Origin of the sequence: Rhizobium sp. RSm-3, from assembly GCF_001854685.1 — a bacterium.
Classification (GTDB): Bacteria; Pseudomonadota; Alphaproteobacteria; order Rhizobiales; family Rhizobiaceae; genus Rhizobium; species Rhizobium ecuadorense.
The window spans coordinates 112,238-569,506 of record NZ_MAWZ01000002.1 but is presented as its reverse complement, the minus strand read 5'-3'; the positions used below and the strand labels follow the sequence as shown (position 1 = coordinate 569,506).

Sequence of the window (457,269 nt, the reverse complement as noted above, 5' to 3'; positions counted from 1 at the left end):
GGCGAATTGGGCCGCGACTTCACAGAGATGCATGGTGCGCAAATGGTCGGTGCGGTGGTGGCCGGTGGTGGGTGCCGCCATATCGGAGATGACGAGATCGGGCGTGCCGCCGACGGCCTCCAGCAGCTTTTCCGGCGCACTGGGATCGAGGAAATCGAGCTGCAGGATCTTGACGCCGGGCAGCTGGGCCATTTCGAGAAAATCGATGGCGGCGACACGGATATCCTCATCCGTCGAGCCGGTGACCTTGGCGGCGATCTGCGACCAGCTGCCGGGTGCGGCACCCAGATCGATGATGCGCTTGGCGCCGCGCAGGATATGGTGCTTCTCGTCGATCTCCAAAAGCTTGAAGGCGGCACGGGCGCGATAGCCCTCCAGCTGGGCGCGCTGAACATAGGGATCGTTGATGTGGCGCTGCAGCCATTGCCGGGAAGAGGCCTTCATCTTCTTGTTCTTGACGCGCTGGCCGAGCTTGCGGCCGGTGCGGTTTCCCGCGATCGGTGCTTTGGTCATGCCTTTTTCCCTATCTGGCTCGCTGGCCGCGGCGGTTGCGGTTGCGCCGCCACACGCCGTCATCGGCCATCATGTCGGTGAGCAGCCCTTCCCTCAAGCCGCGATCAGCAACGCGCATGCGCGGGCTCGGCCAGCGGCGGCGGATCGCCTCGAGGATGGCGCAGCCGGCGAGCACCAGATCGGCCCGATCCGGCCCGATGCAGGGATTGGCGGCGCGGCTTTCGAAATTCCAGGAGAGCAGTTTTGCCTGCATGGCGGAGACCTCGTCGTCGGACAGCCAGATGCCGTCGACCTTGCGCCGGTCATATCGCGGCAGGTCGAGATGGACGCCGGCAAGCGTCGTCACGGTGCCCGATGTGCCGATCAGATGGAAGTCGCCGGTCTGGGCGACCTCGATCTCCGGGCAATCGAAGCCTTCGAGCATGCCGCCGACTTCGCGGACCATGCCTTCGAAAGCTTCCGGCGTGACGTCACGCCCGCCATGACGCTCCGACAGTGTTACGACGCCGACCGGCAGCGAGGTCCAGTGGGTGATGTGATTGGCGAGGCGACTGTAACGATTGTCGCCGATGCGGATGACGGCGATCTCCGACGAGCCGCCGCCGATATCGAAAAGCACGACGGAGCGGGTCTCGCGCCCGACCAATGAGGAGCAGCCGGAGACGGCGAGCCGTGCTTCGGTCTCGCGATCGATGATCTCGAGCGCCAGGCCGGTTTCGGCAACGACGCGGGCGAGGAACTCCTCACCATTGACCGCCTGGCGGCAGGCCTCGGTCGCAATGAGCCGCATGCGGCGGATCTCGCGGTTTCTGAGCTTGGAGGCGCAGATCCTCAGCGCGTCGACTGCCCTCTCCATCGCCTCGTCGGACAGACGGCCGCTGGCCGCAAGGCCCTCACCAAGGCGCACGATGCGGGAAAAGGCGTCGACCACCCGAAACTGACCCGGGCGGGTCGGCTGGGCGATGAGCAGACGGCAATTGTTGGTGCCGAGGTCGAGAGCGGCATAGAGTTCGTCGGGCCATGCGTGTTCGCCGGCCTGGCGATCGCCCTGATAACCGGCGCCCTGATAACCGGAATGGGCATGGCCATCCTGGCGCCCCCTGCGGCCGGCATTTGTGCTGGTCTGCGTCTCCCGCGGCTCGGTGCGCTGCACCGTCTCTTCGGCGCGGCGTTCCTGCTGCGGCGGGGAAGGTTTTGCCGCCGTCAGCGGCCGGCCCTGAAGACCGCGCTTGCCGCGATGTTTGCGGCGGTTGCGCCGGTTCGGTGTCGAATCACCTTCGACCCGAGCCGCACTGCCCGCCGTCTGGGTCTGCTCCATTGCTTGGGCTTGAAGGGAACCGTCCTGCGCAGCGCCTTGGCCGCCACGACGGCGACGCTTTCGCTTGCGGGCCGGATTTCCGGCCGCATCTTCCATCGGGCGCGCAGACTGCCCGGCATTGCCGGAAAGCTCATGCGAAGCGGGATGAGCCGCGTTGCGGGATTGCCCGCCGCGCTTGCCCTTGCGGCGCCTGGACTTCTTGCCGTCCTTGCGCCCTGCCGCCGACGCCCCGTCAAAATGCGGCTTTGCGCCGCCTTCGGGGTCTTCCACGTTATCTTTCCATCGCGCCGCGCAAGTCCTGAGGTATGCAGCAGGCGCTCATTCGATTTTTGCGTTGCGGCAAGAATATCAGCGCCCGCCGAAATCGCCAAATTCTTTTTTGGACGGGGTTTTGCGGACCGTTTCACCTCTTCCGCGACAGCACTGAATTTTTTCAAAACGGGTATTTGCAATCCGCCCGCTTTTGGTTATAAGCGCCGCACAGCAGCCAAGCCATGCTTCGGCGGCAACTGCTGGGGAATAGTTCAATGGTAGAACGACGGACTCTGACTCCGTTAATCTTGGTTCGAGTCCAGGTTCCCCAGCCAATTGATTTCGCTCACGTTTTTCCCTCGTAAAAACAGAACATTTTGTGTCGGTTGGAAACTCAGTTGGGAGTTTTTGTTCTCCCTTCGAGCTTCCTGATCGCCTCAACCGCCATTGCCACATCGCGATTGAGGTAGTTTGAATCTAGGATCGAGCGAACGTCGCGGAGTGTGTGACCGGTGATCGTCGCAATCTGAGCCTCTGTACATTGGGCAATAGCCAGGCGCGTGACTGCCGTTCCGCGCAGGTCGTTAAACGTCACATCCGATATCCCGGCAGCGCGGCACGCCCTGCGCCATACGGTGCGAAAACCGTCAGGGCTCCAAGGGTTGCCATCGCTCGTCAGAAGCACGTTTCCGTCCTTTTGACGGATAGGATCTAGCATTGCTTTGAGAGGGGCGCCGACCGGGATTGTCACGTGCACGCCGGTCTTGCCTTGGCGCAGGCGGATGAAGTCGCCATCGTATTGCATCCATGTCAGCCTGAGTAAATCGCCCTGCCGCTGCCCGGTCCAAAGTGCGAGGATCAGTGGTAGGTGCAGGTGCGACGGCGCCGAGGCGAGGAACGCCACTTCTTGCTGGTCGCTCCAGACGAATTCGTTGCGCGTGGCTCGATAGGTTCGTCCGCCCTTCTCGCACGGGTTCACGTCGATCTCACCGCGCCCTTTCGCCCAGGCGAGGATAAGGGCCAGGACCTGCCAGTAATAATCTCCCTGCCGGCGCGACTTGCGAGCATACTCATCTCGCTTGTCGATGAAGATCGCACGCGTGCGGCGATCGGAAAGCGCAGCAATCGGGAAGGTGCCGAAATCACGCTCAATTTGCTTGATCTTCTTGATGTAGTCGCGTTGCGTGCGCGCCGCCTTGTCGTCGAAGACCGAGCTGCGCTGGTAGCCATCGATGATGCTTTGGAGCGTCCCGGCCGCCGGCTGGACCTTGCGTGCATGCGCAGCGTTATAAGCTTCGTCGAATTCCGGATCTCCCGGCTTGCCGGGGAGCCGAGGACCGCCCTTGAAGGCGTAGTAATAAGTGACCTCTTTGCCGCTCGCCAGGATCTTCTTGACCGGGTTCACGCCCTTGTAGTGCTTAATTGCGCGCATTTGATTTCAGCCATACATCGAGAGGGTTGGCGTCGGCCGCCGCCGCCTCGTTTGACAAGACGATGACGATTTTTCCATTTTCGATTTCGACCCGACCGATGGTTTCGCCACCCGCGCGCACGGCCTGGACTGCGCGCGTGATATCGATTTTCCGGAAAGTGGCGCGCTGCGCGGTCATGGCCTCTCCATTCTCGATCGCCGCCGCAGGCTTTCGATTTCCGGCGAAACGTCTTCGATCGAGGCGACGACATCGCCCAGCAGCCGCCGGCAGGCTTTCGCGATCGTCGCCAGGTGATCGAGTTGGCCGCGATCGGCGACACCAGACTCGGCGAGCTGCTCGAGCGTGTCGGAAAGGGTTTTCGCGAGCGCCCGCGCCTCGAGGGTGATATCGATCGCTTCTTTCAGCGTGTCGTGCCCGGTCGTCATGTTGCATTCCCTTCGATCTTCCGAACCAGGTCGGCAGGCGCAATGATTTCCCGTGGGGCAATCAGAAAACCGTCCCAATGGTAGGCGCCCCAGAGCAAGAATTTTTCGTCCGCGTCCGACCACACGCGGCGGATGTGGTAAATGCCTGCGGCATAGCGGCCGGCGCGCGCCTTCACCTCATAATCGCCGTCGCCGTCGAAGGGATTGCCCAGCGGCTTCTTGACCGAGACGAAAACCGTGCTGCCACCATCCCCATGGATCATGCGCACGCCGTCGGCGATCGGGAAATCCGGATGCATCCGGCCAAGGATTTTTTTCAACTGGACGATACAGGCCTCGACCTGTTCTTCATCGGTGAGCGGCAACTGCGGAATTTCCGCAGTTGCCGCTACAGCCGCGGCCGGAAAAGCGGCGGCAGTGCCGGCGGCGGCGATCTGGAGGAGGTTTCGGCGGGAAAAGCTTGCGCTGAGGCCGCCATCTGCGTTATGATCTATCTGCATTTGATACCTTTCAGGTGTTAAAAAAAGCCGACGCTGGTTTCTCAGGCCGTAGCGTCGGCTTTTTGCGTTTCCGTGGATGATCGAATCTGCTTCTCCAGAATTGTGACGATTTCGCTGTTGATCGAGCGGCGGTTTTCCGCAGCCATCGCTTTCAGCGCGTCACGCATGCCGTCCGGCAGGCGCAGATTGAACTGATCTGATCGGCGAGAGGCAAGGTTTTCCATCGGGCGAGTCCAGAGTAATTTACTACCATGCGATTAATAGTAAATTACTTCCATGGACGCAAGAGCCAATGGTAGTTAATTCATACTATGCACGGCAATTTAGGCGGACAGGATGGCTCGCGGCGACTTTCCCAGCACAAAACAAGACCAGTTCAATCTTCGTTTTCCGGAGGGTATGCGCGCCGAGATCCAGCGGCTGGCGGCCGAAGATGGCCGCTCAATGAACGCTCAAATCATCGAGCTGCTGAATTTTTCCCTTGAAAACAGTGGCCTAGATATCGACGAAGTAATGCAAATGCTTGCTGTGCAGCGGAAAGAGATGGCCGACCTGCGCAAGAAGGTCGCGGGGACTGACAACCGAACCGAAGACATCAGCGATGTGCAACTGCAGTTGGACGAATGCCGCCAGGCGCTCAAACAGAAGGACGGTCTGCTGACCGCCGTCTGCCTGCAGCTCTTCATGAACCGAGAGGTGCTTCCGCCGGAATCAGTCATCCTGGCTGACGCCATACTCAAGAGTTCCGGCGAAATGGACCTGCTCGAGTTAAATGAGGAGGAAGTTTCGGCCGTGCCCATTGCGCGCTACTACGCCTTGGTGCGGCGCTTCGTCACGAATGAACTCAAGTCGAGCAGCCCGCAGGGAGCCAAAGAGACCAGCCAGCAGCACTTCGAGAGAGTGCAAGAACGGTTAAAAAAACACCGTGAAGCAAGGCGTGCGCGCCCGGCGAAGAAGGACTCCGCAGCGTAAATCTTTCCACGCGTGGAAAGATTAATTTTAAAGGTTTTCGTCTCAAACCATTTTTCAGCCTTCGGCGACCCGTCAGAGAAAGCGTTATAATAAATTACGCTTTCAAATGTCCAAACCGTGGACATTTGCAGCATCAACATCACGCCGAATCAAACTGTTACAGCGATTGCTCCGCGTGAAACATCTCTCGCTGGAAAGTAGGTTCGCCAATTTGGCGAACCTACTAATTCAGCTCAGAGCGCCGCGGGGGTGCGCTTTCCGGTTCCGGTACGCCCCCGAACGCCAACGCAATGAGGTTGACCTGCTCAACCAGGTTAAGGTGTGCCACCGCCGCTTCCTCGATCGGATCACCACCAAAGCCGAGGGTTTCAGCAATGACGGCATTGATCGCCGGCTCCGGGCAGTCGAAGATCCCCGCGGGATCGGAAGAAATGACCTGGAGATCGGGAAAGCGCAGCTCGAGGCGGTCGAACATCGGCTGAGACAGCAGCCGAATCTTGAAATCGACATCACGAATGGTGATCTTCGCCTGGTCATTGCGCAGCATGCCCTTGTAGGCGACGCCACCCACTTCGAAGGTAAGCGCAAACATCGCCGCGACGATCTGATCACGCTCATCATCGGTCAGCCTTTCGACGGCCGCCTCCTGCGCCGCGTCACCGCCATAGCCCAAGCATGTCGCCACCAGGGCGCGTTGCGCCGGTTCGGAGATTTCCATCAGCGGATCACCCTGCCTGTTGGGATCGAGCACGACCTTCACGAAGTCATATTGCGGGAAGCGACGCGAGAGCCGCTTCGACTCGGCGATCGTCAACGCCCGGGCCGTCAGCGCGGCGCCGCGGATGGAAAAGGGATGCGTGAGCCTGCTGAAATGCGACAGCTTCATTGCGTATCCTGCTCCTGGCTGTTTGCCGGCGAAGCGATCTTACCTGCCGAGAAGTTCAAGCCAAGGTCTTTCTCTCGAGCACGATCGGCGGCGATGCGCCGATCGGTTTCCTCGGGATCATAGCCTTCCGCCTCGATCACGTCGGAACGCGCCTTGAAACCAGCGTCGACGGCGAGCTTTTCGGCCTGGCGATCCTTGAGCGGATCGACCCAATCCCAGCGGGGAGTGATCCACTTTGCCCGCCGATAGCCGTGCGGATCCGCTAGATACTGCGCCAGCCCGACCGGCAGGCGGCCGACGAAAACCGCGTCATCCATGAAACGGCGCCACACCGGACGGCAGAGCTGATACACCATGACGGCGTGCTGCATCGCCTCGATGCGTCGGCGGAACTCGACGAGGCCGGCGCGGATGGAACCATAATTCGCCTGCTTCAGATCGCCGGTCATTGCCGCATAGGGCACGCCGAAGCCGGCCGCCATCCGCAGCAGGTTGCGGTATTGGAACGCCTCGTAATTGCCGCCGACATCGGCCGGCTCGGCGAAGGTGACATCCTGCCCCGGATCCAGATCGAGCATGGCGCCCGGCTCCAGGGCAATCGCCGAATCGTTGCCGGCGGCTTGCGCGGCCTCGATCCCTTCCGCCATCGGATGCGGCGCCGCATCGTCGCCGAGTTCGGTGGTGATGAAGCCGCCGAACAAAGCTGCGACACGCTTGCGCTCCAGCTCGGCGTCGTCGTAGCAATCGAGAACCGCCGCAGTGACGATCCCCGAGAGCGTGTGCGGGATGCCACGGATCTGGCCGGCAAAGCCTGTGGAGTCGAAGAGATGCAGGATCTCTTCCGCCGGCACGCGCACCTGCTCGCCTGATGTGCCCTTGCGCAGGTCCACCTGGTCGGCGCCGGGATGCTGGCGCAGGAACCAATAGGCGACGCGCTTGCCGATCGCGTTGAACTCGACGCCCATCTGCACATAGTTGCCGTTGTCGAGTGCGCGATTGTCATTGAGCGGCAGCATCTCGGATGGCAGGAGCTGCAATTGCAGCGGCACGATCAACCCATCTTCCGGCCGCCGCGTGCGCATCCGGACGAAGCATTCGCCGGCGTCGAACATTTCGGAAGCGATCGTCGCCTGCATGCCGTAGAAGTCGGTGAGTCCGTCGGCGTCCGCCTCATCGCTCCAGTCCTGCCAGACCTCCTGCAGCCGCGCCTTGAATGCGGCGTCCGCATTGAGCGATGACGGCTTGATGCCCGAACCGGCGAGCGCCGAGACGAAGACTTTTTTCGCCTGCATCGCATAGGGATTGTTCTGGCTGAGGTAGCGCGATCGGGCGACGACCGTCCGACCATAGGTGCGGATCTGGCGGTTGATCTCCTGCGTCGTGGTCGTGAGGCCTTTCAGGCGCCGCGTCGCGCGGCCGGCGTCAAACGCCTGGTGACGCGGGGGCGCCGGCTCATTGATGGTGGTCAGGGCCGTCGACCCGCTCATTTCCCGTCTGCCGGCGGCGATGCCAAAAAAGCGGCCGGCCCATTTCCCAATGCCCATAATTACCTCCAGCTCGGTTTCTTGCCGGCCTTGCGCAGGCCCTGCCGGCCCTGATGCTTCGCCAGGCGATCGGCGACGTCATCGGGCGCGATCATCTCGTAAGTCTGGCCTTCGATCGTCAGATTGATCGGCCGGCCGCCGGCTGATGCAACGGCTCCGCCGTCGGCGAATGCCGGCACCAGCGACGGCATGCTCATGCCGGTGGTGAGTGACGTCGCGATACCGGAAAGGACAGGGCCGCCGTTTGCGAAGCCCTGTCGGAGCCGGGAAAGAAGCTGCGCGCCGGACAGCCGCGCACTGTTGAGCACCGCAAGAAATTCCGACCCGTATTTGTCGACCGCAGCTTTTCGGATGACGAACTCGCCATTGGAGAGCCGCGCCAGGATGCTGTCGCTCGTTCCGGAGCCTGGACCGGAGACGCGCCCGCCGCCGGCGAAACGACCGACCAGGCCACCGGTCGCCAATCCATCGCCGCCGGCATTTGCCGTCGCCGATCGCGCCCGCGCAGCTGCCGCCGCGGCTCGCGTCGCCAGCGATTCGAGCGAAGCGACGGCGCTCTGCAGCTGCGACACTGCCGAATTCACCGAGGCGAGCATCGCGTCGAACTGCGCCTGCACGGCTGTCGTCATCCGCTCGAGGATCTCGGCAATGCGGCTCGCCATATTCTCGAAAGGTGTAACAAGCGCATCGCCAAGCGCGGCGCCGCCCTCGGCCACGGCCGTCTGCACCGTCTGCAGCGCCGTGGTCACGGCTGTCGGCACGGCGGTCAGCGCCGTCGCGATCCGATCGCGCGCCTCCTCGAAGGGTTTTGCCAGCGTGTCGGCAATACTGCCCGCCGGCTGCGCCTGCTGCTGGCTGCCGCCGCCGCCGGCGCCCGGATCGCCCTGGCCCTGCTGGACGCCGCCCGAAAGCGCGCCAGACACGGCTTGCGGCACTCGCGAGACTTCGGCAATGACGCCGTCGGCCGCAGCCTTCGCTGCGGCAGGAACGTCGGACAGACCCTGCGTCATCGCATCGGCGACGGTCGGCTGTCCCTTCAGCTCGTCGGGCACATGGATGATCAGGTTCGAAATGTCATCCTTGACCTTGGCGACGCTTTCGCCGGTCTTGGCAGCACTTTCCGACACGCCGTCGAGCGATTGCTTGCTGGCATCGGCCGCCTTGGCGACGCCGTCGACGAGATCGAATGTCTGCTGCACCGGCTTGCCGCCATCCGAGGAATGCACGGTGATCGTCTTGCCGAGCGCTTCGACCTTCTTTTGGGTGTCCGCCGCAGCGGTTCCCGCCTTCTCGGTGTCTGCCGCCGTTGCTGCGACCTGGCCGCCGAAGTATTTGGCGATAAACGCGGCATCGCTCATCTGGCCGGTCAACAGGGCGATCTTGTCGCGCACTTCGACACCGGCCGCCGAAAGCCCTTCCGACGTCTTCGTTGCCGCAAGGATCTGCTGCGCCAGCTTGCCGAGTTCCGGATTGGCCGCGCCCATTTCGCGGATCGCCGATGTGAAAGACTCGAGCGACCGCCCGCCGTCCACGAATGACTTGACGATCGCCATCATCGGATCGGCGGCATGCGGAAGCGAGTTCAACCACTGCGCCAGGTCGCTCTTCAGCTTGTCCAGCGCCTGGGGCAATTCCTTGTCGACCGTTTTCAGGTCCTCCCGCAGATCGATCAACCGCTGGTTCTTTTCGTCCTTCGCCATGTTGGCGATCTTCAGACCGACCCGGCGATAAGCCTCATCGACATCGTCGACGACGCCCTTGTGCCGCTCCATCGCCGCCGTCGCGCTATCGGTCCTCGTCGCCCAGAGCGCAATGCCCGCGGCGACGGCTGTTGCCGCCGCCAGGATCGGATTGCGCATCAGCAGGATCAACGCATCCTTCGCCAGGACGATCGCGGCATAAAGCACGCGGAAAGCGCCGCTTGCCTGCCCGACCGCCACCGCGATCGCCAGCATTGTGCCGTCGATGTTGATGCCGGTGAAAAGGCGAATCCCATCGGCGGCCGTGTCGAGCACCTTCTTGAAGCCCTGCATGGCCGGCACGAAGATGTCGGTGATCGCCGACTTGGCCGACTTGCCGAAATCGACGACCGCGTCGCGCCATTGAAGGATCCAGATGTTCTTGACCGCCTTGTCGTCGCCGGCGAGCGCCGAGATGAAATCCTGCACGATCGGCAGCGCCGTGTCGGCGAGGCTGCGGGCAAAGCCGAGGATCGCGTCGCGGTTGGCGATCAGCACGTCGCGCAGCCGCTCGGCCGCCGCGGTGATCGTCGGGGCGAACAGCAGGCCGACCTGGTTTTTAAGTCCGGTCGTCGCTTTCGCGACTTCATCCAGCGTATCGCCCATGGCGTCGCCGATTTCCTTCTGCGCGTCGGTGAAGACGATGCCCAGCCGCTCGGCCGTCTTGCCCACATCGATCAGCCCGTCGCGGCCGGAATTCAGGAAGGGAATGAGCGACGCGCCCGACTTGCCGAAGATTTCGATTGCTGCCGCCGATTTCTTGACGCCGTCGGGCATCTTCGAAAATGCTTCAGCGAGGTCCTGCACGATCGTTTCGGTCGGCTTCAGCTTGCCATGGGAGTCGGTGACCGAAACGCCGAGCGCGGTGAATTTGTCTTTCGCCCCCTTGGTGCCGTCCTGCACCTCGCCAAGCGCCTTATTCAGCCTCGACATCGCCGCGCCGAACGCATCGGCGGCGACGTCGTTCTGTTCGGCGGCGAATGCCAGACGTCCATAGGCGTCGATCTGCAGGCCGGCCGCCTGGGCAGCCTTGCCGGCCGCATCGGCCGCTTCGGCGCCACTTTTGGCGATATTGGCCAGACCGGCCGCCGCCGCCGTCGTCGCCGTCGTCACGCCGGCAAAGGCGAGCGCCAGGCGTTTGCCCATGGTCTGCAGGCTGCCGCTGAAGGCGCTGAGGCTCTGGCCGAGCTTGGCGAAATCCGCCTGGGCGGCCGCCTTGCTGATCCTGTCGAAGGCATTCTCGCCGGCGGCGCCGAGCTGCTTGAGCTGCGCCTCCATTTCCTTGCCGCCGTCGAGGGCGATGCGCTGTTTTATGGTTTTACGTGCCATGGGTCACTTCTCCCCTGCATTCGGATGAACGGAGAACCAGTTGTTTGCCTTGTTCACGCGATCGACGACGCCATCCCAACTGGACGGCCCCTTCACGACGTTCGTCGGAGATAGAGGCCCAGTGGCTTTGGCCATCGAGTACGCTTCTGGTGCCTCTTCCTGAATGCTGTTCAGCAGCGACGCCACGTCCGGACGGTTCTCGTGTCCGATCAGATTTTCGCGAATGAATGCGGCGATCCGCACGTCACGTTCGGCTTTGGCGCTTCTCACCGCGGCTATGCGCCCCATCGCATCCTGAAAACCGCGCGCCTGTTGCCTGGATCCGGATGCGGAGACCGCTGCCGGCGTGTTCCTATAGGTGCTCCAGGCGAATGCCGGCGGCTGGACTGCGCGAGCGTCCGTCACGCGGGTGGCGTAGCGCTTTTGCACGGCTTGAGCGCCGTCCATCCAGGTTTCGTCGGCCAGCTCGCGCAGGATCTCAGCTTTGGGCCGACGGGTCTGCTTCACGTAGATATCGGCCATCGATCGGTTGATCGTGTCCAACTGCTCGATCATCTTGGCGTGATCCTGGATATTGCCCCAGGTCAAGCCTGAAGGTTCGTGGACCATCATGTATGTGCCGGTTCGCATGACGATCTCATGCCCCGCCATGGCGATGATCGAGGCGGCGGATGCCGCGATGCCTTCGATCAGAACCGTCACTTTTCCCGGATGGGCGCGAAGGTTGTTATAGATCGTGATGCCCTCGTCAGCCCAACCACCCGGGGAGTTGATGCGAACAGTGACGTCCTGGCCGCCGATCTCGGCGAGTGCATCGCGCACGTTGATCGCCGTGAACCCCTCCTCGTCCGTCACGCCGAGGCCGACGGTGCCATAGAGCCAAAGCTCTCCATTTTTCAATACGTTCATCGAAATGCCCCTTCCTCAATTTTTGCGTGCTGCCCTTAGCGCCGCCTTCGCGGAGGCGACAGCTGCAGCGCGCGTGTGTTTCTGCCGTTCAAGTTTCTTGAAAAATGCCAGCCAGGCCGACGCCTCCGACAGCCTGACTTGCCACTGGGTTCCACATCCACCGCGGCTGACGAACGGCATTCCGCGCCGGAGATATCCCCGCATCGTCGGCAGCGACACGCCGAGGTGATCAGCCATATCGACCTGCGAAAGGACAACGTCCGCCACATCGGCGGGGAGCGGATGTTCCCGCATCACGTCTGCCATTTCTGCTTCAGTCAGCTTTCTCATTTCGTTCAACCTCAACAAGGCAAAGGTAACAATAATGACATCGTCAAGCCGCTCTGCGGCATACATAGTCGTTTGGACTGCGCTGCCGCCTTACCCGCTTTGCGCTTTTTGCTGGGGAGGACCCGCCGACTGCAGGGACTGGGGTCCGTCGATAGGAAACCAGATGACCTTGACGCCGTGCGGCACCTTCAGCCATGGCCATCCCCTCTGGTCGAAGGCGCTACGCCAGTGATGGAAGTCCGGCGAATCCACCGCGACCGCGTGCGTCTCAGGCAGGTCCTGCGCCTCCTCCCGCGTGATGCTCACGCCCTTGCCCTCGGCGGCCCGCTCCAGCACGGAGTTCACGCGCGGCCAGCCGAAGCGTGACAGCCGCTCCAGCACTACACGGTGGCCGGCAACACCGCCGGCGGCGATCTGCTGGCGTTGGAAGGCCGTTGGTGCAGGAGGTTCGACGGGCGCACTCGACAACAGTCGCAGCACGTGGACCGTCCACTGCTTGCCGAACGGTGCCGCCACGACATGCTCGCCCTCGCTCGGCTGCTGTTGCGGCACCGCCTCCCACAGCCGCTCGCGAAGGTAGGTCGATGGCGCCGGCGTGTGATCCTTGCCGTTCTTCCGAAGCAGCGCCAGCCACGGATCGCGCATCCGAAGCGCAGCGTCGCGGTCCTCGGCCGTCAGCTTGCCGAAGGCTCGCTCAGCACTTTCTAGCGACAGACCAGCGAAACCTGGCCAACCATCGACCAGTCGCTGGAACGCCCGCTTGACTGCCTTGCGATCGGCTCGATCATCCTCATCCGAAATTTCATCCTCTCTCGCGCGCTCCTGCGCGCCTTGAGAGGTTAATTGGTGGTTATTGACGGTTTGGGTGAAGCCCACTTCACCCCCTGGCGAAGCCCACTTCACCCCCCCGGTGAAGCCCACTTCACCCCCCTGAAAATTTTTCGGGGTGAAGTCCACTTCACCCCCTTCCGCGTCATCACCACCCTTGGTGGTCACATATTCATCAGGCAGATCGCGCAAAAGTTTCAGGTTCACGCGGTACTTGTTGGCCCCGGAAGGACCGCCGCGAGGAACAATCTGTATGAAGCCAGAACGCTCCAAGTTGCTCAAGCAAAGCTGCACATTCCTGGGCGTCATTCGCGCCTTGCTGGCCAAGTAGGTGACAGACGGAAAGGCAACGCCGTTGTCGTCCGCGTTGTCACTCAACGCAAGCAGCAGGAGCAGCTCGCCGCTTTTGACGGGCGCTCGGCTCCATACGATAGTCATAACTTTGATGCTCATTGCCGCATTTCCTCGAAAAATCATATGCTTGAAGCTGTCACTATCTGATCTGCTGATCGAAGGCGGCGGCGTCTCAAACCGCCGCCTTCGTCCGAATGGCTCACTCGCGCAATCGCGACACGAGCGCCACCAATGCCGGTGTTGTTTCGCGTACACACCACCGCCGGCTGGGCGTGCGGAAGAGGGAAGCAAAAACCTCCTCCCATGGAACCTCAATCGTCGTCCGCCGCCGGCCCTTCGATGCCGAGCAAAGCGCGCGGGTCGGTTTCTTCGCGATAGTCGACCGCGCCGCCGGTATGCCGCACCAGCGCCACGTCGATCCGCTCGGCCGCGAGAATGCGTGCATCGATTTCGGCCAGCTTCTTGACGCGCTGCTCAACAGAGAGGGCTTGATCGTCTTCGGAATTCGCGTCTATTTCCGCATTGATGGCATCCAGGAGGCGATCCTTGAATAACCATGCGATCAGCGGCAGGTGCGCAGCTTGGATGAAGCGTGTGAAGCCGACGTCCCCCGGAAGCGGCACACCCATACCGGATCCACGACCGATCGCCTCGTAATCGGGCCAGGCCACGCCCTCGCCCGGGCCATGGTTTACCATGCGCGTCACGTCGGGCCGCCCGCGACGGGCCATCTCCTCGATCTCAGCGCGCGCCCTTGCCTTGATCTCAGCCGAAGGAGTCGCTTTGGACAAAGTTTCATGGCGGTCGGCGAAAAGGGTGGCGATTTCGTTTCGCTGTTTGTCGATGTCCAGCAGCAGCCGGTCGGCCGCCGGGACCTTCATCGAGGGCGACGGCGCCTGATTGGCGGATGACCGAAGCAGTTTGACGTAAGTTTCCACCCGGGTCAGTAGACGCTTCTGACTCTGCCATCTTTCGCTGAGGCCGCTTCCTCTGTCCTGGACGTCAATGAAATTTTTGTGCGCCTTATCGAACCTGCCCTTCAGTTCGTCATACTTCGAATGGCCCTCTTGCAGTCGGTGCGTCACGGCGATGTTTTTGAAGATCCGTTCGGCCTCGTCGCGATCTGCACGCGCCCGTTCCCGCTTCCGGCTGGCAGCCTCCACCAGATCGTACACATCGCTGACACGCTCACGAAGCGCTTCCAAGGCCTCCTGGGCGCTTGGAGGAAGCCTGTCCGTACCCACATGATGCCCTGTAAAGCGGATGTCGCCGCTCGGCAGATCGCCAGGTGCATTGAAGTTCGACATTTGCGAAAACCTTTCGTTACTGATCGTTGGAAGAATCATCCGGCATCTGCTGGCTAACGAATAGGCCGAGCTCGTTAGCCAGCACTGCGCGCACCGTGGCGGCGCTCAAATTGCGGTCGAAGGCCTTGAGAATTCGCCAGAAATTTGCCTTGATGCCCTGTGGATAAGGGCAAATCTCGCGCGTCCTGCAACCCTGCCAATCGGCCCCAGAACGAAATCTTTCAAGGCCGGCGGCGATGGCTTCCGCCTTTTCGCGACTCGTATTTTCGGGAAAAAATGTGGTGGCGGTCTCGCATATCAGACGGTTGCGCTCCTCGAGCGCGGCCGTCGTTCGCCAGCTACGTTGACCGGCTGCGGGCTTCAATCCGAGGGCGCGGTCGAGGCTCGACTCGGTGCCATCGAGCACACGCTCGACGGCCGCGCGCAATTCGGCCGCGGCCTCACCGGGATGATCGGCCAGGATCCATTGCAGCATTTTCAAGGGATCGGATGCGACCGTCATGATGAGGCGACCGTTTGCCCCGCCGCATATCTGAGACGGTGAGCGCGCCGCGACGCCTCGGCGGCGTCGAGCACGCTGAGATGAAAGCGCGACATCAATTCGAGGAGCGGATTGCCTTTGATCGTGTCCGCGTTCCTACTCAGCCAGAGGGCCGCTTCGGACACTTTTTCAGTTGGAAATTCGCCCGTAAGGCTTTGATTTTCCATCTTGCGATTTCTCCGTAGTTGGAGAAAATCGGAAACGTTATCAAATTGCGTTTGGGGACTCTGACTCCGTTAATCTTGGTTCGAGTCCAGGTTCCCCAGCCAACAATTTCACTGATCGAGCATTATTGAATCCAGGCGGCGAAGATTTCCCGGGCGGCTTGCCGTGTTCGAGCGGCTCTGGACAGGAAACGTGCTGCCGTCAATGGGCTGATGGATCCCTCCCGAGATAGCGGCAATCTTCTCACCCCTATGCTGCCTGGGCGCCGGCCCGTCGACACCGTCTGTGTCGCGGAGATCGACCCAGGAATAAATACTGGTTCCCCCGGCCTGATATCAGACCGCCGGGTCGGATGTATTTTCGAATTCCAGAAACCAGGCGTAAGTGGCTGCAATGCCATCCTCGAGCGAGATGCGCGGCTTCCAGCCCATGTCCTGCAGTTTCTGATTGCTCATCAACTTGCGCGGCGTGCCGTCGGGCTTGGAAAGGTCATGAATGATCTCCCCCTCGTAACCGACAACGCGGCAGACCAAACGCGTCAATTCGATAATTTCGAGATCTGTTCCCGAGCCGACATTGACGTGCTGCGCACCGGAATATGTCTTGAGAAGAAACACCAGAGCGTCGGCGCAGTCGTCGACGTGCAGAAACTCGCGGCGCGGGGTTCCAGTGCCCCAGACCTCCATGTGCGGGTCTTTGCGAAGTTTCGCAGCGTGCGCCTTGCGGATAAGGGCCGGCAGCACGTGGCTGGTATTCAGGTCGAAATTATCGCCCGGGCCATAGAGATTGGTCGGCATGGCCGAAATATAATCCCGGCCGTATTGCTTACGATAGGCTTCCGCAAGCTTGATACCGGCGATCTTGGCGATCGCGTACCATTCGTTGGTCGGCTCGAGCTCACCGGTCAACAGCGCCTCTTCGGGAATCGGCTGCGGGGCAAGCTTGGGATAAATGCAGCTCGACCCCAGGAACAGCAGCCGCTCCACTCCGCCCCGATGGGCAGCTTCGAAGATATTCGCTTCGATAATCAGATTGTCATAGATGAATTCTGCGGGATAGCTGTCATTGGCGAGGATACCGCCAACCTTGGCAGCGGCGAGAATAATCGCGTCGGGTCGGTTTGCTTCAACAAATTTCTCGACCTCGTCCTGCCGCTTCAAGTCGACCTCACGGCGCGTGGCCGTGATGACGTTGCAGCCCTCGGATTGAAGCCGGCGCACAAGAGCACTGCCGACCATACCGCGATGACCGGCAACCCAGATCTTCTTGTTGGACAAGTCGTACACTCAGATCTCTTTCCGGCCGTTTAGAGCCTTCCAGTGCTTGACATCTTCGCGCACCATTTCGGCTGCGAGTTCACGAACGGGGGTCTTGTGCTGCCAGCCCAGCTTCTGACGTGCCTTGGTCGGATCACCCAGCAGAAGGTCAACTTCCGTCGGGCGGAAATAACGAGGATCGACTTCGACGAGGCACGCACCGGACGCGGAGTCATAACCCTTTTCGTCGACGCCGGACCCCTTCCATTCCAATGCAATGCCCACGTCGGCAAAAGCCCACTCGACAAACTGGCGGACGCTCGTGGTCTCACCCGTCGCCAAGACGTAGTCATCCGGCGTGTCCTGCTGCAGCATGCGCCACATGCCTTCGACATATTCACGCGCGTGGCCCCAGTCACGCTTGGCGTCGAGATTGCCGAGGAAAAGCTTATCCTGCCGACCCAGATGGATGGCAGCCACTGCCATCGTGATCTTGCGAGTGACGAAGGTTTCGCCACGAAGCGGGCTTTCGTGATTGAAAAGAATGCCGTTGGATGCGTGCATGCCATAGGCCTCGCGATAATTCACGACGATCCAATAGGCATAGAGCTTGGCTGCCGCATAGGGAGAACGCGGATAAAACGGCGTTTTTTCGCTCTGCGGCACTTCCTGCACAAGACCGTAGAGCTCCGAGGTCGATGCCTGGTAGAACCGAGTCTTTTCCTGCAGCCCCAGGATACGGATCGCTTCGAGCAACCTCAACGTCCCGACGCCATCGGCATCCGCCGTATATTCAGGCGTTTCGAAGCTGACACCCACATGGCTTTGTGCGGCAAGATTATAGATTTCGTCAGGCTGCGTCTGCTGCACGATCCGCAACAGGTTGGTCGAGTCGATCATATCGCCATAGTGGAGAATGAAGCGAGGATGTGTCTCATGCGGATCCTGATAGATGTGTTCGATGCGGCCGGTATTAAAAGACGAGGACCGCCGCTTGATACCGTGCACCGTATAGCCCTTGCTCAGAAGCAATTCGGCCAGATAGGCACCATCCTGACCAGTCACCCCAGTAATCAGCGCGGTTTTTGTCATTTTTTCACATCGTCTTTCGATACAATCTTTGGATCGTGTTTATGGAAACGGCCGAACGAGTGCAACCCCCATGTAACTTCGGCCGGGCCGGCGAAATGGGCATCGTCGATCTCTTCGGTTGACGTGAGACTGCGACAACGAGACTAAGCTCTCTCCCCCGCGCTCCGCCAGCCTGAATCCAGCAGCAGCGGCAAGGTATTTGTCAGAAGGTAATAGGCATTAGGCTACCTACTTCTGATAGATAAGCGGTGCGGAAGACCTTGATTTCCGATTATTTCAGTTGCGCTCGTTGCAGAAAGCGACAAGAAGGTGGTTGTCTGTAGATCTGCGAGACGCTGGTAAGCGATGCCCGAAAATTCTCCCTCTGAGACATCGCGCTCACGATGGTTGTTGGTGCCGATGCAAGCGCTCGTCGCCCCTTTGCTGGCGATGCCGCGGGTTGCCAAACGCGCTCTGGCTTTGCTGGTGGATTCCAGCTTTTGTGTTCTGACGATCTGGCTGGCCTATTGCTTCCGGCTGAACGAATGGACGGTGCTGACCGGCGTGCAGTGGCTGCCGGTTTTCGTTTCGCTGTGCATGGCCCTTCCCATCTTCATCGTCATGGGCATGTATCGGGCGATCTTCCGTTATGCCAATCTGGCTGCGTTCATTACTGTTTTAAAGGCGATTGCGATCTACGGCTTCGCCTTCATGACGATATTTACCGCTCTCAGCGTGCCGGGTGTTCCGAGAACCGTCGGCATTCTCCAGCCTTTCCTGCTGCTGATCGGGATCGGGCTGTCGCGATTGGGTATCCGCTATTGGCTCGGGGATGCCTACCAGCGTATCCTTCACCAGAATATGCTCGCGAAGGTGTTGATCTATGGGGCCGGGAAGGCCGGGCGGCAACTGGCGGCTGCCCTGACGAACAGCGCCGAACTCAAAGTCGTCGGCTATCTGGATGATGATCCGCGCCTCAAGGGCGGCGTCATGGGTGGCTTGCCGATCTATGACCCCTCGGATCTTCCGGTGCTTGCCGAAGCCCTTGGCGTGCACAATGTGCTTCTTGCGCTGCCATCGGCCTCCCGGCAGCGGCGCAACGAAATCCTGGAGCATATCCGCAAGGCCAGGGTGAATGTTCGCACATTGCCGGATCTCACGGCGCTTGCTCAGGGACGGGTCGCCGTCTCCGACATTCGTGAGCTGGAGATCGAAGATCTGCTGGGCAGAGAAGCGGTGGCGCCGCGCCAGGAGCTGCTCGACAAGGCGATGCGCAACAAGGTGGTGATGGTCACCGGCGCCGGCGGCTCGATCGGTGGCGAGTTATGCCGCCAGATTCTGCGCAACGCGCCTTCCAGCCTGATCCTCATCGATCAGAACGAGTTTGCGCTTTATAATATCGATGCCGAATTGCGGAAGCTGGCCGAACTCTACGAGCATGAAAATCTGCAGATCGTTCCGATCCTCTGTTCCGTCCGCGATCAGGATCGCATGGAGCACATCATCCAGAGCTGGCGCCCGCAGACGCTTTATCATGCCGCCGCCTACAAGCATGTGCCGCTTGTCGAACACAATGCCGTCGAAGGCATCAAGAACAACGTCATGGGGACGCTTGTTGCGGCACGCGCGGCGCATAAATACGGCGTCTCGAATTTCGTGCTGATCAGTACGGATAAGGCTGTGCGTCCGACAAATGTAATGGGTGCCAGCAAGAGGCTGGCGGAGATGGTTCTGCAGGCGCTCGCGGCAGAATCGGCGACCGACAGACTGCGAACGAATTTTTCCATGGTCCGCTTCGGAAACGTCCTCGGCTCCTCCGGATCCGTCGTGCCGCTGTTCCGGCAGCAGATCAAGGAAGGCGGCCCCGTTACGCTGACACATCGCGAGATAACCCGCTATTTCATGACCATTTCGGAAGCCTCGCAGCTGGTCATCCAGGCCGGCGCGATGGGCGAGGGCGGCGATGTTTTCCTGCTCGATATGGGAGAACCCGTTCGCATTGCCGATCTCGCCCGCAAGATGGTGGAGCTTTCCGGATTGACCGTCCGTGACGAGAACAATCCCGAAGGGGATATCGAGCTTTCCGTGACCGGTCTCAGGCCCGGCGAGAAGCTCTATGAAGAGCTGCTGATCGGCGATAATCCTGAGACAACCGAACATCCCCGGATCATGAAGGCACGTGAGGATTTCCTGTTCTGGCCGGAGCTTTTGAAAAAGCTCAACGCGCTCAACGCGGCATTGGATCGCAACGATATGATCGCTGCCCGTGCAACATTGGCTGAGCTTGTTTCCGGCTATTCTTCGACAGGTGAGGTTTCGGATCTGGCTTTCACCGGCGCCGAAACCAATACCGCCGCCTGAGCAATCACAGACGTTAAAGCGCGTTGTGTTTATGCGTGCCGTTTATCCCGGAACCGCCGCACCCTTTCGGGTGACATGCATCAGTTTCGAACGACGGGCGCAAAGCCTGTGCTGCCGCGATCCACGCAAATAAGAGCGACGAGATAGGCGAAGATCGGATCCAGGGCCTTCTGATTGAACATGATGCCGAAGCTGCCCGTTATGACATAGCTGCTGACGAGCAGCAGAGCGAGCGCGATGGCCAGATCCCGGCCCGGCCCGGCTTCCTTTCTCCAGGCGCCGATCACGGGCGTCGCGAGCATCAGCGAAAGCGCTGCAATGCCGAAAATGCCGGCGTCGATCCCCGCAGTCAGAAAGCCGTTGTGAACATGCGAATAGGTCAGCTGCGGCCTTAGGCTGTCGGGCAGCTCCGCCAACACCGAAGCCATCCGGTTTTGCGGGCCATAACCCGTCAATGGGTCCTTGCTGATCGCCGATACTGCGCCTTTGTAAAGGGCGAACCGTGCACTGAGCGACGTCACCTCGCCGTCGCTGCGTTCGAGCGATGCCATATTTTCCTGCAGCGCCTCGATACGATGGAGGATTTGGCCACTGCCCAAAGCGATAAGTCCCGCAAACAGCAAAGAGCCGGTGATGGCGAGGCTGCGCAAACTCAGATGGAAACTGTGTTTGCGGAAATACCAGAGAAGAATGACGATATGAACGGGAATGACAAGCCAGGCCGAGCGCGTTCCCGAAAGCAAGACGCAGCCTAGACCGGCGGCATATCCCAGTATGGCAATTCGTTGCTCGACACTCTTGGGCGATTGGATGTTGAGGAGCGCAATGCCGCCGAAAAGGACGCCGATGACGCCCAGCAGGGCAGCATTCGATGTCCCGGCCTCTGCCCTGTCCATGAGGAACATGATCTGCAGCAGACTGAAAACAAAGGTGACGATCATGCCGAGACCTGCGCCGAGGATGAACAGCGGCACGAGGCGGCCATCTGGAGACCGGCGCATTCGCGGCAATAACAGCCAGACCGAAAAGAAAGGCAGCAGCCGGAATATCCAGTCCAGTTCTTCGGAGTAGGGCGGATTGACGAAGATGCTCGCGATCATCACCAGCGGGTAGATCGACATGCCAATGCCGACCAGCCGGTCGGATTTCGACAGGTTCAAGGTCAGGCTGCCCGTCGCCAGACAATAGAGGCCCCACACCATCGATGCGAGAAGGATAAACAAGTTAAAGTTCGGCGAAAGTCCGGGAAGGATTGCAAAGAAAAAGACCGCAATGCGGTTGTTCCGATCACGTGTGCTTCCGGCCCCATTTTCTGGATAGAGCACTGCTATCTTCAGTTGTTTGAGGTATTTCACTTGCCGATCCTGACCATGCTGATGCCGTTTCGCTAAGGATCGTGATCACGCCTGTCAAGCGGGGGATTGCGTGCAATCTATGGCTTTAAGCCTCGTGGTATTCCAGCAACAGGATCTGTGGACGGAGGTGGTTTCATGAAATGTGGGAATCCGACATGAGGCCAGCTTAAGCAGTAAACACGTCTGAGGTGCAGCTTTGGTCGTCACATGTTTTTCATAGGATAAGATCGTTGAGCGCGACGTCACGTTCGGGGAGTGCGGGGCAGGCTGCGAAGCATTGACGGAGATGATGCGATAGGTCGCATGGAGACCACCGCTTATATGACTTCGCCGTTGGTAACGTGTCACCGCTAGCGCCAATATCGGCGTGTCATATTTTCGTTCGACGATCGACCGAGGAGATAGCCGAGTCCGAATGCCAGAATGCCGGTGCCGAGCAATAATGCGCTTGCGGTATGCGGGTGATCTCTGACGCCGGAAGCGACCGCGTAGGCCTCGCGCTTCACACCATCTGCGGCCAACTTCGCGGCTTTGGCCAATCCTTCCGGCTGCTCGGCGGGTGTTCCAGTGAATCCGGCGTTCAAGTTTTGTTTGTCGGCCATGTCGAGACCTTTCCTGAAATTAGCTCGAGGCGGAAGTTCAGCTCTGCTCGCGCGTGCCGGGGGAGGCTTCGCGTTGATCGGCATCTTCGAGATCCGTTTTGACGAGGAAGGCATCGGTATGTTCGCGCGAGGCCTCTCGTAGGGCCGCGAGATTTAGAGGATTGCCGGTCTCGCCCCGTGCATCGAGTTCATGCACGGCCAAGGTCCAGTGATGCCGATGCTGACCTTCCGGCCTGCCTTCCTTCTCCCAGAGGGAATATGCCCTTTTGCGAATTTCCTCCTCGCGGTTGGCTGCCAGCGACCCGCCGCTCCGTCTGTCGGTTTCGTTTGCGGCTTGCGGAGCTCTCTTCTGTCGGCGCGCATCCGCAGCGGATGGAAATTCCGGCCGGGCACCGTCTGCCTTCGTTTCGCTTGTCTTGCGTCGTGCTGGATTTTTCATGCGCGTCTCCTTGGAAATTCCAACCAACTCGGCCGATCTAAGTTCCAAACAAAGGTTCATGACGCGATGCATGCCGTCACCTCGGCGACACGTGTTGGCAAGGCGAGATAACTGGTATACTAGTATGCCAAACTGTCGCACCCTCCTGGTATCGTTATGCCGCAGGCATCAGAAACCGAAGTTTTGGTCGTATCATCGCAAGCAATCGGCGGCAGGCTGCGTCGGGTTACCACGGCCGGCGCCATTTATGAGCGCCTGCATGCCAATATCGTCTCGCTACGGATGCCGCCTGGCATGGCGCTGCAGGAAAAACGCATCGCCGACGATTTCGGCGTCAGCCGCACGCCGGTGCGTGAGGCGCTGCTCAGGCTTTCCGAAGGCGGGCTGGTCGACATTTACCCGCAGTCGGGCACCGTCGTGTCGCGCGTGCCGGTTTCTGCGATTCCCGAGGCGGTCGTCGTGCGCAAGGCGCTCGAAGGCACGACCGTCGAGGCTGCTGCGCTGCTCGCCACCGCTGCCGACATCGCGCGTCTCGATGCTATCATCGCCCGGCAGCGGTCGCATGCCGCAACAGGCAATGCCTCGAGCTTCCATGAAGAAGACGAGAGTTTTCACGAGGCGATCGCACAAATATCAGGTTATCCCGGAATCTGGGTGATCCTGAAGACGGTCAAGGTGCAGATCGACCGGGCGCGGCGGCTGACGCTGCCGGTGCTCGGGCGAATGGACAATGTGGTGCACGAACATATGATCATTCGCGATGCGCTCGCCGCCCATGACGCGACGGCTGCACGTGATGCGATGATCCATCATCTGAGCGCCGTCATTCCCGATGTCGACGAGCTGCGCTCGCGTTATCCCGATTATTTCTGCTGACGGCGGGCATGAAACGAAAAAGCAAGGAAAGGAAGAAGAATGCGGCAAGGTTGGAGATGGTTCGGACCGGAAGCACCGGTGACGCTGGATGATGTCCGCCAGACGGGCGCGACCAATATCGTCTCGTCGCTGCACCAGGTGCCGATCGGCAGGGCCTGGACGGAAAGGGAAGTGCGCGATCGCCAGTCGCTGATCGAGACCACGCCTGGCGATCGTTCGCCGCTCGTCTGGTCGGTGGTCGAGAGCATCCCGATCCCCGACGCGGTCAAGCGCAAGGGCGGGGAGGCGAGGGCCGAAATCGAGGCGTGGATCGCCAGCCTCGAAGCGGTCGCCGCCTGCGGCATTCCAATCGTCTGCTACAATTTCATGCCGGTCGTCGACTGGACCCGCACCGAGCTCGATTTCGTCACGCCGACGGGCGCCACCGCCATGCGCTTCGATCACGAACGTTTCGCAGCCTTCGACCTCTTCATTCTCGAACGGCCGGATGCGGGCCGGCACTATTCCGCCGAGGACCGCGAACGGGCGCGTGTCGTCTTCGAGGCGATGTCGGAGGAGGAGATTGCCGAGATCACCCGTATCATCACCTCGGCTTTACCAGGTTCGACCACCGAGCCTCTGACCATTCCGGCCTTCCGGGAAAAGCTGGTCGCCTATAGCGGTATCGACGCCGACAGGCTGCGCCGCCATCTGATCGAATTCCTGGAGGCGGTGACGCCGGCTGCCGAAGCGCGCGGCGTCAAGCTGACGCTGCATCCCGATGATCCGCCGCGTTCGCTGTTCGGCCTTCCCCGCATCGCCTCGACGGGCGATGATTATGCCGCTCTCTTCGATGCGGTGCCGTCGCCGGCCAACGGCATGTGTTACTGCACCGGCAGCCTCGGCGTGCGCGCCGAGAACGACCTGCCGGCGATCGCCCGGCGCTTCGCCTCGCGCATCCACTTCGCCCATCTGCGCGCCACGACCCGCGAGGGCGACGGCCGGACGTTCCATGAAAGCGCCCATCTGGAAGGCGATGTCGACATGGTCGCGGTTCTGCGGGAACTGGTTGCGGAAGACCGCCGCCGCAGTGCCGAAGACACCATCGTGTTCCGCTCGGATCACGGCCACCGCATGCTCGACGATCTCGACAAGATCGTCACCCCCGGTTACCCGGCCATCGGCCGCATGCGCGGCCTTGCCGAACTGCGCGGCATCCTGCATGCGCTGGGCGCGGCGCCGAACTGAGGCATTCGGCGGCGTGCGTTGCTGCGACGTTCAGCAGAAATCATCGCGCTCTGAAGCTTGAGCAACGCTTCAGAGCGCGCAACCCTTCAAAAAAAGATCGGCGCACATTTTCGCCCTGACAGCGATCTCCTCGATCTGAGGCGGCTGTTGCTGGCGCAGCATTGAGGCGCGCTGCGGCTCCATGATCATCATGCCGCGCAGCATGCCGCAGGCGGCGTGCGGATCGTCAAGCGCAACCAGTCCCCGATCGATCTGCTTGCGCAACCAGTCCTCCATCACCGTATTGGTTCTGACGATGGCTTTCTCATAGAAACTATTGGCGATCTCGGGAAAGCGGTCGGACTCGCTGATGACGAGCCGGGTGACGGTGATCGTATCCAGCGAGAGCGTCAGCATGCCATAGGCCATCAGCATGCGTTCAAGTCCCTGTCTGAGATCGGCCACGGCGAGGGTGCCCGGGTCAAGCGCCATGAGAAAGCGACCCGTGCGCTCCGTGACCATCTCGGAAAAGAGGTCTGCCTTCGTTGGAAACAGGCGGTAGAGCGTCTTGGTCGAAACCCCCGCCTCTTGTGCGATCGCAGCGATGCTTGCAGCCGCATAGCCGCTCTCGTGGAACTGTCTGTTGGCCGCCTCGATGATGACGCTTCTCGTGTCGTCGTCGCAACGCACTTGCGGTCGGCCTCGCGGCCTCTTCTCGATTTCGTGATTTTGGACCATCATAATTTTCCAAATTCTCGTTGACATCCGTTTTCTAATACATATTTTGGAAAATATCAAGTTTCCAAAAGCGTATTCCACCTGAATTCAAAGGCCGCGGCCGGTAGCGACAGCGACCACTCTAAGGAGAGAGACATGTCCATCACGCTGCAGGCCCTTAATAACAACGCACCTGTGCCGCAGACCACTGCAGAAGCCGCACCCGCAGCCCTTGATGCCGGCAATTCGCCGCGCATCGTCGAGCCTGCCGTCGTTTCGGAGCCTCCCGTTCGCAAACGCGGCGGGCGCGGGCTGCTGCTCGGCGCAACGGCACTGGTGCTGATCGCCGCCGCCGGCTATTACGGCCACAACTACTGGACTGTCGGCCGTTTCGAAGTCTCGACCGACGACGCCTATGTGAAGGCTGACAATACGACTGTCGCTCCGAAAGTGTCCGGCTATATCGCCGAAGTGCTGGTCAGCGATAACCAGTTGGTCAAGGCCGGCCAGCCGCTTGCCCGCGTTGACGATCGCGACTTCCGCGCAGCGCTCGACCAGGCCAAGGCCGATGTCGCTGCGGCTGCGGCGGTGCTCGATGCCAAGCGGGCGTCGCTCGATATTCAGCACTCGACGATTGCCGCCGCCCGCGCCACGGTCGAGGTCGACAAGGCCAATGAGACCTTTGCCGAACAAAACAACAAGCGCTATGCCAATCTCGCGACCAACGGTTATGCTCCGGTTCAGACGGCACAGCAGGCGGCGTCTGCCATCGCTGCAGCCCAGGCAACCATCGTTCGCGACAACGCCGCTCTCGATGCCGCCGTCAAGCAGGTCGATCTCCTGAATGCCGAGCTCGCCCAGGCGAGGGCGACGCTTGCCCGTGACCAGGCCGTCCAGCATCAGGCTGAGTTGAACCTCTCCTATGCAACCATTGCCGCACCTGTCGACGGCACCGTCGGCAACCGCACGCTGCGTGTCGGCCAGTATGTCCAGGCCGGCACCCAGCTGATGTCGGTCGTGCCGACGAGCGAGGTCTATGTGATTGCCAATTATAAGGAGACGCAGCTCACCGATGTTCGGGCTGGCCAGCCGGTCAATATCGAGGTCGATACCTTCCCGGGCCGCATCTATCACGGCCATGTCGACAGTCTTGCTCCGGCAAGCGGCCAGGAATTTGCCCTGCTGCCTCCTGACAATGCGACGGGAAATTTCACCAAGGTCGTTCAGCGCATCCCCGTCAAGATCGTGCTTGATGGCAAAGCCGCCGATGGCGACCTGCGTCCCGGCATGTCGGTTCAACCGAGCATCGACACCATGGCCGATGCCGACCGCAAATAGGTGCCGGGATCAGGAGATCGTGTCATGTCCACCATCGCAGCAACAGCCGTCGCCACATCGCAGCCCCGCGCCAGCACCAGAGAATGGATCGCCGTTCTCGCCGGCATGATCGGCGCCTTCATGGCGATCCTCAATATCCAGATCACCAACGCCTCTCTCCTCGATATCGAGGGCGGCATCGGAACGGGCGTCGACAACGGTGCCTGGATCTCGACCTCCTACCTGATCGGCGAAATCGTCGTCATTCCGCTGACGGCCTATTTCAGCAGCGTGTTTTCGTTCCGCCGCTATATCCTCGTCAACTCGATCCTGTTTCCACTGTTTTCGATCGCCTGCGCCTTCGCCCATGATCTCGGCACGATGATCGTGCTGCGCGGCCTGCAGGGTTTTGCCGGCGGCGTGCTGATCCCGATGGCCTTCACCATGGTGCTGACCAAGCTGCCGAAACCACAGCAGCCGCTCGGCCTTGCGATCTTCGCGCTCTCCGTCACCTTCGCACCGGCAATCGGCCCGACCATCGGCGGTTACCTCACCGAAAACTATGGCTGGCAGACCATCTTCTTCATCAATGCCATCCCGAGCGCCGTCATGGCCGTAGCGCTGGCCATAACGCTCGACAAGCAGCCGATGCAGCTCCGCCTGTTAAGGGAAGGTGACTGGGCGGGTATTTTCACCATGGCGATCGGTCTCTCGGCGCTGCAGACGGTTCTCGAAGAAGGCAACAAGGAGGACTGGTTTTCCTCGCCCTTCATCGTCAAGCTCAGCATCCTCGCCTTCGTCTTTCTTGCCGCCTTCATCTGGATCGAGCTCACCGTGAAGAAGCCGCTGGTCAAGCTCAGCCTGCTGACGCAGCGAAATTTCGGCATCGGCGTTGCCGTCAACGTGCTGGTTGGCGTCGCCCTCTTCGGCACCGTCTATATCCTGCCGCAATATCTCGGCCAGGTTCAGCGCTACAATGCCGAGCAGATCGGCATGGTGCTGGCCTGGACCGGTCTGCCGCAGCTGCTGCTGATCCCGCTCGTTCCGATGATGATGAAGCGCTTCGACGCGCGTTACATTGGCTTCCTCGGCATCTCGATCTTCGCGATTAGCTGCTTCATGAATGTTACGCTTTCGGCCGATACCGCGGGCGACCAGTTCTGGATCCCGAACATCGTCCGCGCCATCGGCCAGGCACTGGTGCTGACGCCGATCACCGCCATTACCACCGCCGGCATCGCAGCCACGGACGCGGCGGCCGCGTCGGGCCTGACCAACATGCTGCGCAATCTCGGCGGCGCCGTCGGCACGGCAACGCTCGGCACGGTGTTGACCAAACGCGAGCAGTTCCACTCCAACATCATCGGCCAGTCGGTCACGCTCTCACGTGATGAAGTCCGCGACCGGCTGGCGCAAACGACCGGCTATTTCATGCAGCACGGCATTTCCGACCCCGCTCTCGCCGGGCAGAAGGCCGTTGTCGCTCTCGCTCAGATCGTCAGGCGCCAGGCCCTGATCCTGGGCTTTGCCGATACCTTCGCCGTCATCGGCGTGGTTCTTGCCATTGCTGCCGTCGCCCTGCTGCTTACCCAAAAGCCGCGGGCCGGCGGTGGTGCCGGCGCGCACTGACAACGGCACCGCGACAGCTGCAAAAGCCTCCCTCGTGCGCCCTGTCGGGCGCGCGGCCTTCTATTGTAAAATCTCGACGGTAAAGGCGAAGCGAGCGACCGCACCCGGTGCCAGGGTAGTCGTGGAGGGCCGCTTCGAAAGTTCGCTCGAACGTCCAGCCTCCGCGGCCGTTCCATGCCAGGGTTCGATGCAGAGGAAGGGGGCGCCCGGTTTGGTCCACAGGGCAAGATTGGGCAGATTTTCGAGCCGGAACTGCATGGTCGGCCCGCCTTCTGTGCCATACGTTAAGCCTTCGCCTGCCCCTTGCGGAAAGATCATCGCATCCTCATCGAACATTGCGTGATCGAGCACCAGCCGGCCGGCCTCGAATGGCGAGGGCAGCGGCGCAGGATTGATGAGGCCACCCTGCAGCCGCACGAGCGGCGGCTCGCCCTTGTTGTCGAGCGTAACGACATGGTCGTGCCCGGCGGCACCCGGCAGCGGCCAGGCAAAGGCCGAATGGAATCCGAGCCCGAACGGCATCGCCCGCTGATCGCGGTTGGTGACTTCTGCCGTCACCGTCAGCGCGCGGCCCTCGATCGCATGGGTCACCGCCAGCTGAAAATCGAATGGGTAGACCGCCCGGGTGGCCGGCGAGGCGACCAGTTCGTATCGGCACATCGTCGCGGTGGATGCCGCAAGCGCGAATTCGCTGCGGCGGGCAAAACCATGCTGAGCCATCGGATAGATCGTGCCGTCGATTGCTATCTTGTCGTCCGGCGCCTTGCCGACGATCGGAAACAGGATCGGCGACCGTCCGGTCCAGAAGGCTGCGTCACCCGTCCACAGCCATGAGCGCCCGTCGCTGGTGGCGAGCGCCTGCATCTCGGCACCCAGAGACGAGACGTCGACGGTGAGATGCTGGTTTCCAATCCGGATTGAGCTTGGCATCACAATTCCCTTTCGCCTGGTTCTGCACCAAGCCATATCTTTCTGCGCCGTTGATTTCCACTCAATAGGGAAGGGAGCGGCCTCCGCCGTCGCTACGCGTTATTTCCGCACCACGCCCAATCTCGCGATCACTTCATTCGGGATGCCGTAGCGCTGAATGGCGTCGCGGTTGTTTCTGAGCCCGCAGATCTCACGCTGAATGAAGAAGGCCCAGACGGCGTCGGAGGCTGCATTGAGAAGTGTCTCGCGTTCCTCGGCACTCTGGCGGTCGGCGGTCCAACCCTTCAGCGCGGCAAGTGCTGTCTCCACCTTCAGCCCGTGACGCCCGAGCGCATCGGCGCGTTCCGACATCAGCTCGTATTCGAGGACGTGGAAGCCGTTTGCATTCTGCTGCGATTGTATGAAGGATTGCGGCGGGCGGACGCTCATTGGCACAGCTTCTCCTCGGGCGAGCCACGATACTATCCAATCCGGCTCCGAATTAAAGCAGCGAGCGTGATGTCGTGCGAAATCCGCTTACAGGTTTCTGGATCCTCAGGAGATCGAGAGGGTTTGAGACAGGCCTATCCTGTCATTTCCATGCGTGGCATAAGGGCGCCAAAATCGTTTCCCGGGTCCCGCGCACATCATGATTCGTATCGAGAATATCAGCAAGCAACTCAGTCACCGGATCCTCTTCATCGAGGCGTCTGCAGCGCTCAACAGAGGCGAGAAGATCGGTCTCGTCGGCCCGAACGGTGCCGGCAAGACGACGATCTTCCGGATGATCAACGGTGAGGAGCAGCCCGACGAAGGGCAGGTCTCCTGTGAGAAGGGCGTCACCATCGGCTACTTCAACCAGGACGTCGGCGAGATGGCGGGCCATAGTGCCGTCGCCGAGGTAATGAACGGCGCCGGCCCGGTCAGCGTCGTTGCCGGGCAATTGCGCGAACTCGAGGCGGCCATGGCCGATCCCGACCAGGCCGACGATATGGACAAGATCATCGAGCGTTATGGCGAGGTGCAGGCGCGCTACGAAGAGCTGGACGGTTATGCGCTCGAAGGACGCGCCCGCGAAGTGCTCGCCGGCCTGAGCTTCAGCCAGGAGATGATGGACGGCGATGTCGGCGCGCTGTCGGGCGGCTGGAAGATGCGCGTGGCGCTCGCCCGCATCCTGCTCATGCGTCCCGATGTCATGCTGCTCGACGAGCCGAGCAACCATCTGGATCTCGAAAGCCTGATCTGGCTGGAGGAATTCCTGAAAGGCTACGAAGGCGCGCTGCTGATGACCTCGCACGACCGCGAGTTCATGAACCGGATCATCACCAAGATCATCGAGATCGACGGCGGCACATTGACGACCTATTCGGGCGACTACGAATTCTACGAGCAGCAGCGGGCGCAAAACGAAAAGCAGCAACAGGCCCAGTTCGAACGCCAGCAGGCAATGCTCGCCAAGGAAATCAAGTTCATCGAGCGGTTCAAGGCGCGCGCCTCGCACGCCTCGCAGGTGCAGAGCCGCGTCAAGAAGTTGGAGAAGATCGACCGGGTGGAGCCGCCCAAGCGCCGTCAATCGGTTTCCTTCGAATTCCAGCCGGCGCCGCGATCCGGCGAGGATGTGGTCAGCCTGAAGAACGTGCACAAGAAATACGGCAGCCGCAGCATCTATGAAGGGCTGGATTTCATGGTGCGGCGCCGGGAACGCTGGTGCATCATGGGCATCAACGGCGCCGGCAAGTCGACACTGCTGAAGCTGGTGACGGGTACCGCCGAGCCTGATGAAGGCAGCGTCGCTCTCGGCGCTAGCGTCAAGATGGGTTATTTCGCCCAGCACGCGATGGATATTCTCGACGGCGAGCACACCGTCTTCCAAGCGCTGGAAGACCGGTTTCCGCAAGCAGGGCAGGGGCCTTTGCGGGCGCTTGCCGGATGTTTCGGCTTTTCCGGCGACGATGTCGAGAAGCGGTGCCGCGTGCTCTCCGGTGGCGAGAAGGCGCGGCTGGTCATGGCGATCATGCTGTTCGACCCGCCGAACCTGCTGGTGCTCGACGAGCCGACGAACCATCTCGACCTCGACACCAAGGAGATGCTGATCAAGGCGCTCTCGCAATATGAGGGCACCATGCTGTTCGTCTCGCACGACCGGCATTTCCTCGCGGCGCTCTCCAACCGGGTGCTGGAGCTGACGCCTGAGGGCATCCATCAATATGGCGGCGGCTACACGGAATATGTGGCGCGCACCGGCCACGAGGCGCCGGGTCTCAGGAGCTGACGATTATTTTGTGCGGCATGTCGAAACCGGCGGCGTCGAAGCGACCAGCAAAAAGCCGGCCACCGATAGCGGTCGAACGGTCGGAGGAGAAATGCCCATGCTGCTGGATAGGATCGAGGTCATCAGCCTGTTCGTCGACGACATCGACGCGGCGAGAGCATTTTACCAAAAGGTCTTTGCCGCCGATGTCGTCTACCAGGACGCTGTCTGCTCGGTGCTGAAATTTTCGGGAATGATGGTCAACCTGCTCCAGGTGACCGAAGCGCCGCAGCTGGTCGAGCCCTCGCCGGTGGCGGCATCCGGTTCGGGCAGTCGTGTCCTGCTGACGATCAAGGTCGACGATGTCGATGCGGTCTGCGCGGAACTGCGCAGGCTTGGCGTGATGCTGCTCAATGGTCCGATCGATCGTCCATGGGGGCGCTGCACGGCGGCCTTTGCGGATCCGTCCGGCCATGTCTGGGAGGTCGCGCAGGAACTGCGCTAAACGTCGCATCGAAGGCCTTGGCAGGCCGCCTCCTGCACGCGAAGGGCGGATTTGGCGGCTGTTGCCACGATGATGACCAAATTCCGTGGTGTTCGGAGCCCTCTTCATGCAATCGGGGACGGGCGCAACGGCATGGACTGGATCAATCGCTATATCGATCAGCCGCTACTGCACGGCGCGGCGGGCTTGCTGCGGAGCTGGCATCTTCGCACGCGGCAACCGCCGGAGCTGCTGGAGCCGACATGGAATCTCGTCGTGCTCTCCTTTCTCCTGATCGCCAGCGGGCAGGTCCTGGCCGGCAAACCTTTCGCGCTCGCTGTTGCCGCGCTTGTCATGCTGGCGCTGCCGTCCGCGCGAAAACTGCTTTCGGCGGTGAAGGCGCGGGGAGGCGGCTATGGCGCCCGGGAATACAAGTCGCTGAGAGCGCGCGCCATCGCCAAACGCGAGGCGGAGTGGTCGGTGCGGATCATCGTCCTGTTTTCCTCCGCTTGCCTTCCCTTTATCGCGCGTATCGACGATCCGGCGGGAGCCTGTTTCATGCTGGGGGCAAGCATCTGGTTCGTCCTGATCGGGCCGCTCAAGGCCTATCTTGATGCCGCCGAACCTCCCGAGCCGAATGAAGGCGACCGGATGTTCAGCGGCGCTTTTCATTTCGGCTGAACAAGGCCGATGTGGCGTGGTATCCGCCGGCTTTGAGAGGGACAGGGAACCAAATGGGGGCGGCCTCCGTTATGTGAGCAGCAACGTAAAAGGAGATTGCGATGCTTTATTACGCTCTGGTGTTTCTCGTTGTGGCCTTGATAGCCGGCGTCCTCGGATTTGGCGGTATAGCAGGAGCTTCAGCTTCCATTGCCCAGGTTCTGTTCTTTATTTTCCTGGTGCTGTTCGTCGTATCGCTTGTCATGCGCTTTATGCGCAGAGTATAGCGCGAATGGAACAAGTATAAAAACCCGGCGAACACATCGCCGGGTTTTTTGTTGCGATGTTTGACGTCTCCACCACGCATGGTTTCCGTTCCGGTTGCGTTCAGCTGTCGCGATCTTCGCATGACCCGCTGCACGAATGCCGTCCCCGGAGAGGTGACGGCAATCGGATCGTGCCTTTCCGGCAACCATTCCTGACAACATCATGAAATAACCGGATGACGCGAAATAGTGCCTTCGAAATGTCCCATTGGGGGCTGAACCGTAAACCTGTTTGTCGCCTGCGCCTCCCATGCGCTCTGACATGCAATGCGAAAAGGGTGGGGTCGGGATTGCGGTTCCGTCCGTTATCTGTTGCCGAATCTGGTGGCGAGTAGCCGGGTTATGCTCCCGTCACGATTTGAGAAGGAGAGACTTATGAAGAAAATTCTTGCGACGGCGTTTGCCGCGGTATCATTGACGTTGGTCGGCGCTGGGGTAGTCAATGCCGCCGACCCGGTCACCAGGACATATGAAGAGCCGGACCTGCGCAATGGCGTCAAGATCGGTTACCTCACCTGCGATATCGGCGGCGGTACGGGTTATGTGCTCGGTTCCTCCAAGGAGGCCGATTGCATCTTCCAGTCAACCGTCGGCAATGAGCTTTCGGATCGTTATACCGGCGAGGTAAGAAAACTCGGCATCGACCTTGGCTTCACCACGCGCAGCCGCCTGATCTGGGCCGTGTTCGCGCCGACGGCCGGTTATCACCGCGGATCGCTCGCCGGCCTCTATGTCGGCGCCACCGCCGAGGCGACGCTCGGCGCCGGTGTCGGCGCCAATCTCCTGGTTGGCGGCACCTCGGGCTCGATCCATCTACAGACGGTCAGCCTGACCGGCCAGCTTGGCCTCAACGTTGCGGCCGGCAGTGCCTCGATGACGCTGACGGCCGACAATTGATATGCCTTTGGCGCCCCCCGCGACGCGGCAGGGGCGCCACCCCATCCAAAGGGCGTTTCACACGCCGCAACATGCCCCGGCCGGTCACGAAATGATGGATGTTCGAATGGCAACGCCCGGCGAGGATGATATCCTAGTGGGGCACTGTCTGCAGATCTGGGACAGCTACGGCACGCCACCGGACCATTACAGGCCCGATGCGGCGGCGCGGATCTTGTCTTTCATCAGAACCGGCCGCGAGGAGCGGCGTCTGACGTCGTTCCTTGCCGTCGTCGACGGTGAAATCGCCGGTTCCGCATCCTGCCAACTGCACCAATCGCCGTTTCCGGAGGTCATCCGGGAAGAGCAGCGGCTGCACGGCTACATCTGGTCCGTCTACGTCGCCGACGAAGTGAGCCGAGTTCGTCCTCGCTAAGCGCTATCAGCTCCGGATAGTCGATGTCGACGCCGGTATAGTCCGCCGTTGCTATGCGTGCATGACGGTCAGCATTTCCGGATCGAGATCGCATCGGCGTGATGGGCGAGGCCACACTCGACTCCGGGGGATATCCATCCCCGTCCGCTCGCCAGAAACTCTGTACGGCTTTTATAAAGCGCTAAAATAGTGAACAATTTTGGGCCGGTGTCCGGCGCAATCGCTTACCCGGCGACGACAGCAGGCTTTCGATCCGACGCGAGGTACCAGAAGACGGCGGCCAGAACGACCGCGCCTCCGACAAGGACCGGCAGCGAAATTTGTTCATCATAGAAGAGCCAGACCCACACCGGCCCAAGCACGACGTCGAGCATGGAGAGCAACCCGGCCTCTCCGGAACCGACACGACGAGACCCGAGGAGCAGAAGGATATAACCTATGCCCGTCGTGAACACCCCGTAGAGCGCGCAGGCAAGAAGCTGCTGCGGGGCGGGGACCCCAAAATGCATCAGCGGCAACGAGATGCACAGGCACGCAAGAGCCGCAAAGGCCGTCATCATCGTCGTGTCCATGTCGGGAAAGCGCCTAGCGATAACGATTTGGGTGGCGCACCCTGCCGTCATAGCGAAGGCACACAGGATACCGAGCACATCTTGAGCCGACACGGCCGCGCCGACCGAGATGGCCGTGCCGACGAACGCCGCACAGCCGGCGGTGACGAAACGATAGCTTACACGGTCCCGGAGCCAGAAGAAGGCGATGCCTGTCGCAACGAAAGGCAAGGTGGCGTAGACCGTCATCACATTGGCGACCGTCGTCCACTGAAGGGATGCGATATAGGTGATAGCAGCGAACGCGGAGACAGCGGAGGCTGCTACACCCGGCAACCCGAAGCCACCGAACCGCGACCGCCTGCCTACCCCTCCCCGGACCACCAGGAAAGCTCCAAGCGTCACGGAGGCGAAGGCCGACCGCCAAGCAACTATCGACCAGACATCCATGTCGGCCATGCGCACGAACAAACCTGCGGTACTCCACAAGAGCGCCGACGCGATGACCATATATATCCCTGTACGCCGTTCCTGTGATAAACTCATGGTGAATGCTCCACGCAGGTATCGTGTATTTTCAACCTTGTAGACGATCGGTCTAGTTATGGATATTCAATCCGCGACGCGTACGCGTCTCATTTCCGAAGGCTTGCGACAGTTGCTCGCGCATGGATACGAAGGCGTCGGGATCGGACCGATCTTGAAGGCCGTCGATGTCCCGAAGGGATCGTTCTACTACTTCTTCCGGAGCAAGGACGATTTCGTGGTCGCGATCATCGAGGCATATGAGGCCAAGTACAGCAGGATCAGGAAGGCGCTGTTCTCGGACACGTCGCGCCGCCCGCTGGCCCGTCTTGACGCTTATTTTGAAATGCTCGAACAGGAGTTGGTAAAAGAAGCACCCTATGCAGGATGCCTCTATGGGGTGCTCGCTCAAACGGCGGCAGGACGCAGCGCCTTCGTACTTGATGCGCTGGCCACCTCATTTGATCGCTGGGAACGGAGCATCGTAGAACTACTGTCCATTGCCCAACAGGAAGCCGACCTCGCGAAGGGGGAGGACATAGCCGATCTCGCCGCATGCATCGTCGAGGCCTACGAAGGAGCGCTTATCCGAGTGAAGGCGACGGACGACATGTCAGCGTTTACCCGCTTCCGGAACAAAGGCCTCAAGAGGCTAACCCTGCGGGCGGCGTCGAGCGCCTGCTAGCGCTTCCTTCCCCAACCAGTCTCGGCTCCCGGATTCAGACCAGGAGATACCGCACCACCGTCCCCGGCGATCAGCAGGTGGGCGGGCAGGGGGCATTGATAAGCTGTGTTCGCTGACAGACGAACAGGCCCCGCGTCCGGAAAGCCCTGAAGCAGGCCTACCGGCCTTCAGTCTTCGGAACAATGAACCGCATCGACGGACGAGTGGCGGCTTCGAGATCAAACGAACTTATGGCCGAGATTCCCGATCTCACGTAACTAGTAGTGCGCGGTGGCACAGCGCAGAGAGCAGCGCGAGGATGGTTTCGCGGGGGCCTTTTCTTGGGTTCAACCTGTTGGAAGACGATCACGCTGTGGGAGTGCGCCGGGATAAACCGTGAGCGGTCGTCAGATGCCTTTGGCCTCAGTTGCGATCCACCCGATGAAGGCCTTAACCTCGCCCCTTTCGATTGCGCTACGCGTCGTCACCGCGTCATAGCCGACGTCGGTGCGAAGGCTTTGCGGCACTGCACGGACCAGCAGTCCCGCCGAAACAAGATCAGCAAGAACCGGTCCACTGCCAAGCACGACCCCCTGACCGGCGATCGCAGCCTGGACCGCCAGATTGTAATCGCTGAATCGCAAGCCGCTGGAAGGCTTGACGCCTGATGCTCCGATCTGCTCCAGCCATCGTGTCCAATCCATCCAAGTCCGCGTGGCGGTCGCCCAGCCGAGGGCGGAGGTCTCCCAATGGATGAACCGGCAACGCGCAAGATCGGTGGGCCCGTCCAGCCCTTCCGCGATCTGAGGACTGCAGAACGCGCACAATTCCTCATCGAACAGCCGGTGGGTGACTAGCGTGTCATCCGGCCTTGCTCCAAAGCGGATGGCGATATCCGCATCGCCCCGAGCCAGATCGACCAGATGCGCCGAGGAGTCGATCAGCACATCCACATCGGGCTCGCCAAGGCGGAACCGCTCCAGCCGCGGCACCAGCCAGGCGGTGGCAAAGGACGGCTCGGCCGAAACGACAAGCCGCCGGCGCCCTCCCTCGGCGCGCATGCGCCGGACAGCCCCGGCCAGATGATCGAAGCCGGTTGTCAGTTCGTCTCGGCCCGCCGCTCCGGCGGTCGTCAGCCGCAGCCCGCGCCCGGCGCGTTCGATCAGGGACAGACCGAGTGTCTCCTCCAGCTTGCGCACCAGCTGCTTCACGGCTGCTGGAGTGACGTGCAGTTCCACTGCCGCCCGGGCAAAACTCAGATGTCGGGCAGTCGCCTCGAAGGCGCGCAGGGCATTCATTGACGGCAGCCAGTCAGACATGAAGTCAGATTATCTAACCTTTTTCGACGAATCAAATAGTTTGCATAAAGCCGGTAGATCCACAATCCTACAGGAAATCTTATGTCTGACCTGAAGGCATCCTGATGAGTGACTCCGTCCGTTTTGATCCAAACGACACCGTTCGCGTCGGAGCACGCCGATTTGAACAGTCGCCCTTCCGGCACCTGTGGGAGACACCCGAAACCCTCATGGGCGTCTATGCCGGACGGTTCTATGCCAAGCATATCAGCGAAAATGTCGAGTCCTGCTGAAGCGACGCGGGATGGTCACCTACGGTGTCGAAATCGTCGCGTCCGCCGACCTGTATCGCGGACGAAGTGTACCAACGTCCGTAAGATCCTCAACGAGTTCCCAATGACCTTTGTAGCCTCCGACGGCGCCGCCGCAACCCACATTTATCACCGCTCCCGCGGTCCCGAACAGTGGGGGACCCGAGCCATGTACTTGGCGGTAGGCCTCGCGATGGCGGCTTGGGCGCCGCTCGTACCGTTCGCGAAGGCGCGAACTGCCATCAACGACGGAACCCTAGGCCTCGTCCTTCTCTGCCTCGGGCTCGGCTCCATCGTCACGATGCCGCTCACCGGACTTCTGGCGAACCGCTTCGGATGTCGAACAGTACTCTTCGCATCCTCGCTCGCCGTCGCCCTCATCTTACCAATGCTAGCACTTTCGAACGAGGTGGTGACGCTGGCGATCTCGCTGGCGATCTTCGGCGCGAGCCTCGGCACTCTCGACGTTGCGACCAATATCCAGGCGGTGATGGTCGAGAAGGACAGCGGCCGCAACATGATGTCCGGCTTCTACGGGATCTTCAGCCTTGGCGGTATCCTCGGGGCGGGCGGTGTCAGCCTTCTCATGCATTCGGGCTTCGAACCACTGCATGCGACCCTTGTCGTCAGCGGGGCTGTGGTTGTCCTCGCGCTCGCGTCGCGCCGGGTTCTCCTCTCTTACGGCAATCGTGAAGCGGAGGGCGCGCCGCTCTTCGTTGCGCCTAATGGGATCGTAATCGTCATCGGTCTCTTGTGCTTCATTTTGTTCCTCGCCGAAGGGGCAATCCTAGATTGGAGTGCGCTCTTCATGATCGAGGCACATGGCCTCGATCCCGCCGTTGCCGGCTTCGGATATGCGACTTTCGCAATCGCGATGACCGTAGGCCGTTTGACTGGCGACGGGATCGTGAAGGCCTTTGGGGGTACCTGGATTCTCGTGGTCGGTAGTCTCGTCAGCGCTGCGGGGTTCGTCCTTGCCGTCTTCGCGCCGATGCGGCTCCTCGCCTTGGCCGGCTTCCTCCTTGTCGGTCTCGGCGCGTCCAACATCGTGCCAGTCCTCTACACCGCTGCGGGAGCTCAGAGCCGCATGCCAGCGAGCCTTGCGATCGCAAGTGTCACGACCATTGGCTATACCGGCATTCTCATGGGCCCGGCCGCGATCGGCGGCGTTGCGCAGATCTCCAACCTCGGCACAGCGCTGCTCCTGATCGCTGCGGCACTCGCCTTCGTTGCGGTAGCCGGGCCTCGAACGTTGCGTCGGTGAACGCGCGGGTGTGAAACGGCAGCTTCGTTCTTGAGGCGCTTGAAAACCGACGGTCCGATTTCCATCCCATTCGAGCCAGAAGAGCTTTAAAGGGGAATGGCGAAGACGTGGTTACAGGCCCGATGCGGTGGCACGGAACTTGTCTTTCATCAGAACCGGCCGCGAGGAGCGGCGTCTGACGTCGTTCCTTGCCGTCGTCGACGGTGAAATCGCCGTTTCCGGAGGTCATCCGGGAAGAGCAGCGGCTGCACGGCTACATCTGGTCCGTCTATGTCGCCGACGCCTTCCGCCGGCGCGGTATCGCATCGGCGCTGACCAGCAAGGCTGTCGACTATCTGAAATCGATCGGCTGCACGGCTGCAGTTTCCGGCGGAGTAACGAAGGGTTTTCCGCTTACGTTTTCGCCCGGCCGGGTGCGATAAAGGCGGCGATTGTCGCCTCGTCATGGCCGGCCTCGCGCAGGAAGCGGCTGGCAAATTCGATGGCAGGACTTCTGAGCGCATCGTCCGGTCGGATCAGATGGAAGGCCACATGATAATCGAGTGTCCGATCCGAGACGGCGACGACGCGCCCGGCGGCCAGCGCCGCGTCCGATAGCGGCGGCCGGGCGAGCGCGATGCCGAGCCCTTGCGCACAGGCATCGATCACCAGATTGTAATCCTCGAAGCGGCGATCGTGGCCGCGCGGCGTATAGTCGACGCCCTCGCGGGCAAGCCAGCGGCGCCAGCCTTCGATATTCGAATCGTGCAGGATCGGCAGGTCGAGCAGCGAAAGCGCGTCGGAGCGCTGGCCGAGCCGGTCTGCCAGCGCCGGGGCGGCGATCGGAAAGGATTTCTCGTGCCAGAGGGACAGGGCGCGCACGCCGGCCCACGGCCCTTTGCCGCAGCGGATGGCAAGATCGGTGCCTTCGCCGAAATCCGCCAGCCGGTGTTCGAGCGTCAGTTCGACATGCAGCTCGTTTCCTTCGAGCTTCGGCAGACGCTGAAACAGCCACAACGAGGCGACGGAGGGCGTCACCGACAGGCGCACCACCGCTTTGTTGCGGCGAGGCAGCCAGCGCTCGCCGCTATTGCCGAGCAGCGAAAGCGCTTCCTCCGCCCGCGCGAAAAACCGCATGCCCTCCGGCGTCAGGCGCACGCCTCTGGCTTCGCGGGCAAACAGGCGCACGCCCATCCAGCGCTCAAGGCGGGAGACCTGACGCGACACGGCGCCATGGGTAATGCCGCTTTCCTCGGCCGCAGCGGAAAACGAGCCGAGCCGGGCAGCACGGGCAAAGGTCTCAAGGGTATCGAGCGGCGGGAGCACCGGCGAGCTGTGAACCATAAGCACATTTGATCATCGATTGCGATGCTTTTCAAGCACGCATCCTCGGCTTAATCCTTGGTCAAAGCACAAATGGAGGTGTCAATGAGCATGGCGGCAAGCGCACCGGTTTCGACGAAGGAGCAAGGCAAGTTCGATCTGGTCGCCTTTGCGGCGATCGTCGTTACCATTCTCTTCTGGGCGTCCTCCTTCGTGGTGATCCGCATCTGCCTCGGGCCGCTGACGCCGATCGAGCTGGCGACAGCGCGTTATGTGGCAGCCGGTGCCATCGCCCTGGTCTACCTCGTGATCTACCGGCCGTTGCCGGGAAAACGCGATGTCGTCCGCCTCTCCGTTGCCGCGGTGCTCTTCATCGCCGCTTATGCGGTTTTGTTGAACACCGGCGAGCAGACGGTTGCGGCAGGGCCGGCGAGCTTCATCATCAACACCATGCCGGTCTTTACCGCCCTCATCGCCACCTTCGCGCTCGGCGAGCGCTTCGGCCGCTGGGGCTGGGCGGGTACCGCGGTTTCCTTCGGCGGCGTAGCGCTGATTGCCGTTGCCTCCGACGGCGGCTTCAAGCTTGATCCGAATGCCATCCTCATCCTCGGCGCAGCACTTTGCTCGGCGATCGCCAGCGTGCTGCAGAAGCCGTTGCTCGGCCGGATGCCGGCGCTTGCCGTCACCGCCTGGATCCTGCTGATCGGTTCCGTGCCGCTGTTTCCGGCTGTTCCGGCGACGATCCAGGCGCTGGCCGCCGCCCCGGCGGAGGTGAACTGGGGTGTTGCCTATCTCGTCATCTTCCCGACGGCGATCGGCTACGTCACCTGGGCGATCGCGCTGAAGCGGCTGACGGCCGCCCGCGCTTCCAACTTTCTCTACGGCGTTCCGCCGGTCGCCACGCTGATCGGTTTCCTCTGGCTGGGTGAGACGCCGACGGCGCTCGGCGCAGTCGGCGGCGTCATGGCGATCCTTGGTGTGCTTGTCGTCAATGTGATGCGGAAGCGATAGAGGCAAATTCACCCCGGATCAGCTCTCGCCCCAGATCTAGAGCAATTCTAGCAAAACTGTGTAGCGGTCTTGCGTCCGGAATTGCGTGAAAACAAAGAGATAGAGCATTTCCGTGATTCGGAGAAAAACGGAAATGCTCTGACGGAGCAGCCCGTCCCGCCCAAACTCTTCCCAACCCCGAAACTTTGCGGACGCTTCTTCGGTGACGTCCTGGGGCGCGGTCGCCTTACTGTCCTTCTTCAATGAACGCGTCAGCTTCGCCTTGTAGTTCGCCCTCCGCCTGTTCTCCGCGGCAGCGTGGCACGACGCCGACGTTCGTGGTATTTTTGAGAACAGTGGAGCGGGATCAACGTCGATGCAGACGATTGAGGATTGGCTAGGTCAACTCGGTCTCGGCAAGTACGCCGACGCCTTCGCCGAGAATGACGTCGATCTGAGAGCGCTCCCTCATCTTGCCGAATCCGATCTCCAGGAGCTCGGTGTCTCGCTTGGGCACCGGAAGATTCTTCTCGCTGCTATAAACCGGCTTGCGCATCAGAGTCCGGACGAACAGCCTCCTGGTTCGGCTGCTACCGAGGCTGGATCGGAAGCCGGGGCTGACCGGCGGCTGCTCAGCGTGCTCTTCTGCGACCTGGTCGGGTCGACAGCGCTGTCCGCGCAGCTCGACCCGGAAGACATGCACGAGTTGACACGCCATTACCAGGACAGCGTCGCCGGCGCCGTCACGCGCTTCGGGGGCTACGTCGCCAAATATCTCGGAGACGGCGTGCTAGCCTATTTCGGATGGCCGATGGCTTACGAGGACCATGCCGAGCGTTCAATCCGGGCCGGCCTCGAGGCGATGGCCGCCGTCGACGCCTTGCAGTCGCCCAACGCGCAGCGATTGAAGGCTCGCATCGGCATCGCATCCGGGCGCGTGGTCGTTGGCAACACCGACGGCAGCACGAAGGAGCGTGCATCAATCGCGGGAGACACTCCCAACCTAGCAGCACGCCTGCAGGCCGCGGCCGCCCCGGGTCAGATCGTGGTCTCCGACAGTACCCGCCGCCTCGCCGGCCAGTCGTTCGAAATCGAGAGCCTCGGCGCGCAGGAGCTCAAAGGCTTCAGCTCGCCCATTGCGCTGTTCGAAGTCCGCGGTCAGCGAGAGGTGGATAGTCGTTTCGAAGCCGCGCATGCCAGCGGGCTTTCGAAATTTGTCGGCCGCGTTAGTGAGATCGGCCTGCTACTCGAACGGTGGGAGTTGGCAAAGGCCGGGCAAGGCCAGGCGGTCTTCCTGTCGGGGGAGGCTGGCATCGGCAAATCCCGCCTTGTCGAGGCTTTCGAAGAACATTTGCAGGAGACACGGCATGAACTCATCCGATTGCAGTGTTCACCCTATCACGCTACCTCGGCTTTTTACCCGATCATCGAGCGACTGAGCCGGGTCGCGTCGTTTGCGCCGGCAGATGATCGGAACACGCGCGTCGAAAAGTTTCGCACGCTTGTTCGCCGCTACGGCGAAAATCCTTCCGAAGTTGGCGGGATCTATGCCGAGCTGCTTTCGCTCGACGTCGGCGACGAGTTCAGGCCGCCGGGTCTCTCCGCCCACCAGCGCAAGGAACTTCTCGTCCGCACCTTGGTGAACCGTTTGCTGCTTGCGGCCAGGATCGCACCGGTGCTCATGGTTTTCGAAGACGCGCACTGGATGGATCCGTCCACCAGTGAAGTGCTGAGAGAACTCGTCAGCCGGCTTCACGGCGCCGCCGCCCTTGTCGTCGTGACTCACCGGCCGGAATGGAGCGCGAACTGGGCAAGCGGACTGGCGCAGGCGACGACGCTCTCCGTTGGGCGCCTGACCAGGCAGCAGATGCGTGAGCTGATCGAATCCATGGTGTCCGACATTCCCGAAGAGCTCGCCGAAAGGATTGCGGAGCGAACGGACGGAGTGCCGCTGTTCGTCGAGGAGTTGACCCGGTCCGTCGTGGAAAGCGGAAAGCCGGCGTCGCTCAACGCAGAAATCCCGGACAGTCTACAGGGCTCCCTGATGACACGTCTCGATCGTTTGGCGACGACGGCAAAGGAGATCGCGCAGATTGCTGCTGTAATAGGCAGGGAATTCGATCGCGGCCTTCTTTCGAAGATCGCAGGCTTCGACGACCGCGCGCTCGAGACAGCACTGAACCAGCTCGAGTCCAGCCAGATCGTCGTCGAAGGCGGCGTCTTGCATGATGCTCTCGTTTTTCGACATGCGCTCATTCAGGATGCGGCCTACCAATCGCTCCTCAACCGGCGCCGGCGGCATTTCCACGAGAGGATCGCCGGGGTTCTCGTCGAACAGTATGACGATGTCGCTGCCACGCAGCCCGAACTCATCGCCCAGCACTACGAGAAAGCGCAACGGATTGAACTCGCGCTTCCCTACTGGATGAAGGCTGGAGAACGCGCCCTTGCACGATCAGCCAACTATGAGGCGGTCGACAATTTCCAGAACGCTTTGGCAATCGCAGAGCGGTTGCCTGAAGGAACTGAGCGCCAAAGCGACCTGCTCACCGCGATCCTAAAACTCGGCGACGCCTTGTTCGCTGCGGGCCGCATGACGGATTCGCTGGCGAAATACAGGCTGGCCGCCCCATTGGCACGCAAAGCCGCGGACACGCAAGCCTTTGTTCGCGCAGTGATTGGTCTCGACGGCTCCAAATTCCTCTCCTCGAATTCGCTTGCCGAAACGGTGCCGCTTCTCGAGGAAGCCCTCGAGATGGTTGAACCGGCGGATAAGAGTTCACGGTGCCAGCTTCTCAGCCGGCTTGCGCGGGCATACACCTACCTGAACGACAGGAAGAAGGCTGCAAAATGCCATGATGCAGGAATAGAACTGGCCCGACAGGTTGGCGATAAGACTGCGCTTGTGGAGCTTTCCACTTTGCCATTCCTGACGCCGGCACCGGTCAAGTCCGTCATGGAGAGAAACGACCGCATCGCTCGCATAGATGAAATAAGATGCCTCGCCGACGAGATCGACGACGACGATGTGCGGAGCCGAGCGCTTTCAGTTGACGCCTATGTCTCCACGGAGCTCGGCGATCGCGCACGAGCCGATCGGGCGGTTGACGCGCTGGACGAACTTGGTACCGAGCGGCAGCATCTCAACGTCCAGTTCTACGCTCGCACCGCAAGAGCGATGATGGCCATCCTCGATGGAAGGTTCACCGCCGCGGAGGAGCTTGCTGAAGAAGCGCTGAAGCTGGGCATGCTGACCCTTGGCGCTGCGCCCGAGGGCGTTTACGGCATGCAGATGTTCGCGATCCGACGGGAGCAGAGCCGCCTCTCCGAGGTCGCACCGGTCATGAAACTGTTGATTGATGAAAGCCCGGAGGGAGCCACCTGGCTACCGGGTTTTGCCTTGGTTGCCTTTGACCTCGGTTATCGGGATGCGGCCCAGCGGAGGTTGAGCGAGCTTGCCCGCACCCGCTTCGCCCTTCCGCTTGACGGAAAGCGAAGTGCGTCCCTCTCATTCCTGACGGAAGTCGCCGCCGGTCTCGGCGACGCGGACGCTGCCCAAGCCCTCTATAAGCTTATGCTGGACTACAAGGACATGACCGTCACGATCGGCATGGCGACCGTTTGCTTCGGCGCGGCAAGCCGCTATCTGGGAGTGTTGGCAGCGGTATTGGGTGAATTCGATAGAGCGTCGAAGCACTTTGAGCACGCGCTCGAGATGAACGCGGCGATCAGTGCGCGGCCGTGGCTCGCGCATACGCAGGCAGACTATGCGGACTTGCTAATGAAAATAGGTAGCCGGGCCGCGATAAAGAGAGCAATGTTGCTATCCGAGAATGCCCGAACAACCGCGGCCGAACTGGGAATGGTCCGGCTGCAACAGCGACTGAAGCCAACGATTCATTAGGACCGGCAGTTCGCTGCTTTTGGTGGGAAAAGGTCTCGTCATGCCACGCTACATCATTGAAAGAAACTTTGCAGAACAGCTCAATCTATCGAAAGAGGGGGTAGAGCAAGTCAACCTGATCAACGACCAGGAAGGAGTGAAGTGGATTTTTTCCTTTCTCAGCGCGGACAGAAAAAAGACCTACTGCCTTTACGAGGCGCCTAGTCCGGAAGCCATTCTCGCCGCCGCCCGGAGGAACAATGTCCCTGCGGATGTCATCATAGAGGTTAGCGAAGAGCTCGGTCCCAATATGTTTGCATAGCGCTCCTCGGCCAAACACAGGCGCAAGGCGCTGCCGCGAAGACTGCCAAAACGAACTGTTCGCCGGTCGACATCCGCCTCGGGTCCTGTCGGAGGCTAGCAGGTCCAGAATTTCGGTTGGTCAGTCTAAAGTTGGTTGGAGGGCGAGGTCAGGTGACAGATAGGCATTGCGCAGGCGTTCGCTTTCTTTAAAACGAAAGCAGATCGAAAGGCGCGCCGATGTTCTTGACCGACCGACAAACTGAAATCGTGGCGATTGCGAAATCGAGCGGCAGGGTTCTGGTCGAAGAACTCGCTTCCCGCTTTTCGGTGACGCCGCAGACGATCCGCAAGGACTTGAACGATCTCTGCGATGCGCAGGTGCTGACGCGCATTCATGGCGGCGCGACATTCCCGAGCGGCACCGAGAACGTCAAATACGAGGCGCGCCGCCAGATCGCCGCTTCCGAGAAACAGGCGATCGGCATGGCTGCGGTCGAGCTGATCCCGAGCGGGGCTTCGCTCTTCATCAATATCGGAACGACGACCGAGGCGGTGGGCGAGGCGCTCGCCAACCATCACGAGTTGATGGTAATCACCAATAATATCAACGTTGCCAACAGGTTGCGCCTGCTTCCGGCGATCGAGGTGGTCATCGCCGGTGGGGTCGTGCGTGGCTCGGACGGCGGGATCGTCGGCGAAGCGGCCGTCGATTTCATCCGTCAGTTCAAGGTCGATTACGCCGTGATCGGCGCGTCGGCGATCGACATGGACGGCGCGCTTCTCGACTATGATTTTCGCGAGGTCAAGGTCGCCCAGGCGATCATCGCCAATGCCCGGCATGTCATTCTCGTTGCCGATTCCACCAAGTTCGAACGCACCGCGCCGGTCAGGATCGGCCAGCTTTCCCAGGTTCATACCTTCATCACCGACCACTGTCCGGTACCGTCGATCCGCAATCTCTGCCTCGAAAACAATGTGAAGCTTATCGAAACGAACGGAAAATCGCGCTAGGTCCGTCAGTCCTAACAAACATTCGTTTGACATTCGTATCTCTTTCGTTTTAACTGCCTTCACTTTCGCAATCGCGCAAGTTTTGTGCGATGCGAAATCGGCAGTGGGCTCGGAGGGGATATTGGGCCGGGAGATCTACGACATATTCGTCATCGGTGGCGGCATCAACGGCTGCGGCATTGCGCGTGATGCAGTCGGGCGCGGTTATTCCGTGGCGCTGGCGGAGATGAACGACTTTGCCTCGGGCACCTCGTCGGGCGCCACCAAGCTCATTCATGGCGGCCTGCGTTATCTCGAGCATTACGAGTTCCGCCTGGTGCGTGAATCGCTGATGGAGCGCGAGATCCTCTGGGCGATGGCGCCGCACATCATCTGGCCGCTGCGCTTCGTGCTGCCTTATCATAAGGGCGGCATCCGGCCGGCCTGGCTGATCCGGCTCGGCCTCTTCCTTTACGACCATCTCGGCGGCCGCAAGCTGCTGCCGGCGACCTCGGTGCTCGACATGCGCCGCGATCCGGCCGGCAAGCCGCTGAAGGCACTATTCTCAAAGGCTTTCGAATATTCCGACGGCTGGGTCGACGATGCTCGCATGGTGGTGCTGAACGCCCGCGACGCCGCCGACAAGGGGGCGACCATCATGCCGCGCACCAAAGTGGTGTCGGCAAGGCGCGAGAATGGTCTGTGGCACATCGAGACCACCGATACGGTCACCGGCCGCAATGACAGCCATCAGGCCCGCATGCTGGTCAATGCCGCCGGTCCCTGGGTCGACCATGTCATCCGCTCCGCCTTCGGCCAGAACGAGGCGCACCATGTCCGCCTCGTCCAGGGCAGCCATATCATTGTGAAGAAGAAGTTCGACGACCCTCGTGCCTATTTCTTCCAGAATCCCGACAATCGTATCATCTTCGCAATTCCCTATGAGGGCGACTTCACCCTGATCGGCACCACCGACCGCGATTACACCGCCGATCCGAAGGATGTCCGGATCTCCGAGGAGGAGACCGTCTATCTCTGCAATGCGGCTTCGGAATATTTCAAGGAGCCGGTCAGGCCCGAGGATATCGTCTGGACCTATTCGGCGGTCCGGCCGCTTTATGACGACGGCGCCTCGAAGGCGCAGGAGGCGACGCGCGACTACGTGCTGAAGCTGGAGGGCGAAGGCAATGCCGCGCCGCTGCTCAACGTTTTCGGCGGCAAGCTCACCACCTATCGCCGGCTTTCCGAACATGCGCTGGAGAAGATCGGCGCCGCAATCGGCGTCAAGGGCGCCCCGTGGACGGCCAAAAGCCATCTGCCCGGCGGCGACTTCGCGGTCCAGGGTTACGAGGGGCAGGTCGCCGATCTGAAGCGGCTCTATCCGTTCCTCGCCGATCGGCATGCCCGCCGGCTGGTGCGCCGCTACGGCACCAGGACCAAGACGCTGCTCGGCCAGGCCCGCGGTGTCGAAGACCTCGGACGGCTGTTCGGCGGCGATCTCTACGAGGCCGAGGTCGCCTATCTCGTCGAACATGAATGGGCCCGGCACGCTGAAGACGTGCTGTGGAGGAGAACAAAGGATGGTCTGCGCCTTTCGAAGGAGCAGGCTCAGTCACTGGAGGAGTACATGGCTGCCATGCCGGCGATGGCCGGATAAGGTGGCATGTGGTCCCCGCTGCGTGGAGGCACGGGAACGGGAATGCTGGAACTGCGGAACGCCGCCAAGATGGTGGGCGCGGACTATCACATCTATCCGACCGATCTGGTCCTCGAGCGGGGCTCGCTGAACGTCCTGCTCGGGCCGACGCTGTCGGGCAAGACGTCGCTGATGCGGCTGATGGCCGGGCTCGACCGTCCCACAGGCGGGTCCGTGCATTTCGACGGCGCCGATGTCACCGGCATGCCGGTGCAGAAGCGCAATGTCGCCATGGTCTACCAGCAATTCATCAACTATCCGGCGCTGACCGTCTATGAGAACATCGCCTCGCCGATGCGCATCTCGGGCAAGGATGCCGCCACGATCGACCGCGAGGTGCGCAAGGCGGCCGAGCTTTTGAGGCTCACGCCCTATCTCGACCGCACGCCGCTTAATCTCTCCGGCGGCCAGCAGCAGCGCACCGCACTGGCGCGCGCCCTCGTCAAGAATGCCAGCCTGGTGCTGATGGACGAGCCGCTCGCCAATCTCGACTACAAGCTGCGCGAGGAACTGCGGCAGGAATTGCCGCGCATCTTCGCCCAGTCCGGCGCGATCTTCGTCTATGCCACGACCGAGCCCTCCGAAGCCTTGTTGCTTGGTGGCAATACGGCGGCGCTCAACGAGGGCAGGGTCACGCAGTTCGGCCCGACGATCGAGGTCTATCGCCGTCCGTCCGATCTGACGACGGCGAAAACCTTTGCCGATCCGCCGCTGAATTTTATCGATCTGGTCAAATCGGAAGGCAATTTCCTGCACGATGGCGCGGTGATTTTTGCCGTGCCGCCGCATCTTCAGAACGTGCCGGACGGGCCGGCAACGATCGCGTTTCACCCGCATCATCTTGCGCCGAGCGCCCAGACGGCCGATTCGGCGCGGCTGACGGCACGGACACAGATTTCGGAGATCACCGGGTCGGAAAGTTTCGTGCATCTGCAATATGCCGATACCCGCTGGGTGATGCTTGCGCACGGCATCCACAATATCGACCCGGACACGGATCTCTCCGTTTTCATCGATACGCGCCACCTGATGGCGTTCGGCGCGGACGGCCGGGCGATCACCACTGCCGGGCAGAGGGGTTAGGAGAAGATCATGGCACGTATCACCCTCGATCATATTCGCCATGCCTATGGGCCGAACCCGAAGAGCGAGAAGGACTACGCTCTCAAGGAAGTGCATCACGAGTGGAACGATGGCGGCGCCTATGCGCTGCTCGGACCTTCGGGCTGTGGAAAGACCTCGCTGCTCAATATCATTTCCGGCCTCATTCAGCCGTCCGAAGGGCGAATCCTCTTCGACGGACTGGATGTGACGAACCTGCCGACGCAGCAGCGAAATATTGCGCAGGTATTCCAGTTTCCGGTCATCTACGACACGATGACGGTCTACGACAACCTCGCCTTTCCCCTGCGCAACCGCGGCGTGGCCGAGGCGGATGTCGACCGGCGCGTCCGCGAAATCCTTGAGATGATCGATCTCGCCGGCTGGGCCAAGCGACGCGCCCGCGGTTTGACGGCGGACCAAAAGCAGAAGATTTCGCTCGGCCGCGGCCTCGTGCGCTCGGATGTGAACGCGATTCTCTTTGACGAGCCGCTCACTGTTATCGATCCGCATATGAAATGGGTGCTGCGATCGCAGCTGAAGCGGCTGCATAAGCAGTTCGGTTTTACCATGGTCTATGTCACGCATGACCAGACCGAGGCGCTGACCTTCGCCGACAAAGTCGTGGTGATGTACGATGGCGAGATCGTGCAGATCGGCACGCCTGCCGAGCTCTTCGAGCGTCCGAGCCATACCTTCGTCGGTTACTTCATCGGTTCGCCCGGTATGAACTTCATGCCAGCCAAGGTGGAAGGCCGCACGGTTCGGGTCGGCGAGCACGCGCTGACGCTCGACTATGCGCCAAAGACTTCGACAGCGGCCAAGGTAGAGCTTGGAATCCGGCCCGAGTTTATCCGGGTCGGCCGCGACGGTATGCCTGTGACGGTCAGCAAGGTGGAAGATATCGGCCGGCAGAAGATCGTCCGCGCGCAGTTTGCCGGCCAGCCGATCGCGATCGTCGTTCCTGAGGACGAAGAAATTCCGGCTGATCCCCGGGTGACCTTCGAGCCGTCGGGTATCAGTATCTATGCCGACTCTTGGCGCGCCGGACCGGAGGCTTGATCATGGAAAAAACCTGGAACAACAAAGCCTGGTTTCTGGTTCTGCCGGTTCTTGTGCTGGTGGCTTTCTCGGCCGTCATTCCCTTGATGACGGTGGTGAACTATTCCGTTCAGGACACTTTCGGAAACAATCAGTTCTTCTGGAACGGAACGGACTGGTTTACCGAAATCCTGCATTCCGACCGATTCTGGGCGGCCCTGCAGCGAAACCTGATTTTTTCGCTGATCATTCTCGCTCTTGAGATTCCGCTCGGTATCTTCATTGCGCTCAACATGCCGAAATCAGGCATCGGCGTGCCGGTATGCCTGGTTCTGATGGCGCTGCCGCTGTTGGTCCCGTGGAACGTGGTCGGCACGATCTGGCAGGTGTTCGGCCGCAACGACATTGGCTTGTTCGGCTATTACGTCAACGCCATCGGCATCGATTACAATTATGTGCAGGACCCGCTCGACGCCTGGGTGACGATCATCATCATGGATGTCTGGCACTGGACGAGCCTGGTCGTCCTGCTCTGCTATGCCGGCCTCGTTTCCATTCCGGATGCTTTCTATCAGGCAGCCAAAATTGACGGTGCGTCTCGTTGGGCCGTGTTCCGCTATATCCAGCTGCCGAAGATGAAGCGCGTTCTGCTGATCGCCGTGCTGCTGCGTTTCATGGATAGTTTCATGATCTACACCGAGCCGTTTGTCGTCACCGGCGGCGGTCCGGGCAACTCGACCACTTTCCTGTCGATCGATCTGGTCAAGACCGCGCTCGGACAGTTTGACCTCGGTCCCGCCGCTGCCATGTCGCTGATCTATTTCCTCATCATCCTGCTGCTTTCGTGGGTGTTCTACACCGTCATGACAAGCCACGACGCGGAGAATTGAAATGAGCGCCTCCAACGAAACGACAGCGAGCCGAAAGATCTCAGGCGTTACCAATGTCGCAAGCGGTCTCTCCTCCGATGAAGTCAGCCGTCTGATGCGCCGGCGCGGCGAGGAATCGCGCTGGTGGTGGCTGGTTCCGACGATCTATATCATCGTGCTCCTGCTGCCGATCTATTGGCTCGTCAACATGAGCTTCAAGACCAATGCGGAAATCGTCAATTCTCTGACGCTTTATCCGCATAACCCGACGATCGCCAATTACGTGACGATCTTCACGGAGAAGGCGTGGTATTCCGGCTATATCAATTCAATTACTTATGTCGTCATGAACATGGTGATCTCGGTGGCGGTCGCGTTGCCGGCGGCCTATGCCTTCTCCCGCTACCGGTTCCTCGGCGACAAACATCTGTTCTTCTGGCTGCTGACGAACAGGATGGCGCCGCCGGCAGTCTTTGCCCTGCCGTTCTTCCAGCTCTACTCAGCCTTTGGACTGATCGATACGCACATCGCCGTGGCATTGGCGCATTGCCTCTTCAACGTGCCGCTGGCGGTCTGGATCCTTGAAGGCTTCATGTCGGGCGTGCCGAAGGAAATCGACGAAACGGCCTATATCGACGGCTACTCGTTCCCGCGGTTTTTCCTGAAGATCTTCACGCCGCTGATTGCGAGCGGCATCGGTGTCGCCTGCTTCTTCTGCTTCATGTTCTCTTGGGTCGAGTTGCTGATCGCACGAACGCTGACGACGACCGACGCGAAGCCGATCGCGGCCACCATGACCCGCACCGTCTCCGCATCCGGTATGGATTGGGGCTTGCTCGCCGCCGCAGGTGTTCTGACCTTGATCCCAGGGGCGCTGGTTATCTGGTTTGTGCGCAATTACATCGCCAAGGGCTTCGCCCTGGGGAGGGTTTGATGAGCTTTTCGCTTCCCGATTTTTCATGGATGGCATGGACCTGGCCGACCGCCGCTTTCTTCGTCGTTATCGTATTGCTGCTGATCGGCATGGGGGTCTGGGAGTATGCCGCGCCGGGCGGCAACCCGCGGATCGGAATCCTGCGCTTCGAGACGACGCGCGGTGACCGGCTTTTCCTTTCGCTGCTCGGCAGCGCCTTTATCCACCTTGCCTGGCTTGGTCTCGCGGGATCAAGCCTCTGGTGGGCTCTCGCTCTCTCCGTTGTCTACGCCGTCGGCGTATTCCGTTACGTGTGAGGCAAACTGATGCAGACGGCCGGGGGATTTTACTGGCCGCCTGAGACGTGAAGACTGCAATCGCAAACCCTGGGAGGATATTATGCGAAGGCATTTATTGACGACGACAGCAGCGGTACTGCTGGCCATGACCGGGTCGGCCTATGCCGGCATGGACGAGGCAAAAACTTTCCTGGACAAGGAGGTCGGCGACGTGTCGACGCTCTCTCGCGCCGACCAGGAAAAGGAAATGCAGTGGTTCGTCGATGCTGCGAAGCCCTTCGCCGGCATGGAGATCAAGGTGGTTTCGGAAACCTTGACCACTCACCAGTATGAGTCCCAGGTTCTGGCCCCGGCCTTTACCGCGATCACCGGCATCAAGGTCACGCACGACGTCATTCAAGAGGGTGACGTTGTCGAGAAGATCCAGACTCAGATGCAGACCGGTCAGAACCTTTATGACGGCTGGGTCAACGACTCCGACTTGATCGGTACCCATTGGCGCTATCAGCAGGTGCGCAACCTGACCGACTGGATGGCCGGCGAAGGCAAGGACGTTACCAACCCCGGCCTCGATATCGACGACTTCATCGGCACTAAGTTCACGACGGCACCGGACAAGAAGCTCTACCAGCTTCCCGACCAGCAGTTCGCCAACCTCTATTGGTTCCGCTACGACTGGTTCAACGACGAGAAGAACAAGGCCGACTTCAAGGCGAAGTACGGCTACGACCTCGGCGTTCCGGTCAACTGGTCGGCCTATGAGGACATTGCCGAATTCTTTACCGGCCGTGACGAGAACGGCAAGAAGGTCTTCGGCCACATGGACTACGGCAAGAAGGACCCGTCGCTCGGCTGGCGCTTCACCGACGCCTGGCTGTCCATGGCCGGCAACGGCGACAAGGGCCTGCCGAACGGTCTTCCGGTCGACGAATGGGGTATCAAGGTCGACGAAAAGTCGCGTCCCGTCGGCTCATGCGTCGCGCGCGGCGGTGATACCAACGGCCCGGCTTCCGTCTACTCGATCCAGAAGTATCTCGATTGGTTGAAGGCCTACGCACCGCCGGAAGCTCAGGGCATGACCTTCTCGGAATCTGGTCCGGTTCCGGCACAGGGTAACGTCGCGCAGCAGATCTTCTGGTACACGGCCTTTACCGCAGACATGGTCAAGCCTGGCCTGCCTGTCATGAACGAAGACGGTACCCCGAAATGGCGCATGGCACCGAGCCCGCATGGCGTTTACTGGAAAGATGGCATGAAGCTCGGCTATCAGGACGTCGGCTCCTGGACGCTGATGAAATCGACCCCGACGGACCGTGCGAAGGCCGCCTGGCTCTATGCACAGTTCGTGACCTCGAAGACGATTGACGTGAAGAAGAGCCAGCTCGGCCTCACCTTCATTCGCGAATCCACCATTCGCGATAAGAGCTTTACGGAGCGTGCTCCGAAGCTCGGCGGTCTGATCGAGTTCTATCGTTCGCCTGCGCGTGTTCAGTGGTCGCCAACCGGCACCAACGTTCCCGACTATCCGAAGCTGGCTCAGCTTTGGTGGCAGGCAATCGGCGATGCGTCTTCCGGTGCGAAGACACCGCAGGAAGCCATGGATTCTCTTTGCGGCGAGCAGGAGAAGGTCATGGGCCGTATCGAGAAATCGGGCGTCCAGGGCGATATCGGCCCGAAACTGGCCGAAGAGCATGATCTCGCTTATTGGAATGCGGATGCGGTGAAGAAGGGCAACCTTGCGCCGCAGCTGAAGATCGAGAACGAGAAGGAAAAGCCGGTCACCGTCAACTACGACGAACTCGTCAAGAGCTGGCAGTCGAAGTAAGGCGGACCTCGGCCGGAGGCGACGAGGCTTCCGGCCATCACTTCCTGCCACCGGCAAAGCCGGTGGCACCCACAATCTTTCTCTCATGAAGTCTCCGCATCCGCCCTCCTTGCCGGGCGGAGCGGTTTCGTGCGAGCCGGAGACGGATATGAGCGGCTACATACTTTCAATCGACCAGGGCACGACATCGTCGCGCGCGATCGTCTTCGATAGCGGCATGAAAATGGCCGGCTCAGCGCAGGCGGAGATCACCCAATATTATCCGCAGCCCGGATGGGTGGAGCACGACGCGGCCGAAATCTGGCAGTCCGTCGTCGATACGGTGCGCAAGGCGATCGCCGACGCCGGTCTCGATGCCGCCGCCATTACCGCGATCGGCATTACCAACCAGCGCGAGACGGCGGTCGTCTGGGACCGCAGATCCGGCAAACCGCTTCACCGCGCGATCGTCTGGCAGGACAGGCGCACCGCCGAAATGTGCGAGAGCCTGAAGGCCGACGGATACGAGAAGCTGTTTTCCGCCAAGACCGGCCTGCTGCTCGACCCCTATTTCTCAGGAACCAAGCTGCGCTGGCTGCTCGACAATGTCGACGGCCTGCGTGCGAAGGCTGAGGCGGGTGATGTCTGCTTCGGCACGATCGACAGCTGGCTGATCTACAACCTGACGGGCGGCGGTGTGCACGCCACCGATGCGACCAACGCGTCGCGAACACTGCTTTATAATATCGACGACGGCGTTTGGGATGAGGAACTGCTCGGCATTCTCGGCATTCCGGCCGCGATGCTTCCCGAGGTCAGGGAATGCGCCGATGATTTCGGCCGCGTCGACCAGGCGCTGTTCGGTGCGGAGCTTCCGATCCTCGGTGTTGCCGGCGACCAGCAGGCAGCAGCGATGGGCAATGCCTGCTTCGAGCCCGGCATGATGAAATCCACTTACGGTACCGGCTGCTTTGCCCTGCTGAACACCGGCAGGGATCGCGTTTCCTCCTCCAACCGGATGCTGACGACGATCGCCTACCGGCTCGACGGCGAGACGACCTATGCGCTCGAAGGCTCGATCTTCATCGCCGGCGCCGCCGTGCAATGGCTGCGAGACGGCCTCGGCATTATCGATCAGGCATCGGAGGCAGGGGTGCTTGCGGCCAAGGCCGATCCCGGGCAGCAGGTCTATATCGTCCCCGCCTTCACCGGCCTCGGTGCGCCCTATTGGGATCCGGCCGCGCGCGGCGCGATCTTCGGCCTGACGCGAAACAGCGGACCGGCGGAATTTGCCCGGGCCGTGCTTGAATCCGTCGCCTATCAGACGCTCGATCTGCTGGTCGCGATGAAGAAGGACTGGGGCGTCAACCAGCTGGAAACCGTGCTGCGCGTCGATGGCGGCATGGCGGCTTCGGACTGGACGATGCAGTGCCTGGCCGATATGACGGGGAACCCGGTCGACCGCTCGGCGATCCGCGAGACGACGGCGCTTGGCGCCGCCTGGCTTGCCGGCTCGAAAGCCGGCATCTGGCCCGGCAGACGGGATTTTGCGCAGGCCTGGGCCTGCGACCGCCGTTTCAACCCCTCGATGGAGGAGAGCGAACGGCAGACCAAGATCATCGGCTGGAAGAATGCCGTCTCGCGGATGATTTCGGACGCCTCGGCGGGGTAGAACAGTTTCCGAGAATACGACCGCGACGGCGCTTCTCTCAGGCGCGCCCTGTAGTCTTTCGGTTGATGAAGCTCACGGCGAGTACGGCAAAGATCAGCGTTCCCGTGCCGACCTGCTGCCAATAGAAGTTCAGATCGGTCAGCAGCAGCCCGTTGGCGACGATGCCGAGCAGCAGCGCGCCGAGAACGGTGCCGCCGACATTCGGCCGCCCGAGCGGGCTGAGCGTCGTGCCGATGAAGGTCGCGCCGATCGCGTTCAGCAGGAAGGCATTGCCCGAGGACGGGATGTAGGTGGTGACGGTTGCGGTCAGGATCAGGCCGGCGATTGCCGCGATCAACCCAACCAGGATGAACGTCACCGCGACATGGGCAGGGGCTGCGATGCCGGAATAGCGCACGACGCCCGGCTGAATGCCGATCGACAGGATGACGCGGCCGAAACGCGTGCGGGCAAATACGACGGCAGCGACCGCGATGACGACGATGGCGACGGCAAGCGGGACCGGAAAGCCGGCGATCGTGCCGTGGCCGAGGAAACGGAAAGCCTCGGGCACGCCGTTCGGCGGCAGATAGACCGGATTGCCGCCATTGGTCAGCAACTGCTGGACGCTGCGGCCGATGAACAGCGTGCCGAGCGTGGCGAGGAATGGCGACACGCCGATCCCGGAGATCAGAAACGCGTTGAAGGCGCCGACGAACGCGCCGGCCGCCAGTCCCGCCAGTGCTGCGATCGCCACCGGCTGCCCGGTAAGCACGAGCGAGACGAAAGCGAAGCTGGCAAAATCCATCGCCGTTCCCACCGAAAGATCGATGCCCCCCGACGCGACGGCAAAGGTCATGGCGATGGAGACGATGGCAAGCAGCGTGAAGTTATTGACCAGGATGCTCTGCAGGTTCGCAAGCGTCAGGAAGGTCGGCGTTATAAAGGAGAAGGCGGCAAATACCACGATCAGCGCGAGGATCAGCCCATAGCGCAGCAGGCCGCCGGCGATCACGCGGGCCAAGCCTGTGGTGGCGGGTGTGGGGGTCTGGAGCGACATGGTCAGGCCTCCTGCCGGCGAAGCAGCGTGGTCGCGGAAACGACGATGAGAATGAGCACGCCCTGGACGCCGCTGACCAGCGTGCTCGATATGTTCAGCAACTGGAAACCGTTGGTGAGGAAGCCGACCAGCAGAGCCGAAAGCAGCGTCCCGGTGACCGTCGGAACCAGCCGGCGCGAAAAGACCGCGCCGAGCAGGGCCGTGACGACGACGGGCAGCAGCATCTCGCCGGAACCGGTCGTGCTGCCGCTCAGATAGGAAACCGACAGGATACCGGCTATGCCGCCGGAGATGCCGCTGGCGACGAAAGCGCCGGCGAGCAGGCGGCGAAGCGGCAGGCCGGCGGCACGCGCCGCATCCGGAAACTCGCCAACGGCATAAAGACGCAGGCCGATCGGGGTATATTGCACGATCGCTGTCGCAATCGCCGTGAAGCCGAGGAGCACGTAGGCAAGAACCGGTATGCCGAAAGGATCCGAAGCCGAAAGTGCCGATAGGAAGGGCGTCGAGGCCGGCAGGACGGTATTGCCGGTCAGCACCAGTTCCAGACCGGCGACGATATTCATGACGGCAAGGGTGGCGAGCAGCGGCACGATGCCGGCATAGACCACGGCAATGGCATTCACCGTGCCGATCAGCGCGCCGGTGAGAATCGATGCTGCGATCGCTGTCGCATCGCCATAGCCGAGTTGCGTCAGGCTGGCATAAACGGCGGCGCTGAGGCCCATATTGGCTGCCAGCGACAGGTCGATGCCGCCGGTGACGACATTGGAGCCGCCGGCAATCAGCACGACCGTCAGTCCAATGGCAAGCACGCCCGAGATGGCCGATTGGCCGAGCACGTTGCCGATATTGCCGATGCTGAGGAAATAGGGCGCGGTCAGCGAGAAGATCAACAGGATGGCGGTAAAAGCGATCAGCGATCCGAAGCGCAAAGCCGCAGCCGCAATATTGCCGGCCGGCCGGGCAGGCGATTCCCCGGCGGCAAAGCCGGAAGGCGCGAATTCCACTTCAGCCGACATGGCGCTGTCCCTCGGATGATCCGGTCGATTGCGCCAGCACGGCATCCGCACTGGTTTCCGACGATATGAATTCGCGCGCCACGCGGCCGCGGAAGAGCACGAGGATGCGATCGGTGATGCCGACGAGTTCGGGCAGATCCGAAGACAGCACGATGACGCCGGCGCCGCGCGCCGCAAGTTCGCCGATCAGCGTGTAGATCTCGACCTTGGAGCCGATGTCGACTCCAACAGTCGGCTCGTCGAGGAGATAGACCTCGGAGCGGCGGCTCAGCCATTTGGCGATGGCGATCTTCTGCTGGTTGCCGCCCGAAAGCGTGCGCAGCAGGGCATTCCGCCCATTGGTTTTCACCTGCAGACGGGTGATCAGTGCATCGACCTCGCTCTGTTCGCGTCTGCGATCGAGAAAGCCGAAACGCGTGAAGCGGGCAAGGCTTGAAAGGCTGATATTTTCCGCGACGCTGAGGTCGAGCGCGACGCCGTGACGGCGGCGATCTTCCGGCACCAGTGCGATCTCGCGGCCGGCCGCCTGCGTCGGGCTGGCAAAACGGGCAGGCTTGCCGTTGATGTCGATACGGCCGGAAGCCGGTGTCTCCAGCCCGAAGAGAGTGCGAACCAGCTCCTTTGCGCCGGAGCCGAGCAGGCCGGTGAGGCCGAGCACCTCGCCGCGGCGAAGCGTGAAGCTGATGTCGCTGTATTTTCCCGGCGCCGATAGCTGCTCGACCTTGAGGATCTCCTCGCCTGATGTGACCTGTGGCTTCGGAAACATCTCCTTGATGTCGCGCTCGACCATCAGCCGGGCAATCGCTGCGGCCGACGTCTGCCCGATCGGCAAGGAGGCGACATCCAGGCCGTTGCGCAGGACGGTGACGTGGTCGCAGAGTTTTTCGATTTCGTTCAGATAATGCGAGATGTAGATGATGGTGACGCCTTCATCGCGCAAGCGGCGGATCAGCCGGAAGAGGATATCGGCCTCGCGGGCCACCAATGCGGCCGTCGGTTCGTCGAAGACGAGCACCTTCGGCTGATTGAGGAGGGCGCGGGTGATTTGCACGATCTGCTTCTCGGCCGTCGACAATTCGCCGATCAGGGCGGCGTTCGGCAACCGGACACCGAAATAGTCGTTGAGAATATCGGATGCGCGGCGCTGCATCAGGCGGCGGTCGAGGAAGGGCGTGCCCGCTATCCGCGGTTCCCGGCCGAGGAACAGGGCTTCGCCGACGGTGAATGTCGGCACCAGCAGCCGGTCCTGGTGAATGAAGTGGATGCCGAGTTCTTCGGCAAGATGCGGCGTCAGCCTGTCGAATATCTGCCCTTCGATCCCGATCCGGCCGTCATCCGGCTGGTGAAGGCCGGCCAGCAGTTTGATCAGCGTCGACTTGCCGGCGCCGTTCTGGCCGACGAGACCGTGGATGGTGCCGCGCCTGACGATCAGCGACGCACCAGCCAGCGCCTGCGCACCGCCGAAATGCTTGACGATGCCTTCGAGGCGAATGATGTCGTCTGGCGCCGTCACCGGCGGGCTCAACGAATTGGCCGTCATATCGATCTTTCCGGGCGGGTAGATGTTGGACGATCCGGCACGGCCGGATCGTCCGTGAGCCTTGTCAGCCGATGCCGAGTTTCTTGGTGACTTCGCCGACATTGGCCTTGTTGGCGAGCAGCGCGGAAACATAGGTCTCGCGCGGCAGGGTCTGGCCGGCGAGCAGCTTGGCGACGTTGCGGATGGCAGTGCGGCCGATTTCGGCCGGCTGCTGCGCAACGTCGGCGCCGGCCGGCGAATTCGGATCGGCGACGAGTTGCAGCACCTCAGGACTGCCGTCGACGCCGTAGGTGCGGATCTCGCTACGGCCGGCAGCCGCCAAAGCCTGGGTTGCGCCAAGCTGCGGAATATCCCAGGCCGACCAGATTGCCTTGATCGAACCCTTTTCCGGATATTTGTTGAGAATTGCGGTGATCTGCGTGAAGGCGTCCTGCACGGTATTCGGGATCACGTCGCGCAATTCCGGCTCAAGGATTTTCACCTTCGGAAAATATTTGACGACATTGACCAGCTGGTCGTAGCGGATCGCGCAAGGGGTGACGCCGTAGAAGCCGTTGAAGACGACGATATTGCCTTCGCCGCCGATATCGGAGACGAGCTGCAGCGCCAAATCCTTGCCGATGCCCCAATTGTCGGAGGTGGTGTTGTTGATCGAATTGGTCGAGCCGACGTCGACGGTCAGAACCGGGATGCCGGCATCACGCGCCTTCTTCAGCCAGGGGTCGATAACGCTGAGCGTGCCGAGGATTTGCACGATCGCATCCGGCTTCTGGGCGATCAGCGTCTGCAGCTGCGAAACCAGCTTGCCGTCGTTGCGCCCGGCATCGACGGCGATCGGCTCGCCGCCGAGGCGCTTCACCTCTTCGATCTGGGCGTTATAAGCCTGCAGGTCGAAGAAATGATCGGTGCCGGTGGCGCTGATAGCGATGCGCTTGCCTTTCAGCGACGGTTCTTCGCCGGCTGCCAGAACCGTTTTTTGCCCGACAAGCGAAGCGCCGGCGACGGCGACCCCGGCCGCTGCGGACAGTTTCAACAGGTCTCGTCTTCCGAAGCGGCTTCCGGACTTTTCGATGCTCATGACCATTCTCTCCAATTAAGTTATTTCTATAAATTAAGTAGACTAATTAGAATGAGGAGAAAGGAATTTCCAAAAAGGCGCTCTCTGAGAAAAAGACTGGGTGGATCACAAGCTCGTTCATGGCCGGGGTTTGCCGCAAACGATCGATGGCACGTGGTAGGGGATCATGCCGGCAATCCCGCAGGCCTTGTTCAAGCTATTCGTTAATCGTCTCGCCGAGTTCGGAAAGATCGATGTCTTGGGTGCCGAACCGCCAGTCCGGACTTATAATCCGTCTCCATCGGCAGCTCAGCAAACGATGCACTTGATCATCGGTCCACTTGAGACTAAATATAACCTCAAGTGAAAAGGAGCCACTGTCATGATGGGATTTGCTGTCGTTGCCGACGTTCTCGGACTGCCTGCCAGGGAACCGGCGTCGCGTTCGGCCTTCGGCCTGCTCTCCAGCATCGAGGCGGGATTGCCGGTCAAGGCGCTTGACCGCATGGCGCTGCTTCTGGCCCCAAGCGACGCCCAGTTCAAATATCGGCTCGTTCCCAAGGCCACCTATGAACGGCGCAAGTCCAAGCATCGGCTCTCCTCCGACGAGGGCATAAGGCTCGCCCGTCTCGCGCGTGTCTGGGGGCTGGCACTCGATGTCTGGCAGACCGAGGCCGAGGCGCGCGATTTCCTGTTTCGCCCGCATACGATGCTGGAGGACAGGCGGCCGATCGACGTCGTCATCCAGAGCGAGATCGGCGGCGAGCTCGTGCTCGATATCCTTGGAAGCCTGAAATACGGCAGCGCTGCGTGAGCGCACAGCTTCTTGACCGTACGCTGACATCCGTCCGTATCGGAGATCCGAACGGAACCTACCCGATCTTCGATGCCACCGGCTCGACCATCGCGCCGGGGCGGTGGAACACGTCAGGCAGCCCGATCATCTATACGAGCGAGCACTATTCGACGGCGCTGCTCGAAAAGCTCGTCCATGGCAGCGGCAGGCTGCCTCCCAATCAGCATTACGTCACGATATCAATGCCGCGCGGGCTCAGCTACGAGATCTTCTCCGAGCCGGCGCTGCCGGGCTGGGACAGCATGCCGGCCGGCGTCAGCAAGGTTTTCGGCGAAAAGTGGTGCCAGGAAAAGCGCAGCGCCATCCTGCTGGTGCCGAGCGTCGTTGCCCGGGTCGATCGCAACGTGCTGATCAACCCGGCCCATCCGGAATTCCCATCGATCACGGTCAGCCTCCACCAACCCGTCTACTGGGACCGCCGGTTGTTCGGCATGTGATCAGCTCAATTTTTCGCGATCTCTCTTCGGGCATCAATGCCGCGACCTCCTGCCCTCGCTGCCAGGCACGGCGGCCTGGTCATGCTCCCGCACTCCTTTCGACCGTTGCAATCGCCCGGAGCGCGCAAGGTCCAAATCTCGTTCTCATTTGCCTTAAGAAGTAAGGCAAATTTGGTGCGTGGCTATGACGCACGGCAGTCCAATTGACTCCTAAACTTGGGCATGTAATTGCTGATCCAATTTTGAAAATGCAAGTAGAATATATGTATCATCTCGGCGAAGTTGTAATACGGCGACTGCAGGAAAAGTTGATTAGATCGGTAAGGAAATTTGTTAGTAGAGGGCAGCCTTACGTTATAATGGATTTTCCATCCACTAAAGATCCCGGCCACCACGCAAGTTGGCTGGGATTGGCAAAGGTATTGCAGGAGGTAACAGGGCGCCTGCCGGTACTTACCGGCGGCTCTCTTCAAAGTATTAACGAGATAAAATCCACGCCCGGCGACGCTCCAATATTCATTTGCGGCTGGTCAGACTTCGGAGATGCGCGGACCGGACGAGAAGATATTCGCTATCGGCTGGCGTGCAAATATCCGGATCGAACCATCATTCAGATGCCTCAAACAATCGATTTCGCCAACGAGGCACTGATGGAGTACGCGAAGCGCACGATCGGGAGGCATCGCAAATTTTTCTTTATGACGCGCGACGAGCAGAGTTTCGAGCTGGCAAAAGCGAACTTCGATTGCGATGTCGAGGCTGGGCCGGACGCGGCATTCGGTATCGACCTGCTTAAACCGTTCGAAGCCGATCCTCTCAGGGCATTATATGTCATGCAGCCTTTTGGAGAGGACGACGTCGACATAACTGACGCCCGAGCGATCGTTGGCGGACCCCTTACCAATTGGATCAACGGTCCGGATAATTTGTCGCGCCTGCGCAAGGCGAGTGTCGTCAAGGCCGTAATGCGGCGTGGCTTTAGCCGTTCCGAGATGGTGGCCCAACATTACGAGGATGTCGCTGCTCGCTATGTCGATTATGGCGTGAAGATGCTATCCGGCGCGCAACGGATTATCACCAACCGCCTCCATGGTCATACTCTTTGTCTTTTGCTCAATAAGCCGCATGTCGCGGTTGCGAGAAACGGAAGCAGGCTGCACGACTTCATCGGTAGCTGGACCGGCGACACTTTGCTGGTGGAGAAAGCGACAAATGCCAGTGAGCTTTTGGCGGCCATGTCCCGCCTCCCGTATGAGATGAACGGCACCTGGTACAAGTCGAGTAGACCGATAGATCTGCGTCCCGGTCTTCCCGCCCCGGATCTCGTCCCTCATCCCTCTATAGTTTGATTCCCTGTAGGAGCTCAGTTTTGTCGGTTGTACGAGACGATGATATTCTATTCAGCCATGTCAATAAGAACCGATCCGCCGCAGCCGTAACGGGTGCCTTCTGGTCGGCGATGAGCACGCTCATTCCGACAGTCCTCACCTTCGCAGTTTTCGTGGTGACGTCTCGAGTCCTCCAGCCTCAGGATTTCGGTCTTGTTGCGCTGGCATTCAGCATCGTGTCGTTTGCCGGCAGTTTTGGACCGACCGCATTTGGTGAAGCAATCATACAGCGATCCGAAATAAGGCGAAGCCACCTCGATACGATATTTATGCTTTCGCTTGCTTTTTCATTCTTGGTCTATGGCGTTTTGTGTGTCGCCGCTTCGCCCATCGCGGCCTACGTGGGACATAAGGAAATCACGTCCCTTATCTACATCATGGGACTGAAGGTGTTCTTCGACTTCACGGCCGTCGTTCCGAATGCGATCGTCAACAGGAAGATGTCATTCCACCTCGTCGCCGTCCGGACTGTTATCGCCACAATTACTTCTGGTTGTATTTGCCTTGTTTTGGTTCTCGCGGGTTTCGGCTTGTGGGCGCTTGCGATTGCCCAGATCGCGGCCACGGCGGCATCATGCGGCGCTGCTTTCTGGGGTGCAGGGTGGTCGCCCGGGCTTCACGTGAAGAGAGAAAGCCTGAACGATCTGCTGCACTACGGCTTTTTTGCATCCGGCACTCGGTTCTTACAAACGATGAGCTTGGACAATTTGATCATCGGCGTGCTCCTGAGCCCGTCAGCGCTCGGTATCTATAATTTCTCGAAGCGTTTGTTCGATATGATCAACAACGTCATCGCCGGGGGCTTAACATCGGTCACACACGTCTTGCTGTCCTCGTTGCGAACCGATCCGAAGAAGGTTCGAGAAGCATTTTTGATGGCGACGTTTGGCTGCGCCCTGGTTTCCTACCCCGTCTTCATCGGCCTTGCCGCAGTTGCCGGCGATGCGATCACGACAATTTTCGGTGCGCATTGGATCGAGGCCGTTTGGCCGGTTCGGTTCTACTGCGTTATCGGGTTGATGGCTGGGATCGGCTACGTGCAGGCATCCTTGATCAAGAGCCAGGGGGAGATGGATTGGTGGTTCTACTACCAGCTGGCACGAAATCTCCTCACGCTCGTGACGATCGCAGTTCTTTATCCTTTCGGCGTCACAATAGTTGTTTTCGCGATTATGATCGAAGTTCTGTTGTTTTGGCCAATCACCAGCTGGAAGGTTTCGCGCCACATCGAGCTGAGTGTCGGGGCCTATCTGATGCAGTTTCTTCGGCCCAGCTTGGCTTGTGCAGGAATGGTCGCTGTGGTTTTGCTCCTGCATGAATCGCTCATTCATTGGTCCCCCTATCCACGTCTGGCCGTGGAAATCGTCGCCGGCGGAATTGCATATTGCTGCCTGATCTTTGTTCTGTGCAGATCTCATCTCAATGTCTTGATCGGCAGCATAAAGCAGGTACGACAGCGCAAAACCAACAGGGACGAGCTTGTCGACCCTGTGGCACATCAATCGTGATATCGGGGCTCCTCCGCAGACCAGCCTTGCGGAGGAGCCACTGATGCGCAAAGTGGTCGGCACGGATGTCAGTTTCAATCCACCGCATCTGAACGCCGCTCAGGCACAAGCGAATAGGATATCGATCAGATGACCAGTCTCGACCGCGGTTATTCGCCATCGACGATTGACGCCGCAGAAGTCTCGAATCCCGACCGCAGCCGTTACTATTCCCTGGATGCAATGCGCGGCTTTGCCGCGATCTGTGTTGTCGCCACACATTTCCAGGAACGATATGCCCCGTCGGCCTATCTGGCGGTCGACTTTTTCTTCGTACTCAGCGGGTTTATTATCGCCGAGATTTATGGAAAACGGCTTGCACGTGGCCTGCCGTTCCCGGCGTTCATGGCGGCTCGAATCAAGCGCCTTTATCCGCTCTATTTGATCGGAATTTTGGTCGGTCTCGTACAGATCATATTGTTAACAGGCTGGGGTCTGAGACATCAGAGCGTCATTGACCTGTTGGCGTCGACCGTTGCCAACGGGATTTTTCTGCCCAGCCCGATGTATTTCCTTCAAACCAACCCAATGCAGGGTATGTTTCCAATCAATGGCCCTGCATGGTCGATGTTCTGGGAGCTGTTGGTAAACATAGTCTTCGCGCTATGGCTCTTCCGGCTCTCTGTCCGTGCCCTTTGCCTCGTCGCTTTGGTTTCAGCTGCGCTTTTGGCCTTTGTGGGTCTTAAGTACGGTGTGTTGAATATCGGCTGGGAATGGCCTTCCGCAATAGGTGGTCTCCCAAGGGTCATGTTTTCATTTACTGCAGGGGTCGTGATCAGCCGTCTATTCGGTGGCATGCCGGCCTGGAGGAAAGGTTGGACAGCGATCCTGCCGTGCCTTCTTCTGATGATTTTCATGGCCGCGCCGGTTCCTTCCCTCATGCGGCCTTATTACGATCTGATGTTCGCGATGGCCCTGGCGCCGCTCATCGTGATGCTTGGCCTCTTTCTGGAGATGCCTGGAAAAGCCGAGAGGTTGGCGACGTGGGTGGGCTATATCTCCTACCCCGTCTACATTCTGCACCGCGGTGTGATCGGTGTTTTCAAGCCAGTCGCCGGGTCGGTCGGATTGAGCGGCCCTCTCGCTTTTTTCGTGCTTCTCAGCGCGGTCGTGTGTTTCGCTTACGGAACGGCTCGTCTCGTAGACAAAACCATGACCATGCGGGCTCGGCCAGCTCGATAAGCCGTCAACGGATCTCGTCTGATTATGCGCTCTGCCGCGGCGAGCGCGCCATCAGCCGGGCATAGGCGATGGCCGAGAGCATGTTGACGTGGTTGGCCTTGCCGGTGCCGGCAATGTCGAAAGCGGTGCCGTGGTCGACCGAGACGCGGTCGATCGGCAGGCCGAGCGAGACGTTGACCGCCGTCTCGAAGGCGACGAGCTTGATCGGGATATGGCCCTGGTCGTGATATTGGGCGATGACGAGGTCGAAGGCGCCGTTATAGGCGCGGGCGAAGACCGTATCGGCCGAGATCGGGCCGACGACGTCGATGCCCTTTGCCTGCGCCTGCTCGACGGCGGGTGCCAGGAATTCCGTGTCCTCGGTGCCGAACAGGCCGTTTTCGCCGCAATGCGGGTTGAGACCGGCAACGGCGATGCGCGCCTTCTTGCCGAGCCGCAGGAAGTGCCGGTGGCCGGCCTCGATGGTGGCGAGAACCCGCTCCGTCCTCGCGCGCTCGATCGCCCCCTTCAGCGAGATATGGGTGGAAACATGTATGGTGTTCAGCCGCTCGGAGGCAAGCAGCATGAAGGAACTCTTCGAGCCGGTGAGATGGGCGAGAAGCCCGGTATGGCCGTCATGGTGATGGCCGGCAAGGTTCATCGCTTCCTTGTTGATCGGCGCAGTGACGATGACATCGGCTTGCCCTGACATGGCGAGGTCGACGGCGCGGGTGATATAGCGCACCGAGGCATCGCCGGCGACCGGGCTGACCTTGCCGATTTCGGGCAGGGCCGCACTGAGTGCGACTTCATCGACGGCGATCCTGTCGCCGCCGGCATGGGCAGGACCGAATTTCAGGCCGGCGCCGGTGGCGCGGTCGGCGCGCTCCAGCGCTTCGACATTGCCGACGATGACGAAGTCGCGGCGCTCTTCTTTGGGAAGGGCCGCCAGGGCCTTGACGATCACCTCGGGGCCGACGCCGGCGGGATCACCAAGCGTCACGGCGACTTTCGCATTCCTGTCCATCGTCAAAATCCCTTCTAGAACGCGGCTGCGTAGATCGAGCGAATATCGGCGCGCGTCAGATCGCGCGGATTGTTGTCGAGCAGACGGCGGATGGCAAAAGCGTCGTCAGCCATGGCGTCGAGATCGCTTTCCGGCACGCCGAGCGCGGAGAGTTTCATCTCGATGCCGAGTTCGGCGCAGAAAGCGTAAGCCGCATCGAAGACGGATGCGATGTTGTCGGAGGTCCGGCGCCCGAGCGCCTCCATCACCGTTTTCGTCTTCTCAGGGGCCGCCGGCGTGTTGAAGGCAAGCACATGCGGGAAGATCAGCGCATTGGCCGCACCATGCGCCACATGCCAGCGCGTGCCGAGGGGGTAGGCAAGCGCATGGCCGCCGGCGGTGTTGACCGGGCCGAGGCAGAAGCCGCCGTAAAGCGAGGCGAGCGACAGGCCGGCGCGCGCTTCAGCGTCGTTGCCGTCCTTGACGGCGCGGGCGAGATATTTGCCGACCAGCCGCGTTCCCTCGATCGCATAGATGTCGACCATCGGATGGGCCTTGCGGTTGGTGAAGGCCTCGACGCAATGGGCCATCGCGTCGACGCCGGTGGCGGCCGTGGTGCGCGCCGGCACGGTAAAGGTCAGGGCCGGATCGATGACTGCGATGTCGGCCAGCATGTGCAGGCTTTCGACCGCAAGCTTGGCCATCGTCTTGGGATCGGTGACGAGCGCGCGGATGCCGGCCTCGCTGCCGGTGCCCGAGGTCGTCGGCACCTGGGCGAGTGCCGCCTTGCGCGGCCCATGCACCTTGTTCGGGCCGACGACGTCATGCAGGGTCTGCGCGGAGCCGGCAAGAACGGCGGCAAGTTTTGCCAGGTCCATGGCGCTGCCGCCGCCGAATCCGACGATCAGCTCGGCGTCGGCGCCGTTCGCCGCCGCGAGCACCTTTTCGAGGTTGGCCGTATCCGGCTCGGGCGTCACTTCGGCAAAGACCGTCACCTCGCCCTTCAATTCCAGCACGTCGATGCGTGAGGCGTTGAAAGCATCGGAGATGACAAGCGTGCGCCGATAGTCCTTTTCGGCAGCCCATTTGCCGAGCTTTCCCGCCGTGCCGATGCCGAATTCGATCAGATGCGGCCGAACGATCGTGATCGGCGAATCCAAGCTGGCCATGAACCAGTCCTCCCTGCAAGATCTTGCGGCAACAATTTCGTCGCCCTCTTTATTGTAAAGTTGTAAGATCAATGTCAAGCCGGCATTCCAAGGTACGGAAATTTTTATCGTCCGATATGTGGTCGCTTATGTCCTCGATGAAGCGGTAGTGTGTTATTATATATAATGATATCAGCGTATTAGAGAAAATTATCGAGGGGGATACTTTTCGGGCGCGAAGGGTCTGGCCGCCATTCGCCGGCGCACGCCTCTTGTCAATTTCTTGTCGCCTGGTCGGCTCAACGAAGGCGGGGCCTGCATCCTTTCGCGCGCGATCGGATGCAGGTTTACAATCTTCCGGCTGCCGCGTCGCTTACGGCAGCAATTGCGAGGCGAGGCGCACATATTTGATGGCGCGCCGGTAATAGGTGTAGGCGATATGGAGCGTGCCGTCGCCGCCCTGGATGATCGAGGGATAGGAGAATTCGCGGTTCAGCGAATCCTTGGAATTGTTGCTGAGGCAGAAGCCGTCACCGGTATCGAGATCGATGCGATAGGGAAAACTCCTGGCCCCATCCTTCGAGATTGCAAGGCTGAGCGGTGCCCGCGGAACGCCCCAGATCGCCTTGCGGCCGACATCGGCGACAATAACGGCCTCCGAGGCCTCGTCCCCCTCGATTTCGTCGTAGAGAGATTGGCGCCGCGCATCCGAGGTACTTGCATTCGAATGGTTGTAAACCATTGCGATTGCTCCATCATTCAGCACGGTTGCCTGGATCGAGGAGTTGTTGTTCGGCAGTTCGGTCGGCTCGGGCGCGCTCCAGCTCTCGCCGCCATCGGACGATCGGCTGGATAGAATGTTTTCGGCGAAACGGTTGCGGTAGAAGGCGATCATATCGCCGCCGCCGAGCGGCAGGATATTCATGTGCACGGCGCCGATGCTGTCGGGAATATCGCGCATCTGCCAGCTCGCGCCGCCGTCGCGCGAGATCAGCACCGCAGCCGTATCGGCATCACCGCTCCAGCGCTGGCCGCTAAGGCCGACGCAGCGGAAGACCGGCAGCAGCCAGTCGCCTCTGCCGTTGACGACGATCTGCTGGCGAACAAAGGTGCCGGGGCTGTCGCAGAGGATGCGAACCGGGCCGAAGCTTTTGCCGCCGTCATCCGATATCCGGCATTTGACAATCGAGCCATCCTGGTTGCCCGAGGTCTGCGAGGTATAGAGCAGCCACGTCTTTCCGTCCGGGGCGTTGAAAATCAATGGGTTCTGCTCGGATTTCTCGGGATCGTCGCTCATCTTTTCCGGCTCGGACCAGCGCTCGGAGCCGGGCGCCAGCCGCGACATGTAAATCGAAATATCGCCCATGCCCTCCATCGTGCCGCCGAACCAGACGCAGTTCAGCGTACCGTCGAGCAGAAAGGCGAGATTGGCTGCATGGTTCTGGATGCAGGGCGAAGGCAGATAGGCATCGGCGCGCCCTTCGACTGAAGAGTGAGGGGCAACGATCCCGGTCATCAAAGCGGGCACGGCTTCCGAAGGCAGGCCGGTAAAACTCATGGCGGATCTCCTCAAGGCAGCTTGGCGTAGCTTTCGGCGAGCGCGGCATAGTCCGTCTCATCAAGCGGCAGCAGCGGCGCGCGCGTGCGCTTCCAGGCGGGATTGCCGGTCTTCAATCCCACCATTGCCTTGATGGTCGGGATCTGGACATAGGAATTGGAAAGCGTGCGATAGGCGTTGATGCGTGCTTGCGCCGCCTCGACCTCGGCGGCACGCGCCTCGTCATGGACATGGTCGTAGATGGTGCGCAGCGAATCCGCCACCAGATTGGAGGTCGCCGTGATGCAGCCGGCGCCGCCGGCCTTCATCAGCGGCAGCAGCAGCGGATCGGCGCCGGCCAGGACCGAGAAACCGGGATGGGCTGCGATGATGGCCTGCATGTTATTGAAATCGCCGGCAGATTCCTTGATTCCGACGACCGTTTCCGGGAAGGCCGCAATCAGCCGGCCGATCAGCGGAATGGAGAGCGGCACGCCCGAGACCTGCGGAATATGATAGAGGATGACCTGCAGGCGCGTGTCGGCGACCTTTTCCAGAACTTGCGAATAGGCGGCGAAGAGGCCGTCGTCGGAGACGCCCTTGTAATAGAAGGGCGGCAGCATCACCACCTTGGTGACGCCGAGCGACAGGGCGTGCCGCGTCAGTTCCACGGTCTCCGGAACGGCGACGACGCCAGTCCCCGGCAAAAGCCTGTCGGCCGGAATGCCGGCCTTCACAGCTGCCTCCAATATGGCGCGGCGCTCGGCTCCGGAGAAGGAATTGGCTTCGCCCGTCGTCCCGAGCAGCGCCACGCCATGACATCCCTCGGCCAGCAGCCGCCGGCAGTGATCGGTGAAAAGGGTGAGGTCCGGCGTATTGTCTGCCGTCAGCGGCGTTGCGGCCGCGCTGAAAACGCCTGTGATCCTGTGGCTCATTCCGCCCTCCTCGGTGCGTCCTGTCTTTTCCGGTGCGCGTTCGAACCGCACGGCTGCACGGGCAATTGTCATTCGTCTGTCGCGATGGATTGCGAAAAGCTTTTCCATTGCAGCGCTTTTGTCAAGAAGACAAAATGCGTTCATTCCGGATTGAAAAATTATCTATTTGTTATCGTTATGATATTTTTCGCCATAAATTTTGTTGCAACAAAAAATGCGATTTTTTGTTGACATATTTACAATAACGAGAGAACGATATGGGACGGATTGTGCTGCGCCTGGCAGGTGCAGGGAGAGCGCTGCCGAATTCACCGTGGGAGGGAATGCCATGTCTTTTGATCAATCTGAAAAAACCAATCTATCGCGCCGCAACGCGCTGAAGCTCGGTCTTGCGGCCGGCGTCGGCCTCACCGTGTTCGGGATGAATGCCCGCATCGTGATGGCCGATGAAGGCCAGGTCCTGAAGGTCGCGCATCCGGCCTTCGACCAGGACTGGTCGCCGCTGCGCGGCGGCGGCAGGACGTTCCGCTGGAATTCGATCTGGTGGGCGGCGCCGATGTATTTCGACAGCCAGGGCAATATCACGCCTTACGTCTTCGCCAGCTGGGAATCGGCCGACAACACGGTGTGGACCTTCAAGATCGATCCCAAGGCCGTCTTCTCCGATGGCAGCAAGATCACCGCGGCCGACGTCAAGGGATCGTGGGAAGTCGCCTCGATGCCGAACACCAAGAGCCAGCGCGCCGACCAGGTGCTGAGCAAGGTCAAGGGTTACGCCGAAATCGCCGCCGGCTCCGGCAACGAGTTGACCGGTGTGGCGACTCCTGATGAGGGAACAGTCGTGGTGACGCTCGCCGCTGCCGATCCGATCTTCTTCATGCGCCTGGCAAACCACATCGCGCCGATCACCAAAGCGTCGCAATCGCGCGGCAGCGACGGCGAGGAAATCATCGACTGGTATAAGCCCGAAAACAAGCCGGTCTTCTCCGGCCCCTTCAAGCTGACGAGCATCGATATCGATGCCGGCAAGATCACATTCGAGCCGAATGAGAACTTCTTTGGGTCGAAGCCGAAGCTTGCCCGCATCGACATCACCTCGATCGAGGACAATGTGACGGCGACCTCGCTGATCAAGTCCGGCGAGTTCAACGCCCATACCGAGCTCGTCACCTCGACGATCATCCAGGATCTCGGCCCGGAATTCTCGGCCGGCCCGCTGATCCCGACCAGCCAGCACTTCTGGTTCAACATCTCCCGCGCGCCGATGGACGATCCGAAGGTCCGCCAGGCGCTGATCATGGCGGTCGATCGCGACGGCCTGTTCAAGGCGTCCTATCCCGATGGGCCGCACAAGAAGGCCGATCAGATCCTCAATTCGGTTCCCGGCGCCGACAATTCCGGCTTCGAACCCTTTCCCTATGATCCGGCAGCCGCCAAGAAGCTGCTTGCCGAATCGAGCTATGGCGGGCCCGAGCGCCTGCCGAAGATCCTGTTCGTCGGCATTTCGGCGCCGGCCATTCAGGCCGCCGCCCAGTTCATCGCCGAGCAGTGGCGCCAGAATCTCGGCATCACGGCCGTCGACATGAAACCGCAGCAGGACGCCTATGCCGGTCCGGATCAGAACTCGGTCCAGATCTTCCGCGACGACGTCGGCACCCGTGTTCCCGATGCCGTCTCCTATCTGGCGGGCAGCATCGCCTCGACCTCGTCGAACGCGCAGAACAAGCTCGGTGGATACAAGAACGACAAGGTCGACAGCGCCCTTGCCGAAGCGGCGACCAAGGCTGCGGACGATCCGCAGCGCATCTCTCTCGCCCAGGCAGCCCAGAAGGCGTTCCGCGAGGATTGGGCCTTCATCCCATGGTATTCTCAGGCAATGTCGCGCTGGGCCACCAAGGAGGTCAAGGGCATGGAGAAGAACCTCGACTGGCAGATCGCCGAACCCTGGAACATTTCCATCGGCTGATTGGGCCTATCGTTTCTGGCGATAAACGCGCGAAGGCCGCAAGGTCTTCGCGCAAATTTCAAGAAGAGATGCGATCGGCTGCGCTTTGCCAAAGCCGGGCCGCATCGACAACAGGTGGGAGGTGGCCTTGCTGCGCTACGTGCTAACCCGGTTTGCCATCTGGATTCCATCCGTTCTGGTGGTGATGCTGGCGGTCTACGCGCTGGCCTTTTATGGCGCCGGCGATCCGATCAAGCTGATCTTCCTGCGCGCGCCGGGCGACGTCGCCTATAATCCGCAGCGCATCGAAGCCATCCGCGAAAGCGCCGGCCTCAACAGGCCCTTCATCGAGCAATTCGGCCTTTACATCTGGAACCTGCTGCACGGCCAGTTCGGCAACTCGCTGACTTCCGGCCGCGCCGTCTGGGCAATGGTCTCGGCCGCGGCCCCGGTTTCCTTCCAGCTTGCCCTCTGTTCCGTCATCCTGACGACCATCGTCGCGATCCCGCTCGGCATGATCGCGGCGCTGAACCAGAATTCGCGCCTCGACTACGCCATTCTGGGCTCCGCGCTCTTCCTCTGGGCGATCCCGGCCTATGTCGCAGGTCCCTTGCTGATGGTCGGCCTCATCGTGCTGCTGCCGGGTGCGAGCGTGCCCTATGGCTGGGGCGGCATCTTCGATGTGCGCATCCTGCTGCCGCTGCTGGTACTTTCCTTCCAGCCGATCGCGCTGATCGTGCGCCAGACCCGGGCCGCCGTCATCGAGGTGCTGTCGGAGGATTTCGTCCGCACCGCCCGCGCCAAGGGCGTGCCCGAGATCGTCGTGGCGCTACGCCACATCCTGCGGCCGGTGCTGACGCCTGTGGTGACGCAGCTCGGCCTGATCATGATCACCATCGTCAACGGCGCGATCTTCGTCGAACTGGTCTTCGGCCTGCCGGGTCTCGGCCGGCTGACGGTGCAGGCGCTGATCAATTCCGATTACCCCGTCATCCTGGCGATCACGCTGATCGGATCGTTCCTGGTGATGGTGTCGAACCTTTTGGTCGACGTGCTCTATCCGCTGCTCGATCCACGCGCCAATGATGCAAGAAGGAGCCGCTGACCATGTCCGCAATTCCTCTTTCCACCCCTGAAACCATCGAGGAGCAGCCGGTCAACCTGTGGCGCGACGCCTGGTATCGGCTGAAGCGCAACAAGCTCGCCGTCTTCGGTCTCGTCATCGTGCTGATCCTCGCTTTCACGGCGATCTTCGGGCCTTACCTGACGCCCTATGACTATCTCGGCCAGGACCTCAACGCCCGCAACGCGCTGCCGTCGATGAGCCATCTCTTCGGAACCGACGATCTCGGCCGTGACGTCTTCAGCCGCGTGGTCTTCGGCACGCGGACCGCTTTCCTCGTTGCCGTCATCGTCACCTTCTTCGCGGTGCTGATCGGCCTCACGCTGGGTGCCGTGGCCGGTTTCTTCGGCAATCCCTTCGATCGCGTCATCATGTGGCTGACCGACGTGACGATGTCGGTTCCCAACCTGCTGCTCGTCGTCGTCATCAATGCGTCGCTGAAGTCGCCGATCACCCGCTGGATGGAGGCGCGTTACCTTGAGACCCTCAATCCCTTCTACCGCCAGACGATCTGGGTGGATTTCATCCTCGTCTTCGGCTCGATGGCGCTGATCTCCTGGCCGCCTTACGCCCGCCTGGTGCGCGCCCAGGTCCTGTCGATCCGCAGCCGGCCCTATATCACCGCGGCCCAGGCGCTCGGCCTGTCGAACTGGGTCATCATCAAGCGTTATGTCGTGCCGAATGCGCTCGGGCCGCTGATCGTCTCGGTCAGTGCCGGTCTCGGCACGGCGATGGTGCTGGAAAGCGCCTTCAGCTTCCTCGGCGTCGGCGTCAACCCGCCGACTCCCAGCTGGGGCAACATGATCTCGGACGGCCTTCGCGTCTGGCAGCATTATCCGCATCTTCTCGCCGCTCCGGCCGCCGTGCTCGGCCTTGCCTCGGTTGCCTTCAGCTTCCTCGGCGACGGCCTCAACGACGCGCTGAATCCGCGGGGCAGCAAATGATGGACACGCAAAACACAGAACGCCTGCTCGATGTCAGGAACCTCACCGTCGAGATCGATGGCCGCAACGGCCCGGCTGTCGTCGTCGACGGCATCGATCTCCATGTCGACAAGGGCGAGACGCTCGGCGTCGTCGGCGAATCCGGCTGCGGCAAGAGCCTCACCATGCTGAGCCTGATGCGGCTCCTGCCGAACAAGATCAAGGTCGCCAAGGGAACGGCGACCTTCGACGGCCGCGACCTGCAGACCATGTCGAATGGCGAGCTGCGCAAGGTGCGCGGCGGCGATATCGGTTTCGTCTTCCAGGACCCGATGACCTCGCTCAATCCCGTCATGCGTGTCGGCGATCAGATCTGCGAGCCGCTGATCTATCACCGCAAAATGAAAAAGGCGGAAGCCCGCGCCCGGGCCGTCGAACTCCTGCGCCTGGTCGGCATTCCCGGTCCCGATGAGCGGCTGCAGGCATTTCCGCATGAACTATCAGGCGGCATGCGCCAGCGCGTGATGATCGCGATCGGCCTTGCCTGCAATCCGAAGCTGCTGATCGCCGACGAGCCGACCACGGCGCTCGACGTCACCATCCAGGCCCAGATCGTCGATCTGGTGAAGGATCTGCGCGCCAAGCTCGGCATGTCCGTCGTCTGGATCACCCATGATCTGGCGTTGATCGCCGGCCTCGTCGACCGTGTCGCCGTGCTTTATGCCGGCACGGTCGTCGAGGATGCGCCGGTCGATGAGCTCTATGCCCGCCCGAGCCATCCCTATACGCGCGGCCTGCTCTCCTCGATCCCGAAACTGTCCGATCCGCCGGCAAGCCGGTTGAGCTCGATCGGCGGCACGCCGCCGGAGCCGGGGCGCCGGCCGAAGGGCTGCCCGTTTGCGCCGCGCTGCCCGCTCGTCGAGGCGATCTGTCACGAGAAGGTACCGCGGCTCGAACCCTTGAGCGGCAGCAGCAATCACCGCGCCGCCTGTTTCGTCGTTCAGAGAATGCAGGAGGCCGCGTGATGGCTGCTCAACCGCTGCTCAAGGTCGAAAACCTCGTCAAGCATTTCCACGTCAAGCTCGGCGCCTTCGGTGAGCGCTCGGCGACCGTCTATGCCCTCGACAATGTCGATCTCGATATCATGGAGGGCGAGACGCTGAGCCTCGTCGGCGAATCCGGCTGCGGCAAATCGACGACCGGCTTCACCATCCTCAACCTCTACAAGGCGACCAGCGGCAGGGTCGTTTATAAGGGCCAGGATCTCGCCATGCTTGATGAAAAGCAGATGCGGCCCTTCCGCCGCGACCTGCAGATCGTCTTCCAGGATCCCTATTCGACGCTCAATCCGCGCATGACGGTGGGCGAGGCGATCGGCGAGCCGATCCTCTTTCACAAGCTCTGCACCAAGGGCGAGCTGAAGGAGAAGGTGGCGGCGCTGCTGACCGATGTCGGGCTGCCGACACGTTTTGCCCAGCGTTACCCGCACGAACTCTCAGGCGGCCAGCGCCAGCGCGTCGTCATCGCCCGGGCGCTTGCCTGCCAGCCGAAATTCATCGTCTGCGACGAGGCGATCTCGGCGCTCGACGTGTCGATCCAGGCGCAGATCATCAACCTGCTGCTCGATCTGCAGGAAAAATACGGACTGACCTACCTCTTCATCGCCCATGACCTGGCGGTGGTGCGCCATATCAGCACCCGCGTCGGCGTCATGTATCTCGGGCGGCTGGCCGAGCTTGCCAGCCGCGAGGAACTGTTCGACAATCCGCTGCATCCCTATACCCGGGCGCTGCTGTCGGCCGTTCCGGAAACCGATCCGGAACATGAGCGCACCCGCCAGCGCCAGATCCTGCAGGGCGATGTGCCGAGCCCGCTGAACCCGCCGTCCGGCTGCCGTTTCCACACGCGCTGCCCGATCGCCATGGATGTCTGCAGCAAGGTCATCCCTGTCTGGAAGGAAGCCAAGCCCGGCCATCTCGTCGCTTGCCACGCGGTCAATACGGAGCAGATCGCATGACGCTGAAGGCCGCGATCATCGCCGACGATCTGACGGGTGCGCTCGATACCGGCACGCCCTTCGTCTCGGCCGGCCTGTCGGTCGCGGTCGCCGTCGATGTCGACGCGGCGCAGGCTGCGATCGCCACCGGCTGCGATGTCGTCGTCGTCAATACCGCCTCGCGCGCGCTTGGCGAGCACGAAGCCGCCGAAAGGGTGCGATCGGCGACGAAGGTGTTGCGTGATGTGAGGCCTGCCGTCGTCATGAAGAAGATCGACTCCCGGCTGAAGGGCAATGTCGCGGCGGAAAGCCTGGCGCTGGCGGATGCGCTCGGCCTTAGGAATATCCTGGTGGCGCCCGCCATTCCCGATCAGGAGCGCCTGACCTACCGCGGCTGCGTTGTCGGCCGGGGTGTCGACAGGCCGCTGCCGATTGCCGATCTGTTCGCGGGCCGCGGGGATAATGTTGTCGTAGCCGATGCCGAGAATGATACCGATCTCGATCAGATCGTCGAGGGTCATGTCTGGCTGACGACGCTTGGCGTCGGCGCGCGCGGCCTCGGCGCGGCCTTCGCCCGCCGGCTCGGCGAAACCGGGCAGCGGCCGGTGACGGAATTTACGGCGACCCCGCGCACGCTGTTTGCCTTCGGCTCGCGCGATCCAATCACCTCCGCCCAGATGAACCGGCTCGAAGCCTCGGGCGCCTTGCGTATGGTGGTGGATGCCCCGATGGGGCAAATCGAATGCGGGGAGGGCCTGGCGCTGCCGGTGCTGCTGCGCTGCAGCGGCGAAATGGCGGCCGATGCGGCGCTCGTCGCCGGTGATTTTGCGGCAGGCGTCAAAAGGGTGATCGACGATACGAGACCCGATATGCTGATGGTCGGCGGCGGCGATACGGCGCTTGCGGTTTTCCAGGCGCTTGGTGTCAGAGTGCTCATGCCGAAGGGCGAGATCGAGGCCGGCGTCCCCTGGTTCGATGTGACGGGCGCCGACTGGCGGTCTTTTCGGTGCGCTGTCAAGTCGGGGGGCTTCGGTAAGCCGGATAGTTTGTTAAAACTGGTTCTTCGGAATCAGGCGGCATAAGATACCGCCGGGGAGAATGACGTGGTTGAAGTGAACGGCGAATCTTTGAAGGCGGAAGCCGGCCCGCCGGGCAAGCCGGAGCGCGGCAAGGCCGTCAAACTGGTCGACCGTGTCTTCGACCAGCTGCTCGAGCGTATCCGCGGCGGGAACTATCCGCCGGATTCGCGCCTGCCCGGCGAACATGAACTTGCCTCGATGCTGGGTGTTTCCCGTCCGATCGTCCGCGATGCGCTGGCCCGCCTGCGCGATCAGGGCATGGTCTATGCGAGGCAGGGCGCCGGCACCTTCGTCAGCGCCCATGGATCACCGACGACGCAGCTCGCCTATTCGCCGGTCAAGACGATCGCCGATATCCAGCGCTGCTACGAATTCCGCCTGACCATCGAGCCAGCCGCCGCCTATTTCGCCGCCAAGCGCCGCAACGAGCAGGCGATCCAGAAGATCGCCAGCGCCCTTGCGGATCTGCGCGAGGCGACCAGCCATCAGCTTCACCGCACCGATGCCGATTTCATCTTCCACCGCGCCGTGACCGAGGCAGCCAACAATCACTATTACACGGCTTCGATCGATGCGCTGAAGGCCCATATCGCCGTCGGTATGCATCTCCACGGCCTGTCGCTGCTTGGACCCCGCCAGGGGCTGGAACAGGTCTATGAAGAACATAACGCCATCTACAAGGCGATCGCCGACGGGCGTGCCGATGATGCGCAAAGGCTGATGAGGGCCCATCTGGAAGGCTCCCGCGACCGTCTGTTCGAAGGCAGGGCGCTCGACCTGTCCTTCTGAGGCAGATCGGCGCTTTCCCTCAGGTGGCACACGCAGGGCGAGAGTTCCCCTGTTGTCAGCCGGATTTCTGCTTCTTGATGATGCTGATGTTGCCGCTCACTTCGAGGATCGCAAATTTTATCTCCGTCACGCTTTCGATGCCTTCCTGGCTTCGGGCCGCTTGCATGACATCTTCCTTCTGCAGGCGGGCTCCTTTGAGCGCGCCTTCGTCGTAGACGCCGTCCGTTACCAGGACGGTTGGAACTCCATCGATGATATGCGCTGCGCGCGGCCACCACCTCTTCACATAGGAGAGGCCGATGTCGGTGGTAAACAGCGTCAGGATCAGGATGATGGCGTTGGTGATGGAGAAGTCGTCGCCCAGCATCGCCTGCTGCGTGGTTTCGGAGATAACCAGCACGATGACCAGGTCGAACGGCGTCATCTGCGCCAACGTCCGTCTTCCCGACAAGCGGATGATCACGAGCAGCGTGAAATAAATTGCCAGTCCGCGGAATACTGCGTCCACCGTGCCGCCCTCATGGAAAGATGAACGTGGATTGGGTATGGACCTCTCGGCCCATGCCGATGGTGGCGCGATGAGCGCCGGGGAGCTGCGTCTGCAGCCGGAACACGATCTGTGTCGGTCCTGCCGGATCGGCCGGGAAGATGTAACCTATCCGGCCCTCGCGCGCGAAGGTCGCCTTCTGGGGCGGGTCGATGCCCTGAACCGAGAAGGTTTGAAGAAAGGCGGCATCGATCGTGAAGACCCTGTCTTCGGATGACGCCGTGAAATTCACCGTCATATCCTCGGGAGCATTCCATCGGGAGATGACGGGAAAGTCCACGGACCCGTCGGACAAGAGGAATGTTTGCCGCGAAAACGGCCCGCCTCTTCCCAGTAAACCCATCAAGCAGGTCGCCAGAAGAAGCGTGAAGATGATCCAGGAAAGACGTTGAACCGCCCAGAACCGTTGCTGGAATTCGGTATGGTCAAGCACGCCTTCGGGCAGCGCAGGCAGTTTATGCATTTCTCCCATGCCCTCTGCCTGTGCGTTCGGCGGAGAATCTGCGCCGGACGCAAAAGTTCCCGGCGATAAGGGCACCGTTGCCGTGTACATCGGATGTGCGGCAGTCCAGGCGTCTTCCCCGATCAGCGGAACGAAGACCACTCCGCCGAGATCGTCTTCCTCGAAAGCAGCGGCCCCGGTGCGCGTGACGCGTTTCAGGCGCTGCTCCTGGCCGCGGCCGACCGGGATGACGAGCCGCCCTCCGAGGCCCAACTGCTCCTTCAAGGCGGACGGTACTTCGGGTGCTGCCGCAGAAACGATAATGGCATCGAACGGGGCGGCTTCCGGCCAGCCCTTGCTGCCGTCACCCACGCGAACGTCAATGTTGTCGTATCCAAGCGTCTCGAACCGTTCTCTGGCCTGAAGCGCCAGCCTTTCATGGCGCTCGATGGAATAGACCTGTCTCGCGATCCGGCTCATCAGGGCTGAGGCGTAGCCGGAGCCCGTCCCGACCTCGAGCACTTTGTGGCCGGCTTTCAGATCGGCTTTTTCGAGCATCAGAGCGACGATGAACGGCTGAGAAATCGTCTGGCCTTCGCCGATCGACAGCGGCGCATCCTCATAGGCGAATTCCTCGAAGCCTGGAGAGACGAATTTTTCGCGCGGCACCGTGCGCATCGCCTCGATAACGCTGCGATCGCCAATGCCACGTCGCATCAGCTGGTGCTCTACCATGCGATCTCGGCTTTGCGTCATATCCATGGATCGGCTCCACTGTCGCCGGTTGTGCCTTGGGGCAAGCTTCTCGGCCGGGCAGACGATGGACAACAAGGGGAGGGTCCCGTCATTCCGATGCGTTGCTCGGTCCATGTGGGGAACTTAGTGTGAAGAACGAAGTTCGACAGGCATATGCAAACCAGTAAATACCATTCCCTGAGGCGTCTGTGTCCACGAACCCAATCATCAATGAACCGGTCGAAGAGCGGAGATACAGCTGTGGCCGGGGCAGGAGACTGCCGGGTGGAAGTGTGCGGACATCGGGATCGACCACCTGTCGCCCTTCGGCGTGGCCTCCAGAGACGCTGGAAGATCGCCTTGGCGAAACGGTTGTTTGTCAATCACACGCACGCGACTACTTTATGTGAAATTATCGCTCCTCTCCGTAGACTTGAGGAGACGAACGGGAGCAAGTCATGTGCAGAAATATCAAACCGCTATTCAATTTCGATCCGCCGGCGACGGACGAGGAGATTCATGACGCCGCGCTTCAGTTCGTTCGCAAGTTGAGCGGAACCACCAAGCCGTCGAAACGCAATGAGGCGGCGTTCGAGCAGGCGGTCATGTCGATCGCCAAATGCGCCCACGAACTGCTCGGTTCGCTTGAGACCTCCCAACCGCCTCGTGATCGGGAGGAAGTTGCCGCAAAGGCGCGGGCGAGAACAGCGATCCGCTTCGCGTAAGAGAGCTCTTCGGCTATAAGGTCTGCAGACACCGCACATTCTCGTCGCGGTTAGTCCTCGCGCGACCGCTTGATCTCGACAGGCGTCTTCATGATGATTTCCCGATGTGGGAACGGGATGGAAATGCCGGCTTGTTTGAACGCGTCCCAAAGCGCCATCAGCACCTGGCCCCTGACATTCGTCAGGCCGTTTGCGGGATCGGAGATCCAGAAGCGGAGCCGGAAATCCAGCGATGAAGCGCCAAAGCAGGTAAGCCAGCATACCGGCGCCCTGTACTCGTTGGCGACGCGATCCACCGTCGAGGCGGTCGCGATTGCGATCCTGACGACCTCATGCGGGTCGCTGTCATAGGCCGTGCCGAAGTCGACATCGATCCTGACGTAGTCACTGGAGAACGACCAGTTGACGACCTGCTGGGAGATGAAGTCCTCGTTGGGGATGAGGTATTCTTTGCCGTCACGCGTGATGACCGAGACGAACCGCGAGCGCAAATCGCGGATGGAACCGAAAGTATCGCCGAGCGTGATCGTGTCGCCCGGCTTGATGGATTTGTCGAGGAGGATGATGATGCCGGAGATGAAGTTCGATACGACCTTTTGAAGGCCGAACCCTATACCTACGCCAACCGCGCCGGAAAAAACGGTCAATGCGGTGAGGTCGATGCCAGTCGCTGATAAGGCAATTGCGCCGGCGATCACGATCAAGCCGATTTTTATAAACTTGCTGATCAACACTTTGATCGATGGCGAAAGGTCGCCCGACCTCTGCACCCAATGGGAAAGGACATTGCCGACGAGAACCGCGACCCAGATGAGCGCGACGGCCAAAACGACGACTTTTAGCACAAGAAGGAGTGAAAGGCGCACTGCCCCCAGATTGACTGCCAGCCCATCGAGCGCGGAGAGCACGGGATCGTCAAGCCGGAGTGCGTACAGCGCGACATAGCTCCAACTGAAGATTGCAACGAAACGCGACAAGGTGGGATTGCGGATAATCTTGGTCAGAACGGAGATGATGAACCACGCCGCCGTCAGCGTCAGGGCGGTCGAGACCAGCCACCGTCGCGACGGCCAGGTCGTTTGAGTCAGCACGACGTTTGCAAGCCATAGCCACACCGCAAGGAAGAGCCACTTCAAGCGGCGCATGAAAGCGATTATGACGCGCAACAGGTCCGGGTTGCCTTTGATGCGTCTCGCTTTCGATTCCAATGCAGGTTCAGTGCGCGATGCTAGAAAGGACGCTGCGACGTAACCGACGGCGATGATCCCGAATTGGTAAAACGTCCATTCGCTCAACACGAACGTTCTCAGCCACTGTTCGAACACGTCGATTGTCTGCCTGACGTCCATGGTCCTGGCCTTTAGGGAGCTTCAAGGCAGATAAGGCGTCGACACGAGTTTTGTTCAATTCACCCCCGGGGATAGCGGTGATCGAGCGACTGCCTTTGGCTGCTTCAGGGAAAGGTGGCCAGCAGTTCGCATGTGGGTACGGCCGCACCTGCCAACTTTGCCGCAGCGATGGTCGTCCGACAGTTCCGATGACGGCAATCTCGCCGAGCCATCTGACGCAGATCATCCGTGCAAGAGAGCGACAAGCGATATCGGTATCTCGACCGCGAAAAAATCCATCGCCGCACCGATAATCACCGCCCACACGACGATCAGGAAAATGAGCGCTGCAATCCTGATTTCTACTGGTTGCATTATCTGCCCCATCCCAGCATATGCGTCCCCCCGGACAAAGGTTTTTATCCCTCGGGCAAATTCGCTATGCGCGAGGATGATGTGCGACCGTAGAGAGCGGCGTCGCATGCAGCGCGGAAGTCTCGGCTCTCTCAAAACTGATGTCGCTTTGACCGGTCAAGTCGCCAGCCATCACCTTGTTGCTGCGTTCGAGATAACGACCGTCAAGGAAGGAGCGATAGGCGTCTGCGATGCCCTTCTTCAGGCCGATCTTGGGGGACCAGTCGAGAGCGCAAAGCTTGCCGACGTTCAAGAGTTTACGTGGCGTGCCATCCGGCTTAGTAAGGTCGCACTTGATCTTGCCTTCGAAGCCGACGACCTCGGAGACGAGATATGCCAAGTCGAGGATGGTAATGTCTTCGCCAGAACCGACGTTCACATGACTGTCGGCAGAATAGGTCTTCATCAGATGCAGGCAGGCGTCGGCACAATCGTCAACATGCAGGAATTCGCGCCGCGGCGTGCCGGTACCCCAGATGCATATCTCCTGCTCCCCGTTGATCTTGGCTTCATGCGCCTTGCGTATGAGCGCCGGCATGACATGGCTTGACCCGAGGTCAAAATTGTCGTCCGGACCGTAAAGATTGGTCGGCATGGCCGAGATGAAATCGCGACCGTGCTGTTTGCGATAGGCATGGCAGAGCTTCAATCCGGCAATTTTGGCGATCGCATACCATTCGTTCGTGGGCTCAAGCGATCCCGTCAGAAGCGAACCCTCCACGATCGGCTGTTCGGCGAATTTCGGATAGATGCAGGACGAGCCCAGAAACATCAGTTTTTCGACGTCAGCCCTATGGGCTGCTTGGATGACGTTAGCTTGGAGAATCAGGTTGTCGTAAAGAAAGTCGGCCGGATAGGTAGCGTTCGCGAGAATGCCGCCGACTCTCGCCGCCGCCAGGAAGACTGCGTCGGGACGATTCTTGCTCATCCAGACTTCCACCTGTTCCTGCCGTCTGAGGTCGAGCTCGGCGCGGGTGGCCGTCAAAATCTCGCAGCCCTCGGATGCGAGGCGCCGCACGATTGCAGAGCCCACCATGCCGCGGTGGCCCGCGACATAGACTTTTTTTCCGGCAAGGCTGTAGATCACCTCAGGCATAAGCAAACCCTTTGGTTACGCCGACCGACGGAACGTTTCGCGCCATGACTTTCAGGTCCTCGCGAACCATCTCCGCAACCAGTTGGTCAAGACTGGTCTCGTGTTTCCAGCCGAGCTTGGTGTGCGCCTTCGTCGGATCGCCGATCAGAAGATCGACTTCAGTCGGACGGAAGTAAGCCGGATCGATCTCCACCACACATTGGCCGGATGTTTTGTCGTATCCCTTTTCATCAACTCCGTTCCCACGCCAATCGATTGCCATGCCCACCTTGGCAAAGGCCTTGTCGACAAAGGAGCGAACCGAGTGCGTTTCGCCGGTCGCAAGGACATAGTCCTCCGGTTGTTCCTGTTGCAGCATCAGCCACATGCCACGGACATATTCTCGTGCATGTCCCCAGTCGCGCTTGGCATCCAGATTGCCGAGATAGAGCCTTTCCTGCAGCCCGAGATGGATCGCAGCCGCCGCCCGGGTGATCTTGCGGGTCACGAATGTTTCGCCGCGGATCGGGCTTTCATGATTGAACAAAATGCCGTTCGAGGCGTGCATGCCATATGCCTCGCGATAATTGACCACAATCCAGTAGGCGTAGAGCTTGGCTGCCGCGTAGGGTGATCGAGGGTAAAAAGGCGTCGTTTCGCTCTGCGGGACTTCCTGGACTTTGCCATAGAGCTCCGAGGTGGAGGCTTGATAGAAGCGGGTCTTCCTGGTCAGCCCGAGGAGGCGAATTGCTTCGAGCAGCCGAAGGGTGCCGGTCCCATCCGCGTTGGCTGTGTATTCCGGTGTCTCGAAAGAGACTTGAACGTGGCTCTGTGCGGCGAGATTGTAGATCTCGTCCGGTTGCGTTTCCTGAACGACACGGATGAGATTCGTCGAATCGGTTATGTCCCCGAAATGCAGGATAAAGCGCGGATTTTCGACATGGGGATCCTCATAGAGATGCTCGATGCGGCTGGTGTTGAAGGACGATGAGCGGCGCTTGAGACCGTGAACGACATAGCCCTTCTCCAAGAGCATTTCAGCCAGATACGCACCGTCCTGACCTGTTATGCCGGTAATCAGCGCAACTTTATTGGCATTTTTCACTGCGGTCTCCGTGCTTTCTCTCGGCGGATATCAGTAATACTTGTGTTGTCGGAATTCATGGATTGAATTCGTGGTATTTCATCAGGGAATTTGCGAATAATTCTGAGTCGCTGAAGTTGTATTTGGCGTGAATTTTCGGTTTAACATTATTTATAGCCACGAAAAGTTCAGCATTGCGCGCGCTTTTCAGCTGCTGCAGACAGAATGCGATAGCGCGACGGCTCGTCTTTCCCCATTTTACAACCACCAGCGTTCGTTCTGCCAAGGCTGTCAGATGCATTGTCTCGGTTGAAGCGAGCACAGGCGCGCTGTCGAAGACAACGATTTCGCCTCGAGCGCGGGCCATCTCGATGATGTCAGCCGCATCGCTCGGATGAGCGTGCCGGTGGAGACTGGGATTGCCGGCTGGAATGAAGTCGATACCGCTTGGATGATGATGGATGATGTCCTGTATTACGGCCTGCCCACTCAGGAATTCATTCAACCCCAGCTTAAGGCCTGAGTTGAAAAGCGAGTCCAGATTTCCATGTCGAAGATCGGCATCGACAAGCAGCACCGGAATTCCGTTTGCGGCGAGTTCGATTGCCAACGATCTGGCGACAAGCGACTTACCCTCTCCGCTATGAGCCGAAGTCACAACGATACTCCTGGGCAACTTTCCGCCATTGGATTGTTTGAGCGAAATCACGACTGCGCGAATTGCTTCGTCAAACATCCCGTCTTGCATGCCCCCGAAGAGTGCCGACGGATTTCCCCTGTCTTTCATTTTCAGACGCGGAATGAAACCGGCGGGTATTATGTGCGATATTCCGGCCATCTGGTCGAAGCTGCGGACCGTCTTGTCGAACATCTCGACCACGAAAGCGACCGTCACCGCGATCGAAATCGAAGCCAAGAGGGCGCCGACCAGATAGAAAAGCCGTCCGCGCCCCTGCGGTGCGAGCGGCACTGCAGCCGGTGACAGAACCTCCAGCTCCGCTCCCGGCAGCATGGCTTGTCCAGCCAGGCCTCGCCGCTGCTCCTCGAATTTGTCCAGCGCGGTTTGCTCCTTGTCAGCCATGTGCTGGAGTCGCACCAACTCGGCTTGCGCAAGTGCAGAGCGGGAACGGTTCTCATGGGCAGCCGCCAATGCCGATCGGACCGTGTCGTCCTCATGATCAAGTGCTGCAAGCTTGGCGCGCAAGGATTGGAGATATCGATCGACCGCCAGGTCGAGATCGGTGTGATATTTGAGAATCCGCGCGCGCAGATCGACCACTGCTTCGGCCTTGTTGTCAAACGTCTCAAGCAGACGGTCGAGATCTTGCTCCTGGGCACGAAGCTCGCGTTGCATCGCGGCAATGCTGTCGGGTATGACGATAGTCTGCAGGGCAAGCGAACTGTCGTCAGCCGATTCCAGTGTGGATATCGTTGCTCTTACATCTGTACGGTTTTGTTCGATTTTTGCTTGCCGGTCGCCCAGCTCCATTATCGACTTAATTTGTTCAACCTTAGCGTCGTCATTTGAGACCACGTCCATAGTTTCCTGGTATTTGTCGGCAGCATCGCGCGTTGCCTTGGCGCGATCCCGCTGTTCGGCGATGCGCTGCAGAAGCCATTCTTCCGCTGCATCCAGGCGGCCGCTGATACTGTCCTTGCGTTCGTCGAGGTATATACTGATGAGCCGGTTCGGGACCGAGGCCGCCAATTCGGGATCACTCGCATCGAAGCCGATCTTGATAACGTCACCCAGGCCATCGCGCCACACGCGGAGCGCCTTGTAGTACAATGGAATGATGGGCTCGATGCTGTTTCGCATCGGGGAGGAGGGCTTTTCTCCGGTGACCAGGCCGCGCAGCATGGACCGGACCTTGTCGACAGGGGAGATTTCGCGCAGTGCCGGATTGAATTCCGGCCGCTCATCGAGCCGCAGGTCACGGATGACCCGCTCTGCGATTGTTCTGGAAAGAAGGCGCTCGGTTTCCGAGGTGACATCAAGCGGATTGTTGCGACCGGAATCGTCCACGCCGAGCGTTGTCGCCAGAGGCCTGTGGATAATCAGCCGGGACTCGGCATGAAAGGTCGGTTTCAACCCCGCAATCACGGTCGCGGCCGCCGCCATAAGGAGTAAGACTATCGCCACGATCATGACGATCCTTCGCCGGATAAGGCGCAAGCCTGCTGTCAGATCAAAGTCGTCCGATCTGGTCTCGACCTGAAACCGGGGATCGTAGCGCATCGACGAGAGCGAGGTGTTGCGGTCCGGTGGAACAGTTGAAATTGTCATCGTGCGCCAACCATTGTTTGAGGTTGCCCGGAGACGGCTTCGTAGAGTTTGTCCAGCGATCGCATGTAAGCCTTCATACTGAAATGATTGAGATAGTGGGCGCGGCCTTGGGCCGAGAGATAACTGCGGATTTCTGGATCGGTGACCAATTTCGCCAGCGCTGCAGCCAGGGCATCCTTGTCTCCGACTGGTACGAAGACACCGGTTTCCCCGTCGGAGATGACTTCGTCATGCGCTCCAACACGTGTGGTGACGACCGCGAGCCCATGAGCAAGCCCTTCGATAACCGCCATTGCCATGCCTTCAGCGTGCGAGGGCAGGACCAGGATATCTGCGCGTGCGCACAAGGCTTGCGCCGCAGCGGCGTCAAGCCAGCCTGGCATGTCCACCAGATCCGAAAGTCTCAGGGCGGCAGCCTGGCGTCGGTAGTCTTCTACAGGTCCGTCGCCTGCGAGCACGGCTCGCCATTGGAGCTCTTTCATGATCGGATGACTTAAGGCAAGCAGAAGCTCGTGAACCCCCTTGCGTTCACTCAGCCGACCGAGGAATACGATCAACGGCCTCTCGCCGGCTTGAACATTGTGCGTTCCGGGGTCGGGAACACAATTGCGGATGACGGCTGTGCGGCGCTCGTCCACACCCAAAAGCGTCGTTAGCGTCATGCGGTCGCGCTGACCCAGCGCCACGACCTGGTCAGCATGTTGAAACATCCGGCGTATGAGCATTTGTTGACGTGGCGAGCGTGTAGCAAAGTCGCTCGCGTAGTCGTAGTCGTGCAGGTGCAATATGTGGGCACAGCCGAGGAGACGGGCAGCCTCCGTCAAGAGCAGTTTTCGTGAGGTGCTGCCGCGACCTGCGATATGAATATGGTGAATGCGTGCCGGAGCGACGATCCGATCCTTCGCCATCACCAAAATGGCGCCGAGCAGGCGCGCAGGCGACGTCGCCACGGACCATCGAGGCCCTCTGGTGTCGGTGACGAGGTGTGTTGCGCCGGCCTCTTTCGCTGTGTTCGATATATATCCGACCAGCCTGCCAATTCCGCCACCGTTTTCGCAACCGCCCGGGACATAGTGGCGCACGGTGGCTGCGTTCTGCGCAGCTATCCGATTTCCATCGGTGATCGCCTTCATCAGCATGTTCCGACCACCTCACGATAAACGGCCGCAGCCTTTGCTCCGACCTGTTCAGGCGAATTCGGACCTGTGGCCCATGCGAGCGCGCCGCTTCCCAATTTGCTTCTGAGCTCGCTGTTATCAGCCAAAATCCGGATGGCTCTTGCAAGCTCTTCCACATCCCCGGGCGGAACCACCATTCCCAATCCGTTGGGCAGAACAGTGGCCCGCAATTCGCCGACATCAGTGACGATAACCGGTTTGCCGAATGCTGCGGCAAGGTTGAGCACACCGCTTTGAGAGGCTTCCGTATAGGGAAGGACAATGATATCGGCATCCAGAAAGAGCTGGGCGACCTCCGCATCCTCGATAAAGCGGTTGCGGATATCATAGCGGCCGGCTTCCCCCATCAGTGGCCGGAAGATCCACGGATTGTCGCCGCGGCCTGCGACTGTGATACGCAGATTGGGAAGCAGGTCCTTGAGCATCGCCTCGGCACGGACCAGATGCTCCAAGCCTTTGTAAGCAAAAATCCGCCCGAAGAGCAGGACGCGGAAAGTGCCATCTGCCTCGCGCCGCGCCATCTTCTGCTGCCGGGCGAGTTCCGCGTAGCGATGAATGGCGGGATGCGACAGGACATGGACGTGATCGGCGGATTTTGAGTACCGGTCGAGGACCATCTGCTTCAGCCCCTCGCCATGCACGACGACATGTCCTGATTGCCTCACCATCAATTGCGGGGCCCAGCCGGGCAGCGTGCGGGTGTCGGAATCGCCAGGATGCACCTCCACATCATGAACGGTCGTCACAAGCGGAATCGGACGCCAGAACGGCGCCGCAAAGTTCAACCACAGCGTAGAATTGCTCAGAAGGTGAATGAGGTTCGGCTGCTCGTGCCGGATGAGACGTGTGAGCTGATGCAGGAACCAGGGATTGGAGAGTGAGCGATGCCGTGGCCAGTCCAGAAGGTGCAGATCGACAGCCGGATCGAAACAGGAAGCAAGGTGTGCGTAGCGCCGGCGCGGAACGCCTAGTACGACCTGCAGGTGTTGCGCGACGCCGTTGGCGAAGGAGATGGTGTAGTCTTCGAGTTCGGAAACCAGCAGCAGCGCCTTCATTTCGCGGGCTCCGTCAAACCGATGTCCAGACCGCGCCGCGGAAGGTCGCGGGCTGTGCGCAACGCATCGCGCACCCGCCTCGGCAGGTTTGGTTCTCCGGCAAAAAAGAACCCTTCGACAGCAAGTCTGAGCCTGGCGCGCATAGTCACTCCGTCCAACCTTGCTGACGCTGCCCGGTAGGGATGGTGATCCGTCAGACGCAGTCTTGCGGGTAAGTTGCGGGCTGAGAGAAACCGGTTCGTCGCTTCAACGGTATCCTGCCAATGAGCCATTCGCTTTCGCAGCATTGCGGCATCATCGATGGGCCGATACCAGTTGTTGTTGTGGATACGGTAGAACCCAAGGGAATCCGGCAAAGCAGCAACGCCGCCCAGGAACGGATATATCCCTGTGAGCCAGGCGTCGCCGGATATGCGAAACTGTTCGGGAATAGGCCCCGCAGCATCCCATGCGCTACGCCGTACAGCGATGGCAGAGGTCAGCGGGAAGGGCCACCAGCCAGCCGACTTGCTCAGCCGCAGCGACAAATCTCCCGAACATAAGCTTCGAGGGATTGGCTTGAGGGTCGGCGAGCCTTCGGTCAGCATCGGCTGAAGCCGGTGATAGACGAGGGATAGCCGAGGATCCGAGTGGAACGCCGCTGCCGTGGCCGACAGTTTGCCCGGCGCCCACCAGTCATCGGCATCCAGAAAACAGAGGATGTCGCCACCGCTTAACTTCACAGCAGCATTCATTGCGGCGGCCTGCCCCTGATTCTCCTGGAAGAGCAGCTTTACCCGGCCGTTGTAGGCTTCCAGAACAGAGCGCGACTGGTCGCTGGACCCGTCGTCGACGACGATTATCTCGACGCCGGGTGTTTGTTGACCCAAGGCGCTGTCAATTGCATGGCCAACGAAGCGACCGTAATTGTAATTGTTGATGAGGACGCTGATAGCTGGCCGCTCCATGACACCCTCTCAAGCGGTTTGCAGCGCTACACCGCGGTGCGGCAGCACGATATTGTCCGCGATGTCGGCCTTGCTGTCGCCACCGAGGCTTGAAGCCTCCGTGATGGCGATCCCCAAAGTATCCCCCAGCTCGAACGGGATTGCGCATGGAGCTGGTAAGGTCACTGCCATCGATCCGGCGACGAGTGGCGCTCCCGTCGGATAGCGCGCGGAACCAGGATCATGACGCAGAACCATAGAAATCCCAACCCTTCCAATCGCCGACTGCAGACAGTCGACGTGCATGCATTCATTGCCACGCTACCGGTGAACGGGCACGCGCAACATCTGCTCTTATGGGCAATCCCCTAGACCCCGGCACCAACCTTTGGGGGAAGTTCCTCCCAAAGGCTTAGACGCAGCAACGTCCTTGGATGGTGGGCAGCGCATTGGAAGTAGCCCCGCCTTCATTTGTGCAAGTTGATTGGGAACGCGGCTGCATGATTGTTCCTTGATAGAACAGCGCAGCCATGAAAGCAGACCCATGTCTCTCCGAATTGCCGCGATCACCGGTCTCTCATTTCAAACCAGTCGGCGCCGACAATGAGAGCATATGAGCTCAGGATCACGAGCGGGCCGGCCATAAGTTGGCGAGTCATAGAATGCTGGGGCGCCGGCGTGTGCCTGTTCCTGCAGACGGGTGCCCTCTTTCCGCTCCTGTTGGCAGATCCCGATGGGGCACTGAGCGACTCGGCCAAGTCCATGCTGCGCCTTCTCTGCCTACCGGTATATGCATTTACCCTGGTGATGCTGAAACGAAACTTTCAAGAGTTTCTCATAGCGCTCAAGCGGAATCTGTTCGTCCCCTTGATGCTTGCCCTGCCGTTTTTGTCCGTCATGTGGTCGGTAGGCCCATCGATGACATTGCGGCGCGCCATCGGTCTGCTGTTTACAGTGCTGCTGGCCTATGTGCTGGCGGTACGATTTACGCCGAGACAACTGCTCCTGCTCGCATTTGCGACCGTTGGAACATGCATCGTCCTCAGCCTGGGCATTTTCGCGGTATCACCGCATCTCGCCCGCATGCCCTCGGATGACCAAATGCGGGGTATCTTCATCCATAAGAACAGTCTCGGTTGGTATGCCAGCCTGATGGTACTGCTGGCCACTGCGGTGCTGTTTGACAGCACCTTAGGCCTACGCCGAACCGCTTTCGCTTTGCTGTCAGCGGGTGTGGTCTGTCTTGTCGCTTCCGGATCGATGACCGCGATCATTGCGACGATATCGGCATATTGCTTGATCGGGTTCTATTCCATCTTGCAGAGAACCCCCGGCATGAGCCGCATCGTCATCGTCCTGCTGTTCGTTCAAATGTCGGTCGGCCTGCTTATTTTGCTCCACGAATTTCTGGTGCCCTTTCTGGAGGCGCTTGGCAAGGATGCCACTTTGACGGGCCGAGTGCCGTTGTGGGAGCTGGTCGATCGTCAGATAGCCGATCATCTGGTGCTCGGCTTCGGCTACCAGGCGTTTTGGACAGAAGCGAATCCCGAAGCGTGGGTTATCTGGTCAAAAATCCAATGGATGGCCCCCCACGCCCATAATGGATTTCGCGACACTATGTTGAGCTTCGGAATAATTGGAATGAGCCTGTTCGTCCTGATACTTCTCCGCGCAGTGCGCCAAGGCGCGGTTCTTCAATGCCGTGATCCGCAATATGGCTGGCTCTGGTTAAATGTCTTCACGATCATGATTTTGGTGATGAACCTGACCGAAAGCATATTTTTCGTCCAGAACGATGCCATCTTCATCCTGTTCACCACGGCCATCATCATGTTCTCGCTTTACGCGCCCGTGGTGTCTACCCGCCCCGGCCCTCCGTCCCGGAGGTCTTTATGCAGCACAGCAGCGGAGTTGCAGATACGATGAAGCCGCGCTTCGCACTGATCTCGAGCATTTTGCTTGCCGTGTTTTTTCCGCAGCCAGGCGCATCGGCATCCGTGGGGTTGGACGCCGATGCGCCCGACCTGATGTATCGAACGATCCGGGAAGCGACTTGCGTGGAAGCTTCGGGGGCGACGACCTTGCCCGCCAAGCTGAGTGGGACTTCCTTGAGCGACCTGGTGCCCAGCCCATCCTCGTCTCGAGCAATCTTCTACGTTTCTCCTGACGGTAAAGACAGCTGGAGCGGCCGTCTCTCCAACCCAAATCCCCGGCACACGGACGGTCCTTTTGCCAGCATCGAAAGGGCGCGTGATGCTGCGCGCGCCAAGCGTGGCCAAAGCACAATTGCGATGGGCAATGGGGACTACTATCTCGCTCACCCAATCGTCTTCGATACTCGCGATGCAGGCCTGATCATCACAGCGCGGTGTAACGAGACGCCGGTTTTGCACGGTGGCCCGCTTGTGCGGAACTGGGCGCCTCAGGCCGACGGCCGCTGGACGGCACCGCTGAGGTTGCTGCCCGAGGCGGCGGTGGGCGATCTTTTCGTCAATGGGATCCTCCAGCCTCGGGCCCGCTTTCCCAACGCACCCCTTGACGGAGATCCGCGTAAGGGATGGTTGTTCGCGGCCAAGTGCGGGCAGGACAAGGATGTTTGGCAAGGCAACACACGTTTTTGCTTCCGTGCTGGCGATCTTCCGACGCTGGGAGATCCAACGGGGCTTGTCGTCCACATAGTCGGCGGCTTCCAGCCGGGAAGCCAATGGGGTAGTGACACGCTCCCGGTGGTTTCGGTCGATGCGGCGACCCGGACTGTTCATACCAAAGGTACCAGCTATTTTTTCACCGCGGAAGGCAGCCGCTATTTCTTGACCGGGGGAGCGGCCTTGCTCGATGCCCCTGGGGAATGGTGGTATGACGCCGTTGCGGGGCAACTCGTCTACATTCCTGCCGACCGACTGTCCCCGAATTCCGCGGTTGTCGCCGCCGTCCTGCCGACATTCTTCAAGCTGGAGGGGGCCGATGGCATGGTTGTGTCGGGACTCCAGTTTCGTGATGGAGCTCCGCTGGGGAGCAGTAAGTTTTATAACGACACCAGAGGGTTTGGCGCCATACGGCTCGAGCACGCGGACCGCGTCAGGCTGCTCGGCAACGTCGTGGAAAATGTCGGTGTCGGCATCCACGTGAGTGAAAGCGAGGATGTTGTCATTGCCGGCAATGTGATCGGAGACGTGGCTGGCAACGGGATTTACATCGGCACAACCTATGGCACCTTCGGCAAATCCAACGGTGCCAGGATCCTGTCGAACCATATCCATGACATCGGAAAGGTCTACTTTGAAACCGCCGGAATATGGTTCCAGGCGACTGACGGTATCAGGATCGCCGATAACCTGGTCGAAAATACTGCGCAGTTCGGTATCGCTGGCGGCTCGCTATGGGGCGCGCAAGACGCAGTCCACGACGCTGTCATCGAACATAACGAGATCCGCAATGCCAATCAGCAGACGGCAGATGGCGGTGCCATCAAGCTGATGGGCGAGCAGGCGGACCTGATGAACAGCAGCATCCGCTACAATCTGGTCACCGGGACAGTTCAACTGATGAACCGGGTCGATGGGACGTTTTGGCCTTCCGGATATGAAAATACCAATGAATGGCCAACACCCATCAGTTGGGCGATCTACACCGATGGCAAGGCCAGTGGTGTGCGCATCGAAGGAAATACGCTCTCGGACAACGTATCGGCGATCGGCATCAACGGTGGCTGGAGCAACCTGGTGACGGGAAACGTCATCACACACGGATCGGGCGCCGCTTTTCGCGTTGACGACGCGACCGGCAGAGGTTGGCGTCCGCCATGGGCACGCCCCAATCGTATCGAGAGCAATATCGTGTCGATCGACAGTAGCAACGGGCTCGCAGCCTACGTCTACGCTCCTGACCACGGGCCTGGATACGTGCAATTCGCCGGTAATCGCTACATCGGCAATTTGAACGGAGAGAGTTTCCGAATACATCCGAAGATCATGGGTTCGGGAGAATTTGGCAGTCTGGGGGATCTTCAGAAGGCTGGGGCGGACACCGGAAGCGTAGTCGCGCCGCCCGAGTAACTCGATCTTGTCTTCGGCGTCATCCTGGAGATCTTGTGGAGCGAGCCAGACTCCCCGATAATGGTCGGGGCGATTATTGGCCGCGAGCTGTCTCAGCACCTCTGCACTGAGCGTTCCCCGAACTTCAGGATGGCGATTGCAGCCTTCCTCGGCATAGGAATGGGTCCACGGCTCAGACGGACCAAAGGTCATGAAAACCGCGACGCGGTCGGGCCCCCTGCTGGTCCGTCGGATGATCGATCGCGTCAAAGTGAAGGCCTTTTGAGCGTCCAGGTGAAGCCGCGGCCAAGACCCGATCGAAGATCCTGGGCAGGCTCCTGTCGACCAACGTCGGCATCTGCCCGGCATGTTCGATCCGCACATCGAAGATGATGGCATCGCCCGCCCGTACTCCCAGGTTCTTCTCCGGCATACTCTTTACCAGGCCTTTGAGATGAGATTTCGGTAGCACCTTCAACGCCGCCGGCGCGTCTTCATTCTGATCCTGGAGATAGTCTCTCTCCCGGCTTATTCACGGTTAAACTACCAGCTTTGGTTGCGCGACAGCGAATATCCTCTCCGGCGCTGCGAGGGTCAAACCGCTATTTCGGGACAACGGTCATCAAAAAGAGCAACGTTGCAAGTCGTGGGGGTATGTAGACTTACTTCGAATATTGTACGTCATCGCGGCATAAGACGTAAATGTGAAGGCTCTTCTACGTCCAATAGCTGGATCCGCAAGTATGGAGACAATCGGTCTGCCGGGATATTCTGATGACAGTTTCGGTCGCGAAAGCAGGTCATGAGAAAGCAACCAGCAGCCATCAGCCAAACTTCGGTCTTTCATCCCAAGGGCTCCTTAGGATGGACGAATGTCCTTGGTGTTCGTGTTTCGGCAGTCAATCTCAAGAGCGCGACTGGATATATTCAAGAAGCGATTGAAGACGGCAGGAAGGAATATGTCTGCGTTCGCGACGCACACGGCATCGTCCGATGTCAAGATGATCCCGAGCTGCGGTCGATACATAACAGGGCGTTCCTCGTGACCCCCGATGGAATGCCGTTGGTATGGGCATTGAGGCGTGCCGGTCATTCGGAGAGCGACAGGGTCTATGGACCGGATCTGATGTTATCCGTTTTCGACGCCGGCAGTTCCAAGGGCTTGCGCCACTTCCTTTATGGCGCAACGGCTGAAACGCTCGAACAACTGCAGGCGCGCCTTCTCGCAAAATTTCCGCAAGCGCGGATTGTCGGTTCCTATGCGCCGCCGTTTCGCAAGCTGTCGATGCAGGAGGAAGCGGATATTGCCGACCGGCTCAATCGGTCGGGCGCCGATATCATCTGGGTCGGGTTGAGCAGTCCCAAGCAGGAACTCTGGATGGCGCGCATGCGCGATCGTCTGGAAGCATCGATGCTCATCGGTGTCGGAGCTGCGTTCGATTTCCACGCAGGCCTCAAGCGGCAGGCTCCAAGGTTCATTCAAAGAAGCGGCTTCGAATGGGTGTTTCGTCTGCTGTGCGAGCCGCGACGGCTGTGGCGGCGCTATGCGCTCGTCGTGCCGACCTTCATCTCACTGACAGCATTCCAGAGACTGGGCCTTCGGACGTTTCCGATCGAAGACGGCGTTTCTGGATCGAGTGCATCGGGACAAATGCAGTAGAGGGGTAAAGCGTCATGTTCTCATTTGCGCCGTCAGCGACGACACCGGGTCGATCGAAGGCACCCACACCAAATGACATGACATCGCGGGCGATTCCGACAGGGTCCGTGCCGCCCATCGCAGCCAAGACCGCCGATGCCTTTGTACGGGCAGGGCTGAATATTCCCGTCGCACTGCAGCGCCGGCTTCCTCGGCTTGCAACGTCGTCCTTCCTGGTCGCCGGCGACATTGCAAGCTATTTGATTGTCTATTTCGTTCTCCTGTCCATTCTTCCCAGTGGTTCAGAGGGTACGATAGCGGAGCGTGCGTTCACGGTCGCCGCACTGGCTGCGATTGTTCTTTACGCATCGGCCGGCCTCTATCCTGGATATCGGCTGCATGACCACGAACATCTGCGGCGGCGCACGATGGCTGCCGTCAAAGTGGCTGTCCTGGCGGCATTCGGAGCAATTATCTTGCCGGAGGGGACACGACTGCTGGTTGCCATTGTTGTGTTCCTCGGTCTCGGGCTGATTGTTCAGCCATTTGTGCATTGGATTGCACGGGGCCTTTGCTGGAGACTTGGAATTTGGGGGGAGCGCGCGGTTGTCATCGGGGGATGCAACCTTGTTCCCGCGCTCGTCGCACATTTCAACGACCACTGGCAGTATGGCGTCAGGCCGGAGCCCTTTTCCCCTGATACTGCGGAGGCATTGCCGGGTGGCGGGCCATGCATTGCCGTGATTGCGGGCGACACGGACTCGCTGGTGTCCGGCTTGGCGACGCTACGTCGGAAGTTCGCCGAAGTCATATTGCTGTCCGACACGCCGAGCCTCAAGGTAAGCGGATTGCGACCTGCGGATATCGGCGGAGAGATCGGTATTCGCCTCACCACCGGGGGGCGTTCGCTCAATTCGGATCCGGTTCGTCGGTTCCTCGATCTCGCAATCGCCATCCCTGCAACGATCGTGGTCGCGCCATTCATCGCGATTGCCGCGGCCGCAGTCTATGCCATCGATCCAGGTCCTGTCTTCTTTCGGCATGCCAGGGAAGGGCGGTCCGGCAAGCCGGTGCACGTCCTGAAATTGAGGACAATGTACCAGGATGCAGAACAGCGCCTTGAAGCACTATTCCGAGACAACCCTGCCATGCGCGCCGAGTGGCTGAGCCACTTCAAGCTCAAGGACGATCCGCGGGTCCTGCCGATTGTAGGACATATGCTGCGCTCTTCGAGCATCGACGAGCTCCCGCAGTTGGCGAACATCATTGCGGGCGAGATGGCCTTTGTGGGACCACGCCCGTTCCCGGAATATCACCTTTCGGCGATGGACGGCGAATTTCGGAACAAGCGCCGTTCCGTCACGCCGGGGCTCACGGGCCTTTGGCAGATATCCGAACGAAGCGATGCGGATATCGAGCTGCAGCAGCAACTCGACGAGTTCTACATCGACAACCGGTCCCTGTGGTTCGACTGCCAAATTCTTCTCGGCACGATCCCGGCGGTCTTCAAGCGCAGGGGAGCCTGCTGACCATCCTCGCTTCCACGAGACAACCATCAACAACGGAGCACACCAATGCACGGACACAAGCGAATTATGGTTACCGGCGGCACCGGGTTTCTGGGATCGTTCCTGTGCGAAAGGCTTTTGCGAGAGGGCAACGACGTCCTTTGCGTGGACAATTACTACACCGGTTCGCGCGACAATGTGCTGCACCTTCTCGATGACCCGCGCTTTGAGATTCTTCGCCACGACATTACCTTCCCGCTTTATGTGGAGGTCGACGAGATCTACAACCTCGCCTGCCCGGCATCTCCGGTTCACTATCAGCACGACCCCGTGCAGACCGTGAAGACCAATGTGCACGGGGCCATCAACATGCTCGGCTTGGCAAAGCGCACCAAGGCGAAGATCTTCCAGGCCTCCACCAGCGAAGTTTATGGTGATCCGGCAGTCCACCCTCAACCCGAGGAGTATCGAGGCAGCGTCAATACCATAGGCCCGCGGGCATGTTATGACGAAGGCAAGCGGTGTGCCGAAACATTGTTCTTCGACTATCATCGTCAATATGGTGTGGAAATCCGGGTGGCGCGGATCTTCAATACTTATGGGCCGCGCATGCAGACCAATGACGGTCGCGTCGTCTCGAACTTCATCGTTCAGGCGCTTCAAAACGAACCGATCACCATCTTCGGCAACGGCACGCAGACGCGCTCCTTCTGCTATGTCGACGATCTGATCGAGGGCTTCATCCGCCTGATGGGGGCGCCGGCCGGCGTTACGGGTCCGATCAATCTCGGTAACCCGGGAGAATTCCAGGTTCGGGAACTGGCCGAAATGGTCATCGAGATGACGGGATCGAAATCAAGCATCGTTTACAATCCTCTGCCGATTGACGATCCGACACAGCGCAAGCCCGACATCCGCCGCGCACAGCAGGACCTGGGCTGGCAGCCGACGGTGAATCTGCGAGAAGGGCTCGAGAAAACCATCGCGTATTTCGAGTGGAAGCTTTCGGGCGGAGCCAAGAGCACGTCTGGCGCCCGGTCCTGGCGGACGGCTTACACGCATTTGCCTACCCCGGCCGTCAGCCTTCCTGTTCAGGAAACCACACGATAGAGACATGAACAGCAACGTCGATCATCGCAAGCCGAAGCTCGTCTTCTTTCAGTGGGACCACAGCCCGTATTCTCGATACGCAAAATACATGATGCAGCACACGCTGGATCATGTACGCTGCCTAGAGCAGCATTTCGAGGTCGTAGTCGTCAACGAGGATTGCGACTATGGCCGGATCTGCGACCGTCACGAGCCGGACCTCACGCTGTTCGAGCTCGGTTACCAGTTGAATGTCTCGCATCGGATCGACATTCGGAATGCATCGGCCCATCCGCAAGTTCCGAAGGCCGGCCTCCTCAACGCCGATTCTTGGTCGTGGACGCGCGCGGGCATCCTGTCGGACCTGGATCGATGGGGGATCGGCGTGTGCTTCTCTATCTGTACGACGGTCCACGACTACCTACCACCTAATCTGGACGGGCTTTACGTATGGCCGAACTTCATCGACCCGGTCGTGTTCCGCGATTATGGGGCGGAAAAGTCCGTCCCGATCATGCTGACCGGCGCACAGGTCGCGCTCTATCCCTGGCGCCGGCGCGTCTTCCCGCTGCTTTCACAAAGTTATCCCTGCCTCATCTGCCCGCCGCACACCTACGCTGATGCCAGAGCCGCGCTGGCCCTCACCGGCGAACGCTACGCTCGGACGCTGAACGCCAGCCTCTTCGTTCCCTCGTGTGGGACGATGGCAGGGGAGGTCGTGCGCAAGCATCTCGAGATCCCCGGCGCCGGATCCTGCCTGATCGCCGAACGCACACCGATGGCCGAGGCGGCCGGCTTCGTGCATATGGAGAATTGCATTTTCGCCGACAGTGGCGACGTGCTGGATCTTGTCGACAGCCTCATCCAGGATCGCGACCGGCTCCGGCGTATAACCGCCGCCGGGCACGATCTCGTCCATTCCCGCCACACGATCGCACATCGCCCGCAGATCCATCAGTGGTTTCAACTGCACAAGGCTTTGCCGCCAGGCCGCCGGATCGAGCAGGAGGGCCCGTTCGGCAATGTTGTGGCGGTCGAACGGGCCGCGCCGCGCTTTCCGGTGCGGAGCGGCCGCGGCGCCGACCGCGCACTGCTCGCGAACGGATATGCCAGCCTCCTGCGCGGAGAGCTTGAAGCCGCGCGTAAGGGGTTTTCCGACTGCCTCGCCTATGTCGGCGATCTCCCGGAAGGCCTGTTTGGCCTGGCGCTCTGCGATCTGGCGGGCGGCGACCCGGCCGAGGCCGCCATCCGGCTTGGGCGCCTGATCGAAACGATCACCGTCGTCCACGGCGCGCAGGATCCCGACCCGGCCGAATGGGCCGTTTATCTCTTTGCGCTTTCCCGTCTCGGACGGGACGGCGAGGCCCGACGCCTCGCGGACTGGTATCCGCGACTGTCCCATCCCGCGCTTGATTACATTCGTGGCTTCCTCTTTGCGCCGCCCCACACCGGGCCGAAAACCGCGAACGATCTGCCGAGGCGACCGAGCATCCACGATGGGTTCGTCGTGACGAAAGCACGAGGATGGGCGGACCTGCTGACAGAGCTCTCCCAGCCGAGATCCTCCCGAAGCGTTCCGGCGGGCAGTGGACGGGCACCGGCGGTATCGCGCCGTGCCGCAGTGGCGACGGTAAGACAACTCTTGGCCCACGCGACGGAGTTCACACTGACACGGGCGGGCTTGACTGCCTTGAGACCGAACATCCCGTCAACCGGAGAGCTCGACTATCTGCGAAACGTGGTCCGGCAGGTGCGCCGCGCCATCTATAAGACCCCATTTTGGAGCCTCGCAGCCGACACGCGCCGGTTCCTGAAGGCGCGGCGCGAACGACGCGAGCTATTTCGTCGAGTCGACGCCGCGCAAAAAGAGTGAGCGAACGGCGAAAGCGCAAGGCATGGCAAGGAGGAAAAGGCACGGAGTACGCCATGAGGATACTTGTTTTGCGCCGAGTTAAGATATTTTCAGCCGCACCGGGGGCAAGGCTCGGAAGATGGCGCTAGACAAACGGGATGTTGCAGGCGAGGCCGCGGTACTGGCCGGGCGATGGTCGACCATCGCCCGGCCCAAACGGCACTCGATGTCGTGATCGGCGAGCAGAGCTTCGCTCGCGGCCCCTGCCCGATACCGCGGACCATTTCTATGACAGCCGCATGTACCGCGTGGGCAATAGCGCGTTGGACAAAGGCCTGAGTGCCGTAGTTCGCTGTTGGGCGCCCAATTGCGTTTGCGCCGCCAAGGACAGCTTAAGGCAACTGCTCTTGTGAAGTGAAGAATATTTGCCCTACCAACTAAAGATCAGCCCCAGGCCTTATTTGCGCTCATGCCGGAATGCCACTTTGGAACAAGTCGTTGAGCTTGAACACAACTTCCGTCCTGTTTGTTGCCTTGACCTTTTTCATGATGTTGCGGACATGCACCTTGACGGTGCTTTCTCGCAGGTTGAGCTCATAGGCAATGATCTTATTAGCCTTTCCACGCCGCAGTGCCGCTACGACTTCGGCCTGGCGGTCCGTGAAGATTCCGGCCAGCGGGTGCGCCGTCGGGTTGTTCGACTGCAGCAAGTGACGCATGGCGAACAGGGCGCTTGCCGGCACGAAAAGTCCTCCTGCTACCGATAGCGCAATCAGCTCCATGCAGACGCTAATGCTGACGGTGGCAGGTATGTAGCCCTTGGCGCCGTAATCGATCGCCCTCACGATCTGGGCGAAGTCGTCACTATCGGACAATATGATGACCGGTGTCGACACGAATTCCGACGAAAGACTCTTGATCTGCTCCGAAACGACAGGGTCGTCGACCGTCTTGCCGCCGACGTTCAAGAGGATTGCCGAAAGCGGAGGATATTCTTCGCGCTTTTGCTTCCACTCTTCAATCGATCCGAACGCGAGAATCACGAAATCCGCCGTGTGGGCGGCCATGCATTGCGCAAGGCAGTGCCGATCGAGTTCCCTCTTGTCAAGAATGACAAGCGAGTGCTTTGACTTTGACGGTCCGGCAAACGCTGTCGAACCATGGTCTATCTCCAACGGAAGAGATATGTTTTCCTGCCTGTGGCTTATATTTATTGTATCCAACGCCCCATCCTCCCAGCCTTTTTCTACGCGGTACTTCAAAGTCGAATATCAAACTCCTCTGTAAATATGGGAGTTTAATTACCAGAAGTGCTAATTTAATACCACAGTTCCAAGGATGTTAAACTAATTAATAGTGGTTACCCCAACACATAAGTTCCACGGACAGATACAAATGGTTACATCGTTGAAACTGATCGATCTGTGGCTAATTCATTTGTATGTCAATCCATCAGGTTGCTACATATATTCAGTTTAACTCGCTAAGCCCATGTAAACTATGCCCCTCTTCGGCGTGGAGGCTCAGGATCGCTCGGCGAGTGGCCTGTCGCTGCCGATGGTCAATGGTCATAGACGTTCGCATGCGATCGTCATCCAATTTTCGTAAGCAGATACGCCTTTAGGTGAATGAGCTTCAACGTTTTGTTTCTTTACTAAGATGAAGAAAACAATTCTTTTTGAAGGGGAAGAAATATTTGCTCTGACAAAACGAAACCTTGGATGCATTCTTGCGATGGCCGGTTTCACCCACATCAGGGCCTGTTGAAGCGTAGGGGGCGAGTTGGGATGATTGCATCGAACGTCAACCTGGGTGACGGCTGCGTTATCCACCATCGGGATCTTGTGAATCTCTACGGCTGTACGATCGGCGCGGGAACGCGCATCGGCACCTTCGTTGAAATCCAGAAAAACGTCCTCGTCGGAAAAGACTGCAAGATCTCCAGCCATTCCTTCCTCTGTGAAGGCGTGACGCTGGAAGACGGCGTCTTTATCGGCCACGGGGTCATGTTCACCAATGATACCTACCCGCGCGCCGTCAATTCGGACGGCAGTCTGCAGACGGAGGCCGACTGGGTCGTCATCCCCACTCTGGTCAAGCGGCATGCGTCGATCGGCAGCAACGCCACCATTCTGCCCGGCGTGACCATCGGAGAGGCCGCACAGGTCGGCGCCGGCGCCGTCGTAACGAAGGATGTGCCTGCCGGCGCCATTGTTGCCGGCGTTCCGGCGAGAATCACCGGTCGCGTTCATGACCGGTCAGTTGACATGCAAGCGTTGGGAGGAATGCGATGATCGGCATTGCTGTCGTTGGGTATGGGTATTGGGGTCCGAACCTGGTTCGTAACATTTCGGAAGCGGCCGGCGCGCAGCTCCTTTCAGTCTGTGATCTGAATGTCGAACGGTTGGCGGCTGTTAAAAGCCGGTATCCCGCAGTAACGATCACCGACAATTTCGAGGAAGTTCTGCGCGATCCGAGAGTGGATGCAATCGCTATCGCAACGCCGGTCTCGACCCACTTCAAGCTCGCGATGCAGGCGATGATGGCCGGAAAGCATGTCTTCGTCGAAAAGCCGATGGCATCGACGACGGAGGAAGCCGCGCGGATGGTCGAGGAAGCCGCGCGCCGGCGCCTGGTGCTGGCCGTGGATCATACCTTCGTCCACACCGGCGCCGTCCGCAAGATGCGCGAGCTGGTCGAAAGCGGCCTGGGCGACATGTATTACTACGACTCGGTTCGGGTCAATCTGGGGCTCTTCCAGCATGATGTCAGCGTCATCTGGGACCTCGCGGTGCACGATCTCTCCATCCTGGACCATGTCGTGCAGGAAAGACCTGTGGCCGTCTCAGCGACGGGCATGAGCCATGTGCTCGGCGAGCCGGAGAACATCGCCTATCTGACGCTGTTCTTCGAAAGCAAGCTTATCGCCCACATCCACGTCAACTGGCTGGCGCCGGTCAAGGTGCGCCGCACGCTGATCGGCGGCAGCAACAAGATGGTCGTCTACGACGATCTGGAGCCCAGCGAAAAGATCAAGGTTTACGACAAGGGCATCACGCTGAACCCGAATTCTCAGGCCTATGGCGAGAAGGTGCATCAGATGATGGTCGGCTACCGCAGCGGCGACATGTGGGCGCCCAAGCTCGATATGACCGAGGCGTTGAAACGCGAACTGGATCAGTTCGTCGATTGCATCGAGCAGAATTCGCGGCCCATTACCGATGGCCAGGCCGGCTTGCGTGTCGTTCGCATCCTGGAAGCCGCAAGCCGGTCGCTTGCCCAGCGCGGTCGTATCATCGAGCTCGAAGAGGCGAGGCGCATCGCATGATCCCGTTCCTGGACCTCAAAGCGCAATATCAATCGATCAAGAGCGAAATCGACGCCGCCGTGCTCGGCGTGCTCGCCTCCGGGCAATACATACTGGGCGAGGAGGTCGCCCGCCTCGAGCAGGAATTCGCGGATTATTGCAACGTCAAACATGCGATATCCGTCAACACCGGGACGAGTGCCCTGCATCTGTCGCTGCTCGCGGCAGGCGTTGGCCCCGGCGATGAAGTCATCACCGTGCCATTTACCTTCGTCGCCACCGTATCGGCGATCTGCTACGCGGGTGCACGACCGGTATTCGTCGATGTCGAGCCTGTGACGTTGACGATGGATCCGGCTCAGCTCGAGGCAAAGATCACACCCCGAACCAAGGCCATTGTTCCCGTCCATCTCTACGGTCAGATGGCCGATATGGACGCGATCAAGGCGATTGCCGACCACTATCGGATTCCGGTGATCGAGGACGCCTGCCAGGCGCACGGAGCGCAATATAAGGGCACGCGCGCCGGCAGCATCGGCGCATCCGGCTGCTTCAGCTTCTATCCCGGCAAAAACCTCGGCGCCTGCGGCGAGGGCGGTATCGTCGTCACCAACAGCGACGATCAGGCCAAGACGATGCGCATGCTGCGCGACTGGGGGCAGGAACAGCGTTATCACCATCTGCTGAAAGGCTTCAATTACCGCATGGATGCCATTCAAGGCGCGATCCTGCGCATCAAGCTCCGGCATCTCGAAGCCTGGACCGAGGCGCGTCGCGCTCATGGCCGCCGCTACTCGTTGCTGCTTGGCGGTTCGGCGCATCTGACCACGCCTGTCGAGAAGGCCGACCGGCGCCACGTCTACCATGTCTATGCCATCAGAAGCCGCGATCGCGACGAGCTACAGCGCATGCTGAGTGCGGAAGGCATTCAGTCCGGGCTGCACTATCCGATCCCGGTTCACCTGCAGAAGGCCCATGCCGACCTTGGTCATCAGGCCGGCGATTTCCCAATCTCGGAAGCGGCCGCACGGGAGGTGCTCTCGCTGCCGATCTATCCCGAGATGCCCGCATGGCATGTCGATCAGGTGGCCGCAGCACTGGAATACGCCTATGTCAGTTGAGCGTGCGGGCGAGGCTAGGGTCGTGCAGGCGGTCCACGGCCGTCATGAAAGGCTGGCAGATCCATCCTACCAGGCGGGGCTCGCCGAAGAACTCAGGCAATCCTACGGGCGCGCCGGCCTGATCGAACTCTACGGTCGCTTCGCGACGGGGGATGGTGTCGTCGACACCATGATGCGCAAGGCCATTTGGCAAGCGATCACGCGGAGCTGCGGCACGGGATTGCAGGTCGCAGGCGGCGCCGGCTTCAAACACCCGGAGACGTTCGACATCGGCAACGGGGTGTTCATCGGGGCTCAGGCCTATATCCAGGGACGCTTCGACGGCCGATGCACGATCGGCGACAACGTCTGGATCGGGCCGATGGCCTATTTCGACGCTCGCGATCTGGTGATCGAGGATTCTGTCGGGTGGGGACCTGGCGCCAGGGTGCTCGGCTCGACCCACACGGCACTGCCGGTGGATGTGCCGATCATCCGCACGGATCTTGAAATCAAACCGGTACGCATCTGTGCAGAGGCCGATATCGGAACGAATGCGACCATTCTTCCCGGCGTGACCATCGGGAAGGGGGCGATCGTTGGAGCGGGGGCAGTTGTCGTTTCCGACGTCGAGCCCTTTTCGGTCGCCGCAGGTGTACCTGCGAAATTCATACGTTGGCGTTCGGAGAATGATCCGATGACGAACATATCGCGTGAGGGAAGATCATGAGAAACAAACGGGTACTCATTACCGGCGGTGCCGGTCTGATCGGTTCGCATATTGCCGATCTTGTCGCATTGGAAAAACCTCGCGAGATCATCATCCTAGACAATTTCGTGCGCGGGCGCCGCGACAATCTCAGCTCGGCAATCGGCAGCGCCCCCCTTAACATCATCGACGGAGATATCCGCGACAGGGCGCTGCTGGCGAAAGCCTTCGACGGTGTCGATATCGTCTTCCATCAGGCGGCCATCCGCATTACGCAATGCGCCGAAGAACCACGGCTGGCTTTCGATGTGCTGGCGGAAGGCACGTTCAACGTTCTGGAAGCTGCCGTCAAGGCGGGTGTGTCGAAGCTGGTCGCTGCCTCTTCCGCGTCCGTGCTGGGGCTGGCCGAGAGTTTTCCGACGACCGAAGAGCATCACCCCTACAACAACCGCACGATCTACGGCGCGGCTAAGACGTTCAATGAGGGGCTGCTGCGCAGCTTTGCGGAAATGTATGGTCTGCGTTACGTCGCACTTCGATATTTCAACGTCTACGGCCCGCGAATGGACGTTCACGGCGCCTATACCGAGGTGTTGATCCGCTGGATGGAACGTCTGGCGGTTGGGATGCCGCCGCTTATCTACGGAGACGGCAGCCAGACCATGGACTTCGTGCATGTCCGGGACATCGCCCGGGCAAACGTGCTGGCCGCTATGAGCGACGTCACGGACGAAGTGTTCAATGTCGCCAGCGGCGAGGAGACGAGCCTCCTGGAGCTCGCGCAGGCTTTGAGTGGCATCATGGGGTCGTCGCTCGAGCCTCAGCATCTTCCGGCGCGGACAGTCAACGGCGTCACCCGCCGTCTGGCCGATACACGCAAGGCCGAACGGCTCCTGGGTTTCAAGGCCGATATTTCAATTGAGGACGGGCTCCGTGACCTGGTGACATGGTGGCGGCTGAATACCGCTATAGCAGGAGGCCAAGCTGCATGAGCCCGTCGCTACCTGTAATTCCGGTCGCAAAGCCGGTTCTCGGAGAAGAAGAGGCTGAGGCTGTGCGCCGCGTCATCCTGTCAGGATGGGTGACGCAGGGGCCGGAAGTTGCCGCCTTCGAGCGTGAATTCGCGGCCTTTGTCGGCGCGGTACACGCCTGTGCCGTTTCCAACTGCACGACGGCGCTGCATTTGGCCTTGATGGCGGTCGGCATAGGCGCCGGTGATGAGGTCATTACGGTCAGCCATTCGTTTATCGCAACCGCGAACGCTATTCGATATTGCAATGCGGTGCCTGTATTTGTCGACATCGAGGCTGATGGTTACAACATCGATCCCAGCCTGATCGAAATGGCCATCACGCCCCGCACAAAGGCAATCCTGTGCGTGCATCAGCTGGGAATGCCTTGTGATCTGCGACCTATCGTGGAGATCGGCAAGCGTCACTCGATCCCGGTGATCGAAGATGCGGCCTGCGCGACGGGAAGCGAAATCCGGTGGGATGGTCGCTGGGAAAAGATCGGCAAGCCGCATGGTGACATTGCCTGCTTCTCTTTCCATCCGAGGAAGGTCGTTACCACAGGCGATGGCGGCATGTTGACCACAGCCAATCCCGAATATGACCGGAAATTCCGGCTTTGGCGCCAGCATGGCATGAGTGTCACCGACGCCGTCCGCCACGGCTCGAAGCAGGTGATTTTCGAGGATTATGATGAGCTGGGCTACAACTACCGCATGACCGACCTTCAGGCCGCCGTCGGACGTGAGCAATTGCGCCGGCTGCCGGAGCTGATTGCACAGCGCAGGCGGCTTGCCGCTCACTATCTTGAGCGCCTGTCCACCATCCCTGGACTGGGACTGCCGATCGAGCCTGATTGGGCTCGCAGCAACTGGCAGAGCTTTTGTGTACGATTGCCTGACGCTGTCGGCCAGCAGGCGGTCATGCAGGCGCTGCTTGATCAAGGGATTTCCACCCGACGCGGCGTGATGAACATTCATCTGGAGCGGGCTTATTCGAGCCAAGGCTCCCATCGCCTTGCCACGAGCCTGAAGCGAAGCGTAGCGGCGCAGCAGCAGACGCTGATCCTGCCGCTTTATGTCCAGATGACAGAGTTCGACATCGTCAGGATTGTCGAGTCACTTCGTCATTTTTTGGCTGAAGCAGCAACCGCCCCTGCCGCCGCACAGCCCGATCGGGATGTTGCCCTTGTGTGATTTCCTGATCGTGTGACGCAATAATTATTTGCCCCACAGCCTGATGCGCATTTTTCGCTATGCGATTTTCGTGATCCATCCCCTGATCGTTGCATTCGACATGGTCGTCTGCGGTTGCGGTCAAGCGTGGATAGAAGTCTGTTCCCATCGCCTGCAAAATGAAGCCGGCAAGAAGTCGGCTGGCCATGAATGGCCGTCAGCGGGGTGCGCCAGATCGCCGAGGCTGCCGGCACTGGCGACGCAGCAAGGATCGCGCAGTCGGCGAAAGCGCTGAGACGCATATCGCTGGTGCTCGGCTTGCTTGGTGCACTCCTTCTGGCGGCGTTGGCATTTCCGGTCTCGAATTTTACCTCCGGCGACAGCCAGCACGCTGACGGCATCGCGTTGCTCTGCCTCGCGGTATTCCTCCGGATCGTGTCCTCCGGGCAGAATGCGCTGATCCAGGGACTACGAGGCAGTGCGGACCTTGCGCGCATCAATGTGCTCACAGGTTTTTTCGGCACGGTGGTCAGCATCCCGCTGATCTATCTGTTCGATGCACAGGCAATCGCACCCACTGTCGTGGCGATTGCGGCCGTTACCACCCTCTCTACCTGGTGGTACAGCAGACGGATAGGGGCACACGGGCTGCCAATGTCGGTTCGCCAGTTTGGCAGGGAAGGGATCGTCCTGCTGAGGCTCGGCCTCGTCCTAACCGCCTATCCGGTGGGATGAAATCTCCAACGCGCTGCCGTGAGAGCGATTTCTTCCGGGCAGGTAGCCCGAGCGCCGTGATGGGGCTCGATCGTCCGCTTGGAGTTTGTTGGGAATGCCTGTCCTCTGCGGATCACTGGCCGGCCCGATCTGCGAGCGTCTGGGTCTCGGAAGATTCGTCGGAGGCGGTCTCAGACGAGTTATCCAGAGTGTGAGGCTGAACGACTCTCACCACGTCGCCAGGCGCCAATGTTGTCGTTTCCGAGGCTTGGAATTGATTGATTTGTCCTTCATTCCGACGGCTCACGCTAAAGGTAAGCGGGAGTTCCTCTTCGGGGCTTTTGATGCCGCCATTGCTCGCAAAATCCTCGATGAGCAGCTTCTGCGTCATTTCGCGCTTCATCTTGAGCACATCGAGATTTGCCCGTTCAGACTGCGCTTCGGTCGCCACTTCGCTCCGGCGCGTGTCGGAAAGTCCTTCGAGATTCCGCGTTGTCTCGCTGATTGCCTGCCGGCCCCGCATGATGGCAGTGACAAGGTCGAGCTTATCGGCGCGATAAGTCGTCAGCAACCGTTGCAGGTCCAGCTGCTTTGACGAGACGGTGAGCCCTTTCTCGACCAGGGACTTAACGTTTGTCAGTTGGTCCTCGACCGATTTGATATTGTCGTCTGCGCCCGTCAGCTTCTCTTCTAACGTGGAAATTTCCGTGGTCAAAAGTTCGCGTAATTCTATGAACGCCTTTGACTGCCGCGCCATCGCATTTGCACGAGCCTGAAAGATGACCCTTTCCTCGTTGTATATCCCGGCGGAAAATTGCTGATCGACGCCGGCCGTCTGATCGAAGGTAATCTCCTTCGCGCCGTCCATCTCTGCCTGGAGTCGCGACAATTTCGCAGTACTGCGCAGGATCGAGTGATCGTTTTCGCGCAATTCGCCTATGAGCTTGATATACTGTGTTGTCTGCGAGCTTTTGGCGCGCAACGGGCCGCCGCTCAGTGCCAGTGATTGCAGGACGGTCAGTCCAGGGCGGAATTTGTATTCCCCGGGCTTGGTTACGTCTCCCACGACGTAGATTGGCGGGTATTCGAGAATTTCGATGGTGACCGCAGGTGCCTGAACCAATCCGATTTTTTCCTGCAGGCGCTTGGCAATCTCGTTTGTGAGGCCGGCGTTATCGAGATTGCTGACCGAAAGGGATCCAAGAAACGGCAGAAAGACTGCGCCGTCATCGGACACCGTGTATTCGCCGCCAAGCGCATCCCAGCGTTCATATTGGCCTTTGGACTGGATCCATTGGACGATCGTCAGGCGGATTTTCGTTTGCGGAGTCAAGGGCGCGCTATCGGCGAGAGCTGGCGACACAGCTCCGGCAAGAAAGGCGAGTGCACCGATGACAAACGTCGCGCGAAAGAACACATGGGGCGCGCGGTGCGATGAATTCATATACATATCTCGCCTGCAAAACATCCTAAAGGGATGCTGGTCCAACTGCCTTGATTCTGTTCGCACGCCGGACGACAAGTCCGAAGCCGCGTCCCTAGTGTGCAGTCTGGCGACGCCTTGAGGAAGGTGGAGATCGTTTATTTTGCCTCATCACTATTGATGAGGTGGTGCGGGTACTTCAGCCTAAATCCAGCAGCAACACATATCTTCGGTGCGACACCGAGGCATCGCCCGGGAAAATCAACAGGTCATGAGATCCCAGCGGCTTATGCCATTGCACGAACGGACCAGTGCGTGGCTTCCTGCCTGGGGGGCCAGCATTGGCACCACCATGCGGTGATGTCGAAAAAAGCCACCGCTTGCGGCTTCGAGCCTTGTACAGGATGCGGCGCATCTTGCCGACCTCGCGCATCTCAGCCATCACCTGGGCCATGCAACACGCCCGTTTGCCCAAAGGATGTCGCCTATTAGAGCGAAAGTCGTAGGATATACTCTCCCATTTTCGACTATACTTCAGAGTTGCGTATCCCCGACGGTTAACCGTCGGCGGAAAGGGAAGGCAATCGAGTGCGGCGGCTGGCGGCAATGGTGTCTATGCGTATGAGGGTTCCGCCACCGCAGGTCTCTTCCCGACCAGCACCTATGATTCAGCGAACTACCATGCCGATGTGGTCTTCCGGCCGGAGCTCGTCGCGTGACGTGTCTTCATCGGGAACCTTCTTCGGCAACAAGATTGGCCGCGATATCTGTTTTGTTGCCTGGGCTTTGGAAATGGCCTCGTGGAGGATCTCGGCCTCCAGCGTCCTGCGGCCGAGCATGCGTTCCAGCTCATGCACCCGCTCTTCGAGCTATTTGACGTCGGAATTGCCGACGACAGCTTCGTTGGAGATAAGCCTGTCCTCAAGCCTGTGCTTGAGCCATTCTGTTTATGCCGACTGTCTGGTCGAAATGGGGGCAGTTCACAGGAAGGGCAAATCAGCAGACCCCCAATTGGAGGATGAACGGCCGCGCCGATGCCATCAAACGGGCAATGATAGCCCCCGCTACGTAGCCGAAAAGCGGTCTAAGTCGGGCCACTTGGCCGTTGAGGGAAACCTACTAAGGGTCTATAAAGTTTCTCGATAGGTCGTTGCAGAACGCTGGTTTCGTGCTGTCATCGGAAGGCTTTGAAATTATAGGCTCCAGAAACGCGGCCACGCCCAGCGAATAAATAATCACTACGCACCAATGTGGGATAACGGTCAGGGGGACCCATGCAAGGCAGTGTCGAGAGTGGCGCGCAAAAGATACCCACATCGTCGAACGAGGAACACACCTATTATGTTCTCCTTAGAGGGAGCGCCACTGTTGGAAATACGCTGACCGCAAATGTTTTCAATGAATGCGGCCAAAGTCCTGAGAAGGCGGCGGCTTACGGTTGGCAGCAAAAAGTTGACGGGGCATGGACGAATATTGCCGGAGAGACGAGTGCTCGCATCAGAATACCGTCGGGTCTTCTTGGCAGCCAAATCCGAGCTCTAGCAGTCGTATCCACGACCGAGGGCCTTAACAACTTCACCAGTAATGGCATCAGAGTGGACTCTCAAAACTCAATTGTAATCGAAAATCTAAATGCCGGCACAGCTGATTGGAAGATTACAAATTTGGCGACGAACCACGAGATCGAAGCTTATGCGGATGCAACAAGTATAAATGCAGGAGAATCCTTGAGCCTAAAGGTTTCTTTGTCTTCCGCTGGGCAATATAATCTTGAGGTCTATCGCCTTGGCTACTACAGCGGTGCAGGCGGTCGACTTATAGCCAGCGCGCTAGGTCTAGACGGGTTAACTCAATCAAGCCCCACCATGACCAATCCTGGCACGCGTTTGATCGAATGTGTATGGGACGTATCGTATGAACTGAAAACCTCAGCAGCTTGGACAACCGGACTTTATGTTATCAAGTTAACTGATTGCAGAAGCGGCAAACAGTCGCTTGTTCCGTTTGTTCTGCGCAGAGACAATCACCCCAGCGATATAGGCTTTCAGGATGCAGTAACGACTGCTCAAGCGTATAACATATTCGGCGGCTTCAGTGTATACGATGCTAATAGCAACAGTAACACAAGAGCATACCAGGTAAGCTTTGATCGCCCCTATGATGCCGCCCATCTCGGATTCAGCAATACTGATGGCTTCAATTGTAATAATATGCTCACTTGGGAGTATAACATGGTCCGCTGGTTGGAGTCGCAGGGCTATGACATATCCTATTACACCAATGTGGACGTTCACAGTAACCCTTTACAAATGCTTTCGCACAGAATATTTCTATCGGTAGGTCATGATGAGTATTGGTCGATGGAACAGCGTAATCGAGTTGAGTCGGCACGCGATAATGGTATTCATCTCGCCTTTTACTCTGCTAATACTGCTTATTGGCAGGTTCGGTTCGACTGCTCAAGCCGGGGGCAGTCGAACCGCGTTGTTACCATATACAAGGATTCATCGGGTATTGGCGCCGGCCTATCTCTCGATCCGGTGGCTCAACTAGATCCTCCTGCGTCAACTTCAGTGTTTCGCTCTAAGGAGGTCAATAGACCGGAGAATGCACTGATAGGGGTGGGCTATGTATCCGATCAAGGTAACATCTATGAGGGGTTCGATTTCATCGTTTCTAATGCTGCTGATCCTATCTACGCGCACACAGGTTTAAGAAACGGCGATAGGCTGAAGGGACTGGTCGGGTACGAATGGGATGCGGTTCTAGACAACGAAGAATCTCCCGACGGACTCGTCATTCTTTCGAAATCCTCTACACGTGCCAACGATATTCTACCACCACTGCCAGGTGGCACACGTCCAAATATCTCCCATGCTATCCATTACAGAGCAGTGAGTGGAGCGCGAGTGTTTTCGACTGGATCAATTCAATGGGTATGGGGCTTAGACAACAGTTGGGCTTTCCAACCGCCCCAGATCACGAGAAGTTGGCGGAGAAGAATAAAGAACTGGATAAAGGGTTTGGTGTCTCTAGTCGTTACTGTTCCGATGAGGAATATGCCATGCGTAGATCGCCGCGCGCAGCAGATGACGGTCAATCTTTTTTCCGAAATGGATGTAAGACCGCAGACCCCCTCCTCTTGGCTTACTTTGTCCTGATGAACCGCCAAGTTATCCGTCAACGCTTTGAAGGTATGTGAGTGAGGACCAGAGATGATCGTATCATGAAAAACAGATCAGCTTTGCCAACGACGACTACGTCGATGAGAAGGGCAAGGCACGACGCTAGCGGGCTTCCCCGCCAAGGGGAGTCGTAGGGAGTTCAGTAAGGCTTCGCCGAGGCGGACGCTGTTGCGGGGAGATGGGGCGTTATGAAAGTAGTAGATAGAGTTGCGCGTGGGGCGCGTTGGCGCCTCAACGCGCTTTTGGAACGCGCCCGTCGGACCGCCTACCCAGGGGCCGTTCGACAGGCTTGGTCAAGGGTGCGCACTGAATACCTTTCTTACACGACTGATCGTCAACTTCATCAATTGCTTGAGGTAGTTCGTCGTACCGCCCCGAGCGGCGCCTTGATCATTGAGGCAGGTTGCGCGCGCGGCGGTTCAGCAATTCTCATGTGTTCCGCCAAGTCGCCTCAGCGCGCTATGCGTGTGTACGACGTGTTCGAGATGCTCCCTCCGCCTTCGGAGCACGATGGCGACGACATGAAAGCTCGGTACGCTGAAATCACTGCCGGCAAAGCCGTCGGCCTTGGAGGCGAGCAATACTATCTCTATAATGATGACCTGATGGCGACGGTGACGAACAACTTCGCTAGGTTTGGTTATCCTGTCGAGTCCAACAACGTCCAGCTGATAAAGGGTAAGGTGCAAGACACGCTTACAGTCGCCGAGCCGGTCGCTTTGGCCAATATCGATGTTGATTGGTACGAGCCCGTCAGCGCCTGTCTAGAGCGGGTTATGCCTCATCTCATCGTTGGCGGCGCCGTCGCACTTCGCGCCTATTCGGATTGGTCTGGGTGCCGAAAGGCGGCAGACGATTACTTCTCTCGCGCAGGACGGGAGGGACTGGACTTTGACGTCTCGGCTGGACACATGCTTGTGACCCGAACGCGCTGAACCTTCTCCGTCCAAGAAGACATTTTTGGGACGGCACCTCCTGCACTGGACACAGAAAGGACTTCGAGAATCGATGCCTACCGCGGCGCCAAAGATCCAATTCGCAAGACCAGCAATCGTTGGCGTCACTTCGCTCGGGCGCCTGTAAGCGCTCCTCCAGCGCGGTGCGGATGACAGTGTCCAAGAGGGCGTGCGCCGGTTTGTCACCTGGTAGGGCGCTAAAAGAGAGGTTCCAGCATTCGCCAATCGCGGCAGTGCATAATCGAGGGTTGGCGCACATGACCGGTACAGCACTTTCGCCTAACGACGCAGCGCAAAAGGCGCAGCAGGCGCGAGCGATTCGCGAGTGTCTCGACCGATACATCCCCGAATGCCAGCCTGTAGCGCTTCTGCAGTTCCCGTTCGACTTCAATGTCGGCAACCACATGATGTGGGTGGCCGCCATGGACTACTTGAAGCAACGTAATGCGCCCATCGCCTATACGGCGCATGGGCATAACCTCGATCTTCAGCAAATGATTCGCGCTGTCGGGGACGGCACGATACTCTTCTCGGGCGGAGTCACGGTCTCGCGCCTATGGCCGCGCCACGCAGAGGTCAAGCGCATCGTCGCCGAGGCGTGCCCCAATAATCGCCTCGTGTCGCTGCCGTCGACCATGCTGTTCGCCGACGACGAGGACCGCCGCGAGGCGAGCACGATCTTCGGAAATCATCGCAATGCTGTACTCTTGGCCAGGGACCCGGTCAGTGCTGAGTCAGCGCGCAACGTATTCCCCGGCAACGTCCATGTGGAGACGGTCCACGATTCCGCGCTGCTCCTCCCGCCGCAGCCAAGGCACGCCGCGCCCGATCACGATGTCATCTGGCTCGCCCGCGACGATATGGAGGGCGTCGGATCCCTCGCGCCAAGTGATGTCGAAGTGTTCGACTGGACGCACGATGATCCCGCGGCCATGCGGGTTCTGTTTCCAGGGCGCTTCTTCTCCCGCGTCCGCAGACTGGCGCCAACGCTCCGTTCGATCGCCAATAGGCAGATTGCCGGCAGCTACGATCGCTTTGCGCGCTACGTGCTCGCGAGCGGCAACCGCAGGCTGGATACCGGTAAGGTGCTGGTTACGGACCGCATGCACCCACACATTCTCTGCGCCTTGCGTTCGCAGCACAGCGTGCTCCTGCCCGACCGCTTCGGCAAGAACCGCGCTGTGTACGAGTACACAGGTCGAAACTACAGCACCGTCCACTGGGCCGACACACATGAGGAAGCCCTTGAGATTGCGCGTACCGTCGCCCGGAGCACCCCGGTCTAGCAGGCTGTTGAAGAAAGCGACTGACATGGTCTTGCGATGAATCAGATCAACATTTTTCAGCTCTTCAATGAGGCTGCGACCGATCCAGTGAGTACTTGCCTAGCCCTGGGATTTTGGCTTCGCTGTTTCTTCTGCCTCAGCCGTCAGCGTTGCGATGTACCTGACCTTTCGTTCGTCTTATACTTCCAGCAAGACATAGCTGGACATCGCGGCCCGATGAATATTTCTCCCGAGAACTGCACCGCATTAGCACTGTAGGCGTAAGAGAGGAAACAACGTTGGAAGGTGTACGCAAACAACTGAGTGTCGGGGCAATGTGGACCGCCAGCGGACGCGTCGTCTCAAATCTTCTGGGCGTGGTCAGCATGCTGGCACTGGCTCGACTGCTATCACCTGCCGATTTCGGCGTAGTGAGCCTCGCGACTATCGTCCTTTCGATCATCGCGGCCATAACCGAACTTTCGCTCAGTTCGGCCCTCATCCAGCACAAGAGCCCGCAGCGAGAGCATTACAATACGGCATGGACACTGAACATGCTGCGCGCGGCGGCGATCGCCGTCCTGCTGGTTAGCGCAGGTTATCCCGTCGCATGGGCCTATCAGGACGACCGTCTGATCGGTATATTCTTCGCGCTTGGAGGCGGCACGCTGATCAGCGGCCTCGTGAACCCCCGGCTTGTGGACTTCCGGCGGCGCCTTTCCTTTCACCAAGAGATATTCATCGACCTGATCAACAAGGTGGTTGGCGTGGTCGTCGCCGTCGTCCTCGCCCTGATTCTTCGCAGCTACTGGGCGCTCGTGATCGGCACGCTCGCCTCGCAGGTGGCCGGTGTGATCATGTCGTACGTCCTGCTTCCTTATATGCCGCGCATTTCGTTTGCTCACTGGAGAAATCTGTTCTCGTTCTCCGGGTGGGTGGCGCTCAGCTCCGGTCTCAATGAGGTCAACTGGCGCGCCGACCAGCTTGCGCTTGGCGCAATGCTGGGCGCCGGCCCTCTCGGCCAGTACACCGTAGGCGACAGGCTTGCCTCGCTGCCAGTACGTGAATCGACGGCGCCGATCGCAGGCTTGCTCTTCCCAGTCTTTGCACGGCTTCAGGACGATCCTGAACGCCTGCGGCATGCATTCCTTCGATCCCAAGGCCTGCTTGTTGCGGCGGCGCTGCCGGTAGGCATTGGGTTCGCGCTGGTTGCCGAGCCCTTCATCACCATGGTCCTTGGCCCGGCGTGGTCCTCGGCCGCGCTGGTGGCTCAGGTCTTGGGCGCGGTCTTCGCCATCGCCGCCTTTAAAATGCCGGTGACTCCCTTGGCAATGGGCCTCGGCTGCACGCGGTCGCTGTTTCAGCTTGACCTCGCTTTCATCTTCGTGCGCATTCCCCTGATTTTCGCGGGCCTGGTCTGGGGTGGGCTGGCTGGTCTTCTGTACGCGCGATGCATCAGCGCCGCGATCGGCATCCTGATGTATGTCTTCCTGGCGAGGCGTCTCACCGGCGTGTCAGTGAGGGCTCAGCTTCTCGCCTGCTGGCGTTCGATCGTCGCCGCGCTGGTTATGGCTGGCTGTGTCTGGGGCGTCGGCCTCATGATCACCGACGGGTCAGAGTCCCTGCAACTGGCGATCATGATACCAATTGGCGGGATCGGCTATTTCGGGGCAAGCCTCGTACTTTGGCTGGCAAGCGGCAAGCCTGCAGGCCCCGAACGAGAAGCGTTGGATTTGCTCCAGTTCGTTCGCCGCTGGCCCCGTGTAATCCGGCTACCCAGAGTCGGCACGTAGCGGCCCAAGAGACACACCGCCGAAGCCGCGTGTACGCGCGTTGGACGGTGAAGTATTCCAAGGCGAAGCAGCCCACGGAAACTCCGACACCAGCCGCGACAGGCAGCATGACATTGCTATTTTGATGTTCGGTTACAAAAACCATCGCTCGCGCTGATGTAGCGACGACGGATCAGAGACGGGACGTCGCCAGCCAGTTAGACATGCGACGCTGAGCATCTCCACTGCGGGCTACCGCAGTTTTCGCGACACTAGCTGGTATTGTTGTCCTGAGGGGTCGCCGATGCGCTCTTCCGCGCGAATTTTTGGGGGGCGAACGCCGTCCGCCGGGGTTGCTGCTTGACGCCCCCCCACACACGACCTCACACTCGCGGTGTCGAAGGCTGAGTCGGACAGACTGTACCGTTTTTCACCTCAGAAGGAATTGCCGGCAGGGGCTGATTGGTTCACGCGCCGACCGACACCGGTCGGTCGCAAACAGGATCGAGGTCGACTGGGCTCGAACTCGCATCCGCTCCGATTTTGCTTGTGAGGTCGCGCCGTGGATAAAGTGTTATCAGCAGTCGATCCGCCTCGCGACATCCGGCTTCGGCGCTGGAATTCCGTGTTGCGGAGCAACAGCCGCCGGTTGCTTTGGTCAGTGCTTTTGATATGCGTTTTGCTTCTTGCAGGCATCGTTGTTTTTTACCGTGAAATCCAACACAGCGAAGATCCGGTCGGGCTCATTGAAGATCGAGCTCTCAATAAGGCTGCCCGATCAGCGCCCATAGCCGTCGGCCCCGATACGGCGGCTCCTTTTCCTCTCCCGCCGATGTCTATACCGCTGCACCTGATCGAAGTCCCGAAGCCGGAACTGGCCGGTCAGTTTCTGCGGATGTGGCGCATCTCGGGGCCGACTATTTGCGGTGCTCTTCGAGAGGCCGGCATCGAGATGAGCGAATGGAAAGCCGCATCGATGCGCAATCGCAGTTATGAATGTTATTTTCAGCGCATCTACGAAAGGGACGAGGTGCGTCCCCTCAGTTCCACCTTCCTCAAGGTTCGTGGAAATGAAATGGGCGATGTTCTTGAGATCCGCGCCAAGGTCATTGGGCCGACGACAGATGCGCAGGGGCGTCTCGCCCCGGCCGTCCTGCGTATTTTCGAGATCATTGTGAAGCAGGCGTGCTGGCGTGATTTCGAGGATACCCTTGCGTCGATCCAAAACCTTCGAAATGTCGAAGACGAACGATTCGGCTCCTATCTCAGCTTCACGCGCGAAGCCGGCAGTGGAAATAGCTTTAATTTTGTTCTTGGTCTTAAGGCGACTTCGGATTCGCAGGTGAGGACGAAGACGTATTTTTCGACAGAGCGCTGGTTAGCCACAACCCCCCACAATGTTTCCGCGAATTTCATCCTCATGGACCCCTTGGGCACGCCCATATCAGCCGATTGCGCTCGATGACGGCGGGTGGCCTTTGACGTCGGCGTCCTCGATTGGCCGCCCAAGCTGCGACTTGTAAAACCTGTTTTAGGAGCATCACTACCGAGGCGTCAAGAACAGCGGAGATGTCCAAATTCGGGATTGGTCCCGCTGACGCGCCGTTATGAACAACGGATGTTCGCGTTCCGGATCGAGCTTCAGTTCGCGCAGCAATATCTCACCCGCAAGATCTCTCGGCAGCGGTCGGTCGGTAACCCTTTCCACGATCAGGCGCAACTCGACGCCTGGTAGATCGAGTGTGACCGAGCCCTTCGCGATCAGATCCTTCCCATTGACTTCCAGCCTTGCTTCGGGAGCATGCACATGCGGTGGCGGCTGCAGCGGGTCACCGATCTTGCTGTAGCCATGAAGGTTTGCGGCAATCGTGATGTGGGCATCGGTTAGGTCGGAAAGCGTGAGCTCGATCCCGTCGACATCGCCGTGTGTTGCCGTTCTAAAGCCGAGCTTGCCCAGTCCGGTACGCCATACGCTCTGTTCGGGGTGGTCAAAGCCCACTCCGCGCGCATCGAGAAGCGCTACGCCGGTCACGGCGACATCACCACTCCAATAAGCCGCCCGATAGCGATCCTTGATGCGCGCGCCGCCGAAACGGACACGCACGCTGCGTTCGCTGAAGCCAGCCTCCGCATGCAGATCGCGGCTCCACACGAGGCGATCGCCATCATAGAGTTGAACCTCTTCCCAGCCGGCATGGCCGAGCAGACGGTAGGAGAGCGGCTCGTCAAGTTCGGCGTTGAACACCTCGCCCATGAAATGCTGTCCCTGGGATAAAACAGCAAAACTGCGTTCGCCGGTGGTGGCGAAGGTGCGCCGCGCCCGGAGCGCGCTGCCGACGCCGGCACGGTCGAAGCGGCCGGCGATGACGCCCGTCAGTCCGCCGCGCGAACCGAAAGTTCCGGTTGCCGGCGCGCCGCCGCCGCATCGGCCTTGGTGCTCGTCGCTCGCCGCCGAGGCGCCGACCCTGTATCCGCGTGCGAGCGCCTCGGTGTAGAGCCAGTGGAATTGTCCCCAGGCGGACCCAATTTCAATGAGCCGTTCCAGCTCCGGATGGTTCCAATCCAGAATGCAGCGCCGGCCGCCCACATGTGGGATCAGCAAATGGCCCTCCGGATCGTCCTCATAGGCGGCATGGAGCCGGTCTACAGGCCAGATGCCGGGTCGGATGGTTCCGGCCGTCGTCTCGTTCCATTCGAAAGAGCGAAGAGACCGCCCTTCTTTGTCAAACGGGAAGCGGGGTTTACCGTCGCGTAGGAAGACGACATTGCGGTCGCCGCCGGCTGCGGAGTTGCCGCACCATTCGGTGCCCGGATAACAGACGAAGCGGCCGGCTTCGTTGAGGCCATGGATAATCTCCACGGCCTTATCCCAATGCGCTTCGGTGATGTTGAAATCGTTGACGGTGTAGCCCACCACGTCAAGCCCGGCGATGTCGCGTCCATAAGTGAGGTTATAGGTCGCGTCGTTGGTCCCGACGGTGTCGTCGGAATGGACGTGCAGATCCGCGTAGAGAGGACGCAAGGCCTCTTCCTCACTCTGTACATAGGCGACGGCCGCGGCGACGAAGGGTTCGTCGTCCAGCCGTGCTTCCAGTTTCCACTCGCCGGTTTCGGTGAAGGAAAGGCCGGAAATCCGCGCGAATGTCCAGTCCGCCGTTGCAAGTGCGATCGGCTCCGTGCGTTGGGTCTCGTCCGGGGCGGTGATCACGAGCGTGCCCCGCAAATTGGGGTCGCGGCAGGTGTTTCCCCATATGTCGTCGGCGCGTACGATCGTGTCGAAGGATTGATCAAGGCCAACAAGGCGCGGCGCTAGGATCTGAAGGGCGTGGGGCTGGCCGGCCAGGATTTCGAGCCTGCAGTCGCCCGGCACTTCGGCAAATTTCGAGCTGCCCAGCGGATCGATGAACAGCCGGAATCGGAACGCCTTTTCCACGAAGGTCTGCACGCGCGTGCCGGCGCCGCCCTGGCGCCGGTCGCCGAGACGAATGACGATCCTATCGCCGGGATTGATATATCCATCGACGACATCGATGATGATGGCCTTCTGGAAGGGGCGCTCGTGTCCCTTCTGGTCGAAGCGTACCTTCAGCGCCTGCACCGTCGCCGGGCTCTGGCCAGGGACCAGCGGCCCGGCGTGATATTCGGCGGAAACGTAGTTGGCGCCCGTCGGGTCCGTCGTCTGGAACAGCGCCCAGTCGGAATAGAATTTGAAGGCGAGCTTTAGCCATGCGCCATCCGCAAGGCCGACAGCGCCAACCTCATAGACGAGTTCCAGTTCGGTCCAATCGCCGGCAATCAGCGTCTGTCGCTGACAGGTGAGACGGCCGAGGAAGGGTAGTGTGCCGAAGAAGGTGGCAAGGCCAGCGGGGGAATGCACGGCGGCTTGGGACGCCTTTCGCTGCAAAGTCTCTGTCATGGGAGAGGTCCGTTATTGTCCGCGCCAGCTTTCGTAGCGGCGCTCTATCCGTCGAAATACGAGGCTCTCCATGAGCCACGCTGTGAGTCCGATCAGCGTGATGCCGAGAAGCACCTGCGCCGAATTACCGACCTGTCCCCCCATCGCGACCATCCAGCCGATCCCCTGGGAGGCGCCGATCATCTCGGCCGCCACGAGCGCCCGCCACGCCTGCGCGAAGCCGATGCGCAATGCGGCGGTCAGAAAGGGGAGGGAGGCAGGAAGATACACATGGGCCAGCAGTTGAAACCGTTTGGCCCCGAGAATGCGGGCTGCGCGCACCTCCCCGCCGCCGATCGAAAGCACGCCTTCCTGGATTGTCACCGCCATCGGAAAGGCCGATGCGATGAATATGACCACGGCGATCGACAGATATCCGAGGCCGAAGAAGATCAGGGAGAGCGGCGCCCAGGCAATCGGAGGGATCGCCATGAAAAGGCCGAGCAGAGGCTGGACGAACTCACGGAACGGCCGCCAAAGTCCGGCAGACACGCCGATGAGCACGGCCGCCAGGATCGCCGCGCCGAAGCCGCCGAATTCACGCAACAAGCTGGCCAGAAACTGGCGGCCGAGTTCGCCGGATTGGATCCAGCGCAGCCCCTCCGCTGCCACCTCCCAGGGCTGTGGCAGGACGTAAGATGGGACCCTGCTGGCTGCGAGGCTCCACACGGCAAGCAGGAAGGGAAGCGCTGCCCAGCGCCAGGACGGCTGCGGAAAACGCCGCCGCGCTGTCAATTTCTTCATCGATCGGATCTCACCGCTGGGCAGCCGCTTTGGCGGCAAAACTGTCGTCAATGATGTCGTCGACATTCAATGGCTTGTTGAGGATGCCGAGATCGACGGAGTAGTTGATGAGCCGCTGGATGAAGGCGCGGTCGGACGGCTCGATTTCTGCGGACCAGCCGAGGCGTTTCCTGGCCTCGGCGACAATCGCTTCCGGCGGAACGATGGTTCCGTCCGCGGCCTTCACGGGCTCCAGCTTAAAACTCTGTGCAATGATCCGATTGGCCTCCTCGGGATGCTCCCGCAGAAAGGCGACGGCTTTGGCATTGGCCCGCAGCAGCTTGACGAGATCGTCCGGCCGCTCTTTCAGCGTCTTTGAAGGTGCTGCCACGACATACCATGGATAGCCGGGAAGAGCGCCGTTCACGTCGAAGACAACACGGCCCGTGCCACGGAGCACCGACTGGCTGATGAAGGGCTCCCACGAGAAGGCAGCATCCACGACCCCTGTATCAAGGGCGGCGTTCATGTTGCCCACCGGCATCTGCGACAATTGGAGGTCGGCGTCGGGATTGAGGCCGGCAGTCTCCTTCAGGACGAAACCGCGCAGCAGCACGTCCATGCCGCTGCCTCTGTTGACGCCGGCGAGCTTCTTGCCTCTGAGGTCTGAGAGCGACTGAATCGAGCCGTCGGCCTTCGCGATCAAGGCTGCCTGGCCATAATTCACTTTGGCGATGATCTTCGCTTCGAGCCCGCGCGCGGCCCATTGATAGACGGGCGGGGCGCCGATATAGGCCACGTCGATTTCCCCTCCCGCCACCGCCTGCTGAATGACGGGGCCATCGCCAAAGCCCTTGAGCTCGACGTTCAATCCCTCTTCGCGAAAGTAGCCTTTCTCTTCGGCGATGAGAGCAGGCGCGTTCGCCATGGCCTGGACCCAGCCGATACGAAGCGGCCGGGATTCCTGCGCACCGGCGGGCCAGGCAGCAGCAAGTGCGAAAAGGGCTGCAGGTAGAATGCGTTTCATCGGATGTCCCCTTCAGGTAGCGGGTTGATTGCTGGTCATCACCATGGCGATTTGCTCGGCGAGCCGTTCGCGCAGTTCTGCAAACAAGGGATTGGCGCGCGTGCCTCGCTGGTCGCGAGGGCGCGGCAAATCGATCTTCACTTCGGCTGTGATGCCGGTTGGAGGCAGGCCGAGAATGAGGACGCGGTCCGCCAGATAGATCGCTTCGTCGATGTCATGCGTGATGAACAGCACGGTCTTGCCCAAGCTCGACCAGATGCGGAGCAGTTCGTCGTTGAGGGCTGAGCGCGTCAGGGCGTCGAGCGCTGCGAAAGGCTCGTCCATGAGCAGAAGGCGTGGCTCAAGCGCCAGCGAGCGCGCAAGTGCTACGCGTTGACGCTGGCCGCCCGACAATCGGTGAGGCGGCTCTTCTGCCTGTTCTTCCAGTCCGACAAGCCGCAGAAAATGCAGGGCGATCGCCCTTTGCTCCTGCTGCGATCCTCTGCGATTCATACGGAGGCCGAAGCGGACATTTTCCAGCACGCTCAGCCAGGGGAAAAGGTGGGGCGACTGGAAGACATAGCCGAGTGCGGAATGTTCCGGCGCAACCGGCGCGCCGTCTATGGTGATATGTCCCGATTGAGGGCGCAGGAAGCCGGATAGCAGATTGAGCAGGGTCGACTTGCCGCAGCCGGAGGGACCGAGGATCGCGACGAATTCTCCTGGACGGGCTTCCAGCGAAAATTTTTCGAATATGCTGCGTCGGCTTTCGGGATAGGCGAAACCGATGCCGTTCACCGAGAAGGTGGCGCCGGGTGAATGCTGCCGAATTGGGGAAACAGATGCCATATTGCGTTCGAACGATCTGGAGTTTGAATTGCCCTCGATTATAATACATTATAATACATGTTATCAACGTGGGGCCTTCCCTTGTCCGGCGGCAAAGGAGAACTTTGTTCCAAGGCTGCAAGAGTCCGTGGTCTTTTTAACCCCGATGGAAAACAGATGAGCCTGATACGCAATAACCCGGTGGCGATGTATCTGCAGATCGCCGATTGCCTTCGTCGTGAGATCGCCGAAGGAACATTCGAGCCCTCCGGGCGGTTGCCGTCGGAATCGCAGATCATGGCGCGCTTCGACGTCAGCCGCGTCACCGTCCGCCTCGCGCTCGAGCAGCTGGATAAGGACGGGCTGATCGAGCGCCGGAAAGGCAAGGGCACTTTCGTGACCGGCAAGCAGGTCCGCCATCAGATCGATACCCTGCGCAGTTTCCACGAGTCGCTGAAAGTGCAGGGCTTCGATGCCACAATGCGGATTGTCGAACTGACTACCATTGAAACGCCGCCGGCGTTTTTCTCGTTGTTCGGAGCGAAATGCGCGCTGCTGGAGCGTCTTCATATGGTGGACGACGAGCCCATTGCCTTGGGTCGAAGCCTCCTGCCCGCCGTCATGTCGGAACTGGATTTGAAAACGGCCGAACAACGGCCGACTTATGCGCTCCTCAAGGACAAAGCCGGCGCCGATATTGTCTCCGCCGAGATCGCCATCGGCGCGCGCGCGGTGCCGCCTCGCATCTCATCCTTGATCGGAGCAGCCGCGAATGCGGTTTTGCTCGTTCTCGAACGGACCTCATATTTCGATCATGGCGCCTGCGCCGAATGGTCGGAATTCTTCATCCGGCCAGAGCGATACAAATTTGTTCTCGGCAATCGAACGTCCGTCTGATCGCGCTTGTTCTTCGTCGCCAGGGAGGAAAACCGAGCCGGCAGCTTGTGATGATCATCAAGGGCGTCAAGCGTCGAATGCCCGTCGTTTGGGAATCGAGATCAACGCCTTGAAGTGAGTTTCAATCCTGCCTTCGCGGCTAGCGTCCTCCGCTTCCCAGCCAAACTTCCACGCGTCGTGACGCGCAAGCCAGTCCCCGAGAGCGCCGGTATCACCGGTGGGCATTCGATGGGCCGCGAGGTATGGGTTTTCGTGAGCCTTTAGTCCGAGCACCCGTGCCCTTGAGCCGGCCTCCTGCAAATCGATCAGCTCTTCAATTGTCATACGCGCCCCCACGATGTCAGCGACGGTAACATGGTGGTTCGCGCATGCAAGCGATTGCTAAATAATGGGTTAATTTGGGACAGTCGTGAGGCGAGAGCGCATGGTTTCCTGACGTGATGGCGAGGATTGCCGCGTCACCGAGAGCGCTGTAAAGCGTCAGCGCACTTAAACCCGCCCGCAGTCGCTGTTTTGCAAAAGCGTCTCGGCGGAAATCAAATTTGCAGGCTAAAGCGACCTGAACATGTACGATATCATTCTTCTTTTCCTCGCTGGCTTGTTGGCAGGCAGCATGAATGCATTGGCCGGCGGCGGGTCGTTCGTATCCCTGCCGGCGCTGATATCGGTCGGAGTGCCGTCGGTTGCCGCAAACGCGACGAGCACCTTGGCCTTGTTTCCAGGCGGTATGACGAGCTCATGGGTCTACCGTGACGGGGTCAGGAGTGTGTGCGGCATCAATGTCATGCCCATTGCTATCGTGACAGTGATGGGTGGTGTGGCCGGAAGCGTTTTATTGCTTCTGACCCCATCCAGGATTTTCGATGGGATCCTGCCATGGCTCTTGCTGGTGGCGACATTGATGCTGGCTGCAGGTCCGAGGCTCAGCGCAAAGCTCCGGACGCAGGCACGTCCGAATTTTCTGGCCTTCGCAACGGTTCAATTCTTTCTCGGTCTCTATGGCGGCTATTTTGGCGGCGCGGTGGGCCTTATGATGCTTGCGGCATGGAGCGCGCTCGGGGGCGGGGACATCAAGAGCCTGAATCCGACAAGAATGGTGATGGTAACTGCCGCAAACGCGGTCGCCGTCGTCGTCTTCGTACTGGCCGGCGCAATCGTATGGCAAGAGTGCATTCCGATGACGATCGGAGCCGTTATCGGCGGGTGGATCGGAGCGCATGTCGGACGGAGGCTGCCGGTATCGGTCGTCCGGGTGCTAACCCTTGCGGTCGCCTTGCTGACGACGGCGGTGTTCTTTTCGCGCGCTTACCTGTAAGCGGGGATCCTTCCGGCAGTTTATACGCGTATTCGCCAGATCTCGAAATGAGGCGTACCTGACGAACGATCCATATGGTTACGAGCATCGCCGCCCAAGGCCGAGCGGCGTCAGACGAGGTAGGGTATCCGCGCCCCTGTCTTCATGAAGTAGTTCGAGGCAATGGCGCTTCAACCGCGAAAACTCGGGCGAGGCGACGATATCGGTCGAGTGCGGCCGCGGGAAGGGGACGGTGATCGTGAATGCGGCCGGGCTGCGCCTTCATCAGGATGATCCGGTCGGCGAGCAGCAGCGCCTCGTCGATGTCATGCGTTACGAACAGGACGGTCTTGCGGAACTGCTCCCATATGGCAAGCAGCAACCCCTGCATTTTCAGCCGCGTCAGGGCGTCGAGCGCGCCGAAAAGCGTCGATTTCCCGCAGCCGGAGGGGCCGAGCAGGCAGACGAATTCGCCGGGCGCGACGGTGAAGCTGACATCCGAGACCGTTTCGAAAGCGGCCTTTCCCTTGCCGAGACGGATGGGGACCTGCTCCGCAACGATTCTGCCGGTCTCGGATCGCACCAGGCGCTGATGGCTGTTCATCATTCGGAGACGAACAAATCCTTCTCAATGTCACCAATTCCGAAGGGAAACCTTACAGCGGACTCGACGACGCTGCCTTCCTGGACGGCCTGAAGCGAACCGCGGCCTCGTTTGGCGCCCCGAACCCAGAAGTCTCCGCCTCCGGCAAGGCAGTGGCACGATTTGTCGGCAATGTTGGGCGAAGTCCAAACAAGGCGAAGCTTACATAAGCCTGCTCGGCGGGGCTGATTCCGAATTGGTGAAAAAGCTGGAAGAGATAAGCGCGGACTATGCGGCTCTTGTCGCCAAGACCGGTGAAAGCAAAGGCTGGAACCGCAACGAATGAGGCGCTCCTATTGGCGTCAGCGCCTTTGGCAGCCTTTCAGATCCTGAACAGGAGCCCACTGACCGCGATCATGGTGCCATTCTCAATGCGTTGCGTGCCGGAAATGTGGATGTTGCCGCAGCGGTCCTTTCACGCGACGTACAATGGATAGGCCAGAAGCGCGGAAGCAGATCATAGTTTGTATGCACAGTCCTTTGCGCGAGAAAATTCGCTCTTCAAGGGTCACGGCGAAATGAGCGGGTTGCGGCAATCCACGCCAGGGTCCGTTGTTCAGGATCGAGATTGCGCGTGATATCGGTCACGACCGCGGCACTGTCGGCCCCGTTCTTGAAAACGCCGGCAATGCGTTCCACCGTCAGCCCGCCGATCGCGACAAGCGGTGTGCCGCCGATATGGGTTTTCCACGCCCCGATGCGTTCGAGGCCCTGCGGCGCCCAGGGGATGGCCTTGAGGATGGTCGGATAGATCGGGCCGAGGGCGATATAATCCGGATGTGCGGCAAGCGCGACCGCCAGCTCCGCCTCGTCATGCGTCGAAAGCCCGAGCTTCAAACCTGCTTCGCGGATGGCGCCAAGATCGGCGGCGGCCAGATCCTCCTGGCCGAGATGGATGAAATCGCAGCCTTCCTCGATGGCGAGTTGCCAGTAGTCGTTGACGATCAACTGGCATGCGTGGGCTTTGCAGATCGCTTTCGCCGCGCGGATATCTGCTCGCGTCTCCGTCACAGTGCGATCCTTGATGCGAAGTTGAACCAATTTGACGCCAAGCGGCACCAGCCTTCGGATCCAGTCGGCGCTGTCGACGATCAGATAAAAGGGGTCGAGCGTCATGCAAACACCGCCTTTCCGATCACCGGTGTCGAAGGCACGGCCATGTCGCGCGGCTCCAGCATGCCGGCGCCGAACGCCTGCCTACCGGCATCGATTGCCTTGGCAAAGGCCTCCGCCATCGCGGCCGGGTCGCCGGCGCCAGCGACAGCAGTGTTGAGCAGCACGGCATCGAAGCCCAGCTCCATGACGATGGCCGCATGCGAGGGCCTGCCGATGCCGGCATCCACGATCAGCGGCACGTCTGCAAAATGCGCCCGCATCGATCGAAGTGCGGCGAGGTTTTGAGGTCCCGCCGCAGATCCGATCGGCGCGCACCAGGGCATCAGCACCCGGCAGCCGGCGTCGATGAGGCGCTCGGCGACGACCAGATCGTCGGTCGTGTATGGAAAGACCTCGAAACCATCGCCGGTGAGGATGCGCGCCGCTTCCACCAGCGCGAAAACATCCGGCTGCAGCGTGTCGTGATTGCCGATCACCTCCAGCTTGATCCAGTTGGTACGAAAGACTTCCCGGGCCATCTTTGCCGTCAACACCGCCTCGGAGACGCCGTGGCAGCCGGCCGTGTTGGGGAGAACGTGAACGCCGAGCGAGCGGATCATGTCGAAGAAAGCGCCGCCATTGCGCCCGCCGGCCATTTCGCGGCGCAGCGATACGGTGACGATCTCCGTTTTAGAGCGCGTGATGGATTGGGCGAGGATCGCCGGCGAGGGGTAACGGGCGGTGCCGAGAAGCAGGCGTGATGCGATTTGGCTTCCATAAAGATCAAGCATGCTCAGCCTCCCTGCATCGGGGTCAGGATTTCGATCCGGTCATGATCGTGCAGCATATGCTCGCCGCGATCCTCGCGATGGACCAGTTCGCCATTGACGGCGGTCGCCAGCCAGTCGCCTTCGTAATCGAGCGCGGCCAGAAGCTGCAAAAGCGTCGTGGCGGCGATTGTCTGGGCTTCGCCATTGATGATCAGTTGCATTGGGAGTTCCTTTGCTTCGGCTATTTGGAAAAAACGAGATCGGCGGCCTCGGCCGCCATGGTCGGCGCCAGCAGAAAACCGTGGCGATAAAGACCGTTGAAAACGACGACCTTCCCCTCCCGCACGACGCGCGGAAGATTGTCGGGCAGGGCAGGGCGGATGCCGGCGCCGGTTTCGACGACGGCGGCGTCGGCAAAAGCCGGGTGCAGCGCATAGGCCGTGTTCAGCAGTTCCATCAGCGAACGCGCGGTGATCGGGCCGTCGGAATCGGTCTCGATCATCGTCGCGCCGATCATGAAAAAGCCGTTGCCGCGGGGAACGATATAGACGGGAAAACGCGGATGCAGCAGGCGGACGGGCCGGGCCAGCGTGACCTCTTCGGTATGGAGATAGAGCATTTCGCCCCGCACGCCGCGCAGGTCGCGCTCTCGCCCGATGCGGGCAGCACCTGTGCAGTCGACGATATCGGAGAAATCGTCATCGTCCGGCGCTACGTCGGTAAAGGTGGCGCCGTTTGCCGCCAGTTGCTCTTTCAGCGCCCGCAGCGCCTGGCGCGGGTCCAGATGCGCCTCACCTGGGAAGAACAGGCCGTGCCTGAAACGGGTGGCGAGCGCGGGCTCAAGGGCGGCGATATCGTTCTCGTCAACCCATTGATAACCGGTCGTGCGGCCGGCAAATCGCTTCAGCTCGCCATGGTCGCGCGTCGAGGCGACGACGAGCGTGCCGTTGCGGACGGTGCTGCCCGGCAGGATCGCTTCCCAGCGATCGGCGGCATCGAGGCCGCCCGTCAGCACCGCCTCATCGGCGCTTTCCCGCTCGCACCAGGGCGCCAGCATGCCGCCGGCGAGCCAGGACGCCGCACGAGCGAAGTTCGGGTGCGGGTCGAAGACCGTGACATCGGCACCGCGGGCATGCAGCTCGCGGGCGACGGTGAGGCCGGCGACGCCGGCCCCTTTGACAAGCACGCGCATGTCAGTCCGCCCCGTGCGCGGAGGTCTCGATCGGCATATAGAGATCGCCGCCCTCACGGTATTTCGCCGCCATCGCGTCCAGCCCCTCCTTCTGCGCTTCGGCGCGGATGTCATGCGATATGCGCATGGAGCAAAATTTCGGGCCGCACATCGAACAGAAATGCGCCACCTTGTGGGCTTCCTTCGGAAGCGTCTCATCGTGGAAGGAGCGGGCCGTTTCGGGATCGAGCGACAGGTTGAACTGGTCTTCCCAGCGGAATTCGAAACGCGCCCGCGACAGCGCGTCGTCTCGAAGGCGCGCCGCCGGATGGCCCTTGGCGAGGTCGGCGGCATGGGCGGCGATCTTATAGGTGATGACGCCGGTCTTGACGTCGCTGCGGTCGGGCAGGCCGAGATGCTCTTTCGGGGTGACGTAGCAGAGCATAGCCGTGCCGAACCAGCCGATCATCGCCGCACCGATGCCGGAGGTGATATGGTCGTAGCCGGGCGCGATATCGGTCGTCAGCGGTCCCAGCGTGTAGAAGGGCGCCTCGCCGCAGACGGCGAGCTGCTTGTCCATGTTCTCCTTGATCTTGTGCATCGGCACGTGGCCGGGGCCCTCGATCATCACTTGGCAACCCCTCGCCCAGGCGATCTTGGTCAGTTCGCCGAGCGTTTCCAATTCTGCGAACTGTGCCGCGTCGTTGGCGTCGGCAATCGAACCCGGACGCAGGCCGTCTCCGAGCGAGAAGGAGACGTCATAGGCCCGGCAGATGTCGCAGATCTCTTCGAAATGCTCGTAAAGGAAGCTCTCGCGGTGATGATGCAGACACCACTTGGCCATAATCGAACCGCCGCGCGAGACGATGCCGGTGACGCGGTTGACGGTGAGCGGGATGTAATGCAGCCGCACGCCGGCATGGATGGTGAAATAGTCGACGCCCTGTTCCGCTTGCTCGATCAGCGTATCGCGATAAATTTCCCAGGTAAGATCCTCGGCGATGCCGCCGACCTTTTCCAGCGCCTGATACAGCGGCACCGTGCCGATCGGCAGTGGCGAATTGCGGACGATCCATTCGCGGATATTGTGGATGTTGCGGCCGGTCGAAAGATCCATGACCGTATCGGCGCCCCAGCGGGCGGCCCAGACCATCTTCTCGACTTCTTCGGCCATTGATGAGGTGACGGCGGAATTGCCGATATTGGCGTTGATCTTCACCAGAAAATTCCGACCGATGATCATCGGCTCGGCTTCGGGGTGGTTGATGTTGGCGGGGATGATCGCCCGACCGGCGGCGACTTCCCGGCGGACGAATTCCGGCGTGACGTGATCGGGAATATCGGCGCCGAAGCTCTCGCCGTCGCGCACCAGCGCTTCGGCCTTGGCCTTGCGGCCGAGATTCTCGCGAATGGCGATGAACTCCATCTCCGGCGTGATGATGCCGGCGCGTGCATAGGCGAGCTGGGTGACGGCTTTGCCGTCCTTGGCGCGCAGCGGCTGGCGCCGTCCGGGGAATTCCGGCGTCAGCCGGTCGCCGCTGACGAAGCCGTTATCCTCGGGGCGGACATGGCGGCCGTCATAGGCTTCGATATCGCCGCGGGCCAGCAGCCAGTCGCGGCGCAGTGGCGGCAGGCCTTGCTCGATGCGGATCTCCGCACCTTCGATCGTGTAGGGACCTGAGGAATCATAGACGATGACAGGCGGCTCGCCGGCGGTCGGGTGAACGCTGATTTCGCGCATCGGCACGCGGATATTACTGTGGATATCTCCCGCAATATGGATCTTCCGCGAGGCGGGCAGCGGGCCGGTGGTGACGGTCGGGGTGAGGATTTTTGCGGCAATGGTCATGGTTTGAGGCTCCAAGTGGTGGTTGGAGACCCAGTCAATCAGCCGGAATGATGGAAAGACGCCGGCATGGATTCCACGCGTGAATCCGAAGCCTTCGAGCGCTTGCACCGTCCCTACGCCAGTATGAACTGGATCAGGTTCAACGGGTCACTGCGCCACAACCGGCAAAGCCGTATTGTCCAGCAGTATCTCAGCCCCTTGCCGGGACCCCCCTGGTGAATGCGGATAGTCGTAAAGCGCCGTCGGTGAGCGTGTCAAGCTTAAGAGCTTTGCCGTCCCGCTTATATCGTGCGTTTCGGAACCCGGTTGCGTTACTGGCCGAACTGCGGCACATGTCATTTCACTCAACGTCAGGTGGATTATGTCGTTTCGGATTGAACGTCTTATGCGAGAACATCTCAGTGGCGCCGCCGGCGTGCTGGTCAGTGCCTATGCGGGACCTCCGTGGAACGAGAATTGGTCGCTTGAAGCGGCCATTGAAAATGTAAACAACGTGCTTGATACCCCCAAATCCATTGCCCTTGCGGCCATCGACGGAGGCAAGGTGCTGGGGATTGCGCTCGGCATACGACAGAGGCGCCATGCCGGTCCGGTCATTTATCTGGATGAGCTTTCGGTCCTGCCTGAGGCGCAGGGTACTGGAATAGGGACCGCGCTGCTGTCGGCCGTTTTCGAAACGGCAAAGATCGAGGGATGCAACAGCGTCTGGTTGATCTCACAGCGGGAAGGGGCGTTGTCGCAATTTTATCAGCGCAGCGGATTCGCCATCGGCGGCAACCTTGGACTCTACTCCAAATCGAGTGCGTAGCGGTTGGCCCCGTGACCGCGATTCCACTTTGAACCTATCTCGTTGTGGGATGAAAGAGCGCATGTCTGATCGGATTTGTCTGTCCGACATATCGGAAGAAAGCTGGCGAGCGGTCATCGAAACGCTGGGGGCTGCCGGCTGGTCCGTCCGAAAGGGCGGCGGCCTCGATTTCTCCTGGGCTATCCTGGAGCGCGGCGGGATACGGATCGACATGCAATATGATGCATGGCAGGAGGGCGAAATGGCCTTTGCCAAAGCCGACGGATCGACAATAACGATCGATCTTCCAGCACAATTGATGTTGGAGCTGAAATTGAACTGACCCGCCACTAAACGTTCGGCGGCTCTTCTGAAGCGATGCCCGCTCAATCCGGTCGCAATGTCTTGCCGGATTCCGCATCGAAAAGATGAAGCTTCCCTGGCCGAGCGGCGATGGTCGCGACCTGGCCCGGCTCAAAGTCGTGACGGTCGGAAAGCACCGCGACAAGCTCGCCGGACCCGTAGCGCAGGAAGACCATCGTCTCATGGCCGGTGGGTTCGGTGACGCTGACCGTCGTGTCGAGGCCGCTTTGGCTGAGCGAAAGGTGTTCAGGCCGCACGCCGAGAAGCACGGTCTGCCCGTCGGACGCCTGCGGGTTAAAGCCGAGCGCGATCTCGTCACCGGTCTCGGTGACGAAGATCGCACCATCGGCCTTGTAACGGCCTTTCAGCAGATTCATCGACGGTGAGCCGATAAAGGCCGCCACGAATGTATTGCGGGGACGATCGTAGAGTTCCAGCGGCGTGCCGATCTGTTCGACCTTGCCGCCCTGCATGACCACGATCTTGTCGGCCATGGTCATCGCTTCGACCTGATCGTGGGTGACATAGATCGTCGTGGTTCTCAGTCGCTGGTGCAGTTCCTTGATCTCCTTGCGCATCTGCACGCGCAGCTTGGCGTCGAGGTTCGACAAGGGCTCGTCGAACAGGAAAACCTGCGGCGATCGGACGATGGCGCGTCCCATCGCCACGCGCTGGCGCTGGCCGCCCGAAAGCTGGCGCGGATAGCGGTCGAGATAGGGCACGAGGTCGAGGGTTTCGGCCGCCGCCTGCAGCCGCTGCTTGATGATATCGGCAGGCTGCTTCTGCAGACGGAGCGCAAAGACCATGTTTTCGGCAACGGTTTTATGCGGATAGAGCGCATAGCTCTGAAAGACCATGGCGATGTCGCGATCCTTCGGCGGCAGGTTGTTGACGACCTTTCCGCCGATCGAGATGGTCCCGCCGGTGATGCTTTCGAGCCCCGCGACCATGCGCAGCAATGTCGATTTGCCGCAACCGGACGGGCCGACGAGCACCACAAACTCGCCGTCGCGAATGTCGATATCGACGCCATGCAGGATATTTACGGCGCCATAGGCCTTGCGCGCCTCTGAAATATTGACCTCAGCCATATGCCTCCCAATCGCTTTCCGACCACCCCAGGGGCGGTCCCAAGGGATATGCATCGCTTGACAATTATCCACGGCATTGGGCTCGGGGGAACCGCGTTCCGCCATTGCTTGAGATACCGTAGGACCTCCTCCATGAAACGTTTCATTTCTTGTTGACTTTTGCCGCTTGCCGTCTAATTCTCGCTGGCGAGGCCGAGAGGAGCGGTTTCGAACATCAATATGAAACGTTTCATTTTTTTGTTTACCAGATAGTTCTGCACGAGACCAGTGCGAAAATCGGACCGGAGCCAATCCGGAAAGATGGCTGGCGGCAGCGCAAAAACGTGGAGGAGGAAAGTATGAAAGTCGAAATATACGATGCATTGATGCGCCGTCAGGCAAGTCGCCGCGACGTCCTGCGCGGAACGGCGAGCGCTGCGGCTCTGCTCGGTCTATCCGGTGCGATGGGCGGAATTCCCGGCATGGCGATTGCCGCCGCCGACGATCTGCGCGCCCGGATCCTGCAGATTCCGGGCGTCGGCAAGGGCTCGCCGACGGATGCGGACTGGCAGAAAGTCGGCGAACTCTGCCTCGGCCCGACCAAGGCCAACGTCAAGCAGGGCGAATTTGCCGGTGTCGAGCTGACCTTCATGGGGCTCAACAATCAGAACCTGCACAACTTCCTGTTCCGCGGCTTCCTGAAGCCCTGGGAGGCTTATACCGGCGCCAAGATCAACTGGATCGACCTTGCACAGGCCGACTACAACGCCCGCCTTCAGCAATCGATCGCGACCGGCACCGTCGATTTCGACATTCTGGAAATGGGCGCCCCGTTCGAAGGCGACACTGCCGGACGCGGGCTGCTGGACGAGATGCCGGACTGGGCTGCAAAGCAGATCGAGGCCGACGACCTGGTGAGTTACCTGAAGCCGCCGGTCGGCACCTGGGGCGGCAAGACCTATCGCGTCACGATCGACGGCGACTGCCACACCTTCGCCTATCGCAAGGATTATTTCGGAGAGGGCTCCATCAGCGGCATGGCCGAGCCGCCGAAGACCTGGCAGGAGGTCAACGCGGCCTCCAAGGCGCTGATCGGCAAGACCGATCCGCTGACCGGCCAGCCGGCCTACGGCTATCTCGACCCGCTCAAGGGCTGGGGCGGTTTCGGCTTCTATTTCATCGAGAACCGCGCGACGGCCTATGCCAAATATCCGGGTGATCCGGCCTGGCTGTTCGATCCCGAAAACATGAAGCCGCTGGTCAATAACCCCGCATGGGTCCAGGCGATCCAGGACGTCCTGGATCTGATCGCGGCCAAGGCCTATCCGGCCGATCAGATCAATGCCGACCCCGGCACCACGGCCTTCTCGCAGTTCCTGGCGGGCACCGGCGCCATGCTGATGTGGTGGGGCGATGTCGGCTCCAGCGCGCGCACTTCGGACTCGTCGGTCGTGGGCGATGTGGTCGGCTTCGGTATCAACCGCGGCTCCAACCGGGTCTACAACCGCAAGACCGGGCAATGGGAAGACAAGTATAACGAAGCGCCCAACATGGCCTATCTCGGCTGGGGCATCTATGTCACCAAGCAGGTCTCCGGCGACGAGAAGAAGCGCAAGGCGGCCTGGTCTGCTGCTGCCCATCTCGGCGGCAAGGATCTGTCCTTGTGGACGTCGGCCTATCCCTCCGGTTTCCAGCCTTACCGCCAGTCCAACTTCAACTACGACGAATGGGAAAAGGCAGGTTACGACCGCGCCTATATCGAGGACTATCTGGGTTCGAACGCCGACAGCTACAACCACCCGAACGCCGCCATCGAACCGCGCATCCCCGGTATCTTCCAATATTATTCCGTCGCCGAGGACGAATTGGCAAAGGGCTTTGCCGGACAGTACAAGTCGGCGCAGGAGACCGCGGATGCGATTGCGGCCGCCTGGGAAAAGATCACCGACCAGATCGGCCGCGACAGCCAGCTGAAACTCTATCGGGCGAGCCTCGGGCTCTGATCGTTTGACACCAATACGCCGGCGGACCGGAAGCGGTTCGCCGGCGCCCATTCTGTCCGGACGAGGAAAATCATGTCGACAGTCGAAGGCGACCTGCTGCACACGGTCGAAGCCGGCTCCATTTCCGCGAGCCGTCGTTTCTGGGGCCGCACGGCTCTATGGCTGAGTGCCATATGGTTCATCACATCCTTTGTCTTGCAGGGCATCCATGAACTGGGCTGGACCGGTTGGGGTTTTGCGAACTGGCGGCCGGTTCTTTATGCCTATTTTCTCTGGGCCGCCGTTCTTTGCGTCACGCGCGTCGTCATCCACGGCGAGCCGGGCAAGAAGGCGCTTTTTGTTCTGCCGGCCGCGCTTTTCGTCGTGTCGATGGTGGTCTTCCCGCTGCTCTTTGCGCTCTGGATCGGCTTTTCCGATTGGAACCTCGCCTCCTCGACCGGGCGGCGCTTCAATGGGCTCGACAATGTGCGCCGGATGATCGCCGATCCGTTCTATGCCAATGCCCTGCTGAACATGATCCTTTATTGCCTGGCGATCGTAGTCGAATATGCGATCGCCTTCGGACTGGCGCTGCTCCTCAACCAGGAAATTATCGCGCGAAAATTCTGGCGGGTCACCTTCCTCATCCCTTTGATGCTGTCGCCGGTCGCGGTGAGCTGGATGGTCGGCAAGTCGATGCTGGAGACTCGTTTCGGCCCGATCGCGCGCTTCGCCCGCTGGCTCGGCTGGGAAAACCCGTCCTTCTTCGGCGATCCGCTGACGGCGAAACTGTCGATCATGATCATGGATGCCTGGACCTTCATTCCCTTCATGATGATCATGCTGCTTGCCGGATTGCAGGGCTTGTCCAGGGAGGTGCTGGAGGCGGCCGAAGTCGATGGGGCCACCAAATGGCAGCGCTTCTGGAAGGTTACTTTCCCGCTCATGCTGCCGGTGTCGGTGACGGCGGTGATGATCCGCGTGATCTTCAAGCTCAAGCTCGCCGACATCATCATCACGGTGACGTCGGGAGGCCCCGGCGGCGCGACCGATTCCGTCACCAGTTTCATCTATCGTGAATACCGCGACCGGTCGAATGTCGGATACGGTACCTTGCTCGCGCTCGTCTATCTGGTGATCATCGTCTTCGGGATGACGGGGCTGATGAAGATCGCAGACCGTATCGTGAAGCGGATGACAGGAAGGCTCTGATGGTTCGCATCGATTTCGAAAAATACGGGCGGGCTCAGCGCATTCGCTGGTGGGCCATGCGTCTGGCCGTCTACGGCCTACTCGTCACCTGGGCGTGTGTCTGCATCTTCCCGCTGTTCTGGACGGTGTCGACCTCGTTCAAAACAGCCGCCGATGTCATGCGCGGCAATCTGATCCCCTGGTTCAACTTTACCCCCAGCTGGCTCGGCTGGCGCTCGCTCGGGCTCTCTCCCGATACGATTTCCCAGGTATCGACGGTGCGTGACGAGTTTATGCGCAGGCTCTGGAACAGCATCATCATCTCGGTTGCGGCATCCGCGCTTGCGGTCGTGCTCGGATCGCTGGCGGCCTACGGCCTCAGCCGCTTTTCCTACAAGTTCGGCCATATGCGCAATTCCGACATCTCCTTTTTCTTCCTGTCGCAGCTGATCATGCCGCCGGTCGTCCTCGCTCTGCCGTTCCTGGTTCTCTACAAGGAGCTGGCGCTGCTCGATACTTATGCCGGCATGATCGCCGTCTACACGCTGATGGTCCTGCCGATCGTCGTCTGGATCATGCGCGACCAGTTCGCCACCATCCCGGTAGAGCTCGAGGAGGCGGCTCTGGTCGATGGTCTGTCGATCTGGGGCGCCTTTGCCCGGATCATCGTGCCGCTCGTTCTGCCGGGCATGGTGGCCGCGTTCCTGTTGGCGCTGATCCTGTGCTGGAACGAATATTTCTTCGCCGCACTGCTGACCTCCACCAATACCAACACGCTGCCGGTGATGATTGCTAGCCAGACCGGCAGCCAGGGCATCAACTGGTGGTCGATGGCCGCCCTTTCCACTGCCGGCATCCTTCCGCTTGTCGTCGTCGGCGTCGTGCTGGAAAAGCACATCATTGCCGGGATGACCGCGGGCGCCGTCAAGTAGCTGCGGGATGTCGAACATGCCAAAGATGCCGACAGTCAAGGATGTTGCCGAATATGCAGGCGTCTCTGTCGGCACCGTTTCGCGCGTGCTGTCGGGCGAAGCCGCGGTCAAACCCATGCTGCGGGACAAGGTCAACGACGCTATTTCGGCGCTCGGTTATCGCCCCAACGTCACCGCGAGAGCGCTGCGCACCAGCAGAACCGATGTCATCGGCCTGATCGTTCCCGATATCACCAATCCGTTCTTTGCGCAGCTTGCGGCAAGCGTCGAGCGTGCGGCGCTCGAGCGTGCGCATAGCCTGATGCTGGCAAGCTCGCATGACGATCGCGAGGCGGAGCAGAGCCACGTTTCAGCCTTTCTCCACCGGTCGGTGCGCGGCATCATCGTGGTGGCTTCGAGCGACGGTTCAGGCCTCGATCTGCCGGCATCGGTGCCGATCATATCGCTGGACCGGCGCTTCGGCACCTTTCCCCTTGTGTCGACCAACCATGCGCAGGCAGCTGCGCTGATTGCCGACCATCTCTACGGGCTCGGGCACCGCCGCATCGCCTATATTGCCGGGCCGGCCGATACCGAGGCAGGGCGCATGCGCAAGGAGGGTTTTGTCGGCCGCATGGACGGGTTCGGCAAAACAGGCGAACCCGTTGAACTGGAAATTGCCTATGGCAGGTTCGACTACGAGTCCGGTGAAAGAATTGCCCGCGACCTGCTTTCGCGCCCGTCCCAGGATCGGCCGACGGCGATTGCGGCTGCCAGCGATCAGCAGGCCATCGGCGCGCTGCGCGCCGCGCGAGACCTCAAGATCGACGTGCCGCGAAAACTGTCGGTGACAGGCTTCGACGATATTTCGCTCGCCAATCTCGTCGTTCCCAGGCTGACGACCATACGTCAGCCGGCCGACATGCTGGCGCGGCGTGCGGTCGGCCTTCTCCTAGCGGAACCACCGGGTGCGGAAGACGAAATGGTCGACGGATCGCTGATCGTGCGCGGTTCCAGCGGCCCGTGCCCGCAACCCAAAGCCGATAGCGCCGGCCATACGAATTGAAGCAGAGCCGGTGCTCCGGCGACGAGAAAAGGATGGAAGATCGATGCTCAAGGGAATTCGGGCCGAACTCAACGGCGACATTCTTCAAGCACTTTGCAACATGGGACATGGCGATTATCTCGTCATCTCAGACATGAATTTTCCGTCGGATTCGATTGCCCGGCAGACTCGCCTGGGGACGCTGCTGACCATGGAAAATATTCCCGCGCCGCAGGCGATCGATGCGATCCTTTCGGTCTTGCCGCTGGACACGCCGATCCAGCCTTCGGTGGGCCGCATGGAAGTAATTGGCAAGCCGGGTGAGATTCCCCCGATTCAGCAGGAAGTCCAGGCGATCGTCGACCGCGCCGAAGGCAAACCATCGCCGATGTATCCTGTCGAACGGATGGCCTTCTATGACATCGCCAAAAAGGCCTATTGCGTCATCGCAACGGGGGAACTGCGCTTCTACGGATGCTTCCTTCTGACCAAGGGTGTCATTCCAGCGGCGGAGGCTCTGAGATGAGCGAGAAAAGCGGGATCGTCATTCTCGGCATTTTTGCAGCCGACACCGCCTATAAGGCAAAACGCCTGCCTCATATTGCCGAGACGCTGATGGGATCGGGTTTCACGCTCGGGCCGGGAGGCAAGGGCTCCAATCAGGCGATTGCCGCGGCAAAGGCCGGCGGCAAGGTGACCTTCATCTCACGGGTCGGCAACGACCCGTTCGGCGAGATGGCCCTTGCCGCCTACTCCCAGGCGGGCGTCAAAGCCAATGTGATGAAGATGGATGGTGTTTCCAGTGGTGCTGCCTTCATCTTCGTCGACGAAGTGAGCGGCGACAATGCCATCATCGTCGTGCCGGGTGCCGCGGGCCTTATCGGCATCGAAGACGTCGAAGCGAACCGGGCGGCGATCGAAAGCGCCGCGATTTTCATGACTCAACTCGAACAGCCGCTTGAGGCCGCCTTGCACGGCCTCTCGATGGCGAAAAGGGCAGGGGTCACGACGATCTTCAATCCCGCGCCGGCGCGGGCCATTCCGGACGAAATCTACGGGCTGTGCGATTTCATCGTACCCAATGAGGTGGAAGCCGCCGAATTGGTGGGCCATGCGATCACAACCGATGAGCAGGTCCGTGCGGCGGGCAGCGCCCTGCTCGGCCGAGGGGCGCGGGCGGCGGTCATCACCCTTGGTGGACGTGGCGCTTACTATCACACCGCCGATCAGAGCGAATTCGTCCCTGCATTCTCGGCAGGAAATGTCATCGACACCACCGGGGCAGGGGACGCCTTTCTCGGCGGTTTCGCGACGGCGATTTCGGAAGGACAAACGCCGATCGAGGCCGTCCGTTTCGGTTCTGCGACCGCTGCAATCGCCGTAACCCGGTCGGGCACAGCCCCCGCCATGCCGTCGCGTGCCGAGATCAACGCCTTGCTGGGCTCGTCGTGATTGAACATCGCAAGGGAATTCAGGGGAACCGGCCTTGCGGTCACTTGGAGCTTTGTCTCGAGGCGCGGTCGCGTAAATTGTCGAAATAGCTGGCATCGACTGGCTCGGTCGTCTTGGATGCAGCACCCTCGAGCAGGAGATCGCGCAAATGCTGCCGATCTCTGTCGCGGCGGATCAACTCGCATACGTATTCGCTACAGGTGCCATAACCTCGGCCGACGACCTGCTGATCGACGAAGTGCTTCAGGTTCTCCGGCAGCCAGGAAACGCGGGAGTGTCCTGGCAAATTTGCCACCGGGCGAATTGCGAACGTTGATTTATCCTGCATACTATATGTATGCAGGATAAATGTCCCATGAAACCCTGGCCGAGGAGAAACGCAGCATGACGAACACCACCTTGCCGATAGCCGACCTGCATGGCCGTGTCGAAGCCATCTTTCGCAAGGCCGGCCTCAATGCCGTGCAGGCCGGGGCGCTTGCCCGGGTGATCGTCGCCGGTGAGCGCGACGCCTGCAAATCGCACGGCATCTACCGCATCGAAGGCGCTCTGCGCACCGTCAAATCAGGCAAGGTGAAGCCTGACGCGATGCCGAAGCTGGACTTCAACGAGGGGTCGGCTATCGTCAAGGTCAATGCTGACGGCGGCTTTGCCAATGCGGCCTTCGAACTCGGCGTGCCGGCGCTGGCCGAACGCGCACGCAAGCTCGGCATTGCCGCCCTCGTCATCAATGACTGCAGCCACTTCTCGGCGCTCTGGCCCGAGGTGGAGGCGGTGGCCAAAGAGGGCCTTGCCGGCCTCGTCATGTGCCCGAGCTATGCGACCGTCGCGCCCGCCGGCGGCAACAAGCCGCTGCTCGGCACGAACCCCTTCGCCTTCGGCTGGCCGCGCAAGGACACCTCGCCCTACGTTTTCGACTTTGCGACCTCCGTCGCCGCCCGCGGAGAAATCGAGCTGCACCGCCGCGCCGGCAAGCAGCTTCCCGAGGGCTGGGCGATCGATGCCGACGGCAATCCGACGACCGATCCGGAAGCCGCGCTTGCGGGCGCCATGCTGCCCTTCGGCGGACACAAGGGATCGGCCATCGGCACGATGATCGAACTGCTCGCCGGCATCATGATCGGCGATCTCACCAGCCCTGAGGTGCTCGACTATCTCGGCACGACGACACTCGCCCCGTTCCATGGCGAACTCATCATCGCCATGTCGCCGCAAGCCTTTGCCGCCGGCCGGCCTGGTGATCCCTTCGCTCGTGCCGAACTGCTCTTCGAGGCGATCGTCGGCAGCGGCGCCCGCCTGCCTTCGCAGCGCCGCTTCGCCGCCCGCCGGAAGTCCGAGACGGAAGGCGTCGTACTGACGGCAGCCGAGCTGGAACTGCTTGACCGTCTTCTCGACAAAGGTCTCGACGCGGTCTCCTGACAGCGTCGTTTTTCTCTGATCTACAAATGAGTAGGCCCTCCGCGAGGAGGGCCGTCAGCTTAAACCGATGGATTACGCAGAGGCTTTATGCGTCTGCACCGCACCCGGCAGCTTGCTCCATTCGGCGTACCAGGTGTCAAACAGCTTGAGCTGGCTTTCGACATAGCCGCGCTGGCTTTCGGAGAGCACGTCCGTCTCGTTGAAGTTCAGCGTGTATTCCCGATCACCCTTCAGCACCATCATGTGCTTGAAGTAGAGAACCAGGTCCGGGCCTTCATCGAAAGAAGAGAGCACGGCGAGCGCCGATTCCAGTTCCAGCGCGCGCTGGCGGGCATCCGGATCGCCGGCGGCCGCAGCCTGGGCGAGGTTGCACATGTGGATGATTTCCTTCGGCAGCACGCAGCCGATGCCGGTGATCGCCCCGACGGCGCCGCAGTTGACGAAGCCGTGGAAGACGCAGGTGTCGACGCCGATCATCAGCGAGACGTCATCGTCGCGGCTGGTGATGTTTTCGGCCGCATAGCGCATGTCAGCCGCACCGCCGAATTCCTTGAAGCCGACGAGGTTCTTGTGCTCCTCGCGGAGCGCGAAGAACAGGTCGGCGCGAGTGGCAAAACCGTAATAGGGGCTGTTGTAGATGACGGCCGGCAGGTTCGGGGCGGCCGAAAGGATAGCTTTGAAGTGGTTCTTCTGGGCGGCGACGACCGTGCCGCGCGACAGGACGCGCGGGATCACCATGAGGCCCTGGGCGCCGACCTTCTGGGCGTGCGCGGCGTGCGCGACGGCAGAGGCGGTGTTGACGGCGCCGGTGCCGACGATGACCGGGATACCGGCCTTCACCAGACGCTCTACCCCCTGCATGCGCTGCTCATCCGTCAGCAGCGGCCAGTCCCCCATCGAGCCGCAATAGACGACGGCGGACATGCCCTTTTCGATCAATTCCTTGCCCTTGCCCACCAGCGCGTCGAAGTCTGGCGTACGGTCATCCTTGCAGGGCGTCATCAGGGCGGGAATGACGCCGGAAAAAATTGTGGCCTTCATGTCGATCTCCTTCAGCGCTGGGGGAGGCTGGATCGGCAAAGGTCGCCGACCTGTTCGCGGATGGAGATAACATCTTGTGTTCTATTTGTCGACAAGAAAAATACAAAACCTATTATAGTGCGATGTCGAGCTTGCCGGTGCGGCTGAAAAGCTTCTGCACCTGGGCGACAATCTGCTCGGCGTGAACCTTGCCCAGACGATCGGCAGCCTCGAGATCCCGTGCCTCGATCGCGGCAATGATCTCGGCATGTTCATCGACGAACTGCTGCGGGAAATGTTCGTCGTAGGACTGGTAGTAAAGGCGGAGAATGCGCCGGCCTTCATCGAGCAGCCGGCGAAAAAGCCCGGCGAAGTAGGGGTTGCGCCCGGCCTCGGCGATGGCGGCGTGGAAGGCGGCGTTGGTCGCGATCATCGCCGACGTGTCGCGCGCTTCGATCGCCGCCGAATAGTCCTCGTGGAAACGACGGATGGAGGGCAGGTCCTCGGCGCGATGGTTCTGCGCCGCCAGCCGCGTCGTTACCCGATACATCAGGACGAGGGCGTCGAAGAATGTACTGAGATTGAGAAAATCGATATTCGACACCATGGTCGAGCGGTTCGGCAGCGTTTCTATCAGCCCGTCACCGGCTAGGCGGACAAGCGCCTCGCGGATCGGTGTCCGCGACATCTTGAACCGCTCCGCCAACTGCACCTCGTCGATCGGGCTGCCGGGGGCGAGCTTGAGGTCGAGTATCTCATCGCGCAGCAGGTCGTAGACCATTTTCACGCCGGAGCCGCGCTTGCGTTCTGGAAGAGAACCGGGGTCGATGTCGGGCATAAAAACTCCTCTTGTCGACAGGACAAATACAATGAGTTGCAAGCTGCATCAAACCGTCAAGTTCCGTTTCCGCGGGAGATGTCAGAACGCGATCCTCGATAAGTGTGCTATGTGCTTGATCTGATATGATATAACATAACAAAATGGCATAAGTTCTGTTATGGAACAGGGGGCTTTTGCCTGCCGGACCTCCCTATGCTGGTCGCCGATCGGCTGAGACAGTAGGGTCATTGGCTGCGGTACCGGCGCTGGTCGATCAACATTGATTGTGGATGGGCCGGTTTGCCGGGCCTATTTCGCTCGCGCTCCTTGCACGCGTGCTCCATATTCTGATGTTTACGGCCAGGTGACAACGACCGCACGATTATCGGTCAACCCGCACCTGTTACACCATCCTATCGCAACACGATTCTGCATTTATGGCTTATCGTTTCGTCCACACTGCCGATCTCCATCTCGATTCTCCCCTGCGGTCGCTGGCGCTTCGCAACGCCGAGCTGGCCGATCTCGTGAGCGACGCCAGCCGGCAGGCGCTGGTGGCGATTGTCGATCTGTGCCTTGAGGAACAGGTCGATGCGCTGGTCATCGCCGGCGATCTCTATGACGGCGAGCAGACGTCGATGAAGACGGCACGCTTCCTGGCAAGCCAGCTGGAACGGCTGCACCGCGCGGGGATTTGCGTCTTCAAGATCCGCGGCAATCACGATGCGATGTCGAAGATCGCCAGGGAACTGGTGATGCCCGATACCGTGAAGATCTTCGGCGGCCATGCCGAGATCGTGGAGGCCACGAAAGGCAGCCTGTCGATTGCGATCCACGGCCTGAGCTTCGCCAAGCCGCATGCGCCGGACCCGCTGCTGCCGAAGTTCAAGCCGCCGGTGGCGGGTGCGGTCAACATCGGCATCATGCATACGAGCCTTGCCGGATCCGCCGGACATGACGTCTATGCGCCCTGCAACGTGCTCGACCTTCACGCCTCGGGATTCGACTATTGGGCGCTCGGCCATCTCCACCAGCGCAGCCATCATTCGGGTGCTGCGACGGTCATCATGCCGGGCATGCCGCAGGGCCGCGACATCAACGAGTCGGGCGTCAAGACCGTATCGCTGGTGACCGTGGCGGACGACCGGACCGTGACGGTCGAGGAGCGACGCACCAGCATCGCGCAGTTCGAGCGCGTCGATGTCGACTTGACGGGTGTCGATGATTGGCGTGATGCGGCCATGGCGGTCGAAGCGGCACTGACGGCACAGCGCGACCGCACGGTCTCGCCGCATCTCGTCGCTCGCCTCCGGCTTTCCGGCCGCACGCCGCTCTCCTGGCAGCTTCGCCGCGATGTCGATGTCATGCAGGCGGAAGCCGAGCAGCGCGGCGATCTGATCGGCCAGACCTGGATCGAGAAGTTGGAGCTTGCCTTCGAAGCGCCCTCGACCCTTGCAGACGCCTCCGCTGCCGATCCCGTCGTGGGGCTGGCTGCGCTGATGCGGGACGAGGTCATCGCCCGCAGCGGATTTCGTGACGATATCAGGGAGATGGTGCGAGACCTGCTCGCCGATCTGCCGGCCGAGAGCCGGGCATTCGCCGGGCATGACGAGGCGGGCTTCGAACGCTTCATCGATGGCCTTCTCGCCAACGGCGCCGAGGACATCGCCGCCCGGATGAAGGCCGCGGACCGGGGAGAAAGCTGATGCGCCTGCGCCGCCTCGACCTCACCCGCTATGGCAAGTTCACCGACCACTCGATCGATTTCGGCGCGGCCCGTCAGGGTTCGCCCGATTTGCACATCGTCTACGGCCTCAACGAAGCGGGCAAGTCGACTACCTTTGCCGCCTATCTCGATCTGCTCTACGGCATAGGCGAGCGCAGCACCTACAATTTCCTGCATCCCTACAACACGATGAAGGTTGGCGCGCGGCTGGAATTCGACGATGCGGAATATGAGCTGACGCGGCTCAAGCTGCGGACCGGCAGCCTCGTCGACGATCGGGGGCAGGCTGTGAATGAGGCGCTGCTCGCCGGCGCGCTCGGCGGCATCGGCCGCGAGGCCTATCGCACCATGTTCTCGCTCGACGATCAGTCACTCAAGGAAGGCGGCAACGCCATCATCCAGAGCAAGGGCGAGCTCGGCGAATTGCTGTTCTCGGCAAGCTCGGGCCTCGCAGGCCTCAGCCGTTCGCTGGTAACGGCCGCCGACGAAGCCAATGTGATCTATAAGAAGCGGTCGTCGAGCACCAAGCTCGCGGAACTCAAACGATCGCTCGAAGTGTTGAAGGCCGAGCGCAACGCCATCGACACGCTTGCCTCCAGCTATTCGGCCTTGAAATCGACCCACGAGCAGGCCGAAGCCGCCTATGCCGCGACCACGCTGGAATTGGCCGGGGCCAAGACCCGGCATCAGCAGCTGACGCGCCTTCTCGGCGCCCTGCCCGCGGCACTGGAACTCCGGCGGCTGGATACCGATGCGGCCGGCATGCACGATCTGCCGCGGCCGCCGTCCGAATGGTTCGCGCTGCTGCCGCAGCTTTCCCGCGACGAGACGCGGCTGCAGGCGCTTGTCGAAACCGCCGACCGCACGCTGCGCCAGCTTACCGACGAGATCGAGGCGATCGCGATAGACGACAAGGCGCTGGCGGTCGCCGCGCATATGGACATGCTAGATCAGGGCCGGGCGCGTTATCTCGCGGCTGAGAGCGACCTGCCGAAACGCCGGCTGGCGCTGGCCGAACAGGAAGGCGTGCTGGTGCGGCTGCTGGCCGATCTTGAGCAGCCGGGCCATGCGACGCCCGAGGCGCTGCTATTGCCCGCTTCGCTGATCGGCATGATCCGCGATCTCATCGAACGGCGTTCCGGCGTCGAGGCCAAACTGGCTGCCGCGGGCCGCGAACTGGTGCGGGCGCGAGAGAATCTCGAAAGGCTGAGCAAGGAAGACAGCTCGCAAAACGGAGCCGCAGTGCTCGATCCCGCGCGCCTTGGCCGCATCGAGGCTGCCCTGAGCCGGCTGACCGGGTCCGATCTCGCAGTGCGGCTCACCATGGAAGAACGGACACTTGTCCAGGCGAAGCGAATGCAGGCGAACCAGTTCGCCCAACTCGCACCCTGGACCGGCGACGCCGCGGCCTTGCAATTGACGAGCGCGGCGGAGCCCCGTCAGATCGAGGCCTGGCGTGGCCAGGCGACCGCTATCGACAAGCGGATCGGGGATCACGAGGCGCGGCTGCGCGATCTCGGTACCGAACAGGCGCTGACAAAAGCCCGGATCGCGGCCTTCGTCGCCGGGGGTTCGATAGACGATGCCGAGGCCGCAAGGCTGCGCGCTGAACGCGATGCCGCCTGGCAGGCGCATCTCACCAGTCTGAATGCCGAAACGGCCAGGACATTCGAGGCGCGGATGCGCCAAGACGACATGCTGTCCGCCGGCCGGCTGTCGCGGGCGCAGGAGCTGGCCGAGCTGCGCCAGTTCCGCCAGACGGAAGCGGCAACGGCAGCAGCGATCGAACGGCAAAGGGAACTGCTTGCCGAGGCGCGTGCCGAACACGATGCGCTCGCCGAGCGCATCGGTGGTCTGCTGCCCGGTGCAATCGAATATGACGCCGAAGCTGCGGGGCGCATTGCCATGCTCGATGCCTGGAGCAGCAAACGAGCCGCGGCGCTGGCCGCGTGGGACGATCTGCAGCGGGCCGAAGACGCGGCGGAGGGGCTTCGCCTCGACCTGGACAAGCATGCCGCGACGCTTGCGGCAAGCCTTGCGGATGCCGGTCTTGGTGACGCCGACCGTCTGCCGGTCGCCGACCTGATGCAGGCCGCGAATGATATGCTTGCCGCCGGCAAAGCCGAGCGGGCGGCGCGGCAGGCGCATGAGAAGGCCGTCGGCGATCTCAGCCATGATCTCAGGGAGCGCGAGCGCGACCAGCAGGAGGCGGAAGCCACAATAGCGGCCTGGGACCGGGAATGGGCGGAGGCGTTGTCGCGAAGCTGGTTTGCCGACAAGGCCGGCTCGATGGCCGCCGTCCGCGCCATGCTGAACGCGCTCGGCACATTGCCTGCCATCCTGAAGGAACGGGATGACCTCGCAAGCCGCGTTGCCGCCATGGAGCGCGACCAGGAGCAATTCCGCGGAGATATTGCCGGTCTTCTCGCAGATTGCGGCCTCAGCCGGTCGGCATCCGATACGCTTGCCTCCGCCAACGCGCTGGCGGAACGCCATGAGGCAGCCCGGCATGCGGCTCAGCTTCGTGCAGACCGGCAGGCGGATCTCGAAAAACAATTGGAGAAACGACGGGCGCTGGAAGAAGACCTGGCCGTTCACAATGCCTGCAAGAACGAACTGACCGGCTATTTCGCCGCGGACTCGCTTGCCTCGGTCGAGGCATTCCTGAACCAGGCCCGGGAGCGGGACCGATTGGAGGAGCGGGCCGCCACCCTGCGCGGCCAGATCACCGAAGCATTGCGCGCGACGAGTTTTTCCGATGCCGAACGCCGCCTTGTCGATGTCGACGCCGATGCCGTCGAGCGCGATGCAATGGAGCTTGGCGCCCGGATCGAGGATCTCACCGAGCGGGCGAAGCTTCTCTATTCCGACGTGTCGCTGGCGCGGCAGAAGCTCGAGGCCGTCGGCGGGGACGACGCGGTGGCCCGGATCGAGGCCAAGCGGCGAACCGTCTTCCTTGAGATCGAGGAACTGGCCGTGCGGCATCTGACGCTGCGCGCCGGCACCCTCGCAGCCGAGCAGGCGCTGCATATCTATCGCGAAAAACATCGCAGCTCGATGATGAACCGCGCATCGGAAGCCTTTCACCTGATCACCGGCGGCAACTATTCCGGCCTGACGACCCAGCCCGACCGCGACAGGGAAATACTGATCGGCGTGTCACGTGATGGCGGCTCGAAGCTGGCAGACGCGATGTCGACGGGCACGCAGTTCCAGCTCTATCTCGCGCTTCGGCTGGCAGGCTATGAGGAATTCGCAGCCCTTCGCCCGCCCGTGCCCTTCGTCGCCGACGACATTATGGAAAGCTTCGACAATCCTCGCTCCGAGGAGGTTTTCCGCCTGCTCGGCGACATGGCCAAGGTCGGACAGGTCATCTACCTCACGCATCACTGGCATCTCTGCGAGATCGCACGGCAGGTTGTTCCGAATGTGACCCTCCACCAGCTGCCATGACTGGCCGCAAAAAATGGATAGCCTCCGCTGATCTTGATCTCGAAGGACGAATCGCCGGAATTTATCTCGTCCGCAGTCCGGACAAGCTGGTTCGCGTCCCGGCGGAGCCGGATGCAAGGGCTGCTGGCTTCCGCTCTTCTTGATAAAAATCAATTGTTTGAATTGTTTCCAACGACGGCATCGACGTCGAGTTAATATCTGGAGTGGCGGCGGATATTGGCTTCGCGGATAATCTCTGATCTAGTCACGACTCTCCGCCCGGCAGTTCAGCCGCAGGCCTCATGGCATTCGAAACGAGCGAGAGCTGTATTCTCATGACCACTCACCGCTTCATTCCGACGAGCTTTCACAATGTCATCGGCTCCCTTCCGCCGGCCCTGTGCATCGCCGACGGCGACACCGTCGTGACCGAGACGCTCGACGCCGCCGGACATGACAAGGACGGCATCAAGCAGGCATCCGGCGGCAATCCGATGAACGGCCCGATCTTCGTGGAAGGCGCCGAGCCTGGAGATGCGCTGAAGGTCGAGATCATCAGCATGATCCCGACCAGAGACACGGGATTTACCCGCAGCATCGTCGCCGCCAACGTCGTCGATCCCGAGACGGTGCGTGATCTGCCGCCGCGCGATAGGGCGATCTGGGCCATCGACCGTGAGGCCTCGACCGTCCGGCTTTCCGAGCCGGTCGCTGGTCTCGAGAATTTCGTTCTGCCGCTCGCCCCGATGATCGGCTGTTTTGGTGTGGCGCCCAGCCTCGGCCAGGCGATCTCGACCGCGACCAGTGGCGAATATGGCGGCAACATGGACTATCGGCTGTTCGGTCCCGGCACCACGGTCCGCTTTCCGGTATCGGCTCCCGGCGCCTTGTTCTTTCTCGGCGACTGCCATGCCGTGCAGGGAGATGGCGAGATCGTCGGCACCGGCATCGAGACCACCTTCGAAGTCACGGTGCGGCTGACGGTGGAAAAGAAGGCCGGACTGGTCTGGCCGCGCGGCGAAACCGCCGAGGATATCTTCACCATCGGCAATGCCCGTCCCCTCGATCAGGCGCTCCAGCATGCGACCAGCGAAATGTTGACCTGGCTGGCCTCGGACTACGGCCTGGACAGGACGGCGGCCAGCCATCTGCTCGGCCAGGTCGTGCGTTACGACGTCGGCAATGTCTTCGACCCGGCTTATACGATGGCTTGCCGCGTCGCCAAGAAATGGCTGGTTCGTCGATAGGCGGCCGCCGGCTAAAGCGCGTCGCGTCAAATCTGATTCATGCGACGCGCTTTAACCCTTTGTTTTGATGCATATCGTTGTCCCGGAACCGCTGCACACTTCCGGGCGACATGCATTAGCGATCGATGATCGTCATGGGTTGGCCGCGTGTTCTCAATCGTGCCGTGACAGGAAAGTGGAAACGGTCGCCAGGCAAAGCTGCTTTTCCTCGACATGCGGCATGTGGCTGGAATTTTCGAACAGCACCCATTCGCAGCCGGGAACACGTTCCAGATAAGGCCTTACCACCAGGGGCGTCGCCTCGTCGTATTTTCCCGAGATCAGCAGCGTCGGGGCTTCGATGCGGTCGAGCCTGTTCTCGATCGTCCAGTCCTTCATCGTGCCGATGACGTGAAATTCGGTCGGGCCATTCATGTTGCGGTAGACGGTATTGTCCTCGTCCATGATCGCGAAGGTCCGGGCCACTTCAGGCGGCCACGGTACCACCCGGCAGACATGGCGGTCATAAAAGACGCGCGAGGCGGCGATATAATCCGGATCGGTGAGGCTTCCCGCCTGTTCGTGCTGCAGCAGCCTATCCTGCACCTCGTTCGGCAGTTCCCGCCTCAGCCGGTTCGCCTCCGAAACCCAGGTGTGCATGTTGGCCGGCGAGTTGGCGATGACGAGTGCCTTCAGGCCCTGCGGCCGGCGCACCGCATGTTCGGCGCCGAGCATGCCGCCCCAGGACTGGCCGAGAAAAGCATAACGATGCTGGATGCCGAGATGGGCAAGCAGTGCATCCAACTCTTCGAGAAACAGGCCGACCGTCCAGAAATCCGGCCCTTTGTCGGGAAGGCGGGTGGAATTGCCGTTGCCGAGCTGGTCGTAATGGATGACCGGGCGGCCGTCGAGGGCGGCGATATCCTTGAAGGAATCGACATAGTCATGCGTGCAGCCAGGCCCGCCATGGGCGACGACGAGCGGCAGCTTGCCGCTCTCCAGCGAGCCGGTGATGCGATACCAAGTGCGATAGTCGCGAAAAGTCAAATAGGCTTCATTCGTCGCGACTTCGGTCACTGGCGTCTCCATCTTGCGTCTATTGAAGACCATAACGCGGCGGTAGCGGTGACGGCAGCTATCACAAGTTATAGGGTGGCCAGGTCTGTGTCGGCCGGTCCTCGAGCAGGCGGTAATGGGTGGCGCGCACCACGGCCTGGGTTCGGTTGCGGGCGCCGAGTTTCTTTGCCGCTGCATTGAGATGCATCACGACGGTCGGCACCGAACGGCCGATGATGCGGGAAATTTCCTTGGCGGAATAGCCTTCCGCCGAGTGGCGCAGGCATTCGCGTTCCCGCTCCGTCAGCCGGATCGTGCCGACGCTCTTTGCCCGGATGTCGAAAAGCGGATAGGCGGTCTCGTGGAAGACATGGGCCAGCAGGTTGAAGTCGGCGATATAACGCAGCGCGTGCCGTTCGAAATCGTCGCTCCGGCCGAAGCGGATACCGGTGACGGTCGCGTAGTCGCCGCGTGGCATGTGGACGGGCACGGTGACGCCGGTCGACATATCGCGTTCGCTCAAATAGCGGGTCACCGGTGCGGTATCGTCGTTCATGAAACGGTTGATCGGCGTGTCGGCATTCGTATCGTAGTTCCAGAAGAAGGGCGCCGAGGTGCGCAGCGCCACCTGCTGCACCGGATCAATACGGAAATAGCCGCGATCGAACCAGTAGTCGTGCATGTCGTCCGAGATATTTCTGAGCTTCAGCAGCGACGGTATCATGATCGCGCCGTCGAGGTCGTAGGGCACCGGCGTATAGTCGTAGATCAGCGCCTCGAAGCCGATCCGCTGCATGGCCTCGAAGGCCTGGTCGATCCGGCCGTCCAGCGTTTCATGCGCGGTGAACTGCCGTCTGATCGTTCCGATATCGTCAAGCATGAGCAGCTCCGGTTTCGACGTGGCGCCCGACCCTATCACTTCTTATAGCTGGCACGGAACGCGATTTGCGGTAAAAAATTAACCACGCCCAAATATTGAGCAAGTGAAACCTTCTGCCGGAGCGATCAATGTGGCGTGAAATACAGCCTGACGAGCGATTCGAGATCGATGTCGATGGCTATCGCGTCGTTGCCTACAGCTTCGGAGCCGGCAGCGAGACGGTTTTCTGCCTGAACGGCGGACCGGGCCTGCCCTGCGATTACCTGCGCGAGGCGCATTCCTGTCTGATCGACAAGGGCTACCGCGTCGTCGCTTTCGACCAGCTCGGTACCGGCGCCTCCGACCGGCCGGACGATCTCTCGCTCTGGACGATCGGGCGCTACGTCGAGGAGACGGAGACGGTGCGCCAGGCGCTGGGGCTCGGCACGGTCCACATGCTCGGGCACTCCTGGGGCGGGTGGCTGGCGATCGAATATGCGCTGACCTATCCGGAGAATTTGAAGACGCTGATCCTTGAAGATACGGTCGCCGACATGCCGCATCTGATCTCGGAACTGGAACGGCTGCGCGCAGCGCTCGGTCCCGAGACCGTTTCGATGATGCAGAAGCACGAGGCGCAAGGCACCTACGATCACCCGGAATATCTCGCCGCCGTCACCATCCTCAACTACCGCCATGTCTGCCGTTTGCCGGAATGGCCGGCGCCGGTGCGCCGCTCGCTCGACGACTGGAACATGGCGCCCTACGCGACCATGCAGGGGCCGAACGAGTTTCTCTACATCGGCAACCTCAAGGACTGGAACCGCATTCCCGATCTGCCGCGGCTGGCGCTGCCGGTGCTGATCACGACGGGAGAGCATGACGAGTTGACCCCGGCCTGCGCGCTGAGGATGAAGCTTGCGCTGCCGAATGCCGAGCTCAAGGTATTTGCCAATGCCAGCCACATGCCATTTTATGAGAACCCGCAGGACTATTATCCGGCGCTTCTCGATTTCCTCGCCCGGCACAAGGCAGCCTGATGCAGATGAAAGCGGCTCAAACCCGACGAAGACAGAGGGGCGAGCGCCGTCATGCATCGCTATAAATTCGTTCTGACGCGGCCGCTGCAGTTCCTGCCGGTCATTTTCGGCATCAGCGTCATCACGTTCATTCTGGTCCGGCTGATCCCCGGCGATCCGGCGCGCAACATCCTCGGCACGCGCGCGACGCCGGCAGCGCTTGCCAGCATCCGTGCCCAGTACGGCCTCGATCAGCCGATGTGGCTGCAATATGTTTATTTCCTCAAGAACCTCGCCAATGGCGAGATGGGCAAATCGATCCTCTACAAGATCGACGTGCTGAAGCTGATCGTCACCCGCATCGAGCCGACGCTGGCGCTCGTCGTCTCCAGCGTCGTGCTGTCGGTCCTGATCGCGGTGCCGATGGCGGCGATCGCTGCGCGCAATGCCGGCCGGGCGCCGGACCATGCGGTGCGCATCGTCTCGACCCTCGGCATCGGTTTCCCGCCCTTCTGGCTGGGGCTGATGCTGATCATCCTGTTCAGCGTCGAACTCGGCGTGCTGCCGGTTTCCGGCTATGGCGCCACACTCGGCGAAAAGCTCGCGCATCTCGTGCTGCCGAGCCTGACGGTGGCGCTGTCGCTCTCGACCGTGCTGACGCGCAGCCTGAGGGCGGCGATGATCGAAGCGCTGAAATCGGACGTCGCGACTGCGGCGCGCGCGCGCGGCATGCCCGAAAGCATCGTCTTCTGGCGGCACGTATTGCCGAATTCGCTGGTGCCGACGATCAATCTGCTTGCCGTCAACATCGGCTGGCTGATCGGCGGCAGCGTCGTGGTCGAGACCGTCTTTGCGCTGCCCGGCATGGGGCAGTTGCTCGTCAGGGCGATCTTTTCGCGCGACTATATGGTGGTCCAGGGCGTCGCCATGGTCTTTGCCTGCGCCACCGTACTCATCAATTTCATCGCCGACATCGTCACCGTCACCATCGATCCAAGGGTGACGCTATGAGCATCGAGGCGATCACCCCTGCCCCCGCCTGGCGCCGGCACTTCGGCCGGCGGCCGATGTTTGCCGTCGGTGTCGGCCTGCTGCTGTTCTTCGTCCTGCTGGCGATCGCCGCGCCTGTTATCGCGCCCTACGACCCGATCATGCAGAACGCCGAGGTGCGCCTGCAGGCGCCTTCCTTGCTGCATCCGTTCGGCACCGACAATTTCGGCCGCGATATTCTCTCCCGCGTCATCTGGGGCGCGCGCCTCGACCTGCAGATGGCGCTGATCGGCGTCATCTTTCCCTTCCTGATCGGCACGGCTGTGGGCACGATCGCTGGCTTCTTCGGCGGCATCGTCGATGCGCTGTTTATGCGCCTCGTCGATATCATTCTCGCCTTCCCCTTCCTCGTGCTGATGCTGTCGATCATCGCTATCCTCGGCCCCGGCCTCGGCAGCTTCTACATCGCCATGGCGCTGGTCGGCTGGGTCTCCTATGCGCGGCTGATCCGGGCGCAGATGCTGGTGCTGAAAAGCAGCGACTATGCCGTTGCCGCCGTCAGCCTCGGCTTCAGCCGCTCGCGCATCATGTTCCGCCACCTGCTGCCGAACGCGATCGCCGGTTCGATCGTCTTTTCGATGTCCGATGCGACGCTGGTGCTGCTGAGCGGTGCTGCCGTCAGCTATCTCGGCCTCGGCGTCCAGCCGCCGATCGCCGAATGGGGCGTCATGGTCGCGGAAGGGCAGAGCTTCATCACCACCGCCTGGTGGATCACGCTGTTTCCCGGCCTCTCCATCGTCTGCCTCGCCTTCGGCTTCAGCATGCTGGGCGATGCGCTCGGCGAACTGCTGGGGGTGCATGAATGAGCGGCTCCGTGCTCTCCGTCCGTGATCTCACCGTCAGGGCGCATCTCGATTCCGGCACCCGCACGCTGCTCGACGCGGTCTCGCTCGATCTCGGCAAGGGCGAGATCCTCGGTCTCGTCGGCGAGAGCGGCTCAGGCAAGAGCCTGTTCTGCCGTTCGCTGGTGCGCCTGCTGCCTTCCTCGCTGCTGAAGATCGAAAGCGGGAGCGTGCTGCTCGACGGGCGCGACCTCATGCGGATCGGCGACGGCGAGATGCTTGAGGTGCGCGGCGGCGAGATCGGCATGATCTTCCAGAACCCGACCAGCCATCTCGATCCGGTGATGCGGATCGGCAACCAGATCGCCGAGGGCATCCGCTATCATCAGGGCCTCGGCGCCCGCGAGGCCCGCGCTGCTGCGACGGAGATCCTGGCGCAGGTCGGCTTCCCCGATCCGAAGCGCCAGTATGACAGCTATCCGCACGAATTTTCCGGCGGCATGCGGCAGCGGGCAATGATCGGCGTGGCGCTGTCCTGCAATCCGAAGATCCTGATCGCCGACGAGCCGACAACGGCGCTCGACGTGACCATCCAGGCGCAGATCTTGCGGCTGCTGATGGAGATTCGTGACCGGCGCGGGCTGTCGATCATTCTGATCACCCACGATCTCGGCATCGTCGCCCAGACCTGCGACCGCATCGCGGTGCTGCGCGGCGGCAAGCTCATCGAAGAGGGGCCGAAGCGGGCAATCCTGGCGCGGCCGCAGCATCCCTATACGATCAACCTGATCAACAGCCACCCTTCTCTGCCGGGCGAGATAGCCGCACCGCCGCTCGAACATGCCGAGGCGGGCCAGCCGGCGAAGCCATTGCTCGAAATCGACGACCTGCATGTGCGCTTCAGGGCCGGCGGCAGTCTGCTCAAAGGTGGCGGCGGGACGGTCAGCGCCGTTGCCGGCGTCAGCCTGCAGATCATGCCGGGCGAAACGGTCGGCATTGTCGGCGAATCCGGCAGCGGCAAGAGCACGCTTGCCCGCGCCGTGCTCGGCCTGACGCGTCTTTCCTCAGGTCACGTTACGTTCGACGGCGTCGATCTCGCCCTGCAGAAAAGCGCCGGCCTGGCAAAACTCAGGCGCGAGACGGCGATGGTGTTCCAGGACCCCTACAATGCGCTCAATCCGCGGCTGACGATCGGGCAGATGCTGGCCGAGGTGCTGAAGGTGCAGGGCAAGGTCGCAAAGGCCGATATTCCGGCGCGGATCGACGAGCTGCTCGATCTCGTCGGCCTCGAACGCGAATTCGCCGGCCGCAAGCCGCGCAGCATGAGCGGCGGTCAATGCCAGCGGGCCGGCATCGCCCGGGCGCTCGCCGTCGACCCGAAGCTGATCATCGCCGACGAATGCGTCGCCGCCCTCGACGTCACCATCCAGGCTCAGATCATCGAGCTCTTCCGCGAACTGACGGCGAAGATGAACCTCACGCTGATCTTCATCGCCCATGATCTGGCGATCGTCCGCAGTCTCTGCGAACGCGTCGTCGTGATGTATCGCGGCGAGATCGTCGAGCAAGGCCGCTCTGAAGAGGTCTTCGCGCGGCCGAGACATGCCTATACGGCGTCGCTGATCGCCGCCATTCCCGACATCGATCCTGACAAGCCGCTGCTGCAAGACGCCGGCGGCAAGGACGATCGGCAATCGATACCGAGCCAACCCGTCAAACGCATGCCATAACAACGAAGGGAACGAATTCATGATAAACAGATGGAAATCAATCGGGCTCGCGGCCTTGCTCGCCGGCCTGACGCTCAGCGCAAGTTATGCCGAGGCCGCCGGGGTGCTCACCATCGGCCGCCGCGAGGATTCGACGACGTTCGATCCGATCAAGACTGCCCAGAACATCGACAACTGGGTGTTCTCCAACGTCTACGACGTGCTGATCCGCGTCGACAAGACGGGCACCAAGCTGGAGCCGGGCCTTGCCGAAAGCTGGGCCGCCTCGGATGACGGGCTGACTTATACGCTCAAGATCCGTGACGCGAAATTCTCGGACGGTTCGCCGCTGACGGCGGAGGATGCCGCCTACAGCCTGTTGCGCATCCGCGACGATGCCGCCTCGCTCTGGAGCGATTCCTACAAGGTGATCGATACGGCGGTGGCGACCGATCCGCACACGCTGACGATCAAGCTGAAGAACCCCTCCGCGCCGTTCTTGTCGACGCTGGCTCTGCCGAACGCGTCGGTCATCTCGAAGAAAGGCATGGAGTCGCTGGGTGCCGATGTCTATGCGGAAAAGCCGATCGCATCCGGCGCCTTCGTGATCGATGAATGGCGGCGCGGTGACCGCGTTATCCTGAAGAAGAACCCGAATTTCTGGCAGGCCGACCGGGTCAAGCTCGATGGCGTCGAGTGGATTTCCGTACCCGACGACAATACCCGTATGCTCAATGTCCAGGCCGGCGAACTGGATGCCGCGATCTTCGTGCCCTTCTCGCGCGTCGAGGAACTGAAGAAGGATCCGAACCTCAATGTCGGCATCGACGCCTCGACCCGCGAGGACCATCTGCTGATCAATCACGCGCATGGCGCGCTCGGCAAGAAGGAAGTCCGCCAGGCGCTGGATCTTGCGATCGACAAGAAGGCGATCGTCGACACGATCACCTTCGGCCAGGGCACGATCGCCAATTCCTACATTCCGAAGGGCGCGCTCTACTATTATGCCGACAATCTGCAGCGGCCCTATGATCCGGCAAAGGCCAAGGAAATGCTGGCCGCAGCCGGGGCCTCCGACCTGACGCTGAATTACCTGGTCCGCGCCGGCGATGAAGTCGACGAGCAGACGGCCGTATTGGTCCAGCAGCAGCTGCAGAAGGCCGGCATCACCGCCAATCTGCAGAAGGTCGATCCCAGCCAGCAATGGGACATGCTGGTTGCCGGCGACTACGATGTCTCGGTCAACTACTGGACCAACGACATTCTCGACCCTGACCAGAAGACCACCTTCGTCCTCGGCCACGATTCCAACAATAACTATCTGACCAATTACAAGAACGAGGCGGTGAAGGAGTTGGTCGCGAAAGCCCGTCTCGAGCTCGACACGAAGAAACGCGAAGCGATGTATGTCGATCTGCAGAAGATGGCCAAGGACGACGTCAACTGGATCGACCTTTATTACAGCCCCTACATCAACGTCTCGCGCAAGAATATCGAAAATTTCTACCAGAACCCGCTCGGCCGGTTCTTCCTGGAGGATACGGTGAAGAACTGAGTTCCGGCAGCAATGCAAATGCTCCGTCGCCGTAAAGGCGGCGGAGCATCGTTTATGGCTGCAAAACGTGGCTGGGGCCGCCCGCTTACTCGGCAGCCGCGAGCTTGTCCTGCGTCCTGGTGTCGAAGTCGCTGGCGTCGTGGCGCTCGTGCAACTGGCTCGAAAGGTCGCCGGAGAGGCGGTTGACCATCCGGCCGCGTTGCACGGCCGGGCGGCTGAAGACCGCATCGGCCCAGCGCTGGACGTTCTTATAGTCTTCGACCCGTAGGAATTCGGCCGCACCGTAGGTCCAGCCCTTCACCAGGCCGCCATACCAGGGCCAGACGGCAATATCGGCGATCGTATATTGGCTGCCGGCCAGATACTCGCTTTCGGCCAGACGGCGATCGAGCACGTCGAGCTGGCGCTTCACCTCCATGGCGAAGCGGTCGATCGCATATTCGATCTTCGTCGGCGCATAGGCGTAGAAATGGCCGAAGCCGCCGCCGAGATAGGGGGCGCTGCCCATCTGCCAGAACAGCCAGGACAGGCATTCGGCGCGGGCGGCCGGCACTGTCGGCAGGAAGGTGCCGAACTTCTCGGCGAGATAGGTGAGGATGGCGCCGGATTCGAAGACCCGGATCGGCGTTTCGCCGCTGCGGTCCATCAGCGCCGGGATCTTCGAGTTGGGATTGATCTTGACGAAATCGCTTCCGAACTGGTCGCCATCGCCGATCCGGATCAGCCAGGCGTCATATTCCGCGCCGCTATGGCCAAGCGCCAGCAGCTCTTCTAGCATGATGGTGACCTTCTGGCCGTTCGGCGTGCCGAGCGAATAGAGCTGCAGCGGATGACGGCCGATCGGAAGCTCCTTCTCATGTGTCGGCCCAGCGATCGGGCGATTGATGCTGGCGAACTGGCCGCCATTCGCCTTGTTCCAGGTCCAGACCTTCGGGGGGATATAATCGGAAGAACCGCTCATCTTTCAAACTCCTGGCATTGATCGGATCGAGCACGGCGCCTCGTTGGGCCGTCGCATTTTTCCTGACATAGCAGAGGCGATGCGGTTTGTCAGAGGGGTCGGGGCGGCTTCACACAATCGTCAGAGCTGGCCAGGGATCAGATTCACGTCGTGAAGACGGGGCTTTGTTATGTACCAAAAATTGGTATATTGGGCTTAAAGGAGATTCAGCATGGCCAGAAATACGTCCATATCGCTCAGCGACCATTTCGTCAGCTTCATCGACACGCAAGTTCAGGCTGGCCGCTATGGTTCAGCCACTGACGTCGTTCGGGCCGGCCTTCGCCTACTTGAAGAACACGAAGCCAAAGTGAAGGCATTACAGGACGCCTTGATAGAAGGCGAGGAATCCGGCCCTGCCACACCCTTCGATTTCGATGCGTTCAACGTTCGCAAACGGGCGACGTTCGAGGCGAAATGACAGGCATCATATTTTCCCCCGCCGCGCAAACCGATATTGACAAGATTTGGGATTACACAGCGACGAGTTGGAATGTCGATCAGGCAGAGCGTTACATTCAGGACATAAGAGACGCCTGTCACGAACTGGCGGAGGGAACACGGATGAGCCGTCCCTCAGACATTCGGAAAGGGTACAGAAAGGTCTCCGTTGGCTCTCATTTTCTGTATTTCAAAAGTAATGATGCGGGCCAGATCATCGTTGTACGCATCCTTCATCAAAGAATGGATGTAGCCAAACACTTGTAAGGCTGTTGCGGGGATTGCTTGACTATTGCAGTCAGTCGCAGCTTTCCGGCCGCGCAAATCGCGTCTGGTCGCCCGGCGAGCACGCGGCTGCCTCGACGCCGCCCGCCAGCCGGCGAAAACATCCCATCCCTCGAAAAGTCATCGCCGCCCGATCCTCCTTTCCGAGGAAATCGGCGATCTCCCGCATTTCGGCAACCAATCGATCGGCTTCTGATCATTCGGGGCGGCTTTACACGATCGTCAAAATATCAACAAATTCAGGAAACGAAGGTCTCAGACATTCGTTTCAGGAAGGCGTCTGCCCGTCGCGGCCGAAAACAGATGTTCGCCGGCCGCTCGCAAGGTGAAGCGGATCGTGTCGCCGGGGTTTATCGCGATGCGCTCGCGAAACAGCATATTGACGTTTTCCTCGCCGATCCGGGCGACGACCTGTGTCTCCGCCCCGGTCGGTTCGACGACGACGATCTTCGCCGGTGTCCCCTCCTCGGCGATTGCGAATTGTTCCGGCCTGATGCCGTAGATGAGTTCCTCGCCGGGATCGGCCGTGCCGGGGCGTAGCGATAGCGGCATGGCGACGCCGCTGTCGGTGCGGAAGATCGAAGGCGCATCGGCCTGGATGCGGCCCTTGAGCAGGTTCATTGCCGGCATGCCGATGAAACCGGCGACGAAGGTCGTCGCCGGTCGGTCGTAGATCTCCAAAGGCGTTCCGATCTGCTCAACGATGCCGTCACGCATCACGACGATCCGATCGGCCATGGTCATCGCCTCGGTCTGGTCGTGGGTGACATAGACGGTGGTGATCTTCAGCCGCTGGTGCAATTCCTTGATCTCGGCGCGCATGGCGACCCGCAGTTTGGCGTCGAGATTGGAAAGCGGCTCGTCGAAGAGAAACACTTTAGGATCGCGCACGATGGCGCGGCCCATGGCGACGCGCTGGCGCTGGCCGCCGGAGAGATGGCGCGGATGACGGTCGAGATAGGGTTCGAGCGCCAGGATCCTGGCGGCGGACTGCACCCGCCGGCCGATCTCGTCCTTGGCCGTGCCGCGCAGCTTCAGCGAAAATCCCATATTCTCGGCGACCGTCAGATGCGGATAGAGCGCGTAGCTCTGGAACACCATGGCAATGTCCCGCTCCTTCGACGGCAGGCCGTTGACCATGCGGCCGTCGATCGAAAGACGGCCCTCCGAGATCGTCTCCAGGCCGGCAATCATGCGTAAGAGCGTGGACTTGCCGCAGCCGGACGGGCCGACGAGCACGATGAACTCGCCATCTTCGATGTCGACATCGACGCCATGGATGACGGGTAGCGTGCCGTAGGATTTGCGGATGTTGTGAAGCGCGATCGACGCCATGATATTTTCCTCAGGTTGCGCTCAGGCCGCGCCTTCGCCTTCATGATTGACCGCCGTCCTGGTGCCGGAGGAAAACATGATCAGGGCGAAGAGCGGTTCGGTGCCGAGTGCGCGCGCCCAATGACGGACATTGCGGGGAATGCGGATGGCGTCGCCGGCTTCGAGCCGGTAAAGCGCATCGCCGAGCTTGTGTTCGCAAAGGCCGGAAACGACGTAGAGGATCTCCTCGCAATCGGGATGCGAATGCAGCTGGTTGCGCTCACCGGGATTGATGCGGCAGGTGCCGAAGGTCATCTCGGCGCCGGGCGTGCCGTCGCCAGTGATCTTCCAATTGAGTTCGCCCCATGTGGTCGGCATGAATTCGCCGCCGGCTTTCCTGAAAATAATATCGGTCTCGCTCAAGGTGGTCCCTCCCCGTCAGAGATTGGTGGTGACGCCGGCATCCGTGCGTCGGTAAAATTCGAAGAGCTTCATGATCTCGCGGGCGATTTCGAGCGTGCCCCGGGTGATCGATGTGCCGGAAAGGATCGCATCCGTCAGATGCAGGATCTCGGGCACATAGCCGAGATAGAAGAGATTGTTGTTGTAGAGCTGGCCGAGCGAATGCTCCGGCTCGTAGATGAGCGCGGCATTCTCGTCCGGCTGGATGAAGCTTGCGGCGCGGCCATAGGACGGCAGCTCCGCCTTGCGGAAGTAGGTCAGCCGGCTGCCGTTTTCGACGATGGCATTGGCGCCTTCGCCGATGATCTCCACCCGCTCGAAGATGCTGCCGCCGGATTGGCCGGCGGCAAGATGCAGCGTGCCGATCGCGCCGGAGCGGAAGCGCAGGCTGGTGACGGTCGCTCCGGTCAGCGCTTCCCATTCGTAGCCGGCGCGTTCGATCTCGCCGCCGAGAAAATTGAGGATCGCTCCCGGATGGTAAATATGGTCGAGAAAGCTCTGCATCTTGACGAGATCGGCACGGTCTTCCGGGCTCGGCAGGCTCTGGGGATAGCGGACGTTGATCGAGGTCAGTCTGCCGAAGCCGGGCGAGCCGATCAAATCCCTGAGCTTCTCGATCGTGGGGAAGAAGGTCTTCTTGAGACCGGTCATCACCATGCGGCCGGCCGCGGCACTTGCCGCCTGCAGCCTTCCGATATCCTCCAGGCTCGCCGCCGTCGGCTTCTCCATCCAGACATGCGCGCCGGCTGCCAGCGCGTCGAGTGCCAGATCGCTCGCCTGCACCCGGCCGTCGGGATGATAGGCGGTGACGAGAAAGACCAGGTCCGGCCTTTCCTGCTCGAGCATATCGCGGTGATCGGTATAGGCTTTGCCGGCGCCGAAAAGCTTGGCGAATTTTTCGGCGCGGCCGAGATCGAGATCGCAGATGCCGGCAAGCTCGACCGGTGCATAACGCAGTGCCGGATAGACATTGCGATAGGCATGGCCGCCGGCGCCGATGAAGCAGGCCCTGATGCGATGGTCGAATTCGAAATTGTAGCGGATGTCCCGCTGGACGTGGTGCGACATGGTCAGCCCTTGATTGCTCCCTGCGTCAGCCCCTCGGTGAAGCGGCGCTGCATCAGGATGTAGAGAAGAATGATCGGCAGGAACGAAATCACGGTCCCTGAGAAGACCAGGCGGTAATCCGAGGCATAGGTGCTGGCGAAACGGACCAGCCCGAGCGGCAGCGTTTGGACCTCAGGGCTGATCAGCACGATCAGCGGCAGGAAGAAATCGTTCCAGGTGGAGAGCGCGCTGATGATGACGAGCGCCTGCACCGCCGGCGTGGAGATCGGCAGAAAGACCTTGGTGAGGATCTGGAAATGCGAAGCGCCGTCGATCTTGGCGGCCTCGATCAGATCATCCGGCACGCCGATGAAGAAGCTCCGCATCAGGAAGATGCCGAAGGGAATGCCGTTGCTGACCTGCACCAGCACGATACCAGCAAGCGTGTTGACGAGGTTCAGTCCGAAAAGCACCTGGTAGAGCGGAATGACGATCGCCTGGACCGGCACGGTGAGGCCGAGGATGAAGGCATAGAACAGCCATTCCCGGCCGGGAAAGCGGATTTTGGCGAGCGCATAACCGGCCGGCGCGCAGGTGACGAGCGACAGGGCGACGACACCGATGAGGTTGATGAGGCTGTTGCCGACGAGGTCGCCGAAGCCGCCGATCTGCCAGGCGTCCAGATAGTTCCGCCACATCAGGTCGGCGGGCCAGGTGAAGGGATCGGCTCGGCCGATCTCGGCCTCGGTCTTGAAACTCGATATCAGCAGCCAGACGAAGGGGGCGAGGATCAGGATCAGAACAGGGGTCAGCGCCAGCGCCACCGGCCATTCGCGATTGCGCACACTCATTGGGAAAGCCTCGCGCGCCAGCGGTTGAAGACGATGGTGATGGCGATCGCAAGTAGGCTCAGCAGGATGCAGAGCACCGCCGCAAGCCCGTGATCCTGGGATTGGAAGGCAAGCCGGTAGATGTAGGTGGTGATCAGCTCGCTCTGATAGAACGGGCCGCCATTGGTCATGACGAAGACGGTGGCGAAGCCCTTCAGGCCATTGATCATCGCCAGCGAAACGACGAAGGTCGTCACCTCGCGAAGCCCCGGCAGCGTCACATGGATCAGCTTCTGGAAGGCGTTGGCGCCGTCCACCTCAGCCGCATCGTAAAGCGAGCGGTCGATATTCTGCAGCCCGGCGATGAAGAGCAGCATGTAGAGGCCGAAACCCTGCCAGGAGCTTGCGAGATTGACGGAAAAGAGCACCAGCGCCGGGTCGGAAAGCCAGCCCTGCGTGAAGGCGCCGAGCCCGATCCGCGTCAGGCCGGTGTTCAGCAGGCCAAAAAACGGATCGTAGATATTGGCCCAGATGACGCCGACGACGGCGAGCGACACCAGATGCGGCAGGAAGAAGGCGGTGCGGAAGAAGACTTGCGTCACTCTCAGCCTGCTGACGGCAAGCGCCAGCAGCAGGCCGAGCCCGCCCGCCATCACCACATGATAGGCCAGCCAGACGAAGGTATGGACCAGGCTCTTCCAGACGATCGGATCATGCGCCGCCTTGGCATAATTGCCGAAGCCGACGAAGCTCGCGGATGTGTTGAAGCCGGCCGAGCTGTTGAAGCTCAGCCAGAAGGTGGCGACGATCGGCAGCAGGGTGAAGACGGCATAGAGGCCGAGTGCTGGCGCCATCAACCAGAACGCGGTGCCGGCATCGCCGTTGGGCGAAGCGGACCTGGCCGTACGGCGTTTGGACATACGGGCGGACAGGCCGCCCGCATGTCCCGCCACGGCAGACGCATCCCTGAGAGGAGCCACGACCTTGCTTCCGGGCGTTTCTGGAATGACCACTATTTCGCCTCTGCCATCTTCGCCTGGATCTGCTTCATGCCGTCCTCGCCGCCGATCTGGCCGGAGATGAGGCCCTGGATGACCTGGAAATAGGTGTCGAGCACGGTGCCCGGCAGATAGACGCTCGGATTGTAGCCGACGCCGCCGGCCGCGGCCGTGAAGATATCCTTCAGCACCGGGGTCGGCGGCTCGACGCCTGTGATTTCACGCGGATAGATCATCGTGCTTGCCGGATCCTGGGCGCGTTTCTTCATCACCGCATCAGACAGCATGAAGTCGATCCATTTCATCGCGAGTTCCGGCTGCTTTGAGTTGACCGGCACCAGCCAGCTCCAGCCGACGCCGCCGGTCGGCATCGCCGCGCCCTGGATGTCGGAAGGCATGGGCGCATAGCCGGCGTTAGTGAGGTCATAGCCTGCCTTGCGGGCATTGGCGGTGAACCAGGGGCCTGCGACGAACATGGCCGCGCGTTTGTTGAACCAGAGGCGCGAGGCGCCATCGAGATCGAGACCCGCCATTTCCTTCTTGATATAGCCCGCCTCGACCAGCTTCTGCAGCCGGATGGCGCCGGCGGCGACCGATGGATCGTCCCAAGCGATCTCGCGGCGCAGCGCCTTGCCGATCACCTCCTTGCCGCTTGCCGATTGCAGCAGGTTGCCGAAGAGATGGCCGGCGCTGCCCGTTGTGCGCGGGCCGATGGCGATCGGCTGCAGACCGGTCTCCTCGATCGATTTCATCAGCGCTTCGAATTCGCTCCAGCTCGCCGGGATCTTCCAGCCGGCCTGCGCGAAAATATCCTTGTGGTACCAGATACCAAGCGCATCGAGGCCATCGGGAACCTCATAGATCTCGCCGCCGAACTGGCCCTTCAGCTCGGTGTAGAGCCAGGGATAGATCTGGTCCTTCCAGCCGCGCTTTTCATATTGCTTGGTGAGCGGCATGACCTGCTTGGCGTTCTTGACGACGCTGATGCGGCCGATGCCTGAATTGGTGAGGATCACGTCCGGGCCGGCATCCGACTGGATCGCCGCCTGCACCGCGCCATTGCTGATCGTTCCGGTCGGCGGCATGAACTCGACGGTCACGCCGGGATTGGCCTTCTCGAAATCGGCCTTGATGCCGTTCCAGAGCTGCGCGACCAGCGGTTCGGTGATCTGTTCCGGCCCCCACATCTTCAGGGTCTCGGCATGTGCCGCCAGCGAACTTGCGGCAAGCATCGCCGCCAGTGCCGTGCTGCGGGCAAGAAATTTCAGCATTGTTCCCTCCTCCGGGCCGCTCCTCGGCCACGTTTTTACTGTTGAAAAGGAGACCTCCCTCTCCTTCACGTCCTTCGGCTAACCCTTCTGAAAGCGCGCCATGACCGCCTGCTGGACGTCGCTGATATGCGCGTGCATCAGCGCCTTCGCGCGGCCAATGTCGCGCGCCCGGAAAGCCTGCAGGATCTGATCGCGCTCCTCGGCCGCCCTTTCGGCCAGGTCGCGGCTCTCATTGGCGATCGAGCGGCAGATCTGGATCTGCAGCGCCAGCCGCGCCAGCGTCTCGATCAGTGGCAGGCTTCCCGACAGCTCGGCGATGGTCTCGTGAAATTCCTTGTCGCGGATGCCATAGGTCTCCATGTCGCCGCGGCGCAGCGCCGCCACCGCCTCGTCCAGGATGCGTTCGAAGCCTGAAATATGCCGGTCGCTCATCTGCGGGACGGCGAGCTCGACGGCGAAACATTCGAGCGTCTTGCGCAGATTGTAGAGATCATCGATCTCCTTCGGCGTGAAGCTGCGCACGAAGAAGCCGCGATAGGGCTTGATCTCGATCAGCCCTTCCTTGGCCAGCGTGCCGATCGCCTCGCGGAACGGCGTGCGGCTGACCTGCAGGCGTTCCGTGAGTTCCTTTTCATCGATCGAGACGCCGCTCGGCAGTTCGCCGGAGACGATCAGGCGAACGATTTCCTCGTAGATCCGCTCGCGAAGGGTGAGGTGGCGCGGTGCGTTCATGGTCTCCATTTCCGTCTGGCGTTCATGATTTAAGTATGCAATATGCGAAAGAATATACAATATGGAAAATACAAAATCGGAAATTTTATCGAAAACACACAGAGAAAGTTCAAAAAGAGGAGGAAAACCAATGGGAAAGGTCTATGTCGTCGGCACCTGCGACACCAAGGGAGCGGAACTGAACTACGCCCGGGAGGTGGTTCATGCGGCCGGCGCCGATGCCGTGCTGGTTGATGTCGGCACGCTTGGGGAGGATGCCGGCGCCGACATCCGGCCGCGCGAAGTCGCTGAATTTCATCCCGAGGGCGCGGCGGCCGTGCTCGGGCAGAGCGATCGGGGAACGGCGGTCTCAGCCATGGCCAAGGCGCTGACGGCATTCCTGAGATCGCGTGATGACATCGGCGCCGTCCTCGGCCTTGGCGGAACCGGCAATACCGCGCTGGTGACCGAGGCGATGCGTGCGCTTCCGATCGGCCTGCCGAAACTGATGGTCTCGACGGTCGCCTCCGGCAATGTCGCGCCCTATGTCGGGCCGAACGATCTGACCATGATGTATTCGGTCGTCGATGTCGCCGGCCTCAACGCGATCTCGCGCAAAGTGATCGGCAATGCGGCGAACGCCGCCGCCGGCATGGCCCGCAATCCGATCGCCGCTTCGAGCGATGATCGGCTTGGTATCGGCATGACCATGTTCGGCGTCACCACGCCTTGCGTCACGCAGGTTCGCGACATGCTCGGCAAAACGCATGAAATCTACGTCTTCCATGCAACCGGCGTCGGCGGCCAGTCGATGGAGAAACTTGCCGATTCCGGTCTGCTGCAGGGCGTGATCGATGTGACGACGACGGAGGTTCCCGACCTCCTGGTCGGCGGCGTCTTTCCGGCGACCGAGGATCGCTTCGGTGCCATCATCCGCACCGGCCTGCCCTATGTCGGCTCGGTCGGTGCCGTCGACATGGTCAATTTCGGTGCGCGGGAAACCGTGCCGGCGCCTTTTCGCGACCGCAGACTTCACGTCCACAATGCGCAGGTGACGCTGATGCGCACCACGCCGGAGGAAAACGCCCGGATCGGTGCCTTTATCGTCGAACGGCTGAACCGGATGCAGGGTCCGGTCTGCTTCCTGCTGCCGCTTCGAGGTGTTTCGGCCATCGATGCCGTCGGTCAGCCATTCCACGATCCGGACGCCGATGCGGCGCTGTTTTCAGCCATCCGTACCGGTTGGCGCGATGCGGAGAACAGGCGCCTCGTCGAGATCGACGCCCACATCAACAGCCCGGAATTTGCGGCTGTGCTCGTTTCCAATTTCCACGACATTCATGCCTGAAGGAGAGAGTTTTGACCCGTATCGACAGAAACGACATTCTGACCAAGCTTCGCCGCAAGATCGCCGCGGGCCGGCCGATCATCGGCGGCGGCGCCGGCACCGGCCTTTCGGCCAAGAGCGAGGAGGCCGGCGGCATCGATCTGATCGTGATCTACAATTCCGGTCGTTACCGCATGGCCGGGCGCGGCTCGCTGGCCGGCTTGCTCGCCTATGGCAATGCCAATGAGATTGTCAAGGAGATGGGCCGCGAGGTGCTGCCGGTCGTGCACCACACGCCGGTGCTTGCCGGCGTCAACGGCACCGATCCCTTCATGCTGCCAGATCTTTTCCTCGACGAGTTGAAGGCAATGGGTTTTGCCGGCATCCAGAATTTCCCGACCGTCGGGCTGATCGACGGCACCTTCCGCGCCAATCTAGAAGAGACCGGCATGGGCTTCGATCTGGAAATCGACATCATCGCCCGCGCCAATGCCAAGGACATGCTGACGACCCCTTACGTCTTCAGCAGCGAGGACGCCATAGCCATGACCAAAGCCGGCGCCGATATCGTCGTCTGCCATCTCGGCCTGACCACGGGCGGCGCGATCGGCGCCGAAACGGCGCTGACGCTCGACGGATGCGTGGAGAAGATCAACGCATGGTCGGATGCCGCAAGGTCGGTGCGCGACGACGTCATCGTGCTCTGCCATGGCGGACCGATCGCCATGCCGGCGGATGCGGCCCATGTGCTCGCCCGCTGCAAGGGGTGCAACGGCTTTTACGGCGCAAGCTCGATGGAGCGGTTGCCGACCGAGGTCGCGATCCGGGCGCAGGTCGAGGATTTCGCCAAGATATAGGCGCGGTTTGGACCGGCCGTACGCCAGCTGTCGGCGTCTCCGTTGGGGGCGCCGACGGCGAAGAGCCATAGTGGTCAGCCGCCGGTTTCCGCCAGGATCTCGTCCAACTGACTGGTGAGCATACGGCTGCCCTTGACGTCGTCCGCCAGCCTGGCAAAAACCTCCGCCATGCCCCGAAAAATCGTCGCAGCCGGATCGTCTTCTCCGAGGAAATCGGCGATCTCCTGCATTTCGGCGACCCAGCGATAGGCTTTCGGATACATGTCGGGAATGGATTTCGAGAGCTTTCGGTCGACGTCGGGAAGGCTTTCGGTGAGTTCGGCCTTCAGGCTTTCGGCAGCACCCGAGCGCGATGCGGCAAGCAGCATCGCCGCGCCGAGGCCGGTAAAGCCCTTGTTGATGCCGGCGTAACACATCTTCAGCGCCGAAGCCGCGCCGAGCGGCCCATCGAGTCTGCGGACCTTGAGGCCGTAATCTTCGAGCAGCCTGCTTTGCTCCGCGCTATCGCCGCTGACATAGAGGGTCGGACCTGGTTTACCGGGAGCCGGCGGCCCGCCGATGATGGTGCCGTCCAACACGTCCATAGTGGTGCCGCCGAACCGCGCCGCCAATGCCTGCATGGTTTTCGGCGCAATCGCGTTGAGGTCGATGAAAGGCGGCGGCGTCGGCAATCCCGACGATATGTCGGCGACGAACTCGGCAACGCCGATCGCTTCCGCCGGCGGAACAATCGACAGGATGAGCGCGGCCTTCGCCAGATCCTGCCTGCCGACCGGCACCATGCCGGCTGCCGCAGCCCGCGCGATCGTCTGTTCACTGCGACCTTCGAGACAGGTCAGCACCGTGGCGCCATGGTCGATAAGCCGTCTGGCGACAGCGCTTCCCATGGCGCCCGCTCCGATAATCGCAAAATCCGGCATGTGAACCTCATGGTGTGACGGCATCGCATGAGAGCTATGGCCGATCGCGCCGCCGTCAACTGCGACACGTCGGCAGAACTCTCGTGTTGAAGGGGCGTTTTCCGTCCGGCCCGCCGATGGTGGTTGCGCATTTCGGTTTGATTTTGGTCAAAGCAGACGCGGTCGATACGGGTATGATCGGAGCGGCTATCTGCATTCTCAGGACATGGATCTCAATGTATCGGACGATCATCTGCGGCATCGGCATGGGTTCCAGGCAAACGGCAAACCGCCTGCTGCGCCGGGCGGCGGCACTGGTGGAGGAAGGCGGCAGCATCGTTGTCGTGCACGTCGTCGAAAACATCCCGCATCGTCACCTGGTGGAGCTTCCCGAGGAATTCGAAACGACTGCCATGGCCGATGCGGAAAGAAAACTTGCAGCGCTCTGCAAGGAGCTTGGGATTCCGGCGACGATCGAAGTTCGCGTCGGCACCGCCGCCTCCCTGCTCGTCGCAGTCGCCAGGGAGACGTCGGCTGATCTTATTCTGCTGTCATCGCATGTGCTCGATATCACCGACTACGTCTTCTCCTCGATCGTCGACAAGGTCGTGCGCCACGCCGGATGCTCGGTTCTCATTGATCGGCGTTTCGATTGCAGGCACTCCGGCGCGGAGTCGCAAGCGGAAGACACGGCGCTGCTCTAATCCAATGCGGTCTCCCCTCCCCGGCGGCGGCCTAAGAGCCTATATCTCTGCTAAGCCAACCGGCAGTATTGACTGCCCTGACCGGAGATATGCATGAGCCAGGATCCCTATGAGCTTCTGGGCGTGAAACGGGATGCGACGCAGAAGGATATTCAAAGCGCCTTCCGCAAGCTCGCCAAGAAACTTCACCCCGACCTTAACCCCGGCGACAAAAAGGCCGAGGAGCGGTTCAAGGAAATTTCGACCGCCTACGAGATCTTGAGCGACGAGGAAAAACGCGGGCGCTTCGATCGCGGCGAGATCGACATGACGGGCGCCGAGCGGGCGCAGCGCAGCTATTACCGCGACTATGCCTCGGCGAGCGGTCCCGGTAATCCCTACCGCAACAGTTCCGGTTTTGCCGATTTCGCCGATGCCGACAATTCCTTTGCCAATTTCTTCTCGCGCCGCGCCGGCGGCGGCAGGATGCGCAGTCAGGGCCAGGACCGGCGGTTCTCCATGGAGGTCGATTTTCTCGAGGCGGTCAACGGCACCCGGACCGAGATCAAACTACCGGACGGGCCGCAGCTCGATGTGCAGATCCCGCCAGGCACCCGCGACGGCCAGACTTTGCGGCTGCGCGGCAAGGGCGAGCCGGGCATTGGAGGCGGGCTGCCGGGCGATGCCCTCATCGAAATCCGCGTGGGGCCTCACCGCTTCTTCACGCGCGACGGCGACGACATCCGCCTGGAGCTGCCGATCTCGCTCGGTGAAGCGGTGCTCGGCGGCAAGGTCCGCGTGCCGACACCGTCGGGACCGGTCAACCTGACGCTGCCCCCGCACTCGAATGCCGGCAAGGTCCTGCGTCTCAAGGGCAAGGGTGTCGCCACACGCGGCGGCGGGCACGGCGACGCCTATGTCACCCTGAAGATCGTGCTGCCCGACAATCCCGACGAACGGCTGATATCTCTGATGAAGGAATGGGCGACGGCAAATCCATACGATCCGAGGAAGAACATGGAGGCCTGATCATGGATGATCTTGAATTCCGTCTTTGCTTGAAAATCGACGTCGTCCAGCTCGATCTCTGGATCGAACAGGGCTGGCTGATCCCGGAGATGTCGGATGAAGGACGGCAGTTTCACGACGCCGACGTCGCGCGCGCCCGGCTGATCCTGGACCTCATGGGAAACATGGGGGTCAACGAAGCCGGCGTCGATATCGTCATGGAGCTGGTGGACGAATTGCACGGCCTGCGGGGAACGATGGGCCAGTTGATGACGGCGATAGGCAGGCAGGAGCGGGATGTTCAGCGCCGGCTGTTCGAGAGCCTGGAGGACATCGGCCGGTCTTGAACGGTCGGCCGCATGCCTTCACCTCAGGTGGTGAACCAGTAGCGCACGATGTGGAAGAACAGCGGCGCGGCGAAGGTGATGGAGTCGAGACGGTCGAGCACCCCGCCATGGCCTTCGATCACATAACCCCAATCCTTGGCGTTGAGGTCGCGCTTGATGGCCGACAGCACGAAACCGCCGAAGAAGCCGGCGACGACGATGACGGTGCTGACGGCCGCCGCCTGCAGCGGCGAAAACGGCGTCAGGCGATAGAGCAGCGTTCCGACGAGGATGGCCGAGGCGCCGCCGCCGATCAGGCCTTCGAGCGTTTTCGACGGGCTGATGTTCGGTGAGAAGCGGTGCTTTCCGAGCAGCTTGCCCCACACATACTGGAAGACGTCGCTGAGCTGCACGACGATGACGAGATAGATGAGAAGAAGCGCGGACGGCGTGCCGGTCTGCAGCATCATGAGGGCCGGTGCGTGGCTGATCGAATAGACCGTCAGCATCAATCCCCATTGCACCTTGGCGGTTCGCGCCAGGAATTCGTTGACGTCACCCGTCAGGGTCGCCACCGCCGGCAGGATCAGGAAGGCATAGACCGGAATAAAGATCGAAAATAGGCCGTACCATAGCGTTCCGAGCAGCACATATTGCACCGGCAGGACCACGAAGAAGGACAGGAACAGCGCCAGGTGATCGCCGCGCCGCGACGGCGTCAGCGTCCAGAATTCGCGAAGCGCCATGAAGGATAGAAACCCGAACAGGATGACCACCGCGGTATCGCCGAGCAGGATCGCGCCGCCGAAGACGGCGACCATGATCCACCAGGAGCGGATGCGGGCATTGAGGTTGTGGACGGTGGCTACGGAGCCGGGCTCGGTCGCGCGCCGTTGCAGGGTGAAACCGATGGCAGAGGCGACCGCAAGCAGGCCGAGGATTGCGGCAAGTACGATGGAGAAAAGGTTGGTCATGCGATGCGCACTCCGTCCGCAAGCTCGATAACCGCTGCACGGGCGCGGGCCAGGAATGCGTCCTTTCCTTCGCCCGGTTCGACGCGCAGCGGCTTGCCGAAGCGTGCCGTGCAGGTGATCGGGACAATCAGCCAGCTTCCCTTGGGCAGAATGCGCTGAAGATTGTCGAGATGGATCGGCACGAGATCAACATCGGGGAAACGGCAGGCGAGGCGATAGATGCCGCTGCGGAACGGGGCGACCTCATCATTGGCGCTTCTCGTCCCCTCGGGAAAGATCAGGATCGAACGACCCTCTTCGAGCAGCCGCTCGAGCGGTTCCAGCGGATTGCTGTCCGGCAGAGGCTTGCGGTCTATTAGGACGGCGCGCAGGCCTTTCTCGGCGATGAAGCGGCGTAACGGGCTCGTTCCCCAATAATCGCGCGCCGCGACAGGATGGGTCATCCGGCGGACCGGCCATGGGAGGGCGGCCATGACGGCGACGGTATCGACATGGCTGTTGTGATTGGCGAAATAGATGCGGCGGCGCGTGTCGGGCACGCAGCCCCGCCACTCGCTTCGGGCGCCGACCATGATACGGACGAACAGCACGAGAAGACGACGGATGATGGCAATCATAGGCTCTCCAGGGAGCGGCTGAGGCTTATCGTGCGCGTGACGCAGGTGACGAGGCTGCCGGCCGCGATGATGATGGAGGCGATGAGCAGCGACCAGCGGCTGGCCGATATCAGCGTCTCGATGCTTTGGGCAAGCAGGCCGGCGGTCAGCACCGCCATGCGGCGCTGCTTGGCCATGATGCCGCTGAAATCCTGGGGCAGACCGACCGATCCACCGAAGACCCTGATATAGGCGGTGAGCGCGGCGAGCAGCGCCGACAGCCAACCCAGCCAGGGAAAGCCGCAGGCATAGCCGGCCGCGACAATTAGCAGGCTGTCGGCGATCCGATCGGGAAATTCGTTGTAGATCGGGCCGCTCTTGGTTTTCTTGCCGCCTTCGATCGCGACCATGCCGTCGAGCAAATTGCAGACGAGCCGCATCTGCACGGCGATCGCAGCGCAGAGCATGGCGATCGGATGGGCCGTGAACAGGATCAGCGCCGCGCCGATGCCGGCAAACAGGATCGAGAAAAGCGAAATGCAGTTCGGCGTGACGCCGGTGCGCACCAGCCACGCACTCAGGCCGATCGCCCAAGACGATGACCGGCTCGCGATCGGTCGCCGCGAGGCGTCTTCTTCTTCACCCATTTTCTTGTTTCCCCACCCAACAGTTCTCTGCATATCCTGCAAATATCGCCGCGCCAAGCCCTGCAGATCCGGTCCGAGCTCTCCCTGCGCCGAAACGAAGGAGGCGATTATTGGTATGGAAATTCTCAACCGAGAAGCGCTGCGGCATCGAGGTGCAGCCTGCCACGCCACGGTCTTTCCGCCAAGTCGCGACGCCGAGCAGCCACGTAAAAATTCGGCGGTCGAGGAAAGAGCCCAAGGGGTCGATCAGCCTGATTTTTAAGCCTCTTCTCTCCTTGACACATTTTTAGGCGCTACTATGATTTTTGAACCAGATGGTAAAAAAAGGGGAGCAATCGATGACCAAAGACATCCTGATTTCACGCCGGGCAGTGATCGCATCGGGCATTGCGCTCGGAGTCAGCAGCTTCGCCCCGCTCGCAAGGGCTGCCGCCCCGCTGAAAGTTGCCGGCATTCATGCGTCGCCGGTTGAAAACGCCTGGAATTCCTGTCTTCACAAGGCGCTTCAGGACGCGGCCAAGGACGGCGTCATCGAATATGTCTTCTCCGAAGGCGTCTCCGGCACCGATTATCCCCGCGCCATGCGCGAATATGCCGAACAGGGCAACAAGCTGATCATCGGCGAGGCCTATGCCGTGGAGAAGGAGGCCCGGCAGGTCGCGGCCGACTATCCCGATACCGCTTTCGTGCTGGGTTCAAGCGGCGAGCAGGCCGGCGACAATTTCGGCGTCTTCGGCACCTGGAACCACGACGGCGCCTATCTGGCCGGCATGCTGGCGGGCAAGATGACCAAGTCGAACATCGTCGGTTCGGTCGGCGCCATTCCGATCCCCGAGGTCAACATGCTGATCAACGCCTTTGCCGCGGGCGTCAAGGCGGTCAACCCGGATGCAAAACACCTCGTCTCGTTCATCGGCACCTTCTTCGATCCGCCGAAGGCCCGCGAAGCTGGTCTTGCCCAGATCGACGCCGGCGCCGATATCCTGTTCGGCGAGCGCATCGGCACGGCCGATGCCGCCAAGGAACGCGGCATCAAGTCGGTCGGCTCGCTGGTCGATTATACGCCGCGTTATCCCGATACGGTGTTTGCCAACGCCATGTGGTATTTCCGCCCGATCCTCGATGCCGCGATCGCCGACGTCGCTGCCGGCAAACCGGTCGGCAGGAACTACACGTCCTACGGTCTGATGAAGGAAGGCGGCAGCGATATCGTCTTCGTCAAGGGCGTGGCGCCTGCCGAGGCGGAGGCAGCGATGGAGGCCAAGCGGGCGGAGATCAAGGCAGGCACCTTCGAAGTTCCGAAGATGATGGAAGAGCCGAAGTAGTTCGCCCCATGCAGGGCGATGCGACGGAGCTGGCGGCAGCGATCAGGCATGGTAGCCTGAGCGCTGCAGAAGCGATGCAGATCTCCCTCGAGGCCGCCGCGCGGCATGAGCCGCTCGGCGCGATCGCCTATCTCGACGGCGTCATGGGTCTCGCCACGGCGCAGGCCTGCGACCGGGAGCGGCAGAGCGCGCCCGAGCATTTCTCGGCGCGACCCTTTGCCGGCGTGCCGACCTTGGCGAAGGATCTTGGCGGTCCCTTCCGCGGATTGCCGGTAACGGCCGGTTCCCGCCTCTTCGAGAGAAAAGGCGGCGGAGCCGACTCCGATCTCGCGTCGCGGTTCCGCGAGGCCGGCGTCTGTCTGTTCGGTCTGACGACGAGCCCGGAATTCGGCCTTTCGCTCGCCAGCGAACCGGCAATCGGGCCTGTCTGTCGCAACCCGCTCGATCCGGCCCGCACCGCCGGCGGCTCGTCGGGCGGTGCGGCGGCAGCGGTTGCCGCCGGAATCGTCGCGATTGCCCATGCCACCGATGCCGGCGGCTCGATCCGTGTGCCGGCCGCCTGTTGCGGTCTCGTCGGAATGAAGCCGACCCGCGGCGCCATCCCCGGCGGACCTTTTTTCGGCAACCACCTTGCCGGCATCGCGAGTGACCTTGCGGTCTGCCGCTCGGTGCGGGATACGGCACTGATCTTCGGCAGTCTGAGCGGCAATGCACGCGGACCCGTTCCGGATCCCTCTCCCGCCGATGTCGACACCGACCGTTTGCGGATCGGCCTGTTGACCCATACCGGATCGGCCCACCCGATCGAGGACGATCGCCTTGCAGCCGTCGCGGATGCCGCGCGTGTGCTCGAGAAGGACGGACACGCTATCGTTCCGTTGGCCTGGGCCGAGTTCGAATGGAGCGCCGCCGCCAGCAGCCGTGCCTTCGCCGATATCGTTTCCGTCAACCTCGCCGCGCTGATCGAGGCGGCAGCTCTTGAGGAAAGCAGGGCCGAGCCCCTCACCCGGGCTTTCGCGATGCGCGGACGAGCGCTTTCGGCCACCGAACTCTGGAAAACGCTGAACGATGCGGTGCTGGTGAGCCACGCCCTCTGGGCGCTGTTCGACAAGGTCGATTGCATCCTGATGCCGATGCTCGCCTCCGCCCCCCTTGCGATGGGCTCCTTTCCGTCCGATCATGCCGACACCGATCTGCATCTGGAGCGAATGACCGCGTTTGCGCCGCTTGCCTGTCTTGCCAATGTTTCGGGTTTTCCTGCTTTGACGCTGCCTTTCGGAGAGGATGAGCACGCCATGCCGCTGCCGGTGCAGCTCATGATGCCGATGGGGCACGAGCCGCAACTTCTGTCGCTGGCGGCGCGCCTGGAAGCCGAGGGGCGATGGCAGCACCGTTTTCCAGTGGCGGGGTTGCCGTCATGACCGGGCCGGTTCTGGAAATTGTCGGCGTCAGCAAACGTTTCGGCGCCAACCTTGCCAATGACGATATTTCCATGATGCTGGCCAGGGGCGAGGTCGTGGCCTTGCTCGGCGAGAACGGTGCCGGCAAGACCACGCTGATGAGCATCCTTTTCGGCCACTACATGCCCGATGCCGGCCGAATTCTGATTGACGGCGCCGAGCTGCTGCAGGGCAAGCCGCGCGCGGCGATCCGCGCCGGCGTCGGCATGGTGCATCAGCATTTCTCGCTCGCGCCCAATCTGACCGTTCTCGAAAACGTCATGACCGGCACGGAAGGGCTGTGGTCCTGGCGATCGGCAACATCGGCGGCGCGCAAGAAGCTGCTGGCCATTTCCGAGCGCTTCGGCCTGCAAGTCGATCCGGATGCCCGCCTTGGCGACCTTTCGGTCGGCGAGCAGCAAAGAGTGGAAATCCTCAAGGCGCTTTACAACGATGCCCGCATCCTGATCCTCGACGAGCCGACGGCGGTGCTGACCAACATCGAAGCCGAGCGGTTGTTCACGACCCTGAAGGAAATGGCCCGCCAGGGCCTGTCGCTGATCTTCATCTCACATAAGCTCGACGAGGTGATGGCGGCGGCCGACCGCATCGTCGTGCTGCGCGCAGGCAGGATGGTCGCCGAGCGCAGGGCATCGGAAACAAGCAAGGCGGAACTTGCCGAGCTGATGGTCGGGCACCGCGTAACGCGGCCCGTTCGCGAGCCGTCGAGCCCCGGCGCCGTTGCGCTCGAGGCTTCAAGTGTGACCGTGCGCACCGGCGGCATCGATCGTCTGAAATCAATCAGCTTTCGGCTGCACCAGGGAGAGATCCTCGGCATTATCGGCGTTTCGGGCAATGGTCAGGCGGCGTTGGCGCATCTTCTTTCCGGCACGCTGGCGCGCAGCGGCGGCGACCTCAGGCTGTTCGGCGAAGTGGTCGGCAATCTCGGCGTCGCCGATGTCGTCGACGCCGGCATCGGCCGCATTCCCGAGGACCGCAACCATGAGGGCGTGATCGGCGAAATGGCGATCTGGGAAAACGCCGTGCTGGAGCGCATCGCCTCGCCGACCTTCTCCCGCCACGGTCTCGTCAACCGCAAGGCGGGCATGGCCTTTGCGAGAGAGATCATCGACGGCTTCGACGTTCGCGGCGGCGGCCCGGCGATCCGCACGCGGCTGCTGTCCGGCGGCAATATGCAGAAGCTCATTCTCGGGCGCAGCCTCTATCGGCGGCCGCGCATCCTGATTGCCGCCCAGCCTGCCCGCGGCCTCGACGAAGGGGCCGTGGCCGCCGTGCATGCGCGCCTGCTGGAAGCCCGCCGGCAGGGGACTGCGGTGCTGCTGATCTCGGAGGATCTCGACGAGGTGATCGCGCTCGCAGACCGTATCCAGGCGATCGTCGGCGGCCGGCTGTCGCCGCCCGTCGACGCCGATGGCGCCGACGCCCGCAGGCTGGGGCTGATGATGGCTGGGGAATGGCAAGAGACCCGCGAGGCCGATCATGCGATTTGAGCGCCGCGAACACCGTCCGCTTTCCCTGCTGATATTCACGCCTGTCGTCGCGGTCATTGCAGCACTGGCGCTGGCGGGCATCTTGATCTCGATCGCCGGCGCACCTGTTCTGGATGCCTATTGGCGCATCCTGACCGGTGCCTTCGGCTCGCGGCTTTCGGCGACCGAAACACTGACGCGGGCAACACCACTGATGCTGACCGGACTTGCCGCCGCCGTCGCCTTTCGCGCGCGGCTCTGGAATATCGGCGCCGAGGGCCAATTCTACCTCGGCGCCATCGCCGTCGCGGCGGCAAGCTCGAAACTGCTCGGCAATCTTCCGGCCCCCATTCTCATTCCGCTTCTGCTGCTGATTGGTGCGATCGCCGGCATGGTGCTGATCTTGATCCCGTTGTGGCTCAGGCTGCGCTTTTCCGTCGATGAGGTCGTTACCAGCCTGCTGATGAATTTCATCGCCGTGCTTTTCGTCTCGATGCTCATCGACGGCGTCCTCAAGGATCCGCTCGCCTTCGGCTGGCCGCAGTCGCAATCCGTCAGCGATCATGCCATGCTGCCGAAGCTGATCGCCCGCTCGCGTCTGCATATCGGTTTGGCGATTGCGATCGCCCTGGCGGTCGTCGTCCACTTCGTCCAGTCCCGCACGGTCTTCGGCATGCAGTCTCGCGCAGCAGGCCTCAGTCCCGCCGGCGCGGTCTTCGCAGGCGTGCCGCTCGGCAGAACGCTGGTGAAGGTTGCTTGTCTCTCGGGCGGGCTTGCGGGGCTCGCCGGAGCGATCGAGGTGATGGGCGTCAAGGGTTATGTGACGACGGACCTGTCGCCCGGTTTCGGCTATGCCGGCATCGTCGTCGCCATGCTCGCCAACCTCAATCCGCTCGGCGTCGTCTTCGCCGCCATTTTCACGGCCACGATGTTCGTCGGCGCCGACGGCATGAGCCGGGGTCTCGGCATCCCGACCTATATTGCCGACGTTACCGTGGCGCTGTCGCTGCTGACGATGCTGATCGCACTGTTCTTCACCCAATACAGGATAAGGCGATGACGCAACTGTTCGATATCATCGCCTCCGCCGGGCTCTGGGCGGCAGTCCTGCGGATCGCCACGCCGCTGATTTTCGGCACGCTCGGCGCCCTGCTCTGCGAACGAGCCGGCGTGCTCAATCTCGGTATCGAAGGCATCATGACCTTCGGCGCGATGATCGGCTGGCTTTCCGTCTATCACGGCGCCGATCTGTGGACCGGCCTGCTGATCGCCGCGGTCGCCGGCGGCATCTTCGGCCTGCTGCATGCATCGCTGACGGTGACACTCGGCCTGTCCCAGCATGTCTCCGGTCTCGGCGTCACGCTCTTTGCCTCCAGTTTCAGTTATTATGTCTTCCGGCTGATCGTGCCGCTTGCCAATACGCCGCCCACCATCGTGCCCTTCCAGCCGATCGCCATTCCCGGCCTCTCGACGCTGCCTTTCATCGGCCCGGCCTTCTTCACGCAGACGGCGCCGACCTATCTTGCGATCCTGATCGCGCTGTTGATGGCCTATATCATCTTTCGCACACCGGTGGGGCTCGCGATCCGCATGACCGGCGAGAACCCGCATGCGGCGGAAGCCCAGGGCGTCAATCCGATGAAGGTGCGTTACGGCGCGGTCATCGCCGGCAGTGCGCTGATGGGAATGGGCGGCGCTTTTCTGACATTGTCGGCGTTCAACAGCTTCTTCCCGACCATGGTGCAGGGGCGCGGCTGGATCTGCATCGCGCTTGTCGTGTTCGCCTCCTGGCGGCCGGGACGCGCGCTGTTCGGCGCTCTGCTCTTCGCCTTCTTCGATGCCTTTCAGCTTCGGCTGCAAACTGCGCTGAGCGGACTTGTGCCCTATCAGCTCTTCCTGATGACGCCCTATATCCTTTCCATTGCCGCGCTAGCCGTCATGGCCCGCCGCGCCCGCGTCCCGCAGGCGCTGATGCAACCCTATCGTCGCGGCGAGCGCTGAGACCGTCCACATCCAAAGAGGCTCCGATGTTCGATCTGATCGTCAGAAACGCAAATCTCCCTGATGGCCGAACCGGCATCGACTTCGGCATTGAGGGCGACAGGATCATCGCCGTCGAGCGCAATCTGCAGGCGCAGGCGCCGGAGGAAATCGACGCAACCGGCAGGCTGGTCAGCCCGCCTTTCGTCGATCCGCATTTTCACATGGACGCCACGCTATCGCTTGGCCTGCCGCGGATGAACGTGTCGGGTACGCTGCTCGAGGGCATCGCGCTCTGGGGGGAGCTGCGCCCGGTCGTGACCAAGGAGGAACTGGTCGATCGCGCGCTGCGCTATTGCGATCTGGCGGTGACGCAAGGCCTGCTCTTCATCCGCAGCCATGTCGATACCAGCGATCCCAGGCTGGTGACCGTCGAGGCGATGATCGAGGTCCGCGAGAGGGTCGCGCCCTATATCGATCTGCAACTGGTCGCCTTCCCGCAGGACGGCTATTACCGCTCGCCGGGCGCGATCGACGCGCTCAACCGGGCGCTCGACATGGGCGTCGATATCGTCGGCGGCATTCCTCACTTCGAACGGACGATGGGCGAAGGGACGGCCTCGGTCGAGGCGCTCTGCCGCATCGCCGCCGATCGCGGCCTGCCGGTCGACATGCATTGCGACGAAACCGACGATCCGCTGTCGCGCCATATCGAGACGCTGGCGGCTGAAACCATCCGCTTTGGCCTGCAGGGACGCGTCGCCGGTTCGCATCTGACATCGATGCATTCGATGGACAATTATTATGTCTCGAAACTCATCCCGCTGATGGCGGAGGCTAAGATCAACGTCATCCCCAACCCGCTGATCAACATCATGCTGCAGGGCCGGCACGATACCTATCCGAAACGCCGCGGCATGACCCGGGTGCGCGAGCTGATGGACGCCGGGCTGAATGTCTCCTTCGGGCACGATTGCGTCATGGACCCCTGGTATTCGATGGGATCGGGCGACATGCTGGAGGTCGGCCATATGGCGATCCATGTCGCGCAGATGGCCGGCATCGACGACAAGAAGAAGATCTTCGACGCGCTGACCGTCAATTCGGCGAAGACGATGGGGCTTGCAGGCTACGGCCTGGAGAAAGGATGCAATGCCGACCTCGTCATCCTTCAGGCAAGCGACACGCTGGAAGCGCTGCGGCTGAAGCCCAACCGGCTGGCGGTGATCCGCCGCGGCAAGGTCATCGCCCGTTCAGCGCCGCGCATCGGCGAGCTTTTCCTGGACGGGCGCCCGACGCGGATCGACGGCGGCCTGGACTACACGCCGGGTCATTGAGATGCGACGGGTTTCCGGCTTTCCGGGGCAGTTTCAATTTGAGCCAAAACAAAAGGGCTCGCGACGCAGCGACCCTTTCAATTCAATTTGGCCTGAAAATTATTTCTTCGAAGCCTCGTAGAGCGCCCTGGTATCGGCGTTCATCGGATAGAGGCCGGGCAGCGGCACGCCGTCATCGATCCTGGTCATGATCCAGGCTTCCATACGCTCCTGTTCCGGCGCTTCATCGAGCACGGTGTCGAGCAGATCGGCCGGAATCAGCACCGCGCCGTCCTGGTCGACGACGATGATGTCATCGGGGAAGACCGCGACGCCGCCACAGCCGATCGGCTGCTGCCAGGCGACGAATGTGAGGCCGGCGACCGAAGGGGGGGCCGCGACGCCGCGGCACCAGACCGGCAGGTGGCTGTCGAGCACACCGGCGACGTCTCGCACGACGCCGTCGGTGACGAGGGCCGCGACACCGCGCTTCTGCATGCGGGCGCAGAGGATATCGCCGAAAATGCCGGCATCGGTGACGCCCATCGCATCGACGACCGCAACGCAACCTTCAGGCATCGCCTCGATTGCGGCACGTGTCGAGATCGGCGAGGCCCATGAGGCGGGTGTCGCCAGATCTTCACGGGCTGGAACGAAACGCAGGGTGAAGGCCGGGCCGACGATGCGCGGCTGGCCGGGCTTCAGCGGAACGGCGCCGCGAATCCAGACGTTCCGTAGTCCCTTCTTCAGAAGAACGGTCGTCAGGGTCGCCGTCGAGACGGTGTTGAGGGTTGCTATTGCTTGAGCGTCGAGGGCCATTGTATCGTTTCCAATCAGGTTTCGTTCAGATGCTCTGGATCATGCCGCCGTCGACGCGGATCACCGATCCGGTGAGATAGGAGGCGGGTTCGCTCGCCAGGAAGGCGACGACATTGCCGTATTCTTCCGGCCGGCCATAACGGCCGAGCGGAATGCCGCCGGTACTTTCAGCGATGACGTCATCGATGGATCGGTTTTCGCGCTTGGCCTTCTGCTCATCGAGGAAGGTGATGCGGCCGGTGGCAATGCGGCCCGGCAGGACGATGTTGACGGTGATGCCGTCGCGGCCAACCTCGCGCGCCAAGGTTTTCGACCATCCCACCAGCGACAGGCGCAGCGCGTTCGAGATGCCGAGATTGGGGATCGGCGCGACCACGCCCGACGAGGTCGAGGTGACGATGCGCCCCCATTTGCGCGCCCGCATCCCAGGCAGGACGCGATCGGCTATCGAGATGACGGAGAGCACCATGCTCTGGAAATACCGGTTCCAGACATCAGCGTCCTGGCCGGAGACCGTGGTCGGCGGCGGGCCACCGGTATTGTTGATGAGGATATCGACCGGTCCGACGTCACGTTCGATTGCGACGACATGCGCATCGATCGAGGCGAGATCGGCAAGATCCCATTGCAACGCCAGCGCCTTGCCGCCTTCGGATTCGATTGCCGCTGCGGTCTTTTGCGCGGCGGCGAGATCGATATCCGCAGCGACAATTCTGGCGCCTTCGCGCGCAAGCCTGGCGGCGATCGCACTGCCCAGTCCGCCGCCGGCGCCAAGCACAAGAGCTGTCTTATCCGTGAGGCCCAAATCCATGTCGCTCGTCTCCTCAGATGGTCGAGCCATCTTTCGGAGCATCGAACTGTAAATAAAATATCGCTTTTGCTTCGTTCAAGAGATAGAAAAACTATCGATGGACACGCGTTTTCTCGAAACCTTCATTGTCGTTGCCGAGCGGCACTCGCTGGCGCAGGCCGCCCAGCGGCTGAACCTGACGCCGGCCGCCGTCGCCCAGCGCATCCGTGCGTTGGAGGTTGAATTGGGGGTGCGGCTGCTGGTGCGCTCCGGCCGCGTCATGCGGCCGACCGAGGCGGGTTTTGCCATTCTCGAACGCTGCAGGGACCTGGTGCGCGATACACGCGACCTGAAAGCGATGGCCGGTACCGCGACGATCTCGGGCGAGATGCGGCTCGGCGCGATCAACACGGCTCTGACGGGTCTTGTTCCCGACATTCTCCACCGCCTTGCCCAGGATTTTCCGCTGATCGAGATCTTCATCCGGCCGGGTGCTTCGATGGATCTCTATACCGAGGTTCTGAACGGCGCGCTGGATGCGGCCTTCATCATCGAACCGCGATTTCCGATGCAGAAGACGCTGACCTTCAATACGCTGCGCCAGGAACCGCTCGTGCTGATCGCGCCGCGAAGCTTCCAGCGGGCCGATCCGCTCGAGCTGCTGAGGACCCAACCCTTCATCCGCTACGACCGCAACCAATGGGGCGGCCATATCGCCGACGAATATCTGCGCGAGATCGGCATTCGCCCCATCGAGCGTTATGAACTCGACGCGCTCGAGGCGATCGCGGTGATGGTCAATCGCGGTCTCGGGATCTCGATCGTGCCGGATTGGGCGCCGCCGTGGCCGGCTGGGCTCGATATCGTCAAGCTGCCCCTGCCGCGTGCGTCGACCATGCGCACGGTCGGCATCGTCGCGACGCGTTCGTCGCCGCGGGCAAACCTCATCGCCGCACTTCTGCAAACCAGCCGCGCGGCGATGGAAGCCTGATGGCTCAGGCGATCTTCTGCCGAACCGGCAGCTTCCAGCCGGGCCGGACGAAGTGGCAGGTATAGCCGTTCGGGATGCGCTCCAGATAGTCCTGATGCTCGGGCTCGGCCTCCCAGAAATCGCTCACCGGCACGACTTCGGTGACGACCTTGCCGGGCCACAGGCCCGATGCGTCGACATCGGCGATCGTATCCTTGGCGACACGCTCCTGCTCGGGGCTGGTATAGAAGATCGCCGAGCGATAGCTCGTGCCGACGTCGTTGCCCTGGCGGTTGCGCGTGCTCGGATCGTGGATCTGGAAGAAGAATTCGAGGATGTCGCGATAGCTGGTCTTGGCCGGATCGAAGATGATCTCGATGGCTTCAGCATGGGTCCCGTGGTTGCGGTAGGTCGCATTCGGCACGTCGCCGCCGGTATAGCCGACGCGGGTCGAAATCACACCGTTCAATCGGCGGACCAGGTCCTGCATGCCCCAGAAGCAGCCGCCGGCGAGCACTGCACGTTCTTCGGTCATTGGATGTCTCCTTGTTTGCCCAGAGATAGTGTCTCGTGCAGCCGATTTCCATAAGGCGCAATGAGACGCGGCCTTGCTATCGTCCCCAAGGGAAGATGAGGTCGGGGCTCCGTGGGCATTTCTACAATAATGCCGCTAAGGGAATTGAAGTTGTTTGGATTGAAGCGGTTCGCGCGGATCGGCCTGAGATAATCGCCGGTGGGCGCGATATGAGCCCATGGAAGCGGTGCGACCTGAGAAAGCAACTCGTCCGGAATAACGATACCCTGGCCTCGGACTCCCGGCCGTTTGCCGTATTTCGCATCGTATTCGAGGCTGGCTTCGCCGCCCAGGCGGCGGCGAAAGGATGGGTCTGCTGCGCATCGACCGGATTCTGAACATGATTGCCCGCGGCAACCGGACAAAGCAAACTACGCTCTCAAGCCAGCATCGACTGCTGGGCGGAGATACCTGCCGTCGCGCCCTGCGATATTGCCGTGGTGACCGAGTTCATGGCTGGGTTTGCGAGATCGCCGGCGGCGTAGATGCCCGCCATGCTGGTTTCGCGGCGCTCGTCGACCTTGAGGGCGATGCCGAAGGGCGTATTGACCGTGGCGAGGCCCAGTGAGTCATGCAGGCTTGCGGACGGCTTGTTGCGCGGATGCGCGAACAGGATATCGACCCCGGCATTGCGGCCGCTCTCGAGATTAACGGTGGTGATATGGCCCCGGTGATGGGCGATTTCGGCGATCCGGCCATCGACGACAGGGATGTTGCGGCGTGCCAGATCGGCGCGAATATCGGGTGCAATGTCGTGACCATCGGCGAAGACCGTCAACGTGTGGGTCCAATCCTGGTACAGCCGGACATAATTGTGCGACGGCGGGCCGGACCAGACGAGGCCCCAATGCTGGTCGGCGACCTCAAAGCCATCGCAATAGGGGCAGGGCACGATGGAGGTGCCCCAACTTTCGGCAAACCCGGGAACATCAGGCATCTGATCGGCAACGCCGTAGCTCAGGATCAGGCGGCGCGCCCCAAGGCTTTCGCCATCGCCAGTGATGACGGAGAAATTGTCGATGGTGCCGGAGATGCTGTCGGCTCGGGCATTGACCAGCTTGACCGTGGGATAACGCGTCAGTTGCTGCCGCGCCTCGGCCAGGATGTCCAGCGGTGGCTTGTGATCGTGGCCGAGCAGACCATGCGAGTGGCCGGCGAAGCGATTGCGCGGCAGGCCGGTATCGAGAACGGTGACCCTGCGGCGGGCACGGCCGAGCTGCAGGGCGGCGGCGAGACCGGCAAAGCTGCCGCCGATGATAATGACGTCATCCATGGTGATAAGCTCCGTATTGCGGATGGAGGGGGTTGAGCTGCGGTTGGCGCGCAATATCGTCCAGCGACTCACGCCCGAGACGGGTAGCGCGCAGGGCTTCGGCATCGGCGAGAAAGTCGCCCATCACTGTTTTGGCCGTCGGCACAATGCCGCATTCGATATCGCCGGGCGGCCAGGGGAACCTTGATTTGGAGGACAGCATAAAATCCACTCTTTGACTTGCATAGTTTTGATACTGCATGGTATCGTAAAGCATGAATAACGATACTGTCAAGGATCCTAATGGTCGTGACCGAAAATAGTCGAGGTCGGCGCGGCCGGCCAGCCAACGAGGCGCTTGGCCAAACGATAGTCGACGCAGCATACGAACTCTTTGTGGAATTGGGTTTTCAAGCGACGACCTTGGACAAGGTCACCCAGCGAGCGAAGATATCCAAGCTCAGCATCTATCGGCACTTCGAGAACAAAGAGGCGCTGTTCAGCGCGGCCATCGCGGACCGCTGCCATCAGTTTGCACCACAGGCCCTTTTTGAAGGCGTCGACGGTTCGGCCGAAGAGCAGCTCATGGCGGTGGGATCATCCCTCCTTCGCACGCTGTTGAGCCCGGACGTCCGCAGTGTCGAAGCCATGGTCATGGCCGACAAGACGAATCAAAAGTCGTTAAGCAAGCTCTATTACGAAGCCGGCCCCGCCCATGTCATCGCCCAAATCGAGGCCCTGTTGCGTCAGTTGCACGCGAAGGCGGTTCTGAACGTGCCCGATCCTCTCCAGTCCGCCCGCTTATTTGGCGCGCTTTTCAAAGGATCCGATCTCCTGATTATTGCGCGCTTCGATCAGGCAAGGGCAGAAGACGACAACGAAATCGAATCCTATTGCCGGTCGGCCGTCGCCATGTTCATCGCCGCGCACGGTGGCAGCGACCACGCGGGCGGATAGCCTAGTCAAGAACGGATCAGAACAAGGTTATGGCATCATGGCAGAGAAAAATGTTTATCAGGTAGCCGACTGGAATGGCCCAAGCGGGGAGCGCTGGGTCGCTTACCAGGCCCGGCTCGATGCCATGATGGCGGTGTTCGGCCAAGCCGCGATCGAAGCCGCCGCGCCCGCCACGGGTGAGCGCGTGCTGGACGTCGGCTGCGGCGCGGGGGCGTCTAGCCTGGATTTCGCCGCCCGCGTCGGCGCGGGGGGCCAAGTGCTGGGCGTAGACATATCCGAACCGCTGATCGGCAGAGCGCGCGCGTTAGCGCCGCAGGATATGCCGGTCCTGTTCCAGGTGGCCGACGCCAGCAGCACCGAGTTGCCCGAGGGCGCGTTCGACATCCTGTTCTCGCGCTTCGGCGTGATGTTCTTTGACGATCCGACAGGGGCGTTCGCCCATATGCGCCGTGCGCTCAAGCCGGGCGGGCGGGTCGCTTTCGTCTGCTGGCGCGGCGCGGCCGAAAACGATTGGGTGCGCCTGCCGATGGGCGCGATCAAGGGCATCGTCCCGCCGACGGCGCCGCCCGATCCCGAAGGGCCGGGCCCATTCTCGTTCGGCGACCGGGGGCGGGTGGCGCGTATTCTGACGGTGGCCGGCTTCACCGATATCGCTATCGCGCCCTTCGATGCTTCCATCCCGTTCGGCGAGGGTGGGACGCGGGCCGCGGCGATCGACGACGCGGTGGAGATGATACTCAAGGTCGGCCCTCTGTCGCGCGTTCTCGCTGATCAGCCCGACGACATCCGCGCCCGCGCCTCGGCCGCGGTTCGTGCCGTCTTCGCGGACCGCCCCGGCGAGCGATCGGTGATGCTCGAGGGCGCGGCCTGGATCGTCACCGCGCGCAATCCGAGCTGACGGGGATTAACAGGGGAGACGCCCCGTCTCGATGGCGCGGCATCGGCCGTGCCGCGAGGAGCGCAGAGGAGGCAGGGCGGCGGGCTTGTGTCCCAGGTCGCACCGCTGCCATTGGTTTATATCGCGCTCATCGGCGACTACCTCTGGAACGAAATTGACCGCCCCCTAGAACGATTCAGGCCAATCCGGGCCAACCACTTCAATCCAAACAAGTCAATTTCCCGCAGCGGAAATGCCCACAGATCCCCAGGTCAATCAGGCTTTGATACGGAAGCCTTCTTTGAGCCAGGGGTGCAGCACCTTGCTGGCGGCAAGGATATCGCCCTTCCCGTCGACGGCGGCGCCGGAAAAACGGGTGACGATGCCGCCCGCCTCCTCGACCATCAGCGCCGAGGCGCCGAAATCATGGATCGAAAGACCGTCCTCGAAGAATCCATCCAACCGGCCGCAGGCGACATAGGCGATCGACAGCGCCGCCGAGCCGAGGCGGCGCACGCCTGCCGTGTTGGCCATCAGCCGTTTGATCGCGTCGAAATAGGTCTCTTCTGCCACCGCCTGCACTTGGCCGGGGATCGGCAGGCCGGCGCCGATGAGGACGTTCTCGATGTCGCCGACATCGGAGCAACGGATGCGCTGGCCGTCGAGATACGCGCCGCCGCCGCGCTCGGCGCTGAACAGCTCGTCCTGCATGGCGTCGTAAACGACGCCGGCGACCAGCCTGCCGCCTTCGGCAATTGCGATCGTCATGCCGAAATGCGGGAGGCCCCAGGCGTAGTTGGTGGTGCCGTCGATCGGATCGATGTAGATGATCGGCGTTTCCGGCCCGGCCGTGCGATTGCCGACGGCTTCCTCGCCCTGGATGGCGTAATCCGGGAAGGCCTTCACCATCTCGTCGACGATGATCCGCTCGACCGCGACATCGATCTCGGTCTGGTAGTCGCGCGGCGCCTTGGCAAGCATTTCCCGAGAGGTTCGCCGCCGCAGCGAGACGCGGGCGGTTTCGCCGGCCTTCACGACCGTTTCGGCAAGCACGAGGAGGCGGGATGACGCGGCCGGGGAAAGGCGCGATGAAATCGGGGAGGATGCCATGAAGAAAATCCGGATGCTGCAGATGAACGGAATGACGCGTGCGGGAGCAATCCCTTCGCAGAGGCGGATGATGGTTTTATGAAGCCGTCAGCGCCCCGGCGCTGTCGATGTTATACCAGACGGTCCGTCGATGCATCGAAGAGATGGATCTGCCCCGGGTCGATCGAAAGTCCGATCCTGTCTCCCGTCTTGACCCTGTCGCGGCGGGTCTCGACGATCGTCAGCTCCGGCTGGGTCTCCGCGACGATGAAGGTCGACGAGCCGGTCGATTCGACGAAGGCGATGGGCACGTCGAAACTGCCATGCCCGGGCTCGACAACGCCGATATGTTCCGGCCGGATACCGGCGACGAGCTTGCGTCCCGGTTCAAGGGCGCGAAAGGTCGCGAGCTTCGGCTTTACCGCGCCGAAATCCAGCACCAGGCTCGTCCCATCTTCGGCGACGATCGCGGGAATGAAATTCATCGCCGGCGAGCCGATGAAGCCCGCCACGAACCGGTTTGCCGGCCGATCGTAGAGATCGAGCGGCGCGCCCTGCTGCTCGATGATGCCGTCGCGCATCACCACCACATGGTCGGCCATCGTCATCGCTTCCACCTGGTCGTGCGTGACATAGACGAAGGTGGCGTTCAGTCGGTCGTGCAGCGACCGGATTTCCTTGCGCATATGGACGCGCAGCGCCGCATCGAGGTTGGACAGCGGCTCGTCGAACAGGAAGGCCTTGGGATGGCGGATGATGGCGCGGCTCATGGCGACACGCTGGCGCTGGCCGCCGGAAAGCTCGCGTGGGTAACGTTTCAGCAGATGCGAAAGACCCGTCGTCGCCGCCACTTCCTCGGCTGCCTTTTTGGCTTCCGCCTTGGCGATGCCGCGAATGCGCAGGCTGTAGGTCAGGTTCTCCTCGACCGTCATGTGCGGATAGAGCGCATAAGACTGGAAGACCATGGCGACGTCGCGCTTGCGCGGCGGCACGCCGTTCATCAGCTCGCCGGCGATCCTCAAATCTCCGGTCGAAATGCTTTCAAGGCCGGCAAGCGAACGCAGCAGCGTGGACTTGCCGCAGCCGGAGGGGCCGACGAGCGCGACGAAGGTGCCCTTGGCGATCGACAGGTCGATGTTCTTCAGGGCGTGGAAGGCGCCGTAATATTTGTTGACGCCTCTGAGCTCGATCTGCGTGGTCATTTGAGGGCTCCAGAGGTGAGGCCGGATACGATGCGGCGCTGCAAGAGAACGAAGATGGCGAGGATCGGCGTCACATACATCGTGGCGTAGGCCATGATGTTGTTCCACTCGTTGGTGTTCGGCCCCATGAAGGAGTTGAGGCCGACGCTTGCCGGCTGAAGGTCGACCGCCTGGATCATCGACTTCGAATAGACGAATTCGCCGAAGGCCTGCATGAAGATCAGGATGGCGCTGACGAGGATACCGTTGCGGGCGAGCGGCAGCACGATGTTGAAGAAGGCGCCGACGCGCGAATTGCCATCGACAAGCGCCGCCTCCTCCAGTTCCTGGGGAACGCTCATGAAGGTGGCGCGCACCAGGATGACGAAGAAGGGCATGCTTTTGGCCGCGACCGCGATGATGACGGCAAGCCGCGGCGTGGAGAGCATCCCGATCTGCGAGAAGCCGACAAAGATCGGCGTGATCATCAGCGAGGCCGGCAGGACCTGCAGCATCAGGATCAGGAACAGGCCGATGTCCACCCAGACGTTGCGGTATCGGGCCAGCACATAGGCGCAGCCGACGCCGAGCACGGTGATCAGCGCCATGGAACCGAGAGCGATGACCAGCGAATTCCAGAGGTAGCGGCCCATGTCGCGGCTTTCCCACACATAGGTGTAGGTGCCCCATTGGGGTGCTGCCGGCCAGAAGCTCGGTGGCGTCGCGAACATCTCCGAGCCGCTTTTCAGTGCGGTGATGTACATCCAATAGAGCGGGAAGAGATAGATCGCCGCCATGACGATCGATATCGCCAGCATCAGCCGGTCGCGATTGGTCGTCGTCATCCGCGCACCTCGTGACGTGTGGAGCGGACATAGACGACGGAGGCGAACATCACGAAGACGATCATGATGACGGAGATCGTCGCGCCCTTGGCGAAATCATATTGCCGGAAGGACAGGTCCCAGGCCCAATATTGGGTGACGTTGGACGAATTGTTCGGCCCGCCCGAGGTGATCGCGGCGAAGAGATCGAACTGCTGCAGGGTGAAGATCAGGCCGAGCGCGATGATGGCGCCGATCGTCGAGCGCATCATCGGCAGCGTGATCGTCCAGAAACGCTGCCAGACATTGGCGCCGTCGAGTTCGGCGGCTTCGTAGAGATCGGCGGGAATGCCGGCAAGGCCGACGGACAGCAGGATCATGTTGAACGAGGTGCCGAGCCAGATATTGGCGATGATGACGGCATAGAGCGAATAATGCGGGTCCGAGCGCCAGAAGATGTTGCCGGAGATGATGCCGCCTTCCCTGAGGATGAAATTCAGCACGCCGAAATCGCCCGAGAGAATCCAGTTCCAGATGGCGCCGACGACGAGGCCAGGCATCACCCAGGAGACGAGGAACAGGCCGCGCATCCATGAGGCGCCGGGAAAATTGACCCAGAAGAACAGCGCCAGGCCGAAGCCGATCAGGAACTGGCCGGCGATGGAGCCGGTGACGAAGATGATGGTATTGTAGAGGATCGGCAGCGTTTCCGGCTGCGCGAAAAGGTCGGTGTAATTCTTGAAGCCGACGAAGGGGCGTGAGAAGGTTCCGAGGCTGAACATGTCGACCTCCTGGAAACTCATCACCACGTTGTAGATGAGCGGCAGCCCCGCCATCAGGAACAGAAAGCCGAGCGGGAAAGCGACGAGCACGATGTCGAAACCGCGGCCGTCCCTGACGCTCATCAGGATCCTCTTCATGCGTCCTCCGATGCTCCGATCGGGGCCGCCTAGCGCGTGACGCGGAAGACGGCCCCTGCCGGGAGGAAATGGTTGATGGCCTTCGCCATCGGTGGGTAGTCCCCTTCTCCCCGCTGGGGAGAAGGTGGCGGCAGCCGGATGAGGGGGCGGCAGGCTCGGCGTTTGCTGTTCTTCACTTGCGTTCAGAACGTTCGTAGCTTTCGCTCCTCACCCCCACATCTGCCCTTCGGGCATCTTCTCCCCGCTGGGGAGAAGGGGGAAGCCGCCGATGATCAGCCTAAGACCGCCTTGATCTTGTCCGCGGCCTGGTCGAGCGCGTCCTTCGGGCTCATCTGGCCGGTCAGCGCCGCCTGGATGGCGTCCTGGATTGCCTTGGAGATCTTCGGCCATTGCGGATGCGGGCCGCGCGGCTTGGCGTATTTCAGCTGTTCGAGGAAGACCTTGAGGGCGGCGTCCTTCAGCGGCTGGCCGCTTTCGGGGATCGAGATGTCGGAACGGGCCGGAAGCTGGCCGAAATTCTTGAACATCTTGTCGTCCTGCGAGGCGAAATATTCGAGCGCCTTGAAGGCTTCGGCCGGATGTTTGCTGCTGGCGAAGATCGCCCAGTTGAAGTCGCCCATGGCCGACGAGCGCTCAGCCCCTTCCTTGGGAACCGGAAGCAGGGTGACGCCCCAGTCGAATTTCGCTTCCTGCGTCATGCGGTCGAGTTCCCAGGGGCCGGAGATCGCCATGGCCGCATTACCGGAGTTGAACGTGCCTGTGGAATCCCACTGGCCGCGCGTCAGCGTATCGGGAGAAGCGAGCTTCTCGTCCATGATCGTCTTCCAGATCCCGAGCGCCTTCACTGCGCCGTCGGCATTGATATGCTCATAGCTGCCGCCGCCCATCTGCGCCCAGGGCAGGAACTGGAAGGTGCCCTCCTCATTGGCCTTGGCTGAGAAAGCGAGACCGTAGATGTTTTTGGCGGGGTCGGTCAGCTTGCGCGCATCCTCGACCAACTCGTCCCAGGTCTGCGGCGGCTTCGCCGGATCGAGGCCCTTGGCCTTGAACATGTCCTTGTTATAGTAGAGCGCGATGGTGTTCGTCGCCTTCGGCACGCCGAAATATTTGCCCTCCCATTCGACCGACTTCAACGGCCCGGGGAAATAATTGTCCGGCTTGATGACGGTCGACTTGGCGATCATGTCGGTGAGGTCGAGGAAGGCGCCGCGCGACGAGAACATCGCATGCTCCGGATTGTCGACGGCGATGATATCGGGCGCCTGACCGGTGGCATAGGCGCGCATGGCCTCGGTGACGACGTCGTCGAACTGGATCAGCCGATATTCGATCTTGATGCCGTTGTTCTGGGCGTTGAATTCCTTGACGAGGTTCGGCGCCGGCTGGGTGTCCTTATCCAGCGACCAGAGCGTCAGCGTGACGTCCTCGGCCTTGGCCGAAAGGCCGAAGAGCGAAACGCCTGCAAGCGCCAGAGCGCCGAGAATTGCATATTTGCGGATAGCCATGGTTCTCCTCCTTTGTGGTTATCCCCGGTTCCGGCAATTCCTCCTTGCCGGAAACGATATCATCAGACCGGATCGACGACGAATTCGCCGCCCCGGGCATGCTTGAGGTGGTTGAGCGCATAGACCTGGCCGGTCATTTCGAGTTCATCGCGATAGACCGGGTCGTGCCAGCCTTCGATGTCGATCGAGCCGGACCAGCCGGCAAGGCGCAGCTCGGAAATAATGTCGGTCCAGTTGCTGTCGCCGAAGCCCGGCGTGCGCATGAAGACGAATTTCTCCTTGCCGAAGATGCCGTGTTCCTTGATGACCTCCCAGCGGATGGTCGCGTCCTTGCCGTGGACGTGGAAGAATTTGTGCGCCCATTTGCGGATCTGCGGCATGGGGTCGATCAGATAAACCATCTGATGGCACGGTTCCCATTCCAGCCCGATATGATCATCCGGCGTCTCGTTGAAGATCAGCTCCCAGGCATCAGGATTATGGGCGATGTTCCAGTCGCCGCTTGCCCAGTTGCCGTCCATGGCGCAGTTCTCGAAGGCGATCCTGATGCCCTTGTCGGCGGCACGCCTGGCGAGTTCGCTCCAGATCTGCTTGTAGCGGCTGAGGCTGTCCGTCAGCGGCTTGCCCCGGATGCGGCCGGTGAAGCCGGCGACGCAGGTCGCACCGAAATGATGGGCATTGTCGATGCAGTCCTTCCAGCCCTGCAACGTCTCCAGGTCGATGGCGCTCTCTTCCAGAGGATTGCCGAACATGCCGAGCGTCGAGATGGTGATGTCGCGGTCGCCGATCGCATCGAGGCAGCGCTTGCCAAGTTCGGCGAGGTTCTGCCCCTTGGTCGTCTGCCAGAAGAAGGGTTCGAAGCTTTCGAAGCCCAAGTCGGCAATCTGGCCGATGCGCGTGGCGGCATCGCCCTTGTTGCCGCTGACCATGGTGCCGATGCGAATGGATTTTGCAGGGTTGCTCACGTCACGTCTTCCTATGCTGAAATTTCGATGCGCTTGCCCGTCTTGGCGCTTTCGATGGCGCCGAAGACCATGGCGAGGCTTCTGATATTGTCGGAATTGACCGTTTCGGGCTGTTTGCCGGTGCGGATTGCCGCGATGAAATCGGCGATGACGCTGGCATGGCCATGGGTTTCCGCGTCATGTTCCGGACCGGGAACGTTTACGGCAGCAGAGCCGCGCAAAAGCCCGGGCTCCTCGCCGGCGACGGTCGCCTTGAAACTCTCCTCGCCGTCCCAGGTGAGCATCCCCTTCGAGCCGACGAGACGCCACTGGCTTTCCCAACTGGTGCGCTCGCCCTCGGCGCACCAGGAGCCGCGATAGGTGAAGACGATGTCGTCGGAGAATTCGAAGATGGCATTGGCCGAGGCGCCGTGGCGATACCACGATCCCTTCGGATTGCGCTCGACGCAATAGACGGTGAGCGGCTTCCTGTCGGCGACGTAACGCGCGGCATCGAAGGTGTGGATCGCCATGTCGAGCAGCAGCACATTGTCCATTTCTTCACGGAAGCCGCCGAAATGCGGCGCGAGGAAGAAATCGCAATGAATGCCGGTGAGTTCACCAATCGCGCCGCTATCGACGAAACGGCGCAGGCGCCGGATGCCGGAGATGAAACGGCGGTTCTGAATGACGGCGTGGATGCGGCCGGTTTCGGCAGCAAGGTCGATCAGCGCGGCGCCCTCGGCAAGCGAGGCGGCCATCGGCTTTTCGCTGAGCACATGGCAGCCGGCCTTGAGCGCCGTCGAAACAACATCGTAGCGGGCGGCGGGAATGACGATGTCGAAGACCAGATCGGCCTTGGTGGCGGCGATGACCGCGGAGAGATCCGAACCGATGACGGCGCTGTCGAGTCCGAACTCGGCAGCGAGCTTTTCGGCCGTCTCGCGATTGAGGTCGACGAGGCCGACAATGGTGATGGAGTCGGCGAGATCAGGGTTGGACGCGATGGCGCGCAACCAACCTTTGGACATAGCTCCGCACCCGCACAGAATGGCACTGAATTTCACGATTTCCTCCAAGGAATGGCGCCAACTCTCCTCGTGACACGCACTCCGTAAACGTTTACGAATGTTGGCGGAAACATTTTGCGATGTCAAGAGACGCCAAATGCGAAATTACGCATGGGAAGGAAACGCAGCCGATGAAAGGGATTCGCCAGCTTGCCGAACACCTGGATATTTCGATCGGTACGGTTTCCCGGGCGCTGAACGGCAAGCCCGATGTCAACGAGGAAACGCGGCGGCGCGTGCTGGCGGCGGCCGAGGAGCTGGGCTACGTCGCCAACCAATCTGGCCGGAGCCTGAGGCAGGGAGAGACGAAGGTCATCGGGTTGATGATCGAATCCAGCGCGGAGGCGGTCGAAAATGCCGACAACTTCTTTCTCGGCGTCACCAGCGGGTTGCAGAGCGTCTTTGCCCGCCATAAGCTCGACCTGATCATGCTGCCCTGCCCGAGCGACGAGGATCCGCACGAATATCTGAAGCGGATCGTGGCGCGCCGGATCGTCGATGCGATGATCATCTCGAATATGCAGCGCATCGACCGGCGCATCGATCTTCTGTCGCGGGCAAAGATCCCCTTCGTTGCGGTCGGCCGCAGCCTTTCCCCCGGCAATTTCCCCTGGATCGATCTCGATTTCGAAGGCGTGGCCGACCGTGCTGTTGAACGGCTGGTCGCGCGCGGCCATCGCCGGATCGCGATCACGGCGCCGTCGAGCGAGGTTAACCTCGGCTATGTCTTTATCGAGAGCTATCGCCGCGCGCTCGCGCGGCACGGTATCGCCTTCGATCCGTCGCTCGTCATCCGCGTCAAATCGAGTGAACAGGGCGGCTACCAGGCGGCCCATGAGCTGCTGCTCCTCGAAGAGCGGCCGACGGCGGTGATCCTGATCTACGAGCTGATGGCGATCGGCCTCTACCGCCGCCTGATGGAAACGGGCGTCGTGCCCGGCCGCGACCTTGCCGTGATCGGCTTCCGCGATGCCCCGCGCGCACGGTTCCTGAACCCTTCGCTCAGTTGCTTCCGTATGTCGCTCTATGATCTCGGCGTCGCACTCGGACAGACGCTTCTCGCCAATGTGCCGGCCTATCGCGCGTTCTATCCTGATGCCGGCCGCAACGTCGTCTGGCCGCTCGAATTGATGCCGGGGGAAAGCGACGCGTTTGAGATCGGGACGGCGAAAAGGAGTTCGAGCCCGAGCGGTTGACACGCCTCAAGTGGGGGCTGTGAAAAACCGGTTCTCCGGCCGCGGCAAACCAAGATGCTCGCGCAGCGTCGTGCCTTGATATTCGCTGCGGAACAGGCCGCGGCGCTGAAGCTCCGGAATCAGTCGCTCGGTGACGTCAAGAAGACCCTGCGGCAGATAGGGGAAGACGATATTGAAGCCGTCCGAGCCTTCCTCCTCCAACCAGCGTTCCATCTCGTCGGCAATGCTTGCAGGTGTGCCGACGAAGGCGAGGCCCGCATAGCCGCCATAGCGCTGCGCCAGCTGGCGGACGGTCAGCTTCTCCTCGGCGGCAAGTTTCAGCACCTGGGCGCGGCCAGTCTTGCTGGCATTGGTGTCGGGAATATCGGCCGGCAGCGGCGCGTCGGGATCGAAGTCGGAAGCGTCATGGCCGAGTGCGATCGAAAGCGAGGCGATGGCGCTGTCGTAATGCACGAGGCTGTCGAGAGTGGCGCGTTTGGCCCGTGCCGCCTCGATCGTATCGGCGACGATAACGAAGGCTGCGGGCAGGATCTTCAGATGGTCGCGGTTGCGGCCGATCGTTTCCATGCGTCCCTTGATATCGGCATAGAGCGCCTTGCCGGCGGCAAGATCGCGCGGCGAACAGAAGACCATTTCGGCAGTCTCGGCGGCAAGCTGGCGGCCGGGATCAGATTGGCCGGCCTGGACGATGACAGGCCAGCCCTGCGGTGGCCGGGCGATATTAAGCGGCCCGCGGACGCTGAGCTCCTCCCCCTTGTGGCCGAGCACATGCATCTTGTCGGGATCGAAGAACAGGCCGCTTTCCCGGTCGCGGATGAAGGCATCGTCGGCGAAGCTGTCCCACAGTCCGGTCACGACATCGTAGAATTCCCGGGCGCGATGATAACGCTCGCCGTGCTCTACATGTTCGTCGAGGCCGAAGTTCAGCGCGGCATCGGGGTTGGACGTGGTGACGATGTTCCAGCCGGCGCGGCCGCCGCTGATGTGATCGAGCGAGGCGAAACGCCGGGCGATATGATAGGGCTCGTCGAATGTGGTGGAAGCGGTGGCTACGAGGCCGATACGCTCCGTCACGGCGGCCAGCGTCGACAGCAATGTGAAGGGCTCGAAGGAGGTGACCGTGTGGCTGCGCCTGAGCGCCTCGACCGGCATGTTGAGCACGGCGAGATGGTCGGCCATGAAGAAGGCGTCGAATTTCGCCCGTTCCAGCGCCTGCGCGAAGGATTTCAGATGGGCGAAATTGAAGTTGGCGTCGGGGTAGGAACCGGGATAGCGCCAAGCGCCGGTATGCAGGCTGACGGGGCGCATGAAGGCGCCGAGGCGCAATTGCCGTGAACGGGTCATGATTTTCCTCATGGATCGGGCAAGGCGGCCGCCTGCTCCGCATTGGGCGTTTTTCCATCGGTGCGGCGACGCACCTGACATTGGTTACGTAGGAGGGCGCCGAAATCAAATCGAGGCCGGGAAGGCGGAAATCTCATCGTCCCCCGGGCGCGTCGCCGCGCGAAGGTTGGACCGAAACCCTAATCCCGGCCGCCGAAGGCCGATAAGCAAACACTTTTTATTTTCTATCGCATCTATAGAATTTGTAATCTTATCTCGACGCTAGATTTCTTTCACCGATAGGATTGTCAGAATTGGAGACATCGATGAATACCGTGCTGAGGCAAGCAGATCAGATCCGGCCCGTGGCCGACCGTATCGGCAGCGATGAGGAAGCGATCGCAACCGCCCGCAGGCTGGCGGCGCAATTTGCAGCGCGTGCTGCCGAGCGCGACGCCGACCGGATCCTGCCTTTCAGCGAACTCGACCTGCTCGCGCAGTCCGGCCTTCTGGCGATCACCGTGCCGGCGCAATATGGCGGCCTCGACGTTTCGAACGCGGTGCTTGCCGAGATCACCGCGATCCTGTCGCAAGCGGACGGTTCGATCGGCCAGATCCCGCAGAACCATTTCTATATTCTCGAGGCGCTCCGCACCGACGGCAGCGAGGAGCAGCAGCGCTATTTCTTCGGCCGGGTGCTTGCCGGCGACCGTTTCGGCAATGCGCTTTCCGAACGCGGCACGAAGACGGTCGGGCACTACAACACGCGCATCAGCCGCGACGGTCCGGGCTACCGGATCAACGGCCGCAAGTTCTATTCCACAGGCGTGCTCTTCGCCGACTGGATCACCGTCTTCGCGCTTGATGCGGAGGAGCGGCTGACCATGGCCTTCGTGCCGAAGGGCACCGAAGGCGTCGAGATCGTCGACGACTGGGACGGCTTCGGCCAGCGCACCACCGGCAGCGGCACGACTGTGCTCGACAATGTCTATGTCAGCGCCGATTCCGTCGTCTTCCATCATAAGGGCTTCGAGCGCCCGACGACGATCGGCTCCGTCGGCCAGATCATCCATGCCGGCGTCGATCTCGGCATTGCACGCGCGGCTTTCGCCGAAACGCTTGATTTCGTCAGGACGAAATCGCGCCCCTGGATGGATAGCGGTCTCGACCGCGCCTCCGACGATCCACTGACGATCGCTAAGGTCGGGCAGATCGCCATCCGGCTCGAAGCCGCGACCGCCCTTGTCGAGCGCGCCGGACACAAGGTCGATGCCGCACAGGTCGAGACGACGGAGCAGAAGGTGATCGAGGCAACGCTTGCGGTCGCCGCGGCCAAGGTGCTGACAACAGAGGTGGCGCTCGAGGCTTCGAACACGCTCTTCGAGCTTGCCGGAACCTCGTCGGTACGGGCTGGCCTCAATCTCGACCGCCATTGGCGCAATGCCCGCACCCATACGCTGCACGATCCCGTGCGCTGGAAATATCACGTCGTCGGCAACTACCATCTGAACGGTGTGACGCCGCCGAAGAACGGTGCGCTCTGAGTTTGCATCTCATGCAAATGAAAAAAAACCACCGCCGGCGCCGGCGGTGGTTTTTTTCTTTCGACGGTCGGCCTGTGCCTCAGCTGTAGAGGCTGACCTCCGGTATCCTGTCGTTCAGCACGAATTCACCGACTTCCTTCGCCTTGTAGAAGACCGGATCATGCAGTGTGTGAGTGCGGACATTGCGCCAGAACCGGTCGAAGCGGTATTTGTCCGCCGTCGAGCGCGCACCGGTCAGTTCGAAGACGCGCGAGGTGATGTCGAGCGAAACATGGGTGGCATGGACCTTGGCGGCATAGGCTTCCGCCGCCGCTTCGCCGCGCTCGCGCGCCGTCACGTCGCGGCCGCGGGTAAGGCCGGCCTGCACGGCGGCTGCCGCACTGTCGGCAAGGGCGGCCGAGGCCTTCAGGGCTGCGGTGAATTCGCCGACGCGTTCGAGGATATAGGGGTCGTCGGCTGCCCGCTCGACGCCTGACGTAATCCACGGCCGGGTCGTGGTGCGGACATAATCGACGGCTGCCTGCAGCGCGCCTTCGGCGGTGCCGAGATAGAAGTTGACGAAGACCAGCTGAATGAACGGTGTGTTGAAGGTCGACAGCACCGGCGGCGGCGCATCGGCTGCTGCGGGTGCGCCGACGAAATCCTCCTCGTAAACAGGAAAATCGTGGAACTCGACGCTGCCGCTGTCGGAGAGGCGCTGGCCGATATTGTCCCAGTCGTCATTGGCGATGTAGCCTGGGCGATCTGTCGGCACGGCGAAGCCGGCGATCTTGTCGTCGAGCGCCGCATTGGCATTGATGTAGTCGGAAACCCGCGCCGCGGTCGAGAAGGACTTGCGCCCATTCAGCACGTAGCCGTTGCCGCGGCGGGTCAGCACCAGGCCGGGGTCGCGGGGATTGACGGCCGCACCCCAATAGAGGTTCTTCGCCACCGTCTCGCTGCCCAGCGCATGGGCGCGCGCAGAATCGAGAGCCCAGTAGACGTACTGGCTGTTGACGAAGTGGTAGCCAAGCAACTGGCCGATCGAGCTCTCGCCGCGGGCGAGGATGCGCACCAGCCTCAGCCCGTCGACCCAGTCAAGGCCGCCGCCGCCGATCTCTTTGGGATGCAGCGCATTGAGCAGCCCGGCATTCTTCAGCTTGACGATTTCCGCAAGCGGCGGGCGGCCGTCGCGGTCGAGCTCGGCGGCGCGCTCGGAAAGGTCGACCGAGATGGTCTCGGCACGGGCAAAGAGGTCTTCTCGCGTCAGGTTGCGGGGGGCCGCGAAGACGACATTGGACTGGCTCATGGGCGGAACTCCAATTCTTCAAAAGATGATCCGGCGCGAGCCGCACGCTCCCGCCGGAAGGATCGAGCAGAAACGTCTCAGAACAGCTTGTCCGGGATCCAGCTGGCGGTCGCGGCGTCGCTGGTGCTGAAGGCCGGGATCTTCTCAGCCAGATCCTCGATTGTCTTGACGCCGGCCGCGCGCAGGCTCTCCTGGGTCAGCAGCGTCGGCTTGACGGTGATCTCTCGGGGAACCGTCTGGCCGGCGATTTCGAGGGCGGCGGCGCGGATGGAGACGGCGCCGACGACAGCCGGATTGGTCGCGACGGTGGCCACCCAAGGGCTGCCTTCCTCGGTGATCTCCTGGATATCGGCTGTGGAAACGTCGGCCGAATAAATCTTGAGCTTGCTTGATATGCCAAGATCGTTGGCGGCGAGCTTCACGCCGCGGGCGAATTCGTCATAGGGGGCGAAGACCACCGAAATATCGGGATTGGCGGTGAGCGCAGCCTTCGCCTGGTCGGCGGTCGAGGTCGCCGTCGTATCGCTGACATTGCCGAAGCGAGCCTTTTCGACCACGCCGGTATTTTCGGACTTGAACTTGTCCCAGACTTCGTTGCGGCGGTCGAGCGGCGCAAAGCCTGCGACATAGACGTATCCCGCCTTGAAGTCCTTGCCGTTGTCCTTCACCGCCTGCTCGAGGGCCAGCGAGGCAAGCTCGTGATCGCTCTGCTCCACCTGCGGAATTTTAGGGTTGTTCAGGTTGACGTCGAAGGCCACGACCTTGATGCCTTTGTCGAGGGCCTGCTGGACGACGTCGCCGAGCGATTCAGGCAGGCCGTGGTCGATGACGATGCCGGAGACGCCGAGATTGATCGCCTGCAGGATCTGTTCGCGCTGCTCGGCGGCATCCTGCCGGCCGGGGAAGACGCGCAGGTCGATATCCAGAGCCCTGGCCTGGGCCTCGGCGCCCGCCTGGTAGGCCTGAAAGAAATCACCGGCGGAGATGTAGCTGATCAGCGCCACCTTGACCCCACCCTTGTCGAAGGGAGCCGGAGCGCCGGACAGGCCGTCGGCCTGCGCGCCCTGAATGAAAATGAACGGAATGACGGCAGCGGAGAGTGCGAGCCGTGCGAGGGATTTCATCGTCGCGTTCCTTCTAACAATCGGAGGCGTCGTCTGACAGGTCTCAGCCCCCGCGACGCGTCGATTTATTAGATATAATATCTATGCTTTTAGTAGATTAAATGATCCGATTTTGCGGGCTGCGGGAGATTCTTTGTTTCGCTGGCGCAGTTCGCCAGGGAAATGCGTGCCTGGAATTCGACCGCCCGAACGAGGCACACTTCCGAGACAAATGCAGTCCCGGATCTTGTCGATGCCGCTTCTTCACGTTGAAAACATAACCCGCAGTTTCGGTTCGACGCGCGCGCTTGCCGGCGCCGATCTTCTGATCGAGCGCGGCGAGATCGTGGCACTGATGGGCGCAAACGGCGCGGGCAAATCGACGCTGGTCAAGGTCCTTTCCGGCGTGCTTTCGGCCGATGGCGGCACCGTCCGTCTCGATGACCGCCCCTTCGCGCCGCGCAGTCCGGCCGAAGCGGCAAGGTCCGGCGTCGTCACCGTGCACCAGTCGACCGATCTGGTCGGCGCCGCTGGATTGACCGTCGCCGATGCCCTGCTTCTCAACCGCTTCGCCGATCGCAGCACGCCCTTCTTCGTCTCGCGCGCCGGCATTCGCCGCGCCGCACAGGCGATGCTCGATGCTGCCGGTTTCAGCCTGCCGCTCGATCGCGATTTCGGCGACCTCACCAGCGCCGACCGGCAACTCGTGGCGATCGCACGCGCGCTCGCCAATCGCGCCGATCTCCTCATTCTGGACGAGCCGACGGCGAGCCTATCCGGAGAGGAAAGCCGCCGACTTTTAGATATTCTGCTCCAGCTTCGCAGCCGCGGCCTGGCGATCCTCTATATCTCGCATCGCACCGCCGATCTCGAAGCCATCGCCGACCGCGCGCTCGTCATGCGCGGCGGCTGTGTCGTCGGCACCTTCGCGCGGCCGATCGATTTTTCAGCCGCCATCGAGACGATGATCGGCCGCAGGCTGTATGCGGCGCGGCCGGATGCGCGGCCCGCGGCGGGGCCGGCGATTTTCGAAATGCGCGATATCAGCCTGCTGCCCGGAAGTGCGACCTTCGATCTGTCATTGCACGAAGGCGAGGTGGTGGCGGTCACCGGCGTGCTCGGCGCCGGCAAGAGCCGGCTGCTGCAGGCTATCTTCGGCGTGACGGCGCTTGAGGGTGGCGCGATGTATCTCGACGGCCGGCCCTACCGGCCGAAAAGTCCGGCCGAAGCGATCGCGGCGGGTGTTGCGATGGCAGCGGAAGACCGTCACCGGTCCTCGTTGATGCCGCCGGCCTGGCCTGGCCATTCGCTGGCGGCGACGATCAGCCTGCCGCATCTTTCCAAATGGTATCCGCATGGTTTTCTTGCCGGCGGCCGAGAACGGCGCGAGGCCGAACAGGCAATAACCCGTTTCGGCATCAAGGCCGCCGGCCCGCTCGCGTCGATCTGGTCGCTGTCCGGTGGCAACCAGCAGAAGGCGGTGATCGCCCGCTGGGAGGCGGAACCAAGCCGGCTGCTGCTGCTCGACGAACCGTTCCAGGGCGTCGACGTCGGCGCCCGCCATGACATCATCCGGGCAATCCGCTGCCGCACCGACCGGGCGACGCTGATCGCGACCTCCGATCCCGAGGAGGCCTATGAGGTGGCCGACCGCATCCTGGTCATCGACCGCCACGTGTTGGAACCCGCTGCAGGCGGCTTTGCCGCTCTTTCCGCCATTCAGGGAATTTCCGCATGACGACGATCGACAACGACACTCTTTCCCAGGCAAGCACGTGGGCAAAGACGCTGCCTGAAGCCGAGAGCGGCCGCCTCGCCGCTCTCGGGGCCTTCCTGCGGGCGGGCGCTGTGTTCATTCTGCTTGCGGCTCTCGTCGTCGGCTTCACCATCGCCGAGCCCGCCTTCATCAATATCGCCAATCTGATGAGCATCCTGCAGGCGGTGTCGGTGGTCGCCATCCTCGGGGCCGGCGTCACCGTCACGCTCGCCGTCGGCGGTTTCGACCTGTCGATCGGCGCCGTTGCCGCATCGAGCGTGATGGCCGCGAGTTACGCGATGATCGTCTGGGGTCTCGATGCCTATGCGACGGTGCCGCTGGTGCTCGCTTTTGGCGCCCTGATCGGGCTCGTCAACGCCTTCCTGATCGTGCGCTTGAGGGTGCCCGATCTTTTGGCGACGCTGGCGATGATGTTCCTGCTTTCCGGCCTGCAGCTGATCCCGACGGCCGGCCGGTCGATTTCAGCAGGCCTCACCTTGCCCGACGGCACGAAGGCGACCGGGGCCTATGACCCGGCCTTCCTGCTGATCGGCCGCTACAGCATCCTCGGCACCCTTCCCGTTTCCGTGGTGCTGATGGCGGCGGTCGCCGTTGCGCTCTTCGTGCTCACCGAACGCACCCGCATCGGCCGACTGCTGTTTGCGACCGGCGGCAACGAGGTCGCCACCCGGCTCGCAGGGGCCTCGACCGTCAGGCTGAAGACCCTCGCCTATGTGCTGTCGGGCACGCTGGCCTCGCTCGGCGGCATCGTGATCGCCGCCCGCGTCGGGCGCGGCGACATTTCCTCCGGCGGCTCGCTGCTGATGGATTCGGTCGCCGCCGCGCTGATCGGTTTTGCCGTTCTCAACCTGCGGCGCCCGAACGTGCTCGGCACCATTGCCGGCGCCGTCTTCGTCGGCGTGCTCCTGAATGGCCTCACCATGCTGAACGCCCCCTATTACACCCAGGATTTCGTCAAGGGCGCCGTGCTCGTCGGAGCCTTGGCCCTGACCTACGGCCTCGGCCGCAGCAATCCTTAAATTCCAAGGAAGAAAGACATGACCCGCCAAATCAGGCTGAACGCCTTCGACATGAATTGCGTCGGACACCAGTCGCCGGGGCTCTGGCGCCATCCGCGCGACAAGTCCTGGACCTATAAGGATCTCGACTACTGGGTGCATCTGGCAAAGACGCTGGAGCGCGGCAAGTTCGACGGGCTGTTCATCGCCGACGTGCTCGGCGTCTACGATGTGCTGAACGGCAATGTCGATGCGGCCCTTCGCCATTCGGCGCAGGTGCCGGTCAACGATCCGCTGCAGCTCATCCCGACCATGGCTTACGCGACCGAACATCTCGGCTTCGGCCTGACGGCCTCGCTCTCCTTCGAGCATCCCTATACTTTCGCCCGCCGTATCTCGACGCTCGACCATTTGACCAAAGGGCGCGTCGGCTGGAATATCGTCACCTCCTATCTCAACAGCGGTGCGCTCAATATCGGCCAGCCGGCACAGACGAAGCATGATGATCGCTACGATCTCGCCGAGGAATATCTGGAGGTCTGCTACAAGCTCTGGGAGGGTAGCTGGGAGGATGGCGCCGTCGTTCGCGACCGGGAAGCCGGCATCTTCACTCACCCCGACAAGGTTCATCCGATCGGTCATTCCGGCAGACATTTCAACGTGCCCGGCATTCACCTGAGCGAGCCCTCGCCGCAGCGAACCCCGGTTCTCTACCAGGCCGGCGCTTCCAGCCGCGGCAAGGATTTTGCCGGCGCCCATGCCGAATGCATCTTCGTGGCGTCGCCGTCGAAACCCGTGCTCAAGCGCTACGTCGCCAATGTCCGCGAGGCGGCCGAGCGCGTCGGCCGCAACCCGCGCGAAATCCTCGCCTTCAACCTGCAGACTGTCATTCTCGGCGAGACCGATGCCGAGGCGCAGCGCAAGTTCAACGAATACCGCAAATACGCGTCCTTCGAGGGCGCGCTGACGCTGATCTCCGGCTGGACCGGCATCGATTTCGGCCAGTTCGGACCGGACGAGGTGCTGCGCCACCGTCATACCAATGCGGTGCAATCGGCCGTCGAGACCTTCACCACCATCGATCCGACCAAAGAATGGACGGTGCGCGAAATGGCCGACTGGGTTGGTGTTGGCGGTTTCGGCCCTGTTTTCGTCGGCTCGCCTCAGACCGTCGCCGATCTGATGCAGGAATGGATCGAGGATACCGATGTCGACGGCTTCAACCTCGCCTATGCCGTGACGCCCGAGAGTTTCGAGGATGCTGTGGATTTGCTGGTGCCGGAACTGCAAAAGCGCGGCGTCTACAAGAAAGAATATGCCAAGGGCACGCTGCGGGAAAAGCTTGGGGGAGCGGGACCGCGGCTTGTTGCGCCGCATCCCGGTGCCGCCTATCGCGATCTCTTCAGCGAGCCAAAACGCCTCGCCGCAAGCGGCTGAGCAAATAATGGCTGGGTGACAAAAAATGTCTCGCAGAGCCCTGCCATTTCGAATTTAACTTCTATGACTATGGCGTTTCGCCCTGAATATGGGCGCTAGAACAGGATGATTTTAGGCGCGGTTGGCCTAAAATCTGAATCCTGTTCTAAATTAAAGAGTTAGAGCATGATGTTGTCCGAAAACCGCTTACACTTTTCGGCATCATGCTCTGGGGTTTGATCGATCAGGAGGGGTCATGACCGTACCATCTATCTCGCGCCGCACGCTGATGAAGGGCACCGCCCTGCTGCTGGCTTCGACGGCGCTTGCCCGCCAAGCGCCGGCGCAGGCGGCACCCGCCGGTGGCCGGCTGATCGTTGCGGCCGATTCCGAGCCGAAGAACCTCAATCCCGCCATCGTCGCTTCGAACGGCGTCTTTTTCATCGCCAGCAAGGTGATCGAACCACTGGCCGAAGCCTCGTTCGACGGCAAGGACGGGCTTGCGTCGCGGCTTGCCACCTCCTGGGAGGGCTCGGCCGACGGCCTTTCCGTCACCTTCAAGCTGCGCGACGGCGTCACCTGGCATGACGGCCAGCCGTTCACCTCGCTCGATGTCGCCTTCTCCGCCCTCAACATCTGGAAGCCGCTGCAGAATCTCGGCCGCCTGGTCTTCGCCAATCTCGAAGCGGTCGATACGCCGGATGATTACACCGCCATCTTCCGCTTCTCCAAGCCGACGCCGTTCCAGCTGATCCGCAATGCCCTGCCCGTCGTCACCAGCGTTGTCGCCAAGCACATCTTCGACGGTTCCGACATCGCCACCAATCCTGGTAATAATAAGCTGGTCGGCACCGGCTCGTTCAAATTCGCCGAATACAAGCCCGGCGAATATTACCGGCTGACGCGCAATGAGAACTATTGGGACAAGGACCAGCCGAAACTCGACGAGATCGTCTTTCGCGTGCTGCCCGACCGCGCCTCGGCGGGTGCAGCGCTCGAAGCCGACGAAATCCAGCTCGCCGCCTTCTCGGCCGTGCCGCTCGCCGATCTCGACCGCCTCTCCAAGGTCGACGGCATCAAGGTGATCTCCAAGGGTTACGAAGCCTTGACCTACCAGCTCGTCGTCGAGATCAATCACCGCCGCAAGGAGCTCGCCGACCTCAGGGTCCGCCAGGCGATCGCGCAGGCCATCGACAAGAAATTCGTCGTCGACACGATCTTCCTCGGTTATGCCGCCGCTTCGACCGGGCCGGTGCCGAAGAATGCGCCGGAGTTCTATACCTCAGATGTCGCGACCTATGATTTCGACCCTGCCGCCGCCAACGATATTCTCGACAAGGCAGGGTACAAACAAGGCGCGGACGGCAACCGCTTCAAGCTGAAGCTGCGCCCCGCGCCCTATTTCAACGAGACCCGGCAGTTCGGCGACTATCTTCGCCAGGCGCTCGCCGTGATCGGCATCGATGCGGAGATCGTCAATGCCGATGCGGCCGCGCACCAGAAGGCGGTCTACACAGATCACGATTTCGACCTTTCCGTCGGTCCGCCGGTCTTCCGCGGCGATCCGGCAATCTCCACCACCATTCTCGTTCAATCCGGCACGCCGGATGGGGTGCCCTTCTCCAACCAGGGCGGCTACGTCAATCCGGAGCTCGACAAGATCATCAAGCAGGCCGCCGAGACCGTCGATACGGCGGCGCGCACCGATCTCTACCGCAAGTTCCAGCAGCTCGTCGTGGCCGATCTGCCGCTGATCAACGTCGCGGAGTGGGGCTTCATCACCGTCGCCCGTGACACCGTGCTCAACGTCTCGAACAATCCGCGCTGGGCCGTCTCGAACTGGGGCGATACCGCGCTGCAATCGTGATAGAGCAATTCCAGCAAAAGTGTGCCGCGGTTTTGCGTTCGGAATTGCGTAAAAACAAAGATAGATCGGCGGCAATTCTCTTCCGGAGGCTCTGTCCGGCGTGAAACGTGCAATCCTCTTCCTGCGGCGCAGGGCGATCAGCAGCCTTCCGGTGCTGCTGATCGTGGTGATCTTCACCTTCTTCCTGCTGGAATTCGCCTCGGGCGATGCCGTCGATGCCTATCTCGGCTCGATCGGCGGCGGCGATGCGGCGCTCAGGCAGTCGCTGCGCGAGAGCTACGGCCTCGACCGGTCCATGCTGGCCCGGCTCTGGCTTTATCTCTCCTCGCTGGCGCGGCTCGATCTCGGCTGGTCGGTCGCCTTCGACCGGCCGGTCGGCTCGCTCATCGCCGAACGCCTGCCCAACACGCTGCTGCTGATGGGCAGCGCCACGGCGCTTTCCTTCGGTTTCGGCTCGGCGCTCGGTATCCTCGCGGGGGCGCGGCCGGGGTCGGTGCGCGACCGGCTGCTGTCGATCGGCTCGCTTGTTGTTTATGCCATTCCGAGCTTCTGGCTCGGCCTGGTTCTCAGCATCGCCTTTTCGGTGAAGCTGCGCTGGTTTCCGATCGCCGGTATCGAGACGATCGCTTCAGGAAAGACGGGGCTTTCACGCGCGCTCGACATATCAGATCATCTGGTCCTGCCGGCCGGTGCGCTCGCCCTGATCTATCTCGCCTTGTTCCTGCGGGTGATGCGCGCCGGCATGGGGCAGGTGTGGAAGCTCGATTTCGTCCTCTTTGCCCGCGCCAAAGGTCTGTCGCGCACCCGCATCGTGCTGCGCCATGTGGCGCGCAATGCGCTGCTGCCGCTCGTTACCATGCTCGGGCTGCAATCGGCGGCCATGCTCGGCGGCAGCGTGGTGATCGAGAGCGTCTTTGCGGTCCCCGGCTTCGGGCGCCTAGCGCAGGAGGCGGTCAACGGCCGCGACGCGCCGCTGTTGATGGGGATCATCCTCACCAGCGCCGTGTTGGTCATTGCGGTCAATTTCCTCGTCGATCTCGTCTATGCCGGGCTCGATCCGCGCATCGGCGCCTCGGAGGGCGGCGCATGAGCCGTCTCCGGCGTCTCCTCGGCACACCGGAAGGCATGATTGGGCTTGCCATCCTTGTCATCCTGCTTCTGTTCGGGCTGCTCGCCCCCATCATTTCGCCCGGCGATCCGCTCAGGATCGCCGGGCGGGCGCTGCTTGCGCCCTTCACCGATCCAGCCTTTCCGCTCGGTACGGACCGTCTCGGACGCGACGTGTTCGCCGGCCTCCTTTATGGCGCGCGCACCTCGCTTGCCGTCGGCCTCGCGGCAGCCTTTTCGGCGATGATCCTCGGGCTTTGCGTCGGCATGGCGGCCGGTTTTGCCGGCGGGATCGTCGACGAGGCGCTGATGCGGGTGGTCGATGCCTTCCAGATCGTGCCGGCCTTCCTGCTCGCCCTTGCCTTCGTCAGCACCATCGGCGTCTCGACGCCGGTCGTCGTGCTGGCCATCGCGCTCGGCGCCTGGGCCGATCCGGCGCGGTTGATGCGGGCGCAGGTGCTGGCGATCCGCGAGCAGGATTACGTCGCCTCGGCAAGGGTGATCGGCATGCATCCCGCGGAGATCGCCTTCCGGGAAATCCTGCCGAACGCGCTGCCACCGGTGCTGGCGCTCTCGGCCACCATCGTCGCCGGCGCGATCCTGACGGAGGCGGCCCTTTCCTTTCTTGGCCTCGGCAATCCGAATATCGCTACCTGGGGTTCGATGATCGCCGAGGGCCGCAGCGTGCTGCGCTCGGCCGCCTATCTCTCCGTCATACCGGGCGCGGCACTTGCCGTGACCGTGCTCGGCGTCCATCTCCTCAGCGAAGGTCTTGGCAAGGCGCTCGGCGATGACGGCGGGAGAGCGGCATGAGCGGTATTTTCTGCAGCCTCCGGCAGCTCTCGGTCACCTATGGGCGCGGCAAAAACAATGCTGCCGCCGCGCTCGACCGTATCGATCTCGACATCAAGGCCGGCGAAAGGCTGGCGATCATCGGCGAAAGCGGCTCCGGCAAGAGCACGCTCGCCCGGGCGCTGGCCGGTCTGCTGCCTGAAGGAACGAAGGTCGCAGGCGAGATGCTCTGGCCGGCACTCGGCCATCCGCCTCGCCCGGGCCTCGATTTCGGCTTCGTCTTCCAGGATCCGGGCGCAAGCCTCAATCCAGTGCTGACGATCGGCGAACAGATCGCCGAGAGCGCCAGGCGTCATCTCGGCCCCAGCTGGAAACAGGCTTCTCTCCGAGCCGAGGAATTGCTCGAACGGGTGCGGATGCCTGAGCCCAGCAAGGCGATGCGGGCCTTTCCGCATCAGCTTTCCGGCGGTCAGCGCCAGCGCGTGGCGATCGCCGCGGCAATCGCTGCCAAGCCGGCGCTGCTGATCGCCGACGAGGCGACGAGCGCCCTCGACGTTGTCGTCCAGGCCGAGATCGTCCGCCTGCTCGACGGGCTGGTGCGCGAAGACGGCATGACGTTGCTCTTCATCACCCACGATATCGCGCTCGCTTCCGGCTTCGTCGACCGGATCGCCGTTTTCCGCGATGCGCGCCTCGTCGAGGCCGGTCCCGTCCATTCGGTGCTTTCTGCGCCGGCAAGCGGCTATACTTCAGCCCTCATCGCCAGCCATCGCGACCTCGCGACGCCACCGCTGATCGCGGAGCTGTCCTCATGAACGCGCTGCTTTCCATCGAGAACCTGTCGAAAGGCTTTTCGTCGGCTGGCCGGAAAGTCGCTGCCCTCGACGATATCTCGCTGACGATCGCCGCCGGAGAAACACTCGGTCTCGTCGGCGCCTCGGGCAGCGGAAAATCGACATTGTCGCGCATCCTGCTGCGGCTTCTGCCTGCCGATGCCGGGTCGATCCGCTTCGAAGGAGAGGATTGGCTGGCGCTGAGGGGTGCTGCCCTGCGCCGCAAGCGGGCGCGCCTGCAGATGGTGTTCCAGGATCCGCTCGCCGCCTTCAACCCGCTGGCGAATGTCGGTTCGGTGCTCGGTGATCCCTTGCGCATTCACGGCATCGTGTCGAAAGACCGGCGTGCCGGCGAGATCGCGATGCTCCTCGAGCGTGTCGGCCTACCCACCGATTATGCCCGCCGGCCGGTGCGCGCGCTTTCCGGCGGCCAGCGCCAGCGCGTGGCGATCGCCCGGGCGATGGCGACACGTCCGTCGCTGCTGGTGCTCGACGAGGCGGTCTCGGCGCTCGACGTCACCGTGCGCGGCAAGATCCTCGAACTTCTGGTCGATCTGCAGAAAGAACAGGGCATTGCCTGCCTGTTCATTTCGCACGATCTTGCCGTCGTCCGCGCCGTCTCCCACCGCATCGCCGTCATGGATGGCGGGCGGATCGTCGAGACCGGTCCGGCAGCGGCAGTCGTCGCCGCGCCGCAATCCGAGGCCGCTCGCGCCCTCGTTGCAGCCGTCCCTCGTCTCGTGACCGATCCGTCCTGAAGGAGATGTCCATGTTTGATCCCGGTTGGAATCCCTTGCACGGCGTCCCCTCCTATCCCGTTGAACGCTACGCCGCCCTCGCCGACAGGATCGGCGGCATCCTGCGCAGCCGCAGCGACATCGTGCTGGTGCAGGCCGAGGCGGTGGTGGCGCTGGAAGCGGTGGCGGCCAGCCTTGCGCGTCCCGGCCTTTCCGCCCTCAATATCGTCACCAGTCCCTATGGCGGCTGGTTCGGGCAATGGCTGCGGCGGGGCGGTGCCGCGGTCCAGGATATCATCGCCGAACCCGGCCTGCCGATCGAGAGCGAAGCGGTTGCCAAGGCGCTCGACACTGGTCCTCCTGTCGATGTGCTGGTTCTGGTTCATGCAGAATCGGCGAGCGGCATTCTGAACCCCCTGCCGGAGATATCGGCGCTGGCGCGCGCCCGCGGCATCGTCACCGTCGTCGATGCGGTTGCCTCGGTCGGCGGCCATCGGCTCGATGTCGACCATCTCGGCATCGATATCGCGGTGATCGGCCCGCAGAAAGCGCTCGGCGGTCCGGCCGGCGTGTCGGCGCTTTCGCTCAGCCCCCGCGCCTGGGAGCTTATTCTGAGAGAGGGCGCACCGCGCGATTCGATCCTGTCGCTGGCGGATCTCAAGTCATGGCTCGACGGTGGCCGGCGGGCTCTGCCAGGAACGCCGGCGCCCTTGGAATTCTTCGCGCTGGAGGCCGCACTCGACCGCATCGAGGCCGAAGGGCTGGAAAAGGTCATCGCCCGCCATGCGCTGGCGGCATCGGCGACATGGGCGGGGCTTGCCGCGCTCGGCGCCGGGGCCCGCGTGCCTGCAGCCAAGGCGTCGAACCTGGTGACGGCGGTGCCGGTGCCGGATGGCTTGGCGTCTGCAACGCTGATCGCCGCCGCCGGGCGGTTGGGTGTCGAGCTGACCGAAAGTGTCGGGACCGCGTCTGCCGGTCTCGTGCGGCTCAACCACACAGGTGCGCGCGCCGCATTCCAGACGGTGCTTGCGAATGTCGTCGCCTATGGCGCGGCCCTCAGGCAGGCCGGCCATGCTTGCGATATCGCCGCCGCCGCGGAGGCGATTTCCGCGGTCTACAGCCGCTGAGAGGATGCCGCCGGAATCGGGAAAGCGGCAAGGGACCGCCCGGCGTGGATGGCCAGGCGGTCCGGCCTTGGATTACGCCGTCTGCCGGGTGCGCCAGCTGTCGGCATAGGCCTCGCGGGCGTCACGCGCGTAAGGGACCGGCGCGACCTTGACCCGGATCTCGAGCTGCTTGTGACGTTCGACGGTGGTCTTCCGGGTTCCGCCATCGGGTTCGCCCCAAACGAGGGTCAGCACGTCGCCGACCTGCACCTCCGGCTCGACCGTACCGAGCGAAAGCATGGTGCGTTCGTTGTGGCTGTAGCCTGAGAACATCGACACGCCGATCGTTCTGCCGTTCTTCATCAACTGGTCGTAGCTTGAGGAAGCGTAGTTCGACAGCGGCAGGTCGATATATTTATAGTTATCGCCTGAAGGGTCGAACAGCGATTGGAAGACTTTGGCGACATCGTCCTGGTTCCAGGCGAATGTCACCTTCTTGCGATGCGGCTTGTCGGCGATCTTTTCCAGTGCGGCGCGGCCGATGAAGTCGTGATCGAACTTGACGAACGGGCCGTAGCCGAGTTCGTACGGGGTGAGGTAATAATCCTCGATATTGTCGGAGACGAAGCTGCCGCCGATCGAGCCGGTTGCTTCATAGCTGTCGGCGCCCAGCCATTCGCGGAAGGGTTTCATGCGCTCGTCGGTATAGACTGCCGGCAGCGGCGACGGAATCCAGCCGGATTCCAGCGTGTTCGTCGCATAGGCACGGGCGCCGACCTGGCGCAGGCCGAATTCTTCGCCGGCTTCCAGGATGACGTTGCGGATTTCGTCGCCTTCTTCATAGGGTCCGAAAATCTCCAGGCCAGGAGCGCCCGACATGCCGTGGCGTAGCGTGCGGACGCGGCGCCCGCCGATGTTCATCGTGTCCATATTGAAGAACTTGACGTCGGCGAGCGGCCCGCCGTTGACCTTTTCGAGGATCTTCCAGGCGTTCGGCCCCTGTATCTGATAGCGGTACCGCCGGCGCACGACCGGTTTGCCGCCCGGTCGCGACGGCGAACGGTCGTCGCGGTCGAGCCTCACGTTATAGCCGCCGGTCTGCCCGTGAAACTCCACCCAGTTGATCGTCGGCGCGCGGCCGACGATCAGATACTGGTTTTCGGCCACATGAAAGAGAATGACATCGCCGATGACATGGCCGCTATGGCTGACCGGCACGAATTGCTTGGCGCGGTTGACCGGGAAATTGGCGAAGCTGTTGATGCCGAGATAAGAGATGAGCTTCAGCGCATCCGGCCCCTCGATCATCAGTTCGGCCATATGGTGCGACTGGTCGAAGAGCACGGCGGTTTCGCGCCAGGCGCGCTGCTCGTCGCGCCAGTTGCTGAATTCCGGCGGTACGACGGGATAGATATAGGCGCCGATCGGCGAATTGCGGAGCATGTTCACCGTGTTGCCGGCGGCGCTCAGCTTCTGCTCCAGGCTCTGTTTTGTCATGATATTCCTCCCATTGAACGAAGATGATGGTCGAGGCCTTGCGGCCGGTTTCAGTCAGAGGCTGCCTGCTGCTCCGCCCAGCGGATGGATTGGGCCGGATCGCCGAAGGTGAAGAAATGCACGCCGCTGATGCCGAGATCCGGTTCGGCGGCCTCAGCTGCGGCGATATCGATCAGCAGCTCTTCCGGCGTTTCACCCGAAAGCACGTTGCGGGCGACTTCGCTTCTTTCGCGCAGCGCCCGCAAGGATGCGCCGACACCGCAGCGAAGCGCGTATTTGAGAAGCTTCGTGCGGCTGGCCGGTCCGGCGATGCCGACCCTGAGCGGCACTGTTACGCCCCGTTCGCGAAGCCGCCGTGCAAAGCTGAGGAGCGGTTTCTGATCGAACAGGAACTGGCTCACCAATAACACATCGAGCCCGGCACGGGCAGCCGCATCGACCTTTGCGGTCAGCGCCGTGTCTAGGACGGCACCGGCGATCCGCGGATGCCCTTCCGGGTAACAGGCGATGGCGATACGGCCGATGCCATATGTCTGGAAGAGCCCGGTTTCGATCAGGTCCAGCGCGGAGCCGAAGGTCCCGGCGGCATCGTCCCGATCCCCGCCGAGAACGAGCGCATGGCGGACGCCGGCCTCTTCGGACAGCCGGGCAAGCATGGTGTCAAGTTCCAGGCGGTTGCGGATATTGCGGGCGACGATATGGGGAACCGGCACGAAGCCGGCGTCTCTCAGACCCGCCGCCGCCCTCACCAAAAGGCCGATATCCTCCTTCGGAAGATGGGCGACAAAGACCTCGGAGCCGGGTGGCAGGGTCGCGGTCATGCTCTGCAACGACGGGAGGTCGCGCGACGTCACCTCGATGGAATAATGCGAGAGAAGATCGGCAAGAGGCGCCTTCTCCCGGCTCTCGCTTTGCGGCGCAATCATCATAAGCTTCTCTCCTCACCGTGCAGGGATCTTATGTGTCCATCCTGTATACAGTGATATGCCGAAAATTGCGCCGCCAGCAAGTGACATAACAAAGTTCGTGAAAAGTTCTCTGGTAAGTGCTTTATAGATAACTTTTTAGATATGTATTGATGTGTAAATTGTCATGAAATATTCGCTTGACATATAGCGGTATACAGTTCGTACTCCATTCTGGAGGGGCGGAAAATGGCTGCGGAAAAGGGAAACGTAGATCGCAAGCGCGACAGCCAGGCCTTGAAAGGCCTTCTCGGCGTGCGTGATCTCGTGCTTGGCGGCGGCGTCTCGCCGGGGGAGCGTCTGTCGGAAGTTTCGCTGGCCGAAAAGCTCGGCATCTCGCGCACACCGCTGCGCGCGGCCCTTGCCCGTCTCGAACAGGAAGGCCTGCTCGAGCAGATTCCCTCCGGTGGTTATGCCGTGCGCGGCTTCACCGCGGCGGATGTTTTCGACGCCATTGAGCTGCGTGGCGTGCTTGAAGGCACGGCAGCCCGGCTTGCCGCCGAACGCGGCGTCACGCCAGCAAAGCTCAAGGCGATCAAAGGACTGATCCTCGAGCTCGACAAATGCTTTCGCGATCGGCCGGAGGACATGCTGTTTGCCCAGTATGTAGAGCTCAATGCGGAATTCCATTCCATGCTCGCCGGTCTTGCCGGCAGCGAGACGATGCGGCGCGAGGTGGAACGGGCGGCGCAGCTGCCATTCGCCTCGCCGAGCGCGTTTCTGGAGAAGCAGGAGGATGTGCCCGCCTTTCGCCTGTCGCTGGTGCGTGCGCAGCGTCAGCACCGCGACATCGTTGCGGCGATCGAGATGCGCGAAGGCACGCGCGCCGAGGCGCTGGCGCGGGAACATGCGCGCCTTGCGCGCCACAATCTGGAATTCGTCATGGAAGAGGATCGCAGCCTGATCACCCGTGTTCCGGGACTGACGCTGGTATCGACTTGAGACGCGGCTGGCGATCGAGGGCGGGGAGGCCCTGCCGGCCGGTCGGCTGAGAAAGCCGATGGAGAAGAGAGGAGGCCGGCGGATCGCATGGATCGCCGGTAGGAGCAGGAGAAAAGCCGTGATTGCCACTCAAGCATTCCGATGAAGCCGTATCCGGCCCTTGATAATCATGGCTCGTCAAGGCAGGAGAGTAGTATCGCGGAGATCGGATGCAGATGACGAGATTGCTGGACGCGCAGGGCCTGGAGATTTCGCATGAGGGACATCGCACCCGCCTGAAATGGCACCGGCTGCGCAAGCGGTTTGCCGATCCTCTGTTCTCAGCCGAGGTGATGGCCGAGGGTTTTGCCGCCGGCGCCTCGATGGAACTCGATCTGCGGGTGCGCGCCGATGGCGGCTTCGTCGTGCTGCACGATGAGGAACTCGACGGTGAGACGACGGGACATGGGCCGATCGCCCAAAAAAGCCCCGGCGATCTCGGCGATATCAGGATGAAAGAGGGCGACCGGCCGCTGATCCTCAGCGAGGATCTCGCCGCCATGATGCAATCGACGCATCCGGCCGCGTTGCTGCAGTTCGACATGAAGGACGATTATGAGGCGATCGGCGCGAGGGGCATCGAGCACCTTGCCGCGCATTTCCGTGACATCGCCGCCTCGGTGATCGTCAGTGGCGGCAGTCTCGACCTCATCGTTGCCGTCAAGGAAAAGCTTCCGCATCTCCTGCGCGGCATTGATCCCACAGACAAGCTCTATGGTATCAGGCAGGCCAGCGGCTGGAAGGCCGTCGAGACGGAATTGTGCGCCGACCTGCGCGGCCCGACCGAACCGGACACGATCTATCTCCACTGGCCGCTGATCCTCGATGCCGCCAGGGAAGGTCTCGATATGATCGCGCTCTGCCATGACGAAGGCAAACGCGTCGATGCCTGGACCTTTACCCTCAAGCATCCCGAGGCCGGTTTCAGCGACGAGGAATGGCGGAACTTCCGGTCGCTGATGGCCCTGAAGCCGGATCAGGTCACCACCGACGAGGCGCCGGCGACCGAACGCGCCTGGCGTCGACGCATAGCGGATTAACCGCGGGCACCTGATGCCGGAAGGCGTGAGCGGCTTTAGCTCTTTGTTTTGATGCATGCTGTTGTCCCGGAAGCGCGGCAGTCTTCCGGGCGACATGCATTATTTCAGGGCTGTCGCATGTTTTGCACAATTTGCATCATTTTAAACTTCTGATGTTATCCCTATCCGACAGTCAAATGTTGGTGTGCGATATGCAAGTTGTTGATACTGTAGCAATTACTCAACAAGAAAATTCCAGCTTGCAGAAAGCGTGGCATTTTGGGTGTACCGGCCGTTCGATCGAGGCACTCGCACTGGCCGGCGAAACTCTTGCCGATGCCAGAGCGCGGGGCGATGATCGGCTCGCCGCTCAATGCGATACCGACATTGCCTGGTACTGTTTTCAAACCGGCAAGGCCGAACTGGGGCTGACGCATGTCCGCCGGGCGGTGGACTTCTGGAAATCGACCGGGGAGCCCAACGAGGAAGCCTATGCCCGGGCCTATTTCGGATGGCTGCTGCTGGAATTGGGCCTGCCTGAGGAAGCGATCGAAGAGGCCACCCGCGCGCTGGATCTTGCCGACAGGACCGCAGATCGGAAAGCGCAGAGCCTCGCCACCAACGTCATTGGAATTATCTTCTGGTACAACAAGCAGCCCGACCGGGCCATCCTGATGAGCGAGCGCTCCGTCGAGCTCGCCAGATCGATCGGCGACAAGACCTATGAATGCTGGTGGCTCGTCAATCTCGGCGGCGCCCATTCGGAAGGCGGATATATTGCGCAAGCGCTCGGCCAGACGGATGAAGGACGCCGGCTGCTGACGAGAGCGCTTGAGCTGACCGACGAGGCGCTCGACCTGGCCATCGAGATCGGTGACAGCTGGGCTGCGCGCATCTGCCTCGGCAACAACGCCGATTATTACAGTCACCTCGGCGAACATGAGAGGGCGCTCCAGTGCATGGAGCGCTATCAGCTGTTTCAGGAAAACAGCTATGTCAGGGACAGGCAGCAATATCTCTACACCCTGGGCCAGATCTACAATAGTTACGGAAAATTCGAGGAAGCGCGGTCGCTGCTGCTCGAGGCGATGGCATTGATCAGCGAGGGCGGCAGTTTCGATTCCTACATTCAGATCTATTTTTATCTGTCGCAGGCGCATGAAGGGCTGGGGCAGTTCGATCTGGCGCTGGAGGCGCATAAGAAATACCACCAGGCATATCTGCAGAACAGCGCCGAGAGGACCCAGCAGCGCGCACGCCTGGCCGAAATCTACTATGAAACCAAGCGGCTCAAGGAAGTTGCCGAAACGGAAACGAAGCGCGCCAATACGCTGGAGGCCTCCTATCAGAAACTGCAGGAAGAAACCGATATCCTTGCCAGCGCCGTCTATCTGGACGCTTTGACCGGGCTCTATAACCGCAAATATCTCGACAGCCGCTTCAAGGAATTGACGTCGGAGAAGCGTCCCTATTCCATCGCGATGCTTGACGTCGATCACTTCAAGTCGGTCAACGACAACTTCTCTCACATGATCGGCGACCAGGTTCTGAGCGCCATCGGGGCGATTCTGCGCAACCAGCTCAGGATCACCGATCAGGCGATCCGCTTCGGCGGCGAGGAGTTCGTCGTCCTGCTGGCCGGCTCTCCCCGCGGGGCCGCCGATGTCTGCGACAGGCTGCGTGCGGCCGTCGAACAATGGGACTGGTCGGAGATCTGCAACGGGCTGCGCGTCACGATCAGCATCGGCGTGGCCGGCACGCTGTCTGCCAATTCTCCGACCGAGATTTTAGCGATCGCCGACCAGAATCTCTACACGGCGAAAAAGACCGGTCGCAATCGCGTCGTTGCGTAACCGCTGCACATTTTGGCGTAACATGCTCTACAGCCCCTCGATGTCGAGGATGAAGGCGAATTCGCCGGCAAGTCCCGGCGAGTGGGCGATGACCGGTCCGCCATCGGCAAGCAGCCTGTCGACGCCAGGCATCGCCACCATGGCGCCGGCTTCTTCGGCGATCAGCGCGCCGGCGAGCATGTCCCAGGCATTGAGATGGCGTTCGTAGTAGAGATCGGCAGCGCCTTCGGCGACACGAACGAGGTCGATCGCCGCCGCGCCCGTGCGGCGATAGTCCATGCCGCGTTCGTGCAGCCGCTTGGAAAGCGCCAGATGATCGTCGAAGCTGGTCTTGCGGGAATGGCCGAGAATGACGAGCGCATTGGCCGGATCGGTGGTTGCGGCCGCATGGATCGGCAGCCCGTCCTTGAAGGCGCCGCCGCCGCGGATGGCGTGAAAGACCTTGTCCTCGGTGGCGTCATAGACCACGCCGATCTCGACCCTGCCGCCGGCGACGAAGGCGATCGAGACGGCCCAATGCCGGAAGCCCCTGATATAGTTGGTCGTGCCGTCGATCGGATCGACGACCCAGGTGCCGCCCTCGCCGGATCGCCCGCCACTCTCTTCGCCCATGAACGTATCGCCCGGAAAATGGGAGAGCAGCCCGTCGCGGATCGACTGCTCGGCCTGCTTGTCGGCGATGGTGACGAAATCCTGCAATCCCTTGTTCTCGACGGCCAGCGTGCCGGGGTTCGAGCTGCGCCGGAACCGGGCCGCTTCCCGTCCGGTCTCGAGGGCGACTGAGATTGCGACCTCCGCCCGGGTGCGGATGGCGGCGGCATCGAATGCGGAAGTCATCAGGCAGTCCTTCTTTGTATCAGTGTCACCGGCGTGAATTCGACGCGCGCCGTCAGGTCCGGTTCGGCAATTCGGCTCATCAGCAGGTCGACCGTCTGTTCGGCCTGGAGGTCGCAGGGTTGGCGGATGGTCGTGAGGTTGTAAGCGGCCCAGGCCGCCTGGGGAATGTCGTCATGGCCGATAATGGGGAGCGGCGGCGCATCGTCGCGGCTGCGGCCCTGCATGAGCTGGTCGACCACGCCGCAGGCCATGTAATCATTGGCGCAGAACAAGCCGTCAATGCCGGATGCGGCAAGCTCGGCGGCGGCATCATAGCCGCTCTTGTAGTCGTTGATCCTGACCTGCAGCAGCTGCGCTTCGACGCCGAGCTGCTTGCAGCGTGCGATGAAGGCCTCGCTCCGCCGGCGCGCCGTATAGGATATGGCGGGAGCGGCCATCACCGCGGGCTTTCGCGCGCCGCTGTCGATCAGATGGGCGGCGGCGAGATAGCCGGCCATGCGGTCGTCGGAGATGATGCGGTCGACGAAGGGGATGTCGTTGCCCTTGTTGATCAGCACGATCGGCACGCCCTCGGCCGCACATTGCTCGCAGATCTCGGTCGGCGGCGCGTCCGAGGTTACGATGACGCCCGAGACGGCGTAATGCAGCAGCTGGCCGATAACCGTCGAAGTATCCGCCTCCTGCGAGGTCGGCAGCAGGATGGGGCGGAAGTTGCGGGCGAGCAGTACCCTTGAGAGATGCTCGATCTGCAGCGTGCGGAACGGATTGTCGAATCCGGCGGCGACGACTCCGACGAGATCGGAGCGTTTGTTGGTGAGGCTTCGAGCAAGATAGTTCACGCGGTAGCCGAGATCCTTGGCGGCCTGGAAGACCTTCTCGCGTGTTTTCGGCGAGACGCTGGCATCCGGCGTGAAGGCGCGCGACACGGCGGCGCGCGAGACGCCGGCCGCACGCGCCACGTCGAAGGAGGTTACCTTGCGCGGTCCCTTATCCCTGTCTGGCAACTGCTTTTTCCCTCTCTGCCGACGGCCGCATCAGATCGGGAAGATCGGTGCAGATGCCGAGAACCGGAAGCGCCATGATGTCGTCGAGGATGGTCCGCCGCTCCTCGTGCCAGAGCACGATTTCGCGGCCAGCCTCGAAGGCGCGGCCTATCAAGGCCTCGGTTACCAGATCCTGCGGCCGCTCGCCTGCCCTTTCCCAGCAGAGATGCAGGATATCGGCGCCGGCCTCGTCACCCAGCGCATGCGGATCGTGGCCGACGCGGATCAGCACCGAAAGCGGAAAGTCGCAGCCCACGTCGCGGAGTTCGCGCACCTGCGCCGTGTCGAAGGAGCCGAGGCAGGCGAAACGCTGGTTCATCTCGGCAAGATGGCGCCAGCAGAGCAGGCCGGTCCCTGATGCTTTCAGCTCGACATAGAGACCTGTGCCGGTCTCGCGGCCGAGAGCGGCGACCGCCGAAAAAGGCGGCACGTCGACACCGTCGAGGGCGGCGAGCTCGGCAGCGGTCATTTCGGAAATGCGGCGGTCGACGCCGAAGACGCGCTGGAGATGATCGTCATGCGAGACGACGACCACGCCGTCGCGGGTCAGTTGCGTGTCGAGCTCCCACATCTCAGCGCCGAGTTCGGCAGCGCGGCGGAAAGCGGCGATCGTGTTCTCGCGCTCATGGCCGCTGGCGCCACGATGACCGATGCAGAAAGGAAGCCGGCCCTTGGCGGTCGGCCAGCCGTAACGCTCGAAAAATGCCTGGAAATCGCGGGTCATCAGAGCCTCCTGCCGCTTTCGTCGAAGACGAAGACGCCGCGGCTGTCGATCGCCCAGCGGACGTCGTCGCCGACATGGATGTCGTTGCGCACCGGCTGGATCGAGCGCAGCAGCGGCCCGCCGGCCAGCGCCACGTCGTAGAGGTTCTCGCGCCCTTGCGTTTCGGCGAAGGTGACCTTGCCGGACACAGCGACGTCGCCTGCCGGGGTGAAATGCTCCGGCCGGACGCCGAGCATCAGCTTCGTACCCTCGGCGGCGCCGACGGAACCTGGCAAGGGCACGCGGATTTCGCTTTCCGGAATGACGAAGGCGCCCTTGTCGACGACGCCGCGCAGGAAGGTGATCGGCGGGTTGCCGAGGAAGCCGGCGACGAAAGCGGTCTTCGGATCATTGTACATTTCGGCCGGCGTAGCGATCTGGACGATCTCGCCTTCCTTCATGATGGCGATGCGGTCGCACATGCTCATCGCCTCAACCTGGTCATGGGTGACGAGAATGGCGGTGATGCCGGTCTCGCGCTGCAGGCGGCGGATTTCCGAGCGCATTTCGAGGCGCAGCTTGGCGTCGAGATTGGCGAGCGGCTCGTCGAGCAGCAGCACGTCGGGCTTGCGGATCAGCGCGCGCGCCAGCGCCACGCGCTGCTGCTGGCCACCGGAAAGCTGCGCCGGCCGGCGCTCCATGAGATTGCCGATATGAACAAGTGCGGAAATGCGGTCGACCTCCTTGCGGATGTCTGCGGCCGGCGCGCCCTTCACCTTCAGGGGGAAACCGATGTTTTCGGCGACCGTCATGTGCGGATAAAGCGCATAGGACTGGAAGACGACGCCGACATTGCGGGCCTGGCTCGGCAGGTCGGTGACGTCGCGGTCGCCGAAGAGGATGCGTCCGCTGGTTGGCCGGTGAATGCCGCAGACCGCAAAAAGCGTCGTCGATTTGCCGCAGCCGGAAGGACCGAGCAGTGCCAGCATCTCGCCGTCGCCGACTTCGAGCTGCATGTTTTCGATGACCTTGGTGGAGCCGAAGCTCTTCGAGAAATTGTCGAGGAGGATGCGCATCAGCCTTTGCTCCCGCCGCCGTAGATGTTCATGAGATATTTGTTGAAGAGCGCGTAAGCAATCAGCACTGGGATGAGGTAGAAGAGGCCGACCGCCTTGAACATATTGAAATCGTAATTGTTGTCGTCGGCAAGGAAGCCCGCGAGGTAGACCGACAGCACCTGAACATCGTTGCCCGGCGCCAGCACCTGCGGCAGGATGAACTCGCCCCAGCCGGCGAGAAAGGAGAACAGGCCGAGCGCCATGATGCCTGGCTTGACCTGCGGCAGCACGAGGCTGCGCCAGACGCGGAAACGCGAGGCGCCGTCGACGACGCCGGCCATTTCGATTTCCCAGGGCACGGTGTCGTAGAAACCCTTCATCAGCCAGATGCCGAGCGGCAGGTCGATCGCCGCCTTCACCAGGATGACGCCGATCAGCGAATTATAGAGGCCGATCATCTGCAGCACGATGAAGATGGCGATGATCAGCGTCACCGACGGGAAGGCGTGCAGCACCATGACGCCGGCAAGGAAGAAGCCGCGCGCCGGCACGTTGAGCCGCGAGAGCACGTAACCGGCCATCGACGAGACGATGAGCACCAGGCTGGTGGTGCAGGCCGAAAACAGCAGCGTATTCAGCGTCACCTGCCAGATATTCGCCTTACCCGCCGTCGTCTGCCACAGGAAGCGCCAGTGATTGAGCGTCAGGCCGGAGGGCAGTAGCGCATCCGGCTGCTTCACCGTCACGGTATCGAGGAAGAGATAGACATACATCAGGAGCAGCGGCAGGCTGACGATGGTCAGCGCCGTTATGACAGGCCAGTTGCTGTAATTTGCCGAGGGCTGCGCGTGTTCTGCCATGGTTAATCCTCGATCAGGGGCTTGGCGACAAGGGTGCCGTAGTTGAAGACACGCAGATAAAGGAGCGACATCGCCACGCCGATGACGACGAGCACCAGCGCCATGGCGGCGCCGAGCCCATATTCGAGATTGCCGGCATAATTCCGGAGCGCCGTGTGATAGGCGGAGAGCGCCCAGACCTCGGTGGCGTTGCCCGGCCCGCCATTGGTTGCGAGCAGCATTTCATTGAACGAGGCGAGCAGCGACAGCGTCTGGTAGCAGGTGACGAAGAGGATCGGCCAGCGCATCTGCGGCAGAATGATGTAGCGGATCTGCTGCCAGCGCGAGGCGCCGTCGACCTCGCTCGCATGGAACTGGCTCTTCGGAATGGCCTTCATCGCCGAGGAGAACACCAGCATGCCCATCGAGGCGCCGATGAAGCCGTTGATCAGCACGACGAAGAACCAGGCATTATAGGCGGTATCGAGCAGGTAGTTCTTCGGGGGGTAGCCGAATTTGCCCATCAGAACGGAGATGAAACCGCTGTCCCAGGCGAGCCACTTCCACAGCATGACATAGATGACGACGGGCGTGATGCGTGGCAGGAGCCAGATACCGCGAAAGATCGAGGCGGACGTCGGCGGCATATAATGCGTCCAGATGGCGAGCAGCAGGGCATAGCCGACATTGAACAGCGTCAGCACCAGCGCGACATAGAGTACGGTGTTGAAAAGCACCCGCGCCATGTCGGGCGAACTGGCCATGCGTGAGAAATTGTCTGATGTCCAGGTCCAGCCGGTATAGGTGATCTCGGCGACGGTTTCCTTTTGCTCCGGCGTCAGCTTGAAACCCAGACCGTCCAGCGCCGAAAACAGCTGCTCCTTGCTGTCGAAGCGGGTGTTGAGCACGGAGCGGTTGAACTGTTCGGAGATCTGCTTGACCTCACGTGTCGAAGGCCGCTCGGCAAGATCCTTGATCATACGCTCGACGTCGCGGCGTGCCGGGAAGACCTCGCCTGCATGTTTGGCGCGCAATTCCGCGGCAATCCCCGGCGCAAGCCCGAGGCCTTCGACGGCCGCGAGGCCCGCCTCGTCGATGGTGTAGCGCGGTTCGGCCATCTCGGTGGCGATCTCGGGCATCGCCGATTTCAGCGCGATCAGGGAACTGGGCGCGATCTGGTAGACACCGCCGGATATGCCGGTCGCCGTCGTCATGTTGGTCATCGAGAAGACCGCCGTCAGAACCACCGGCATCAGGAAGAACAGGATGATCATGACCGCCGCAGGCGCGATCATCACCAGTCCGAGCGTTCTGGACGATTTCATGGAAGGCCTCCTCGCGGAACCGACCGGGCGGCGGGGTTGCCGCCACCCGGAGGGGTGTTTCAGCGAATGACGATCTTGTCGCCCAGCGTGCTTTTCAGTTCGCTCTCGGCATCGCCGACCGCGGCGTCGACGGTCTTGGCGCCGGTCCAGGATGCTTCGAGGTTCTTCCACATGATGTTCCAATATTTGCCGAAATCGGAATTGTTCGGCATCGCATTGGCATGCGGCAGCAGGCGCTCGGTGGCTTCGCGGGTCCAGCGGTCGGCCGAGTAGAACTCGACGGTGGATTCGGACTTGGAGATGCCGAGATGGGCCGATTTGACCGCATGCAGCGCGTTGGTGCGCGGCTCGGAGGCGATCTTCACCAGCTGGGCGGCGATCTCGGTGTCTTCCTGGTCGTGACCTGCGGTCAGGAGATAGACGAGCGGATGGGTCAGCGTGTTGGCCTTGCCGCCTTCGCCGGCGGGGATCAGCGTGAAGATCACGTTGCCGAAGAAGTCCTTGAGGCCTTCCTGGTTGACGAGGCGGGCATAGTGCCAGGTGCCGGCGTCCCAGATGCCGGCCTTGCCGGTGGCGACTTCCTTCCACCACTGATCACCAGGCATGCCGATGTGGTTCTTCTTGGTGACGCCCGATTTCACGGCGTCGGCGAAGAACTGATAGGTGCGGGTCATCGCCGCCTTGTCGAAAACGAGCTTGCCGTCTTCTTCCATCGTGCCGCCGAACGAGGTGTAGAACTGCCAGTAGTCGGGGCCGTTGCTGGTGCGCGGATAGAAACCATAGCCGGGCTGGACGAGGCCCTTGTCCTGCATCTTCTTGGCGTCTTCGAGCACGTTCTTCATGGTGTACTTGCCGTCCTGGACACTCTGCGGCAGCGCATCCAGATCGGCGTCGCTGTAGCCGATCGCCTTCATATAAGGCTTCCAGAAGAACATCGGACGGGATTCGGCATCCTGCGGAATGCCGTAGACGGTGCCGTTGTAAGAGGCGATCTTCAACAGGTTTTCATAGATGTCGCTGAGCGGCCAGGAGTCGAGATCGACATAATCCTCGATCGGAACGATGAGCCCTGCCTGCGACCAGGGCGCGATGTCTTCATGACCGCTGACGACGATGTTCGGGGCGGTCTTGGCTTCCGCCGCAAGGGTCAGCGCCTGCTTGAAGTCCTCCCAGGCGGAATAGGGCTTCTTCTCGACGGTGATCTTCAGCTCTTCGCCCTTGAGGGCGGCTTCGCGCTGCAGCTGCTGGGCTGCGATCTCGATGGCGTCGAGGCGATAGACGTCGTTCGGGCCGGTGCCGCCGGCCCAGACGCTGATGTGAACGTCCTTGGCAAGCGCAATTGCAGAGCTGGAGGCCAGGATGGCGGCAGCAATGGTGAGGGATTTCAGTGTCGGCAAGATGGTCATCTTCTTCGTCTCCCTAGAAGAGCAGTGTGAAGCCTCTTGGCGGGTCAGCACTGCTGATGATGGCCGCTCCGAAACCCCACGAAAACGTGACGATGTCCGCTCTAGGGGTTTGATGTAACGGCCGAATGACAAAATTGAGCACGTGTGCAAAATTATTATGACGATGTCTGTCAGACTTGCAAGCGGCGGTTTTCGGCGGGTGGCTTTTGTGCTTCAAATCGCGCTTTTGCTGGTCTAGCATGGCATCATGAGTCTAGAATCCGTCCGCGCCTTCCTCCGTGCGCATGCACCCGATATCGACATCATCGAAACCGCCGAGAGCTCCTCGACGGTGGCGCTTGCGGCCGAGGCCCATGGCGTCGAGCCTGCCCAGATCGCCAAGACGATCTGCCTGCGCGTCGGCGAGCAGATGATGCTGGTCGTTGCCGGCGGCACCGCAAGGCTCGACAATCGCAAGTTCAAGGATAGGTTCGGCGCCAAGGGACGCATGCTCGACGCCGAAGAGGTGGTGGCCGTTACCAGCCATCCGGTCGGCGGCGTCTGCCCCTTCGGTCTGCCCTCGCCGCTGCCGATCTATTGCGATATCTCGCTGAAACGCTTCAATGAAGTCGTGCCGGCCGCCGGCTCGACGAATTCGGCGGTGCGCATCGAAACCGGGCGGCTGGCCGAGCTGACCGGCGCCAGCTGGGTCGATGTCTGCCAGTAAGCGGCGAAAAAACTTCAAACCTGCGAAAGAGTACCTATATCCTATCCCGACCATGCCGTGACTGCGCATGACAGGAGATCAGGAATGCCGAGTGCCATTTCGCGTTTTGCCAAGTTCGCGGCGATTGCCGCTCTGACGAGCGCTACAGTTTTTGCTTCCCTTGGCGATGCAGAAGCGCGCCGGGCCGGCAGCAGCGGTTTCGGAAGCCGCGGTACCCGCACATTCCAGGCGCCGCCTGTCACCCAAACCGCGCCCGCCCCTGCCGCGCCAATCGAACGGTCGATGACGCCGCGTCCGCAGACCACGGCGCCAGCGACCGCGCAGCAGCCCTTCGGCGCCCAGCGCCCCGGTCTCTTCGGCGGCTTCGGCCGTTCGATGATCGGCGGCCTGATTGCCGGCGGCCTCCTCGGCATGCTGCTCGGTCACGGTTTCGGCGGCGGCTTCGGCTTCCTCGGCATGCTGCTGCAGATCGCACTGATCGGCGGTGCCGTCATGCTCGCCATGCGTTATTTCGCCAACCGCCGCCAGCCCTCCTACGGCGCCGGTGGTCAGAGCGGCTCCTTCAGCCGGTCCTATAACATGTCGCCCGCCAACAATTCGTCCTTCCAGATCCCGGCGATCGGTTCGGGTGCCGGTTCAGCTTCGTCCTCACGCGGCAGCCGGCCGAGCGACGAGATCGGGCTGGCGCAGGCCGATCTCGATCAGTTCGAGGAATTGCTGACCGACGTTCAGACCGCTTACGGTGCCGAGGATTACGCCACGTTGCGCCGGCTGACGACGCCTGAGGCGATGTCTTATCTTGCCGAGGAACTCGGCGAAAACGCCACCAACGGCGTGCGCAACCGGGTCTCCGACGTCAAGCTGCTGCAGGGCGACATTGCCGAGGCGTGGCGCGAAGACGGCCAGGAATATGCGACGCTCGCCATGCGCTACTCGTCGATCGATGCCATGGTCGAACGCGACAGCGGTCGCGTCGTTTCCGGCGACGATCGCCGCCCGAGCGAAAGCACAGAGGTCTGGACCTTCGTGCGCAAGCCCGGCGCCGACTGGAAGCTCGCGGCGATCCAGGGAAGCGAACAGCGCGCCGCCTGAGGCGGCCCGCGTCTGCCGGCTTAATTCACTGCGACAGGCTTGGAACGCATGCGCGAAACTGTTTCGCGTTCCGCCCGCTTGCAGCGCATCGGCGGCAGGCCGCGATCCATCAGGTCCATGTCCTCGAGCACCATGTCGCCCATCTTCTTGAAGGCGCTGTCGAGCGCGCCGGCCCGATGCGCCGAGCGGATGAAGCCTTTCAGGCTCCGCACCGGGTGGTCGGCCGGCAGCGGCTCCTCAGGGTAGACGTCGCTTGCCGCGACGATATGACCAGACGAGACGGCCGCCATCAGCGCTTCGAAATCGACGACGTCGGCGCGGCTGAGCAGGATGAAGGCCGCGCCGCGGCGCATGCCGGCGAAGGCGTCGGCACCGAGAAATCCCTTGTTTTCACTGGTGACGGCGGCGACGACGAAGACGAAATCGCTCTTTGTCAGCACATCCTCCAGGCTTGCCGGCTCGACGCCGTTTTCCTCCAGGATCGAGCGGGGCAGCCAGGGATCGAACACCCTGATGCGCGCCCTGAAGCCGGACAGCAGCCGGCGCAGCGCCTTGCCGAGATCGCCGAAGCCGACGATGCCGATCTCCGAGCCGGCGATCAGCCGGGCACTCGCATTGCCCTCCCCGCCCCAGAGTTCGGCACCTTGGCGGAACGCGACATCCGCATCGACGATGCCGCGCGCCAGGGCCAGCGCGAAGCCGAGGCCGATTTCGGCGACCGGCTCGGCGAAGACCTGGCCCGTCGTCACGACATGGATGCCGCGCTCGAAAAGCACGTCATAGGGCATGTTGCTCAAAAGATTGCTTTCGACGTTGAGGATCGAGCGCAGGGCCGGCATTCCAGCCAGCGTTTCCACTGAGAGCGGCGGCTGGCCGATGATGTAACGCGCCCTGCCGAGGGTCTCGTCGCCGAGGCCGGCGATATCGTCGGGATCGGCCTCGACGATTTCGTATTTCGCATGCAGTTCGGCGCGCGCCTTGTCGGTGAAGATCAGATCGAGCGTGCGCGGCTCGGGGGCGCTGATTACCAGCGGCCGTTCGGTCTTCGTCATCGGGATCTCCTCCATCGCGGCGATCTGCCGCCTCGGCTGGATTGATAGCCGCTGTGCCTGGCTCTTTCCAGCACGCGGAAGAAACTGTTTAAAACGCGAAGGGGCTCGACGCGTCGGCCGATGTGAGGGGCGGCGCTATCGAAAGCGGCATCTGCCTATCAGATAAGCAATTGAATCGGCTTGGTATTTCACGGCATTTTCGTTGACGGCGCGAATTCTTTGAACTAGCGTGATGCGCGCGACTTGGAACCGGGCCTATGTTCGGCCGCCGCCGCCGGATTTCGAAACCTCACGAGGAAATGAACCATGAAATCAGCACTCAAGAGCGGCCTGCTGGCCTTGGCTGCCGCCGCGCTTCCAGCCGTCGCCTATGCGCACACCGGTGTTGGTCAGACCTCCGGCTTTGTGCACGGCTTCAGTCATCCCGTTTCCGGTCTCGATCATGTCCTCGCCATGGTGATGGTCGGCGTTTTCGCATTTCAGCTCGGGGGCCGCGCCACCTGGCTGGTGCCGGCGACTTTCGTTCTGGTGATGGCGCTTGGCGGTGCTCTCGGCGTTGCCGGCGTCAATCTTCCCTTCGTTGAAACCGGCATTGCGCTCTCCGTCGTCGTCCTCGGCGCGATCGTTGCGCTCAACGTCAAAGCCCCGACCGCCCTTGCGATGGGTGTCGTCGGCCTTTTCGCGATCTTTCACGGGCATGCCCACGGGGCGGAGATGCCGGAGGATGCCGGCGGGGCCGCTTATGCTGCCGGTTTCATGATCGCGACCGCGTTTCTCCATGCCGCCGGCCTCGGTCTCGGCTATATCATCGGCCGTGCCGGCGAACGTCAGGGCGCCTTCGTGACGCGCGCAGCCGGCAGTGTTGCCGCCATAGCAGGTGTCGGCATCCTGGCCGGGGTGATCTAAGCCGACCGCATTCCGGCCGCCCCGCCAGCGGCGGCAGTCGCATCCATCATCGCAGTTCAATTGGAACGCCCGGTAACGCATTGCCGGGCGTTTTTGCGTCGCCGCGGTAAAGTGTGGCGGAATTGACCCAAATCAAATCCAGCCATGTTGCTTCAAGCTATAGCTGACGCACGATCGACGAACGGGCATCCAAATTGACGCAGGGCCGCCTTGCCGATTGTCGGCGAGCTGTAACAGTGAGTATAGTGATTTCAGAAATTTCTGAAATCACAGACGTAACGGAAACAACGATGAACCTGCCGCCTCTTGTTCAGTCCTTCGTTCTCCACTTCGGCGAAATGGGCTCCCGCTGGGGAATCAACCGCACGGTCGGCCAGATCTATGCCCTGCTTTTCGTCTCGCCGTCGCCGCTTTGCGCCGAGGAAATCGCCGAATCGCTCGGCATCTCGCGCTCCAACGTGTCGATGAGCCTGCGTGAATTGCAGGCCTGGAATCTCGTCCTCCTCAAACACAAGCCGGACGATCGCCGCGATTTCTTCATGACGCCCGATGATGTCTGGCTGATATTGAGGACGCTTGCCGAGGAGCGAAAAAAGCGTGAAGTCGATCCGACGCTGTCGGTGCTGCGCGAAATCCTGATGCAGCGTCCCGCCAGCGAGGCCGAACGCCATGCGCAGCAGCGCATGAACGAAATGCACACGCTGATCGAGCAGCTGACGCATTGGTATGAAGACGTAAAACAACTTGAAACCGAAAGGCTCGCAACGCTTCTCTCGCTAGGCGCGAAAGTGACAAAGCTTCTGGAGGCCAAGGACCGGGTGGTTTCGCTCGGCCGCAGCCGCCGGCCGAATCCTGCGAACAAGAGTTAGCGCCATGGGCACTGCTTTCTTCGACGCGACAGACGGATCAGAGACGCGGTCGCCGGACGGCGATGCCGTTTTGCCCCGCGGTGAGGGGGCGAAAGCTGGGCTGCGCAGGGCGGCGATGCTGCAGGCGCTGGCCGCCGCCATCTGGATCCCGCAGGCCGGCTTGCTCGCCCTCTCCGTCGGCCGCATTGCCGATGGCGGCGGATTGCACGACGTCCTCTGGCCGGCCTTCGGCATCCTCGCCCTCGGATTGGCAAGAAGCTGTCTCGACGCGGCCGGCGGCCGCCTCGCCTTTCGTGCCGCGCGCGCCGAGCTCAGCCGCAGGCGGCAGGTCGCGGCGGCCGCCCTTTGCCTGTCGTCGCCGATCGATCGTGGCCGGCCGGCCTCCGGAAAAGCTGCGAGCGTCATCGGCGAGCAGGCCGAACTCATTGTGCCCTATCTCGCCCGCTTCCAGCCGGCGCGGGTGAAGGCGAGCCTCGTGCCGCTGGTCATTCTTGCCGCGATCCTACCGGTCTCCTGGATCGCCGCGCTGGTTTTGCTGTTCGCCGCGCCGTTGATTCCCATCTTCATGGCGCTGATCGGCTGGCGTGCGCAGGCGGCCAGCGAAAAACAACTCGTTGCGACAGGTGGCCTCAACGGTTTCCTGCTCGATCGGCTGCGCGGGCTGGCGACGATCCGGGCGCTCGATGCGGTGGAGGCCACCGCGCTCAGGCTGCGCCGCGAGGCGGAATCGCTGCGTATGCGCACCATGGCGGTGCTGAAGATTGCTTTTCTATCCTCGGCCGTGCTCGAGCTTTTCGCCGCACTCGGCGTGGCGATGATTGCCGTCTATGTCGGCTTCAGTCTGCTCGGCGAGATCCGCTTCGGCACGTGGTCAGCCCGGCTCGACCTGACCGAAGGATTGTTCATCCTGCTGCTGGCGCCCGCCTTCTTCGAGCCACTGCGCGAGCTTTCGGCCGTCTGGCACGACCGGGCGGCCGGCGAAGCGGCGCTGCAAGCGCTGGATGCTCTGGCTGCTGGCGGTTTGCCGATCCGGGGATCGGCCGAGGCCGCGGCGCTTACCCGCGCCGAGGCGCCGGCCATCCGCTTCGATAATCTCGCCTTTCGCTACGGCGCAGACGAACCGCTGATCCTCGACGGTTTCAACCTCGATATCGCTGCCGGCGAACATCTGGCGCTTCTCGGCGCCAGCGGTTCCGGCAAATCGACGCTCCTGTCGCTGATGGCGGGACTGGCCCCCTGCACCGGTGGCCGCATCGTCATCGGCGATGTCGAAATCGCGGATGAGACTGCTGCGGCACTGCGCAGCGGCACGGCCTGGATCGGTCAGAAGCCGCATATCTTTGCCGGCACCGTTGCCGGGAATATCGCACTCGGCAGAGCCGGCGTGCTGCGCGGCGATGTGGCCGATGCACTGGATGCCGCCAGACTCGGAAAGGTGGCGGAGGCCTATGGCGGCCGGCCGCTCGGCGAGGGCGGCATCGGGTTTTCCGGCGGCGAGGCGCTGCGGCTTGCGATCGCGCGAGCGGCCTGCAATTCGCATCTGGGGATCATCCTCGCCGACGAGCCGACCGCGCATCTCGATGCCGCCACCGCGGCCGAGGTCACAGAGAGCCTGCTTTCGCTCGCGAGGGGACGCACGTTGATTGTTGCCACCCACGATCCGCTTCTTGCCGCGCGCATGCATCGCACGATCCGCATCGACGCCGATATGATGATACGGGAGGCCGCCGAATGAGCAGATTTGCTGCAGACCTCAAGCCGATCCTGCGTCTGTTCCTTGCCGAACGCCGGCGCGCTCTGCTGCTCGGCGCAGCACTTTCGGCGGCGACGGTCACGGCGGGCATCGCCCTGCTCGGCCTGTCCGGCTGGTTCATCACCGCCACCGCGCTTGCCGGCCTTTCCGCCGCCGCCATCACCTTCGATGTCTTTGCGCCCTCGGCCGGCATCCGCCTGCTCGCCATCGTCAGGACGGCGGCGCGCTACGGGGAAAGGCTTGCGACCCATGACGCGACGCTCGGCGTGCTCGCCGCTCTTCGCGAAAGACTGTTTCGCGGCTTCGCCGAACCGGGCGCGGCGCGCGCGCTCCCGCATCGTCCGGCACGGCTGCTCTTCCGGCTGACGGCCGATATCGACGCGCTCGACTCCCTCTATCTCAGGATCCTCGTGCCGGCCGCCGTTGCGATCGGCGCCACCTTTGCGGCAAGCCTGGTGCTGGGGCTCATGCATCCCTTGTTCGGTCTGTTCTCCGGTCTCTTGCTCGTCGGTGCCGGCCTCGGCCTGCCCTTGATCGCCGCTCGGGCGGCCCGCAAACATGCCCGCAGGCGCGCCCATGGCATCGAGGCGCTGCGGTCGCGGACGATCGATCTCGTCGCCGGCCAGACCGATCTCCTGATGGCCGGCCGGCTTGCGGCGCAAAGGCAGGCAATCGCTGGGGCAGACCATTACACCGCCGTCGCCGACAACCGATTGAACCGCGTCGAGACCGGCCTGACCTTCGGCTTCGGCCTGGTCTCCACCCTGCTGTTGACGGCATCGCTGCTTGCCGTCGCCGCTCTTGCGGAGACCAAGGCGATCACCGCTCCTGTCGCAGCTGTCGGCCTGCTAGTCGCCTTCGCGGCGACCGAACCCTTCGCGGCACTGCGCCGCGGCGCGCTGGATCTTGGGCGGACGCTGCTTGCGGCAAGGCGCGTGGCGCCGCGGCTTGCCGTCGCGCGGGCATCCGATCCATTGGCGGCGGCGCTGCCGGGATATGCTTTTTCGCTGACGGAAGTCTCCGCCTTCCACGAAAATTCCGCCGTGCCCGCACTCCAGGGCATCGAACTGACGCTCCGGCAAGGCGAACGCCTGGCCGTGATCGGCAGCAGCGGCGCCGGCAAGTCGAGCCTGCTCGCCCTGCTTTCCGGCGAACTGCCGGCGAGCGCGGGGAATGCTGCGGCGACAAGGGCGACCTTGCTGACGCAGCGGACGGAACTCTTCGAGGATAATTTGCGCGGCAATCTCGCTCTTGCCAACCCGCATGCCAGCGAAGCGCGTCTGCGGGAAGTGCTCGCTGCCGCCGGTCTGCTTGCTGATGTCGAGGCCCTGCCGCGGGGGATCGATACGCCGCTTGGCGAAGGCGGGCTCGGCCTTTCCGGCGGCCAGTCGCGCCGGCTGGCGCTTGCCCGGCTCTTCCTGCGCGACACGCCGCTCTGGCTGCTCGATGAACCCACAGAGGGCCTCGACGGCGCCACGGCTCGCGATGTGCTCTGTCGCCTGTCGGCAATGGCTGACGGCCGCTCATTGGTCATCGCCACGCATATCCGCCGCGAGGCTGCCATCGCAGACCGTATCGCCGTCATCGAAGGCGGCCGCATCACAGAAGTTTCGCGCCGCGGAGAGGCGGCGTTCGAAAAGGCGCTCGACCGGCTTCGGCCGGATTGAGTCAGACCCGCATGCCCTCAGGCGCCGCCCGGCGCTTGGGAATGCTCCGTACCCCGTGGGACCGTGGGAGAAAGACAATGGAACTAGATATCGTTGCGCTATCGCGCTTTCAATTCGCGCTGACGGCGCTTTATCACTTCCTGTTCGTACCGCTGACGCTCGGCCTGTCCGTGCTGCTGGCGATCATGGAAACCGTCTATGTCATGACCGGCCGCCAGATCTGGCGGCAGATGACGAAATTCTGGGGCACGCTGTTCGGCATCAATTTCGTGATCGGCGTCGCCACCGGCATCGTCATGGAATTCCAGTTCGGCATGAACTGGAGCTATTACAGCTATTATGTCGGCGACATTTTCGGTGCACCGCTGGCGATCGAAGGCCTGATGGCCTTTTTCCTCGAGGCGACCTTCGTCGGCCTGTTCTTTTTCGGCTGGGACAAGCTGTCGAAAGTCGGCCATCTCGTCGCCACCTGGGCGGTGGCGCTCGGCTCGAATTTCTCCGCGCTCTGGATCCTCATCGCCAATGGCTGGATGCAGAACCCGGTCGGATCGGCGCTCAATCCGCAGACGATGCGCATGGAGATCACAAGCTTCTTCGACGTGGTCTTCAACCCGGTCGCCCAGGCGAAATTCGTCCATACGGTCTCGGCGGGTTATGTCTGCGCCTCGATCTTCGTGCTCGGCGTCTCGGCCTGGTATGTGCTGAAGGGCCGGCATGTCGAGCTTGCCAAGCGCTCGATGACGGTCGCGGCCTCCTTCGGCCTCGCTTCGGCGCTCTCGGTGGTCGTGCTCGGCGACGAGAGCGGCTATCTCGCCACTGAAAACCAGAAGATGAAGCTCGCGGCGATCGAGGGCATGTGGAAGACCGAGCCGGCGCCGGCCGCCTTCACCGCCTTCGGCTTTCCGGATCAGGAAGCGCGGGAGACGCATTTCGCCGTCCACATTCCCTGGGTCATGGGCCTGATCGGCACACGGTCGCTGACGACAGAGATTCCCGGCATCGACAAGCTCGAACAGCAGGCCGAGGTCCGCATCCGCGACGGCATCAAGGCTTACGACGCACTGATGCAGATCCGTGCGGCCCCGGCGCAGGATCAGGTGGCGCAGGAGGTGCGCAGCTCCTTCGAGGATCTCGGCCATGATCTCGGTTATGCCCTTCTGCTGAAGCGCTACGTCGACGATCCGCGCCAGGCGAGCGACGCGCAGATCGTCCAGGCGGCGCGCGATACGATCCCGCATGTGCCGACGCTCTTCTGGTCCTTCCGCATCATGGTCGGCCTCGGCATCTTCTTCATCCTCTTGACATCAACCTTCTTCTGGCTGTCGGCGCGCCGCCATCTCGACAAATATCCACTGCTTCTCAGGATCGCCGTGCTGGCGATCCCCCTGCCCTGGGTCGCGATCGAGCTTGGCTGGGTCGTCGCCGAGTTCGGCCGCCAGCCCTGGGTGATCGAAGGCGTTCTGCCGACGGCGGCGGCCGTCTCCAGCCTCGGCGCCGGCACTGTGTTGCTGACGATCATCGGTTTTGCAGCACTTTACACGGTGCTGATCGTCATCGAGATGAGCCTGATGATCAAGGCGATCCGCCAAGGGCCGGAGCCGGACGACGAGCCGGAAGCCGTGCTGATTTCCGAAACCCTCGTCCCGGCCGCGGAGTGAGCCGCCATGATCCTTCACGAACTCCTCGATTATGAAACCCTGCGTCTCATCTGGTGGCTGCTGCTCGGCGTTCTGCTGATCGCCTTTGCGGCGACAGGCGGCTTCGACCTCGGCGTCGGCACGCTTCTGCCCTTCGTCGCCAGGACCGATACGGAACGGCGCGTGGTGATCAACACGATCGGCGCCACCTGGGAAGGCAACCAGGTCTGGCTGATCCTTGGCGGCGGCGCCATCTTCGCCGCCTGGCCGCCGCTTTATGCGGTCTCGTTTTCGGGCTTCTACCTGGCGATGTTTGCGATCCTCTTCGCGCTCATCCTGCGCCCGGTCGGCTTCAAATATCGCTCGAAGCGCGACAGCGCCCGCTGGCGCAACGGCTGGGACTGGGCGCTCTTTATCGGCGGCTTCGTGCCGTCGCTGATCTTCGGCGTCGCCGTCGGCAATGTGCTGCAGGGCGTGCCCTTCCGCTTTGCCGAGGACATGCGGATCTTCTACGAAGGCTCGTTCTTTGCCCTGCTCAACCCCTTTGCGCTGCTCTGCGGCCTGCTTTCCCTCGCCATGCTGACGATGCACGGTGCAGCCTGGCTGGTGCTGAAGGCGAGCGGGCCGGTTGCGGAGCGGGCCAGAAGCTATGGCAGCATCGCCGCCCTTGCTACCATCGTGCTGTTTGCCCTCGGCGGTCTCTTCCTGTGGATCGGCGTCGGCGGCTACCGCATCACCAGCGATATCAGCCCGATCGGACCTTCGAACCCGCTGCTGAAAACGGTGCTGATCGAAAAGAGCGCGTGGCTTGCCAATTACGCCGCTCATTCGTGGATGATCGCCGCACCGGTTCTCGGCTTTGCCGGCGCGGCCCTGGCCTTTATCGTCATGCGGGCAAGGCGCGAGGTGATAACACTGCTCTTCAGCACGGTCGCGATAACAGGTATCATCTCGACGGTCGGTCTCTCGATGTTCCCGTTCATCCTGCCCTCATCGCTCGATCCGCGATCGAGCCTGACGGTCTGGGACGCATCCTCCAGCCATATGACGCTGTTCATCATGCTGGTGGTGTCGGCGATTTTCCTGCCGATCATTTTTGCCTACACGGCCTGGGTCTACAAGGTTCTGTGGGGCAAGGTCGACGAAAAATCCGTCACCGACAAGAACAGCCACGCCTACTGAGGGAGACGAAACGATGTGGTATTTCGCATGGATCCTCGGCCTGCCGCTGGCCGCCGCCTTCGCCGTCCTCAACGCCATGTGGTATGAGTTGATGGACGATGCCGCCAGGAAGAAGGGGTCTGAGCAGTAACGGAGCAGAAAGGGCGATTCTGGCTCGACCCGAGGTTCGCTGCTCAGCGATTTGTGAGAGAAGCGGCCCTCAATTTGCCATCTTGCCGGCACTCAATTCGAGGATGTTCAAAGTCGTCATTGTTGAAAATCACGTCTGCAGTTGAAGCCGGTAAGCAGAAGCGCTGGTAGATATCAAAGGCTGGTCGATACCGTTCTGCATAAAGGAGACGAGCGGTCTCTACGCCTCCGAGGCGGCGTGCATCCCTGTTGATACCTCTTTCCTCCGAAACAAGTTCCGAAGTTTCGACGAAAATCGTCAGATCCCATCCGTGGCAGAGTTCGGGCCGTTGGAGAAATGTGCCGTCGACGATGAGAATGGCATTCGCCGATGCCAATTGTGCCTCTTGTTCAATAGGCTGGTCAGTGTCGAGATCGAACGAGGCTGTGCGATATCGGCGATCGCCAAGCGGCCCCAATGGAGCGAGGAGAAGTGTATTGATAGCCTGAAAGTCACGAGCGTCATGGTAATAGCCTTCAGCGGAGTGCCGTCCGCGTGCATAGCGTTCCGACTGCGGTCTATGGAAGCCGTCGACAGAAGTACGAATAACCTCCCTACCATGAATTAACGCGGCCAGTTCGTTCGCCAGCGTTGTCTTCCCCGATGCCGTTCGCCCATCAATCGCGATCCGGACGGGGGATGCTGAACGCATGTCTGCGATGTCCGACGCCAGCATTTTCAGCGCAGCAAGTCGATAATTTCGCATTCAAATATCTCCCGACAATTGAGACAATATCCTCTCGCGCGCGACGCGCGATGCAAGAAGACGCTGCTTGGTATCCTCCAACACTTTCGGTGATGCTTCCTTTGGCGTGCCGGAAGAAAATGGCGGTGCAGGAGCATATTCCAGTGCGAGCTGGATTATTTCGGCTTCTGTTCGTCCGAAAAGCGCAGCAATCACGGACAATCCGAAATCGATGCCCGAGGTTACACCGCCTGCGGTGATCAGGTTGCCATCCTGAACGACACGCTCCTCGACAGGCGTGGCGCCAAAGCGAGGCAGGAAATCGAGCGCATTCCAGTGGGTCGTCGCGCGTTTGCCCTTGAGCAACCCCGCCGCTCCTAGCACCAGCGCACCAGTGCAGACGGATGTGACGTAGCGCGCCTTCGCCGCCCGCTGCCGAACAAAAGCGAGCACCATTTCGTCGAGCAACAGCGCGTTGATACCGCTTCCGCCCGGAATACAGAGAACGTCGAGTGGCGGGCATTCCGCAAAGGTCGTGGTCGGCGTCAAAGACAGCCGGGTAGAGGCCGGAACGGGCTGCAAATCCTTCCAGATCAGATGAACCTCTGTTCCTTCAGCCGAGGCGAAGACCTCGTAAGGGCCGGTGAGATCGAGTTGTTGAACATCGGGGAAGACGAGGATTCCGCAAGAATGCGGCATGGGGAAACTCCTGATTGACTTTCCCAATCCTAGTGGAACTATGATTGGCGTGTTTGCCAATTATCCCTCGGTTTATGCCAAATAACCCTCGCCGTATCGAAATCCTGACCTTCCCCGACAGCCAGCTTCTTGATGTGGCCGGCCCCTTGCAGGTCTTTGCAACGGCAAACGATCTGGCTGCGCTCGCTGGCAAAGCGCGACCCTATGAGACTGTCGTGGTGGCGCAATGTGATCAGGTGAGAACGTCGTCGGGTCTCGCCTTGGCAGCCTCCCCGCTGCCGTCGCCAGATGCGCCGTTGGACACGCTCGTCGTGGCGGGAGGCTGGGGCGTCAATGCGGCTTGTGAAAACCGCGATCTGGTAGGATGGGTCACATGCCGCTCAAAGGCGGCTCGGCGTACCGCTTCCGTTTGCAGCGGTGCATTTTTGCTGGCTAGAGCAGGATTGCTCGACGGACGGCGTGTTGTCACGCATTGGCAGCGTTGCGCTGAATTCGCGAAATGCTATCCGCTGGTGCGCCTCGATCCAGATCCCATTTTTATTCGTGATGGCGACGTGTGGACATCGGCCGGGGTGACAGCGGGGATAGACCTTGCCTTGGCGCTGGTCGAGATCGACCTGGGTCGGAAGGCAGCACTCGCTGTTGGGAAGCAGTTGGTGGTTTTTCTGAAGCGGCCGGGCGGACAGTCGCAATTCAGCACGGCCCTCTCACAGCAGGAAAATGACGGGCGTTTCGACCAACTGCATGCATGGATCATGGAAAACCTGGGCGGCCCATTGCCGTTGGCAGCTCTTGCCGAGCGGGTCAATATGAGCTCGCGCAGCTTTTCGCGGCATTATCGGCAGGTAACAGGGGTGACGCCAGCCCGTGCGATCGAAGACATACGGATCGAAACCGCCCGACGCCTGCTGGATGAAGGCCTGTCTGTTGCCAGGGTCTTCAGGCGTTGTGGTTTCGGATCGGAGGAAACCATGAGGAGAGCCTTCTTGCGCCACTTCGGCACTAGTCCGCAAGCCTACCGTGAGCGTTTTGCAGGCTAGACGAATGTCCAGCCGTTTGGGGATCGCTTTGTTCCGGTCGATAGAGGCCTTCTTCACTACAAACCCTGGTTTGATGTGACGTTGCGCAGCCAATCGCAAAAATTCCGGAGAAGCCGTTAAATTTCATAAATACTCGTGCAGAAAACTATAGCCGATAAACTCCATACCGGCCTGTTTCTGCAGGTGAGCGGTCCTTATCGGTTTTCTGCACCGTTGCTACTCGGACCCCAAGAAGGCGTCCGAAACGCGCAAATAATTACGGAAAGGGCGCGGCTTCGAGCCGCGCCCTTTCTTCTATTTATCAGCCTTCGAGCCATTTCACCTGATCGGGCGTCAGCTTGATGTCGAGTGCCGAGAGACTATCCTCCAGCTCGGCGACGGTGCGTGGCCCGATTAGCGGAATGACCGGGAACGGCTGGGCGATCACATAGGCGAGCGCGATGTGGATCGGATTGCGGCCAAGTTTGTTGGCAAGCTCGATGGCGCGGTCGCGGCGGCCGAAGTTGCGCTCGGAATACCAGACACGCACGATCTCCTCGTCATCGCGCTTGTCGCGGCCGGCGCGGTCGGTGAAAAAGCCGCGGCCCTGGCTCGACCAGGCGAAGTTTGGAATCTGCTTTTCGTTCAGCCACTTTTTCCAGTCGTCGTCGGAAGCCGCAACGCAGCCGGCCCAGATCGGGTCGAGCATCTCGGCAAGCGAGAAGTTGTTGGAGAGTGCGGCGGGCGCCGCCTTGCCGGTCTTCTCGGCATAGGCGATCGCCTCGTCGAAACGCGCCCGTGTCCAGTTCGAACCGCCGAAGATGCCGCGGATGCGGCCGCGTTTGACCTCGGCATCCATGGCGTCGACGAATTCGCCGACGGGCACGTCGGTATTGTCGCGATGCATGAAATAGATGTCGACATAATCGGTCTTCAGCCGGGCGAGAGACTGATCGAGCTGTTTGGCGATCATATCGGGATAGCATAGCGGCGAATGCGCGCCCTTGCCGATCAGCACGATCTCTTCGCGCGGCACCTTGCGGCTGGTGTGCCAGTCTCCGAAAATGGCCTCCGTTTTGCCGGCTCCATAGACAAAGGCCGTATCGAAGGCATTGCCGCCGGCCTCGTAGAAGGCGTCGAGCGTCAGCGAAGCGGCGGCGAAGTTCGGGAAGAACTCGAAGCCGAGGGTCACCACCGAAGCCTGCTTGGAAAGGCCGGGAATCTGACGCTGCGGAATGCTGTTGCCCCGCTTGACGGTGCCTCCTGATATGTTGGCCGTGCGCTTGGCGGCTTTCTCGACGCCATATTCTAGCCCGACCGAGGCGCGCCACTGGTCGAGCACGCGCAGGTTTGCGATCGAATCCGCCCAGCTCATGCCGGGAGAACTGAACTCGGTTCTGCCGGCGCGGATGGCATCGCCCACCGCATCGGCCTCGAAGGAATAGAGCCAGCGATCTTCCTTGACCTCGACCGTCTGCTGCTTCCCACCCTTTAAGATCTCGATCTTGCCGACACCGCCCTTGTGGCCGGAGGCGAACCAGAAGTCGGCGACCTCGATCCGGCCCTCGGAGCCGACAATGCGCAGCACATTGTCCTGCTGCGCCATGATCGAGCAGGAGACTTCGGCGATGATCTCGTTCGGGAATTTGAGCACGGCGGACGCCCATTCGTCGACGCCGCTCTCACCGAGATGGGCAACGCCCGAAACTTTCTCCGGGTCGAGGAAGGCCTTACCCTCTGCGGCGCCGGCAATCAGCCTCGCCATCGAGACCGGATAGCCGCCGACATCGAGAATGCCGCCGCCGGCGGTATCGTTGGCGAACAGCCGGTGTTCCGGCTTGTAGCTGCCCATATTGAAGCCGAAGCTCGAGCGGATGATGCGTGGTGTGCCGATGACGCCGCTCTTGATCAGCTCGACCAGCTTTTCCGTCTGCGGATGCACGCGGTACATGAAGGCCTCGCCGGCAAAGACGCCGGCCTTCTTGGCTTCGTAGTAAACGGCTTCGGCATCATAGGCCGAAAGCGCGATCGGCTTTTCCACAAGGATATGCTTGCCGGCGCGTGCGGCCTTTATCGCCCATTCGGCATGGCCGGTATGGGGCACGGAAATATAGACGGCATCAACCTCGGGATCGGAAAGCAGCGCTTCATAGCCATTGACGATGCGGGCGCCGGGGAAGTTTTCGGCAAGTCCGGGCTTAGAAGGATTGCGGGTGGCGATCGCCACCAATTTGCCGCTGCGCGAATGGGCGACGCCGTCTGCAAAGGTGCGGGCGATGGTGCCGGGGCCGATAATGCCCCAGCGGATCGGTTGATCGGAAGTCATGGAAACCTCTTTCGTCTTTCTGCCTTGGGAGGGGTTTAGCGAAGCCGTTTGCCGGCGCCGTCGAAAAGGAATGTGTGGCGGGCGGGAAGGCCGACAGTCAGCGTCTCGCGATTGCCGGCGGTGCGCGATTCCGGCCGTTCGATGATCAACTGCTCGCTGCCAAGGGCGGCATAGATGTAGCTGGTGTTGCCGAGATGCTCGGCGACGTCGATGGCGACGGTGAGATCGGCATCGCCCATACCGGCATCGACGAAATGTTCGGGACGGATGCCGAGCGTCACCTTCGTGCCGGCATCGATGGGCTCGGTGACGGGCAGCGGTAGGCGCATATTGGCGTCGCTTTCCAGCGCGATCACCGCCCTGCCCGGCTGGGTCTCGACCACCACGGCCTTGAGGAAGTTCATCTTCGGCGAGCCGACGAAGCCGGCGACGAACTGGTTGGCGGGGTCGTCGTAAAGGTCGAGCGGGGCGCCGATCTGTTCGATATTGCCGGCGCGCAGCACGACGATCCGGTCGGCGAGCGTCATCGCCTCCGTCTGGTCGTGGGTGACGTAGATCATCGTCGTGCCGAGCTGCTTGTGCAGCCTGGAGATTTCGACGCGCATCTGCACGCGGAGTTCGGCGTCGAGGTTCGACAAAGGCTCGTCGAACAGGAAGACCTCCGGTTCGCGGACGATGGCGCGGCCGATCGCGACGCGCTGGCGCTGGCCGCCGGAAAGCTGCTTCGGCCGCCGCTTCATCAGCTCGGTGATCTGCAGGATTTCGGCGACATGACGCACACGCCGCTCGGTATCGGCCTTCGGGTTGCCGTTCATCCGCAGGCCGAAGCTCAAATTCTCCTCGACGGTGAGGTGCGGATAGAGCGCATAGGACTGGAAGACCATGGCGATGCCGCGGTCGGCCGGTTCGACGTCGTTGACGACCCTGCCGCCGATCCGCAGCTCGCCTGAGGTGATGTCCTCGAGACCGGCGATCATCCGCAGCAGCGTGGACTTGCCGCAGCCGGAGGGGCCGACGAAGACGACGAATTCCCCGTCCTTCACCTCCAGATCGGCGCCATGGATGATCTCGAAGCCGCCGAAGCGCTTGACGATATTGCTGAGTGAAAGCTCTGCCATGCAGCCTCCCGTTTACTTGATTGCGCCGGCCGCGATGCCGGCGATGAAATGGCGCTGGAGAGCCACGAAGACGACGAGGATCGGCGCCGTCAGCAGCACCGCTCCGGCCATGATGCCGCCCCAGGAAACCTTGGTGAGGCCGATCAGCGTTCCCAATGCCACCGGCGCGGTCATCATTCCCGGTTTGGAATTGATGAGCAGCGGCCAGAGATAGTTGTTCCAAGAGGCGAGGAAGAGGATGATCGCCAATGCCGCCATGGTCGGGCGCGCCAGCGGCAGGGCGATGCGCAGGAAGATCTGCCATTCCTTGACGCCTTCGACACGGGCCGCATCGAAAAGCTCGCCCGGCATCATCGAAAAGGATTGCCGCATGAACAGCACGCCGAGCGAATTGAACAGCGGCGGCACGATCAGCGCCACCCATGTGTTCGCCAGCCGGAATTCACGGGCCACCATGATGAATTGCGGGATGACGACCACGGAGAAGGGCAGCGTGATCGTGCCGAGGATGATGGCGATGACGATGGAGCGGCCGACGAAACGGTAACGCGCCAGCGCCCAGCCCGCCATCGAGGTCAGCATCACCGACAGGAAAGTATAGATGATCGCGACGCCGACGGAGATCGTCATGGCGCCGATGAAATCGGTATCGGCCTGCAGGTTCTTGAAGTTCTCGATGAAGTTGGTCGATGGCCAGAGCACGATGTCGGGGCTGAAAATGCCGTTGTCCGGCATGGTGGAGAAGACGAACATCATCCAGAGCGGAAACAGCCAGATCAGTGCAAGCGGCGCCAGTGCGGCGTGCAGCGCGATCTGGCGCATGAGAAGGGATTGCGACCTGGATTTCATTTCGGATCCCTCCCGACCCAGAGATTGAGAAGCGAGATCACCACGGCAAGGGAAGCCATCGTGTAGGCGATCGCCGAGGCATAGCCGAAGTTCAGCGAGGTAAAGCCTTGGCGGTAGAGCAACAGGCCGAGGGTCTCGGTGCCGCCGCCGGGGCCGCCGCGATTGGTAATGAGGAAGGGCTCGGTGAAGAGCTGCATGGTGCCGATCACCGAGAGCACCACGCAGAACAGGATGATCGGTTTCAGGAGCGGCAGGGTGATGTGGAAGAACTGCTGTACCTTGCTCACCCGGTCGAGCGTCGCTGCCTCATAGACATCGTCCGGAATCGACTGCAGGCCGGCAAGGATGATGATGGCGTTATAGCCGGCCCAGCGCCATGTGACGGCGAGAATGATCAGCGCCATGGCGGCGTTCGCATTGTCGAACCAGGAAACCGGGCTGAGGCCGACGGCGGAGATCAGCTTGTTGATGATGCCGAAATCGAGGCTGAACATCAGCCGGAACACGGCGGCATAGGCGACCTCGCCGACGACGACGGGCGCAAAGAAGGCGAAACGGAAAAGCGGGCGCGCTTTCAAGAGCGGCGAATTGAGCATCACGGCCATGACGGTCGCAAGCGCAATCATGACCGGCACCTGGATGACCAGGATGATCAGCGTGTTATAAAGAGCGTTGTAAAAGGCCGGGTCGTAGAAGAGCCGGCCCCAATTGGCCTGAAAACTGTATTTCCACGGGTTGATGCGGGTGTTCTGAAAGGAAATCAGGAACGAATTGATGATGGGCCAGACCCAGAAGGTGGCAAAGACCAGCAAATAGGGGGCAAGGAACGCATAGGCGCTCCGGGTTCTGAACGGCATCGAGCCTCCTCCTCACGAACGAATGACCGGCCGCCTTGCAAGCCGGGAGAAAACCGGGCGCCGAAGCGCCCGGCATCGTCATTCATTGCGCCACGGGAAGCCCGGTCGCCGAAGCGATCTGCTTGGCGGCATCGTCGAGAGCTGCCTTCGCATCCGGATAACCGCCGGCGAAGAACTTCGTCTGTGTTGCCTTGAAGATGGCTTCGGCATCGCTCTGGAAAGCGGTGCCGCGGCTCGGCACGATCTTCGGCAGCGTCGCCAGGATATCGGCCCAGACCTTCTGGCCGCCCCAATAGGGCTGCGGTTCGCTGATGAAGGGGTCTTTTTCAGCCGAAAGCAGCGACGGCACCAGGCCGAATTCCTTCAGCATGGTGATCTGGCCTTCATTGGTGCCAAGCGCGTAGTTGACGAATTTCCAGGCGGCTTCCTTGTTTGCGGAGGTCGCCGAAATGGCGAGCGACGAACCGCCGAGATTGGCCGCATGCGGGCCGTCGGCCGTCAGGCTCGGCATCTTGTAGACGCCCCACTTGCCCTTGAGATCGGGGGAGGTCGAGCGCACGGTGCCTTCGTACCAGCCGCCATACAGCTGGCTCGCGGCCTTGCCGGCGGTATTGGCCTGGATCTTTTCGTCCCAGTTGGCTGCCGTCAGCGTGCCGGCATCCTTCATTTCCTTCACCTTTTGCAGCGAGGCGACGCAGGCCGGCTGATTGATGGTGATATTCTGGCCGTCGGTCGAGTAATAGCCGCAGCCCTGTTCGTTGGCGATCATGCGAAACCATTCGCTGTCGCCGTTGAAATCGGCCTGGGCCATGACGACGCCGGGATTGGCGGCGGAAATCTTCGTGCCGGCGGCGATGAAATCGTCCCAGGTGCTGATCGTGCTCGGATCGACACCGGCCTTTTCGTACATGTCGCGGCGGTAAAAGACGGCGACCGGGCCGGAATCCCACGGCATGGCATAGGCGACATCGCCGACTTCGAGCTCGGTGCGCTTGAAGTCAGGGAATTTTGCCTGGATCTCGGGGGTGTAGCCAAGTTCCTTCAGATTGGCGAAGCAATCCGGGAAACGGCTCCAGAAGATTTCAGCCTCGAAATTCTCGATGCTGACGATGTCGGGCAGGCCGTCGCCGCCGGCGGCGCAGGCAGCCAGCGTCTTGTCGAAGACCTGGCTGTTGCCGAGGTCCTCGACGGTGATCTTGATATCGGGAAACTGTTTGTTGAAGCCTGGAAGCGTAGACTTCAACGCCGATGCGGCGACATTCCAGCTCCAGATGGTGAGATTGGCCTGCTCAGCGAATGCGGAGCCGGAAGCAAGCAGTGCGACAGCTGCAGTCGCAGCGAGAAGTTTGAAGCGCATTGAAAATCCTCCCTTTTCAATTGCCGATTTTTCACGAACGCGGTTAGACTATCCGCAAGGGAGCGGCTGTCTCCTAAAAAGGGAACATGGATTTGGCGGAAAGTAAGGTCGGCACGAGTGCAATCTATCAGCCCGGCGCAAGCAGCATAGAGGGTTCGCCGACGGCGCTGCAGATGTTTCATGACCATCCGCTCGTCATGGCCATGCCGCACTGGCATGCGCAGGTTGAGGTCAACTTCGTCATGCGCGGCACTGTCCATTATCGGATGAGCGACCACGAATTTCGGCTGAACGCCGGCGAAATGTGCCTCTTCTGGGGTGGCCAGCCGCATCAGATGGACGAATCCTCGGATGATTCGCTCTATGCCGGCGCCCATCTGCCGCTCATTTATTTCTTCCGGCTGCGTCTGCCGATCAGCATTTCCAGCCGGCTGATGAAGGGCGAAACGCTGCTGACCTCGGCGACCGATGCCGCCGACAACGAGAATTTCGCCCGCTGGTTCCGCTATTCCAAGTCCGGCGATTCCGCCAAGGCCCAGCACGCGGTCGACGAATTGCTGCTGCGCATCGAGCGCATCGCGCTCGAACCCTATTCGATGACGACATCGAAGACGGTCGCGAGCCTTGAAGGCGATCAGCCGCATCCGAATTCCTCGCGCAGCGTTGCGCGCATGTGCGATTTCATCGCCGCCAATTTCCTGCAGGACATCGATTCGGTCGATATCGCCCGCGCCGCCGATCTGCATCCGAAATATGCGATGAACTTGTTCAAGCGATCGACGGGTATGACGCTGAGCAAATATGTGACGCTGCTCAGGCTGTCGCGCGCCCAGGCGATGCTGATGAGCGAGGGCGCCAACGTGCTGCAGGTGGCGATGGACAGCGGCTTCGGCTCGATCAGCGCCTTCAACAAATCCTTCCGTCACATCGCCGGCATGTCGCCATCGGACTTCCGCCGCGATATCCGACTGGTGACGACGGTCCCGGCCGGCGCCTTCCGGAACTAGATCGGCGACGTGTCGCAATTCGGCATTCCACGTCTTCTGCTGGCCGCTTGCCTTTCCTCTAAGCAGAAAGACGTCGGCGCCTAAGGTGGCGGCAGAAAGTGCGCATTTTCTGTGCAAGTGCATGCACTATGCAGGCAGCCGGAAAAAGAGCGCCGGTTCACCCTCAATGAATTCAACAATTTATAGTTTGGCACACCCTTTGCTTCGATAGTTGCAGAGTTGGTGGCTAGGGTTCCGGCGTCGCAGGGCGCGGCTGGTCCGAGAGCTGCCACCGGCGGGGGAGACATCCCGCCGGGTGCACGGCGGGATAAAAGCCCGGGAGACCTCGTAAGCCAAGGGATTGGCGGCACGATGGTCATTGCCGATCCCTTTTGACGAAAAGCAAAAGGGGAATTTCAATGCAGACTTTTTCGAAGCTTCTTTCCATCACCGCACTGACGGCATCCTTGGCGCTGGGCTTCGGCCCCATCGCAAAGGCTGAACAGAAGACCGATTTCAAGGTCGCCTGGTCGATCTATGTCGGCTGGATGCCGTGGGGATACGCGGCCGATCACGGCATCGTCAAGAAATGGGCCGACAAATACGGCATCAAGATCGAGGTCACCCAGTTCAACGACTACGTCGAATCGATGAACCAGTATACGGCCGGCGCCTTCGATGCCGTGACGCTGACCAATATGGACGGACTGTCGATCCCGGCCGCCGGCGGCGTCGATACCACAGCCGTGATCGTCGGCGACTTCTCGAACGGCAATGACGCCGTCATCCTGAAAGACAAGGCGAGCCTTGCCGACATCAAGGGCCAGAACGTCAATCTCGTCGAATTCTCCGTCTCGCACTATCTGCTGGCCCGCGCGCTCGAAAGCATCAAGATGACCGAGCGCGACGTCAAAGTGGTCAACACTTCCGATGCCGATATGGTTGCGGCCTACAAAACGGCTGACGTAACGGCTGTCGTCACCTGGAATCCGCTGGTCTCGACCATCCTCGAAGATCCCACGGCTAAGAAGGTCTTCGACAGTTCGCAGGTGCCGGGCGAGATCATCGACCTGATGGTCGCCAACACCGGCGTGCTGAAAGACAATCCGAATTTCGGCAAGGCGCTTGCCGGCATCTGGTATGAGACGGCAGCGCTGCTGACCGCCGACAGCGCCGACGGCAAGGCCGCGCGCGAGGCGATGGGCCAGGCATCGGGCACCGATCTCAAGGGCTTCGAATCCCAGCTTGCCGCCACCAAGCTGTTTGCCAAGCCGGCCGATGCGGTTGCTTTTACCGCGTCGGGCAGCCTGCCGAAGACGATGGATCTCGTCCGCACCTTCCTGTTCGAAAAGGGTCTGCTCGGCAGCGGCGCGCCGTCGGCTGATGTGATCGGCATCGAAATGCCGGATGGCAAGGTTCTCGGCGACAGCGGCAACGTCAAGCTGCGCTTTACCGAGGCCTACATGAAGGCGGCCGCCGACGCTTCGCTCTGAGCAATCTTCGAGCAGCGGCGTGGCTTGCCCACGCCGCCATCCTTCATCAGCGGAGCTTCTCTCATGCGTTGGATCAACACGAGGCCGAGCCGGGGTGCGCAGCTTGCCTTGACGCTGCTGCCCTTCGTGCTGCTGATCGTCGCCTATGCTTTCGGCTCGGCGGCGCGACTGGCAGAAAACGCCAACGACAAACTGCTGCCGGGCTTCGCAGATTTCGCCGATGCGATCAATCGCCTGGTCTTCGTCGCCGATCCGCGCACCGGCGAATACCTGCTGTGGTCTGATACGGCGGCGAGCCTGGTGCGGCTGTTTGCCGGTCTCGGCATTTCCACCATCACCGCCCTCGTTATCGGCATGCTGATCGGCATGCTGCCGTACCTCCGGGCGCTGCTCTCCCCCTTCGTCGCCGTTATCTCGATGGTGCCGCCGCTGGCGCTGCTGCCGATTCTCTTCATCGTCATGGGGCTTGGAGAAGCCTCCAAGATCGCGCTCATCGCCATCGGCGTTGCGCCGACGATGATCCGAGACCTCGCGCTGAAGGCGCTGGAGCTGCCGCGCGAACAGATCGTCAAGGCTGAAACGCTCGGGGGCTCTTCCTGGCAGATCGGCCTTCGCGTCGTGCTGCCGCAGATCCTGCCGCGGCTGATCACCTGTCTCCGGCTTCAGCTCGGCCCTGCCTGGCTGTTCCTGATTGCGGCGGAGGCGATCTCGTCGGATTCCGGCCTCGGTTACCGCATCTTCCTCGTGCGCCGCTACCTCTCCATGGACGTGATCTTTCCCTATGTCGTCTGGATCACGCTGCTCGCCGTGGTCATGAATTATGTCCTCGATCACATCCGCATCGTCGTCTTCCCCTGGTCTGAGCTGGAGAAGCAGGCATGAGCGAACTGGTGATCGAAAGGGTCTGGAAGGAATATGGCGACCAGATCGTGCTTGAGAACGTGTCGCTGACCGTTGCCTCGCGCGCCTTCGTCGCGCTTGTCGGCCCGTCCGGCTGCGGCAAGACGACCTTCCTGCGCATGCTGCTTGGCCAGGAACGACCGACGCGGGGCACCTTACGGCTTGACGGCGAAGCGCTGCCGCTTGAGCCGGGGCCGGATCGCGGCGTCGTTTTCCAGCGCTACTCCGTCTTCCCGCATCTGACCGTGCTCGGCAATGTGCTGCTCGGCCGCGAATTTTCCGCGGCGCGCTACAAGGCAAAGCTTTTTGGCGCTGCCCGCCGCAGCGCGGTCGACGAGGCGCGGCGGCTAATCGGCGAAGTCGGTCTTGCCGGCGCCGAGAGCAAATACCCGGCACAGCTTTCCGGCGGCATGCAACAGCGCCTGGCTCTGGCGCAGGCGCTGATCATGAAGCCGAAAGTGCTGCTGCTGGACGAGCCCTTCGGCGCGCTCGACCCCGGCATCCGCGCCGAAATCCATACCTTGATGAAGCGGCTCTGGCACGAAACGCAGATGACTGTCGTTATGGTGACGCACGATATGCGCGAGGCCTTCACGCTGGCGACGCGCGTCGTCGCCTTCGAGCGCCGGCGTGACCGCCCGGAGGAGAAGGAGCGTTACGGCGCGACCATCACCAAGGACATTTCGATCTGGCCGCCCAGGCTTGCCGGCGCGCCGTCCATCTTCAGCCCCGACCGGGACGGCCCGGTCATTTCTCTGGGCCATCGCCGGGACGACCCGGCTTCCAGTCCGTCAGGAGAAAAACCATGATGCATGTCAGACGTTCCCCCGAAGAAATATCAGCCAACCGGCAGCGTTACGAGGTACATCAGAAGAAGGGGCTGGAATTCGCGCCGAAGGCCCTGCCGGCGCCGAGCCCCCTGCCCGCCCCCGCCATCGATGCCGCGGCGATCATCCATCAGGAGACCATTCCCGGCGGCTGGTACTGGTCGACCGCGCTGAAGCGCGGCGAGGCGCTCCGCATCGATCAGGGAGAAGGCGGATCGACCGTGGCGCTCGTTGCCTGGAACGCCGCTGACACGAGCGAGCGGCTCAATCTCGTCGATACGGCCAAGGTTCAGTGGACGACCGCCCTCGGCAAGGGCCGCGTCATCTTCTCGGATATGGGCCGGGTGATGTTTTCGCTGACCGAAGACAGTTCCGGTGCCCATGATTGCCTGATGGGCGGCTCGACGGCGGCCTCGAACGCCGCAAAATATCCCGGCGTCAAGACCCGCAACACCCGCGACAATCTCGTGCTCGTCGCCGGCAAGCTCGGTCTCACCAGGCGCGACATCCCTGGGATTCTCAATCTTTTCGCTTCCGTCCGCGTCGACGACGAGGGTGGCTTCCACTGGCGCGGCAAACTTTCCAATAGCGGCGATTATGCCGAACTGCGCGCCGAAATGGACATGATCGTCGGCTTTTCCAATTGCCCGCATCCGCTCGATCCAGATCCGGTCTATGCGCCGAAGCCGGTCATCGTGACGCGCTTTCGTGCAGGTGCGCCCGCCGTCGACGACCTCGCGCGCACGGCGACCGCCGAGGCCGTTCGCGGCTTCGAGAACAACGCCGCGATGCTGGCCTGAGGAGGGATGACGATGACCGATTTCATCAAGACTTCAGCTTCACGCAGCCTCGAAAACGCCGTGCAGGATCATTTCATCCCGGCCGAAGCGCCGTGGTCCGGCATCGTGCGCAAGGGGCAGACGATCCGCATCGAAGACAGCTACGGCCAGCAGGCGATCGACACGCTGTTTTATCGCGCCGATGATTTTTGCGAGCGCTATTCCAACCAGGATACGATGCGGGCGCAGGGCGGCGCCTATATCGGCGCCGGCACGAAGATCGTCTCGAACGAGGGCAACGTCATGCTTGTCATGACGGCCGACAGCTGCGGCCGGCACGATACCTCCGCCGGCGCCTGCTCGTGCGAAAGCAACACGGTGCGCTTCGGCCACGGCACGAAATACCTGCATGCCTGCCGCGACAATTTCATGCTTGAGGTGACCCGGCACGGCATGAGCAAGCGCGATATCGTGCCGAACATCAATTTCTTCATGAACGTCCCGATCAAGCCGAATGGCGAGATGACCATCGTCGACGGCATTTCCGCGGCCGGCGACTATGTCGAACTGGTGGCTGAAATGGACGTGCTCTGCGTCATCTCCAACTGCCCGCAGGTCAACAATCCCTGTAACGGCTTCGATCCGACACCGATCCGGGTGCTGATCTGGGACGGCGAGGACTGATCGATGTTCGCCAAGGTTCTCATCGCCAATCGTGGCGAAATCGCCGTCCGGGTGATCCGGACATTGAAGAGGATGGGCATCGCCTCGGTTGCCGTCTATTCCGATGCCGATCGCTTCTCGAAGCCGGCGCTGCTCGCCGACGAAGCCGTGCGCCTCGGCGCGGCGCCTGCTGGAGAAAGCTATCTCGACGTCGATGCCGTCATCGCCGCCTGCAAGGCGACCGGCGCCCAGGCCGTGCATCCGGGCTACGGCTTCCTCTCGGAAAATATCGGCTTTGCCGAGCGGCTCGCCGCCGAAGGCATCGCCTTCATCGGCCCGCGGCCGGAGCATCTGTCGGCTTTCGGCCTGAAGCACACAGCGCGTGAATTGGCGAAAGCGAGCGGCGTGCCGCTGCTGCCCGGCACCGATCTGCTGCGGAGTGTCGAAGAGGCGCTCCTGGCCGCCGAGACCATCGGCTATCCCGTCATGCTGAAAAGCACGGCCGGCGGCGGCGGTATCGGCATGCAGCTCTGCGCCGATGCGGCCGGTCTCAAGGCCTCTTTCGAAAGCGTGCAGCGGACGGCGCGCGCCAGCTTCGGCGACGCGCGCGTCTATATCGAGCGTTTCGTTGCCGAAGCCCGCCATGTCGAGGTGCAGATCTTCGGCGACGGCAAGGGCACAGTGATCGCGCTCGGAGAGCGCGACTGCTCGCTGCAGAGGCGAAACCAGAAGGTCGTCGAGGAAACGCCTGCCCCCGGCCTGTCGGCGGAAACACGGGCGCGGCTGCACAAGGCGGCGGTCGACTTGGGAGCTTCGGTCTCCTATGAATCGGCCGGCACCGTCGAATTCATCTATGACCCCCAGCGCGAGGAATTCTATTTCCTCGAGGTCAATACCCGCCTCCAGGTCGAGCATCCGGTCACCGAAGCCGTCTTCGGCATCGATCTCGTCGAGTGGATGATCCGGCAGGCGGCGGGCGAGGACGTGCTCTCGGGCGCGAGCGACCTGACGCCGAAGGGTGCGGCGATCGAAATGCGCATCTATGCCGAGATGCCGCATGCCGATTTCCGCCCGAGCGCCGGCCTGCTCACCGAGGTTGTCTTTCCGGAAGGGGCCCGTGTCGACGGCTGGATCGAGACGGGAACCGAGGTGACGCCCTTCTACGACCCGATGCTTGCCAAGCTGATCGTGGCGGCGGACGATCGGCCGGCGGCGATCGAGAAGCTGAAGGCAGCGCTTGCCGCGACAGCGATATCCGGCATCGAAACCAATCTCGATTATCTCAGGGCGATCGCCGCTTCCGAACTGCTTGCCGGCGGTAAGGTGGCGACGACGGCGCTGCGTGACTTCGTCTTCGTTCCAGATATCGTCGAGGTTATCGCACCCGGCGCGCAATCGAGCATTCAGGAGCTGCCGGGCCGGCTCGGCCTGTGGCATGTCGGCGTGCCGCCGAGCGGGCCGATGGACGAGCGCTCCTTCCGCCACGCCAACCGGCTGGTCGGCAATGCCGATCAGACGGCCGCGCTGGAACTGACGGTTTCCGGTCCGACGCTGCGATTTTATGCCGACCAGACGATCGCCCTTGCCGGAGCGCGGATGGCGATGACATGCGATGGGGTCAGGCTTCCCCACGACGAGCCGGTCCTGATCCGGGCCGGTCAGGTGCTGTCGGTCGGTACGATCGAAGGACCGGGGCAGCGCGCCTATCTTGCCGTTGCCGGCGGCTTTGCCGCGCCGGTCGTGCTCGGCTCACGGGCGACGTTCGGCCTTGGCCAATTCGGCGGCAACGCCACCGGTGCGTTGAAGACGGGGCATGTGCTGCATTTCGCCCGGCAGGCGCCGGTGGAACCGGCCAAACCTGCATCCGAGCCGGCGGCCTTGTCCCGAGAATGGGATGTCGGCGTCGTCTACGGTCCGCACGGCGCACCGGATTTCTTCGAGGATAGCGATATCGAGACGCTGTTCTCCGCTCCCTATGAAGTGCATTTCAACAGCGCCCGCACCGGTGTGCGCCTCATCGGCCCCGCCCCGCTTTGGGCACGCCGTGACGGTGGCGAGGCGGGGCTTCACCCGTCCAACCTGCACGACAATGCCTATGCGATCGGCGCGATCGATTTCACCGGCGATATGCCGATCATTCTCGGGCCCGACGGTCCGAGCCTCGGCGGTTTCGTCTGCCCGGCGGTGATCGCGCGTGACGAGCAATGGAAGATGGGGCAGTTCAAGCCGGGCGACCGTATCCGTTTTCATGCCGTTGCCCGGCCGGGAGATCCGGTCGCCGGCCCGGCGGTGCGACGGGCCGCGGAAGAGACGGGTTCGCCAATCGTCGGCGTCAGCGACGATGGCCCGGTCACGGTCGTCTATCGCCGCCAGGGTGACGACAATCTGCTCGTCGAATATGGGCCGATGACGCTCGACATCGCGCTCCGGCTGCGGGTTCATCTGCTGATGCAGGCCGTCGTCGCGGCTCGCTTGCCCGGGATCGTCGATCTCACGCCAGGCATCCGCTCGCTGCAGATCCACTATGACGGCACGCAGCTGACGCGCCGGCGCCTGCTCGGGCTGCTCGCCGAGATCGAGATGACGCTGCCGGCGGCACAGGATGTCAAGGTGCCGAGCCGTATCGTGCATCTGCCGCTGTCGTGGAACGATCCGGATGCGGCGCTTGCCATGCGCAAGTATCAGGAGCTCGTCCGCCCAAATGCGCCCTGGTGCCCCGATAACATCGAGTTCATCCGCCGCATCAACGGTCTTCCCGACGAACAGGCCGTCCGCAATATCGTCTTCGATGCGAGCTACTTCGTTCTGGGTCTCGGCGATGTCTATCTCGGCGCTCCGGTTGCGACCCCGATCGACCCGCGCCATCGCCTCGTCACGACCAAATACAATCCCGCCCGCACCTGGACGCCGGAAAACGCGGTCGGCATCGGCGGGGCCTATATGTGCATCTACGGCATGGAGGGCCCGGGCGGCTATCAGCTCTTCGGCCGCACCATCCAGGTCTGGAACACCTGGCGGGAAACGCCGGCCTTCGCCAAAGGCAAGCCCTGGCTCTTGAACTTCTTCGATCAGATCCGTTTCTTCCCGGTCAGCAATCAGGAGCTGACGGAGGCGCGCGCCGCCTTCCCGCATGGCGGCTATCCTGTCAGGATCGAAGAGACGGAGTTCTCTTATGCCGCCTATGACAAGGAGTTGCAGGCGAATGCGGCATCCATCGGCCGCTTCAAGGCGGCGCAGCAGGCGGCTTTCGATGCCGAACGCCAGCACTGGAAGGAAGCCGGCCTCGACAGCTTCGTCGCCGATGAAGGCACGAGCGAAAATCCGGACGCGGATATTCCCGACGGATGCTTCGGCGTCGCCAGCGCCGTGCCCGGCAATATCTGGAAATTGCTGGTCGAGCCGGGCGCCCCGGTTGCGGCCGGCGACACGCTTGCCATCATCGAATCGATGAAAATGGAAATCAACGTCACCGCCCATGCGGCAGGCCGCGTCCGCGACTTGCGCGCCGGGCCGGGGAGAAACGTCAAAGCCGGCGATATCATCGTCGTCCTGGAGGAATGCTGAACATGCTGCCGACCATTCTCGATCTCTCAAGCCTTCGTGCCGCCTATCGATCCGGCCTGACGCCGCTCGACATCGTCGAAGAAGTGATTGCCCGCCGCGCCGCCTCGGAAGATCCGGCAATCTTCATTACCCCGGTGCCGGATGACGAGTTGCGCTCTGCCGCCAAAGCGCTGATGGCGCGCGCGCCTGAGGCAAACAGCCTGCCGCTCTGGGGCGTGCCCTTCGCGGTGAAGGACAATATCGATGCCGCCGGCCTGCCGACGACCGCCGCCTGCCCGGCCTATGAATATCGGCCGGACGCCGATTCCACCGTTGTCGCCAGATTGAAGGCAGCCGGCGCTATCGTGATCGGCAAAACCAATCTCGACCAGTTCGCGACCGGCCTCAACGGCACGCGCTCGCCCTATGGGGCGCCACGTTCGGTCTTCGATAAGGCCTATATCTCCGGCGGCTCGAGCTCGGGATCAGCGGTCACGGTTGCCTCCGGCCTCGCCGCCTTCGCGCTCGGCACGGATACGGCAGGCTCCGGCCGCGTGCCGGCTGCGCTCAACAATCTGGTCGGCATCAAGCCGACGCCGGGGCTTCTTCCGAATACCGGCGCCATTCCGGCCTGCAGGAGTGTCGACTGCATCACGATCTTCGCGCCGACCGTCGGCGACGGTATTGCGATCCGCAGGGTCGCCGAGGGATTTGACGCTGCCGATCCTTTCTCCCGTCGCGCCAAGCCGGCGACGCTGCCGGTGTCGGGGTTGCGCATCGGCGTCCTGACCGGCGCGGAACGGGAATTCTTCGGCGATAAGGAGGTGGAGGCGCTTTACGACCAGGCGATCGAGCGGGCCAGAGCGCTCGGCGCGACCATCGTGGCTTTCGACTACGCACCCTTCCGCGAGGCCGCCGCCCTGCTTTATGACGGGCCGTGGGTCGCCGAACGCCTGGCGGCGGTCGAGGACTTCCTCGCCACGAACGCAGCCGATTTCGACCCGACGGTGCGGGGGATTATCGAGGGCGCGAGGGGCAAATCAGCGGTCGATGCTTTCAAGGGCCGATATCGGCTGGAAGAACTGCGCCGAAAGACCGAGGCCGAATGGGAAAAGGCTGATGTGCTTCTGCTGCCGACCGCGCCGACCACCTATACGGTCGCAGACATACAGGCCGATCCTGTGGTGCTCAACGGCCGTCTCGGCCGCTACACCAATTTCGTCAACCTGCTCGATTGCGCGGCGATCGCCGTTCCGGCCGGCTTCGGAAAGGGTGGCCTGCCGGGCGGTGTGACGGTGATCGCGCCTGCTTTCACCGACGATGCGCTGGCGCCGCTTGCCGATGCGCTGCATCGCACAGCCGCCTCCGGCATGGGTATCGACCGGGAGGCGGCGATCCCTGAGGCGAGCCACGTTGCGGCCATCGATGACGGCTTCGTCGAGATCGTCGTCGTCGGCGCGCATCTGACCGGCATGCCGCTCAATCATGAGCTGACCGGCGCCGGCGCCCGGTTGGTCAAGGCCTGCAGCACATCAGGCGAATACCGTCTCTTTGTGCTGCCGGACACGGTGCCGCCGAAGCCAGGCCTCATCCGCGAACCTGGCCACAAGGGCACCGGCCTGGAGGTTGAGGTCTGGGCACTGCCGGCCGATGCCTTCGGGCGCTTTGTCCAAAAGATCCCGGCGCCGCTCGGCATCGGAAAGGTAGTGCTTGACGACGGCACGAGTGTCTCCGGTTTTCTCTGCGAGGCACATGCGGTGAAGGGCGCCGAAGACATCACCTCGCTCGGCGGCTGGCGCAGCTATATCAGCGCCAGATTGGCGAGCTGAGCGTGAGGATCAAAAAATGGCGACGATGTTCAAGCAGCTGGGCGCGCTTCTCCTGGCGGGGCTGATCGCGCGAACCAAGGCGATCGGCAGGCCCGGCCAACGCTGACGGCTTAATGCATGTCGCCCGGAAGTGTGCAGCGGTTCCGGGATAACGACATGCATCAAAACAAAGAGCTAAAGCGCGTCACATGGATCAAGTGTAATGCGACGCGCTTTAGCGCTTTTCGGCGAGCTCGATCTGAATGCCGTCGGGATCGCGCAGAAAGGCCACCTTGTGCAACACCTCGGCGTTAACGGCCAGGCGCGGCCGCTCCTTGATCTCGACGCCGGCCTTTTCCAGCCGGGCGAAGGTCTCGTCGACGCTGTCGAACAGGAAGGTCAGGTGACGCAGGCCGGCCGTGCCCTCCGGCACATCCACAGCCCTTGCCGCACCATCTGCTGGTGCGACGATTTCGAGCATGCCGCCGCCGGCATCGAGAAAGGCGATCTCTCCGCCGTCGGCCATGACCTTGCGCAGATGCAGGCGCAGGCCGAGCATGCCGCAGTAGAAATCGACCGTGCGGTCCATGTCGCTGACCGTCATGCCGACATGCTCGAAGGATTTCAGCACGAAGCGCCTCCCGTTCATCCGGCGGCCGACCCGCGTTCGTCTTCCGGAAGCCAGGATCGGTAAAGCGGATGATCGGCGGCGATCGGCAGCGGCGTCGGCCGACCGGTGCGCTGCGAGAAATAGGCTGATGTCACCAGCTCCAGCGAATTGCGGGCATCCTGCAGCGTCACCGGCGGCTCGGTATCCTCGACGATCGCCTTATGGAAGAGCTCGAACTGACGGGTGTAGCCGTCCTCGCCAGGTATATAGGCTGTAAGCGCCGCGTCGATTTTCGCCTGATGCTCTTCGGTTCCCGCGGTGAAGACCCAGGGATCGCGGCCCATCGTATAGGGCTCGAGAATGCTTTCGGCGACGAGATCGCTGAAGCAGAAGCGCAGCCGCGAGATCTCCTTGCGCGAGCCGAGTGTCATCGACAGCGTCGCCAGCGAGCCGTTCTGCATCTTCACCGAAAGGGCAGCCGTATCCTCGACCTCAATCGGGTTGACCAGAGTCGCGCCATAGGAAAACACCTCGGCGCAGGGGCCGTGCACATAATTCAGCATGTCATGGGCGTGGATCGCGTGGCCGAGCAGGCCGCCACCCAGTTCGGTCGCCCATTTGCCGCGCCACGGCACGGCATAATAATCCGGGCCGCGCCACCAATGGGTCTCGATCGTCGTCAGGAACGGCTTGCCGGCGAGGCCGCTTTCAATCAGCAGCTTCAGCTTCTGCAGGCCGGAGCCGTAGCGATACTGGAAGATCGGCATCAGCTTCCTCCCGGGAAAACGGGCGAGGATGCGGCCCATCTCGTCGACCTCGGCGATCGAGCCGAAGAGCGGTTTCTCGCAGATCACATGCTTGCCGGACTCGATACCCTTGCGGCAGAGTTCGAAATGCGAGCTCGGCGGCGTCGAAATGTCGATGATATCGAGATCGTCGCGGGCAAACAGCGAATCCGTATCCTGCGTGTACTCGCCGATGCCATATTCCTCGCACAACGCCCTGCCGCGCTCCTCATCGAGCGAGCAGAGCACGGGGACCTCGAAGAGATCCTTGTTCCAGCCGAAGCCGGCCAGATGCCGCGCGGCAATGCCTGCGCCGATGACGCCGACGCGTAGTTTCCTCGCCATCATATCCTCCTCAGCGAGCGCCGATGCGCGCGGCTTTCGACTGGGCTTCGAGCGAAAGGCGGCAGACTTCGAAAACATGATCCTGCGTCATCGCCGTCTGCGTGCGGTTGTCGACATCGGCGGTGAAAGCATCGAAATAATCGAGTTTTTCATCGCTGCAATCGATATGGGTCATCTCCTTGCCGTTGACGAGGAAGAGGTGATCCTTGCCCGGCCGGCCGGCGATATCGATATATTTGCGCAGTTCGATATAGCCTTCGGTGCCGAGGATGGTCAGGCGTCCGTCGCCCCAGGTCGGTAGCGCCTCCGGGGTGAACCAGTCGACGCGAACATAACCCGCCGCTCTGTCGGAGCGCAGCAGCACTTCGCCGAAATCCTGGAAATCAGGCTTGTCGGGCATACCGAAATTGCCGATCGAGCTGGCGATGACTTCGCCCGAGGTCGAGCCGGTATAGAACAGGAACTGATCGACCTGGTGCGAGGCGATGTCGACGATGATGCCGCCGAAGGCTTCCGGATCAAAGAACCAGTCCGGCCGGGTCGGCAGCTGCAGACGGTGCGGGCCGACGCCGAGCGTCTGGATCACCTTGCCGATCGCGCCGTCGGCGACGAGCTTGCCGGCCTTGACGGCGGAGCGCACGCAGTGGCGCTCGGAAAAGCAGATCGAGAAGATCTTACCGGTCTCGGCAACGATGCGCCTGACCTCCTCAAGCTGGGCGAAGGTCGTCACGCCGGGCTTGTCGGTCATCACGTCCTTGCCTGCTTTCATCGCCCGGATGGCAAGCCCGGCGCGGTCACGCGGGATCGCGGCAATGCAGATCACATCGATCGACGGATCGTCGAACAGCTTTTCCCGGTCGATCTGCGGCACGGCGGGATAAGTTTTTTCAAAGGTTTCGCGCAAGGCCGGCACCGAGGTCTGCGGGCAATAGCCGACGAACTCGCCGCCCGAGGCAAGCAATCCCTTCACGTGATCGAACGTATGCCCATGGTCGATTCCGACGACGGCAAATCTCAACATCGCTGCAATATCCTCCCGGGATTTTTGTGCGGCCGGCCGACGCCGGCATCCTCCATGTCGGCCAAAACAGATAACGAAAGCCGGCGCCTGTCAAGCCAAGATCCGGGGTGGAATCGCGCATGGGGAGAATTAAATATATGAAATGCAACGATTATTTTGTATCTAAATAGTTATTTCGTGGACGTTCTGCGATTGGAATTTCCCCAGAAGGCGGCCGTTCGATCCGATCCGGCGAAAGTCTTTTTCCCCAGCCTATCTTGCCCGACCTCGATGAATGTGATCGATTTCGGCGGCCGCCGGGCTGGAGGGCGGCAACGACCCGAAAATTCCAAAGAGCGCTCCCGGCTCGCTGTGACGGAAGATCACCATGTCTCATCCCCTTCTCGATGCCGCCGCTTCGGGCGGTCTTTTTGTCGGCCGCGTCTGGTCCCCCGAAGTTGGCGGGCCAAGCGTCGTCGTGCTTCGGGAGGGTGCGCTGGTCGACATCACGTCGCGCGAGACGCCGACGCTGAGCGCCCTGCTCGAGAAGGAGGATGCCGCGGGCTTTGTCCGCACTGCAGGCGGCAGGGCGATCGGCTCGCTGGGGGAGATCGCCGCCAACAGCAAGGGAATGCCGGATGAGGCGCGCCCTTTTCTGCTGGCACCCGCCGACCTGCAGGCGGTTAAGGCTTGCGGCGTCACCTTCGCCCAGTCGATGATCGAGCGCGTCATCGAGGAAAAGGCCGCCGGCAGTCCTGAGCGCGCCGCCTCGATCCGCGAGCGCGTCAGCACGCTGATTGGCGGCAGTCTCACCAATCTGAAGGCCGGCTCGCCGGAGGCGGCCACGGTCAAGCAGGCGCTGATCGACGAAGGCATATGGTCGCAATATCTCGAAGTCGGCATCGGGCCCGATGCCGAGGTCTTCACCAAGGCGCCGGTGCTGTCCTCGGTCGGCTGGGGTGCGGATGTCGGCCTGCATCCGATCTCGACCTGGAACAATCCCGAGCCGGAAATCGTGCTCGCCGTCAACAGCCGCGGTGAAATCAAGGGTGCGACGCTCGGCAACGACGTCAATCTGCGCGATGTCGAGGGCCGCTCGGCGCTATTGCTCGGCAAGGCCAAGGACAACAACGCCTCCTGCTCGATCGGTCCGTTCATCCGCCTGTTCGATGCCGGTTACGGCCTGGACGACGTTCGCAAGGCCGAACTCGACCTGAAGGTCACCGGCCGGGATGGCTTCGTGCTCAACGGCAAGAGCTCGATGTCGCAGATCAGCCGCGATCCGACCGATCTGGTCAGACAGACGCTTGGCCCCCATCATCAATATCCCGACGGGTTCATGCTCTTTCTCGGCACGCTGTTTGCGCCGACCCAGGATCGCGACGCGCCGAAGCAGGGTTTCACCCACAAGATCGGCGACGTCGTCGAGATTTCCTCGGCGGGGCTCGGCGCGCTCGTCAATACCGTAAAGCTCTCCACCGAATGCCCGCCCTGGACCTTCGGCATTGCGGCGCTGATGCGCAACCTCGCAAAGCGCGGATTGCTGTAAGTTATTGAGCGCATAGCTTGTCGCGAAATGTACCGGCTTGGTGTCAGCCGCTCTGATCAACAGGTTTGCTATGACAAATAGCTCTTTACAAAGCGGTATCCACGAACGCTCAGATGAAGAAAAAGTGCGCCTTTGTGCCGCTAACAATGCCGACCTGTATCAGGCAATATTCCGTGCCCATGGATTGCCTGATCAGCGAACCAGTGCGTTTTGGTCAAGTGATGCAATCGCACCTCCATACTATTCCAACATGACGACCCTCGACCGGGATGCAACAGAGGAGCAGCTGATTGAAATCGATCGGCTAACAGATCGGCTGGGACGGCGACCTGGTATCAAAGACGGCTTTTCCAAGCTAGATCTCAACGACAACGGGTTCAGGTTGTTGTTTTCCGCATCATGGATTTGGGCTGAACCTCATAAAAGTTCGTCGAGTGCGCCTCAAGATTGGGTACGCGTTCGCGATGTGGCAGCGCTGGATCGCTGGGAACGTTCGTGGAAAGAGTCTGGTAGCCCGACCGATGCCAACGTCTTTACACCTGCCCTGCTTTCCGATTCCAATATGCACATCTATGGTCGATTGGCCGGCGACGGGTTTGATGCGGGATGCATCGCAAATCGATCGCCGCAGGTTGTAGGCATCTCCAATATTTTTAGTTTGGCTGGCACGCTGCAGGCGTTCCAGGATGCAATTTCATTGGCCACTATCGCCTTTTCAGCCGATTTGCCCCTTGTCGGATATGATCGCGGTGAAGCGCTAGACGAAATGAAAAAGCTGGGTTTCAAGCCCGTCGGCCAATTGCGGATCTGGCTATCTGATGAGGGCGCATAAACGCCTCCCCCTATCTTCTCCATTGGCGTTGTTTAGCGGGAAAACAACCCTACACCCTCTTACTGATTGCGGCGTCTGCCCTGTAGCAGGTCAAGGACGGAGTGTGCCGCCTCGAGAACGTTGGTGCCCGGACCGAACACGGCCGCAACGCCGTGTTCGTGCAGGAACTCATAATCCTGCCGCGGGATGACGCCGCCGCAGACGACGATGATATCGTCGCCGCCCTGCGCTCTCAGCCTGTCGATCAGCTGCGGCAGCAGCGTCCGGTGGCCTGCCGCTAAGGACGAGACGCCGACGACATTGACCTTTTCGCCGAGCGCCATCGCGACGGCCTCGTCAGGCGTCTGGAACAGCGGGCCGGCAAGCACGTCGAAGCCGATATCGCCGAAGGCCGAAGCGATCACTTTGGCGCCCCGGTCGTGCCCGTCCTGGCCGAGCTTGGCGACCATGATTTTCGGGCGGCGGCCCATCGTTTCCGTGACCTCCGTCATGCGCTCCTTGAGGACGGCAAGTTCCGGCTCGTCGTTATAGGCTTCGCCGTAGACGCCCGTGATGACCTCGGGCGTTGCGGCATGATCGCCGAAGGCAGCGCGCATGGCGTCCGATATTTCGCCGACGGTGGCGCGGGCCCGCGCCGCTTCGATCGCGGCTTCGAGCAGGTTGCCGCGGCCGCTGCGCGCGGTCTCCGCCAGGGCCGCCAGCGTCTCGCGCACGGTACTGCCATCGCGGCGGCGCTTGGTTTCCTCGATGCGTTTGATCTGCGCAATGCGCACCGCGCTGTTGTCGATCTCCAGAATGTCGATCGGCTGTTCGTTGTCGAGCCTGTAGCGGTTGACGCCGACGATGACCTCCTCGCCCTTGTCGACGGCGGCCTGGCGGCGCGCGGCGGCCTCTTCGATCAGCCGTTTCGGCAGGCCCTCGTTGACGGCCTTGGTCATGCCGCCGAGCGCTTCCACCTCCTCGATCAGCGCCCAGGCCTTGTCGGCGAGCTCTTTCGTCAGGCTCTCGACATAATAGGAGCCTGCCAAGGGATCGACCACCCTGGTGACGCCGGTTTCGTGGCTCAGGATCAGCTGTGTGTTGCGGGCGATGCGGGCGGAAAATTCCGTCGGCAGCGCGATCGCCTCGTCGAAGGAATTGGTGTGCAGCGACTGCGTGCCGCCGAGCACGGCCGACATCGCCTCAAAGGCGGTGCGGATGATGTTGTTATAGGGGTCCTGCTCCTGCAACGAGACGCCGGAGGTCTGGCAATGGGTGCGCAGCATCAGCGAGGACGCCTTCTTCGGCTCGAACTCCTCCATGATCCGGGTCCATAGCAGCCGGGCGGCACGCAGTTTCGCCGCCTCCATGAAGAAGTTCATGCCGATCGCGAAAAAGAAGGAGAGCCTTCCGGCGAAATCGTCGACATTGAGGCCTTTGGCGATCGCCGCCCTGACATATTCGCGGCCATCGGCCAGCGTGAAGGCGAGTTCCTGGACGAGCGTCGCGCCGGCCTCCTGCATGTGATAGCCGGAGATCGAGATCGAGTTGAATTTCGGCATCTCCCTTGCCGTATATTCGATGATATCGGCAACGATCCGCATCGAGGGTTCCGGCGGATAAATATAGGTGTTGCGGACCATGAACTCCTTGAGGATGTCGTTCTGGATGGTGCCCGACAGATCGGCCTTCGAAACGCCCTGCTCCTCGCCGGCGACGATGAAGGAAGCGAGGATCGGGATGACGGCGCCGTTCATGGTCATCGACACCGACATGTCGGCAAGCGGAATGCCGTCAAACAGGATCTTCATGTCTTCGACGCTGTCGATCGCCACACCCGCCTTGCCGACATCGCCTTCGACGCGGGGATGATCGCTGTCATAACCGCGGTGGGTGGCGAGATCGAAGGCGACGGACAGGCCCTTCTGGCCGGCGGCCAAATTCTTCCGGTAAAAGGCGTTCGACGCCTCCGCCGTCGAGAAACCGGCATATTGGCGGATCGTCCAGGGCCGGCCGGCATACATCGTCGCGCGCGGGCCACGGGTGAAAGGTGAAAAACCGGGAAGCGAGCCGAGGTGTTCGGCGCCCTCAAGATCCTCTACCGTGTAGAGCGGCTTGACGGCGATACCCTCAGGCGTCTGCCAGGTCAGCGTCTCGGGCGAGGCGCGCAATTCCTTTTGCGCAAGCTCCGTCCAATCCGACAGCGTCTTCTTCGTCATGCGTTCCTCCGGCTCTTTCATCCGCACCCTACCATTTCATAGGATCGCCGTGCGATACCAATCGTTGAATTTTATTCCCGGCGAGGACCCGCCTGATGAAGACAATGCAGATCTATGCCTTCGACATGAATTGCGTCGGGCATATAAACCACGGCCTATGGACGCATCCGCGTGACCAATCGATGCGCTATACCGACCTCGATTACTGGACGGAATTCGCCAGGACCGCCGAGCAAGGCAAGCTCGACGGCATCTTCCTCGCCGACATCGTCGGCGTCTACGACGTCTACAAGGGCAGCCCTGCCCCGGTGATCGAGACGGCGGCGCAGATCCCGGTCAATGACCCGCTGATCCCGATTTCAGCGATGGCCTATGTGACGAAACATCTGGGTTTCGGCGTCACCGTCAACACCACTTACGAGCCACCCTTCCTGCTGGCGCGGCGCATATCGACGCTCGATCACCTGACCAAGGGGCGGATCGGCTGGAACATCGTCACCGGTTATCTCGACAGCGCCGCCCGCAGCATGGGCTTCGACAGGCTGCCGGAACATGATGCGCGTTACGACGCAGCCGAGGAATATCTGGAGATCCTCTACAAGCTCTGGGAAGGCAGCTGGGACGACGATGCGGTTTTGCGGGACAAAGCGGGCGGCATCTATGCCGATCCTGCGAAGGTGCGTGCGGTCAGCCACGACGGCAAATACTATAAGATGGAGGGCATCCATCTCTGCGAGCCGTCGCCACAGCGCACGCCCCTGCTCTTCCAGGCCGGGGCGTCGGCCCGCGGCCAGGATTTTGCCGCGCGCCACGCCGAATGTGTCTTCATCGCCAGCCCGAACCCCGGGGCGGCCCGGCCGACCGTCGATGCGTTGCGGGTGAAGACGGAGGCATTCGGACGCGGCAGAGCCGCGTTGAAGATCCTGAACCTGATCAGCGTTGTCGTCGGGCGGACGGAGAGGCAAGCGCAGGACAGGCTGGAAGATTATCGCCGCCATGCGAGCGTCGAGGCTTCGCTTGCGCATTACTCCGCCTCCATCGGCATCGACCTGGCGAAATACCGGTTGGATGACGTCATCGACCAGAGCTCGACCAACGCCAATCAATCGGCGCTTGCCGCAATCACCAAGCAGGCGGCAAAGCCGGTGACGAAGCGCGAGATCGTCGACCAGATGGTGCTCGGCAGCCGGATGAAGCCGATGGTGGGCTCGCCGGAGCAGATCGCCGATTGTCTGCAGACATGGATCGAGGAGGGCGGTATCGACGGCTTCAATCTGGCGCGGACGGTGGCGCCGGAGAGCCTGCGGGATTTCGTCGATTTGGTGGTGCCGGTGCTGCAGGAGCGCGGCCTCTTCAAGGCAGCCTATTCCAAAGGGCCCTTGCGGCAGAAGCTTTTCGGCGGCGGAAACGGCAGATTGCCTGCCGCTCATCCCGCCGCCAGGTTCCGCCGTTGACCTATCTCCGGTCCAGCCTGGCGACCAGCCGGTCGCCAAACCACTGGATGCCGCAGACGAGGACGATGAGGACGGCCACTACCGCGATCATCACGCTGGTTTCGAAACGCTGATAGCCATAGCGGATGGCGAGATCGCCCAGGCCGCCGGCGCCGATCGCACCGGCCATCGCCGAAGCGCCGATCAACGTCACCAGCGTGACGGTGAATCCGGCGACGATGCCGGGCAGCGCTTCGGGCACCAGCACCTCGCGGATGATCGTCCAGCGATTGCCGCCCATGGCGCGCACCGCATCGATCAACCCGCGGTCGACCTCGCGCAGCGACACTTCGGCGATGCGGGCGTAATAGGGTGTGGCGGCGATGGCGAGCGGCACGATGGCCGCCCAGGTGCCGAGTGCCGTGCCGACGATCAGCCGCGTCAGCGGGATCAGCGCCACCAGCAGGATGATGAAGGGCACCGACCGGAAGCCGTTGATGATGGCGCCGAACGTGCGGTTGATCCAGAGATTTTCGGCGATGCCGCCGCGCGCCGTGACGACAAGGGCAAGACCGAGCGGCAGGCCGGCGACCAGCGAGATCACGCCCGAGGCGACGGTCATCAGCACCGTCTCCCACAGCGAGCGAAGAAGCAGTTCAAACATGATCGGTGTCATAACCAAGCACCTCCACCCGGGCGGACCGGGCCGTCAGAAATTGTTCGACCTTTCCCGCAAGCGCGGGGTCGCGTGCGGGAATGGCGATGAAGAACCGCGCCACCGGCTGGTTCTGGATATGGTCGATGCCGCCATGGACGAGGCGGAAGGAATGCGGCAGCGCCGCCGAGAGTTCGGCAAACAGGGCACCCTGCGCTTGCGGACCGGCGAGATCGACGCTGAGGATCGCCTCGCTGCCTCCAGTCGCCGACAGCCGGCCGGCGATATGATCGGGAAGCTGGGGACGGATGCCGCCGAGCAGGCTCCTGGTGATGGTCTCTCGCGGATCGGCAAAGACCGACCAGACCTGCCCCTCCTCGACGATCCGCCCGGCGTCGATGACCGCGACGCGATCGGCAATGCCGCGCACCACTTCCATCTCGTGGGTGATCAGCAGAATGGTCAGGCCAAGCTTACGGTTGATGTCTTTCAGCAATGCCAGGATCGACCGGGTCGTCTCAGGGTCGAGCGCCGATGTCGCCTCATCGGACAAGAGCAGCGCCGGGCGCGCCGCAAGCGCACGGGCGATGCCGACGCGCTGTTTCTGGCCACCGGAGAGCGATGCGGGATAGGCTTTCGCCTTGTCGGCAAGGCCGACGAGATCGAGCAGTTCATGCGCCCGCCTCAAGCGTTCGTTCCTGGCGATACCCTCGATCTTCAGCGGCAGCGCGACATTTTCCTCGACTGTCTTGGCGGACAACAGGTTGAAATGCTGGAAGATCATGCCGATGCGGCGGCGCAGCGGCTGCAATTCATGTTCGGCAAGCGCCGTGATATCGCGGCCTTCGATGAGGATCTCGCCGCTGTCGGCGCGCTCCAAGCCGTTCAGGCAGCGGATCAGCGTCGATTTGCCGGCGCCGCTACGGCCGATGATGCCAAGGATCTCGCCTCTCCTCACGGTCAGCGAAATGCCGTCGAGCGCGGGTGTGGTCCCGAAGCGCCGCTTCACATCGGTCAGCCTCACCACCTCTTCGGCAGCGGCCGCTTGCGGCTGTGCCGCGATCGCCGTGGTGGAAACAAAGGAATTCATGTGCTTTTCCTTACAAAGACCGAAGGCGGCCCGGGCAATCAACGCCCGGACCGCCTCTCGGCAGGCCTTAACCCCGGCCCTATTGCCGATCAATAGGCGCTGAGACCCGTCCCCTTGTAGACCTTGTCGAACTCGGCCTTGACGGTGTCGTTCTGATAGGAAGAGACGAGTGTCTTCACCCAATCCGCATCCTTGTTGTCGTCCTTGACGGCGATGAAGTTGCGATAGGGATTGTCGGCGATCGGCTCCTGGGCAATGCGTTCGGCCGGAGAAAGACCGCTCTTCAGCGCCCAGTCGGTGTTGACGACACCGGCATCCAGATCGTCGATCGAACGGCCGACGATGCCGGCGTCGAGTTCCTTGATTTCGATCTTCTTCGGATTGTCGGTGACGTCGGCGACGGTCGCCAGAATGCCGGTGCCGTCCTTCAGCTTGATCAGGCCTTCGCTCTGGAGAACGCGCAACGCCCGGCCTTCGTTCGAGGGATCGTTCGGCACGCCGATGACGGCGCCATCAGGAATCTCCGCAACGGATTTGTACTTCTTGGTGTAGAGGCCGATCGGCCAGACACCGGTATAGCCGACGCGAGTGATGTGGTAGCCGTGCTGCTTGATCTGGTTGTCGAGATAGGGCTGGTGCTGGAAGGCGTTGGCGTCAAGTTCGCCGCGCTCCAGCGCTTCATTCGGCTGCGTATAATCGTTGAAGGTGATCGTTTCGATCTTGAGGCCCTTCTTGGCCGCCTCGCTGGTGACCACGCGCCAGATGTCCTCCTCCTCGCCGGCCATGATGCCGACCTTGATCGACTTGTCCTCGGCAAAGGAAGGAGCAGGTGCTGCAAAAGCAAAAAGTGTGGCAGCGGAAACGGCGACGGCGGCCAGAGCCGCGCGGCGCGAAAGGTGGAAGCCGTGAAGATTTTTGTTCTTGCTCATTGTTATATCCCGTCTGACTGAATGAGGCCGAACGCCCCGAGCAGGCGAATATTGGCAAATGCGTGGATCGGGAGCGAAGCAGGAAAGTCTGATATGAAGGAAGGGTCGGAAAAACTCTTGCCCTGCCATCGATATCGGCAGGATAAATTTCTACCAAATTTATGGATTGATCGCGGCTTATAAGCATATTCTAAAAATGAAGGCGGCGCCCTCGGAGCGCCGCCTTCGAGCCTGTTTCCGCGACCTTTTACTCGGCAGCAATGAGGGCCTGCGTGCGGGCGGGAAAGAAAGTCGAAAGCTCGCCGATGACTTCTCCAATTCGCTTGGCAAGCGGTTCGGATGAGACGCGGTAATCGGTGAAGTCGCGATCGGACGCATAGACGGCCGTCGGCAGCGTGTGCGACATGAAGAAGCCGAAGAGCGGGCGCAGCTGATGCTCGACCATCAGCGCGTGCCGGTCACCGCCGCCTGTCGCGGTGATGACGATCGGCTTGGCGCGTAGCTCATGCGGGTCGATCAGGTCGATCAGATGTTTGAACAGGCCGGGATAGCTGCCCTTATAGGTCGGCGCGCCGATGACCAGCAGATCGGCATTGACAATGTCATCGATGACTTCTTTTGCGCGGCTGTCGAGATCGCCGCGGCGCAGCGCCTGGCCAAGCGAGGGGCCGACATCGGTGAGGTCGTAGAGGGTGTTCTCGAAGCCGTATTTTTCACCGGCAAGGCCGGCGATGTTTTCGACCAGTGCGAAAGTCTTCGAGGGACGGTTGAAGCTACCCGCCAGGCCGACCAGTTTGTAAGCAGACATGCCATTTCCTTCCGATATCGTGCCGCGACCGATTATTGGACAGATATTATCTATAAAAATAGTGGATTAAAGCAAGCCTATCCTCTTCATCAAGATGAGGAGAAAAATACATTCTCATCCGCAGGTGATCGCCTGCTTGCGACACCGCATCACGCATTGAGCCCGGAATATGGCGGATATTCCAGGTCGATGCGTTGTCGAAGCGCTATATCGCCTCAGACTGGTTTTGGCTTCGGGATGCGCGGCAGGAAGATCGTCAGCAGACCGAGAAGCGGCAGATAGGAGCAGATACGGTAGACGAAATCGATGCTATGGGTATCGGCGAAACTGCCGAGCAGTGCTGCACCCAGCCCCCCTGCCCCGAACGCAAAACCGAAGAAGACGCCGGCGATCAGCCCGACGCGGCCGGGCACCAGTTCCTGTGCGAAGACGACGATCGCCGAAAAAGCCGAAGCGAAGATCAGGCCGATGACGATGCTGAGCACGCTCGTCCAGAACAGGTTTGCATAGGGCAGCAGCAGCGCGAAAGGAATGACGCCGAGAATCGAGAACCAGATGACGAAACGGGCGCCGAAGCGATCGCCGATCGGCCCGCCGAGGAACGTGCCGACGGCGACCGAGCCGAGGAAGAGAAAGAGCATCAGCTGCGCCTGCTGGACGCTCAGCGCAAACTTGTCGATGACATAGAAGGTGAAATAGCTCGACACGCTCGCCATGTAGACATTCTTCGTCGCTGTCAGCAGCACGAGGATCAGCAGCGCCCAGACGACCCTGTTCTGCGGCAGCGGCAGAGCCCGGCTCACCGCCGGCTTGCTGGCGTTCTGGCGACGATGGCCAATATACCAGTTTCCGACCCAGCTCAGCACGACCATGCCGATCATGGCGATGGCGGCAAACCAGGAGACGCTGTGTTGGCCGAGCGGCAGCACGATGAAGGCGGCGAGCAGCGGACCGATCGCCTGGCCGGCATTGCCGCCGACCTGGAAAAACGACTGAGCGAAACCGTGGCGGCCGCCGGAGGCAAGACGGGCGACGCGCGAGGATTCCGGATGGAAGACCGCCGAGCCGAAGCCGATCAGGCTGGCCGCAACCAAAAGCAGGGCGAAACTGCCGGCATTGCCGAGCAGGATGAGCCCGCAGAAAGTGCTCGCCATGCCGACCGGCAGCGAATAGGGCATCGGCCAGCGGTCGGTGACGATGCCGACCAGCGGCTGCAGCAGCGACGCCGTGACCTGGAACGTCATGGTGAGGAGACCGATCTGCGCGAAACTGAGATCGTAGTTCGCCTTGAACAGCGGATAGAGTGAGGCGAGCAGCGACTGCATGATGTCGTTCAGCATGTGGCAGAAGCTGACCGCCACCAGGATGGACATCGTAGTTTTTTCGAAACGGGGCGCACGCTCGGCAACGGTTGCCATGGGCATTTCTCCTGGACGGCCCGGTTGGTTGCCGTGCCGCGTCGCTTTGTTCGATGGATTTCGGGCGATCGGGGCTGGGGAAGATGATCAAGCGACGGTCGCTGACGTGGATTTAGCGTAAGGCGGGCGGCAATTACAGCCCAGTTTCATCAGGATCGGTACGGCTTTTGTTCGATTTGCCCTTTTGCCGCTTCATTCTGCGTCGCTTCACCTCTTGCCGGACGGGGGTTTTCCTACCACACTCGGTTGCGATCATCGGCTATATGGTAGGCGATGTGAAAACAATCATGGAAAACCGGGGCGGGGAATACTACAGCTGCGCTGATTGAAAATGCGATCGAGGCTGAAACACGCGATGAATGTCAAGACACCGAATGCAATAGACGGCTATGTCGGGGCGCGTATAAGAATGCGCCGGCAGTTGCTTGGAATGAGCCAGGAACGGCTTGCCGAGCAAATCGGCGTGACCTTTCAGCAGGTTCAGAAATACGAGAAGGGCATCAACCGCATCGGTGCGAGCCGTCTGCAGCGGATAGCCGATGTGCTTCACACGTCGCCGAGCTTCTTCTTCGAACAGGAAAATTCCGAGCCGTTGACGTTGCAAGGGCTGGATCTGCCCGCAAATACTGATCCGGTCGCCGAATTCCTGCGAACGAAAGAGGGATTGGTGCTCAATCGCGCCTTTCTGAAGATCGCCGACCGGAATATCCGTGAAACCATCATCCAATTGGTGAAGGCGATGGCGCAAGCGGAAAGCGGCGGTGTAACATTGGGTGTCCCTGTGGCGGATATCACCCTTCCGCTCGGAGAATAGTCAGGCATATCGGCAGGCACTATCCGCATGAAGCTCAGGCTCGAGTCATTTGGTGAGTTGCGACTGATCGACCAGGCAGGGCGACCTGCGGCGTTCCCGGAAAAAGGCCTGCTGGCGATTTGTTATCTGCTGGACCGTGATCTGCGGGACGGAGCCGGGAGCGAATATCCGCGCTCGGCGCTGGCGCGGTTCTTGTGGGACAGCCATGACAATTCTGACATCATGGCCAACCTGCGCAAAACCATATCGCGTATTCAGATGCGTCAGACCGAGCTGGGCGCCGAACTTCTGGCCTTCACGGCGACCGGTGTGCGGGTCAGGCCGGATGCCTTTTCCGGTGATTTCTTTGAACTTGCCAACCCCGAAGGCGAAGGCGCCCTTGGCAAGCTGCAGCGGCTGGTTGCCATCTTTCGCCAGGATTTCCTGGCTGGGCTCACCGACCAAAGCGCCAGTACGCGGCAATGGATCGCCGGCCAGCGCGACCGGCACATGGCGGTTCTTGTGGATGCGCTGAAGACGGCGCTGCCGATGGCGCGGTCGCGAGAGGATGTGAGCCTGATCAAGGAGGCGGCGCTCAGGATTTTCCGCGAGGCGCCTGATGACGAAAACATTCGTCGTATCCTTCTTGAGGCCTATGAGTCCGAAGGACAGCTGGAGAAAGCCCGCCGGCTTTTCGAGACGAGCAAGCATGAGCTGGAAAGCGCATTCGATATCGGCCTTGACGTCCAGGCGCTGGGAGAGGTCCGCAAAATTTTTGACGGCGGTCAACAACTGCAGAGCTTCGCGGTGCCGCTCACCGACGGCGTTCGGGTTCCTGGTCCCCTACCCCGTGGCCCCCTGCCCCGTCTGGTGCTGCTGCCGCCGGGCGGGACGGATACGATCGGTGCTTTGCCGATGCTCTCCGAGGCGCTGATCGAGGACGTGACCATCGGTCTTTGCGCGCTGAATACGGTTTCGGTGGTGGCGCCCCATACGGCCGCCCGTATCGCACGCAACGCCGACAAGGATCAGCTGATCAAGCGCCATTCGATTTCATACGTTCTCGACACCAGGCTAAGCCATAGCGCGGGCATCCCTGCGCTCTTTGTCCAGCTGATCCATGCCGGTAGCGATGAAGTCATCTGGGCCGAGCGTTTCAGCCTCGAGAAATACGAACTGATAAGCCACCGGCGCGACATCGCACGGCAGATTGCCAGAGAGCTTGCCGGTCAGGTCCGCCGGCATGAAACCATGCGCGATTCCTTCGAGGGTAATTCGGCCGCGTATCACAGCTACCTTCTCGGTCTGCGGGATGTGAAGCGGCTTGCCCTCCCCGACGTGCGCCGCTCTCGAAAGGCTTTCCGCGAGGCGCTTCAACACAGCACACATTTTGCCCCTGCGCTCAGCGGATTGTCACGCACGTATCTCGTCGAGTGGCTGCTGACGGCACGCGGCGACAGCCAGTTGCTCGGCCTTGCGGAGGACTATGCGAACCGGGCAATCGTCGCCGATCCTTCGTTTGCGGCCGGCTTTCGTGAACTCGGCGTTGCCAAGCTCTATCTCGGGGACATCGATGAAAGCGTCCTGGCGTTGAAGCTCGCCGAAGAGCTGAGCCCGCATTATGCCGATGGCATCGCAAGTTATGCCGATACGCTCGTCCACGCGTCGCGCCCTGCCGATGCACTGGCCAAGATCGAGCGGGCCATTTCCCTCAACCCGCTGTGCCCGACCGACTATCTCTGGACGGCGGCCGGGGCGAATTTCGCCCTCGGCCATTATGCCGAGGCGCTCGAGCAGATCTCCATTATGGACGACCGCACACCGGCGGACCGGCTTTCGGCTGCCTGCTGGGCCATGCTCGGCGATATGAAAAACGCGCGTATCTATATGCGCAAGGTGCGCGAGATCTATCCGGATTTCGATGTCGACAAATGGCTTTCGGTCGTCCCTTTCAAAGAGCAATGGCAGAAGGAACAGTATCGCGAGGCGTTGCGCAGGGCCGGCTTCTGAAGTCTGGCCCCGAAACTGTAAGCCGGCAGGTCCTGTCACGCCTGTGTCACGCGCGTTTTTCGTTCAAGAGGATTAAACTGACTTTGCTCTGCCGGCATACACCGGCAAGGGAAGCAGGAGAGTTCTCAGATGTACGACGCAACCGAAGCAACGATCACGCCGAAAAGTGACGAAGAGCTCAAGGAGCTGGTATCGCTCGCCAGGCTCGTTGCCTATGCCCGAGAGAACGCCAAAGACCTGAACGCCGAATTCTCCGCCTATTGCCTGGACCTTGCGCTCGGCGCCCTGCTGCAGGACCTCGACAGAAGCGGCGTATCCCTTTCTCCCGAAGGCGGCCAGGACAGTAGTCTGCTCGGCACGCGGCACTGAAGCTCGGCGCGCTACGCGCATCGATATTTGGATTCCTGCTTATTGCGATCGGCTATGATGCCGACGCGATTTTCGTTGCGGCGATTCGGTCCGTCAAGACGCGATTGCCGGGTGGACCCCGCCATAGGGCGGGCATGTCCAAGCCTTTGAAAAAGATTGGACAACCCAGCGGTAGGGTGTTGTTAACCCTATTTGCCTTGCCACCCCTCCAGAATCGGCGCTAAATGCGGTTTCAAAGCTTGCAGGGCTTTTAAATCGCATTTTCGAGATTTCCATGAATATGGCACCGCAGATAGAAAAAGCAATTTCCGATGTCGACCAACTGATTATTGGTCAGGCGCAGGAGCTATCCGACAAGCTGAAGCAGCATCGGCTCGAAATGTTTCCGCCGCGCGCGCTGAAGGGTTTGAGGGAATTTCAGCTGGCCGAGGTGGCGCGTTTTCTCGGCGTGACCAGTGGTTATCTTCGCAATCTGTCGCTGGAAGGCAAGGGCGCCCTTCCCCAGGTCACGCCGTCGGGCCGCCGGTCCTATACGGCCGAGCAGATGGAAGAGATGCGCACCTTCCTGGAGCACAATGCCCGGGCCGGAACGCATTATATGCGTCACCGCCAAGGCAGCGAACATCTCCAGGTCGTTGCCGTCGTCAATTTCAAGGGCGGCAGCGGCAAGACCACGAGTGCCGCGCATCTTGCCCAGCACCTTGCGCTGACCGGCCACCGTGTGCTCGCCGTCGACCTCGACCCGCAGGCCTCTCTCTCCGCCATCCACGGCTTTCAGCCTGAATTCGACGTCAACGAGAATGAGACGCTCTACGCCGCCATTCGCTACGACGATCAGCGGCGACCGCTCCGGGAGATCATCCGGCCGACGAATTTCCCGAACCTGCATCTGGTGCCGGGCAATCTCGAGCTGATGGAATTCGAGCATGATACGCCGCGCGTGCTTGCTCAGGGCAAGGCGGGCGACTATGGGCGCGTCTTTTTCGCGCGGCTTGACGAGGCGCTGTCCTCGGTCGCCGACGATTACGATGTCGTCATCATCGACTGCCCTCCCCAGCTCGGCTTTTTGACCATGAGCGCCATTTGCGGCGCAACGGCGGTTCTGATCACCGTCCATCCTCAGATGCTCGATGTTATGTCGATGTGCCAGTTCCTGCAGATGCTCGGCGAAGTGCTGAATACGCTGAAGGGTGCCGGCGGCGACATGAACCTCGACTGGCTGCGTTATCTCGTCACCCGCTACGACCCGCAGGACGGGCCGCAGACGCAGATGGTCGCTTTCATGCGTTCGATGTTCAAGAACCATGTGCTGACCAATCCGATGTTGCGCAGCGTTGCGATCTCGGATGCGGCGATGACCAACCAGACGCTTTATGAGGTCGAGCGGAGCCAGTTTACCCGCGCGACCTATGACCGCGCCATGGAGGCGATGGATGCCGTCAACAATGAGATCGGGGATCTCATTCATAAGGCCTGGGGGCGGAAATGACCGAGAAGTTTACTGCGGTAAACCGCGGCGAGGAGCTAGCTGATGGCGCGTAAGAATCTCCTCTCGGGCCTGATGGACGATTCCAAGAAGTTTACTGCGGTAAACAATGAGGATGAGCCGCTCCAGAGGGACGAGAAACAGCAGATCACCTATAAAGGGATCGGCGCTCTCGGAGCGGTCACCCGCAGTATCGATGCGCTGGCCGCCAAGGCGGATGCGGCCAAAGCGATCGAAGAGAAGCTGGCGACCGGCGAGACGGTGATTGATCTCGATCCTGCGCTGATCGAAGATTCGTTCGTCACGGACCGGCTGGCGCATGCCGACGAACAGTTTCGCGAGTTGGTCGAGGCGATCCGTCTGCGTGGTCAGGATTCTCCGATCCTCGTCCGCCCGCATCCGGAGAAGGATGGCCGCTATCAGATCGCTTTCGGCCATCGTCGTGCCCGGGCTGCCAAAGAACTCGGCCGGCCTGTCCGCGCCGTGGTCAAGAAACTTGACGATCGCGACCATGTCATCGCGCAGGGTCAGGAGAATTCGGCGCGCGCCGATCTCTCTTTCATCGAGCGGACGATGTTCGCCGACAAGCTCGACACGCTGGGTTTCGATAGGGAAACGATCATGTCGGCGCTCAGCGCCGACAAGACGACGGTTTCCAAGATGCTGTCCGTCACCAAGCGAATCCCAGCCGAAGTCCTGGCCGCAATCGGTGCGGCAAAGACCACCGGCCGTGACCGCTGGCACGACCTATCGGTAAAATTCGAGACCGAAAACATATCTGCCCGGGCGATCGAGTTCAGCAGGTCGGCGGAATTCGAGACGGCGGAACCGGATGCCCGCTTCGATATGCTGGTTGCCTTCGTCAGCAGGCGGCAGCAATCGACGTCATCGATCGCGGCGCCTCAGCCCGCGGCTCACGCATGGCAGCGCAAGGACGGCGCGGTCAAGGCGAAGTTCAAGGATGACGGGAAACAGTTCACCATCGCGCTGAAGGCGGAGAAGGCGTCTGCCTTTGGGGCCTATATCGCCAGCAATCTGGATCGTCTCTACGAGGCGTTCGAGAAGACACAGGATTTGACGAAGAACGGAGATCAATAAGCAAAAGAAAAGGCCCCCGAACGTTGCCGTCGCGGAAGCCCTCTCTGATCTAGACACCCAGAGAATCACATTTCCGCGAATCATAGTCAAGAGTCTTTGGCACCGAATTTGGTGAGCTGCGATCTTTTGCCTTGAAGAAGGCGAAGACAATGGAAAGCGGAAGTGTGACGACGCCCTTCGGGCGGCGGCCGATGACGTTTGGCATGCTGGCAAGCCAGGCGACTGCTCGAAAGATCGAGCCCGGCCAATCAATTGATAAGTGGAAACTCTATCGTGCGCTGTGCGAGGCCAGGCCGCTGCTCGGCGTCACCGACCGGGCGCTCGCTATTCTGAACGCCTTGCTGAGCTTTTATCCGAAAGGAGAGATCTCTGAAGACAACGGGCTTGTCGTGTTTCCTTCCAATGCACAGCTTTCTCTGCGTGCGCATGGAATGGCGGAGCAGACCATCCGCCGGCACCTGGCGAGCTTGATCGAGGCCGGGCTGCTGATCCGCAAGGATAGCCCGAACGGCAAGCGCTACGCCCGCAAGGAGCAGGGTGGAGGGCTGCGCGAGGCATTCGGTTTCTCGCTGGCGCCGCTGCTCGCGCGCGCCGAGGAGATCGAGCGGCTGGCGGCGGAGGTGGTTGCGGAACGACTGCACCTGCAGCGGCTCAGAGAGCGGCTGACGCTTTGCCGGCGCGACGTCGCCAAGCTTATCGAGATGGCGTTGGAGGAGGGGGCTGCCGGCGATTGGGATGCGATCCATCTGCACTTTCGCCATGTCGTCGAACGGTTGCCGCGGTCGCCATCCGCCGCGCAGGTCGCATCCGCAGTCGACGAGTTGGAACTGCTGCGCGAGGAAATCACCAATCAGTTGGAAATGCAGATTAAAACCCACAATCAAAGCGGCAATGCCCAACATTCTGAGCGGCACATACAGAATTCAAACCCACATTTCACTTCTGAATCTGAACCAGGCTTCGAACCGAAGCAGGGCGCGACGGCAGAGGATCGATCTGCAGGTCGGGCCGAACCGATAGCCCAGATACAGAAAGACGGAGGGAGGAACGAGTATGTCTCCGGGACACGGGCTTCCTCCGTCGCCAACGGGGGGCTCAAATCCTTCCCGCTGGGGCTGGTGCTGCAGGCCTGCCCTGAGATTGCAGCCTATGGGCCCCAGGGCTCGGTCGGCACATGGCGCGATCTGATGGCCGCGGCTGTCGCGGTACGTTCGATGCTCGGCGTCAGCCCGTCGGCCTATGAAGAGGCTTGCGAGATCATGGGCAGCGAAAACGCTGCCACCGTCATGGCCTGCGTCCTGGAAAGGGCAGGGCATATCAATTCCGCCGGCGGTTATCTGCGCGATCTGACACGCCGCGCCGAGAAAGGTGAATTCGCCATCGGTCCAATGTTGATGGCCCTCGCCCGCACCAATTCGCCGGTGAGAGGGAAGACAGGATGAAGCTTCACTTCGCGGCCTATCCGGCGCAACTTTTATGGTTAACGAAATGTGACGGAAATGAAGATGGAGATAACTTCTGATTGGGAGCTTCTCGGCTTGAGATCAATGAGTTAGAGGCTGCTCGGCTTCGCGAAGCCAGGGGGAGGGACAAGTGGTGATTGACCAAGCCCGTCCATCGCGGAACACGATGGACTGCAGTTGACTGGAGATGCTTTTTTGACGATACGGCAAGGCGATGGCGCAAAGGCAGAAACCGCCGGTAAGCATGGAAGAGCTGTGGAGCATGGGTTTGAAACGGGCGGTGGATTTTTTCCTGGCTTTGATAGCGTCTGCGATCCTGCTCGTCCCAATTCTCGTCGTCGCTCTTTGTGTTCGCCTTACCTCGCCGGGACCAATCCTCTATTGGTCAAAACGTGTCGGTCGCCTCAACCAGATCTTCCTGATGCCGAAATTCCGCAGCATGCGCGTCGATACGCCAACCGTCGCCACGCATCTGCTCGTGAACCCGGATCGGTTTTTGACACCTATCGGATCGTTTCTGCGCAAATCGAGCCTCGACGAACTGCCGCAACTCTGGTGCATTCTGGGGGGCAAGATGAGTTTCGTCGGCCCACGGCCGGCGCTCTACAATCAGGATGATCTGATCGAGTTGCGGACGGTGCATGGGGTCGACAAGCTTCTGCCCGGATTGACCGGGTGGGCGCAGATCAACGGCCGCGACGAGTTGCCTGTTCCGGAGAAGGTGAAATTCGACGTCGAATATCTTAAGCGGCGTTCATTCGGCTTCGACATGCGCATCCTGTTTCTGACCGCAGGCAAGGTCATCCGGCGCAAGGGAATACGGCATTAGGCTACCTACTTCTGATAGATAAGCGGTGCGGAAGACCTTGGTTTCCGATTATTTCAGTTGCGCTCGTTGCAGAAAGCGACAAGAAGGTGGTTGTCTGTAGATCTGCGAGACGCTGGTAAGCGATGCCCGAAAATTCTCCCTCTGAGACATCGCGCTCACGATGGTTGTTGGTGCCGATGCAAGCGCTCGTCGCCCCTTTGCTGGCGATGCCGCGGGTTGCCAAACGCGCTCTGGCTTTGCTGGTGGATTCCAGCTTTTGTGTTCTGACGATCTGGCTGGCCTATTGCTTCCGGCTGAACGAATGGACGGTGCTGACCGGCGTGCAGTGGCTGCCGGTTTTCGTTTCGCTATGCATGGCCCTTCCCATCTTCATCGTCATGGGCATGTATCGGGCGATCTTCCGTTATGCCAATCTGGCTGCGTTCATTACTGTTTTAAAGGCGATTGCGATCTACGGCTTCGCCTTCATGACGATATTTACGGCTCTCAGCGTGCCGGGTGTTCCGAGAACCGTCGGCATTCTCCAGCCTTTCCTGCTGCTGATCGGGATCGGGCTGTCGCGATTGGGTATCCGCTATTGGCTCGGGGATGCCTACCAGCGTATCCTTCACCAGAATATGCTCGCGAAGGTGCTGATCTATGGGGCCGGGAAGGCCGGGCGGCAACTGGCGGCTGCCCTGACGAACAGCGCCGAACTCAAAGTCGTCGGCTATCTGGATGATGATCCGCGCCTCAAGGGCGGCGTCATGGGTGGCTTGCCGATCTATGACCCCTCGGATCTTCCGGTGCTTGCCGAAGCCCTTGGCGTGCACAATGTGCTTCTTGCGCTGCCATCGGCCTCCCGGCAGCGGCGCAACGAAATCCTGGAGCATATCCGCAAGGCCAGGGTGAATGTTCGCACATTGCCGGATCTCACGGCGCTTGCTCAGGGACGGGTCGCCGTCTCCGACATTCGTGAGCTGGAGATCGAAGATCTGCTGGGCAGAGAAGCGGTGGCGCCGCGCCAGGAGCTGCTCGACAAGGCGATGCGCAACAAGGTGGTGATGGTCACCGGCGCCGGCGGCTCGATCGGTGGCGAGTTATGCCGCCAGATTCTGCGCAACGCGCCTTCCAGCCTGATCCTCATCGATCAGAACGAGTTTGCGCTTTATAATATCGATGCCGAATTGCGGAAGCTGGCCGAACTCTACGAGCATGAAAATCTGCAGATCGTTCCGATCCTCTGTTCCGTCCGCGATCAGGATCGCATGGAGCACATCATCCAGAGCTGGCGCCCGCAGACGCTTTATCATGCCGCCGCTTACAAGCATGTGCCGCTTGTCGAACACAATGCCGTCGAAGGCATCAAGAACAACGTCATGGGGACGCTTGTTGCGGCACGCGCGGCGCATAAATACGGCGTCTCGAATTTCGTGCTGATCAGTACGGATAAGGCCGTGCGTCCGACAAATGTAATGGGTGCCAGCAAGAGGCTGGCGGAGATGGTTCTGCAGGCGCTCGCGGCAGAATCGGCGACCGACAGACTGCGAACGAATTTTTCCATGGTCCGCTTCGGAAACGTCCTCGGCTCCTCCGGATCCGTCGTGCCGCTGTTCCGGCAGCAGATCAAGGAAGGCGGCCCCGTTACCCTGACACATCGCGAGATAACCCGCTATTTCATGACCATTTCGGAAGCCTCGCAGCTGGTCATCCAGGCCGGCGCGATGGGCGAGGGCGGCGATGTTTTCCTGCTCGATATGGGAGAACCGGTTCGCATTGCCGATCTCGCCCGCAAGATGGTGGAGCTTTCCGGATTGACCGTCCGCGACGAGAACAGTCCCGAAGGGGATATCGAGCTTTCCGTGACCGGTCTCAGACCCGGCGAGAAGCTCTATGAAGAGCTGCTGATCGGCGATAATCCTGAGACAACCGAACATCCCCGGATCATGAAGGCGCGTGAGGATTTCCTGTTCTGGCCGGAGCTTTTGAAAAAGCTCAACGCGCTCAATGCGGCATTGGATCGCAACGATATGATCGCTGCACGTGCAACATTGGCTGAGCTTGTTTCCGGCTATTCTTCGACAGGTGAGGTCTCGGATTTTGCTTTGGTCGGCGTAGAAACCAATACGGCGGCGTGAACGTGGCTGCGGAGTCCGTAAAATCACCGCGACGAGGCCGGCGAAGATCTGCATAGCCGTGCGGTTAACGGGATCCCATCAGGCATCGTGATAAGCCCAGGTTGCAGTCTTTTGACGATTGACATTGGAGGTCCGATAGGATTGAAGCGTCATTAGGCTCCCAGCTGCTATGAAATTCTTTGCTAAATTGGAGCCTATGGCGGATTCTGAAAGCTGCGATCATGGAAAAAAGATTATTTGACGAGGAAATTAATCTATTCTCTGTTGTTTCCTTTCTAAGACGTGGCATGGCCATCATTATTGTGTGCTGCTCCATTGGAGTTGCACTGGCAGGCGTGTTCCTCTGGCGTAGCCAACCTTACTATCAAGCCTCAGCGCAACTAGTGCTCGCAACCACGTCGGCTCCGACACAGCTCGATCCTGATGCCGTCGCTCTTGTGGAGCCTCGTGAGCATGTTACTTTTCGTCTGCGATCTCCATCAGCTTTCGATCAGCAGATCGTCTCCGCGTGCTCCGACGGCGGCCCGGTAACCGCCGAACAGATTTCGCAAAATGTGAGGGTGACGGCACCATCAGTTCCCAATGACATCATCGCAATTTCCTTTACTGCCCCAACCGCTGAATTGGCGCGGCAGTGCGTCGCCGCGATCGTGCGGGGGGTTCAAGAACAGCAGACGTTGGTTGCCTCCACCAGCTCGGAACATCTGAAATCCCAAATCAAGTCACTGCAGGATCAACTCGTGGAAAATTCGAAGCTCCTGAAGGAGGCGCAGGATTCCGGATGGCAGCAGGCAATATATCTCGCGACACGCGACGATGCGATCGCATTGCGTAAGGACATTGCCGACTTGACGGGTAAACTAGAATTAAGCAAGTCTGCAACTCTGCTTACCCCAATTTACGCTCCATCAAATGCCGTCTCCCCGACCAAGATAACTATTCTGACTGCAGGTCTCTTTGTCGGGTTCGTTATCGGCGTTCTGGTCAACATCCTTAAAAGCGCATACCTCATGCAGCGAAATCGCCGTAGCCGGTCGAACGGCTAATGCGTTAGCGCACCCTGAGCAAGGCCGCACGAAGTACCTGCATGCCCCGCGATACAAGCTTCTTAGAGAAGAAATGTACTGGGCTGGCTCTCAACCCGTGAGTTTCAAGCGCAAGTAGAATTTCTTTGTTTTGCTGCAGGATATTCTTCCAGCTGCGATTTGTCGTGCCGCCCATTCGCATCTTCACCATAATGCCGGGCAGGTATTTCGACTTGATACGGTGGCGTTCCAGAAAGCGCATCATTAATTCTACATCAGCAGCAATCCCATAACGGAGGTCAAATGACCCAAGGCGCTTGTAGACCTCGCGCCGAACAAAGAAGGTCGGATGAGGCGGGCACCAGCCTTCTTCGAAAGCCCGAGGTACAAAAGGCGAAGAGCGCCAGTCGCGCACGATCTTTGAGGTATCGTCTTGCCGAACATAGCAGAGATCCCCGTAACATGCGTCCAAGGCCGGATCCCGGAACGCCTCCGCGACCTTTGCCACAGCGCCCGGCATGTAGAAGTCGTCTCCATTGATGAAGCCGATAACATCGCCGGTCGCAAGACTTATTCCTTTATTCATAGCATCATAGATGCCGAAGTCCTCTTCGGAAACCAGGCGCGTGATAACATCGCGGCGTTCGTTGATCCGATCAAGCGTGCGGTCCTTTGAGAGTCCGTCGACGACGATATACTCCATATTCGGATAGTTTTGAGCGCGAACGGATTCGATCGTATCAGCAATCGTGGCTTCGTTATTGAAGACAACGGTGATGATTGAAATTTTCGGTTCGCGCATTCACACTTACTTTCATAGCTGGTGGGTAGAGGCGAGGTCCCCCGGCCTTCTACTGTGGTTTGCTACCGGCGTTCGGTGGCAGCCCGTTGAACAAGCGCATGGAAATCAGTGATGAAGCGGTCGACGCGTTCATTCGCGATGGCCTGTGCCTTCGCCGCCCGTTCGAACAGAATATCCGGCGAAGACAGATTTGCCGAAGCAAGTGCGTCTGCAAGCGCCTGTGCGTCATGGCGGTCGAAAAATACGGCCACTTCGCCCGCCTGTTCCCTGTTGACGTCCAAATCCGACAAAATCAACGGCACGCCCCACGACAGGGCCTCTTCGACCGTCGTGCTCCATCCTTCGAAGAGAGATGGATTCAGCAAGGCCATACTAGCGGTTGCGAGTGGAGCAAGATCGCCATATGGGATAAGACCGAGAAGAATGAAGTTTGAGGAGAGACCGGAACCGTCGATAGCAGCCTTCACACGCGGAAAATAAGAGGGATCGCGCGGATCAGACTGGCTGCCACATGCTACGACAGTAACGTCTTGACCGCGGCGGCGGAGGATCGTCAATGCCTCCACGACAAGAAGATGGTTCTTGTGCTGCCAGAACTGGTTGGGAAGGAAGATATATCGCTCAGGCAGTCCATATTTGTCGGCAAGAGCACGAGCAGCCGCAGGAACAATCACTACCTTGGGCGGCACCGCAAACCTGACGACGTGTGTGCGCCCCCGGGAGGACGGATAGAAAACTTCGCACGAGACGCGCGAGTCTTCACTGCTCAACATGATCTCGCGTTTTCCCAGGACCTGAATTCTAAACCCTATATCGCGTTTCCAGTAGCCAAGCTTACTGAAGAGATGGGGGAGGAAGCGGTGCTGGAAATCTGGGATCCAGGCAATAGCGGGGATGCCGAGATTGAAACCAAAAAATTGTGCCACCTCAAACACGACATCTATCCGGTGAGTTCTAAACAGCTTACGCACACGCCAGTCGGCGCCGGTGACGAGACCGGTGAGCAGAGATCTAAAGCTCCTGGATCTGTTAAAGAGCGGGCTACGGACCACCTCAACGCAATTGAGAGCCGCAAATGGAGTTATATCTTCTTCATCGACGTCGGTTCCAAAGAACATAACCGGCGTAAGAGCTCTGCTCTGATCAGCGGACAGCAGCCTGGCGAGATTTATCAGATAGTTATAACCGCCGGTCCAGTTTTTCCCGCCGATCATCGTAAAGGCAATACGGGTCATGATCTCACACCGGATTCCGATCGAAACCACCTGACATAGCCTGAGAGGCCTTCCATCAAATCCTTTTGCCACTCGAACCCGAGGGCTGCGAGCTGCTCGGACTGGGCTATCAGGCTTTGAGGGTCGCCAGCTCTTGCTTTACCCGAAAATTCAATCCTGGCTTCCAAATTGGTATCGACCGCCCATGCTTGGGCAATACCTTCAACGATCGCACGAACATTGGTGCCGCGGCCGGTGCCGATATTGATAACTTTTGGCGAGGGGCTCGCCTCGGTGTGGATAAGCGACAGCGCGCGCGCGACGTCGGTCACCGCCGTCCAGTCTCTAAGCTCGTTGCCACTGCCACCGAGAAGGAGTCGCTCAGGATGAACCTCGAGCTGGGAGCAAACGTCCCAGAGCAATTGCTTGCGTAATCCCTCCCCATAAACTGAAAACAGACGACCGATCACGACCTTTAACTCGTAACTCTCGCAATAGGAGATGCAGAGAGATTCCATTATATGCTTGTGATGACCGTAGGGAGAGAAGGGGTTGGGTTTCGCCGTTTCAGCTATCTGACCTGTGTGCCCTGCCCCGTAAACAGCAGCACTAGAAACCGCCACTAAGCTGCTTTTAGGGGCCTCCAGTCTCATCCATTCAAGCAGTTCAATGCTCGAGCTGACCGTGCGGTGGAAATCTTCGCGAGGATTTGCGATTGCTGCTCCGACCGACGAGCCCCCCGCAAGATGGTACACAATGTCCACCGTCCCAAACTGCTGTTGAATCAACCGGAGATTGGGGATATCGACCTCGCCGTTATGCCAAGAGACTAGCCCCCAGCGCTGGGCGTGAAGTGGTGACCAGGTGCCGTGCCCAAGGCCGAAAACGGAGTTCCCGGCAAGTGCAAGCGACTTTGCCAGATATCTTCCGATAAATCCGTGAGCACCTGTGATGAGTATACGAGCCATTCTTTTACTTTATTGGGGTCGCGTGGCGACGAACGAATATAGCCGGCCCGGCCGCCGATCGAACTTTGCTGCGATATGCGAGAAGATCGTCCAGACCGACCGAGAATTCAAAAGCGCTGGAACGGCTCTTGCGAAGAGCGGCAATCGCTTGGCAATCTGCGCCTTCAACTCCGCCCGAGTGTAGGGGGCGAAGTTGATCTCGCTCTCCAGCGGCATAAGGAGCTTGTCCATCTTGAAACCGGCCGAAACAATAGAGTTCTGATACTCCTTCAGAAGAAAGGCGTTTTCCCCTCCATAGAGTTTGTGCAGGGGATGGCGATCCAGAAAGATCGGCAAATCGCGTTCGCTCGATATCACATGTTCGCGAACTGCGATGAAGCGCCCGCCGGGCTTGAGCACTCGAAAGAATTCGCGGCACGCGGCCGACAGATCGGAGGTGTGATGCAGAACGGCTCTGGCAAAGACCACATCGAAGGCATTGTCGGAGAATGGGAGCTTTTCGGAAAACTCCTCGGCGATCGAAATGGGAAGATGAACTTCATTGAAAAGGGCACGAATTGCACCAGCACCCACGAGGTCGCTCGCGTCGGGCTCCAGTGCCGTTACTTCAAAACCTTCCTTTGCCAGAGCATAGCTGGCAATACCACGACCGGCGCCGATATCGACTGCAGTTCCTGGCGCCTGCGGGAGAAATTCGCGAATGGCACCCCACTCGCCGCTCCGCCAATACCGCTCGGCCGCCTGCAGAATCGGATCGTCGTAGTAGGCATCGAGCACCAGCTTTTGCTGGTCAGGCTGTTGCCGAAGCCACTGGACGGCTGCTTCCCACGTGTCCAACTTTGTTGCCGTCATGGTTGACCTTCTGTCTCTTTTTGCGTCCGCTTGAGATTCCGAATTATGCGAGCGGGGTTACCGGCGACGACGGTGTAAGGGGGGACATCGCGCGTGACAACAGCATGGGCTCCAATAACTGCCCCTTCGCCGACTGTCACCCCCTTCAGGACACTCACGCCAAAACCAATCCACACCTTCTCCTGAATAAACACCGGCTTGATGGAAACCCCCGTCCAATCCTTCCTTCCCAAGCCCCAATCGGTCACATCGCTCTTGCGCAATTCCCAGTCGAGAGAATGAGAATCATGATCGACGATTGTCACTCCCCATGAGATGATGACATCGTTTCCAATCGTAATTCCGGAATGGCATACCAGGTGACTGGCACCAATATAGCAGCGATCACCAATGCTGATGCGGCCGCGGGGATCATCGAAGCTGATATTGCAATTGATGATGCAGTTCTCGCCGACCTTCACATTGCCTCCGCGAATGGATCGCAACGCCAGCCAACGGACATTGCTACCACTCCCGACGAGAAATTTGCTCCGCTTGCGGGCCAACCATCCCGCCGCCATGTTTGCGATCGTGGTCAGGCTAAGCTTCATGCGCTTGCAGCCAGCCGTTGGAAGTTGAGCCATTGGGCACGCTTGTTGTACACGGTTCGCACAGTACGGGTTCCCTCGTTGGCTAACGCCTGGAGGCGCCCCGGTTCCCGAAGCAGATTTACAATTGTCCGCGCCGCGGATTCCGCATCTTCATATGTTACCATGCTGATATTATTGACCATCCCCTCGGGATAAACACCGGAGTCCGAGACCATTAGCGCACCGCATCCTAGCGCCTCCCAGCATCGCATATTTCCCCTGTCCGTTCCCGCCATATCCACGGCGCCGTTTAGAACAATTTTCGCCTGCGAAATCGCTTCATAAAGCTCGCGTCCGAAAAGAGGGGTACGGGACACTGCGCGAATATTCTTCGGACGTCTGTGCTTCCCAAGCGGCAGAAGCCAGCCAATCGGGCTCTCAGCAAGCCTAGTCAATCGCGACCGATCAAGATGGTAACGAACTTTAAAATCCCTTCGAATAGCCGACACGGCTTGCAGTATCTCTGCACGCCGACGATGGTGACGGCTATAGCCTCCGACAAAAAGCACATCGATTGGCCGGTCTCGATTTTCGGCATAGCTATCCATTGCCGGATCATGGGCTGGTGCAAAATATTCCGCGCGCCAGCCAAGCTTCCGATAACCTTCCAATATGGTAGGAAAGTTGCAGACGATCAAATCGTAGGCGCCGAAGTCGGTATTGCCGGAAGGCGCCGCTCGCCACATGATTGACTTCCGCACGCAGCCAGGAAGTTTGCGGACGAAATCGTTCCCGTATCGCATCGGATCCGAATTATAAAATATCTCGGTGCGGTGATGTTCGATCTGGCTCAGCAAGATCTGCTCCATGTCGGAGGTGGCGGGCAAACCGTTTTCTACCGCCCAGTATCGTTGAAGTATCTCGTCATCGCCGTTCGTAAAGAAGGTATCTGGAGAGGCCTCCATCACCGGGTTCAGTATGTGGCAAGCGCCATAGCGATCATCCAGAAAATGAGACAATCTGTCTGAAAAACTTCTCGCATCAACTGCGAGTATATCAAGCCGCCGCATATAAGCAGCATATACCCCGGAATTTTGAAAAACGCGCATATTGGATTCTATACCCGTCCGAGCTGGACAAGATGCTCTTGTCCACCGTCGTTCTTATCTGGCACCCATTTCAGCGAGCTGGACAGCGCCAGCACTAATGGAACAATCAAAAACAAACCGCCGGTCATCATCGCAGTTTGAAGTGCGGTCGAAAGCATCACGAATATTCCATAGTGGCCGAGAGCCAGCCCCGCAATCGTTGCGACGGTCTTCCCTCGTTTCACTATTAGCTGGATATCTAGCAAGCGGATAAAAAATCCGGCGAATAGCGAAAATAGAAACACACCCACCCAAGAGAAGTCGGCCCAGGCATCGGCGATAAACATCGCTGTCGAGGTGGAACCTTCCATGCCGCGATGGACGGCGCCGACCAGTACATAGGTAGGTTGACTGGGTTGACCGGTCAGAGAGCCTACCAGCCAACTGAACTTACTACCCCAACCATAGGGGAGAACACTTGGAATTGCGGCATAATACTCAAGCAAACTTTCGTTTGCGATCATGAATACACGATAAAATAGAAAATCGAGCGCGTCGCCGACACCATGCAATTCACGAATGGCAACAAGTACCATCGCACCAAACAAAAGAACACAAAACGAAATAAACCTAATCGCCATCCCCAATGGCAGATCCAAAGATTTTCGAAGATGTTCCACGACTATCAACTGCAGTACAAATATCGCCAATGGCGCCTTGCTCAAAGTCGAGGCCTTGGCCACCATGACGGCAACGATAAAAGCCCACGCGATCGCTGGCAGTTTCATTGACCGCTGTCTTAAAGCTATAAAACAGCAAAAAGCAGAGAAGGGAAATAGGTTGGAGACCAGGAGATTGAAAAGATAAAAGCGGCTTCCACCCGACTCGCGCCGCATCGCAATCTTCGCGACTTCGCTTGCGTCGGAAATGAAGTAGACAATAATTTGGGGGATTTTGTTTTCGACAATAATAAAGGCGAGAATGATAAAGAAGCCGATGGCCGAGATTATTTTGAGTCGTTGAGCGACACCACTGGCTATCCGGACAGGCTGAGTGCGCCAGGAATGCAGTGCCGCCTGGATCTGTTGATGGTTAACACCGAACGCGAAATCCGCTCCTGCTATGCCGATAGTGATGCAAACAAATGAAAGGGCAAGGGAGAGATCCAGTGCGCCGATAGCATCGGTATAAGGAGCAGAAGACAAAATTGTCTCAAAAAACTTAGTCTGTATACCCCATATTCGAGTGTAATAGAGATACATGGGCCCATGAAGCGCGAGCATGAGACCTAAAAAAACTGACGAAAGCGTCAGATTGATCCCCACCCTCCAGATGTAGAACGCCACCGACCATGTAACAGCCATGGCAAAGACGAGGCTAGTCGACATCTGCTGCCTCTGCGGCTGCGTTACGTGTCGGCAGGAGTGTCCGTGTCATGTTACGCAGGCGCAAAAGCGCTTTATGAAGCCACATGCCGTTCGGATAATTGCTGTGCGGTACTGGCGGTGCCTCGATATACGATTGGAGCTCTTCCGGCTTCAATCCCAGTTTTTTGGCCACGAACTTTGTTTCCCTGCGGGCATCCTGACCGGAGATGATGGGCTTTGAAATTTCGCGCAGCGCCTCCTCCCGTGTCATTTGTCCAGCAACAATCAAACTTGAAAGGTGAAGCCGTCTTTTGTCAAAGTTAAATTTTTTCGGAAGATAGATATCCTGATAGAATTTTGTGAATCTGGATTCACTGTGTTTGCCACCGTAGTCACGCCACCCATATTCGCGCTGAAGCTCAGTGCGCGCCTCTTCCTTATTGTAGTCGATGTAGTTGAGCGGACGGTGAATGGTGAGTTGCCGGCGGACGCGGGTAAGCCAAATATACTCAAGAGGGCTCATGAAGGGGTAGGTCGTGAGCTTCAAGGAGCCGAAGCGTTTTTGAATCGCGCTCGCATGCGTTCCGTCAATCGACGGATAGCCAAAGCCGCGGGGTATCACCGATTCTGACGCGAAGTTTACGCCGCTGAGGAAGTGACGAATGCCGAATTTAGCTGCTGTCCTATAGAGGGTGGAAAAGAATGCATGATCTTGCGGGATGTCCTGATTGAGGACAGAAGCCTTCATAAACGCGATCTGCAGATCGCGCATCTCCTGCCACTCGATTACATAGGTGTGAAGGTCGAGATCGAGTTTTCGGACAAGAATTTCAATATTGTGGACGGCGGGCTCGGAATTCCAACCGCCGTCAACATGGACCGCCAGAAGACGAAGACCATGCTTTCGGACGGCGAGATGCGCAAGAAACGCGCTGTCAATTCCACCGCTAAGCCCGACCATCGCATCGTATGGCTTACCTGCGCCTTCTTCCTTCAATGTGGCGATCAATCGCCGCATTCGAACATCGCCTTCCGGGCCAGTCCACCACTCGTGCGGTTTGCGATTCAGCGCATCTCGACAGCAGTTACATTGGCCGTTTGCGTCAAACACGATCGACGGGTTGGAATTGTCCATGGCGCAAAATGAGCAAACTCGCGACGCGTTATCCATGAGCACCTTGCTCCGCCTCCTCCAAAATTTCTGGTGCAGGGTAGCTTATGAGGACTGCCCTTAGCCGACCGATAAAGGTGAAGGCGCTCCCCGAGGCCGCGGCGGAAGCGCCAGCATGAAGGCCTTCCTCCATGTGGGCGACGTTTCCGGCGCCACCCAAGGCAACGACCGGAATGCTCAGCTGTCGGCTAATCGACTGGATCAACTCAAGATCATACCCGTTGCGCGTGCCGTCGAGAGTTTTCGACTGAAGAATTATTTCGCCAACACCGGCATCCTGCAGCCTCAGGCAGAATTCTATCGGCTCTTGCCTCACACCACTTGAAGCGTAGCAGCTCGCCGCCGCACCGCGACCGTCAACGTCGACACAGGCAACCAGAGCCTGGCTGCCCATATCGGCAGCGATCGCTCCCACCAGTTGCGAATTGCGCGCGCCTTGACCGAGTACAAACTTCTCGACGCCAGAGCGGTTAAGTTCCTCGCACTGCTTAAGCTCGGTGATGCCGCCGCCATATGCCAAAGGCATGAAACATTCGGTTGCGAGTTCGCGAACGAAGCCGAGGTCAGGACCTCGCCCCGTACGCGTGGCGTCGATATCGAGAATGCAGATCTCGTCGACTTCCTTTTCGTTGAACAGGCGCACAACATTGAAGGGATCGCCGACGTAGGTGCGCTCACCAAACTCTATCGTTTTCACCAGTCGACGCTTCTGATCGACCAGCAGGACGGGTATAAGCCTTTTTCTCATCAAAGCTTTCCGAATGCTTCAAGAACCCGCATCCCGAAGCGGTGGCTTTTTTCAGGATGAAATTGCACGCCGCTGACATTGTTCGAACTCATTGCGCAACATAGCTCCTCGCCGTAGTCGATGACGGCGGTAACGTCATTCGGATCATCGCAATCGACAAAATAGCTGTGGTCGAAATAAAAGCGCTCCCTCCGGTTGGACCTGTCGAACAGAGCGCTTTCTCGGCGCGGCCTTATCTCAAGCCAGCCGATATGAGGAACTTTAAGGGATGATGTTGCCGGCAGCCTGATGCGCTTCACATCCGCATTTATCCAGCCGAGTCCCGGTTCCGAGCCTTCCTCGCTGGATCGCGCCAACAGCTGCATACCGAGACATATGCCGAGAACAGGAACCCTCCGTTCGCGCACTGCGTGATTCAGTGGATCGACTAATTTTCTGTTTCTCAACGTGGCCATTGCTTTGTCAAACGCACCGACCCCTGGAAGAATGAGCTTCGCGGCACTTTCGATCTCCTTGGGATCGCCGCTTGGCCGAGCATCGATCCCCAGATACTCCGCCATATTGGTAATTGCGCCGATATTCCCGACGCCATAGTCTACCACAGTGATCACTCAAAACCCTCTCTTGCGTTTCACAAGATGGTTATTCCATCCAATCAGGCGTCTCTCGGACAAAGCCGTTCTAACGGACCCATAGATACGGGACAAGATAATGCTCCCGGTTTTCGTCGTCATCGCCACGCCTGCGATCGCGGCGGAGACAACGCAGACAGAACAGACATACGCGAGAGCGAGGGACAGCCAGCCATTGATCCAGGTGAAATTCAGGCCCAGAGATCCGACAACAATGCAGATGCCAACCAAGATAGGAGCAACTGTACAGGCAAACATTTGCTCCGCGCTGAAAGTGCGAAAGAAGCAATTGCGTGTCACCAAAAGCGCCAGAGGTACTCTTACAAGGCTGGCAGCAAGCAAACCTGCTCCAGCAGCGTATGGACCGTAAAACCAAATGGAAACGAAAGAAAAAACAACCGTCATCACCGAATACGCAAGCGAAGTATATGCGGCCGGTGCGTTTCTGCCCATTCCCATGGCGTAATACTGGAATACATTCGAACCGCACCCGACGATGCCGCCGAGAATGAGTATCTGGAGCAGATGCGTGCCGCCTGCAGCGGTTTCTTCGCCGACCCAAACCGTCAACAGCGGCCTAGAGAGAACCGCGATTGGCGAGAGTACGATGGCTCCGAAAGCCGAATTGCCCCATGAGGCGAGCATGAAGAAATCATGCCGCTCCTCTTCGCGGCTGTTCGACATGTTGCCAAATCGAGGAAACAGGACTTCACAGATACGTATGACCGCGATGTAAGCGGCCTCCTGGAGGCGATTGCACACGTTATATTGGCCGACAACGGCAGACGGCGCGAGCGAAGCCAGAACGTAGCGGTCAATCTGGTTGCCAAAGATTCCGGCAAGCTGAGAGAGGCTTTGCCATTTTCCAAAATGAAGCAATGATTTCAGTTCGTCGGGAGACGACGAGATCAATCTGCCGCTCTCACGGAATTCCGAGGATGTAACCCATATCCATCCTGCAGTCGAGAATACAAGACTTCCAGCAAATCCGAGCAAATAGCCATTCAGCACTGGAAAGGACCACGTGCATCCCAAGGTCACGATGATGGTTGCGAATGAACTCCACGCTGATGCTTTGGCCACCAATCGAAAATTTTGCTTTCCCACGCAAATACCTTGCAGGACAAACGAGAACTGCTGCGCCACGATGCCGGTTGCGACAATGAGGAAGGAGACGGTGAGATTCTGTAATGGAAGAGACGCACCGGCGATGCCGGTCATGATCCATGGACCGGCAAGCACGATCCCTAGCCAAGCCACCGCCGAAGCGATCAGGCAGATTTTCAATCCGACGATAGCAATACGGGCGGCGGCATGCTCCTCGCCACGTCCAATCCGCGCGGAAATTTCCCTGACAACGGCCTGCCCGAGCACCGTGCCGATCAGCGTCACGGGAGCTGCGATAGCGATCACTATGCCTGCGCTTCCCAGTGCCTGCAGTCCAATCCAGCGCACGACGAACGGCACCGTGGCAAGATTAGCAATCAGCGTAAAAAGGAAACCCGCAAAATTCCAGCCTGAGTTTCCAAGAAGATTGCTGCGCCTTCCATGGCTCTCCGGGCGTTCGTCACTCACTCGGCGAAGCCCCTGATCATATCTGCGACGTACAGGAGTTGAGCTTCTGTCATTTCAGGGAAAATCGGAATTGAAAGAATCCTGGATTGATTTCCAAACGCGTTGGGAAAATCTTCCGGCCGATGGCCAAGGCGTTCGTAAGCCGGCAGGAACGGCAGCGATATCGGATAGTTGACCACGGTTTGGATGCCGGCATGATTGAGGTGGGCGGCCAGGGCATCGCGCCGCTCGTGCTTGATCACAAACAGGTGATAGACGTGATTTCGCCCGGCTGCCGTTTCAGGCAGTTCCAGCCCACCAATATCTTCGAGGGCGCGCACATAGCGTCTCGCCCATTCCTGCCGCTTTGCAGTCCATTCAGGCAGACGCGGCAGCTTCACCGACAGGATCGCGGCCTGCAGTCCGTCGAGGCGGCTATTTATGCCTTCGATCTGGTGGTCGCCCTTTGAAAGTCCGCCATGCCGCGCAAACATTGCCATCCGATCAGCAAGTGATTTGTCCTTGCAGGTAATGGCGCCTGCGTCGCCCATCGCGCCAAGGTTCTTTCCCGGGTAGAAAGAATAGGAAGCGACATCCCCGAAACTCCCGACGACCTGCCCATCAACCTCAGCCAGATGGGATTGGGCACAATCCTCTATGACCCAGAGACCGTGCTTCCGGGCGATAGCCATGATCGCAGTCATATCGGCCGGTTGGCCATAGAGATGAACCGGGATGATGCCAACCGTTCTAGGCGTGATCTTCGCTTCGATTTGAACAGGATCGATGGTGTATGTCGAAGCGTCGGTGTCGCAGAAGACAACATTGCCGCCGGCCTGTGAAATGGTCTCGGTAGTTGAAATCCACGAATGGGCAGTCGTAATAACTTCATCCCCGGGTTTGACGCCTAGCGCGCGCATGGCGATGAAGAGCGAATCCGTTCCATTCGCACATGAGATGCAATAAGGGGCGCCGACGGCGGCGGCAAATTCGTCCTCGAACTTCTGGACGAATGGCCCCCTGATAAACGAGGAAGAGCGGATGACCGAAGCAATTGCAGCATCGATCTCCTCCTTTAGCGAGAGATATTGGAGATGAAGATCGGCGAAAGGAACTTTCATGAAACCTGCTCTCGGTAAATTGCGATGATTTCCGTATGCGCCGGCGCCGCCATATGCGCCAAACTAAAAATAACATTCAGCCAAGCATCGGCTCAACGCTGAACAACCCTTCGCGAAAGGCTGAGGCCAACACCCCTTCCCAAGGGGGGCTGACGGCGAGAAGCTGCAAAGCCTGGGGCATGTACCGACGTTGTCCACCAAAGACGACCTTCCCGGGACAAACCTAAACCTCATTCCTTGCCGAACGAGTTAAAGGCCGGGCGGGGTTGCCGGCATAGGTGCCAGAAACGGTGATATCCCGGGTTACAACCGCGCCTGCGCCGATGACAACATCGTCGCATATCCGAACTGCCAGGACCGTAGCGTTTGAGCCGATCGAAACTCGGTTGCCGATCCGGGTCTCCTTCCAGAGCGCGCGATTTCCCCGCGCAGGCCCACCTCCCGAAAAAAGGTCGTTCACAAAAACAACCCCATGTCCGATGAAACAATCCTCACCAATCTCCACAAGTTCGCATATGAAACTGTGTGACTGTATCTTTGTGCGCGGCCCGATCTTCACGCCCTTCTGGATTTCGACGAACGGACCGACGAAACAATCATCCGCAAGTTCGCATTCATAGACATTGGCGGGCTCAACGATTTTCACCCGAGCGCCGCAAACGACGTCTCTGACCTGCGCCTTCCAGAGCGTGGGGGAGCCGTCGGTCACTGCGAAGATCGTCCCAGTTTCGAATGTTTCACTTCCAAAGGCAATTTCACTTCCTGATTGGAAGCGATTGATTCGTATAGTGCGGAGATCAGCTCAAGACTCTGGCGCCCCTCATGACCATCAACGATGGCTTTTGTATCGTTCACTAGGCAATCGACGACATGTTCGTAATAAGCCTGATGACCAAAACCATAAACGTTCGGAGGATTAACAGAGTACTTCTCCATAACTTGCTCATCGCCTAAGTCACGGTCGCCGAACTGCCAGGTGCGGATCTTGTTCACCGCAAAGCCCGCAATCTCAACAGAGCCCCCAGCTCCAAGTATCGAAATCGATCCTTCAATGTCCTTGGGCCGCGTTGCTGCGGTGGCTTCTATAATGCCGAGAGCACCGTTGCGGAACTTCAGTGTGGCTACGGCAGTGTCTTCCGCCTCGATATCCACCAACGCTGTCGCCGCGCGCGCGTGAACACTTTCGACATCACCCATGAACCAAGTTAACATGTCGATATGATGACTTGCCTGATTGGCAAGAACTCCGCCGTCATATTGCCAGGTACCGCGCCAGTTGTCCTGATCATAGTAACTCTGATCGCGGCACCATCGTACCCTAACCGTCCCGAGCACGAGCTTTCCGAAGCGGCCCGCATCAAGAGCTTCGCGCGCTTTCAGGACCGGGACGTTAAACCGGTTTTGTTTGACGACAAAAAGGCGAATGTTGTTGTCATCACACGCCTTGATCATCGCTTCAGCGTCGGGCAAAGTCAGCGCCATTGGCTTTTCAACCACGATGTGCCGTTTGTATTTTGCAGCAGTTATGACGTGCTCTGCATGCATGCCACTTGGCGTCAATATCGATACGACGTCGGCGTCCGTGTTCTGGAGCATTTCGTCGATGGACTGATAGTGAGGAACGCCGAACCTTTCTCCGAACTCCTTTGCCCTTTCCTCCACCACGTCACAAACTGCGACTAGCGACGCCCCGTTTATCTGTGACAAGCCCAACAGTTCGGAATGTCTTTTAGCAATGCGTCCGCACCCAACAATAGCGAATTTTATCAAGAGCTTCTCCCCGCGCGACAGTATCCGCCGCCCAAAATCATTTGGCGGTTCACATTGACATCCCCTGAGCTAGCCGGACACTCTTCCGCGATCAAGCGTCGTTCAACGGTCGAACCCACTATACCGGTATGGCCAGCAATGATTTTTTTTGGAAGACTTCTCATATTTGCTTGTGCACCCGTGGCATGACCGGAGGCACCCGGTTTTATCGGCGACCGCACAATTGCCATGTGGGACTCGCGCGGACAGGAATGATTAGGCCTCATTGGGTGTTCTCGCCAAAAAAGTCAATCTTCATCACTGGCAGCAAACCCACGTACTCTTAGTTTTCCAAACCCACGCGGCCACGCTGACACGGGGTGGAATTGAAAGAGCTAGTCTACATGGGATGATATTTTTGCGGCTCTCCTTCGATGGACTCTCGAAAGTCGCGACCGTGCGATGAGGTGAGCCGCCCCGATCGAAATGACGAAAAAATATAATGGAAGCAATGGTACTGAATAGCGTGGGTTTCCGAGAGGAAACGCATACGCGACAGCAAAGGCTGTCGCCAACGAACAAAGAAGCAATATTGTTACCTCCTTCGCTTGTACCGTCAAAAATGCAGCAGCCAGCAAAGCCAACAAAAGCCAAAGGTCGGGCGGCAGAACACCTATATTTATTGGGTCACGAAGCGCCACTCCGAAGGTCGAAATGTACGGATTGAATGCTGCATAGATCTTGGCGTTTGATAGAACCGCGAACGGAAAAACTGCCGCGTCTGAGGCTGCTTGCGGCCCAAAAAAACGGTCGAATGCAGACCGATAGTCCTCCGATGATGCCCAGCTTTGCCAACGATAATAGCCGTAAAGATGATCGAGAAAATTCCTGGGAGAGTATCCCGGAAAGACTTCATGTGTTTGCGGAACTACGGCCGACGGCAAGATCGCTCCGATTGACGCCATGGCATATAAGAACCGGTTCAATTGAACACTCGCCCCATCCGAGCGTAGCGCACTGGCGAGTTCCTCTGCCTTTTCGTTGATCTCGCTATTGGAGCGTCCTTCAGCTCTCCACTTTTCAGCGATTAATAGCGCGTCGGACATTGTGATACCGCTATGCGTCAAAGTATCCGGAAACCCTGCCACGTTAAGGAGCGTATTCACTGTCGACGAGGGGTGTGGATTAGCCTGCGACGCCGATATTAGAAGGTTGATACCGCCAGCTGGAAGAAAAAATTGCCCGTCCTGCAGATATCTGTATGTCGGAAACGCTAGGGCCGAGCTAGCCGACACCGCAAAAAGGACAACCATCCATCTAGAAATAAAAAATGCGCGGGAAATAAGTGCGTAGAATAACATTAACGCAACTATAACTCCCCAGTAACTTCTAAATTGGGTCACGCACGCGATCACTATAAGCGCCCCAACAACACAACTACCGACAGACCGATTCCCCCGCGCTATCCTTAAACAACACGAAAACCCAATCAGAACGAAAGATGAAGTGCACGATTCGGTCAGAAGTGAATTATGAAATGCCTGATACGCTGGCAGCAGTAACAGCAACAGCACAAAAATCATGTGCACGGGCGATGGCCAAAGGCGATAAACCGTCCGAAATGCGAAAATGAGTGCCCCTGCAGCCACCATGTGCTGGAATATTGCGAGCGCCGGCCATTGCCAGGAGACCGGCAACTCGCTGAGCAAGAGCCAGGCTCCCGGCACGCCAGGCCCGAGATGGCTAAATATCCATTGACCTGTTGTTTGGTAAAACAGCTGCAACCCGCTAGGCGAAGACATGGCAGTGGCCAATGATACATAGTCGCGTGAATCGATCCAATACGTCGCCCCGAAGACTACTAAGGCATAGGCATGGATACAAATAATGAGAGGGTAAGTGAACAACTCAACTCGCGACAATCGATCCACCTTAATTGTTAGGCTGCTTGTCATTCGGTTCTGCGAGAACATTCATGCCTCCACCTTCTGGAATTGCCTTACAGACCAATTCCAGGCTCTGAGGCAGCAACTTCTTCAACTCGATCGACCGAACTGTGACGCTCAAAATCTGATCGAATTTCCCTGGTTTTCCGAATACACGTAGGGAGCCAACTCAAGCAATGATTTTGGGTCGAAATGTTGAGATCATATTCGTCGCGCCGAGAAGCACATCCAGTTCATTTCCCATCGACTACCCACGGTAGACACAATGTCGACCGCGGATCTGCGAGGGTTTGATGCATCAGGTTGGTCTCTAACGACCCCCTATCGGGGCTAGTCTGCCCTGCCATCCGTTCGCCCGTTCACGAGAGGCAGCACCTGATGGACGAGGCGATCGAATTCCAGCCATAGCGGAGGAACTTTCAGCTCCCACACCTCATTTGTGATTGGGTCGGCATGCCCAGCAGCGATGATCATCTTATCGCCCACAACATAAGCCGATTGTTCATGCCTTGGTCGCCAGTTGTCAGATACTGGCAATCGCGTCCAATCAATGCCGTTGTCTGTGAACCAAATTCCGCCGACGTTGAGCGTGTCTTTGCTCCAGCCACCAATGACCCACATGCGGTCTTGGTACTCTGAAGCCGAGAACCAGATCCGTCCGCTCCACGGCGCATTGGATACTTTTTTCCAATTGATACCATCTTCAGAGTTCCAAACGTCGTTCAAGGCGATGTAGTCTGGATGATATGATCCGCCGCCAAGAACCCACAGTTTTCCGTGATAAGCGACCGCTGCGTGATACGCGCGTGGCTGCCATGCCGCGTGCTCTGTCACTTTAGTCCAATTGATACCATCGCTGGAGTTCCACACGTCGTTCTTAAGGGTCTGCTTGCCATCAACCCACTCGAGCCCCCCGAGAATCCACAGCTTGCCATTTAGCATCACAATTGGCGTAGCTGTTCTTGGGCTCCATGAAGCCGTTGCTTGCACGTTGTTCCAGTGAATCCCGTCATCGGAGTTCCACACGGAATTGGTGGCAGGATGATCTGGATCCGAGAGTGTGGTCCCACCCATTACCCATATTCGATCCTTGAACACGATCGTCATTGGCAAGTCGGTATAATGGAAGGGTAGCTCCGGCTGGACTAGATCCCACTTGACGCCATCCGTTGAGTTCCAGACATCCCTAAGCAACTCTGTCGGCTTTGTTTTCCAGCCACCTAGGAGCCAAAGCTTGTCGTGATACACGAGTTCTCCAGCCGAGTCGCGCGGTTGCCAAGGAGCGACAGCTATCCGCTTCAAACTGGGTGCGGGAAACCCCGGTGCTCCACTATAAATCCATCCGACAACAAGACAAAAAGCGGCCAATGGCAATACGCAGAAAAACAAAAGCCGTTTGACGTTTAAATTCATGAGTTCATCCCGTATCACCGAATGGAGAGGAGGCGCTTGTGGCCGTACAAGCACCTCATGCGCACAATCGCCGATTGTCAAAAATTGCTCAAAGCCGCAAGCAATGGCACGGGCCGCTGCGAGGCGCTGGTGTTTGATATTTTTTTCTGCGGATCAGCCAAATTAAGTTTCATCACCGGGCTCGATCCCACCAGCGACGGAGGGCAGAGCCAAATTTTGATCACCTCAATTGCCGGAAAAAATGGTGCAGTTCAATCCCCTTGCTTCGTCCTCAAAACTGCACCCTCTCCCTCACCCCATCCGCAATCGCCGTCATCCTGTCGGCCGCCGCATGGCCGATCAGCATGAAGGCGTGTGTGCCGTTCGACCAGTAGACGACGTTCATGCCCTTGCGGCTTTCGAGGTCCGGCGCCTTGGGGCCGGCATCGGAACGGACGATGCAGAGCGCCATCGGGCCGGTTTCGGGATCGAGATAGGCGATCTGGGCGAGCGGTTTGCCGTCATATTGCAGCAGCAAAGCGCGTTTGAAATCGATGGCCGGAAGCGCGACGGCTTCGGGGGAAAGCGACAGGCCGAGATTTTCGTCGAGCGAGCCGAGCTGGGCGGCCTGGACGTCTCTTGCGGGCACGGGGCCGGCCAGCGTTTCCGGCGTATAGAGCGAGATATAGTCGGCGACCACGGCGCGCCATTCACTGTTTTCGTCCTTCGCCCAAAAGCCTTTGGTGATGCCGAGCACGGCGCGGTCGATCGCGATGCCGGCAACCAGCGAGGCGGCCAGCGCGCCGAGGAGGCGGCGGCGGCTGGTAAATACAGGCGTCGAGCGCAATTTAGCGTCCTCACGCGCCGGGATGGCGGCGAGCATCGTCTCTAGTTTTTCGCGCGGGGCCTGCGACAGCAGCGGGGCAAAGGCTTGTTCGAACGGCAGGCTGGCGCGCGCCAGGAATTCCAGCCGTTCGGCGACAGCCTTGTCCTGGTTCAGCAGGGTTTCGATGCGCGCGGCCTCTTCAGCCGTCAGTTCGCCGTCGATGAAGGCGGTGAGGTCCTCGTCGGAGGGAATGGTGTGCTTCGTGTTCATTGCCGTCCCCCTTCCCGCTCGTCACTGGCGAGCTTGGCGCGGGCAGCCGCCAGCCGGCTCATCACGGTTCCGATCGGAATATCCAGTATGCTTGCCACCTCGCGATAGGAAAGTCCTTCGACATAGGCGAGGAAGACCACCGTCCTCTGCGCTTCGGGCAGCGCATTCACCCGTTTGAGCACCTGGCTCGCCATCACATGCGTTTCAGTGTCGTGCGCGCCATCGAAGGTCAGCGCCTCCCCGGCGTCGACGAAACCCTGGCCTTCACGCACCCGGCGGGAGCGGATCTCGTTCAGCCAGATCGAATGCAAGATCGAAAACAGCCAGCGGTCGAGCCGGGTGCCGGCGACGAACTGATCGGCACGTTCAAGCGCGCGAAGGCAGGTCGCCTGCACCAGATCGTCGGCGACATCGCGCTGATGCGAGAGAACGAGACCATAACGCCAGAGCCTTGCCAGATTTTCCGTCAGGCCGCTCTTGATATCCGCTGCGCTCGCGATGGCCGCCTCCGACGATCCTGCATTTTTCGGAACCGCCGGATGAACCGGCGATTCCGTTCCCGCGCGACTATAGGCAGGAAAGGGAGCGCGCGCGACCGACATTCTCATATCCCTTTCGTGCTTCCATCTTCCCGCCCATGCCGGTCAATCAGATCTTCGACGGATCGAGGATGGCCGCGTTCAGGTCCTGATATTCCTCGCAGGCGGTACCGCAGATCGCCTTGATTGACTTCAACTGGTCCTTGGCGAGATCGAGCCGACCCTTGATGACATAGGCTTCGCCGAGATACTCACGGACCTTGGCATATTGCGGATCCGTCTTCACCGACTGGAGGTAATAAGAGATGCCCTCGTCGGTGCGGCCGAGCTTGCGTGTGGCGTAACCGCGATAATTCAGCACCTCGGCGGTATTCTGGTCCTTGACCGTGTCGAGCATGGCAAGCGCCTCCTCATAGCGGCCGGCTTTGGCCAGCGAATAGGCATAATCGGTGCGGTTCTCGTCCGAGACGTTGGCGCTCTGCTGCTTGGCACATTTCTTGGTCTTCTGGTCGTAGATCTCGCCCTTCTTGCAAGTCGGCATCGTGCTGTTGTCATTGCCGACCGCAAAGACCTGGCCGGAGAACAGGGAAGCGGTAAGGCAACCGCCGAGAAGGACGGAGGCAATGCGGACTGTCATGATCGTCATCGGAAAACTCCTCAAGGGTGACGTTGCGAGGAGAAAACACCGCTGGCCCGAGCTTTATTCGGCAGGCTCTCTATTTTCGTCATCACGGCTTCGTGAAGCCACCGAGGCCGAATAGATCGTCGAAACCGAGTGTTCTCAACGTTACGCCGGGAACGACAAGGAGAATTTCGTGACAGATAGCGTAAAACTCGTCAGCCTCGCCGTCGCCGCACCAGAACATGTCATTTTCCAGAAAGAGGCGGTCGAAGCCTCCGGCCGGCTGTTTGCCGACCGTTTCGAGGATTTCCGCCATCTTGCCCGCGTCTTCGACAGCGCCGGCATCCAAAAGCGCCATGCGGCGCGGCCGCTTGCCTGGTTCGACGAGCCGCATGGCTGGCAGGATCGGATGCAGGCCTATGCGGAGGTGGCAGGCGCGCTCTTCGTCGAGACCGCAACCTCCGGCCTGCGTCAGGCGGGGCTTGATGCCGGCGATGTCGATTGCGTCGTTACTGTCTCGTCGACCGGGTTTACCACGCCGAGCCTCGACGCGCAGATGGCCCGCCGGATGGGGTTCCGGGCCGATATCGAGCGTGTGCCGGTTTTCGGGCTCGGCTGTGCGGCCGGGGTCTCGGGCTTTGCGATCGCCTCGCGGCTGGCGCGAAGCCGGCCGGGCGCCGTCGTGCTCTTCGTCTCGATCGAGCTCTGCACGCTGGCCTTCCGGCTGGACGAGTTGACGCGGCCGAACATCATTGCGACCGCACTTTTCGGTGACGGGGCTGCCGCCTGCGTACTGCGATCGGGCGAAGGTGGGCTGGCCGCGGTGGAATCGACTGGCGAACACCTCTTTCCCGAGACGCTCGATATCATGGGCTGGAAGATCGACGATGGCGGCTTCGGCATCGTGCTGGCGCAATCGCTGCCGCCCTTTGCCGAAAAGGAGCTCGGCCCGGCGGTGACGGCCATTCTGGCGCGAAACGGACTGACACCTGACGATATTGGCCGCTTCATCTGCCATCCCGGCGGCACGAAAGTGCTGGCCGCGATGGAAAGCGCGCTGTCGCTGACGCCGGGCTCCCTTGATCACGAGCGCGGCGTGCTGGCCGACTACGGCAACATGTCCTCACCGACCATACTGTTCGTGCTGGAGCGGGCAATCCGCGCCGGGTTGCCGGAGCGCTCAGCGATGGTCGCCATGGGGCCGGGTTTTTCGGCGAGCTGCGTGACGCTCCGGAGGCTGGTATGATGTGGCCGTCGATCGCGCTTCTTACCTTCGTGACGCTGCAGCGGCTTGGCGAACTCGTGCTTGCCCGGCGCAACACCGCTGCCCTTCTTGCCAGAGGCGCCAGGGAAGTGGCGCCGGAGCACTATCCCACCATGGTAGCGCTGCATGCCGGCTGGATCATCGGCCTGTGGCTGCTGGCGCCCGGCAGGCCGGTCGAGCCCTTCTGGTTTGCCGTCTTCCTCGGGCTGCAGGCGTTGCGGCTTTGGGTGCTGGCGACGCTGAAAGACCGCTGGACGACGCGCATCATCATCCTGCCCGGCGCGCCGCTGGTCACATCGGGTCCCTATCGCTTCCTCCGGCACCCGAACTACGCGATCGTCGTCGGCGAGATCGCCGCCCTTCCTCTCGCCTTCGGCCTCCCCCTTTACGCGATCGGCTTTTCGCTGCTCAACGCCTGCGTCCTCTACGTCCGCATGAAGGCCGAAAATGCCGCACTGAAAAGCGCAATGATTTTGAAATGAGCGCGATTTTTCGTTTGCGCCGCGGTATCGGCAGGGGCATTTTCACCTCGATAACAAAGCGGAATGCAGGGGAATGACGAAAAACGCAATCGTGCTCGGCGCTGGCATCGTCGGCGTGTCGGTGGCTATCCATCTTCAGCGGCGCGGCCGGCAGGTGACGCTGATCGACCGCAAGGATCCGGGCAACGAAACCTCCTTCGGCAATGCCGGCCTGATCCAGCGCGAAGGTGTTGCGCCCTACGGCTTTCCCCAGCAGCTCGGTCTTCTCATGCGCTATGCGCTGAATAACCGCATCGACGCGCATTACCACCTGCGCGCGCTGCCAAGCCAGCTCGCCTTTCTCGCCCGCTACTGGTGGAATTCCAATGCGCGGCGCCACACGCTCATCACCCGGACCTATGCACCGCTGATCGAAAATTCGATTGCCGAACACAAGGATCTGATCGAGGCCGCGCAGGCGCAAGCACTGATCCGCAGGGATGGCTGGATGAAGATCTTCCGCACGGAAGCCAAGCGCGATCAGGCCTTAGCAGAGGCCGCACTCTGGCAGAGTGAATTCGGGGTGGACTATGACAGCCTGACGTCGGCCGATATCGCCCGCATCGAGCCCGACATGACAGGCGATTTTGCCGGCGGTATCCGCTGGCGCGATCCTTGGTCGGTGCTCGACCCGCATGCGCTGACCTCAGCCTATCGCGGCTATTTCGAAAGCCTCGGCGGCCGCTTCGTCACAGGCGACGCCGCCTCATTCGGCCCGTTCGGTTCGGGCTGGAAGATCATGACTGCGGAAGGCGCGCTCGAAGCCGACGACGCGGTTCTGGCGCTCGGCCCCTGGGCGGCGCTCGCAACGCGCCGGCTCGGCTATTCCTTGCCGCTCGGCGTCAAGCGCGGCTATCACATGCATTATGCCGCCAAGGGCGATGCCGTGCTCAACAACTGGATGCTCGATGCCGAACGCGGCTATCTCCTGGCGCCGATGCGCCGTGGGATCCGGCTGACGACAGGAGCGGAGTTCGCAACGCTCGATGCGCCGAAGACGCCGGTCCAGCTCGACCGGGCCGAGGCCGTGGCCCGGACGATCTTCCCGCTCGGCGACAGGCTCGATCCCGAACCGTGGATGGGCGCGCGTCCCTGCACACCCGACATGATGCCTGTTATCGGCAAGGCACCGCGCCACCAAGGCCTCTGGTTTGCCTTCGGCCATGCTCATCACGGACTGACGCTCGGGCCGGTGACCGGCCGCGTGCTGGCCGAGCTCATCACCGGCGAAAAACCGTTTATCGATATTGCGGCCTATTCGCCTGAGCGTTTCAACCCGTGACGCCGAGCGAGGCAAGGCTCTTGAGCGCCGTTGCCGCAATACCGTCGATCGTATCGTCGATATCGACGGTGACGACGCCCTGTTCGCCTGTCGGCACCTCCAGCGTCGCCAGCTGGCTTTCGAGCAGCGAGATCGGCATGAAATGGCCCTTGCGCTCGCCCATCCGTTTGGTCAGCAAGGCTTTGGAGCCTTCAAGGTAAACGAAGACAAGATTGCCGCCGGCGGCAGCCCGCAGCCTGTCGCGATAGATGCGCTTCAGCGCCGAGCAGGAGACGATGATACCGTCGCCTGTTGCAAGCGAGGCCTTGATGTCTTCACCGATGCGGTCGAGCCAGGGCATCCGGTCCGCGTCGGTCAGCGGAATGCCCTTCGACATCTTCTCGACATTGGCGGCCGGATGCAGCGCATCGCCTTCGACGAAGGCGAGGTGCAAGGCTTCCGCCAGCCTCTCGCCGACGGAGGATTTGCCGCAGCCGCTGACCCCCATGACGATGATCGCATGGGCTTCCTTCATCCGCTCGCCCGGCATGGCTTCTCCTAACGCTTGATGTTCCCGCTCAATCGAGCGGGAAGTGACAGGCATATTGCTGCGCGCCCTCTCCCCGTAATTCGGGAGAGACTTGGCGGCAATGCTCCTGCGCCTTCCAGCAGCGCGGATTGAAGTGACAGCCCGACGGCGGCTTCAGCGGCGACGGCAACTCGCCCTGCAGGCGGATGCGGTTCTTGGCGCGCTCCGGATCGGCAATCGGTGTGGCCGACAGCAAGGCAGCGGTATAGGGATGGCGCGGCCGGGCAAAGACCTCGGCGGCGGGACCGGTTTCCACCGGGCGGCCGAGATACATCACCATCACCTCGTCGGCAATATGATGAACGACGGAAAGGCCGTGCGAGATGAAGAGATAGGCAAGCCCCATCTCCTTCTGCAGGTCCATCAACAGGTTCAACACCTGCGCCTGGATCGACAGGTCGAGGGCGGAAACCGGCTCGTCGAGCACCAGCACCTTCGGCCGTAGCATCAAAGCGCGGGCAATGGCGATGCGCTGGCGCTGGCCGCCGGAGAACATATGGGGATAGCGGCCATGATGCTCAGGACGCAACCCGACGCGGGCCATCATCTCCTCCACCTTACGGCGGCGAGCGGCGGCGTTGAGATCGGTGTTGATCTTCAGCGGCTCTTCGAGGATCGCGCCGACCTTCTGGCGCGGGTTGAGCGAGCCGTAAGGATTCTGGAAGACGATCTGCACCTGGCTGCGCAGGCTGCGGTCGCCGACATGGGCGGGCTTGCCGTCGATCAGCAATTCTCCCGACGTCGGGTTCTCGATCATGGTGACCAGGCGGGCGAGCGTCGACTTGCCGCAACCGGATTCGCCGACGACGGCAAGCGTCTTGCCGGAATGAAGGCTGAAGCTGACGCCGTTCAGCGCCTTGACGGTGGCATCGGCTTTGAAGAGGCCACGGTTGACGGTGTAGAAGCGGGCGAGATCCCTGCCCTCGAGAACAGCGCCCGTCATACCAGGTCTCCTGCAGTTTCAACGGCCATGACACCGGGATGCCCGAGCGGCTTGCCGTCCTTCAAAGGATAGTTGCACAGCGCCAGCCCAAGCTCCGGCCCCTGGCGAACAACGCCGCGGTCGCATTCGACCGTGGCGTAGCCGCAGCGCGGCGCGAAAAGACAGCCCGTCGGGCGGCCGTGCTGGCCGGGAACGACACCGGCGATCGAAGGAAGACGCTGACCGACCTCAGCGCGTTCCGGCAGGGCGGCGAGCAGGGCTGCGGTATAAGGGTGATGCGGATCGCGGAACAGCGCCTTCACCGGCTGCTCCTCGACCTTCTGGCCGGCATATTGCACCTGCACGCGCTCGGCGGTTTCGGCGACGACACCCATGTCATGGGTGATCAGCACCAGCGCCATGCCCTGCTCTTTCTGCAGGCGCACGAGCAGATCGAGAATCTGCGCCTGGATCGTCACGTCGAGCGCAGTCGTCGGCTCGTCGGCGATCAGGAGCTTCGGATTGCAGGCGAGCGCCATGGCGATCATGACGCGCTGGCTCATGCCGCCCGACATCTGATGCGGGAAATTCGACAGCCGGTCTTCCGGCGCCGGGATGCCGACGAGGTTCAAGAGTTCGATCGAACGCTCGCGGCGCTCCTTGCGGTTGAGGCCCATATGGACACGCAGGGTCTCGCCGAGCTGGAAGCCGACGGTGAAGCACGGATTGAGGCTCGACATCGGCTCCTGGAATATCATCGCCATATCCTTGCCGACGATCCTGCGGCGCTGGCGTCCGGAGATCCCCCGCAGATCCTGGCCGTCGAACTGCAGGCGGTCGGCGGTGATCTTCGCCGTCCAGGGCAGGAGCCCCATCAGCGCCAGCATGGCAACGGATTTGCCCGAGCCGGATTCGCCGACGACCGACAGGATCTCACCCTTGTCGCAGGCAAGTGATACGCGGTCGACGGCGCGGAAGAGACCGGAAGAGGTCTGGAATTCGACCGTCAGATTTTCGATTTCGAGGAGCGGCATCACGACCTCTTCAGCTTGGGGTCAAGCGCATCGCGCAGGCCGTCTCCCATCAGGTTGATGGCGAGAACGGTGATGAGGATAGCAAGACCCGGGAATGTTACGACCCACCAGGCGCGCGAGATGAACTCGCGGGATTCGGCGAGCATCGTGCCCCATTCGGGTGTCGGCGGCTGAGCGCCCATGCCGAGGAAGCCGAGGGCGGCGGCATCGAGGATCGCCGCCGAGAAGGCGAGCGTTGCCTGGACGATCAACGGCCCAAGACAGTTCGGCAGGATGGTCTTGAACATCAGGCGGAAGGTGCCGGCACCGGCGACACGCGAGGCGATCACATATTCCTTCTCGCGCTCCGTGATGACGGAGGCGCGGGTCAGCCGGACGAAATGCGGCTGGTTGACCAGCGAGATCGCAATCATTGCATTGGTAAGTCCGGGGCCGAGCACCGCCACCAGCACGAGAGCGAGCAGCAGCGACGGGAAGGCCAGGATGATGTCCATCAGTCGCATGATCGCCGTATCGATCTTGCCGCGGAAATAGCCGGCGACGAGGCCGATCAGGACGCCGCATACGACCGAAAGCGTGACGACGACGACGCCGATGAAGAGCGAGAAGCGCGCGCCGTAGATCAGGCGCGAGAGGATATCGCGGCCGACGGCATCCGTTCCGAGCGGAAACGCGATGCTGCCGCCCTCCATCCAGGATGGCACGGCCAGCAGCGCCTGGCGGTTCTGCTCGTTCGGCGCATGCGGCGCAAAGATCGGCGCGAAGACTGCGACGACCAGGATGACGATGAAAACGACGAGGCCGATAACGGCGCCCTTGTTGCGGGAGAAATAGTGCCAGAATTCCGCAGCGGCGGATGGCTGGCCAGTCTTGACGGTGACGGTGCTCATGAACCGCTCCTAGTGACGAATGCGCGGATTGATGAAGCCATAGAGGACATCAACAATCAGGTTGACCATCATGATCACGCCGGCGATCAGCAGAAGCCCGCCCTGGACCACGGCGTAATCGCGCTTGAAGACCGAATCGACCATCCATTTGCCGATGCCCGGCCAGGAGAAGATCGTCTCGGTGAGGATGGCGCCGGCCAGAAGAACGCCGATCTGCAGGCCGATGGTGGTGATGACGGGGATCATCGCATTTCGCAGTGCATGCACGCCAACGACGCGCAGCGGCTTCAGCCCTTTCGAGCGCGCGGTGCGGACATAATCCTCGCCCAGAACCTCGAGCATCGCCGAACGCGTCTGACGGGCGATGACGGCAAGCGGGATGGTCGCCAGCACGATGGTCGGCAGGATGAGATAGCTGACGGCGGAGGAAAACGCGCCCTTCTGGCCGGACAGCAGGCTGTCGATCAGCATGAAGCCGGTGACCGGCTTGAAGAAATACATCAGCGAGATGCGGCCGGAAACCGGCGTCCAGCCGAGATAGCCGGAGAAGAAGATGATCAGCAGCAGGCCCCACCAGAAAATCGGCATGGAATAGCCGATCAGGGCGACACCCATCACGCTTTGATCGAACCAGGTGCCTCGCTTGACGGCAGCAAAGATGCCGGCGGGCACGCCAAGACAGACCGCGAGGATGATGGCACAGAAGGAAAGTTCCAGCGTCGCCGGAAACAGCGTCAGGAATTCGCCGAGAACGGGCCGCTTGGTGACGATCGAGGTGCCGAGATCGCCCTGCAGTACTTTTCCGAGATAATCGAAATACTGCACATACATCGGCCGGTCGAAACCGAGATCGTGCATGATCTGGGCGTGCCGTTCCGGCGCCATCACGCGCTCACCCGACAGGAGCATGACGGGATCGCCGGGAAGCATGCGGATGAACGAGAAGGCAATAAGGGAAACGCCGAGGAATGTCGGGATCAGCACCGCGAGGCGGCCGATGAAAAAACGCAACATGGCAGATATCCAATAGTTTCCGGCGGTCAGGGGGTGCCTGACCGCCGGCTGCGCCCAGCTCTGCCGGGCATTCTTACATTTTTCTTGTTATTCGGATACGTCGACGCCGTCGAAGCGGTGAATGCCGAGCGGATCCATGAAGAAGCCGGAGACCTTCTTGCTCATCGGAACGAAGACGAGCGAGTGATCGAGGGTCGCCCAGGGGGCTTCCTTCTTGAAGATCAGCTGCGCCTGCTCATAGGCCTTGGTGCGCTCGCCGACATCGGCGGTCAGCTTGGCCTTGGTCATCAGGTCGTCATATTCCTTGTTGCACCACTGGGCGCGGTTGTTGCCGCCGACGGCATCGCAGCCGAGCAGCGTATCCATGAAGTTATCGGGATCGCCGTTGTCGCCGGTCCAGCCGAGGATGACGGCGCCGTCGCGCTTCACGTCGGAGGAGAGCTTCAGATATTCGGCCCATTCATGGGTGACGATCTCGACCTTGACGCCGGCCTTGGCGAAATCGGCCTGGATCAGTTCGGCGGCACGGCGCGCGTTCAGCATGTAGGGACGCGACACCGGCATCGCCCAGACCTTCATGCTGAGATCCTTGACGCCGGCATCGGCGAGGGCCTTCTTGGCGGCATCCGGATCGTACTTGTCGTCCTGAACGGCGTCGTTATAGGACCACATCGTCGGCGGGATCGGGTTCTTGGCAACGGCCGCGGCACCCTGGAAGACGGCGTCGATGATCGCCTGCTTGTTGATCGCCATGTTGAGCGCGCGGCGAACTTCCGGCTTGTCGAACGGGGCCATCTGCGTGTTGTAGGCGAGGAAGCCGACATTGAGGCCGGCCTGTTCCATCACCGTCAGATTGCCGTCCTTCTTCAGTTCGGGAACGTCGGCCGCATTCGGATAGGGGATCAGGTGGCATTCGCCGGCCTTCAGCTTCTGAGCGCGAACGGCGGCATCAGAAGTGATGGCGAAAACCAGATCGTCGATCTTTTCCTTGCCCTTGAAATAGGTTTCGTTGGCCTTGTAGCGGATGACGGCATCCGGCTGGTACGCGACGAAGGTGAACGGGCCGGTGCCGAGCGGCTGCTGGTTGAGCTGCGCCATCTTGCCGTCGGCGGCGAGCTTATCGGCATATTCCTTGGAGACGATCGAGGCGAAGTCCATCGCAAGATCGGCGAGGAACGGCGCTTCGGGATGGTTGAGCGTGAACTTGACGGTGAGGTCGTCGACCTTCTCGATCGACTTGATCAGATCCGGGAAGCCCATGCCGGCGGCGTATTCGTAGGAACCGCCCTCGACATATTTGTTCCACGGATTGTCGGCCTTCAGCTGGCGCTCGAAGGAGAACACGACGTCGTCGGCGTTGAAATCGCGCGTCGGCGTGAAGAAGTCGGTGGTCTGATACTTGACGCCGGGATGAAGCTTGAAGGTGTATTCCGTCCCATCGGCCGAAACGCTCCAGCTGTCGGCGAGGCCGGGTTCGATCTCGGTGCCGCCATGCTTGAATTCGACCAGGCGGCTATAGACCGTGCGCGACGAGGCGTCGAAGGTCGTGCCTGCCGTATAGAGGCTCGGGTCGAAGCCTTCCGGCGAGCCCTCGGAGCAATAAACAAGGGTCTTGGACCAGGCCGACGTCGCCATGACCGAAATCAGGGCCGTCGCTGCCAGCATGACAGAGATCTTTTTCATAATATTGTTTCCCGGTTGTTCTTTTTTGATGTCTGGAGACCGCAGATATGCATCCCGATCGACGGTCGATGGAACGACATTTATCTACTGAAAGCAACGGGCTACGGAGAAAATTTTTCCAGTTGGACAATTTTAGAAATTTTCAGTCAAAAATCGGCCTCAATCGGACATATTTGGATAAAAATGACCGGGATTTCGTCGTATTTTGGATAATTGCGCCTCTTAAGCGTGTCGCGATCGATCGGATTCGCTTGCTGCGCGTGGGATGTTTGTCTCTTGCCGAGTCGGGAGACGCCGCACAAAACAAAAACCGCGATTGCCGGGGCAACCGCGGTTTCACAAGTCTGTGCTGCTCGTTAAATTCAGGCGGCAGGCGCAACGATCGCGGGTTTACGATAGGGCTGCTCGCCGGTAATTCCGAGAAGGAAATTGATCTGCGGACGCGCCTTGACGAGGTCGTCGATCGAATATTCGGACAGCACCGCGAAGAAGGCGTTGAGCGCCTTGCGCAGCGCCGAATTCAGGCCGCAGCTGTCGACCAGCGGGCATTCGACCACGCCGTCATCCTCGAAGCATTCGGCCATGGCGAAACTGTCTTCCGTCACCCTGACGACGTCGAAGAGCGTGATGTCGGCCGCCGGCTTGCCGAGCCGCACGCCGCCATTGCGACCGCGCACGGTTTCGACAAGGCCCGCCTTGTTCAGCGGCTGGAGGATCTTGAAAAGAAACAGCTCGGAAACGCCGTAAGCCTTGGCGATTTCCGGAATCCGGCTCAGGTGCCCGTCGTTGGCAGCACAATACATCAACATGCGAACCGCATAGTTGGTCTGCTTCGTCAACCGCATGCCATTCTCCTGACTCGTGCCTGTTCAGACCTATATAGGCGGTTTGGTAGTTTTGAACAATTCCAAAATATGAAATTCGCATTCAGCTTATGAGGCCAAATGCCGCGACGTCAATCTTGCTGCAGAGCGCCGGCATAATCCAGGATCGCCTGCTTGCGCTCGGGCGTGCCCGGATGGGTGGAGAGCATGCTGGTGCTGGAATGATCGCCGAGCTTGGCTTCCAGGACATCGAAAAAACGGGCGATCGCAACAGGATCCATGCCGGCCTTGCGCATCAGTTCCACCGAGCGCCGGTCGGCCTCGGCCTCTGCACTGCGTGAATAGGACAATGCCAGCAGGCCGCCACCCTGCGTCAGGATATCCTCGACGCCAGAGCCGATATCACCGGCAATCAGCATGACGAGGCCGGCGACACCTGCGGCGCGATAAAGCTGCCGGAGGCTGTGCTTGTATTCGACATGGCCCACCTCGTGGGCGAGAACCCCGGTTATCATCTCATCGTCGCCGCCCGCCAGTTCCACCAGCTGGTCGGTGATGACGATATTGCCGTCGGGAAGCGCGAAAGCGTTGGGACCGATCACGCCGCCATCGCGGAAATTCAGCACATAACGGCCGGCGCCGCCTTCGGCATTGGCAGCGACCTGGCGGAAGCGATCGGCGATTTCGGCTTGCCGGGCTTCGTCCAATTGGCTGGCGGACAGCGCAGTCCTGTCGAGCGTGTTGAGAGCGCTGTAGGACATTGCCTCGGAAACAACAGGCGGCGTCACGAAGACGGCAACTTCGACGAGCGCCGGCAGCGCGTAACGATAGATTCCGACGGCGAGCAGAACGACCGCGACCGCGAAGACGAAGATGCGGGGGTGAAATTCCTCCAGCCGATGTACCCAGCCGCTTCTGCCGCCGCCGCGAAGAAAGGCATCGATTGCATCATTGTCGCTGCTCTCGAAGACCGAGCCGTCGGCAAAGACGGCGCGTCGGGGGATCGACCCGACGCGCGGCGTGAAGGAGAGCTCTCCGGCAGCGCTATCCGAAAGGGCGACATCCTCGTCGGTTACGGCGAGCAGGCGCCCGCCGCGCGACAGCAGGCGTGCGGGAACGGAGCCGCTCGAATGCGGCGGATACCATTCCCCTTTGGCGATGGTCTCTGCGTCAGAAACCAAAATCGATCCCTTCCATGCTCATATATTCCGCACCGACGGCGGCGCCAGTCGTTTGAAACTGCGTAAAGACCTCGCCGATTTCGCCTTCGATGCGGATCGCCGTGTGCTCGGCCACATAGCGTGCCAGACGAACCGCCGCCCAGGGGCGCATCAAGCCGAGGGTAAGCATCGTCACCACGACGTTCGATATGGCGATCCAGGCATAGCGTGCACGGGAAAGATCGCTGCGCAGGAGATGCTGGCCGTCGATGCGGGTCGACGACCAGACGATGTTATGGACGGCGGCCCGATATATGAGGCCTGCAAGGCCATAGACGATGATCAGGCCGAAAACGACAAGATACATTCCCCACACTATCATCAACATAGCGGCATCATGCTCGAATGCGCCGGGGTCATTGGCCTGCATCCCGACGACCGCGATCGCAACCAACCCGGCGAGAACGACCAGGCCCAGCACGACCATCAGGGCCGGGATGAGAAGCGCGCGGTAGAGCGTGCCAATCTTGGGATCGGTATCGAAAGGCCGATTGCCGTAGCGGAGATTGTTGAAGATATAGCGGTTGAGCCAACGGCTGGCCAAGGGCGCAAGCAGACCCAGCGACAGGAAAGCGACGAGACCTCCAAGCATCACGCAGACGAAGGCGCCGCCGGCCGTGCCGGTGAAATCAAATCGCACATTTCGATAGCTGGTCACGCGAGTGTTGAAACGAAGGCCTCTGACGATCAGCCACGGAAGAGCGATGAGCACCAGGACCGTGGTCACCAGCGAGAACAGCGGATGGATCGCCGCTAGAATGTTGGCCACGACAAGGAAGGCGAAGACGATCAGGCGGCCGATGAAAATCTGCTTGCCGGTGGCGTGATATTCGAAAGCACGGCCGAGCAGGACGGTGTTGCCATAAAAATAGCGATTGCGCCGCACTTTCGCCCAGGCGGAATAGATGCCGAGCGTTACGATCGTCAAAAGGACATTGACGATCCAGATACCGAAATATTCCGATGCCGTGCCGGTGAACCGGGCACGTTCAAACGCGTTCGCCGCGGAGCCCGCGGACACTCTGTTATCCATGATCTCTGCTTCCCCCAGCACATTGCCCGACAGCATGATGAGAATCACGCGTCGAGCGCACCGACAGAAAAGCAAAACGCGAAGAAATCGACAACCTGAAATCGAAAACGGGGGCCACAAGGCCCCCGAATTGCAGATCGATCTGTCGTGAAAATCACTTCATCGTCGGCATGACGAATTCGGCGCCGCTCTTGATGCCTGAGGGCCAGCGGGCGGTGACGGTCTTGGTCTTCGTCCAGAACTTGATCGAATCCGTGCCGTGCTGGTTGAGGTCGCCGAAGCTCGAGGCCTTCCAGCCGCCGAAGGAGTGGTAGGCGAGCGGAACCGGGATCGGAACGTTGATACCGATCATGCCGATATTGATGCGCGAGGCGAAATCGCGGGCCGCATCGCCGTCACGGGTGTAGATCGCAACGCCGTTGCCATATTCGTGCTTCATCGGCAGCGACAGCGCCTCTTCGTAATTCTCGGCGCGAACGACGGAAAGGACAGGTCCGAAGATCTCGGTCTTGTAGATATCCATCTCGGGTGTGACGTGATCGAACAGGCAGCCGCCGACGAAATAGCCGTCTTCATAGCCCTGGAGCTTGAAGTCGCGGCCGTCGACGAGCAGCTTGGCGCCTTCCTCGACGCCGCGGTCGATCAGGCTGCGAACACGGGTATAGGCGTCCTTGGTGACCAGCGGGCCCATATCGGCCTGATCGTCGGTGTAGGGGCCGATGCGCAGCGATTCGATCTTCGGGATCAGCTTCTCGACGAGGCGGTTGGCGGTGTCCTCGCCGACCGGAACGGCAACCGAGATCGCCATGCAGCGCTCGCCGGCCGAGCCGTAGCCTGCGCCCATCAGCGCATTGACGGCCTGATCCATATCGGCATCCGGCATGATGATCATGTGGTTCTTGGCGCCGCCGAAGCACTGGGCGCGCTTGCCGTTCATCGCCGCAGTACCATAGACGTAACGGGCGATCGGCGTCGAACCGACGAAGGAGACGGCACCGATATCGGGATCGGTGAGGATCGCATCGACGGCGCCCTTGTCGCCATTGACGACATTGAGGATGCCGGCGGGAAGACCGGCCTCGATCATCAGTTCGGCAAGACGGATCGGCAGGGAAGGATCGCGCTCGGAGGGCTTCAGGATGAAGGCGTTGCCGCAGGCGATTGCCGGCGCGAACATCCACATCGGGATCATGCCGGGGAAGTTGAAGGGGGTGATGCCGGCGCCGATGCCGACCGGCTGGCGGATCGAATACATGTCGATCGCCGGGCCCGCGCCCTCGGTGAACTCGCCCTTGGCGAGATGCGGAATGCCGCAGACGAATTCGCAGACTTCGAGGCCGCGGATGACGTCACCCTTGGCATCCTCGATCGTCTTGCCGTGCTCCTTGGAGAGCATTTCGGCAAGCTCGTCCATGTGCTTGTTCAGGAGTTCGACAAACTTGAAGAAGACGCGGGCGCGGCGCTGCGGATTGGTGGCGGCCCATTTCGGCTGCGCTGCCTTGGCGTTCTCGACGGCGGCGCGCAGTTCTTCGACGCTTGCGAGCGCGACCGTCGCCTGCACTTCGCCGGTTGCCGGATTATAGACATTGCTCACGCGGCCGCTGGTGCCGGCGACTTGCTTGCCGCCGATGAAATGACCGATCTCACGCATGGATGCTCCTCCTGTTTTTTGGATGGCCTACAATCGCACTTCAATTTGCACAAATCAATGCGCTGATATAAGTAACGGTTGTGCGTAAATTATAGCGCTGCCATTGCGTCAGGCGTTGCTGCTGCTCCCAAACTTGGAACGGCACGCGGACAAGTCAAATCCCGGAGAGGTCAAGCCGATGAGCCGCAAACCTGTCGTCAGAATGGCGGAGCTGGAGATCGATCCGGATAGGCTCGACGCCTATCGCGCATTGCTCACTGAGGAAATCGAGGCATCCGTCAGGCTGGAAGTCGGCGTCCTTTCTCTGAGTGCTGTTTCCATCAGGGACGCCCCCAACCGGATCCGCATTCTTGAGGTCTATGCCGACAAGGGGGCCTACGAAGCCCATCTGCGGACACCGCATTTCCTCAAATACAAGAGCGAGACGGCCGGCATGGTGACATCGCTGACGCTGATTGAGGTCGATCCGATCTCAATGCGGGCCAAGCCATGAACTGGGACGACGTCCGGATTTTCCTTGCCGTCGCCCGTACCGGGCAGATTCTTGCCGCCTCGAAGCGGCTGGGGCTCAATCACGCCACACTCTCGCGCCGGCTGACCTCGCTGGAGGAGGCGCTGAAGACGCGGCTTTTCATCCGCCGCACCAATGGCTGCGAGTTGACTGCCGAAGGCGAAGTGTTCCTGGCATCCGCCGAGCGGATGGAAACGGAAATGCTCGCAGCACAGGCCAGCCTCGGCCACACCGATACGGCGATTGCCGGGACGGTGCGCGTCGGCGCGCCTGACGGCTTCGGCGTTTCCTTTCTTGCGCCGCGCATGGGCCGGCTGATCGAGCGCCATCCGGCGCTGAAAATCCAGCTTGTCCCGGTGCCGCGCTCGTTTTCGCTGTCGCAGCGCGAGGCGGATATCGCCATTACGCTGGAACGGCCCGAACAGGGCCGGCTCGTGTCCTCCAAGCTCACCGACTATACGCTCGGTCTCTATGCCTCGCGCGATTATCTCACCTCCCGGGGCACACCCTGTGATATCGAGGCGCTGAAGGCGCATCCGCGCATCGGCTATGTCGAAGACCTGATCTTCACCGCCTCGCTGAATTTCTCCGGCGAGGTGATGCGAAGCTGGGATGCAAGCTTCGAGATTTCGACCGCGATCGGGCAGACTGAAGCGGTGCGATCGGGCGCCGGCATCGGCATTCTGCACGATTATATCGCCCGGCAATATCCGGAGCTCCAGCGCATTCTGCCGGAGGTTTCGATCCGGCGTGCCTACTGGACGACCTATCACGAAACGGCGCGCGACCTCGTACGCGTCAGGAGCGTCGTCGATTTCCTGCAGGAACTCGTCAGCGCCGAACGGCAGATCTTCCTTTAATTTTCGGAGACGTGCTTCGCTGGCTCGTCGTTCTCGTCTGGATTGGGAACCGGCGCCTCGTCGGGGAGCCTGTCCGGCTCCGGTTCGGTAATCGGCGGCACCGGCTTCCAGCCGGGCGCCGGCATCGGCGGCTGATCGGGAATGGGTTCGTTGGGCACGGACATGACCGCCTCCCTTTCATGATGCTGGAACAAACTGACGTTGGGCCGGGGTTACTTGTCCGGCTTCAGCGATTCGGCAGCGCGCCTCGGCATGCTGTCGATGATGGCGAAAAGCTCGCCATCGGTGATCGGCTCGCTGACCTTGAGCTTCACCGTGCCGTCCTTGCCGACAAGGAAGGCGGCGAATTCCCCAATCTCCAACGCCTCGAGATCGCGGCGGATCGCTTCGCCGTCAAGACCGTCCGCCGCACCGAAGAGCGGCCGGACAGTTGCACCTGAGATTTTGAGCACAACCAGATCACGCTCGTCGAGGGCTGAACGGTCTGTCAAAAGCTGATTTTCCTGGCGGGCGGCGCGGGCATTGTCCCTGTCGGCAAACACGACGAAGACGCGGTTCTTCCACTGGAAGGCCGCCAGGCTTTCGACCGGCGCATAGGCGCTGTTCGTCTCGTCAATCTTGGTCGCGCCGTAGAGAAGGGTTTTCGACATGCATATTCTCCCGTTAACTTGGAGAACGGCGCGAGACGGCATGGGTTCCATCCAATCGATAGGATCCCGGCTTTCATTGCTGCAGTGGGAGGTCGCACGTGCGTTTCCCGATCTCGGACTCGCGGCAAAAAATATGCCGCGAGTCCGAGCAAAAATTATGCAAACAGGAAGTCCCAAGATTGAAGGCTTGAAACAGCAACATTCGTAAGCGTTATGGTGTTGTCGGAATCGGCTGTAATAATTGTATCATTCCCGGACTGCGCGGTTGCCGCAAAAAGCGATTCCCAGTCGGCGAAAATGCTGTGATCGATCGAGATCGCGTCATGTGCCGAGCCGGTTGCCACGAAGTTTGTGATCGTATCATGGCCCCAGTTCGTCAAATAAACGAAGACGTCGGCTGCCGCTCCACCAGTGATCGTATCATTGCCGCCGCCACCCGTTAGCGTATTGGAACCACTGCCGCCGACGATAACGTTGTTCAGCGCATTCCCTGTTCCGGCAAACGTCCCAGTGCCGGCAAAGCTCAGGTTCTCGACATTGCCGGCAAGCGTATAGCTCGCCAGGTTCGTGCGAACCGTGTCGATCCCCTCATTGGCGGCTTCGGTGACGAGGTCGCCGGCATGGTCGACGATATAAGTGTCGTTGCCCGCACCACCGATCAAGGTATCCGCACCTGCCCCGCCGTTCAGCGTGTCATTGCCGGCGCCGCCGGTGATCGTGTTGGCCAGCGCATTGCCGGCGCCGCTGAAGCTGGCGGATCCCGTGTAGGTCAGGTTCTCGACATTGTTGCCGAGCGTATAGCTTGCAAGCGCCGTCCGGACCGTGTCCGTCCCTTCGTTCACATTCTCGATCACCAGATCGGTCGCGATGTCGACGACGTAGACGTCGTCGCCTATCCCACCTGACATCTTGTCGGAGCCACCCCCGCCGATCAAAGTGTCGTTGCCCGCAGCCCCCGTGAGGGTGTCAGCGCCAACACCACCTGTGATAACGTTGTCGAGCAAATTCCCGGTCCCGGCAAAGGCTGCCGTGCCGATGTAGGTGAGGTTCTCGACATTGGCCGCCAATGTGTGGGCCGCCAATGTCGTCTGCACCGTGTCGGTCCCCTCATTGGCGGCCTCGGTGACGAGGTCGCCGGCATGGTCGACGATATAGGTGTCGTCGCCAACCCCGCCGATCAAACGATCGGCCCCAAGTCCACCATTCAGCACATCGTTGCCGACACCGCCGGAAAGCGTATCGGCGGCAGCGCCACCCGTGATCGTGTTGGCGAGATCATTGCCTGTTCCGGCAAAGGCTGCCGTACCGAAGTAGGTGAGGTTCTCGACATTGGCCCCCAGAGTGTAGGCGGCCAATGTCGTCCAAATCGTGTCGATCCCTGCATCGGCCGCTTCGCTGACAAGGTCGCCGGCATTGTCGACGACATAGGCGTCGCCACCCGCCCCACCGATCAAGCTGTCGGCGCCAATTCCACCATTCAGCACATCATTGCCGGCACCGCCGGTGATCGTGTTGGCCAGCGCATTGCCGGTGCCGGTGAAGTTGGCCGATCCCGTGTAGGTCAGGTTCTCGACATTGACCAATGCGGCGATCGAGTAGGCTGCAAGCGCCGTGCGGATTTCGTCGGTGCCGCCGCCGACCAGTTCGCTGATTACGTCGCTCGCACTGTCGACAATATAGATGTCGTTGCCGGCGCCACCGTTCAGCGTGTCGTTGCCGGCGCCGCCGTCAAGCGTGTCGTTGCCGGCGCCGCCGGTGATCGTATTGGCGAGCGCGTTGCCGGTGCCGGTGAAGCTGGCGGATCCCGTATAGAGCAGGTTCTCGACATTGTTGCCGAGCGTATAGCTTGAAAGCGCCGTCTTGACCCAATCGGTTCCTTCATTCAGCCCTTCGGTGACCACGTCGCCAACGTTATCGACAATATAGATGTCGCCGCCGGCTGCGCCGATCAATATGTCCGCGCCTGCCTTGCCGTCCAGCGTGTCGGCACCTGCCCCGCCCTTGATCGTGTTGGCGAGGTCATTGCCGGTCCCGGTAAAGGCYGCCGTGCCGGTATAGGTGAGGTTCTCGACATCGCTGCCAAGCGTATAGTTCGCCAATGCCGTGCGAACCGTGTCGGTCCCCTCATCRGCGGCTTCGGTGACGGTGTCGCCGGCATGGTCGACGATGTAGGTGTCGTCGCCCAAACCGCCGATCAAGCTGTCCGCACCGGCCCCGCCATCAAGCGTGTCATTGCCGGCGTCGCCGGTGATCGTGTTGGCAAGCGCATTGCCGGTGCCGGTGAAGTTGGCGGATCCCGTGTAGGTCAGGTTCTCGACATTGACCAGTGCGGCGATCGAGTAGGCTGCAAGCGCCGTGCGGATTTCATCGGTGCCGGCGCTGACCAGTTCGGTGATCACGTCGCTCGCGCTGTCGACGATATAGACGTCGTCGCCGCCGCCGCCTGCCAGCCTGTCGTTGCCGGCGCCGCCATCAAGTATGTCGTTGCCGGCGCCACCGTTCAGCGTGTCGTTGCCGACGCCGCCGTCAAGTGTGTCGTTGCCGGCACCGCCGGTGATCGTATTGGCGAGACCATTTCCAGTCCCAGCGAAATCGCCGGTGCCAATGAAGGTCAGGCTTTCAACATTATTGGTCAAGGCATAGGAAGAAAGCGTCGTCTTGGTCAGATCGGCTCCTTCATTCGGCCGTTCAGTGACGACGTCGGCAACGTTATCGACAAAATAGGTGTCGTCGCCGGCTGCGCCGATCAATATGTCTGCTCCGGCTTTTCCGTCCAGGGTGTCGGCACCTGCCCCGCCCTTGATCGTGTTGGCGAGGCTATTGCCGGTCCCGGCAAAGGCTGCCGTGCCGCTATAGGTGAGGTTCTCGACATTGCTACCGAGCGTATAGCTTGCCAGTGTCGTGCGAACCGTATCGATCCCTGCGTCGGCGGCTTCGGTGACGAGGTCGCCGGCATTGTCGACGATGTAAGTGTCGTTACCGGCACCACCGAACAGGCTGTCCGCGCCTGCCCCGCCATCCAGCGTGTCATTGCCGGCGCCGCCGGAGAGCGTATCGCTGGCAGCGCCACCCGTGATCGTGTTGTCGAGATTGTTGCCCGTGCCCGCAAACGCCCCAACCCAGCTGTAGATGAGGTACTCGACATTGGCTGCCAATGTGTAGGCCGCCATTGTCGTCTGAACCGTATCGATCCCCTCGTCGACGTTTTCGATGATAGTGTCGCCGTTATCCCAAACGACATAAGTATCGTTGCCAGTCCCACCGATGAGCGTGTCAGTTCCCAAGCCACCGATCAGAGTATCGTTGCCTACCCCACCAGAGAGCGTGTCGTTGCCTGTCCCACCCTTGATTATATTGTCGAGGCTGTTGCCGGTGCCGGTAGAATTGCCGCCGCTTGAGAAGGATAGGTTCTCGACATTGGCGATCCCCGCCAGCGAATAAGTGTTAAGATCGGTCCAGATCGTGTCAACGCCGCCGCCGGCGGCCTCGATCACAACATCGTTGAGACTATCGACAGTATATTGATCGTCGCCCGCACCACCGATCAGCGTGTCGGCACCGGCCTTCCCATCCAGCCGATCAGACCCCGTCCCGCCGGTGATCACATTGTCCGCCGCATTGCCACCACCGGCGAACGTGCCGGTGCCGATATAGGTCAGGTTTTCGACGTTGGCGCCGAGTGTATAACTCCAAACCGTCGTCCGGACCGTGTCCGTCCCCTCATTGGCATTCTCAATGACAGCATCATTGCCGTTGTCGGCGATGTAGACGTCGTCACCCGCCCCGCCCGACATCTTGTCGTTTCCGGCACCGCCGTCGAGAGTGTCATTGCCGGAGTCGCCAGTAAGGGTATCGTTTCCGGCATTGCCCCAGAGTGTATTGTCCGCCTCGTTGCCGACAATGGTATCGTTGGCGGAGCCGGCCCAAACGTTCTCAATCAACGACGCAACATTGTCGTGATAAAGAAGGGCGTTGAAAATGTTGCCGCGGGCATAGCCATCATTCGGCCCGCCGCCCAGATAGGCCAACTGACCCTGGGAAAAGACCGAATACCCCCCTGCATGCAAGTCGATCTTGAGGGCGGTGGTATAAGCGCTCAAATCATAGGTATCGATACCGCCGCCGTCCCAGATTGTTGCGAAAACCCTGTTGGCAGCGGGCGTAATGGCCGCCACCCCATTGACATAGGTGATGCCCTGGTTCGGATTCCACTTGTAGACGGTATCGCCACTGTTCGTCGTATAGTCCGCACCATACATTTCCTGCAGGGCGGCGATGTCGAGCATCATGAAGGTTTGTGGGGCGCCATTTTGCTCATACTTGGCCCCACTCTCATCGTCTCCGATAAATGTGTGGTAGGTCATGATCGTGTATTCGAGCGAGTCGTAGGCGCTTGGAACGACCGTTCCCCCTTCGTGAGCATGTTTCAGCCCGAGCGCGTGACCCAGCTCGTGCGCCAAGGTTTGGCCCGCATAGTTGCCGAACCTCGGGAAGCGATAATCAGCTTCGGTGCCAGCATATCCCGTCCCGAACCAGATATCCCCACCCCGCCCGTCTGCGGCTGGGAAATAGGCTCCCGCCGTATCCAGCAAGGGATCCGACGTTTGAGCGAAGCGCACCGTTGCGGTATTCGCGCTTCCGGCCTCAAAGTTGGCGTTCGTGAACCCCTCGACGGAGAAGCCGTCATTTGCCGCACTCCCGTAGGATTGCTCCATAAAGAACAAGGCGTGAGACTGCTGCTGCGAGGATATTGGAGTGAAAGAATAGTACTTTTCATAGTATATATTGACGCCATCATCGACATACGATGACGAGGTGGTAGGAAACGCATAGGTTATCGTTCCGTCCCAGGCGGTGCCGCTGAAGAGCCCGTCAACTTTCGCATCGCCAGTCGTGTTGACGCTCTTCGTCGGAGTAATAAGGTCCGTCATAAAATCCCCGTTTGCCTATTCCACTCGGCCGCGCCTAACACCAATTTCCCTCTGCTTCATAAAAGGGGAAAATTCAACTAAAAGCTTCATTTCCGTTCAGGAATGTTTTTGATCTTGGCAACCAGCGCTTATGAAACGCTTCCTCCGCAACCTCTTCAAGGGCTACAAGACATATTCCAGGATCCTGCGTTCTGCCCGTCCCAACTTCCGCAATTGCTGGCATGACGGCACTTAAATTGACGTTACATTCATGTGCTGAAATTTAGTAAGTCTCAGGTTCGGCGATATCGGCTCCGCATGTTTCGACGCTCCGAAAGCTATCTCCGCCTCTCTTGGGGCGAGGTAGGCTTCGCTGTTCGCATCTTCCGCGACATGCTGGCGTAGGGGATTCTTTTTGGATCGAGTGGCGGATCGTCGCAATTGCGGACCTTGGTGCTGCTATTTGCTGCACATGTAGCTCAGATGGCGCTATCGCACCATATGGGCGGTTGTGCCATTCCAAATGTTCGATTTGATGTGGCAAATAAGCAGCAATTCGCGGTCAGAGCGTCGAGCTCTTGAGGGCGCCGCGCTTCCAAAAGCTTGCGGTTTGCACACTACTTCAGCATCTGCAGTGACAATTCGTTCGAAATAACGTTAGCCGAAAACGACTTGCTCGAAAGCGATCCTACGTGGGGAGATGGTACGGTTGGGGGGTCTCGAACCTCCGACCTCAGGTGCCACAAACCTGCGCTCTAACCAACTGAGCTACAACCGCATAAATCACGCTTGGCGCGATGGGGGTCACATACGGGGACTTGGCGATGAATTCAAGCCCCATTCCTCGTCAATATACAAAAAGGCTGGACGCGAGGTCCAGCCTTTTGTCTTCGATCGGTCAAGATCGATCAGGCAACCTTGAAGGAAGCCATGGCCTTTTCGGCGGCGTCCTTGGAGGGCTTTGCCAGCTTTTCGGCAACCTGCTTGGTGGTTTCCTGGATCGACTTCGCCTGCTCGACGGTGAGCTCGGCCTGCTTGCGGATGAACGCTGTCTGCAGCTCGAAGAATTCGGCGGCAGACTTGACGCCGAGCAGCGCTTCGAAGTGCGAGAGGGAGTTCTCGGAATTGACGCGCAGGATGTCGATCGCCTTCAGGCCGAGTTCGACGCTGCCGGCCTGTGCCGTCTGGACGGTGGCTTCGAGGGTCTTGCCGGCTTCTTCGCCGGCGGTCTTCAGCTTGGCATAGGCGTCCTTCGACTGCTGAGCGCCTTTTTCGGCGAAATCACGGAAGGATTCCGCGAACTTGGACGGGTCGAAAGAAGCGATTGAAAAAACGTCGTCGGTCTTTATGGTAGCCATGGGTCGCATCCTTTGGGCTGAGGCAGTCGCTGCCTGCAATAGTTGGGATGACGCTTATATAAGACATTTCATTGTGCATTGCAACAATTATTGTGCGATGCACAAGACGTTAACCTTGCCGGCCGAAAACCCCCTGCTCTTCTGGACCCGCATGCGCCCCGCAGTTATTAATAAGCCGTTAATTTAAGAAGGCCGACAGCGACAAGGTTCGATCATGCCCGCAGTCCAATATCCGTTCATCGATATCGCCGTGCATGCACGGGTGCGGGAACGCTTTTCGCGCGGTGAGGCGATGGTGCTGTTTTCGGCCGATCTCGCCCGCCTGCTCTGGGCGAACGGTGCGGGCGCCGAACTTTTCGGCCATGCGGCCGTCTATGATCTGCTCGATCAGGGCGTCGACCGCACCGACATCACCTTCCGCCAGCTGGAAACGGCCGCACGCCAGCTTGCCGATATCGGTGACCACAGAAGCCTGACGATCCGTGTCGCCAAGGGCTTTCAGCGCGTGCAGGTGCAGGCGGCAGCCGAACTGATCCGGCTTTCCTCAGGCGAAAAGGCCATGCTGTTTTCGGTGCCGGTCTCGGCAAAGCCGCTGACCGCAGGCGCCTCGGCAGCCCAGATGCTGCAGGGGCTCGATGATCCCGACACGCATATGGCTGTGATCGGCGCCGACGGCGACGTCATCGCTGCCTCGCCGGGCTTTGCTTCGCTCGGGATTTCCGAGCAGACGGCAAAAACCCTGATTAACCTGGCCGGTGCGCATCCCGACCGGCTGGTGAAGCGACCGGTCGCCACTGGCAGAGGCAATCTACCGGCAGCCGTCGGCAAGCTCAGCGACGAGCCGGCACTCAACCTGCTCTTTGCCGTGGAGACGGCGACCGGCCATCTCGACCCGATCGACGCATCCGCGCCCGACTTGATCGATACGCCCGCGCTCCACGCGGCGGATGCGCCCGCGCAGGAAGACGCCGTGCCGCCGGCCGATGAGCCCCGCGACGAGCCCGTTTCCGACACAGGCTTCACCGAGATCATCGAGGCAGTCTCGGGGATCGAAGAAGTCGAGGAGACGCTCGAGGACATCTCAGGCGAAAACGACCAGCCGGCAGAGGCGGCAGCGGTATCCGCAGGCGAGGCGGCCGAGGAAACCGATCTCGCCGAATATGCGGAGCCGGAGAGCGACGGCGGCGTGATCGAAGGCAGCGCGGAAGAGGCGATCGCGCCTGCCGCGATTATCGAGGACGACCTTGCCTCCGTCACGGAGACGGTGGAAACGGCAATGACGGCGGAGCCGCCTGTTGAAGCCGGCGAAGCGTCGGTTGAAGAGGCGCCGGAAGCCGCTGCCGAAGAGCCCGTCGTCGCACAGTCTGCGGTCGACGACGCCCCCCCTGCTCCTGAGCTTGCGGCCGCGCCCGGCTTCGTCTTCAGGCCAAACAGCCGCGCCACGCGCTTCGTCTGGAAGATCGATGCCGAGGGCCGGTTCAACGAGGTCAGCCACGAATTTGCCGAGGCCGTCGGTCCGCATGCATCCGAGATTATCGGCTCCGCCTTCGGCGATGTCGCCGCCCTCTTCAATCTCGATCCCGAAGGCAAGCTTGCCGAGGCGCTCGCCCGCCGCGACACATGGTCTGGCAAAACCATCCTCTGGCCGGTCGAAGGCACCAGCCTCGTCGTTCCGGTCGATCTGGCGGCGCTGCCGACCTATACCCGCAACCGCGACTTCGACGGTTTCCGCGGCTTCGGCGTTGTCCGGCTTTCCGATGCGCAAGAAGATCCGCTGGCGCTCGGCCTGACGCTCGGCCCGGATGGCGTCGGCCATGATGCGGCAAGCCTCGGCCCGGCGCCGGACACCGTTGCCGACGCGGTCCACGCCGTGCCTGCAGCGCAGGAAGAAGCCGTGAGCGAGTCCGCCCTGCCGGATGAGGTCGAGGACCAGGCGCCTGCGGCAAGCGAGCTGCCGACGGAGACGGAGCCAGCGCCTGAGGCAATTGCCGCCGAGCAGGCGGACATTGAGCAGGAGCCAGGCGAGCTGGTATCCGTCGAGCCGCCATTCCAGGAAAGCGCTGCGGAAAAAACAGACGATAGCGCCGATGTCGGCGATATCTCCGCCGCCGAACCGGCAGCGGAAACGTCGAACGAGCCGCCGGCGCTTCGCATTTCGGAAACGCCCAATCGCCGTTTCTCCGACAAGATCGTTCAGCTCCACAATAGCGGCGCCGGACTGACGGCCGCCGAGCAGGCCAATTTCCGCGAGATCGCCAAGCGTCTCGAAGCCTTCGGCGCCAGCAAGGACGAACCTGCCGCGCCGGCACGGATAGAACCCACTGTTGCCGAAACGGCAAGCTTCGAAGAGGCTTCCGGACCCGAAAAGCTCGAGGCCGAAACATCTATTGCCGACGAGGCGGACGTGCCTTCGCGCGAAGAGATCGCGCCGCAGGAGGCGATTTTCGAGAATGCCGCCGAGGCCCAGCGTGATGACGACGCCGGCGCCGAGACGCCTGATCTCATAGAAGAGGACGAGGCTACGGAAGGGCTGGAGGAGACGGTCAGCCAGATCGAGGTCCTGACAAGCTTCATCCCGCCGCGCGTCAAGATGACCGACGGGCTTTCGCTGGGAACGGTCGACCAGCTGCCGGTTGCCGTGCTCATCCATGTCGGCGACGCGCTGATCCATGCCAATCCGGAATTCATGCGGCTGACCGGCTACACCTCGCTCGACGCATTGCGCGAGGTCGGTGGCATCGAAGCCCTGCTGCAGCGCCGCGAACTCGAGGAAAAGGCGGCAGGCTCCGGCACCATGATGCTGGTCAAGGCCGACGACAGCCTCGTTCCGGTGACGGCGCGGCTGCAATCGGTGCGCTGGGAAGACGCCAACGCATTGATGCTGGCGCTGATGCCGGTGGAAGGCAAGGAAAGCAGCCGGTCCGAAGCGCGCCCCGAGCGCATGGTCGAGAAGGTCGCCAAGCTTCAGGTCGAGGTGGAAGAACTGCGCTCAATCCTGGAAACGGCGACCGACGGCGTCGTCGTCATCGGCACGGAGGGCGACATCCGCTCGATGAACCGGTCGGCCAGCGCGCTTTTCAATTACGACGAGCAGGAGACGCGCGGCAAACCCTTCGTCATGCTGTTTGCCCATGAGAGCCAGAAGGCGGTACTCGACTATCTCCATGGCCTTTCCGGCCATGGCGTCGCCAGCGTCTTGAACGACGGACGCGAAGTGATCGGCCGCGAGGCCGCCGGCGGCTTCGTGCCGCTGTTCATGACGATGGGTCAGCTCACCTCTTCCAACGGCTATTGCGCCGTCATCCGCGATATCACCCAGTGGAAGCGCACCGAGGACGAGCTGCGCAACGCCAAGGGTGCGGCCGAAACCGCCAACGCCCACAAGACCGATTTCCTCGCCCGCGTCAGCCATGAAATCCGCACGCCGCTCAACGCCATCATCGGCTTTTCCGACATGATGGCCGGCGAGCGCTTCGGGCCGATCGGCCATCCCCGTTATATCGAATATGCCAACGACATCGGCCGTTCCGGCCGGCATGTTCTCGATATCGTCAACGACCTGCTCGATATTTCGAAGATCGAGGCGGGCGAGATGGATCTCGATTTTGCCGCCGTCGGCCTCAACGAGGCGGTCTCGGAGGCCGTGGCGCTGGTCCAGCCGCAGGCAAACGGCCAGCGCGTCATCATCCGCACGGCGCTGTCGCATGCGGTGCCCGAGGTCGTGGCGGATCTGCGCTCGATCAAGCAGATCGCCCTCAACATCCTGTCGAACGCCATCCGCTTCACTCCGTCGGGCGGGCAGATCGTCGTTTCCACCTCCTATGAGGCGAATGGCAGCGTCGTGCTGAGGGTCCGCGATACCGGCATCGGCATGACGCGCAGCGAGCTCGACCAGGCGATGAAGCCGTTCCGGCAGGTCTCGTCGACCCAGTCGCGCCATCGCGGCGACGGCACCGGGCTCGGCCTGCCGCTGACCAAGGCGATGGTCGATGCCAACCGGGCGGTATTCTCGATCAATTCGGCGCCGAACGAGGGCACGCTCGTCGAGATCACCTTCCCCTCGCAGCGGGTGCTGGCTGGCTGAGCCATAAAGAAAAGGCAGCCGAGGCTGCCTTGAATTTGGTGCTGTTCAACAAGAGCTCAGTCGATCACCATCATGTATCGAAAGCCCTCCTGCATAATTGCGCGTCTGAAAAGACGCGCGGCGCTGTAGGGCTCCAGGCCGCCTCGTTCACATACGGCCCCTAAGTTGGCTTTTACATTTGACAAACCTTTCTTAACGAAAGGTTTCCATGACAGTGCATGGATCAGTGATAAAAGCTTGTAACTTCCGATCCGCGATCAATCCTTGAGTTCCTCCAGCCCGGCAAAGAGCCGCAGCGCCTCGGGATTGGCGAGCGCTTCCTGGTTCTTCACCGGCCTGTTGTGGACGACCTCGCGCACGGCGAGCTCGACGATCTTGCCGGATTTGGTGCGGGGAATATCGGCGACCGCGATGATCTTGGCCGGCACATGGCGCGGCGAGGCGCCGGTGCGTATCCGCGTCTTGATCGCCTTGATCAGGTCCTCGCCCAGCGTCACGCCGGCAGCAAGGCGGACGAACAGGACGACCCGCACGTCGTCGTCCCACTCCTGGCCGATGCACAGCGCCTCGGCCACCTCCGCCATCTGCTCCACCTGATTGTAGATCTCGGCCGTGCCGATGCGCACACCGCCGGGATTGAGCGTCGCATCCGAACGGCCGTGGATGATCAGACCGCCATGCTCCGTCCATTCGGCAAAGTCGCCGTGGCACCAGACATTGTCGAAGCGGTCGAAATAGGCGGCGCGATATTTGGCGCCGTCGGGATCGTTCCAGAACATCACCGGCATCGAGGGAAAGGCCTTGGTGCAGACGAGTTCACCCTTCTCACCACGCACCGGCTTGCCGTCATCGTTCCAGACGTCGACCGCAAGGCCGAGGCCGGCCCCCTGGATCTCGCCGCGCCAGACCGGCTGCAGCGGATTGCCGAGCACGAAGCAGGAAACGATATCGGTGCCGCCCGATATCGAGGCGAGCTGCACGTCTTCCTTGATGCCCTCATAGACGAAAGTGAAGCCCTCGGGCGACAGCGGCGAGCCGGTGGAGGTCATCAGCCGCAGGCTGGAGAGATCGTGGCTTGCGCGCGGCGTCAGCCCGCTCTTGCGCACCGCATCGATATATTTGGCCGAGGTGCCGAAGATCGCGAATTTCTCGGCAGCGGCATAATCGAACAGCACGTTGCCGTCCGGGGCAAAGGGCGAACCGTCGAACAGGCAGAGCGTGGCGCCGCTGGCAAGGCCGCTGACCAGCCAGTTCCACATCATCCAGCCGCAGGTGGTGAAGTAGAACAGCTTCTCGCCCGCCTCGAGACCGCAATGCAGCCGCTGTTCCTTGAGATGTTGCAACAGCGTGCCGCCGGCCGAATGGACGATGCATTTGGGCACGCCCGTCGTGCCTGAAGAAAACAGGATGTAGAGCGGATGGGCAAAGGCGAGCGGCGTGAACTCGACCTCCTTTACCGTATAGGGCGCGACGAAGGCCTCCAGCGTCGAAGCGCCGGGCGTTGTGCGCGCCACCGCTTCGGCATCGCCGGCGTAATGAACGATGACCGTCGGCACGCTCAAGCTCTTTGCAACGGTTGCCACCTTGGCGCCGACGTCCTGCAGCTTGCCGGAATACCAATAGGCATCGCAGGCGATGAACAGCCTGGGACCGATCTGGCCGAAGCGGTCGAGCACGCCCTGCTCGCCGAAATCAGGTGAGCAGGACGACCAGATGGCACCGATCGAGGCGGCGGCCAGCATGGCTGCAACGGTCTCCGGCATGTTCGGCATCATCGCGGCGATACGGTCGCCCTCACCAATGCCATGCGCCCTGAAGGCCTGCTGCAGCTTCGAGACCAGCGCCCGCAGCCGGTCCCATGACCAGCGGTCCGCAGCCTTGTCCTCGCCGCGGAAGATGATCGCATCACCCTCGCCGCGCCCCGAGAGCAGGTTCTCGGCGAAGTTCAGCGTCGCATCGGGAAAGAAGCGGGCCTCCAGCATGCGGTCGCCGTCGATCAGCACCTCAGCGCCGCGCTCTCCCTTCACGCCGCAGAAATCCCACACAGTCGACCAGAACTTCTCCCGCTCGGCCACCGACCAGGCATGCAGATCCTCAAAGCCGGAAAGCGCAAGCCCGAAATCGGCATTGCAGCGCGCCATAAAGGCATGGATCGGGCTTTTTGCAACGGCCTCGTCCGAGGGCACCCAAAGTGGTCTGTTATCCTGCATTCAATCCTCCTCCCCAATGCCGCCTTTATATCATGCTGCATTGCATTATAAAGTGCGGAACCGCCGGGATTCCAGCCTGCGCATTCGGACGCACGATGCGTCGCTTCAAAGTGCCGCGGCGTCTTCAGCGCGTCTGAAACGATCGGCGTCACTGTGGGGGATTTGCATATGCCGGATATTTCCTATATCCGGCGAAATCAGCGCTTAACGGGATAACCGGCTGAATTGCCGGCGGAGATCATGAGCACGTCAAGACATCGCAGGTGGCGCAGGAAGATCGGACCCGTTTCGCGCTGGCTGCCGGCCTTTGCCCGCCTGTCGACGGTGTTCCTGCTGATCGCGCTGGCGCTTTTCGTGGCGCTCCGGGTCACCGCACCCTATCTGATCACCACCGGTTTTGTGCGCTCTGGCATCGAGGACGCCCTGTCGAAATGGACGGGCTACCATGCCGAAATCAAGGGCAGTCCGGTTCTCGAATTCTGGCCGACGCCGCGCATCACGCTGAACCAGATCACCATCCGCCAGCCGCGCGACAGCGGCGACAAGCTGCTCGGCAGCATCGACAGCCTGTCGGCCGATTTCAGCCTCATCGATGCGCTGAGAGGCCGCACCAGCTTCCACGAATTCCATCTGGTGCGTCCCAACCTGGCGCTGACGCGCGACGACAAAGGCCTGATCGACTGGAGTTATGCCGGCCTGCTCGCTCGCGCGATCAGCGGCGTGCGCTATGAAAACGGCGCCGAGGTGCTCGATCCCGATCTCGATGCCGAAATCGGCGCGGTGACGGTCGAAGACGGCACGTTTGCGGTGACCGATATCAAGACCGCCAAAACCTATCGTTTCGACAGCGTCACTGCGGATATCGCCTGGCCGAGACTATCCGGCGCGATCTCGGCTGTTATCATCGCCCGCATCAACGGCGAAGACCTGAAGGTCGATTTCGCCTCGCGCCAGCCGCTGCTCGCCTTTGCCGGCAGGAATGCCGAAACGCGGACGTCGCTCACATCGAACCTGCTGACGGCGCACTTCCAGGGAATTGCCAGCATCGCCAGCCTTTCGGCCCTTTCCGGCAACATCACCGCCAGCATTCCCGATATGCCCGCACTTCTCAAATGGTCGGGCAAATCGATCCCCGGGATCGCAACGCTGAAGAGCGCCTCGCTGGAATCCGACATCATGTCGTCGGGCAACGGGCTGCGCTTCAACAATCTCAGCCTGTCGCTGAACGAAGCGAGCGCCACGGGGGTGATGGACCTTTTCACCCAACCCGGCAAACGGCCGAAGATCGGCGGCACGCTCGCCTTCGACCAGATGAACCTCAAGCCGTTCCTCGACGCCTTCGCGCTCAGGCTCGCCGCCGGCGAGGCGGGGGAAATCTCCGCCGGCATCAGCGGGCCGCTGCGGCTGCTCGATGTCGACGTCAGGCTTTCGGCGCGGCGCGCACAGATGGGTCTGTTCTCGCTCTCCGATGTCGGCGCCAGCATGATCGTCGCCGGCGGCGAAGCGAAATTCGACATCGGCGACAGCCGGTTTGAAGGCGGCGAGATGACCGCGCATCTGGAAGCGACCCAGCGCGACTTCGACGGCGGCGGCAAGCTGCAGCTGTCGATCAGGGACGCCGACTTCGCAGCCCTTGCCGAGCGCCTGCAGCTGAAGGGACCGCTGCCGCTGGCGACGGGATCGCTCGATCTCGACCTACAGTCGCCGAAGGCGATCTGGACGACCGGTCTTGCCGACGTTACCGGCAGGCTGCACTTCTGGACAAGGGAAGGCACGATCCCCGGCATCGATGCCGCGGCGCTGAGGACGCAGGCAGCCGAAAAACCGTTCTTTCCGCTGAGTGCTGCGGCAGGCGGTGCCTTCGCTTTCAACCAGCTGAACCTGCAGGCCGATTTCGCCAACGGTTCCGCCGAGATGCACGACGCTAAGATCGCCGGCACGGCCGAGACGCTGACGCTTTCCGGCGTCATCACCTATCAGTCGAACGGGCTGGCGCTGTCCGGATCGCTGGAGTCGACCGATCCGGCCAAGGCGGCGGATCTGCCGCTTCTGCCCTTCTTCATCGGCGGCTCCTGGCCGAACCCGGTGATCTCGCCGGTTCCACTCTTCGGCACCACGCCCCACGCGCAGTAGAATTAAGCGCCGGCGGCGGCGGCACGCTCGTCCCGCTGGCGCTGGATTTCGCGACGCTTGGTGACGATCGAGGCGCAGATGACGCCGACCGCGACGATGCCGATCAGGATCGTGCACACCGCGTTGATCTCAGGCGTTACTCCACGGCGCACTTGGCTGTAGATCTTCATCGGCAGCGTGGTGGCGCCCGGCCCCGAGGTGAAGCTGGCGATCACCAGATCGTCGAGAGACAGGGTGAAGGCAAGGATCCAGCCTGAGATCACGGCCGGCGCGATGATCGGCAGGGTGATCTCGAAAAAGGTGCGCACCGGCGGCGCGCCGAGGTCCTGTGCCGCTTCCTCGATCGACCGATCGAAGCTCAGCAGCCGAGACTGCACGACGACGGCGACGAAGCACATGGTCAGCGTCGTATGCGCCAGCATGATCGTCCAGAAACCACGGTCGAAGCCGATCGCGACGAAGAGCAACAGAAGCGACAGGCCGGTGATGACGTCAGGCATGACGAGCGGCGCGTAGATCATGCCCGAAAACAGCATGCGGCCGCGAAAGCGGGTGTAGCGCACCAGCGTCAGCGCCGCCATCGTGCCGAGGATCGTTGCGAGCGTCGCCGACAGCAGGCCGACACGGATCGTCACCCAGGCGGCGTCGAGCAGGCTCTGATTCGACAGCAGCGAGACATACCACTTGGTGGAGAAGCCGCCCCAGACGGTGACGAGCTTCGATTCGTTGAAGGAGAAGATCACCAGAAGCACGATCGGCAGGTAAAGGAAGGCAAAGCCGAGCGTGACGGAGACGATGTTGAAACGGGTCCATCTCTGCATGACTTACTTCCCCCGCTCTTCGGCCTTGGCCTGTGCGTTCTGGAAGAAGACGATCGGGATCACCAGGATCATCAGCAGGATCGTTGCCACCGCCGAGGAGACCGGCCAGTCGCTGTTGGCGTTGAACTCGTTCCAGAGCGTCTTGCCGATCATCAGCGTCTGCGAACCGCCGAGCAGGTCGGGAATGACGAATTCACCGACGGCGGGAATGAAGACCAGCATGCAGCCGGCCACCACACCGGGGATCGACAGCGGAAAGGTGACGCGCCAGAAGGCCCGGATCGGCGTGCAGCCGAGATCCTGGGCCGCCTCGATCAGCGTGCCGTCCATCTTTTCCAGCGCCGAATAGAGCGGCAGCACCATGAAGGGCAGATAGGAATAGACGATGCCGATATAGACGGCGGTATTGGTGTTGAGGATGATCAACGGGCTGTCGATGATGTGCAGCGACTGGAGAAGCTGGTTGAGAAGCCCTTCCGGTTTCAGGATGGCGATCCAGGAATAGACGCGGATCAGGAAACTCGTCCAGAACGGCAGGATGACCAGCATCACCAGCGCCGGGCGGATGGTGCGCGGCGCCTGCGCCATGCCATAGGCGATCGGATAGGCGATCAGCAGCATCAAGAAGGTCGAAATCGCCGCGATGGTAACGCTCGACAGATAGGCGTTGAAGTAGAGCGGGTCGTCCGTGAGGTAGCCGTAATTGTCGAAGGAGAAGGTCGCAACCTTGCCCCAGAAACCGCTCCAGCCGTCGGCAGAGGAGAAGACCGGTTCATAAGGCGGCATGGCAATCGCCTTCGTCGACAGCGAGATGCGCAAGACGATGAAGAACGGCGCCAGGAAGAAGAGCAGCAGCCAGGCATAAGGGATGGTGATGACGAGCCGATTGTAGAGGCCGGAGGTGAGCTTGCCCATGATCTCAATCCTTCAGCAGAACGCCGGCATTCTCGTCGAACGAGATCCAGACGTCCTGGTCGTAGGTGAAGGGATCGTCGACGGAGCGCTGCGCATTGAGGGACGAGGCCTTGACGACCTTGCCGCTCTGCAATTTCACATGGAAGACGGTCATGTCGCCGAGATAGGCGATGTCCCAGAGTTCGCCGGTGGCGGCGTTGACCGAAGCGTTGGCCGGCGGCTGGCGGGTGACCCGCATCTTTTCCGGCCGGATGGCGAAGCCGACGGCGCTGCCGGCCGGTGGCGTCTCAGCAGCGGCAACACGGACGCTGAAACCGCTGTCGACTGATATCTCGACGGTGCCGTTGCCCGATGAGGCGACCTTGCCGTCGAAGATGTTCACATCGCCGATGAAATCCGCGACGAAGCGGGAATTCGGCGCCTCGTAGATCTCCGCCGGTGTGGCCACCTGCACGACCTTGCCGTGGCTCATGACGGCGATGCGGTCGGCCATGGTCATCGCCTCTTCCTGGTCGTGGGTGACGACGACGAAGGTGAGGCCGAGGCTCTGCTGCAGGTCCATCAGCTCGAACTGGGTTTCCTCGCGCAGCTTCTTATCGAGCGCGCCGAGCGGTTCGTCGAGCAGCAGCACCTTCGGGCGCTTGGCGAGCGAGCGGGCGAGCGCCACGCGCTGGCGCTGGCCGCCGGAGAGCTGGTTCGGCTTGCGCGAGGCGAACTGCTCGAGCTTGACGAGCTTCAGCATCTGCGCGACGCGGTCGGTCATCTCATCCTGCGCCATACCGTCCTGCTTCAGGCCGAAGGCGATATTCTTCTCGACCGTCATGTGCGGGAAAAGCGCATAGGACTGGAACATCATATTGACCGGCCGCTTGTAGGGCGGCGTGCCGGCCATATCGGTGCCGTCGAGCACGATCTCGCCCGAGGTCGGCTGCTCGAAGCCGGCGAGCATGCGCAGCAGCGTGGACTTGCCGCAGCCCGAAGCACCGAGCAGCGCGAAGAACTCGCGGTGATAGATATTCAGCGACAGATCGTCGACGGCGGTAAAATCGCCGAAACGCTTGGTGACATTCCTGAAGGCAATGAAGGGTTTTGCAGAGGGATCGGTCCAGGGCGCGAAAGCGCGGCGGATATTGCCGAGAGACTTCATATTATTCCCCGAAATACAACGGTTTTTCCGGCCTCCACCCGGGCCGGTAATTGAAAGGCCCGGACGTTTCCGCCCGGGCCCAAGACTGCATTACTGGCCGGTGACGACCTTCGTCCACAGGCGCGTCCCCAGACGCTGCGTTTTCGGATCCCAGGGCTTGACCGTGAAGAGGTTCTTCATCACGGCCTCTGTGGGATAGACGGCCGGGTCTTCCAGAATGTCCTTGCTGACGAACTGCTGCGAGGCCTTGTTGCCGTTGGCATAGAAGGTGTGGTCGCTCGCCTTGGCGATGACCTCAGGCTTCATCATGTAGTTCAGGAATTCGTGGGCTTCGGCGACGTGGGGCGCATCAGCGGGAATGGCCATCATGTCGAACCACATCTGGGCGCCCTGCGGGGGAACCGAATAATTGACCTCGACGCCGTTCTTGGCTTCGGCAGCACGGTCACGCGCCTGCAGCATGTCGCCGGAATAGCCGAAGGCGATGCAGATGTCGCCGTTGGCAAGCGCATTGATATATTCGGAGGAATGGAACTTGCGGACATAGGGGCGCATAGCCGTCAGCAGCTCTTCGGCCTTCTTGAAATCCTCAGCCTTGGTGGAGTTCGGGTCGAGGCCGAGATAACGAAACGCCGTGGTGATGACGTCCTTCGGCGTGTCGAGCACGTAGATGCCGCAATCCTTGAACTTTGCGGCGACCTTCGGATCGAAGATCACTTCGAGGCCGGGCTTGGCATCGGGACCGAGGATTTCGGCGACCTTCTTGACATTGTAGCCGATGCCGTCGGTGCCCCACATGTAATCGACCGCGTGTTCGTTGCCCGGGTCGTATTCGGCGGTGCGCTGCTGGATCACATCCCACATGTTGGAAAGGTTCGGCAGTTTCGACTTGTCGAGCTTCTGGAAGACGCCGGCCTGGATCTGGCGCTGCAGGAAGTCGGCCGTGGGAACGACGACATCATACCCCGTGCCGCCGGCAAGCAGCTTGGTTTCCACGGTCTCGTTGGAATCGAAGGTGTCGTAGACGACTTTGATGCCGGTTTCCTTGGTGAAATCGGCAAGGATGCTGTCGTCGATATAATCCGACCAGTTATAGACGTTGACGACGCGCTCCTGGGCAAAGGCCGGCGCGGCGGCTAGGAGCGCGGCAACGGCGGCGGCCGTCACGCTTGGAATGATTGACCTCATGACTTCTCCTGTTTGTTCAAAGAGCCCGCACCCCCGGACGTCTTTTCCCTCTGGTTTTATCAGCAGACTAAGAAGGAATTTCACAGCCCACAAGCGCAAAATCCTGCGCCTTCAATGATTTCACAATCACTGGAAATCGAAGGCGCTGAGCCCCGCCACCATCTCGTCGAGCCCGAGCGGCCGCGTCACCGGCGGCTCGGCGCGGGAAAGGCAGCCGCGCCGCTCGCAAAGGCGACAGGCAGGACCGATCGCGACCGGCTCGAGCGCCGTCACCTGGCCGTAGACCAGCGTCTCGCCAAGGGCTGCGTCGCAGCCGATCAGGATCGCGGTGCGCCTTATCCTTTCGCCGAATTCGACGCTCGGCCCCTCCAGCGTGCGGGCGACCGTCAGGAAGGAGGCGCCATCCGGCATGACCACCGTTTCGGCCAGAATCTGGCCCGGCTGCAGGAAGGCGGCGTGGAGATTGAGCTTCGGACAGCCGCCGCCGAAGCGGGCCTGCGGAAAACCCTGGGCGCCTGCCCGGCGCAACCGGTGGCCCGCGGCATCGATCTCGATCAGGAAGAAGGGAATGGCGGCCGCACCCGGGCGCTGCAGCATCGTCAGGCGGGCGGCGGCATGGCCGAAGGAGACGCCGAAGCGCGCCCTGAGAATATCGATATCGTAGCGTGTCGCCTTTGCCGCCGACAGGAAGGCCTCATAGGGCATGGCGAGCGCCAGGGCGGCGATGCGGGCAAGCTCGAAGCGGGCGATGCGGCGCGCTTCGGCCGAAGAGAGCGCGAGATCGTCGAGCTCGGCATCGATGGCCGGCAGCAAAGCGAGGGTCGCCGCCTCGACTGATATCTCGTGCGCGCGGTCAGCCGGCGACAGGCGCTCCGAGATGAAAAGCCGCATCGAATGACGATCGAAGCGGCGGCGCAGATCCGGCATGACGTGCACCGGCAGCACCCGCACCGCGATGCCACGCTCGGCGCGCAGCCAGTCCTTCAGCCCGGCGGCAAGATCGAGGCCGCCGGGAAGTGTCGCGGCAAAGGTCTCCGCCGCCGTCTCTATCCGTGCGAAATAGGCAGACCGGCGTTCCAGCGCCTCGCGCACCTCGTCGAGCGGCAAGCGGCCGGCGGCGACGGGCGCATGGCCCTCGGCGGCCATCAACGCCGTCAGATCGGACAGCCGTGCCGCCTGCTCGCGATAGGCGCGGTAGAGCTTGATCATGCCGCTTGCGGCATTGGGCGCGGCCTCGGCCACCTCGACCAGTTCCTGGTCGCCGGGCAATTCGCCTGATAGCAGCGGATCGGCAAAGACCTCCTTGAGCTGGCCGAGACTGCCGCCGGTCTGCCCGCGCAACTCCTCCAGATCGACCCGGTAGACGGCCGCGAGCTTCAACAGGAGCTGCACCGTCAGCGGCCGCTGGTTGCGCTCGATCAGGTTCAGGTAAGAGGGCGATATTTCAAGCGCCTCGGCCATGGCAGTCTGCGTCAGCGCCAGCGCATTGCGGATGCGCCGCAGTTTCGGGCCTGCGAATATCTTCCGTTCCGCCATGTGACACCCTTTGACAAGTCAGCGGCGCCAATCTTTACAAAATTTTACAAATTCACAGCGCCGCTCTGTCAATCCTCGTCATCTTAACCTCTTTCATGCCAGCAAATCAAAGGTTTTTCTGGTCATGCAGCGCGATATTGTCAATCTTGTCATCAGCACCCCGATATCGGTTTTTAGTGAGGAGATCAGCATGACCGATTTTTACAAACTTGTTCCCAACGCACCGCCTGGTCGTTTCGACGGCATCGACAGGCCGTACTCGGCCGCTGACGTGCAGCGGCTCAGGGGCTCGGTGGCGCTCACCCATACGCTTGCCGAAATAGGGGCGGACCGGTTGTGGCGGCTCTTACACCAGGAGGATTTCGTCAATGCGCTCGGCGCGCTTTCCGGCAATCAGGCCATGCAGATGGTGCGCGCCGGGCTGAAGGCGATCTATCTCTCCGGCTGGCAGGTGGCGGCCGACGCCAATACCGCATCGGCAATGTATCCCGATCAGTCGCTCTACCCCGCCAATGCCGGGCCGGAGCTTGCCAAGCGCATCAACCGCACGCTGCAGCGCGCCGATCAGATCGAGACCTCGGAGGGCCAGGGGCTTTCCGTCGACACCTGGTTCGCACCGATCGTCGCCGATGCCGAAGCCGGCTTCGGCGGGCCGCTCAACGCCTTCGAGATCATGAAGGCCTATATCGAGGCGGGTGCCGCCGGCGTCCATTTCGAGGACCAGCTCGCCTCGGAGAAGAAATGCGGCCATCTCGGCGGCAAGGTGCTGATTCCGACGGCCGCCCATATCCGCAATCTCGATGCCGCCCGGCTTGCCGCCGACGTCATGGGCGTGGCGACGCTGGTGATTGCCCGCACCGATGCCGAAGCGGCAAAACTGCTGACCTCCGATATCGACGAGCGCGACCAGCCCTTCGTCGATTATGATGCCGGGCGCACGGTCGAAGGCTTCTATCAGGTCAGGAACGGCATCGAGCCCTGCATCGCCCGGGCTGTGGCCTATGCGCCGCATTGCGATCTCATCTGGTGCGAGACCTCGAAACCGGATCTCGATCAGGCGCGCCGCTTTGCCGAAGGCGTGCACAAGGTCTACCCCGGCAAGCTGCTCGCCTATAATTGTTCGCCGTCCTTCAACTGGAAGAAGAACCTCGACGAGGCGACGATCGCAAAGTTCCAGCGCGAGCTCGGGGCGATGGGCTACAAGTTCCAGTTCATCACGCTCGCCGGCTTCCACCAGCTGAATTACGGCATGTACGAGCTGGCGCGCGGCTACAAGCAGCGGCAGATGTCGGCCTATTCCGAGCTGCAGCAGGCGGAATTCGACGCCGAGGTCAACGGCTATACCGCCACTAAACATCAGCGCGAGGTCGGCACCGGCTATTTCGACGCCGTGTCGCTCGCCATCACCGGCGGCCGCTCGTCGACCACGGCGATGCACGATTCAACCGAACAGGCGCAGTTCAAACCGGCTGCGGAATAACCCAAAGAGGAGGAGAAGATCATGGCATCCATTTCACGCGTCCGGGAACGGGCCGAAGAGCAGTCGACCAGCATGAGCGAGGATCAGCAGACGACGATCCGCATGCTCGCCAACGACCTGCACCGGCTGAACCAATCAGTCATGAAGGCGGTCGAGGCCGGCGTCTCGGTCGAGCTGGTGCGCTCGGCCCGCCATCACGGCGGCGACGGCAACTGGGGCGACCTGCTGATCCCCGTCGTCGTCACCAACCGGCATTGAAGAGAAGGCCCGCGCATCCCACTGCATAATTCCTTAAATCGGAATCGATTTAACGATTAAATTATGCAGCAATTCAAAGTGTTACAGCGTCCTTTGCGCGTCTGAATAGACGCGCGGCGCTGTAAGAGATGCGCGGGCGCTTCACTAAACGTCAGCCGCGGCTCGGCCGTTTTCCGGCGAAGAGATCGGCATAACTTCGGATCAGCCTGGTCATGCGGTCGGCGACCGTGCGGATCTCCGGGCGATGACGGTCCTCGGCATTCATGACGATCCATTGCGCATGGCGCAATTCCGGCAGCTCGCCGCCCAGCCGTTGCAAATCGGGATGGAGATCGCCGACGAAACAGGGAAGCACAGCCTTGCCGGCACCGGCGCGCACCAGATCCGGCAGCGACCGCGGCCGGTTGACGCTGGCGACGATTGCGGCGGCCGCATGGACGTGCGGCCAGCGCAGATAGGCCGATATCGCCTCCTCCTCGGCAACCGCAATCCAGCGTTCATCCGTCTCGGCGGCGTTGCGTCTGATATAGACGGCATAGGCGACCTCGCCGAGCCGACGGGCGGCAAGATTGGCCTCTTCAGGCTCGAAGGCGCGAATGCCGATATCGCTCTCGCGATAGGCCAGGCTCGCCCGCGCCTCGCCGATGGTCAGCGAAATGGCAAAGCCATCGCCCGGCATGCGGATGGCGGCGAAATTCTCCGTCAGCAGCCAGGCGAGCCAGGTGCCGGCGGTAATCCTGACGGTCGTGCCCCCCTCGCCCGATTGCCGCCACGCCTCCACCTTGCGGGCGGCGGCCTCCATTTCCTGCAGATGATCGAGCAGCGCCTGGCCGTCCTGGGTCAGGCGATAGCCGGTCTGGCTGCGCGAAAACAGCGCGCGGCCGACCTCCTGTTCGAGATCGAGCATGCGCCGACCGACGGTCGCGGGGCTGAGTCCGCTTGCCGTACTTGCCCCCGTCAGGCCGCCGAGCCGGGCGACCTGCAGGAAAAGCTGGTAGGAATCCCAATTCGCGTTTTTCATCGATGAAAAACATAGCGGGATTTCCTCTGTTTATGAAGAGATATTCGATGCCTAAATCAGGAGATGTCTTCTACAGAAAGGACATCGCCATGATCGACGTGATCACCATCGCAGGCATCCAGGGATATCGGCACACTTGCAGTCCGGGCAAAGGCAAGACCGACGAGGATCGATTCTATGCCGAGTTCGGAGACAGCGGCCTCGTCAACTTCGCCGCCTGGCTGACCTCGCTCGATCTCAATCTCAAACTGCGCCGCAAAGCTGCGGCGCAATCCGGCGGCAGCTGCGGCTGCGCTCCTCAGGCGACCTTCCTGGTCCCGAGGTGAGCGGCCGCGGGCTGCGCGACAATGCGGAAGCGTTCGATCAGCGCCATCAGCGTATCGGCTTCGCCGGCAAGCAGGCGGCTTGCCTGCGTCGTCTCGGCCACCATCGCGGCGTTCTTCTGGGTCATCTGGTCCATGGCGTTCACCGAACCGTTGACCTCCTGAAGTGCCGCCGACTGATCGCGGCTGGCCGTGGCGATGGTCTCGACATGGCCGCTGATCGCGATGATCTCGTGGCTGATCGCGGCAAGGACGCTGCCGGTCTTCTGCACCAGTTCGGACCCTACCGTCACCTCGCGGCTGGATGTCTCGATCAGCGACTTGATCTCGCGCGCCGCATCGGCCGAACGCTGGGCGAGTTCGCGGACTTCCTGGGCGACGACGGCAAAACCCTTGCCCGCCTCGCCGGCGCGGGCCGCCTCGATGCCGGCGTTCAGCGCCAGGAGATTGGTCTGGAAGGCGATCTCGTCGATCACTTCGATGATCTGCTCGATGCGCTGCGAGGCCTCTTCGATGCGCTCCATGGCGGCGACGGCGTCGCCGACGACGGCGCCGGAATTGTCGGCCGTCTTCTTGGTCGCAGCCACGACATTGTTGGCTTCGCGCGCACGTTCGGCAGAAGAGCGAACCGTGACGGTGATCTCTTCTACCGCCGCGGCCGTCTCCTCAAGGCTTGCCGCCTGCGCCTCGGTGCGTTTCGAAAGCTCGCCAGTGGAAACGGAGACGGCGCCGCTGTTGCGCTGGATGGTCGAGGCGCTGTCGCGGATGCCGGACAGCGTATCCTGGAGCCGCAGCAGCGAAGCGTTGAAATCGACACGCAGTTGCTCCAGCCGGCCGACGAAGGGCGTGCCGATCGTTTCCGAGACATCGCCCTGCGACAGGCGGCCGAGGCCGGCAGCAAGCTGGTTGACGGCAAAGTCGATCTGGCTGTCGAGCGAGCGTTTGTCGGCATCGTTCCTGGCGCGTTCGGCATCGCTCAAGGCGCGCTGTTCTGCAGCCTGGGTTTCGAGGTCCCGCCTGGCGCGGGCGCTGTCGCGGAACAGCGCCAAGGCCCGGCCGATATCGCCGAACTCGTTGTTCTTGGCAACGCAGGGGATCGCACCATCGAGATCGCCCGCGGAAATCGCGTGAACACTCGCGGTCAGCGCCTGCAAAGGCTTCACCGACAGGCGGATTGCATAGAAGGCGAGAACACCGACGATGAGCATGACGATGGCGCCGACGCCGAGCACCAGCATCTGCAGCTCATACATGCGCTGGTAATAGACCTCCATCGGAATGCCGATGAAGAGAATGCCGACATTGGCGTTCGATGCGTTCTTGATCGGGAAGTAACCGGTCATGAACTTGCGTCCGAAAAGCTCGGCCTGGCCGTAATAGGCTGCGCCCTTGGCGAGAACCGGCTGGGCGGGGTGTTCCGCCACAAGCTTGGTGCCGACGGCGCGGTCGCCGTTTTCCTTCTTGACGTTGGTGGAGATGCGGACGTAGTCGCCGCCCTGTTTCTGAAAGATGGTCGCGACACCGGCGATCGACTGCGCGGTGCGGTCGACCAGCGAATGATCGGCAAGGGCGGGGATGGCGTCTTCCGTGACGGTTGCGAGCTGGTTGTCCTTCAGCTCGACCTTTGCCGCCTGATCGGCCGCGCCGTAGAGAACGGCCATGGCGCGGGTGGCGTCCCTGGCGTCGGCGACCGCGCCGTCCATGACCTGGCGGCTCAGATTGTAATAGGTCACGCCGACAATGGCGGCGGTGCTGACCGTCAGCAGACACAGCGTGATCGCAACGATCTGACGGACGATCGACGTAGAGAAAAGGCGCAGCATCAAAACCCCCGGCAGACAAAACAAGGCTAAATTAGAGGAAAAGCGTTAAGGAAAATTTTCTGTAAATCAGGGCCGATGACAGCGCTGTTCCGATACGAAAAACGGCCCCGGAAGAAGCCGGGGCCGTTCGCATGAAGACAGATCGGGCGACGATCAGGCGGCGCGGTAGACCGGCGCGGCAGCCGCTTCGCCGTCGATCTTGAACTGCTGGATCAGCCTGCGGAGCGAATCGGCCTCGTCGGCCAGTTCGCGGCTGGCGGCGGTCGTCTCCTCGACCATGGCGGCATTCTGCTGCGTCATCTGGTCCATCTGATTGACCGTCGCGTTGACGCTCTGCAGCGCGTTGGACTGGTCGTGGCTGGCGCGGGCGATCATCTCGACATGCTGGCTGATCGTGACGATCTGGGCGCTGATCTTGGCGAGCACCGTGCCGGTCTCCTGGACGAATTGCGAGCCGGAGCTGACCTCGTTGGTCGACTTGTTGATCAGTCCCTTGATTTCCTGCGCCGCGGCGGCGGAACGCTGAGCAAGCTCGCGGACTTCCATCGCCACCACCGCGAAGCCCTTGCCGGCTTCGCCGGCGCGCGCCGCCTCGATGCCAGCGTTGAGCGCAAGCAAGTTGGTCTGGAAGGCGATCTCGTCGATGACGCCGATGATCTGCTCGATCTGGCGCGAGGCTTCCTCGATGCGACCCATCGCGTCGATCGCATTGCTGACGACGACGGCGGAATCGTCGGCGCTGCGCTTGGCCTGGCGGACGATCTGGTCGGCATCCTTGGCGCGTTCGGCCGACGAGCGGACGGTGACGGTGATCTCATCGACGGCGGCGGCGGTCTCTTCGAGCGAAGCGGCCTGCTGTTCGGTGCGCTTGGAGAGGTCCTCGGCCGACTGGGCCATCTGGTTGCCGTTGCCCTGGATCAGTTCGACATTGTCGCGGATCTGGCTCATCGTCGCCTGCAGGCGCATCATCGAGCCGTTGAAATCCTGGCGCAGCTGTTCGAGGCGGCCGATGAAGGGCGTTTCGATCGTCGTCGAGATATCGCCCTGCGACATGCGTTCGAGGCCGGCGGCGAGTGCATTGACGGCGAATTCGATCTGGCGATCCATCTCGCGCTTGTCGGCATCGTTGCGCTGGCGCTCATGTTCGGCGGCAGCGCGTTCCTCGTCGCTCTGTTCCTCGATGCGGATCTTCGAGATGGCGTTTTCCTTGAAAATGCCGAGCGCGCGGGCCATGTCGCCGATTTCATCGTGGCGCTGCTCGCCGGAGATATTGGTCTCCAGCGCGCCATCGGCGATGCGGCGCATCGCGGCGGTGATCTGGCTGATCGGGCGCTGCAGCGTCAGCACCAGGGCAAAGCCGCCGAGGATCGACAGGAGGATGCCGAGACCGGTGGTCATGACCGAGATGCTGTTTGCCTGGGTGCGCTCAGTGCCGGCCGTCTGCTTCTGCAGCTCGGCGAAATCGGTCAGCTTCTTCCAGATGCCGTCGAGCTCCTGGCGGGCCGCCGCATAGGCCGTGACGCGATCGCCGATCGTATCGACGATCTTCGAGCCGCCGCCGGAGATGGCATCAAGTGCGGGCTGGATCGCGCCGGAGATGCCTTCGGCAAAGCCCATGCCCTTGGCGCTGGTGATCAGCACCTGCATGTCCTTGCCGAGCGTGCCGGCCTGCTGCTGCAGGCGCACGAGATTATCCTTGCTTGAATTGGCGAGGAAATCGGAAAGCACGATCTGCAGCGCATAGACGGAATTTTCGAGGCGGCGCGTATCCTGAAGCACGGAATTGGTCTGGGCGATGCGGCCTTCGAGCTCGGCGAAGCGCTGTGTCGCCTCGCGCATCTTCTGCGTTGCCGTCAGCTGCGTATAGGTCGAGGTCTGGCGGAAGCGCGAGACGAGACGGCCGAGTTCGGCGATGTTCTCATCGGTCGGAGCGGGCATCGCGGTAATCGCCTTGATGCTGTCGATGGTTGCGGTCAGCGCGTCGATGACGTTCTTCTGATTGGTCGGAACCGAAATGGCGATCTGCCGCTGGGCCTTGATGATCGCCGGCATCTGTTCGTTGATGTAGGCGATCTTGTCCTGCGGCGTCTGCGGCTTGCTGTAGCCGCTGGCGACGGTGCCAAGGAAATCGCCACCTTTCAGCAGGCGGTCGGCCGTGCGCAGCGTGATGGTGGCGGCGCCCTCGTCGTTCTGCAGCGCGGTCTGCAATTCCTCGGCCTGGTAGGAGACCGTGAAGCGAGTGCTGATCAGGCTCTTCTGCGCCGCGTCGATCTGTTCATGCAGGGCCTGCTCCTGTTCATGCAGCGCCCACAGCTTGTCGACGACGCCCGATATATCCTTGGTGCGGCGCGACGCCTCGGCAAGGCTATCGCGGCCGGCGGCCTCATCGCCGACCTGGTTCAGCGTCTGGTCGAGCACGCCCTGCTGGGTCTTCAGTTCCGCAGTCAGCTTGTCGCGCGCCTGCTGGCTGGTGACGCGCAGGAAATCGTCCATCGAACCGTAGAGATCCTTGAACCCGCTCAGCGACTGCAGCACGCTGTTGGATATTTCCATGCGGCCCTGCAGCAGTCCGGAAGCGTAAAGGCCCGTCAGGCCCACCGCAGAAATGGTGACGACGAAAGGCAGAACGAAGATCAGGACCTTCGTCTTGATCCTGAAGCGGGAAAGAATCTTGTCAATCAACATGGCGTTCCGGGCCTTTCATACACCACTCCTCCCGCAGGCGGCCATCTGGCGCCAGCCGGGTACACATCAAGCCGTTCTTTAATTTACATTGGGGAACCCGGAAGCCAGGCGGCAGTCATTGCCAGTTCATGTCCAAACAACTTTGGAGATGCCCAAATAATCGCGGGCAATTGTGTCAGATTAGATATTAATTTTCGGATAAGCGGTTGCGGCGGATGAAGCCAAGGCGGTGAAATAGTTGCAATTTTGTAGGCCGTGGCACCGCGGAGCAGCACAGTTGCGCCGCGATCTTCATTGCAGGCATGAAGACAGGATCAGAGCATGTGCGAAAGAAGCAGTGCGAGGCTGGCGGCGGTAGCGCCGGCTGCGAGCATCAGATAACGCAGGGCGACCATGCGGGCGTCGGGCTTTGCCTCGGCAATGGCGATGGCGCGGGCGCGTCGTGTGTTTCTGGTCATGCTCGAAACCTCACTTCTGTCTGATACAACAATCCAACAAAACGGCTTGCTGGTAAAGCTTATTTAGGAAGAGCTTCGCAGACCGCCAATTGAGACAGGATGGCGCACCTCTCTTAAGAAGTCTTGAATCGGTATTACTAATATATAGCGCAGCAGTCCCGGGCGACATGCAGAAAGCACAAACCTCAGGCACATTCGCCGGCGGCAAATCCGGAGGCCCAGGCCCATTGGAAATTATAGCCGCCGAGCCAACCGGTGACGTCGACGCATTCGCCGATGAAATAAAGCCCGGGCACGGCCTTGGCCTCCATGCTGCGGGAATCGAGCGCTGCGGTATCGATGCCGCCGAGCGTCACTTCGGCGGTGCGGTAACCTTCCGAGCCGGACGGTTTGATCGCAAAGTTCTGCGCCGCCGCGGCGAGCCGCAGCAGCGCCTTGTCAGGCAGGTCGGCCATGTTGCCGGAGATCTTTTCCCGCTCGACGAGAAACTGGGCAAGCCGCTTCGGCAGGAGGTCACTGAGTGCGGTCTGCGGCGACTGGCGGCCATTCACCTGCTTTGCCATCTTCAGATGGGCTGCAATGTCGATATCCGGCTCAATCGCCAGGACGATCTCGTCGCCTTCGCGCCAATAGGAGGAGATCTGCAGGATGACGGGTCCGCTGAGGCCGCGATGGGTGAACAGCAGCGCTTCGCGGAAGGCGGTCCTGCCATGGCGGATTTCGGCCGGGGCGGAAATGCCGGCGAGCGGAGCGATGGCTTCGAGCAGGCCGGGATCGAGGGTCAGCGGCACGAGGCCGGGTCGGGTTTCGAGGACGGGAAGACCGAACTGCTCGGCGAGGCGATAGGCAAAGCCGGTGGCCCCCATCTTCGGGATCGACTTGCCGCCGGTGGCGACGATCAGCGACGAGGCTTCAAAAGTCTCCTCACCGGTCGAGACGCGAAAACCCGCCTCCACCTTTTCGACGGCTGATATCCCGGTGCCGAGATGCAGCTGCGCGCCGGCGCTGCGCATCTCGTCGAGCAGCATGCGGATGACGTCCTTGGCGCTATCGTCGCAGAAAAGCTGGCCCAGCGTCTTTTCATGCCAGGCAATGCCGTGACGATCGACCATGGCGATGAAATCGGCGGGCGTGAAACGGGCAAGCGCCGACTTGCAGAAATGCGGATTGGCCGAGAGGAAATTCTTCGGCCCGGCATGGATATTGGTGAAATTGCAGCGGCCGCCGCCGGAGATGCGGATCTTCTCGCCGGGCGCCCTTGCATGGTCGAGGACCACGACCGAGCGGCCGCGTTTTCCCGCCCGGATGGCCGCCATCATGCCCGCCGCCCCGGCGCCGATGACGATGACGTCGCTTTTGCGCTGCAAACCCGTTTCCCCAATCAAGACAGCGTCTTCTTTTTCCATCAAACGGCGAAAGTCAACGTTCTCAACCTCTCGCCAATTGGCAAAGTCTGGTTATGATGGCGCCACGATCAACCAGACCGGTGTGTCATGTCCCCAAAAAAGACGACGCTGAAGCCTGCCAGAAACGTACCCGCCTCGAAGAAAACTCCCCCGGACCCCGGGTCTCTGCGCGGCGTTGCGAACTGGAAGGAAGCGGCGCGGTGGCTGAGGGACAGGGGCATCGAAGACATCGAATGCATTACGCCGGACCTTGCCGGCGTTCCGCGCGGCAAAATGATGCCGAGCTCGAAATTCACCTCGAACACCTCGCTGGCGCTGCCTTCGGCGATCTACCGGCACACGATTTCGGGCGAGTACCCGGAGGAGACGGAGAGCTTCCGCTACGAGCCGCGCGACAGCGACCTGAAGCTGATGCCGGATCTTTCGACGCTTTCGGTCGTGCCCTGGGAGACCGATCCGACGGCGCAGGTGATCTGCGACATCGTCGATTCCGACGGCGGCGAAGTGCCCTATACGCCGCGCAACGTGCTGAAGCGGATCATGAGCCTCTATCACGATCGCGGCTGGAAGCCGATCGTGGCGCCGGAGATCGAATTCTATCTGGTCGCCAAGAATGACGATCCCGACTATCCGCTGCACCCGCCCAAGGGCCGGTCCGGCCGCTCGATCCTCGGCGGCCAGGGCTATTCGATCGCCGGGATCAACGAGTTCGACGAGTTGATCGACGACATCTACCATTTCTCCGAGAAGCAGGGCCTCGAGATCGATACGCTGATCCATGAAGAGGGGCCGGCGCAGCTGGAGATCAACCTGCGCCACGGCAATCCGATCGAGCTTGCCGACCAGGTGTTCCTGTTCAAGCGCACGATCCGCGAGGCAGCGCTGAAACACGATATTTATGCGACTTTCATGGCCAAGCCGATGCAGGCCCAGCCGGGGTCGGCGATGCATATCCATCAGTCGGTGGTCAATATCGAGACGGGCAAGAACGTCTTCTCCAATGCGGACGGATCGGCCTCGAAGGAATTCTTCCATTTCATCGGCGGCATGCAGAAATTCGTGCCGAGCGCCATGGCGATGCTGGCGCCCTATGTGAATTCCTACCGGCGCCTGCAGCCCGACATGTCCTGCCCGGTCAACAATGCCTGGGGTTACGACAACCGCACGACCGCCTTCCGTGTTCCGGTTTCCGATCCGCAGGCGCGGCGCGTCGAAAACCGGCTGCCGAGCTCGGATGCCAATCCCTATCTGGCGCTTGCCGCCTCGCTCGCCGCCGGCCTGCTCGGCATCATGAAAGAGATCGAGCCGACGGCGCCGACCGAGGATTCGGCCAATGAAGGCTCGATCGACCTGCCGCGCGGCCTCCTGGAAGCCGTGGCGCTGCTCGAGGACGAGCCGGCCTTCGAGGAGATGTTCGGCTCGCAGTTCATCGGCCTTTATGCCGGCGTCAAGCGCGGCGAGTTCGAGACATTCATGCAGGTGATCAGCCCCTGGGAGCGGGAATTCCTTCTGCTCAACGTGTGAGGGAGCGTCATGGCATCGCAGGAGACATGGCAGAGCCCGATCTCGCCGGGCCTATCCTGGTATCAGGCAACCGTCGGGGAGCGGCCCACCTATGCCGCCCTCGACGGCTCGAAGACATCGGACGTCGCCATCATCGGCGGCGGCTATACAGGCTTGCAGGCCGCCTATAATCTGGCCAAGGCAGGCGTCTCGGTGGTGCTGATCGAGGCCTGCCGCTTCGGCGACGGGGCGTCCGGGCGCAATGGCGGCCAGCTCGGCACCGGCCAGCGATGGTGGCCGGAAGAGCTCGAGGAGAAGATCGGCTATCAGCGCTCGAAGGCGCTGTTCGATCTTGCCGAAGCGGCCAAGCGCCATCTCATCGATTTCGCCCGCGAGCACCAGATCGAGATCGATTACGTGCCCGGGCAGCTCAACGTCGCGCACAAGGCGAGCTACAAGCGCGCCTATTACGAAAATGCCGAAATTGCCGCGCTGCGCTACGACTATCCGCACATCCGCTTCATGGACGAGAAAGAAACGCAAGAGCGGCTCGGCTCGAAGCGTTTTTATTTCGGCGTGCGCGATGTCGGCACCGGCCATATCCATCCGCTGAAGCTGTTGATCGGCCTGGCGCGGGTCGCGGCCAATGCCGGTGCTGCGATCTTCGAGATGACCAAGGCAACGGCGATCCGTCAGGGCGGCGGCAAGGTGACGATCGAAACGGACAGGGGAACGATCACGGCCGACCGCGCGCTGATTGCCTGCGACGGCCATATTGACGGCCTCGAACCGGTGACGGCAAGGCATGTCATGCCGATCCGCTCCTTCATCGGCGCCACCGCTCCGCTCGACCGCCATCCCGAGGTGCTGCCGGGCGACGAGGCTGTGGCCGATTCGCGCTTCGTCGTGCGCTACTTCCGCAAATTCGGCGACGGCCGGCTGCTGTTCGGCGGGCGCGAAGCCTATACGTCGGACAATCCGAAGGACATTTCCGAGCACATCCGCCGGCAGATCGCCGAGATCTATCCCGCCCTCAAGGATATCGAGATCACCCATGCCTGGGGCGGCAGCGTCGGCATCACCATGCCGCGCCAGCCCTTCGTGCGCGAAGTCATGCCCGGCGTCATCTCGATCGGCGGTTATTCCGGCCATGGCGTCATGCTGTCAAACTACTGTGGCAAGCTCTACGCGGAAACGGTGCTTGGAAAATCCGGCGATCTCGACCTGTTCAAATCGCTCGATATTCCGGCCTTTCCCGGCGGAGCCAGCATGCGGGCGCCGCTGCTTTTTCTCGCTTTGTCGTGGTTTGCGCTTCGCGACAAGTTTTAGTCCGATTGCGGATTTCCTCTTCCGGAAATTCGCACTAAAACCGGTGCCTGACAGATTCATTGCACTGCACACTGGCTTTTTTAAATCGATTAGATTAAAAGGGCCGCCAACCAGCCTGATTGAGAGACAAGCTCATGAGCAGCCAGATAATTCCCGTTGAGCCTTTTGATTACGTCGTCTTCGGCGGCAGCGGCGACCTTGCCGAACGCAAGCTTCTGCCCGCGCTCTACCATCGCCAGATCGAGGGCCAGTTCTCCGAACCGACCCGGGTGATCGGCGCTTCGCGCAGCCCGCTTTCCCATGAGGAATACCGCAAATTCGCCAAGGACGCGTTGAAGGAGCACCTGAAGAAGGGCGAATATGACGAAGCCGAAGTCGAGAAGTTCTGCGCCCGTCTCTATTACGTCTCGGTCGACGCCCGCACGGACACCGGCTGGGATCAGCTGAAGAAACTGCTCGACGAAGGCAAGGAACGCGTGCGCGCCTTCTACCTCGCCGTCGCGCCCGGCATCTTCGGCGACATTTCGCAGAAGATCCACGACCACAAGCTGATCACCAAGTCGACCCGCATCGTCGTCGAGAAGCCGATCGGCCGCGATCTCGCCTCGGCGCTGCAGCTCAACGACACGATCGGCCGCGCCTTCAAGGAAGAGCAGATCTTCCGCATCGACCACTATCTCGGCAAGGAGACGGTGCAGAACCTGATGGCGCTGCGCTTCGCCAATGCGCTCTACGAGCCGCTGTGGAACGCCAACTACATCGATCACGTGCAGATCACCGTGGCTGAAGCGGTCGGCCTCGAGGGCCGCGCCGGCTATTACGATACGGCCGGCGCGCTGCGCGACATGGTGCAGAACCACATCCTGCAACTGCTCTGCCTGACGGCGATGGAAGTGCCCTCGTCGATGGATTCGGAAGCCGTTCGCGACGAGAAGCTGAAGGTGCTGCGGGCGCTGAAGCCGCTCAACGCCGCCAATGTCGAGCAGGCGACGGTCCGCGGCCAGTATCGCGCCGGCGCCTCGGGCAGCGGCCCGGTCAAGGGTTATCTCGAAGAGCTCGAAGGCGGCGTCTCCAACACCGAGACCTTCGTCGCCATCAAGGCGGAGATCAACAACTGGCGCTGGGCCGGCGTTCCCTTCTATATCAGAACCGGCAAGCGCCTGACCGGACGCATGTCCGAGATCGTCATCACCTTCAAGCCGATCCCGCATGCAATCTTCGACCAGGCGGCCGGGCGCATTGTCGCCAATCAGCTGATCATCCGGCTGCAGCCGGATGAGGGCGTCAAGCAGTCGCTGATGATCAAGGATCCGGGCCCCGGCGGCATGCGCCTGCGCAACGTCTCGCTCGACATGAGCTTCGCCCAGGCCTTCAACGTCCGCAATCCCGACGCCTACGAGCGCCTGCTGATGGACGTGATCCGCTCGAACCAGACATTGTTCATGCGCCGCGACGAAGTCGAAGCCGCATGGAAATGGGTGGACCCGATCCTCAAGGGTTGGGAGACCACCGGCCAGCAGGTGCAGGGCTATACGGCCGGCACCTGGGGCCCGAGCCAGGCCATCGCGCTGATCGAGCGTGACGGCCGCACCTGGCATGACGATATCTAGGACGGAACCGATGGCATCGACCCTGCATTCCTTCGCCAGCCCCGCAGATCTCGCCGGCAGCCTCGCCGACAAAGTCGCCGACAGGCTTTCGGCGGCGATCTCAGCCCGCGGAACGGCGTCCATCGCCGTTTCCGGCGGCTCGACGCCGAAGGCCTTCTTCCAGGCGCTGTCGACGCGCGGCGTCACCTGGGACAAGGTGACGATCACGCTTGTCGACGAACGCTTCGTGCCGGCCGACAATCCGCGCTCGAACCATATGCTGGTCGATGCCAATCTCCTGCAGAACAAGGCGAAGGCGGCGCGTTTCGTGCCGCTTTACCAGCCCGCCGCCTCCGTCGAGGAGGCCGCGCAGCTCGCGACTGAAAAGAGTGCCGAAATCGGCATTCCCTTCGACGTCGTCATCCTCGGCATGGGCGGCGATGGCCACACCGCGTCGTTCTTTCCCGGCGGCAGCAATCTTGCCACGGCGCTCGATGCATCGACGCCGCGCGGCATCATTACCATGGAAGCGGAAGGGGCCGGCGAGCCGCGCCTGACCTTCACCTTCTCCAGTCTTCAGGATGCCGCACTCCTGGTTCTTCATATCGAGGGCGAAGGCAAAAAAGACGTTCTCGCCAAGGCGAAAGGCAGCGGTGACGAGGCAGACATGCCGATCCGCGCCGTTCTGCGCCGGGCCACTTCCCCGGTCGAGATCTACTGGGCTCCCTGATCGGCCGTCAATCCGGATCGACTATCAGGCCTGAGCCGCCGAAACAGACAAGACAACGAACAAGGCAGGGATTTTCCATGTCCGCTCACGCACGCATATCTGCGATCACCGGTCGCATTGTCGAACGCTCGAAGCCAACCCGCGAGCGGTATCTGGAGCGCCTGCGCGCCGCCGCTTCCAACGGCGTCCAGCGCTCGGTGCTCGGCTGCGCCAACCTTGCCCACGGCTTCGCGGTCTGTTCCCCCGCCGATAAGGATGCGCTCGCCGGCGACCGCATTCCCAATCTCGGCATCATCACCGCCTATAACGACATGCTCTCGGCCCACCAGCCGTTCGAGACCTATCCTGGTATCATCCGCGAGGCCGCGGCCGAGGCCGGCGGCGTGGCGCAGGTGGCGGGCGGCGTGCCGGCGATGTGCGACGGCGTCACCCAGGGCCAGCCGGGCATGGAGCTTTCGCTGTTCTCGCGCGACCTGATCGCCATGTCGGCGGGCGTCGGCCTGTCGCACAACATGTTCGATGCCGCCCTCTTCCTCGGCGTCTGCGACAAGATCGTGCCGGGCCTCGTCATTGCGGCCCTGTCCTTCGGACACCTGCCGTCGATCTTCGTTCCCGCCGGTCCGATGACGACGGGCCTGCCGAACGACGAGAAATCGCGCGTGCGCCAGCTCTTCGCCGAGGGCAAGGTCGGTCGCGCCGAACTGCTGGAGGCGGAATCGAAATCCTATCACGGCCCCGGCACCTGCACCTTCTACGGCACCGCCAATTCCAACCAGATGCTGATGGAGATCATGGGCTTCCATATGCCCGGCTCCTCCTTCATCAATCCCGGCACGCCGCTGCGCGAAGCGCTGACTCGCGAAGCCGCCAAGCGGGCGCTGGCGATCACCGCGCTCGGCAATGAATTCACGCCGGCCGGCGAGATGATCGACGAGCGCTCGGTCGTCAACGGCGTCGTCGGCCTGCATGCGACCGGCGGTTCGACCAATCACACCCTGCACCTCGTCGCCATGGCGCGCGCGGCCGGCATCCAGCTGACCTGGCAGGACATTGCCGAGCTTTCGGAAGTGGTGCCGCTGCTTGCCCGCGTCTATCCGAACGGTCTTGCCGACGTGAACCACTTCCAGGCGGCCGGCGGCATGGGCTTCCTCATCAAGGAACTGCTGAAGCACGGCCTGGTGCATGACGACGTGCGCACCGTCTTCGGCCATGGCCTCGAAGCCTATACGGTCGATGCCCGGCTCGGCGAAAACGGCGGCGTGTTGCGCCAGCCGTCGCCGGAGAAGAGCCATGATCCGAAGGTTCTCTCCAGCATCGAAACGCCGTTCCAGGCGAATGGCGGGTTGAAGATGCTGCGCGGCAATCTCGGCAAGGCGGTGATCAAAATCTCGGCCGTCAAGCCGGAGCGTCACGTCATCGAGGCGCCGGCGATCATTTTCCACAGCCAGCAGGAGCTGCAGGACGCCTTCAAGGAAGGCAAGCTCAACCGCGATTTCATCGCCGTCGTGCGCTTCCAGGGGCCGAAGGCGAACGGCATGCCGGAGCTGCACAAGCTGACGCCGCCGCTCGGCGTGCTGCAGGACCGCGGCTTCCGCGTGGCGCTGTTGACCGATGGGCGCATGTCGGGGGCCTCAGGCAAGGTGCCGGCGGCAATCCACGTGACGCCTGAGGCGGTCGACGGCGGACCGATCGCCCGCATCCGCGACGGCGACATCATTCGCCTGGACGCGATCAAGGGCACGCTCGAACTGCTCGTCGATGCGGCCGATCTGGCCGAGCGCGAGCCGGTGACCGTCGATCTCTCCGACAATGAATTCGGCATGGGCCGCGAACTCTTCGCACCGTTCCGCCGCGCCGTCGGCGCTTCGGATCAGGGTGCGAGCGTGCTCTTCCACCACTGAGCGTGGTCGCCGGAGACAAACAAAAACCCGCGGGCGCGTGAAGCACCCGCGGGTTTTCTGTATCAGTCTTGCGCTCGCTCAGGCGCGGATGTCGAGCACGTAGTCACGATGCGCCGGATGGGTGCTGTAGACGAAGATCTTGTTCAGCTCCTTCTGCGTCAGCAAGCGCAGGAACCGGACTTCGATCGTATTGTTGGCGTTGACCTTCATCAGTATGCAGCCGACCTTGGTGATGCGGGCATCCGGAATATCCAGATAGAACTGCTTCGGCAGGTTGAACTGGGTGAGGATCGCGAGCGTCGCGCTGCTCATCGAGATCCGGACGATATCGCAGCGGCGCGAAGCCGCGTGCATGACGCCCTTTTCCGTATATTCGATGCGCGCGGCGTTCATCGTGTCCTCCATTTTGAACCGCTGCTCGCGGTCATACATGAAGGATTCTTCCTTGCTCAGGAAATGAGATTTTGGCTGTGACGGATTGGAAGCGGCCACTTGCTTATCCCCCTCATAAATTGACTGGGAAAAGGTAGCAGCCGATCTTTAACAGAAAGTGAGAATTCGGCCCGTCACGCACAATTTCTGGTATTATCACCCCAAAAATGGCTGCCTCATTTCCGGTAGCTATGGCCGGTTGCGTCAAACAGATGCAGCTTCTGCCTGTCGGCGGCAAATCGCATCTTCTGGCCCTTCTTCACATCATAGATACCGGGCAGCTTGACGACGATCGGCTCGCCCGGAACCAAGCCTTCGATATAGAGCAGCGTAACTTCGCCAAGCGCTTCGACGATCGATACCTCGCCCTCGAAAAGATAGTCGGCGCCATCGGCAATCCTCAGATCCTCCGGACGAACGCCGAAGCTTGCCGGCTTGCCGGCTTCGGAAGCACCGGTCGCCACATCGAGGGTCACCGACATGCCGCCGGTCAGCGTGACTGTCGTCTGGTTTCCGGTCGCCGAGACCGTCGCCGGGATGATGTTCATGGCCGGCGAGCCGATGAATTTGGCGACGAAGAGGTTGGCGGGACGCTCATAGAGATCCAGCGGCGCGCCGACCTGCTCGATATTGCCGGCAGAGAGAACGACGATGCGGTCGGCGAGCGTCATCGCCTCGACCTGGTCGTGGGTCACGTAGATCATCGTCGTATCGGCCATCTGTTCGTTCAGGCGGGCGATCTCGATGCGGGTGGCGACACGCAGCGCGGCGTCGAGGTTGGAGAGCGGCTCGTCGAACAGGAAGACCTTCGGATCGCGGCAGATGGCGCGGCCGATCGCCACGCGCTGGCGCTGGCCGCCGGAAAGCGCCTTCGGCAGGCGATCGAGATATTTGGTCAGCTGCAGGCTCTCGGCCGCCGCCTTGACGCGGCGGTCGATTTCCTGCTTGCTTTCGCCGGCGATCTTCATGCCGAAAGCCATATTGTCGAAGACGGTCATGTGCGGGTAGAGCGCATAGGACTGGAAGACCATGGCGATGCCGCGCTTGGAAGGCGGCACGTCATTGACGAGATGGCCGTCAATATACATCTCGCCGCCGGTGATCGCCTCGAGACCGGCGATCATGCGCAGAAGCGTGGACTTGCCGCAGCCGGACGGACCGACGAAGACGATGAATTCGCCCTGCTTGATATCGAGGTCGATCCCGTGGAGAACGTCCACGGAACCGTAGGATTTGCGGATATCCTTCAGCGTCAGTCCAGTCATGTCTCTCTCCCCTGCTGATCCTTAAGCGAGACGGGCGAAATACGCCCCCCAGGCCGGAATATCGATCTTGTCGCCATAGTTGTTGCTGATAAAGCCATGCCCCGTCAACGCCTGCCATTCTCCCGCAGGCAAAGTGACGCCGGTTTCGGCCGGGCTCATGTTGAAGATGCAGAGCAGCTTCTCATTGCCGTATTCACGGGTGAAGATCAGGGCATCGCCCTGAGGCTCCTCGAATTCGATCTCGCCCTTGGCAAAGGCCGGGTGCAATTTGCGGAAGGCGATGAAGCGGCGATAGTGCTCCAGCACCGAGGTCTCGTCGCCCTGCTGGACGCTGACGGCGCGCAGGATATGCTCGACCGGCACCGGCAGCCAGGGTTTCACCGTGGAAAAGCCGCCCTGGGCGACCTGGCTGTCCCAGACCATTGGCGTGCGGCAGCCGTCGCGGCCCTTGAATTCCGGCCAGAACTGGATGCCGTAGGGATCCTGCAGATCCTGATAGGCGAGATCGGCCTCGGTCAGCGCCAACTCCTCACCCTGATAGAGGCAGACGGAACCGCGCAGCGTCAGCAGCAGCGAAGCGTAGAGCTTGGCGAAGGCGTCGTGATCGGCGACCAGGCCGCCCCAGCGGCTGACATGGCGCATGACGTCGTGATTGGAGAAGGCCCAGCAGGCCCAGCCGTCGGGTGCGGCGGCTTCGAAATCCTGCATCACCTCTTCGACGCGCTCGGCCGTCAGCGGATCGGGCGCCAGGAACTCGAAGGCATAGCACATGTGCATCTTGTCGTTGCCGGAGGTATATTCGCCGACAATTTCAAGGCCGCGCTGGCTGTCGCCAACTTCGCCGACCGCGGCGATTGCCGGGAATTCCTCGAGAACGGCGCGGAAGCGCTTCAGGAAGGCGAGGTTCTCCGGCCGGTTCTTGTCGTAGATATGCTCCTGGAAATTATAGGGATTGACCGCCGGCGCCGTCGAGGCGTTGCGGCGCTCGGGGGCAAGTGCCGGATTGTCGCGCAGCAGCGGGTCGTGGAAATAGAAGTTGATGGTGTCGAGGCGGAAGCCGTCGACGCCGCGATTGAGCCAGAAGCGCACGACATCGAGCAGACGGTCCTGCACCTCAGGATTATGCAGGTTCATATCCGGCTGCGAGGTCAGGAAGTTGTGCAGGTAATATTGCATGCGCGTCGGATCCCACGCCCATGCCGAGCCGCCGAAGATCGACAGCCAGTTGTTCGGCGGCGTCCCGTCCGGCTTGGCGTCGGCCCAGACATACCAGTCGGCCTTGGCGTTGGTCTTGCTGGAGCGGCTCTGCACGAACCAGGGATGCTGATCCGAGCTGTGCGAGATGACGAGGTCGATCATCACCCGGATGCCGAGGCGATGGGCCTCTGATATCATCGTGTCGAAATCGACCAGCGTGCCGAAGATCGAATCGACATTCTCGTAGTCGGAGACGTCGTAACCGAAATCGCGCATCGGCGAGGTGAAGAAGGGCGAGATCCAGATCGCATCGACGCCGAGGCTTGCCACATGCGGCAGGCGGGCGGTGATGCCCCTGAGGTCGCCGATGCCGTCGCCGTTGGAATCCTGGTAGGAGCGCGGGTAGATCTGATAGATCACCGCGCCGCGCCACCAGTCCTTATCGGCAGTCAAGATCGATTGGGGAGCCACGTTCATGGGATATCCTGTCTGAAGTCGTGTTTGGAAATGGTCAGCCTCCCTTGACCGAACCCGCCAGCAGACCCCGCACCAGATAACGCTGCAGCCCGAAGAAGACGAGCAGCGGCACGATGATGGTGACGAAGGCCGAGGCCGTCAAAATCTCCCAGTTGCCGCCGCGCGAGCCGAGCAGCGCGTTCAGGCTGCCTGTGAGAACGAGGTGGTCCTTGTCGGTGCCGAGGAAGACCATGGCGACGAGCAGGTCGTTCCACACCCACAAGAACTGGAAGATAGCGAAGGAGGCGAGTGCCGGGAAGGACAAAGGCAATACGATGCGGGTGAAGATCTCGAAGTCGCTGGCGCCGTCGACGCGGGCGGATTCGATGATCTCCTTCGGCAGGCCGGCGATATAGGCCCGCAGGAGATAGATGGCGAGCGGCATGCCGAAGGCGGTGTGGGCAAACCAGATGCCGGGATAGGTCTTGGACGGCTGGCCGAGCATGGAGCCGATCTCGTTATAGAGGCGCAGCAGCGGGATCAGCGACATCTGCAGCGGCACGACGATGAGGCCGACGACCAGCGCAATCAACAGCGCACGGCCGGGAAACTCCATCCAGCTCAGCGCGTAGGCGGCGAAAGCAGCAATTAGGATCGGGATGATCGTCGCCGGGATCGTCACGGTCAGCGAGTTGATGAAGGACTGGCCGATGCCCTCGCCTCTCAGAACCGTGTTGTAGTTCTGCAGCGTAAATTCCGGCGGCGCGGAGACCGAGACATAAATACGCCGCGGTCTCTCGTCGGGCGAGAAGGCGGCGTTCTTCATGTAGCGGTAGCTGCCGTCGCTATTGATCAGCAAGGTTTCGCCGTCGCCGAGATCGGCGGTCTGACCGGCTTCGAAGGCGGCCGGCTGCTGCACGCGGTTGCCGAAGGCTTTCACCGAGCGGCCGGTCTGGCCCTCAAGCACATTGCCTGCAATGACATAGGCAGCACCTTCCTGCTGCTGCTGATCGGCTGTGCCGAGGCGGACGGCGACGGTTTGCGTCGAGCCGACGAAGGACGTCCACCAGCCGGAGACGACGATCTGGTCCTTGTCGCGCAGCGCGCTGACGAAGATGCCGAGCGTCGGGATCAGCCAGACGATGACGATCAAGAGAACGGCGGCGTGAACGAAAAGACGGGCGGGGCCGATCTTGAAGTAGCTTGCGGCAGCGGTCATCTCAGTGGCCCTTCAGTTCGCGATTGGCGCGGCGCACGTTCCAGACCATGATCGGCGTGACAGCGAGCATGATGATGATGGCGATAACAGCACTTCGGCCGGAATCACCGCCGCCGCGGAACATCCAGTCGAACATTAGATTGGCCAGCACCATCGTCTGCCACTGGCCGTTGGTCATGGTCAGCACGATATCGAAGACCTTGAGGACGAGAATGGTGATCGTCGTCCAGACGACCGCGATGGAACCCCAGACCTGCGGCACCATGATCCGCCAGAAGATCTGCCAGCCATTGGCGCCGTCGATGACGGCGGCCTCGATCGTCTCCTCGGGAATGCCGCGAAGGGCGGCCGACAGGATGACCATGGCAAAACCGGTCTGGATCCAGATCAGGATGACCATCAGGAAGAGATTGTTCCAGAAGGGAACGGAGATCCACACCTCAGGCGTGCCGCCGAAGGTCTGGACGATGGCGTTCAAGAGGCCGATCTGGACGTCGTTGCCGCCGCGATATTCATAGATGAACTTCCAGATAACCGAGGCGCCGACGAAGGAGATCGCCATCGGCATGAAGACGATGCTTTTGGCGATATTGCCCCACCAGATGCGATCGGTCATCACGGCGATGACCAGGCCGAAGAAGGTGCAGGCGGCCGGCACGACGGCGAGCCAGAGGATGTTGTTGAAGATCGACTGGCGGAATTCGCGGTCGCCGAGCGCCCATCTGTAGTTGGCGACGCCGACGAACTGCTGGCCGGCGCGGTCGTAGAAGGAGAGGATGAAGGTCGCAACGACCGGGTAGACGAGATAGACGATGAGCAGGAAGAGCGCCGGGCCGACGAACAACCACGGCCGGATGAGCGCACGGCGGTTGAGATTGCGCGATGCGGCTCGGATGTCGCCATCCTTCACCGGCAGAGCGAGATCCAGGATCTTGTTCGAAAAATAAAAATAGGCCGAGCATGCGAAAACGGCGACGACCACGACGCCCAAAGCGGACACTATCTGCGACAGCATTTCGTCCCTCCCCTGCTTCCCCTGATCTTATTGCGACCGGTTGCTATTCTGACGGGTCAGCGCCGGTCATCGTCAATCTGTGTGCATTACCCAATCACAATATATCCCGCGATGGCCGGGCTCTTTGCGAACCCGGCCAGTCATGCAGGCCATGCCGCCGGCAAGCCGGCGGCATAATTTTCAGGATTACTTGATGCCGTCCCAGGCGCTCTGGATTTCGCCAGCAGCATCTTGAGCCGACTTGCCGCCGACGAAATCGACCATACCAGTCCAGAAGGCGCCGGCGCCGATCTTGCCCGGCATCAGGTCGGAACCGTCGAAGCGGAAGGTGGTGGCGGAGGTCAGGATCTCGCCTTCCTTCTTCATCTGCGGGTTGGCATAGGCCTCGGTGCTGACACCCTTGTACGGGGTCAGGAAGCTCGACTGCGCCATCCAGACCTCATGCGCGATCGGGGTCTTCAGGAAGTCGATGAAGGCGCGAGCCGTCTTCGAATCCTTGGCGATCGAGACAAGCGTGCCGGCGCCGAGAACCGGCTTGCCGAGTTCGGGATGCGAAGCATAGGTCGGCATGTAGAAGAAGTCTGCATCCTGGCCGAGCTTCGTGCCCTCGGGGAAGAAGGACGGAATGAACGAGGCCTGATGGTGCATGTAGCACTTCGGCGGAACGGAGAAGAGACCCTTCGGGCTGTCGCGGAAGTCGGTCGAGGCCACGGCCGCGACGCCGCCATTGACGTATTTCTCGTTCTTGGCGAACTTGCCGAATTCGTCGATCGCCGCAACGACGGCCGGATCGGTGAACTTCAGCTCGTTGGTCGTCCACTTGTCGTAGGCCTCAGGCGGCTGGGTGCGCAGCATGATGTCCTCGACCCAGTCGGTCGCCGGCCAGCCGGTGGCGCCACCGGAACCGAGACCGATGCACCAGGGAACGCCGCCATCCTTGACGATCTGATCGGTCAGGGCATGCAGCTCTTCCATTGATGTCGGGATCTTGTAGCCGGCTTCCTCGAAGTTCTCCGGAACATACCAGACCAGCGACTTGACGTCGGCCTTGTAGGGGAAGGCGTAGAAGGCTTCCTTGCCGTCCTTGCCCTTATAGGTGCCGTAACCGACCCAGCTGTCGCCGGCGCCGTAATTGTCCTTGATCCACTTGGAGTTTTCGTCGCCGAGCGGCGTCAAGAAGCCCTTGCTGGCGAGATCGGCAAGGAGACCCGGCTGCGGCAGAACGGCGATGTTCGGCGGCGAACCTGCCTGCGTGTCGATGACGATCTGCTGTTCGTAGTTTTCCGACGAAGAGTATTTGACATCGATGCCGGTCGCTTCGGTGAAATAGGCAAGAACGCTCTGGAAGAACGCCTCGTCCTCGCCGCGCCACGGCCCGAAGATCGTCAGCGGCTGGCCCTTCAGATCGGCATGAGCGGCCTTGAATTCGTCATAGCTCTTCCAGTTGAACTTGGAATCCTGTCCCGGGGCAAATTTCAGATCGGCCGCGGACGCAGCACCGGCAAAAAGCGCTGCCACGGCAACGCCCATCAAAAATGACTTTTTCATGTGATCAACCTCCCATCACAATCCCAACCCGCGCCGAATTCCCTTTAAATGAAATTTCAAAGCGCTTTGACACCCAACTCATTCCACTTTCGGTGGAACGGAGTCAAGTCATTTCACGAGAACCGGCTGTGGACACGCCCGTCATGGCGGCGCGAGCAGCGGCTATCGGGAAATATGGAGCGATTTTTCTTGAGTCAAGCGCGCCAGATGCTACATAATTGAAAGCGCTTTGGGTGCCACTGGGAGGCGGCAGGCCATTTTAACACGGCCGACGGGCGGGCCGGGAGGAAGCATAGCAGGTGAATCTCAAACAGCTATCGGAATTGCTGGGGCTGTCGCAGACGACGGTGAGCCGAGCGCTCAACGGCTATCCCGAGGTCAATGAGGCGACCCGGGAGCGCGTGCTGCAGGCCGTCAAGGAAACCGGATACCGGCCGAACAAGGCGGCGCAGCGGCTTGCGACCGGCAAGGCCGGCTCGATCGGCCTCGTCATGCCGACGGCGCCCGGTCACCAGTCCGACGTGCATTTCGGTGAATTCCTGGCCGGACTGGGCGAAGAGGCGGTGCGCCACGACTTCCACTTCGTCATCATGCCTGCCGACCCGGACGACGAGGTGGCCGCACTCCGGCGCCTTGCGATCAGCGGCAATGTCGATGCGCTGTTTGTCGCCTATATGAGGGCCCACGATCCGCGGCTCGCCATGCTGAAATCGCTGTCCATGCCCTATGTCGTGCACGGCCGCTCCTTCGGTTCGGAACCCGATTATCCCTATCTCGACATCGACAATGAAGGCGCCTTCTACGATGCGACGCGGCTCCTGCTGCAGCTCGGCCATACGCGCTTTGCGCTGATGAACGGGCCGATGCATCTCGATTTCGCCATCCGCAGAAAGAACGGCGTCGCAGCGGCCCTTGCCGAGCGCGGGCTGGCGCTCGACGAGAACTGCGTCAGCCACGCACTGATGACGGATGAGCAGGGCCTGCTGGCGATGGAACAATTTTTGCAGCTGCCGGAGCGGCCGACGGCCATCCTCTGCTCCAGCACGGTGCTGGCGCTCGGCGCGATCCGCGCGGTCAACCAGGCAGGATTGCGGCTCGGCGAGGATATCTCACTGATCGCCCACGACGACGTGCTGCCGCTCTTGAAGCCGGAAAACTTCTCCGTGCCGCTGACGACGACGCGCTCGTCGCTCAGGGCCGCCGGCGTTCGCATCGCCCAGCGGCTGATCGGCACGGTGAAGCAGGCGGGCCCCTTCCCCGATCAGGAGCTCTGGAAGACCGAACTGATCGTCCGGGCTTCGACCGGCCCTGCCCCGCAGGTATAATCAAAACTGCGGCGGGGTCTGCCCGGCAGCGCGATGAGCGGCGATGACCGTGTTGGCCATCAGCATGGCGATGGTCATCGGGCCGACGCCGCCGGGAACCGGGGTGATGGTGCTGGCGACTTCGGAGACCTCGGAGAAGGCGACGTCGCCGACGAGCCGGGTCTTGCCCTCGCCTCTTTCGGGGGCCGCCACGCGGTTGATGCCGACGTCGATGACCGTCGCACCCGGCTTGACCCAGTCGGCCTTGACCATCTCCGGCCGGCCGACGGCGGCGACCAGAATATCGGCGTTGCGGCAGACCTCGGCGAGGTTCTTGGTTCTCGAATGGGCGATCGTCACCGTCGCATTGGCGTTGAGCAGCAATTGCGCCATCGGCTTGCCGAACAGGTTGGAGCGGCCGATGACGACGGCGTTGAGACCGGAGAGATCCTCGCCATGGGTGCGGCGGACAAAGACCATCGCGCCGGCCGGCGTGCAGGACACCAGCCCGGTCTTCAGGTCGCCGATGGCGAGTTTGCCGGCATTGGCGATGCTCAGGCCGTCGACGTCCTTTTCCGGCAGGATCGCCTGGATGATCGGCTCGCTGTCGAGCGGCTTCGGCAAAGGCAGTTGCACCAGGATGCCGTGGATCGATGGATCGGCGTTGAGAGTGGCGACGAGGGCTGCCAGATCCGCCTGGCTGGTCTCGGCCGGCAACGTGTGCTGAACAGACTTGAAACCGCATTCCTTGGCCATGCGGCCCTTGGAACCGACATAGGCGTGGCTTGCCGGATCGTCGCCGACGATGACGACCGCAAGGCCGGTGGTGACGCCGCTGCTCTTTTCCAGCGCTGCCGTCGCACTCTTGACCGTCTGAATGACCGATGCAGCTACGTTCTTGCCGTCGATTACTGTCGTCACGCGTCTCTCCGCCCTGTTTCGCGCCAATCTATGGATAGTCGGCGAGCGTCAAATGCCCGCTAACGCCCTATCCTGTCGGAAAGCAGCAAGGCAATATCAAAAATGCAAGAAATGATTGGTCAGCGCAGCGGCTGCCGCGCTTCGGGGCCATGAACAAGAAGCCGCTCGCGCAGGCCGGAGATTTCGGAGCGCAGCACCTCCATCTCGTCGACCGCGGTTGGGACCGGTTGCGGTGCCGGCGGCGGCGAAGACAGCGGTGGGGATTCCTTTTCGGGAGCTGCCATGGGTTTACGCAGGCGCAGCAGGAGAGCCGCAGCAAGACCGGCGGCAAGCCCCGCGGCAGCGCCGGTCAGCAAGCGGCCGGCGCTGCCGTCGGGCGCCGATACCGTCGTTGCCCGTGCCGGCTTGATGAGGGCGATATGGCCGTCGGCGACCGTTCCGGTCGAAGCGGACGCCGCATCCTCCAGGCGCGAACGCGCGGCGGTCGCCTTCTCGCTGAGTTCGGTCAGCCGGGCAAGATCGACGCCGGTATCCCGGCTTTGCGCGATCAGCGTGTTGCGGCGGTCGTTCAAGCCCTTGCGCGCATCGACGGCCGCCTTGGCGGCGGCGTTGGCGGCCTGGACAAGATGGGCAAGCTCCTTGCCCATCTTGTCCTTCAGACCATCGGTTTCGGCCTGCTGCTGCAACAGGCGGGGATGGCGCGGGCCGAGTTCGGCCGAAAGCTGCGCAAGTGCAGTTCTGGCAACCGCATATTTGTCGCGCCAGTCCTGCAGCGCCGGCGAGAGCATATCGGAGGGGAGCGAACCGTCGAGCACGCCGGCAAGTTTTGCGGCTTTCAACCGGTCGGCCTGCGCCTTGGCGCTGAGGATAGTCTGATCGGCCTCTTTCAGATCGGCATCGAGCCGGTCGATCTGGCGGCGAAGATCGACCGCCACCTTGACGTTGCCCTCGCCGCTCTTTGCCGTGAAGGCCGTCAGTTCGGCTTTCGCCTCGTCATAGGCCTTGCGCAAGGCGGCGTCGGTTTCGGCGTTGCCGTCAGGTCCGTCTGCCGGGGAAACCGCTTCGGCAAGCCTTGCGGCGATGCGCATGGATTTACCGCTGTCGCCGGTCGTCACCCGCACGAGGATCGTGCCGGCGGCGGCATCGGGCAGTATCTCCACGGCATGCTTCAACGTCGCCTCGGCGCGCGAGGCCGGATCGGCGGCTGCCCCGGTCGCCGAGAGCAGATCGAGCGCAACGCCAAGCGCATTGGCCCGGGGGCCGGCAAATTCGGGATCATGATCGAGTTTCAGGGCGGCGACCGTCGAAGCAACCACCCGCGCCGACATCAGCCCTTTCGCCGCAGCCTGCGTGAAGGCGGCCCGGCTTGCGGCATCGGTCTTCACCGCAAACGTCGCTTCGGCGCGGTAGAGGGTTGGCGAAGCTGGCATCAGCGCCGGCAGGCCGGCGCCGATCGTCGTCGCCGCGGCGACCGTCATCGCAATAGAAATGCCGCCGACGCGCCGCCGGGGCGCTGCCGCGCGGAGCTCGGCCGCTTCCTGCCGGATCGCGGCCAGCGGTTCCGGCGAGATCATCGGCTGGATGGCCGGAGCAGCCGGTTCTTCGCGGCGCGGCTGTTCCTGAAGAAGCGGATGGCCGATGTCGTTGGCGGCCCGCAGACGATTGCCGAGGATGGTTTCGATGCGATCAACCAGCGGCGCCGTGCGCGCCGCGTTGGCGCGCTGCTCTTCCAGCGCGCGGCCGATGGCGCGCAGCAATTCGGCCTCGGGCGGGGCGATATCGGCGCGGTTCGACTGGGGCAATCTCAAGGGCACATCATAACGATCGTCATGGGCGCGCACCGGTGCGGGCGCCGGCGGCCGGGCGGCCGCGCGATCGTGAAAGCTGCTTCTGGCCCTGATATCGTACATTGCGCCACATCTCATGCACATGATGGCCGAATTCGCTCATCCGCACGGATGCAGATGATTAAGCCAGTCTAAATATTCATGGCAAAGAAATGGTTAACCGCAGCGTGTAAGAACTGAGCATAGCTCCTCAAACCGGAACCGATTTGAGGATGTCTATCGCGTCAGCTTGCTTTCTTGCGGTCTGACCGCGGCTGCAGCGCGGTGGCCGGCTCTTCCGGATGGCTGAGGATCCTTTCACGCCGTTGAAAGCGATAGCGCAGCACATGGAAGAGAAAGACCGGGATGCCGATGACGTAGCGGCGCCAGAGGCGAGTCGGCTCCTGCAGCAGCCGATAGGCCCATTCCAGGCGCATCATCCGCACCGTCCTCGGCGCACGCGGGACGGCGCCGGAGACGAAGTCGAAGAGGGCGCCGACCGTCAGCACCAGGCGCGCATGATCGGCACGGATATTGTCGTGGACCCATTTCTCCTGCAGCGGCGTTCCCATGCCGACGATCAGGATGTCGAGCTTCTGGCGCTCGATCTCCTCGGTAACCTCGGTGGAATCGACCTTGTCGAAAAAGCCGTCGGAAATGACGACGAATTCATGCCAGGGCGTATGTTTACGGAAATTTTCCGCTGCCGCCTCGACGACCGCACGCGTGCCGCCGATCAGGCCGATGCGGCGCGGAGCCTCCATGAAGGTCAGGAAGGCTGGCACGAAATCGGTGCCGTTCAGATTGGCGGGAAACGGCGAACCATGGGCGATCTGCGATGCGATGTTGAGGCCGATGCCATCCGGCAGCACCAGATTGTGCGACATGATCCGGTAGTATTCGTCGTCGCGCAGCGCCGTCAGCATGTTGTGGGCGTTGACGAAGCAAACCACGGTCTGGCCGACGGGGATGGAGGCCAGTTCGTTGATGAAAACGAGGGCGTCATCCCAGCCGAGATCGCAGACCGGCAGATCGAAGATCGTCCGCCGCGATGCGAGCACCGCGAAGTTTGCAATCAGATTCATTCCTACCTCCTGCCGAGGGTGCTGCATGCGCCCGACATCCCGGAAAACAAGCCCATCATTGCGCAGCGCAGGTTCCTGGAAGAACCGGCCGCATCGCGCCCGGACGGCGTCGCTCCGATCTCGGAAGGCGGCACTGCCGGGCTGTGACATCTGTATAACAGGACGGTTTCAAACAACCCTTAGGAAAATCCCTTGAATTTCCATGCTCGCATAAGTGGTTTGTTAACCACATGCGCCAAACGAAAAACGGCGCCCCGCGGCGCCGTTTTCGTCGATGCTATTCTGAATATTAGTGGGCGGCCGGCGCCGGCGCTTCGCCGGTCGGTGCGGTCTCGACGATCTTGACGGGTGTGCCCACCTTCTTCGGCTGCCCGGCGGAGCTTTCCTTGACGTCTTCCTTGGAGAGATAGTCGAGCTGCTCCAGCATCACCTCGGCGACATAGTCGCCACCGAGACGCTCGTTCATGCCCTTCTTGATCTCTTCGCGGAAGACCTTCGGATCGAAGGATTTGATATGGGCGATATCGACCATCTTGTTGCCGACGAGCAGGCTGAAAAGCTCGTCCGTGGTCATCTCGGCGAGCGGCAGCGTCACGCCCTTCAGCATTTCCTTGTTCATCATGAAGGAAACGCGGCCGAGAAAGTAGCCGGTGATCGCGCCGTCGCCGATGATGGGTACGGTGATCGTTTCACCCTTCACCAGTTCAAGCGCGCTCTGCTTGGAATCAGTGGCCGCGGGCGCCGGCGCGGTCGCCAGATACACCGAGAAATAGACCGATGCCAAGGTGATGGCGCAAACCCAGACACCGGTAAGGACGAGCTTGACCATCAGTTTCCACGCGTGGCGAATTGTTCCTGGGAATAGGTGCCGTCGGCATCGGCGTCCTGAACGGCGTTCTTCAGCAGATCGGCAACAGCGCGAACCGCTTCGAGATGCGCCTCGACCCGACGTGCATTGAGAACCAACTTCTTCTTCAGGCCATGCAGCTGATCGAGATGGGCAGCGGCAAGCTCGGCCGGATCGGTGTCGCGGAAAAGCATCGACAGCTCGTAGAGGCAGCGGCTCTTATGCGCATTGGAGACCTTGAGATCGAACTGCGGATCGCTGCCGATCCGGGTGTTCTCATTGTCGATGATCATTTCGAGGCGTCCGAGAACGGATTTGATCCTGTATTCGTTCGAAACTATTTCCATTGTACCCTCGGTTATGCGTCGCTTGGAGCATGATGCCGAAAACTGTGCGCGGTTTCGGACGGCAGCGTGCTCTAACTCTTCAATTGAGAAGCGGATTCAGATTTCAGGCCAACGGGCCTAAAATCATCCCGTTCTATCGGTCTTGGCTTCGGCGGTCGGCGTGCCGAATGTCTTGCGCTGGAAGTCGTCGATCATGCTGATCGCAGTATTGCGGTCATCGTTATCGGTCGAGGCATTGACGATCTTGCCTTCCTGCCGGCGCAGCTGCTCGCTGTACATCTGCTTGGCGATGCCGATGCCGTCGCCCTTGGCCATGGTGTTGCCGAGCTGTTCGGCCATCATGCCTTTCCAGATATCGCCGGTCGCGCCCTTGCCATAGACGTCTTCGCTTTCGCTCGGCAGCATGGACTTGACGAAATTCTGCAGAACCATGGCCTCGAATTTCCGGTAGCTTTCCGGGACTTCCTCAGCCTTGGTGCGGTTCTGGATGTTGTTGAGGCCGCTCTTCTGGCCGATATGGTCGAGAACATCGACCGTATTGGAGAAGCCCTTGCCGTTCTCGGCGAGGCTCGTTGCGGCAAAGGCCGCACGATTTGCCTTCAATTTTTCCTGGGCCGCCTGAACCTCCATGGGGTCGGCAGCTTTGACAACGTCCAGGACCAGATCACTGGGGGGCGAAATAGCCACGTTACAATCCTCTAAATTAAGATTGCAGCGACTATGGGTTTTGAAGCTTGCTGGAGGCTGGTGTTGCGAATTGCTGGTCGATGACATCGTAGACGGCGTTGTCGTCGGCCTCGCGGCGCTCGGCCTCGAGGGCCTCCTTCATGCCTTCTTCGAAACGGTCGCCCTTGGCGCGCTCGCGCGCCAGCCGCATCTCGTGGACCTGCTGCATGCCTGTCAGCTGCTGGTCCTTGATGGAGAGCCTGCCGAATCGATCGGCGTAATTCTGCGAGAAGGCGTGGTGAACCGGATCCATCGAGCCGAGAGCGACGATGACGTCGTCCATCGCCGCATTGACCTCGACGCGCTGGCGGCTGGTTTCGGCCAGATCGTTCTCGGCCATCCTTTCGATATGCCGCTGCACCGAGAGCAGTCGCTTGAGCTTCTGGGAGCGGTTCTTTTCGGCCATCGTCTCATCGCCCGATATAGATCGAGCCGAAGGACTGGCCGAACTGGCTGACCAACGCTGCAATCGAGAAATAGATCAGGAACAGCCCGCCCATCAGCAGATAGGGCGTCGAGATGAAGTAGACCGGGATCTGCGGCGCCAGCTTGTTGATGAAGCCGATCGAGACGTTGAAGATCATGGCGTAGATCAAAAACGGGCTCGACAGCCGCAGCATGATGTAGGTGGTCTGCTCCAGGGTGTCGGTAAAGGAGATCAGCGTCGCGCGCATCTGCATCAGGCCGCCGAAGGGCATGGTCGTGTAGGAATCGATCAGCGCGCGGAAGACGATGTGATGGAAATCCATGATGAAGAGGATCATGATGCCGGCAAACGTGATAAAGGCGGAAAGGCTGGTCTCCGGCGAATCTTCGATGATGTCGGTGGAGCCCGGCTGGGTATATCCGACCATCGTGGCAAGGATCGAGGCGGCGAACTGCATGCCGAGCGTGTAGATCCTCGCCAGCATGCCGTACATCACGCCGATCAGCGACTCGCTGAAGATCAGGCCGATATAGGTTCCGGAACCGGTGTGAACGGCCGGATAGACAGTATCCCAGAGCAGAGGCATGACTGCGATCGACAGTGCGACGGCGATGAAGACGCGCAGCTGTTCGGGCACACGCGCCGAGGAAAAACCCGGAAGAGCCAGCACACAGCCGCCGATCCGGCAGAAAACCAGAAACAGCGCGAGAACGGTCCCTTGCGGGTCTGTTATCATGAAATAGAGCCCAAAATCTTTATCTCGATGCCCTTGGCCAGTTCGACATGCGACAGGACCGGGAGCGTGGCGAACAGCCGTTCGATGATCATGCGCACATAGGAGCGTGTTTCCGGCGAGGTGACAAGTGCGAATGGCAGGCCGCGATCCATGAACTCACGGATAACTTTGGTGGCCTGTTCGCTGAACTCCTCCAGGCTGCGTGGATCTATGTCGAATTCGATCACCTCGCCCTTGGCGTCGCGCTTCAGTGCCTGGTGGAAAGCGAGATCCCATTTGCTGCCCAACCTCAGCACGCGCAGCACGCCATTGTCGGCGAGGTCGCCGCAAAGCTGCTGGGCCATGCGGATGCGGACATGCTCGACGATCTGCTCGGTCTTCCTGACATGCGGGGCGAGTTCGGCCACTGCTTCCAGGATAAGGTGCAGGTTGCGGATCGACACGCGTTCGGCAAGCAGCAGCTTGAGCACCGCCTGCAGGCCCGAATAGGACATGTGCGACGAGCAGATCTCGTCGGCGAGCTTCTTGTATTCGGGGTCGAGACGATCGATCAGCACCTTGACGTCCTTGTAGGACAGAAGCTGCGGCAGGTTGTTGCGGATGACCTCGCTCATATGGGTCAGCACGACCGAGACGTTGTCGATCGGCTGGAAGCCCTCGCGTTTCAGATCGTCGGCGAAGTTTTCGAGGATCGAGACGGCCGGCATGCCGAAGGCTGGTTCGCGGATTTCGTCGCCGGGGATGCTCGGCCGGCGGCCGGCGCCGGTAACGACGAGAACTTCACCGACGCGCAAGAGGTTGGAGGCGACCGTCGTGCCGTGGATGCGGATCTGGTAGGACTTCTCGGCAATGGCGATATCGTCGGTGACCTTGATCTCCGGCACGACGAAACCGTATTGCGTGGCGAACTTCTTGCGCATCTTGCCGACGCGGAAGGCGAGCTCCTGGTGGGCGCCGAGCAGGCGGGTCGAAACCATCTTGCCGAGTGCGAGCTCGATCTCGGAGGTGCGCAGCACCGACTTGACCGAATCCTTTTCCAGCTCCTTGCTCTGGACGACCTTCTTCTCCTCCTGCTCGCGGCGAACCTTGTTTTCAGCCTCGACCTGACGCGGGATGAACCAGGCGCCGAAGGCCAGAAGACTGCCGAGGATTACGAAGGGGACGAATGGCAGGCCCGGCATCAGCGCCAGGACGAACATCAGCACGGCCGAAACGGAGAGCGCGCGGGGATAACCGCTCAACTGGTTGACGACAGCCTGGTCGGTGGAGCCGGTGGTGCCGCCACGCGAGACGAGCAGGCCGGCGGCGAGCGAGACGATGAGGGCCGGCATCTGCGAGACGAGGCCGTCGCCGACGGAGAGCTTGACGAAGACGTCGGCCGCTTCGCCGATCGGCATGCCGTGGCGGAAATAGCCGATGATGATGCCGCCGAAAACGTTGATGGCGGTGATGATGAGGCCGGCGACGGCATCGCCGCGCACGAATTTCGAGGCACCGTCCATCGCACCGAAGAAGGAGCTTTCCTCTTCGAGCTCTCTGCGGCGGCGCTGGGCTTCCCTTTCATCGATGATGCCGGCCGAAAGATCGGCGTCGATCGACATCTGCTTGCCGGGGATGGCGTCGAGCGTGAAGCGCGCGCCGACTTCGGCGATACGCGTGGCGCCCTTGGTGATGACGATGAAGTTGATGGTGATGAGGATCAGGAAGACGATCAGACCGATAACGAAGTCGCCGGACATCACCAGGCTTGCGAAACCGGCGATGACGCCGCCGGCGGCGTCGTGGCCTTCATTGCCGTGGGACAGGATGACGCGCGTCGTCGCGATGTTCAGCGCCAGCCGGGTCATCGTCGCGATCAGCAGAATGGTCGGGAAAGACGAGAAATCGAGCGGTTTCTGGATCCACAGCGCGACCATCAGGATCAACACCGAGAAGGCGATCGAGAAGGCCAGTCCCATGTCGATCAGGAATGGCGGGATCGGCAGGAAGAGAATGCAGATGATGCCGATGATGCCGAGGGCAAAACCGACATCGCGCAGGCTCGGGGCGACTTTCGGAAGGGGGAGTGCAGGTGGTTGCGCCATAACAGTTCCGTCTCTTCATGAGAGGAGGCGGACTCGGTCCGCCCAATTCGGATCGAGAGTTAAATGGCGAAGCTTGCGCGAAGGTGGCTCAGAGCGGTTCAGCTTTTCATGGAAGCGCAGAACCGCTCTTAGCTTTTGTTTCCACGCAATCCCGGACGCAAAACCGCTGCGCACTTTTGCTGGAATTGCTCTAGAAACCGGACTGGATGCGCGAGAAGACCAGATTGGTGAAAATCGAGACCTGCGAGCCAACGAAGGGTGCGGTGACGCCGACGGTGATCAGCACCGCGACGATCTTCGGCACGAAGGTCAGTGTTGCTTCCTGCACCTGGGTCAGCGCCTGGATCAAGGCGATGATGAGACCCACCACCATCGCAGCGATGACGGCGGGACCGGCAGAAATCAGGACGGTCCAGATCGCAGCCTGGAACAGATCCAATGCATCAGCTTCATTCATCTGAAGGCAACCTCATATCGCCTTGAAGCAGCCCCGCCGAGGCCGAGCTGCTATGATTGGTGTCACCGACGCATCGGCGCCGTGCTATCAGGTATCGCTGCTGTCGCTGGTCGTGGTCGTCGTGGTCGGCGCCTTGTCAGCAACGGTGATTCCCGCCTGCACGAGTATCTTACCGCCATCCGTGGTCGTCGCAATGATGCCGTCGGAATAAACCTTGACGGATTCGATGGTGCCTTTGACGGTGCCGTCTGCGCTTTCCATGTATTTGCCGACGTAGCTGCTGGCCTGGGTGAGGCTCGAGCTTGACAGCAGCGTATCCAGCTTGGTGTTGGTCTGGATCGTCTGCTCGACCTGCGAGAAGCTTGCCAGCTGTGACATCTGCTCGCTGGCGTCGACCGGATCGGTCGGATCCTGGTTCTTCATCTGCGCGATGAGCAGCTGAAGGAAATTGTCGTAATTCAGCGTCGCTTTCTGCTGGGCGGAATTTGTCGTGCCTGTCGTACCCGTCGAGGTCACGCTTGATGTTGCATCTACCGCCATGGTGCAATCTCCCTGCGAATCTGCTCGACCATCGTCGGCGGCATTTCGTGGTTGTTGAGGATATTGTCTTCGATCGCGTAGAGGCCGCGGATCGCCTTCAACGCATCGAAAGCGCGGCCGGTCGAGACGAGCGCATCGATGCGCTTCAGCTCGGCGAGGATTTCCTCGTTTTTGAAGCAGGTGAGCAGCATGGTGATCGACTTGCGGAACATCGCCGTCGAGTGGTCCTTGCCCTCGGGATTGATGAGGATCATCTGCGCGATGAAATAGAGCTGGCGCAGCGGCGTGGTGGCGCCTTCCGGCTGGAGGACGTGGTTTTCGAGAAGGAAAGTCACATCATTCAGGAATTCCAGCGCGACCTTACGGTCGACACGCAGGACGGCGCCGTTGATGAAGATTCTTTCTCCGGCTTTCAGAGAAATGCGAAGTGTACTTTTCATTTAAGTCCATCCCTGATGATGGTGGTAACGTCGATGATGCCCTGATAGTTATTCGACAGACGTTTTCGGATCCTGTCGCATTCCTTCAATATCCAGATCGCGATCGAGATGAGGTTGGCCCTGAGCTCGATCTCCAGCTGGTTGTCGGGATGTTTCAAATCCTCGATGAAGCTGATCCACACCCGGCGCGTATAAAACAGGGCTTCGATGGCTTCCCGGCCGTATTTTTCCTTGTCGCGCGCCAACGACAGCAGATCTATGGACCGGTCAAGAACCTGCCATTCCCGCTCTTTCGCGTCGGCCACCGAGTCCTGCATGACTTCGGCATAAGAGAACTGATACATTCATGCATCCTTCTTAATCTTGCGCGCCTTTGCTCATCAAAGGTAGTTTACGAGACTCAACTGCTGGATCTTCGAGACGATCGTGTAAGCCGTTTCAAGCTGCGTTTCCAAAGTCTTGACGAGGGTCGAAGCCTCGTAGGGATCGACGCCCTGGAGATCGACGAGCTTGTTCTTGATGATATTCGACTGGGCGTCGAGGGCGTCGTTGGACTTCTTGACGCGCTCCTGGGAAAGGCCGAGCTGGCTTGCCTGCGTCACCAGGCCGCTGGTCGCCTTCGTCGTGTAGGTGATCGCCTGCTTCGACACAGTGCTCATCGCATCGCTGCTGAGGTTCTGGCCGAGCAGAGCCGAGGTCATCACCGAGGCGAGCGCCATGTAGCGCATGCCTTCGGAATTGGCGTTGGTCGAGGATTCGATCACTTCGGAATTGCTGATGCGGCTCGTCATGTTCTGGCTCGATGCCTGCGACCAGCCGGTCGTCGCATTGGTCCAGTTTGCCTGGCTGAACATCGGCTCCACCGTCCCCGTGATGAAGGTTTCCATCTCGGCGCCTGTGAGAGCGCTGACCGCCTTCGGCGGCGCGAGACCGGCTGCATAGTTGTTCAGCGCCGTAACGATGGCGGCGCTCGTCGCCGTCGTCTTGTCGGTCAGCGGCTGCACGTCGGTGTTGATGCCGGAGAACAGATATTCGCCGTTCACCATGGTATTGGCCGTGTCCATCATGGTGGACAGCGCGCTGGTCGCCGACTGGATGGCGACGGTGACGCTGCCGGGATCGTGGCTGCCCTGGAGCGCTGTCAGCTTCGAAACCAGGCCATCGCCGACGTCCTTCATTTTGGAAAGGCCGAGCTGCGAGGATTCCATGCGGGCAGTGACGAGCGAATTGCTTGCTTTGATCGAGTCGATCCGGTCGGTCTCGCGGGTGAAGTCGACGCTTCTCGCGGCATTGCCGCCGAGCGAGACGCCGATATCCGCATAGACACCCGTCGTTGCTTCCATCGTCGCCTTGGTCATCTGGTTCTGCCCCTGACGGATCGTCAGTCGCATCGCATTCTGAATGGCCGAACTTGAAATAAATGAGCTCTTCATGGCTTAACTCGCAATATCCAGCAATGACTTCAACATTTCGTCGACGGCGTTCAGGATCTTGGTCGCCGCCTTGTAGGACTGCTCTATGTCGAGGAGCAGCGTCAGCTCCTCGTCGAGGTTGACGCCGGTCTCATTGGAATAGGCTTCGTCGGAGCGCGACAGCGCCGCCGAGCTGTTTTCCGCCGCCGTCGTGGCGTTGCTGCGATACTGCTCGAGCCAACCGAGGGAATTGGTGGCGTATTCCATGATGCTGACGTTGGAATCGATGCCCGTCGTGGCGTCGAAACCGACGGCCGGTCCTGCCGCCGGATCGAAATCGATGTCGGACCCCAGCGCCGTATAGAGACGGTCGAGTTCAGTCGTATAGCCGCTGAGGTGGGTCGGATTGAGGACGAGGCCGTTGGCGTTGATGCCGCCATCGCGCAGGCGCATCGGATCGCCGCCCTGCGCGGTGATGACGGTGCTGCTGACGGTGATGGTCGAGGCCATGCCGGCAATCGCAGTGCCGCCGGTATCCACCGTGCCGCCGCTCCAGGTGAAGAGACCGGGCACATAGGCCGGGCCGGCCGCCGTGTTCTGCTCCTTGAAGAGCGAGACCAGGCCGCGGGCGACTTCGTCGAGCTGCTTCTGGAAGTTTGGAGCGATCTCGTCACGGACCTGGAGGAGCGCCTGCAGGCTTCCCTGCGCCGTCGTCGTCGATCCACTGCCGCGTGGCAGCGCCACACCGTCGATATAGACCGAATTGCCGGTTACCGTGGCGTTGTAAACATCCTGAGACTTGAACGTCACTTTGCGCGGGACCGTCTCGAAAAGGATCGTCCCATCGGAGGTGCTCAGCACCATGTCGTTGTTGTCGCGCGTCGTCGCGTTGACGCCGACGATCTGCGAAATCTGCTTGAGAGCCTTCTCGCGTTCATCGAGAGCGCCGGAGGCATCCGCCCCCGAGGCCGTGGCGGTCTTCACCGCGTTGTTGGCCTTCTCGAAGTCACTGAGCAGCGTATTCAGCTTATCGACGTCGGTGGCGATCTGCTTATCGGCGGTGGCGCGGACGTCCTGAACGGACTGCGAAGCATTGTTCAGCGAGTTGGCGACGTCCTGGGCGGCGGTGATGGCGCCCTGGGCGGCAACGGTGCTCCCCGGCGTCGTGCGGAAGGCCTGGAGCTTCTGCTGGAAAACACCGAGATAGGTGGATGGCGACGTTTCGTAGTCGTTGCCACCCATGATCGACTTGAGGTCTTCCAGACCGCCCAGCAATGCCTGCTGGGCGCTGTCCTGCGAGGAGGTCTTCAGATATTGGCGGAGCAGGGCATCTTCCTGTGCCCGGTCGATCTTGACGACCTGGGCGCCGTTCAAGGACGTGGTAAGCATCGCCTGCCGGCGCACGTAATCTTTATTGCCCGCATTCGAGATATTGTTCGATACGACACTGCTCTGCGTGCCGGTATTGTTGAATATGTTCTGTGCGGTATTAAGTGCGGATGTGAGCGACATAGCTTACCCGTTACCCTGCTTATCTCTTGAGGTTGACGAGGACGTCCATGATGTCGGAACCCGTCTGGAAGACCTTGGAATTGGCGGTATAGCTGCGCTGTGATTCGATCATCTCGGTCAGCTCGCCGGCGAGGTCGACGTTCGAACCTTCGAGAGCGCCCGACTTGATCGTGCCGAGGCCATTGGTCTGCGGGAAGCCGGTGACCGTGACGCCCGACTGGCCGTTGGCGCTGTAGACGTTGCCGCTCATCAGCGTCAGCTTGTCGGGGCTTGCCACGTTTGCCAGCGGAATACGGTAGAGCGGCTTGGTGCTGCCGTCTTCATATTTGGCATAGACGATGCCGTCGCCATCGATCGTGACATCCTTGACCGGGGTCGCCGCCTGGCCGTTCGGCGTTCCGGTACCGGCAAAGGCAGCGCCGAGCTGCGTCAGGCCGGAGAAATCCATGTTGATCGTCTGGCCGGTCACCGTGTCGGTGATCGGGACAGGGGCAGTCGAGGTCATCTTGCCGTTCGCGTCGAAGGTGAGCGTTCCGGTGCCGACTGCGCCACCGGCGGTGTAGGGGAAGGAGGTGGTGCCGCCAACCGCCGCGTTGGCGTTGCGGAACATCGCCACTTCCCAGGTGGCCGCAGTAGCGGGAGGTGCGGGCGGCGGCGCTGCCGCGACTGAGGCTTTCGTGAAGTAGAAGTCGTACATCACCTTGTTGCCAAGACGGTCGTAGGCGACCATCGAGACCTTCTTGGTATCGGTCGTCGGGGTGGCGGGGTTGGCGCTCGGCCGGCTCGCGGCGGCAACGACGTTGGCGTTGGAATCGAGGTTGCCTTTGAAGACACCGGAGGTCGAGGCGATGGCGGTCAGGCCATCCTGAGTAACGTTGACGGGAACGAGGCCGTCGAAGCCGTTGACGACGACAGCGGGAGAACCGGAGTCGTAGGAATAGCCCATCAGCTGGAAGCCGGCGGCGTTGACGAGATTTCCTTCATCGTCCTTCTGGAAATCGCCGGCGCGGGTCAGAACCGGCGTTCCGTCAGCGCCCTGGACGATGAAGAAGCCGTCGCCCGAGATCGCAAGATCGGTGGTGGACGTAGTGTAGGAGATGTCGCCCTGGTCGGAGACGGCCTGGCGCACTGAGCTCTGAACGCCACCGGAGTTGTAGTTGCCGCCCGAGGAAGGCAGAACCAGCGAAGAGAAGCTCGTCGACACGGCCTTGTAGCCGGAGGTATTCACGTTGGCGATATTATCGGCGACGGTGCTGAGGCGGTTCGCCTGTGCGTTCATGCCCGATACTGCCGTCTTCATGCTGCCGAAAATGCTCATCTGAAAACCTCGTTTTACCTGTTAAACTCGAGAGTATTTGTCGGGCCTTGCGTGAAGCTGTCTGTCATGGCGAACTGCAAGGCCAATATCGAGGTTCAGCCGGGCGCCGCCGCCCGGCCGGAAAATCAGGCCCAATCGATGCAGTAACCAAGGAAGCGCTTGGAATCGACCGGGTCGACGCCGAGCTTCTTGCGCAGCTTCTTGCGCAGCTTCGAGATATGGCTTTCGACGACGTTCTCCTCGACCTCTTCATCGAAGATGCCGTAGATGGCGTTGAAGATCTGGGTTTTGGTGACCCGGCGACCGCGATTGGCGATCAGATATTCGAGGATGCGGCGCTCGCGCCGGGGAAGCGCGAAGACTTCGCCGTTGATCTCGGGGTCGCGACCATCCGAGAAAACGCGAATGCCGCCGATCTCGGTGTAGTTGGCAATCGCCTTCAGCCGGCGCCGGATCGCAGCCGCCCTTGCGAGAATTTCGCGCGGATGGACCGGTTTGCGCACAACGTCGTCGACGCCGCAATCAAACAGCGCAAGGGTGTTTTCGAGCGATGGCTGGTCGCTGACCGCAATCACCGGCGCCATCGACCGGTCCCGGATCGCCCGGGGGAGTTCGAGGCTGCGCTGGCCCTGACCGATCAGGAAGGCTTCAACAGCCGCTATATCGGAATCGGCAGCGGTCTGCACCCACTCACCGAATTCCGTCGGATCAAAGCCGGTAGAGGGAATGCCCTCACGGCCAAACAGAGATGTGTATCCATCTTTTACGAGCTCACGCTCATCAACCACGACGATCATTCGTCCGCCTCCGAATCAGTGTGGCACTTCGATGATCTATGGGTACGAATCGCACGAATCGGCGACAACTCGTTAAAGTTAATGGCAGAAACTAATAATTGATTAAGATCCGGGTAGCGATTTGATCTATATCTAGTGGGCCTGGCTGTTTATGCACACCAAAATTTCGTGGAAAAGTTAACAGTCCCTCAATTATGACTTGCGCATGGGATTCGTGCCGGATTCCTGCCATATTGTGACACAGTTTCGTCACAATAGGCCACTTCCATTTTTGGTTGAATCAATTTCGGCAAAAGTTACTCGCATTGGGAGTCCACTTGCCATAGCCGGTAGCGACCAGATTGGCGATGACGCGGCAGACATATTGCTTCTGCGCGGGGTCATTGTTGGGACCGGCATGGTATCTGGCTACCGCCATCGTCCATGTATCGTGACGGTCATGCAGATTGCGGAGGAATTTTGCCGCATATTCGACGTTGCGATGCGGATCGAACATATCCTCGGCCGAGCCGAAATTTTCGCCGTGATAGTAGTGGTTGATCTGCATGCAGCCGATGTCGATGAGCTTGGCGCCGCTGCTGCGGGCGACATCGAACTGCCTCATGGCGTCCTGCTCGGAGGGCGGAAAGATCGCCTTGCCTTCGACGTTCATGGCATAGGGATAGAGCGAGCCCTTGCGGCCGGTCTCCGTCAGACCGACCGAATAGAGGATGCCTTCCGGGATGCCGTATTTGGCAGCGGCCGACTGGATTTCGCGTTCGCAGGCACCGGTGGAGGCTTTCGCCTCAGAGGTAAACGCCGCCAGTGCCGCCGTTGCGGCCAGCAGAAACGTCTTCAATACCGGTCTCGCCTGCACCATTGAAGCCTCCATCCGCCCGCTGTGCCGTCTGATTGTGGCGCTCACGCGCCTCGCCGCCCTGCCCCTGCTGGGGCAGCGACTGCTGCTGGGAGGTCTGGCCTTGGCTGCCCGCCTGATTGCCGGCGTCGCTGCGCTCGACCGGCGCCATGCTGATGGTGACGTTGTCGACGGCGTAGCCCTGGCTGCGCAAAGCTTCGAGAATCTTGCCGTGATCTTCCTTCATCTGACGATAGGCCGCGCCGGTTTCGACCTTGAGGTCGACATTCAGGGCGTCGCCGGACAGGCGCATGGTCGCCGTCACCATGCCGAGATCGAGCGGGTTCATCTGGATCTTCAGCGTATTGACCACCTTGCCGGTGCTCGTCCATTCCGCCGCGTTGGAGAGCGCCGAGCTCGGTTCCATGGCGCGCGCCCATTCGGAATCGCCCGAAAGAGCGGCGGTGACGGCGGCGGAATTCGAATTCTGCGCCAGGCCGATATAGCGGCGTGATTCGAGAACCGAGATGTTTTCGACATCGGCCTTCTTCGCGCTGTCCTTGGGCCCGGCCTGATCGGTGCCGAGATGAACATCCATCGAAACGCCGCGGCCATCGGCGCGGCTGAGCCTGAACGTCCTGCCCTCAGTGGCTTCGGCATTCTCCGATCCGGGAATCTTGACGTCATCCGCCTTGCCGCTCTCGACGTTGCCGCTGACGGCCGCCAGGGCGTCGGACGCATGGCCGCCGGCCTTGGCTTCGATACCCTCGATCTTCTTGTCGGCCGGCTTCACATCATCGGCTTTGGCGGACGGATGGGCGCCTGCCGCCGCTGATAAGGCGATCGCGCCGTCGGCAGGATCCTGCTTCAGCAGGCCGAGGACATCGGAAATGCCGCCGTCGTCATCGTCGCTGTCCTTATCGGTTTCCAACGCGTCGGCTTTGGCATGCTTGCCGCCTTTGACTGCCTGAACGACCTCCTCGGCCGAGCGGTCTTTCGGGTCGAGCTTGCCCGAGGCGAGATCCGCCGGCATTTTGACCGCAGTTTTTGCGGGTTTTGCCGCAGCTTTTTCCGTAGTGGCGATGGCTTCCGGCTGCGCTTCAGCCTGCGCCTTCAGTGCGGCGTCGCTGAGATCGATCAACGGCTTGGTGCGGCCGCGGATCGTCCGCGCCATGTTCCCGGCGCCGGCATCGGCAACCGCGCCCTGCTGCGCATCGTTGGCCTCGTCATTGGCATCCCCGCCGCTTGCCTTGGCAAGCGCATCGGAGAAGCCGTTCTTTTGGCCGCCAGCATCGTCCTTGCCCATCGGTCGCGCAGATTTGGCAGCCGCGGCGGACTCCGCACCGGCGGCGCCGCCCAAGACGCTCATATCCATCATTGTTCGTTGCCTTCCTGCGCCAGAAGACCGTCGATCTCGTCGAGCTTGGACCGATTGGTCGTCACAAATGCGTTGAATGAGGGGTCGGTACCCTGGCTCTGGCCAGTCGATGCCACACCTCCCGGAACAGGCTCGGGAAGCGCGCCTGGCGCTCCCGGTTGCGGAGCTATAGCCGCAGCCTTTTCAGAAGTGATTTCTTGGTGAGAAGTGTTAGGGTTCGAGGCTTGCGTCAGGCTTGCCGGGTCGGGAGCGCGCAGGATCTGCTCGGCGACCGATCGCGCCGCCTCCTGCAGCGCCTGATCCCGCGGCGAAAGCGTGTCGCCGGCGATGCCGCTGACATTCTTCGCCGCCCGGTCGACATCCTCTGTGGTAAGGCCGGCCATGCCGCCATAGAAATCCGCCAGCGGACCGAAGGCATTGTCGGTGCCGGCGCCAAGCGACTGCACACGCTCGACCGCCATATGCGCCAGCTCCGTCTTGCCTGATATCGCGGCAGCGCGGGCGATGCGCAGATAGACCTCACGCTGGCGCGGCGCGTCCATGAAAGACAGGATGTCGATGACATCCTGCGGCTTGACGGTGTGATCGTGGCCGACGACGAGCGTCACGAAAAGATCGGCGAACTGGCTGGCATAGGGCGAATGCAGGAAACGCCTGACATAGCGCTGCGAATAGGCCATGCCCCTGTCGAGCATCCCCTTGTCGACGCAGATGGCGACGGAGCGGCGCAACGCCGCTTCCTCGACGATCGTGCCGGGTGCTGCAAGGCGCGCCTGGTCGTAGAGATCCAGTGCGTCCGTCGGCTTCGTCGCGATCAGCACATTGCCGCCGATCAACGCAAGGTAAGGACCGATCTTCTTGTCGCGGTATTCCCTGGCCGTCTCTTCCAGCGTCTTGGCGACGAGCAGTCCCTTGCCGCTCAGATATTTTCTGAGCACATCGGTGACCCGGTTGTCGAAATAGCCGTTGACGTCGTGGGCGATCAGATATTCCAGCGTCTGCGGATTGCCGCCGCTCATCGCGTAGATCAGCGCTGCATCGACATTGCGGTCGTCATCGAAGACCGACGTGTCGACGGTGCGCAGCCGCTCGTCGATCGTGCCCAGCATGAAGCGCTGCATCTCACCGGCCGAATGGTCGCCGGAGACGACGGAATCCTGCACGAACTGCAGCGACCGCAGCATCTTGTAGGGCGCGAGATCGTCCGGATCCTGCGCCTTGCCTGCGACCGGCGACAGCATCGCCAGGCCGAGGGCTACAAATCCGACATAGCGATGCTGCCGACGCGCCATCCTGTTATCCTCGATCCGCCTGCACCAGAATCTCGATCCGGCGGTTGGTCGCGTTGAACGGGTCGTCCGGCAGCTTCAGCCGACGGTCGGCAAAGCCAGAGACCTGGGAGATGCGCTTCTCGTCGAGCCCGCCGCGCACAAGCATGTAGTAGGCGCTCTGGGCGCGATCCATCGAAAGCCGCCAGTTCTCGTTCTGCGCGCCCTTATACTGGCGTCCGTCCGTGTGGCCGCGGATGGCGACCGCGCCACCCCTCTCCTTCAGGATGGCGCCGATCTTTTCCATGGCGAGCACCATCTCCTGGCGCGGAACCGCGGACCCGATATTGAACATCGAATCGTCGCTCTGGTCGGAGATGCTGACCAGCAATCCGCCTTCGGATGCCGTCACGGTCAGGCCTTCGGCAAGCTTGCCGGCAACGCCGCCGATCTGCTGGGCGATCTGCTCCTGCAGCTGTTCGGCTTGCTTCTGCTGCTGCTCGGTCTCGGATGCGTTCTTGTCCGCATCCTTCTGATGAACGGCGTCCTTCTGCGCTTCGGCGTTCTTGTCGCCAGCCTTCTTGTCGCCGGACTTCTTGTCATCCGGCGCCTTGCCGTCCTTGGCCTCGGCCGCGCCCTTGGCTTCCTTGGTTTCCTGGGCAGCGGCCTTCTGATCGGTGGTCAGCGGTATCGGCTTCATGTCCTCTACCTTGGCGACCTCCGTTGTCCCACTCTCGGCCGCTTGCTCGTCGCTCTTGCCGGGAGGCGCGGACTTGCCGGCTGTCGTCACCTCGACCTGCTTCGTCCAGAAATCCGGATCGAAGGGATCACGATACGCCTCACCGCCATCGGCACCGGTGGCCGGGCCGGAATCGGCCGCACCGCCATCGCCCTTGGCGCTGACATTGGCCTGCTGGCCGACTTCCTGGGCAATTTCGGCTAGAACCGAATAGGGATTTTCGAAGAAATCGGCCTCGGAATAATTGGTCTGGTCGCCTGAGGTCGATGTCTGGTCGTCACCATCAGCCGAGGCCTTACCGTCGTTCGGATTTTCTTCCTTCTGTTTCGACTTCTCCTGCTTCTCCTCGCCCTCGGCGTTGTCGACGGGCTTCTTCAGACCCTTTTCGGTCGGCTTTTCGTCGGAGAGCTTGATCGGATTGAAATAGGTCGCGACCGAGGCCTTGGTCTCCTCGTTGGCGGCATTGACCAGCCACATGACCAGGAAGAACGCCATCATCGCCGTCATGAAGTCGGCATAGGCAATTTTCCACGCACCGCCATGGGAGCCATCGTGATCACCGCCGCCATGTCTTTTGACGATGATGATCTCGTTCTTGCCGTGATGGTGGTTTTCGCCTTCGCTCATTCGAGAACTTTCTTCAAGCTGGCTGCCCAGGCGGACATGCGGGTGACGATGACGGATTCGCCGATTTCGACGGCAAGATCGATATCGTCAGTCTCAATGTGTCGAACGGCCCCGGCATGTTCGCCGAGTTCGGCCGTCAATCGTTCGAAAAGCCGGGTCGGCCCGCGGACGACGATCGGCCCGGCAGCACCCTCGAGGATCGCGTCGCGCAGCAGGACGGCGAGGCTTCCGGTGGCCCTGGCAGCGAGCGCTTCGGCCATAACGGGCGCGATCGCCGCGGCGGCGCCGGCACTGACCAGCTGCGCGACCTCTTCGGCGATATCGCGGATGCGGGAGGCAATGACCGCCGCCGCCTCGACTTCGTAGCGAAGCTTCAGCTCCTCGAGCTCACGCGCATGGACCTCGGCCACTGTCTGCGCGTCGGCTTCGTATTTCTCGGTCAGATCAGCTGTCGCTGCGGCATGACCTTGTGCATAGGCATCCCGGCGCTCCTGCTCGACGTCGATTGCCGGTTCGCTCGGCATTTCGGGAAAACCGTCGCCGCCGAAATCGTCCATCTCGATGATCGGCGCTGATGGTTCCGGTTCACCGAAATCCTTCAAATACCGGGAAAGCGTAATGCTCATAAAAAACCATCCAGTATTCGGGAGGCATGCAGCATGTTCACCCCCGCTCAAAACGACCTTGCGCGCCGGCATGCCGCTTCGAAACGGGCAAGGGCCTCACCTTGCGCCGGCACGAATTCGGACGATGCCTTCATGCCGGAAACTAGGAAGTCAAACTTGCGCGAGGATGAATGGCGCCGCCATCCGCGATCGCGCCCACCTTTATTCCAGCAGGATCAGAATCTTGCTCGACGCCGTATTGAGGATCGAAATTGCTTCGACGGCCATCTGCTTCTGGGTTTCGATCGCTTTCTGCCGGATCGAAGCCTCGTCCATGTCGGTATCGACGAGCGCACCGACGCTCTTGTCGATCGAATCGGAGAGATCGGCCGTATAGTCTATCTGATCGTCGATGCGCGTCTTCATCACGCCGATGGATGCGGCTGTCGTCGTCAGCGTGGCGAGCAGCGAGTCAGTCACGTCAAGCATGTCGGTAAGTTGCGCATCGGTCGTGGTATTGCTGATCGCAATTTCCGTCCCCGTCGCCGGCGTGGTCGAGTTGGCGTTCAGCAGGTAGTAGTTGCGCGCCGTCGCGCCGCTGTTGTTGATCGCATTGGCATCAACCGCCTTGGTCAACAGGCCGCCGCTGGCATTGTTCTTGTCGATGAGGATGGTCTGCGACGACGGGAAATCGATGGTTCGGGCCTGATATTCGCCGGTCGGGGCGCGCACGAAGCTTGAGATGACCGACCATGTCGGGGGCGCTGTGGTGTTGCCGTTCAGCAGCCAGTTCTCACCGGCAAACGAGGTCGATTCGACGATCGTCTGCAGCTGCTGCTTGTATTCGCCGATCTCGGCGTTGATCTTGTCCTTGTCTGTGCCCGGCTCTCTTGCCGCGACCAGCTTGGCGCGGATCTGGCCCATCAGATCGATCGCCGAATTCATCGCCGTATAGGTCGCGTCCACCTTGGCAGCCCCGAGACCGAGCGCATCACCGATCGTCCCGAGATTGGTGCTGTCCGAGCGCATGACGGTCGCGACCGACCAGTAGGACGCATCGTCGGCGGCCGTCTCGATACGGTATCCCGAGGACACCTGCTGCTGGGTCTGGCTGGCTTCTTTGTTGATGCTGCGCAGCACCGCAAGCGCATTCACCGCGGCCGCGCTGGTAATCTTAACGGTCATCGACAGGGTCTCGGAATAAGGTCAAGGGGCAGGCCGGAATGCCGGCGGCGACTGAAGTGGCGTCATGCCTCCGGCAGAGTCTCTACCGGCGTGTCGCAAAAGCAAATCAACTGAAAGCGAGGTTAACTCGATATCAACCAGTTGGGCAAGAGCGCGGCGCTGAACGTGCCGCACCGATCGTGATGGCAGGCAAGCTATTGATATAAAAGAAAGAACCGCGCCGTTTCGGGCGCGGTCCAGGAGGCTTTCTGCTTGCTGCCGGACGAAGGCGCAAGATTCGGTCCAGCTTCAGTGCCTGGTTTAGCTGCGGAACAGCGTGAGGATGTTCTGCGCGCTGGAGTTGGCGATCGACAGCGACTGGATCGCCAGCTGTTGCTGCGTCTGCAACGCCGTCAGCTTACTCGATTCCTCCTCCATGTCGGCATCGACGAGGCGGCCGACGCCCGAGTCAATCGAGTCGCTGAGCGCCCCGACGAAATTTTCCTGCAGTTCGATGCGCGTGGAAATCGAGCCGAGCTGCGATGCAGCCTTGGTCATCGCCTCCAGGCCCGCCTCGATCGACGTCAGGGCCATGGAGATCTCAACCGAGCCGAAGGTGCTGATGTCCATCGAGTAGATCGAGCCGATCGTGCCGTATGAGGTGCCGATAATGCCGGCGGCCGTGTCGATCGTGCCAGTCGAGGTCATGCCGAAGAGAACGTTGCCCGCGGAACTCGTGTCCAGGATGTAGTCCGTCGTCTTGACCGAGACATTGCCGTTGCCATCGCGCACGAAGGTGGAAACCACGCTCTTGGTGCCGTCGGCGCCGGCAACCCAGTTTTCACCGGAGAAGGAGGCCGATTGGGCGATGCTCAGGAGCTGCTGCTGCAGCTGGCCGATTTCTTCCTGAACTTTGGTCTTGTCGACGCCCTTTTCGGTCGCGGCGACGATCTTCGCCTTGATTTCGCTGATGACGTCGATGGCGCTGTCCATGGCGGAGTAAGCGGTGTCGACCTTGGCGGCGCCGAGGCCGAGAGCGTCGGAGACGGCGGAGAGCGCCTTGTTGTCCGAACGCATGGTCGTTGCGATCGACCAGTAGGCGGCGTTGTCGGACGCTTTTTCGACGCGATAACCCGACGATACGCGGTTCTGCGTAGCCTCGAGGCCGTCATTGATTCCGCGGAGTGTCTGAAGAGCGGCCATCGCCGCAACGTTGGTCAAAATGCTGGTCATGAAATGATTGCCCCTTGTCGGCAGTTGATAAAAAGGGACATTCCGGAAAGCTACCGGGAACGGGGACCAGCCTCATGCCTGTTAACCGGTTCTTAAATTTGGTTAACCCGCCGTCTCGTTGACCTGAGAAAACAGCATTATGGTTAATCAACCGTTAACAGACATTAAAAAAGCCGCGCTCCATTGAAGCGCGGCTCGTTTCCGAAGCGCCCGCCGGAGACCGGCGGGCCGATATTTCCGAGGGTTATTAGCCGCGGAACAGCGTGAGGATGGTCTGCGAAGAGGAGTTCGCAATCGACAGCGACTGGACGGCCAGCTGCTGCTGGGTCTGCAGAGCGCTGAGCTTGGAAGATTCTTCTTCCATGTCGGCGTCGACGAGACGGCCGACACCAGAGTCGATCGAGTCGCTGAGAGCCGAGACGAAGTTTTCCTGCAGTTCGATGCGCTTGGAGATCGAGCCGAGGGCAGCGCCGGCGCTGGTCATGGACTTCAGAGCCGCTTCAACGTTGGTCAGAGCCGACTGGATCTGGCCGAGGGTGAAGTTGGTGATGTCCATCGAGTAGACAGAACCGGTCGCACCATTCGACGTGCCGAGGATACCCGTGGAGGTTTCGACCGCGCCGCCGCTCATGCCGAACAGAACGTTGCCTGCGGAGCCGTCGTCGAGAACGTAGTCGGTCATCACGACCGATACGGCGTTGGAGCCGTCACGGACGAAGGAGGCAACGACGTTCTTGGTGCCGTCAGCGCCGGCAACCCAGTTTTCACCGGAGAAGGAAGCCGACTGAGCGACGCTCAGGAGCTGCTGCTGCAGCTGGCTGATTTCTTCCTGGACCTTGGCCTTGTCGACGCCGTTTTCAGTCGCGGCAACGAGCTTGGCCTTGATGTCGCCGACGACATCGATGGCGCTGTCCATGGCGGAGTAAGCGGTGTCGACCTTGGCGGCGCCGAGGCCGAGAGCGTCGGAAACGGCGGAAAGTGCCTTGTTGTCCGAGCGCATGGTCGTTGCGATCGACCAATATGCCGCGTTGTCGGAAGCCTGGCCGACGCGATAGCCTGAGGAAACGTGAGCCTGGGTTGTCTGGAGACCCTGGTTGATGCCACGGAGAGTCTGGAGGGCTGCCATCGCAGCGTTATTGGTGTTGATGCTCGTCATAGTTTGTTTGCCCCTTGTTGGCAGATTTTAAAAAGGGACATTCCGGATTTTCGGCCGGCCCACAGCGATCAGCATCATGCCTGTTAACCATTCTCGTTAAGGTTAACTCGCCGTTTCGATGGGCCTAGAAAACAGCAAGATGGTTAAGGAAAGCTGAATTCAAAATGGAAATAGCGTAAAAATATCTGAGACTTAGAAGGATTTTTATTAACCTTATGTTAAAACATTTCGCGGCCGGGGATGACCCGGCCGCGAAACTAGAAAACCTTTGCCGACCGCTCTTAGCGGAAGAGCGACAGGATATTCTGCGAAGAGGAATTCGCGATCGACAGCGACTGGATCGCCAGCTGCTGCTGGGTCTGCAGGGCGCTGAGCTTGGAAGATTCTTCTTCCATGTTGGCGTCGACGAGACGGCCGACACCGGAGTCGATCGAGTCGCTGAGCGCTGACACGAATTCGTCCTGGCTGTCGATACGCTTGGAGAGCGAGCCGAGAGCAGCACCGGCGCTGGTCATGGACTTCAGAGCCGCTTCGACGTTGGTCAAGGCCGTCTGGATCTGGCCGGCGGTGAAGTTGGTGATGTCCATCGAGTAGACAGAACCGGTCGCACCATTCGAAGTACCGAGGATACCCGTGGAGGTTTCGACCGAGCCGTTGCTCATGCCGAACAGAACGTTGCCTGCGGAGCCGTCGTCGAGAACGTAGTCGGTCGTGGTGACCGAAACGGCGTTGGAGCCGTCACGGACGAAGGACGAAACGACGCTCTTGGTGCCGTCAGCGCCGGCAACCCAGTTTTCACCGTTGAAGGAAGCCGACTGAGCGATGCTCTTCAGTTGCTCCTGCAGCTGGCTGATTTCTTCCTGGACCTTGGCCTTGTCGACGCCGTTTTCAGTGGCGGCAACCAGCTTGGCCTTGATGTCGCCGACGACGTCGATGGCGCTGTCCATGGCGGTGTAAGCGGTGTCGACCTTGGCAGCACCCATGCCAAGAGCGTCGGAAACGGCGGAAAGTGCCTTGTTGTCCGAGCGCATGGTCGTTGCGATCGACCAATATGCCGCGTTGTCAGATGCCTTGCCGACACGATAGCCGGACGAAACGTGAGCCTGGGTTGACTGGAGACCCTGGTTGACGTTGCGCAGCGTCTGGAGAGCGGCCTGTGCGGAAGTGTTGGTGTTAATGCTTGTCATAAATCTGTCCCCTGGAAACTAGATACAAAAAGGAGGACATACCGGACTAAGTACCGGCGATGACGGACCAGCTTCATGCTACTCGGCGCCTTTTTTGTTTGGCCCAAACCCGTCATGTCCAGGGCAATCTCGCAGCCAATGCTTGCCAACTTCTTAAAAATGGAGGTGCCGTTCCGGCTCCTTACATCGCATAGTTAATGCCGGCTGAATCTATTCCTTCGCATGCTAACATACGGGGAAAGAAACCGTTTTCTCTCATGAAAGTAAGCGTCTTCATGAGGCGCACCGGTTTCAAGCAAGCTTCACATGACAATGTGGCAGGCGCTGGGATAGCATCATCGGATTCGATCCACCCGTTTTCAGGCTGGACGGCTCGTGCGTGTCTCGGCGATCGACAGCCATGCCAGAACATTTCCTTCACGGAGTTGGGTTTTGAACAGCAAAGTTTCGTTCTCTGCGGCATCCAGAGATTACCAGGCGGGCCGCTACACACAGTCCTTGGCGACGCTCAACCAGCTCATGGATATCCAGCAGGACGCCAAGACCTACGCGCTGCTGGCCAAGAACCTCCTGCAGCTCGGCTTCAAGGCCGATGCCGCGAAAGCCTATGGCCTGGCCGGCAACTGCGAAGGGCCGAATGCCTACGAATACCAGAAACAGGCTGCCAAGCTGCATTATGAGATCGGCAACGAGGATGATGCTCTGCTGATCGCCATGCGAAACCTCGCCAAGGCGCAGGACGACGCGGAACTCGCCTTCATCATAACCGCGATCTATCTGAAGCGGCAGCAGCGGGATATCATTCGCCCGTTCAAGACGGTGCTGTCACAGAGTGCCAATCCCGATCATATGCGCCTGGCTGCCCTGCTGCTGAGCGACGATCTGAACGACGCAACCAACCAGAGCCTCTCGCGCAACCTCTTCAAGCGGTTTCCCGGCAATCACGCATTCCGCTTCCTGCATCTGGTTTTCGCGCGCGAATTCAACGATTTCGAAGAGGCCAGCAAACATCAGGCAGTGATCGACGCGACCCTGGCGAGGGGCGATATCGAGATCCTGCGCAAGGACAACCCGTTCTATCATCTGCACTGGTGCGGCAACGAGGATTTCAACCGGCATGCGACGATCGGCACCACCCCCCTCAACCCGGAACGGGTAGCCGTCCGCCGCAACCAGCCGCACACATGGTCGAACAAGATCCGGATCGGTTACATGTCGTCGGACTTCTGGGATCGCCATGCGACCATGAAGCTGTTGCAGCGCATCCTGGAACTGCACGACAAGGACCGGTTCGAGGTGACGCTGTTCTGCCATACCGGTCCGGAATACCTGAAGCACAACGTGACCGACCGCAGCCGCTGGGGCCGGATCGTCGACGTTCACGGCTTCTCCGACCAGGCGGTGCTGGCAGTGGTGCGCGAGCATAATATCGACATCATGGTCGACCTGAAGGGCCACACCTCCGGCAGCCGCGCGACGGTGTTCAACCAGCCGCTGGCACCGGTCCATGTCGGCTGGCTCGGTTTCCCCGGCAGCACGGTCAATATCGATCTCGACTATGTTATCGGCGACCATTCGGTATTGCCCGAGGTGGCCAAGCCCTTCTACCATGAGAAATTCTGCCGGCTGCCGGAAAGCTATCAGCCGAACGACCCGATGCACCGCCCGAAGCCGCGCCCCGTCACCCGCGAGCAGCTGGGTCTGCCGGAAGAGGCCTTCATCTTCGCCTCGTTCAACGGCAACCGCAAGATCACGCCGGAGACGATCGACAGCTGGTGCCGCATTCTCAAGCGGGCGCCGAACAGCGTGCTCTGGCTGATGGCGAACACGCCGCGCAACCAGGCGAACCTGTTGAAGCAGTTCCAGACGGCGGGCATTTCGCCCAAGCGCATCATTTTCTGCCCGCGCGCGCCCTACGAACAACATATCGACCGTCAGCAGGCGGCCGACCTCGGCATCGACACCTTCCCGGTCAACGGCCACACGACCACCTCGGAGCAGCTCTGGGGCGGCTTGCCGGTCCTGACCGTCAAGGGCACCAACTTCGCCTCACGCGTCAGCGAGAGCCTGCTACGGGCCATCGACCTGCCCGACCTCGTCGCAAGCGACCTGCATGCCTACGAGGATCTCGCCGTGGAGCTGGCGCAGAATCCCCGACGGATCGCCGAATACAAGGCGCACTTGAAAGAGAAGCGCTATATCGCGCCGCTGTTCGACGCCGAACGCTTCTGCAATCATCTGGAGCAGGCCTACGAAATCATGGCCGAGCGCGCCAAACAGCGTCTCGAACCCGAGCACGTGGACATCGCGGCGCTGCCGCCGCGCACGGCGCCGTTCGCCGCCGAGTGAGCTTTTCAATCGTCAAGAAAACCCCGCCGGAGCGATCCGGCGGGGTTTTCTCGTTGGCGAACACGGAGGCGAAGATAGGAGCGGCGGCCGATCAGTTGAACGAGCGCACCAGACTGCCGACAAGCAGGTTCCAGCCGTCGATCAGCACGAAGAAGAGGATCTTGAACGGCAGCGAGATCGAGGTCGGCGGCAGCATCATCATGCCCATCGCCATAGTGATGGTGGCGACGATGAGGTCGATGACGAGGAACGGCAGCACGACGAGGAAGCCGATCTCGAAGCCGCGGCGGATCTCGGAAATCATGAAGGCCGGGATCAGCACCCGATAGTCGATCGGATCGGTCGTCTGGATATTCTGCCCGCGTTCGCGCGCCAGATCGACGAAAAGCGCCAGATCCTTGTCGCGGGTATTGGCCGCCATGAAGGTGCGGAAAGGTTCGGCGATGCGCTGGACGGCCTCGGTCTCGTTGATCTGATTGGCAAGCAGCGGCTGCACGCCGTTCTGCCAAGCCTGATCGAAGGTCGGCGACATGACGTAGAAGGTCATGAACAGCGACAGCGACAGCAGGATCATGTTGGAGGGCGTCGAGGAGAGGCCCATGCCCGAACGCAGGATCGAGAAGGCGATGACGAAGCGCGGGAAGCTCGTCACCATGATCAGGATGCCCGGCGCGACCGAAAGAATGGTCAGCAGGCCGAATGTGCGGATGATCCAGGCAGCGACGGAGCCATCGACCGGCAGGTTCAACAAGTCAGTCGGCAGCTGCTGTGCCACCGCCAGTTCCGGTACCGCCATCATGGCGGCAAGGAAAACTATAAGACGAATCATTCGATGACAAATGTCCTGAACATGACCTTCGATACCCGCCCTTGCGAGCGAAGGTCAACACGTTCCTGTATGTCATCCTTGAGATATTGAAAGCCCCGCGGCCCCTCGATCTGCTGAAGGGAAACGGTCCTGATATAAGCGAGGATATCCTGGTGAATATCCTCGGAAACCTTGACATCCGGCGGCCCGTTGAACAGCAGCGCGACCTCGAGTCGGACCCAGTTTTCCGAGGGATAAGCGAGGTTCGAGGTGATCGGCTCGAGCTGGACGACGTTGTTGGCCTCGGTCGAGATGTGGGCCAGCCCCTCCTCGGCCTTTTTCTTGGCCTCGGCGTCCTTGGCCTGCTCGGCCTCCTTGGCGCCCTTGACGTTGGGCGCGACGATCGTACCGACCGCCCAGCCGCCGCCGGCGCCGAGCAGGGTCAGGACGGCGATGCCGATGATCGTCATCAGCGTGGCGGATTTCTTCTTTGATTGATCTGCGCTTGCGTCTGGCTCTGCCATCGTCGTTCAGCCTCAAAGGGGCGAGAAAAGATCGACGGCCTGCTGGCCGCGCGGAGGCTGCTGCACTTCCATCAGGCGGCCGCGGCCACCGTAGGAGATGCGGGCTTCGGCGATCTTGTCGTAGGAGATCTGGTTTTCGGCATTGACGTCCTGCGGACGAACGATACCGGCGACGTTCAGGATGCGCAGTTCCTGGTTCAACCGGACTTCCTGTGAGCCCGATATGACGAGGTTGCCGTTTTCGAGAATGCCGGTGACGACCGCGGCGACCAGAAGGGTCAACTTGTCGGTGCGCTCAATCTTGCCCTTGCCGTCGGTGCTGGTGTCGGAGCCATAGGTCAGGTCGGTCTTGGACTCGGGCGTCCAGCCGAAGATCTGGGCGTTGACGTCCCAGTTCATGCCGCTCGAATTCTTGCGGCTGCGGTTGGTCTCGTTGTCGAAAGAGCCCTTGTCGTTGATCTGAATGTCGACGGTCAGGATGTCGCCGACGTTGAGCGCGCGCGCATCCTTGAAGAGTGCAGCCTGCGAATCGCTCCACAGCGAATAACCCTGCGCCACGGCGCGCGGCTGCTTCGGATAAAGCGCCATCTGCGGCGTCTGGCCATAGGCAAGGCCGCTGCCGATCGGGCTCATGGCGGGCGCGCGGCCGATCTCGCTGACTGCCGTCGGAGTCTGGCAGCCTGCAAGGAGTGCGAGGGCGGCGATCGCGGCCGGGAAACGCATATTCATGAAGGATCCTTCGACGTATTGGGATCGGACGCACTGGCGATGACGCTGGCGATGGCCGCGGCCTTCTTCGCGTCCATCTCGTTGAGGATGAGGCTCGACTGACGCGGCCCGAGCCGCATGATCACGGCGGAGGCCACCTCGATCTTCATATCCTGCAGCTGCTGGGCGGCCGCATCCGGCTTCATCTTCCTGTAGATCTCGGTGAGGCCGGCTTCCGCCTGCTTCAGGAAATCGTCGCGCCGCTTCAGCCAGTCCTGGTATTCCGCCTTGCGCTTGTCCATCTCCGCCATGCGGGCGTCGATGTCGGCGCGAAGTTTTTCCAGTTCCTGCTTCTGCAGCAGGTAACGCTGGTCGCGGGCGGGGTCGGCGATGTTGGTGCAGAACTGCTTGACCTCGTCCTCAGAGGTGATGTCGCCCGCCGGCGCATGCTCTTGTGCAAAGGCGCTAGGGATCGACAGAAGGACGAGGCTTGCTGCCGGCAGCGCCAGCCGGCGCAGCAATTGCAGGACCGTCATGTCTTTGATGATCTTTATCATTGCAGCACAAGCTCCGCCTGCAGGGCGCCCGCCGACTTGATGCCCTGGAGAATGGCGATGATACCATCCGGTTTCACGCCGATATTGTTGAGGCCGGCGACGAGGGTCCTGAGGTCGGGACCGTCGATGATGGCGACGCGCCCGCCGGTCTGCTCGGCCGCGATGTCGGTCTGCGGCTGGACCGCGGTCCGACCGCGCGAGAAGGGTTCGGGCTGGATGATCTGCGGCGTCTCGGTGACCTGCACCGTCAGGGTGCCGTAGCTGACGGCAACCGGCGAGACGCGGACGTCGGAGCCGATGACGATCGTTCCGGTGCGCTCGTTGATGACAACCTTGGCCGGCGTATCGGTTTCGACGATGAGATTTTCGATGTCGGCCATCAGCCGGGTGAGATCGGCCTGGCGCGGCTTCTGGATCACCACTTCCTGCGAATCCTTGGCTTCGGCGACCGGGCCGCCGAAGCGTGCCGAGGCATAACCGTTGACGATGTCGGCGATGCGGATCGCCGTCGAGAAGTCGGGGTTGCGCAGTTGCAGGACGAGATTGACCGAGTCCTTGAAACGGGACGGCAGCTCACGTTCGATGATCGCGCCGCCGGGCACGCGGCCGGCGGTGGTCACACCTTCGGTCACGGTTGCGGCCTGGCCCTGGGCCTGGAAGCCGGTGACGATGGCCGCGCCCTGCGCGACGGCATAGATCTGGCCGTCGGCGCCGGAAAGCGAGGTCATGACGAGCGTGCCGCCGCGCAGCGACGTCGCGTCGCCGAGCGAGCTCACCGTCACGTCGATGCGGCTGCCGGGGCTTGCAAAGGGCGGCAGGTTGGCGGTGACCATCACGGCCGCCGTGTTCTTGGCGTTGGACTGGCCGCCCTGCGTCGAGATGCCGAGATTCTGCAGCATCGCCCGCATCGACTGCTCGGTGAAAGGCGAGGCGCGGAAGCCGTCACCGGTTCCCTGCAGGCCGACGATCAGGCCATAACCGATCAGCTGGTTGTCGCGGCCGGCCTGAAGGGAGGCGATATCCTTGATGCGGGAGGTCAGCGCCCAGGCGGGCGCGACGTCGGCCAGGCTCATGGCGAGGACCGCGAAAAGGGTCAAGAACCGGAAGAACAATTTCATTTTGCCCTCACATGGACCGTGCCGTCCGCAAGCACCGTGCCGCTGACGATGACGCCGGAATCCATATTGCGCGCGCGGATCAGCTGCCCGGTGGAGCCGTCTTCGAGCGGCGAGCCGGCGGCTGAAATGGTCATCGCACCGAGCGAGAAGACGAGGCGGATCGAAGATCCGCGTGTCACCGTATAGGGCTCACGCAGACCTGAAACCGAAATCGTGCGACCCGGCAGCAGGGTGCGCTTGGAGACCAGGCCTTCGACCTGGGAAATGGATTTGGCGAAATCGCCGGCGAGGTTGGGGTTGGTGACCTCGACCTCCTGAAGCTGGCTGGCCGACAATGTGTCGCCGGGGTAGATGATCGTCGTCGGGACGACGGCATAACCCATGCCGGCATCCACGTCCGTGGGCGAGAAAACGCCCGCGACTGCGATCGTGGCCGCCGCCACCCATCCTGAGATGTATCCTGCCCGGCAAAACATCATGTTTCGGCCCTTCCCCTTACTTCAGGTTCTTGCTGACGATGGAGGCCATTTCGTCAGCCGTGGTGATCACCTTGGAATTCATTTCGTAAGCACGCTGGGCCGAGATCAGTTCGGTGATTTCCTTCACCGGGTCGACGTTCGAGGCTTCCAGATAACCCTGCTTCATGTAGGCGAAACCTTCCTCATCGGGATTGCCGACGACGGCTTCGCCGGAGGCTGCCGTTTCCTGGAAGAGATTGTCGCCGATCGGCTGGAGGCCGGCCTCGTTGACGAAATCGGCAAGTGTCAGTTGGCCGAGAACAGTCGCGTCCGTCGCCCCTGGCAACTTGGCCGAAACCTGGCCCGAGCGGCTGATCGTCAGCTCGGTCGAGCCCGTCGGAATGGTGATGCCGGGCATGACCTCGTAACCGTCGATGGTGACGAGCTGGCCCTGGTCGTTTTTGTTGAAGGCGCCGGCGCGGCTGTAAAGCGTCGTCCCGTCGGTCGACTGGATCTGGAAGAAGCCCTTGCCGATCAGCGCCACGTCGAGATCGTTGCCGGTCTGGGTCAGTTCGCCCTGCAGATGCAAGTTGCGGACCGCCGAGGTCTGGACGCCGAGGCCGATATTGGCGCCTTCGGGAACGACGGCCTGGTTGGCGCGGTTGGCGACACCCTTGGCGCGTTCGGTCTGGTAGAGAAGATCGGAGAATTCGGCGCGCGCGCGCTTGAAACCCGTCGTATTGATGTTGGCGATGTTGTTCGCGATGACTTCCAGATTGGTCTGCTGGGCATCCATGCCCGTTGCTGCAATGGCGAGCGCTCTCATGTGTTCGTCCTCAAATCAGTTACATCTGCATCTTGGTGACTTCGAGAAAGGCCGAGACGACCTTGTCGCGGATAGCAATCGCCGTCTGCAGCGTCTGCTCGGCCTGGAGCATGGAATCGACGACTTCACGCGTCGTCGCCGTGCCCTTGATCCCGGCGAAGGACATGCTTTCCGCACCCTTCAGGCTGGTGACCGCGTCGTTTGCCATGTTGCCCATGACGGAGGCGAAGCTCATGCCGTTGGCCGCGCCCGCGGTGCCCGGCAGGGTGGCGGCAGACGACGAGGCGGAATTTTCGGTGTCGACGGCGCCGAGCGCGCGGGTCATCGAAAGATTGCTGACATTCTGGACGCTGCTGATCATTATTATTGGCTCTTCAGGAGATCGATCGTGGAGGAGATGAGATCGCGGGTCTGCTTGATGGTCTGCAGATTGGCGTCATACGAGCGGTTGGCTTCGCGCATGTCGGCCATCTCGACCAGAATGTTGACGTTCGGCAGCTTGACGACGCCCTTCTGGTCCGCAGCCGGATTGCTCGGGTCGAATTCGGTGCTGAAGTCGCCTTCGTCGACGCCGACCTTCTTGACATCGACCGTCTCGACGCCGCTGGCGCGATCCATCTGCTGGCCGAAGGTAATCGTCTTGCGGCGGTAGGGGTCGGCACCCGGTGTATCGCCGGTCGAGCGGGCGTTGGCGATGTTTTCCGAAACGATGCGCAGGCGCGTCGACTGCGCCTCGAGCCCGGAACCGGCGATTTTCATTGCTGCAGAAAGCGGATCCATGGCTTTTACTTCCTGACGGTCATCAGCATCATGCGGTTGAAGGAACTGACCAGCGAGGTGTTCAGATCGTATTGGCGCTTGATATCGCCAGACTTGGAGAGCTCCTCGGCAAGGCCGACCGTGTTGCCGGATTCCTGGACGCCGATTTCCTGGTCGAGTGCAGCATCCTTGACGTCGATATCGCCGCTGGCGCTGAAATCATTACCGCTGAGATGGGCCGGATTGGTGCGCGCCATGGTGATGTCGGATTTGTCGAGCACGGCGTCGAAGGGCGTGACGTCCTTGGCGCGGAACTTCGGGGTATTGGCATTCGCGATGTTGCCGGCAACAACCTGCTGACGGATCGTCAGCCATTCCGCCTGTCGCGAAGCCAAGTCGAAAAGTTGGATCGGTTGCATGAGACTCTCCGTTTTTACTGTCCCGAACCTAGTGCGGTAATCTTGCGTGGGACTTACGGAAAATCAGGTTTCAAGCCGCCTTTCGGGGGGCGCTCCGCGCAAAAAAACCGGGGCCCCGGCCGGCTTTCGGCGGAGCCCCTGTTGCCTTCGGCGTCGGCCGGCAGGTTCAGTTGCTCTGGTAGGTTTCACCCTTGGAGGTGACGATCATCCACTTGCCCTCGCGCTGTTCGATTGTCGCAAGACGGCTCTGATCCGGCAGGATCGAGCCGACGCGCACCACATACATGCCGGAGGTATCCTCGATCAGCGCCCGGCCGTTGGAAACGTGCAGCAGCCGGAAGGACGACTTGCCGGGGAAGGGCTGATCCTCCAGGATGGGGCGGCCCTCGCGCTCTTTGCCGAGATCGGAGACCGTCGCCGTCGTCAGCGGATCGATCGGCGGCGCCTTCTTGTCCGGCTCGTTCTTGTTGACCATGGCAAGCGGCGAGACGCTGAAGACGTTGCGGGCCGGCCAATCCGGCAGTTCGCGCGAATTGTCGCTGGCGGCGACGTTGATGCCGAATTTGTCTTCGTTGAAGAACACGTACCAGGGAAAGAAGGCGGAGGCGCCGGCCAGCGCCAGGCCGGCAAAAGTCAGAAACCGATCCAGGCCGGCGGCCTTCCTGCGCTGCTTCGGGGAAGCGATGCGTTCATCGTCGAATTCAGCCACGTCTATCTCCTCTGGATGGCTCCGCCCTGATTGCCGATACCGGCTGCAGCCTTGAGGGCGCCGGCGAGATCGGCAAAGGCATCGGGCGAGTCGCGATCGCCCGGTGACTGTTTCAGGACGTCGTAAATGATCGGCACCTGCTTGACCGCCATATCGAGATCGGGATCGGCGCCCTGGCGGTAACCGCCGATCAGGCGCAGGTCGCGCGTTTCCTCGAAACGGTGGATCAGCACCTTCAGCCGCGACACCAGCTTTTCCTGATCCGGCGTCCAGGCCTTGCGGGCAAGACGCGAGATCGAGGCGAGCGGATCGATCGGCGGATAGCGCCCTTCTTCGGCGAGGCTGCGCTGCAGGACGATATGGCCGTCGAGGATGCCGCGCGTCGAATCGGCGATCGGGTCGTTGTGATTGTCGCCATCGACGAGGATCGAGATGATCGCCGTGATGGTGCCGGCGCCCTCGGGGCCGGGACCGGCGCGCTCCAACAGGCGCGGCAGCTCGGTGAAGACGGAAGCCGGGTAGCCGCGGGCGATCGGCGGCTCGCCGGAGGCGGTCGCCACCTCGCGGATCGCATGGGCGAAACGCGTGACGCTGTCGACGATGAACAGGACGTTCTCGCCCTTGTCGCGGAAATGCTCGGCGATGGTGACCGCCGTCAGCGGCGCCATCTTGCGCAGCATTGGGCTCTCGTCGCTGGTGGCGACGACGGCGATCGCCTTCTTCATATTGCTGCCGAGCGTATCCTCGATGAATTCGCGCACCTCGCGGCCGCGTTCGCCGACAAGCGCAATGACGACCTTGTCGAAGGCATCGGCGCGGGCGAGCATGGACAGAAGTGTCGATTTGCCGACGCCGGAGCCGGCGAAGATGCCGAGGCGCTGCCCGAGGCAGAGCGGCGAGAAGATATCGATGGCGCGCACGCCGGTCTTGAAGCCGGCCTCGACGCGCTTGCGGGTCATCGAGGGCGGAGCGGTATTGGAGATCGAGCGGCGGTCGAGGCCCTCGGCGATCGGCCCAAGCCTGTCGATCGGCTCGCAGAGCGAATTGACGGTGCGCCCGCACCAGCTGTCCGACGGTGAGATGCGGAAGGCGCCCTTGCGGATGACCGTATCGTGGATGCCGATCGGCTCGCCCGGCTCGATCGGGCAGACATAGATCAGATCAGGCTCGACGCGAACGACCTCGCCGAGATGGATGCCGGTCGCCGACTTATGGGCGACGAACTCGCCCAGGCGAACATGGCGGGAGAGACCGCGAACGGTGTAGTGGCCGGCGGCGATGGTCTGCACGCGGCCGCCATGGGCAACCGAGAACTCCGGCGATGCGTATCGATCGACGAGACCTGCCAGATGCGCCAGCTTCGGAGAAAGGCCGTCCTCGGACAGTAGCGTCGTGCTCATGCTTCAATCCCACCCGAAAATGCGACGCATTTCCGGTCTTTGTTTTTATGCATGTCGTCCTCCCAAAACCGCTGCACACTTTTGGGCGACATGCATTAGCGGCTGCCCCCAAGCGTCTGAACGGCTTCCTTGAAGGAATCCTCGCTATCGCGCATCAGCGACGAGACGCTTTCGAAAGCGCGGTTGACTTCGATCAGCTGGGTGATCTCGCGCATGGCGTTGACGTTGGAGTTTTCGAGATAGCCTTGCTCGACACCGACATTGAAGCGATCGACGACGGCGCGCGGCTGGTCGGTGGTCATGATGCCGCTGTTCTCGTAGCGCAGATAACCTTTGCTGATATCGGCCTCGAACAGGCCGAGCGAAGCGACCTGGCGGTCGCCCTGATAGATGATGCCGTCGGTGCCGACGGCCGGCTCGCCGCCTTTGGAATTGAGCTGGATCGGCGCGCCGCCGGCGTCGAGAACGGGATATCCGCGGATCGAGACCAGCTCGCCGGTATCCTTGAGCGTGAAGCGGCCGTCCCTCGTCAGCACGCGGCCGGCCGGCGTATCGAGCGAGAACCAGGCATCGCCCTTGATGGCGAAATCAAGCATGTTGCCGGTGTGCTGCAGCTCGCCGTTCGACTCGTTCAGATAGTCGTTGCCCTGGGAAACGAAGGCGACCTTGGTGTTCAGCTTGTTCTTGGTCGCCGCCACCATCTCGTCGAACTTCACCTCGGTGGCGCGAAAACCGGTCGTGTTCACGTTCGCCATGTTGTCCGCAATGGTGTTCAGGCGCTTTTCGAGGGCCATCTGCGACGACAGAGAAACATAAAGACCGGATTGCATGTCGGTAGGCTCCAAGCATTGGCGATGAACGGAACGAAAAGCCGGGCGTCGTCTATAGGGTTCGGCCGGGATTTCGCTGAGGCGGCATCTCAGAAACGGGTGCGGGCACCCATTCGTCTCCTTTAGACTGACGGCAGATGCTTGCGCGAAGCTGGCACGCGGAAATGCCTTGCGCGCGGCCCGTTCATCAGCCTCACGCAAGGCAGAAACCCTAACCGTCTTAGAGAAAAGTAACGTTCAGATTGGGCTGACGATGAATATCATTATCGGATTTATAGTGACTTGCGGCTGTGTCATCGGCAGCTTCATGGCAATGGGCGGCCACGTGGACGCGCTGTTCCAGCCCTTCGAATTCGTGATCATCGGCGGCGCCGGTCTCGGCAGCTTCATCATGGCGAACCCGATGAAGGTGGTGAAGGATTCCGGCAAGGCGCTCGGCGAAGCCTTCAAGCACGCCGTGCCGAAGGAACGCAATTATCTCGATACGCTCGGCGTGCTCTATTCCTTGATGCGCGACCTGCGCACCAAGTCGCGAAACGAAATCGAAGCCCATATCGACAATCCGGCAGAATCGACGATCTTCCAACAGGCCCCGACCGTTCTGAAGAACAAGGAACTGACGGCGTTCATCTGCGACTACGTGCGCCTGATCATCATCGGCAATGCCCGCAGCCACGAGATCGAAGCGCTGATGGACGAAGAGCTCAACACCATCATGCACGACAAGATGAAGCCCTATCACGCGATCCAGATCATGGGCGATTCCTTCCCGGCGATCGGTATCGTCGCGGCGGTTCTCGGCGTCATCAAGGCGATGGCCCACATCAACGATTCGCCGGAAGTGCTCGGTCATCTGATCGGCTCGGCGCTGGTCGGCACCTTCCTCGGCATTCTCCTGTCCTACTGCGTCTGCTCGCCGCTGGTCTCCCAGATCAAGATCGTCCGCAACAAGCAGCATCGCCTCTACGTCATCGTCAAGCAGACGCTGCTTGCCTACATGAACGGCTCGGTGCCGCAGGTCGCTCTCGAATACGGCCGCAAGACGATCTCGGCTTACGAGCGCCCGTCCATCGATGCGGTCGAACAGGAAATGATGAACCCAGGCGGCGAGAACAAGGCGGCTTAAATGACCATGAGCAATGCTTCGCACGACAAACCGGCAATGGATCCTGCCCTTCTCGCCAAGCTGACCGGCGGGCTTGGCGACAGAGGCAGGGTCGCCAAGATCTGCAGCTCCTTCGGGGAAATTTACAGCGAATTCTTTCCCGACGTCATCAAGAGCGAGACCGGCCTCGACGTCACGGTCAACTATCTCGGCTGCGAGATCGGCTATAAGAACCATCTGATCGACGACCTGAACTCGAACGTCACGCTCGCCGACGTGACGCTGCGCAACTGGTCGCAGAACGTCACGCTTGCCTGCGGCAACGGTTTCGTCATCACGCTGATGGAGCACCTGCTCGGCGCCACCGCCGATACGATCGAGGAGCCGGCCGACCGGCTGCTGTCGATCATCGAAATGGACCTGGCGGTGATGGTTTTCGACAAGATCGCCAAGGTGCTGCGCTCGGCCGTCAACGCGCCCGGCGGTTTCGAACCGAGCCTTTCGGTGCCGCACGCCCTTGAGATGCGCGCCCGGCCGCCGGAGGACCGCCCGGACGAATTCGCCGCCGCCATCAACATGTCGATCACCCTTGCCGGCATCACTTCCGAATTTTCGTTGATGGTTCCGCAGACGGCGCTGCTCAAGACCAAGGTGACGCCGCCGAAGCCGAAGCGCCAGTCGGGCGGCAGCTCGGCGGAATGGACCGAACAGCTCGGCGACCAGGTTCGCCGTTCGCATGTCACGCTCGAGGCCAAGATCAGGCTGCAGGACCTGACATTGCGCACGATCTCGAAGCTGATGGTCGGCGACGTCATCCCGTTCCGTGACCATGGCGACGTGCGCGTCGAGGTCAGCGCCAACAGCAAGGAACTGTATGTGTGCGAGTTCGGGCGTTCAGGCGAAAACTACATGGTCCGCGTCAAGGACACGATGAACTCGGATGACGAACTCATCCGTCATTTAATGAATTAATCGGTTCTCTGGCTTTTGGGCTGCAAAGGCAGTTTGAGGCAAGTTTCAACTGGAATAGTGATTTCATGGCTACGAAGAAAACACAGCAGAACAGCGACCTCTCCCTGGATATGCCGGGCAGCGAAGCGGATCTCGACCAGGCGATCGACGATCTGCGCGGCGTGCTGAAGCAGGATGCCGATGGCGACCTGCCGCAGTTTGGCGACGACCTGCAGAACGACGCCTTCGCAGCCGGAACCGATCTGGCGGCTTTCGGCGGCGAGATTTCGGACAGCCCGTTCGGCGGCGACGATTTCGGCGGCGATTTCGGTGCCGGCAATGCCGGCTCGGCCGCCGGCATGGATTTCGGCAGCAGCCCCTCCTTCGAGGCGTCGCCGGCTCCGCTCGGCAGCGCCTTGAATTCCAATTTCGAACTGATCATGGACATCCCGATCGATGTCCAGATCATGCTCGGCACCAGCCGCATGCAGGTCTCGGGCCTGATGAACCTCAATGAAGGGGCGACGATCGCCCTTGACAAGAAAATCGGCGAGCCGGTCGAGATCATGGTGAACGGCCGCAGGATTGCCCGCGGCGAGATTACGGTGCTTGATAACGACGACACCCGATTCGGTGTGAAACTGATAGAAGTTTTGAGTACGAAAAAAGCCTGATCCCTGTGTGGGACGGAGAGGTTAGACCATGATGGACTTTGACGATTTCGGCGGCGCGCTAGCCGGGAAACCGTTGACCCAGGCTGAAAAGGCGGCGGCTGTTCTTCTCGCCATGGGAAAGGGCGTCGCCGGCCGGCTGTTGAAATATTTCACCCAGGCCGAACTGCAGACCATTATCGCATCCGCCCAGTCGCTGCGCGCCATTCCGCCGGACGAACTCCTGATGCTCGTCGGCGAATTCGAAGACCTCTTCACCGAGGGCGCCGGACTGATGGACAATGCCAAGGCGATCGAAGCCATTCTGGAAGAGGGCCTGACGCCCGACGAGGTCGACAGCCTGCTCGGCCGCCGCACGGCGTTCCAGGCCTATGAAACCTCGATCTGGGATCGTCTCAGCGAGGCGGAGCCGACATTCGTCGCCCAGTTCCTGCTGCGCGAACATCCGCAGACCGTTGCCTATATTCTTTCGATGATGCCTTCCAACTTCGGCGCCAAGGTGCTGCTGCAGCTCCCCGACAACCGCCGCGCCGACATCATGAACCGAACCGTCAACATGAAGACCGTCAGCCCGAAGGCTGCGCAGATCATCGAGAACCAGGTGATGACGCTGCTTGCCGAGGTCGAGGCAGAGCGCAATGCCGCCGGCTCGACGAAGGTTGCCGATCTCATGAACGAACTCGACAAGCCGCAGGTCGACACCCTGCTCACCTCGCTCGAATCGATCAGCCGCGAATCCGTCAACAAGGTCCGCCCGAAGATTTTCCTGTTCGAGGATCTCATGTACATGCCGCAGCGCAGCCGCGTCATGCTGCTCAACGACATCTCGACGGATGTGCTCACCGTCGCGCTGCGCGGTTCGCCGCCCGAGATCCGCGAATCGGTTCTCTCCGCCATCAGCCCGCGCCAGCGCCGCATGATCGAATCGGATCTGCAGAGCGGCATGGGCGGCGTCAATCCGCGCGAGATTGCAATTGCCCGGCGCGCCGTGGCGCAGGAAGCGATTCGCCTGGCCAATTCAGGCCAGATCGAGCTCAAGGAGAAGGAAGGCGACGCTTCGGCAGCCGCCTAATCCTCCGAGACTGTTGACAAATCCGGCGCGCGGCAAAGCGGCCGTTGATCGCCGTGTCGCAGGCGACTACCCTTCAAATGATTGGCTGCGCTTTAAAGCGCGTCGCGGAGAACCTCGGTTCCGGCGACGCGCTTTAGCTCTTGTGTTGATGCATGTCGTCATCCCAAAACCGCTGCACATTTTTGGGCGACATGCATTAGCTGCGGCCTATATCTTTGACGGAGGGCCGCGTCTTGGCAGACGATGACAAGGACAGCAAAACAGAAGCCCCGACCGCGAAAAAGCAATCCGACGCGGCTGAGAAGGGCAACGTGCCGTTTTCGCGCGAGCTGTCGATCTTCGCGACCATCCTTGCCACCTATATCTATCTGGTGTTCTTCCTCCCCGACAGCGTCGGGCGCATGACTGAAACCCTGCGCGACATCTTCGAGCAGCCCGACCAGTGGAAGATCGAGACGGGGCCCGACGTCCTTTCGCTGTTCGTCAAGCTCGGCTGGGCCACTGCGGCGCTGCTGGCGCCGGCCTTCATCCTGTTCATGGTGTTCGGCATCGCCTCCTCCGTTTTTCAGAACTTGCCGACGCCGGTGCTCGAGCGCATCCGGCCGCAGGCCTCGCGCATCTCTCCCGCCAAAGGCTGGGGACGGCTGTTCAGCCTGCCGGGCCTCGTCGAGTTCGGAAAATCGCTGTTCAAGGTCGTCGTCGTCGGGGTCATCCTGTTTTTCGTGCTGAGGAGCGAATATTTCAGCTCGATCGACGCGATGTTCTCCGACCCGCAGACGATCCTGGTGCGGATCTCGACGGCGATGCGCAAGATCATCATCGTCGTGCTGATCGCCACCGCGATCGTGGCGATCGCCGATGTCTTCTGGACGCGCCATCACTGGTTCACCGAGCTGAAGATGACCCGGCACGAGATCAAGGAAGAAAACAAGCAGGCGCAGGGCGACCCCTTCGTCAAGGGCCGGCAGCGCTCGCTGATGCGCGACCGCGCGCGCCGGCGGATGATCGCCAACGTGCACCGGGCGACGCTCGTCATCGCCAACCCGACGCACTATGCGGTGGCGCTGCGCTATGCGCGCGAAGAAAACGACGCGCCGGTAGTGCTGGCCAAGGGCCAGGACCTCATTGCGCTCAAAATCAGGGAGATTGCCGAGAAAAACGGCATCCCGGTGTTCGAGGACCCGCCGCTTGCACGCTCCATGTTTGCGCAAGTCTCGATCGATAGTGTCATACCGTCAGTCTTCTATAAGGCCGTTGCGGAGCTGATCCACCGGGTCTACGCCGCAGACGCCAAGAACAAACGGGTAAGATAAGCCGAATGAAAAAATGCCCCCACTCTACCCAGCGTGAAAAAATCCTTGCAGTTGCGATCAGCCCGGTCGCCACGGAACTGCGCCTTCTGGATGCTTCTGACCTTATTTCGCTGCTGCGCTTCGAGTATTACGGCAATCTTTCCGATCTCGTCGCGTCGGCGGCAGAGCTATTCTTTCATCCGGGCACAGTGAATTTCGGCCTGGGCGGCAACTATACGCTGGAGTGGGGCGGCAAGCCCGAAGTCGTTCTCGATCTGGAAATCAAGCCGCGCGGCGTCACCGTTTATGCGCAGCTGACGCTTGCCGAGGATCACGCCGGCATCGAGATCAATCATATGGCGTTCCAAGATCCCTCGGCCGATCCCGATGAGAACACCCGCTTCCTGGAAAAGAGCCTTCGGGAATCGCGTTACAACGTCAACCAGTCGCCCCAGGCGCTAGCGGGCTGACTCTCAAGACATGAGAGCTTTCATCCGCTTCAGCTGAGCTGAGCGGGCTCAGCTGAAATCGCAGAGCAAGCTCAGCTGATATAGCCGAGCCGGATCGCCTTGGCGATCGCCTGGATGCGGTTGACGGAATTGAGCTTGATGGTCGCCGAGCCGAGATAGGCGTTTACGGTGTGCACGGACAGGCCGAGCTTGTCGGCAATCTCTTCACTGATGCGGCCGTCGCCGGCAAGCTGGAGACAGGCGATCTCGCGTTCGCTGAGGGCTTCGGCGGCCGCCGTGCGGCGTTCGTCGAGCGAGAGCAGATCCATCATGATATGGCAGCAGCGACCGTGCAGTTCAACGATGGTATCGCTCGAGGGATCGATCTCATCGCCGGTGAAAACGATAAAACCATTGCCGACGGCGCCGAGCCGCACCGGAAAGGCAAGGCCGGAAAAGGGCACGATACCGTCCTGCAGACGCGTCATGAACGGCGCGAAGTCGGCAGGACCAGGTGCGGCACGGTCGTAACCGCCGGCCCAGGAAAGCGGCAGCAACGACTTGTCGATATAATCGAGAAGGATGTCGCCGTAGGCATCGGTGAAGGCCTTGCCGAAACCGGCACTGGAAGACCCCCAGTTCTCGAGTTCGCAGACAAGGCGCTGCTTTGCCGGAAGACCTGCGCCGCTGACACGGAAGATCGCGAAGCCTTGAGCATCGGCGAGTTTCTGCATCGCAATCAGCCGCGGAAAGAGATCGGATCGGCTGGAAATCCTGTTCACACGCACCATGCGCAGCTGCTCGGCACTGCTCATCGTCCTGGCTGATGGATGCGCCATGGATCCCCCTATACCAGATTGTTGCGGACGGCGAAGGCAATGGCCTCGGACCGGGTCTTGGTCGCCGTCTTGCGCATCACGCTGGTGATGTAGTTGTTGATGGTGTTGCGGGAGATGCCGAGGATCATCGCGATCTCGTCGCTGGTCTTGCCCTCGGCGATCCAGAACAGGCATTCCAGCTCGCGGTCGGTCAACTCGAAATCGCGATCGACTCTCGTCCCGCCGCAGCGCAGGAAACTCGCGACATACCCTGCAAGCAGGCCCACATCCCGCAGGCGCTCCGGCGATAGGATGAACCCCTCGCCGAACAGGAACATCAGCGCCAGCCGCGACCGGCCGACATTGAAGGTCACAGAACAATATTGGCGGCTGGCGCCGTCCGGCACGTCCGCATTGTCAGGCATAAGAGCAAAATTCGGCTGGAAGACCTGCATGCATTTTTCCAGCTCCGTCGAACGGGCATAGCCGCGAACCAGATCATTGGCGATATCCCTGACCAGGTCAAAAGGCCAATCCGACGAAACAATGAAATCGAGGCCGCTTTCCTGGATGAGATCGCAGCGCGCCAGTAGATAGTGCGAAGCGCCGACATACTCCGTCAGCGCGCGCAGACCGGACTGCAACCTGCCAGTGTTGGCGACGCCGTGCAGGCGCTGGAGCAGCTGATCCCGCGGCAACAGATCCGGCACTACCGCGCTTGCGAAATTCGACATTTGCCTCTCGCCTTTGCTCGCCTGAATTACATCCATATCCATTGGCAATGTCCTGCGGCTGAGAAACGATCAAACTCGATGCAACAGCAATTTTTCTGCAAGGGATTCAATTCAAGTCCCGCTCGAATCCCATTTCGAATCACCCAAGGGTAAGCCAGCCGATGCAAATCACCATCTCCGACTTCTAGGGATTTACTTACGCTGCCGCCCATGCACTGATTCGATGATCATTTCCAGCCCTCAAGCTATTGGGAAGGCTACGGTGATTCTGGCTGTATCGCAACGTCATTCGCGTTTTACGCGAGTCTGAGAGCTTGCAACTTTCCCGTTGGAGGAAATGACGCTGGGTACCGATATGAAAAAGGCCGGTTGCCCGGCCTTTTTTCTTACGCTGCTTCGTCGATCGCCCATTTCCGGAGGATTTTCGCGGCGCGTTCCTCGTTGATCTCGACCATGCGAGAGAGCTTGCGTTCCGGCCCTTCCTTGACGCGGCGGTTGAAGTTCCCGTCGTCGTCGCCAAGGCTGAGCAGATCTTCGGTGCTGTCGAAGCCGAAATCGGACCCGAAGCCGTCCATGAGGGCTCCTCCAGGCGCACCTGCGGAAGGCGCGAAGTCCGGAAGCTCGAGGCCGGCCGCCTCCGGCGTGGCGTCGCCGAGAACCGAAGAGCTGCCATTGCCACTGACGCTGCGCACCAGAGGCCGCAGGCCCATCCAGACCACCACGAAGGCGACCGCGACGAAGGCGAGCGAATTGATGATGCCGGCAAGGTTGCGGCTCAGCATGTCCATGACGCGGACACCGCCGGTCGCGTCTTCGAGCAGCTGGTTCTCGAGGAAGTCCATCGCCGTGACGGTGACGACGTCGCCGCGTTTGGCGTCGATACCGGCCGCCGAAGCGACGATCGTCTTCATTTCGGCAAGATAGGCATCGATCTTGGCCTGGTCGGCAGGCTCGCCGACCATCTTGGCAATGCGGCCCTTGTTGACCACCACGGCGATCGAAAGCTTCTCGACCTTGTAGCTGTTGCGGGTCGTCGCCGTCGTCCGGCTGTTGATTTCGTAGTTGGTCTGCTCTTCGCGCTTGTCGGACTTGTCCTGTGATTCAGGACCGGCCGAACCGCCGGCCTCAGGGGCCGCCTGCGGAATGTTCTGCTCGACGGTCGTCGCGCTGTCGGACTGCTTTTGCTGGGACTGCTGGGCTTCCTTGGTCGAGCGGACCGAGCGTTCGACCTTGGATTCGGGATCGTAGGTCGTTTCCTGGATCTGCTGGGCGTCGGTATTCAGGTCGGCGGTGACGCTGGAGCGGAAGTTGTCCATGCCGAGGAAGGGTGCGAGCGCCTTGTCGACGTTGGATTCGACTTCCTGCTGGACGTTCTGGACGATGTTGAGCGAACGGTTCAGCGAGCTGTTGCTGGCCTCGTCGCCGGACGCGAGCAGCTGACCGGCGGAATCGAGGATCGTCACGTCGTCGACATCAAGCCCCGGCACGGCCGAGGCGACGAGGTGACGGATCGAGGTCGCAGCACTCCGCCCGGTGGTGGCGCTGGCGCGAATCATGACGGAGGCGGTCGGCTTCTGCTCGGCCTTGCGGAAATTTCCGACCTCCGGCATGACGATATGGACGCGCGCGGCTGTTATGCCCGAGATCGACTGGATGGTGCGGGCGATTTCGCCTTCCAGCGCGCGCACTCGCGTCACCTCCTGCATGAAGGAGGTCAGGCCCAACGAGCCGACATTGTCGAAGAGTTCGTAACCGGCATTGGCGCTGTTCGGCAAGCCGCGCTCGGCAAGCATCAGGCGGGCCTTGCCCGTCATCCCCGCGGGAACGCTGATGCTGGAACCATCCGTGCCGACCTGGAAATTGATGTTGGCTTCGGCAAGCGCCATGCTGATCTGGTTGAGATCGGGCGAATCCAGACCGACATAGAGCGTTTCCTGTGCCGGCTTATTGACGAAAAGGGCGGCCGCAAGGACGATTGCGATGGAGACGGTACCGACGCCTCCAAGAATCATCAGGCGTGTTCGGCCAAGGGAACCGAAGTTCTTAAAGATCTGAACTAATTGATTTAACAGATTCATTCTGTTCTCGCACGATTCGTCAAAGACAAAGCAGGCTTATTGCCTCATCTGACGAATAATCGGCGAAACTTGCGCGAGCGTTTCGTGAAGGGGGCGCGGCCCCTAAAGAGCTAGAAGAAATCGAAGTCGCCGGCCGCCTTGCTCAGGGGCTGGGAATGGCCGTGGCGTGTGGCGCCGCCCAGCGCCTTCTGCATCTCCGCCAGCTTGACGAGGCTGAGCGCGGTCGCGACGTCGACTGCCCAGCCGTGCGGGATTTCGCCGGTGATGGTGTCGATGAACTCGGCAAGGCCGCGCGATTTCTGCACGGCGAGATCGATGCCCTGCATGACTTTCATGGCATCCGGCGAATTGAGGATTTCGGCGCCGCCGAGATCGAGAAGCTGCGGCTCGATGCGCTCGATGAGATAGGCGACGTCGTGCAGTTCGGAAACGATGCGCATCAGGATGTCGCTCAACGCTTCAACAGGCGCAGGCGGCTCCATCACCGGGTTAAATGTCATATGAAAATCCTCGCCATCAAAAAAATTCGATACTGGTTTCGACGGGCTTCGGCGGAGCGGCGGGGCGTTGCTCGAGAGCGACGGTTCTCTGCGTTTCGGCGCCGGTCAGCGGATATTGCCGGGCACGACCGGAAACCGGCCAATATTCGAGCTTGCGCCCGTGGTCGCCGCCTGTGGAGGAGCCGACCACCGGAATGCCTTCATCCCTCAGGAACTGCATGGCGAAGGCCGCGTTCTGCTCACCGACATTGGAGAATGTCGAGATCGTCTTGGCGCCGCCGAAGATCTTGGCCTCCAGACGGTCGCGCCGGGCGCCCTGCTTCAGGAGACCGTTGATCAGCAGTTCCATCAGATGCACGCCGTAACGCGTGGCATCCCCGCCTGAGGTAGGCGACGTCGCCGAACCGGGCAGCAAGAAGTGGTTCATGCCGCCGATACCGGCGACAGGGTCTCTGAGGCACGCAGCCACGCAGGAACCGAGAATGGTCGAGAGGACCGCATTCGGATCGTTCAGAACCTTGTACTCGCCCTGAATGATGTGCACGCGGCGGGCTGCCCCCTCAGTGATCATTTCAGGGCTCCAAACACGGCTTCGATGGCCGCTTTCATCTTCTCGATCGTGAACGGCTTGGCGAGCACGTTGTTGGCGCCGAGTTGGGCTGCTTTCTGCACCAATGCACGGTCGCCCTGGGCGGTGAGGATGATGAAGGCCGCCTTCTTGGTGTTCGGGTTGGTGCGCACGGCCTGAAGGAAGCCGATGCCATCCATCTTCGGCATGTTGAAATCCGAGATCACCAGGTGGTGCGGCTGCTCGGCCATGATCTTCATGCCCTGTTCGCCGTCGCCTGCGGACGTGATCTGCTTGAATCCGAGCTGGGTCAGCGCGTCGCTGAGCAGCAACCGGCTCGTTACCTGATCGTCGACGATCAGAACTTTGATTTTCTCCGCGATCGACATTTATTCGGTCCCTTCCTTTCGGGCGGCTGTCATTTTCAATATTTCCTCACCGATGGCAGACAGGGGCAACTGCTGCTCAACGGCGCCAAGTTCATGAGCAACCCTTGGCATTCCGTAAACGACACAGGTTTTTTCGTTCTGGCCGAGTGTTCTGGCGCCGGCGTGGCGCATTTTCAACAATCCGGCGGCGCCATCGCGGCCCATTCCGGTCAAGATGACGCCGACGGCGTTGCGGCCCGCCAGCTCGGCGACCGAATCGAACAGCACGTCGACCGATGGGCGGTGACCGTTGACCGGCGCCCGGTCGACGAGACGGCAGCAGGGCGCCGAAGCGTTGCTGACCTGGAGATGACGCTCGCCGCCCGGCGCCAGATAGATCTTGCCGATTTCGAGACGAGCACCATCGGTCGCTTCCTGCACCACCGGCGCACAGAGGCGGTTCAGCCGTTCGGCGAAGCTCTTGGTAAAGGTCGGTGGCATATGCTGGGTGATGACGGTCGGCGGGCAATTGGCCGGAAACTTCTGCAGCACCGTGATCAGCGCCTCGACGCCGCCTGTGGACGAGCCGATTGCGACGATCTTGCGGCCGACGCGGAAATCGGCGACGGAGGGCGGTGGCGCCGGGGCGGCAACCGGCTGGGAAAACTGGCGCTGCGTGCGCGCGGCTGCCTTGACCTTCTCGGCGAGGTCGCCGAAGGGCCGCAGTTCACCCGGCGCCGGCTTGCCGACGCAGTCGAACGCGCCGATCTCGAGCGCTGCCAGCGACGCCTCGGCGCCGCGATGGGTCATTGTCGATACCATGATCACAGGCATCGGACGCAGCGTCATGATCTTTTCGAGGAAATCGAGGCCGTTCATATTCGGCATCTCAATGTCGAGCGTCACGACGTCGGGGTTCAGCCGCTTGATCGCCTCGCGCGCTTCCAGCGCATCGCCGGCCTGGCCGATCACATTGACCTCGGGGTCGGAACTCAAGACGGCGGTAATCAGCCCCCGCATCGTCGGGGAGTCGTCAACGACGAGAACCCTTGCCGGAGCGCTCATGCCTTCCTCCCGTGACCTTTGGCGGTGTAGCGATAGGTCGTGATGCCGATGTTGTCGAAGACGTGTTTCGCCTCGCCGGACACACGCTCGGAATGGCCGATATAGAGATGGCCGCCCTCCGGCAGGAGGCCGGCGAAACGCTGCCAGATCTTCATCTGCGTCGGCTCGTCGAAATAGATGACGACGTTGCGGCAGAAGATGACGTCGAACTTGCCCTTGAACGGCCATTGCGCCATCAGGTTCAGCTCGTTGTAGGTGATCAGCCGCTTGACGCGGTCGTCGACCTGGAACTTCCTGCGGCCCTGCACCTCGACCTCGCTGAACCATTGCTTGCGCATGGCGGGCGAAACGGTTTCGAGCGCGTTTTCGTCATAGGCACCGGCTCGGGCGATCGCCAGGATCTTCGGGTCGATGTCGGTTGCCAGGATCCTGAAGTCGTAATCGGCGACATTCGGCATCAGCGACAGCACGGTCAGCGCGATCGAATAGGGTTCCTGCCCGTCGGAGGAGGCGGCCGACCAGATGCGCACCCTGCCGCCCGATTTCGCCCGCTGCAGAAGCTCCGGCAGGACGTGGTCGCGCAGATGGTCGAAATGATGGTTTTCGCGGAAGAAGCGGGTAAAATTGGTCGTCAGATGCGACAGCATCTCGCGGCGCGGCGCGGCACCCGCCGGCGAAGCGACGAGGTCGCAATATTCCCTGAAGCCGGACAGGCCGAGATTGCGGATATGCTTCGACAGGCGCGAATAGACCAGCGACGCCTTCGTCTCGTTGAGGAAGATGCCGGCATCCGAATAGATCATAGCGGCGATCTCGGTGAGATCGCGGCGCGTCAGCGGATATTCTCCGCTTGCCAGAACCTCGTCGGGTCCCTGCCTCTGATCTTTTGCGCCCATAGCGTTCATGCGGCTTCGCTTTCGGTCTCGTGAAAGAGGGATTCGAGTTCGATCAGGCAGATCATGCGCTTCTCGATGGCGAGAATGCCGCGGGCAAATTGGCGCTCGAGGTCGGAGGAGATCTCAGGCGTCGGCTGGATGGTTTCGTCGGTCACCGTCAGGATATCGGACACGGCGTCGACCAGCAGGCCGACAACCTTGCGCCGCACCTGGGCAACGATGATGACATGACGGGCAGTCGGATCGGCCGGCTTCATGCCGAGCCGGGCGGCAAGGTCGATGATCGGCAGCACCGCGCCGCGCAGGTTGATGACACCGAGCATATAGGCAGGCGAGTGCGGCATCGCGGTCGCCGGGGTCCAGCCCCGGATCTCACGAACCGACATGATGTTCACGCAAAATTCCTGAGCCCCGATGCGGAACGCGATCAGCTCGCGATCCCCCTCGTTCAGATTTTTTACGGCGTACGACATTCCCTTACCCTACCGCTGCTAACGACATTTCTGCTTTGAGCGACTGGCCGCGCGAGGCGCCGACAACCGCGTCGACATCGAGAATGAGAGCGACGCGCCCGTCACCGAGAATGGTGGCGGCGGCAATGCCCGGCACATGGGTGTAGTTGGCTTCGAGGCTCTTGATGACCACCTGGCGCTGACCCTGGATGGCGTCGACCATCAGTGCGCGCTGGCCGCCGCCTTCGGATTCCACCAGAAGCGCCACGCCCTCGACCGGGTTGGCCTGGGTCGCGCGGAAGTTCAGGATGCGGCCGACATCGACCAGCGGGCAGAAAGAGTTGCGGATCGAGATCAGCCGGTGGTTCGCACCGAAGGAGTGGATCGCGGAGGCTTCCGGCTGCAGGGTTTCGACGATCGCGGTCAGCGGCACGACCAGCGTCTGGCCGGCGACGGTGACCACCATGCCGTCGAGGACGGCGAGCGTCAGCGGCAGGCTCATGGTGAACACCGAGCCGTGCCCCGGCTTCGAGGTGATGTTGATGCGGCCGCCAAGCGCCTGGATCGAACGCTTGACGACGTCCATGCCGACGCCGCGACCCGATATGTCGGAGATCTTGTCGGCCGTCGAGAAGCCCGGCAGGAAGATCAGGTTGTCGATTTCCTCGTCCGACAGGTTGGAATCGGCCGGGATGAGGTCGTTGTCGATCGCCTTCTGGCGAACCTTCTCGCGGTTGATGCCGGCGCCGTCATCGGCAAGCTCGATCAGGATGCGTCCCGAACGATGCTTGGCGGTCAGGCGGACCGTGCCTTCGGTGTTCTTGCCGGCGGCTGCGCGCTTTTCCGGCGTTTCGATGCCGTGGTCGACGGCATTGCGGATCATGTGGGTCAGCGGCTCGGCCAGCTTGTCGATGACCGTCTTGTCGACTTCGGTGTTTTCACCTTCGGTGATCAGACGGATTGATTTGCCGGTCATGTCGGCGATTTCGCGGACGATACGCGACATGCGCTGGAACACCGGCTTCACCGGCTGGGCGCGGATCGCCATGACCGAGTCCTGGATCTCGCGGGTGAGCTGCTGCAGCTCCTCGAGGCCCATATTGATCGAGGAGGTGCCGGTGGTGTCGTTCTCGATGACGCTCTGCGACAGCATCGCCTGGTTGATGACCAGTTCGCCGACGAGGTTGATCAGGCGGTCGACACGGTCGAGATCGACGCGGATCGTCTGGCCGGCGCCGGCGGCATTGTTCTGGGCGGCAGCAGCGCTGGCAGCGGCCGCTGCGGCGGCTGCCGATTCCTTCTTCTCGACGCGGGAGGCGGCTGCAGCCAGCTGCGTGACATTGGAGGCAGTCTCGGCAGCGGCAACGGCGGCAGCCGTCTCGGCGGCGGCAGTGCCGGAAACGTCTTCGGCTGCGCCCGATTCGTCCAGGATCGACAGATCGAAGGGAACCGGCACCATCGGCAGTTCGTCGTTGCTGGTCGCCTCAGCCCGTGCTTCCTCGACCGGCTTCACCGTCAGTTCGCAATCCCATTCGGCGAATTCGAAGACGGTGCGAATGGCATCCTCGCCCTTGTCCGTCTTGAGCGTGACGTTCCAGAAGAAATAAGCGCCTTCCGGATCGAGTTCATCGAGGCCCGGCAGAGCATCGCTGTTGCAATAGATGGTCATTTCGCCGAGGCGCGAGAGATCGCGCAACAGCAGCGTGGCGTCATTGCCCTTGGAATAGAGTTCGTAGCGCGGCTTGAAGATGACTTCATAGGCCGGCATGCCGGAACCCGCATCGCCCTCGCCGCCAAAATCGTCGAAGGAAAAGGGGACGGGCTGGAAGCCGCTGTCGTCGGTCGGCTTGGGGGTCGGCGCGGCAGCGGCCGGAACGGGCTTTGCGGCGGCCTTCGGTGCCGGCGCCTCGGCCAATGCCGAGGGAGACGGCAACTCGCCGTTGGCCAGCGCCTCAAGTTCCTTGACGAGGCCGCGGCTGCGGCTTTCATCGACGCTGCCGCCGTCGCGCGCAGCATTCGTCAGGTCGGCGAGAACGTCGGCCGACTTCAGCATCACCTTCAGGACGTCCTGGGTCGGCTCAAGCTTGTTGGATCGAACGCAATCGAGAGTGGTCTCGAAAACATGGGCGAAGGCGACCAGATCATCAAGGCCAAAGGCGCCGGCGCCACCCTTGATCGAATGCACGGCACGGAACACCGCGTTGACGGTTTCGGGATCGCGATCGCCATCATTCAATTTCAGAAGACCGGATTCCAGTTCGGCGAGCTGTTCCTCGCACTCCTGGAAAAAGATCTCTTTGATTTCGTTCATATCCATAGGAGAAAATCCTGATTTAAGCGGTTACGCGCTCAATGGCATCGATCAGCTTGGCCGGGTCGAAGGGCTTGACGATCCAGCCCGTGGCACCGGCCTGGCGGGCGCGGTTCTTCTTTTCCGCGTCGCTTTCGGTGGTCAGGACCAAGATCGGGATCGCCCGATATTTTTCGTTGCGGCGGACACCTTCGATGAAGCCGAAACCATCGAGGCGCGGCATGTTGATGTCGGTCACGATGACGTCAGGATTGGACTCTTCGAGAACTTCGAGACCCTCGACGCCGTCTTCCGCCTGAATCGTCTCGAAGCCGGCATTGTTCAGCGTCACGAGAAGCATGTTTCGGATGGTGCGGGAATCATCCACGGTAAGAACTTTTTTCTTCATTGCCGAATCTCCTTGGCAAGCAGGTGATCAATATTGACGCCCACCAGCTGCATGGTTTTCTGAAATGCGTCGGACACCTTGGAAAAGGTGAATGGCTGCTTGTCCTGCTCCCAGGTCTTCTCGGCGGACATCAGAACCTGGGCACAAAGAGCGCCGATCCGTTCGACGCCGGACGCGTCTATCGACAGACCGCTGCCCCTGAGGGAGAGGAGTTTATCGCGCAAGGCGGAAGCCTCGTTGAGGTCGAGCACCGCTGTCAAATCCAGCGTCTTGCCACTCTTCTTTGCTGCCATCAGCTTTTCCTTGTCCCCTTGTCCCCGGCTCGAGAAGACGAGCTGAGGCAATCATCCGATAGGTTAGTAAACATTCCGCCCACCTCCGACGCTTGCGAAGGGCCGCGGAAGGCTAAAATCATCATTTTCATATTCATCTTCGGCCACAGCCGGACGGGCGGCGGCTTCGATGGCGCGCGGCGGCGTCACACGAACAGGCGCCGGGCGACCGGCATTGGCGTTTTCCCGCGCGATGCGGAATTCGCGAATCGTCTGGCCGAGCTCGACAATGACGGTATGGAGGTGGTCGGCGCCTTCGGCCGAGCGCTCCGCAAGCCCGGCGCTATCCGCCACCTCACCGCCCAGCCCCCTGACGTCTGACGTCACGCTGTCGAGGCTGGCGGCATGTTCGCCGGTCCTTGTGGCGATGCCTGATATGGCGGCGTTGATGTCGGTGACCTGGCGCACGATGCTGCCGATCGAATCCTGTGTGCGGCCGACCATCTGCACGCCGGCGTCGACCTGCGCCTTGGTCGTCGTCACCAGCGTCTTGATCTCGCGAGCGGCTTCGGCGGACCGCTGGGCCAGCGCGCGGACCTCCTGGGCGACGACGGCAAAACCGCGGCCGGAATCGCCGGCGCGGGCGGCCTCGATGCCGGCGTTCAGCGCCAAGAGATTGGTCTGGAAGGCGATCTCGTCGATCGCACCGATGATCTGGCCGATCTTTTCGGCCGACTGTTCGATATCGGCCATGGCGCTGATCGCGCGGCCGACGACCTCGCCGCTTTCCTCGACGGCGGCGCGCGTCGAGGCGGCGGCCTGTTCGGCGGCGCGGCTGTCGGCGGCGCCGTCGCGCACACTGCCGGCGATGCCGGCAAGGGCGGCGGCGGAAAGCTGCAGCCGGTCGGCCTGGCCGGACGCCGTGCCGGCGAACTGCCGGGACAGGCCGGCAAGCGAACCCGTCGCCGCTTCAGCCTTCAGTGTGCGCTCGGTGATGGCGGTGAACTCGGCCTGGAGCCCATCCAATGCGCCGTTCAGCGCGGCGGCGATCGCGGCATGGGCGCCGTCGACGGGGGCGCGCCGCGTCAGGTCGCGGGCGGAAAGGCCTTCGACGACATCGCCAAAGATTCTCACGATCTCGGCCTCGTTGTCGGCGCGCTGTTCGGCGAGCGCGCGGCTCTCAGCGGCGCGCTGGGCGTTGAAGCGCAGCGAGACGGCGATTTCCACATCGACCATGACGATGCGGATGATCGCCGTCATCAGATCGGAGATTTCGCGGGTGCGACGCTTGGCCGACGGCAGCAGCGGACGGCCGGCAATTTCTTCGGCGAGACCGGAAACGACATGCTCGAGCATGACGCCATGGCCGGCCACGTGCCAGCGCGGGTCGAGGCCGATCTTGCTTTCGGTGTCGGACAAAACCTTGACGCGTTCGGCATAGAGGCTGTCGAACCGCGCGTCCGTCAGCACGTCCCAATGCGAGGACTGCAGATCATGCAGGCGCTCGACCTGGCGCTCGCTGTCGAAATTGCGCGCCGCGTCCGGGAATGACTGGAACCTGTGGAAGAGATCGCGCAGACCTGCCTTCAGATGCGCTTCGAGGGCCGGCCGGTTGCGGCGCACCAGCTCGCATTGGTCGGCATCGAGACCGGCAAAGCGCAGACGGTCGCGCAAGCTGCCTGCCTGCGCTCCACGAGCCTGATCTGATGGCATGTCCTGCCTCAACGCTTGTCCCCAACCCACTATCCAGGCGAATGCCTGGTTCAAAACTTTCGCAGCATCCGGACGAAGCAACGCGTCGAGACGGTCCTCACCGCCAGTTGCAACCGGCGGGTCGAAGCCCCCTGATCAGCTATGTTTCGGAGCTGTCTGAAGAGATGGATACCGGATCAACCCGGTACGGCGGGACGGCGTCATGCCTGGTGGGAACGAGTTCATCTTCCCATTCCGACGTGTAAACCAATGTTTATGGTTAATTCCTTGCTTGAAGGTTAATAAGCCCTTCGCAGTGCCGGCTTTTGACGCAATTCAAGGCCGCCCACAGCAAATACTGCGGCGGAGTTGCACGGCTGCTACAAGGCACACGCAAGCTCCGTGTTATAGGCCGGGCGATAACCAAGACATGACGTCGACAAGGACAGAGCAATGATTGTTCTCGGATTGGGTGCCTGCTTGATTGCAATGACGCTGCTTGCCGCCGTCGCCCGCCTGGATTTTCTCGCTGCAAACCGCGATCTCCGCGCGCTGCGGGTGTTCTAAAACCCTCACCTGCCCGTTGGCAGCCCGGCACCTTTGGTGTATCGCACTGGCGCCTTTCATGTCAGCGGAACACTTGGTTCATGTCCCCCAGATCCGGTCTCCTCATTGTTCTCGGCTTCACGCTCTGGCGCGTCGTCACGCTGCTTTTCGATCGGACGGACCTGTTCGTCGATGAGGCGCAGTACTGGTTCTGGGCGCAGAATCTCGATCTCGGCTATTATTCCAAGCCGCCGATGATCGCCTGGGTGATCCGTGGCGTGACCGAGCTTTCCGGCTCCAACGCCATCTACTGGATCAGGCTCTCCGGACCGCTGATCCACATGGCGGCGGCACTGGTTTTGATGAAGGTCGCAAAGCGTTTCGTCGGCCCGGCGATCGAAGGCTGGACGGGCGCGACCTATATCACCCTCCCGGGTGTGGCGCTTTCCTCGGTGTTTTTCTCGACCGACGTGATCCTGCTGTTTTTCATCGCGATCACCTTGCTTGCCTATTTCGGCTTGACGCAGCGGCGCTCGGTCGGGCTGGCGCTGGTCATGGGCCTCGGCGTCGGCCTCGCCTTCCTGACGAAATATGCCGTGCTGTTCGTGGTTCCGGGCGGTGCACTTGCCCTCCTCCTCATTCCGGCGGCGCGCATCGCCATCCGGGATTTCATCATCGCAGTCGCGGTTGCGGCGGTCGTCGCCCTGCCGAACCTCTGGTGGAACCTGCAGCACAACAATACGACGGTGCGGCATACGCAGGACATCGCCCATTGGAGCGACCTCGGCATCAATCTCCGTCGCGGCCTTGAATTCTTCTCCGCGCAATTCGGCGTCGTCGGGCCGATCATCTTCTTTGCCATGCTCTGGGCAGTCTATCGCATGATCAAGGGCAGGAGCGACGATCGGGAAAAGATGCTGGTCTGGCTGTCGATGCCGGTGGTCGTGCTGATCACGCTGCAGGCAACGGTCGCCAAGGCCTATGCCAACTGGGCCGTGACCGCCTATGTCGCCGGCACCATCCTTGCCGTCTGGCTGCTTTATCGGATGTGGCCGAAGGGCCTGAGACTGTCGCTCACCATCAATGGCATCGCCAGCCTGCTCTTTCCGCTGGCGACGATCTTTCCGCAGCAATTGCTGCTGCCGAACGGGGACACGTTGATGAAACGCTATCTCGGCCGCGCCGAGGTCAGCCGCGAGGCCGCCGCACTCGCCGCTCAGGCCGGCACCGACATCATCGTCACCAACAATCGCGACATGGTCGCCGATCTTTTCTATACGCTGCGCGATGCATCCTACAGGATCTATGCGCGGGCGCCCGCCGGCCTTCCCGAGAGCTATTACGAACAGGAATTCGCTCTACCCGCCGACATCACCAGCAAGGTGCTTTTCCTGACGGACGGGTCCCTCACCTGCGCCGCCGAGACGCCCGAAATGCTGAAGACCTGGCAGCCGACGGAAGGCTATTACCGGGGCAAGTCGCTCTCCGTCTACAGGGTCTCCGCCGCCTGCCTGGCGCCCTGAGCCAAGCGATTCCGGTTCAAAGAACTATCTCATGGGCAGGCAGAGGCCGGTGCCAGCCCCTTCGATCTCGACAAATCTGACGCCGCCTTCCTCGAAGGCGAGGCGCAGCTGCGCCTCCGTCGCGCGGTGGATATCGTGGTGACGTCCCTCATAATCGCGGATGGTGCTGCGCGAGACGGCGGCCCTTTCGGCAAGATCGGTCTGGGTCCAGTCGAGCAGGCCGCGCGCCGCCCGGCAGAGAGCCGGGGTCAGAATTGTTTCCCTTGCGCCTTGACCCATGATTATAACTTGCCCATATTGGTCGACATAGACCATATATGTCACATTACAAACAGGATTTCCAGATCGGGAGACAGCAATGCCGCACGATACGCCCTTGATTTCGACAATCGTCGGCGGCCTCGTGCTGGCTTTCATCTTCGGCGCTTTTGCCCATCGGCTGCGCATGCCGCCGCTGGTGGGCTATCTGATTGCCGGCGTGCTGGTGGGACCGCATACGCCGGGTTACGTGGCGGATCAGAGCCTGGCACCGGAGCTTGCCGAAATCGGCGTCATCCTGCTGATGTTCGGCGTCGGGCTGCATTTCTCGCTGAAAGACCTGCTGTCGGTGCGCGGAATTGCCGTGCCCGGCGCGATCGCCCAGATCGCCTTTGCGACCCTGCTCGGCTGGGGGCTTGGCGCCTTCCTGGGCTGGCCGACCGGCGGCAGCCTGGTGTTCGGCCTGGCGCTTTCGGTCGCTTCGACCGTGGTGCTGTTGAAGGCGCTGCAGGAGCGGCGCCTGGTCGAGACGGAGCGCGGCCGCATCGCCGTCGGCTGGCTGATCGTCGAGGATCTCGCCATGGTGCTGGCGCTGGTGCTGATCCCGGCCGCAGCCAGCATCGGCGGTGAGGGGCACGCGCCTGTCGAACCGCTCTCGGCCGGGTTGAACCGGCTGTTCGGCCTCGATCTCGGCATCGGCGGCATGATCGCCATGACGCTGGTGAAGGTGGCGCTGTTCGTGGCGCTGATGCTGGTCTTCGGCCGCAAGCTCATTCCCTGGACGATGCACCGCATCGCCCATACCGGATCACGCGAACTCTTCCGGCTCGGCGTGCTGGCGATCGCGCTCGGCGTCGCCTTCGGGGCGGCCAAGCTCTTCGGCGTGTCGCTGGCGCTCGGCGCCTTCTTTGCCGGCATGGTGCTTGCGGAAAGCGAACTCAGCCATCGCGCCGCCCAGGAAAGCCTGCCGCTACGCGACGCTTTCGCCGTGCTTTTCTTCGTCTCGGTCGGCATGCTGTTCGATCCGAACATCCTGATCGACAAGCCGCTGCTGATCCTCGCCACCATCTTCATCATCGTCATCGGCAAATCCGTCGCCGCCCTGCTGATCGTGCTCGCCTTCAAGAAACCGCTCGGCACGGCGCTGACGATTTCGGCCAGCCTCGGCCAGATCGGCGAATTCTCCTTCATCCTTGCCGCCCTCGGGGTCGAACTCGGGCTGCTGCCGGAGGAAGGCCGCGATCTGATCCTTGCCGGCGCCATCATCTCGATCATCCTCAATCCGCTGCTGTTTTTCCTCTGCGACCGCATGCGGCCGTATTTCGAAGGAAAGCGCGAGGAAAGCGCAGCCGAGCCCGCTGCGCCCTCTGCAGATGCGACCATCACCCAGGAGACCGCGGCGCTCGAGGATGACGACGTGCATCCGACCGCCCTCAGCGGCCATGCCATTCTCATCGGTTACGGCCGGGTCGGCCGGATCGTCGGGCAGAACCTCAAATCATCAGGCACGCCGTTCCTGGTCATCGAGGATTCCGACAAGCGTATCGGCGAACTGAAGGCGCTGGGCATCGAGGCGTTCATGGGCAATGCGGTGGCGAGGGAAACGCTCGATCTTGCCAATCTCTCCGGCGCCCGCAGCCTTGCCATCGCCATCCCGAACGCATTCGAAGCATGCCGCATCGCCGAGCAGGCGCGCAGTGTCAATCCGTCGATCCTCATCGTCGCGCGCGCCCATTCCGATGCCGAGGTCGATGAATTGAAGCAATATGGCGCCGACACCGTCATCATGGGCGAGCGTGAAATTGCGCTGGGTATGGTTGACCGGCTCGCCCAAGTGCATCATGAGGGTGTGCCCTATGAAGACGGGCATGGGCCTGATACACTTATTTCGACGGATGAGCCTCCGCCGCAAAGACAATGAGAGATTGGCGCGCTTTTGAGCCGATACGGGAGTGACATCGCCGGGACGGAGAAGATGGGGCTGGAGCAGCACCGTCTGACGAACCGTGTCGCCGCCTCCCTCCTCGTCGCCATCCTTGCCTATATCGGCCTGCTTTTCGGTGGCAATCTGGTGATCTCGCCGGCCGCCGCCGTCAATACGCTTTCCTCCTCCGGCCGGGATCCGCAACCGCCGCAGCTGACCGCGCGCGATGCCGTGCGCGGCGTGCTTTCCACCGAGCGCAGGCTTGCGCCGAAGCAGGCAGCCTATGACGGCGGATCGCCGGCTCTGGCAACTGCCCCGACCCTCGATTTCGCCGGCTGGACCATTTCAGCCGCCTTTCCGGCATTTGAAGCGCCGTTTCATGCCGCGGTCTCCAGGACCCATCAGCCGCGCGCACCGCCGGCTGCTGCCTGACGTTTGCGCCAAGGCGCTTCCGACATCTGACGACATGCCGCCAGCGCCCAGGCGCCGGCCCCCGATTATCTAAGGAATACAACATGCGTACTTCACCATGGCTGGTGTTCACCTATTCGGTGATCATCGTACTCGGCCTATTGATCGCTCTGCCGAACGCCCTGCCGCAATCCGTCCTTCAGCGCGTGCCGGCATGGCTGCCGCATGAACAGGTGTCGCTCGGCCTCGACCTTCGCGGCGGCTCGCATCTCGTTCTGGAAGTCGACGAAGCCGATCTGACCAAGGAGCGGCTGCAATCGCTGCTTCAGGACGCGCGCCGCGTGCTGCGCGAAAAGGGCATCCAGCCGAAGGCCGTCGTCCGCAGCCAGAACCAGATCGTCGTGACGCTCGCCGATGCCACGCAGAGCGATGCCGCCGTCACCGACCTCAAGACGCTCGCCAACCCGATCAGCACCGGCCTCAGCGCCGGCCAGGCGGATCTTGATGTCACGGCGAACGGAGCCACCATCACCGTCGGCTTCTCCAAGGCCGGCATCTCCGCCAATGTCGACAATGCCGTCCAGCAGAGCCTGGAAGTCATCCGCCAGCGCGTCGACCAGGTCGGCGTCTCCGAGCCGACGATCCAGCGCATCGGCGCCAACCGGGTGCTCGTGCAGTTGCCCGGCGCACAGGATCCGACACGGCTGCGCCAACTTCTCGGCTCCACGGCGAAGATGTCGTTCCACATGGTGGCGCCGAACAACCAGCCCGGCCCGGGCATCACCATGATGCAGGACGATGAAGGCCGGTCCTATGCTGTTCTCGACCGTGTCGAACTCTCCGGCGACCGGCTTTCGGATGCCCGCGTCAGCTTCGATCAGAACACGCATGAGCCGATCGTGAGCTTCCGCTTCGACAGCGCCGGCGCCAGCCGCTTTGCCGAAATCACCCGCCAAAATGTCGGCAATCCCTTCGCCATCGTCCTCGACGACAAGGTGCTGAGCGCACCCAATATCCGCGAGCCGATCACCGGCGGCTCCGGCCAGATCTCCGGCAGCTTCACGGCCGACAGCGCGACGACGCTTGCCGCCATGCTGCGCGCCGGCGCCCTGCCTGCCAAGCTGACCGTCATCGAGGAACGCACTGTCGGCGCCGACCTTGGCGCCGACGCCATCAAGATGGGCATTTATTCCGGCGTCGTCGGCTTTGCCCTCGTCGCTCTCTTCATCTTCGTGCTCTACGGCACCTGGGGCATCCTGGCGAATGTGGCGCTGCTGATCCACACGATCCTGACCTTCTCGGCGCTGACGCTGGTCGGTGCGACGCTGACGCTGCCGGGTATTGCCGGTGTCGTTCTCGGCATCGGCCTTGCGGTCGATGCGAACGTCCTCATCAACGAGCGTATTCGTGAAGAGACCCGCAAGGGCAAGGGCGCCTTTGCCGCCATCGATACGGGCTTCAATCGTGCCTATTCGACCATCATCGACGGCAACATGACGGCCCTGATCGCTGCGGCCATCCTGTTCTTCTTCGGTTCCGGGCCGGTTCGCGGCTTTGCAGTGACCATGGCGCTCGGCCTGATCATCTCGATGTTCACCTCCGTCGCCTTCGTGCGCGTCGCGATGATCGAGATCACCCGCCGCCGTAAGTTCAAGGTGCTGAACATCCGGCCGTTGATCCCGTTCAGCCCCTATGACAAGCACATCGAGTTCATGAAGGCGCGCTTCTTCGGCGTCACCGTTTCGGCGCTGCTTTCGATCGCCTCCGTCGTGCTCTTCATTCACCCCGGTCTCAACTACGGCGTCGATTTCCGCGGCGGCATCCAGATGTCCGTCAAGACCCAAGGGGTGGCCGATCTTGCGAAGTTCCGCGAAGGTCTTGATAGTCTCGGCCTCGGCGAAATCACCCTGCAGTCCTTCGGCGACAAAAGCAGCATTCTCGTTCGCGCTCAGCGGCAGGAAGGCGGCGAAGAGGCGCAGACCGCAGCAGTAACCAAGCTTAAGGCCGAAGTCGCCAAGATCGATCCGACCGCCACCGTCGAAGGCACCGACGTCATCGGCCCGAAGGTCAGCGGCGAGCTTGCCTCGGCCGGCATTCTGTCGGTGGTGATCGCCAGCCTGGCGATGCTGATCTATATCTGGGTGCGGTTCGAATGGCCGTTTGCCGTCGGCGCTATTGTCACACTGGTGCTCGACGTCACCAAGGCGATCGGCTTCTTCGCGATCACCGGCCTCGACTTCAACCTGACAGCCATCGCCGCCATCCTGACGCTCGTCGGTTACTCGGTGAACGACAAGGTCGTCGTCTATGACCGCATGCGCGAAAATATGCGGCTCTATAAGTCGATGCCGCTGCGCGAAATCATCGACAAGTCGATCAACGAGACCCTGGCGCGAAGCCTCTACACCAATGCGACAGCCTTCCTCGCTCTGGTGCCGATGGCGATCTGGGGCGGCAGCGCGGTGTCGAGTTTCGCGATCCCGATGGTCTTCGGCATTCTCGTGGCCGGCGCCTCGTCGATCTTCATCGCAGCCCCGATCCTGCTCTTCCTCGGCGACTGGCGCCGCCGTCACGCCAAGGCGGCATCGGCAACCGAGGGCGCCATCGAAATCATCCCGCCGGAACAGGGTCGCCCGCGCAAGTCGGCGAGCTAAAATCCGCGTGTTGACGCATGCTTGAACAGGGCGCCGGTTGCAGAGCCGGCGCCCTCTTTCTATTGTCGATGACTGCAGAGATAAAATCCTGCAGCGATTCAAAGGATTACAGCGTCGTTGGCGTGTCTGAACAGGATGCGCGGCGCTGTAGCAGAGATCGGGGGAACCGCCAGATGCCATCAAACCCGACGAGACGACCGGAAGAGAACGATAGCAGTGAGGAGCGCATCAAGCGTTTTCTCGCCACCGCCTCGCACGACCTGCAATCGCCGCTGCGCCATATCGCCATGTATGCCGAGCTATTGCTCGACGATCTCCAGGAAACGCTCGACGGCGAACAGCTTCAGAGCCTGCGGATGATCATGGAAAAGGCGCAAACCGCGCAGCGCCTCACCAAGGCATTGATGAACCTTGCCGGCGGAACACCTCAGGTGACGTCCGAAGAGGTCGATCTGCAGGCGCTGGCCGAGAATATCTGGGGCGAGCTGATCGACGAAACCGCGGTCGGCGATGCGACGCTGGAAAGCCAGGGTCAGCCCTCCATCCGGACCGACCCCGCCCTGCTCGGCCTGGTGCTGCGGCATCTGCTGACCAATGCGCTGACCTGGCGCAGCGAAGCGCCGCTGCATGTGGCTATTGCGGCGGAGCGAATGGGGGCGGATTGGTTCATCCGGATTTCAGACAACGGGACGGGTATCGATCCGGCTTACCGGGAGCGGATCTTCGAACCGTTCTGGAAATTGCCGAAGGCGGGAACGCTGCCGGGCGCCGGCCTCGGATTGACGACGGCGCAGGAGTTTCTGACAGCGCTTGGCGGCGATCTCAGCCTCGAACATTCGGATGAAAGCGGAAGCCGCTTCCTCATCCGCCTTCCCGTCGCCTGAGCTACGGCAAGCGTTCCTTTCAGATGCTGTAATCGTCCTTCCAGAAATCCGGGACGTCATAGGTGACATATTCGCGGATGATGTGCTGCAGCGTCTGGGCGTCGATTTCGTCCTTGCCGATGCGGAAATCGACGCCGTAATCCGGGAATTCCTGGAAATAGCCGCCCGAGATGTCGGTCGAGACGACGCCGATCGGGCCGGTGTAGCCGATGCCGCGCAGTTCCGGCACGGTTTCGCGGAAATCGGCGTTCGGCAGAAGGCGATTGTCGAGCAGGATGAGATCGAAACGCGCCAAGCGGATCTTTTCCAGCGCATCACCGATCGATGGCGAATATTCAACCTCGACGGCCGGCTCGGAGAGATCGGCGATCTTCTTCTTGAGCGCCCGGAATTCGATGAATTCGTCGTCGACGAAGAGAACCTTCACGGCATTCTTTCGCACAGTTTCGGTGGTCATCGACTTAACTTCCCCAATCCCGAAACCCGCTTCACGTGACCAAGCCGTTCCGCAACGCGATCGCCACCATATGAACGCGGTTCACGGCGTCGAGCTTGCGCGCGGCCGCAGTGATATGCGAATTGACCGTATGCTCGGAAAGACCGAGGATGATGGCGATCTCAGCCGACGTCTTGCCTTCGCTCGTCCATTTGACGATTTCCTGCTCGCGCTGGGTCAGCCGTCCGGACATTTCCGGTGTCAGGATTTCCTCATAAAGCTTGTCGAAAATCCGCATGGCGTCGAGAAGCATGTCGGCGATCTCGCTCTGATCCGGCTCCTGACGTTCGCCGCTGAGCACGAGGCAATAGCGCCGCCCTTCCGGGGTGAACAGCGGGATGAACAGAAAGACCCCGCTCAGAAACTCGTTGAAAACCAGATCGGAGCGAAAATCTTCCGGCCGTGCGCTCTTGCCATGAACCGGCGTTGCCAGAAACTGGGCGGACTTTGCCCGGACGGTCCCGAGCGCTTCCTTCAACGACGTGATGAAAAGGCCGACGCGCCGCTCGGCGACATTGGTGATGACGATATCGCGTTCCCCGAAAGGAGCAGAAGCCTCTGAAATGCGGGCAAGCGCGAAATTATCGAAGTTGTAGTGCTGTGCTGCCGACTTCAGCAGCCGGAAAAAATCGGTGCGGTTGATGGCCCGGCTCAGCTCCGGTCCGGCATGAAAGGGAATTGCCGGGGCGTTGTTCATTCCCACTCTTCCTCTCCTCGATGCCTCCGATCCCGAAATCTTGGGATATACGTCTTAGACGCGAAGAGCTACAAAAATTGCGAGACGGTTGATGGCGAATATCGAAACGGGGACTTTCGATAGTCAAAGGCGGAAATCATCAATTATCTCAACTACAGGTGATGCACGGGCAGACTTTACTGAGGGGCAGTAGCTCTTACCTGGGTATCGTATTCTTCCTGAATTCAACATCCATGAATGCAGGAAGGCAGTGCCAGACGTAAGCGCGAGAGAGCCGACAGACCCATTTGGCTAAGGGGTTGGCTGATGTTCGTGGCGGCGAACGCGGGTCGATCGGCTCTCTCAGCGCTTATTCTGCGTATCATTTCCTTCGCTTCGGTTGCATCTTGTGATGCCTCCTCGACCTTGTCAATTGCGGTTTGTCATATGGTTGGGACAGAGGACGGGGAACAGGCCAGCGGGCTTCCGCTACTTCCTACATCTCAAGATTGAGAATAATCCTGGCGAGGTCAAGCGGCTTCTCCAGATAGGCATCGGCGCCGGCCTCAAGCGAGCGCGCACGGTCCTCGGCAGCATCCGAGCCGCTGCAGATGGTAAGCCGCATCGCCTTGAACCGATCGTCCCGGCGCAGCCTGCTCACCAGGCTGATGCCACTGTCGAGCGGCATGTAGAGATCGGCGATCAGCAGTTCCGGCAGCGCCCAGCCTTCGGCCGCGCGCTGCTCCAGCGCCGCCAGCGCCGTCTCGGCGGTCGAAAAACAGAATAGATCGACATCTATCTGCTGCTTCCTGCGGATATAGTCGAGATAGAAGAGATCATCCCTGCTGTCGTCGACGTAAATTATGGTAGGCATTCAGCACCGTGATTTGGATATTGTTCGAATGAGCCTCGTTGTCCTTCGTCCTCACGATATCGCGATTTCGCGAAAATTCGATCCATCTTATCGAAAAATCATTTTGCAAAAAGCGCGGCGCCGCTCTCCCCTGCCTATTGAGTATTCCTCGATTTCGGAAAAAATGGCCACGCGAACCGAGGAGGACACGACGGGTGCAGGATAAGGCCAACGTGGACCTGCAGGACGAGCGGAGGCGGCAGCGCTACCGTGGCTTTGCCATTGCGGTCGGCTGCCTGATGTTCCTTCTCGGAATGAGCGCCCTTGCCGGCTGGCTGCTGCAGATCGAGGCGATCATTTCGCTGGTTCCCGGCTTTCCGTCGATGGCCTTCAACACCGCGCTCTGCTTCGTGCTGTCCGGTCTGGGGCTTGCCGCCTCGACGCTGGCTGCCCGCCGCTTTCTGCTAGCCGCAACGATCATGACAGGATTTGCGGCGGCAATCGCTGCGGCCCGGCTCGTGGAAATCGTCACCATCGGCCGGACGTTCCACAATATCGACCTGTTGATCAGCCGCTTCGTCATCCCGCCGGATTTCATCGCGCAGATCGGCGGCGGCATGGGCCCGAACACGGCGCTGGTCTTCCTGATCGCCAATCTTTCGCTGCTGCTCTCTCTCCACGTCGAGAGGAAAAGCCAGGTGGTGCAGGAACTGACGAGCTACGTCGTCATCACCCTCGGCATGATCGCGCTCGCCAGCTACGTCACCGACGCCGAGCAGGGATACCGCTGGGGATCCTATGCGGCGATGGCGCTGCATACGGCGGTCGGCATCGTGATCTTCGGCTCGGGACTTCTCGCGCGCTCCTGGTGGATGCAGCCGGCAAATCGGGCGCAGATTCCGCTCTGGATCCCGGCTGCGGTCTGCTTCACCGGCCTTCTCGTCGATCTCTACACGCCGCTCGGTGTTGCCAACGGCATTCTCTATGTGCCGCTGGTGCTGACGGCGCTCTGGTTCGGCAATCGGAATGCGCCGCTTTTCTTCGCCTTTGCCTGCACCGTGCTGTTGATGCTCGGCTTCTTCGCCGTCAGGCACGACGAGGCGGCATTCTGGCAGGAGATCGCCAACCGCACGATTACGGCTGCGACGCTCTGGCTGATCGCCAGCCTCGTCTTTTATTTCATGCGCAACAACCACAACCTCGAAACCGAGCGCGTCCGCTTCGGCGCGCTGGTGCGCGGCACGCCCGATGCCGTCATCGTCATCGACGAGAGTGGAGCGATCAAGAGCTTCAACCCGGCGGCCGAAAGCATGTTCGGTTATTCCCCGCAGGAAACGATCGGCCGGAATATCAAGATGCTGATGCCTGAACCCTACCATTCCGAGCACGACGGCTATCTCGCCCATTACCGGAAGACCGGCGAGGAGCGCATCATCGGCACGACGCGCATGGTCTCCGGACGACGCAAGAACGGCATCGTCTTTCCGATCGACGTTTCCATCAGCGCCGTCTCCACCGGCGATGCGAAGATCTTCGTCGGCATCGTGCGGGATATCAGCGAGCGCGCCCGGCAGGAAGAGCGGATGAAAACGACGCTTGCCCAGCTCGAGGCCTATACGGCCGAACTCGAGCGCAGCAACCACGACCTTGACGAATTCGCCTATATCGCCTCGCATGATCTCAAGGAACCGCTGCGCGGCCTGCACAACCACTCGCGTTTTCTCCTCGAAGACTATGAAGACAAGCTCGACGACGACGGCGTGCGCCGGCTGAATCGGCTGGTGCGCCTCAGCCAGCGCATGGAAAAACTCGTCAACGACCTGCTTTATTTCTCCCGGCTCGGGCGGCAGCAGCTGGCGGTCAAGCGCAGCGATATCGGCCTGATCGTCAAGGATGTCGTCGCGACGATGGAACTGCTGCTGGAGGAGCGACATGCCAAGGTCATCATCGACGGCCAGTTGCCGGATGTGGTCTGCGACGCGCCGCGGCTGACCGAAGTGTTCCGCAATCTCATCACCAATGCGATCAAATACAACGACAAACCGGCGCCGCTGGTGTCGATCGGCTATCTTGAGCGGTATGTCGGCCAGAACGGCACGGTTGCCCGCAACGTGTTTTTCGTCCGGGATAACGGCAAGGGCATACCCCAGGAATTCCATGAGGATATTTTCCGCATTTTCAAACGGCTGGAAAAGTCGCAGGATTCCGACGACGGCACCGGAGCAGGCCTCACCTTCGTCCGCAAGATCATCGCGCGGCACAATGGCGATATCTGGCTGGAATCCGAGGTCGGCACCGGCACCACATTCTACTTCACTCTGGGAAAAAAGCGCGAGGGGCAGAATGCAGCAGCGTGACACGCAACCGATCCTGATCGTCGAGGACAGCGAAGACGATTTCGAAGCAACGATGCGCGCCTTCAAACGCACCAATCTGCGCAACTCGATCCGCTGGGCGGCCTCGGGCCAGGAAGCGCTCGACATGCTGACCGCCATGGTGCCGAAACCGGGGCTGATCCTGCTCGATCTCAACATGCCGGGCCTTGACGGCCGCAAGACACTGGAGGCGATCAAGTCGAACGCCAGCTGGCGCAAGATCCCGGTGGTGATCCTCACCACCTCCGACGACGAGCGCGATATCGAAGGCTGCTATGCGCTCGGCGCCAATACCTATGTGCAGAAGCCGGTCGATCTCGACGGGCTGTTCGCGGCGATCCAGCGGCTGAAGGAATACTGGTTCGAAATCGCCATCCTGCCGCTCGAGGACTGACAGATTGGCGGAAGACTGCAGCATTCTCATCATCGACGACAATATCGACGATCGCGAGGTCTATCGCCGCATATTGAGCCGCGTCTCCAGCACCGTCTATAACGTCCTGGAGGCGGAGACGGGTGAAGAGGGTCTTGCGCTGAATGGCCGTAAACGGCCGAACTGCATCCTGCTCGACTATTCGCTGCCGGGCCGCAATGGCCTCGGCGTCCTTGCCGATATCCTGGAGAGCGATCCCGCCGCCAATGTCATCATGCTGACCGGCCAGGGCAGTGAAACCGTCGCCGTCGAGGTGATGAAGAGCGGCGCGCGCGACTATCTGACGAAGGATTCGCTGTCGCCCGAAACACTGCATCGCTGCATCCAGAACGCCATCATGCACGGCATGCTGGAAGCGCAGCTGGAGCAGAAGCGGCAATCGCTCGAGATCTTCACGCGCGCCATGGCCCATGATCTGAAGGAGCCGCTCAGGACGATCAAATCCTTCAGCCGCATCCTGCACGGTTCCGCAGCGCTTCCGGCCGACGACCGGGAACTGCTCGATTACGTGCTCAGCGCCGCCGACCATATGGAAGACCTGATCGTCAAGGTCTCCGGCTTCACCAGGCTCGAGGCCTCCGGCGGACCGGAGCTCATGCCGGTCTCGCTCTCTGCCGTGCTCGATCAGGTGGAGGACAATCTGCGCCAGCAGACCGAAAGCCGCGGCGCCGTCATCATCCGCGGAGCGCTGCCGGAGGTCATGGGCGATGCGACGCTGTTGACCCAGCTCTTGCAGAACCTCGTGTCCAATGCCATCCGCTATTGCGAGCAGAAGGTTCCAGAGGTCACGATCTCGGGCGAAGCCCATGGCGATTTCTGCCGTCTCACCGTGCGCGACAACGGGCCCGGCATCGATCCCCAGCATCGCGAACTGATCTTCCAGCCGTTCAAGCGCCTCGTCGGCCGCGGCATCGAGGGCACCGGGCTCGGCCTGGCCATCTGCCGCCGTATCGCGCAGCTGCATGGCGGCTCGATCTGGTGCGAGGCGGAAAATGGGCCGGGCGCCACCTTCATTCTCGACGTGCCGCTCGCCGGGACGAGGCCCGAGGCCCCCGTTGCAGCGGCCGTCCCGCACAGCGGCAAAGCGGCGGAGCAGCCGGGCGAAGGTGCGGGCAGGCTTGCCGAAGTGCTATTGGTGGAGGATAGCCCGGCCGACATCCAGCTTCTGAAGATCAAGCTGATGCGGCGGGAGAAGGTGGATTTCAATCTGCATGTCGCCACCAACGGGCGCGAGGCGATGCGGCTGCTGGAAGAACGCGCTGAAATCGCCGATGTGCCGCAGATCGACCTGATGCTGCTCGACATCAACATGCCGATCATGGACGGCTTCGAGGTGCTGCGTGCGCTTTCCGCCGATATCCGCCTCAACCAGATTCCCGTCTGCATTCTCAGCACGTCAAGCGATGAGACCGACAGGCAGCGGGCCAGAAATCTGGGTGCGCGCGCCTATATGGTCAAGCCGCCGACCCTGCAGCAACTCGAAGAGGCGCTCGAATATGTCGACCATCTGGAATTGCTGCAGCGCGGCGATTCGCTTGCGCTTTGTGCGGAACAAAACTAAGCGATGGTCATTGGCAACGGTATGACCTTCGCAGCTTTCATACTCGCGCTCCTGACGACACCGCTTCAATCAGGACAGCTCTCGATGGTATCAGGCATACATCACGTGACGGCCATCACCCGCAAGGTGCAGGCGAACGTGGACTTTTACGCCGGATTTCTCGGCATGCGGCTGGTCAAGCAGACGGCCGGCTACGAGGATGTGACGCAACTTCATCTCCTCTACGGCGATGCGGTGGGAACGCCCGGTTCCCTCCTCACCTTCCTCGTCTGGGAAGACGGCGCGCCCGGCCGGGCCGGTTACGGCCAGATCAGCGAAGTCTCGCTGTCGATCGACCCCGCCAGCATCGGCTACTGGCTGACGCGCGCCATGAGCTTCGGCCTGCGCTCGGAAGGACCGGCCGACGAATTCGGCGAGCCGGTGCTGAGGCTGAAGGACCCCGATAACATCATCCTCAAGCTCGCCGGCGCAAAGCAGCCTACATCGCCAGCGGTCTGGGACGGCGCCTCGATCCCGGCCGAACACGCCATTCAGCGCGTGCGCGGCACAACCATGCTGACGGAGAAGCCGGCTGAGAGCCGCAGCTTCATCGAGAGCCATTTCGGTTACCGCTTCCTGGCCAATCGCGGCACGATCGACAGGCTGGTGTCGCAGTCCGGCGACGTCATCGACGTGCGCGATGCCCGCGGCTTCTGGTCCGGCGCGCCGGGCACCGGCACGATCGATCACGTTGCCTTCCGCGCCGCCGACGAGGAGACGCTGCACTCCGTCCGCAAGGCCCTGGAAGCCACCGACGCATCGCCGACCAACCTGCATGACCGCAAATATTTCCGCTCGCTTTATGCCCGCGAGCCCGGCGGCACGCTGATCGAGCTGGCCACCGACAAGCCGGGCATGCTCGTTGACGAAGAGCAGGCGGCCCTTGGGACCAAGCTGTTCGCGCCGCCCGAAGCGATCACCAATCTCCACGACCTGAAGGTCGTACTGCCGCAGTTTGCAATGCCCGGCCAGCCGCGCATCAATTACCGCGAGCTGCCATTCGTTCATCGCTTCTATACGCCGCCGGATCCCGACGGCAGCGTCTTCGTGCTGCTGCACGGCTCCGGCGGCAACGAGACGACGCTGATGCCGCTTCTCAACAAGGCGGCACCGCGGGCGACGCTGCTCGGCGTGCGCGGCCGGGCGACGGAGGAAGGTTTTCCGCGCTGGTACAAGCGCATTACCCCCTTCTCCTTCGACCAGAACGACATCAAGACCGAGGCGGAGGCCTTCGCGGCTTTTATCGAGGGCGCGGTCAAATCCTATGGGCTCGATCCACAGAAGGTCGTTTATGTCGGCTATTCCAACGGCGCCAATCTGCTGAACTCGCTGCTCTATCTGCACCCGAACCTGGTTCACAAGGCGGTGCTGCTGCGCTCCATGCCTGTTCTCAGCGACTTTCCGCATGCCGATCTCAAGGGCACCGACCTGCTCGTCATCAGCGGCAAGACGGATGCCTACGGCAAATATGCGAGCGAGCTGGAAGAGCGGCTGAAGAGTTCGGGCGCCACGGTCGATTCCGACGTCATTCCCGGCGGCCACGATCTCGGCGATGCCGATGTGCCGATCATCCAGAAATGGCTGCTGCAGGAAAACCGCTAAAGCATGTCGCGTAAAAGTGTGCCGCGGTTTTGCGGCACGACATGCGTAAAAACAAAAGCGAAAGCGCGTCGCATGAATCAAGCTTAACGCGACGCGCTTTAACGATCAGCCTCGGCGGGCGACCATGATGCCGGCAAGCACGACGGCGCCGCCGAGCGCCTGCATGGTTCCGATCGCCTCGTTCAGCAGCGCCCAGGCAAGGATTGCCGCGACGACCGGCTGCAGCAGCAGTGTCAGCGAGGAGAAAGCCGGCGGCAGATAGGCCAGCGCATAGGTGATCGCCACCTGCCCGCCGGCATGGCTGATAAAGGCGAGACCGAAGAGGATCGACCAGCCATAGAGGCTTGCCGGCAGCATATGGCCCTCATGAATGAGAGCGATCGGGAAGATGAAGACGGCGGCCGACGCCGTGCTCCACAGCATGATGCGGATCGTATCGAACCGGCTGCGCAACCTGCCGATCGCCAAGATATAGCAGGCATAGAAGAAGGCGGCGATCATCGCGATACCGTCACCGGCGAGATCGCCATTGCCGATGGCTGCCGGTCCGCCCTTCAGAATGACGACGCCCGCCAGCGCCAGGACAAGTCCGAGCATGAAGACGCCGCTCGTCCTCGCGCGGAAAAAGACGAAGGCGATCATCGTCACGAAGACGGGCGCGAGGTTGGCAAGCAGCGTCGCATTGGCAACCGAGGTCATGGTCAGCGAAAGGTGCCAGGCGGCGAGATCGAGCGACAGCATGAGGCCGGGAAGGATCAGCATGCCATAGTCGGAAAGGCTCTGCGGCTGCGGGCCTGCATTCTTCTTCATCAACGAGACGATGAAGATCGGGATCAGCGCCAGCGCCACGCGCCAGAAAGCCGTCGCCATCGGCCCGACCTCGGACAGCCGGACGAAGATCGGCGAGCCGCCGATCGCAGCCCCACCGAGAATGAGGGCTGCAAGGGCGAGGCGGTTGGAAGGCGAGGCTTCGGAGAGGGTGGAGGCAGCCTGCGACATGATCTCGATATTTCTGGTCGCCCAAAGGCGATGGAATGTTGGCTGCCGTGTGCGTATCAGAAGTCGATCACAAACGACAGCCGACAAGCGACATGGGAGCGCAAAATCAGGCCGGACGCATCTTTGTCGCCAGCAGCTTTTCAGCAATCTCGGTGGCAACGAAGAAGGCATGCTCGGTCACCTGCGGCAGCCCCATCAGCTCGCCGAAAGTGCCGCGCGCCAGCGGGCCGGAGATCAGCAGCGACGGGTCCGCTTCTCCCGACGGGCCGATCGCTTGCGAATGCCCGGTGCAGGCAAGGCCGAGGCCGGTGGGATCGAGCGACAGGTGCCCGTTTGCGGCAAGGGCTGCGAGCCAGGGCTGGGTATCGAGAATGCCGCCATGGGCCGGGCCGGTGGTGACGATGACGGCGTCATAACTCTGCTCCAAGGGCTGGCGCTGATGACGCGGCTGCAGGGTGCACAGGATAAGCTCGCCTTCGATACGCGCATCGGCGACCGAGCCGGCAAGGATTTCGAGGCGGCCGGCGGCAACCGCCGCGTCGAGCACGGCCTCGACCTGCGGGGCGATGCGGAAACGATGCACGTCCCAATAGGGTCTGAGATGGCGCACGAGGCGGCGGCGTTCGGCAACCGGCAGCGCCTGCCAGAGTTCATATCCCTGCGCCCGCACCTGATCGATCACGCCGTGCCAGCTTATGCCCTCCGCCTTTGCCGCCTCTATGGCGGTGCGGATCCCTGCCAGCAGCGAGCCGGCGGAATGGGCCGCATCGGCGAGGAAATCGCCGAAGAGCGGCTGCGGCACCGGCGCATGCCCGCGCGAGCGCAGCCCGCGGCGCGAGATCGCCGTCACCGGACCGTCGTGGCCGCGCTGGGCAAGCGAGGCGATGACATCGGCGGCCGTCAGGCCGTTGCCGATGACCAGCACCCGGTCATGCGGGCGGATGACGTCGAGCGCGCCTGGTTTGGTGGTATCGGCGACAAAACGCGGATGGCCCGCAAGCCGGCCGGCCAGCCGGCCGGGGGCTGCCGGCGGCGGATGGCTGGTGGCGATCGCGACGATATCGGCTTCCGTCACGCCACCCTTATCGTCGCGGATCGACCAGCGGCCGGAACGGCGCTCGACGCCGGTCACCGCGGCGCGGCAATGACGCACGCGACCGTCTTCCAGCAATGGTTTCAGCAGGGAGGCGACATATTCGCCGAAGAGCCGGCGTCTGGGGAAGAGCAGGCCTTCCGGCCGTTTTGCCTCCGGGTCGTCGGCAACGGCGTCGCGGGCTTCGATCCAGGCCTGGAATTCGCCCAGATCGTCCGGCTGCAGGCTCATCTTGGCGGCCGGGACATTGATGCGGTGCGCCGGATCATCCGTGTCATAGGCCAGGCCGCGGCCGAGATCGGCGCGTGGCTCGAAGACCAGGATGACGGGAGCTTCGCCGCAATTCGCCCGGGCGAGATGATAGGCGACGCCGGCGCCGGAGACGCCGCCGCCGATGATGGCGACGACAGGCCGTTCGGATTTCGGGAAAGGTTTGGACTGCATGGTGGCCGGGATATTGCTTGCGATGCCCGAGCATAGAAGCCGGGCATGGGCCGCGCAATCCTCCGCCGGCAATTGTCTATAAATATTATATAGATTCAACCTAGAACAGGATGATTTTAGGCCCGGTCGGCCTAAAATCTGAATCCTGTTCTACATTAAAGAGTTAGAGCATGATGTCATAAGAAAACCGCTCACACTTTTCGGCATCATGCTCTATGCCGATATCGTCGTCGAAAAATCGGGATTGCCACGGATCGTATTGCTCACCGTGCAGATCTCATCCTCGGCCGCATGGACGATCTTCTGCCGGGTTGCCTCATCGATATCGCCCTTGATCGAGAAGGCGATGTTGAATCTGGCAACACGCGAAAGGCCCTCGGTCGCCTTCTCACCGGTGACCTCGGCGGTGATCTCGCTGATCCTGTCGAGAACGCCCATCTGGCTGGCGGCCATGCGGGCGCTGAGCACGAGGCAGGCAGACAGCGAGGCATAGAGCAGGTCGAGCGGATTGAAGCCCGGCTGCGACGGCGCGGTGACGATATCGATCTCGCCCCTGGTGGCGGAGGTGACATGCGGAAAACCGGTGCGGCCAAGAACGGCGGTGGCGCCGGTCGGGCGGGGGCGAGCCTTGAGATCGACCATGATGAAATCCTCTCGTGAACATTCTGCAGATGACAATGTCTGCCCGGCGCCGCACCGGGCAATGGCTGCCTGTCGGTTTCGGAACCTTTCCATCCGTCAGCAGTTCATTACACCTGAACGAAATCAGTGACAAAGGTGGATTGCGATGGCGCATGTCCGCAGAATGGATCGCCAGGGCGGGCGCATGGACGCCCGCGATCGGCTGATCGTCGCGCTCTATGCCCAGCTCAAGGCCGAGCGGGAAACACGCGAGACGCTGGAATGGGCGATCCGCAACGGCGCCGTCTCGCAGGAGGTGCTGGAGGCGATTGCCACCGATCCGGTTCCCGTCGTCACCAGCGAGGATATCGCTTCGGTGGAAAAAATCATCGCCCTCGACGAGGGGCGCAAAACCAATCGAAATTAGAGTATGATGCCGTCATGCTCCCTATCCAATTGAGAAGAGGAGATCCGAAATGGCCGATATCACCTATCAGGTCGTGCCGCATGACAGTGGCTGGGCTTACAAGCTCGGCGATACGCTCTCGGAAACCTATGCCACTGCCGAGGAAGCGATCGTCCATGCCAGGGACGCCGCGTCGCGCCAGAAGATCGGCGATGGCGATGCGCTGCTCGCCTATCCCGCGCCCGACGGCCGCGGCTGGGCATTCCAGGAACTCGAAACCGACAAGAGCAACAGTCGGCTCTGATTTGCGACGGAGGATGGAATGGCCGCGCGGGCAAGCTGGAAAGGTCATCTGAAAGTCGGCGACCTTGCCTGCGCCGTCGGGCTTTACACCGCGGTTTCCTCCTCCGACCGCGTCTCCTTCAACATCATCAACCGCAGAACCGGCCACCGGGTGGAACGGCAATTCATCGACAGCGAGACCGGCAAACCGGTCGAGCGGGACGATCAGGTCAAGGGCTACCAGATGGAGAACGGCGATTACATCCTCATCGAGGGCGACGAAATCGCAGCCCTCATGCCGGAAAGCGACAAGGTGCTGAATATCAAGGCTTTCATCGCCTATGACGGTATCGACAAGCTCTATTTCGACCGTCCTTACTACCTCGCGCCCGTAGACGAGCATGACGAAGAGGCGCTGGCGCTGATTGCCAGGGGCATGCGCGACGGCAAGGTCGCAGCACTCGCCGAAGCCGTGCTTTTCCGGCGCAACCGGACGCTGCTGATCCGCCCGCATGACGACCATATCATCGCGACGATGCTGAACTTCGACTACGAAGTGCGCTCGGCCGACAGCGTCTTCAACGACATTCCCGATATCAAGTTCGACAAGGAGATGCTGGAACTCGCAGGCCATATCCTCAAGACCAAGCAAGGCAGCTTCGAGCCGAGCGAATATGAGGATCGTTACGAGGCTGCCCTCGTCGAACTGGTGAAGGCAAAAATCGAGGGCCGGGCACCGCCAAGGAAGAAACAGCCTCGGGAACGTAAGGTCGTCGACCTGATGGAGGCGCTGCGGCAGAGCGCTGGGATAAGCGGCAACGATACTGCAAAGAAGGTGCGGGCGAAGAAGGTACCGGCGCGCGGCGACAACCGCAGCAAGAAGGCGAGCTGAACTGGTTCTCGAACCTGTCGGGTGAAATGCCCCCACGTTTTCGCTAACGCGGCTTGCGCCCGTCTTCCGCGGCCAGGCTCTTCTTCAGCGCATCCATGATGTTGATGACGTTGCCGGTCGATTTCACCGGTGCGGGCTTTTTCGCGGGCGCGGCCTTCTTCAGGCTCTTCTGCTTGCCGCGGATCATCGACTTCAGGCGCTTCTGGATCGGATCCTGCACCATGGCCGGGCTCCAATCCTTGGTCTCTTCCTTCACCAGCTGTTTCATCAGCGCCAAAAGCTTGCTGTCGATCTCGGCCTTACTGTCGAGTTCGGCCGTCGGTTCACGCACCTCGTCGCCATAGCGCAAGGTCCAGAGAATGATGCCCTTGCCCTGCGGTTCCAGGAGCACGGCACGCTCGCGCCGATAGAGCACGAGGCGGGCGATGCCGACGACGTCGTTTGCCTTCATCGCTTCGCGGATGACACAGAAGGCTTCCACCCCGACCTTGTCCTCGGGCGCCAGAAAATGCGGCTTGTCGTACCAGATCCAGTCGATCGAGCCGCGCGGCACGAAACTGTCGATATCGATGGTGCGGGTGCTTTCGAGCCCGACCTCCTCGATCTCTTCGTCTTCGAGCAGGATATAGTCGTCCTCGCCGCGCGGATACCCTTTCACCTGGTCCCTGTCGGGGACCGGTTTATGGGTGACACTGTCGACGTATCGGCTTTCGACGCGGTTCCTGGTCTGGCGATTGAGAACGTGGAACCGCACCTTGTTGCTTTCGGTCGTCGCCGGCGTCAGCGAGACGGCGGCGGTGACCAGCGAGAGCTTGAGATAGCCTTTCCAGAATGTCTGACGTGCCATGTCTGTCTCCCCGGACACGGTTGGACATGCCATCAACGGCGGGTTCGGTGTTTGGTTCCGAAAATTGGGTTCGCCGTAAAATCGCCTGGGTAGTGCCAATAGTCCAGAGTCGATCGGACGGTTAACGGCGCGACATGATGACATGATTATATCGACTGGATTCGCGGAATGAGTTCGCTTAAAGTCGCGCCGCATGGCGAAGTGAGACGTGCCGCCTCAAGAAGCTTGGGGCCACTGGTCAAATTGCCCTGGCCAAATCGCCCACCGAAACGGGCGGTTCGGGAAACTAGGACGTTATCGAAACCGCCAAAAATGAATTCGTTCTTCGCGAGCGGAAGCCGAGGATGCGCAGATCAGTTCCCGCCTCCGTTCAATCGAATACCGGCATCGCCTTGATCGCGGCGAACAGCCGGGGTTCTGCAGATTGATTTATATGAGCCTTTGATGACGATAGAAAATGCAGCTTTGGCAAGACACCACTATCCGGCGGGCTACCACCGGCAGTCTGTGCCTCGGTGGCGCGTCCGGCGCGATGTGCTGGCAAAGCTGGTCCTTACGATAGCATTTTACGCGTCTCTATGGCGGGCGACAGGCATGTGGTACGGCTTGCCTGCAAATTTCGACGACGGCGCCGCGGTCGACCCGCTGCCGATGAAAATATTGCTCTACGGCCTTATCCCTTTGTCAGGATTATATTTTCTGTTGGAACAGAAACAGTTCCTACGGGTCTTTTCAAGGTTTTCGCCGTTCATCGTGGTTGTCGGCATTTCCTGCCTGACATCGATCGTCTTCTCCATCGACAAGACCGCATCCTTAAAGGGATTGGCTGCGGTCATCGTTCTCGCCGTCCCGCCTCTTCTGTACCGCGCGCGCTACGGCAATGTCGAAGCCTTCCGAGTCCTTGGGCGTTTTGCGATTGCCGCCGCATTCATCAACGTTCTCTACACGGCAGCTTTCCCACAATTCGCCATCATGCGCGGCAGCTATGCGGGCATGGTCAAAGGCGCATTTTATCATAAGAACACGTTGGGGCAGTTTTCCTCGATCAGTTTTGTCTGCCTGCTCTCGACGGAGAAACTCGGCCGGCTTCGTTACAGTACCCTGGTACGCTGGGCTGCAATGCTTTGTCTCCTCGCCTTGATTGTGGCAACGAAGTCCTCGACGGCTGTCGTCTTGACGATGTTCGGCAGCATGATGCTGTATGGCATTCGCGTTATTCACATTTACCCGAACCGTCTTTTTCGTTCCTTCGTCGTTTTCCTGTTGTTCGTGATCGTCGGGTTCGGCGCCAGCTTCGTTTACCTCGGCGTGGCTTCAGCGGTTGCAGAAGCATTCGGCAAAGATATTACTTTCTCCGGTCGCACCAATATCTGGGAACAGCTATTGCCATTGATCTGGGATAGGCCCCTAACAGGTTATGGGTTTGCGATGTTTCGTCAGCCCGATGTCATGGAAGAGTACGTCAAGGTTACCTTCGATGCACGATCGACCCATAACACCTATCTTGAGCTAGCGCTCAATATCGGCATTCCAGGCGTTACTGCATGGACGTTGTTTGCGCTCACCCGCGTGTTCCGGAAGATGACAATCGTCGACCCCGATCCGGCAGAATCCGGCGCCAGGCGAAAGGAGATTGTTATCATCATCCTCATCATGCTTGGAGCCATGACCGAGGCAGGCATGATGCTGGCACCTTTCATTTGCTGGCCACATATGGTCATCGCACTCTCGGAACTGCGTCCCAGGTTGCGAACAAACCGGAATCAACGCCAGCCTTGAGGGAAGGTGTGTTCGACGTCTGGCGGTAGAGCGCCTCATTCCGTCGTTCTTGTCGCATCGGTCAAGATCGTCGGCCGCCGGATGGGCATGCGAGCAGCCGTTCAAATCGAGAGATAGCGCTTCTGCCAAGGCAGCATGTTTTCCTGCCACGCACGCGGCGTGAAATCGTCATAAGCAGTCTCAGCGATCGCCAACATCCAATTCTGCTCCTTGCGGGCCAGCAAGACGCATGACAATTCCATGCCGGCTTCGACCGTAATGGAAGGCCGGTTGGCGCCCGGTATATCGATCCCCTTGTTACGCCACTGAATGCGGATTTCGTCAGGCTCGGATGTCCATTCGCCTGAGGAAACGGAAGCCTTTCCGTCGGGCTTGACGCGAAGCGGCGGCGGCGTGACGTTCAGAAAGCTGCCGTCATTGAAATAGTTGCCGTCAACTTCCCCTGCAGTCGCCTCGCCGTTTCCCTTGAGCAGAATACCCTGCTTGCACCGCAGGAATATGTTGCGCCGAAAGCTTCCGGACCATGGCCGATTGGCGAAAAAAGCGATCTCACATTCGCTGATGACGTTGTCGTGGATATTCATATCTTTGCGAAATGCCAGATTTTGATCCGAATAACCGCTCAAACTCACGCCGCGATTGCTGTTCTCGATCCTGTTGTCATAAACATGGTGGCCGGCATGGCTGACTTGATCACCAACTCCGTAGCCGAAGGAATAATCGTTCATCCTGCCGTCGCGCATGATGTTGCTGCGCACCACCGCATCGTCGCCGATCGATGAAAATGAAAAATTCTTCCCGCCGATGAAATTATATTCAACCAGGTAGTTTCGGGTCCTGCCGCAAACCAGCGCCCCCTTGTTCGAGGCGCTGCTCGGCCTCTGGAGAAAAAGGTTGCCTCGGACCACCACATTGGAACTTATATAGCTATCTTTGTTTTCGTAGGCGAATTGGCAGCAATCCGCTCCCTGGCCGGGCGCTGCGCCGACGCGGTTGTTCTCCAGCAAAACATTCGACGTCATCGTCAGGTAAATGCCGTCGCCGTTCACATTTTCTGTTTCGCAGCGCCTGACGACAAGATTCTTGCCGTTGTGAAATTTGAAGCCGCGGGGAGAATTCTTGACCACCACGTCTTCGACCACCGTATCGGAAAACACCTGATAGGCGACGCCGATATCCTCAGCACCGTCGATGACTTGCCCCCGTGTGGATGCTCCATGAATTTTCTTTCGCAAGATGGCGGGCATCAGATCTTCCTTCGATACGCTTGCCGCCCACAATAGTCAGCGGTGGTGTGGCGGATGTTTGAATATCTGAAAATTATCTTAACCTGAACGGCTGCTGAGAAATCTATGCAAATAGACCAACAGAGACCGTCAGCCCCGATTGTCACGTTCGGCCAGCCGGTACCGGGCTCGTCACACGTTCGCCCGATTTTTCCTGCATGGCGTTCTGGCAACGCCGCCGCTGCGTTTCAGCAGCCAATTTTAATCGCCCGTCAGGCCGCCCCTGCGCTCGCTCGCTGGGTGATTACATCTGTGCCGAAAGCGCTTTTAAGGCGAGTAGTTTTCATTTTACCCTGACTGCGGTTGCATCTTGAGCGGTCTCACGGTACGAAATTCCGGGAGGCCAAACACCGAGGCCGAAAATGATTACGCATCGTCAAGATATCGACGGCCTGCGAGCCGTAGCCGTCATTTTTGTGATTCTTTATCACTGCGGATTTGATCGCATTCTCCCCGGCGGATTTATCGGGGTGGACATTTTCTTCGTGATATCGGGGTATCTGATTACGAAAATCATTCTCGCTGAAGCGAGCGAAGGTCGATTTTCGATCGGCAACTTCTATAGCCGTCGAGCCAAACGAATTCTTCCCGCTGTCGTGGTCATGTATGCTGTTGTGATGGCGGTTTCGTATTTTACGATGCTGCCTGACGAAAGCCTGCGGGTCTTTAAATCAGTTACCTCTTCCGCGCTGTTTGCTTCAAATGCCTACTTCTATCTGACGACGGGATATTTCGACGATTCCGCGGAATTCAATCCGGTCCTGCACACATGGTCGCTGTCGGTCGAAGAGCAGTTCTACGTCATTTTTCCGCTGATCGTCATGGCAGCGAGCCGGTATGGGCGCAGAGCAACCGGGATCGCCATCGCAGGACTTTTCGCAATCAGCATCATTGCTTCCATCATCATTGTTCCAATCGATCGCTCTGCAGCTTTCTATCTTGTGCAATATCGTGCCTGGGAACTGCTGGTAGGCTCTCTCATCGCAGCACCGGCATTGACGAAATTCGCCGATATGCGGATCAACAGCGCGCTTTCGGCAATCGGCGCCTTGGCGATCGGCCTCAGCGCCCTTTTGTTGTCAAAAACCTCCGAGTTTCCCGGCTTGATGGCCTTGCCCGCAACATTAGGCACGGCGCTGATCATCTGGGCGGGGCCAGGCACGCTTGTCAGCAGGCTTCTGTCATTGAGGGTCGCCACCTCTATAGGCTTGATCTCGTATTCCCTCTATCTGTGGCACTGGCCGATCTGGGTGTTTTCGAACCAATACGGGGCGTGGGAGCATGGCTGGCAATTCGTGCCGGTCGCTTTGAGTTTTGTCGCCGCATATCTATCGTGGCGATTTATCGAAACGCCCTTCCGAACGATGCGATACCGGCCTCTGGTGTCCGTCGCCGCCGGGGCTGCCTCGATTGCTTCAGTAGCAATGCTGGCATTCGTCGGGCAACTCGCCGCCGAACAAATGAAGGACGACAACAAGCTCGTCGAGCACGTGGCGGAATTTGCCGATTACGACCCCTCGAAAGCCTTCCGCAGCGGCAAATGCTTCCTCACCTCAAACGATGGTATCGAAAAATACGATCGCGATGCCTGCCTGGCTCTCTCAAATACTCAGCAGAACATAGCGCTCATCGGTGATAGTCACGCCGCCCACCTATATCCCGGCTTGAAGGGGCTGCCCGGGATCAACGTCATTCAAGCGAACGCATCAGGATGCCGTCCTACTCTTGAGGCCGAGGGCGAAGAGCGCTGCCTGGAACTCATGAACTACGTATTCAACGAGTTTTTGCCGAGCCATAAGGTCGATGTTCTCGTATTGGCGGGACGCTGGACGGCAGATGACGCCAAACTCATCAGAAAGACAGTGGACTACCTATCACCCTTTGCCAAAAAGATCGTCGTCTTCGGACCGGTGGCAGAGTATAAATCTTCCTTGCCGCGGCTGCTCGCTCACAGTCTCTACGACAGGCAGCCATTTAAGGCCGCTGATCATTTGGCGCCTCGCCAGCACATCGGTGTGGACATTCGGGACGCATTGGCCGGAAGCGGAGCAACATACATCTCCACCTATAAGACCATGTGCAACCCGGATTGTGTCGTGTGGACACAAAGCGGGGACCCGGTGCAATTCGACTACGGGCATTTCACTGCTGACGGCTCCCGCCTGCTGATTTCAAAAGTGAAACAGGACCTCACCGTTCAACGGTGAGGTCCCGGCCGATATTGCGCGTTTTGAAACTGTCTGGATGAGGCAGCTCCGTCCGTGTTCAGTCCTTAAACCGCCCATCCTGCAGAAACGACAGGGCTTGGTTCCACATGGTCTTGTTGACGGGCAAGAAAGTGTGGTTGGCGGCAATGACGATATGCGCCGCCGCGCCGTCGAGACGCGTGCTCTCCACCGAAACCTTCCCGTCATTCGGAACCCTGAGGCCGATGATGAGGGAAGAGACCGGGTCGATGGTGCGGTTCCCGGCGATGATGCCAAGTTCGTAGTCGACCATGCCGAACAGCTCGGTCATTTCGGTTTGATCGGTAATCAGCTGTTGCCCCGCCGGTCCATAGAACTTCCTGTAGAGCGGCCATGTCTTGAGGAAATCGGCAATCTCGCTGCCGTTGTTCGGCGTTCCGACCATGATCACTCTGCCAAGGTTGGGCGGGCGATCGTTCCTGAGGAAAGCGCGGATGATGAGCCCACCCATCGAATAACCGACAAAATGCACACGGCCGTCGCCGGCCTCCTTGGCAGCCGCGTCGATCTGCGGCCGAACGATATCGACGAGATCGCTGATCGAAAACCTGGTGGAGGGGTAACCGACATTCACGACCCGATAACCGTTGCCGGACAGGAAGGCCGCGAGCTTCTCCATGCTTTTCTTCGTCCGGGCAATGCCGTGAAAAAGGATGACCGTGTCGTTCATCAGATGTCCCGAATAGCCATAGATTCGAAAGCTTGGTTGTGGCGTAGGAATTCCTTAAATCGGAATCGATTTAAGGATAAGTTGTGCAGCATTCAAAGTGCTACAGCGTCTTTCGGTTGGCGCTGCGCAAAGAAAGAAATGCGGGGCCTGTGACGACCAGCATCAGACATATCGCCAAACTTGCAGGAACGTCGGTCTCTTCGGTCTCGCGGGTGCTCAACAACAGCGGTTACGCCTCGCCTGAGCTCAGGGACCGCGTCGAGGCGGCGATCCGAACACTGAACTACACACCCAGCAAGGGCGCCCGCATGCTGCGCGGGGCACCCAGCCGGATGATCGGGCTGATGCTGCCGTCGATCGACGTGCCGTTCTTCGGCATCCTCGCCCACGCCATCGAACAGGAATTGTTTCAGCACGGCTATCAGACGCTGATCTGCAGCACGGCGGAAAATATGGATCACGAGGCGCGCTATCTTTCCATGCTGCTTGCCCAGCGCGTCGACGGCGTCATCGTCGCCAGCGCTTTCGGCAGCATCGAGCATTTCGGGGTGCTGCGCGACGCCGGCATTCCGATCATCGCCATCGACCGCGAGCTGAACGGCATCGCCGACGACGCTGTCATGGCCGATCACGAGGAAGGCGGGCGGCTGATGGCGCGCCATCTGATCGGCCTCGGCCACCGGGCGATCGCCATCGTCGCGGCGCCGGCCCACAGCCAGCCCATCCAGCTGCGCCTCCAGGGCATCACGGCGGAAATGGCGAAAAACGGCATCGCGCCTGCGGCCGTGGCCATGGCGGAAGAGCACAGCTTTGCGGAGACCTACCGGCTGGCGCGCGAATTGCTGGCTTCTCGACCCGATATCACCGCGATCATCGGCACCACCGATATTTCCGCGATTGCCGCAATCCATGCCGTCCAGGATCGCGGATTTTCCGTTCCGAACGACTATTCCGTCGTCGGCTTCGACGACCTGCCGGAGGCGGCCTATGTCTTTCCACGGCTGACAACGGTCGCGCAGCCGATCCGCAATGTCGGGCAGCAGGCAGCACGGCTGCTGGAGGCGCTGATTGAGGACCAGCAAACGGGGGACGGATTGCGACAGGCTGCGGTGGTCAAAGTGCCGGTCACGCTGATCGCGCGCGATTCCACCGGCCCCGTCCGCAGCGCAAAAAACCCGCTTTAGGGCCGGACGATGACCTTGATCTCGCCCGGCAACGGCGCGTTGCCCACCACGTCGGCGACCTCATCGAGACCGATGGTTCTGGTGACCAATGCGTCCAGTTCCAATGCTCCGCTTGCGACCATTGCCGCAGCGCGCGAATGGGTGAAGGGGTTGAGGTAGGCCGGCCTGATATCGACTTCGTTGATCAGCAGATCGAAGGGCAGAACCGGCACCTCGACACCCGCAGGCGTCACCCCGAAAAGCACGAAGGTGCCACCGCGCCGCGCCATCCTCAGACCGCTTTGAAGCGTGTCGCTGACGCCGGCGCACTCGATGACCACATCGACGCCGCCTTTGGTGACCTCTCGAACGGACGCGACCGTGTCCGAAGAATTCGGGTCGAAGGCGTGCGTCGCTCCCAGGCGCAGGGCGGCCTGGCGTCTCGATTGCTGCCGCGTGATCAAAATGATCTCGCCAGCCCCCGCCAGACGGGCCAGCTGCACCATCAGCAGGCCGATCACACCGCCGCCGAGGATCGCGACGCCGTCGCCCGGACGGATCCCTGCCTTGTCGATGGCGTGGATGCAGCAGGCCAGCGGTTCGGAGAAGGCGCCGTGGACGGGATCGAGGCCGGCAGGCAGGATGAAGGCCTGCGCCTGCGGCACCGCCACATAATCCGCAAAGCCGCCATCCCGCGTCACGCCGATGGCGGCCAGTCTCTCGCACAGGTTCGGCCGCGCCCGGGTACAAGCAGGACAAGTGCCGCAAGCGATATTCGGGTCGACCGTCACCAGCTCGCCGCCGGCAAAGCGGGTGACGCCATCGCCGATCTCTTCGACGATGCCGCAGAATTCGTGGCCCAGCGTGACGGGGATCGCGGTCGGATATTCGCCCTTGTACATGTGGCGATCGGAGCCGCAGATGCCGGCGGCAGCAACCCGGACAAGCAGCTCGCCCCGCCCGGCAACCGGTTTCTCAACGCTGCGCATGGTCAAAGACCCGATCGATTCCAAGCGTACAGCTCTCATTCCACTCCTCCAGACCTCAAGCTCGATTGCCTATTCCTGCCGATGAAGCGAAGCGCTCAGCTCATGACATTGCCGCCGTCGACATTGTAACACTGCGCCACGATGTATGCTGCATCCGGCCCGGCCAGGAAGGCGGCCATGGCGGCCTGTTCCTCGGCGGCGCCAAATCGTCCGGCGGGAACGGCAGCGGCCACGCGGCGCTTGAAGTCGCCGGGTTTCAACCCTTCCCGGCCGCCGAGTTTTGCATCGACGACGTCCCACATCGGCGTATCGACGACGCCGGGAGCGATGGCGTTGACATTGATCCCGTAACGGATCAGCTCCAGGGCACAGCTTTGCGTGATGCTGATGACGGCCGCCTTGGAAGCGCAGTAAGCCACCGCCGGTCCTTCGCCCCGACGCCCCGCCTGGGACGAGAAATTGATGACGCGTCCACCGGCCCCTCTCTCCACCATGTGCCGGGCGACAGCCTGCGTCATGAAGATCAGGCCTTCGATATTGACCTGAAACACCTTGGCCGTCCGTTCCCGGGATATTTCCAGGATAGACTCGACCTCGTAGATGCCTGCGGCATTGACCAGGATGTCGATCTTGCCGGCGGCGGCGATGGAAAAACGCACGGTCTCTTCGATGCTGTCCTGGCTGGTCACATCGAGCGCCACACCCCAGGCTTGAGCACCGATCGCCGCCGCCACGCGTGTGCATTTATCCCCGTCGAGGTCCGCGACCACGACCCTGGCGCCTTCGGCGGCGAAGCGTTGGCAGACCGCCTTGCCGATGCCGCTGGCGCCGCCCGTGACCAATGCCACCTTGCCGGAGAGCCGCCCATTTTCTGTAGATGTCATCGCGCTGTCTCCCCAGCTGCATCCAAACCGGCAAAGCCGCCGTGCGCGGCTGCCATGGTGAATAGCTTCATTTGCTCCTCCCTTTTGACTGCCTGGCATCGGCTAGGCGGGGTTCGTCTCCTTCGCCTCCCGGAGGAGGATAGACATGTCGGGAATGCCGTCGGTGGCCGTCGCGCCCGTCAGGCAATACGCAGCCGCAGCATGGGCGACGGTGCAGATATGCTCGACCGGCCAGTTTTCATGCAGGCCGTAAAGCACGGCGGCACAGAAGGCGTCTCCGGCGCCGACCGTGCTGACGATGTCATCGGCATCGACGGGTCGTGAACGCGTCGTGATCGGGGCAGCGCCAGGCGCGAACCAGAAGCATATCTCCGGCGCGTGGATGACCGCTCCCCTGGTGACGCCTGCGGCCAGCAGTCGCTCGCCGGCCTTCAAAAGCCCCGACTCGATCAAATCTCCCTTCGCATCGCGAACGACAAGGCCGGTTGCCCGGCCGGCCTCCATTTCGTTGATGATCAGGAAATCGCAGAAGGGCAGAGCGACACCCACCTTGGCCGCAAATTCCGGATCTTCGCTCGAGACGAAATCCACGCAGGTCGTCAGCCCCGCGCAGCGAGCGGCTTCGAGCAGGCGCGAGGCTCCCGACCGACCGTCGGGGCCTATTCGGTCGAGACCCGGCAACAGCATGAGATAACCGAGATAGAACAGCCGATAGCCGGCCTCGGCGAAGGCCGCGGGTGAGATGCGTTTGTCCGTGACGGCATCGTTGGCGCCGCCATGATAGAAGAAGGTCCGGTTCTGACCGGGCACATTCATCACATGCGTATGCGCCGTCACCCGGTCGGCAAGCGCGGTGAGACCGCCGATATCGACGCCGGCCGCCGCAAGCCTGGCCTTGACGATCTCTCCGTCCGGATCGGCGCCAATGCATCCCGCCGCCGCCAGCTTTCCGGGAAATCCAAGCGAGGCGAGATCGGTGACGACATTGGCAGCCCCGCCCCCGACGCCGAGATCCTGATGCAGGATATGGGCGAGATTGCCCTGTTCGGGCCAATAGGACAGGGTGTGGACGCGATCGACAATGAAGTTTCCGGCGCAAACGATACCGCCCTGCTTCAGACCGCCCTGATGGTGAACCTCCTCCCCGGTTCGCATCAAAGGCCTCCTTCGTTCCACAAGGGCCTGAGCGGCGGCTCGTCTTCCTCGATCGCGGCAAAGCGGCCGATCGGCTCCAGAAAGAAGTTATCGCTGTTGTCGTCGTTGACCTGGCTGACCTCGCCGACAAGGACAGGTCCGCCGCCTTGCCTGCCGTAGAAGCGGTGGTAAAGCCCGGTGCGGATCGTGACGCTTCGGCCGGGCTCGAGGACCAGCGGCTCCCATGCGGCGAGCCGGCGCGGCAGGCCGTCGACCGGAACCGTCACATCATCCTTCGACACATTGCCCTCGGCATCGGTTGCGGCGAATTCGATGACGAGATCGCCGCCGGCGCGATTGATGATGTCTTCCATCTTGGCCGCGTGCCGGTGTGTCGGCGTGACCTGCCCTTCCCCGACGAAGAGCAGCTTTTCGGCATAGGTCCGTTCACCCTCGACACCCACGATGCCATTGCGCAGGCAAAACAGCACGAGGCCGCACTCGGCAAATCGGTTCGAGCCGAAATCGGTGACATCCCACCCGAGTTGATGGGCGCGCAGATAGGCCGATTCCTGGGGATGAGTGGCAAAGTCCGCCGCCGTCCAATAGCCCCAAGCCGGCAGGGACCAGTGCCAACGATCGAGGGTCGCGTTTGCCCGCTGCAACGCGGCATTGATCTCCGAGCGCTGCATCAGCGCTCCGCCCCGGCATACTCCACCGGCACCACGACGTCCTCGCGACCGGATTTGAGGGCTGCCGTCAGCACCGCATGATGCGCCTGCGCTTCCGCCGGCGTCGCGCAGCCGAAGCCGTTCGCATCGCCTCCGGCAAGCTCGTCGACGAAGGCCGCCCACATCTGCTGTATGGCGTCGGCAAAACCGAATTCGAAGATCTTGCCGGTGATGGCGGGAAACAGCGAGCCGTAGCCGAGATCCTCGGTGCTCCAAGCCTGTGCGCCGCCATTGTAATCCATCCACTGCCACTGACGCGGCGACTTCGTGCTGAAGAATGCGCTTTTCTTCATGCCGAGAACGCGGATGTACCAGCTGTTGGATTCGCCGGGCGCGATGCGCCAGGTCTTCAGCACCATCGGGAAATCCTGATCGCCGGTGCGTACGCGGCTGCTGATCGTGGCATTGTCCCAGGTGGTGCAAGGCAGCATGCCGCCCTTGCCGTCGGGACGTTCGGTGACTTTCTTGACCAGTTGTGCATGCAGGGTGGCCGGGCGCCAGCCGAGACGCAGGGGCACATGCAGCACATGCATGCCGAGATCGCCCATGCAGCCATAGTCGCCGTTGATCTCGGCCATGCGCTTCCAGTTGATCGGCTTTTGCCGGTCGATGTCCGAAGAGTGCAGGAAACCCGCCTCGACCTCGAGGATCTCCCCCATGTCGCCGCTTTTCGCCAGCGCGATGACCTTTTGGGCGCCGGGAAAGAACGGCATTTCCGACGAGCAGCGGACCAGCAGTTCGGGGTGCTCGGCAAGAGCCGCCATGATCTCCCGGTTCTGAGCGGCGTCCATGCCGAAGGGCTTTTCGCCGAGAAGATGCTTTCCGGCCCTTATGACGTCGATATAGAATTGCTGGTGCAGCACATGCGGCACGGCACAATAGACCGCATCGACCTCGGGATTGGCCAGAAGCTCCTTATAGTCGGCGGTGAACTGGCGAACGGTCGGCACATGATCCCTGAACCAGTCGAGCAGCGTCGCGTTGGTATCGCAGACGGCGACAATTTCCGGCCGCGCCTTCACATCGGCCAGATGCAGCCAGCGCGCCGCAGCACTGGCGAACTCGCGCCCCATCAGACCGCAGCCGATGACGCCGAAGCGGAATGTTTTCGTCATGACATGTCCCTCCCAGACGCGCGTCAGCCAATATGCAGAGAGGCCTGCTCGACGGAAGCCTTGTCATGGACGATCGCCATCAAGGCCCGCGTCATGCCGCCGGGATTGTGATGCTGGATGACGTTGCGGCCATAGACGATGCCACGGGCGCCCTGCTCCATCAACTGCTTGGTGCGGGACAGGATTTCCTGATCGGAAACGCGGCCGCCGCCGCGCACCAGCACCGGCAGGCCCTGGGCGATCTCGACCACGCGGTGATATTCCTCGACATTGTCGCATGGGTCGGCCTTGATGATGTCGGCCCCGAGTTCGGCCGCCTGGCGCACGAGCGGCAGGATCTTGTCGATCGCACCATCGACCATATAGGCGCCCTTGGAATTGTCCTGCATGACGAGCGGCTCGACCATCAGCGGCATGCCATAGATCTCGCATTGGCGCTTCAGGCTGTTCACGTTGCGCACGCAGGCCCGATAGACGTCCGGCTGGTCCGGCAGCATCAGAAGATTGACGACGACGCAGGCGGCATCCAGTGCAACGCCCTGTTCCACCGCCCTGTCGATCATTTCGGAAAACAATCGAGACGGCAGGGGATTGCCGTAGATATTGGCGATGTCGGTGCGCAGCACCAGGGCCGGGCGTTGTTTGCCGGGAATGGCCTGCAGAATGGGCGCGGTGCCCGGCGGAAGCTGAATGGCATCCGGGCCAGCCTCGGCGATCACCTCGATGGCGGTCTTCATATTCTCGATGCCGGCGAGGAAGGTCCGCTCATTGAACATGCCGTGATCGATGGCAACGTCAAAACAATTTCCGGACACGCCGAAAAGTCGGTTCAACCGTGCGGATTTCATCAGGCTCCTCCCAGATGTGGTAACGTTTCCATATTCGAATAGACGGCGCGGAATTACGAGTCAAGAAAATGTGGTAACGTTTCCATATTCATTATTCCCCAAGAACTACCAGCAGGTGAACCCTGCATCGACATTGACGATCGCTCCGGTCATCAGGCTGGCGGCGCCCGATGCGAGGAAGAGGACCGCGCTTGCAACCTCCTCCGGCGTTCCCATCCGTCCCATCGGCGTGTCGGCGAGCCAGAGCGGAATCCGCTCGCGATTGGCTTCGACGGCCACCACCATCGGTGTCTCGATGTAGGTGGGCGCAACGGCGTTTACCCTGATGCCGTGCTGCGCCCATTCGGCAGCCAGCGAGCGCGTGAGGTGGTGGACCGCCGCCTTCGAGACGTTGTAGGCCGTCTGCGGTTGCGGCCGGTTGCAGATGTGCCCCGACATCGAACCGAGATTGACGATGGTGCCGTGTTTCATCGAGACCATGTGACGGCCGAAAGCGCGCGAGCACCAGAAGACGCCGTTGAGATTGACGTCCATCATGCGCAGCCAATCGGCGTCGCCGAGATCCTCCGCCGGGATGCCGCTCTGGCCAATCCCGGCATTGTTGACGAGGATCGTCGCCGGCCGGCCGGCGTCGGCAAGCTCGGCGGCAATCGCCTCCATACGGGCCGCGTCGGTGACGTCGCCGAGCCGGATGTCGACGTCGTAGCCCTTGTCGCGCAACGCGAGCGCTTGCCGGGCGTCGGCCTCGGCGCGTTCGATGACGACAACGGCAGCACCCGCCTCCGCCAGCGCCTCGGTACAGCAGAGCCCGATCGCGCGCCCTCCGCCGGTGACCACCGCACGCTCGCCGTCGAGGCGAAATTTCTGCAGGTAACTCATATCAGGCTCCTTCAGATGTCGAATGCGCTGGGAAGCACCACGATATCGCGGATGGTGACGTTGCGCGGCCGGGTCAGCATGAAGATGATCGCATCGGCGACCTCCTTGGGCTCGATCAAAGCCCCAGCCTCCTTGGCCTTGCGAAGGTTTTCCTCCGGCCAGTCCGCGAGCAGAGCGCTGATCACCGGCCCTGGAGATACCGAGCCGACACGAATGCCGTTTTTCAGAAGCTGGCGCCGCATCGTCTGGACGAAGCAGGTCATCGCCCATTTCGACGACGAATAGACCGGCTCCCATGGGATTGCCGAATGCCCGGCGACGGAGCTTGTGACGACGATGTCGCCGGTGCCGCGTTCGATCATGTGCGGAATGACATTGTGAACGTTCTTGATGACGACATTCACATTGAGATTGAGCATCCGATCGATCGTGTCGAGGTTGGTTTCAACAAGGTCGCCGCCGATATAGGTGCCGGCATTGGCATGCAGGATATCGAGCCTGCCCGTCTTCGACAGGACGCCCTCGAGCAATCCGGCGCACTCGTTCGGGTTCAGCAGGTCGATCACCAGCGGAATGGCGCGCTCGCCGAGCCGGCCGCAGACAGCCTCGAGCGCCTTTTCATCCCGATCCACCAGCACCACCGTTGCGCCGGCGGCGAGCATTGCCTCGGTCGAGGCCAATCCTATGCCTGAGGCCGCACCCGTGACCGCCGCGATCTTCCCATTCAATTCCGTCATCGTTTTCTCCTCCTATCTTGATCTCGATTGCTCAATTCTTCCCGACGCCGCAGGCGGCGTGATAGTCGGCGAGGCTCTTCGTCACTCTCCAGATCAGAACCTCTTCCGGATCGAGCGGCGCGTCTGCGAAGTGCTGCGCGGCCGGCATATGCTGCCAAAGCAATGGCAGCGGAACGGATTGCCCCCGAAGGGCCTCGTACAGGCGCCGGACGGCGCCTTGCGCTTCAGCCGACGCCCAGTAGTAACGGATGCGGTCGGAGAGCGAGTAATGCCGCAGCCAACGCATCTCGGCCTCTGTGCCGTGGTAGTGGCGGCGCCAATTGCCCGGCTGATCGAGCATCAGCGCTTCCATCGCCGCATAGAGCGGACGCTGGCCGTAGTCGGGCAGGAGGTCCGAAGCGATCGCATCAAGCGCATAGAGGGCCTCGCGCAGGACAAAGGTCAGTTCGGGACCGACTTTCAGAATCGGAAACCCGTCCTTCACCAACGCGGCCAACGGCCCGGTGCCCTGATAATCCGTCGAGTGGGCCTCGAACACGAATTGCGGCTCCTCGCCGAGCACCGATTGCAGCGCCTCTATCTTGCTGCTGTCGTACAGAATGACGTTGTGATTACCGAACTCGACACCCGGCTGAACGACCAGGCCGATCGCCCGGCCAAACGCTTGCCCGAGTCCGGCCTCCGCGAAGATCCGGCGGTGGACTTCGATCGTCTTCAGCGCCGCCGCGGCAGCCGTCGGTTCGATCGTTGTCAGGGCATGATCGGCCCCGCCCGGCGGCGGCACTTCGGTGCCGATGACGTAAACCGGCATTGCGCCACCGGTCTTCCCGGCCGAAGCCTCGGCGACTGCGGCAAGCCGGGCGGCGCGATGGGCGGTGGTTTCGTCGTCGAGCGCCATCGGCTCGCCCTTGCAGCCCATCGAGGCGTCGAGGTGAATCTTGCGGAATCCGGCATCGACATAGGCGGCAACCATTTTCTCCGCCTCGGCCATGGCCTCTTCCGCCGGGCGGTCCCGCCAGGGATTGGGGCCGAGATGGTCGCCGCCGAGAACGATGAGTTTTTCAGGGCACCCCTCCTCCTCCGCGATCGTCATGACGAGGGACGCAAAATCGCTCGGCGTCATCCGGGTATAGCCGCCGAGGTGATTGACCTGGTTGCAGGTCGCCTCGATCAGCACTGTGCTTTGCTGTTGCCGCCCGTGCCGGAGCGCGGCACGCAGCACGACCGGATGGGCGGAGCATACGGAGGTGACGCCTCTGGGGTGGCCTTCGATCCTCAGCCCGGCCAGTTCGTTGAGATGCACCCGCATCACGACCGCCTTTCCGTTGCAGCGATAAACGCATCGAGTTCCGCACGGGTGCCGGCACCTTCCATCGGGCCCAGCACCATCACGTTGCGGGCGCCGGCGGCCGACGCATAGGTCAGCGCCTGCTGGGGAGACATTCCGAGCCGCCGGCAGGTGAGATAGGCGCCGCCGAAGCAGTCGCCGGCGCCCGTGGGATCGACCTCCTGAACTAGAAATGCCGGGGCGTCGATGCGGTCTCCCTGGTGGGCGAAGTAGGTTGCGCCGTCGGCTCCGCGCTTCAGCACGATCTCCTTGACGCCAAGCTCGAACAGGCGGCGGATCGCTGCCGCTTCGCCTTCGACACCTGCGGCACGCTCAAGCTCCTCTCCGGAAGGCAGAAGCAGATCGGCGGCGGCGACAAGCCTGGCAAAGCGGCGCTCGGTATCCTCGTCGAGCTTCAATTCCTTGCGGATGTTCGGATCGACCGAAAGCGTTCCCCCGCGCGCCTTGACGATGTCGACCGCCTTGTCGATCACCGCGCGGGCACTCGGGACCGACAGAGCGGAGCCCATCACGTGAAGATGTCCGCTCCGATCGATCAGATCGCTGACCACTTGGGACCAGCCGAAGCGCGCGGCTGCCGAGGTGGCGATGTTGTAGACGAAATCTCTGGAGCCATCCTTCCGGTAGCGAACGAAAGCGCTTCCCGAGGGATAGTCGGGATCGATCGAGATCGCCGAGATATCGACGCCGTCGCGTTTGAGGCGATCGGTATTGACCCGGCCGAAATCGTCATCGCCGACGGCGCCCACCATCGCGGCCTGACCGCCGAGCCGTCCGCATTGCGAAATGAAGATCGCCGGCGCGCCGCTCGCAAACGGACCGACCAGCGGCTGGGCTTCGCGGAATCCGTCTCCAACCGTCGTTGCGACGATCTCGACGAGGATCTCCCCGACGCAAACCGTGGGACCAAGCGCGTCCGGAGCCAGTATTGATGCCATGTGCAATCCTGCTTTCGATCCCTGTTGTCTTTAACTCAGTGCCGATTGGACCGGCGCACCGTCCTCGCTGCCGAACTCCTCGTTCTCAAGCGACAGAAAGCGCTGGTGCAGCATGCATGCGGCCCCGAAGGCGGAGCCGAACTCCGCATCATCGTCCACGACGATCTCCGGCGTGGGGAAAGCGATGTTCTGGCCTTCCGACATGTGGACCGCCACGCGGGCGGCCACCATCGGATAGAGGGATGCCACCGAGCCGCCCAGCACGATCCTGTCCGGGTCGAGCAGGCGACAGGCCTGCAGCAGTGCATAGGCGAGATGGCGCGACCAGGTTTCGGCGATATTGACCGCGGCCGGGACACGATCGCGAACGTCGCCAAGGAAGTCCTGCAGATCAGCGTCCTCGCGCCCGACGGCCTCACGATATTGCCTGATCAGCACCTCGCGGCCGATCAGCTGCTCGAACTTCTGGCCGCCGCTTCCCGGCACCAGCGTGTGGCCGATTTCTCCCGCCAGGCCGTGGCCGCCGCGAAACAGCTTGCCATCGATCATGATGCCGCCGCCGACGCCCGTTTCCATCAGCAGGAACAGGGTCACCCCTGCGGCACCGTGGCGATAGCTGTCGCCGATCGCAAAGGCGTTGGCGTCGTTTTCGACTGCGATCGGGACGGCGGCGGGGAAGGCGGATCGGCCGATCTCCTTCAACGGCACGTCCCGCCAGCCGATGAGCGGCGCCAGGGTGACGAATCCATCCGGCCGGATGTGGGCCGGCGTCGATATGCCGAGACCCTTGCACCTTTCGATCATGCTTTTCGCCATCGCGCCGATGATGAGCTCGATACCCTGCGCCACCGCCTCCTGCACCGTCGAAGAGGGCGTGTCGAACGCCATTTTCCGGCACGCCCGAACGTCGGCGGAGAGATCGACGACGGCTGCCGATATGTGCTCGACGCCAATCTCGATGCCGACGAAGAAGGCGGCGTCGGGAACCAGTTCGAGCATGATGCCGGGACGGCCGGCACGGGAATGTTCCAGGCGCGGCTTGCCGCTCTCCTCCGACTCCCGGACGAACCCGCCTTCCGTCAGTTCGCCGACGATCTCCCCCGAGGATGAGCGGTTCATACCGAGCTTGCGAGCGAGATCGGCCCGGCTGAGGCTTCGGTGGGCGTAGATCGTCTGCAAGGCGGCGACGATATTGTTCTGCCGGATCCTGCGCGGCGAACTTCCGATGGAGACGGTGTCGTTCATATTTCAATTCCCTTCAAGCCGCCCACCCTTACACGACTGGAACAGGCTGTCAGAAGGATAATCAGGGCCGCGCGTTTGTGGCGCGGCGACGCTTGGCCTCGTCATATTTCAGCTCGATGTAGCGCTTTGCGTGGGCGGCAAGCGGATCATTATCCTCCCAGGTATCACGCCAGATCGCGCAGGCGAGCGACAGGCCTTCATCGACGACCGTCGTCGAGAAGCTTTCGAACACAATGTCTCTGTCGTAGCCGATGTCGAGCAGGGCGTCGAAGATCAGATCGAAGTCGATGACGCCGTCGCCGAGATAGCCGCGATTGCTTTCGCCTATGTGGAAGTAACCGATCTTGTCGCCGGCAAGACGGATGGCGGCGGCCGGATTGGCTTCTTCGATATTCATGTGGAACGTATCGAGATGGAGACGAACATGCGCCGATCCCGTCTCGGAGATGAACTTGAGCCCCTGGGCCGTGGTGTTCAGCAGGTTCGTCTCGAACCGGTTGACCACCTCCAGCACGAGATCGACATTCGCCTGCCTGGCGACCTCGCCGGTCGCGGCGATCGCGGCGACGCTGTTGTCCCAGCCCTTCTTCGTCGGCTGACGATTGTACTTGGTGTGCGCGGAATAAAGAATCCCGCCGAGCTTGTTGCCGCCGATATCGCGGACCGCACGAACGGCATCGGCCAGCGTCTGCCTTCCCGCGTTCACCGCTGCAGCGTCCTCGCTCGATACGTCCTTGTCGAGCGGCAGACCCATGGTCACGCCGATTTCCACATCCAGAGACTGGGCCAGCCTTGCCAGCCGATCGAGATTGAATTTCTCGGGGCGCAGATAGGCAAATTCGATGGTGCGATATCCGTGTTCGGCGGTCTTGTTGAGGGCCATCTCCAGCCCTTCCTGCGTTTGGCCGCCTGTCCATACAAATGAATGGATACCCAATCGACGCATAGGTTTTCCTCCGCGATATTCCCGTGATTATGGACAGTGCTATGTCATTTAGTTCGGCAACACAACAAATAATTTTTGGAACGGCTTTTTGCTGCCTCGCAAACTTTCCTTGCATTGCAGCATTTTAACTCGACTACCATTGCTACCACTCCCTTTGACGAGATTAGTTCTCGCAAAATTCAATGGGATAGACGATAGATTTGCATGTTTAGACAACAAATATTGCGCTGTTGGCTTTTTTGGCCTACACAAGCACCGGCGAAATAATCTCGCTGCTATCTGGGAGGATTGGAAATGCACTATGCTTTGAAGGCGAGCGCGCTTGCGCTGACGCTCGGCCTCG

The 457,269-nt window shown here is 61.2% G+C and carries 418 protein-coding genes, 2 tRNA genes, 3 pseudogenes and 2 riboswitches (2 of these 425 only partly in view); of the genes and pseudogenes, 179 read left to right on the top strand and 244 right to left on the bottom strand.

What is annotated here, in order from left to right:
- Both BBJ66_RS05860 and BBJ66_RS05855 read right to left on the bottom strand, forming a co-directional pair.
- On the bottom strand, positions 1–513 hold the 5' portion of the coding sequence (locus BBJ66_RS05860) for an RlmE family RNA methyltransferase (protein ID WP_071085594.1). 207 nt of this gene lie to the left of the window's left edge; 513 of the gene's 720 nt are visible here — the first part of the coding sequence; the start codon lies at positions 511–513; its stop codon lies off the left edge, out of view.
- A 10-nt stretch (positions 514–523) separates the two neighbouring features.
- On the bottom strand, positions 524–2,101 hold the full coding sequence (locus tag BBJ66_RS05855; protein WP_071085592.1) for a Ppx/GppA phosphatase family protein: 1,578 nt from the start codon (positions 2,099–2,101) through the stop codon (positions 524–526).
- Between the two features lie 243 nt (positions 2,102–2,344).
- On the opposite strand from BBJ66_RS05855, the gene BBJ66_RS05850 reads away from it, so the two are divergent.
- Positions 2,345–2,418: transfer RNA gene (locus BBJ66_RS05850), tRNA-Gln, on the top strand.
- 59 nt (positions 2,419–2,477) lie between these two features.
- Here the strand turns inward: BBJ66_RS05850 and BBJ66_RS05845 are convergent.
- The 5 genes from BBJ66_RS05845 to BBJ66_RS05820 are packed head-to-tail and all read right to left on the bottom strand — an operon-like array spanning position 2,478 to position 4,665.
- On the bottom strand, positions 2,478–3,515 hold the full coding sequence (locus tag BBJ66_RS05845; protein ID WP_071085590.1) for a tyrosine-type recombinase/integrase: 1,038 nt from the start codon (positions 3,513–3,515) through the stop codon (positions 2,478–2,480).
- The gene (locus BBJ66_RS05840) at positions 3,502–3,693 is read right to left on the bottom strand and encodes a hypothetical protein (protein ID WP_071085588.1); all 192 of its coding nucleotides are present in this window, start codon (positions 3,691–3,693) and stop codon (positions 3,502–3,504) included. Before BBJ66_RS05840 ends, BBJ66_RS05845 begins: the two co-directional genes overlap by 14 nt.
- Positions 3,690–3,941 carry a hypothetical protein gene (locus BBJ66_RS05835; protein ID WP_071085586.1) on the bottom strand — a complete coding sequence of 84 codons (252 nt, stop codon included), beginning with the start codon at positions 3,939–3,941 and terminating at the stop codon, positions 3,690–3,692. The genes BBJ66_RS05840 and BBJ66_RS05835 overlap by 4 nt, the downstream gene beginning before the upstream one ends.
- Positions 3,938–4,441: a hypothetical protein gene (locus tag BBJ66_RS34545; RefSeq protein ID WP_128146128.1), complete on the bottom strand. Its 504-nt coding sequence runs from the start codon at positions 4,439–4,441 to the stop codon at positions 3,938–3,940. The genes BBJ66_RS05835 and BBJ66_RS34545 overlap by 4 nt, the downstream gene beginning before the upstream one ends.
- 41 nt (positions 4,442–4,482) lie before the next feature.
- On the bottom strand, positions 4,483–4,665 hold the full coding sequence (locus BBJ66_RS05820) for an Arc family DNA-binding protein (RefSeq protein WP_071085580.1): 183 nt from the start codon (positions 4,663–4,665) through the stop codon (positions 4,483–4,485).
- Positions 4,666–4,777: 112 nt separating this feature from the next.
- Between BBJ66_RS05820 and BBJ66_RS05815 the strand changes: the two genes are divergently transcribed.
- The gene (locus tag BBJ66_RS05815; RefSeq protein ID WP_071085578.1) at positions 4,778–5,413 is read left to right on the top strand and encodes an Arc family DNA-binding protein; all 636 of its coding nucleotides are present in this window, start codon (positions 4,778–4,780) and stop codon (positions 5,411–5,413) included.
- A 223-nt stretch (positions 5,414–5,636) separates the two neighbouring features.
- On the opposite strand, the gene BBJ66_RS05810 is transcribed toward BBJ66_RS05815, so the two are convergent.
- The 11 genes from BBJ66_RS05810 to gmd (BBJ66_RS05760) all read right to left on the bottom strand — a co-directional run bounded on the left by BBJ66_RS05810 (position 5,637) and on the right by gmd (BBJ66_RS05760) (position 17,693).
- Positions 5,637–6,299, bottom strand: a complete 663-nt coding sequence (locus BBJ66_RS05810) for a hypothetical protein (RefSeq protein WP_071085575.1) — start codon at positions 6,297–6,299, stop codon at positions 5,637–5,639.
- Entirely contained in the window at positions 6,296–7,786 is a 1,491-nt protein-coding gene (locus BBJ66_RS05805) for a phage portal protein (protein WP_071085755.1), read from the bottom strand. Before BBJ66_RS05805 ends, BBJ66_RS05810 begins: the two co-directional genes overlap by 4 nt.
- Before the next feature lie 59 nt (positions 7,787–7,845).
- Positions 7,846–10,911, bottom strand: coding sequence for a phage tail tape measure protein (locus tag BBJ66_RS05800; RefSeq protein ID WP_071085574.1), 3,066 nt, complete (start codon positions 10,909–10,911; stop codon positions 7,846–7,848).
- 3 nt (positions 10,912–10,914) lie between these two features.
- Complete coding sequence (locus tag BBJ66_RS05795; protein WP_071085572.1) at positions 10,915–11,820, bottom strand: head maturation protease, ClpP-related; 906 nt, start codon at positions 11,818–11,820, stop codon at positions 10,915–10,917.
- Positions 11,821–11,835: 15 nt separating this feature from the next.
- Complete coding sequence (locus BBJ66_RS05790) at positions 11,836–12,216, bottom strand: hypothetical protein (protein ID WP_071085570.1); 381 nt, start codon at positions 12,214–12,216, stop codon at positions 11,836–11,838.
- 24 nt (positions 12,217–12,240) lie between these two features.
- Positions 12,241–13,431 (bottom strand): helix-turn-helix domain-containing protein, encoded by a 1,191-nt coding sequence (locus BBJ66_RS05785; protein ID WP_071085568.1) that lies wholly within the window; start codon positions 13,429–13,431, stop codon positions 12,241–12,243.
- 212 nt (positions 13,432–13,643) lie between these two features.
- Entirely contained in the window at positions 13,644–14,678 is a 1,035-nt protein-coding gene (locus BBJ66_RS05780) for a hypothetical protein (protein WP_128146129.1), read from the bottom strand.
- The gene (locus BBJ66_RS05775) at positions 14,656–15,141 is read right to left on the bottom strand and encodes a hypothetical protein (RefSeq protein WP_071085565.1); all 486 of its coding nucleotides are present in this window, start codon (positions 15,139–15,141) and stop codon (positions 14,656–14,658) included. Before BBJ66_RS05775 ends, BBJ66_RS05780 begins: the two co-directional genes overlap by 23 nt.
- Entirely contained in the window at positions 15,138–15,347 is a 210-nt protein-coding gene (locus tag BBJ66_RS05770) for a hypothetical protein (protein ID WP_071085563.1), read from the bottom strand. The genes BBJ66_RS05775 and BBJ66_RS05770 overlap by 4 nt, the downstream gene beginning before the upstream one ends.
- Before the next feature lie 333 nt (positions 15,348–15,680).
- On the bottom strand, positions 15,681–16,631 hold the full coding sequence (gene fcl, locus BBJ66_RS05765; RefSeq protein WP_071085561.1) for a GDP-L-fucose synthase: 951 nt from the start codon (positions 16,629–16,631) through the stop codon (positions 15,681–15,683).
- On the bottom strand, positions 16,632–17,693 hold the full coding sequence (gene gmd, locus BBJ66_RS05760) for a GDP-mannose 4,6-dehydratase (RefSeq protein WP_071085559.1): 1,062 nt from the start codon (positions 17,691–17,693) through the stop codon (positions 16,632–16,634).
- A gap of 345 nt (positions 17,694–18,038) precedes the next feature.
- On the opposite strand from gmd (BBJ66_RS05760), the gene BBJ66_RS05755 reads away from it, so the two are divergent.
- Positions 18,039–20,033, top strand: coding sequence for a polysaccharide biosynthesis protein (locus tag BBJ66_RS05755; protein WP_071085557.1), 1,995 nt, complete (start codon positions 18,039–18,041; stop codon positions 20,031–20,033).
- Between the two features lie 80 nt (positions 20,034–20,113).
- On the opposite strand, the gene BBJ66_RS05750 is transcribed toward BBJ66_RS05755, so the two are convergent.
- The 3 genes from BBJ66_RS05750 to BBJ66_RS05740 form a co-directional block, all read right to left on the bottom strand.
- A complete protein-coding gene (locus tag BBJ66_RS05750) occupies positions 20,114–21,388 on the bottom strand; it encodes an O-antigen ligase family protein (RefSeq protein WP_071085555.1) in 1,275 nt (424 codons plus the stop codon).
- Between the two features lie 350 nt (positions 21,389–21,738).
- A complete protein-coding gene (locus tag BBJ66_RS05745) occupies positions 21,739–21,990 on the bottom strand; it encodes a hypothetical protein (RefSeq protein WP_071085553.1) in 252 nt (83 codons plus the stop codon).
- 37 nt (positions 21,991–22,027) lie between these two features.
- On the bottom strand, positions 22,028–22,429 hold the full coding sequence (locus tag BBJ66_RS05740) for a DUF2934 domain-containing protein (protein ID WP_071085551.1): 402 nt from the start codon (positions 22,427–22,429) through the stop codon (positions 22,028–22,030).
- A 156-nt stretch (positions 22,430–22,585) separates the two neighbouring features.
- On the opposite strand from BBJ66_RS05740, the gene BBJ66_RS05735 reads away from it, so the two are divergent.
- Both BBJ66_RS05735 and uxuA read left to right on the top strand, forming a co-directional pair.
- Positions 22,586–23,305: a GntR family transcriptional regulator gene (locus BBJ66_RS05735; protein ID WP_049733206.1), complete on the top strand. Its 720-nt coding sequence runs from the start codon at positions 22,586–22,588 to the stop codon at positions 23,303–23,305.
- Between the two features lie 39 nt (positions 23,306–23,344).
- Positions 23,345–24,532 (top strand): mannonate dehydratase, encoded by a 1,188-nt coding sequence (gene uxuA / locus BBJ66_RS05730; protein WP_071085548.1) that lies wholly within the window; start codon positions 23,345–23,347, stop codon positions 24,530–24,532.
- Between the two features lie 69 nt (positions 24,533–24,601).
- On the opposite strand, the gene BBJ66_RS05725 is transcribed toward uxuA, so the two are convergent.
- On the bottom strand, positions 24,602–25,249 hold the full coding sequence (locus BBJ66_RS05725; RefSeq protein ID WP_049733204.1) for a TetR/AcrR family transcriptional regulator: 648 nt from the start codon (positions 25,247–25,249) through the stop codon (positions 24,602–24,604).
- 135 nt (positions 25,250–25,384) lie between these two features.
- On the opposite strand from BBJ66_RS05725, the gene BBJ66_RS05720 reads away from it, so the two are divergent.
- Both BBJ66_RS05720 and BBJ66_RS05715 read left to right on the top strand, forming a co-directional pair.
- The gene (locus BBJ66_RS05720; RefSeq protein WP_049733203.1) at positions 25,385–26,566 is read left to right on the top strand and encodes an HlyD family secretion protein; all 1,182 of its coding nucleotides are present in this window, start codon (positions 25,385–25,387) and stop codon (positions 26,564–26,566) included.
- Positions 26,567–26,590: 24 nt separating this feature from the next.
- Positions 26,591–28,174 (top strand): DHA2 family efflux MFS transporter permease subunit, encoded by a 1,584-nt coding sequence (locus BBJ66_RS05715; RefSeq protein ID WP_049733202.1) that lies wholly within the window; start codon positions 26,591–26,593, stop codon positions 28,172–28,174.
- A 60-nt stretch (positions 28,175–28,234) separates the two neighbouring features.
- On the opposite strand, the gene BBJ66_RS05710 is transcribed toward BBJ66_RS05715, so the two are convergent.
- A complete protein-coding gene (locus BBJ66_RS05710) occupies positions 28,235–29,104 on the bottom strand; it encodes an aldose 1-epimerase family protein (RefSeq protein ID WP_071085546.1) in 870 nt (289 codons plus the stop codon).
- A 99-nt stretch (positions 29,105–29,203) separates the two neighbouring features.
- Positions 29,204–29,533, bottom strand: a complete 330-nt coding sequence (locus BBJ66_RS05705) for a DUF6665 family protein (protein ID WP_049733200.1) — start codon at positions 29,531–29,533, stop codon at positions 29,204–29,206.
- Between the two features lie 199 nt (positions 29,534–29,732).
- Between BBJ66_RS05705 and BBJ66_RS05700 the strand changes: the two genes are divergently transcribed.
- From BBJ66_RS05700 to BBJ66_RS05675, 6 genes and pseudogenes are all read left to right on the top strand, one after another.
- Positions 29,733–31,355: an ABC-F family ATP-binding cassette domain-containing protein gene (locus BBJ66_RS05700; protein ID WP_049733199.1), complete on the top strand. Its 1,623-nt coding sequence runs from the start codon at positions 29,733–29,735 to the stop codon at positions 31,353–31,355.
- Positions 31,356–31,446: 91 nt separating this feature from the next.
- Complete coding sequence (locus tag BBJ66_RS05695) at positions 31,447–31,839, top strand: VOC family protein (protein WP_071085753.1); 393 nt, start codon at positions 31,447–31,449, stop codon at positions 31,837–31,839.
- A 69-nt stretch (positions 31,840–31,908) separates the two neighbouring features.
- Positions 31,909–32,499, top strand: coding sequence for a hypothetical protein (locus BBJ66_RS05690; protein WP_071085544.1), 591 nt, complete (start codon positions 31,909–31,911; stop codon positions 32,497–32,499).
- Positions 32,500–32,600: 101 nt separating this feature from the next.
- A complete protein-coding gene (locus BBJ66_RS05685) occupies positions 32,601–32,765 on the top strand; it encodes a DUF1328 domain-containing protein (protein WP_003571841.1) in 165 nt (54 codons plus the stop codon).
- Between the two features lie 414 nt (positions 32,766–33,179).
- Positions 33,180–33,701 carry a DUF992 domain-containing protein gene (locus tag BBJ66_RS05680; protein ID WP_049733198.1) on the top strand — a complete coding sequence of 174 codons (522 nt, stop codon included), beginning with the start codon at positions 33,180–33,182 and terminating at the stop codon, positions 33,699–33,701.
- A gap of 94 nt (positions 33,702–33,795) precedes the next feature.
- A pseudogene (locus tag BBJ66_RS05675) lies at positions 33,796–34,101 on the top strand (GNAT family N-acetyltransferase); the annotation flags it as partial.
- A 239-nt stretch (positions 34,102–34,340) separates the two neighbouring features.
- On the opposite strand, the gene BBJ66_RS05670 reads toward BBJ66_RS05675, so the two are convergent.
- Positions 34,341–35,213 (bottom strand): DMT family transporter, encoded by an 873-nt coding sequence (locus tag BBJ66_RS05670; RefSeq protein ID WP_071085542.1) that lies wholly within the window; start codon positions 35,211–35,213, stop codon positions 34,341–34,343.
- Between the two features lie 58 nt (positions 35,214–35,271).
- Between BBJ66_RS05670 and BBJ66_RS05665 the strand changes: the two genes are divergently transcribed.
- Entirely contained in the window at positions 35,272–35,877 is a 606-nt protein-coding gene (locus BBJ66_RS05665; protein ID WP_071085539.1) for a TetR/AcrR family transcriptional regulator, read from the top strand.
- A 386-nt stretch (positions 35,878–36,263) separates the two neighbouring features.
- On the opposite strand, the gene BBJ66_RS05660 is transcribed toward BBJ66_RS05665, so the two are convergent.
- Complete coding sequence (locus tag BBJ66_RS05660; protein ID WP_071085537.1) at positions 36,264–37,175, bottom strand: LysR substrate-binding domain-containing protein; 912 nt, start codon at positions 37,173–37,175, stop codon at positions 36,264–36,266.
- A 459-nt stretch (positions 37,176–37,634) separates the two neighbouring features.
- Between BBJ66_RS05660 and BBJ66_RS05655 the strand changes: the two genes are divergently transcribed.
- On the top strand, positions 37,635–38,729 hold the full coding sequence (locus BBJ66_RS05655; RefSeq protein WP_225881075.1) for an MFS transporter: 1,095 nt from the start codon (positions 37,635–37,637) through the stop codon (positions 38,727–38,729).
- Positions 38,730–38,841: 112 nt separating this feature from the next.
- Positions 38,842–39,151: pseudogene (locus BBJ66_RS05650) on the top strand (GNAT family N-acetyltransferase); the annotation flags it as partial.
- On the opposite strand, the gene BBJ66_RS05645 reads toward BBJ66_RS05650, so the two are convergent.
- Positions 39,123–40,052 carry a LysR family transcriptional regulator gene (locus BBJ66_RS05645; RefSeq protein ID WP_071085535.1) on the bottom strand — a complete coding sequence of 310 codons (930 nt, stop codon included), beginning with the start codon at positions 40,050–40,052 and terminating at the stop codon, positions 39,123–39,125. The pseudogene BBJ66_RS05650 and the gene BBJ66_RS05645 sit on opposite strands and share 29 nt — an antisense overlap.
- 72 nt (positions 40,053–40,124) lie before the next feature.
- Here BBJ66_RS05645 and BBJ66_RS05640 point away from each other — a divergent pair, with 72 nt between their 5' ends.
- From BBJ66_RS05640 to glpK, 12 genes are all read left to right on the top strand, one after another.
- The gene (locus tag BBJ66_RS05640; RefSeq protein ID WP_190238029.1) at positions 40,125–41,042 is read left to right on the top strand and encodes a DMT family transporter; all 918 of its coding nucleotides are present in this window, start codon (positions 40,125–40,127) and stop codon (positions 41,040–41,042) included.
- 355 nt (positions 41,043–41,397) lie between these two features.
- Positions 41,398–44,925 (top strand): ATP-binding protein, encoded by a 3,528-nt coding sequence (locus BBJ66_RS05630; protein ID WP_071085529.1) that lies wholly within the window; start codon positions 41,398–41,400, stop codon positions 44,923–44,925.
- Between the two features lie 40 nt (positions 44,926–44,965).
- Complete coding sequence (locus BBJ66_RS05625) at positions 44,966–45,226, top strand: DUF4242 domain-containing protein (protein ID WP_049733244.1); 261 nt, start codon at positions 44,966–44,968, stop codon at positions 45,224–45,226.
- Positions 45,227–45,444: 218 nt separating this feature from the next.
- Positions 45,445–46,218: a DeoR/GlpR family DNA-binding transcription regulator gene (locus BBJ66_RS05620; RefSeq protein ID WP_071085527.1), complete on the top strand. Its 774-nt coding sequence runs from the start codon at positions 45,445–45,447 to the stop codon at positions 46,216–46,218.
- A 121-nt stretch (positions 46,219–46,339) separates the two neighbouring features.
- Positions 46,340–47,854 (top strand): glycerol-3-phosphate dehydrogenase, encoded by a 1,515-nt coding sequence (gene glpD, locus BBJ66_RS05615; RefSeq protein WP_049733242.1) that lies wholly within the window; start codon positions 46,340–46,342, stop codon positions 47,852–47,854.
- A gap of 42 nt (positions 47,855–47,896) precedes the next feature.
- Positions 47,897–48,976: an ABC transporter ATP-binding protein gene (locus BBJ66_RS05610; RefSeq protein ID WP_071085525.1), complete on the top strand. Its 1,080-nt coding sequence runs from the start codon at positions 47,897–47,899 to the stop codon at positions 48,974–48,976.
- Between the two features lie 9 nt (positions 48,977–48,985).
- On the top strand, positions 48,986–50,056 hold the full coding sequence (locus tag BBJ66_RS05605) for an ABC transporter ATP-binding protein (RefSeq protein ID WP_071085523.1): 1,071 nt from the start codon (positions 48,986–48,988) through the stop codon (positions 50,054–50,056).
- A 2-nt stretch (positions 50,057–50,058) separates the two neighbouring features.
- Positions 50,059–50,925: a carbohydrate ABC transporter permease gene (locus BBJ66_RS05600; protein WP_049733239.1), complete on the top strand. Its 867-nt coding sequence runs from the start codon at positions 50,059–50,061 to the stop codon at positions 50,923–50,925.
- 1 nt (position 50,926) lies between these two features.
- Entirely contained in the window at positions 50,927–51,838 is a 912-nt protein-coding gene (locus BBJ66_RS05595) for a carbohydrate ABC transporter permease (RefSeq protein WP_049733238.1), read from the top strand.
- A complete protein-coding gene (locus tag BBJ66_RS05590) occupies positions 51,838–52,134 on the top strand; it encodes a DUF2160 domain-containing protein (RefSeq protein WP_049733237.1) in 297 nt (98 codons plus the stop codon). Before BBJ66_RS05595 ends, BBJ66_RS05590 begins: the two co-directional genes overlap by 1 nt.
- Positions 52,135–52,216: 82 nt before the next feature.
- A complete protein-coding gene (locus BBJ66_RS05585; RefSeq protein ID WP_049733236.1) occupies positions 52,217–53,941 on the top strand; it encodes an ABC transporter substrate-binding protein in 1,725 nt (574 codons plus the stop codon).
- A gap of 148 nt (positions 53,942–54,089) precedes the next feature.
- Positions 54,090–55,592: a glycerol kinase GlpK gene (glpK, locus tag BBJ66_RS05580; RefSeq protein WP_071085521.1), complete on the top strand. Its 1,503-nt coding sequence runs from the start codon at positions 54,090–54,092 to the stop codon at positions 55,590–55,592.
- Positions 55,593–55,629: 37 nt separating this feature from the next.
- Here glpK and BBJ66_RS05575 read toward each other — a convergent pair whose 3' ends face one another.
- From BBJ66_RS05575 to BBJ66_RS05560, 4 genes are all read right to left on the bottom strand, one after another.
- On the bottom strand, positions 55,630–56,631 hold the full coding sequence (locus tag BBJ66_RS05575; protein ID WP_071085519.1) for an ABC transporter permease: 1,002 nt from the start codon (positions 56,629–56,631) through the stop codon (positions 55,630–55,632).
- Between the two features lie 2 nt (positions 56,632–56,633).
- On the bottom strand, positions 56,634–57,653 hold the full coding sequence (locus tag BBJ66_RS05570) for an ABC transporter permease (protein ID WP_049733233.1): 1,020 nt from the start codon (positions 57,651–57,653) through the stop codon (positions 56,634–56,636).
- Entirely contained in the window at positions 57,643–59,193 is a 1,551-nt protein-coding gene (locus BBJ66_RS05565) for a sugar ABC transporter ATP-binding protein (protein ID WP_071085517.1), read from the bottom strand. The genes BBJ66_RS05570 and BBJ66_RS05565 overlap by 11 nt, the downstream gene beginning before the upstream one ends.
- 64 nt (positions 59,194–59,257) lie before the next feature.
- Entirely contained in the window at positions 59,258–60,271 is a 1,014-nt protein-coding gene (locus BBJ66_RS05560) for a sugar ABC transporter substrate-binding protein (RefSeq protein ID WP_071085515.1), read from the bottom strand.
- A gap of 361 nt (positions 60,272–60,632) precedes the next feature.
- On the opposite strand from BBJ66_RS05560, the gene BBJ66_RS05555 reads away from it, so the two are divergent.
- From BBJ66_RS05555 to BBJ66_RS05535, 5 genes are all read left to right on the top strand, one after another.
- Positions 60,633–61,064 carry an antitoxin Xre-like helix-turn-helix domain-containing protein gene (locus BBJ66_RS05555; protein WP_071085513.1) on the top strand — a complete coding sequence of 144 codons (432 nt, stop codon included), beginning with the start codon at positions 60,633–60,635 and terminating at the stop codon, positions 61,062–61,064.
- Positions 61,061–61,543 (top strand): RES family NAD+ phosphorylase, encoded by a 483-nt coding sequence (locus tag BBJ66_RS05550; protein ID WP_071085511.1) that lies wholly within the window; start codon positions 61,061–61,063, stop codon positions 61,541–61,543. Before BBJ66_RS05555 ends, BBJ66_RS05550 begins: the two co-directional genes overlap by 4 nt.
- 263 nt (positions 61,544–61,806) lie before the next feature.
- Entirely contained in the window at positions 61,807–62,892 is a 1,086-nt protein-coding gene (locus BBJ66_RS05545; RefSeq protein ID WP_071085750.1) for a polysaccharide pyruvyl transferase family protein, read from the top strand.
- Positions 62,893–62,912: 20 nt separating this feature from the next.
- Positions 62,913–64,439: a lipopolysaccharide biosynthesis protein gene (locus BBJ66_RS05540; protein ID WP_049733226.1), complete on the top strand. Its 1,527-nt coding sequence runs from the start codon at positions 62,913–62,915 to the stop codon at positions 64,437–64,439.
- 129 nt (positions 64,440–64,568) lie between these two features.
- Positions 64,569–65,660, top strand: a complete 1,092-nt coding sequence (locus BBJ66_RS05535; RefSeq protein ID WP_071085508.1) for an acyltransferase family protein — start codon at positions 64,569–64,571, stop codon at positions 65,658–65,660.
- Positions 65,661–65,682: 22 nt separating this feature from the next.
- Here BBJ66_RS05535 and pdxA read toward each other — a convergent pair whose 3' ends face one another.
- From pdxA to BBJ66_RS05515, 4 genes are all read right to left on the bottom strand, one after another.
- Positions 65,683–66,666, bottom strand: coding sequence for a 4-hydroxythreonine-4-phosphate dehydrogenase PdxA (pdxA, locus tag BBJ66_RS05530; RefSeq protein ID WP_071085507.1), 984 nt, complete (start codon positions 66,664–66,666; stop codon positions 65,683–65,685).
- Positions 66,667–66,680: 14 nt separating this feature from the next.
- Positions 66,681–67,814, bottom strand: a complete 1,134-nt coding sequence (locus BBJ66_RS05525; protein ID WP_071085505.1) for an iron-containing alcohol dehydrogenase — start codon at positions 67,812–67,814, stop codon at positions 66,681–66,683.
- Between the two features lie 352 nt (positions 67,815–68,166).
- A complete protein-coding gene (locus BBJ66_RS05520) occupies positions 68,167–69,351 on the bottom strand; it encodes a sialidase family protein (protein WP_071085503.1) in 1,185 nt (394 codons plus the stop codon).
- An 11-nt stretch (positions 69,352–69,362) separates the two neighbouring features.
- On the bottom strand, positions 69,363–70,265 hold the full coding sequence (locus BBJ66_RS05515; protein WP_049733221.1) for a dihydrodipicolinate synthase family protein: 903 nt from the start codon (positions 70,263–70,265) through the stop codon (positions 69,363–69,365).
- Positions 70,266–70,593: 328 nt separating this feature from the next.
- On the opposite strand from BBJ66_RS05515, the gene BBJ66_RS05510 reads away from it, so the two are divergent.
- The 7 genes from BBJ66_RS05510 to BBJ66_RS05480 all read left to right on the top strand — a co-directional run bounded on the left by BBJ66_RS05510 (position 70,594) and on the right by BBJ66_RS05480 (position 78,120).
- Positions 70,594–72,231 carry an ABC transporter substrate-binding protein gene (locus BBJ66_RS05510; RefSeq protein ID WP_071085501.1) on the top strand — a complete coding sequence of 546 codons (1,638 nt, stop codon included), beginning with the start codon at positions 70,594–70,596 and terminating at the stop codon, positions 72,229–72,231.
- Positions 72,232–72,358: 127 nt separating this feature from the next.
- The gene (locus BBJ66_RS05505; protein ID WP_049733246.1) at positions 72,359–73,315 is read left to right on the top strand and encodes an ABC transporter permease; all 957 of its coding nucleotides are present in this window, start codon (positions 72,359–72,361) and stop codon (positions 73,313–73,315) included.
- A gap of 2 nt (positions 73,316–73,317) precedes the next feature.
- Positions 73,318–74,277, top strand: a complete 960-nt coding sequence (locus tag BBJ66_RS05500; protein WP_071085499.1) for an ABC transporter permease — start codon at positions 73,318–73,320, stop codon at positions 74,275–74,277.
- Positions 74,274–75,281, top strand: coding sequence for an ABC transporter ATP-binding protein (locus tag BBJ66_RS05495; protein WP_071085497.1), 1,008 nt, complete (start codon positions 74,274–74,276; stop codon positions 75,279–75,281). Before BBJ66_RS05500 ends, BBJ66_RS05495 begins: the two co-directional genes overlap by 4 nt.
- Entirely contained in the window at positions 75,281–76,273 is a 993-nt protein-coding gene (locus BBJ66_RS05490; RefSeq protein WP_071085495.1) for an ABC transporter ATP-binding protein, read from the top strand. Before BBJ66_RS05495 ends, BBJ66_RS05490 begins: the two co-directional genes overlap by 1 nt.
- Positions 76,270–77,334 carry a four-carbon acid sugar kinase family protein gene (locus tag BBJ66_RS05485; protein ID WP_071085493.1) on the top strand — a complete coding sequence of 355 codons (1,065 nt, stop codon included), beginning with the start codon at positions 76,270–76,272 and terminating at the stop codon, positions 77,332–77,334. The genes BBJ66_RS05490 and BBJ66_RS05485 overlap by 4 nt, the downstream gene beginning before the upstream one ends.
- Before the next feature lie 21 nt (positions 77,335–77,355).
- Positions 77,356–78,120 (top strand): FadR/GntR family transcriptional regulator, encoded by a 765-nt coding sequence (locus BBJ66_RS05480; RefSeq protein WP_071085491.1) that lies wholly within the window; start codon positions 77,356–77,358, stop codon positions 78,118–78,120.
- A 55-nt stretch (positions 78,121–78,175) separates the two neighbouring features.
- On the opposite strand, the gene BBJ66_RS05475 is transcribed toward BBJ66_RS05480, so the two are convergent.
- Together BBJ66_RS05475 and BBJ66_RS05470 are read right to left on the bottom strand one after the other, a co-directional pair.
- The gene (locus tag BBJ66_RS05475) at positions 78,176–78,628 is read right to left on the bottom strand and encodes a DUF421 domain-containing protein (protein ID WP_049732633.1); all 453 of its coding nucleotides are present in this window, start codon (positions 78,626–78,628) and stop codon (positions 78,176–78,178) included.
- 10 nt (positions 78,629–78,638) lie between these two features.
- Complete coding sequence (locus tag BBJ66_RS05470; RefSeq protein WP_071085489.1) at positions 78,639–79,871, bottom strand: protein-L-isoaspartate(D-aspartate) O-methyltransferase; 1,233 nt, start codon at positions 79,869–79,871, stop codon at positions 78,639–78,641.
- Positions 79,872–80,302: 431 nt separating this feature from the next.
- Between BBJ66_RS05470 and BBJ66_RS05465 the strand changes: the two genes are divergently transcribed.
- Positions 80,303–80,569, top strand: coding sequence for a DUF2277 domain-containing protein (locus BBJ66_RS05465; RefSeq protein ID WP_071085487.1), 267 nt, complete (start codon positions 80,303–80,305; stop codon positions 80,567–80,569).
- A 50-nt stretch (positions 80,570–80,619) separates the two neighbouring features.
- On the opposite strand, the gene BBJ66_RS05460 is transcribed toward BBJ66_RS05465, so the two are convergent.
- The 7 genes from BBJ66_RS05460 to BBJ66_RS05430 form a co-directional block, all read right to left on the bottom strand.
- Positions 80,620–81,918 (bottom strand): mechanosensitive ion channel family protein, encoded by a 1,299-nt coding sequence (locus tag BBJ66_RS05460; RefSeq protein ID WP_049732630.1) that lies wholly within the window; start codon positions 81,916–81,918, stop codon positions 80,620–80,622.
- 418 nt (positions 81,919–82,336) lie between these two features.
- Positions 82,337–83,407 (bottom strand): GDP-L-fucose synthase, encoded by a 1,071-nt coding sequence (gene fcl, locus BBJ66_RS05455; protein ID WP_071085485.1) that lies wholly within the window; start codon positions 83,405–83,407, stop codon positions 82,337–82,339.
- Positions 83,400–84,491: a GDP-mannose 4,6-dehydratase gene (gmd, locus tag BBJ66_RS05450; RefSeq protein WP_071085482.1), complete on the bottom strand. Its 1,092-nt coding sequence runs from the start codon at positions 84,489–84,491 to the stop codon at positions 83,400–83,402. Before gmd (BBJ66_RS05450) ends, fcl (BBJ66_RS05455) begins: the two co-directional genes overlap by 8 nt.
- Before the next feature lie 55 nt (positions 84,492–84,546).
- Positions 84,547–86,757 carry a GumC family protein gene (locus BBJ66_RS05445; RefSeq protein WP_071085480.1) on the bottom strand — a complete coding sequence of 737 codons (2,211 nt, stop codon included), beginning with the start codon at positions 86,755–86,757 and terminating at the stop codon, positions 84,547–84,549.
- Positions 86,754–87,896: a glycosyltransferase family 4 protein gene (locus tag BBJ66_RS05440; protein ID WP_049732626.1), complete on the bottom strand. Its 1,143-nt coding sequence runs from the start codon at positions 87,894–87,896 to the stop codon at positions 86,754–86,756. The genes BBJ66_RS05445 and BBJ66_RS05440 overlap by 4 nt, the downstream gene beginning before the upstream one ends.
- Positions 87,890–88,990 (bottom strand): glycosyltransferase family 4 protein, encoded by a 1,101-nt coding sequence (locus tag BBJ66_RS05435; RefSeq protein WP_071085478.1) that lies wholly within the window; start codon positions 88,988–88,990, stop codon positions 87,890–87,892. Before BBJ66_RS05435 ends, BBJ66_RS05440 begins: the two co-directional genes overlap by 7 nt.
- Entirely contained in the window at positions 88,987–89,937 is a 951-nt protein-coding gene (locus tag BBJ66_RS05430; RefSeq protein ID WP_071085475.1) for a glycosyltransferase family 2 protein, read from the bottom strand. The genes BBJ66_RS05435 and BBJ66_RS05430 overlap by 4 nt, the downstream gene beginning before the upstream one ends.
- A 582-nt stretch (positions 89,938–90,519) precedes the next feature.
- On the opposite strand from BBJ66_RS05430, the gene BBJ66_RS05425 reads away from it, so the two are divergent.
- Entirely contained in the window at positions 90,520–91,842 is a 1,323-nt protein-coding gene (locus BBJ66_RS05425; RefSeq protein WP_071085473.1) for an O-antigen ligase family protein, read from the top strand.
- On the top strand, positions 91,839–93,971 hold the full coding sequence (locus BBJ66_RS05420; RefSeq protein ID WP_071085748.1) for a right-handed parallel beta-helix repeat-containing protein: 2,133 nt from the start codon (positions 91,839–91,841) through the stop codon (positions 93,969–93,971). The genes BBJ66_RS05425 and BBJ66_RS05420 overlap by 4 nt, the downstream gene beginning before the upstream one ends.
- 172 nt (positions 93,972–94,143) lie before the next feature.
- Here BBJ66_RS05420 and BBJ66_RS34865 read toward each other — a convergent pair whose 3' ends face one another.
- Positions 94,144–94,383, bottom strand: a complete 240-nt coding sequence (locus BBJ66_RS34865) for a hypothetical protein (protein ID WP_190238030.1) — start codon at positions 94,381–94,383, stop codon at positions 94,144–94,146.
- Positions 94,384–94,752: 369 nt separating this feature from the next.
- On the opposite strand from BBJ66_RS34865, the gene BBJ66_RS05410 reads away from it, so the two are divergent.
- Genes BBJ66_RS05410 through BBJ66_RS05395 form a run of 4 tightly spaced genes read left to right on the top strand, consistent with a single transcriptional unit; the run spans position 94,753 to position 100,059 of the window.
- Positions 94,753–95,610, top strand: a complete 858-nt coding sequence (locus BBJ66_RS05410; RefSeq protein WP_071085469.1) for a WecB/TagA/CpsF family glycosyltransferase — start codon at positions 94,753–94,755, stop codon at positions 95,608–95,610.
- Positions 95,611–95,624: 14 nt separating this feature from the next.
- On the top strand, positions 95,625–97,118 hold the full coding sequence (locus BBJ66_RS05405) for a sugar transferase (RefSeq protein WP_049732752.1): 1,494 nt from the start codon (positions 95,625–95,627) through the stop codon (positions 97,116–97,118).
- A gap of 45 nt (positions 97,119–97,163) precedes the next feature.
- Positions 97,164–98,207 carry a UDP-glucuronic acid decarboxylase family protein gene (locus tag BBJ66_RS05400; protein WP_049732751.1) on the top strand — a complete coding sequence of 348 codons (1,044 nt, stop codon included), beginning with the start codon at positions 97,164–97,166 and terminating at the stop codon, positions 98,205–98,207.
- A 4-nt stretch (positions 98,208–98,211) separates the two neighbouring features.
- Positions 98,212–100,059: a glycosyltransferase gene (locus BBJ66_RS05395; RefSeq protein WP_071085467.1), complete on the top strand. Its 1,848-nt coding sequence runs from the start codon at positions 98,212–98,214 to the stop codon at positions 100,057–100,059.
- 446 nt (positions 100,060–100,505) lie between these two features.
- Here BBJ66_RS05395 and BBJ66_RS05390 read toward each other — a convergent pair whose 3' ends face one another.
- Positions 100,506–101,261 (bottom strand): response regulator transcription factor, encoded by a 756-nt coding sequence (locus BBJ66_RS05390; protein WP_049732757.1) that lies wholly within the window; start codon positions 101,259–101,261, stop codon positions 100,506–100,508.
- 564 nt (positions 101,262–101,825) lie between these two features.
- On the opposite strand from BBJ66_RS05390, the gene BBJ66_RS05385 reads away from it, so the two are divergent.
- The 7 genes and pseudogenes from BBJ66_RS05385 to BBJ66_RS05355 form a co-directional block, all read left to right on the top strand.
- Positions 101,826–102,332 (top strand): acyltransferase, encoded by a 507-nt coding sequence (locus BBJ66_RS05385; RefSeq protein ID WP_071085465.1) that lies wholly within the window; start codon positions 101,826–101,828, stop codon positions 102,330–102,332.
- A complete protein-coding gene (locus tag BBJ66_RS05380; protein WP_071085463.1) occupies positions 102,329–103,366 on the top strand; it encodes a Gfo/Idh/MocA family protein in 1,038 nt (345 codons plus the stop codon). Before BBJ66_RS05385 ends, BBJ66_RS05380 begins: the two co-directional genes overlap by 4 nt.
- Complete coding sequence (locus BBJ66_RS05375; RefSeq protein WP_071085461.1) at positions 103,363–104,466, top strand: DegT/DnrJ/EryC1/StrS family aminotransferase; 1,104 nt, start codon at positions 103,363–103,365, stop codon at positions 104,464–104,466. The genes BBJ66_RS05380 and BBJ66_RS05375 overlap by 4 nt, the downstream gene beginning before the upstream one ends.
- Entirely contained in the window at positions 104,456–105,175 is a 720-nt protein-coding gene (locus tag BBJ66_RS05370; RefSeq protein ID WP_071085459.1) for an acyltransferase, read from the top strand. Before BBJ66_RS05375 ends, BBJ66_RS05370 begins: the two co-directional genes overlap by 11 nt.
- A complete protein-coding gene (locus tag BBJ66_RS05365) occupies positions 105,172–106,146 on the top strand; it encodes an NAD-dependent epimerase/dehydratase family protein (protein ID WP_049732745.1) in 975 nt (324 codons plus the stop codon). The genes BBJ66_RS05370 and BBJ66_RS05365 overlap by 4 nt, the downstream gene beginning before the upstream one ends.
- Positions 106,143–107,360, top strand: coding sequence for a DegT/DnrJ/EryC1/StrS family aminotransferase (locus BBJ66_RS05360; protein ID WP_071085457.1), 1,218 nt, complete (start codon positions 106,143–106,145; stop codon positions 107,358–107,360). Before BBJ66_RS05365 ends, BBJ66_RS05360 begins: the two co-directional genes overlap by 4 nt.
- A 198-nt stretch (positions 107,361–107,558) precedes the next feature.
- A pseudogene (locus tag BBJ66_RS05355) lies at positions 107,559–108,059 on the top strand (O-antigen translocase); the annotation flags it as partial.
- Between the two features lie 127 nt (positions 108,060–108,186).
- Here the strand turns inward: BBJ66_RS05355 and BBJ66_RS05350 are convergent.
- From BBJ66_RS05350 to BBJ66_RS35850, 3 genes are all read right to left on the bottom strand, one after another.
- Positions 108,187–109,497 (bottom strand): polysaccharide biosynthesis/export family protein, encoded by a 1,311-nt coding sequence (locus BBJ66_RS05350; RefSeq protein WP_190238033.1) that lies wholly within the window; start codon positions 109,495–109,497, stop codon positions 108,187–108,189.
- Between the two features lie 178 nt (positions 109,498–109,675).
- Positions 109,676–109,930 (bottom strand): hypothetical protein, encoded by a 255-nt coding sequence (locus BBJ66_RS34535; RefSeq protein ID WP_128146132.1) that lies wholly within the window; start codon positions 109,928–109,930, stop codon positions 109,676–109,678.
- A 214-nt stretch (positions 109,931–110,144) separates the two neighbouring features.
- Positions 110,145–110,333: a hypothetical protein gene (locus tag BBJ66_RS35850; RefSeq protein WP_443217129.1), complete on the bottom strand. Its 189-nt coding sequence runs from the start codon at positions 110,331–110,333 to the stop codon at positions 110,145–110,147.
- Positions 110,334–110,750: 417 nt separating this feature from the next.
- On the opposite strand from BBJ66_RS35850, the gene BBJ66_RS34530 reads away from it, so the two are divergent.
- From BBJ66_RS34530 to BBJ66_RS05315, 5 genes are all read left to right on the top strand, one after another.
- The gene (locus tag BBJ66_RS34530; RefSeq protein WP_128146133.1) at positions 110,751–112,637 is read left to right on the top strand and encodes a N,N-dimethylformamidase beta subunit family domain-containing protein; all 1,887 of its coding nucleotides are present in this window, start codon (positions 110,751–110,753) and stop codon (positions 112,635–112,637) included.
- 212 nt (positions 112,638–112,849) lie between these two features.
- The gene (locus BBJ66_RS32870; protein WP_083335519.1) at positions 112,850–113,596 is read left to right on the top strand and encodes a TylF/MycF/NovP-related O-methyltransferase; all 747 of its coding nucleotides are present in this window, start codon (positions 112,850–112,852) and stop codon (positions 113,594–113,596) included.
- Between the two features lie 278 nt (positions 113,597–113,874).
- The gene (locus BBJ66_RS05325; RefSeq protein WP_071085447.1) at positions 113,875–114,903 is read left to right on the top strand and encodes a polysaccharide pyruvyl transferase family protein; all 1,029 of its coding nucleotides are present in this window, start codon (positions 113,875–113,877) and stop codon (positions 114,901–114,903) included.
- Between the two features lie 278 nt (positions 114,904–115,181).
- Positions 115,182–116,675 (top strand): lipopolysaccharide biosynthesis protein, encoded by a 1,494-nt coding sequence (locus BBJ66_RS05320; protein WP_128146134.1) that lies wholly within the window; start codon positions 115,182–115,184, stop codon positions 116,673–116,675.
- A 541-nt stretch (positions 116,676–117,216) separates the two neighbouring features.
- Positions 117,217–118,119: a DUF6030 family protein gene (locus BBJ66_RS05315; RefSeq protein ID WP_190238031.1), complete on the top strand. Its 903-nt coding sequence runs from the start codon at positions 117,217–117,219 to the stop codon at positions 118,117–118,119.
- Between the two features lie 78 nt (positions 118,120–118,197).
- On the opposite strand, the gene BBJ66_RS05310 is transcribed toward BBJ66_RS05315, so the two are convergent.
- Genes BBJ66_RS05310 through BBJ66_RS05295 form a run of 4 tightly spaced genes read right to left on the bottom strand, consistent with a single transcriptional unit; the run spans position 118,198 to position 123,187 of the window.
- Positions 118,198–120,570, bottom strand: coding sequence for a hypothetical protein (locus BBJ66_RS05310; protein ID WP_071085444.1), 2,373 nt, complete (start codon positions 120,568–120,570; stop codon positions 118,198–118,200).
- 12 nt (positions 120,571–120,582) lie between these two features.
- A complete protein-coding gene (locus BBJ66_RS05305; RefSeq protein WP_244511620.1) occupies positions 120,583–121,419 on the bottom strand; it encodes an ABC transporter permease in 837 nt (278 codons plus the stop codon).
- A complete protein-coding gene (locus BBJ66_RS05300; protein ID WP_071085441.1) occupies positions 121,364–122,359 on the bottom strand; it encodes an ABC transporter substrate-binding protein in 996 nt (331 codons plus the stop codon). Before BBJ66_RS05300 ends, BBJ66_RS05305 begins: the two co-directional genes overlap by 56 nt.
- A 12-nt stretch (positions 122,360–122,371) precedes the next feature.
- Entirely contained in the window at positions 122,372–123,187 is an 816-nt protein-coding gene (locus tag BBJ66_RS05295; protein WP_049732734.1) for an ABC transporter ATP-binding protein, read from the bottom strand.
- A 156-nt stretch (positions 123,188–123,343) separates the two neighbouring features.
- Here BBJ66_RS05295 and BBJ66_RS05290 point away from each other — a divergent pair, with 156 nt between their 5' ends.
- Complete coding sequence (locus tag BBJ66_RS05290) at positions 123,344–124,063, top strand: GntR family transcriptional regulator (protein ID WP_071085440.1); 720 nt, start codon at positions 123,344–123,346, stop codon at positions 124,061–124,063.
- Positions 124,064–124,129: 66 nt separating this feature from the next.
- On the opposite strand, the gene BBJ66_RS05285 is transcribed toward BBJ66_RS05290, so the two are convergent.
- Positions 124,130–124,387 (bottom strand): CrpP-related protein, encoded by a 258-nt coding sequence (locus tag BBJ66_RS05285; RefSeq protein WP_071085438.1) that lies wholly within the window; start codon positions 124,385–124,387, stop codon positions 124,130–124,132.
- A gap of 241 nt (positions 124,388–124,628) precedes the next feature.
- Between BBJ66_RS05285 and BBJ66_RS05280 the strand changes: the two genes are divergently transcribed.
- A complete protein-coding gene (locus BBJ66_RS05280; RefSeq protein WP_071085436.1) occupies positions 124,629–125,378 on the top strand; it encodes a sulfite exporter TauE/SafE family protein in 750 nt (249 codons plus the stop codon).
- A 142-nt stretch (positions 125,379–125,520) separates the two neighbouring features.
- Here BBJ66_RS05280 and BBJ66_RS05275 read toward each other — a convergent pair whose 3' ends face one another.
- From BBJ66_RS05275 to thiC, 6 genes are all read right to left on the bottom strand, one after another.
- Positions 125,521–125,964, bottom strand: coding sequence for an ATP-binding cassette domain-containing protein (locus BBJ66_RS05275; RefSeq protein ID WP_049732730.1), 444 nt, complete (start codon positions 125,962–125,964; stop codon positions 125,521–125,523).
- Positions 125,965–126,501: 537 nt separating this feature from the next.
- Positions 126,502–127,116, bottom strand: a complete 615-nt coding sequence (locus BBJ66_RS05265; protein WP_049732729.1) for a thiamine phosphate synthase — start codon at positions 127,114–127,116, stop codon at positions 126,502–126,504.
- Positions 127,113–127,886: a thiazole synthase gene (locus BBJ66_RS05260; RefSeq protein ID WP_049732728.1), complete on the bottom strand. Its 774-nt coding sequence runs from the start codon at positions 127,884–127,886 to the stop codon at positions 127,113–127,115. Before BBJ66_RS05260 ends, BBJ66_RS05265 begins: the two co-directional genes overlap by 4 nt.
- A gap of 2 nt (positions 127,887–127,888) precedes the next feature.
- Complete coding sequence (thiS, locus tag BBJ66_RS05255; protein ID WP_071085434.1) at positions 127,889–128,086, bottom strand: sulfur carrier protein ThiS; 198 nt, start codon at positions 128,084–128,086, stop codon at positions 127,889–127,891.
- A gap of 20 nt (positions 128,087–128,106) precedes the next feature.
- Complete coding sequence (gene thiO / locus BBJ66_RS05250) at positions 128,107–129,057, bottom strand: glycine oxidase ThiO (protein WP_049732726.1); 951 nt, start codon at positions 129,055–129,057, stop codon at positions 128,107–128,109.
- 1 nt (position 129,058) lies between these two features.
- On the bottom strand, positions 129,059–130,885 hold the full coding sequence (gene thiC, locus BBJ66_RS05245; protein ID WP_071085742.1) for a phosphomethylpyrimidine synthase ThiC: 1,827 nt from the start codon (positions 130,883–130,885) through the stop codon (positions 129,059–129,061).
- A 92-nt stretch (positions 130,886–130,977) separates the two neighbouring features.
- Positions 130,978–131,109: riboswitch (TPP riboswitch) on the bottom strand.
- 137 nt (positions 131,110–131,246) lie between these two features.
- On the opposite strand from thiC, the gene BBJ66_RS05240 reads away from it, so the two are divergent.
- Positions 131,247–131,693, top strand: a complete 447-nt coding sequence (locus tag BBJ66_RS05240) for a GNAT family N-acetyltransferase (RefSeq protein WP_071085432.1) — start codon at positions 131,247–131,249, stop codon at positions 131,691–131,693.
- Positions 131,694–131,754: 61 nt separating this feature from the next.
- Positions 131,755–132,015, top strand: a complete 261-nt coding sequence (locus BBJ66_RS05235) for a hypothetical protein (protein WP_049732723.1) — start codon at positions 131,755–131,757, stop codon at positions 132,013–132,015.
- 43 nt (positions 132,016–132,058) lie between these two features.
- Here the strand turns inward: BBJ66_RS05235 and BBJ66_RS05230 are convergent, their stop codons facing one another.
- Positions 132,059–133,126 (bottom strand): ABC transporter ATP-binding protein, encoded by a 1,068-nt coding sequence (locus BBJ66_RS05230; protein WP_071085430.1) that lies wholly within the window; start codon positions 133,124–133,126, stop codon positions 132,059–132,061.
- 338 nt (positions 133,127–133,464) lie between these two features.
- Here BBJ66_RS05230 and BBJ66_RS05225 point away from each other — a divergent pair, with 338 nt between their 5' ends.
- The 6 genes from BBJ66_RS05225 (at position 133,465) to rbsK (ending at position 139,686) form a co-directional block, all read left to right on the top strand.
- Positions 133,465–135,108: an extracellular solute-binding protein gene (locus BBJ66_RS05225; protein ID WP_049736349.1), complete on the top strand. Its 1,644-nt coding sequence runs from the start codon at positions 133,465–133,467 to the stop codon at positions 135,106–135,108.
- 72 nt (positions 135,109–135,180) lie between these two features.
- Positions 135,181–136,299 (top strand): carbohydrate ABC transporter permease, encoded by a 1,119-nt coding sequence (locus BBJ66_RS05220; RefSeq protein WP_071085428.1) that lies wholly within the window; start codon positions 135,181–135,183, stop codon positions 136,297–136,299.
- Positions 136,299–137,210, top strand: a complete 912-nt coding sequence (locus BBJ66_RS05215; protein WP_071085426.1) for a carbohydrate ABC transporter permease — start codon at positions 136,299–136,301, stop codon at positions 137,208–137,210. Before BBJ66_RS05220 ends, BBJ66_RS05215 begins: the two co-directional genes overlap by 1 nt.
- Positions 137,211–137,226: 16 nt before the next feature.
- Positions 137,227–138,255: a LacI family DNA-binding transcriptional regulator gene (locus BBJ66_RS05210; RefSeq protein WP_049736357.1), complete on the top strand. Its 1,029-nt coding sequence runs from the start codon at positions 137,227–137,229 to the stop codon at positions 138,253–138,255.
- 43 nt (positions 138,256–138,298) lie between these two features.
- Complete coding sequence (locus tag BBJ66_RS05205; RefSeq protein WP_049736352.1) at positions 138,299–138,760, top strand: RbsD/FucU family protein; 462 nt, start codon at positions 138,299–138,301, stop codon at positions 138,758–138,760.
- Positions 138,757–139,686, top strand: coding sequence for a ribokinase (gene rbsK, locus BBJ66_RS05200; protein ID WP_071085424.1), 930 nt, complete (start codon positions 138,757–138,759; stop codon positions 139,684–139,686). Before BBJ66_RS05205 ends, rbsK begins: the two co-directional genes overlap by 4 nt.
- A 40-nt stretch (positions 139,687–139,726) precedes the next feature.
- On the opposite strand, the gene BBJ66_RS05195 is transcribed toward rbsK, so the two are convergent.
- A complete protein-coding gene (locus BBJ66_RS05195; RefSeq protein ID WP_071085422.1) occupies positions 139,727–140,014 on the bottom strand; it encodes a ribbon-helix-helix domain-containing protein in 288 nt (95 codons plus the stop codon).
- Between the two features lie 56 nt (positions 140,015–140,070).
- Between BBJ66_RS05195 and BBJ66_RS05190 the strand changes: the two genes are divergently transcribed.
- Complete coding sequence (locus BBJ66_RS05190; RefSeq protein ID WP_071085740.1) at positions 140,071–141,105, top strand: Ldh family oxidoreductase; 1,035 nt, start codon at positions 140,071–140,073, stop codon at positions 141,103–141,105.
- A gap of 72 nt (positions 141,106–141,177) precedes the next feature.
- On the opposite strand, the gene BBJ66_RS05185 is transcribed toward BBJ66_RS05190, so the two are convergent.
- Both BBJ66_RS05185 and BBJ66_RS05180 read right to left on the bottom strand, forming a co-directional pair.
- The gene (locus BBJ66_RS05185; RefSeq protein ID WP_049736355.1) at positions 141,178–142,146 is read right to left on the bottom strand and encodes a dihydrodipicolinate synthase family protein; all 969 of its coding nucleotides are present in this window, start codon (positions 142,144–142,146) and stop codon (positions 141,178–141,180) included.
- 112 nt (positions 142,147–142,258) lie between these two features.
- On the bottom strand, positions 142,259–142,963 hold the full coding sequence (locus tag BBJ66_RS05180; RefSeq protein ID WP_049736356.1) for a GntR family transcriptional regulator: 705 nt from the start codon (positions 142,961–142,963) through the stop codon (positions 142,259–142,261).
- Between the two features lie 419 nt (positions 142,964–143,382).
- Between BBJ66_RS05180 and BBJ66_RS05175 the strand changes: the two genes are divergently transcribed.
- The 3 genes from BBJ66_RS05175 to BBJ66_RS05165 all read left to right on the top strand — a co-directional run bounded on the left by BBJ66_RS05175 (position 143,383) and on the right by BBJ66_RS05165 (position 149,350).
- A complete protein-coding gene (locus BBJ66_RS05175) occupies positions 143,383–144,651 on the top strand; it encodes a metallophosphoesterase family protein (RefSeq protein ID WP_071085420.1) in 1,269 nt (422 codons plus the stop codon).
- Positions 144,651–148,124, top strand: a complete 3,474-nt coding sequence (locus BBJ66_RS05170; protein ID WP_071085419.1) for an AAA family ATPase — start codon at positions 144,651–144,653, stop codon at positions 148,122–148,124. Before BBJ66_RS05175 ends, BBJ66_RS05170 begins: the two co-directional genes overlap by 1 nt.
- Positions 148,125–148,438: 314 nt before the next feature.
- On the top strand, positions 148,439–149,350 hold the full coding sequence (locus tag BBJ66_RS05165; protein ID WP_049731373.1) for an acetamidase/formamidase family protein: 912 nt from the start codon (positions 148,439–148,441) through the stop codon (positions 149,348–149,350).
- Between the two features lie 153 nt (positions 149,351–149,503).
- Here the strand turns inward: BBJ66_RS05165 and BBJ66_RS05160 are convergent, their stop codons facing one another.
- Both BBJ66_RS05160 and BBJ66_RS05155 read right to left on the bottom strand, forming a co-directional pair.
- Positions 149,504–150,406 (bottom strand): proline iminopeptidase-family hydrolase, encoded by a 903-nt coding sequence (locus tag BBJ66_RS05160; protein WP_071085738.1) that lies wholly within the window; start codon positions 150,404–150,406, stop codon positions 149,504–149,506.
- A gap of 61 nt (positions 150,407–150,467) precedes the next feature.
- Positions 150,468–151,265 (bottom strand): helix-turn-helix transcriptional regulator, encoded by a 798-nt coding sequence (locus tag BBJ66_RS05155; RefSeq protein ID WP_071085417.1) that lies wholly within the window; start codon positions 151,263–151,265, stop codon positions 150,468–150,470.
- Between the two features lie 128 nt (positions 151,266–151,393).
- Here BBJ66_RS05155 and BBJ66_RS05150 point away from each other — a divergent pair, with 128 nt between their 5' ends.
- Genes BBJ66_RS05150 through BBJ66_RS05130 form a run of 5 tightly spaced genes read left to right on the top strand, consistent with a single transcriptional unit; the run spans position 151,394 to position 157,359 of the window.
- Entirely contained in the window at positions 151,394–152,284 is an 891-nt protein-coding gene (locus BBJ66_RS05150) for a proline iminopeptidase-family hydrolase (RefSeq protein ID WP_071085416.1), read from the top strand.
- Positions 152,285–152,335: 51 nt separating this feature from the next.
- Entirely contained in the window at positions 152,336–153,274 is a 939-nt protein-coding gene (locus BBJ66_RS05145; protein WP_071085415.1) for an ABC transporter permease, read from the top strand.
- A complete protein-coding gene (locus BBJ66_RS05140; RefSeq protein WP_071085414.1) occupies positions 153,271–154,119 on the top strand; it encodes an ABC transporter permease in 849 nt (282 codons plus the stop codon). Before BBJ66_RS05145 ends, BBJ66_RS05140 begins: the two co-directional genes overlap by 4 nt.
- Positions 154,116–155,825: a dipeptide ABC transporter ATP-binding protein gene (locus BBJ66_RS05135; RefSeq protein ID WP_071085412.1), complete on the top strand. Its 1,710-nt coding sequence runs from the start codon at positions 154,116–154,118 to the stop codon at positions 155,823–155,825. The genes BBJ66_RS05140 and BBJ66_RS05135 overlap by 4 nt, the downstream gene beginning before the upstream one ends.
- Positions 155,826–155,844: 19 nt before the next feature.
- Positions 155,845–157,359, top strand: a complete 1,515-nt coding sequence (locus tag BBJ66_RS05130) for an ABC transporter substrate-binding protein (RefSeq protein WP_071085410.1) — start codon at positions 155,845–155,847, stop codon at positions 157,357–157,359.
- Positions 157,360–157,444: 85 nt separating this feature from the next.
- Here the strand turns inward: BBJ66_RS05130 and yghU are convergent, their stop codons facing one another.
- Entirely contained in the window at positions 157,445–158,320 is an 876-nt protein-coding gene (gene yghU, locus BBJ66_RS05125; RefSeq protein WP_049731363.1) for a glutathione-dependent disulfide-bond oxidoreductase, read from the bottom strand.
- A gap of 211 nt (positions 158,321–158,531) precedes the next feature.
- On the opposite strand from yghU, the gene BBJ66_RS05120 reads away from it, so the two are divergent.
- The 3 genes from BBJ66_RS05120 to BBJ66_RS05110 are packed head-to-tail and all read left to right on the top strand — an operon-like array spanning position 158,532 to position 159,281.
- Positions 158,532–158,780 carry a type II toxin-antitoxin system ParD family antitoxin gene (locus BBJ66_RS05120; protein ID WP_049731362.1) on the top strand — a complete coding sequence of 83 codons (249 nt, stop codon included), beginning with the start codon at positions 158,532–158,534 and terminating at the stop codon, positions 158,778–158,780.
- Positions 158,777–159,067, top strand: coding sequence for a type II toxin-antitoxin system RelE/ParE family toxin (locus BBJ66_RS05115; protein ID WP_010064973.1), 291 nt, complete (start codon positions 158,777–158,779; stop codon positions 159,065–159,067). The genes BBJ66_RS05120 and BBJ66_RS05115 overlap by 4 nt, the downstream gene beginning before the upstream one ends.
- A 25-nt stretch (positions 159,068–159,092) precedes the next feature.
- A complete protein-coding gene (locus BBJ66_RS05110) occupies positions 159,093–159,281 on the top strand; it encodes a hypothetical protein (protein WP_071085408.1) in 189 nt (62 codons plus the stop codon).
- A 59-nt stretch (positions 159,282–159,340) separates the two neighbouring features.
- Here BBJ66_RS05110 and BBJ66_RS05105 read toward each other — a convergent pair whose 3' ends face one another.
- From BBJ66_RS05105 to BBJ66_RS05075, 7 genes are all read right to left on the bottom strand, one after another.
- Positions 159,341–160,420 (bottom strand): ABC transporter ATP-binding protein, encoded by a 1,080-nt coding sequence (locus tag BBJ66_RS05105; protein WP_071085406.1) that lies wholly within the window; start codon positions 160,418–160,420, stop codon positions 159,341–159,343.
- A gap of 21 nt (positions 160,421–160,441) precedes the next feature.
- Positions 160,442–160,822 (bottom strand): cupin domain-containing protein, encoded by a 381-nt coding sequence (locus tag BBJ66_RS05100; protein ID WP_049731596.1) that lies wholly within the window; start codon positions 160,820–160,822, stop codon positions 160,442–160,444.
- 15 nt (positions 160,823–160,837) lie between these two features.
- A complete protein-coding gene (locus BBJ66_RS05095) occupies positions 160,838–161,929 on the bottom strand; it encodes a Gfo/Idh/MocA family protein (protein ID WP_071085404.1) in 1,092 nt (363 codons plus the stop codon).
- 2 nt (positions 161,930–161,931) lie between these two features.
- On the bottom strand, positions 161,932–162,759 hold the full coding sequence (locus BBJ66_RS05090; protein WP_049731594.1) for a carbohydrate ABC transporter permease: 828 nt from the start codon (positions 162,757–162,759) through the stop codon (positions 161,932–161,934).
- Positions 162,756–163,658, bottom strand: coding sequence for a carbohydrate ABC transporter permease (locus BBJ66_RS05085; RefSeq protein ID WP_210293407.1), 903 nt, complete (start codon positions 163,656–163,658; stop codon positions 162,756–162,758). Before BBJ66_RS05085 ends, BBJ66_RS05090 begins: the two co-directional genes overlap by 4 nt.
- A 92-nt stretch (positions 163,659–163,750) precedes the next feature.
- Positions 163,751–165,007, bottom strand: a complete 1,257-nt coding sequence (locus BBJ66_RS05080) for an ABC transporter substrate-binding protein (RefSeq protein WP_049731593.1) — start codon at positions 165,005–165,007, stop codon at positions 163,751–163,753.
- Positions 165,008–165,085: 78 nt separating this feature from the next.
- Positions 165,086–165,739 (bottom strand): GntR family transcriptional regulator, encoded by a 654-nt coding sequence (locus tag BBJ66_RS05075; RefSeq protein WP_049731592.1) that lies wholly within the window; start codon positions 165,737–165,739, stop codon positions 165,086–165,088.
- A 130-nt stretch (positions 165,740–165,869) separates the two neighbouring features.
- On the opposite strand from BBJ66_RS05075, the gene BBJ66_RS05070 reads away from it, so the two are divergent.
- Together BBJ66_RS05070 and BBJ66_RS05065 are read left to right on the top strand one after the other, a co-directional pair.
- Positions 165,870–167,066 carry a Tm-1-like ATP-binding domain-containing protein gene (locus BBJ66_RS05070; protein WP_049731591.1) on the top strand — a complete coding sequence of 399 codons (1,197 nt, stop codon included), beginning with the start codon at positions 165,870–165,872 and terminating at the stop codon, positions 167,064–167,066.
- Between the two features lie 11 nt (positions 167,067–167,077).
- Entirely contained in the window at positions 167,078–167,902 is an 825-nt protein-coding gene (locus BBJ66_RS05065; protein ID WP_049731590.1) for a phosphoenolpyruvate hydrolase family protein, read from the top strand.
- A 74-nt stretch (positions 167,903–167,976) separates the two neighbouring features.
- Here the strand turns inward: BBJ66_RS05065 and BBJ66_RS05060 are convergent, their stop codons facing one another.
- Positions 167,977–168,822 (bottom strand): NAD(P)-dependent oxidoreductase, encoded by an 846-nt coding sequence (locus BBJ66_RS05060; protein WP_049731589.1) that lies wholly within the window; start codon positions 168,820–168,822, stop codon positions 167,977–167,979.
- A 215-nt stretch (positions 168,823–169,037) separates the two neighbouring features.
- Between BBJ66_RS05060 and BBJ66_RS05055 the strand changes: the two genes are divergently transcribed.
- From BBJ66_RS05055 to BBJ66_RS05045, 3 genes are all read left to right on the top strand, one after another.
- Complete coding sequence (locus tag BBJ66_RS05055) at positions 169,038–169,505, top strand: universal stress protein (RefSeq protein ID WP_049731599.1); 468 nt, start codon at positions 169,038–169,040, stop codon at positions 169,503–169,505.
- Between the two features lie 93 nt (positions 169,506–169,598).
- Positions 169,599–170,513 carry a DnaJ C-terminal domain-containing protein gene (locus BBJ66_RS05050; RefSeq protein WP_049731588.1) on the top strand — a complete coding sequence of 305 codons (915 nt, stop codon included), beginning with the start codon at positions 169,599–169,601 and terminating at the stop codon, positions 170,511–170,513.
- A 2-nt stretch (positions 170,514–170,515) separates the two neighbouring features.
- Complete coding sequence (locus tag BBJ66_RS05045; protein ID WP_049731587.1) at positions 170,516–170,839, top strand: chaperone modulator CbpM; 324 nt, start codon at positions 170,516–170,518, stop codon at positions 170,837–170,839.
- Positions 170,840–170,862: 23 nt separating this feature from the next.
- Here BBJ66_RS05045 and BBJ66_RS05040 read toward each other — a convergent pair whose 3' ends face one another.
- Genes BBJ66_RS05040 through BBJ66_RS05030 form a run of 3 tightly spaced genes read right to left on the bottom strand, consistent with a single transcriptional unit; the run spans position 170,863 to position 173,035 of the window.
- Complete coding sequence (locus BBJ66_RS05040) at positions 170,863–171,792, bottom strand: phosphatidate cytidylyltransferase (RefSeq protein WP_049731586.1); 930 nt, start codon at positions 171,790–171,792, stop codon at positions 170,863–170,865.
- Positions 171,789–172,409: a lysophospholipid acyltransferase family protein gene (locus BBJ66_RS05035; protein WP_008529810.1), complete on the bottom strand. Its 621-nt coding sequence runs from the start codon at positions 172,407–172,409 to the stop codon at positions 171,789–171,791. The genes BBJ66_RS05040 and BBJ66_RS05035 overlap by 4 nt, the downstream gene beginning before the upstream one ends.
- Entirely contained in the window at positions 172,406–173,035 is a 630-nt protein-coding gene (locus BBJ66_RS05030) for a CDP-alcohol phosphatidyltransferase family protein (protein WP_049731584.1), read from the bottom strand. The genes BBJ66_RS05035 and BBJ66_RS05030 overlap by 4 nt, the downstream gene beginning before the upstream one ends.
- A 115-nt stretch (positions 173,036–173,150) precedes the next feature.
- Between BBJ66_RS05030 and BBJ66_RS34715 the strand changes: the two genes are divergently transcribed.
- From BBJ66_RS34715 to BBJ66_RS05000, 7 genes are all read left to right on the top strand, one after another.
- Positions 173,151–173,297 (top strand): hypothetical protein, encoded by a 147-nt coding sequence (locus tag BBJ66_RS34715; protein ID WP_160320261.1) that lies wholly within the window; start codon positions 173,151–173,153, stop codon positions 173,295–173,297.
- A 76-nt stretch (positions 173,298–173,373) separates the two neighbouring features.
- Complete coding sequence (locus BBJ66_RS05025; RefSeq protein ID WP_049731583.1) at positions 173,374–174,360, top strand: BMP family protein; 987 nt, start codon at positions 173,374–173,376, stop codon at positions 174,358–174,360.
- An 8-nt stretch (positions 174,361–174,368) separates the two neighbouring features.
- On the top strand, positions 174,369–175,781 hold the full coding sequence (locus tag BBJ66_RS05020) for an amidase (RefSeq protein WP_071085402.1): 1,413 nt from the start codon (positions 174,369–174,371) through the stop codon (positions 175,779–175,781).
- A complete protein-coding gene (locus tag BBJ66_RS05015; protein WP_071085400.1) occupies positions 175,778–177,310 on the top strand; it encodes an ABC transporter ATP-binding protein in 1,533 nt (510 codons plus the stop codon). The genes BBJ66_RS05020 and BBJ66_RS05015 overlap by 4 nt, the downstream gene beginning before the upstream one ends.
- The gene (locus BBJ66_RS05010; RefSeq protein WP_071085398.1) at positions 177,300–178,349 is read left to right on the top strand and encodes an ABC transporter permease; all 1,050 of its coding nucleotides are present in this window, start codon (positions 177,300–177,302) and stop codon (positions 178,347–178,349) included. The genes BBJ66_RS05015 and BBJ66_RS05010 overlap by 11 nt, the downstream gene beginning before the upstream one ends.
- Entirely contained in the window at positions 178,346–179,290 is a 945-nt protein-coding gene (locus BBJ66_RS05005; RefSeq protein WP_071085396.1) for an ABC transporter permease, read from the top strand. Before BBJ66_RS05010 ends, BBJ66_RS05005 begins: the two co-directional genes overlap by 4 nt.
- Before the next feature lie 26 nt (positions 179,291–179,316).
- Positions 179,317–180,606 (top strand): amidohydrolase family protein, encoded by a 1,290-nt coding sequence (locus BBJ66_RS05000; RefSeq protein ID WP_071085394.1) that lies wholly within the window; start codon positions 179,317–179,319, stop codon positions 180,604–180,606.
- A 99-nt stretch (positions 180,607–180,705) separates the two neighbouring features.
- On the opposite strand, the gene BBJ66_RS04995 is transcribed toward BBJ66_RS05000, so the two are convergent.
- On the bottom strand, positions 180,706–181,404 hold the full coding sequence (locus tag BBJ66_RS04995; RefSeq protein WP_071085391.1) for a ribonuclease activity regulator RraA: 699 nt from the start codon (positions 181,402–181,404) through the stop codon (positions 180,706–180,708).
- Between the two features lie 25 nt (positions 181,405–181,429).
- Positions 181,430–182,215: an SDR family oxidoreductase gene (locus BBJ66_RS04990; RefSeq protein WP_071085389.1), complete on the bottom strand. Its 786-nt coding sequence runs from the start codon at positions 182,213–182,215 to the stop codon at positions 181,430–181,432.
- 97 nt (positions 182,216–182,312) lie between these two features.
- On the opposite strand from BBJ66_RS04990, the gene BBJ66_RS04985 reads away from it, so the two are divergent.
- Positions 182,313–183,185, top strand: coding sequence for a LysR family transcriptional regulator (locus BBJ66_RS04985; protein ID WP_071085387.1), 873 nt, complete (start codon positions 182,313–182,315; stop codon positions 183,183–183,185).
- Positions 183,186–183,189: 4 nt separating this feature from the next.
- Here the strand turns inward: BBJ66_RS04985 and msrA are convergent, their stop codons facing one another.
- From msrA to BBJ66_RS04965, 3 genes are all read right to left on the bottom strand, one after another.
- Complete coding sequence (msrA, locus tag BBJ66_RS04980) at positions 183,190–183,699, bottom strand: peptide-methionine (S)-S-oxide reductase MsrA (protein ID WP_071085385.1); 510 nt, start codon at positions 183,697–183,699, stop codon at positions 183,190–183,192.
- A 418-nt stretch (positions 183,700–184,117) separates the two neighbouring features.
- On the bottom strand, positions 184,118–185,011 hold the full coding sequence (locus BBJ66_RS04970; protein WP_071085381.1) for an NAD(P)/FAD-dependent oxidoreductase: 894 nt from the start codon (positions 185,009–185,011) through the stop codon (positions 184,118–184,120).
- On the bottom strand, positions 185,004–185,267 hold the full coding sequence (locus BBJ66_RS04965) for a hypothetical protein (protein WP_071085378.1): 264 nt from the start codon (positions 185,265–185,267) through the stop codon (positions 185,004–185,006). Before BBJ66_RS04965 ends, BBJ66_RS04970 begins: the two co-directional genes overlap by 8 nt.
- A 32-nt stretch (positions 185,268–185,299) precedes the next feature.
- Here BBJ66_RS04965 and BBJ66_RS04960 point away from each other — a divergent pair, with 32 nt between their 5' ends.
- Positions 185,300–185,947: a TetR/AcrR family transcriptional regulator gene (locus BBJ66_RS04960; protein ID WP_049731598.1), complete on the top strand. Its 648-nt coding sequence runs from the start codon at positions 185,300–185,302 to the stop codon at positions 185,945–185,947.
- Positions 185,948–185,984: 37 nt separating this feature from the next.
- A complete protein-coding gene (locus BBJ66_RS04955) occupies positions 185,985–186,845 on the top strand; it encodes a class I SAM-dependent methyltransferase (protein ID WP_071085375.1) in 861 nt (286 codons plus the stop codon).
- A gap of 255 nt (positions 186,846–187,100) precedes the next feature.
- On the opposite strand, the gene BBJ66_RS04950 is transcribed toward BBJ66_RS04955, so the two are convergent.
- The 7 genes from BBJ66_RS04950 to BBJ66_RS04920 form a co-directional block, all read right to left on the bottom strand.
- The gene (locus BBJ66_RS04950; RefSeq protein WP_071085373.1) at positions 187,101–187,934 is read right to left on the bottom strand and encodes an inositol monophosphatase family protein; all 834 of its coding nucleotides are present in this window, start codon (positions 187,932–187,934) and stop codon (positions 187,101–187,103) included.
- A gap of 110 nt (positions 187,935–188,044) precedes the next feature.
- Positions 188,045–189,115 (bottom strand): ABC transporter ATP-binding protein, encoded by a 1,071-nt coding sequence (locus BBJ66_RS04945; RefSeq protein ID WP_071085371.1) that lies wholly within the window; start codon positions 189,113–189,115, stop codon positions 188,045–188,047.
- Positions 189,112–189,939 carry a carbohydrate ABC transporter permease gene (locus BBJ66_RS04940; RefSeq protein WP_049731567.1) on the bottom strand — a complete coding sequence of 276 codons (828 nt, stop codon included), beginning with the start codon at positions 189,937–189,939 and terminating at the stop codon, positions 189,112–189,114. Before BBJ66_RS04940 ends, BBJ66_RS04945 begins: the two co-directional genes overlap by 4 nt.
- Positions 189,936–190,838, bottom strand: coding sequence for a carbohydrate ABC transporter permease (locus tag BBJ66_RS04935; protein WP_049731566.1), 903 nt, complete (start codon positions 190,836–190,838; stop codon positions 189,936–189,938). Before BBJ66_RS04935 ends, BBJ66_RS04940 begins: the two co-directional genes overlap by 4 nt.
- A 272-nt stretch (positions 190,839–191,110) precedes the next feature.
- Positions 191,111–192,343: an ABC transporter substrate-binding protein gene (locus BBJ66_RS04930; protein WP_049731565.1), complete on the bottom strand. Its 1,233-nt coding sequence runs from the start codon at positions 192,341–192,343 to the stop codon at positions 191,111–191,113.
- Positions 192,344–192,405: 62 nt separating this feature from the next.
- Complete coding sequence (locus BBJ66_RS04925; protein ID WP_049731564.1) at positions 192,406–193,308, bottom strand: sugar phosphate isomerase/epimerase family protein; 903 nt, start codon at positions 193,306–193,308, stop codon at positions 192,406–192,408.
- A gap of 11 nt (positions 193,309–193,319) precedes the next feature.
- A complete protein-coding gene (locus BBJ66_RS04920) occupies positions 193,320–194,354 on the bottom strand; it encodes a Gfo/Idh/MocA family protein (protein WP_071085736.1) in 1,035 nt (344 codons plus the stop codon).
- 134 nt (positions 194,355–194,488) lie between these two features.
- Here BBJ66_RS04920 and BBJ66_RS04915 point away from each other — a divergent pair, with 134 nt between their 5' ends.
- Positions 194,489–195,553 (top strand): substrate-binding domain-containing protein, encoded by a 1,065-nt coding sequence (locus BBJ66_RS04915; RefSeq protein ID WP_049731563.1) that lies wholly within the window; start codon positions 194,489–194,491, stop codon positions 195,551–195,553.
- Positions 195,554–195,559: 6 nt separating this feature from the next.
- Here the strand turns inward: BBJ66_RS04915 and BBJ66_RS04910 are convergent, their stop codons facing one another.
- A complete protein-coding gene (locus BBJ66_RS04910) occupies positions 195,560–196,897 on the bottom strand; it encodes an LLM class flavin-dependent oxidoreductase (RefSeq protein ID WP_071085369.1) in 1,338 nt (445 codons plus the stop codon).
- A gap of 305 nt (positions 196,898–197,202) precedes the next feature.
- Between BBJ66_RS04910 and BBJ66_RS04905 the strand changes: the two genes are divergently transcribed.
- Complete coding sequence (locus BBJ66_RS04905; protein WP_071085367.1) at positions 197,203–198,420, top strand: SfnB family sulfur acquisition oxidoreductase; 1,218 nt, start codon at positions 197,203–197,205, stop codon at positions 198,418–198,420.
- Positions 198,421–198,499: 79 nt separating this feature from the next.
- Here BBJ66_RS04905 and BBJ66_RS04900 read toward each other — a convergent pair whose 3' ends face one another.
- The gene (locus BBJ66_RS04900; RefSeq protein ID WP_071085364.1) at positions 198,500–199,708 is read right to left on the bottom strand and encodes an acyl-CoA dehydrogenase family protein; all 1,209 of its coding nucleotides are present in this window, start codon (positions 199,706–199,708) and stop codon (positions 198,500–198,502) included.
- Between the two features lie 77 nt (positions 199,709–199,785).
- Positions 199,786–200,832, bottom strand: coding sequence for a substrate-binding domain-containing protein (locus tag BBJ66_RS04895; RefSeq protein WP_049731559.1), 1,047 nt, complete (start codon positions 200,830–200,832; stop codon positions 199,786–199,788).
- 232 nt (positions 200,833–201,064) lie between these two features.
- Between BBJ66_RS04895 and BBJ66_RS04890 the strand changes: the two genes are divergently transcribed.
- From BBJ66_RS04890 to BBJ66_RS04850, 9 genes are all read left to right on the top strand, one after another.
- Positions 201,065–202,549 carry a sugar ABC transporter ATP-binding protein gene (locus BBJ66_RS04890; protein ID WP_071085734.1) on the top strand — a complete coding sequence of 495 codons (1,485 nt, stop codon included), beginning with the start codon at positions 201,065–201,067 and terminating at the stop codon, positions 202,547–202,549.
- Positions 202,546–203,607 (top strand): ABC transporter permease, encoded by a 1,062-nt coding sequence (locus BBJ66_RS04885; protein ID WP_049736368.1) that lies wholly within the window; start codon positions 202,546–202,548, stop codon positions 203,605–203,607. The genes BBJ66_RS04890 and BBJ66_RS04885 overlap by 4 nt, the downstream gene beginning before the upstream one ends.
- Positions 203,608–203,625: 18 nt before the next feature.
- On the top strand, positions 203,626–205,023 hold the full coding sequence (locus tag BBJ66_RS04880) for an LLM class flavin-dependent oxidoreductase (protein ID WP_071085362.1): 1,398 nt from the start codon (positions 203,626–203,628) through the stop codon (positions 205,021–205,023).
- A 235-nt stretch (positions 205,024–205,258) separates the two neighbouring features.
- Positions 205,259–206,869 carry an ABC transporter substrate-binding protein gene (locus BBJ66_RS04875; RefSeq protein WP_071085360.1) on the top strand — a complete coding sequence of 537 codons (1,611 nt, stop codon included), beginning with the start codon at positions 205,259–205,261 and terminating at the stop codon, positions 206,867–206,869.
- 100 nt (positions 206,870–206,969) lie between these two features.
- A complete protein-coding gene (locus BBJ66_RS04870; RefSeq protein ID WP_071085359.1) occupies positions 206,970–207,959 on the top strand; it encodes an ABC transporter permease in 990 nt (329 codons plus the stop codon).
- Positions 207,956–208,789 carry an ABC transporter permease gene (locus tag BBJ66_RS04865; RefSeq protein WP_071085357.1) on the top strand — a complete coding sequence of 278 codons (834 nt, stop codon included), beginning with the start codon at positions 207,956–207,958 and terminating at the stop codon, positions 208,787–208,789. The genes BBJ66_RS04870 and BBJ66_RS04865 overlap by 4 nt, the downstream gene beginning before the upstream one ends.
- Positions 208,786–209,583: an ABC transporter ATP-binding protein gene (locus tag BBJ66_RS04860; RefSeq protein WP_071085355.1), complete on the top strand. Its 798-nt coding sequence runs from the start codon at positions 208,786–208,788 to the stop codon at positions 209,581–209,583. The genes BBJ66_RS04865 and BBJ66_RS04860 overlap by 4 nt, the downstream gene beginning before the upstream one ends.
- Positions 209,580–210,359, top strand: coding sequence for an ABC transporter ATP-binding protein (locus BBJ66_RS04855; RefSeq protein ID WP_071085353.1), 780 nt, complete (start codon positions 209,580–209,582; stop codon positions 210,357–210,359). The genes BBJ66_RS04860 and BBJ66_RS04855 overlap by 4 nt, the downstream gene beginning before the upstream one ends.
- An 11-nt stretch (positions 210,360–210,370) precedes the next feature.
- Positions 210,371–211,465 (top strand): aminotransferase class V-fold PLP-dependent enzyme, encoded by a 1,095-nt coding sequence (locus BBJ66_RS04850; protein ID WP_071085351.1) that lies wholly within the window; start codon positions 210,371–210,373, stop codon positions 211,463–211,465.
- Positions 211,466–211,537: 72 nt separating this feature from the next.
- Here the strand turns inward: BBJ66_RS04850 and ligM are convergent, their stop codons facing one another.
- Together ligM and BBJ66_RS04840 are read right to left on the bottom strand one after the other, a co-directional pair.
- A complete protein-coding gene (gene ligM / locus BBJ66_RS04845) occupies positions 211,538–212,941 on the bottom strand; it encodes a vanillate/3-O-methylgallate O-demethylase (protein ID WP_071085349.1) in 1,404 nt (467 codons plus the stop codon).
- A 50-nt stretch (positions 212,942–212,991) separates the two neighbouring features.
- Positions 212,992–213,870, bottom strand: coding sequence for a methylenetetrahydrofolate reductase (locus BBJ66_RS04840; RefSeq protein ID WP_049732389.1), 879 nt, complete (start codon positions 213,868–213,870; stop codon positions 212,992–212,994).
- 225 nt (positions 213,871–214,095) lie between these two features.
- Between BBJ66_RS04840 and BBJ66_RS04835 the strand changes: the two genes are divergently transcribed.
- The 3 genes from BBJ66_RS04835 to BBJ66_RS04825 all read left to right on the top strand — a co-directional run bounded on the left by BBJ66_RS04835 (position 214,096) and on the right by BBJ66_RS04825 (position 217,759).
- Entirely contained in the window at positions 214,096–214,848 is a 753-nt protein-coding gene (locus BBJ66_RS04835; protein ID WP_049732390.1) for a GntR family transcriptional regulator, read from the top strand.
- A gap of 209 nt (positions 214,849–215,057) precedes the next feature.
- On the top strand, positions 215,058–215,927 hold the full coding sequence (locus BBJ66_RS04830) for a glycerophosphodiester phosphodiesterase (RefSeq protein ID WP_049732391.1): 870 nt from the start codon (positions 215,058–215,060) through the stop codon (positions 215,925–215,927).
- A 176-nt stretch (positions 215,928–216,103) separates the two neighbouring features.
- Positions 216,104–217,759, top strand: coding sequence for a GGDEF domain-containing protein (locus BBJ66_RS04825; RefSeq protein ID WP_071085347.1), 1,656 nt, complete (start codon positions 216,104–216,106; stop codon positions 217,757–217,759).
- 27 nt (positions 217,760–217,786) lie between these two features.
- Here the strand turns inward: BBJ66_RS04825 and BBJ66_RS04820 are convergent, their stop codons facing one another.
- The 7 genes from BBJ66_RS04820 to BBJ66_RS04790 are packed head-to-tail and all read right to left on the bottom strand — an operon-like array spanning position 217,787 to position 224,970.
- Complete coding sequence (locus BBJ66_RS04820; protein ID WP_071085345.1) at positions 217,787–218,596, bottom strand: inositol monophosphatase family protein; 810 nt, start codon at positions 218,594–218,596, stop codon at positions 217,787–217,789.
- Positions 218,596–219,600 carry a LacI family DNA-binding transcriptional regulator gene (locus tag BBJ66_RS04815; RefSeq protein WP_071085344.1) on the bottom strand — a complete coding sequence of 335 codons (1,005 nt, stop codon included), beginning with the start codon at positions 219,598–219,600 and terminating at the stop codon, positions 218,596–218,598. Before BBJ66_RS04815 ends, BBJ66_RS04820 begins: the two co-directional genes overlap by 1 nt.
- A complete protein-coding gene (locus BBJ66_RS04810) occupies positions 219,584–220,363 on the bottom strand; it encodes a glycerophosphodiester phosphodiesterase (RefSeq protein ID WP_071085341.1) in 780 nt (259 codons plus the stop codon). The genes BBJ66_RS04815 and BBJ66_RS04810 overlap by 17 nt, the downstream gene beginning before the upstream one ends.
- On the bottom strand, positions 220,363–221,418 hold the full coding sequence (locus tag BBJ66_RS04805; RefSeq protein ID WP_071085340.1) for an ABC transporter ATP-binding protein: 1,056 nt from the start codon (positions 221,416–221,418) through the stop codon (positions 220,363–220,365). The genes BBJ66_RS04810 and BBJ66_RS04805 overlap by 1 nt, the downstream gene beginning before the upstream one ends.
- Positions 221,418–222,260: a carbohydrate ABC transporter permease gene (locus BBJ66_RS04800; RefSeq protein WP_071085338.1), complete on the bottom strand. Its 843-nt coding sequence runs from the start codon at positions 222,258–222,260 to the stop codon at positions 221,418–221,420. Before BBJ66_RS04800 ends, BBJ66_RS04805 begins: the two co-directional genes overlap by 1 nt.
- Before the next feature lie 2 nt (positions 222,261–222,262).
- Entirely contained in the window at positions 222,263–223,564 is a 1,302-nt protein-coding gene (locus BBJ66_RS04795) for a carbohydrate ABC transporter permease (protein ID WP_071085336.1), read from the bottom strand.
- A gap of 59 nt (positions 223,565–223,623) precedes the next feature.
- On the bottom strand, positions 223,624–224,970 hold the full coding sequence (locus BBJ66_RS04790) for an extracellular solute-binding protein (protein ID WP_071085334.1): 1,347 nt from the start codon (positions 224,968–224,970) through the stop codon (positions 223,624–223,626).
- 247 nt (positions 224,971–225,217) lie between these two features.
- Between BBJ66_RS04790 and BBJ66_RS04785 the strand changes: the two genes are divergently transcribed.
- Positions 225,218–225,676, top strand: a complete 459-nt coding sequence (locus BBJ66_RS04785; RefSeq protein ID WP_049733817.1) for a YbaK/EbsC family protein — start codon at positions 225,218–225,220, stop codon at positions 225,674–225,676.
- 84 nt (positions 225,677–225,760) lie between these two features.
- Positions 225,761–226,768, top strand: coding sequence for a Tim44 domain-containing protein (locus tag BBJ66_RS04780; protein WP_071085332.1), 1,008 nt, complete (start codon positions 225,761–225,763; stop codon positions 226,766–226,768).
- Positions 226,769–226,788: 20 nt separating this feature from the next.
- Here the strand turns inward: BBJ66_RS04780 and BBJ66_RS04775 are convergent, their stop codons facing one another.
- Positions 226,789–227,820, bottom strand: coding sequence for a hydroxyacid dehydrogenase (locus tag BBJ66_RS04775; RefSeq protein ID WP_049733822.1), 1,032 nt, complete (start codon positions 227,818–227,820; stop codon positions 226,789–226,791).
- A gap of 306 nt (positions 227,821–228,126) precedes the next feature.
- Here BBJ66_RS04775 and BBJ66_RS04770 point away from each other — a divergent pair, with 306 nt between their 5' ends.
- The 7 genes from BBJ66_RS04770 to cydX all read left to right on the top strand — a co-directional run bounded on the left by BBJ66_RS04770 (position 228,127) and on the right by cydX (position 235,964).
- A complete protein-coding gene (locus tag BBJ66_RS04770) occupies positions 228,127–228,726 on the top strand; it encodes a HupE/UreJ family protein (RefSeq protein ID WP_071085330.1) in 600 nt (199 codons plus the stop codon).
- A 290-nt stretch (positions 228,727–229,016) separates the two neighbouring features.
- On the top strand, positions 229,017–229,595 hold the full coding sequence (locus BBJ66_RS04765; protein WP_071085328.1) for a GbsR/MarR family transcriptional regulator: 579 nt from the start codon (positions 229,017–229,019) through the stop codon (positions 229,593–229,595).
- A 4-nt stretch (positions 229,596–229,599) separates the two neighbouring features.
- Complete coding sequence (gene cydD / locus BBJ66_RS04760; protein WP_071085326.1) at positions 229,600–231,330, top strand: thiol reductant ABC exporter subunit CydD; 1,731 nt, start codon at positions 229,600–229,602, stop codon at positions 231,328–231,330.
- Positions 231,327–233,015 carry an amino acid ABC transporter ATP-binding/permease protein gene (locus BBJ66_RS04755; RefSeq protein ID WP_071085324.1) on the top strand — a complete coding sequence of 563 codons (1,689 nt, stop codon included), beginning with the start codon at positions 231,327–231,329 and terminating at the stop codon, positions 233,013–233,015. Before cydD ends, BBJ66_RS04755 begins: the two co-directional genes overlap by 4 nt.
- 77 nt (positions 233,016–233,092) lie before the next feature.
- Entirely contained in the window at positions 233,093–234,673 is a 1,581-nt protein-coding gene (locus BBJ66_RS04750) for a cytochrome ubiquinol oxidase subunit I (protein ID WP_071085321.1), read from the top strand.
- A 6-nt stretch (positions 234,674–234,679) separates the two neighbouring features.
- A complete protein-coding gene (gene cydB / locus BBJ66_RS04745; RefSeq protein WP_071085320.1) occupies positions 234,680–235,834 on the top strand; it encodes a cytochrome d ubiquinol oxidase subunit II in 1,155 nt (384 codons plus the stop codon).
- Positions 235,835–235,847: 13 nt separating this feature from the next.
- A complete protein-coding gene (cydX, locus tag BBJ66_RS04740) occupies positions 235,848–235,964 on the top strand; it encodes a cytochrome bd-I oxidase subunit CydX (RefSeq protein WP_071085318.1) in 117 nt (38 codons plus the stop codon).
- A gap of 43 nt (positions 235,965–236,007) precedes the next feature.
- Here cydX and BBJ66_RS04735 read toward each other — a convergent pair whose 3' ends face one another.
- Together BBJ66_RS04735 and BBJ66_RS04730 are read right to left on the bottom strand one after the other, a co-directional pair.
- Entirely contained in the window at positions 236,008–236,709 is a 702-nt protein-coding gene (locus BBJ66_RS04735) for a uridylate kinase (protein ID WP_225881078.1), read from the bottom strand.
- Positions 236,710–237,387 carry a DJ-1/PfpI family protein gene (locus BBJ66_RS04730; RefSeq protein ID WP_071085316.1) on the bottom strand — a complete coding sequence of 226 codons (678 nt, stop codon included), beginning with the start codon at positions 237,385–237,387 and terminating at the stop codon, positions 236,710–236,712. It abuts the gene before it with no gap.
- Positions 237,388–237,461: 74 nt separating this feature from the next.
- On the opposite strand from BBJ66_RS04730, the gene BBJ66_RS04725 reads away from it, so the two are divergent.
- Positions 237,462–238,427 carry a GlxA family transcriptional regulator gene (locus BBJ66_RS04725; RefSeq protein WP_071085728.1) on the top strand — a complete coding sequence of 322 codons (966 nt, stop codon included), beginning with the start codon at positions 237,462–237,464 and terminating at the stop codon, positions 238,425–238,427.
- Between the two features lie 301 nt (positions 238,428–238,728).
- Here the strand turns inward: BBJ66_RS04725 and BBJ66_RS04720 are convergent, their stop codons facing one another.
- The 5 genes from BBJ66_RS04720 to BBJ66_RS04700 all read right to left on the bottom strand — a co-directional run bounded on the left by BBJ66_RS04720 (position 238,729) and on the right by BBJ66_RS04700 (position 244,913).
- The gene (locus tag BBJ66_RS04720) at positions 238,729–240,732 is read right to left on the bottom strand and encodes an aldo/keto reductase (RefSeq protein ID WP_071085314.1); all 2,004 of its coding nucleotides are present in this window, start codon (positions 240,730–240,732) and stop codon (positions 238,729–238,731) included.
- 35 nt (positions 240,733–240,767) lie between these two features.
- On the bottom strand, positions 240,768–241,850 hold the full coding sequence (locus BBJ66_RS04715) for an ABC transporter ATP-binding protein (protein ID WP_071085312.1): 1,083 nt from the start codon (positions 241,848–241,850) through the stop codon (positions 240,768–240,770).
- Positions 241,851–241,862: 12 nt separating this feature from the next.
- A complete protein-coding gene (locus BBJ66_RS04710) occupies positions 241,863–242,699 on the bottom strand; it encodes a carbohydrate ABC transporter permease (protein WP_049732317.1) in 837 nt (278 codons plus the stop codon).
- A complete protein-coding gene (locus BBJ66_RS04705) occupies positions 242,696–243,556 on the bottom strand; it encodes a carbohydrate ABC transporter permease (protein WP_012560130.1) in 861 nt (286 codons plus the stop codon). The genes BBJ66_RS04710 and BBJ66_RS04705 overlap by 4 nt, the downstream gene beginning before the upstream one ends.
- An 82-nt stretch (positions 243,557–243,638) precedes the next feature.
- A complete protein-coding gene (locus tag BBJ66_RS04700; protein WP_071085311.1) occupies positions 243,639–244,913 on the bottom strand; it encodes an extracellular solute-binding protein in 1,275 nt (424 codons plus the stop codon).
- A gap of 86 nt (positions 244,914–244,999) precedes the next feature.
- Here BBJ66_RS04700 and BBJ66_RS04695 point away from each other — a divergent pair, with 86 nt between their 5' ends.
- The 8 genes from BBJ66_RS04695 to atzF all read left to right on the top strand — a co-directional run bounded on the left by BBJ66_RS04695 (position 245,000) and on the right by atzF (position 255,933).
- Positions 245,000–245,920 carry a helix-turn-helix domain-containing protein gene (locus tag BBJ66_RS04695; RefSeq protein ID WP_049732319.1) on the top strand — a complete coding sequence of 307 codons (921 nt, stop codon included), beginning with the start codon at positions 245,000–245,002 and terminating at the stop codon, positions 245,918–245,920.
- Positions 245,921–246,135: 215 nt separating this feature from the next.
- Positions 246,136–246,244, top strand: a riboswitch (guanidine-I (ykkC/yxkD leader).
- Between the two features lie 74 nt (positions 246,245–246,318).
- On the top strand, positions 246,319–247,392 hold the full coding sequence (locus BBJ66_RS04690) for a putative urea ABC transporter substrate-binding protein (protein WP_071085309.1): 1,074 nt from the start codon (positions 246,319–246,321) through the stop codon (positions 247,390–247,392).
- A 63-nt stretch (positions 247,393–247,455) separates the two neighbouring features.
- Positions 247,456–248,274, top strand: a complete 819-nt coding sequence (locus BBJ66_RS04685; RefSeq protein WP_071085307.1) for an ABC transporter permease — start codon at positions 247,456–247,458, stop codon at positions 248,272–248,274.
- Positions 248,271–249,101 carry an ABC transporter ATP-binding protein gene (locus BBJ66_RS04680; protein ID WP_071085305.1) on the top strand — a complete coding sequence of 277 codons (831 nt, stop codon included), beginning with the start codon at positions 248,271–248,273 and terminating at the stop codon, positions 249,099–249,101. The genes BBJ66_RS04685 and BBJ66_RS04680 overlap by 4 nt, the downstream gene beginning before the upstream one ends.
- The gene (locus BBJ66_RS04675; protein WP_071085303.1) at positions 249,098–249,919 is read left to right on the top strand and encodes an urea amidolyase associated protein UAAP1; all 822 of its coding nucleotides are present in this window, start codon (positions 249,098–249,100) and stop codon (positions 249,917–249,919) included. Before BBJ66_RS04680 ends, BBJ66_RS04675 begins: the two co-directional genes overlap by 4 nt.
- Positions 249,920–249,931: 12 nt before the next feature.
- Positions 249,932–250,582, top strand: coding sequence for an urea amidolyase associated protein UAAP2 (locus BBJ66_RS04670; RefSeq protein ID WP_071085726.1), 651 nt, complete (start codon positions 249,932–249,934; stop codon positions 250,580–250,582).
- 3 nt (positions 250,583–250,585) lie between these two features.
- The gene (gene uca, locus BBJ66_RS04665) at positions 250,586–254,125 is read left to right on the top strand and encodes an urea carboxylase (protein ID WP_071085301.1); all 3,540 of its coding nucleotides are present in this window, start codon (positions 250,586–250,588) and stop codon (positions 254,123–254,125) included.
- Positions 254,126–254,127: 2 nt separating this feature from the next.
- Positions 254,128–255,933: an allophanate hydrolase gene (gene atzF / locus BBJ66_RS04660; RefSeq protein ID WP_071085299.1), complete on the top strand. Its 1,806-nt coding sequence runs from the start codon at positions 254,128–254,130 to the stop codon at positions 255,931–255,933.
- Positions 255,934–256,147: 214 nt separating this feature from the next.
- On the opposite strand, the gene BBJ66_RS04655 is transcribed toward atzF, so the two are convergent.
- The 3 genes from BBJ66_RS04655 to BBJ66_RS04645 are packed head-to-tail and all read right to left on the bottom strand — an operon-like array spanning position 256,148 to position 258,673.
- Positions 256,148–256,543: a VOC family protein gene (locus BBJ66_RS04655; RefSeq protein WP_049732325.1), complete on the bottom strand. Its 396-nt coding sequence runs from the start codon at positions 256,541–256,543 to the stop codon at positions 256,148–256,150.
- A gap of 14 nt (positions 256,544–256,557) precedes the next feature.
- On the bottom strand, positions 256,558–257,652 hold the full coding sequence (locus tag BBJ66_RS04650) for a Gfo/Idh/MocA family protein (protein ID WP_071085297.1): 1,095 nt from the start codon (positions 257,650–257,652) through the stop codon (positions 256,558–256,560).
- Positions 257,653–257,662: 10 nt separating this feature from the next.
- Positions 257,663–258,673 carry a Gfo/Idh/MocA family protein gene (locus tag BBJ66_RS04645; protein ID WP_071085295.1) on the bottom strand — a complete coding sequence of 337 codons (1,011 nt, stop codon included), beginning with the start codon at positions 258,671–258,673 and terminating at the stop codon, positions 257,663–257,665.
- A gap of 367 nt (positions 258,674–259,040) precedes the next feature.
- Here BBJ66_RS04645 and BBJ66_RS04640 point away from each other — a divergent pair, with 367 nt between their 5' ends.
- Together BBJ66_RS04640 and BBJ66_RS04635 are read left to right on the top strand one after the other, a co-directional pair.
- Positions 259,041–260,201: a fumarylacetoacetate hydrolase family protein gene (locus BBJ66_RS04640; protein ID WP_071085293.1), complete on the top strand. Its 1,161-nt coding sequence runs from the start codon at positions 259,041–259,043 to the stop codon at positions 260,199–260,201.
- A 70-nt stretch (positions 260,202–260,271) separates the two neighbouring features.
- Complete coding sequence (locus tag BBJ66_RS04635; protein ID WP_071085724.1) at positions 260,272–261,033, top strand: hypothetical protein; 762 nt, start codon at positions 260,272–260,274, stop codon at positions 261,031–261,033.
- Between the two features lie 59 nt (positions 261,034–261,092).
- On the opposite strand, the gene scpA is transcribed toward BBJ66_RS04635, so the two are convergent.
- Positions 261,093–263,231, bottom strand: a complete 2,139-nt coding sequence (gene scpA, locus BBJ66_RS04630) for a methylmalonyl-CoA mutase (protein ID WP_071085722.1) — start codon at positions 263,229–263,231, stop codon at positions 261,093–261,095.
- A gap of 95 nt (positions 263,232–263,326) precedes the next feature.
- Between scpA and BBJ66_RS04625 the strand changes: the two genes are divergently transcribed.
- Positions 263,327–264,685, top strand: a complete 1,359-nt coding sequence (locus BBJ66_RS04625; protein ID WP_071085291.1) for an LLM class flavin-dependent oxidoreductase — start codon at positions 263,327–263,329, stop codon at positions 264,683–264,685.
- 1 nt (position 264,686) lies between these two features.
- Here BBJ66_RS04625 and BBJ66_RS04620 read toward each other — a convergent pair whose 3' ends face one another.
- From BBJ66_RS04620 to BBJ66_RS04600, 5 genes are all read right to left on the bottom strand, one after another.
- Positions 264,687–265,340 carry a methionine ABC transporter permease gene (locus BBJ66_RS04620; protein ID WP_071085289.1) on the bottom strand — a complete coding sequence of 218 codons (654 nt, stop codon included), beginning with the start codon at positions 265,338–265,340 and terminating at the stop codon, positions 264,687–264,689.
- Entirely contained in the window at positions 265,321–266,409 is a 1,089-nt protein-coding gene (locus BBJ66_RS04615; RefSeq protein ID WP_071085287.1) for a methionine ABC transporter ATP-binding protein, read from the bottom strand. The genes BBJ66_RS04620 and BBJ66_RS04615 overlap by 20 nt, the downstream gene beginning before the upstream one ends.
- Positions 266,410–266,498: 89 nt before the next feature.
- Complete coding sequence (locus tag BBJ66_RS04610) at positions 266,499–267,338, bottom strand: MetQ/NlpA family lipoprotein (RefSeq protein ID WP_049732312.1); 840 nt, start codon at positions 267,336–267,338, stop codon at positions 266,499–266,501.
- Positions 267,339–267,585: 247 nt separating this feature from the next.
- Positions 267,586–268,146, bottom strand: coding sequence for an FMN reductase (msuE, locus tag BBJ66_RS04605; protein WP_071085285.1), 561 nt, complete (start codon positions 268,144–268,146; stop codon positions 267,586–267,588).
- A gap of 215 nt (positions 268,147–268,361) precedes the next feature.
- Complete coding sequence (locus BBJ66_RS04600; RefSeq protein WP_071085283.1) at positions 268,362–269,564, bottom strand: MFS transporter; 1,203 nt, start codon at positions 269,562–269,564, stop codon at positions 268,362–268,364.
- A gap of 355 nt (positions 269,565–269,919) precedes the next feature.
- Between BBJ66_RS04600 and BBJ66_RS04595 the strand changes: the two genes are divergently transcribed.
- The 9 genes from BBJ66_RS04595 to BBJ66_RS04555 all read left to right on the top strand — a co-directional run bounded on the left by BBJ66_RS04595 (position 269,920) and on the right by BBJ66_RS04555 (position 280,775).
- Positions 269,920–270,378 (top strand): helix-turn-helix domain-containing protein, encoded by a 459-nt coding sequence (locus tag BBJ66_RS04595; RefSeq protein ID WP_049732223.1) that lies wholly within the window; start codon positions 269,920–269,922, stop codon positions 270,376–270,378.
- A gap of 27 nt (positions 270,379–270,405) precedes the next feature.
- A complete protein-coding gene (locus BBJ66_RS04590) occupies positions 270,406–272,367 on the top strand; it encodes an SARP family transcriptional regulator (RefSeq protein ID WP_071085281.1) in 1,962 nt (653 codons plus the stop codon).
- Between the two features lie 129 nt (positions 272,368–272,496).
- The gene (locus BBJ66_RS04585; RefSeq protein ID WP_071085280.1) at positions 272,497–272,736 is read left to right on the top strand and encodes a hypothetical protein; all 240 of its coding nucleotides are present in this window, start codon (positions 272,497–272,499) and stop codon (positions 272,734–272,736) included.
- 274 nt (positions 272,737–273,010) lie between these two features.
- Positions 273,011–274,225: a plasmid partitioning protein RepA gene (gene repA, locus BBJ66_RS04580; protein ID WP_049732636.1), complete on the top strand. Its 1,215-nt coding sequence runs from the start codon at positions 273,011–273,013 to the stop codon at positions 274,223–274,225.
- A 42-nt stretch (positions 274,226–274,267) separates the two neighbouring features.
- The gene (gene repB / locus BBJ66_RS04575) at positions 274,268–275,320 is read left to right on the top strand and encodes a plasmid partitioning protein RepB (RefSeq protein WP_049732637.1); all 1,053 of its coding nucleotides are present in this window, start codon (positions 274,268–274,270) and stop codon (positions 275,318–275,320) included.
- 149 nt (positions 275,321–275,469) lie between these two features.
- Positions 275,470–276,762, top strand: a complete 1,293-nt coding sequence (repC, locus tag BBJ66_RS04570) for a plasmid replication protein RepC (protein WP_071085278.1) — start codon at positions 275,470–275,472, stop codon at positions 276,760–276,762.
- A gap of 283 nt (positions 276,763–277,045) precedes the next feature.
- The gene (locus BBJ66_RS04565; protein ID WP_071085276.1) at positions 277,046–277,612 is read left to right on the top strand and encodes a sugar transferase; all 567 of its coding nucleotides are present in this window, start codon (positions 277,046–277,048) and stop codon (positions 277,610–277,612) included.
- A gap of 122 nt (positions 277,613–277,734) precedes the next feature.
- Positions 277,735–279,729, top strand: a complete 1,995-nt coding sequence (locus BBJ66_RS04560) for a polysaccharide biosynthesis protein (RefSeq protein ID WP_071085274.1) — start codon at positions 277,735–277,737, stop codon at positions 279,727–279,729.
- A 221-nt stretch (positions 279,730–279,950) separates the two neighbouring features.
- Positions 279,951–280,775 (top strand): Wzz/FepE/Etk N-terminal domain-containing protein, encoded by an 825-nt coding sequence (locus BBJ66_RS04555; RefSeq protein ID WP_210293539.1) that lies wholly within the window; start codon positions 279,951–279,953, stop codon positions 280,773–280,775.
- A 4-nt stretch (positions 280,776–280,779) separates the two neighbouring features.
- On the opposite strand, the gene BBJ66_RS04550 is transcribed toward BBJ66_RS04555, so the two are convergent.
- From BBJ66_RS04550 to BBJ66_RS04460, 19 genes are all read right to left on the bottom strand, one after another.
- On the bottom strand, positions 280,780–281,556 hold the full coding sequence (locus BBJ66_RS04550) for a glycosyltransferase family 2 protein (protein ID WP_049735887.1): 777 nt from the start codon (positions 281,554–281,556) through the stop codon (positions 280,780–280,782).
- A 62-nt stretch (positions 281,557–281,618) separates the two neighbouring features.
- Positions 281,619–282,791: a glycosyltransferase gene (locus tag BBJ66_RS04545; protein ID WP_071085272.1), complete on the bottom strand. Its 1,173-nt coding sequence runs from the start codon at positions 282,789–282,791 to the stop codon at positions 281,619–281,621.
- The gene (locus tag BBJ66_RS04540) at positions 282,788–283,738 is read right to left on the bottom strand and encodes an NAD-dependent epimerase/dehydratase family protein (protein WP_049735885.1); all 951 of its coding nucleotides are present in this window, start codon (positions 283,736–283,738) and stop codon (positions 282,788–282,790) included. Before BBJ66_RS04540 ends, BBJ66_RS04545 begins: the two co-directional genes overlap by 4 nt.
- Before the next feature lie 9 nt (positions 283,739–283,747).
- Positions 283,748–284,590: a class I SAM-dependent methyltransferase gene (locus BBJ66_RS04535; RefSeq protein WP_071085270.1), complete on the bottom strand. Its 843-nt coding sequence runs from the start codon at positions 284,588–284,590 to the stop codon at positions 283,748–283,750.
- A complete protein-coding gene (locus BBJ66_RS04530) occupies positions 284,587–285,180 on the bottom strand; it encodes an acyltransferase (RefSeq protein ID WP_049735883.1) in 594 nt (197 codons plus the stop codon). Before BBJ66_RS04530 ends, BBJ66_RS04535 begins: the two co-directional genes overlap by 4 nt.
- Positions 285,177–286,268, bottom strand: a complete 1,092-nt coding sequence (locus tag BBJ66_RS04525) for a glycosyltransferase family protein (RefSeq protein ID WP_049735882.1) — start codon at positions 286,266–286,268, stop codon at positions 285,177–285,179. The genes BBJ66_RS04530 and BBJ66_RS04525 overlap by 4 nt, the downstream gene beginning before the upstream one ends.
- 8 nt (positions 286,269–286,276) lie before the next feature.
- On the bottom strand, positions 286,277–287,635 hold the full coding sequence (locus BBJ66_RS04520) for an oligosaccharide repeat unit polymerase (RefSeq protein WP_049735881.1): 1,359 nt from the start codon (positions 287,633–287,635) through the stop codon (positions 286,277–286,279).
- Complete coding sequence (locus tag BBJ66_RS04515) at positions 287,625–288,785, bottom strand: N-acetyl sugar amidotransferase (protein ID WP_071085268.1); 1,161 nt, start codon at positions 288,783–288,785, stop codon at positions 287,625–287,627. The genes BBJ66_RS04520 and BBJ66_RS04515 overlap by 11 nt, the downstream gene beginning before the upstream one ends.
- The gene (locus BBJ66_RS04510; RefSeq protein ID WP_244511619.1) at positions 288,778–289,533 is read right to left on the bottom strand and encodes a HisA/HisF-related TIM barrel protein; all 756 of its coding nucleotides are present in this window, start codon (positions 289,531–289,533) and stop codon (positions 288,778–288,780) included. The genes BBJ66_RS04515 and BBJ66_RS04510 overlap by 8 nt, the downstream gene beginning before the upstream one ends.
- A complete protein-coding gene (hisH, locus tag BBJ66_RS04505; protein WP_049735878.1) occupies positions 289,533–290,144 on the bottom strand; it encodes an imidazole glycerol phosphate synthase subunit HisH in 612 nt (203 codons plus the stop codon). Before hisH ends, BBJ66_RS04510 begins: the two co-directional genes overlap by 1 nt.
- The gene (locus BBJ66_RS04500) at positions 290,145–291,740 is read right to left on the bottom strand and encodes an oligosaccharide flippase family protein (RefSeq protein ID WP_049735877.1); all 1,596 of its coding nucleotides are present in this window, start codon (positions 291,738–291,740) and stop codon (positions 290,145–290,147) included.
- On the bottom strand, positions 291,737–292,840 hold the full coding sequence (locus BBJ66_RS04495) for a DegT/DnrJ/EryC1/StrS family aminotransferase (protein ID WP_071085264.1): 1,104 nt from the start codon (positions 292,838–292,840) through the stop codon (positions 291,737–291,739). Before BBJ66_RS04495 ends, BBJ66_RS04500 begins: the two co-directional genes overlap by 4 nt.
- Before the next feature lie 223 nt (positions 292,841–293,063).
- Positions 293,064–293,549, bottom strand: coding sequence for an acyltransferase (locus tag BBJ66_RS04490; RefSeq protein WP_049735875.1), 486 nt, complete (start codon positions 293,547–293,549; stop codon positions 293,064–293,066).
- Positions 293,546–294,610, bottom strand: a complete 1,065-nt coding sequence (locus BBJ66_RS04485) for a Gfo/Idh/MocA family protein (RefSeq protein WP_071085262.1) — start codon at positions 294,608–294,610, stop codon at positions 293,546–293,548. The genes BBJ66_RS04490 and BBJ66_RS04485 overlap by 4 nt, the downstream gene beginning before the upstream one ends.
- Before the next feature lie 374 nt (positions 294,611–294,984).
- A complete protein-coding gene (locus BBJ66_RS04480; protein ID WP_071085260.1) occupies positions 294,985–296,562 on the bottom strand; it encodes a hypothetical protein in 1,578 nt (525 codons plus the stop codon).
- A 303-nt stretch (positions 296,563–296,865) separates the two neighbouring features.
- Positions 296,866–297,948 carry a galactose oxidase gene (locus BBJ66_RS04475; protein WP_128146136.1) on the bottom strand — a complete coding sequence of 361 codons (1,083 nt, stop codon included), beginning with the start codon at positions 297,946–297,948 and terminating at the stop codon, positions 296,866–296,868.
- A gap of 271 nt (positions 297,949–298,219) precedes the next feature.
- Complete coding sequence (locus BBJ66_RS04470) at positions 298,220–299,023, bottom strand: anti-sigma factor family protein (protein WP_071085256.1); 804 nt, start codon at positions 299,021–299,023, stop codon at positions 298,220–298,222.
- Positions 299,020–299,625 (bottom strand): RNA polymerase sigma factor, encoded by a 606-nt coding sequence (locus BBJ66_RS04465; RefSeq protein WP_071085254.1) that lies wholly within the window; start codon positions 299,623–299,625, stop codon positions 299,020–299,022. The genes BBJ66_RS04470 and BBJ66_RS04465 overlap by 4 nt, the downstream gene beginning before the upstream one ends.
- A 46-nt stretch (positions 299,626–299,671) precedes the next feature.
- Entirely contained in the window at positions 299,672–300,208 is a 537-nt protein-coding gene (locus BBJ66_RS04460; RefSeq protein WP_071085252.1) for a tetratricopeptide repeat protein, read from the bottom strand.
- A gap of 169 nt (positions 300,209–300,377) precedes the next feature.
- Between BBJ66_RS04460 and BBJ66_RS04455 the strand changes: the two genes are divergently transcribed.
- The 3 genes from BBJ66_RS04455 to BBJ66_RS04445 all read left to right on the top strand — a co-directional run bounded on the left by BBJ66_RS04455 (position 300,378) and on the right by BBJ66_RS04445 (position 303,251).
- Entirely contained in the window at positions 300,378–301,430 is a 1,053-nt protein-coding gene (locus BBJ66_RS04455; RefSeq protein WP_071085250.1) for a type III polyketide synthase, read from the top strand.
- Positions 301,427–301,930: an isoprenylcysteine carboxyl methyltransferase family protein gene (locus BBJ66_RS04450; protein WP_049735867.1), complete on the top strand. Its 504-nt coding sequence runs from the start codon at positions 301,427–301,429 to the stop codon at positions 301,928–301,930. Before BBJ66_RS04455 ends, BBJ66_RS04450 begins: the two co-directional genes overlap by 4 nt.
- A 73-nt stretch (positions 301,931–302,003) precedes the next feature.
- On the top strand, positions 302,004–303,251 hold the full coding sequence (locus BBJ66_RS04445; protein WP_071085248.1) for an NAD(P)/FAD-dependent oxidoreductase: 1,248 nt from the start codon (positions 302,004–302,006) through the stop codon (positions 303,249–303,251).
- Here the strand turns inward: BBJ66_RS04445 and BBJ66_RS04440 are convergent.
- From BBJ66_RS04440 to BBJ66_RS04395, 10 genes are all read right to left on the bottom strand, one after another.
- Positions 303,241–303,780 carry a gluconokinase gene (locus BBJ66_RS04440; RefSeq protein ID WP_071085245.1) on the bottom strand — a complete coding sequence of 180 codons (540 nt, stop codon included), beginning with the start codon at positions 303,778–303,780 and terminating at the stop codon, positions 303,241–303,243. The genes BBJ66_RS04445 and BBJ66_RS04440 overlap by 11 nt on opposite strands.
- Before the next feature lie 28 nt (positions 303,781–303,808).
- Positions 303,809–304,762 carry a peptide ABC transporter ATP-binding protein gene (locus tag BBJ66_RS04435; protein ID WP_071085243.1) on the bottom strand — a complete coding sequence of 318 codons (954 nt, stop codon included), beginning with the start codon at positions 304,760–304,762 and terminating at the stop codon, positions 303,809–303,811.
- Positions 304,759–305,775 carry an ABC transporter ATP-binding protein gene (locus tag BBJ66_RS04430; protein WP_049735863.1) on the bottom strand — a complete coding sequence of 339 codons (1,017 nt, stop codon included), beginning with the start codon at positions 305,773–305,775 and terminating at the stop codon, positions 304,759–304,761. The genes BBJ66_RS04435 and BBJ66_RS04430 overlap by 4 nt, the downstream gene beginning before the upstream one ends.
- Positions 305,775–306,665: an ABC transporter permease subunit gene (locus BBJ66_RS04425; RefSeq protein WP_049735862.1), complete on the bottom strand. Its 891-nt coding sequence runs from the start codon at positions 306,663–306,665 to the stop codon at positions 305,775–305,777. The genes BBJ66_RS04430 and BBJ66_RS04425 overlap by 1 nt, the downstream gene beginning before the upstream one ends.
- 9 nt (positions 306,666–306,674) lie before the next feature.
- Positions 306,675–307,679: an ABC transporter permease subunit gene (locus tag BBJ66_RS04420; protein ID WP_049735861.1), complete on the bottom strand. Its 1,005-nt coding sequence runs from the start codon at positions 307,677–307,679 to the stop codon at positions 306,675–306,677.
- Between the two features lie 87 nt (positions 307,680–307,766).
- On the bottom strand, positions 307,767–309,362 hold the full coding sequence (locus tag BBJ66_RS04415; RefSeq protein WP_003588419.1) for an ABC transporter substrate-binding protein: 1,596 nt from the start codon (positions 309,360–309,362) through the stop codon (positions 307,767–307,769).
- Positions 309,363–309,724: 362 nt separating this feature from the next.
- Positions 309,725–310,207 carry an iron-responsive transcriptional regulator RirA gene (rirA, locus tag BBJ66_RS04410; protein WP_049735860.1) on the bottom strand — a complete coding sequence of 161 codons (483 nt, stop codon included), beginning with the start codon at positions 310,205–310,207 and terminating at the stop codon, positions 309,725–309,727.
- A gap of 110 nt (positions 310,208–310,317) precedes the next feature.
- Positions 310,318–311,367 carry a M48 family metallopeptidase gene (locus BBJ66_RS04405; RefSeq protein WP_049735859.1) on the bottom strand — a complete coding sequence of 350 codons (1,050 nt, stop codon included), beginning with the start codon at positions 311,365–311,367 and terminating at the stop codon, positions 310,318–310,320.
- Entirely contained in the window at positions 311,357–312,439 is a 1,083-nt protein-coding gene (locus BBJ66_RS04400; RefSeq protein WP_049736037.1) for a YjgN family protein, read from the bottom strand. Before BBJ66_RS04400 ends, BBJ66_RS04405 begins: the two co-directional genes overlap by 11 nt.
- A gap of 154 nt (positions 312,440–312,593) precedes the next feature.
- Positions 312,594–314,090, bottom strand: coding sequence for a CoA-acylating methylmalonate-semialdehyde dehydrogenase (locus BBJ66_RS04395; protein WP_049735858.1), 1,497 nt, complete (start codon positions 314,088–314,090; stop codon positions 312,594–312,596).
- A 178-nt stretch (positions 314,091–314,268) separates the two neighbouring features.
- Between BBJ66_RS04395 and BBJ66_RS04390 the strand changes: the two genes are divergently transcribed.
- On the top strand, positions 314,269–314,583 hold the full coding sequence (locus tag BBJ66_RS04390; protein WP_049735857.1) for a putative quinol monooxygenase: 315 nt from the start codon (positions 314,269–314,271) through the stop codon (positions 314,581–314,583).
- Complete coding sequence (locus BBJ66_RS04385; RefSeq protein WP_049735856.1) at positions 314,580–315,461, top strand: LysR family transcriptional regulator; 882 nt, start codon at positions 314,580–314,582, stop codon at positions 315,459–315,461. Before BBJ66_RS04390 ends, BBJ66_RS04385 begins: the two co-directional genes overlap by 4 nt.
- On the opposite strand, the gene BBJ66_RS34860 is transcribed toward BBJ66_RS04385, so the two are convergent.
- The 5 genes from BBJ66_RS34860 to BBJ66_RS04365 form a co-directional block, all read right to left on the bottom strand.
- Entirely contained in the window at positions 315,458–315,625 is a 168-nt protein-coding gene (locus tag BBJ66_RS34860) for a hypothetical protein (RefSeq protein WP_016734737.1), read from the bottom strand. The two genes, BBJ66_RS04385 and BBJ66_RS34860, sit on opposite strands and share 4 nt — an antisense overlap.
- Before the next feature lie 48 nt (positions 315,626–315,673).
- Complete coding sequence (locus BBJ66_RS04380; protein WP_049735855.1) at positions 315,674–316,111, bottom strand: DUF4174 domain-containing protein; 438 nt, start codon at positions 316,109–316,111, stop codon at positions 315,674–315,676.
- Positions 316,112–316,266: 155 nt separating this feature from the next.
- On the bottom strand, positions 316,267–321,042 hold the full coding sequence (locus BBJ66_RS04375) for a M10 family metallopeptidase C-terminal domain-containing protein (RefSeq protein ID WP_071085241.1): 4,776 nt from the start codon (positions 321,040–321,042) through the stop codon (positions 316,267–316,269).
- 680 nt (positions 321,043–321,722) lie between these two features.
- Positions 321,723–321,799 (bottom strand) — tRNA-His (locus BBJ66_RS04370).
- A 130-nt stretch (positions 321,800–321,929) separates the two neighbouring features.
- Entirely contained in the window at positions 321,930–322,379 is a 450-nt protein-coding gene (locus BBJ66_RS04365) for a phasin (protein WP_049733034.1), read from the bottom strand.
- Between the two features lie 214 nt (positions 322,380–322,593).
- Here BBJ66_RS04365 and BBJ66_RS04360 point away from each other — a divergent pair, with 214 nt between their 5' ends.
- Positions 322,594–326,463, top strand: a complete 3,870-nt coding sequence (locus tag BBJ66_RS04360) for an ATP-binding protein (protein WP_071085239.1) — start codon at positions 322,594–322,596, stop codon at positions 326,461–326,463.
- A gap of 257 nt (positions 326,464–326,720) precedes the next feature.
- Here BBJ66_RS04360 and BBJ66_RS04355 read toward each other — a convergent pair whose 3' ends face one another.
- Positions 326,721–328,673, bottom strand: a complete 1,953-nt coding sequence (locus BBJ66_RS04355; RefSeq protein ID WP_071085237.1) for an acetoacetate--CoA ligase — start codon at positions 328,671–328,673, stop codon at positions 326,721–326,723.
- Between the two features lie 240 nt (positions 328,674–328,913).
- Here BBJ66_RS04355 and BBJ66_RS04350 point away from each other — a divergent pair, with 240 nt between their 5' ends.
- On the top strand, positions 328,914–330,806 hold the full coding sequence (locus tag BBJ66_RS04350; RefSeq protein WP_071085235.1) for an AsmA family protein: 1,893 nt from the start codon (positions 328,914–328,916) through the stop codon (positions 330,804–330,806).
- Positions 330,807–330,808: 2 nt separating this feature from the next.
- On the opposite strand, the gene BBJ66_RS04345 is transcribed toward BBJ66_RS04350, so the two are convergent.
- The 5 genes from BBJ66_RS04345 to BBJ66_RS04325 form a co-directional block, all read right to left on the bottom strand.
- Positions 330,809–331,627, bottom strand: coding sequence for an ABC transporter permease (locus BBJ66_RS04345; RefSeq protein ID WP_049733037.1), 819 nt, complete (start codon positions 331,625–331,627; stop codon positions 330,809–330,811).
- Between the two features lie 3 nt (positions 331,628–331,630).
- The gene (locus BBJ66_RS04340) at positions 331,631–332,542 is read right to left on the bottom strand and encodes an ABC transporter permease subunit (protein ID WP_049733038.1); all 912 of its coding nucleotides are present in this window, start codon (positions 332,540–332,542) and stop codon (positions 331,631–331,633) included.
- A 4-nt stretch (positions 332,543–332,546) separates the two neighbouring features.
- Entirely contained in the window at positions 332,547–333,689 is a 1,143-nt protein-coding gene (locus BBJ66_RS04335; protein WP_049733039.1) for an ABC transporter ATP-binding protein, read from the bottom strand.
- A 90-nt stretch (positions 333,690–333,779) separates the two neighbouring features.
- The gene (locus BBJ66_RS04330) at positions 333,780–334,877 is read right to left on the bottom strand and encodes a polyamine ABC transporter substrate-binding protein (RefSeq protein WP_049733040.1); all 1,098 of its coding nucleotides are present in this window, start codon (positions 334,875–334,877) and stop codon (positions 333,780–333,782) included.
- A 126-nt stretch (positions 334,878–335,003) separates the two neighbouring features.
- Positions 335,004–336,413: a helix-turn-helix domain-containing protein gene (locus BBJ66_RS04325; protein ID WP_071085233.1), complete on the bottom strand. Its 1,410-nt coding sequence runs from the start codon at positions 336,411–336,413 to the stop codon at positions 335,004–335,006.
- A gap of 190 nt (positions 336,414–336,603) precedes the next feature.
- Between BBJ66_RS04325 and aceA the strand changes: the two genes are divergently transcribed.
- Positions 336,604–337,893, top strand: a complete 1,290-nt coding sequence (gene aceA, locus BBJ66_RS04320; RefSeq protein ID WP_071085720.1) for an isocitrate lyase — start codon at positions 336,604–336,606, stop codon at positions 337,891–337,893.
- Positions 337,894–337,914: 21 nt separating this feature from the next.
- On the top strand, positions 337,915–338,151 hold the full coding sequence (locus BBJ66_RS04315) for an SMc00767 family acetate metabolism repressor (protein WP_003584324.1): 237 nt from the start codon (positions 337,915–337,917) through the stop codon (positions 338,149–338,151).
- A 151-nt stretch (positions 338,152–338,302) separates the two neighbouring features.
- Here BBJ66_RS04315 and BBJ66_RS04310 read toward each other — a convergent pair whose 3' ends face one another.
- Positions 338,303–339,172 carry a LysR family transcriptional regulator gene (locus BBJ66_RS04310; RefSeq protein ID WP_071085231.1) on the bottom strand — a complete coding sequence of 290 codons (870 nt, stop codon included), beginning with the start codon at positions 339,170–339,172 and terminating at the stop codon, positions 338,303–338,305.
- 89 nt (positions 339,173–339,261) lie between these two features.
- On the opposite strand from BBJ66_RS04310, the gene BBJ66_RS04305 reads away from it, so the two are divergent.
- Positions 339,262–339,498 carry a hypothetical protein gene (locus tag BBJ66_RS04305; RefSeq protein WP_049733157.1) on the top strand — a complete coding sequence of 79 codons (237 nt, stop codon included), beginning with the start codon at positions 339,262–339,264 and terminating at the stop codon, positions 339,496–339,498.
- Here the strand turns inward: BBJ66_RS04305 and BBJ66_RS04300 are convergent.
- The 4 genes from BBJ66_RS04300 to BBJ66_RS04290 all read right to left on the bottom strand — a co-directional run bounded on the left by BBJ66_RS04300 (position 339,471) and on the right by BBJ66_RS04290 (position 345,867).
- Positions 339,471–341,318 (bottom strand): methyl-accepting chemotaxis protein, encoded by a 1,848-nt coding sequence (locus tag BBJ66_RS04300; protein ID WP_071085229.1) that lies wholly within the window; start codon positions 341,316–341,318, stop codon positions 339,471–339,473. The two genes, BBJ66_RS04305 and BBJ66_RS04300, sit on opposite strands and share 28 nt — an antisense overlap.
- A 153-nt stretch (positions 341,319–341,471) precedes the next feature.
- Complete coding sequence (locus tag BBJ66_RS04295) at positions 341,472–344,003, bottom strand: methyl-accepting chemotaxis protein (RefSeq protein WP_071085227.1); 2,532 nt, start codon at positions 344,001–344,003, stop codon at positions 341,472–341,474.
- Positions 344,004–344,317: 314 nt separating this feature from the next.
- Complete coding sequence (locus BBJ66_RS34855; protein ID WP_179611579.1) at positions 344,318–344,461, bottom strand: hypothetical protein; 144 nt, start codon at positions 344,459–344,461, stop codon at positions 344,318–344,320.
- A gap of 185 nt (positions 344,462–344,646) precedes the next feature.
- Positions 344,647–345,867 carry an NAD(P)/FAD-dependent oxidoreductase gene (locus BBJ66_RS04290; protein WP_071085225.1) on the bottom strand — a complete coding sequence of 407 codons (1,221 nt, stop codon included), beginning with the start codon at positions 345,865–345,867 and terminating at the stop codon, positions 344,647–344,649.
- Positions 345,868–345,954: 87 nt separating this feature from the next.
- Here BBJ66_RS04290 and BBJ66_RS04285 point away from each other — a divergent pair, with 87 nt between their 5' ends.
- The 5 genes from BBJ66_RS04285 (at position 345,955) to edd (ending at position 352,919) form a co-directional block, all read left to right on the top strand.
- Positions 345,955–347,391 (top strand): glutamine synthetase family protein, encoded by a 1,437-nt coding sequence (locus BBJ66_RS04285; RefSeq protein ID WP_049733048.1) that lies wholly within the window; start codon positions 345,955–345,957, stop codon positions 347,389–347,391.
- Between the two features lie 9 nt (positions 347,392–347,400).
- Positions 347,401–348,699 carry an NAD(P)/FAD-dependent oxidoreductase gene (locus BBJ66_RS04280; protein WP_071085223.1) on the top strand — a complete coding sequence of 433 codons (1,299 nt, stop codon included), beginning with the start codon at positions 347,401–347,403 and terminating at the stop codon, positions 348,697–348,699.
- A 134-nt stretch (positions 348,700–348,833) separates the two neighbouring features.
- The gene (zwf, locus tag BBJ66_RS04275) at positions 348,834–350,309 is read left to right on the top strand and encodes a glucose-6-phosphate dehydrogenase (protein ID WP_049733050.1); all 1,476 of its coding nucleotides are present in this window, start codon (positions 348,834–348,836) and stop codon (positions 350,307–350,309) included.
- 10 nt (positions 350,310–350,319) lie between these two features.
- A complete protein-coding gene (pgl, locus tag BBJ66_RS04270; RefSeq protein ID WP_071085222.1) occupies positions 350,320–351,018 on the top strand; it encodes a 6-phosphogluconolactonase in 699 nt (232 codons plus the stop codon).
- Between the two features lie 77 nt (positions 351,019–351,095).
- Positions 351,096–352,919 (top strand): phosphogluconate dehydratase, encoded by a 1,824-nt coding sequence (gene edd / locus BBJ66_RS04265; protein ID WP_071085220.1) that lies wholly within the window; start codon positions 351,096–351,098, stop codon positions 352,917–352,919.
- 78 nt (positions 352,920–352,997) lie between these two features.
- On the opposite strand, the gene BBJ66_RS04260 is transcribed toward edd, so the two are convergent.
- From BBJ66_RS04260 to BBJ66_RS04235, 6 genes are all read right to left on the bottom strand, one after another.
- Entirely contained in the window at positions 352,998–353,351 is a 354-nt protein-coding gene (locus BBJ66_RS04260) for a hypothetical protein (protein ID WP_003588490.1), read from the bottom strand.
- A gap of 176 nt (positions 353,352–353,527) precedes the next feature.
- On the bottom strand, positions 353,528–354,616 hold the full coding sequence (locus BBJ66_RS04255; protein ID WP_071085218.1) for an ABC transporter ATP-binding protein: 1,089 nt from the start codon (positions 354,614–354,616) through the stop codon (positions 353,528–353,530).
- Positions 354,617–354,637: 21 nt separating this feature from the next.
- Positions 354,638–356,290, bottom strand: a complete 1,653-nt coding sequence (gene bglA, locus BBJ66_RS04250; RefSeq protein ID WP_071085216.1) for a beta-galactosidase BglA — start codon at positions 356,288–356,290, stop codon at positions 354,638–354,640.
- A 34-nt stretch (positions 356,291–356,324) separates the two neighbouring features.
- The gene (locus BBJ66_RS04245; RefSeq protein ID WP_071085214.1) at positions 356,325–357,488 is read right to left on the bottom strand and encodes a carbohydrate ABC transporter permease; all 1,164 of its coding nucleotides are present in this window, start codon (positions 357,486–357,488) and stop codon (positions 356,325–356,327) included.
- 1 nt (position 357,489) lies between these two features.
- Complete coding sequence (locus tag BBJ66_RS04240; RefSeq protein WP_049733056.1) at positions 357,490–358,503, bottom strand: carbohydrate ABC transporter permease; 1,014 nt, start codon at positions 358,501–358,503, stop codon at positions 357,490–357,492.
- A gap of 186 nt (positions 358,504–358,689) precedes the next feature.
- Positions 358,690–360,051, bottom strand: a complete 1,362-nt coding sequence (locus BBJ66_RS04235; RefSeq protein WP_049733057.1) for an ABC transporter substrate-binding protein — start codon at positions 360,049–360,051, stop codon at positions 358,690–358,692.
- Positions 360,052–360,350: 299 nt separating this feature from the next.
- Between BBJ66_RS04235 and BBJ66_RS04230 the strand changes: the two genes are divergently transcribed.
- Positions 360,351–361,376 carry a LacI family DNA-binding transcriptional regulator gene (locus BBJ66_RS04230; RefSeq protein WP_071085212.1) on the top strand — a complete coding sequence of 342 codons (1,026 nt, stop codon included), beginning with the start codon at positions 360,351–360,353 and terminating at the stop codon, positions 361,374–361,376.
- On the opposite strand, the gene folD is transcribed toward BBJ66_RS04230, so the two are convergent.
- The 26 genes from folD to BBJ66_RS04100 form a co-directional block, all read right to left on the bottom strand.
- Entirely contained in the window at positions 361,377–362,276 is a 900-nt protein-coding gene (gene folD, locus BBJ66_RS04225) for a bifunctional methylenetetrahydrofolate dehydrogenase/methenyltetrahydrofolate cyclohydrolase FolD (RefSeq protein WP_071085210.1), read from the bottom strand.
- 119 nt (positions 362,277–362,395) lie between these two features.
- Complete coding sequence (locus tag BBJ66_RS04220) at positions 362,396–364,186, bottom strand: succinoglycan biosynthesis protein exop (protein ID WP_071085208.1); 1,791 nt, start codon at positions 364,184–364,186, stop codon at positions 362,396–362,398.
- A gap of 161 nt (positions 364,187–364,347) precedes the next feature.
- Positions 364,348–365,187, bottom strand: a complete 840-nt coding sequence (locus tag BBJ66_RS04215) for a WecB/TagA/CpsF family glycosyltransferase (RefSeq protein ID WP_049733061.1) — start codon at positions 365,185–365,187, stop codon at positions 364,348–364,350.
- A gap of 289 nt (positions 365,188–365,476) precedes the next feature.
- Positions 365,477–366,016, bottom strand: a complete 540-nt coding sequence (locus tag BBJ66_RS04210) for a hypothetical protein (RefSeq protein ID WP_049733062.1) — start codon at positions 366,014–366,016, stop codon at positions 365,477–365,479.
- Complete coding sequence (locus BBJ66_RS04205) at positions 366,016–366,381, bottom strand: hypothetical protein (protein WP_049733063.1); 366 nt, start codon at positions 366,379–366,381, stop codon at positions 366,016–366,018. The genes BBJ66_RS04210 and BBJ66_RS04205 overlap by 1 nt, the downstream gene beginning before the upstream one ends.
- A 123-nt stretch (positions 366,382–366,504) precedes the next feature.
- A complete protein-coding gene (locus BBJ66_RS04200) occupies positions 366,505–367,068 on the bottom strand; it encodes a rod-binding protein (protein ID WP_071085206.1) in 564 nt (187 codons plus the stop codon).
- 31 nt (positions 367,069–367,099) lie between these two features.
- Complete coding sequence (locus BBJ66_RS04195; protein ID WP_049733065.1) at positions 367,100–367,513, bottom strand: hypothetical protein; 414 nt, start codon at positions 367,511–367,513, stop codon at positions 367,100–367,102.
- A gap of 4 nt (positions 367,514–367,517) precedes the next feature.
- A complete protein-coding gene (gene fliR, locus BBJ66_RS04190; protein ID WP_049733066.1) occupies positions 367,518–368,270 on the bottom strand; it encodes a flagellar biosynthetic protein FliR in 753 nt (250 codons plus the stop codon).
- Positions 368,267–370,354: a flagellar biosynthesis protein FlhA gene (gene flhA / locus BBJ66_RS04185; RefSeq protein ID WP_049733067.1), complete on the bottom strand. Its 2,088-nt coding sequence runs from the start codon at positions 370,352–370,354 to the stop codon at positions 368,267–368,269. Before flhA ends, fliR begins: the two co-directional genes overlap by 4 nt.
- 190 nt (positions 370,355–370,544) lie before the next feature.
- Positions 370,545–370,811 (bottom strand): flagellar biosynthesis protein FliQ, encoded by a 267-nt coding sequence (gene fliQ / locus BBJ66_RS04180; RefSeq protein WP_003588518.1) that lies wholly within the window; start codon positions 370,809–370,811, stop codon positions 370,545–370,547.
- 87 nt (positions 370,812–370,898) lie between these two features.
- A complete protein-coding gene (gene flgD / locus BBJ66_RS04175) occupies positions 370,899–371,351 on the bottom strand; it encodes a flagellar hook assembly protein FlgD (RefSeq protein WP_049733068.1) in 453 nt (150 codons plus the stop codon).
- Positions 371,342–371,791 carry a flagellar biosynthesis repressor FlbT gene (gene flbT / locus BBJ66_RS04170; RefSeq protein ID WP_003570292.1) on the bottom strand — a complete coding sequence of 150 codons (450 nt, stop codon included), beginning with the start codon at positions 371,789–371,791 and terminating at the stop codon, positions 371,342–371,344. Before flbT ends, flgD begins: the two co-directional genes overlap by 10 nt.
- The gene (flaF, locus tag BBJ66_RS04165) at positions 371,788–372,135 is read right to left on the bottom strand and encodes a flagellar biosynthesis regulator FlaF (RefSeq protein WP_003570294.1); all 348 of its coding nucleotides are present in this window, start codon (positions 372,133–372,135) and stop codon (positions 371,788–371,790) included. Before flaF ends, flbT begins: the two co-directional genes overlap by 4 nt.
- A 36-nt stretch (positions 372,136–372,171) precedes the next feature.
- A complete protein-coding gene (locus tag BBJ66_RS04160; RefSeq protein WP_049733069.1) occupies positions 372,172–373,224 on the bottom strand; it encodes a flagellar hook-associated family protein in 1,053 nt (350 codons plus the stop codon).
- A 3-nt stretch (positions 373,225–373,227) separates the two neighbouring features.
- Positions 373,228–374,715 (bottom strand): flagellar hook-associated protein FlgK, encoded by a 1,488-nt coding sequence (flgK, locus tag BBJ66_RS04155; RefSeq protein WP_049733070.1) that lies wholly within the window; start codon positions 374,713–374,715, stop codon positions 373,228–373,230.
- A 19-nt stretch (positions 374,716–374,734) separates the two neighbouring features.
- Positions 374,735–376,033 carry a flagellar hook protein FlgE gene (locus BBJ66_RS04150; RefSeq protein ID WP_049733071.1) on the bottom strand — a complete coding sequence of 433 codons (1,299 nt, stop codon included), beginning with the start codon at positions 376,031–376,033 and terminating at the stop codon, positions 374,735–374,737.
- A gap of 125 nt (positions 376,034–376,158) precedes the next feature.
- Positions 376,159–376,830 carry a transcriptional activator Rem gene (gene rem, locus BBJ66_RS04145; RefSeq protein ID WP_049733072.1) on the bottom strand — a complete coding sequence of 224 codons (672 nt, stop codon included), beginning with the start codon at positions 376,828–376,830 and terminating at the stop codon, positions 376,159–376,161.
- Between the two features lie 280 nt (positions 376,831–377,110).
- The gene (locus tag BBJ66_RS04140) at positions 377,111–377,668 is read right to left on the bottom strand and encodes a lytic transglycosylase domain-containing protein (protein ID WP_071085204.1); all 558 of its coding nucleotides are present in this window, start codon (positions 377,666–377,668) and stop codon (positions 377,111–377,113) included.
- Positions 377,616–379,043, bottom strand: coding sequence for a flagellar hook-length control protein FliK (fliK, locus tag BBJ66_RS04135; protein WP_071085202.1), 1,428 nt, complete (start codon positions 379,041–379,043; stop codon positions 377,616–377,618). Before fliK ends, BBJ66_RS04140 begins: the two co-directional genes overlap by 53 nt.
- Positions 379,040–380,335, bottom strand: coding sequence for a chemotaxis protein MotC (gene motC / locus BBJ66_RS04130; protein ID WP_071085200.1), 1,296 nt, complete (start codon positions 380,333–380,335; stop codon positions 379,040–379,042). The genes fliK and motC overlap by 4 nt, the downstream gene beginning before the upstream one ends.
- Before the next feature lie 4 nt (positions 380,336–380,339).
- Complete coding sequence (locus tag BBJ66_RS04125) at positions 380,340–381,677, bottom strand: MotB family protein (RefSeq protein ID WP_049733076.1); 1,338 nt, start codon at positions 381,675–381,677, stop codon at positions 380,340–380,342.
- Positions 381,674–382,303 (bottom strand): hypothetical protein, encoded by a 630-nt coding sequence (locus BBJ66_RS04120; protein ID WP_071085198.1) that lies wholly within the window; start codon positions 382,301–382,303, stop codon positions 381,674–381,676. The genes BBJ66_RS04125 and BBJ66_RS04120 overlap by 4 nt, the downstream gene beginning before the upstream one ends.
- Before the next feature lie 201 nt (positions 382,304–382,504).
- On the bottom strand, positions 382,505–383,467 hold the full coding sequence (locus BBJ66_RS04115; protein ID WP_049733078.1) for a flagellin N-terminal helical domain-containing protein: 963 nt from the start codon (positions 383,465–383,467) through the stop codon (positions 382,505–382,507).
- 300 nt (positions 383,468–383,767) lie between these two features.
- Positions 383,768–384,679, bottom strand: a complete 912-nt coding sequence (locus BBJ66_RS04110; protein WP_049733079.1) for a flagellin N-terminal helical domain-containing protein — start codon at positions 384,677–384,679, stop codon at positions 383,768–383,770.
- Positions 384,680–384,926: 247 nt separating this feature from the next.
- Positions 384,927–385,835, bottom strand: coding sequence for a flagellin N-terminal helical domain-containing protein (locus tag BBJ66_RS04105; protein ID WP_049733080.1), 909 nt, complete (start codon positions 385,833–385,835; stop codon positions 384,927–384,929).
- A gap of 281 nt (positions 385,836–386,116) precedes the next feature.
- Positions 386,117–387,022, bottom strand: coding sequence for a flagellin N-terminal helical domain-containing protein (locus BBJ66_RS04100; RefSeq protein ID WP_049733081.1), 906 nt, complete (start codon positions 387,020–387,022; stop codon positions 386,117–386,119).
- Between the two features lie 375 nt (positions 387,023–387,397).
- Here BBJ66_RS04100 and BBJ66_RS04095 point away from each other — a divergent pair, with 375 nt between their 5' ends.
- Entirely contained in the window at positions 387,398–389,371 is a 1,974-nt protein-coding gene (locus BBJ66_RS04095; RefSeq protein WP_071085196.1) for an O-linked N-acetylglucosamine transferase, SPINDLY family protein, read from the top strand.
- A 91-nt stretch (positions 389,372–389,462) separates the two neighbouring features.
- On the opposite strand, the gene fliP is transcribed toward BBJ66_RS04095, so the two are convergent.
- The 13 genes from fliP to flgF all read right to left on the bottom strand — a co-directional run bounded on the left by fliP (position 389,463) and on the right by flgF (position 398,487).
- Positions 389,463–390,200 carry a flagellar type III secretion system pore protein FliP gene (fliP, locus tag BBJ66_RS04090; protein ID WP_049733083.1) on the bottom strand — a complete coding sequence of 246 codons (738 nt, stop codon included), beginning with the start codon at positions 390,198–390,200 and terminating at the stop codon, positions 389,463–389,465.
- Positions 390,197–390,703, bottom strand: a complete 507-nt coding sequence (locus tag BBJ66_RS04085; protein ID WP_049733084.1) for a flagellar basal body-associated FliL family protein — start codon at positions 390,701–390,703, stop codon at positions 390,197–390,199. The genes fliP and BBJ66_RS04085 overlap by 4 nt, the downstream gene beginning before the upstream one ends.
- Positions 390,704–390,715: 12 nt before the next feature.
- Complete coding sequence (gene flgH, locus BBJ66_RS04080) at positions 390,716–391,432, bottom strand: flagellar basal body L-ring protein FlgH (protein ID WP_049733085.1); 717 nt, start codon at positions 391,430–391,432, stop codon at positions 390,716–390,718.
- Positions 391,429–391,968 carry a MotE family protein gene (locus BBJ66_RS04075; protein WP_049733086.1) on the bottom strand — a complete coding sequence of 180 codons (540 nt, stop codon included), beginning with the start codon at positions 391,966–391,968 and terminating at the stop codon, positions 391,429–391,431. Before BBJ66_RS04075 ends, flgH begins: the two co-directional genes overlap by 4 nt.
- Entirely contained in the window at positions 391,965–393,086 is a 1,122-nt protein-coding gene (locus BBJ66_RS04070) for a flagellar basal body P-ring protein FlgI (protein WP_071085194.1), read from the bottom strand. Before BBJ66_RS04070 ends, BBJ66_RS04075 begins: the two co-directional genes overlap by 4 nt.
- Positions 393,083–393,565, bottom strand: a complete 483-nt coding sequence (flgA, locus tag BBJ66_RS04065; protein WP_049733088.1) for a flagellar basal body P-ring formation chaperone FlgA — start codon at positions 393,563–393,565, stop codon at positions 393,083–393,085. The genes BBJ66_RS04070 and flgA overlap by 4 nt, the downstream gene beginning before the upstream one ends.
- 16 nt (positions 393,566–393,581) lie before the next feature.
- A complete protein-coding gene (gene flgG, locus BBJ66_RS04060) occupies positions 393,582–394,370 on the bottom strand; it encodes a flagellar basal-body rod protein FlgG (protein WP_049733089.1) in 789 nt (262 codons plus the stop codon).
- A 19-nt stretch (positions 394,371–394,389) separates the two neighbouring features.
- On the bottom strand, positions 394,390–394,731 hold the full coding sequence (locus BBJ66_RS04055; protein WP_049733090.1) for a flagellar hook-basal body complex protein FliE: 342 nt from the start codon (positions 394,729–394,731) through the stop codon (positions 394,390–394,392).
- A 2-nt stretch (positions 394,732–394,733) separates the two neighbouring features.
- Entirely contained in the window at positions 394,734–395,150 is a 417-nt protein-coding gene (flgC, locus tag BBJ66_RS04050; protein ID WP_007633309.1) for a flagellar basal body rod protein FlgC, read from the bottom strand.
- A 5-nt stretch (positions 395,151–395,155) separates the two neighbouring features.
- Complete coding sequence (flgB, locus tag BBJ66_RS04045; protein WP_049733091.1) at positions 395,156–395,548, bottom strand: flagellar basal body rod protein FlgB; 393 nt, start codon at positions 395,546–395,548, stop codon at positions 395,156–395,158.
- A gap of 166 nt (positions 395,549–395,714) precedes the next feature.
- Positions 395,715–396,257, bottom strand: a complete 543-nt coding sequence (locus tag BBJ66_RS04040; protein ID WP_071085186.1) for a flagellar protein — start codon at positions 396,255–396,257, stop codon at positions 395,715–395,717.
- Between the two features lie 2 nt (positions 396,258–396,259).
- Positions 396,260–397,657: a flagellar protein export ATPase FliI gene (gene fliI / locus BBJ66_RS04035; RefSeq protein ID WP_071085184.1), complete on the bottom strand. Its 1,398-nt coding sequence runs from the start codon at positions 397,655–397,657 to the stop codon at positions 396,260–396,262.
- Between the two features lie 95 nt (positions 397,658–397,752).
- On the bottom strand, positions 397,753–398,487 hold the full coding sequence (flgF, locus tag BBJ66_RS04030; protein WP_049733094.1) for a flagellar basal-body rod protein FlgF: 735 nt from the start codon (positions 398,485–398,487) through the stop codon (positions 397,753–397,755).
- 253 nt (positions 398,488–398,740) lie between these two features.
- Here flgF and motA point away from each other — a divergent pair, with 253 nt between their 5' ends.
- From motA to BBJ66_RS04000, 6 genes are all read left to right on the top strand, one after another.
- Positions 398,741–399,613 (top strand): flagellar motor stator protein MotA, encoded by an 873-nt coding sequence (gene motA / locus BBJ66_RS04025; RefSeq protein ID WP_049733095.1) that lies wholly within the window; start codon positions 398,741–398,743, stop codon positions 399,611–399,613.
- Complete coding sequence (locus BBJ66_RS04020) at positions 399,614–400,564, top strand: FliM/FliN family flagellar motor switch protein (protein ID WP_071085182.1); 951 nt, start codon at positions 399,614–399,616, stop codon at positions 400,562–400,564. It abuts the gene before it with no gap.
- Positions 400,565–400,629: 65 nt separating this feature from the next.
- The gene (fliN, locus tag BBJ66_RS04015; RefSeq protein ID WP_049733097.1) at positions 400,630–401,217 is read left to right on the top strand and encodes a flagellar motor switch protein FliN; all 588 of its coding nucleotides are present in this window, start codon (positions 400,630–400,632) and stop codon (positions 401,215–401,217) included.
- Between the two features lie 28 nt (positions 401,218–401,245).
- On the top strand, positions 401,246–402,286 hold the full coding sequence (fliG, locus tag BBJ66_RS04010; protein WP_049733098.1) for a flagellar motor switch protein FliG: 1,041 nt from the start codon (positions 401,246–401,248) through the stop codon (positions 402,284–402,286).
- A gap of 233 nt (positions 402,287–402,519) precedes the next feature.
- Positions 402,520–403,599 (top strand): flagellar biosynthesis protein FlhB, encoded by a 1,080-nt coding sequence (gene flhB / locus BBJ66_RS04005; protein ID WP_049733099.1) that lies wholly within the window; start codon positions 402,520–402,522, stop codon positions 403,597–403,599.
- 5 nt (positions 403,600–403,604) lie between these two features.
- On the top strand, positions 403,605–404,048 hold the full coding sequence (locus BBJ66_RS04000; RefSeq protein WP_071085180.1) for a hypothetical protein: 444 nt from the start codon (positions 403,605–403,607) through the stop codon (positions 404,046–404,048).
- A 71-nt stretch (positions 404,049–404,119) separates the two neighbouring features.
- On the opposite strand, the gene visR is transcribed toward BBJ66_RS04000, so the two are convergent.
- From visR to BBJ66_RS03935, 13 genes are all read right to left on the bottom strand, one after another.
- A complete protein-coding gene (visR, locus tag BBJ66_RS03995; RefSeq protein WP_071085178.1) occupies positions 404,120–404,866 on the bottom strand; it encodes a transcriptional regulator VisR in 747 nt (248 codons plus the stop codon).
- Positions 404,867–404,874: 8 nt separating this feature from the next.
- Positions 404,875–405,621: a transcriptional regulator VisN gene (gene visN, locus BBJ66_RS03990; protein WP_049733102.1), complete on the bottom strand. Its 747-nt coding sequence runs from the start codon at positions 405,619–405,621 to the stop codon at positions 404,875–404,877.
- A 344-nt stretch (positions 405,622–405,965) separates the two neighbouring features.
- Positions 405,966–407,657: a flagellar basal-body MS-ring/collar protein FliF gene (gene fliF, locus BBJ66_RS03985; RefSeq protein WP_071085176.1), complete on the bottom strand. Its 1,692-nt coding sequence runs from the start codon at positions 407,655–407,657 to the stop codon at positions 405,966–405,968.
- A 110-nt stretch (positions 407,658–407,767) separates the two neighbouring features.
- Positions 407,768–408,157 (bottom strand): chemotaxis protein CheT, encoded by a 390-nt coding sequence (cheT, locus tag BBJ66_RS03980; protein WP_003584234.1) that lies wholly within the window; start codon positions 408,155–408,157, stop codon positions 407,768–407,770.
- Between the two features lie 16 nt (positions 408,158–408,173).
- Positions 408,174–408,728 (bottom strand): chemoreceptor glutamine deamidase CheD, encoded by a 555-nt coding sequence (cheD, locus tag BBJ66_RS03975; RefSeq protein ID WP_049733104.1) that lies wholly within the window; start codon positions 408,726–408,728, stop codon positions 408,174–408,176.
- Entirely contained in the window at positions 408,725–409,114 is a 390-nt protein-coding gene (locus BBJ66_RS03970) for a response regulator (protein ID WP_003556488.1), read from the bottom strand. Before BBJ66_RS03970 ends, cheD begins: the two co-directional genes overlap by 4 nt.
- Complete coding sequence (gene cheB, locus BBJ66_RS03965; protein ID WP_049733105.1) at positions 409,115–410,158, bottom strand: protein-glutamate O-methylesterase CheB; 1,044 nt, start codon at positions 410,156–410,158, stop codon at positions 409,115–409,117.
- Entirely contained in the window at positions 410,155–411,063 is a 909-nt protein-coding gene (gene cheR / locus BBJ66_RS03960) for a protein-glutamate O-methyltransferase CheR (RefSeq protein ID WP_071085174.1), read from the bottom strand. Before cheR ends, cheB begins: the two co-directional genes overlap by 4 nt.
- Positions 411,060–411,527: a chemotaxis protein CheW gene (locus BBJ66_RS03955; RefSeq protein ID WP_071085172.1), complete on the bottom strand. Its 468-nt coding sequence runs from the start codon at positions 411,525–411,527 to the stop codon at positions 411,060–411,062. Before BBJ66_RS03955 ends, cheR begins: the two co-directional genes overlap by 4 nt.
- A gap of 4 nt (positions 411,528–411,531) precedes the next feature.
- Positions 411,532–413,823 (bottom strand): chemotaxis protein CheA, encoded by a 2,292-nt coding sequence (locus tag BBJ66_RS03950; protein ID WP_071085170.1) that lies wholly within the window; start codon positions 413,821–413,823, stop codon positions 411,532–411,534.
- 16 nt (positions 413,824–413,839) lie between these two features.
- On the bottom strand, positions 413,840–414,205 hold the full coding sequence (gene cheY1, locus BBJ66_RS03945) for a chemotaxis response regulator CheY1 (RefSeq protein ID WP_003570362.1): 366 nt from the start codon (positions 414,203–414,205) through the stop codon (positions 413,840–413,842).
- A complete protein-coding gene (locus tag BBJ66_RS03940; RefSeq protein WP_003545491.1) occupies positions 414,202–414,498 on the bottom strand; it encodes an STAS domain-containing protein in 297 nt (98 codons plus the stop codon). The genes cheY1 and BBJ66_RS03940 overlap by 4 nt, the downstream gene beginning before the upstream one ends.
- A 63-nt stretch (positions 414,499–414,561) precedes the next feature.
- Positions 414,562–416,190 carry a globin-coupled sensor protein gene (locus BBJ66_RS03935; RefSeq protein WP_071085168.1) on the bottom strand — a complete coding sequence of 543 codons (1,629 nt, stop codon included), beginning with the start codon at positions 416,188–416,190 and terminating at the stop codon, positions 414,562–414,564.
- A gap of 626 nt (positions 416,191–416,816) precedes the next feature.
- Here BBJ66_RS03935 and BBJ66_RS03930 point away from each other — a divergent pair.
- Positions 416,817–418,238, top strand: a complete 1,422-nt coding sequence (locus tag BBJ66_RS03930) for an ArnT family glycosyltransferase (protein ID WP_071085166.1) — start codon at positions 416,817–416,819, stop codon at positions 418,236–418,238.
- A 24-nt stretch (positions 418,239–418,262) separates the two neighbouring features.
- On the opposite strand, the gene BBJ66_RS03925 is transcribed toward BBJ66_RS03930, so the two are convergent.
- On the bottom strand, positions 418,263–418,517 hold the full coding sequence (locus tag BBJ66_RS03925; protein ID WP_049733158.1) for a helix-turn-helix domain-containing protein: 255 nt from the start codon (positions 418,515–418,517) through the stop codon (positions 418,263–418,265).
- A gap of 79 nt (positions 418,518–418,596) precedes the next feature.
- Here BBJ66_RS03925 and ybaL point away from each other — a divergent pair, with 79 nt between their 5' ends.
- The 4 genes from ybaL to BBJ66_RS03905 all read left to right on the top strand — a co-directional run bounded on the left by ybaL (position 418,597) and on the right by BBJ66_RS03905 (position 424,369).
- Entirely contained in the window at positions 418,597–420,417 is a 1,821-nt protein-coding gene (gene ybaL / locus BBJ66_RS03920; protein ID WP_071085165.1) for a YbaL family putative K(+) efflux transporter, read from the top strand.
- 54 nt (positions 420,418–420,471) lie between these two features.
- A complete protein-coding gene (locus BBJ66_RS03915) occupies positions 420,472–420,852 on the top strand; it encodes a hypothetical protein (protein WP_071085163.1) in 381 nt (126 codons plus the stop codon).
- An 83-nt stretch (positions 420,853–420,935) separates the two neighbouring features.
- Positions 420,936–423,485, top strand: coding sequence for a protein translocase subunit SecD (gene secD / locus BBJ66_RS03910; RefSeq protein WP_049733113.1), 2,550 nt, complete (start codon positions 420,936–420,938; stop codon positions 423,483–423,485).
- A 173-nt stretch (positions 423,486–423,658) separates the two neighbouring features.
- Positions 423,659–424,369 carry a sensor histidine kinase gene (locus BBJ66_RS03905; protein WP_071085161.1) on the top strand — a complete coding sequence of 237 codons (711 nt, stop codon included), beginning with the start codon at positions 423,659–423,661 and terminating at the stop codon, positions 424,367–424,369.
- Positions 424,370–424,388: 19 nt separating this feature from the next.
- On the opposite strand, the gene BBJ66_RS03900 is transcribed toward BBJ66_RS03905, so the two are convergent.
- From BBJ66_RS03900 to BBJ66_RS03890, 3 genes are all read right to left on the bottom strand, one after another.
- Positions 424,389–424,826 (bottom strand): response regulator, encoded by a 438-nt coding sequence (locus tag BBJ66_RS03900; RefSeq protein WP_071085159.1) that lies wholly within the window; start codon positions 424,824–424,826, stop codon positions 424,389–424,391.
- 31 nt (positions 424,827–424,857) lie between these two features.
- Positions 424,858–425,562: a helix-turn-helix transcriptional regulator gene (locus BBJ66_RS03895; protein ID WP_049733116.1), complete on the bottom strand. Its 705-nt coding sequence runs from the start codon at positions 425,560–425,562 to the stop codon at positions 424,858–424,860.
- Between the two features lie 475 nt (positions 425,563–426,037).
- Positions 426,038–426,415, bottom strand: a complete 378-nt coding sequence (locus BBJ66_RS03890) for a response regulator (protein ID WP_049733117.1) — start codon at positions 426,413–426,415, stop codon at positions 426,038–426,040.
- A 194-nt stretch (positions 426,416–426,609) separates the two neighbouring features.
- Here BBJ66_RS03890 and BBJ66_RS03885 point away from each other — a divergent pair, with 194 nt between their 5' ends.
- From BBJ66_RS03885 to BBJ66_RS03870, 4 genes are read left to right on the top strand one after another with little or no spacing between them, the layout of a single operon-like run.
- Complete coding sequence (locus tag BBJ66_RS03885; RefSeq protein WP_071085157.1) at positions 426,610–428,751, top strand: sensor histidine kinase; 2,142 nt, start codon at positions 426,610–426,612, stop codon at positions 428,749–428,751.
- Positions 428,738–429,163, top strand: a complete 426-nt coding sequence (locus BBJ66_RS03880) for a response regulator (protein ID WP_049733119.1) — start codon at positions 428,738–428,740, stop codon at positions 429,161–429,163. Before BBJ66_RS03885 ends, BBJ66_RS03880 begins: the two co-directional genes overlap by 14 nt.
- Before the next feature lie 4 nt (positions 429,164–429,167).
- Positions 429,168–430,763, top strand: coding sequence for a response regulator (locus BBJ66_RS03875; protein WP_071085155.1), 1,596 nt, complete (start codon positions 429,168–429,170; stop codon positions 430,761–430,763).
- Between the two features lie 21 nt (positions 430,764–430,784).
- Entirely contained in the window at positions 430,785–432,404 is a 1,620-nt protein-coding gene (locus tag BBJ66_RS03870; protein ID WP_190238015.1) for a VOC family protein, read from the top strand.
- A 105-nt stretch (positions 432,405–432,509) separates the two neighbouring features.
- Here the strand turns inward: BBJ66_RS03870 and BBJ66_RS03865 are convergent, their stop codons facing one another.
- From BBJ66_RS03865 to BBJ66_RS03855, 3 genes are all read right to left on the bottom strand, one after another.
- The gene (locus BBJ66_RS03865) at positions 432,510–433,403 is read right to left on the bottom strand and encodes a DMT family transporter (RefSeq protein WP_049733160.1); all 894 of its coding nucleotides are present in this window, start codon (positions 433,401–433,403) and stop codon (positions 432,510–432,512) included.
- 106 nt (positions 433,404–433,509) lie between these two features.
- Positions 433,510–434,940: an FAD/NAD(P)-binding protein gene (locus BBJ66_RS03860; protein WP_071085716.1), complete on the bottom strand. Its 1,431-nt coding sequence runs from the start codon at positions 434,938–434,940 to the stop codon at positions 433,510–433,512.
- Between the two features lie 213 nt (positions 434,941–435,153).
- A complete protein-coding gene (locus BBJ66_RS03855) occupies positions 435,154–435,582 on the bottom strand; it encodes an OsmC family protein (protein ID WP_049733121.1) in 429 nt (142 codons plus the stop codon).
- A 145-nt stretch (positions 435,583–435,727) separates the two neighbouring features.
- Between BBJ66_RS03855 and BBJ66_RS03850 the strand changes: the two genes are divergently transcribed.
- Genes BBJ66_RS03850 through ku (BBJ66_RS03840) form a run of 3 tightly spaced genes read left to right on the top strand, consistent with a single transcriptional unit; the run spans position 435,728 to position 437,141 of the window.
- Positions 435,728–435,988: a hypothetical protein gene (locus BBJ66_RS03850; protein WP_049733122.1), complete on the top strand. Its 261-nt coding sequence runs from the start codon at positions 435,728–435,730 to the stop codon at positions 435,986–435,988.
- A gap of 49 nt (positions 435,989–436,037) precedes the next feature.
- Entirely contained in the window at positions 436,038–436,271 is a 234-nt protein-coding gene (locus tag BBJ66_RS03845; protein WP_049733123.1) for a DUF2188 domain-containing protein, read from the top strand.
- An 18-nt stretch (positions 436,272–436,289) separates the two neighbouring features.
- Positions 436,290–437,141, top strand: a complete 852-nt coding sequence (gene ku / locus BBJ66_RS03840; protein WP_071085153.1) for a non-homologous end joining protein Ku — start codon at positions 436,290–436,292, stop codon at positions 437,139–437,141.
- 43 nt (positions 437,142–437,184) lie between these two features.
- Here the strand turns inward: ku (BBJ66_RS03840) and ku (BBJ66_RS03835) are convergent, their stop codons facing one another.
- Positions 437,185–437,988: a non-homologous end joining protein Ku gene (gene ku, locus BBJ66_RS03835; RefSeq protein WP_049733125.1), complete on the bottom strand. Its 804-nt coding sequence runs from the start codon at positions 437,986–437,988 to the stop codon at positions 437,185–437,187.
- A 444-nt stretch (positions 437,989–438,432) separates the two neighbouring features.
- Between ku (BBJ66_RS03835) and BBJ66_RS03830 the strand changes: the two genes are divergently transcribed.
- The gene (locus BBJ66_RS03830) at positions 438,433–439,767 is read left to right on the top strand and encodes an O-antigen ligase family protein (RefSeq protein WP_049733126.1); all 1,335 of its coding nucleotides are present in this window, start codon (positions 438,433–438,435) and stop codon (positions 439,765–439,767) included.
- Positions 439,768–439,868: 101 nt separating this feature from the next.
- Here the strand turns inward: BBJ66_RS03830 and BBJ66_RS03825 are convergent, their stop codons facing one another.
- Positions 439,869–441,014 carry a right-handed parallel beta-helix repeat-containing protein gene (locus BBJ66_RS03825; protein ID WP_049733127.1) on the bottom strand — a complete coding sequence of 382 codons (1,146 nt, stop codon included), beginning with the start codon at positions 441,012–441,014 and terminating at the stop codon, positions 439,869–439,871.
- 401 nt (positions 441,015–441,415) lie between these two features.
- On the opposite strand from BBJ66_RS03825, the gene BBJ66_RS03820 reads away from it, so the two are divergent.
- Positions 441,416–443,260, top strand: coding sequence for an acyltransferase family protein (locus BBJ66_RS03820; RefSeq protein ID WP_071085150.1), 1,845 nt, complete (start codon positions 441,416–441,418; stop codon positions 443,258–443,260).
- Between the two features lie 58 nt (positions 443,261–443,318).
- On the opposite strand, the gene BBJ66_RS03815 is transcribed toward BBJ66_RS03820, so the two are convergent.
- On the bottom strand, positions 443,319–443,969 hold the full coding sequence (locus BBJ66_RS03815) for an esterase/lipase family protein (RefSeq protein WP_071085148.1): 651 nt from the start codon (positions 443,967–443,969) through the stop codon (positions 443,319–443,321).
- 149 nt (positions 443,970–444,118) lie between these two features.
- Between BBJ66_RS03815 and BBJ66_RS03810 the strand changes: the two genes are divergently transcribed.
- On the top strand, positions 444,119–445,153 hold the full coding sequence (locus BBJ66_RS03810; protein WP_071085714.1) for a LacI family DNA-binding transcriptional regulator: 1,035 nt from the start codon (positions 444,119–444,121) through the stop codon (positions 445,151–445,153).
- Here BBJ66_RS03810 and BBJ66_RS03805 read toward each other — a convergent pair.
- The 12 genes from BBJ66_RS03805 to BBJ66_RS03750 all read right to left on the bottom strand — a co-directional run bounded on the left by BBJ66_RS03805 (position 445,150) and on the right by BBJ66_RS03750 (position 456,926).
- Positions 445,150–446,160 carry a zinc-dependent alcohol dehydrogenase family protein gene (locus tag BBJ66_RS03805; RefSeq protein ID WP_071085146.1) on the bottom strand — a complete coding sequence of 337 codons (1,011 nt, stop codon included), beginning with the start codon at positions 446,158–446,160 and terminating at the stop codon, positions 445,150–445,152. The genes BBJ66_RS03810 and BBJ66_RS03805 overlap by 4 nt on opposite strands.
- 56 nt (positions 446,161–446,216) lie before the next feature.
- On the bottom strand, positions 446,217–447,005 hold the full coding sequence (locus tag BBJ66_RS03800; protein ID WP_071085144.1) for an L-iditol 2-dehydrogenase: 789 nt from the start codon (positions 447,003–447,005) through the stop codon (positions 446,217–446,219).
- 102 nt (positions 447,006–447,107) lie between these two features.
- The gene (locus BBJ66_RS03795; RefSeq protein WP_071085142.1) at positions 447,108–448,160 is read right to left on the bottom strand and encodes a carbohydrate kinase family protein; all 1,053 of its coding nucleotides are present in this window, start codon (positions 448,158–448,160) and stop codon (positions 447,108–447,110) included.
- Complete coding sequence (locus tag BBJ66_RS03790) at positions 448,160–448,831, bottom strand: D-lyxose/D-mannose family sugar isomerase (protein WP_071085140.1); 672 nt, start codon at positions 448,829–448,831, stop codon at positions 448,160–448,162. Before BBJ66_RS03790 ends, BBJ66_RS03795 begins: the two co-directional genes overlap by 1 nt.
- Positions 448,831–449,985, bottom strand: coding sequence for a Gfo/Idh/MocA family protein (locus BBJ66_RS03785; RefSeq protein ID WP_071085138.1), 1,155 nt, complete (start codon positions 449,983–449,985; stop codon positions 448,831–448,833). Before BBJ66_RS03785 ends, BBJ66_RS03790 begins: the two co-directional genes overlap by 1 nt.
- Positions 449,986–450,008: 23 nt before the next feature.
- A complete protein-coding gene (locus BBJ66_RS03780) occupies positions 450,009–450,833 on the bottom strand; it encodes a class I fructose-bisphosphate aldolase (RefSeq protein WP_049733135.1) in 825 nt (274 codons plus the stop codon).
- A gap of 105 nt (positions 450,834–450,938) precedes the next feature.
- Positions 450,939–451,712, bottom strand: a complete 774-nt coding sequence (locus BBJ66_RS03775) for an SDR family NAD(P)-dependent oxidoreductase (RefSeq protein WP_071085136.1) — start codon at positions 451,710–451,712, stop codon at positions 450,939–450,941.
- Between the two features lie 11 nt (positions 451,713–451,723).
- On the bottom strand, positions 451,724–452,449 hold the full coding sequence (locus BBJ66_RS03770) for an SDR family oxidoreductase (protein ID WP_071085134.1): 726 nt from the start codon (positions 452,447–452,449) through the stop codon (positions 451,724–451,726).
- A gap of 31 nt (positions 452,450–452,480) precedes the next feature.
- Complete coding sequence (locus BBJ66_RS03765) at positions 452,481–453,758, bottom strand: D-tagatose-bisphosphate aldolase, class II, non-catalytic subunit (protein WP_071085132.1); 1,278 nt, start codon at positions 453,756–453,758, stop codon at positions 452,481–452,483.
- Entirely contained in the window at positions 453,758–454,735 is a 978-nt protein-coding gene (locus BBJ66_RS03760) for a tagatose kinase (protein ID WP_071085130.1), read from the bottom strand. The genes BBJ66_RS03765 and BBJ66_RS03760 overlap by 1 nt, the downstream gene beginning before the upstream one ends.
- Positions 454,736–454,765: 30 nt before the next feature.
- Positions 454,766–455,980, bottom strand: a complete 1,215-nt coding sequence (locus BBJ66_RS03755; RefSeq protein WP_049733140.1) for an ROK family transcriptional regulator — start codon at positions 455,978–455,980, stop codon at positions 454,766–454,768.
- Positions 455,981–456,041: 61 nt separating this feature from the next.
- Complete coding sequence (locus BBJ66_RS03750) at positions 456,042–456,926, bottom strand: sugar phosphate isomerase/epimerase family protein (protein WP_049733141.1); 885 nt, start codon at positions 456,924–456,926, stop codon at positions 456,042–456,044.
- Positions 456,927–457,220: 294 nt separating this feature from the next.
- Here BBJ66_RS03750 and BBJ66_RS03745 point away from each other — a divergent pair, with 294 nt between their 5' ends.
- Positions 457,221–457,269: the start of an extracellular solute-binding protein gene (locus BBJ66_RS03745; protein WP_049733142.1), read on the top strand. 1,385 nt of this gene lie beyond the right edge of the window; the window shows 49 of its 1,434 coding nt (coding positions 1–49); its start codon is at positions 457,221–457,223; its stop codon lies beyond the right edge, outside the window.

Excerpts from the sequence above, each read along its gene's own strand:
- BBJ66_RS05845 (WP_071085590.1), bottom strand. The coding sequence starts at position 3,515 with ATGCGCGCAATTAAGCACTACAAGGGCGTGAACCCGGTCAAGAAGATC.
- BBJ66_RS05840 (WP_071085588.1), bottom strand. The coding sequence starts at position 3,693 with ATGACCGCGCAGCGCGCCACTTTCCGGAAAATCGATATCACGCGCGCA.
- BBJ66_RS05835 (WP_071085586.1), bottom strand. The coding sequence starts at position 3,941 with ATGACGACCGGGCACGACACGCTGAAAGAAGCGATCGATATCACCCTC.
- BBJ66_RS34545 (WP_128146128.1), bottom strand. The coding sequence starts at position 4,441 with ATGCAGATAGATCATAACGCAGATGGCGGCCTCAGCGCAAGCTTTTCC.
- BBJ66_RS05820 (WP_071085580.1), bottom strand. The coding sequence starts at position 4,665 with ATGGAAAACCTTGCCTCTCGCCGATCAGATCAGTTCAATCTGCGCCTG.
- BBJ66_RS05815 (WP_071085578.1), top strand. The coding sequence starts at position 4,778 with ATGGCTCGCGGCGACTTTCCCAGCACAAAACAAGACCAGTTCAATCTT.
- BBJ66_RS05810 (WP_071085575.1), bottom strand. The coding sequence starts at position 6,299 with ATGAAGCTGTCGCATTTCAGCAGGCTCACGCATCCCTTTTCCATCCGC.
- BBJ66_RS05805 (WP_071085755.1), bottom strand. The coding sequence starts at position 7,786 with ATGAGCGGGTCGACGGCCCTGACCACCATCAATGAGCCGGCGCCCCCG.
- BBJ66_RS05800 (WP_071085574.1), bottom strand. The coding sequence starts at position 10,911 with ATGGCACGTAAAACCATAAAACAGCGCATCGCCCTCGACGGCGGCAAG.
- BBJ66_RS05795 (WP_071085572.1), bottom strand. The coding sequence starts at position 11,820 with ATGAACGTATTGAAAAATGGAGAGCTTTGGCTCTATGGCACCGTCGGC.
- BBJ66_RS05790 (WP_071085570.1), bottom strand. The coding sequence starts at position 12,216 with ATGTATGCCGCAGAGCGGCTTGACGATGTCATTATTGTTACCTTTGCC.
- BBJ66_RS05785 (WP_071085568.1), bottom strand. The coding sequence starts at position 13,431 with ATGAGCATCAAAGTTATGACTATCGTATGGAGCCGAGCGCCCGTCAAA.
- BBJ66_RS05780 (WP_128146129.1), bottom strand. The coding sequence starts at position 14,678 with ATGATTCTTCCAACGATCAGTAACGAAAGGTTTTCGCAAATGTCGAAC.
- BBJ66_RS05775 (WP_071085565.1), bottom strand. The coding sequence starts at position 15,141 with ATGACGGTCGCATCCGATCCCTTGAAAATGCTGCAATGGATCCTGGCC.
- BBJ66_RS05770 (WP_071085563.1), bottom strand. The coding sequence starts at position 15,347 with ATGGAAAATCAAAGCCTTACGGGCGAATTTCCAACTGAAAAAGTGTCC.
- gmd (WP_071085559.1), bottom strand. The coding sequence starts at position 17,693 with ATGACAAAAACCGCGCTGATTACTGGGGTGACTGGTCAGGATGGTGCC.
- BBJ66_RS05755 (WP_071085557.1), top strand. The coding sequence starts at position 18,039 with ATGCCCGAAAATTCTCCCTCTGAGACATCGCGCTCACGATGGTTGTTG.
- BBJ66_RS05745 (WP_071085553.1), bottom strand. The coding sequence starts at position 21,990 with ATGGCCGACAAACAAAACTTGAACGCCGGATTCACTGGAACACCCGCC.
- BBJ66_RS05740 (WP_071085551.1), bottom strand. The coding sequence starts at position 22,429 with ATGAAAAATCCAGCACGACGCAAGACAAGCGAAACGAAGGCAGACGGT.
- BBJ66_RS05735 (WP_049733206.1), top strand. The coding sequence starts at position 22,586 with ATGCCGCAGGCATCAGAAACCGAAGTTTTGGTCGTATCATCGCAAGCA.
- uxuA (WP_071085548.1), top strand. The coding sequence starts at position 23,345 with ATGCGGCAAGGTTGGAGATGGTTCGGACCGGAAGCACCGGTGACGCTG.
- BBJ66_RS05725 (WP_049733204.1), bottom strand. The coding sequence starts at position 25,249 with ATGGTCCAAAATCACGAAATCGAGAAGAGGCCGCGAGGCCGACCGCAA.
- BBJ66_RS05720 (WP_049733203.1), top strand. The coding sequence starts at position 25,385 with ATGTCCATCACGCTGCAGGCCCTTAATAACAACGCACCTGTGCCGCAG.
- BBJ66_RS05715 (WP_049733202.1), top strand. The coding sequence starts at position 26,591 with ATGTCCACCATCGCAGCAACAGCCGTCGCCACATCGCAGCCCCGCGCC.
- BBJ66_RS05710 (WP_071085546.1), bottom strand. The coding sequence starts at position 29,104 with ATGCCAAGCTCAATCCGGATTGGAAACCAGCATCTCACCGTCGACGTC.
- BBJ66_RS05705 (WP_049733200.1), bottom strand. The coding sequence starts at position 29,533 with ATGAGCGTCCGCCCGCCGCAATCCTTCATACAATCGCAGCAGAATGCA.
- BBJ66_RS05700 (WP_049733199.1), top strand. The coding sequence starts at position 29,733 with ATGATTCGTATCGAGAATATCAGCAAGCAACTCAGTCACCGGATCCTC.
- BBJ66_RS05695 (WP_071085753.1), top strand. The coding sequence starts at position 31,447 with ATGCCCATGCTGCTGGATAGGATCGAGGTCATCAGCCTGTTCGTCGAC.
- BBJ66_RS05690 (WP_071085544.1), top strand. The coding sequence starts at position 31,909 with ATGATGACCAAATTCCGTGGTGTTCGGAGCCCTCTTCATGCAATCGGG.
- BBJ66_RS05685 (WP_003571841.1), top strand. The coding sequence starts at position 32,601 with ATGCTTTATTACGCTCTGGTGTTTCTCGTTGTGGCCTTGATAGCCGGC.
- BBJ66_RS05680 (WP_049733198.1), top strand. The coding sequence starts at position 33,180 with ATGAAGAAAATTCTTGCGACGGCGTTTGCCGCGGTATCATTGACGTTG.
- BBJ66_RS05670 (WP_071085542.1), bottom strand. The coding sequence starts at position 35,213 with ATGAGTTTATCACAGGAACGGCGTACAGGGATATATATGGTCATCGCG.
- BBJ66_RS05665 (WP_071085539.1), top strand. The coding sequence starts at position 35,272 with ATGGATATTCAATCCGCGACGCGTACGCGTCTCATTTCCGAAGGCTTG.
- BBJ66_RS05660 (WP_071085537.1), bottom strand. The coding sequence starts at position 37,175 with ATGTCTGACTGGCTGCCGTCAATGAATGCCCTGCGCGCCTTCGAGGCG.
- BBJ66_RS05655 (WP_225881075.1), top strand. The coding sequence starts at position 37,635 with ATGTACTTGGCGGTAGGCCTCGCGATGGCGGCTTGGGCGCCGCTCGTA.
- BBJ66_RS05645 (WP_071085535.1), bottom strand. The coding sequence starts at position 40,052 with ATGGTTCACAGCTCGCCGGTGCTCCCGCCGCTCGATACCCTTGAGACC.
- BBJ66_RS05640 (WP_190238029.1), top strand. The coding sequence starts at position 40,125 with ATGGAGGTGTCAATGAGCATGGCGGCAAGCGCACCGGTTTCGACGAAG.
- BBJ66_RS05630 (WP_071085529.1), top strand. The coding sequence starts at position 41,398 with ATGCAGACGATTGAGGATTGGCTAGGTCAACTCGGTCTCGGCAAGTAC.
- BBJ66_RS05625 (WP_049733244.1), top strand. The coding sequence starts at position 44,966 with ATGCCACGCTACATCATTGAAAGAAACTTTGCAGAACAGCTCAATCTA.
- BBJ66_RS05620 (WP_071085527.1), top strand. The coding sequence starts at position 45,445 with ATGTTCTTGACCGACCGACAAACTGAAATCGTGGCGATTGCGAAATCG.
- BBJ66_RS05610 (WP_071085525.1), top strand. The coding sequence starts at position 47,897 with ATGCTGGAACTGCGGAACGCCGCCAAGATGGTGGGCGCGGACTATCAC.
- BBJ66_RS05605 (WP_071085523.1), top strand. The coding sequence starts at position 48,986 with ATGGCACGTATCACCCTCGATCATATTCGCCATGCCTATGGGCCGAAC.
- BBJ66_RS05600 (WP_049733239.1), top strand. The coding sequence starts at position 50,059 with ATGGAAAAAACCTGGAACAACAAAGCCTGGTTTCTGGTTCTGCCGGTT.
- BBJ66_RS05595 (WP_049733238.1), top strand. The coding sequence starts at position 50,927 with ATGAGCGCCTCCAACGAAACGACAGCGAGCCGAAAGATCTCAGGCGTT.
- BBJ66_RS05590 (WP_049733237.1), top strand. The coding sequence starts at position 51,838 with ATGAGCTTTTCGCTTCCCGATTTTTCATGGATGGCATGGACCTGGCCG.
- BBJ66_RS05585 (WP_049733236.1), top strand. The coding sequence starts at position 52,217 with ATGCGAAGGCATTTATTGACGACGACAGCAGCGGTACTGCTGGCCATG.
- glpK (WP_071085521.1), top strand. The coding sequence starts at position 54,090 with ATGAGCGGCTACATACTTTCAATCGACCAGGGCACGACATCGTCGCGC.
- BBJ66_RS05575 (WP_071085519.1), bottom strand. The coding sequence starts at position 56,631 with ATGTCGCTCCAGACCCCCACACCCGCCACCACAGGCTTGGCCCGCGTG.
- BBJ66_RS05570 (WP_049733233.1), bottom strand. The coding sequence starts at position 57,653 with ATGTCGGCTGAAGTGGAATTCGCGCCTTCCGGCTTTGCCGCCGGGGAA.
- BBJ66_RS05565 (WP_071085517.1), bottom strand. The coding sequence starts at position 59,193 with ATGACGGCCAATTCGTTGAGCCCGCCGGTGACGGCGCCAGACGACATC.
- BBJ66_RS05560 (WP_071085515.1), bottom strand. The coding sequence starts at position 60,271 with ATGAGCATCGAAAAGTCCGGAAGCCGCTTCGGAAGACGAGACCTGTTG.
- BBJ66_RS05555 (WP_071085513.1), top strand. The coding sequence starts at position 60,633 with ATGATGGGATTTGCTGTCGTTGCCGACGTTCTCGGACTGCCTGCCAGG.
- BBJ66_RS05545 (WP_071085750.1), top strand. The coding sequence starts at position 61,807 with ATGTATCATCTCGGCGAAGTTGTAATACGGCGACTGCAGGAAAAGTTG.
- BBJ66_RS05535 (WP_071085508.1), top strand. The coding sequence starts at position 64,569 with ATGACCAGTCTCGACCGCGGTTATTCGCCATCGACGATTGACGCCGCA.
- pdxA (WP_071085507.1), bottom strand. The coding sequence starts at position 66,666 with ATGGACAGGAATGCGAAAGTCGCCGTGACGCTTGGTGATCCCGCCGGC.
- BBJ66_RS05525 (WP_071085505.1), bottom strand. The coding sequence starts at position 67,814 with ATGGCCAGCTTGGATTCGCCGATCACGATCGTTCGGCCGCATCTGATC.
- BBJ66_RS05520 (WP_071085503.1), bottom strand. The coding sequence starts at position 69,351 with ATGAGTTTTACCGGCCTGCCTTCGGAAGCCGTGCCCGCTTTGATGACC.
- BBJ66_RS05515 (WP_049733221.1), bottom strand. The coding sequence starts at position 70,265 with ATGAGCCACAGGATCACAGGCGTTTTCAGCGCGGCCGCAACGCCGCTG.
- BBJ66_RS05510 (WP_071085501.1), top strand. The coding sequence starts at position 70,594 with ATGTCTTTTGATCAATCTGAAAAAACCAATCTATCGCGCCGCAACGCG.
- BBJ66_RS05500 (WP_071085499.1), top strand. The coding sequence starts at position 73,318 with ATGTCCGCAATTCCTCTTTCCACCCCTGAAACCATCGAGGAGCAGCCG.
- BBJ66_RS05495 (WP_071085497.1), top strand. The coding sequence starts at position 74,274 with ATGATGGACACGCAAAACACAGAACGCCTGCTCGATGTCAGGAACCTC.
- BBJ66_RS05490 (WP_071085495.1), top strand. The coding sequence starts at position 75,281 with ATGGCTGCTCAACCGCTGCTCAAGGTCGAAAACCTCGTCAAGCATTTC.
- BBJ66_RS05485 (WP_071085493.1), top strand. The coding sequence starts at position 76,270 with ATGACGCTGAAGGCCGCGATCATCGCCGACGATCTGACGGGTGCGCTC.
- BBJ66_RS05470 (WP_071085489.1), bottom strand. The coding sequence starts at position 79,871 with ATGGATATGACGCAAAGCCGAGATCGCATGGTAGAGCACCAGCTGATG.
- BBJ66_RS05465 (WP_071085487.1), top strand. The coding sequence starts at position 80,303 with ATGTGCAGAAATATCAAACCGCTATTCAATTTCGATCCGCCGGCGACG.
- BBJ66_RS05460 (WP_049732630.1), bottom strand. The coding sequence starts at position 81,918 with ATGGACGTCAGGCAGACAATCGACGTGTTCGAACAGTGGCTGAGAACG.
- fcl (WP_071085485.1), bottom strand. The coding sequence starts at position 83,407 with ATGCCTGAGGTGATCTACAGCCTTGCCGGAAAAAAAGTCTATGTCGCG.
- BBJ66_RS05445 (WP_071085480.1), bottom strand. The coding sequence starts at position 86,757 with ATGACAATTTCAACTGTTCCACCGGACCGCAACACCTCGCTCTCGTCG.
- BBJ66_RS05440 (WP_049732626.1), bottom strand. The coding sequence starts at position 87,896 with ATGCTGATGAAGGCGATCACCGATGGAAATCGGATAGCTGCGCAGAAC.
- BBJ66_RS05435 (WP_071085478.1), bottom strand. The coding sequence starts at position 88,990 with ATGAAGGCGCTGCTGCTGGTTTCCGAACTCGAAGACTACACCATCTCC.
- BBJ66_RS05430 (WP_071085475.1), bottom strand. The coding sequence starts at position 89,937 with ATGGAGCGGCCAGCTATCAGCGTCCTCATCAACAATTACAATTACGGT.
- BBJ66_RS05425 (WP_071085473.1), top strand. The coding sequence starts at position 90,520 with ATGAGAGCATATGAGCTCAGGATCACGAGCGGGCCGGCCATAAGTTGG.
- BBJ66_RS05420 (WP_071085748.1), top strand. The coding sequence starts at position 91,839 with ATGAAGCCGCGCTTCGCACTGATCTCGAGCATTTTGCTTGCCGTGTTT.
- BBJ66_RS34865 (WP_190238030.1), bottom strand. The coding sequence starts at position 94,383 with ATGCCGGAGAAGAACCTGGGAGTACGGGCGGGCGATGCCATCATCTTC.
- BBJ66_RS05410 (WP_071085469.1), top strand. The coding sequence starts at position 94,753 with ATGAGAAAGCAACCAGCAGCCATCAGCCAAACTTCGGTCTTTCATCCC.
- BBJ66_RS05405 (WP_049732752.1), top strand. The coding sequence starts at position 95,625 with ATGTTCTCATTTGCGCCGTCAGCGACGACACCGGGTCGATCGAAGGCA.
- BBJ66_RS05400 (WP_049732751.1), top strand. The coding sequence starts at position 97,164 with ATGCACGGACACAAGCGAATTATGGTTACCGGCGGCACCGGGTTTCTG.
- BBJ66_RS05395 (WP_071085467.1), top strand. The coding sequence starts at position 98,212 with ATGAACAGCAACGTCGATCATCGCAAGCCGAAGCTCGTCTTCTTTCAG.
- BBJ66_RS05385 (WP_071085465.1), top strand. The coding sequence starts at position 101,826 with ATGATTGCATCGAACGTCAACCTGGGTGACGGCTGCGTTATCCACCAT.
- BBJ66_RS05380 (WP_071085463.1), top strand. The coding sequence starts at position 102,329 with ATGATCGGCATTGCTGTCGTTGGGTATGGGTATTGGGGTCCGAACCTG.
- BBJ66_RS05375 (WP_071085461.1), top strand. The coding sequence starts at position 103,363 with ATGATCCCGTTCCTGGACCTCAAAGCGCAATATCAATCGATCAAGAGC.
- BBJ66_RS05370 (WP_071085459.1), top strand. The coding sequence starts at position 104,456 with ATGTCAGTTGAGCGTGCGGGCGAGGCTAGGGTCGTGCAGGCGGTCCAC.
- BBJ66_RS05365 (WP_049732745.1), top strand. The coding sequence starts at position 105,172 with ATGAGAAACAAACGGGTACTCATTACCGGCGGTGCCGGTCTGATCGGT.
- BBJ66_RS05360 (WP_071085457.1), top strand. The coding sequence starts at position 106,143 with ATGAGCCCGTCGCTACCTGTAATTCCGGTCGCAAAGCCGGTTCTCGGA.
- BBJ66_RS05350 (WP_190238033.1), bottom strand. The coding sequence starts at position 109,497 with ATGAATTCATCGCACCGCGCGCCCCATGTGTTCTTTCGCGCGACGTTT.
- BBJ66_RS34535 (WP_128146132.1), bottom strand. The coding sequence starts at position 109,930 with ATGGCCCAGGTGATGGCTGAGATGCGCGAGGTCGGCAAGATGCGCCGC.
- BBJ66_RS34530 (WP_128146133.1), top strand. The coding sequence starts at position 110,751 with ATGCAAGGCAGTGTCGAGAGTGGCGCGCAAAAGATACCCACATCGTCG.
- BBJ66_RS32870 (WP_083335519.1), top strand. The coding sequence starts at position 112,850 with ATGAAAGTAGTAGATAGAGTTGCGCGTGGGGCGCGTTGGCGCCTCAAC.
- BBJ66_RS05325 (WP_071085447.1), top strand. The coding sequence starts at position 113,875 with ATGACCGGTACAGCACTTTCGCCTAACGACGCAGCGCAAAAGGCGCAG.
- BBJ66_RS05310 (WP_071085444.1), bottom strand. The coding sequence starts at position 120,570 with ATGACAGAGACTTTGCAGCGAAAGGCGTCCCAAGCCGCCGTGCATTCC.
- BBJ66_RS05305 (WP_244511620.1), bottom strand. The coding sequence starts at position 121,419 with ATGTCGACGACATCATTGACGACAGTTTTGCCGCCAAAGCGGCTGCCC.
- BBJ66_RS05300 (WP_071085441.1), bottom strand. The coding sequence starts at position 122,359 with ATGAAACGCATTCTACCTGCAGCCCTTTTCGCACTTGCTGCTGCCTGG.
- BBJ66_RS05295 (WP_049732734.1), bottom strand. The coding sequence starts at position 123,187 with ATGGCATCTGTTTCCCCAATTCGGCAGCATTCACCCGGCGCCACCTTC.
- BBJ66_RS05290 (WP_071085440.1), top strand. The coding sequence starts at position 123,344 with ATGAGCCTGATACGCAATAACCCGGTGGCGATGTATCTGCAGATCGCC.
- BBJ66_RS05285 (WP_071085438.1), bottom strand. The coding sequence starts at position 124,387 with ATGACAATTGAAGAGCTGATCGATTTGCAGGAGGCCGGCTCAAGGGCA.
- BBJ66_RS05280 (WP_071085436.1), top strand. The coding sequence starts at position 124,629 with ATGTACGATATCATTCTTCTTTTCCTCGCTGGCTTGTTGGCAGGCAGC.
- BBJ66_RS05275 (WP_049732730.1), bottom strand. The coding sequence starts at position 125,964 with ATGATGAACAGCCATCAGCGCCTGGTGCGATCCGAGACCGGCAGAATC.
- BBJ66_RS05265 (WP_049732729.1), bottom strand. The coding sequence starts at position 127,116 with ATGACGCTCGACCCCTTTTATCTGATCGTCGACAGCGCCGACTGGATC.
- BBJ66_RS05260 (WP_049732728.1), bottom strand. The coding sequence starts at position 127,886 with ATGCTTGATCTTTATGGAAGCCAAATCGCATCACGCCTGCTTCTCGGC.
- thiS (WP_071085434.1), bottom strand. The coding sequence starts at position 128,086 with ATGCAACTGATCATCAATGGCGAAGCCCAGACAATCGCCGCCACGACG.
- thiO (WP_049732726.1), bottom strand. The coding sequence starts at position 129,057 with ATGCGCGTGCTTGTCAAAGGGGCCGGCGTCGCCGGCCTCACCGTCGCC.
- thiC (WP_071085742.1), bottom strand. The coding sequence starts at position 130,885 with ATGACCATTGCCGCAAAAATCCTCACCCCGACCGTCACCACCGGCCCG.
- BBJ66_RS05240 (WP_071085432.1), top strand. The coding sequence starts at position 131,247 with ATGTCGTTTCGGATTGAACGTCTTATGCGAGAACATCTCAGTGGCGCC.
- BBJ66_RS05235 (WP_049732723.1), top strand. The coding sequence starts at position 131,755 with ATGTCTGATCGGATTTGTCTGTCCGACATATCGGAAGAAAGCTGGCGA.
- BBJ66_RS05230 (WP_071085430.1), bottom strand. The coding sequence starts at position 133,126 with ATGGCTGAGGTCAATATTTCAGAGGCGCGCAAGGCCTATGGCGCCGTA.
- BBJ66_RS05225 (WP_049736349.1), top strand. The coding sequence starts at position 133,465 with ATGAAAGTCGAAATATACGATGCATTGATGCGCCGTCAGGCAAGTCGC.
- BBJ66_RS05220 (WP_071085428.1), top strand. The coding sequence starts at position 135,181 with ATGTCGACAGTCGAAGGCGACCTGCTGCACACGGTCGAAGCCGGCTCC.
- BBJ66_RS05215 (WP_071085426.1), top strand. The coding sequence starts at position 136,299 with ATGGTTCGCATCGATTTCGAAAAATACGGGCGGGCTCAGCGCATTCGC.
- BBJ66_RS05210 (WP_049736357.1), top strand. The coding sequence starts at position 137,227 with ATGCCAAAGATGCCGACAGTCAAGGATGTTGCCGAATATGCAGGCGTC.
- BBJ66_RS05205 (WP_049736352.1), top strand. The coding sequence starts at position 138,299 with ATGCTCAAGGGAATTCGGGCCGAACTCAACGGCGACATTCTTCAAGCA.
- rbsK (WP_071085424.1), top strand. The coding sequence starts at position 138,757 with ATGAGCGAGAAAAGCGGGATCGTCATTCTCGGCATTTTTGCAGCCGAC.
- BBJ66_RS05195 (WP_071085422.1), bottom strand. The coding sequence starts at position 140,014 with ATGCAGGATAAATCAACGTTCGCAATTCGCCCGGTGGCAAATTTGCCA.
- BBJ66_RS05190 (WP_071085740.1), top strand. The coding sequence starts at position 140,071 with ATGACGAACACCACCTTGCCGATAGCCGACCTGCATGGCCGTGTCGAA.
- BBJ66_RS05185 (WP_049736355.1), bottom strand. The coding sequence starts at position 142,146 with ATGAAGGCCACAATTTTTTCCGGCGTCATTCCCGCCCTGATGACGCCC.
- BBJ66_RS05180 (WP_049736356.1), bottom strand. The coding sequence starts at position 142,963 with ATGCCCGACATCGACCCCGGTTCTCTTCCAGAACGCAAGCGCGGCTCC.
- BBJ66_RS05175 (WP_071085420.1), top strand. The coding sequence starts at position 143,383 with ATGGCTTATCGTTTCGTCCACACTGCCGATCTCCATCTCGATTCTCCC.
- BBJ66_RS05170 (WP_071085419.1), top strand. The coding sequence starts at position 144,651 with ATGCGCCTGCGCCGCCTCGACCTCACCCGCTATGGCAAGTTCACCGAC.
- BBJ66_RS05165 (WP_049731373.1), top strand. The coding sequence starts at position 148,439 with ATGACCACTCACCGCTTCATTCCGACGAGCTTTCACAATGTCATCGGC.
- BBJ66_RS05155 (WP_071085417.1), bottom strand. The coding sequence starts at position 151,265 with ATGCTTGACGATATCGGAACGATCAGACGGCAGTTCACCGCGCATGAA.
- BBJ66_RS05150 (WP_071085416.1), top strand. The coding sequence starts at position 151,394 with ATGTGGCGTGAAATACAGCCTGACGAGCGATTCGAGATCGATGTCGAT.
- BBJ66_RS05145 (WP_071085415.1), top strand. The coding sequence starts at position 152,336 with ATGCATCGCTATAAATTCGTTCTGACGCGGCCGCTGCAGTTCCTGCCG.
- BBJ66_RS05140 (WP_071085414.1), top strand. The coding sequence starts at position 153,271 with ATGAGCATCGAGGCGATCACCCCTGCCCCCGCCTGGCGCCGGCACTTC.
- BBJ66_RS05135 (WP_071085412.1), top strand. The coding sequence starts at position 154,116 with ATGAGCGGCTCCGTGCTCTCCGTCCGTGATCTCACCGTCAGGGCGCAT.
- BBJ66_RS05130 (WP_071085410.1), top strand. The coding sequence starts at position 155,845 with ATGATAAACAGATGGAAATCAATCGGGCTCGCGGCCTTGCTCGCCGGC.
- yghU (WP_049731363.1), bottom strand. The coding sequence starts at position 158,320 with ATGAGCGGTTCTTCCGATTATATCCCCCCGAAGGTCTGGACCTGGAAC.
- BBJ66_RS05120 (WP_049731362.1), top strand. The coding sequence starts at position 158,532 with ATGGCCAGAAATACGTCCATATCGCTCAGCGACCATTTCGTCAGCTTC.
- BBJ66_RS05115 (WP_010064973.1), top strand. The coding sequence starts at position 158,777 with ATGACAGGCATCATATTTTCCCCCGCCGCGCAAACCGATATTGACAAG.
- BBJ66_RS05105 (WP_071085406.1), bottom strand. The coding sequence starts at position 160,420 with ATGGCGTCGATCGCGCTTCACAACATCCGCAAATCCTACGGCACGCTA.
- BBJ66_RS05095 (WP_071085404.1), bottom strand. The coding sequence starts at position 161,929 with ATGTCGCACCACGTCCAGCGGGACATCCGCTACAATTTCGAATTCGAC.
- BBJ66_RS05090 (WP_049731594.1), bottom strand. The coding sequence starts at position 162,759 with ATGAGTGTGCGCAATCGCGAATGGCCGGTGGCGCTGGCGCTGACCCCT.
- BBJ66_RS05085 (WP_210293407.1), bottom strand. The coding sequence starts at position 163,658 with ATGTCCAAACGCCGTACGGCCAGGTCCGCTTCGCCCAACGGCGATGCC.
- BBJ66_RS05080 (WP_049731593.1), bottom strand. The coding sequence starts at position 165,007 with ATGCTGAAATTTCTTGCCCGCAGCACGGCACTGGCGGCGATGCTTGCC.
- BBJ66_RS05075 (WP_049731592.1), bottom strand. The coding sequence starts at position 165,739 with ATGAACGCACCGCGCCACCTCACCCTTCGCGAGCGGATCTACGAGGAA.
- BBJ66_RS05070 (WP_049731591.1), top strand. The coding sequence starts at position 165,870 with ATGGGAAAGGTCTATGTCGTCGGCACCTGCGACACCAAGGGAGCGGAA.
- BBJ66_RS05060 (WP_049731589.1), bottom strand. The coding sequence starts at position 168,822 with ATGCCGGATTTTGCGATTATCGGAGCGGGCGCCATGGGAAGCGCTGTC.
- BBJ66_RS05055 (WP_049731599.1), top strand. The coding sequence starts at position 169,038 with ATGTATCGGACGATCATCTGCGGCATCGGCATGGGTTCCAGGCAAACG.
- BBJ66_RS05050 (WP_049731588.1), top strand. The coding sequence starts at position 169,599 with ATGAGCCAGGATCCCTATGAGCTTCTGGGCGTGAAACGGGATGCGACG.
- BBJ66_RS05045 (WP_049731587.1), top strand. The coding sequence starts at position 170,516 with ATGGATGATCTTGAATTCCGTCTTTGCTTGAAAATCGACGTCGTCCAG.
- BBJ66_RS05040 (WP_049731586.1), bottom strand. The coding sequence starts at position 171,792 with ATGACCAACCTTTTCTCCATCGTACTTGCCGCAATCCTCGGCCTGCTT.
- BBJ66_RS05035 (WP_008529810.1), bottom strand. The coding sequence starts at position 172,409 with ATGATTGCCATCATCCGTCGTCTTCTCGTGCTGTTCGTCCGTATCATG.
- BBJ66_RS05030 (WP_049731584.1), bottom strand. The coding sequence starts at position 173,035 with ATGGGTGAAGAAGAAGACGCCTCGCGGCGACCGATCGCGAGCCGGTCA.
- BBJ66_RS34715 (WP_160320261.1), top strand. The coding sequence starts at position 173,151 with ATGGAAATTCTCAACCGAGAAGCGCTGCGGCATCGAGGTGCAGCCTGC.
- BBJ66_RS05025 (WP_049731583.1), top strand. The coding sequence starts at position 173,374 with ATGACCAAAGACATCCTGATTTCACGCCGGGCAGTGATCGCATCGGGC.
- BBJ66_RS05020 (WP_071085402.1), top strand. The coding sequence starts at position 174,369 with ATGCAGGGCGATGCGACGGAGCTGGCGGCAGCGATCAGGCATGGTAGC.
- BBJ66_RS05015 (WP_071085400.1), top strand. The coding sequence starts at position 175,778 with ATGACCGGGCCGGTTCTGGAAATTGTCGGCGTCAGCAAACGTTTCGGC.
- BBJ66_RS05010 (WP_071085398.1), top strand. The coding sequence starts at position 177,300 with ATGCGATTTGAGCGCCGCGAACACCGTCCGCTTTCCCTGCTGATATTC.
- BBJ66_RS05005 (WP_071085396.1), top strand. The coding sequence starts at position 178,346 with ATGACGCAACTGTTCGATATCATCGCCTCCGCCGGGCTCTGGGCGGCA.
- BBJ66_RS05000 (WP_071085394.1), top strand. The coding sequence starts at position 179,317 with ATGTTCGATCTGATCGTCAGAAACGCAAATCTCCCTGATGGCCGAACC.
- BBJ66_RS04995 (WP_071085391.1), bottom strand. The coding sequence starts at position 181,404 with ATGGCCCTCGACGCTCAAGCAATAGCAACCCTCAACACCGTCTCGACG.
- BBJ66_RS04990 (WP_071085389.1), bottom strand. The coding sequence starts at position 182,215 with ATGGATTTGGGCCTCACGGATAAGACAGCTCTTGTGCTTGGCGCCGGC.
- BBJ66_RS04985 (WP_071085387.1), top strand. The coding sequence starts at position 182,313 with ATGGACACGCGTTTTCTCGAAACCTTCATTGTCGTTGCCGAGCGGCAC.
- msrA (WP_071085385.1), bottom strand. The coding sequence starts at position 183,699 with ATGACCGAAGAACGTGCAGTGCTCGCCGGCGGCTGCTTCTGGGGCATG.
- BBJ66_RS04970 (WP_071085381.1), bottom strand. The coding sequence starts at position 185,011 with ATGGATGACGTCATTATCATCGGCGGCAGCTTTGCCGGTCTCGCCGCC.
- BBJ66_RS04965 (WP_071085378.1), bottom strand. The coding sequence starts at position 185,267 with ATGCTTTACGATACCATGCAGTATCAAAACTATGCAAGTCAAAGAGTG.
- BBJ66_RS04955 (WP_071085375.1), top strand. The coding sequence starts at position 185,985 with ATGGCAGAGAAAAATGTTTATCAGGTAGCCGACTGGAATGGCCCAAGC.
- BBJ66_RS04950 (WP_071085373.1), bottom strand. The coding sequence starts at position 187,934 with ATGGCATCCTCCCCGATTTCATCGCGCCTTTCCCCGGCCGCGTCATCC.
- BBJ66_RS04945 (WP_071085371.1), bottom strand. The coding sequence starts at position 189,115 with ATGACCACGCAGATCGAGCTCAGAGGCGTCAACAAATATTACGGCGCC.
- BBJ66_RS04940 (WP_049731567.1), bottom strand. The coding sequence starts at position 189,939 with ATGACGACGACCAATCGCGACCGGCTGATGCTGGCGATATCGATCGTC.
- BBJ66_RS04935 (WP_049731566.1), bottom strand. The coding sequence starts at position 190,838 with ATGAAGAGGATCCTGATGAGCGTCAGGGACGGCCGCGGTTTCGACATC.
- BBJ66_RS04930 (WP_049731565.1), bottom strand. The coding sequence starts at position 192,343 with ATGGCTATCCGCAAATATGCAATTCTCGGCGCTCTGGCGCTTGCAGGC.
- BBJ66_RS04915 (WP_049731563.1), top strand. The coding sequence starts at position 194,489 with ATGAAAGGGATTCGCCAGCTTGCCGAACACCTGGATATTTCGATCGGT.
- BBJ66_RS04910 (WP_071085369.1), bottom strand. The coding sequence starts at position 196,897 with ATGACCCGTTCACGGCAATTGCGCCTCGGCGCCTTCATGCGCCCCGTC.
- BBJ66_RS04905 (WP_071085367.1), top strand. The coding sequence starts at position 197,203 with ATGAATACCGTGCTGAGGCAAGCAGATCAGATCCGGCCCGTGGCCGAC.
- BBJ66_RS04900 (WP_071085364.1), bottom strand. The coding sequence starts at position 199,708 with ATGAGCCAGTCCAATGTCGTCTTCGCGGCCCCCCGCAACCTGACGCGA.
- BBJ66_RS04895 (WP_049731559.1), bottom strand. The coding sequence starts at position 200,832 with ATGAAATCCCTCGCACGGCTCGCACTCTCCGCTGCCGTCATTCCGTTC.
- BBJ66_RS04890 (WP_071085734.1), top strand. The coding sequence starts at position 201,065 with ATGCCGCTTCTTCACGTTGAAAACATAACCCGCAGTTTCGGTTCGACG.
- BBJ66_RS04885 (WP_049736368.1), top strand. The coding sequence starts at position 202,546 with ATGACGACGATCGACAACGACACTCTTTCCCAGGCAAGCACGTGGGCA.
- BBJ66_RS04880 (WP_071085362.1), top strand. The coding sequence starts at position 203,626 with ATGACCCGCCAAATCAGGCTGAACGCCTTCGACATGAATTGCGTCGGA.
- BBJ66_RS04875 (WP_071085360.1), top strand. The coding sequence starts at position 205,259 with ATGACCGTACCATCTATCTCGCGCCGCACGCTGATGAAGGGCACCGCC.
- BBJ66_RS04865 (WP_071085357.1), top strand. The coding sequence starts at position 207,956 with ATGAGCCGTCTCCGGCGTCTCCTCGGCACACCGGAAGGCATGATTGGG.
- BBJ66_RS04860 (WP_071085355.1), top strand. The coding sequence starts at position 208,786 with ATGAGCGGTATTTTCTGCAGCCTCCGGCAGCTCTCGGTCACCTATGGG.
- BBJ66_RS04855 (WP_071085353.1), top strand. The coding sequence starts at position 209,580 with ATGAACGCGCTGCTTTCCATCGAGAACCTGTCGAAAGGCTTTTCGTCG.
- BBJ66_RS04850 (WP_071085351.1), top strand. The coding sequence starts at position 210,371 with ATGTTTGATCCCGGTTGGAATCCCTTGCACGGCGTCCCCTCCTATCCC.
- ligM (WP_071085349.1), bottom strand. The coding sequence starts at position 212,941 with ATGACAAAACAGAGCCTGGAGCAGAAGCTGAGCGCCGCCGGCAACACG.
- BBJ66_RS04840 (WP_049732389.1), bottom strand. The coding sequence starts at position 213,870 with ATGATGATTGCGCCGCAAAGCGAGAGCCGGGAGAAGGCGCCTCTTGCC.
- BBJ66_RS04835 (WP_049732390.1), top strand. The coding sequence starts at position 214,096 with ATGGCTGCGGAAAAGGGAAACGTAGATCGCAAGCGCGACAGCCAGGCC.
- BBJ66_RS04830 (WP_049732391.1), top strand. The coding sequence starts at position 215,058 with ATGCAGATGACGAGATTGCTGGACGCGCAGGGCCTGGAGATTTCGCAT.
- BBJ66_RS04825 (WP_071085347.1), top strand. The coding sequence starts at position 216,104 with ATGTTGGTGTGCGATATGCAAGTTGTTGATACTGTAGCAATTACTCAA.
- BBJ66_RS04820 (WP_071085345.1), bottom strand. The coding sequence starts at position 218,596 with ATGACTTCCGCATTCGATGCCGCCGCCATCCGCACCCGGGCGGAGGTC.
- BBJ66_RS04810 (WP_071085341.1), bottom strand. The coding sequence starts at position 220,363 with ATGACCCGCGATTTCCAGGCATTTTTCGAGCGTTACGGCTGGCCGACC.
- BBJ66_RS04805 (WP_071085340.1), bottom strand. The coding sequence starts at position 221,418 with ATGCGCATCCTCCTCGACAATTTCTCGAAGAGCTTCGGCTCCACCAAG.
- BBJ66_RS04800 (WP_071085338.1), bottom strand. The coding sequence starts at position 222,260 with ATGGCAGAACACGCGCAGCCCTCGGCAAATTACAGCAACTGGCCTGTC.
- BBJ66_RS04795 (WP_071085336.1), bottom strand. The coding sequence starts at position 223,564 with ATGAAATCGTCCAGAACGCTCGGACTGGTGATGATCGCGCCTGCGGCG.
- BBJ66_RS04790 (WP_071085334.1), bottom strand. The coding sequence starts at position 224,970 with ATGACCATCTTGCCGACACTGAAATCCCTCACCATTGCTGCCGCCATC.
- BBJ66_RS04785 (WP_049733817.1), top strand. The coding sequence starts at position 225,218 with ATGAGTCTAGAATCCGTCCGCGCCTTCCTCCGTGCGCATGCACCCGAT.
- BBJ66_RS04780 (WP_071085332.1), top strand. The coding sequence starts at position 225,761 with ATGCCGAGTGCCATTTCGCGTTTTGCCAAGTTCGCGGCGATTGCCGCT.
- BBJ66_RS04775 (WP_049733822.1), bottom strand. The coding sequence starts at position 227,820 with ATGACGAAGACCGAACGGCCGCTGGTAATCAGCGCCCCCGAGCCGCGC.
- BBJ66_RS04770 (WP_071085330.1), top strand. The coding sequence starts at position 228,127 with ATGAAATCAGCACTCAAGAGCGGCCTGCTGGCCTTGGCTGCCGCCGCG.
- BBJ66_RS04765 (WP_071085328.1), top strand. The coding sequence starts at position 229,017 with ATGAACCTGCCGCCTCTTGTTCAGTCCTTCGTTCTCCACTTCGGCGAA.
- cydD (WP_071085326.1), top strand. The coding sequence starts at position 229,600 with ATGGGCACTGCTTTCTTCGACGCGACAGACGGATCAGAGACGCGGTCG.
- BBJ66_RS04755 (WP_071085324.1), top strand. The coding sequence starts at position 231,327 with ATGAGCAGATTTGCTGCAGACCTCAAGCCGATCCTGCGTCTGTTCCTT.
- BBJ66_RS04750 (WP_071085321.1), top strand. The coding sequence starts at position 233,093 with ATGGAACTAGATATCGTTGCGCTATCGCGCTTTCAATTCGCGCTGACG.
- cydB (WP_071085320.1), top strand. The coding sequence starts at position 234,680 with ATGATCCTTCACGAACTCCTCGATTATGAAACCCTGCGTCTCATCTGG.
- cydX (WP_071085318.1), top strand. The coding sequence starts at position 235,848 with ATGTGGTATTTCGCATGGATCCTCGGCCTGCCGCTGGCCGCCGCCTTC.
- BBJ66_RS04735 (WP_225881078.1), bottom strand. The coding sequence starts at position 236,709 with ATGCGAAATTATCGACTTGCTGCGCTGAAAATGCTGGCGTCGGACATC.
- BBJ66_RS04730 (WP_071085316.1), bottom strand. The coding sequence starts at position 237,387 with ATGCCGCATTCTTGCGGAATCCTCGTCTTCCCCGATGTTCAACAACTC.
- BBJ66_RS04725 (WP_071085728.1), top strand. The coding sequence starts at position 237,462 with ATGCCAAATAACCCTCGCCGTATCGAAATCCTGACCTTCCCCGACAGC.
- BBJ66_RS04720 (WP_071085314.1), bottom strand. The coding sequence starts at position 240,732 with ATGACTTCCGATCAACCGATCCGCTGGGGCATTATCGGCCCCGGCACC.
- BBJ66_RS04715 (WP_071085312.1), bottom strand. The coding sequence starts at position 241,850 with ATGGCAGAGCTTTCACTCAGCAATATCGTCAAGCGCTTCGGCGGCTTC.
- BBJ66_RS04710 (WP_049732317.1), bottom strand. The coding sequence starts at position 242,699 with ATGAAATCCAGGTCGCAATCCCTTCTCATGCGCCAGATCGCGCTGCAC.
- BBJ66_RS04705 (WP_012560130.1), bottom strand. The coding sequence starts at position 243,556 with ATGCCGTTCAGAACCCGGAGCGCCTATGCGTTCCTTGCCCCCTATTTG.
- BBJ66_RS04700 (WP_071085311.1), bottom strand. The coding sequence starts at position 244,913 with ATGCGCTTCAAACTTCTCGCTGCGACTGCAGCTGTCGCACTGCTTGCT.
- BBJ66_RS04695 (WP_049732319.1), top strand. The coding sequence starts at position 245,000 with ATGGATTTGGCGGAAAGTAAGGTCGGCACGAGTGCAATCTATCAGCCC.
- BBJ66_RS04690 (WP_071085309.1), top strand. The coding sequence starts at position 246,319 with ATGCAGACTTTTTCGAAGCTTCTTTCCATCACCGCACTGACGGCATCC.
- BBJ66_RS04685 (WP_071085307.1), top strand. The coding sequence starts at position 247,456 with ATGCGTTGGATCAACACGAGGCCGAGCCGGGGTGCGCAGCTTGCCTTG.
- BBJ66_RS04680 (WP_071085305.1), top strand. The coding sequence starts at position 248,271 with ATGAGCGAACTGGTGATCGAAAGGGTCTGGAAGGAATATGGCGACCAG.
- BBJ66_RS04675 (WP_071085303.1), top strand. The coding sequence starts at position 249,098 with ATGATGCATGTCAGACGTTCCCCCGAAGAAATATCAGCCAACCGGCAG.
- BBJ66_RS04670 (WP_071085726.1), top strand. The coding sequence starts at position 249,932 with ATGACCGATTTCATCAAGACTTCAGCTTCACGCAGCCTCGAAAACGCC.
- uca (WP_071085301.1), top strand. The coding sequence starts at position 250,586 with ATGTTCGCCAAGGTTCTCATCGCCAATCGTGGCGAAATCGCCGTCCGG.
- atzF (WP_071085299.1), top strand. The coding sequence starts at position 254,128 with ATGCTGCCGACCATTCTCGATCTCTCAAGCCTTCGTGCCGCCTATCGA.
- BBJ66_RS04650 (WP_071085297.1), bottom strand. The coding sequence starts at position 257,652 with ATGGCGAGGAAACTACGCGTCGGCGTCATCGGCGCAGGCATTGCCGCG.
- BBJ66_RS04645 (WP_071085295.1), bottom strand. The coding sequence starts at position 258,673 with ATGTTGAGATTTGCCGTCGTCGGAATCGACCATGGGCATACGTTCGAT.
- BBJ66_RS04640 (WP_071085293.1), top strand. The coding sequence starts at position 259,041 with ATGTCTCATCCCCTTCTCGATGCCGCCGCTTCGGGCGGTCTTTTTGTC.
- BBJ66_RS04635 (WP_071085724.1), top strand. The coding sequence starts at position 260,272 with ATGACAAATAGCTCTTTACAAAGCGGTATCCACGAACGCTCAGATGAA.
- scpA (WP_071085722.1), bottom strand. The coding sequence starts at position 263,231 with ATGACGAAGAAGACGCTGTCGGATTGGACGGAGCTTGCGCAAAAGGAA.
- BBJ66_RS04625 (WP_071085291.1), top strand. The coding sequence starts at position 263,327 with ATGAAGACAATGCAGATCTATGCCTTCGACATGAATTGCGTCGGGCAT.
- BBJ66_RS04620 (WP_071085289.1), bottom strand. The coding sequence starts at position 265,340 with ATGACACCGATCATGTTTGAACTGCTTCTTCGCTCGCTGTGGGAGACG.
- BBJ66_RS04615 (WP_071085287.1), bottom strand. The coding sequence starts at position 266,409 with ATGAATTCCTTTGTTTCCACCACGGCGATCGCGGCACAGCCGCAAGCG.
- BBJ66_RS04610 (WP_049732312.1), bottom strand. The coding sequence starts at position 267,338 with ATGAGCAAGAACAAAAATCTTCACGGCTTCCACCTTTCGCGCCGCGCG.
- msuE (WP_071085285.1), bottom strand. The coding sequence starts at position 268,146 with ATGTCTGCTTACAAACTGGTCGGCCTGGCGGGTAGCTTCAACCGTCCC.
- BBJ66_RS04600 (WP_071085283.1), bottom strand. The coding sequence starts at position 269,564 with ATGGCAACCGTTGCCGAGCGTGCGCCCCGTTTCGAAAAAACTACGATG.
- BBJ66_RS04595 (WP_049732223.1), top strand. The coding sequence starts at position 269,920 with ATGAATGTCAAGACACCGAATGCAATAGACGGCTATGTCGGGGCGCGT.
- BBJ66_RS04590 (WP_071085281.1), top strand. The coding sequence starts at position 270,406 with ATGAAGCTCAGGCTCGAGTCATTTGGTGAGTTGCGACTGATCGACCAG.
- BBJ66_RS04585 (WP_071085280.1), top strand. The coding sequence starts at position 272,497 with ATGTACGACGCAACCGAAGCAACGATCACGCCGAAAAGTGACGAAGAG.
- repA (WP_049732636.1), top strand. The coding sequence starts at position 273,011 with ATGAATATGGCACCGCAGATAGAAAAAGCAATTTCCGATGTCGACCAA.
- repB (WP_049732637.1), top strand. The coding sequence starts at position 274,268 with ATGGCGCGTAAGAATCTCCTCTCGGGCCTGATGGACGATTCCAAGAAG.
- repC (WP_071085278.1), top strand. The coding sequence starts at position 275,470 with ATGGAAAGCGGAAGTGTGACGACGCCCTTCGGGCGGCGGCCGATGACG.
- BBJ66_RS04565 (WP_071085276.1), top strand. The coding sequence starts at position 277,046 with ATGGGTTTGAAACGGGCGGTGGATTTTTTCCTGGCTTTGATAGCGTCT.
- BBJ66_RS04560 (WP_071085274.1), top strand. The coding sequence starts at position 277,735 with ATGCCCGAAAATTCTCCCTCTGAGACATCGCGCTCACGATGGTTGTTG.
- BBJ66_RS04555 (WP_210293539.1), top strand. The coding sequence starts at position 279,951 with ATGGAAAAAAGATTATTTGACGAGGAAATTAATCTATTCTCTGTTGTT.
- BBJ66_RS04550 (WP_049735887.1), bottom strand. The coding sequence starts at position 281,556 with ATGCGCGAACCGAAAATTTCAATCATCACCGTTGTCTTCAATAACGAA.
- BBJ66_RS04545 (WP_071085272.1), bottom strand. The coding sequence starts at position 282,791 with ATGACCCGTATTGCCTTTACGATGATCGGCGGGAAAAACTGGACCGGC.
- BBJ66_RS04540 (WP_049735885.1), bottom strand. The coding sequence starts at position 283,738 with ATGGCTCGTATACTCATCACAGGTGCTCACGGATTTATCGGAAGATAT.
- BBJ66_RS04535 (WP_071085270.1), bottom strand. The coding sequence starts at position 284,590 with ATGACGGCAACAAAGTTGGACACGTGGGAAGCAGCCGTCCAGTGGCTT.
- BBJ66_RS04530 (WP_049735883.1), bottom strand. The coding sequence starts at position 285,180 with ATGAAGCTTAGCCTGACCACGATCGCAAACATGGCGGCGGGATGGTTG.
- BBJ66_RS04525 (WP_049735882.1), bottom strand. The coding sequence starts at position 286,268 with ATGCGCGTTTTTCAAAATTCCGGGGTATATGCTGCTTATATGCGGCGG.
- BBJ66_RS04520 (WP_049735881.1), bottom strand. The coding sequence starts at position 287,635 with ATGTCGACTAGCCTCGTCTTTGCCATGGCTGTTACATGGTCGGTGGCG.
- BBJ66_RS04515 (WP_071085268.1), bottom strand. The coding sequence starts at position 288,785 with ATGGATAACGCGTCGCGAGTTTGCTCATTTTGCGCCATGGACAATTCC.
- BBJ66_RS04510 (WP_244511619.1), bottom strand. The coding sequence starts at position 289,533 with ATGAGAAAAAGGCTTATACCCGTCCTGCTGGTCGATCAGAAGCGTCGA.
- BBJ66_RS04495 (WP_071085264.1), bottom strand. The coding sequence starts at position 292,840 with ATGAAAGTTCCTTTCGCCGATCTTCATCTCCAATATCTCTCGCTAAAG.
- BBJ66_RS04480 (WP_071085260.1), bottom strand. The coding sequence starts at position 296,562 with ATGTTCTCGCAGAACCGAATGACAAGCAGCCTAACAATTAAGGTGGAT.
- BBJ66_RS04475 (WP_128146136.1), bottom strand. The coding sequence starts at position 297,948 with ATGAATTTAAACGTCAAACGGCTTTTGTTTTTCTGCGTATTGCCATTG.
- BBJ66_RS04470 (WP_071085256.1), bottom strand. The coding sequence starts at position 299,023 with ATGAACACGAAGCACACCATTCCCTCCGACGAGGACCTCACCGCCTTC.
- BBJ66_RS04465 (WP_071085254.1), bottom strand. The coding sequence starts at position 299,625 with ATGTCGGTCGCGCGCGCTCCCTTTCCTGCCTATAGTCGCGCGGGAACG.
- BBJ66_RS04460 (WP_071085252.1), bottom strand. The coding sequence starts at position 300,208 with ATGACGATCATGACAGTCCGCATTGCCTCCGTCCTTCTCGGCGGTTGC.
- BBJ66_RS04450 (WP_049735867.1), top strand. The coding sequence starts at position 301,427 with ATGATGTGGCCGTCGATCGCGCTTCTTACCTTCGTGACGCTGCAGCGG.
- BBJ66_RS04445 (WP_071085248.1), top strand. The coding sequence starts at position 302,004 with ATGACGAAAAACGCAATCGTGCTCGGCGCTGGCATCGTCGGCGTGTCG.
- BBJ66_RS04440 (WP_071085245.1), bottom strand. The coding sequence starts at position 303,780 with ATGCCGGGCGAGCGGATGAAGGAAGCCCATGCGATCATCGTCATGGGG.
- BBJ66_RS04435 (WP_071085243.1), bottom strand. The coding sequence starts at position 304,762 with ATGACGGGCGCTGTTCTCGAGGGCAGGGATCTCGCCCGCTTCTACACC.
- BBJ66_RS04430 (WP_049735863.1), bottom strand. The coding sequence starts at position 305,775 with ATGCCGCTCCTCGAAATCGAAAATCTGACGGTCGAATTCCAGACCTCT.
- BBJ66_RS04425 (WP_049735862.1), bottom strand. The coding sequence starts at position 306,665 with ATGAGCACCGTCACCGTCAAGACTGGCCAGCCATCCGCCGCTGCGGAA.
- BBJ66_RS04420 (WP_049735861.1), bottom strand. The coding sequence starts at position 307,679 with ATGTTGCGTTTTTTCATCGGCCGCCTCGCGGTGCTGATCCCGACATTC.
- BBJ66_RS04415 (WP_003588419.1), bottom strand. The coding sequence starts at position 309,362 with ATGAAAAAGATCTCTGTCATGCTGGCAGCGACGGCCCTGATTTCGGTC.
- rirA (WP_049735860.1), bottom strand. The coding sequence starts at position 310,207 with ATGCGGTTGACGAAGCAGACCAACTATGCGGTTCGCATGTTGATGTAT.
- BBJ66_RS04400 (WP_049736037.1), bottom strand. The coding sequence starts at position 312,439 with ATGGATAACAGAGTGTCCGCGGGCTCCGCGGCGAACGCGTTTGAACGT.
- BBJ66_RS04395 (WP_049735858.1), bottom strand. The coding sequence starts at position 314,090 with ATGCGTGAGATCGGTCATTTCATCGGCGGCAAGCAAGTCGCCGGCACC.
- BBJ66_RS04390 (WP_049735857.1), top strand. The coding sequence starts at position 314,269 with ATGAGCCGCAAACCTGTCGTCAGAATGGCGGAGCTGGAGATCGATCCG.
- BBJ66_RS04385 (WP_049735856.1), top strand. The coding sequence starts at position 314,580 with ATGAACTGGGACGACGTCCGGATTTTCCTTGCCGTCGCCCGTACCGGG.
- BBJ66_RS34860 (WP_016734737.1), bottom strand. The coding sequence starts at position 315,625 with ATGTCCGTGCCCAACGAACCCATTCCCGATCAGCCGCCGATGCCGGCG.
- BBJ66_RS04380 (WP_049735855.1), bottom strand. The coding sequence starts at position 316,111 with ATGTCGAAAACCCTTCTCTACGGCGCGACCAAGATTGACGAGACGAAC.
- BBJ66_RS04365 (WP_049733034.1), bottom strand. The coding sequence starts at position 322,379 with ATGGCTACCATAAAGACCGACGACGTTTTTTCAATCGCTTCTTTCGAC.
- BBJ66_RS04360 (WP_071085239.1), top strand. The coding sequence starts at position 322,594 with ATGCCCGCAGTCCAATATCCGTTCATCGATATCGCCGTGCATGCACGG.
- BBJ66_RS04355 (WP_071085237.1), bottom strand. The coding sequence starts at position 328,673 with ATGCAGGATAACAGACCACTTTGGGTGCCCTCGGACGAGGCCGTTGCA.
- BBJ66_RS04350 (WP_071085235.1), top strand. The coding sequence starts at position 328,914 with ATGAGCACGTCAAGACATCGCAGGTGGCGCAGGAAGATCGGACCCGTT.
- BBJ66_RS04345 (WP_049733037.1), bottom strand. The coding sequence starts at position 331,627 with ATGCAGAGATGGACCCGTTTCAACATCGTCTCCGTCACGCTCGGCTTT.
- BBJ66_RS04340 (WP_049733038.1), bottom strand. The coding sequence starts at position 332,542 with ATGGGCAAGCTCACCTCCGGCCTCTACAATCGGCTCGTCATCACCATC.
- BBJ66_RS04335 (WP_049733039.1), bottom strand. The coding sequence starts at position 333,689 with ATGAAGTCTCTCGGCAATATCCGCCGCGCTTTCGCGCCCTGGACCGAT.
- BBJ66_RS04330 (WP_049733040.1), bottom strand. The coding sequence starts at position 334,877 with ATGAGGTCAATCATTCCAAGCGTGACGGCCGCCGCCGTTGCCGCGCTC.
- BBJ66_RS04325 (WP_071085233.1), bottom strand. The coding sequence starts at position 336,413 with ATGGCGGAACGGAAGATATTCGCAGGCCCGAAACTGCGGCGCATCCGC.
- aceA (WP_071085720.1), top strand. The coding sequence starts at position 336,604 with ATGACCGATTTTTACAAACTTGTTCCCAACGCACCGCCTGGTCGTTTC.
- BBJ66_RS04315 (WP_003584324.1), top strand. The coding sequence starts at position 337,915 with ATGGCATCCATTTCACGCGTCCGGGAACGGGCCGAAGAGCAGTCGACC.
- BBJ66_RS04310 (WP_071085231.1), bottom strand. The coding sequence starts at position 339,172 with ATGAAAAACGCGAATTGGGATTCCTACCAGCTTTTCCTGCAGGTCGCC.
- BBJ66_RS04305 (WP_049733157.1), top strand. The coding sequence starts at position 339,262 with ATGATCGACGTGATCACCATCGCAGGCATCCAGGGATATCGGCACACT.
- BBJ66_RS04300 (WP_071085229.1), bottom strand. The coding sequence starts at position 341,318 with ATGCTGCGCCTTTTCTCTACGTCGATCGTCCGTCAGATCGTTGCGATC.
- BBJ66_RS04295 (WP_071085227.1), bottom strand. The coding sequence starts at position 344,003 with ATGTTGATTGACAAGATTCTTTCCCGCTTCAGGATCAAGACGAAGGTC.
- BBJ66_RS34855 (WP_179611579.1), bottom strand. The coding sequence starts at position 344,461 with ATGACCAGAAACACACGACGCGCCCGCGCCATCGCCATTGCCGAGGCA.
- BBJ66_RS04290 (WP_071085225.1), bottom strand. The coding sequence starts at position 345,867 with ATGGAAAAAGAAGACGCTGTCTTGATTGGGGAAACGGGTTTGCAGCGC.
- BBJ66_RS04285 (WP_049733048.1), top strand. The coding sequence starts at position 345,955 with ATGTCCCCAAAAAAGACGACGCTGAAGCCTGCCAGAAACGTACCCGCC.
- BBJ66_RS04280 (WP_071085223.1), top strand. The coding sequence starts at position 347,401 with ATGGCATCGCAGGAGACATGGCAGAGCCCGATCTCGCCGGGCCTATCC.
- zwf (WP_049733050.1), top strand. The coding sequence starts at position 348,834 with ATGAGCAGCCAGATAATTCCCGTTGAGCCTTTTGATTACGTCGTCTTC.
- pgl (WP_071085222.1), top strand. The coding sequence starts at position 350,320 with ATGGCATCGACCCTGCATTCCTTCGCCAGCCCCGCAGATCTCGCCGGC.
- edd (WP_071085220.1), top strand. The coding sequence starts at position 351,096 with ATGTCCGCTCACGCACGCATATCTGCGATCACCGGTCGCATTGTCGAA.
- BBJ66_RS04260 (WP_003588490.1), bottom strand. The coding sequence starts at position 353,351 with ATGTATGACCGCGAGCAGCGGTTCAAAATGGAGGACACGATGAACGCC.
- BBJ66_RS04255 (WP_071085218.1), bottom strand. The coding sequence starts at position 354,616 with ATGACTGGACTGACGCTGAAGGATATCCGCAAATCCTACGGTTCCGTG.
- bglA (WP_071085216.1), bottom strand. The coding sequence starts at position 356,290 with ATGAACGTGGCTCCCCAATCGATCTTGACTGCCGATAAGGACTGGTGG.
- BBJ66_RS04245 (WP_071085214.1), bottom strand. The coding sequence starts at position 357,488 with ATGACCGCTGCCGCAAGCTACTTCAAGATCGGCCCCGCCCGTCTTTTC.
- BBJ66_RS04240 (WP_049733056.1), bottom strand. The coding sequence starts at position 358,503 with ATGCTGTCGCAGATAGTGTCCGCTTTGGGCGTCGTGGTCGTCGCCGTT.
- BBJ66_RS04235 (WP_049733057.1), bottom strand. The coding sequence starts at position 360,051 with ATGAAAAAGTCATTTTTGATGGGCGTTGCCGTGGCAGCGCTTTTTGCC.
- BBJ66_RS04220 (WP_071085208.1), bottom strand. The coding sequence starts at position 364,186 with ATGTACGATATCAGGGCCAGAAGCAGCTTTCACGATCGCGCGGCCGCC.
- BBJ66_RS04215 (WP_049733061.1), bottom strand. The coding sequence starts at position 365,187 with ATGAATCTGATTGCAAACTTCGCGGTGCTCGCATCGCGGCGGACGATC.
- BBJ66_RS04210 (WP_049733062.1), bottom strand. The coding sequence starts at position 366,016 with ATGGTCAAGCTCGTCCTTACCGGTGTCTGGGTTTGCGCCATCACCTTG.
- BBJ66_RS04205 (WP_049733063.1), bottom strand. The coding sequence starts at position 366,381 with ATGGAAATAGTTTCGAACGAATACAGGATCAAATCCGTTCTCGGACGC.
- BBJ66_RS04195 (WP_049733065.1), bottom strand. The coding sequence starts at position 367,513 with ATGGCCGAAAAGAACCGCTCCCAGAAGCTCAAGCGACTGCTCTCGGTG.
- fliR (WP_049733066.1), bottom strand. The coding sequence starts at position 368,270 with ATGATAACAGACCCGCAAGGGACCGTTCTCGCGCTGTTTCTGGTTTTC.
- flhA (WP_049733067.1), bottom strand. The coding sequence starts at position 370,354 with ATGGCGCAACCACCTGCACTCCCCCTTCCGAAAGTCGCCCCGAGCCTG.
- fliQ (WP_003588518.1), bottom strand. The coding sequence starts at position 370,811 with ATGAATGAAGCTGATGCATTGGATCTGTTCCAGGCTGCGATCTGGACC.
- flgD (WP_049733068.1), bottom strand. The coding sequence starts at position 371,351 with ATGGCGGTAGATGCAACATCAAGCGTGACCTCGACGGGTACGACAGGC.
- flbT (WP_003570292.1), bottom strand. The coding sequence starts at position 371,791 with ATGAAAAGTACACTTCGCATTTCTCTGAAAGCCGGAGAAAGAATCTTC.
- flaF (WP_003570294.1), bottom strand. The coding sequence starts at position 372,135 with ATGTATCAGTTCTCTTATGCCGAAGTCATGCAGGACTCGGTGGCCGAC.
- BBJ66_RS04160 (WP_049733069.1), bottom strand. The coding sequence starts at position 373,224 with ATGAAGAGCTCATTTATTTCAAGTTCGGCCATTCAGAATGCGATGCGA.
- flgK (WP_049733070.1), bottom strand. The coding sequence starts at position 374,715 with ATGTCGCTCACATCCGCACTTAATACCGCACAGAACATATTCAACAAT.
- BBJ66_RS04150 (WP_049733071.1), bottom strand. The coding sequence starts at position 376,033 with ATGAGCATTTTCGGCAGCATGAAGACGGCAGTATCGGGCATGAACGCA.
- rem (WP_049733072.1), bottom strand. The coding sequence starts at position 376,830 with ATGATCGTCGTGGTTGATGAGCGTGAGCTCGTAAAAGATGGATACACA.
- fliK (WP_071085202.1), bottom strand. The coding sequence starts at position 379,043 with ATGATGGATATGAGCGTCTTGGGCGGCGCCGCCGGTGCGGAGTCCGCC.
- motC (WP_071085200.1), bottom strand. The coding sequence starts at position 380,335 with ATGGCGCGTCGGCAGCATCGCTATGTCGGATTTGTAGCCCTCGGCCTG.
- BBJ66_RS04125 (WP_049733076.1), bottom strand. The coding sequence starts at position 381,677 with ATGAGCGAAGGCGAAAACCACCATCACGGCAAGAACGAGATCATCATC.
- BBJ66_RS04120 (WP_071085198.1), bottom strand. The coding sequence starts at position 382,303 with ATGAGCATTACGCTTTCCCGGTATTTGAAGGATTTCGGTGAACCGGAA.
- BBJ66_RS04115 (WP_049733078.1), bottom strand. The coding sequence starts at position 383,467 with ATGACCGTTAAGATTACCAGCGCGGCCGCGGTGAATGCGCTTGCGGTG.
- BBJ66_RS04110 (WP_049733079.1), bottom strand. The coding sequence starts at position 384,679 with ATGACCAGCATTTTGACCAACGTTGCGGCGATGGCCGCTCTTCAGACA.
- BBJ66_RS04105 (WP_049733080.1), bottom strand. The coding sequence starts at position 385,835 with ATGACGAGCATCAACACCAATAACGCTGCGATGGCAGCCCTCCAGACT.
- BBJ66_RS04100 (WP_049733081.1), bottom strand. The coding sequence starts at position 387,022 with ATGACAAGCATTAACACCAACACTTCCGCACAGGCCGCTCTCCAGACG.
- fliP (WP_049733083.1), bottom strand. The coding sequence starts at position 390,200 with ATGATTCGTCTTATAGTTTTCCTTGCCGCCATGATGGCGGTACCGGAA.
- BBJ66_RS04085 (WP_049733084.1), bottom strand. The coding sequence starts at position 390,703 with ATGGCAGAGCCAGACGCAAGCGCAGATCAATCAAAGAAGAAATCCGCC.
- flgH (WP_049733085.1), bottom strand. The coding sequence starts at position 391,432 with ATGAATATGCGTTTCCCGGCCGCGATCGCCGCCCTCGCACTCCTTGCA.
- BBJ66_RS04075 (WP_049733086.1), bottom strand. The coding sequence starts at position 391,968 with ATGATAAAGATCATCAAAGACATGACGGTCCTGCAATTGCTGCGCCGG.
- BBJ66_RS04070 (WP_071085194.1), bottom strand. The coding sequence starts at position 393,086 with ATGAAATTGTTCTTCCGGTTCTTGACCCTTTTCGCGGTCCTCGCCATG.
- flgA (WP_049733088.1), bottom strand. The coding sequence starts at position 393,565 with ATGATGTTTTGCCGGGCAGGATACATCTCAGGATGGGTGGCGGCGGCC.
- flgG (WP_049733089.1), bottom strand. The coding sequence starts at position 394,370 with ATGAGAGCGCTCGCCATTGCAGCAACGGGCATGGATGCCCAGCAGACC.
- BBJ66_RS04055 (WP_049733090.1), bottom strand. The coding sequence starts at position 394,731 with ATGATCAGCAGCGTCCAGAATGTCAGCAATCTTTCGATGACCCGCGCG.
- flgC (WP_007633309.1), bottom strand. The coding sequence starts at position 395,150 with ATGGATCCGCTTTCTGCAGCAATGAAAATCGCCGGTTCCGGGCTCGAG.
- flgB (WP_049733091.1), bottom strand. The coding sequence starts at position 395,548 with ATGCAACCGATCCAACTTTTCGACTTGGCTTCGCGACAGGCGGAATGG.
- fliI (WP_071085184.1), bottom strand. The coding sequence starts at position 397,657 with ATGAGCACGACGCTACTGTCCGAGGACGGCCTTTCTCCGAAGCTGGCG.
- flgF (WP_049733094.1), bottom strand. The coding sequence starts at position 398,487 with ATGCAATCCGGTCTTTATGTTTCTCTGTCGTCGCAGATGGCCCTCGAA.
- motA (WP_049733095.1), top strand. The coding sequence starts at position 398,741 with ATGAATATCATTATCGGATTTATAGTGACTTGCGGCTGTGTCATCGGC.
- BBJ66_RS04020 (WP_071085182.1), top strand. The coding sequence starts at position 399,614 with ATGACCATGAGCAATGCTTCGCACGACAAACCGGCAATGGATCCTGCC.
- fliN (WP_049733097.1), top strand. The coding sequence starts at position 400,630 with ATGGCTACGAAGAAAACACAGCAGAACAGCGACCTCTCCCTGGATATG.
- fliG (WP_049733098.1), top strand. The coding sequence starts at position 401,246 with ATGATGGACTTTGACGATTTCGGCGGCGCGCTAGCCGGGAAACCGTTG.
- BBJ66_RS04000 (WP_071085180.1), top strand. The coding sequence starts at position 403,605 with ATGAAAAAATGCCCCCACTCTACCCAGCGTGAAAAAATCCTTGCAGTT.
- visR (WP_071085178.1), bottom strand. The coding sequence starts at position 404,866 with ATGGCGCATCCATCAGCCAGGACGATGAGCAGTGCCGAGCAGCTGCGC.
- visN (WP_049733102.1), bottom strand. The coding sequence starts at position 405,621 with ATGGATATGGATGTAATTCAGGCGAGCAAAGGCGAGAGGCAAATGTCG.
- fliF (WP_071085176.1), bottom strand. The coding sequence starts at position 407,657 with ATGAATCTGTTAAATCAATTAGTTCAGATCTTTAAGAACTTCGGTTCC.
- cheT (WP_003584234.1), bottom strand. The coding sequence starts at position 408,157 with ATGACATTTAACCCGGTGATGGAGCCGCCTGCGCCTGTTGAAGCGTTG.
- cheD (WP_049733104.1), bottom strand. The coding sequence starts at position 408,728 with ATGATCACTGAGGGGGCAGCCCGCCGCGTGCACATCATTCAGGGCGAG.
- BBJ66_RS03970 (WP_003556488.1), bottom strand. The coding sequence starts at position 409,114 with ATGTCGATCGCGGAGAAAATCAAAGTTCTGATCGTCGACGATCAGGTA.
- cheB (WP_049733105.1), bottom strand. The coding sequence starts at position 410,158 with ATGAGCGCTCCGGCAAGGGTTCTCGTCGTTGACGACTCCCCGACGATG.
- cheR (WP_071085174.1), bottom strand. The coding sequence starts at position 411,063 with ATGAACGCTATGGGCGCAAAAGATCAGAGGCAGGGACCCGACGAGGTT.
- BBJ66_RS03955 (WP_071085172.1), bottom strand. The coding sequence starts at position 411,527 with ATGTCGTACGCCGTAAAAAATCTGAACGAGGGGGATCGCGAGCTGATC.
- BBJ66_RS03950 (WP_071085170.1), bottom strand. The coding sequence starts at position 413,823 with ATGGATATGAACGAAATCAAAGAGATCTTTTTCCAGGAGTGCGAGGAA.
- cheY1 (WP_003570362.1), bottom strand. The coding sequence starts at position 414,205 with ATGAAGAAAAAAGTTCTTACCGTGGATGATTCCCGCACCATCCGAAAC.
- BBJ66_RS03940 (WP_003545491.1), bottom strand. The coding sequence starts at position 414,498 with ATGGCAGCAAAGAAGAGTGGCAAGACGCTGGATTTGACAGCGGTGCTC.
- BBJ66_RS03935 (WP_071085168.1), bottom strand. The coding sequence starts at position 416,190 with ATGCCATCAGATCAGGCTCGTGGAGCGCAGGCAGGCAGCTTGCGCGAC.
- BBJ66_RS03930 (WP_071085166.1), top strand. The coding sequence starts at position 416,817 with ATGTCCCCCAGATCCGGTCTCCTCATTGTTCTCGGCTTCACGCTCTGG.
- BBJ66_RS03925 (WP_049733158.1), bottom strand. The coding sequence starts at position 418,517 with ATGGGTCAAGGCGCAAGGGAAACAATTCTGACCCCGGCTCTCTGCCGG.
- ybaL (WP_071085165.1), top strand. The coding sequence starts at position 418,597 with ATGCCGCACGATACGCCCTTGATTTCGACAATCGTCGGCGGCCTCGTG.
- BBJ66_RS03915 (WP_071085163.1), top strand. The coding sequence starts at position 420,472 with ATGGGGCTGGAGCAGCACCGTCTGACGAACCGTGTCGCCGCCTCCCTC.
- secD (WP_049733113.1), top strand. The coding sequence starts at position 420,936 with ATGCGTACTTCACCATGGCTGGTGTTCACCTATTCGGTGATCATCGTA.
- BBJ66_RS03905 (WP_071085161.1), top strand. The coding sequence starts at position 423,659 with ATGCCATCAAACCCGACGAGACGACCGGAAGAGAACGATAGCAGTGAG.
- BBJ66_RS03900 (WP_071085159.1), bottom strand. The coding sequence starts at position 424,826 with ATGACCACCGAAACTGTGCGAAAGAATGCCGTGAAGGTTCTCTTCGTC.
- BBJ66_RS03895 (WP_049733116.1), bottom strand. The coding sequence starts at position 425,562 with ATGAACAACGCCCCGGCAATTCCCTTTCATGCCGGACCGGAGCTGAGC.
- BBJ66_RS03890 (WP_049733117.1), bottom strand. The coding sequence starts at position 426,415 with ATGCCTACCATAATTTACGTCGACGACAGCAGGGATGATCTCTTCTAT.
- BBJ66_RS03880 (WP_049733119.1), top strand. The coding sequence starts at position 428,738 with ATGCAGCAGCGTGACACGCAACCGATCCTGATCGTCGAGGACAGCGAA.
- BBJ66_RS03870 (WP_190238015.1), top strand. The coding sequence starts at position 430,785 with ATGACCTTCGCAGCTTTCATACTCGCGCTCCTGACGACACCGCTTCAA.
- BBJ66_RS03865 (WP_049733160.1), bottom strand. The coding sequence starts at position 433,403 with ATGTCGCAGGCTGCCTCCACCCTCTCCGAAGCCTCGCCTTCCAACCGC.
- BBJ66_RS03860 (WP_071085716.1), bottom strand. The coding sequence starts at position 434,940 with ATGCAGTCCAAACCTTTCCCGAAATCCGAACGGCCTGTCGTCGCCATC.
- BBJ66_RS03855 (WP_049733121.1), bottom strand. The coding sequence starts at position 435,582 with ATGGTCGATCTCAAGGCTCGCCCCCGCCCGACCGGCGCCACCGCCGTT.
- BBJ66_RS03850 (WP_049733122.1), top strand. The coding sequence starts at position 435,728 with ATGGCGCATGTCCGCAGAATGGATCGCCAGGGCGGGCGCATGGACGCC.
- BBJ66_RS03845 (WP_049733123.1), top strand. The coding sequence starts at position 436,038 with ATGGCCGATATCACCTATCAGGTCGTGCCGCATGACAGTGGCTGGGCT.
- ku (WP_071085153.1), top strand. The coding sequence starts at position 436,290 with ATGGCCGCGCGGGCAAGCTGGAAAGGTCATCTGAAAGTCGGCGACCTT.
- ku (WP_049733125.1), bottom strand. The coding sequence starts at position 437,988 with ATGGCACGTCAGACATTCTGGAAAGGCTATCTCAAGCTCTCGCTGGTC.
- BBJ66_RS03830 (WP_049733126.1), top strand. The coding sequence starts at position 438,433 with ATGACGATAGAAAATGCAGCTTTGGCAAGACACCACTATCCGGCGGGC.
- BBJ66_RS03825 (WP_049733127.1), bottom strand. The coding sequence starts at position 441,014 with ATGCCCGCCATCTTGCGAAAGAAAATTCATGGAGCATCCACACGGGGG.
- BBJ66_RS03820 (WP_071085150.1), top strand. The coding sequence starts at position 441,416 with ATGATTACGCATCGTCAAGATATCGACGGCCTGCGAGCCGTAGCCGTC.
- BBJ66_RS03815 (WP_071085148.1), bottom strand. The coding sequence starts at position 443,969 with ATGAACGACACGGTCATCCTTTTTCACGGCATTGCCCGGACGAAGAAA.
- BBJ66_RS03805 (WP_071085146.1), bottom strand. The coding sequence starts at position 446,160 with ATGAGAGCTGTACGCTTGGAATCGATCGGGTCTTTGACCATGCGCAGC.
- BBJ66_RS03800 (WP_071085144.1), bottom strand. The coding sequence starts at position 447,005 with ATGACATCTACAGAAAATGGGCGGCTCTCCGGCAAGGTGGCATTGGTC.
- BBJ66_RS03795 (WP_071085142.1), bottom strand. The coding sequence starts at position 448,160 with ATGCGAACCGGGGAGGAGGTTCACCATCAGGGCGGTCTGAAGCAGGGC.
- BBJ66_RS03790 (WP_071085140.1), bottom strand. The coding sequence starts at position 448,831 with ATGCAGCGCTCGGAGATCAATGCCGCGTTGCAGCGGGCAAACGCGACC.
- BBJ66_RS03785 (WP_071085138.1), bottom strand. The coding sequence starts at position 449,985 with ATGACGAAAACATTCCGCTTCGGCGTCATCGGCTGCGGTCTGATGGGG.
- BBJ66_RS03780 (WP_049733135.1), bottom strand. The coding sequence starts at position 450,833 with ATGAAATCCGCACGGTTGAACCGACTTTTCGGCGTGTCCGGAAATTGT.
- BBJ66_RS03775 (WP_071085136.1), bottom strand. The coding sequence starts at position 451,712 with ATGAGTTACCTGCAGAAATTTCGCCTCGACGGCGAGCGTGCGGTGGTC.
- BBJ66_RS03770 (WP_071085134.1), bottom strand. The coding sequence starts at position 452,449 with ATGACGGAATTGAATGGGAAGATCGCGGCGGTCACGGGTGCGGCCTCA.
- BBJ66_RS03765 (WP_071085132.1), bottom strand. The coding sequence starts at position 453,758 with ATGCGGGTGCATCTCAACGAACTGGCCGGGCTGAGGATCGAAGGCCAC.
- BBJ66_RS03760 (WP_071085130.1), bottom strand. The coding sequence starts at position 454,735 with ATGGCATCAATACTGGCTCCGGACGCGCTTGGTCCCACGGTTTGCGTC.
- BBJ66_RS03755 (WP_049733140.1), bottom strand. The coding sequence starts at position 455,980 with ATGAACGACACCGTCTCCATCGGAAGTTCGCCGCGCAGGATCCGGCAG.
- BBJ66_RS03750 (WP_049733141.1), bottom strand. The coding sequence starts at position 456,926 with ATGCGTCGATTGGGTATCCATTCATTTGTATGGACAGGCGGCCAAACG.